Annotated in this window: 385 protein-coding genes, 2 tRNA genes and 14 pseudogenes (1 of these 401 running past the window's edge); 201 read left to right on the top strand and 200 right to left on the bottom strand. The window is 70.8% G+C overall.

From position 1 onward, the window contains the following. Window positions 1–267: 267 nt before the first annotated feature. Entirely contained in the window at window positions 268–741 is a 474-nt protein-coding gene (locus tag ACQUQD_RS40665; protein ID WP_428957266.1) for a hypothetical protein, read from the bottom strand. Between the two features lie 228 nt (window positions 742–969). Here ACQUQD_RS40665 and ACQUQD_RS40660 point away from each other — a divergent pair. Together ACQUQD_RS40660 and ACQUQD_RS40655 are read left to right on the top strand one after the other, a co-directional pair. Next, window positions 970–1,251, top strand: a pseudogene (locus ACQUQD_RS40660) (hypothetical protein); the annotation flags it as partial. Beyond that, window positions 1,248–2,507: an ROK family transcriptional regulator gene (locus ACQUQD_RS40655; RefSeq protein WP_428957265.1), complete on the top strand. Its 1,260-nt coding sequence runs from the start codon at window positions 1,248–1,250 to the stop codon at window positions 2,505–2,507. The pseudogene ACQUQD_RS40660 and the gene ACQUQD_RS40655, both read left to right, overlap by 4 nt. Window positions 2,508–2,543: 36 nt before the next feature. Here ACQUQD_RS40655 and ACQUQD_RS40650 read toward each other — a convergent pair whose 3' ends face one another. The 6 genes from ACQUQD_RS40650 to ACQUQD_RS40625 form a co-directional block, all read right to left on the bottom strand. Beyond that, on the bottom strand, window positions 2,544–3,932 hold the full coding sequence (locus ACQUQD_RS40650) for a GH1 family beta-glucosidase (RefSeq protein WP_428957264.1): 1,389 nt from the start codon (window positions 3,930–3,932) through the stop codon (window positions 2,544–2,546). 8 nt (window positions 3,933–3,940) lie between these two features. Continuing rightward, complete coding sequence (locus tag ACQUQD_RS40645; RefSeq protein ID WP_428957263.1) at window positions 3,941–4,777, bottom strand: carbohydrate ABC transporter permease; 837 nt, start codon at window positions 4,775–4,777, stop codon at window positions 3,941–3,943. Between the two features lie 5 nt (window positions 4,778–4,782). Next, on the bottom strand, window positions 4,783–5,730 hold the full coding sequence (locus ACQUQD_RS40640) for a carbohydrate ABC transporter permease (RefSeq protein ID WP_428957262.1): 948 nt from the start codon (window positions 5,728–5,730) through the stop codon (window positions 4,783–4,785). A 14-nt stretch (window positions 5,731–5,744) separates the two neighbouring features. Then, window positions 5,745–6,947, bottom strand: coding sequence for an ABC transporter substrate-binding protein (locus ACQUQD_RS40635; RefSeq protein ID WP_428957778.1), 1,203 nt, complete (start codon window positions 6,945–6,947; stop codon window positions 5,745–5,747). A gap of 190 nt (window positions 6,948–7,137) precedes the next feature. After that, entirely contained in the window at window positions 7,138–8,307 is a 1,170-nt protein-coding gene (gene xylA / locus ACQUQD_RS40630; protein WP_428957261.1) for a xylose isomerase, read from the bottom strand. Window positions 8,308–8,581: 274 nt separating this feature from the next. Next, window positions 8,582–8,743 carry a hypothetical protein gene (locus ACQUQD_RS40625; protein ID WP_428957260.1) on the bottom strand — a complete coding sequence of 54 codons (162 nt, stop codon included), beginning with the start codon at window positions 8,741–8,743 and terminating at the stop codon, window positions 8,582–8,584. A 328-nt stretch (window positions 8,744–9,071) separates the two neighbouring features. Between ACQUQD_RS40625 and yicI the strand changes: the two genes are divergently transcribed. Further along, on the top strand, window positions 9,072–11,300 hold the full coding sequence (gene yicI / locus ACQUQD_RS40620) for an alpha-xylosidase (RefSeq protein ID WP_428957259.1): 2,229 nt from the start codon (window positions 9,072–9,074) through the stop codon (window positions 11,298–11,300). Window positions 11,301–11,461: 161 nt separating this feature from the next. On the opposite strand, the gene ACQUQD_RS40615 is transcribed toward yicI, so the two are convergent. From ACQUQD_RS40615 to ACQUQD_RS40590, 6 genes are all read right to left on the bottom strand, one after another. Further along, complete coding sequence (locus ACQUQD_RS40615) at window positions 11,462–11,740, bottom strand: DUF6480 family protein (protein WP_428957258.1); 279 nt, start codon at window positions 11,738–11,740, stop codon at window positions 11,462–11,464. A 70-nt stretch (window positions 11,741–11,810) separates the two neighbouring features. Next, entirely contained in the window at window positions 11,811–12,710 is a 900-nt protein-coding gene (locus ACQUQD_RS40610; RefSeq protein ID WP_428957257.1) for a Gfo/Idh/MocA family protein, read from the bottom strand. Beyond that, the gene (locus ACQUQD_RS40605) at window positions 12,707–13,948 is read right to left on the bottom strand and encodes an ROK family transcriptional regulator (RefSeq protein WP_428957256.1); all 1,242 of its coding nucleotides are present in this window, start codon (window positions 13,946–13,948) and stop codon (window positions 12,707–12,709) included. Before ACQUQD_RS40605 ends, ACQUQD_RS40610 begins: the two co-directional genes overlap by 4 nt. A gap of 16 nt (window positions 13,949–13,964) precedes the next feature. After that, complete coding sequence (locus ACQUQD_RS40600) at window positions 13,965–14,831, bottom strand: carbohydrate ABC transporter permease (RefSeq protein WP_428957776.1); 867 nt, start codon at window positions 14,829–14,831, stop codon at window positions 13,965–13,967. Window positions 14,832–14,845: 14 nt separating this feature from the next. Further along, window positions 14,846–15,871, bottom strand: coding sequence for a carbohydrate ABC transporter permease (locus ACQUQD_RS40595; RefSeq protein ID WP_428957255.1), 1,026 nt, complete (start codon window positions 15,869–15,871; stop codon window positions 14,846–14,848). A gap of 40 nt (window positions 15,872–15,911) precedes the next feature. Then, the gene (locus ACQUQD_RS40590) at window positions 15,912–17,315 is read right to left on the bottom strand and encodes an ABC transporter substrate-binding protein (protein WP_428957254.1); all 1,404 of its coding nucleotides are present in this window, start codon (window positions 17,313–17,315) and stop codon (window positions 15,912–15,914) included. Between the two features lie 130 nt (window positions 17,316–17,445). Here ACQUQD_RS40590 and ACQUQD_RS40585 point away from each other — a divergent pair, with 130 nt between their 5' ends. The 4 genes from ACQUQD_RS40585 to ACQUQD_RS40570 are packed head-to-tail and all read left to right on the top strand — an operon-like array spanning window position 17,446 to window position 22,565. Next, window positions 17,446–18,492, top strand: a complete 1,047-nt coding sequence (locus tag ACQUQD_RS40585; RefSeq protein WP_428957253.1) for a zinc-dependent alcohol dehydrogenase — start codon at window positions 17,446–17,448, stop codon at window positions 18,490–18,492. Window positions 18,493–18,505: 13 nt separating this feature from the next. Beyond that, window positions 18,506–19,306: a sugar phosphate isomerase/epimerase family protein gene (locus ACQUQD_RS40580; protein ID WP_428957252.1), complete on the top strand. Its 801-nt coding sequence runs from the start codon at window positions 18,506–18,508 to the stop codon at window positions 19,304–19,306. After that, entirely contained in the window at window positions 19,303–20,652 is a 1,350-nt protein-coding gene (locus tag ACQUQD_RS40575) for an MGH1-like glycoside hydrolase domain-containing protein (RefSeq protein ID WP_428957251.1), read from the top strand. The genes ACQUQD_RS40580 and ACQUQD_RS40575 overlap by 4 nt, the downstream gene beginning before the upstream one ends. Beyond that, window positions 20,649–22,565 (top strand): amylo-alpha-1,6-glucosidase, encoded by a 1,917-nt coding sequence (locus tag ACQUQD_RS40570; RefSeq protein ID WP_428957250.1) that lies wholly within the window; start codon window positions 20,649–20,651, stop codon window positions 22,563–22,565. Before ACQUQD_RS40575 ends, ACQUQD_RS40570 begins: the two co-directional genes overlap by 4 nt. Before the next feature lie 287 nt (window positions 22,566–22,852). Here ACQUQD_RS40570 and ACQUQD_RS40565 read toward each other — a convergent pair whose 3' ends face one another. After that, window positions 22,853–23,371 carry a hypothetical protein gene (locus ACQUQD_RS40565; RefSeq protein ID WP_428957249.1) on the bottom strand — a complete coding sequence of 173 codons (519 nt, stop codon included), beginning with the start codon at window positions 23,369–23,371 and terminating at the stop codon, window positions 22,853–22,855. Between the two features lie 325 nt (window positions 23,372–23,696). Between ACQUQD_RS40565 and ACQUQD_RS40560 the strand changes: the two genes are divergently transcribed. Further along, window positions 23,697–26,153, top strand: a complete 2,457-nt coding sequence (locus ACQUQD_RS40560) for a GH92 family glycosyl hydrolase (RefSeq protein WP_428957248.1) — start codon at window positions 23,697–23,699, stop codon at window positions 26,151–26,153. Window positions 26,154–26,215: 62 nt separating this feature from the next. Here ACQUQD_RS40560 and ACQUQD_RS40555 read toward each other — a convergent pair whose 3' ends face one another. The 4 genes from ACQUQD_RS40555 to ACQUQD_RS40540 all read right to left on the bottom strand — a co-directional run bounded on the left by ACQUQD_RS40555 (window position 26,216) and on the right by ACQUQD_RS40540 (window position 28,734). Beyond that, window positions 26,216–26,650 carry a hypothetical protein gene (locus tag ACQUQD_RS40555; protein WP_428957247.1) on the bottom strand — a complete coding sequence of 145 codons (435 nt, stop codon included), beginning with the start codon at window positions 26,648–26,650 and terminating at the stop codon, window positions 26,216–26,218. A gap of 476 nt (window positions 26,651–27,126) precedes the next feature. Next, window positions 27,127–27,600 carry a hypothetical protein gene (locus tag ACQUQD_RS40550; RefSeq protein ID WP_428957246.1) on the bottom strand — a complete coding sequence of 158 codons (474 nt, stop codon included), beginning with the start codon at window positions 27,598–27,600 and terminating at the stop codon, window positions 27,127–27,129. Window positions 27,601–27,649: 49 nt separating this feature from the next. Beyond that, window positions 27,650–27,907 (bottom strand): hypothetical protein, encoded by a 258-nt coding sequence (locus ACQUQD_RS40545; protein ID WP_428957245.1) that lies wholly within the window; start codon window positions 27,905–27,907, stop codon window positions 27,650–27,652. Between the two features lie 284 nt (window positions 27,908–28,191). Beyond that, window positions 28,192–28,734: a hypothetical protein gene (locus ACQUQD_RS40540; RefSeq protein WP_428957244.1), complete on the bottom strand. Its 543-nt coding sequence runs from the start codon at window positions 28,732–28,734 to the stop codon at window positions 28,192–28,194. 550 nt (window positions 28,735–29,284) lie between these two features. Here ACQUQD_RS40540 and ACQUQD_RS40535 point away from each other — a divergent pair. Next, entirely contained in the window at window positions 29,285–30,175 is an 891-nt protein-coding gene (locus ACQUQD_RS40535) for an endonuclease/exonuclease/phosphatase family protein (protein WP_428957243.1), read from the top strand. Between the two features lie 99 nt (window positions 30,176–30,274). Here the strand turns inward: ACQUQD_RS40535 and ACQUQD_RS40530 are convergent, their stop codons facing one another. The 5 genes from ACQUQD_RS40530 to ACQUQD_RS40510 form a co-directional block, all read right to left on the bottom strand. Next, on the bottom strand, window positions 30,275–30,955 hold the full coding sequence (locus ACQUQD_RS40530) for a GNAT family N-acetyltransferase (protein WP_428957242.1): 681 nt from the start codon (window positions 30,953–30,955) through the stop codon (window positions 30,275–30,277). Between the two features lie 135 nt (window positions 30,956–31,090). Beyond that, the gene (locus ACQUQD_RS40525; protein ID WP_428957241.1) at window positions 31,091–31,543 is read right to left on the bottom strand and encodes a hypothetical protein; all 453 of its coding nucleotides are present in this window, start codon (window positions 31,541–31,543) and stop codon (window positions 31,091–31,093) included. A gap of 65 nt (window positions 31,544–31,608) precedes the next feature. After that, complete coding sequence (locus ACQUQD_RS40520; RefSeq protein ID WP_428957240.1) at window positions 31,609–32,187, bottom strand: dihydrofolate reductase family protein; 579 nt, start codon at window positions 32,185–32,187, stop codon at window positions 31,609–31,611. Between the two features lie 91 nt (window positions 32,188–32,278). Further along, complete coding sequence (locus ACQUQD_RS40515; RefSeq protein WP_428957239.1) at window positions 32,279–32,629, bottom strand: PRC-barrel domain-containing protein; 351 nt, start codon at window positions 32,627–32,629, stop codon at window positions 32,279–32,281. 265 nt (window positions 32,630–32,894) lie between these two features. After that, entirely contained in the window at window positions 32,895–33,065 is a 171-nt protein-coding gene (locus ACQUQD_RS40510; RefSeq protein WP_428949812.1) for a hydrophobic protein, read from the bottom strand. Between the two features lie 242 nt (window positions 33,066–33,307). Here ACQUQD_RS40510 and ACQUQD_RS40505 point away from each other — a divergent pair, with 242 nt between their 5' ends. After that, window positions 33,308–33,481, top strand: a complete 174-nt coding sequence (locus tag ACQUQD_RS40505) for a CsbD family protein (RefSeq protein ID WP_428957238.1) — start codon at window positions 33,308–33,310, stop codon at window positions 33,479–33,481. Window positions 33,482–33,649: 168 nt separating this feature from the next. Here ACQUQD_RS40505 and ACQUQD_RS40500 read toward each other — a convergent pair whose 3' ends face one another. Next, a complete protein-coding gene (locus ACQUQD_RS40500) occupies window positions 33,650–34,522 on the bottom strand; it encodes a hypothetical protein (protein ID WP_428957237.1) in 873 nt (290 codons plus the stop codon). Window positions 34,523–34,694: 172 nt separating this feature from the next. On the opposite strand from ACQUQD_RS40500, the pseudogene ACQUQD_RS40495 reads away from it, so the two are divergent. Continuing rightward, a pseudogene (locus ACQUQD_RS40495) lies at window positions 34,695–36,153 on the top strand (oxidoreductase). Between the two features lie 87 nt (window positions 36,154–36,240). Here ACQUQD_RS40495 and ACQUQD_RS40490 read toward each other — a convergent pair. The 3 genes from ACQUQD_RS40490 to ACQUQD_RS40480 all read right to left on the bottom strand — a co-directional run bounded on the left by ACQUQD_RS40490 (window position 36,241) and on the right by ACQUQD_RS40480 (window position 38,407). Continuing rightward, window positions 36,241–36,663: an ATP-binding protein gene (locus ACQUQD_RS40490; RefSeq protein WP_428957236.1), complete on the bottom strand. Its 423-nt coding sequence runs from the start codon at window positions 36,661–36,663 to the stop codon at window positions 36,241–36,243. 143 nt (window positions 36,664–36,806) lie between these two features. Beyond that, entirely contained in the window at window positions 36,807–37,091 is a 285-nt protein-coding gene (locus ACQUQD_RS40485; RefSeq protein ID WP_428957235.1) for a WhiB family transcriptional regulator, read from the bottom strand. Between the two features lie 446 nt (window positions 37,092–37,537). Then, window positions 37,538–38,407, bottom strand: coding sequence for an RNA polymerase sigma factor SigF (locus tag ACQUQD_RS40480; RefSeq protein WP_428957234.1), 870 nt, complete (start codon window positions 38,405–38,407; stop codon window positions 37,538–37,540). Window positions 38,408–38,817: 410 nt separating this feature from the next. Here ACQUQD_RS40480 and ACQUQD_RS40475 point away from each other — a divergent pair. Next, window positions 38,818–38,931: pseudogene (locus ACQUQD_RS40475) on the top strand (hypothetical protein); the annotation flags it as partial. Window positions 38,932–39,032: 101 nt separating this feature from the next. Beyond that, a pseudogene (locus ACQUQD_RS40470) lies at window positions 39,033–39,126 on the top strand (SMI1/KNR4 family protein); the annotation flags it as partial. Window positions 39,127–39,175: 49 nt separating this feature from the next. On the opposite strand, the gene ACQUQD_RS40465 reads toward ACQUQD_RS40470, so the two are convergent. Then, window positions 39,176–40,177: a helix-turn-helix transcriptional regulator gene (locus ACQUQD_RS40465; RefSeq protein ID WP_428957233.1), complete on the bottom strand. Its 1,002-nt coding sequence runs from the start codon at window positions 40,175–40,177 to the stop codon at window positions 39,176–39,178. A 93-nt stretch (window positions 40,178–40,270) separates the two neighbouring features. Here ACQUQD_RS40465 and ACQUQD_RS40460 point away from each other — a divergent pair, with 93 nt between their 5' ends. After that, the gene (locus ACQUQD_RS40460; protein ID WP_428957232.1) at window positions 40,271–40,669 is read left to right on the top strand and encodes a VOC family protein; all 399 of its coding nucleotides are present in this window, start codon (window positions 40,271–40,273) and stop codon (window positions 40,667–40,669) included. Between the two features lie 89 nt (window positions 40,670–40,758). Here the strand turns inward: ACQUQD_RS40460 and ACQUQD_RS40455 are convergent, their stop codons facing one another. Both ACQUQD_RS40455 and ACQUQD_RS40450 read right to left on the bottom strand, forming a co-directional pair. Next, the gene (locus tag ACQUQD_RS40455) at window positions 40,759–41,643 is read right to left on the bottom strand and encodes an aldo/keto reductase (protein ID WP_428957231.1); all 885 of its coding nucleotides are present in this window, start codon (window positions 41,641–41,643) and stop codon (window positions 40,759–40,761) included. Continuing rightward, entirely contained in the window at window positions 41,643–42,884 is a 1,242-nt protein-coding gene (locus ACQUQD_RS40450; protein WP_428957230.1) for an MFS transporter, read from the bottom strand. Before ACQUQD_RS40450 ends, ACQUQD_RS40455 begins: the two co-directional genes overlap by 1 nt. Before the next feature lie 334 nt (window positions 42,885–43,218). Between ACQUQD_RS40450 and ACQUQD_RS40445 the strand changes: the two genes are divergently transcribed. The 3 genes from ACQUQD_RS40445 (at window position 43,219) to ACQUQD_RS40435 (ending at window position 45,996) form a co-directional block, all read left to right on the top strand. Beyond that, the gene (locus tag ACQUQD_RS40445; protein WP_428957229.1) at window positions 43,219–44,115 is read left to right on the top strand and encodes a helix-turn-helix transcriptional regulator; all 897 of its coding nucleotides are present in this window, start codon (window positions 43,219–43,221) and stop codon (window positions 44,113–44,115) included. 23 nt (window positions 44,116–44,138) lie between these two features. Further along, a complete protein-coding gene (locus ACQUQD_RS40440) occupies window positions 44,139–45,158 on the top strand; it encodes an aldo/keto reductase (protein ID WP_428957228.1) in 1,020 nt (339 codons plus the stop codon). A gap of 148 nt (window positions 45,159–45,306) precedes the next feature. Then, window positions 45,307–45,996 carry a TetR/AcrR family transcriptional regulator gene (locus ACQUQD_RS40435; protein WP_428957227.1) on the top strand — a complete coding sequence of 230 codons (690 nt, stop codon included), beginning with the start codon at window positions 45,307–45,309 and terminating at the stop codon, window positions 45,994–45,996. A 103-nt stretch (window positions 45,997–46,099) separates the two neighbouring features. On the opposite strand, the gene ACQUQD_RS40430 is transcribed toward ACQUQD_RS40435, so the two are convergent. The 7 genes from ACQUQD_RS40430 to ACQUQD_RS40400 all read right to left on the bottom strand — a co-directional run bounded on the left by ACQUQD_RS40430 (window position 46,100) and on the right by ACQUQD_RS40400 (window position 53,840). Further along, the gene (locus ACQUQD_RS40430; protein WP_428957226.1) at window positions 46,100–47,707 is read right to left on the bottom strand and encodes an FAD-dependent oxidoreductase; all 1,608 of its coding nucleotides are present in this window, start codon (window positions 47,705–47,707) and stop codon (window positions 46,100–46,102) included. Between the two features lie 49 nt (window positions 47,708–47,756). Beyond that, the gene (locus tag ACQUQD_RS40425) at window positions 47,757–48,725 is read right to left on the bottom strand and encodes an AurF N-oxygenase family protein (RefSeq protein ID WP_428957225.1); all 969 of its coding nucleotides are present in this window, start codon (window positions 48,723–48,725) and stop codon (window positions 47,757–47,759) included. 120 nt (window positions 48,726–48,845) lie between these two features. Further along, window positions 48,846–50,381 carry a flavin-containing monooxygenase gene (locus tag ACQUQD_RS40420; protein ID WP_428957224.1) on the bottom strand — a complete coding sequence of 512 codons (1,536 nt, stop codon included), beginning with the start codon at window positions 50,379–50,381 and terminating at the stop codon, window positions 48,846–48,848. 240 nt (window positions 50,382–50,621) lie between these two features. Beyond that, window positions 50,622–51,209, bottom strand: a complete 588-nt coding sequence (locus ACQUQD_RS40415) for a YbhB/YbcL family Raf kinase inhibitor-like protein (RefSeq protein ID WP_428957223.1) — start codon at window positions 51,207–51,209, stop codon at window positions 50,622–50,624. Between the two features lie 44 nt (window positions 51,210–51,253). Continuing rightward, window positions 51,254–51,718: a MarR family winged helix-turn-helix transcriptional regulator gene (locus ACQUQD_RS40410; protein WP_428957222.1), complete on the bottom strand. Its 465-nt coding sequence runs from the start codon at window positions 51,716–51,718 to the stop codon at window positions 51,254–51,256. Between the two features lie 851 nt (window positions 51,719–52,569). Then, window positions 52,570–53,418, bottom strand: coding sequence for an NmrA family NAD(P)-binding protein (locus ACQUQD_RS40405; RefSeq protein ID WP_428957221.1), 849 nt, complete (start codon window positions 53,416–53,418; stop codon window positions 52,570–52,572). Continuing rightward, window positions 53,418–53,840, bottom strand: a complete 423-nt coding sequence (locus ACQUQD_RS40400; protein ID WP_428957220.1) for a nuclear transport factor 2 family protein — start codon at window positions 53,838–53,840, stop codon at window positions 53,418–53,420. Before ACQUQD_RS40400 ends, ACQUQD_RS40405 begins: the two co-directional genes overlap by 1 nt. 90 nt (window positions 53,841–53,930) lie before the next feature. On the opposite strand from ACQUQD_RS40400, the gene ACQUQD_RS40395 reads away from it, so the two are divergent. Further along, on the top strand, window positions 53,931–54,521 hold the full coding sequence (locus ACQUQD_RS40395) for a TetR family transcriptional regulator (protein WP_428957219.1): 591 nt from the start codon (window positions 53,931–53,933) through the stop codon (window positions 54,519–54,521). A 96-nt stretch (window positions 54,522–54,617) separates the two neighbouring features. On the opposite strand, the gene ACQUQD_RS40390 is transcribed toward ACQUQD_RS40395, so the two are convergent. After that, entirely contained in the window at window positions 54,618–55,616 is a 999-nt protein-coding gene (locus ACQUQD_RS40390; protein WP_428957218.1) for a hypothetical protein, read from the bottom strand. 328 nt (window positions 55,617–55,944) lie between these two features. On the opposite strand from ACQUQD_RS40390, the gene ACQUQD_RS40385 reads away from it, so the two are divergent. From ACQUQD_RS40385 to ACQUQD_RS40365, 5 genes are all read left to right on the top strand, one after another. Further along, a complete protein-coding gene (locus ACQUQD_RS40385; protein ID WP_428957217.1) occupies window positions 55,945–56,385 on the top strand; it encodes a VOC family protein in 441 nt (146 codons plus the stop codon). Between the two features lie 254 nt (window positions 56,386–56,639). Next, a complete protein-coding gene (locus ACQUQD_RS40380; protein WP_428957216.1) occupies window positions 56,640–57,431 on the top strand; it encodes a type VII secretion system-associated protein in 792 nt (263 codons plus the stop codon). Next, the gene (locus ACQUQD_RS40375; protein WP_428957215.1) at window positions 57,428–58,594 is read left to right on the top strand and encodes a ricin-type beta-trefoil lectin domain protein; all 1,167 of its coding nucleotides are present in this window, start codon (window positions 57,428–57,430) and stop codon (window positions 58,592–58,594) included. Before ACQUQD_RS40380 ends, ACQUQD_RS40375 begins: the two co-directional genes overlap by 4 nt. A 132-nt stretch (window positions 58,595–58,726) precedes the next feature. Beyond that, window positions 58,727–62,035, top strand: a complete 3,309-nt coding sequence (locus ACQUQD_RS40370) for a right-handed parallel beta-helix repeat-containing protein (RefSeq protein ID WP_428957214.1) — start codon at window positions 58,727–58,729, stop codon at window positions 62,033–62,035. Further along, window positions 62,032–63,258, top strand: coding sequence for a S8 family serine peptidase (locus tag ACQUQD_RS40365; RefSeq protein ID WP_428957213.1), 1,227 nt, complete (start codon window positions 62,032–62,034; stop codon window positions 63,256–63,258). The genes ACQUQD_RS40370 and ACQUQD_RS40365 overlap by 4 nt, the downstream gene beginning before the upstream one ends. A gap of 54 nt (window positions 63,259–63,312) precedes the next feature. On the opposite strand, the gene eccCa is transcribed toward ACQUQD_RS40365, so the two are convergent. After that, window positions 63,313–67,305: a type VII secretion protein EccCa gene (gene eccCa, locus ACQUQD_RS40360; protein ID WP_428957212.1), complete on the bottom strand. Its 3,993-nt coding sequence runs from the start codon at window positions 67,303–67,305 to the stop codon at window positions 63,313–63,315. 438 nt (window positions 67,306–67,743) lie between these two features. On the opposite strand from eccCa, the gene eccD reads away from it, so the two are divergent. The 11 genes from eccD (at window position 67,744) to ACQUQD_RS40305 (ending at window position 93,378) form a co-directional block, all read left to right on the top strand. Next, on the top strand, window positions 67,744–69,144 hold the full coding sequence (eccD, locus tag ACQUQD_RS40355; RefSeq protein WP_428957211.1) for a type VII secretion integral membrane protein EccD: 1,401 nt from the start codon (window positions 67,744–67,746) through the stop codon (window positions 69,142–69,144). Window positions 69,145–69,204: 60 nt separating this feature from the next. Next, window positions 69,205–70,743, top strand: coding sequence for a type VII secretion protein EccB (eccB, locus tag ACQUQD_RS40350; protein ID WP_428957210.1), 1,539 nt, complete (start codon window positions 69,205–69,207; stop codon window positions 70,741–70,743). Window positions 70,744–71,199: 456 nt separating this feature from the next. Continuing rightward, a complete protein-coding gene (locus ACQUQD_RS40345) occupies window positions 71,200–71,523 on the top strand; it encodes a WXG100 family type VII secretion target (RefSeq protein ID WP_428957209.1) in 324 nt (107 codons plus the stop codon). A gap of 109 nt (window positions 71,524–71,632) precedes the next feature. After that, window positions 71,633–71,956 carry a WXG100 family type VII secretion target gene (locus ACQUQD_RS40340; protein WP_428957208.1) on the top strand — a complete coding sequence of 108 codons (324 nt, stop codon included), beginning with the start codon at window positions 71,633–71,635 and terminating at the stop codon, window positions 71,954–71,956. 104 nt (window positions 71,957–72,060) lie between these two features. Further along, a complete protein-coding gene (locus tag ACQUQD_RS40335) occupies window positions 72,061–72,516 on the top strand; it encodes a type VII secretion system-associated protein (protein ID WP_428957207.1) in 456 nt (151 codons plus the stop codon). 67 nt (window positions 72,517–72,583) lie between these two features. Continuing rightward, entirely contained in the window at window positions 72,584–75,931 is a 3,348-nt protein-coding gene (locus tag ACQUQD_RS40330; RefSeq protein ID WP_428957206.1) for an AAWKG family protein, read from the top strand. 71 nt (window positions 75,932–76,002) lie between these two features. Beyond that, a complete protein-coding gene (locus ACQUQD_RS40325) occupies window positions 76,003–76,452 on the top strand; it encodes a YbaB/EbfC family nucleoid-associated protein (RefSeq protein ID WP_428957205.1) in 450 nt (149 codons plus the stop codon). Between the two features lie 2 nt (window positions 76,453–76,454). Beyond that, a complete protein-coding gene (locus ACQUQD_RS40320; protein ID WP_428957204.1) occupies window positions 76,455–76,811 on the top strand; it encodes a hypothetical protein in 357 nt (118 codons plus the stop codon). A 27-nt stretch (window positions 76,812–76,838) separates the two neighbouring features. Then, window positions 76,839–92,015, top strand: coding sequence for a scabin-related ADP-ribosyltransferase (locus ACQUQD_RS40315; protein WP_428957203.1), 15,177 nt, complete (start codon window positions 76,839–76,841; stop codon window positions 92,013–92,015). A gap of 175 nt (window positions 92,016–92,190) precedes the next feature. Beyond that, window positions 92,191–92,952: a polysaccharide deacetylase family protein gene (locus tag ACQUQD_RS40310; protein ID WP_428957202.1), complete on the top strand. Its 762-nt coding sequence runs from the start codon at window positions 92,191–92,193 to the stop codon at window positions 92,950–92,952. Between the two features lie 60 nt (window positions 92,953–93,012). Then, the gene (locus ACQUQD_RS40305; protein ID WP_428957201.1) at window positions 93,013–93,378 is read left to right on the top strand and encodes a VOC family protein; all 366 of its coding nucleotides are present in this window, start codon (window positions 93,013–93,015) and stop codon (window positions 93,376–93,378) included. Window positions 93,379–93,470: 92 nt separating this feature from the next. On the opposite strand, the gene ACQUQD_RS40300 is transcribed toward ACQUQD_RS40305, so the two are convergent. Continuing rightward, the gene (locus ACQUQD_RS40300; protein ID WP_428957200.1) at window positions 93,471–94,205 is read right to left on the bottom strand and encodes a D-Ala-D-Ala carboxypeptidase family metallohydrolase; all 735 of its coding nucleotides are present in this window, start codon (window positions 94,203–94,205) and stop codon (window positions 93,471–93,473) included. A gap of 280 nt (window positions 94,206–94,485) precedes the next feature. Here ACQUQD_RS40300 and ACQUQD_RS40295 point away from each other — a divergent pair, with 280 nt between their 5' ends. Both ACQUQD_RS40295 and ACQUQD_RS40290 read left to right on the top strand, forming a co-directional pair. After that, window positions 94,486–95,010, top strand: a complete 525-nt coding sequence (locus ACQUQD_RS40295) for a cupin domain-containing protein (protein WP_428957775.1) — start codon at window positions 94,486–94,488, stop codon at window positions 95,008–95,010. 153 nt (window positions 95,011–95,163) lie between these two features. Continuing rightward, window positions 95,164–95,239: transfer RNA gene (locus ACQUQD_RS40290), tRNA-Trp, on the top strand. Between the two features lie 42 nt (window positions 95,240–95,281). Here the strand turns inward: ACQUQD_RS40290 and ACQUQD_RS40285 are convergent. The 5 genes and pseudogenes from ACQUQD_RS40285 to ACQUQD_RS40265 all read right to left on the bottom strand — a co-directional run bounded on the left by ACQUQD_RS40285 (window position 95,282) and on the right by ACQUQD_RS40265 (window position 104,384). Next, window positions 95,282–96,418, bottom strand: a complete 1,137-nt coding sequence (locus tag ACQUQD_RS40285) for a cobalamin B12-binding domain-containing protein (RefSeq protein WP_428957199.1) — start codon at window positions 96,416–96,418, stop codon at window positions 95,282–95,284. A 5-nt stretch (window positions 96,419–96,423) separates the two neighbouring features. Then, window positions 96,424–98,079 carry a PP2C family protein-serine/threonine phosphatase gene (locus ACQUQD_RS40280; protein ID WP_428957198.1) on the bottom strand — a complete coding sequence of 552 codons (1,656 nt, stop codon included), beginning with the start codon at window positions 98,077–98,079 and terminating at the stop codon, window positions 96,424–96,426. A gap of 604 nt (window positions 98,080–98,683) precedes the next feature. Then, entirely contained in the window at window positions 98,684–99,598 is a 915-nt protein-coding gene (locus ACQUQD_RS40275; RefSeq protein ID WP_428957197.1) for a glycoside hydrolase family 3 C-terminal domain-containing protein, read from the bottom strand. A gap of 49 nt (window positions 99,599–99,647) precedes the next feature. Continuing rightward, a pseudogene (locus ACQUQD_RS40270) lies at window positions 99,648–101,108 on the bottom strand (glycoside hydrolase family 3 N-terminal domain-containing protein); the annotation flags it as partial. A 234-nt stretch (window positions 101,109–101,342) separates the two neighbouring features. Beyond that, window positions 101,343–104,384, bottom strand: coding sequence for a glycosyl hydrolase (locus ACQUQD_RS40265; protein WP_428957774.1), 3,042 nt, complete (start codon window positions 104,382–104,384; stop codon window positions 101,343–101,345). 336 nt (window positions 104,385–104,720) lie between these two features. Here ACQUQD_RS40265 and ACQUQD_RS40260 point away from each other — a divergent pair, with 336 nt between their 5' ends. Then, a complete protein-coding gene (locus ACQUQD_RS40260; protein WP_428957196.1) occupies window positions 104,721–105,500 on the top strand; it encodes a class I SAM-dependent methyltransferase in 780 nt (259 codons plus the stop codon). 722 nt (window positions 105,501–106,222) lie between these two features. On the opposite strand, the gene ACQUQD_RS40255 is transcribed toward ACQUQD_RS40260, so the two are convergent. Next, a complete protein-coding gene (locus ACQUQD_RS40255; RefSeq protein ID WP_428957195.1) occupies window positions 106,223–107,866 on the bottom strand; it encodes a GMC family oxidoreductase in 1,644 nt (547 codons plus the stop codon). Between the two features lie 888 nt (window positions 107,867–108,754). Between ACQUQD_RS40255 and ACQUQD_RS40250 the strand changes: the two genes are divergently transcribed. Next, window positions 108,755–108,832: transfer RNA gene (locus ACQUQD_RS40250), tRNA-Ser, on the top strand. A gap of 363 nt (window positions 108,833–109,195) precedes the next feature. Here ACQUQD_RS40250 and ACQUQD_RS40245 read toward each other — a convergent pair. Next, window positions 109,196–109,423 carry a hypothetical protein gene (locus ACQUQD_RS40245; protein ID WP_428957194.1) on the bottom strand — a complete coding sequence of 76 codons (228 nt, stop codon included), beginning with the start codon at window positions 109,421–109,423 and terminating at the stop codon, window positions 109,196–109,198. A 305-nt stretch (window positions 109,424–109,728) separates the two neighbouring features. Here ACQUQD_RS40245 and ACQUQD_RS40240 point away from each other — a divergent pair, with 305 nt between their 5' ends. Together ACQUQD_RS40240 and ACQUQD_RS40235 are read left to right on the top strand one after the other, a co-directional pair. Then, window positions 109,729–110,757: a hypothetical protein gene (locus ACQUQD_RS40240; protein WP_428957193.1), complete on the top strand. Its 1,029-nt coding sequence runs from the start codon at window positions 109,729–109,731 to the stop codon at window positions 110,755–110,757. A 205-nt stretch (window positions 110,758–110,962) separates the two neighbouring features. Next, window positions 110,963–112,327, top strand: a complete 1,365-nt coding sequence (locus ACQUQD_RS40235) for a PucR family transcriptional regulator (protein ID WP_428957192.1) — start codon at window positions 110,963–110,965, stop codon at window positions 112,325–112,327. A gap of 7 nt (window positions 112,328–112,334) precedes the next feature. On the opposite strand, the gene ACQUQD_RS40230 is transcribed toward ACQUQD_RS40235, so the two are convergent. Continuing rightward, entirely contained in the window at window positions 112,335–113,543 is a 1,209-nt protein-coding gene (locus ACQUQD_RS40230) for an acyl-CoA dehydrogenase family protein (protein ID WP_428957191.1), read from the bottom strand. Between the two features lie 312 nt (window positions 113,544–113,855). On the opposite strand from ACQUQD_RS40230, the gene ACQUQD_RS40225 reads away from it, so the two are divergent. Next, entirely contained in the window at window positions 113,856–114,416 is a 561-nt protein-coding gene (locus ACQUQD_RS40225; protein ID WP_428957190.1) for a flavin reductase family protein, read from the top strand. A gap of 118 nt (window positions 114,417–114,534) precedes the next feature. Here the strand turns inward: ACQUQD_RS40225 and ACQUQD_RS40220 are convergent, their stop codons facing one another. Then, complete coding sequence (locus tag ACQUQD_RS40220) at window positions 114,535–115,323, bottom strand: IclR family transcriptional regulator (protein WP_428957189.1); 789 nt, start codon at window positions 115,321–115,323, stop codon at window positions 114,535–114,537. 131 nt (window positions 115,324–115,454) lie between these two features. Here ACQUQD_RS40220 and ACQUQD_RS40215 point away from each other — a divergent pair, with 131 nt between their 5' ends. Genes ACQUQD_RS40215 through ACQUQD_RS40205 form a run of 3 tightly spaced genes read left to right on the top strand, consistent with a single transcriptional unit; the run spans window position 115,455 to window position 118,532 of the window. Continuing rightward, window positions 115,455–116,408, top strand: coding sequence for an amidohydrolase family protein (locus ACQUQD_RS40215; RefSeq protein ID WP_428957188.1), 954 nt, complete (start codon window positions 115,455–115,457; stop codon window positions 116,406–116,408). A gap of 54 nt (window positions 116,409–116,462) precedes the next feature. Then, a complete protein-coding gene (locus ACQUQD_RS40210) occupies window positions 116,463–117,893 on the top strand; it encodes an amidohydrolase family protein (RefSeq protein WP_428957187.1) in 1,431 nt (476 codons plus the stop codon). A gap of 57 nt (window positions 117,894–117,950) precedes the next feature. Continuing rightward, entirely contained in the window at window positions 117,951–118,532 is a 582-nt protein-coding gene (locus ACQUQD_RS40205) for a nuclear transport factor 2 family protein (protein WP_428957186.1), read from the top strand. Window positions 118,533–118,549: 17 nt separating this feature from the next. Here ACQUQD_RS40205 and ACQUQD_RS40200 read toward each other — a convergent pair whose 3' ends face one another. Beyond that, a complete protein-coding gene (locus ACQUQD_RS40200) occupies window positions 118,550–119,230 on the bottom strand; it encodes a GntR family transcriptional regulator (RefSeq protein ID WP_428957185.1) in 681 nt (226 codons plus the stop codon). A gap of 121 nt (window positions 119,231–119,351) precedes the next feature. On the opposite strand from ACQUQD_RS40200, the gene ACQUQD_RS40195 reads away from it, so the two are divergent. The 4 genes from ACQUQD_RS40195 (at window position 119,352) to ACQUQD_RS40180 (ending at window position 124,825) form a co-directional block, all read left to right on the top strand. After that, window positions 119,352–120,206: a fumarylacetoacetate hydrolase family protein gene (locus tag ACQUQD_RS40195; protein WP_428957184.1), complete on the top strand. Its 855-nt coding sequence runs from the start codon at window positions 119,352–119,354 to the stop codon at window positions 120,204–120,206. A 72-nt stretch (window positions 120,207–120,278) separates the two neighbouring features. After that, window positions 120,279–121,220 (top strand): VOC family protein, encoded by a 942-nt coding sequence (locus ACQUQD_RS40190; protein WP_428957183.1) that lies wholly within the window; start codon window positions 120,279–120,281, stop codon window positions 121,218–121,220. A gap of 9 nt (window positions 121,221–121,229) precedes the next feature. After that, window positions 121,230–122,849, top strand: coding sequence for a bifunctional 3-(3-hydroxy-phenyl)propionate/3-hydroxycinnamic acid hydroxylase (locus ACQUQD_RS40185; protein ID WP_428957182.1), 1,620 nt, complete (start codon window positions 121,230–121,232; stop codon window positions 122,847–122,849). Beyond that, window positions 122,846–124,825, top strand: coding sequence for an acetoacetate--CoA ligase (locus ACQUQD_RS40180; RefSeq protein WP_428957181.1), 1,980 nt, complete (start codon window positions 122,846–122,848; stop codon window positions 124,823–124,825). The genes ACQUQD_RS40185 and ACQUQD_RS40180 overlap by 4 nt, the downstream gene beginning before the upstream one ends. Window positions 124,826–124,879: 54 nt before the next feature. Here ACQUQD_RS40180 and ACQUQD_RS40175 read toward each other — a convergent pair whose 3' ends face one another. Together ACQUQD_RS40175 and ACQUQD_RS40170 are read right to left on the bottom strand one after the other, a co-directional pair. Next, the gene (locus ACQUQD_RS40175) at window positions 124,880–125,875 is read right to left on the bottom strand and encodes a hypothetical protein (protein WP_428957180.1); all 996 of its coding nucleotides are present in this window, start codon (window positions 125,873–125,875) and stop codon (window positions 124,880–124,882) included. Further along, on the bottom strand, window positions 125,872–126,444 hold the full coding sequence (locus ACQUQD_RS40170) for an RNA polymerase sigma factor (protein WP_428957179.1): 573 nt from the start codon (window positions 126,442–126,444) through the stop codon (window positions 125,872–125,874). Before ACQUQD_RS40170 ends, ACQUQD_RS40175 begins: the two co-directional genes overlap by 4 nt. Before the next feature lie 245 nt (window positions 126,445–126,689). On the opposite strand from ACQUQD_RS40170, the pseudogene ACQUQD_RS40165 reads away from it, so the two are divergent. Continuing rightward, a pseudogene (locus ACQUQD_RS40165) lies at window positions 126,690–126,907 on the top strand (tylosin resistance protein TlrC); the annotation flags it as partial. Here ACQUQD_RS40165 and bla read toward each other — a convergent pair. From bla to ACQUQD_RS40150, 3 genes are all read right to left on the bottom strand, one after another. Beyond that, the gene (bla, locus tag ACQUQD_RS40160) at window positions 126,889–127,872 is read right to left on the bottom strand and encodes a class A beta-lactamase (RefSeq protein ID WP_428957178.1); all 984 of its coding nucleotides are present in this window, start codon (window positions 127,870–127,872) and stop codon (window positions 126,889–126,891) included. The pseudogene ACQUQD_RS40165 and the gene bla sit on opposite strands and share 19 nt — an antisense overlap. A 189-nt stretch (window positions 127,873–128,061) precedes the next feature. After that, entirely contained in the window at window positions 128,062–129,120 is a 1,059-nt protein-coding gene (locus tag ACQUQD_RS40155) for a hypothetical protein (RefSeq protein WP_428957177.1), read from the bottom strand. 109 nt (window positions 129,121–129,229) lie between these two features. Further along, complete coding sequence (locus tag ACQUQD_RS40150; RefSeq protein ID WP_428957176.1) at window positions 129,230–129,604, bottom strand: hypothetical protein; 375 nt, start codon at window positions 129,602–129,604, stop codon at window positions 129,230–129,232. A 207-nt stretch (window positions 129,605–129,811) separates the two neighbouring features. Between ACQUQD_RS40150 and ACQUQD_RS40145 the strand changes: the two genes are divergently transcribed. The 3 genes from ACQUQD_RS40145 to ACQUQD_RS40135 all read left to right on the top strand — a co-directional run bounded on the left by ACQUQD_RS40145 (window position 129,812) and on the right by ACQUQD_RS40135 (window position 131,373). Then, the gene (locus ACQUQD_RS40145; RefSeq protein WP_428957175.1) at window positions 129,812–130,114 is read left to right on the top strand and encodes a hypothetical protein; all 303 of its coding nucleotides are present in this window, start codon (window positions 129,812–129,814) and stop codon (window positions 130,112–130,114) included. A gap of 74 nt (window positions 130,115–130,188) precedes the next feature. Continuing rightward, window positions 130,189–130,800 (top strand): GOLPH3/VPS74 family protein, encoded by a 612-nt coding sequence (locus tag ACQUQD_RS40140; RefSeq protein ID WP_428957174.1) that lies wholly within the window; start codon window positions 130,189–130,191, stop codon window positions 130,798–130,800. Window positions 130,801–131,010: 210 nt separating this feature from the next. Further along, window positions 131,011–131,373, top strand: a complete 363-nt coding sequence (locus tag ACQUQD_RS40135; protein WP_428957173.1) for a winged helix-turn-helix transcriptional regulator — start codon at window positions 131,011–131,013, stop codon at window positions 131,371–131,373. 128 nt (window positions 131,374–131,501) lie between these two features. On the opposite strand, the gene ACQUQD_RS40130 is transcribed toward ACQUQD_RS40135, so the two are convergent. The 5 genes from ACQUQD_RS40130 to ACQUQD_RS40110 all read right to left on the bottom strand — a co-directional run bounded on the left by ACQUQD_RS40130 (window position 131,502) and on the right by ACQUQD_RS40110 (window position 134,064). Continuing rightward, a complete protein-coding gene (locus ACQUQD_RS40130; protein ID WP_428957172.1) occupies window positions 131,502–132,473 on the bottom strand; it encodes a quinone oxidoreductase family protein in 972 nt (323 codons plus the stop codon). Window positions 132,474–132,496: 23 nt separating this feature from the next. After that, window positions 132,497–132,748: a hypothetical protein gene (locus tag ACQUQD_RS40125; protein ID WP_428957171.1), complete on the bottom strand. Its 252-nt coding sequence runs from the start codon at window positions 132,746–132,748 to the stop codon at window positions 132,497–132,499. Between the two features lie 355 nt (window positions 132,749–133,103). Beyond that, window positions 133,104–133,445 (bottom strand): WhiB family transcriptional regulator, encoded by a 342-nt coding sequence (locus tag ACQUQD_RS40120; RefSeq protein ID WP_428957170.1) that lies wholly within the window; start codon window positions 133,443–133,445, stop codon window positions 133,104–133,106. 155 nt (window positions 133,446–133,600) lie between these two features. Beyond that, window positions 133,601–133,783 (bottom strand): hypothetical protein, encoded by a 183-nt coding sequence (locus tag ACQUQD_RS40115; protein WP_428957169.1) that lies wholly within the window; start codon window positions 133,781–133,783, stop codon window positions 133,601–133,603. Window positions 133,784–133,881: 98 nt separating this feature from the next. Further along, window positions 133,882–134,064, bottom strand: a complete 183-nt coding sequence (locus tag ACQUQD_RS40110; protein ID WP_428957168.1) for a Bax inhibitor-1/YccA family membrane protein — start codon at window positions 134,062–134,064, stop codon at window positions 133,882–133,884. A gap of 302 nt (window positions 134,065–134,366) precedes the next feature. Between ACQUQD_RS40110 and ACQUQD_RS40105 the strand changes: the two genes are divergently transcribed. From ACQUQD_RS40105 to ACQUQD_RS40080, 6 genes are all read left to right on the top strand, one after another. Beyond that, entirely contained in the window at window positions 134,367–134,552 is a 186-nt protein-coding gene (locus ACQUQD_RS40105; protein ID WP_428957167.1) for a hypothetical protein, read from the top strand. Window positions 134,553–134,682: 130 nt separating this feature from the next. Further along, the gene (locus tag ACQUQD_RS40100; protein ID WP_428957166.1) at window positions 134,683–136,125 is read left to right on the top strand and encodes an aldehyde dehydrogenase; all 1,443 of its coding nucleotides are present in this window, start codon (window positions 134,683–134,685) and stop codon (window positions 136,123–136,125) included. Between the two features lie 79 nt (window positions 136,126–136,204). Beyond that, window positions 136,205–137,746: an MDR family MFS transporter gene (locus ACQUQD_RS40095; protein WP_428957165.1), complete on the top strand. Its 1,542-nt coding sequence runs from the start codon at window positions 136,205–136,207 to the stop codon at window positions 137,744–137,746. Window positions 137,747–137,900: 154 nt separating this feature from the next. Then, a complete protein-coding gene (locus ACQUQD_RS40090; RefSeq protein WP_428957164.1) occupies window positions 137,901–138,629 on the top strand; it encodes a molybdopterin-dependent oxidoreductase in 729 nt (242 codons plus the stop codon). Next, window positions 138,613–139,302, top strand: a complete 690-nt coding sequence (locus tag ACQUQD_RS40085) for a cytochrome b/b6 domain-containing protein (protein ID WP_428957163.1) — start codon at window positions 138,613–138,615, stop codon at window positions 139,300–139,302. Before ACQUQD_RS40090 ends, ACQUQD_RS40085 begins: the two co-directional genes overlap by 17 nt. Before the next feature lie 502 nt (window positions 139,303–139,804). Beyond that, window positions 139,805–141,439 (top strand): tannase/feruloyl esterase family alpha/beta hydrolase, encoded by a 1,635-nt coding sequence (locus tag ACQUQD_RS40080; protein WP_428957162.1) that lies wholly within the window; start codon window positions 139,805–139,807, stop codon window positions 141,437–141,439. Between the two features lie 353 nt (window positions 141,440–141,792). Here ACQUQD_RS40080 and ACQUQD_RS40075 read toward each other — a convergent pair whose 3' ends face one another. After that, window positions 141,793–142,326, bottom strand: coding sequence for a hypothetical protein (locus ACQUQD_RS40075; protein WP_428957161.1), 534 nt, complete (start codon window positions 142,324–142,326; stop codon window positions 141,793–141,795). Window positions 142,327–142,708: 382 nt separating this feature from the next. Between ACQUQD_RS40075 and ACQUQD_RS40070 the strand changes: the two genes are divergently transcribed. Further along, the gene (locus ACQUQD_RS40070) at window positions 142,709–144,295 is read left to right on the top strand and encodes an ISL3 family transposase (protein WP_428957773.1); all 1,587 of its coding nucleotides are present in this window, start codon (window positions 142,709–142,711) and stop codon (window positions 144,293–144,295) included. 40 nt (window positions 144,296–144,335) lie between these two features. On the opposite strand, the gene ACQUQD_RS40065 is transcribed toward ACQUQD_RS40070, so the two are convergent. Both ACQUQD_RS40065 and ACQUQD_RS40060 read right to left on the bottom strand, forming a co-directional pair. Next, a complete protein-coding gene (locus ACQUQD_RS40065) occupies window positions 144,336–145,712 on the bottom strand; it encodes a hypothetical protein (protein WP_428957160.1) in 1,377 nt (458 codons plus the stop codon). Window positions 145,713–145,959: 247 nt separating this feature from the next. Beyond that, a complete protein-coding gene (locus ACQUQD_RS40060; RefSeq protein ID WP_428957159.1) occupies window positions 145,960–147,027 on the bottom strand; it encodes an alpha/beta fold hydrolase in 1,068 nt (355 codons plus the stop codon). A gap of 402 nt (window positions 147,028–147,429) precedes the next feature. On the opposite strand from ACQUQD_RS40060, the gene ACQUQD_RS40055 reads away from it, so the two are divergent. Continuing rightward, window positions 147,430–148,227, top strand: coding sequence for an alpha/beta hydrolase (locus ACQUQD_RS40055; RefSeq protein WP_428957158.1), 798 nt, complete (start codon window positions 147,430–147,432; stop codon window positions 148,225–148,227). A gap of 7 nt (window positions 148,228–148,234) precedes the next feature. Here the strand turns inward: ACQUQD_RS40055 and ACQUQD_RS40050 are convergent, their stop codons facing one another. Both ACQUQD_RS40050 and abc-f read right to left on the bottom strand, forming a co-directional pair. Next, window positions 148,235–151,009, bottom strand: a complete 2,775-nt coding sequence (locus ACQUQD_RS40050) for a helix-turn-helix transcriptional regulator (RefSeq protein ID WP_428957157.1) — start codon at window positions 151,007–151,009, stop codon at window positions 148,235–148,237. A 411-nt stretch (window positions 151,010–151,420) separates the two neighbouring features. After that, window positions 151,421–153,055: a ribosomal protection-like ABC-F family protein gene (gene abc-f / locus ACQUQD_RS40045; RefSeq protein WP_428957156.1), complete on the bottom strand. Its 1,635-nt coding sequence runs from the start codon at window positions 153,053–153,055 to the stop codon at window positions 151,421–151,423. Between the two features lie 1,107 nt (window positions 153,056–154,162). Between abc-f and ACQUQD_RS40040 the strand changes: the two genes are divergently transcribed. Further along, window positions 154,163–154,927: a hypothetical protein gene (locus tag ACQUQD_RS40040; protein WP_428957155.1), complete on the top strand. Its 765-nt coding sequence runs from the start codon at window positions 154,163–154,165 to the stop codon at window positions 154,925–154,927. Beyond that, window positions 154,924–155,769, top strand: coding sequence for a prephenate dehydratase (locus ACQUQD_RS40035; RefSeq protein ID WP_428957154.1), 846 nt, complete (start codon window positions 154,924–154,926; stop codon window positions 155,767–155,769). Before ACQUQD_RS40040 ends, ACQUQD_RS40035 begins: the two co-directional genes overlap by 4 nt. A gap of 55 nt (window positions 155,770–155,824) precedes the next feature. Here ACQUQD_RS40035 and ACQUQD_RS40030 read toward each other — a convergent pair whose 3' ends face one another. Further along, a complete protein-coding gene (locus ACQUQD_RS40030) occupies window positions 155,825–156,373 on the bottom strand; it encodes a CGNR zinc finger domain-containing protein (RefSeq protein WP_428957153.1) in 549 nt (182 codons plus the stop codon). A 143-nt stretch (window positions 156,374–156,516) separates the two neighbouring features. Between ACQUQD_RS40030 and ACQUQD_RS40025 the strand changes: the two genes are divergently transcribed. Continuing rightward, window positions 156,517–156,711, top strand: coding sequence for a hypothetical protein (locus ACQUQD_RS40025; RefSeq protein WP_428957152.1), 195 nt, complete (start codon window positions 156,517–156,519; stop codon window positions 156,709–156,711). Window positions 156,712–156,806: 95 nt separating this feature from the next. Here ACQUQD_RS40025 and ACQUQD_RS40020 read toward each other — a convergent pair whose 3' ends face one another. Together ACQUQD_RS40020 and ACQUQD_RS40015 are read right to left on the bottom strand one after the other, a co-directional pair. Next, window positions 156,807–157,274, bottom strand: a complete 468-nt coding sequence (locus tag ACQUQD_RS40020; RefSeq protein ID WP_428957151.1) for an SsgA family sporulation/cell division regulator — start codon at window positions 157,272–157,274, stop codon at window positions 156,807–156,809. A gap of 205 nt (window positions 157,275–157,479) precedes the next feature. Then, window positions 157,480–157,947 (bottom strand): sigma-70 family RNA polymerase sigma factor, encoded by a 468-nt coding sequence (locus ACQUQD_RS40015; RefSeq protein ID WP_428957150.1) that lies wholly within the window; start codon window positions 157,945–157,947, stop codon window positions 157,480–157,482. 417 nt (window positions 157,948–158,364) lie between these two features. Between ACQUQD_RS40015 and ACQUQD_RS40010 the strand changes: the two genes are divergently transcribed. From ACQUQD_RS40010 to ACQUQD_RS40000, 3 genes are all read left to right on the top strand, one after another. Next, window positions 158,365–159,123: an MBL fold metallo-hydrolase gene (locus ACQUQD_RS40010; RefSeq protein WP_428957149.1), complete on the top strand. Its 759-nt coding sequence runs from the start codon at window positions 158,365–158,367 to the stop codon at window positions 159,121–159,123. Between the two features lie 275 nt (window positions 159,124–159,398). After that, a complete protein-coding gene (locus ACQUQD_RS40005; RefSeq protein WP_428957148.1) occupies window positions 159,399–159,962 on the top strand; it encodes a hypothetical protein in 564 nt (187 codons plus the stop codon). Between the two features lie 430 nt (window positions 159,963–160,392). Further along, complete coding sequence (locus ACQUQD_RS40000) at window positions 160,393–161,331, top strand: alpha/beta fold hydrolase (RefSeq protein ID WP_428957147.1); 939 nt, start codon at window positions 160,393–160,395, stop codon at window positions 161,329–161,331. A 57-nt stretch (window positions 161,332–161,388) separates the two neighbouring features. On the opposite strand, the gene ACQUQD_RS39995 is transcribed toward ACQUQD_RS40000, so the two are convergent. From ACQUQD_RS39995 to ACQUQD_RS39980, 4 genes are all read right to left on the bottom strand, one after another. Further along, window positions 161,389–162,063, bottom strand: a complete 675-nt coding sequence (locus ACQUQD_RS39995) for a TetR family transcriptional regulator (RefSeq protein ID WP_428957146.1) — start codon at window positions 162,061–162,063, stop codon at window positions 161,389–161,391. 134 nt (window positions 162,064–162,197) lie between these two features. Beyond that, the gene (locus ACQUQD_RS39990) at window positions 162,198–163,019 is read right to left on the bottom strand and encodes an oxidoreductase (protein ID WP_428957145.1); all 822 of its coding nucleotides are present in this window, start codon (window positions 163,017–163,019) and stop codon (window positions 162,198–162,200) included. An 875-nt stretch (window positions 163,020–163,894) separates the two neighbouring features. Next, window positions 163,895–164,272 carry a VOC family protein gene (locus tag ACQUQD_RS39985; protein ID WP_428957144.1) on the bottom strand — a complete coding sequence of 126 codons (378 nt, stop codon included), beginning with the start codon at window positions 164,270–164,272 and terminating at the stop codon, window positions 163,895–163,897. A 253-nt stretch (window positions 164,273–164,525) separates the two neighbouring features. Beyond that, window positions 164,526–165,452 carry an alpha/beta hydrolase gene (locus tag ACQUQD_RS39980; RefSeq protein WP_428957143.1) on the bottom strand — a complete coding sequence of 309 codons (927 nt, stop codon included), beginning with the start codon at window positions 165,450–165,452 and terminating at the stop codon, window positions 164,526–164,528. Between the two features lie 244 nt (window positions 165,453–165,696). Between ACQUQD_RS39980 and ACQUQD_RS39975 the strand changes: the two genes are divergently transcribed. Together ACQUQD_RS39975 and ACQUQD_RS39970 are read left to right on the top strand one after the other, a co-directional pair. After that, entirely contained in the window at window positions 165,697–166,104 is a 408-nt protein-coding gene (locus ACQUQD_RS39975) for a DUF2255 family protein (RefSeq protein WP_428957142.1), read from the top strand. Between the two features lie 583 nt (window positions 166,105–166,687). Further along, window positions 166,688–169,483, top strand: coding sequence for an AAA family ATPase (locus tag ACQUQD_RS39970; protein ID WP_428957141.1), 2,796 nt, complete (start codon window positions 166,688–166,690; stop codon window positions 169,481–169,483). Window positions 169,484–169,530: 47 nt separating this feature from the next. Here the strand turns inward: ACQUQD_RS39970 and ACQUQD_RS39965 are convergent, their stop codons facing one another. The 3 genes from ACQUQD_RS39965 to ACQUQD_RS39955 all read right to left on the bottom strand — a co-directional run bounded on the left by ACQUQD_RS39965 (window position 169,531) and on the right by ACQUQD_RS39955 (window position 173,928). Next, window positions 169,531–170,481, bottom strand: coding sequence for an SDR family NAD(P)-dependent oxidoreductase (locus ACQUQD_RS39965; protein WP_428957140.1), 951 nt, complete (start codon window positions 170,479–170,481; stop codon window positions 169,531–169,533). 139 nt (window positions 170,482–170,620) lie between these two features. Continuing rightward, window positions 170,621–173,335: an AAA family ATPase gene (locus ACQUQD_RS39960; protein WP_428957139.1), complete on the bottom strand. Its 2,715-nt coding sequence runs from the start codon at window positions 173,333–173,335 to the stop codon at window positions 170,621–170,623. A gap of 134 nt (window positions 173,336–173,469) precedes the next feature. Beyond that, window positions 173,470–173,928, bottom strand: coding sequence for a hypothetical protein (locus tag ACQUQD_RS39955; RefSeq protein ID WP_428957138.1), 459 nt, complete (start codon window positions 173,926–173,928; stop codon window positions 173,470–173,472). Window positions 173,929–174,252: 324 nt separating this feature from the next. On the opposite strand from ACQUQD_RS39955, the gene ACQUQD_RS39950 reads away from it, so the two are divergent. Beyond that, window positions 174,253–174,828: a TetR/AcrR family transcriptional regulator gene (locus ACQUQD_RS39950; protein ID WP_428957137.1), complete on the top strand. Its 576-nt coding sequence runs from the start codon at window positions 174,253–174,255 to the stop codon at window positions 174,826–174,828. Between the two features lie 16 nt (window positions 174,829–174,844). On the opposite strand, the gene ACQUQD_RS39945 is transcribed toward ACQUQD_RS39950, so the two are convergent. The 3 genes from ACQUQD_RS39945 to ACQUQD_RS39935 form a co-directional block, all read right to left on the bottom strand. Beyond that, on the bottom strand, window positions 174,845–177,133 hold the full coding sequence (locus tag ACQUQD_RS39945; protein ID WP_428957136.1) for an ATP-binding protein: 2,289 nt from the start codon (window positions 177,131–177,133) through the stop codon (window positions 174,845–174,847). Window positions 177,134–177,398: 265 nt separating this feature from the next. Continuing rightward, window positions 177,399–177,593, bottom strand: a complete 195-nt coding sequence (locus tag ACQUQD_RS39940; protein ID WP_428957135.1) for a hypothetical protein — start codon at window positions 177,591–177,593, stop codon at window positions 177,399–177,401. Window positions 177,594–177,765: 172 nt separating this feature from the next. Beyond that, window positions 177,766–178,398, bottom strand: coding sequence for a TetR/AcrR family transcriptional regulator (locus ACQUQD_RS39935; protein ID WP_428957134.1), 633 nt, complete (start codon window positions 178,396–178,398; stop codon window positions 177,766–177,768). A gap of 134 nt (window positions 178,399–178,532) precedes the next feature. On the opposite strand from ACQUQD_RS39935, the gene ACQUQD_RS39930 reads away from it, so the two are divergent. Further along, window positions 178,533–179,225 (top strand): 2-phosphosulfolactate phosphatase, encoded by a 693-nt coding sequence (locus ACQUQD_RS39930; protein ID WP_428957772.1) that lies wholly within the window; start codon window positions 178,533–178,535, stop codon window positions 179,223–179,225. Between the two features lie 134 nt (window positions 179,226–179,359). On the opposite strand, the gene ACQUQD_RS39925 is transcribed toward ACQUQD_RS39930, so the two are convergent. Next, window positions 179,360–180,223 carry a helix-turn-helix domain-containing protein gene (locus ACQUQD_RS39925; RefSeq protein WP_428957133.1) on the bottom strand — a complete coding sequence of 288 codons (864 nt, stop codon included), beginning with the start codon at window positions 180,221–180,223 and terminating at the stop codon, window positions 179,360–179,362. Window positions 180,224–180,435: 212 nt separating this feature from the next. Here ACQUQD_RS39925 and ACQUQD_RS39920 point away from each other — a divergent pair, with 212 nt between their 5' ends. Further along, complete coding sequence (locus ACQUQD_RS39920) at window positions 180,436–181,353, top strand: TIGR03619 family F420-dependent LLM class oxidoreductase (protein WP_428957132.1); 918 nt, start codon at window positions 180,436–180,438, stop codon at window positions 181,351–181,353. A 24-nt stretch (window positions 181,354–181,377) separates the two neighbouring features. Here ACQUQD_RS39920 and ACQUQD_RS39915 read toward each other — a convergent pair whose 3' ends face one another. Together ACQUQD_RS39915 and ACQUQD_RS39910 are read right to left on the bottom strand one after the other, a co-directional pair. Then, window positions 181,378–182,007, bottom strand: coding sequence for an HAD-IA family hydrolase (locus ACQUQD_RS39915; RefSeq protein ID WP_428957131.1), 630 nt, complete (start codon window positions 182,005–182,007; stop codon window positions 181,378–181,380). A 184-nt stretch (window positions 182,008–182,191) separates the two neighbouring features. Continuing rightward, window positions 182,192–183,046 carry an alpha/beta fold hydrolase gene (locus ACQUQD_RS39910; protein WP_428957130.1) on the bottom strand — a complete coding sequence of 285 codons (855 nt, stop codon included), beginning with the start codon at window positions 183,044–183,046 and terminating at the stop codon, window positions 182,192–182,194. A gap of 372 nt (window positions 183,047–183,418) precedes the next feature. Here ACQUQD_RS39910 and ACQUQD_RS39905 point away from each other — a divergent pair, with 372 nt between their 5' ends. After that, window positions 183,419–183,910 (top strand): TetR/AcrR family transcriptional regulator, encoded by a 492-nt coding sequence (locus ACQUQD_RS39905; RefSeq protein WP_428957771.1) that lies wholly within the window; start codon window positions 183,419–183,421, stop codon window positions 183,908–183,910. A 42-nt stretch (window positions 183,911–183,952) separates the two neighbouring features. On the opposite strand, the gene ACQUQD_RS39900 is transcribed toward ACQUQD_RS39905, so the two are convergent. The 6 genes from ACQUQD_RS39900 to ACQUQD_RS39875 form a co-directional block, all read right to left on the bottom strand. After that, entirely contained in the window at window positions 183,953–184,312 is a 360-nt protein-coding gene (locus ACQUQD_RS39900) for a hypothetical protein (RefSeq protein ID WP_428957129.1), read from the bottom strand. 177 nt (window positions 184,313–184,489) lie between these two features. Next, the gene (locus ACQUQD_RS39895) at window positions 184,490–184,714 is read right to left on the bottom strand and encodes a hypothetical protein (RefSeq protein ID WP_428957128.1); all 225 of its coding nucleotides are present in this window, start codon (window positions 184,712–184,714) and stop codon (window positions 184,490–184,492) included. Then, window positions 184,704–185,453, bottom strand: coding sequence for an RNA polymerase sigma factor (locus ACQUQD_RS39890; RefSeq protein WP_428957127.1), 750 nt, complete (start codon window positions 185,451–185,453; stop codon window positions 184,704–184,706). The genes ACQUQD_RS39895 and ACQUQD_RS39890 overlap by 11 nt, the downstream gene beginning before the upstream one ends. 155 nt (window positions 185,454–185,608) lie before the next feature. Further along, window positions 185,609–186,481 (bottom strand): Bax inhibitor-1/YccA family protein, encoded by an 873-nt coding sequence (locus ACQUQD_RS39885; RefSeq protein ID WP_428957126.1) that lies wholly within the window; start codon window positions 186,479–186,481, stop codon window positions 185,609–185,611. A gap of 281 nt (window positions 186,482–186,762) precedes the next feature. Beyond that, the gene (locus tag ACQUQD_RS39880; RefSeq protein WP_428957125.1) at window positions 186,763–187,803 is read right to left on the bottom strand and encodes an alpha/beta fold hydrolase; all 1,041 of its coding nucleotides are present in this window, start codon (window positions 187,801–187,803) and stop codon (window positions 186,763–186,765) included. Window positions 187,804–187,957: 154 nt separating this feature from the next. Continuing rightward, window positions 187,958–188,386 carry a hypothetical protein gene (locus tag ACQUQD_RS39875; protein ID WP_428957124.1) on the bottom strand — a complete coding sequence of 143 codons (429 nt, stop codon included), beginning with the start codon at window positions 188,384–188,386 and terminating at the stop codon, window positions 187,958–187,960. Window positions 188,387–188,609: 223 nt separating this feature from the next. Here ACQUQD_RS39875 and ACQUQD_RS39870 point away from each other — a divergent pair, with 223 nt between their 5' ends. After that, entirely contained in the window at window positions 188,610–189,035 is a 426-nt protein-coding gene (locus ACQUQD_RS39870; RefSeq protein ID WP_428957123.1) for an organic hydroperoxide resistance protein, read from the top strand. A gap of 114 nt (window positions 189,036–189,149) precedes the next feature. Here the strand turns inward: ACQUQD_RS39870 and ACQUQD_RS39865 are convergent, their stop codons facing one another. The 5 genes from ACQUQD_RS39865 to ACQUQD_RS39845 form a co-directional block, all read right to left on the bottom strand. Beyond that, a complete protein-coding gene (locus ACQUQD_RS39865; protein WP_428957122.1) occupies window positions 189,150–189,458 on the bottom strand; it encodes a WhiB family transcriptional regulator in 309 nt (102 codons plus the stop codon). A 992-nt stretch (window positions 189,459–190,450) separates the two neighbouring features. After that, window positions 190,451–191,662: an exo-alpha-sialidase gene (locus tag ACQUQD_RS39860; RefSeq protein ID WP_428957121.1), complete on the bottom strand. Its 1,212-nt coding sequence runs from the start codon at window positions 191,660–191,662 to the stop codon at window positions 190,451–190,453. Between the two features lie 346 nt (window positions 191,663–192,008). After that, a complete protein-coding gene (locus ACQUQD_RS39855) occupies window positions 192,009–192,224 on the bottom strand; it encodes a hypothetical protein (RefSeq protein ID WP_428957120.1) in 216 nt (71 codons plus the stop codon). 375 nt (window positions 192,225–192,599) lie between these two features. Next, window positions 192,600–193,121, bottom strand: coding sequence for an ATP-binding protein (locus ACQUQD_RS39850; protein ID WP_428957119.1), 522 nt, complete (start codon window positions 193,119–193,121; stop codon window positions 192,600–192,602). 188 nt (window positions 193,122–193,309) lie between these two features. Continuing rightward, entirely contained in the window at window positions 193,310–194,050 is a 741-nt protein-coding gene (locus ACQUQD_RS39845; RefSeq protein ID WP_428957118.1) for a VOC family protein, read from the bottom strand. Window positions 194,051–194,206: 156 nt separating this feature from the next. On the opposite strand from ACQUQD_RS39845, the gene ACQUQD_RS39840 reads away from it, so the two are divergent. The 3 genes from ACQUQD_RS39840 (at window position 194,207) to map (ending at window position 199,213) form a co-directional block, all read left to right on the top strand. Beyond that, window positions 194,207–196,342 carry an ATP-binding protein gene (locus tag ACQUQD_RS39840; protein ID WP_428957117.1) on the top strand — a complete coding sequence of 712 codons (2,136 nt, stop codon included), beginning with the start codon at window positions 194,207–194,209 and terminating at the stop codon, window positions 196,340–196,342. Window positions 196,343–196,593: 251 nt separating this feature from the next. Next, window positions 196,594–198,156 (top strand): MFS transporter, encoded by a 1,563-nt coding sequence (locus ACQUQD_RS39835; RefSeq protein WP_428957116.1) that lies wholly within the window; start codon window positions 196,594–196,596, stop codon window positions 198,154–198,156. Between the two features lie 283 nt (window positions 198,157–198,439). Further along, window positions 198,440–199,213, top strand: coding sequence for a type I methionyl aminopeptidase (gene map, locus ACQUQD_RS39830; protein WP_428957115.1), 774 nt, complete (start codon window positions 198,440–198,442; stop codon window positions 199,211–199,213). A gap of 84 nt (window positions 199,214–199,297) precedes the next feature. On the opposite strand, the gene ACQUQD_RS39825 is transcribed toward map, so the two are convergent. Further along, window positions 199,298–200,473: a glycoside hydrolase family 88/105 protein gene (locus tag ACQUQD_RS39825; RefSeq protein ID WP_428957114.1), complete on the bottom strand. Its 1,176-nt coding sequence runs from the start codon at window positions 200,471–200,473 to the stop codon at window positions 199,298–199,300. A gap of 63 nt (window positions 200,474–200,536) precedes the next feature. After that, window positions 200,537–201,637, bottom strand: coding sequence for a glycoside hydrolase family 43 protein (locus tag ACQUQD_RS39820; protein ID WP_428957113.1), 1,101 nt, complete (start codon window positions 201,635–201,637; stop codon window positions 200,537–200,539). Window positions 201,638–201,949: 312 nt separating this feature from the next. On the opposite strand from ACQUQD_RS39820, the gene ACQUQD_RS39815 reads away from it, so the two are divergent. Beyond that, on the top strand, window positions 201,950–202,333 hold the full coding sequence (locus tag ACQUQD_RS39815) for an SRPBCC family protein (protein WP_428957112.1): 384 nt from the start codon (window positions 201,950–201,952) through the stop codon (window positions 202,331–202,333). 99 nt (window positions 202,334–202,432) lie between these two features. After that, complete coding sequence (locus ACQUQD_RS39810; protein ID WP_428957111.1) at window positions 202,433–202,900, top strand: SRPBCC family protein; 468 nt, start codon at window positions 202,433–202,435, stop codon at window positions 202,898–202,900. A 40-nt stretch (window positions 202,901–202,940) separates the two neighbouring features. Here the strand turns inward: ACQUQD_RS39810 and ACQUQD_RS39805 are convergent, their stop codons facing one another. The 3 genes from ACQUQD_RS39805 to ACQUQD_RS39795 all read right to left on the bottom strand — a co-directional run bounded on the left by ACQUQD_RS39805 (window position 202,941) and on the right by ACQUQD_RS39795 (window position 209,059). Then, window positions 202,941–204,392: an amidase gene (locus ACQUQD_RS39805; protein WP_428957110.1), complete on the bottom strand. Its 1,452-nt coding sequence runs from the start codon at window positions 204,390–204,392 to the stop codon at window positions 202,941–202,943. A 359-nt stretch (window positions 204,393–204,751) separates the two neighbouring features. After that, complete coding sequence (locus tag ACQUQD_RS39800; RefSeq protein ID WP_428957109.1) at window positions 204,752–206,590, bottom strand: serine/threonine-protein kinase; 1,839 nt, start codon at window positions 206,588–206,590, stop codon at window positions 204,752–204,754. A 408-nt stretch (window positions 206,591–206,998) separates the two neighbouring features. Next, complete coding sequence (locus ACQUQD_RS39795) at window positions 206,999–209,059, bottom strand: glycosyl hydrolase family 28-related protein (RefSeq protein WP_428957108.1); 2,061 nt, start codon at window positions 209,057–209,059, stop codon at window positions 206,999–207,001. A 299-nt stretch (window positions 209,060–209,358) separates the two neighbouring features. On the opposite strand from ACQUQD_RS39795, the gene ACQUQD_RS39790 reads away from it, so the two are divergent. Continuing rightward, window positions 209,359–210,468, top strand: a complete 1,110-nt coding sequence (locus ACQUQD_RS39790; protein ID WP_428957107.1) for an ABC transporter substrate-binding protein — start codon at window positions 209,359–209,361, stop codon at window positions 210,466–210,468. A 31-nt stretch (window positions 210,469–210,499) separates the two neighbouring features. On the opposite strand, the gene ACQUQD_RS39785 is transcribed toward ACQUQD_RS39790, so the two are convergent. Continuing rightward, window positions 210,500–211,462 (bottom strand): zinc-binding dehydrogenase, encoded by a 963-nt coding sequence (locus ACQUQD_RS39785; RefSeq protein WP_428957106.1) that lies wholly within the window; start codon window positions 211,460–211,462, stop codon window positions 210,500–210,502. Window positions 211,463–211,563: 101 nt separating this feature from the next. Between ACQUQD_RS39785 and ACQUQD_RS39780 the strand changes: the two genes are divergently transcribed. The 3 genes from ACQUQD_RS39780 (at window position 211,564) to ACQUQD_RS39770 (ending at window position 215,547) form a co-directional block, all read left to right on the top strand. Next, complete coding sequence (locus ACQUQD_RS39780; RefSeq protein ID WP_428957105.1) at window positions 211,564–212,208, top strand: TetR/AcrR family transcriptional regulator; 645 nt, start codon at window positions 211,564–211,566, stop codon at window positions 212,206–212,208. A gap of 133 nt (window positions 212,209–212,341) precedes the next feature. Continuing rightward, window positions 212,342–214,588, top strand: coding sequence for an MMPL family transporter (locus tag ACQUQD_RS39775; RefSeq protein ID WP_428957104.1), 2,247 nt, complete (start codon window positions 212,342–212,344; stop codon window positions 214,586–214,588). 104 nt (window positions 214,589–214,692) lie between these two features. Beyond that, window positions 214,693–215,547, top strand: coding sequence for a hypothetical protein (locus ACQUQD_RS39770; RefSeq protein ID WP_428957103.1), 855 nt, complete (start codon window positions 214,693–214,695; stop codon window positions 215,545–215,547). A 78-nt stretch (window positions 215,548–215,625) separates the two neighbouring features. Here ACQUQD_RS39770 and ACQUQD_RS39765 read toward each other — a convergent pair whose 3' ends face one another. Next, the gene (locus ACQUQD_RS39765; RefSeq protein ID WP_428957102.1) at window positions 215,626–216,963 is read right to left on the bottom strand and encodes a pentapeptide repeat-containing protein; all 1,338 of its coding nucleotides are present in this window, start codon (window positions 216,961–216,963) and stop codon (window positions 215,626–215,628) included. A gap of 186 nt (window positions 216,964–217,149) precedes the next feature. Between ACQUQD_RS39765 and ACQUQD_RS39760 the strand changes: the two genes are divergently transcribed. The 3 genes from ACQUQD_RS39760 to ACQUQD_RS39750 all read left to right on the top strand — a co-directional run bounded on the left by ACQUQD_RS39760 (window position 217,150) and on the right by ACQUQD_RS39750 (window position 220,228). Continuing rightward, on the top strand, window positions 217,150–219,078 hold the full coding sequence (locus ACQUQD_RS39760; RefSeq protein ID WP_428957101.1) for a GAF domain-containing SpoIIE family protein phosphatase: 1,929 nt from the start codon (window positions 217,150–217,152) through the stop codon (window positions 219,076–219,078). A gap of 147 nt (window positions 219,079–219,225) precedes the next feature. Continuing rightward, the gene (locus tag ACQUQD_RS39755; RefSeq protein WP_428957100.1) at window positions 219,226–219,531 is read left to right on the top strand and encodes a hypothetical protein; all 306 of its coding nucleotides are present in this window, start codon (window positions 219,226–219,228) and stop codon (window positions 219,529–219,531) included. Between the two features lie 220 nt (window positions 219,532–219,751). Continuing rightward, a complete protein-coding gene (locus tag ACQUQD_RS39750) occupies window positions 219,752–220,228 on the top strand; it encodes an ATP-binding protein (protein WP_428957099.1) in 477 nt (158 codons plus the stop codon). Between the two features lie 103 nt (window positions 220,229–220,331). Here ACQUQD_RS39750 and ACQUQD_RS39745 read toward each other — a convergent pair whose 3' ends face one another. From ACQUQD_RS39745 to ACQUQD_RS39735, 3 genes are all read right to left on the bottom strand, one after another. Further along, window positions 220,332–221,021: a GAF and ANTAR domain-containing protein gene (locus tag ACQUQD_RS39745; RefSeq protein WP_428957098.1), complete on the bottom strand. Its 690-nt coding sequence runs from the start codon at window positions 221,019–221,021 to the stop codon at window positions 220,332–220,334. A gap of 125 nt (window positions 221,022–221,146) precedes the next feature. Next, on the bottom strand, window positions 221,147–222,043 hold the full coding sequence (locus ACQUQD_RS39740; protein WP_428957097.1) for a sucrase ferredoxin: 897 nt from the start codon (window positions 222,041–222,043) through the stop codon (window positions 221,147–221,149). Between the two features lie 10 nt (window positions 222,044–222,053). Then, window positions 222,054–223,259 (bottom strand): cupin domain-containing protein, encoded by a 1,206-nt coding sequence (locus ACQUQD_RS39735; RefSeq protein WP_428957096.1) that lies wholly within the window; start codon window positions 223,257–223,259, stop codon window positions 222,054–222,056. Between the two features lie 44 nt (window positions 223,260–223,303). On the opposite strand from ACQUQD_RS39735, the gene ACQUQD_RS39730 reads away from it, so the two are divergent. Both ACQUQD_RS39730 and ACQUQD_RS39725 read left to right on the top strand, forming a co-directional pair. Continuing rightward, window positions 223,304–223,600, top strand: a complete 297-nt coding sequence (locus ACQUQD_RS39730; protein ID WP_428957095.1) for a hypothetical protein — start codon at window positions 223,304–223,306, stop codon at window positions 223,598–223,600. A gap of 224 nt (window positions 223,601–223,824) precedes the next feature. Beyond that, window positions 223,825–224,226 (top strand): DJ-1/PfpI family protein, encoded by a 402-nt coding sequence (locus tag ACQUQD_RS39725; protein ID WP_428957094.1) that lies wholly within the window; start codon window positions 223,825–223,827, stop codon window positions 224,224–224,226. 158 nt (window positions 224,227–224,384) lie between these two features. Here the strand turns inward: ACQUQD_RS39725 and ACQUQD_RS39720 are convergent, their stop codons facing one another. Both ACQUQD_RS39720 and ACQUQD_RS39715 read right to left on the bottom strand, forming a co-directional pair. Further along, on the bottom strand, window positions 224,385–225,314 hold the full coding sequence (locus ACQUQD_RS39720; protein WP_428957093.1) for an aldo/keto reductase: 930 nt from the start codon (window positions 225,312–225,314) through the stop codon (window positions 224,385–224,387). Window positions 225,315–225,405: 91 nt separating this feature from the next. Next, window positions 225,406–226,066: pseudogene (locus ACQUQD_RS39715) on the bottom strand (SDR family oxidoreductase); the annotation flags it as partial. Between the two features lie 5 nt (window positions 226,067–226,071). On the opposite strand from ACQUQD_RS39715, the pseudogene ACQUQD_RS39710 reads away from it, so the two are divergent. Further along, window positions 226,072–226,523 (top strand): annotated as a pseudogene (locus tag ACQUQD_RS39710) (TetR/AcrR family transcriptional regulator). A gap of 370 nt (window positions 226,524–226,893) precedes the next feature. Next, a complete protein-coding gene (locus ACQUQD_RS39705) occupies window positions 226,894–229,440 on the top strand; it encodes a discoidin domain-containing protein (RefSeq protein ID WP_428957092.1) in 2,547 nt (848 codons plus the stop codon). 63 nt (window positions 229,441–229,503) lie between these two features. On the opposite strand, the gene ACQUQD_RS39700 is transcribed toward ACQUQD_RS39705, so the two are convergent. Further along, window positions 229,504–230,814: a glycoside hydrolase family 18 protein gene (locus tag ACQUQD_RS39700; protein ID WP_428957770.1), complete on the bottom strand. Its 1,311-nt coding sequence runs from the start codon at window positions 230,812–230,814 to the stop codon at window positions 229,504–229,506. A 205-nt stretch (window positions 230,815–231,019) separates the two neighbouring features. Here ACQUQD_RS39700 and ACQUQD_RS39695 point away from each other — a divergent pair, with 205 nt between their 5' ends. Beyond that, window positions 231,020–231,634: a putative immunity protein gene (locus ACQUQD_RS39695; RefSeq protein WP_428957091.1), complete on the top strand. Its 615-nt coding sequence runs from the start codon at window positions 231,020–231,022 to the stop codon at window positions 231,632–231,634. Continuing rightward, a complete protein-coding gene (locus ACQUQD_RS39690; RefSeq protein ID WP_428957090.1) occupies window positions 231,631–232,146 on the top strand; it encodes a putative immunity protein in 516 nt (171 codons plus the stop codon). The genes ACQUQD_RS39695 and ACQUQD_RS39690 overlap by 4 nt, the downstream gene beginning before the upstream one ends. Window positions 232,147–232,235: 89 nt before the next feature. On the opposite strand, the gene ACQUQD_RS39685 is transcribed toward ACQUQD_RS39690, so the two are convergent. Together ACQUQD_RS39685 and ACQUQD_RS39680 are read right to left on the bottom strand one after the other, a co-directional pair. Continuing rightward, window positions 232,236–233,555 (bottom strand): family 43 glycosylhydrolase, encoded by a 1,320-nt coding sequence (locus tag ACQUQD_RS39685; RefSeq protein WP_428957089.1) that lies wholly within the window; start codon window positions 233,553–233,555, stop codon window positions 232,236–232,238. Between the two features lie 38 nt (window positions 233,556–233,593). Further along, complete coding sequence (locus ACQUQD_RS39680; RefSeq protein ID WP_428957769.1) at window positions 233,594–235,093, bottom strand: sulfatase-like hydrolase/transferase; 1,500 nt, start codon at window positions 235,091–235,093, stop codon at window positions 233,594–233,596. A 365-nt stretch (window positions 235,094–235,458) separates the two neighbouring features. Here ACQUQD_RS39680 and ACQUQD_RS39675 point away from each other — a divergent pair, with 365 nt between their 5' ends. The 4 genes from ACQUQD_RS39675 (at window position 235,459) to ACQUQD_RS39660 (ending at window position 239,389) form a co-directional block, all read left to right on the top strand. Next, window positions 235,459–236,703 carry an ROK family protein gene (locus tag ACQUQD_RS39675; protein WP_428957088.1) on the top strand — a complete coding sequence of 415 codons (1,245 nt, stop codon included), beginning with the start codon at window positions 235,459–235,461 and terminating at the stop codon, window positions 236,701–236,703. Between the two features lie 19 nt (window positions 236,704–236,722). Then, on the top strand, window positions 236,723–237,535 hold the full coding sequence (locus ACQUQD_RS39670; RefSeq protein ID WP_428957087.1) for an ABC transporter permease: 813 nt from the start codon (window positions 236,723–236,725) through the stop codon (window positions 237,533–237,535). Next, entirely contained in the window at window positions 237,532–238,311 is a 780-nt protein-coding gene (locus tag ACQUQD_RS39665; protein ID WP_428957086.1) for an ABC transporter ATP-binding protein, read from the top strand. Before ACQUQD_RS39670 ends, ACQUQD_RS39665 begins: the two co-directional genes overlap by 4 nt. Before the next feature lie 94 nt (window positions 238,312–238,405). Further along, window positions 238,406–239,389 (top strand): aliphatic sulfonate ABC transporter substrate-binding protein, encoded by a 984-nt coding sequence (locus ACQUQD_RS39660; RefSeq protein WP_428957085.1) that lies wholly within the window; start codon window positions 238,406–238,408, stop codon window positions 239,387–239,389. A gap of 30 nt (window positions 239,390–239,419) precedes the next feature. Here the strand turns inward: ACQUQD_RS39660 and ACQUQD_RS39655 are convergent, their stop codons facing one another. Then, window positions 239,420–240,652 carry a PP2C family protein-serine/threonine phosphatase gene (locus ACQUQD_RS39655; protein WP_428957084.1) on the bottom strand — a complete coding sequence of 411 codons (1,233 nt, stop codon included), beginning with the start codon at window positions 240,650–240,652 and terminating at the stop codon, window positions 239,420–239,422. A 282-nt stretch (window positions 240,653–240,934) separates the two neighbouring features. On the opposite strand from ACQUQD_RS39655, the gene ACQUQD_RS39650 reads away from it, so the two are divergent. After that, window positions 240,935–241,975 carry a polysaccharide deacetylase family protein gene (locus ACQUQD_RS39650; RefSeq protein ID WP_428957083.1) on the top strand — a complete coding sequence of 347 codons (1,041 nt, stop codon included), beginning with the start codon at window positions 240,935–240,937 and terminating at the stop codon, window positions 241,973–241,975. 63 nt (window positions 241,976–242,038) lie between these two features. Here ACQUQD_RS39650 and ACQUQD_RS39645 read toward each other — a convergent pair whose 3' ends face one another. The 8 genes from ACQUQD_RS39645 to ACQUQD_RS39610 form a co-directional block, all read right to left on the bottom strand. Next, window positions 242,039–242,737: a polysaccharide deacetylase family protein gene (locus ACQUQD_RS39645; protein WP_428957082.1), complete on the bottom strand. Its 699-nt coding sequence runs from the start codon at window positions 242,735–242,737 to the stop codon at window positions 242,039–242,041. After that, window positions 242,734–243,072, bottom strand: coding sequence for a hypothetical protein (locus ACQUQD_RS39640; protein WP_428957081.1), 339 nt, complete (start codon window positions 243,070–243,072; stop codon window positions 242,734–242,736). Before ACQUQD_RS39640 ends, ACQUQD_RS39645 begins: the two co-directional genes overlap by 4 nt. Window positions 243,073–243,118: 46 nt before the next feature. Beyond that, window positions 243,119–243,967, bottom strand: a complete 849-nt coding sequence (locus tag ACQUQD_RS39635; protein ID WP_428957080.1) for a class II fructose-bisphosphate aldolase — start codon at window positions 243,965–243,967, stop codon at window positions 243,119–243,121. Window positions 243,968–244,030: 63 nt separating this feature from the next. After that, window positions 244,031–244,804, bottom strand: a complete 774-nt coding sequence (locus tag ACQUQD_RS39630; RefSeq protein ID WP_428957079.1) for a DeoR/GlpR family DNA-binding transcription regulator — start codon at window positions 244,802–244,804, stop codon at window positions 244,031–244,033. Further along, the gene (locus ACQUQD_RS39625; RefSeq protein ID WP_428957078.1) at window positions 244,794–245,813 is read right to left on the bottom strand and encodes a D-2-hydroxyacid dehydrogenase; all 1,020 of its coding nucleotides are present in this window, start codon (window positions 245,811–245,813) and stop codon (window positions 244,794–244,796) included. Before ACQUQD_RS39625 ends, ACQUQD_RS39630 begins: the two co-directional genes overlap by 11 nt. Continuing rightward, on the bottom strand, window positions 245,810–246,670 hold the full coding sequence (locus ACQUQD_RS39620) for a carbohydrate ABC transporter permease (protein ID WP_428957077.1): 861 nt from the start codon (window positions 246,668–246,670) through the stop codon (window positions 245,810–245,812). Before ACQUQD_RS39620 ends, ACQUQD_RS39625 begins: the two co-directional genes overlap by 4 nt. 53 nt (window positions 246,671–246,723) lie before the next feature. Beyond that, complete coding sequence (locus tag ACQUQD_RS39615) at window positions 246,724–247,674, bottom strand: carbohydrate ABC transporter permease (protein ID WP_428957076.1); 951 nt, start codon at window positions 247,672–247,674, stop codon at window positions 246,724–246,726. Between the two features lie 29 nt (window positions 247,675–247,703). Next, window positions 247,704–249,005 (bottom strand): ABC transporter substrate-binding protein, encoded by a 1,302-nt coding sequence (locus ACQUQD_RS39610; protein ID WP_428957075.1) that lies wholly within the window; start codon window positions 249,003–249,005, stop codon window positions 247,704–247,706. A gap of 256 nt (window positions 249,006–249,261) precedes the next feature. Here ACQUQD_RS39610 and ACQUQD_RS39605 point away from each other — a divergent pair, with 256 nt between their 5' ends. Further along, entirely contained in the window at window positions 249,262–249,588 is a 327-nt protein-coding gene (locus tag ACQUQD_RS39605) for a hypothetical protein (protein ID WP_428957074.1), read from the top strand. 10 nt (window positions 249,589–249,598) lie between these two features. Here ACQUQD_RS39605 and ACQUQD_RS39600 read toward each other — a convergent pair whose 3' ends face one another. Continuing rightward, window positions 249,599–250,357 carry a DeoR/GlpR family DNA-binding transcription regulator gene (locus ACQUQD_RS39600; protein ID WP_428957073.1) on the bottom strand — a complete coding sequence of 253 codons (759 nt, stop codon included), beginning with the start codon at window positions 250,355–250,357 and terminating at the stop codon, window positions 249,599–249,601. A 188-nt stretch (window positions 250,358–250,545) separates the two neighbouring features. Further along, a complete protein-coding gene (locus ACQUQD_RS39595; protein ID WP_428957072.1) occupies window positions 250,546–251,127 on the bottom strand; it encodes a hypothetical protein in 582 nt (193 codons plus the stop codon). A gap of 274 nt (window positions 251,128–251,401) precedes the next feature. On the opposite strand from ACQUQD_RS39595, the gene ACQUQD_RS39590 reads away from it, so the two are divergent. The 8 genes from ACQUQD_RS39590 to ACQUQD_RS39555 all read left to right on the top strand — a co-directional run bounded on the left by ACQUQD_RS39590 (window position 251,402) and on the right by ACQUQD_RS39555 (window position 260,690). Further along, on the top strand, window positions 251,402–252,385 hold the full coding sequence (locus tag ACQUQD_RS39590) for a hypothetical protein (protein ID WP_428957071.1): 984 nt from the start codon (window positions 251,402–251,404) through the stop codon (window positions 252,383–252,385). Between the two features lie 83 nt (window positions 252,386–252,468). After that, on the top strand, window positions 252,469–253,671 hold the full coding sequence (locus ACQUQD_RS39585; protein WP_428957070.1) for a saccharopine dehydrogenase family protein: 1,203 nt from the start codon (window positions 252,469–252,471) through the stop codon (window positions 253,669–253,671). Between the two features lie 130 nt (window positions 253,672–253,801). Continuing rightward, window positions 253,802–254,968, top strand: coding sequence for an SIS domain-containing protein (locus tag ACQUQD_RS39580; protein ID WP_428957069.1), 1,167 nt, complete (start codon window positions 253,802–253,804; stop codon window positions 254,966–254,968). Window positions 254,969–255,008: 40 nt separating this feature from the next. Continuing rightward, entirely contained in the window at window positions 255,009–255,962 is a 954-nt protein-coding gene (locus ACQUQD_RS39575) for an N-acetylglucosamine kinase (protein WP_428957068.1), read from the top strand. Window positions 255,963–256,042: 80 nt separating this feature from the next. Continuing rightward, window positions 256,043–257,416 carry a hypothetical protein gene (locus tag ACQUQD_RS39570; protein WP_428957067.1) on the top strand — a complete coding sequence of 458 codons (1,374 nt, stop codon included), beginning with the start codon at window positions 256,043–256,045 and terminating at the stop codon, window positions 257,414–257,416. A gap of 33 nt (window positions 257,417–257,449) precedes the next feature. Further along, complete coding sequence (locus tag ACQUQD_RS39565; protein ID WP_428957066.1) at window positions 257,450–258,298, top strand: fumarylacetoacetate hydrolase family protein; 849 nt, start codon at window positions 257,450–257,452, stop codon at window positions 258,296–258,298. A gap of 98 nt (window positions 258,299–258,396) precedes the next feature. Beyond that, window positions 258,397–260,043, top strand: coding sequence for a dihydroxy-acid dehydratase (gene ilvD, locus ACQUQD_RS39560; RefSeq protein ID WP_428957065.1), 1,647 nt, complete (start codon window positions 258,397–258,399; stop codon window positions 260,041–260,043). A 209-nt stretch (window positions 260,044–260,252) separates the two neighbouring features. Next, window positions 260,253–260,690 carry a GNAT family N-acetyltransferase gene (locus tag ACQUQD_RS39555; RefSeq protein ID WP_428957064.1) on the top strand — a complete coding sequence of 146 codons (438 nt, stop codon included), beginning with the start codon at window positions 260,253–260,255 and terminating at the stop codon, window positions 260,688–260,690. On the opposite strand, the pseudogene ACQUQD_RS39550 reads toward ACQUQD_RS39555, so the two are convergent. The 3 genes and pseudogenes from ACQUQD_RS39550 to ACQUQD_RS39540 all read right to left on the bottom strand — a co-directional run bounded on the left by ACQUQD_RS39550 (window position 260,687) and on the right by ACQUQD_RS39540 (window position 264,788). Beyond that, a pseudogene (locus tag ACQUQD_RS39550) lies at window positions 260,687–261,720 on the bottom strand (IS630 family transposase). The gene ACQUQD_RS39555 and the pseudogene ACQUQD_RS39550 sit on opposite strands and share 4 nt — an antisense overlap. 328 nt (window positions 261,721–262,048) lie before the next feature. Further along, window positions 262,049–263,164 (bottom strand): hypothetical protein, encoded by a 1,116-nt coding sequence (locus ACQUQD_RS39545; RefSeq protein WP_428957063.1) that lies wholly within the window; start codon window positions 263,162–263,164, stop codon window positions 262,049–262,051. A 406-nt stretch (window positions 263,165–263,570) separates the two neighbouring features. After that, entirely contained in the window at window positions 263,571–264,788 is a 1,218-nt protein-coding gene (locus tag ACQUQD_RS39540) for a chitinase (protein ID WP_428957062.1), read from the bottom strand. A gap of 552 nt (window positions 264,789–265,340) precedes the next feature. Here ACQUQD_RS39540 and ACQUQD_RS39535 point away from each other — a divergent pair. After that, the gene (locus tag ACQUQD_RS39535) at window positions 265,341–266,405 is read left to right on the top strand and encodes a hypothetical protein (protein WP_428957061.1); all 1,065 of its coding nucleotides are present in this window, start codon (window positions 265,341–265,343) and stop codon (window positions 266,403–266,405) included. Window positions 266,406–266,516: 111 nt separating this feature from the next. Then, window positions 266,517–267,302, top strand: a complete 786-nt coding sequence (locus ACQUQD_RS39530; RefSeq protein WP_428957060.1) for an IclR family transcriptional regulator — start codon at window positions 266,517–266,519, stop codon at window positions 267,300–267,302. Between the two features lie 67 nt (window positions 267,303–267,369). Here the strand turns inward: ACQUQD_RS39530 and ACQUQD_RS39525 are convergent, their stop codons facing one another. After that, on the bottom strand, window positions 267,370–269,670 hold the full coding sequence (locus ACQUQD_RS39525; RefSeq protein ID WP_428957059.1) for an FAD-dependent oxidoreductase: 2,301 nt from the start codon (window positions 269,668–269,670) through the stop codon (window positions 267,370–267,372). Window positions 269,671–270,069: 399 nt separating this feature from the next. Between ACQUQD_RS39525 and ACQUQD_RS39520 the strand changes: the two genes are divergently transcribed. From ACQUQD_RS39520 to ACQUQD_RS39505, 4 genes are all read left to right on the top strand, one after another. After that, a complete protein-coding gene (locus tag ACQUQD_RS39520; protein ID WP_428957058.1) occupies window positions 270,070–270,999 on the top strand; it encodes a carbohydrate ABC transporter permease in 930 nt (309 codons plus the stop codon). Beyond that, entirely contained in the window at window positions 270,996–271,916 is a 921-nt protein-coding gene (locus ACQUQD_RS39515) for a carbohydrate ABC transporter permease (RefSeq protein ID WP_428957057.1), read from the top strand. The genes ACQUQD_RS39520 and ACQUQD_RS39515 overlap by 4 nt, the downstream gene beginning before the upstream one ends. 67 nt (window positions 271,917–271,983) lie before the next feature. After that, entirely contained in the window at window positions 271,984–273,285 is a 1,302-nt protein-coding gene (locus tag ACQUQD_RS39510; RefSeq protein ID WP_428957056.1) for a sugar ABC transporter substrate-binding protein, read from the top strand. A gap of 115 nt (window positions 273,286–273,400) precedes the next feature. Beyond that, window positions 273,401–274,441 carry a YdcF family protein gene (locus ACQUQD_RS39505; RefSeq protein ID WP_428957055.1) on the top strand — a complete coding sequence of 347 codons (1,041 nt, stop codon included), beginning with the start codon at window positions 273,401–273,403 and terminating at the stop codon, window positions 274,439–274,441. Window positions 274,442–274,533: 92 nt separating this feature from the next. On the opposite strand, the gene ACQUQD_RS39500 is transcribed toward ACQUQD_RS39505, so the two are convergent. From ACQUQD_RS39500 to ACQUQD_RS39490, 3 genes are all read right to left on the bottom strand, one after another. Next, window positions 274,534–275,364, bottom strand: coding sequence for a phosphotransferase enzyme family protein (locus ACQUQD_RS39500; RefSeq protein WP_428957054.1), 831 nt, complete (start codon window positions 275,362–275,364; stop codon window positions 274,534–274,536). Window positions 275,365–275,441: 77 nt separating this feature from the next. After that, window positions 275,442–276,119, bottom strand: coding sequence for an HAD family hydrolase (locus ACQUQD_RS39495; protein WP_428957053.1), 678 nt, complete (start codon window positions 276,117–276,119; stop codon window positions 275,442–275,444). A gap of 141 nt (window positions 276,120–276,260) precedes the next feature. Beyond that, on the bottom strand, window positions 276,261–278,372 hold the full coding sequence (locus ACQUQD_RS39490; RefSeq protein WP_428957768.1) for a glycoside hydrolase family 3 N-terminal domain-containing protein: 2,112 nt from the start codon (window positions 278,370–278,372) through the stop codon (window positions 276,261–276,263). A 912-nt stretch (window positions 278,373–279,284) separates the two neighbouring features. Between ACQUQD_RS39490 and ACQUQD_RS39485 the strand changes: the two genes are divergently transcribed. Together ACQUQD_RS39485 and ACQUQD_RS39480 are read left to right on the top strand one after the other, a co-directional pair. Next, the gene (locus tag ACQUQD_RS39485) at window positions 279,285–280,496 is read left to right on the top strand and encodes a 4-hydroxybenzoate 3-monooxygenase (protein WP_428957052.1); all 1,212 of its coding nucleotides are present in this window, start codon (window positions 279,285–279,287) and stop codon (window positions 280,494–280,496) included. A gap of 41 nt (window positions 280,497–280,537) precedes the next feature. Next, window positions 280,538–282,235 carry a methyltransferase gene (locus ACQUQD_RS39480; protein WP_428957051.1) on the top strand — a complete coding sequence of 566 codons (1,698 nt, stop codon included), beginning with the start codon at window positions 280,538–280,540 and terminating at the stop codon, window positions 282,233–282,235. A gap of 179 nt (window positions 282,236–282,414) precedes the next feature. On the opposite strand, the gene ACQUQD_RS39475 is transcribed toward ACQUQD_RS39480, so the two are convergent. From ACQUQD_RS39475 to ACQUQD_RS39460, 4 genes are all read right to left on the bottom strand, one after another. Further along, window positions 282,415–283,089 carry a hypothetical protein gene (locus ACQUQD_RS39475; protein ID WP_428957050.1) on the bottom strand — a complete coding sequence of 225 codons (675 nt, stop codon included), beginning with the start codon at window positions 283,087–283,089 and terminating at the stop codon, window positions 282,415–282,417. A gap of 155 nt (window positions 283,090–283,244) precedes the next feature. Continuing rightward, the gene (locus ACQUQD_RS39470) at window positions 283,245–284,156 is read right to left on the bottom strand and encodes a hypothetical protein (protein WP_428957049.1); all 912 of its coding nucleotides are present in this window, start codon (window positions 284,154–284,156) and stop codon (window positions 283,245–283,247) included. Between the two features lie 227 nt (window positions 284,157–284,383). After that, window positions 284,384–284,587, bottom strand: a complete 204-nt coding sequence (locus tag ACQUQD_RS39465) for a hypothetical protein (RefSeq protein ID WP_428957048.1) — start codon at window positions 284,585–284,587, stop codon at window positions 284,384–284,386. Window positions 284,588–284,874: 287 nt separating this feature from the next. Beyond that, window positions 284,875–285,384 (bottom strand): 2'-5' RNA ligase family protein, encoded by a 510-nt coding sequence (locus ACQUQD_RS39460; RefSeq protein ID WP_428957047.1) that lies wholly within the window; start codon window positions 285,382–285,384, stop codon window positions 284,875–284,877. A gap of 345 nt (window positions 285,385–285,729) precedes the next feature. Here ACQUQD_RS39460 and ACQUQD_RS39455 point away from each other — a divergent pair, with 345 nt between their 5' ends. After that, window positions 285,730–286,149 carry a DUF6325 family protein gene (locus ACQUQD_RS39455; protein ID WP_428957046.1) on the top strand — a complete coding sequence of 140 codons (420 nt, stop codon included), beginning with the start codon at window positions 285,730–285,732 and terminating at the stop codon, window positions 286,147–286,149. A 41-nt stretch (window positions 286,150–286,190) separates the two neighbouring features. Continuing rightward, window positions 286,191–286,496, top strand: coding sequence for an SHOCT domain-containing protein (locus tag ACQUQD_RS39450; RefSeq protein WP_428957045.1), 306 nt, complete (start codon window positions 286,191–286,193; stop codon window positions 286,494–286,496). Window positions 286,497–286,573: 77 nt separating this feature from the next. Here the strand turns inward: ACQUQD_RS39450 and ACQUQD_RS39445 are convergent, their stop codons facing one another. Next, on the bottom strand, window positions 286,574–287,143 hold the full coding sequence (locus ACQUQD_RS39445) for a hypothetical protein (protein ID WP_428957044.1): 570 nt from the start codon (window positions 287,141–287,143) through the stop codon (window positions 286,574–286,576). A 256-nt stretch (window positions 287,144–287,399) separates the two neighbouring features. On the opposite strand from ACQUQD_RS39445, the gene ACQUQD_RS39440 reads away from it, so the two are divergent. Together ACQUQD_RS39440 and secD are read left to right on the top strand one after the other, a co-directional pair. Continuing rightward, window positions 287,400–287,810 (top strand): hypothetical protein, encoded by a 411-nt coding sequence (locus tag ACQUQD_RS39440; protein ID WP_428957043.1) that lies wholly within the window; start codon window positions 287,400–287,402, stop codon window positions 287,808–287,810. A gap of 91 nt (window positions 287,811–287,901) precedes the next feature. Beyond that, on the top strand, window positions 287,902–290,238 hold the full coding sequence (secD, locus tag ACQUQD_RS39435; protein WP_428957042.1) for a protein translocase subunit SecD: 2,337 nt from the start codon (window positions 287,902–287,904) through the stop codon (window positions 290,236–290,238). A gap of 120 nt (window positions 290,239–290,358) precedes the next feature. On the opposite strand, the pseudogene ACQUQD_RS39430 reads toward secD, so the two are convergent. Next, window positions 290,359–290,559 (bottom strand): annotated as a pseudogene (locus ACQUQD_RS39430) (hypothetical protein); the annotation flags it as partial. A gap of 391 nt (window positions 290,560–290,950) precedes the next feature. Between ACQUQD_RS39430 and ACQUQD_RS39425 the strand changes: the two are divergent. Continuing rightward, window positions 290,951–291,718 (top strand): SDR family oxidoreductase, encoded by a 768-nt coding sequence (locus ACQUQD_RS39425; protein WP_428957041.1) that lies wholly within the window; start codon window positions 290,951–290,953, stop codon window positions 291,716–291,718. A 47-nt stretch (window positions 291,719–291,765) separates the two neighbouring features. Here ACQUQD_RS39425 and ACQUQD_RS39420 read toward each other — a convergent pair whose 3' ends face one another. Further along, window positions 291,766–292,662, bottom strand: a complete 897-nt coding sequence (locus ACQUQD_RS39420) for a LysR family transcriptional regulator (protein WP_428957040.1) — start codon at window positions 292,660–292,662, stop codon at window positions 291,766–291,768. Between the two features lie 293 nt (window positions 292,663–292,955). On the opposite strand from ACQUQD_RS39420, the gene ACQUQD_RS39415 reads away from it, so the two are divergent. Further along, on the top strand, window positions 292,956–293,522 hold the full coding sequence (locus ACQUQD_RS39415; protein WP_428957039.1) for a helix-turn-helix domain-containing protein: 567 nt from the start codon (window positions 292,956–292,958) through the stop codon (window positions 293,520–293,522). Between the two features lie 145 nt (window positions 293,523–293,667). Here the strand turns inward: ACQUQD_RS39415 and ACQUQD_RS39410 are convergent, their stop codons facing one another. Beyond that, window positions 293,668–293,955: a chaplin gene (locus tag ACQUQD_RS39410; RefSeq protein ID WP_428957038.1), complete on the bottom strand. Its 288-nt coding sequence runs from the start codon at window positions 293,953–293,955 to the stop codon at window positions 293,668–293,670. Window positions 293,956–294,876: 921 nt separating this feature from the next. On the opposite strand from ACQUQD_RS39410, the gene ACQUQD_RS39405 reads away from it, so the two are divergent. The 3 genes from ACQUQD_RS39405 to ACQUQD_RS39395 all read left to right on the top strand — a co-directional run bounded on the left by ACQUQD_RS39405 (window position 294,877) and on the right by ACQUQD_RS39395 (window position 296,603). Then, window positions 294,877–295,278: a hypothetical protein gene (locus ACQUQD_RS39405; RefSeq protein WP_428957037.1), complete on the top strand. Its 402-nt coding sequence runs from the start codon at window positions 294,877–294,879 to the stop codon at window positions 295,276–295,278. Window positions 295,279–295,321: 43 nt separating this feature from the next. Then, complete coding sequence (locus ACQUQD_RS39400) at window positions 295,322–295,810, top strand: DUF4383 domain-containing protein (protein ID WP_428957036.1); 489 nt, start codon at window positions 295,322–295,324, stop codon at window positions 295,808–295,810. A gap of 142 nt (window positions 295,811–295,952) precedes the next feature. Beyond that, the gene (locus ACQUQD_RS39395) at window positions 295,953–296,603 is read left to right on the top strand and encodes a fasciclin domain-containing protein (RefSeq protein WP_428957035.1); all 651 of its coding nucleotides are present in this window, start codon (window positions 295,953–295,955) and stop codon (window positions 296,601–296,603) included. 214 nt (window positions 296,604–296,817) lie between these two features. On the opposite strand, the gene ACQUQD_RS39390 is transcribed toward ACQUQD_RS39395, so the two are convergent. Then, window positions 296,818–297,063, bottom strand: coding sequence for a hypothetical protein (locus ACQUQD_RS39390; protein ID WP_428957034.1), 246 nt, complete (start codon window positions 297,061–297,063; stop codon window positions 296,818–296,820). A 205-nt stretch (window positions 297,064–297,268) separates the two neighbouring features. On the opposite strand from ACQUQD_RS39390, the gene ACQUQD_RS39385 reads away from it, so the two are divergent. After that, window positions 297,269–298,255, top strand: a complete 987-nt coding sequence (locus ACQUQD_RS39385; RefSeq protein WP_428957033.1) for an NAD-dependent epimerase/dehydratase family protein — start codon at window positions 297,269–297,271, stop codon at window positions 298,253–298,255. Window positions 298,256–298,267: 12 nt separating this feature from the next. Here the strand turns inward: ACQUQD_RS39385 and ACQUQD_RS39380 are convergent, their stop codons facing one another. Continuing rightward, window positions 298,268–299,377 (bottom strand): sensor histidine kinase, encoded by a 1,110-nt coding sequence (locus ACQUQD_RS39380; RefSeq protein WP_428957032.1) that lies wholly within the window; start codon window positions 299,375–299,377, stop codon window positions 298,268–298,270. Between the two features lie 163 nt (window positions 299,378–299,540). After that, entirely contained in the window at window positions 299,541–300,278 is a 738-nt protein-coding gene (locus tag ACQUQD_RS39375) for a response regulator transcription factor (RefSeq protein WP_428957031.1), read from the bottom strand. Between the two features lie 114 nt (window positions 300,279–300,392). Here ACQUQD_RS39375 and ACQUQD_RS39370 point away from each other — a divergent pair, with 114 nt between their 5' ends. The 3 genes from ACQUQD_RS39370 to ACQUQD_RS39360 are packed head-to-tail and all read left to right on the top strand — an operon-like array spanning window position 300,393 to window position 302,526. Then, window positions 300,393–301,145, top strand: coding sequence for a glycosyltransferase family 2 protein (locus ACQUQD_RS39370; RefSeq protein WP_428957030.1), 753 nt, complete (start codon window positions 300,393–300,395; stop codon window positions 301,143–301,145). Beyond that, window positions 301,142–301,759, top strand: a complete 618-nt coding sequence (locus ACQUQD_RS39365; protein ID WP_428957029.1) for a TIGR04282 family arsenosugar biosynthesis glycosyltransferase — start codon at window positions 301,142–301,144, stop codon at window positions 301,757–301,759. The genes ACQUQD_RS39370 and ACQUQD_RS39365 overlap by 4 nt, the downstream gene beginning before the upstream one ends. Beyond that, window positions 301,756–302,526 (top strand): class I SAM-dependent methyltransferase, encoded by a 771-nt coding sequence (locus tag ACQUQD_RS39360; protein WP_428957028.1) that lies wholly within the window; start codon window positions 301,756–301,758, stop codon window positions 302,524–302,526. The genes ACQUQD_RS39365 and ACQUQD_RS39360 overlap by 4 nt, the downstream gene beginning before the upstream one ends. Window positions 302,527–302,879: 353 nt before the next feature. On the opposite strand, the gene ACQUQD_RS39355 is transcribed toward ACQUQD_RS39360, so the two are convergent. Next, window positions 302,880–304,121: a molybdopterin-dependent oxidoreductase gene (locus ACQUQD_RS39355; RefSeq protein WP_428957027.1), complete on the bottom strand. Its 1,242-nt coding sequence runs from the start codon at window positions 304,119–304,121 to the stop codon at window positions 302,880–302,882. A gap of 113 nt (window positions 304,122–304,234) precedes the next feature. Between ACQUQD_RS39355 and ACQUQD_RS39350 the strand changes: the two genes are divergently transcribed. Beyond that, window positions 304,235–305,599 carry a hypothetical protein gene (locus tag ACQUQD_RS39350; RefSeq protein ID WP_428957026.1) on the top strand — a complete coding sequence of 455 codons (1,365 nt, stop codon included), beginning with the start codon at window positions 304,235–304,237 and terminating at the stop codon, window positions 305,597–305,599. A gap of 218 nt (window positions 305,600–305,817) precedes the next feature. Here the strand turns inward: ACQUQD_RS39350 and ACQUQD_RS39345 are convergent, their stop codons facing one another. The 5 genes from ACQUQD_RS39345 to ACQUQD_RS39325 all read right to left on the bottom strand — a co-directional run bounded on the left by ACQUQD_RS39345 (window position 305,818) and on the right by ACQUQD_RS39325 (window position 311,796). Next, complete coding sequence (locus tag ACQUQD_RS39345; RefSeq protein WP_428957025.1) at window positions 305,818–306,783, bottom strand: acyltransferase domain-containing protein; 966 nt, start codon at window positions 306,781–306,783, stop codon at window positions 305,818–305,820. Continuing rightward, on the bottom strand, window positions 306,780–308,600 hold the full coding sequence (locus tag ACQUQD_RS39340; protein ID WP_428957024.1) for a family 20 glycosylhydrolase: 1,821 nt from the start codon (window positions 308,598–308,600) through the stop codon (window positions 306,780–306,782). Before ACQUQD_RS39340 ends, ACQUQD_RS39345 begins: the two co-directional genes overlap by 4 nt. A gap of 94 nt (window positions 308,601–308,694) precedes the next feature. After that, window positions 308,695–309,609, bottom strand: coding sequence for a polysaccharide lyase (locus tag ACQUQD_RS39335; protein ID WP_428957023.1), 915 nt, complete (start codon window positions 309,607–309,609; stop codon window positions 308,695–308,697). 88 nt (window positions 309,610–309,697) lie between these two features. Further along, complete coding sequence (locus ACQUQD_RS39330) at window positions 309,698–310,759, bottom strand: dihydrodipicolinate synthase family protein (RefSeq protein ID WP_428957022.1); 1,062 nt, start codon at window positions 310,757–310,759, stop codon at window positions 309,698–309,700. Further along, window positions 310,759–311,796: an NAD-dependent epimerase/dehydratase family protein gene (locus tag ACQUQD_RS39325; protein ID WP_428957021.1), complete on the bottom strand. Its 1,038-nt coding sequence runs from the start codon at window positions 311,794–311,796 to the stop codon at window positions 310,759–310,761. The genes ACQUQD_RS39330 and ACQUQD_RS39325 overlap by 1 nt, the downstream gene beginning before the upstream one ends. A 120-nt stretch (window positions 311,797–311,916) precedes the next feature. Between ACQUQD_RS39325 and ACQUQD_RS39320 the strand changes: the two genes are divergently transcribed. From ACQUQD_RS39320 to ACQUQD_RS39290, 7 genes are all read left to right on the top strand, one after another. Beyond that, a complete protein-coding gene (locus ACQUQD_RS39320; RefSeq protein WP_428957020.1) occupies window positions 311,917–313,092 on the top strand; it encodes a GntR family transcriptional regulator in 1,176 nt (391 codons plus the stop codon). A 124-nt stretch (window positions 313,093–313,216) separates the two neighbouring features. After that, the gene (locus tag ACQUQD_RS39315) at window positions 313,217–314,242 is read left to right on the top strand and encodes a Gfo/Idh/MocA family protein (protein WP_428957019.1); all 1,026 of its coding nucleotides are present in this window, start codon (window positions 313,217–313,219) and stop codon (window positions 314,240–314,242) included. Continuing rightward, window positions 314,239–315,024: a sugar phosphate isomerase/epimerase family protein gene (locus ACQUQD_RS39310; protein WP_428957018.1), complete on the top strand. Its 786-nt coding sequence runs from the start codon at window positions 314,239–314,241 to the stop codon at window positions 315,022–315,024. Before ACQUQD_RS39315 ends, ACQUQD_RS39310 begins: the two co-directional genes overlap by 4 nt. Before the next feature lie 151 nt (window positions 315,025–315,175). Then, window positions 315,176–316,504, top strand: coding sequence for an extracellular solute-binding protein (locus tag ACQUQD_RS39305; protein WP_428957017.1), 1,329 nt, complete (start codon window positions 315,176–315,178; stop codon window positions 316,502–316,504). Then, window positions 316,501–317,472 carry a carbohydrate ABC transporter permease gene (locus ACQUQD_RS39300; RefSeq protein ID WP_428957016.1) on the top strand — a complete coding sequence of 324 codons (972 nt, stop codon included), beginning with the start codon at window positions 316,501–316,503 and terminating at the stop codon, window positions 317,470–317,472. Before ACQUQD_RS39305 ends, ACQUQD_RS39300 begins: the two co-directional genes overlap by 4 nt. A gap of 35 nt (window positions 317,473–317,507) precedes the next feature. Further along, window positions 317,508–318,365, top strand: a complete 858-nt coding sequence (locus ACQUQD_RS39295; protein WP_428957767.1) for a carbohydrate ABC transporter permease — start codon at window positions 317,508–317,510, stop codon at window positions 318,363–318,365. 148 nt (window positions 318,366–318,513) lie between these two features. Next, window positions 318,514–319,194 carry a class I SAM-dependent methyltransferase gene (locus tag ACQUQD_RS39290; RefSeq protein ID WP_428957015.1) on the top strand — a complete coding sequence of 227 codons (681 nt, stop codon included), beginning with the start codon at window positions 318,514–318,516 and terminating at the stop codon, window positions 319,192–319,194. Window positions 319,195–319,383: 189 nt separating this feature from the next. Here ACQUQD_RS39290 and ACQUQD_RS39285 read toward each other — a convergent pair whose 3' ends face one another. Both ACQUQD_RS39285 and ACQUQD_RS39280 read right to left on the bottom strand, forming a co-directional pair. Then, window positions 319,384–319,932 carry an AraC family transcriptional regulator gene (locus ACQUQD_RS39285; RefSeq protein WP_428957766.1) on the bottom strand — a complete coding sequence of 183 codons (549 nt, stop codon included), beginning with the start codon at window positions 319,930–319,932 and terminating at the stop codon, window positions 319,384–319,386. A gap of 74 nt (window positions 319,933–320,006) precedes the next feature. After that, window positions 320,007–321,308 carry an MFS transporter gene (locus ACQUQD_RS39280; protein ID WP_428957014.1) on the bottom strand — a complete coding sequence of 434 codons (1,302 nt, stop codon included), beginning with the start codon at window positions 321,306–321,308 and terminating at the stop codon, window positions 320,007–320,009. A 95-nt stretch (window positions 321,309–321,403) separates the two neighbouring features. Here ACQUQD_RS39280 and ACQUQD_RS39275 point away from each other — a divergent pair, with 95 nt between their 5' ends. From ACQUQD_RS39275 to ACQUQD_RS39250, 6 genes and pseudogenes are all read left to right on the top strand, one after another. Further along, window positions 321,404–321,982 carry a TetR/AcrR family transcriptional regulator gene (locus tag ACQUQD_RS39275; protein WP_428957013.1) on the top strand — a complete coding sequence of 193 codons (579 nt, stop codon included), beginning with the start codon at window positions 321,404–321,406 and terminating at the stop codon, window positions 321,980–321,982. A 137-nt stretch (window positions 321,983–322,119) separates the two neighbouring features. Continuing rightward, the gene (locus ACQUQD_RS39270) at window positions 322,120–323,799 is read left to right on the top strand and encodes a PucR family transcriptional regulator (protein WP_428957012.1); all 1,680 of its coding nucleotides are present in this window, start codon (window positions 322,120–322,122) and stop codon (window positions 323,797–323,799) included. Window positions 323,800–323,929: 130 nt separating this feature from the next. Then, complete coding sequence (locus ACQUQD_RS39265) at window positions 323,930–325,291, top strand: diaminopimelate decarboxylase (RefSeq protein WP_428957011.1); 1,362 nt, start codon at window positions 323,930–323,932, stop codon at window positions 325,289–325,291. A 75-nt stretch (window positions 325,292–325,366) separates the two neighbouring features. Then, a complete protein-coding gene (locus ACQUQD_RS39260) occupies window positions 325,367–326,800 on the top strand; it encodes a Na+/H+ antiporter NhaC family protein (RefSeq protein WP_428957010.1) in 1,434 nt (477 codons plus the stop codon). A gap of 47 nt (window positions 326,801–326,847) precedes the next feature. Next, a complete protein-coding gene (locus ACQUQD_RS39255) occupies window positions 326,848–328,461 on the top strand; it encodes an N-acyl-D-amino-acid deacylase family protein (RefSeq protein ID WP_428957009.1) in 1,614 nt (537 codons plus the stop codon). 22 nt (window positions 328,462–328,483) lie between these two features. Beyond that, window positions 328,484–328,702 (top strand): annotated as a pseudogene (locus ACQUQD_RS39250) (VOC family protein); the annotation flags it as partial. Window positions 328,703–328,716: 14 nt separating this feature from the next. Here the strand turns inward: ACQUQD_RS39250 and ACQUQD_RS39245 are convergent. The 5 genes from ACQUQD_RS39245 to ACQUQD_RS39225 form a co-directional block, all read right to left on the bottom strand. Then, window positions 328,717–329,067, bottom strand: coding sequence for a hypothetical protein (locus ACQUQD_RS39245; RefSeq protein ID WP_428957008.1), 351 nt, complete (start codon window positions 329,065–329,067; stop codon window positions 328,717–328,719). Continuing rightward, window positions 329,064–329,690: an Asp23/Gls24 family envelope stress response protein gene (locus ACQUQD_RS39240; RefSeq protein WP_428957007.1), complete on the bottom strand. Its 627-nt coding sequence runs from the start codon at window positions 329,688–329,690 to the stop codon at window positions 329,064–329,066. The genes ACQUQD_RS39245 and ACQUQD_RS39240 overlap by 4 nt, the downstream gene beginning before the upstream one ends. Continuing rightward, window positions 329,687–330,271, bottom strand: a complete 585-nt coding sequence (locus tag ACQUQD_RS39235; RefSeq protein WP_428957006.1) for an RNA polymerase sigma factor — start codon at window positions 330,269–330,271, stop codon at window positions 329,687–329,689. The genes ACQUQD_RS39240 and ACQUQD_RS39235 overlap by 4 nt, the downstream gene beginning before the upstream one ends. 185 nt (window positions 330,272–330,456) lie before the next feature. Continuing rightward, window positions 330,457–330,801: an NUDIX domain-containing protein gene (locus tag ACQUQD_RS39230; protein WP_428957005.1), complete on the bottom strand. Its 345-nt coding sequence runs from the start codon at window positions 330,799–330,801 to the stop codon at window positions 330,457–330,459. Window positions 330,802–330,843: 42 nt separating this feature from the next. Continuing rightward, window positions 330,844–331,386, bottom strand: coding sequence for an AAA family ATPase (locus ACQUQD_RS39225; RefSeq protein ID WP_428957004.1), 543 nt, complete (start codon window positions 331,384–331,386; stop codon window positions 330,844–330,846). A gap of 120 nt (window positions 331,387–331,506) precedes the next feature. Here ACQUQD_RS39225 and ACQUQD_RS39220 point away from each other — a divergent pair, with 120 nt between their 5' ends. Both ACQUQD_RS39220 and ACQUQD_RS39215 read left to right on the top strand, forming a co-directional pair. Then, complete coding sequence (locus ACQUQD_RS39220) at window positions 331,507–332,445, top strand: NADP-dependent oxidoreductase (RefSeq protein WP_428957003.1); 939 nt, start codon at window positions 331,507–331,509, stop codon at window positions 332,443–332,445. Window positions 332,446–332,494: 49 nt separating this feature from the next. Beyond that, entirely contained in the window at window positions 332,495–333,010 is a 516-nt protein-coding gene (locus tag ACQUQD_RS39215) for a DinB family protein (protein WP_428957002.1), read from the top strand. Between the two features lie 9 nt (window positions 333,011–333,019). On the opposite strand, the pseudogene ACQUQD_RS39210 reads toward ACQUQD_RS39215, so the two are convergent. The 3 genes and pseudogenes from ACQUQD_RS39210 to ACQUQD_RS39200 form a co-directional block, all read right to left on the bottom strand. Then, window positions 333,020–333,302, bottom strand: a pseudogene (locus tag ACQUQD_RS39210) (IS5/IS1182 family transposase); the annotation flags it as partial. Window positions 333,303–333,363: 61 nt separating this feature from the next. Beyond that, complete coding sequence (locus tag ACQUQD_RS39205) at window positions 333,364–334,452, bottom strand: MerR family transcriptional regulator (RefSeq protein ID WP_428957001.1); 1,089 nt, start codon at window positions 334,450–334,452, stop codon at window positions 333,364–333,366. A 206-nt stretch (window positions 334,453–334,658) separates the two neighbouring features. Next, entirely contained in the window at window positions 334,659–336,689 is a 2,031-nt protein-coding gene (locus ACQUQD_RS39200) for a BTAD domain-containing putative transcriptional regulator (RefSeq protein ID WP_428957000.1), read from the bottom strand. 149 nt (window positions 336,690–336,838) lie between these two features. On the opposite strand from ACQUQD_RS39200, the gene ACQUQD_RS39195 reads away from it, so the two are divergent. Next, the gene (locus ACQUQD_RS39195; RefSeq protein ID WP_428956999.1) at window positions 336,839–337,720 is read left to right on the top strand and encodes an alpha/beta fold hydrolase; all 882 of its coding nucleotides are present in this window, start codon (window positions 336,839–336,841) and stop codon (window positions 337,718–337,720) included. A 46-nt stretch (window positions 337,721–337,766) separates the two neighbouring features. Here ACQUQD_RS39195 and ACQUQD_RS39190 read toward each other — a convergent pair whose 3' ends face one another. Next, window positions 337,767–338,402, bottom strand: coding sequence for a TetR/AcrR family transcriptional regulator (locus ACQUQD_RS39190; RefSeq protein WP_428956998.1), 636 nt, complete (start codon window positions 338,400–338,402; stop codon window positions 337,767–337,769). Window positions 338,403–338,538: 136 nt separating this feature from the next. On the opposite strand from ACQUQD_RS39190, the gene ACQUQD_RS39185 reads away from it, so the two are divergent. The 7 genes from ACQUQD_RS39185 (at window position 338,539) to ACQUQD_RS39155 (ending at window position 343,824) form a co-directional block, all read left to right on the top strand. Continuing rightward, a complete protein-coding gene (locus ACQUQD_RS39185; RefSeq protein ID WP_428956997.1) occupies window positions 338,539–339,321 on the top strand; it encodes an SDR family NAD(P)-dependent oxidoreductase in 783 nt (260 codons plus the stop codon). A 47-nt stretch (window positions 339,322–339,368) separates the two neighbouring features. Continuing rightward, window positions 339,369–339,779: a nitroreductase/quinone reductase family protein gene (locus ACQUQD_RS39180; protein WP_428956996.1), complete on the top strand. Its 411-nt coding sequence runs from the start codon at window positions 339,369–339,371 to the stop codon at window positions 339,777–339,779. 494 nt (window positions 339,780–340,273) lie between these two features. Further along, window positions 340,274–340,426 carry a hypothetical protein gene (locus tag ACQUQD_RS39175; protein WP_428956995.1) on the top strand — a complete coding sequence of 51 codons (153 nt, stop codon included), beginning with the start codon at window positions 340,274–340,276 and terminating at the stop codon, window positions 340,424–340,426. Next, entirely contained in the window at window positions 340,423–340,581 is a 159-nt protein-coding gene (locus ACQUQD_RS39170) for a hypothetical protein (RefSeq protein ID WP_428956994.1), read from the top strand. The genes ACQUQD_RS39175 and ACQUQD_RS39170 overlap by 4 nt, the downstream gene beginning before the upstream one ends. Next, window positions 340,578–342,515 (top strand): ABC transporter ATP-binding protein, encoded by a 1,938-nt coding sequence (locus tag ACQUQD_RS39165; protein ID WP_428956993.1) that lies wholly within the window; start codon window positions 340,578–340,580, stop codon window positions 342,513–342,515. Before ACQUQD_RS39170 ends, ACQUQD_RS39165 begins: the two co-directional genes overlap by 4 nt. After that, a complete protein-coding gene (locus ACQUQD_RS39160; protein ID WP_428956992.1) occupies window positions 342,512–342,649 on the top strand; it encodes a hypothetical protein in 138 nt (45 codons plus the stop codon). Before ACQUQD_RS39165 ends, ACQUQD_RS39160 begins: the two co-directional genes overlap by 4 nt. Further along, on the top strand, window positions 342,646–343,824 hold the full coding sequence (locus ACQUQD_RS39155; protein WP_428956991.1) for a bifunctional class I SAM-dependent methyltransferase/NUDIX hydrolase: 1,179 nt from the start codon (window positions 342,646–342,648) through the stop codon (window positions 343,822–343,824). The genes ACQUQD_RS39160 and ACQUQD_RS39155 overlap by 4 nt, the downstream gene beginning before the upstream one ends. Window positions 343,825–344,180: 356 nt before the next feature. Here the strand turns inward: ACQUQD_RS39155 and ACQUQD_RS39150 are convergent, their stop codons facing one another. Genes ACQUQD_RS39150 through ACQUQD_RS39140 form a run of 3 tightly spaced genes read right to left on the bottom strand, consistent with a single transcriptional unit; the run spans window position 344,181 to window position 346,749 of the window. Beyond that, window positions 344,181–344,879: a 3-oxoacid CoA-transferase subunit B gene (locus ACQUQD_RS39150; RefSeq protein WP_428956990.1), complete on the bottom strand. Its 699-nt coding sequence runs from the start codon at window positions 344,877–344,879 to the stop codon at window positions 344,181–344,183. Continuing rightward, on the bottom strand, window positions 344,876–345,547 hold the full coding sequence (locus ACQUQD_RS39145) for a 3-oxoacid CoA-transferase subunit A (RefSeq protein WP_428956989.1): 672 nt from the start codon (window positions 345,545–345,547) through the stop codon (window positions 344,876–344,878). The genes ACQUQD_RS39150 and ACQUQD_RS39145 overlap by 4 nt, the downstream gene beginning before the upstream one ends. Further along, window positions 345,544–346,749 (bottom strand): thiolase family protein, encoded by a 1,206-nt coding sequence (locus ACQUQD_RS39140; RefSeq protein ID WP_428956988.1) that lies wholly within the window; start codon window positions 346,747–346,749, stop codon window positions 345,544–345,546. The genes ACQUQD_RS39145 and ACQUQD_RS39140 overlap by 4 nt, the downstream gene beginning before the upstream one ends. Before the next feature lie 84 nt (window positions 346,750–346,833). Between ACQUQD_RS39140 and ACQUQD_RS39135 the strand changes: the two genes are divergently transcribed. Beyond that, window positions 346,834–347,721: a LysR substrate-binding domain-containing protein gene (locus ACQUQD_RS39135; RefSeq protein ID WP_428956987.1), complete on the top strand. Its 888-nt coding sequence runs from the start codon at window positions 346,834–346,836 to the stop codon at window positions 347,719–347,721. A 69-nt stretch (window positions 347,722–347,790) separates the two neighbouring features. On the opposite strand, the gene ACQUQD_RS39130 is transcribed toward ACQUQD_RS39135, so the two are convergent. The 6 genes from ACQUQD_RS39130 to ACQUQD_RS39105 all read right to left on the bottom strand — a co-directional run bounded on the left by ACQUQD_RS39130 (window position 347,791) and on the right by ACQUQD_RS39105 (window position 351,950). Next, on the bottom strand, window positions 347,791–348,597 hold the full coding sequence (locus tag ACQUQD_RS39130; RefSeq protein WP_428956986.1) for a PhzF family phenazine biosynthesis protein: 807 nt from the start codon (window positions 348,595–348,597) through the stop codon (window positions 347,791–347,793). A gap of 62 nt (window positions 348,598–348,659) precedes the next feature. After that, the gene (locus tag ACQUQD_RS39125) at window positions 348,660–348,803 is read right to left on the bottom strand and encodes a hypothetical protein (RefSeq protein WP_428956985.1); all 144 of its coding nucleotides are present in this window, start codon (window positions 348,801–348,803) and stop codon (window positions 348,660–348,662) included. Window positions 348,804–348,901: 98 nt separating this feature from the next. Continuing rightward, window positions 348,902–349,603, bottom strand: a complete 702-nt coding sequence (locus tag ACQUQD_RS39120; protein WP_428956984.1) for an alpha/beta hydrolase — start codon at window positions 349,601–349,603, stop codon at window positions 348,902–348,904. 117 nt (window positions 349,604–349,720) lie between these two features. Next, window positions 349,721–350,269, bottom strand: coding sequence for a hypothetical protein (locus tag ACQUQD_RS39115; RefSeq protein ID WP_428956983.1), 549 nt, complete (start codon window positions 350,267–350,269; stop codon window positions 349,721–349,723). A 45-nt stretch (window positions 350,270–350,314) separates the two neighbouring features. Further along, window positions 350,315–350,605: a hypothetical protein gene (locus tag ACQUQD_RS39110; RefSeq protein ID WP_428956982.1), complete on the bottom strand. Its 291-nt coding sequence runs from the start codon at window positions 350,603–350,605 to the stop codon at window positions 350,315–350,317. Window positions 350,606–351,770: 1,165 nt separating this feature from the next. After that, window positions 351,771–351,950, bottom strand: coding sequence for a hypothetical protein (locus ACQUQD_RS39105; RefSeq protein ID WP_428956981.1), 180 nt, complete (start codon window positions 351,948–351,950; stop codon window positions 351,771–351,773). A 514-nt stretch (window positions 351,951–352,464) separates the two neighbouring features. Between ACQUQD_RS39105 and ACQUQD_RS39100 the strand changes: the two genes are divergently transcribed. After that, window positions 352,465–352,698 (top strand): DUF5133 domain-containing protein, encoded by a 234-nt coding sequence (locus tag ACQUQD_RS39100; RefSeq protein ID WP_428956980.1) that lies wholly within the window; start codon window positions 352,465–352,467, stop codon window positions 352,696–352,698. Between the two features lie 45 nt (window positions 352,699–352,743). On the opposite strand, the gene ACQUQD_RS39095 is transcribed toward ACQUQD_RS39100, so the two are convergent. Next, the gene (locus ACQUQD_RS39095; protein WP_428956979.1) at window positions 352,744–353,145 is read right to left on the bottom strand and encodes an ATP-binding protein; all 402 of its coding nucleotides are present in this window, start codon (window positions 353,143–353,145) and stop codon (window positions 352,744–352,746) included. A 263-nt stretch (window positions 353,146–353,408) separates the two neighbouring features. On the opposite strand from ACQUQD_RS39095, the gene ACQUQD_RS39090 reads away from it, so the two are divergent. Together ACQUQD_RS39090 and ACQUQD_RS39085 are read left to right on the top strand one after the other, a co-directional pair. Then, a complete protein-coding gene (locus tag ACQUQD_RS39090) occupies window positions 353,409–355,367 on the top strand; it encodes an acyl-CoA dehydrogenase family protein (protein ID WP_428956978.1) in 1,959 nt (652 codons plus the stop codon). A gap of 97 nt (window positions 355,368–355,464) precedes the next feature. Continuing rightward, complete coding sequence (locus ACQUQD_RS39085; RefSeq protein WP_428956977.1) at window positions 355,465–356,124, top strand: TetR/AcrR family transcriptional regulator; 660 nt, start codon at window positions 355,465–355,467, stop codon at window positions 356,122–356,124. Between the two features lie 3 nt (window positions 356,125–356,127). Here ACQUQD_RS39085 and ACQUQD_RS39080 read toward each other — a convergent pair whose 3' ends face one another. Continuing rightward, window positions 356,128–357,156 (bottom strand): SMP-30/gluconolactonase/LRE family protein, encoded by a 1,029-nt coding sequence (locus ACQUQD_RS39080; protein WP_428956976.1) that lies wholly within the window; start codon window positions 357,154–357,156, stop codon window positions 356,128–356,130. A gap of 142 nt (window positions 357,157–357,298) precedes the next feature. Further along, entirely contained in the window at window positions 357,299–358,357 is a 1,059-nt protein-coding gene (locus tag ACQUQD_RS39075; RefSeq protein ID WP_428956975.1) for an SDR family NAD(P)-dependent oxidoreductase, read from the bottom strand. A 178-nt stretch (window positions 358,358–358,535) separates the two neighbouring features. Between ACQUQD_RS39075 and ACQUQD_RS39070 the strand changes: the two genes are divergently transcribed. Further along, complete coding sequence (locus tag ACQUQD_RS39070; RefSeq protein WP_428956974.1) at window positions 358,536–360,362, top strand: flavin-containing monooxygenase; 1,827 nt, start codon at window positions 358,536–358,538, stop codon at window positions 360,360–360,362. 145 nt (window positions 360,363–360,507) lie between these two features. Here ACQUQD_RS39070 and ACQUQD_RS39065 read toward each other — a convergent pair whose 3' ends face one another. The 3 genes from ACQUQD_RS39065 to dctA all read right to left on the bottom strand — a co-directional run bounded on the left by ACQUQD_RS39065 (window position 360,508) and on the right by dctA (window position 364,161). After that, complete coding sequence (locus tag ACQUQD_RS39065) at window positions 360,508–361,590, bottom strand: tartrate dehydrogenase (RefSeq protein ID WP_428956973.1); 1,083 nt, start codon at window positions 361,588–361,590, stop codon at window positions 360,508–360,510. Window positions 361,591–361,755: 165 nt separating this feature from the next. Beyond that, the gene (locus tag ACQUQD_RS39060) at window positions 361,756–362,658 is read right to left on the bottom strand and encodes a LysR family transcriptional regulator (RefSeq protein ID WP_428956972.1); all 903 of its coding nucleotides are present in this window, start codon (window positions 362,656–362,658) and stop codon (window positions 361,756–361,758) included. A gap of 39 nt (window positions 362,659–362,697) precedes the next feature. Next, window positions 362,698–364,161 carry a C4-dicarboxylate transporter DctA gene (gene dctA, locus ACQUQD_RS39055; RefSeq protein ID WP_428956971.1) on the bottom strand — a complete coding sequence of 488 codons (1,464 nt, stop codon included), beginning with the start codon at window positions 364,159–364,161 and terminating at the stop codon, window positions 362,698–362,700. A 292-nt stretch (window positions 364,162–364,453) separates the two neighbouring features. On the opposite strand from dctA, the gene ACQUQD_RS39050 reads away from it, so the two are divergent. Then, window positions 364,454–364,888, top strand: a complete 435-nt coding sequence (locus ACQUQD_RS39050) for a nuclear transport factor 2 family protein (RefSeq protein WP_428956970.1) — start codon at window positions 364,454–364,456, stop codon at window positions 364,886–364,888. Between the two features lie 53 nt (window positions 364,889–364,941). Here the strand turns inward: ACQUQD_RS39050 and ACQUQD_RS39045 are convergent, their stop codons facing one another. Further along, on the bottom strand, window positions 364,942–365,913 hold the full coding sequence (locus ACQUQD_RS39045; protein WP_428956969.1) for an alpha/beta hydrolase: 972 nt from the start codon (window positions 365,911–365,913) through the stop codon (window positions 364,942–364,944). Between the two features lie 181 nt (window positions 365,914–366,094). Beyond that, entirely contained in the window at window positions 366,095–367,030 is a 936-nt protein-coding gene (locus tag ACQUQD_RS39040) for a LysR family transcriptional regulator (RefSeq protein ID WP_428956968.1), read from the bottom strand. Window positions 367,031–367,101: 71 nt separating this feature from the next. Between ACQUQD_RS39040 and ACQUQD_RS39035 the strand changes: the two genes are divergently transcribed. Continuing rightward, a complete protein-coding gene (locus tag ACQUQD_RS39035) occupies window positions 367,102–367,989 on the top strand; it encodes an SDR family NAD(P)-dependent oxidoreductase (RefSeq protein WP_428956967.1) in 888 nt (295 codons plus the stop codon). A gap of 33 nt (window positions 367,990–368,022) precedes the next feature. On the opposite strand, the gene ACQUQD_RS39030 is transcribed toward ACQUQD_RS39035, so the two are convergent. From ACQUQD_RS39030 to ACQUQD_RS39015, 4 genes are all read right to left on the bottom strand, one after another. Then, window positions 368,023–369,093 (bottom strand): LLM class flavin-dependent oxidoreductase, encoded by a 1,071-nt coding sequence (locus tag ACQUQD_RS39030; protein ID WP_428956966.1) that lies wholly within the window; start codon window positions 369,091–369,093, stop codon window positions 368,023–368,025. Between the two features lie 93 nt (window positions 369,094–369,186). After that, complete coding sequence (locus ACQUQD_RS39025; RefSeq protein WP_428956965.1) at window positions 369,187–369,981, bottom strand: ABC transporter ATP-binding protein; 795 nt, start codon at window positions 369,979–369,981, stop codon at window positions 369,187–369,189. Beyond that, on the bottom strand, window positions 369,957–370,826 hold the full coding sequence (locus tag ACQUQD_RS39020; protein ID WP_428956964.1) for an ABC transporter permease: 870 nt from the start codon (window positions 370,824–370,826) through the stop codon (window positions 369,957–369,959). The genes ACQUQD_RS39025 and ACQUQD_RS39020 overlap by 25 nt, the downstream gene beginning before the upstream one ends. After that, window positions 370,823–371,794 carry an ABC transporter substrate-binding protein gene (locus tag ACQUQD_RS39015; RefSeq protein ID WP_428956963.1) on the bottom strand — a complete coding sequence of 324 codons (972 nt, stop codon included), beginning with the start codon at window positions 371,792–371,794 and terminating at the stop codon, window positions 370,823–370,825. Before ACQUQD_RS39015 ends, ACQUQD_RS39020 begins: the two co-directional genes overlap by 4 nt. Window positions 371,795–372,325: 531 nt before the next feature. Here ACQUQD_RS39015 and ACQUQD_RS39010 point away from each other — a divergent pair. The 4 genes from ACQUQD_RS39010 (at window position 372,326) to ACQUQD_RS38995 (ending at window position 375,644) form a co-directional block, all read left to right on the top strand. Further along, the gene (locus ACQUQD_RS39010) at window positions 372,326–372,835 is read left to right on the top strand and encodes an SRPBCC family protein (protein WP_428956962.1); all 510 of its coding nucleotides are present in this window, start codon (window positions 372,326–372,328) and stop codon (window positions 372,833–372,835) included. Between the two features lie 278 nt (window positions 372,836–373,113). Next, the gene (locus tag ACQUQD_RS39005) at window positions 373,114–374,028 is read left to right on the top strand and encodes a DUF2382 domain-containing protein (protein WP_428956961.1); all 915 of its coding nucleotides are present in this window, start codon (window positions 373,114–373,116) and stop codon (window positions 374,026–374,028) included. 164 nt (window positions 374,029–374,192) lie between these two features. Beyond that, entirely contained in the window at window positions 374,193–374,381 is a 189-nt protein-coding gene (locus ACQUQD_RS39000; protein ID WP_428956960.1) for a CsbD family protein, read from the top strand. 582 nt (window positions 374,382–374,963) lie between these two features. After that, a complete protein-coding gene (locus ACQUQD_RS38995; RefSeq protein ID WP_428956959.1) occupies window positions 374,964–375,644 on the top strand; it encodes a TetR/AcrR family transcriptional regulator in 681 nt (226 codons plus the stop codon). An 83-nt stretch (window positions 375,645–375,727) separates the two neighbouring features. Here the strand turns inward: ACQUQD_RS38995 and ACQUQD_RS38990 are convergent, their stop codons facing one another. The 4 genes and pseudogenes from ACQUQD_RS38990 to ACQUQD_RS38975 form a co-directional block, all read right to left on the bottom strand. Then, window positions 375,728–377,479 (bottom strand): glycosyl hydrolase family 28-related protein, encoded by a 1,752-nt coding sequence (locus ACQUQD_RS38990; protein ID WP_428957765.1) that lies wholly within the window; start codon window positions 377,477–377,479, stop codon window positions 375,728–375,730. Window positions 377,480–377,705: 226 nt separating this feature from the next. Continuing rightward, window positions 377,706–379,364: pseudogene (locus ACQUQD_RS38985) on the bottom strand (glycosyl hydrolase); the annotation flags it as partial. Window positions 379,365–379,775: 411 nt separating this feature from the next. Next, window positions 379,776–380,105, bottom strand: a pseudogene (locus tag ACQUQD_RS38980) (discoidin domain-containing protein); the annotation flags it as partial. A 186-nt stretch (window positions 380,106–380,291) separates the two neighbouring features. Further along, window positions 380,292–382,502, bottom strand: coding sequence for a discoidin domain-containing protein (locus ACQUQD_RS38975; RefSeq protein ID WP_428957764.1), 2,211 nt, complete (start codon window positions 382,500–382,502; stop codon window positions 380,292–380,294). Window positions 382,503–383,001: 499 nt separating this feature from the next. On the opposite strand from ACQUQD_RS38975, the gene ACQUQD_RS38970 reads away from it, so the two are divergent. The 4 genes from ACQUQD_RS38970 to ACQUQD_RS38955 all read left to right on the top strand — a co-directional run bounded on the left by ACQUQD_RS38970 (window position 383,002) and on the right by ACQUQD_RS38955 (window position 388,086). Then, window positions 383,002–384,336, top strand: coding sequence for an ABC transporter substrate-binding protein (locus tag ACQUQD_RS38970; RefSeq protein WP_428956958.1), 1,335 nt, complete (start codon window positions 383,002–383,004; stop codon window positions 384,334–384,336). An 86-nt stretch (window positions 384,337–384,422) separates the two neighbouring features. Further along, window positions 384,423–385,361 (top strand): carbohydrate ABC transporter permease, encoded by a 939-nt coding sequence (locus ACQUQD_RS38965; protein WP_428956957.1) that lies wholly within the window; start codon window positions 384,423–384,425, stop codon window positions 385,359–385,361. A gap of 3 nt (window positions 385,362–385,364) precedes the next feature. After that, window positions 385,365–386,345, top strand: a complete 981-nt coding sequence (locus ACQUQD_RS38960; RefSeq protein ID WP_428956956.1) for a carbohydrate ABC transporter permease — start codon at window positions 385,365–385,367, stop codon at window positions 386,343–386,345. Between the two features lie 136 nt (window positions 386,346–386,481). Then, window positions 386,482–388,086 carry a glycoside hydrolase family 13 protein gene (locus ACQUQD_RS38955; RefSeq protein ID WP_428956955.1) on the top strand — a complete coding sequence of 535 codons (1,605 nt, stop codon included), beginning with the start codon at window positions 386,482–386,484 and terminating at the stop codon, window positions 388,084–388,086. 84 nt (window positions 388,087–388,170) lie between these two features. Here ACQUQD_RS38955 and ACQUQD_RS38950 read toward each other — a convergent pair whose 3' ends face one another. Next, window positions 388,171–389,313 carry a glycosyltransferase gene (locus ACQUQD_RS38950; RefSeq protein WP_428956954.1) on the bottom strand — a complete coding sequence of 381 codons (1,143 nt, stop codon included), beginning with the start codon at window positions 389,311–389,313 and terminating at the stop codon, window positions 388,171–388,173. A gap of 136 nt (window positions 389,314–389,449) precedes the next feature. Between ACQUQD_RS38950 and ACQUQD_RS38945 the strand changes: the two genes are divergently transcribed. The 4 genes from ACQUQD_RS38945 to ACQUQD_RS38930 all read left to right on the top strand — a co-directional run bounded on the left by ACQUQD_RS38945 (window position 389,450) and on the right by ACQUQD_RS38930 (window position 392,839). Further along, window positions 389,450–390,403: an ABC transporter ATP-binding protein gene (locus ACQUQD_RS38945; RefSeq protein WP_428956953.1), complete on the top strand. Its 954-nt coding sequence runs from the start codon at window positions 389,450–389,452 to the stop codon at window positions 390,401–390,403. Window positions 390,404–390,456: 53 nt separating this feature from the next. Continuing rightward, a complete protein-coding gene (locus ACQUQD_RS38940; RefSeq protein WP_428956952.1) occupies window positions 390,457–391,236 on the top strand; it encodes an ABC transporter permease in 780 nt (259 codons plus the stop codon). Window positions 391,237–391,250: 14 nt separating this feature from the next. After that, window positions 391,251–392,039 (top strand): ABC transporter permease, encoded by a 789-nt coding sequence (locus ACQUQD_RS38935; protein ID WP_428956951.1) that lies wholly within the window; start codon window positions 391,251–391,253, stop codon window positions 392,037–392,039. Between the two features lie 83 nt (window positions 392,040–392,122). Beyond that, complete coding sequence (locus ACQUQD_RS38930; RefSeq protein ID WP_428956950.1) at window positions 392,123–392,839, top strand: phytanoyl-CoA dioxygenase family protein; 717 nt, start codon at window positions 392,123–392,125, stop codon at window positions 392,837–392,839. A gap of 107 nt (window positions 392,840–392,946) precedes the next feature. On the opposite strand, the gene mshB is transcribed toward ACQUQD_RS38930, so the two are convergent. Continuing rightward, window positions 392,947–393,789: an N-acetyl-1-D-myo-inositol-2-amino-2-deoxy-alpha-D-glucopyranoside deacetylase gene (gene mshB / locus ACQUQD_RS38925; protein WP_428956949.1), complete on the bottom strand. Its 843-nt coding sequence runs from the start codon at window positions 393,787–393,789 to the stop codon at window positions 392,947–392,949. 248 nt (window positions 393,790–394,037) lie between these two features. On the opposite strand from mshB, the gene ACQUQD_RS38920 reads away from it, so the two are divergent. From ACQUQD_RS38920 to ACQUQD_RS38895, 6 genes are all read left to right on the top strand, one after another. Further along, entirely contained in the window at window positions 394,038–395,072 is a 1,035-nt protein-coding gene (locus ACQUQD_RS38920) for a LacI family DNA-binding transcriptional regulator (RefSeq protein ID WP_428956948.1), read from the top strand. Between the two features lie 752 nt (window positions 395,073–395,824). Continuing rightward, window positions 395,825–399,016, top strand: a complete 3,192-nt coding sequence (locus ACQUQD_RS38915; protein ID WP_428956947.1) for a discoidin domain-containing protein — start codon at window positions 395,825–395,827, stop codon at window positions 399,014–399,016. A gap of 425 nt (window positions 399,017–399,441) precedes the next feature. Further along, window positions 399,442–402,357 (top strand): alpha-glucuronidase family glycosyl hydrolase, encoded by a 2,916-nt coding sequence (locus tag ACQUQD_RS38910; RefSeq protein WP_428956946.1) that lies wholly within the window; start codon window positions 399,442–399,444, stop codon window positions 402,355–402,357. Window positions 402,358–402,458: 101 nt separating this feature from the next. Further along, complete coding sequence (locus ACQUQD_RS38905) at window positions 402,459–403,151, top strand: DUF899 family protein (protein ID WP_428956945.1); 693 nt, start codon at window positions 402,459–402,461, stop codon at window positions 403,149–403,151. A gap of 98 nt (window positions 403,152–403,249) precedes the next feature. Further along, the gene (locus ACQUQD_RS38900; protein ID WP_428956944.1) at window positions 403,250–403,528 is read left to right on the top strand and encodes a hypothetical protein; all 279 of its coding nucleotides are present in this window, start codon (window positions 403,250–403,252) and stop codon (window positions 403,526–403,528) included. A 422-nt stretch (window positions 403,529–403,950) separates the two neighbouring features. Beyond that, window positions 403,951–404,166, top strand: coding sequence for a hypothetical protein (locus tag ACQUQD_RS38895; RefSeq protein WP_428956943.1), 216 nt, complete (start codon window positions 403,951–403,953; stop codon window positions 404,164–404,166). 21 nt (window positions 404,167–404,187) lie between these two features. Here the strand turns inward: ACQUQD_RS38895 and ACQUQD_RS38890 are convergent, their stop codons facing one another. Together ACQUQD_RS38890 and ACQUQD_RS38885 are read right to left on the bottom strand one after the other, a co-directional pair. Continuing rightward, a complete protein-coding gene (locus ACQUQD_RS38890) occupies window positions 404,188–405,654 on the bottom strand; it encodes an amino acid permease (protein WP_428956942.1) in 1,467 nt (488 codons plus the stop codon). A gap of 198 nt (window positions 405,655–405,852) precedes the next feature. Then, the gene (locus tag ACQUQD_RS38885; RefSeq protein ID WP_428956941.1) at window positions 405,853–406,752 is read right to left on the bottom strand and encodes an oxygenase MpaB family protein; all 900 of its coding nucleotides are present in this window, start codon (window positions 406,750–406,752) and stop codon (window positions 405,853–405,855) included. Between the two features lie 245 nt (window positions 406,753–406,997). On the opposite strand from ACQUQD_RS38885, the gene ACQUQD_RS38880 reads away from it, so the two are divergent. Beyond that, window positions 406,998–408,095: a glutamate--cysteine ligase gene (locus ACQUQD_RS38880; RefSeq protein WP_428956940.1), complete on the top strand. Its 1,098-nt coding sequence runs from the start codon at window positions 406,998–407,000 to the stop codon at window positions 408,093–408,095. Between the two features lie 342 nt (window positions 408,096–408,437). Beyond that, a complete protein-coding gene (locus ACQUQD_RS38875; protein ID WP_428956939.1) occupies window positions 408,438–409,718 on the top strand; it encodes a YeeE/YedE family protein in 1,281 nt (426 codons plus the stop codon). Window positions 409,719–409,888: 170 nt separating this feature from the next. Here ACQUQD_RS38875 and ACQUQD_RS38870 read toward each other — a convergent pair whose 3' ends face one another. Then, complete coding sequence (locus tag ACQUQD_RS38870; protein WP_428956938.1) at window positions 409,889–411,973, bottom strand: MMPL family transporter; 2,085 nt, start codon at window positions 411,971–411,973, stop codon at window positions 409,889–409,891. A gap of 133 nt (window positions 411,974–412,106) precedes the next feature. Beyond that, window positions 412,107–412,628 carry a MarR family winged helix-turn-helix transcriptional regulator gene (locus ACQUQD_RS38865; protein ID WP_428956937.1) on the bottom strand — a complete coding sequence of 174 codons (522 nt, stop codon included), beginning with the start codon at window positions 412,626–412,628 and terminating at the stop codon, window positions 412,107–412,109. A gap of 138 nt (window positions 412,629–412,766) precedes the next feature. On the opposite strand from ACQUQD_RS38865, the gene ACQUQD_RS38860 reads away from it, so the two are divergent. After that, window positions 412,767–414,281 carry an SDR family oxidoreductase gene (locus ACQUQD_RS38860; protein ID WP_428957763.1) on the top strand — a complete coding sequence of 505 codons (1,515 nt, stop codon included), beginning with the start codon at window positions 412,767–412,769 and terminating at the stop codon, window positions 414,279–414,281. A gap of 43 nt (window positions 414,282–414,324) precedes the next feature. On the opposite strand, the gene ACQUQD_RS38855 is transcribed toward ACQUQD_RS38860, so the two are convergent. From ACQUQD_RS38855 to ACQUQD_RS38840, 4 genes are all read right to left on the bottom strand, one after another. Next, complete coding sequence (locus tag ACQUQD_RS38855; RefSeq protein WP_428956936.1) at window positions 414,325–417,018, bottom strand: glycoside hydrolase family 6 protein; 2,694 nt, start codon at window positions 417,016–417,018, stop codon at window positions 414,325–414,327. Between the two features lie 142 nt (window positions 417,019–417,160). Next, on the bottom strand, window positions 417,161–417,937 hold the full coding sequence (locus ACQUQD_RS38850) for a GH12 family glycosyl hydrolase domain-containing protein (protein ID WP_428956935.1): 777 nt from the start codon (window positions 417,935–417,937) through the stop codon (window positions 417,161–417,163). Between the two features lie 232 nt (window positions 417,938–418,169). Then, window positions 418,170–419,399: a hypothetical protein gene (locus ACQUQD_RS38845; protein ID WP_428956934.1), complete on the bottom strand. Its 1,230-nt coding sequence runs from the start codon at window positions 419,397–419,399 to the stop codon at window positions 418,170–418,172. 117 nt (window positions 419,400–419,516) lie between these two features. Continuing rightward, a complete protein-coding gene (locus ACQUQD_RS38840) occupies window positions 419,517–420,791 on the bottom strand; it encodes an endo-1,3-beta-xylanase (protein WP_428956933.1) in 1,275 nt (424 codons plus the stop codon). 350 nt (window positions 420,792–421,141) lie between these two features. On the opposite strand from ACQUQD_RS38840, the gene ACQUQD_RS38835 reads away from it, so the two are divergent. The 10 genes from ACQUQD_RS38835 to ACQUQD_RS38790 all read left to right on the top strand — a co-directional run bounded on the left by ACQUQD_RS38835 (window position 421,142) and on the right by ACQUQD_RS38790 (window position 432,341). Continuing rightward, window positions 421,142–422,425 carry an ABC transporter substrate-binding protein gene (locus ACQUQD_RS38835; RefSeq protein WP_428956932.1) on the top strand — a complete coding sequence of 428 codons (1,284 nt, stop codon included), beginning with the start codon at window positions 421,142–421,144 and terminating at the stop codon, window positions 422,423–422,425. A gap of 34 nt (window positions 422,426–422,459) precedes the next feature. Next, the gene (locus tag ACQUQD_RS38830; protein ID WP_428956931.1) at window positions 422,460–423,431 is read left to right on the top strand and encodes a carbohydrate ABC transporter permease; all 972 of its coding nucleotides are present in this window, start codon (window positions 422,460–422,462) and stop codon (window positions 423,429–423,431) included. Between the two features lie 32 nt (window positions 423,432–423,463). After that, on the top strand, window positions 423,464–424,339 hold the full coding sequence (locus ACQUQD_RS38825) for a carbohydrate ABC transporter permease (RefSeq protein ID WP_428956930.1): 876 nt from the start codon (window positions 423,464–423,466) through the stop codon (window positions 424,337–424,339). A gap of 73 nt (window positions 424,340–424,412) precedes the next feature. Then, on the top strand, window positions 424,413–426,113 hold the full coding sequence (locus tag ACQUQD_RS38820) for a glycoside hydrolase family 43 protein (protein WP_428956928.1): 1,701 nt from the start codon (window positions 424,413–424,415) through the stop codon (window positions 426,111–426,113). Window positions 426,114–426,186: 73 nt separating this feature from the next. Next, window positions 426,187–427,218: a LacI family DNA-binding transcriptional regulator gene (locus ACQUQD_RS38815; protein ID WP_428956927.1), complete on the top strand. Its 1,032-nt coding sequence runs from the start codon at window positions 426,187–426,189 to the stop codon at window positions 427,216–427,218. Between the two features lie 270 nt (window positions 427,219–427,488). Then, a complete protein-coding gene (locus ACQUQD_RS38810; RefSeq protein WP_428956926.1) occupies window positions 427,489–429,864 on the top strand; it encodes an AbfB domain-containing protein in 2,376 nt (791 codons plus the stop codon). 101 nt (window positions 429,865–429,965) lie between these two features. Further along, complete coding sequence (locus ACQUQD_RS38805; protein ID WP_428956924.1) at window positions 429,966–430,268, top strand: ArsR/SmtB family transcription factor; 303 nt, start codon at window positions 429,966–429,968, stop codon at window positions 430,266–430,268. Then, window positions 430,265–430,657 (top strand): VOC family protein, encoded by a 393-nt coding sequence (locus ACQUQD_RS38800; RefSeq protein ID WP_428956923.1) that lies wholly within the window; start codon window positions 430,265–430,267, stop codon window positions 430,655–430,657. The genes ACQUQD_RS38805 and ACQUQD_RS38800 overlap by 4 nt, the downstream gene beginning before the upstream one ends. Before the next feature lie 198 nt (window positions 430,658–430,855). After that, window positions 430,856–430,984 (top strand): hypothetical protein, encoded by a 129-nt coding sequence (locus ACQUQD_RS38795; RefSeq protein ID WP_428956921.1) that lies wholly within the window; start codon window positions 430,856–430,858, stop codon window positions 430,982–430,984. A gap of 37 nt (window positions 430,985–431,021) precedes the next feature. Continuing rightward, the gene (locus ACQUQD_RS38790; protein ID WP_428956920.1) at window positions 431,022–432,341 is read left to right on the top strand and encodes a BNR-4 repeat-containing protein; all 1,320 of its coding nucleotides are present in this window, start codon (window positions 431,022–431,024) and stop codon (window positions 432,339–432,341) included. A 162-nt stretch (window positions 432,342–432,503) separates the two neighbouring features. Here ACQUQD_RS38790 and ACQUQD_RS38785 read toward each other — a convergent pair whose 3' ends face one another. Further along, entirely contained in the window at window positions 432,504–434,012 is a 1,509-nt protein-coding gene (locus ACQUQD_RS38785; protein ID WP_428956919.1) for a SulP family inorganic anion transporter, read from the bottom strand. Window positions 434,013–434,402: 390 nt separating this feature from the next. Between ACQUQD_RS38785 and ACQUQD_RS38780 the strand changes: the two genes are divergently transcribed. The 6 genes from ACQUQD_RS38780 to ACQUQD_RS38755 all read left to right on the top strand — a co-directional run bounded on the left by ACQUQD_RS38780 (window position 434,403) and on the right by ACQUQD_RS38755 (window position 438,472). Further along, window positions 434,403–434,819 carry a MerR family transcriptional regulator gene (locus ACQUQD_RS38780; protein WP_428956918.1) on the top strand — a complete coding sequence of 139 codons (417 nt, stop codon included), beginning with the start codon at window positions 434,403–434,405 and terminating at the stop codon, window positions 434,817–434,819. Between the two features lie 315 nt (window positions 434,820–435,134). Next, the gene (locus ACQUQD_RS38775) at window positions 435,135–435,920 is read left to right on the top strand and encodes a DeoR/GlpR family DNA-binding transcription regulator (protein WP_428956917.1); all 786 of its coding nucleotides are present in this window, start codon (window positions 435,135–435,137) and stop codon (window positions 435,918–435,920) included. A gap of 36 nt (window positions 435,921–435,956) precedes the next feature. Then, window positions 435,957–436,334 carry a DUF4406 domain-containing protein gene (locus ACQUQD_RS38770; RefSeq protein WP_428956916.1) on the top strand — a complete coding sequence of 126 codons (378 nt, stop codon included), beginning with the start codon at window positions 435,957–435,959 and terminating at the stop codon, window positions 436,332–436,334. Then, window positions 436,331–437,050, top strand: coding sequence for an NUDIX domain-containing protein (locus ACQUQD_RS38765; RefSeq protein ID WP_428956915.1), 720 nt, complete (start codon window positions 436,331–436,333; stop codon window positions 437,048–437,050). Before ACQUQD_RS38770 ends, ACQUQD_RS38765 begins: the two co-directional genes overlap by 4 nt. Before the next feature lie 88 nt (window positions 437,051–437,138). Continuing rightward, the gene (locus ACQUQD_RS38760) at window positions 437,139–437,723 is read left to right on the top strand and encodes a sigma-70 family RNA polymerase sigma factor (RefSeq protein ID WP_428956914.1); all 585 of its coding nucleotides are present in this window, start codon (window positions 437,139–437,141) and stop codon (window positions 437,721–437,723) included. Next, complete coding sequence (locus tag ACQUQD_RS38755; protein ID WP_428956913.1) at window positions 437,720–438,472, top strand: anti-sigma factor; 753 nt, start codon at window positions 437,720–437,722, stop codon at window positions 438,470–438,472. Before ACQUQD_RS38760 ends, ACQUQD_RS38755 begins: the two co-directional genes overlap by 4 nt. A gap of 42 nt (window positions 438,473–438,514) precedes the next feature. Here the strand turns inward: ACQUQD_RS38755 and ACQUQD_RS38750 are convergent, their stop codons facing one another. Genes ACQUQD_RS38750 through ACQUQD_RS38730 form a run of 5 tightly spaced genes read right to left on the bottom strand, consistent with a single transcriptional unit; the run spans window position 438,515 to window position 443,871 of the window. Further along, window positions 438,515–439,321 carry a DUF1295 domain-containing protein gene (locus tag ACQUQD_RS38750; protein WP_428956912.1) on the bottom strand — a complete coding sequence of 269 codons (807 nt, stop codon included), beginning with the start codon at window positions 439,319–439,321 and terminating at the stop codon, window positions 438,515–438,517. Further along, complete coding sequence (locus ACQUQD_RS38745) at window positions 439,318–440,586, bottom strand: class I SAM-dependent methyltransferase (RefSeq protein ID WP_428956911.1); 1,269 nt, start codon at window positions 440,584–440,586, stop codon at window positions 439,318–439,320. Before ACQUQD_RS38745 ends, ACQUQD_RS38750 begins: the two co-directional genes overlap by 4 nt. After that, a complete protein-coding gene (locus tag ACQUQD_RS38740; protein WP_428956910.1) occupies window positions 440,583–441,851 on the bottom strand; it encodes a class I SAM-dependent methyltransferase in 1,269 nt (422 codons plus the stop codon). The genes ACQUQD_RS38745 and ACQUQD_RS38740 overlap by 4 nt, the downstream gene beginning before the upstream one ends. Then, complete coding sequence (locus tag ACQUQD_RS38735; protein ID WP_428957762.1) at window positions 441,848–442,579, bottom strand: DUF1365 domain-containing protein; 732 nt, start codon at window positions 442,577–442,579, stop codon at window positions 441,848–441,850. Before ACQUQD_RS38735 ends, ACQUQD_RS38740 begins: the two co-directional genes overlap by 4 nt. After that, window positions 442,579–443,871, bottom strand: coding sequence for an NAD(P)/FAD-dependent oxidoreductase (locus tag ACQUQD_RS38730; RefSeq protein ID WP_428956909.1), 1,293 nt, complete (start codon window positions 443,869–443,871; stop codon window positions 442,579–442,581). The genes ACQUQD_RS38735 and ACQUQD_RS38730 overlap by 1 nt, the downstream gene beginning before the upstream one ends. 259 nt (window positions 443,872–444,130) lie before the next feature. Here ACQUQD_RS38730 and ACQUQD_RS38725 point away from each other — a divergent pair, with 259 nt between their 5' ends. Next, window positions 444,131–445,765 (top strand): sulfite oxidase, encoded by a 1,635-nt coding sequence (locus ACQUQD_RS38725; RefSeq protein ID WP_428956908.1) that lies wholly within the window; start codon window positions 444,131–444,133, stop codon window positions 445,763–445,765. Between the two features lie 85 nt (window positions 445,766–445,850). Here ACQUQD_RS38725 and ACQUQD_RS38720 read toward each other — a convergent pair whose 3' ends face one another. After that, on the bottom strand, window positions 445,851–446,432 hold the full coding sequence (locus ACQUQD_RS38720) for a fasciclin domain-containing protein (protein WP_428956907.1): 582 nt from the start codon (window positions 446,430–446,432) through the stop codon (window positions 445,851–445,853). 341 nt (window positions 446,433–446,773) lie between these two features. Here ACQUQD_RS38720 and ACQUQD_RS38715 point away from each other — a divergent pair, with 341 nt between their 5' ends. Next, window positions 446,774–447,424 carry a fasciclin domain-containing protein gene (locus ACQUQD_RS38715; RefSeq protein ID WP_428956906.1) on the top strand — a complete coding sequence of 217 codons (651 nt, stop codon included), beginning with the start codon at window positions 446,774–446,776 and terminating at the stop codon, window positions 447,422–447,424. 86 nt (window positions 447,425–447,510) lie between these two features. Here the strand turns inward: ACQUQD_RS38715 and ACQUQD_RS38710 are convergent, their stop codons facing one another. The 4 genes from ACQUQD_RS38710 to ACQUQD_RS38695 are packed head-to-tail and all read right to left on the bottom strand — an operon-like array spanning window position 447,511 to window position 452,795. Next, the gene (locus ACQUQD_RS38710; protein ID WP_428956905.1) at window positions 447,511–448,833 is read right to left on the bottom strand and encodes a cytosine permease; all 1,323 of its coding nucleotides are present in this window, start codon (window positions 448,831–448,833) and stop codon (window positions 447,511–447,513) included. Between the two features lie 37 nt (window positions 448,834–448,870). Continuing rightward, window positions 448,871–450,322 (bottom strand): DUF1116 domain-containing protein, encoded by a 1,452-nt coding sequence (locus tag ACQUQD_RS38705; RefSeq protein ID WP_428956904.1) that lies wholly within the window; start codon window positions 450,320–450,322, stop codon window positions 448,871–448,873. Between the two features lie 2 nt (window positions 450,323–450,324). Further along, entirely contained in the window at window positions 450,325–451,869 is a 1,545-nt protein-coding gene (fdrA, locus tag ACQUQD_RS38700; protein ID WP_428956903.1) for an acyl-CoA synthetase FdrA, read from the bottom strand. After that, the gene (locus ACQUQD_RS38695; RefSeq protein WP_428956902.1) at window positions 451,866–452,795 is read right to left on the bottom strand and encodes a DUF2877 domain-containing protein; all 930 of its coding nucleotides are present in this window, start codon (window positions 452,793–452,795) and stop codon (window positions 451,866–451,868) included. The genes fdrA and ACQUQD_RS38695 overlap by 4 nt, the downstream gene beginning before the upstream one ends. 117 nt (window positions 452,796–452,912) lie before the next feature. Here ACQUQD_RS38695 and ACQUQD_RS38690 point away from each other — a divergent pair, with 117 nt between their 5' ends. Together ACQUQD_RS38690 and ACQUQD_RS38685 are read left to right on the top strand one after the other, a co-directional pair. Further along, window positions 452,913–453,848: a carbamate kinase gene (locus ACQUQD_RS38690; RefSeq protein WP_428956901.1), complete on the top strand. Its 936-nt coding sequence runs from the start codon at window positions 452,913–452,915 to the stop codon at window positions 453,846–453,848. A gap of 106 nt (window positions 453,849–453,954) precedes the next feature. Further along, the gene (locus tag ACQUQD_RS38685; RefSeq protein WP_428956900.1) at window positions 453,955–455,232 is read left to right on the top strand and encodes an MFS transporter; all 1,278 of its coding nucleotides are present in this window, start codon (window positions 453,955–453,957) and stop codon (window positions 455,230–455,232) included. An 18-nt stretch (window positions 455,233–455,250) separates the two neighbouring features. Here ACQUQD_RS38685 and ACQUQD_RS38680 read toward each other — a convergent pair whose 3' ends face one another. Continuing rightward, window positions 455,251–455,907: a GntR family transcriptional regulator gene (locus ACQUQD_RS38680; RefSeq protein WP_428956899.1), complete on the bottom strand. Its 657-nt coding sequence runs from the start codon at window positions 455,905–455,907 to the stop codon at window positions 455,251–455,253. 334 nt (window positions 455,908–456,241) lie between these two features. Here ACQUQD_RS38680 and ACQUQD_RS38675 point away from each other — a divergent pair, with 334 nt between their 5' ends. The 3 genes in view from ACQUQD_RS38675 to ACQUQD_RS38665 are tightly spaced (at most 54 nt apart) and all read left to right on the top strand, a layout consistent with a single transcriptional unit that may run on beyond the window. Further along, a complete protein-coding gene (locus ACQUQD_RS38675) occupies window positions 456,242–457,714 on the top strand; it encodes a chlorohydrolase family protein (protein WP_428956898.1) in 1,473 nt (490 codons plus the stop codon). Window positions 457,715–457,737: 23 nt separating this feature from the next. After that, complete coding sequence (locus ACQUQD_RS38670; protein ID WP_428957761.1) at window positions 457,738–458,382, top strand: GntR family transcriptional regulator; 645 nt, start codon at window positions 457,738–457,740, stop codon at window positions 458,380–458,382. 54 nt (window positions 458,383–458,436) lie between these two features. After that, window positions 458,437–459,223, top strand: the 5' portion of a protein-coding gene (locus ACQUQD_RS38665; RefSeq protein ID WP_428956897.1) for an amidohydrolase. The gene runs 422 nt beyond the window's last position; 787 of the gene's 1,209 nt are visible here — the first part of the coding sequence; the start codon lies at window positions 458,437–458,439; its stop codon lies beyond the right edge, outside the window.

Here is a 459,223-nt window from a genome sequence, read left to right as displayed (position 1 = left end):
AAAGAGAGCGCCGGTGAGGTGCGTGTTCGGGAGCGCGCGCCTTCGCCGGATGGAAGTGTCTCGCAAAGAAGTGGCCGGTCAGGAGCGTGTATGCCGTGCGCATGTATTACTGGATGACTGTCGCAATTGACGAGTTCTCATCAGATCCAATTCATCCGTGTGGGTGGGGTGACCGAAGAGACGCGTGTGCGATAGCAAGCGCTGTCGGAAAGCGCTTTTCTCCAATTCGACCGCATCGGGGAATGCGACTGCGGCTGCACGGAACGGCTACCGAAGAGGTCCCTGCTCGTCGACGTGGAACGTCGGAGTCCCGAGGAACACGTCGTCGGCCACCGGCCCGTACGCGATGTTGAACGTGTCCAGCCAGTACGACCAGTCCTGCATGCCGGCCGCGCTGCTGAAGCGGTAGTTCAGCTGCCATCGCACCCACTGGCCCGGAAGCAGCCGCACCGCCGGCGGCCGACGCGACCGGGGAGGCAGGGCGAACAGCGGCTGCACCCGGGGAAGAATCCGCAACCGGCCGTCGGCTTCGCGGAGCTGCACATCGACGTTGCGGGGTTCCGCTCGACCGTCGTGCGGCGCGAAGTCGTCCCGCTCGTGCATGCGGACCGTGTGCGCGAGGGGCGCAAGCTCATGCGGCAGCTCGAACCCGACCGGGGCGGCATTCCTGCGGGCGGCGCCCTCGCCCCCGCGCGACTGCTTGGTCCAGGACGTCCGGACCCACTGCACGGTGACATCCATGACCTCTCCCCTTCACTTCCCCCACGGCTGCATCACGGGAGAGCGTGCCCGCGCGAGCGGACGACGTCAAAGGAAATTCACCAGAAGCTGCTGATCAGCGCGCCGGCAGCTGCGCACGAGGAGGGACGAGCCGTCTCGAGTGGGCTCGGCCCAGGGGTGCCCGACACCTTCGGAGGACCGCAGCCGCCGCTACTGTCGGGCCATGCCCGAGGGATCAGTGAGAGTGGGCACGACGACGGCGAGCCCTACGACCTGGAGCACTTCCAGCTCCTTCCCGCGGGCGCGGACTGGCGCGTCCAGGTCCGCCGGACCGCCTACTGGGCGCTCGGCCAGGACCGACTGACCGGCTTCGCAGGCGAGGCCGGGTTCACCGGCCCCGCGTGGCACCCGCCGCAGGAGTCGGGCTTCTTCCAGCCCCTGCTGGTGGCTCGGGTTCCCGGGCAGGGACGCCGCGCACACACCGCAGCCGTCGTCGCGCAGCCCCGTCCCATAGGCTCGTCACCACGATGAACAGCAACAATCCGTCCGCGACCCCGCCCAAGGCGGACAAGGCGACCGTGCGTCGGCACAATCTCAGCCTCGTTCTGACCACCGTCCACGAGGAGGGCGAGACGACCCGGTCGGGTGTCGCCTCGCGGGTCGGGCTGACCCGGGCCGCGGTCTCCTCCCTCGTGGACCAGCTCCTCACCGACGGGTTTCTCTCCGAGTGGGGCAAGACGTTCAGCGGGCAGGCGGGGCGCCCGGGAACAGCGCTCAAGGTGGCGCGGAGCGGACCCGCCGGGCTCGGGGTGGAGATCAACATCGACTACATCACCGTGTGCGTGGTCGACCTGGCGGGCACCGATCGCGTCCGTCTGGTGGAGCGGATGGACAATCGGAGCGCCTCGCCCGCCTCCGTGCTCTCGCAGGCGGCACGGATCGCGGCCCGTGCCATCGAGTCGGCCGCCGAGCAGGATCTGCGTCCGGTGGCCGCCGAGCTGGCGCTGCCCGGCCTGGTGTCCGGCGGCGCGGTGCGCCAGGCACCGAATCTGGGCTGGAACCGGGTACCGGTCGAGGGCCTGTTCGCGCAGGCGTTGACGGCGCTGCGCCCCACGCACCGCGCCCTCCCGGTCAGCGCCGACAACGAGGCGAATCTCGCGGCCATGGCGGAGCTCTGGTTCGGCGGAGGCACGGGCGGCGACGGCACGGGCCGCGTGAGGAGCTTCATCTATCTGACCGGCGAGATCGGCATCGGCGGCGCGCTGGTCCTGCACGGTCAACTACTGCGTGGCGCCCACGGGTTCGCCGGTGAGATCGGGCACGTGGTGGTGGAGCCGGACGGGCCCGAGTGCCGGTGCGGAGCGCGCGGATGCCTGGAGCAGTACGCGGGGCAGGCGGCCCTGCTGCGGACGGCGGGGCTCGACGAGGCGGCGGGCGCGGCCGGCGTCGCGGAGCTGGAGAGCCGGGCCCGCGCGGGCGACACGGCGGCCCTGGCCGCGCTGGAAGACGCCGGGCGGCGCCTTGGCCGGGTGCTGTCGGGCGCCGTGAACCTCGTCGATCCGGACGCGGTGGTCCTCGGCGGTGTCTTCCGCGGGCTCATGCCGTGGCTGGCTCCCGCCGCGGACCGGGAGCTGACGGCGCGGGTGGTGTCGGGGCTGTGGACACCCGGCAACGGGCGGCTGCGGGCCTCCTCCTCGTCCGGTGACGCGGCGCGCGGCGCGGCCGTCCGCATGGTCCGTGAGGTGCTGGCCGACCCGGCGGCGTACGCGGAGCGCGAGACGGGCTGACGTGTCCATCCCGCGCTCCGGGTCCTGCGGGGCCGGTCAGTGCCGGTGCGCGGCGATCAGCCGCCGGTACCAGTGGTAGCTGTCCTTGGGCGTGCGCTTCTGGGTGTCGTAGTCGACGCGGACGATTCCGAACCGCTTGGCGTAGCCCAGCGCCCACTCGAAGTTGTCCAGGAGCGACCACACGTAGTAGCCGCGCACGTCGACGCCCTTGTCCATGGCGTCGCGCAGCGCCGTGAGGTGACTGTGCAGGTAGGTGACGCGGTCGTCGTCGTGCACGGCGCCGTCGTCGGCCACCGCGTCGTGTTCGGCGGAACCGTTCTCCGTGATGTGGACGGGCGGCAGGGCGTCGCCGTACGTGGCCTTCAGGTCGGTCAGCAGGTCCGTGAAGGTCTCCGGGACGACCGGCCAGCCCATGGCCGTTTTCCGGACGCCCGGGTAGTCCACCTCGGCGTACCGGTTGTCGGTGGCGACGCGGAGCGCCGGGTCGGGCTCGCGGTGGGGGGCGTCGGCGACGACGATGGGCCGGTAGTAGTTGATGCCGAGGAAGTCCAGTGGCTGCGCGATCAGTTCGAGGTCGCCCTCGCGGCGGAAGTCCTGGCGGGTGATCAGTTCGCCCCAGGTGTCCTCGTCGGAGGCCGGGTAGCGGCCGGCGAGGATCGGTTCGGTCCACACGAGGTTGTGCTGGGTGTCGGCGCGCAGGGCGGCGGCCCGGTCGGCAGCGGAGTCCGTCGCGGGGACGTTCCGGTCGAGGTTGAGGGTGATGCCCGCCTCGCGGACGCCCGCGGCGCGCAGCGCCTTCATCGCCAGGCCGTGTCCGACGAGCAGGTGGTGCGCGGCGGCGAGTGCGCCGCGGCCCTCCTTCGCGCCGGGTGCGTGGCGGCCCACCGAGTAGCCCAGGAAGGCGCTGCACCAGGGCTCATTGAGGGTGATCCAGCGCGGGACGCGGTCGGCGAGGTGCTCGGCGACGATCGCGGTGTACTCGCCGAACCGCTCGGCGGTCTCGCGGACCCGCCAGCCTCCTTCGTCCTCCAGGGCCTGCGGGAGGTCCCAGTGGTAGAGCGTGGCGGCCGGCTCGATGCCGGCTTCCAGCAGCTCGTCGACCAGCCGGGAGTAGAAGTCGAGGCCCTTCTGGTTCGCCGGGCCCTTGCCGGTGGGCTGGATGCGCGGCCAGGCGATCGAGAAGCGGTACGAGTGGACGCCGAGGCCGCGCAGCAGCGCCACGTCCTCGGGGTAGCGGTGGTAGTGGTCGCAGGCCACGTCGCCGGTGTCACCGCCGTCCGTGCGGCCGGGCGTGTGGCTGTAGGTGTCCCAGATGGAGGGGCCGCGCCCGTCCTCGTACGCGGCGCCCTCGATCTGGTACGAGGCGGTGGCGGCGCCGAACACGAAGCCCGGCGGGAACGTGGGGAACGCGGTGAAGTCGCTCATGAGTGACCTTACTTGACGGATCCGCCGGTGATGCCGGCGGCGATGTACTTCTGGGCGAGGACGAGCAGGACGGCCGCCGGGATCGCCGACAGGACGGATGCGGCCATGACCGAGCCCCAGTCGCCGACGTGGGCGCCGATGTACTGGTAGATGCCGAGGGTGACCGGCTTGACGTCGTCGGTGGTGTTGAGCGTGAGCGCGAACATGAAGTCGCTCCACGCGTACAGGAAGGAGAACAGGCCCGCGGTGATGAGGGAGTTGCGGCTCATCGGCAGCACGACCTGGATGAACGTGCGCAGCTTGCCCGCGCCGTCGACCTCGGCGGCCTCGATGACCTCCTTGGGGATGGCCACCATGAACGAGCGCATCAGGACGATGGCGAAGGGGATGCCGAGCGAGGCGTCGGCGAGCATCAGGCCGAAGTAGGAGTTGACCAGGCCGAGATCGACGTACGCACTGTACAGGGCGTTGGCGATGACGATGCCCGGCACCATCTGGGTGATGAGGGTGCCGAAGACGATGGACTTGGTGCCGGGCAGCCGGAACTGGGCGAGGCCGTACGCGGCGGGCGCGGCGATCGCGAGGCAGATGACGACGGCGCCGAGCGCGACGGCGAGCGACGTCAACAGGTGACCGCCCTGCTCGCTGATCGCGGAGGTGAATCCGGACAGATCGACCGAGTGCGGTACAGGCGAGACCTCGAGGAGCCCGGACTCGGGCTGCAGTGCCGTGTTGATCATCCAGTACAGCGGGAACAGCATCACGCACAGGAAGACCACGCCGGCGACGGTGGCGCCCCAGCGGCGCCTCGGCTTCTGCACGACAGACGGGTGAGTGGTCGCCATGCCGGTCACTTCCCCTCGGAGCGGTTGGCCCGCAGGTAAAACACCGCGAAGACGGCGGAGATCAGGATCAGGACGTTGCCGACGACGGCGCCCGCGCCGAAGTCGAGCTGCACGAAGGAGTTCTGGTAGGTGAGCGTGCCGAGCGTCTGGGTGGAGTCGGCCGGGCCGCCGTCGGTCAGGGCGAGGATCAGGTCGAGGATCTTCACCGTCGACATGAAGCCCAGCACGAGGACGACCGTGATCACCGGCTTGAGCAGGGGCAGCGTGATGGATCGGAAAGTCCGCCAGGCGGAGGCGCCGTCGAGGGAGGCGGCCTCGTACAGCTCCTTGGGGATCTCCTGCAGTCCGCCGTAGAGGATCACCATGTTGAACGGGATGCCGATCCAGATGTTCACCATGATCACGGAGAACAGGGCCATGCCGGGGCTGGTCAGCCACGGGGTGTGGCCGCCGAGGCCGAGGGTGTCGAAGAAGGAGTTGAGGACTCCGGTGTCCTGGTCGAGGATGCGGCGCCACACGATGCCGGAGACGACCATCGGCACGAGCCAGGGCAGCAGGATCAGCGAGCGCAGGAAGCCGTTGAGCGCGAACTTCTTGGTGAAGAAGACGGCGAGCGCGAGGCCGATGCCGAACTGGCCGATCAGCGAGCCGATCGTGAAGACGATGGTGTGCCACAGCGCCTTGCCGAAGAGGTCGTCGTGGAAGACCTTGCTCCAGTTGTCGGTGCCGTTGAAGGGGGACTTGCCGTCGAAGAACGTGGACGGGGAGAAGTCCTGGAAGCTCATCACGACGTTGCGGACGAGCGGGTAGCCGAAGAACAGCAGCATGAAGACGACGGCGGGCGCGATGAAGCCCCACTGGGAGAGTCTGCGGCGCCGTCGCGGGTCGCGCTTGTTCACCGTGGCGGCGGGGGCCGGCCGGGTGGCGGTGGCGGAAGCCGTGGTGGTCGACATGTTCGTGAGTCCCCTCAGTTCCCGCTCGTGGCGCGGCTCTGCGCCTTCTTCAGGGCGGCCTCGCTGGACTGCCCGGTCAGCGCCGACTGGAAGGCGCTCTGCAGGGCCAGCGACACGGACGACCAGCGGGCTCCGACCTTCGCGGTGCGGGAGCGGGCGGCTGCCACCTGGTCGGCGAGGGCGTCGAGTTCGGGCACTTCCTTGCGCCAGATCGCGGCGGCCTTCTCGTTGGCCGGCACCATCCAGCTGTTGCGCGCGTAGGAGATCTGCTCCTTCTCGCTCGCCATACAGCCGATGATCTTCGCGGCGGTCTTCTCGCGCGCGGTGTCACCGGTCTTCGGCACGGTCAGTACGGCGCCGCCGAGCGGGCCGACGGACTTGTCGCCCGTCTTCGGGACCGGGATCCGGGCGATGCCCCAGTGCAGGTTCTTCTTGGTGTTGAGGGTCTCGACCTGCCAGGGACCGTTGATCATCATCGCGGCGTTGCCCGCCATGAACTGGTCGTTGACGTCGGCCTGCGTCCAGTTGACGGTCGACTTGGACAGCGAGCCGTCCTTCAGGAGGCCCTTCCAGTAGTCGAGCGCCTGCGCGACGTTCTGGGTGGCGAGGTCCGTCTCGTCACCGCCGTTGGACCACATGAACGGGGTGAACTGGAAGACCCCGTCCTCGGCTCCGCCCGCGCTCAGGGCGATGCCGTACTGCTTGCCCTGGGTGAGCTTCTTCGCCGTGTCCTGCATCTCGGCCCAGGTGGTGGGGACTTCGAGGCCGGCCTTGTTCAGGATGTCCTTGTTGTAGAAGAGCGCGAGGGTGTTCACCGTGCGCGCCGCTCCGTAGTACGTGCCCTTGTACGAGCCGAAACCGACGATGCCCTCGGGGATGTCCTGCGTGGACAGACCCAGGGAGCGCAGGTCGACCAGGCCGCCGGCCTCGGCGAACGTCGGCATCTCGGAGGCGTCGAACTGGATGACGTCCGGGAGCGACTTCGACGACGCCATGCGCAGCGACTTCGTCATGACCTGCGCCGCGGGCACGCTCTGCTGCTCGATGGTGATCCCGAGCTGCTTGCTGCAGCGGGCGAGCGTGGCGGCGTCCCAGCCGTGGTACGAGTCGTCGGTCGAGGAGTTGAGGACGGTGTAGACGTCGTCGTCGCGCTGCTGGCCGCAGCCGGCGAGCGCCGCGGCGGCGACGAGTGCGGAGACAACGGTGAGCGGGACCATGGCCCGGCGGCCCGTACGACGGCGCCTGGTGCGCGTCGCGTCCGGTGGAGGAACTGCTGTCACGGTGGTTGCCCTTGCCTGGGAGGGGTGGCCGGCCCTTGTGGAACTCCGGTGTTCCGCAGGGGTGTTCGCGCATCCCGGTACGGCTCCGACCCGCGCCGTAGGGACTGCATCGCGAAAGGGGCCGGCGTCAGCGGACGCCGAGCAGATGCTCCAGGGCGAGCTGGTCCAGGCGCTCGAACGCCATCGACCGCTGGGCGGCGGCATCGACGTCGAAGTCCTCGAACGCGCCCTTGTCCGCGAGGAGTCCGGCGAGGCCCTCCACGGCGGTGGGCTGTGCGAGCTGGTCGAGGCGGGAGGTGAGCAGTGCCTCCCGCACCTCGGGGTCGGCGCGGAAGGCGGCCGCCCGCTCCTTGAGGATCAGGTAGTTGCGCATGCAGTTCTTCGCGGACTCCCACACACCGTCGAAGCCGTCGGTGCGCACCGGCTTGAAGTCGAAGTGGCGCGGCCCCTCGTAACCGGCGCTCTCCAGCAGGTCGACGAGCCAGAACGCCTGGCGTACGTCGCCGGCGCCGAAGCGGAAGTCCTGGTCGTACTTGATCCCGGTCTGCCCGTTGAGGTCGATGTGGAACAGCTTGCCCGCCCACAGGGCCTGGGCGATGCCGTGCGGGAAGTTCAGGCCCGCCATCTGTTCGTGGCCGACCTCCGGGTTGACGCCCACGAGTTCCGGGCGCTCCAGGCGCTCGATGAACGCCAGCGCGTGGCCGATGGTCGGCAGGAGGATGTCGCCGCGCGGTTCGTTCGGCTTGGGCTCGATGGCGAACTTGAGGTCGTAGCCCTTCTCGATGACGTACTCGCCGAGGAGGTCGAAGGCCTCCTTCATCCGGTCGAGCGCGTGCCGGACGTCCTTGGCACCGCCGGACTCGGCACCCTCGCGGCCGCCCCACGCGACGTAGGTCTGCGCGCCCAGCTCGGCCGCGAGGTCGATGTTGCGCATGGTCTTGCGCAGCGCGTAGCGGCGCACGTCGCGGTCGTTGGCGGTGAAGCCGCCGTCCTTGAAGACCGGGTGCGTGAAGAGGTTCGTCGTCGCCATCGGGACGACCAGGCCGGTGGTGTCGAGGGCGGTGCGGAACCGCTTGACGATGGTCTCGCGCTCGGCGTCGGAGGCACCGAACGGGATCAGGTCGTCGTCGTGGAACGTGACGCCGTAGGCGCCGAGTTCGGCCAGGCGACGCACCGACTCGACCGGGTCCAGAGCCGGCCTGGTGGCGTCACCGAACGGGTCGTTCCCCCGCCAGCCGACGGTCCACAGGCCGAAGGTGAACTTGCTGTCAGGGGTGGGAGTGAAGCGATCGGACATGGTGCGGCCCTTTGCTGCTGCGCGACGTCCGGCGTCCACCGGACGTTTGTTTTCTGACATGACTAATACGCCATGCTGCGTCGAAGCGCTAGACCCTTCGATGCGACCAACGCACGATCCACCCAGTTTTACCTGGCCATAGGCCGTTCGAAGCGCTTCGACAAATCTTCCCCTTGCGACCCTTGCCCTTTTGTTTTGTGTACGGTCAAATGGCGTCGGCAGAACCTTTGCTTTCAAGATCGCAAGTGAGTTGAGAGGCGCCATGGCACCGTCGTCACCGTCGGCCGGAATCGTGCTCGGCGTGGTCCGTGCCACGCGGGTTACGGAAACGGCCGTCATCGACGCCACCACTCGCCGCCTCCTCACCGAGAGCCGGGCCCCACGCCTGGTCACCGAGCGGCACATCGACGGCGAACGCGGCCTCGGCCTGCCGCACGCCACCGCGCTCCTTCGGCCTCCGCCCCGACGCCACGCAAGCGGTCACACGCTCTGTCCGACTCCCCGGTGGCGCGGCGAGAGGCCGTGCCGGACGGCGACGGGAGGCCCACCGTCCGGCCTGCCGGTCCCCGCTGCCCGAGGCCGACGATCCGGTCGCGCTCGGCGCCGCGACCGGCCGCGGTCCCGTCACCAGCGCCCCCGGATGACGCACCCGCCACGGCACACTGCCGCCCGCACTCCCCCGCGACCTCACCGCCCGCCCCACGTCCTCGACCGGGCGACGCCCGCCCCGCTGACCTGAACCACCTCTGCTCCCAGGGAAGATCATGAAGTTCACCGACGGCTTCTGGCTGATGCGCGACGGGGTCCAGGCCTCGTACGCCACCGAGGTCCGCGACGTCCGTACGGACGTCGGCCGCTTCACCGCCTACGCCGCCGTCAAGCGCGTCGAGCGCCGCGGCGACACCCTCAACTCCCCCCTCCTGACCACCGAGTGCTTCTCCCCCGCCGAGGGAGTGATCGGCGTCCGTACGACTCACCTGGCGGGCGCCCGGCGGCCGGGCCCCGATTTCGCGCTCACGGGCGCGGACACCTCCGTAGGTGAGGTGCGCAGGGACGGCGACGTCGTCGAGCTCGCGAGCGGCCCCCTGACGGTGCGCCTGGACACGGGCCGGCCCTGGACGCTGTCCTTCCGCGACACGGAGGGGCGCGAGGTCGCCTCGGCGGGCCGCAAGGGCACGGCGTTCTTCACCACCGGCGACGGCGCCCATCACATGGCCGGCCAGCTGACGCTCGGCGTCGGCGAACAGGTCTACGGCCTCGGCGAACGCTTCACCCCGTTCGTCAAGAACGGCCAGGTCGTCGACATGTGGCAGGCCGACGGCGGCACCAGCAGCGATCAGGCCTACAAGAACGTCCCGTTCAGCCTGCACGTCTCCCCCGCCGGCGCGTACGGCGTCTTCGTCGATCACCCGGGCCGGGTCAGCTACGAGATCGGTTCCGAATCGGTCGGCCAGATGCAGTTCAGCGTCGAGGACCAGACGCTGGCGTACTACGTCGTGGCCGGTCCCACCCCGAAGGACGTGCTGCGCCGCTACACCGCGCTGACCGGCCGCCCGGCCCTGCCGCCCGCCTGGTCGTTCGGCCTGTGGCTGACGACCTCGTTCACCACGCAGTACGACGAGGAGACGGTGACGTCGTTCGTCGACGGCATGGCCGAGCGCGACATTCCGCTGAGCGTCTTCCACTTCGACTGCTTCTGGATGCGCGAGTACCAGTGGTCGGACTTCACCTGGGACCCGGACGTCTTCCCGGACCCGGAGGGCATGCTGGCCCGCCTCAAGGCGCGCGGTCTGCGGATCTCCGTGTGGATCAACCCGTACATCGCGCAGAAGTCGGCCCTGTTCGACGAGGCCGCCGCCAGCGGGTACCTGGTGAAGAAGCCCGACGGCGGCATCTGGCAGTGGGATCTGTGGCAGGCCGGCATGGGGCTCGTCGACTTCACGAACCCCGACGCCTGCGCCTGGTTCCAGGCCAAGCTGAAGGTCCTCCTCGACCAGGGTGTCGACTGCTTCAAGACCGACTTCGGCGAGCGCATCCCCACCGACGTGGTGTGGCACGACGGCTCCGACCCGGAGCGCATGCACAACTACTACACGCACCTCTACAACCAGGTCGTCTTCGAACTCCTGGAGAAGGAGCGCGCCATCGGCGAGGCGGTCCTGTTCGCCCGCTCGGCGACGGCGGGCGGCCAGCAGTTCCCGGTGCACTGGGGCGGCGACTGCTGGTCGTCGTTCGGCGCCATGGCCGAATCCCTGCGCGGCGGTCTCTCGCTGTCCCTGTCGGGCTTCGGGTTCTGGTCGCACGACATCGGCGGCTTCGAGGGGACGCCCGATCCCGCGGTCTTCAAGCGGTGGCTCGCCTTCGGCCTGCTCTCCTCGCACAGCCGCCTGCACGGCTCGAGCTCGTACCGGGTGCCGTGGGAGTTCGGTGACGAGGCGGTCGACGTGGCGAGGAAGTTCACCAAGCTCAAGCACCGACTCATGCCGTACCTGTACGGGGTCGCGGCCGAGGCCCACGCCGCCGGTGTGCCCCTGATGCGGCCGATGCTCCTGGAGTTCCCGGACGATCCGACCGCCCGCACCCTGGACCGTCAGTACATGCTCGGCCCCGACCTGCTGGTCGCGCCCGTCTTCTCCGACCACGGCGACGTCGAGTTCTACGTGCCGGAAGGCACCTGGACCCACCTGCTGACCGGCGAACGGGTCCAGGGCCCGGCCTGGCGCCGCGAGACCCACGGGTTCGACAGCCTGCCCCTGTACGTGCGCCCCGGCGCGGTGCTCCCGTGGGGCGCGGACGAGCAGCGTCCCGACGGCGACTGGACCGACGGCCTCACTCTGCTCGTCGCCCCCGACGCGCACGACGTGACTGTCACGGTCCCCGATCATCACGGCCGCCAGGCTGCCGCGTACCGGGTGACGCGGGACGCGAGCAGCGCTGCCGTGACGGTCTCGACCCCTGACGGCACTCCGGCGCCCGCGATCACGGAGCTGTGACGGCGGGTCCCTCCGCCGCGAGGGGCCTCGTCCGTCGAACCCGCCTGCCCGCTGTGATCATTCCGGTCACACGGGCAGGCGGCCTGGCTCGCTGGACGCCTGAGCGCGTACGTGGGCCGGGGCCTCCATCGCACTCAGGAGCCGGCTACAGCTCCCTTCGGTCACATCCCGGCGATCCGCGCGACGAAGAAGCCGGCCACCAGGATGGAACCGATCACGATGAGCCAGAGCCACCAACCGGGGTGTTCCCACAGGCCGCCGTCGGGACGCTCCCGATGGGCAGCCGAGACAGATCCCTCCGCCGGCGGCGTCTCCGTCGGCGGGACACGTGAATCGTTCATACCTCCACCGTCCCGCTGACCTGCCGCCCCCGCATCTCGGGTGAGACCGCCGTCCAGCCCCTCGCCGCGCAGGTCGCGCCGCCGCCCCGGCCCGCGCAAGGCACTACGGGACTCATATCTGTCGAGCCGGCTGCCGGGCGCCCAGGGAACCGGCGTGGATCCCCGCCGATCAGCTCCCGAGCGCGGCCCTCTCCAGCAACCGCTGCAGCCGCAGGCCCCGGCGCGCGTCGAGGTCGCCGGCCCGGCCGGACCGGACGGCTGTGGCGAACTCGTGGCGGAGGATCGGCCAGCACTCCTCGTGGTCGATCTCCGCGGTGTCGTAGACGAGTTCGCCCTGCCGGCCGAACAACTCGACCCGGGTCAGCGCCCGTTCCCGCGGGACCGCGCCGGACAGCGACGCCTGGCTCACGGCTCCGTTCTCGTGTTCGCAGGTCAGCTCGGTCCAGCGGCGGGCGTCGCCGGTGCTGCGGATGTCGACGATGGGGCCAGCGGCGGCGTCGAGGAGGTCGAGCAGGTGTGGGCCCAGGTCGAGGAGTACGCCGTGCTCGAGGCGCCAGGACGTGGCGAAGTCGCCGCCGAGGAAGGCCCCGTGGAGGTAGCACGAGCGCGCGCCGATGACGTCGAGCCGCTGCGCTTCCTCGATGAAGCGGCGTGTCACGGGGTGGTACCGCTTGGTGAGGACGAGCTGGGTGACCACGCCCGCCTCGTCGACCGCGTCCACGAGCCGCTCGGCGGACGGCAGGTCCAGGGCCAGCGGCTTCTCGAGGAGGAGGGCTTTGCCGCGCTTGGCCGCGAGCGGCGCGAGTTCGGCCTGGACGGACGGCGGCACGGCGAAGGCGACGGCCTCGCAGTGGTCGAGCAACTCCTCGAAGCTCGCCGCCACCCGTGCGCCGTACGGCGCGGCGGTCTCCTGGGCCGCCTCGGTGCGGCGTGCCCAGACGGCGGTGAGCTGGGTCTCGGGTCCCGCGGCGAGCATCCGGGCGTGCATCGCGCGGGCCCACGGGCCGGCGCCGACGAGTCCCACGCGGACGGGCTGCCGGGTCCAGGGGGTGATGGCCGTTTCGGTCACGAGTTGTCCTGTATTTCTTGTGTGGTGCGGGCGGGGGCCGCCGCCAGGGCCCGGAGCCGGGCGTCGGCCCGTTCCGGCGCGTAGAGCACGTCGACGACCATCGCGGCGGCGCCGATCAGGCCCGCGTGTTCGCCGAGGCGAGAGGTCACGACGTTCAGGTGGGCGGTGGTGCGGGGCATGGCCCGCTGGTAGAGGAGTTCACGGACGCCGGTCATGAAGGGGATGCCCGACAGGTCCCCGGCGAGCATGAGCACGCCGGGGTTGAGCAGCGTCACGACGGTGACCAGGACCTCTCCGACGCGCTTGCCGGCCTCGCGGGCGAGGCGGACGGCGTCGGGGTGGCCCTGGTCGAGGAGTGCCTTGACGTCGGTGCCGGAGGAGACGTCGAGGCCCAGGCCGCTGAGGTCCTTGACCAGGGCGCGGCCGCTCGCCACGGCCGCGAGGCAGCCGTAGGAGCCGCACATGCACAGGGCGTCGGGCCGGTCGTGCAGCCGGATGTGGCCGATGTCGCCCGCGCCTCCGTCGATGCCGCGGAAGACCTCGTCGTTGACGACGACGCCGGCGCCGATGCCGGTGGAGACCTTCACGAGGACGAACGCGGAGCAGTCGGGGTGACCTGTGCGCTGTTCGGCGAACGCCATCAGGTTGGCGTCGTTGTCGACGAAGACGGGGACGGTCGCGCCCTCCATGCAGACGCCGACGTGCTGCGCGTACGCCTCCTGCATCCGCTCCCGGATCGGGAACCGGTCCCAGCCGGGCATGATCGGCGGCTGCACGACCTGCCCCGTGTCCCAGTCCACGGGGCCCGGGACGGACAGGCCGATGCCGCACACCCGACTGGCCGGCATCCCGGCCGCGGTCAACAACTCCGGGAACCAGCAGGCCAGTTGGTCGAGGACCCGGTCGGGTCCGTCACCGATGTCCAGCTCGGCGGTGTGTTCCGCCAGGACGGTGCCCGCGAGGTCGAGGACGGCCGCACGGGCGTACCGGGTCTCCAGGTCGATCGCGATGACGGCGGCGTGTCCGGGGTCGAAGACGAGCCGATGGGAGGGACGGCCCCCGGTCGAGGTGCCGGTGTCCTGACGCAGCCAGCCGGCCCGGTTGAGCTCGTCGAGGCGGTGCCCCACGGTCGACCGGGACATGCCGGTCGCGCGCTGGAGGTCGGCGCGGGTGTTGGCCTGGCCGCCGCGGATGAGTTGCAGCAGTCGGCCCGAGCTCGCCGGACTCGGCGTCGTCATCGCTGTTTCCCCTCGTTCAGCTCTTGTCGGCACCGCTGGTGAGGCCCTCGGTGAGCAGGCGTTCCGCGGCGAAGAACAGAATTACCACGGGAATCGTCAGCACCACGGAACCTGCCATGAGTACGGTCTTGGAGACTTCGATGCCGTTGGACAGCTGGGCGAGGCCCAGCGAGACGGTCCACTTGCCGGGGTCGGCGGCGAGGAACAGCAGGGCGAAGAGGAACTCGTTCCACGCGATCATCAGCACGTACAGGCCGGTTGCCATCAAGGACGGCAGGGCCAGCGGCAGGATCACCTTGCGCACGGTCTGCAGGCGGCTGCAGCCGTCGAGGGCGGCGGCCTCCTCGATCGAGTACGGGATGGTGACGAGGTAGTTCTTCAGCATGTAGATCGCCACGGGGACCGTCTGCGCGACATAGACGATGGCGAGGCCGACGAGGCTCGACGACAGGCCCATCTTCGCGAACATCACGAAGAGCGGGACGGCGAGGAGCGTCGAGGGGAACAGGTAGACGGCGAGGAAGAGTGCGCTGACCTGGCGGCTGCCGAAGAACTTCAGGCGGCTGATCGCGTACGCGCCGGGTACGGCGGCGAGCAGGGTCAGTGCGACGGTGCCGAGCGACACCAGGGCGGAGTTGCGCAGGAGTTGGAGGAATCCCTGGCCGCCGTCGTCGGTGGAGCGCAGCACCTCGCTGTACGTGTCGAGGGTGAACTGCTTGGCCGACACCCACAGGGAGCCGGGGTCGAGCAGCAGCGAGTCGATGGGCTTCACCGACAGGAGCAGCATGTAGTAGAAGGGCACGCAGGTGATCAGCACGAGGAACGCGATGACCACCCATCGCGCGACGCCGAAGAACGTCTCCTCGAACTGGGCTCGTGTCATGGCCGCCTTACGGGTCACGACTCCTCCTGCATCTTGTTGCCGAAGAACTTGAAGTACAGGCCCAGCAGGACCATGAGAGCGACGGCCAGGACGAGGGCCTGGGCGGCCGCCGCGCCGACGTCGTAGCGCGAGGTGAGGAAGTCGTAGACGCGGACGGCGGCGACGTCGGTGCCCGCTCCGCCGCCGGTCAGCAGGTAGACGTCGTCGAACTTGTTGAAGGTCATGATGAAGCGCAGCACGCACAGCAGCGCGATCACCGGCATGAGCTGCGGGAGCAGGACGTGCCGGAACTGCTGGGTGGGCGTGGCGCCGTCGACCTTCGCGGCTTCCTCCAGGCCGTCCGGCACCGCCTGCAGGCGGGCGAGGATGAACAGGAACGCGAAGGGGAAGTAGCGCCAGCACTCGAATGCGATGACCGTGAGCAGCGCCAGCGGGATGTCGAAGTGCACGCCGAGCAGGTGGACTTCGTAACTGCGGGCCGACAGGAACGCGATGGGGTCGTCCCAGCCGAAGAGCTTCTGCCCCCATTCGTTGACGATGCCGTACTGCGGGCTGAGCGCGACCTCCCAGACGAACGCGACGGCGACGACGGGCGCCACGTACGGCAGGAGCATCGCGGCGCGCAGCAGCCCGCGGCCGCGGAAGGGCCGGCGCAGTGCGAGGGCGGCGACGAGGCCGAGGGCGACGGAGCCGAAGGTGCCGCCCACGGTGTAGAGGACGGTGGTACCGAGGCTGGACCAGAATCCGGCGGAGTCGAAGACCTGCTCGAAGTTGCGCAGGCTCCAGTTGCCGAAGAGGCCCATGCCCTGGATGTCGACGAGTTTTGCGTGCTGGAAGGCGAGCAGGACCGTCCACAGGATCGGCAGCACCACGACGACGAGGACGACGAGGAAGGTGGGGCTCACGAAGGCGAGTCCCGCGCGGTTGGTCCGGCGGCTCGCGGTCATGGGCTTGCGGCCGCGGCGGCCGTCGGCGGGCGGTGTCGGAGATCCGTCCGGGGGGTTGTGGCGCTGGGGTGTGCTGGAGGTGGCGGTAGTCATGACGAGGCTTTCGACGAGTCGTTCACGAGGTACGGGGGCGCTACTGCAGGGACTTCTTGAGGGCGGCGACCTCTTCCTCGGCCTCCCGGGCGGCTTCGGAGGGCGAGGTCTGGCCGCTGGTCATGGCGCCGATGGCCTTGGGCACCGGAAGTTCGCCGTTGGTGGCGCCGACGAGCGCGCCTTCGCCCTGTTCGATGCCCCAGCGGCGGATGTGGCCGACGCCGGCGGCCAGTTGCTCGAGAAGTCCGGGCGAGTACACCTCGTCGAGCGGCTTGCGGGTGCCGACGCCGAGCTTGCTGTGCTGCCAGGCGGTCACGTACTTGTCGGGCTGCGCGGCCGTGCCGTGGCGGACCGGGATCTTGCCCTCGGGGGCCATGCCGAACCAGGACTCGTAGCCACTGCCCATCATGTACTCGATGAACTCGCGGGAGGCGGCCGTCTCTGCGGTCTTCGTGGTCACCCAGGACGTGACCTCACCGAACTGGGCGGCCCCGTCCGAGTCCGCGCCCTTGAGCGCGGTGACGATGCCGGTGTTGTCGGAGAGGAACCGCGGGTCCTTGCCGCACTCCTTGCAGCTGGGCAGGGCGTCCTTGCGCAGCCCCGCCAGTTCGTCGAGGAGGAACGACGACCAGATCATCATCGACGACCGGCCCGAGAAGTAGGTGGCGCGGGTCGAGTCGACGGTCTGGGTGCCGGGTGCGCCGTACTCGCGCGCCAGTTGGTCGTAGGTGTGGAACGCCTTGACGCACTGCGGCGAGTCGAGCGTGACGTCTCCCTGCCCGTCGACGAGCTGGCAGTTGTCGGCCAGGGCCAGGCTCTCGAAGCTCTGTGACGTGAAGACGTCCGAGGGGTCGGTCGCGGCGGACATGCCGTCGTGGCCCTTGGTGGTGAGCTTCTTGGCGGCCTCGAGCGCCTTGGCGTAGGTGTCCGGCGCATCGAGGCCCGCCTTGGCGAACTGGTCCTTGCGGTAGACCAGAAGCTGCAGCCAGGCGTCGGAGGGCACGCCGAGGCTCTTGGTGCCGTCGGTGGTCAGGTCGAGGGCGTTCTTGTCGAAGGTGCCGCGCCCCAGTTCCTTGACGATCCGGCCGGGGATGTCGGTGTTGAGCAGCCCGTTGGTGTACATCTGCCAGGTCTGGCCCATGGGGGCGGCGCCGATCACGTCCGGGAGGTGCCCGGAGGCCGCGGCGGACATGATCAGTTGGGGCATCTGCCCCTCGTCGACGCCGACGAGATGGACCTTGATGCCCGTCTTCTTCTCGAACCCGTCGACGATCTTCTGCGTCGCGGCGACACGGTCCGGGAGGTTCTCCTGGGACCACACCGTGATCTCACGGTCCGGTGTGCCCGGGCCTGTGCTGCTGGAGCAGCCCGTGAGCAGTCCGATGCCCAGAGCTGCCGTGACGCCGGCCGCGGTCATCTTCGACCGCCGGGTCCTGGTGCGCATTGCCTGTCCTCATCGCCGACTTACGTCTATCTGTGACGCATCTCAGCACTACTTTTGCATGTTGACAAGACATAAGTTGAGGATATTGTCGACGGAACCAACACCCGCACCACCTTTTTCGGAGTCGTCCGTGGAACGCGTCGTTCAATTCACAGGTCCCCGCCAGGTGGAGGTGGCCGAGCATGACAGCGCCGAGCTGCCGCTCGGACACCTGCGCGTCCGCACCCGCTACTCCGGCATCTCCGCGGGCACCGAGCTGACCGCCTACCGCGGCACGAACCCCTATCTGACCCGCACCTGGGACGCCGAGGCCCGGCTGTTCCGCGACGACGAGGCGGGCATCAGCTACCCCGTCGTCGGCTGGGGCTACTCGGAGGTCGGTGAAGTCACCGAGGTCTCCCCGGAGCTGACCGGCACCCCGGACATGCCCGCCGTCGGCGACCTTGTGTGGGGTATCTGGGGCCACCGCAGCGAGGGCATCGTCCCGGCCGAGCGCATGATCGGCCACACGCTGCCCGCCGGGCTCGAGCCGCTGGCCGGCGCGTTCGCCCGCGTCGGCGCCATCGCCTACAACGCGGTCCTGGCCGCCGGGATCAACCTCGGCGAGGACGTCGCCGTCTTCGGCCAGGGCGTCATCGGCCTCATCGCCACCCGCCTCGCGCAGCTCAGCGGCGCCCGCGTCACCGCCGTCGACGCGCTGGACAACCGCTTGGAGAAGGCGAAGAGCTACGGCGCGCACCGCACCCTGAACGCCCGCTCCGGATCCGTCGCCGAGACCATCCGTGAGGCGACCGCGGGCCGCGGCACCGACCTCGCCATCGAGATCAGCGGCGCCTACCCGGCGCTGCACGAGGCCGTCCGCTCGGTCACCGTCGGCGGCCGCGTCGTGGCGTCCGGCTTCTACCAGGGCGACGCCGTGGGCCTCCGCCTCGGCGACGAGTTCCACCACAACCGCGTGGAGATCGTCTGCTCGCAGATCGGCGGAGTACCGGCCCCGCTGTCCGGCCGCTGGACCGTGGAGCGCCTCCAGCAGACGTTCCTGCGCCTGGTCGCCGAGGGGCAGGTGGACGTGGACTCCCTCGTCAGCCACGTCGTGCCCGTGGCGGACGCCGCCGACGCGTACGTCCTGCTCGACGAGCGCCCCGCCGACGCCCTCCAGGTCGTCCTGGAATTCTGAGAGGTACCCCGACATGCTCAAGATCGCTGCCCAGGAACAGCTGCTGCCCGGCGAGACCCTCCAGCAGAAGTGGGACTTCGCGCAGGACGCCGGCTACGACGCCATCGAACTGCGCGCCAAGGGAGACCTCCACTTCGCCTCGCGGCTCCCGGAGCTGAAGCAGGCGCTCAAGGACGGCGTCGTCATGCCGACCGTGTGCGTCGAGATGCTGCACTTCTTCGGCGCCTTCGACGCCGAGCTGCGCCGTGACGCCATCGAGCAGATGAAGTCGCAGCTCACGGTCATCGCGGAGATCGGCGGACTCGGCGCCCAGACCCCGGCCTCGTACGGCATGTTCTCCAGCCGGCTCCCCCCGTTCGAGCCCCCGCGCTCGGCGGAGCAGGACCGCGAGATCCTGCTGTCGGGCCTGACCGAACTCGGCGAGCACGCCTCCGCCGAGGGCGTCACGCTCTACCTCGAACCGCTCAACCGGTACGAGGACCACATGGTCAACCGCCTGGAGCAGGCGGCCGAGCTGATCAAGGAGGTCGGTCTCGACTCGGTCCGGATCGGCATCGACAGCTACCACATGAACATCGAGGAGACCGACCCGGCGCGGGCGATCATCGACAACGCCTCCTTCATCGGGCACGCCCAGGTCTCGGACTCCAACCGCTTCCAGGCCGGCGCCGGGCACCTCGACTGGCCGGCCTGGCTGGGCGCCCTGCACACCATCGGCTACGACGGCTGTCTCGCGGCCGAGTGCCGACTGACCGGTGACCCCGTCGAGGCGATCCGTTCCGTGCCCGCGTTCCTCAAGGGGTCCGGCGCGTGACCGCACTCCTCGACGGGACCGCCCGCACCGACGCCGCAGACCTGACCCTGCGGCGCGGTGCGGCGCGCGTCCTCCTCGACAACTGGGTGGGGACCGGTACCGTCCCCTCCCGCACCCTGTACCCGCACCAGTGGAGCTGGGACTCCGCGTTCATCGCGATCGGACTGCGGCACCTGTCCGCGCGCCGCGCACAGCGCGAGCTGGAATCGCTGTTCGCCGCCCAGTGGGGCGACGGACGGGTCCCGCACATCGTCTTCAACTCCTCCGTGCCGAACGACGCCTACTTCCCCAGCCCCGACTTCTGGCGGTCCTCGACCGCGGGCGCCGCGGCCGGTGCTCCCGCGGCGCACGAGACGTCCGGCATCGTCCAGCCGCCCGTGCACGCCCTCGCCGCCTGGCTGACCCACGAGGCCGACCCCGGGGAGTCACGGCGCCGCGGATTCCTGCCCCGGCTGTACCCGCGGCTCGTGGCCTGGCACGACTACCTGCTGACGGCGCGCGATCTGGGCCGCGGCGGACTCGCCGCCGTCGTCCACCCCTGGGAACCCGGCATGGACAACAGCCCTTGCTGGGATGCCCCGCTGGCCCGCGTCACCCCGGCCGCCCCCGACAGCTTCCGGCGCGCCGACCTCGACCACGGGCACCCCGCGGACCGCCCCACCGACCTCGACTACGGCCGCTACGTCCGACTCGCCGTCGCCTACCGCGACTCCGGTTACGACGACCGCGCGGCTCGCCCGCACTTCGCCCTGGAAGACCCGTGCGTCAACGCCCTGTTGATCGCCAGCGAGACAGCCCTCGCGAAGATCGCGACGCAGGTGGGCGAGGACGCCGCATCCCACACGAAGCGTGCCGCCCGCCTCACCGAGGCCCTGGTGACCCGTCTGTGGGACGACGAGGCGGGGATGTTCCTCGCCCGCGACCTGACCACCGACACCCTGGTCCGCGAACACAGCGTCGCCGGGCTCGCCCCCCTCCTCGCCCCCGGACTGCCCGCGGACATCGTGGAACGCCTGACGGCAACGCTCACCGGGCCGCGCTTCCGGGCCGACTCCACCGATCTGGTGCCCAGCTACGACCTGACGGGACCGGCCTTCGACCCCACCCGTTACTGGCGCGGCCCCGCGTGGTTCAACACCGCCTGGCTGCTCGAGCGCGGACTGCGCACCCACGACCGGCGCGCCCACGCCGACCGCATCCGCAGGGCGATCCTGGAGACGGCCGGCGCCACCCAGTTCGCCGAGTACGTCGATCCCACCACGGGCGAGGGCCGCGGCGCCCGGGCGTTCTCCTGGACGGCCGCGCTCACGCTCGACCTGCTCACCACCCAGGAGGCACGCCGATGAGCAACGGCGCCCCCCGCGCCCAACTGGTGCGCGACGCCACGTTCGTGCACGTCGACGCCGACGGCGGCATCACCGGCACGCGCGGCACATCACCGGACGGCCTGTTCGTCCGCGACGGCCGTCACCTGAGCCTGTGGCAGCTCACCGTCGACGGAAGCGCGCCCGTCGTCCTGTCCCCCCTCACCCCCACCGGCAACGGCGCCGGGGAATGCGTCCTGACCCCGGAGGGCACCCGCGACGCCCCGCCCGCCTATACGGTGCTGCGCCGCCAGACGGTCACGGCGGGCGAGTTCACCGATGTCCTGCGCCTGGTCAGCAACAGCCCGGACCCGGTCGTCGCCGAGGTCGTCCTGACCGTGGACGCCGACTTCGCCGACACCTTCGAACTGCGCGCGGACGACCGCCACTACCCCAAGCCCGACGCGACCCGCGCGGCTCACCGTACGGACACGGGCCTCGAGTTCACCTACCGCAGGGCCGACTGGCACGTACGCACCACCGTGAGTGCCGCGCCCGCACCCGACGGCGTACGCACCGAGGACGCGGGGCCGCACACGCTCTCCTGGCGCCTCGCCCTGGAACCGCACGGCACGGCCGAGATCCGCCTGGGTGTCACGGCACACCCGCACGGCGCTCACCGACTCCCGCTCCCCACAGGCGCAGCGGACGCACAGGACATCGATCTGTCCGACGCATCCGACGACCTGGACCGGGCCTGCCGCCAAGGACTCGCCGACCTGGACCTGTTGACGATCCCCGCCACCGGCGTCGACGGCGAACCTGTCGCCGTGCCCGCGGCCGGAGTGCCCTGGTTCCTGACCCTGTTCGGCCGGGACTCTCTCCTCACCTCGTACTTCATGCTCCCTTACCGGCCCGGCACGGCCGCCGGCACCCTCAGCGCGCTCGCCGCGACCCAGGGGCAGGGCCACGACGCGTTCCGCGGCGAACAGCCCGGCCGCATCGTGCACGAGATACGGCACGGGGAACTGGCCCACTTCCGGCAGATTCCCTACGGCCGCTACTACGGGACGATCGACGCCACTCCCCTCTTCCTCGTCCTGCTGCACGCGCACTACGAGACGACCAAGGACGCGACGCTCGCCGCCCGTCTCGAGCGGCACGCCCGGTCCGCGGTCGACTGGCTCCTGGGCGACGGCGGACTGACCGAGCACGGGTACCTGGTGTACACGCCCGACCCGGGCGGCCTGGTCAACCAGAACTGGAAGGACTCCGCGGGCGCCGTCTGCCACAAGGACGGCACTCAGGCGACAGGCCCCATCGCCGTCTGCGAGGCCCAGGGTTACGCCTACGACGCGCTGCGCCGAACGGCCCGCCTGGCGGAACTGGTCTGGCAGGACCCGGACTACGCGCGGGAGTTGGACGGCCTGGCCGACGATCTGCGTGCCCGTTTCCGCGAGGACTTCTGGATGGACGGGGACGACTTCCCGGCCCTCGCCCTGGACGGCCGGGGGCGCCAGGTCGATGCGCTCGCCTCGGACGCGGGACACCTGCTCTGGTCGGGCATCCTCGACGACGAACAGGCCCGGCGCGTGGGGCGGCGCCTGCTGGAACCGGACTTCTTCTCCGGCTGGGCGATCCGCACACTGGCCGCGGGACAGCGCCCCTACCATCCGCTGTCCTACCACCGCGGCAGCGCCTGGCCGCACGACAACGGCGTCATCGCTCTCGGTCTGGCCCGTTACGGCCTGGCCGACGAGGTCGCCCAGGTGGTCGCGGGGCTTACGGCAGCTGCCGCTCATCACGGCCACCGCCTGCCCGAGGTCCTCGGCGGCTACGACCGTACGGCTTCCTCACGCCCGGTGCCCTACCCGCACTCCTGCTCTCCCCAGGCCTGGGCAGCCGCGACGCCCTGGGCATTGCGCACCGCGTTGCGTGCGGTACGGGTCCCTTGACCGGGCTCGCGCGCCGGCTCTCGATCCCATAGGGAACGGCGCGCTCGTCGCGGCTGTGGATGCGGCCGGTCGGTTCCGGACCCGGATCCTGGTGCGGCCGCACCTCAGATCGCGCGTCGTGGTGCAACGGTCACCACCGGGGCCACGAACCGCGTCGTCGTCCGGGACGTCCCGGACGACGACGCGACGGGCCGTGCTTCAGCCGGCCCGGGCAGGCGACCCCGCTCCCGCTGGGATTCCGTACGTCCCGGGCTCGACCGGCGGCGGTGTCGAGGGTCGCCGGGTCGTCAGAGCGCGGCGTGCGCCGCGGGCAGGGCGCGGGTGGCTTCGGCCTGGCTCACACCGGTGGCGTACCAGTGGCCCTCGGCGTCCTGGCGAGCAAGACCGTAGCCGGCCAGCCCCTTGAGGTGCTTGGTGATGGTGCGCGGCGTGTAGCCGACCTTCTCGCTCAACTCCTCGGCACGGACGGCGCCTTGCACCGACCGAAGACGCAGCCACGTACGGTGGGCGTTCACGCCCAGGCCTCCGTCGCGGGCCGGGACGGTGAACAGCGGCCCCGCCTCGTCGTCCGAGTCCGCCTCGACGCTGAGCGCCTGCGCGGGCGCGCTCTCACGCGGGGCGGCCGGGGCGGGTACACGCGCGGGCGTGAAGCCGAGCTGGGCGATCACTTTGCCGAGGTCCGGCGCGGTTGCGGGCGCATGGGCGGGCGGCGCGGTCCGCTGACGCGGCGGGCGGCCGGCCGAACCGACCGGGCGCGGTGTCCGGTTGACGCTGCGGTGCCGACGGCCCTTCTTCTTCTGGCTCATGCATTCGCCTCTCTTGTGTTCGAAAGCGGGTCAATCCCCCTAACGAGACATCGACGATCACGACGCGCTCTGGCGTCCATTTCGGTGACACCACGCCGGACCAGCAGGGCCAAACGGCGGTCATCCGGACATCCGCTCGGCCTCTGGGCCCGGCAGGACTCCCCGCCGTCACGGGAAGTCGTCCGGTCCGACAACGAGTCGTCCAACAACGAGTCGGTGCAGGGATCTTGACGAGCACCGCGCACGTGGGAAACATCGACGGCGCCCCTTTGACATCGTTATCAACACTTCCCCCAACCCTCTCAGGGGCGTGAGAAGGCAGCGCATGACAACGTTTCCCCCCACTCTGCCTGTTGTCCGCCGCAGAGGCCGCCTGCTGGCCGGTGTGTTCGCGACCGTGCTCACCGGCGGGCTGCTCGCCGCGGTCCCCGCCGCAGCTCAGGCGTCGCCTGCCGAGTTGGTGGCCGACCCGGTGAGCAAGGTCGACCCGTTGATCGGCACCAGCAATGCGGGCAACACCTACCCTGGCGCCGTACGCCCGTACGGCATGCTCTCCTGGAGCCCGCAGACCACGACCGGCACCCAGGCGAAGAACCCGGCCCCCGGCGGCTATCGCTACGACGCCACGCGCATCCGCGGCTTCTCGCTCACGCATCTCAGCGGCGTGGGCTGTTCCGGCGCCGCGGGCGACATTCCGGTGATGCCGTACGTCGGCGACGTGACGTCCTCACCGTCCGCCGACACCAAGGACGCCATCTACGCGTCCGACTTCAGCCACGCGAACGAGAAGGCCGAACCCGGCCGTTACCGCGTGTCCCTGAACAGCGGGGCGACCGCGGATCTGACCGCTACCACCCGCACGGGTACCGGTCGGTTCGGATTCCCCGCGGACAAGCCGGCCTCGATGCTGTTCCGCACGTCGAACTCGGAGAGCGGCAGCACCGACGCGCACGTCGAGGTGGACGCCCAGCACCGCACCGTGAGCGGCTCCGTCGAGGCGGGCAACTTCTGCGGCCCGCAGAGCGAGAACAACCGGCACAAGCTGTACACGCTCCACTTCACGGCCCACTTCGACACCCCCTTCGCCGCCACGGGCACCTGGCAGGACGACGACGTGCGCCCCGGTTCGACCGAGGCGTCCGGCGGCACCGGCTACGACAAGGACGGCAACGCCCAGGCAGGAAAGGGCTCCGGGGCCTATGTGACGTTCGGCAAGAACGTGCGCCAGGTCCGGATGAAGGTCGGCATCTCCTACGTGGACGCGGCCGGCGCCGAGGCGAACCTGCGCGCGGAGAACCCGCCGTCGGCCTCCCTGGAGCACACCGCGGCCGACGCCGCCGCGCAGTGGCGCACGGAGCTGAGCCGGATAGGCATCGGCGGCGGCACCGACGCCCAGCAGCGCACGTTCTACACCGCCCTGTACCACTCGATGCTGGAACCGACCGTCGCCAACGACGTGGACGGCCGGTACACGGGCGCCGACGACCGCACCCACCACCTGTCCGAGGGACAGCACGCCCAGTACGGAACGTTCTCGGGCTGGGACCAGTACCGCGCGCAGGTCCAGCTGATGGCGTGGCTGTCACCGAGGGCGGCGAGCGACTACGCCCAGTCCCTGTATTCCTACGCCTCCCAGCGCGGTGGCGAGTGGGACCGCTGGCTGCTGCAGCAGGGCAAGACGAGCGTGATGTCGGGCGACCCCTCGGCCGTGGCGCTGGCCGGCATGTACGCCTTCGGCGCGCGGGACTTCGACGTACGCGGCGCGGTGGACTCGCTGGTCCACGCGGCCACCGTACCGACCGCCAACGATTCCTCCGACGCGGGCTGCCAGGTCGAGTGCGTGGGACAACGCCCTTCGCTGGACTACTACTTGACCCATGGCTACGTGCCCGCCGACGACTGCCACTGCTGGGGCGGCGCCGCGGAGACCTTGGAGGACGCGGCGGCCGACTACGGCCTGTCCGAGCTGACCGCGGCGGTCGGGGACCGTGACGCGCAGCGTGACTTCCTTCGGCGTTCGGGCGCCTGGCGCCATGTGTTCGACACGGACGCGACGGCGCAGGGCGGCTGGATGAGGGACCGCAAGCGGGACGGCAGTTGGGCGGGCGAGTCCTTCGACCCGGCGACGGGCGACGGCTTCGTGGAGGGCAGCAGCGCCCGGTACACATGGATGGTGTACTCGGACGTGGCCGGCCTCGCCCGGGCCATGGGCGGCCGCGACAAGGCGGTGCAACGTCTCGACGCGTTCTTCCGCACTCCGGACGGGACGTTCGACTTCTCGGCGAAGGACGACACCCGCTACGACCCGACGAACGAGCCGGACATCAACTCGCCCTATCTCTACAACTACTTGGGGAAGCCTGAGCGCACCCAGGAGACGGTGGCGGCCGAGCGGGACCAGCTCTGGACCGACACCCCCGGCGGCATCCCGGGCAACGACGACGCGGGCACCATGTCGGCGTGGTACGTCTTCTCCGCGCTGGGCGTGTACCCCCAGGTCCCGGCCCGTGCCGACCTGGTGCTGACCTCGCCGCTGTTCCCGCGGGCGGAGATCCGCGGCGGGCACGGCCATACGCTCCGCATCCAGGCGCCCGGGGCCGGGAAGTCCGCGCCCTACATCCGCGGTGTCCGGGTCAATGGCGAGTCCTCGCAGCGCACGTGGGTGTCGGCGGCGACCGTCCGACGCGGCGGCAGCCTCGACTTCACGCTCGGGGCCACACCCGGTGGCGACTGGGGCACGGACGCGCAGGACGCGCCCCCGTCGTTCCCCGCGCAGAACTGAGTGCCGTGGGGCTCGGCATCAGGATGCCGAGCCCCACGGCGCCGGGGCCCACTCCGATCCATTCACGACAGATCGGTCCGCCCCCACCAGGACGGCCGCACCGGAACACCGTCGTCGTACCGCGCCTCGTTCTCCGGTGCCGGGGGCGGTGGAACGGTGTCCTCCGGGGCGGCGGGTGCGGGCTCCGATACGGGCTCGGAGGTGGGCTCGGGTGACGGAGGGTGCTCCGAGTCGTAGAGGAGCTCGGCGAGGGTGAACCTTGTGGTGAAGGACTGCCAGGCACCATCCACGACAAGCAGGAACCCGTCTCCGTGGCGGTACAGGCGGCGGCGCTTGGGGCTGAGAGGGTGCGTGGGCTGATAGGCCGAGGCACGCCGCTCGAGCTCGGACAGCGCGTCCTCGCGCGCACCTTCCATGTGACCGATGACGCGGCCCTCGAGATGCTTGCGCTCCCCCGTCCCCACCGTCGTCTCGACCACCATTCCCCAGGTCGTCATACGTCCCCCGCTTCCTCTCGATCCGGCTCCGCCCACCTTAGGACCGGGTCCGATCGCCGTGCGATGCGCCCGATGGGCGGGCCAAGTGCACTCCTCCCATACCGGCCCTGTACTCCATCCTGACCCACAACCCTGGCGAACCTGGCGCGCACTGGCGAATCACCGCCAGACCATGCCTCGTACAGCGCGCAAGCGTTGGGCCGGGCATGCAGCACAACGACAGCGACACAGCGGATATGGCACAGCTGACCGACGCCTACTGGCTCACCACCCCTCCCAGCCTCCACACCCACAAGGCGTGCCGACAGTGCACCCTCACCTCCAGCAACCAAGGCCCGGCCTCGCGGCCTTTGCTGTGTCGGCACGGACGCACGGTGATGACAGCCGTGTCGGTCCTGACCGTGGCCAGCGCGGTCGTCTCGACGACGCGGTAGCGCCAGCGCGGATTGGGTGTCGGCGCGCCGCGCACCAGTCGGCTATGGGGCTGGGACCAATACCTTGATGGTGTCGGCGTGCAGTAGTGGTGCCGTGGTCGAACCTCCTACCTGAGTGTCGTAGGTGAGGGAGCCGGTCACCTCCACCTGCGCGGTGAACATGTCGTCCTCCACGATCTTCGCGAAGTCCGACTCGTCGCCGGCCACGAGAGTGTTGGTCGGATAGGCATAGGCGTCGCTGTGACGTACACCGTCGACGTGCGCCAGCAACATGTCGGGGCCCGTGGCGGCGTCCGACTGTGTCACGACCCCGAAGACGACGTAGTGCTCCCCCGCATGAGCATCGGGGTCCTTGGCTATCAGCGCCCACTGGCGGGCGGTGAGGCGCTCGTACGTCGCGGTGGAGGCGGGTGCAGGCCGGGGTTCCTGTCCGGGCTGCGCCGTGGCAACCCCCGGGGCGATCGTGAAGCATACGACCGCGGCGAGAGAACCGGCGATCCTGATGCGCTTCTTCATCGGAACTCCCTGCACTGAGTGCCCTGCACAGCGCGCCGCACGCATGAGCTCAACGGCGGCGTGCCAGTCGGACCACGGCGTACGTGATGCCGAGGATGATGTCGACGACAGCCCAGAGGACGATGACGAGCCCGACGCCGATCGCTGTTCCCGTGTTCGCGGCGTCATTGCAGGTCTGGGCGTCCAGATCGCCGCAGTCCGCGGGAGTGCCGGCGCCGGAGCGTACCCCGACGACAACCCACAGTACGAAGAGCAGTTGCACCGCGAGGAAGAACCACACGAACCATCCGAAGCGGCGTCTTCGCACGCCTTCTCGCCGCGGGGGCGAGGGTCGAGACTCTGGCGCCCGTCCAGGGGAAGCACCGGCCTGGCCGGGGCTGTCGGACCACTGGGGGCCGGCCCATTGCCTATGGGAATCCGCGTGAGGCTTCATGACGCCGCACCTTTGAAAATCGCCTGTAGCCCACCCCTGGGGCTGCGGACGTAGCCGCCGCCGTCACCCGGACCTGGCACGCCACTGACGCGCGATGGGGCCAATTTTATGCCCCTTTTATGCCGGTTTCCAGCCTCCGGTCGAAGTTCCTCGACCGATCACCACTCGTAGGTGAATTCCGCGGTGTCGTCACCCAGGAACATCTTGAAGTCGAAGTTCACATACGACGGTTTCGACTCGGCACTGAAGCCGTACTCGAGAGTGGAGCTCTGCCCCGGGGCCAAGCGGCCGGCCTCGATTGACATACCCACGTCGTTGGCCGAGTCGGTGATGGTGTTGGTCGCTCCACCGTCGGTATTGACCTCCGTCATCACATTTCCGAGGTCAACGCTCTTGTCGCCCTTGTTCGTGAACTTCACCGTCACCAGATAGTTGAAGTTGTCACTGCCCATGGAGGTATCGGCGGGCGTCCATGCCTTCGGCGCCGACGGCGTGATCTGGAGCCCTCCCAAAGACTGGGAGTCCTCTCCGAGGACAGCAGTATCGTCGGCGTCACCCGGCATGCCGGTCACGGCAAAGGGCGCACGCTGTTCTGCGGCGGCGTAAGCCTGGCTCGGCCCGAGGGCCGTGAGCGTTGCGCCGACAACGAGAGCTCCGATTGCCGTGGCGACTGTGCGTGCGTAACAGGTCTTGATGTCCATGTCGGACTCCTTGACGGAGAGGGCTGAGCGACTGCCTGAGACAGTCCTGCTGCAGATGGCCCTACATCCAGAGTCACCCCGGATCCAGCCGCCCTCAACACGGGCCTCTGTCTTCCACAGCACGGTGACCGTCGCGGCACAACCAGCACGTCCCCTGCGAAACAACAAGCCTCAGCGTCGATCAGTCGGGCGCCACGCACCAGGCCACGGAAGAGCCACCCCACGCAACCCACCGAACAGGGTCTTGCCGCATCAGCCCCATCGTGACGCGTACTGCCGAGACGGGCTGGCCACTCTGCGGAAAGCGGCGATACCTCGATCTCTCCGTCCCCTTCAGAACCACTTCAACTGCCCTCGCCGATGGTCACGGAGTACCACGACACCTGCCCCGCTCCGGAATCCCGTACATCGACCGCCCACCACTCGCCGAATTGTGCGATGACACGTCACAACTGCCGGCGCATTGTCGATTCTGACTGCGCGAAACATTCACTGCCTTGTCAGTGCGACAGCCTGCTCCAACTGGCCGGCAGCCGGTACAAATTCACTCATGATCTCTTCCCGCGTGCCCACCGCTCTCGTTTCCGTCGCCTGCCTGGCGACGCTGACCGTCATACCCGGATCCGTCGCCGCAGCTGCCGACAACGCGGACAGCTCGACCGCTGAGGCGGCGAACACGTTGAAGGTGCTGACGTTCAACACCTGGAACGGCGGCTCACATGTCAGCAACGGCATCGACAAGATCGCCTCCGCGATCACCTCGTCCGGCGCCGACGTGGTCGCTCTGCAGGAGAGCAATGGCGATGTCGCCCAGAAGGTCGCGGATGCTCTGGGTTGGTACACCACCGCGACCGGCACCCACGTGGACATCGTCTCGCGCTACCCGCTCGAGAAGACCGACTGGTCCGACAGCGGCAACGGTGTGGTCGCGGCCAAGATCAAGGGATTCTGGATCTACTCCGTCCACCTGAACTACACCAAGTACGGCCCCTACAACGCCTGCTGGGACAACGACTCCTACGACACCATCTACGCCGATGAGTCGCTGCGCGGGCAGCAGGCCAAGGAAGTCGTCACCTGGGCGGGATCGTCCCCCGCCATCGTCGCGGGAGACTTCAACTCGCCGTCCCATCTGGACTGGACCGACAAGACGAAGACCGTGCACTGCAATTCCGTGGTGCAGTGGCCGGCCACGAAGGCGTTCGGGGACGGCGGCTACGGGGACTCCTACCGCGAGGTCCACCCCGACGAGGCCTCGACTCCCGGGACCACGTGGTCCCCCGTGGTCAAGGAGACCGGCGGCAAGCCAGAGCCGCAGGACCGTATCGACTTCATCCAGTACAAGGGATCCACGCTCGACGCGACCGCCTCCACGGTCATCGGCGGTGGTGCGAACTGGCCCAGCGACCACCTCGCCGTTCTCACCACCTTCAGCTACTGACCTGTGTCGGGCCGGCAGCGCAGGCAGGTGCGCTGCCGGGTCCACGATGTCGGCGCCCAGGAGCCCTGCTCGTACGACGGCCATGCCCCAGGACCAGCATTACGACACTGCAGGCGGCACACCCTGAGCTCCGCACCCTGACCGCAGCGTCCATCCCGCCGGGGTCTTCGTCGACCTGCCCAGATACCAGACAGGCCCCGGATCGGGGACCGCCAGCTGCTCGAATCCCAGGCGGTCGTAGAACGCCCGTGCCGGTGTGTTCGCCTGCACCATGCACAGATGAACGGCGTCCACTCCCCTGCCATGCAACGCGTCCAGGAGGGTCCACATCAAGGTGCGGCCGTATCCCTTGCCCTGCCATCGCGGAAGCAGGTCGATGTGCAAGTGGGCCGGAAACGCGGCGAGTTCCTCCAGAACCATGCGCTCCGGATTGTGCAGGAGCCCGATCATCTCCTCGGTGGGCGTCCGAGCCGGCCCGGCGGGAGCGGGGTACCGGCCGGCGACGCGTGGCAGCCACTCGGTGCGGTACCGGTCGGCGAAATCCGCCGTGTCCGCTACACCCAGGACGTATCCGACGGCATGCCCTTCCCCATCGTCCAGTACGAAGGCCAACTCCGGCTCCAACTGCGCGTACGGGAAGGCGAAGATCGACGGCATCAGGTCCGGATCGGGATAGACCGACGTCGAGTCCTGGCCCTGATGAGCCGTCTTCACGCAGATCTCGGCGAGCCGGTCGTGGTCGGACACGTCGTAGCGTCGTACGAAAGGGCGAGTCGTCATGTCTCCCACAATTTCAGGGTGGGAGCGCTCCCGCATCAGGTTTGGCGAGCCGGACAACGACCAGAACCGGCTGCGTCAAAGCGCCAACCGCGTGATGCGGGGCAGGACTTGCCGAATGCCCGGCGCGTGGCAGATCTACAGGTCGGTGCAGATCCCACGTGCCCGATCCAGTTCCTTCTTCACCGTCGCGTCGAACTCGAAGACGCGGGCGTGGCGATCCTGAGACCGCCTTACGGCCTCGGCGAGCGGCTTGTACTTCGCATCACCCGCGGCGGCCGACGCGGAGAACGCGCCCGCGGCCGCATAGCGGTTGACCGCGATCTCGCCGGCCGAGCCCTTCTGCGTGTACTTCGCCTCGTCGAATCCGTCGAGTGCCTGGCAGGCGGCGCGCGCGTCCCCTGCGGGAGTGCTTTCAGCTGAGGAGCTGTTGTCGCCGCTCAGCGCCCATGCAGCCCCTACTCCCCCAGCGCCGAGAGCGAGCCCGATGACGAGTGCGACTGCCATGATCACCGTGCGGCTGCGGGGCTGCGCGGACGCCGTCGGGGCGGGAACCTGGGCCGGGGAGGTGTGGGGCTGCTGTGGCTGCATCCGGCCAAAGGTAGTGCGGCCCGCTCACGGGCTCGTCACCGGGTCGCCTGACCCCGTGCGTCGACTCAGGCATGCAGGGTCGGCCGGTAGACGAGCTCTTGGATGTGGCCGTCGAGCGTCCGATGCTCGATCAGCTCGAGGTCGAAGTCCGCCGCGCCCCCGAAGATGGGGTCCAGCCCGGTCCGACCGGTGATCACAGGGAAGAGCGTGACCTGGACACGGTCGACCAGACCCGCCGCCATCAACGCCCGGTTCATCGACAGGCTGCCGTGCGAGCGCAGCGGTACGTCGGACTTCTCCTTGAGCCGAGCGACGACGTCGACGGCATCGCCGCTCACCACCTCCGCGTCGGGCCAGTCGAGGGGACCTTCCAGCGTGGTCGACACCACCGTGGCGGGCAGGTTCCGCATCCGCGTGACCCACGGGTCACGGACATCGGACTCCTCGGTGCTGGAGGCCAGCATCTGCGCGAACGCCCGATACGTGTTGGCACCGAAGACCATCCGCTGCTCACCGTCGTACAGGGCGAGGCGGTGGTCGAGGAGCTCGGGGCCTTGCTTGCCCCAGTAACCGGTCCAGTCGCCGCCGGCGGCGCCGAAGCCGTCGAGGCTGGAGAAGACGTCGAACGTATAGGTAGCAGCCATGGTGCTCTCCTCAAGCGCGGTCGATCGCGTGTCAGAGATACAGACTGCCGACCAAGACGAAACTCATCGCAGCCCACACCCGACCCGGGTGTCAGCGCCGCGCGAGGCGCCGGGCCTCCCCCGCCCCATAGTCCAAGCTGTAGTGATCGAAAATCGCTCGCTCCTGCTCGACCAGGAGCTCACCGTCCGTGTCGATGGACGGCGCGTCCTTCACGAGCTGCTTGGGCCACGCCACCTTCACGTACGCGGGCGCCACGACTGCCTTCTCCAACGGGACGAAGGTGATGCGCTTACGGGTCGGCAGCCCGGTCGTGACGGCGGCGAAGGCCGGCTGGTCGGTCGCGGTGTCCACATAGACCGACTCCAGCGAACCGATCTTGCGCCCCTCCACATCGACGACATCCTTGTCCCGCCAGTCACGGATGTTTTCAGCTTCAAACATGCGGCCCTCCTCGACGAATCCACCGGAACTTGGGCGCAGTTCCGGATGCGTAACACCTGATGCCCCGTACGGGCCGCGTCGATGCGAGGACTCTCGCCGCGACGTCCCTGGAGACGGGCGTTCGCCCGGCCCCGCACACGCACACGTGACACCGCACGCGGGCAAAAGGGTTGGGCCCCGGCCGTCCCAGGCCGGGGCCCAACCCTCAGGCACCTACGCCACCGCCCGTGGCGTCGTGCCGCTCTCCGGCGCACTCAGGTGCGCATCACCACCGGTACCAGCGACCCTTGCGGCCGCCACTTGCAGCGGGCCGGATCACGAAGCCGAGCAGCCACACCACCAGCACGACGACCGCGATCCACCACAGCGCCTTCAGGGCGAAACCCGCACCGAAAAGAATCAGAGCCAGAAGAAGAACCACAAGCAGGGGAACCATTGTTATTACCTCCTGGCGACCGTGTGCTCTTATTGCGCACACACAAACACACAAACAGTGCGTTTCTTTCACGAGTTGCAGGGCACGCGCCGCACGCTGGAGTGCCCCCTTCCGCACCGTCCATGCACGCGAAGCCGCAGGACAACCGCCCGATCCGATGGCGGTGATGATGTTTGCCGGGCAGCCCAACGGCCACCCGCACTCGGAGCACATGACGTCGATGCCAAGGAGTGTGAGCGGACATGACCGCCAACAAGAAGGCCAAGGCGAAGACGGAGCAGGCCACCGGCGCCGCCAAGGAGGCCGCCGGCCGCACCGTCGGCAACGAGCGGCTCACCGCGGAAGGTCGCGGGCAGCGGATGAAGGGCGACGCCCGCCAGGCCAAGGAGAAGATCAAGGACATCGGCAAGCGCTGATCACACGGCCAACCGGTGCCGAGGGGCTGCCGCACTCGTTCGTCGAGTGCGGCAGCCCTTTCCTTGTCCGGGTGCGGCGAACCACGTGTGAGTGGTCCGCCGCGCCCGGAGGAACAGAACGATCGGGTACGCGCCTCCTGTGCCACGTACCCGGTCGTTCATGGCGGGTCAGGCGTTCTGCTTGCTCTGCTTGATGACCTTGCTCGTCATGTCCACCGTGTCGGCAGCCGCGGGGGCGTCGACGTCGACGTCCGTCCCGAAGTCGCTGAAGTCCATGACGACCTTCGCCTTGGTCGCGGACCCCTTCGGCGTTCCGCCGCTGCTCTTGCCCTGCGTCGTCAGCTCGATCTGCTGGCGGCGGGTCAGCCCCTTGTCGTCGATCCACAGATCCATCGGCAGGGTGTCACCGAGCTGCTCACGGAGCTTCTTGCTCTGGTCGGCACTGCCCTTGGCCAGCTTGTCGATGTCCACGACGACCCGGTAGTGCGTCGTGCGTACGCCGCCGACCTGCTCGGATCCGACCTTCTTCACGTCCTTCTCGGACAGGGACTTCGAGTAGGCGAAGGAGTCGGAGGGATCACTGACCTGGGCGCCCCCTGAAACGCCCGAGTCGCGCAGCCGCTCCAGATCGATCTTCATCCAGGACTTGCCGTCCGGGAGTTCACCCGTGCCCTTCGTCGGCCTCTGATACAGAGCCTGGTCCACCACCCGCTGCTCGATCCGCTGTCCCGCCCGGCCCAGCTCGATGCGGCTCGCTCCGTCCTCGAAGTCCATCACTCCGGCGCCCCTGACCGTCTCGCTCCGGCCTCCGGAGCTGGCCGTGGAGGTGAGCTTCACCCGTGCCGAACCCGCCTGCGAGGTCTTCTCGTTCGTCGCCTGGACCACCTGTGTCGGGGACTGCTCCCGGCTCTCGGCCGTCGGCCCGGCACTGTCCTTGCCTTCGCCGTCACTGGAGCCGCAGCCCGCCAGCACACCTGTCGCCAACAGACCGGCCGCCCCTAAAGTCACCATGCGCGGCATCCGGGAAGTCGCCCTCATCATCAAAACCGCCCTTAGCTCCATGTACTGACCTTGTGTCCGGAAGTGACCAAGTGCCCTACGACTCGTCCGCCATGCGCTGTGTCGATCTTTCTACGTCGTCTGAGGTAGACACGGGGAGCGGCCGAGACCCTCGGCTATCGGCAGGGCGCAGGAAGATCACTACGCTGTATGAGTGCTTTCCTACGACGAGTTGACTTCGCCTGAGCGTGCACTGTGGGGCGCATTTCCCGAGGGACGGCGGGTGGACCGCGTACGGGTACGCCGGAGGAGGACCGGGTCGCCGGCGGAGGCCGGTGGGGAGCCGAGCGGACGGTGCGCGCGGCGGTGATCACGGCACTGCTGCTGGGCGCGAACCCCGGGCAGGCGGGTGCGGTGGCGCGGCTGAGCCTCACCGGGGCCCGGATCTCCGGTCGGCTCGACCTGGCCGGCACACAGTTCGACCACGCCCTCTGGCTGGAGGCATGTTGGTTCGAGGAGGCGGTGAATCTCCTCGGTTCGTCGACCCGGGCGCTCGTCTTCACGGACAGCCGGATACCTGGCATCGAGGCCGATTCGGCCCGCATTGAGGGCAACTTCCCGGATGCCGCGCATGGTGACTTTAGGGGCGGCTGGGCCCTGTCGGCCGGTGGTCTGGCCATGGAAGGGGGCGTCTTCTGCCGTAACGGGTTCGTCGCGCACGGCGAAGTCCGGCTCATGGGGGCGCAGTTACCGGGCACGCTCGCCATGCAGGGCGCCCGGTTGCAAGGACCCGGTCCAGGCGGAGTGGCTCTCGCCCTCGACAACGCCCGGGCTTCGTCGCTCAAGTTCTCCGAGGGATTCACCGCGCACGGAACGGTACGACTGCGCGGCGCCCAGGTCACGGACAACGTGACCTTCGGCGGAGCAGTCCTGAACGGCCCGCCCGCCGGCAGCGGGAACGTTCCGGCCCTGATCGCCACACACCTGCAAGCCGTCGACCTCGATCTCGCCCTCGCCCGGCCCCCGTCCGGAACCGTCGATCTGCGGGGCGCCCAGGTGTCGTACCTCCATGAGAACCAGCACAGTTGGCCGAAGACAGTGGAGCTGGCTTCGTCTACGGTTCCATCAAGACGGTGGGCGCGAACGACGAGCGTCACGAGGCCGTGGGCGACCGGGAGTCCGTGGCCCGGCGCGTGGCATGGATACGCAGCGGCCCGGGCTACAACCCGCAACCGTACGAGCAGTTGGCGGCCTGGTACCGCAAGGCCGGTCACGACGACGATGCCCGCCGTGTCCTCCTCGCCAAGCAGCGTCACCGGCGCCGCACCCTGTCCCCGGCCGCCCGCGCATGGGGGCATCTCCTCGACGGGACCGTCGGCTACGGCTACCGCCCCTGGCTGGCCGGCGTCTGGCTCCTCGCGCTGACACTGCTGGGCACGTCGGCCTTCGGCCTCGACTCACCCACCCCGGCCGAACAAGGTGAAGGCGCCCCGTTCCAGCCCCTCGTCTACACACTCGATCTCTTGATCCCCATCGGCGGCCTGGGTCAGCGCACGGCCTGGTACTGGCCGAACGACGGCCTCCAGTGGCTGGCCTACCTGTTGATCGCCTTCGGCTGGCTGCTGACGACGGCCGTCATCGCGGGTGTCACCCGGGCCCTGCAGAAGAACTAGCGAAGAAGAAGTACTGCGCCGGGCCTGTTCTCTCGACGGCGCCCGAAGCTGTCGGCTTGCGTGGTCCGTACGTCGATCCGGGCGGGACTACGACACGGGCGTCGTCGGATCGGGCGGGCAGAAGCAGGCCGTGACGTCCTTGCCCCTCGGGCACTGATGGGCCTGCCAGGTGTCCGCGAGTGCGTCGATCAGCAGCAGGCCGCGCCCGCCCACGGCATCCTCGTCCGGCTCACGGGCCTTCGGCGGGTCCGTACTGGAGTCGTGCACCGTCACGTGCAGACACTCGCCGTCCAAGGTGAGCACCAGTTGGGCGGTGCTGCGGGCATGTACGTGCGCGTTGGTGACCAGCTCCGAGACGGTCAACAACACGGCATCGACGGTCTCCGGAGCGCTGCGCGACCAGCCCAGATCTTCCAGATGCTCACGGGTCCAGTCCCGGGCTGCCTTCACCCCGCTGCTGACCGGCAAGGAACGCGCCCACCCCACAGCTCTGAGTGAGGAATCCTGCATGACAAGCCGCCTTTCTTCGCAAGCTGCCTTGTGTCTTCTTTCTCTTCCCTGCGTTCTTGTGCCCGCGATGAAGGAGCCCACGTGCCCAGGAGACGCTTGTCTCACCCTGCGGCATTAGCCGATAGTCGAAGCCGAAGGACCGGCTACAGCTGACCGTGAGCGGTCCGTGCCGTCTCCAGCAGCTGGTGCCAAGAGGTGACGGTGGGACGGCGGCGCAACAACGAGCGCCGTTCCCGCTCCGTCATGCCGCCCCAGATGCCGTGCGTGATCCGTTCGTCCAGGGCGTGCGCCAGGCACTCGGTCCGTACCGGGCACGGAGTGCAGATGTGCTTTCCGGCCGACTGGGCGGCTCCCTTGCCGAAGAGCTCATCAGGGTCGACCGATCGGCAGGCTGCCCGGCCCGACCACGGCGTAGAGGTGTCCGTCATGCGCTCCCCATCCACAACGGCCGAGCGAGAAGGTGGTACCCGTTCCGGGCAAGTGCGGCCGCACCGACCACGAGCGACATCCCATGGCTCGGCACTGCCCTCGACACCCTTTTCTCGTCACCGGCGCTGTCAGCTTCGTCCGACAACCGGCCGAGTACCCGGCATATGCACGGATAGGCAAGTCCGTCTCCACATCACCACCGCGCCTCGGCTACGTGACGTCCGCACGCTCGCCCGCCGCCTGAAGGCGGGCACCCCGCACACTCGCCTTCATCGCCGCCTCCCCACGGCCTCGGCGCGCTCGCCGGCCTTTCCAGCGGCCGAAGACTGCCGGACGCTTCGCGGTACGCGCACGGCAGCCCCATCAACGCACTGGACAGCCCAAGCAAAGCGCCCTGCGGCCCGGTGCGGGCCGCAGGGCGCGGAGAGTCACCAGCGTGCGGTCTCTACTCGTCCGTCATCAGACCGTCGCGCAGCCTGGTCACCACACGAGTGATCAGCCGGGAAACGTGCATCTGCGAGCAGCCCAGCTCCTCGCCGATCTCCGACTGGGTCCGCTCCTCGACGAAGCGCAGGTGAATAAGGCGCCGGTCACGCTCGTCAAGGTCGGCGATCAGCGGGGCCAGGGAGTTGAAGTTCTCCACAAGCTCGAAGCGGCCCTCGTCCATGCCGATGAACTCGGCCAGGACCGTGTCGGACTCGTCGTCCTTGCCGGTCACGGCCGCGTCCAGGGAGACACTGCTGTAGCCGTTGGACGCCTTCTGCGCTTCGGCGACCTCCGCCGGATCCAACTGCATCAGCTCGGCGAGCTCGGCAGTGGAAGGCATACGTCCCAGACGGGTGCGCAACTCCTCGGTGGCCTTGGACAGTTCGATGCGCGCCTCCTGCAGACGGCGCGGCACGTGCACGGCCCAAGAGGTGTCGCGGAAGAAGCGCTTGATCTCGCCGGTGATGTACGGGACGGCGAAAGAGGTGAACTCGACCTCGCGGCTCAGTTCGAACCGGTCGATCGCCTTGATCAGGCCGATCGTGCCGACCTGGACGATGTCCTCCATCTCCTGGGGTCCACGGTGCCGGAACCGGGACGCCGCGTAGTGCACCAGGGAGAGGTTCATCTCGATCAGCGCATTGCGCACGTACTGGTACTCGTGCGTGCCTTCCTCGAGCTGCGTGAGGCGAGCGAAGAAGTGCCGGCCGACCTGACGGGCGTCCTTGGGCGCAACTGAGGCCGGGTTCTCATAGGCGCGCTCGACCAGCCCGTGCGCAACCGGCTCGTCAGTGTGCTGGTCCAGTTCCTGCGACACGACGGTGGCCATGCTGTACCCCTTCGATCTCTGCTCGTATGCAAGCCTTCGCGGCAGTCAGGTACCCCACGCCAAGGCATACATACGCACAAGCTGTTGAGCCGTCAATTCCGCGAACCTCGTCCGCGGAGCTGTCGTCATCGTGCGATCAAGCAACCGACCGTCTCACGTCTCGATGCTCCGGGTCCAACTCGTCGCCCTCACTCCGGCTGCGGCTCTGGCCACGATTCCGTGCCCGTCAAGGGCAGCCGGCCCGCCGCTGTCGCAGGTGGGGCACGCTGCGAAATTCGCTGTCTGATTGTCAAATTGCGGTGATAGGGATCCCCGGTGACCACGACACCTGAGTTCGCCGCTCTGCTGCGGCTGATCGACGAACGGTCGACTGCTTCCACGCCACCGAGGGCCACTCTTGGCGCCTCTCGGTGTCCGCCGACGGCGCCCGGGTCACCCGCCTCCGCACCCCCGCCGCTGTTCACGAAGAGGCACCGGACGTGGCCGTCGCCTCCGCCCGGGGTACGGCCGCTGAGCTGGTCCTCACCCTGTACGGCCGCATTTCGGTGGACTCCCTGAAGCTCGACGGCGACCGGGATCTCTTCGGCCTGCTTCAGGCGTGGGAGCCCCAGCAGGAAAGGGCAATCAGCCCGTTGTTTTCCTCGGCTCCGAGGGGGAGACCGGTGTCGTGGCGCGCGACTTGAGCGATTTCCTGTGGCTGCTGGCTGCCGGGTTCGGCGGCCCTGGGAAGCAGCAACCTCGTACGCGACGGCTCGTTCTGAATCCGCGTCACGGGGACGCCGCGCTCACCCGGGCGCAGGACGCGAGGCGATCGGCGAGCGCGGTGACGAGTTCGCGCAGTTCATCGGGGCGCTCGATGACGAACGGCCGGTCGAGTGAGGCGAGTACCGGAGGCAGCCAGTCGAGTCGCTCCACTCGCATCTCGACACGCAGCCAGCGCTCGGTCGCCTGGTCGCCGCCCGGCGCGGGCGCGCTCTCGTCCAGGCTCGCGACGCCGGCGGGAAGGCGGGCGCGGATCTGTTCAACTGTGCCGTGGATCCGCAAGGTCACCTCGTGCCGGTACTCGGCCGTGGCGAATCCTGACAGCACGCGCTGGGCCGGATCGATGCCCGCGGGCGCTTCGAATGAGCCGGGCAGGGTCCGCACGTCGGCGATGCGGTCGAGGCGGAAGGTCCGGTCTTCGCCGAGCAGCGCGTCCTTGCCTGTGACGTACCACCGGCCCGCATGGGCGACGACCCCGTACGCGTGCAGCGTGCGTTCGCTGCGGCGGCCGTCACGGTCGGTGTAGCGGATCGAGACCGGTCGGCGATGGCGCACCGCGTCGGCGACGGTGAGCAGGGCCTCGGCGTCCGGGGTGTCGACGTCACCGGGCTGGTCCGTGAAGGCGAGAGCCTGCAGGAGTGTGTCGAGGCGACGGGCGATGCGCTTGGGCAGCACGCGCCGGATCTTCGCCGACGCCGTCTCGCTCGCTGTGCGTTCCGTCGTCGTCAGCCCTGTCCGGCGGCCGGCGATCAGGCCGAGCAGCACGGCCAGCGCCTCGTCGTCGCTGAGCATGAGCGGAGGCAGGCGGTACCCGGGAGCGAGACGGTACCCGCCGTAGCGGCCGCGCACCGATTCCACGGGCACGTCCAGGTCGATCAGCTGGTTCACGTACCGCCGCACGGTGCGCCCTTCGACGCCGAGGCGGTCGGCGAGTTCGGCCACCGTCCGGGTGCCGCCCGACTGCAGGAGCTCCAGGAGTGTCAGCACGCGGCCGGTGGGTCGAGGCATGTTCGCAGCGTACTGCGGATACAGGACCGATTCTGTCCCCTATTTCTCCTAGCCTGCGACGTGCACGCCTTCAGCACAGTCAAGGAGATTCCGATGGACTTCGTCTCGATCCGCATCATCACGCTCGACGTGGCACGCCTCGTCGAGTTCTACGAGCGCGCCACAGGGGTGCGGGCGGCGTGGGCCACCGAGGACTTCGCCGAGCTCAAGACCGCGGGCGCCACGCTCGCGATCGCCGGCACCCGCACCGTCCCGCTGTTCGCCCCCGGCTCCGCCCGTCCGGCGGACAACCACAGCGTGATCACCGAGTTCCTCGTCGACGACGTGGACCGCGTTCACGAGAACCTGGCCGCCTTCGTCACCGACTTCGTCACGGAGCCCACCACGATGCCCTGGGGCAACCGGTCGCTGCTGTTGCGTGACCCCGACGGCAACCTGGTCAACTTCTTCACCCCCGTCACCCAGGCTGCCATCGAGAAGTTCGCACGCTGACGCCACGCACGACGCTCACTCGGGCTGTTCGGTGGCGGCGCATCCGTTGCCCTGATCGGCGGAGCGGGTCCCGTTGGCAGCCTGGGGTGTCAGGCTTCGGGGATGACGCGGCCGTAGTCCGCGAGGGTGACGGCCTCCGGCTCGGGGCCGCCGCGCCGGCCGGTCTCCAGAGCGTCGAGGGCCTTCATTTCGTCGGCTGTGAGGACGAAGTCGAAGACGTCGATGTTCTCGGCGATCCGATGGCGCTTGGTCGACTTGGGGATCACGGAGCGGCCCTGCTGGAGGCCCCAGCGGAGCAGCACCTGGGCCGGGCTCTTTCCATGGTTCTCGGCGATCGCGGTGACGACGGAGTCCTGGAGGACGCTTCGGCGGTTCTCGCCGTAGCCCGGGTAGAAGGTGATCCCACCGATCGGCGACCACGCCTGGTTGAGGATGCCGTGCTGGTCGTCGAAGTCGAGGACGGTGCGCTGCTGGAAGTAGGGGTGGATCTCCAGCTGGTTGACGGCGGGGACGACGGTGGTGGCGTCGAGCAGCGCGGTCAGGTGGTCGACCATGAAGTTGCTGACGCCGATGGCACGGACTTTGCCGTCGGCCAGGAGCTTTTCCAGGGCCCTGTATGCCGCGAGGGTCTTGTCGGACTCCGAGGGCAGCGCCTGGTGAAGGATGAGCAGATCGATCTGGTCGACGCCGAGCTTCGAGGCGCTCTTGTCGAAGCCGTGCAGGGTCTCGTCGTAGCCGTAGTCGCTGATCCAGATCTTCGTCTCGATGAAGATCTCCTGCCGGGGTACCCCTGAGTCGCGCAGGGCTTGGCCGACCTCGCGCTCGTTGCCGTAGGCGGCCGCGGTGTCGATGTGCCGGTAGCCGAGGTCGAGCGCGGCCGTGACGGCGGCCCGGGTCTCGTCGGGCGGGGTCTGGAAGACACCGAGTCCGAGGGCGGGCATCTGGACGCCGTTGTTGAGGGTGAGGGTCTGCATCAGAAGGTCCTTTCGTGACGAGTGCCCCGTGCGGGCAGGATGAGGGCCAGGACGGCTACGGCCGCGAAGGCGAGCAGGACGGCGGAGCCGGTCAGGGCCACGCCCGAGCGGGCCGCGACATCGGCGGCCCCGTGGCCGGTGGAGACGGCGGCGGCGCCGGCGGTCAAGATGCTCAGACTCAGCGCGCTGCCGATCTGGTGCACAGCGTTGACCAGGCCCGATCCGGCTCCCGCGTCCGCGGGGGCGACGCCCTCCATGCCGCTGGAGGTCAAGGGCGCCAGTGCGAGCCCCTGGCCGGCACCGATCAGCACCATCGGCGGCGCCACTCCGGTCAGGTAGGTCGTGTGCAGGCCGAGGCGGCTCGGCCACAGCATGCCCACCGCGGTCAGGGTGACCCCGGTAAGCAGCACTGTCGGTCTGCTCACTCGCTCCAGCAACCGCGGCACCTGAACGGCGAAGGCGAAATTGACCAGCGTCATCGGCAGGAAAGCGAGCCCGGCCTGCAGGGGTGTCCAGTGATAGACGCTCTGCACGAATTGGGCGGTGAAAAAGAAGAATCCCATCATCGCGCCCGTGTAGAGCATCCGGGTGAGATAGGCGCCGCTGCGCTCCCGGCTGGCGAACAGGCGCAGCGGCACGATCGGCTGTGCGGCCCGCCGCTCGACCCGGACGAACATTCCCAGCATCGCGGCGCCGCCCGCCAGGGGTATCACCGTGGCCGGAGCGCTCCAGCCGCCGTCGGCCGCGTCGACGATGCCCAGAACCAGAGCGGTCGAGCCCAGCGTCGCCAGCAGCGCCCCCGCCACGTCGAAGCGACCCTTGTGAGGGGTTGTCTCGGGCAGGAACCGCACCGCCAGCACCATCATCACCGCCGCTCCGACGCCCTGGAGCGCGCGTGCTCCGATCAGCCACCACTGGCTCTGCGCGGCGCCGACCAGGAGCGAGGCGAGGGCGAAGGCGGTCAGGGAGAACAGGAAGACCCTGCGGTGCCCGAACACGTCACCGGCCCGGGCTCCGAGGAGCAGCAGCCCTCCGAAGACCAGGACATAGGCATTGGTGATCCATGACAGGCCCGTCTCGGAGAACCCCATGGCGGTCCGGATCTGCGGCAGCCCGGTGAACACGATCGAGTTGTCCAGGATGACCATGAAGTAGCTGACGCAGATGATCGCGGGGATCAGAGTCGCGTGGACCGGGGGTCCTGGCGGCTTCGCCTTCCCTTGCGGAGTGGTCGTGGACATCTGATCACCAGGCGCATCGACGACTGCCGGAGCGGTCGGACGGACGGCACGCAGAGCCCCGGGATCGCCGGGCCTGCGTGGGGGTGCTGCGCGCACGGTGCTCCTTCAGGTCGGTTTCCGGTCCGGGCCCGGTCGCATGACGTCGGGTCCTTGGCCGTCTCCACGAAACCGCGCGTCGTCGCGTCGGTGGGAGTCACTGCTCTTCCAGGTAATGGCAGTACCTCGCAGGCACTCGCCGGCAGATCTACGGTGAAAAGACCGGCACAGGATGCACGTCGATCAAAAGGAGCCGCCGCATGCCCGCCCGCGCCGCCGAGAATTCCGGGCCCTGAAGATGGCCGACAGCAACAGGAAGCCCCTGGCCGCCGAAGTACGCGAGTTCCTGAGCACCCGCCGCGCCCGGATCACTCCGCAGCAGGCAGGGCTGCCCACCTACGGAGGGAACCGGCGCGTCGCCGGGCTGCGCCGCGAGGAGGTCGCGCTGCTCGCGGGCATGAGCGTGGACTACTACGTGCGGCTCGAGCGCGGGAACCTCACTGGCGCGTCGGACTCGGTGCTCGAGTCCCTCGCGCACGCGCTGCAACTCGACGAGGCGGAGCGCACCCACCTGTACGACCTGGCCCGGGCGGCGACACCGTCGGGCAGGCGCCGCATGGTGACCGCGTCCAGGGTGCGGCCCACGATCCTGCGCCTGCTCGACTCGATGACCGGCGTTCCGGCCTATGTGCGCAACGCGCGCTTCGACATCCTGGCCTCCAACGCGCTGGGCCGGGCCCTGTACGCCCCGGTCTTCGACTCGCCGCTGTTCGCCCGGCGCGGCCCGGTCAACAGCGCCCGCTTCATGTTCCTGGACCCGGCGAGCCAGGAGTTCTGGTGCGACTGGGACAAGGGAGCCGACGACGCGGTCGCCTTCCTGCGCACCGAGACGGGCCGGGCACCCCACGACAAGGCGCTCACCGATCTGATCGGGGAGCTGACGACGAAGAGCGACGACTTCGCCCGCCGATGGGCCCGTCACGACGTCAAGTTCCACCGCTCCGGCGTGAAGAACCTGCACCACCCGCTGGTCGGCGATCTCGCGCTGCCCTATGAAGCCATGGATCTGCCGGGCGACCCGGGCCTGCGGCTGAACTTCTACACGCCCGAGCCGGACTCCCGCGAGCAGGAGGCTTTGGGCCTCCTCGCCAGCTGGGTCCACCCCGACAAGGTCGCTCCTTTCCGGAACGACTGATCCCATCCGAGGAGAACCATCTGATGCAGTACCGACCGCTCGGCCGCACCGGCGTCCAGGTCAGTCCGCTGTGCCTGGGCGCGATGATGTTCGGCCCCTGGGGCAACGACGATGAAGCCGACTCGATCCGCATCATCCACCGCGCCCTCGACGCCGGCATCAACTTCGTCGACACCGCCGACGTGTACTCCGCCGGCGTATCGGAGGAGATCGTCGGCAAGGCCCTGAAAGACCGCCGCGACAACGTGTTCCTGGCGACCAAGTTCTTCATGCCCATGGACCCGGACGACCCCAACCAGCGCGGGGGCTCGCGGCGCTGGATCATCCGTGAGGTCGAGAACTCCCTGCAGCGGCTCGGGACCGATCACATCGACCTGTACCAGGTCCACCGCCCGAGCCCCGACACGGACGTCGCGGAGACCCTGGGCGCGCTGTCCGATCTCGTGCACCAGGGCAAGATCCGCTACATCGGGTCCTCCTCCTACTCGGGCTCCCAGATCGTCGAGGCCCAGTGGACTGCGCGGGAGCGCCGCCTGGAGCGGTTCGTGACCGAGCAGCCGCCGTACTCGATCCTGGTCCGCGGTATCGAGGAGGACGTGCTCCCCACCGTGCGCCGCCACGGCATGGGCACGCTCACCTACAGTCCGCTCTCCGGCGGCTGGCTCTCCGGCCGCTACCGCAAGGACGCCACCACGGGCCCCGCCTCGGCAGCCCGTCCGCAGGCCCGCTTCGACATGAACTCCCCTGCCAATCAGCGCAAGCTCGACGCCGTCGAACAGCTCGCCGTCCTGGCCGAGAAGGCGGGCCTCACTCTGATCGAGCTCGCCGTCGCCTTCACCGTCAACCACCCCGGCGTCACCTCGGCGATCATCGGCCCGCGCACCATGGAACAGCTGGAGGCGTTCCTGCCCGCCGCCGACGTCACGCTCCCGGCGGACGTACTCGACGCCATCGACGACATCGTGGCTCCCGGCGTCACGGTCAACCCGGTCGACAACAGCTACGGCGACTTCGAACTGCGCGCCGACCAGCGGCGTCGCTGACGCCGCCCCCGCGGGGCGGAGCCGCAAGGCGCCGCCCCGCCTGGTGCGTTGCCGGCGTCGACGCAGCAGGGTGTCGGAAGGGGGTGCCCGTCTTCGGAGCCGGCGGCTCGGGCGCCGTGTGCGCCGAGGTGGCCGATATCCTGGCGGGATGGCGGACAGAACCGGCGGCGAGCCGCAGATCGACGGGCGCTCCACCCGGTGGGACGAGCACAAGGCGCAGCGTCAGGTCGAGTTGGTGGACGCGGCGGTCGCGCTCATCGAGGAGGAGGGCGCGCGCTTTCGGGTGCAGCGACTGGCGGAGCGTGTGGGGTTGCCGCGGTCGGTGCTGTACCGGCATTTCAAGGACCGTGCCACGTTGGACGAGTTGATCCGCCGGCGGGTGGTGGAGTCGTTCATGCGGCGGATGGAGCCGACGCTCACCTTCGACGGGACGATCGAGGAGTCCGTGCAGCGCGTGGTGGGGGCGCATCTGGACTGGGTGGCCCAGCATCCGCGCCTGTACGCCTACATGGGTGTCGGCGAGCACGCGATGGGTGACGGGTCGTTGGTGGCGGACACCAAGACGGCCATCGCGCTGATGCTGAGCGAGCGGTTCAGTGACGTACTCAAGGCGCTCGGGGTGCGGGAGGCGCCGATCCGTTCGGTCGCGGTGGGGATCGTCGGGTTCGTGGACACCTCGGTCAACCAGTGGGTGCGCGACGCCCAGCGTGAGGTGTCCGAGGAGGAGTTGCGGGCCATGCTGTGCCGTTCGGTCTGGGCGGTGCTGGACGCGACGTTGCGGGACCTGGGGGTGGAGCTGTCGCCGCGGCAGCGGGTGGCGGATCTGGAGCGGGCTTGAGCGTGCTCCCGGGCTCCGAGGGCCAGCCCCGGGGCTGCTCCCCCACCACGTGACCACGCGCCTCGGCAGTAGCGGTCGACTGCCGAGGCTTAGGGTGTAGATGTCAGCCGCGTGCCGCCGGGACGGCCTGCGCGGCTCGGTGCAGGGACTCGGTGTCGGTGAGCTTGACGCGAGGGCGGCCCTGGGCCTCTCCTGCCGCGCGTTCCGTGCGGTCGATCGCACGCCAGGCGTCCAGGCCCAGCGCGTCCACCGCCGTGCTGACGCCGCTGACCGGCTGGGTGAGACGGCCGGCGCTGAAGTCACTCAGTAGGGACTCGACCGTCTCGTGGGCGCAGGTCTTGTTCGTGCCGATGAATCCGGTCGGTCCGCGCTTGATCCAGCCCGCGACGTACACGCCGGGCTCGACCCGGCCGGCCTCGTGGGGGACGGTCGCGGTGTCTTCGTCGAAGGGCAGGCCGGGTACGGGCCGGGCGCGGTAGCCGACGGAGCGGAGGACGAGGCCGGTCTCCAGGCTCTGCGTGTCGCCGGTGGGCCGGGCGCGGACGGTGCCGTCTTCGTCCGTGTGCAGTGTGGTGGGGGTGATCTCCAGGGCTCGTACGGCGGCCTCTCCGATGATCCGCACCGGGCTGGTCAGGAAGCGCAGCACGATACGGCGGCGGCCCTCGACCGGTGTACGGGCGGCCAGTTGTGACAGAAGCCGGGTCTTCTCCGTTGCGTCGGGGTCGAGGTCGTCGGGCCAGCCCTCGACGCTCACGTCCACGTCCTCGAGGGCGGAGAGCGCGAGGAGTTCGGGCACGGTGAACGCGGCCTGGGCGGGTCCGCGCCGCCCCAGGAGGACGACTTCGCGGACCTTGCTGCTGCGCAGTGCGGCCAGCGCGCGGTCGGAGATGTCGGTGCGGGCCAGGGTGTCGGGGTCGGCGGTGAGGATGCGGGCGACGTCGAGGGCGACGTTGCCGTTGCCGATGACGACGGCGCGCTCGGTGTCCAGGGTGTAGTGGTCGTGGGCGCGGTCGGGGTGGCCGTTGTACCAGGCGACGAAGTCCGTTGCGGAGGCGCTGCCTTGCAGGTCCTCGCCGTCGATGTCGAGGCGCTTGTCGGTCGCGGCGCCGACGGCGTAGATCACCGCGTGGTGCTCCCGCAGGAGGTCGGTGTGGGTGAGGTGGGCGCCGATCTCGACGCCGAGGCGGTAGGTGAATCCGGGCTGGGACTCGATGGTCCGGAAGAGTTCGGTGACCTGCTTGGTGTCCTGGTGGTCCGGTGCGACGCCGGCCCGCGCGAGGCCGTACGGGGTCGGGAGCCGGTCGAAGACGGTGACGCGGACGCCCGGATGGCGCAGCAGTTCGTCGGCGGCGAAGAGACCGGCGGGGCCGGCGCCGATGACCGCGACGGACAACTCGCCCGCAGGGAGGCCGCGTTGCTTGGGCACGACATACATGGGTGTGCGGTCGGCGTGCGGATTCTGCTTGTAGTAGGCGGCGTTCAGCTCCAGGAACGGCACCTCCCCCTGGCTGAGAGCCGTATGGGGCTTGAGCGCGTCGACCGGGCAGGCCGTCGTGCAGGCGCCGCAGTCCACGCAGGTGCGCGGATCGACGTAGAGCATCTCGGCGGTTCCGAAGCCGGGCTCCCCCGGCGCCGGGTGGATGCAGTTGACCGGGCAGGCCAGCACGCAGGAGGCGTCGGCGCAGCAGGATCGGGTGACGACGTACGGCACGGCGGGCTGGTCTCCGTTCGGGGAAAGGCAGTGCGGAGCTGGCGGGCTCTCAGTCGGTGTGCAGCGCGGGTTCGCCGCGGAAGCGCGCCGGGCGGCCGTCGATGCGCAGGGCCTTCCACAGCGGGCGGGACACCTTGTTCATCAGGCCGATGTCCTGGGCGAGCATCCGCACGTCGGAGAAGAGCTCGTGGAGCATCTTCTGGCCTGCCTCCGACTTCCAGAAGACGTCCTTGATCACCCAGGCCGGGATGCCGACCTGCGCGGCGGACTTCCGGTCGGGGATCATGATGACGTCGCACAGGATCCGCATGATCAACGGGAAGAGGACGGACAGGGCGCCGCGGCGGGCCTTGCCGAAGCGCGGGACGCGCAGGCGCAGGAACTCGTGGGCGAAGGAGATGTGGCGGGCTTCCTCGGCGATGTGGATCTGCATGATCCGCTGCGGGAGGGGGTGCACCGGCTCCCCGCTGCGCAGGGCCCCCTTCTGCAGGTGGTCGATGGGCTCCTCGCCGGCCAGGATGCCGGTGAAGAACGCCTCGGGGTAGAGGGAGCCGGCCAGCGGCAGGACGCGGCTGAGCTGGCGGAACCAGCGCTTGCCGCCGGCGGTGTCCACGCCGGTGCGGTTGACGAGCTCCTGGAACATCTGGGTGTGGTGGGTCTCTTCGGTGATCTCGTGGGTGAGATACCTGAACTCCAGGTTCTGGTTGCCCAGTTGGTAGATGTAGTCCAGCGCTCCGCGCATGAGGAGGTTCTCGAACTGCATCCCCACCTTGGCGATGACCGCCCAGCGCCAGATCCCGATACGGATCTGGGCCTCGAGCGGCTGTTCCTGGTACCAGGGGTGGGCGCCGAGGGCGTCGGCGCTGGTGAGTACCCAGCGCGGGTCGTCGACGTCCACGGCGAACTCGGGGTCGTCCCACTTGATGTCGATGAAGGCGTTGAAGTTGACGTTGACGGAGCCCTCGGACAGGGTCCGCAGGCGCTCGTCGTAGAGCTTCCTGGTCAGGTTCGCAGTCATCTTCGTCCTCGGTTGTCTGCTCGGCCGCCAGGGGGGAGGCGGGTGCGCGGGCCGGTGCGGTGGTGCGATGGTGAGGTGTGCGGCGCTGGTTGTGAGGTACGGAATGCGTGGGCCGAACGGTCAGGCGACGCGGGGCGCTTCCTGGGCGTCGGCCGCCGCGTCCGTCGCGGACGTGCGTGCGGAGCCCGGGTTGCTCGCCGTGTCGAAGCGCAGGGCGCTGTCGCCGATGGGGGCGTCCTGGAGCAGGGCGCGGTCGCGGTAGTAGTTGTTCCACAGCCGCCACGGGTCGCGGGTGCCCTGGCGCGGCATGACCTCGTTGGCCCGGGCGATGTAGCCGGAGGTCAGCGCCTCGCCCATGACGGAGAACTCGGAGCGGTCACTGCTGGAGGCCATCGGGGTGGCGATGTCATGCCCGTGGCGCCGCATGTGCGCGAGCAGACGGGCGGTGTAGCCGGCCGCCAGGTCCGCCTTCAGGGTCCAGGAGGCGTTGGTGTAGCCGATGACGAGGGACATGTTGGGGACACCCTCGAGCAGAACGGCCTTGTAGAGGACGCGGTTCGTGATGTCCACCGGGCGGCCGTCGACGGTGAGTGCCATGCCGCCCAGGAGGCGGACGTTCAGGCCCGTGGCGGTGATGACGATGTCGGCCTGCAGCTCCTCGCCGGACTTCAGGCGGATGCCGTCGGCGGTGAAGGTGTCGATGTGGTCGGTGGCGATCGATGCCTTGCCGCTCTTGAGGACCTTGAACAGGTCGCCACCGGGGACGACGCACAGGCGCTGGTCCCACGGCTTGTAGTTCGGGCTGAAGTGGCGCATGTCGACGCCTTTGCCGGCCCTGGCTCGCACCAGGCCGAGGAGCGCCTTTCGGGCGAGGCGGGGGTACTTGCGACAGAAGGCGTAACTCCCGCGCTGCAGAGCGATGTTGCGGGTGCGGGCGATCTTGTGCGTCAGCCGGGCGGGGGCTCGCAGCTTCTGCAGGACGGAGGTGACCGGGTCGACCTCGGGCAGCGCGAGGATGTAGGTGGGCGAGCGCTGCAACATGGTGACGTGCGCGGCCTCGTCGGCCATCGCGGGCAGCAAGGTGATGGCGGTGGCACCGGAACCGATGACGACCACGCGCTTGCCCGTGTGGTCGAGGTCGTCCGGCCAGTGCTGCGGATGAACGAGAGTCCCCTGAAAGTCCGCCTCGCCGGGGAACTGTGGGCGGTAGGGGTTGTCGTAGTCGTAGTAGCCGGTCGCTCCGACGACGTAGCCCGCGTTGTACGACTCGCGCTCGCCGGTGCTCTCGTCCTCGACCTCTACGGTCCAGCGGCCGGTGGCGTGCGAGAAGTCGGCGCTGGTCGCTCGGCGACGGAAGCGGATGCGCTCCAGTACGCCGTGGTCGACCGCGGCGTCCTCGACGTACTGCCGGATCTCTGCGCCGCCGGCGAGGATGCGCGCATCGCGCCAGGGACGGAAGCCGAATCCGAAGGTGGGCATGTCCGAGTCGGACCGGATGCCGGGGTAGCGGAAGAGATCCCAGGTGCCCCCTACGCGGGAGCGACGCTCGAGCACGACGAGCGAAGCGCCAGGATTGTCCCGCAGTACGTGGCTCGCGGCGCTGATGCCGGATATTCCGGCACCGATGACCAGGACGTCGACGTGCTGCTGCTCCATGGCGGAGGGTCCTCACTCTCACTCGCGGGCCCCTGGACGGCAGGGACGGAGGGTCGCCGCCGCCGCGTGGGGCGCCGACGGTGGCTCAGACACGTGCTTCCACTTCTCTGTGGTATCGGCAATTTACCTGCGACACAGTGTTTCAGATACCCTCGGTAACATGATGTAAGTCACACTCAGGTGGAAGTGGATCGACGCGAGAACCATGCACCCGACGGAGAGCTGACCGACCGTTAGCGGTCAGCGTTCGCTGATGCCAGTGATGCGGCCGCGGGCGAGTACGGGTACGTCCAGGGAGTCAAGGAGGCGGCGGGGCCGGGCCTTGATGAGCGCGTCGCGATCCGGGCGGCCGAGCAGGCTCTCGCCCAGTGCGTAGAGCTCGAAGACATAGCGGTGCGGGCCGTGGCCTTTGAGCGGCTCGGGTCCGTGGTAGCCACGGCCGATGAACGAGCGGAGCAGTGTCACGCCGGGCGCGGGGGCGTTCTTGCCGAGAGCACCGGCCGCGAGCTCGTGCGGCTTCGCGCGGCGGGCGTCGTCGATGACGGCGAGACAGTGGACGGCGGGGCGGGACCCGAGGGGAACGTCGACGTCCTCGACCAGGAGCAGGAGTTCAGCGGCCCCCTCAGGGGGTGTGCTCCATGCGAGGTGAGGGGAGATGTTCTCGCCGTCGACGCGCGTGCCGCTGTGCCGGGTGGGCAGGGTGCCGGCGTCGGTGAAGTCCTGGCTGGTGAGGGTGAGGGTCTCCGGGCCGGTCAAGTTGGCCTGGTTCCAGGCGTACGCGCTCTCGGCGGGGCGCCGATTGCGCAGGAGGGTGCCGAGTATGGGCATGACGTGTCTTCTTTCTTGCTCTCTTGCTACCTGGCGCTACCTGGTCAGCGGCCTTCAGCGGACGGTGCCGAATCGGTCGTCGAGTTCAGTGCGGTGAAGATGCGGGCGACAGCGGCCAAGTCGTCGGCGTCGAGTTCGTTGAACCCGCGCGGCGCCTCGGTGAGGATGCGGCGGGCAGCCTCGGCGATCTGCCGCCCGAGGTCGGTGAGGTGGACGACCTTGCGGCGCTTGTCGTCGGGGTGACTCTCTCGCCGTACCAGGCCACGACGCTCCAGACGGTCGATCGCGACGGTCGCTGCGGAGGGGTCGACGGCAGCGGCCCCCGCGATCTCGCGCATCGTCATCGGCGCCCGCGTGAGGTTGATCAGCTGCTCGGCATTACCCGGGCCGAGGTCCAGTTCCCGGCGCAGCGCGCGGCGGCGGTCCTGGCCGGTGATGAACGTATGCAGGGCGGCCCACGCCTGTGCGGCCGGGGCGCTGTTCGGCTCGGGATTCAGGGCGTCCTCCATGGGTGCGAGGAGGCCATGGCGGGCCTCCGAATAGATTGTTACATGTCAACTACTTTCTTGTCAGGTTCCATGTCGGGCTGCCACCTGAGCGACCCACTTGGCACGGGGCAGCACTGCCGTGTCGAAGCGGGACGGTGTCACTGGGTTCGGCCCAGCCGTGTCGAGGCCTCGGGAAGGTCTGACGCAGCGCGATCGGTCGCGCAGGTCGAGCCTTGAGAACTGTCCTGGCGCGCCACCACCGGCCCGCATCCCGCACCCACCACACAGGACTGAAGGCCCCTGACCAGCACCATCGGTCAGGGGCCTTCAGTCCTGTACGTTGCCTGCCGGTGACCGCGATTCCCGGTGAGATCCGGCCTATCGGGTACCACTGCGGCGGCGCGGCCGCGCACAGGTGTTGAGTTCAGCCGGCACTCCGATCTGCCTGCGTGCTTCTGCGAATCGGAGTGCCAGGGCTGAGGCGGAAGGCCGGCGGGGTCTGGGCGCGGCATCCCTTCCCCTCCACCGAGTGGGGGCGGAGTGGCGGTGTCGTAGGAATGAGCTCGTTCCCAGCTGATTTCTACAGCAAGAGAGCGATTTCAGCGCAGGCCCAACTGTCCATTAAACGCGGCGCTTTGCGGATTGCGTTCCCGCAATCACACGCCCCTCTCGCTGCTGCACTCGCCGCTCTCCCCTGCTCCCGCCCCGTCGACTCACGCCTCTGTGGAGCGAGCATGGCTCACGACACCTAGGTGAAGAAGACCGCTGCACGAACGACTGCCGATTTTTCGGACGGCATGAAGGCTGAGAGGTCCTCGGCTTCTGCTGGTACGCGCCGGACTGGGCCCGCACGCTGCTGGCCGCCCGGAAGCTCAGCCGCTTCGTCGCGCCTCGCCCTCCAGGAGGGCGCGAAAGGAACGTGGCGGCCGGCCGGTCAGGCGCCGGACCGTGTCTGTGAGCCGGTCCTCCGCTCCGCCGGCGATGGCGCGGTCCATGCCTGCCAGCAGTTCGGCGAACTCGACCGGCATCTGTTCCGCGTGACGATCACGCAACTGCTCGTAGGACAGTCGGCGGTGGCTCACGCCGCGGCCGGTGACCTCTGTGATGATCGCGGCGATGTCGTCGTAGCTGAGCGCCTGCGGTCCCGTGAGGACGAGATCGGCATTGGGAGCTTCCTCATCTGTCAGCGCATGGACGGCGACCGCCGCGATGTCCTCGGCGTCGATGAAGCCGACCCGGCCGCTTTCGGTGGCCGACCAGATGGCGCTGTTCTCTCGGACACTCAGGGCCTGCGGATGAGCGCCGGTGAAGTTCTGCATGAACCACGAGGGCCGCAGAACGGTCCACTGGTCGAACAGACGGGGCAGCGCCTGGTGCACCCTTCCCACCGCCGGGCCACCCGCGGGGACGGCTGAAGAACTGAGCAGCACGGCACGGTGCACGCCGGCGGTGCGGGCCTGCTGGAGGAACGGCAGCATGGTCGCCGCGGGATCCAGGTCGCCGACGGGTGGAACGAGGTAGACGCTGTCGACCCCGCTGAGGGCGGCTGCGTGGGTGGCGGAGTCGTACCAGTCGAAGGTGACCGGCTCCGCTCCGGTGACCGGAGCGGCACGGCGACTGGCGGCTTTGACCCTGTGCCCCGCGCTCACCAGTTGCGTGACGGTCCGGCTGCCGGTGGTTCCGGTCGCACCGATGACCAGGATGGTGTCGGTGGTGGTCATCAGTTGCTCCTGGTGAAGTCGGCGCCGGATCCCGGGAGGCCGGACGGATTCCAGTAGTCGCGGTAGGAGGTGATGCGCCCGTCCCGAACGGTCACGACCGCGATGTAGGTCATGTCGTAAGGAGCGCCCGTCTCCACCAGGCGGCCGACGGCACGCATCTCGACGACGATCGTCCCCGGATCGCTGGTCTCATGAATTCGCAGTTCCGGGATGTCCTGGAGATCGATGTGATCGGGGTAGGGCTGCATGTAGGCCGCCACGGCCTCCTTGCCCTCCAGCCGCGTCGGCCAGCCCTCGGGGGCGAAGGGGAACTCCATGATGCCGTTCTCGGCCCACAGGTCGACCCACGCGGGAATGTTCTTGTCGAGCAGCAGTCGCAGGCTGTGGCGGTACAGATCCGCCGGAGCAGTCGGTGCGGGCACGGGTATCCTCCCACTTATAGAATACGGACTGTCGGTCCGCTTTGAAATATACGGACCGACGGTCCGCTTTGCAAAAGAGGGAGAGGCACCGTGCCCGAACACAGGACCCGCAAGGACGCCGCCCGCAACCGGGAGTCCCTGCTCGCGGCGGCCGACGCCCTTTTCGCCCGCCATGAGAGCCCCGAGGACGTCACCATGGCCCACGTCGCAGCAGCGGCCGGCGTTGGCAAGGGCACACTCTTCCGGGCCTTCGGTGACCGCGACGGGCTGCTCCGCGCGCTGTACGAGGCCCGGCTCGAACCCGTCAGGGAAGCCATTGAGACGGGCCCACCCCCCTTGGGCCCCTCAACGCCGCCGAAGGATCGCGTGCTCGCCCTACTGGACGCCGTCCTCTGCTTCAAACTGGACAACCGGCGCCTCGCGCTGGCCCTTGAGTCAAGCGGAAACAGCAGCCCGTACCAGGCACCGCACTACGAGCGATGGCACAGCATGCTCCGAGCGGTACTGGATCAGATCCCCGGCCTGCCCGACACCGACTTCACCGCCCACGCCCTGCTGGCAGCCACCCGAGCCGACCTTGTCGAGCACCTCGCCGAAGCAGAGCGCGTGCCAAGGGAGGAGATGCGGAATCAGCTCGCGAACTTCGCCTCCAGACTCCTGGCCACCGGCAAGGCTCGCTAGAGGACTCATCTCACGTGCCGTCCTCACAGCCGCGATAGCGACTTCTTGGCCCCAACAGGAGCCGTCACCTCGCTGCAGACGTCTCGTTCGGACGCGTCAAGCGGTGGCGGAGGCTTCCGTGTTGCCCCCGGCCCTTCCACGAGAGGAACGAGTCGACCGCAGCTGGTCATAGAGGGCCGCGAGAGCGGTGAACGTGACGGGGAGGATCACGGCCGCAGTGACCAGGATGCCGACGACGACGGGGGCGAGGATGCCGGCGTAGTACGCGGCGAAGAAGTTGCCCGTGGCCTGTTCGAGGAGGGATCGCACGAGGGGCCGCAGCGGCAGGGCGAGCTGTACCACCAGCCGCAGCAGTCCGGCGGTCAGCGCGGCCAGCACCAGCCCGAGGGCAAGAACGCGGCCCGCTCCGGCGCGCGACCACGTCAACGACCAGGACCGACGCAGAGCCGCGCGGGGACCGAGCCCGTCAGCCGCGGCGGCCGGGGCGAGGTTGAGGGCGAGGCGCAGCAGCACAGCGACGCATACGGCGATTGCGGGGGCGGCCGAGACGAGTGCGTAGGGCCAGGATCCGCGTTCCAGTGGCAGCGGGGTGTCGAGTTGGTCGCCGGTGAGACGGTACGCAACTTCCTGGGCGACCAGCGGCAGGGGCCATACGATCAGGCTGCGCAGCGCGTACCCGGCGAGTACGGATCGCAGTCGCGCGGCGCCGCCTTGCGAGGGCTCGCCGGACTCCGCCGCCACCGCCCGCGAGCACACGGTCTGCAGGGCCGCGCTGCCGATACCGAAGACAAGCAGGAAGAGCGGGAGCGTCCAGAGGGCGACCAGTGTCAGGTCTGTGTGGTCGTGCAGGTAGGGGTCCTCAAGCTGGTGGTAGTAAGTACGTTGGTTCCGCATGTGGGTGAAGAGGGGCCAGGCGAGCGCGAATATCGCGGCCGTCAACAGCAGCCCGGCCAGTCCGGACAGGCCGACGATGCGTACCGTGGCGCTTGCCAGTGCGCCCCGGTGCCGCCGCAGAACGGCGAACGTCGTGGCGGCGAAGCCACGTTGCGGGCTTCCGCTCGTCGGTGGCGCCGTGCGGTCGTGCTGTGTGGGCATGGAGACGAGCCTTCTTTACGTTCCGGTTCCGTTCGTTCCTGCTCAGGACGCCGGGCGGACGGGGCACGGTTCTGCGGACGTGTGAGCGCGAGCGACGGAATCAGGTGCGGCGCGCGGCGACCGCGGTGTGGGCCTTCGTGGGAGCCGTTCTCGTCGTGTAGGCGGTGGGTTGGTCCATGCGGCTGAATCTCACCTGAGGCGCGATCCGGATGTTTTCGAGTTCGGCAGTCTTCGGATGTCGAGAACGTGCCACCGGCTCCGTCCCAGGGACATCAGCGGCCACCACCGGCCGCGCGAGGAAGAAGAAGAAGAAGAAGGAGAAGCCAGCATGGCGATTCAGCGGATGGACAACGTCGGCATCGTCGTCGAGGACATGGAGGCCGCCATCGCGTTCTTCGTGGAACTCGGTATGGAGCTGGAGGGCAGGGCCGAGGTCGAGGGCCTCGTCGCCGACCAGTGCACCGGGCTCGACGGCGTCCACTGTGACATCGCGATGGTCCGGACCCCGGACGGTCACAGCCGGCTCGAGCTGGCGAAGTACCGCAGCCCCGCGGCGATCAGCACCGGGCCGCGCAACCGGCCGCACAACATTCTCGGCACGCACCGCGTCATGTTCGCCGTCGACGACCTCGAGGACACCGTTGCCCGGCTGCGCCCTCACGGCGCCGAACTCGTCGGCGAGATCGCCCGGTTCGAGGACAGCTATCTGCTCTGCTACCTCCGCGGCCCGGAAGGCATCATCGTCGGACTGGCCGAGCAGCTCCGCTGAGGAGCCGTACAGCCTCACTGCCGGCCGTCCCGACCACCGCGTCCACCACCACACCCCCGTGCCGGCTGTGCGGCCAGTGCGCCGACGGCCGGCCAGGGCAGGGACGTGCGGCCTCGCCCCTTGGGGCCTGGCGCCACGAAGCGGGCAGGAAACGGACACCTGATTGACTGAATCGGATCACCTGGTGATCGCCTAAGACGTAGGTTCCCGTGGCATCCTGTTGGCTTGCGTGAATCAAGTGTCTGCTGCGGTCGATGATGTGCGACGAACGGTCAAAGAGTCAGGTGGAGATGCGGCCCGAGGAACGACAACCGGACCTGCCGCACGACCCGTCTGCCCTTCCGCATCAGGACGGCTCGGTCGAGGACCCGTTGTCCGACATACCCGATGCGGTGCGAACCGCCGCGCTGCAAGCGCCCGGACATTGGATCGGTGCCGTCGACCCCGCTTGGCCGGGCGATCGGACTCCCCCTGACTGGGCGGTCGTCGGCGAGTGGCGTTCCGAGGACGGGGACGTACGGGAGTACCGCGCGAATCCTCATTACCGCCCCTCCCCCGCCGTCCTCGGCTGGCCCGAACCCACGGATCCCGTGGACGCCGCCGCCCAACTCGCGGCCACCGGCTATGGAACGGACGACGATGCTCTGGCCGCGCTGGCGCAGGCCGACGTCACGGTCCTGCGCGGTATCGACGGTGAGCCACTCGTCGCCGCAGGGGCCGACGGACATCCCGTGGTGATGGTCTTCTCCGCTCCGGCTCACCAGCTCATGGCGTCGACGCTGAGCCACGACACCCTGCCGGTCAGCGAGTTGGCAGACAGCCTTCGTGGCTCCGAGGCTTTCCTTGCCGTCAATGCGGGCGCCGCGGCTCCCCTCCTCGTCCCGGTGGAGAGCCTGCGCGCCGCTTACCCGTCCCGTCCGGGATCGGAGCAGGCGTCCGCCCCCGAGCACGTTCCGACCCGCACCACATCGTCACCGACATCTGTTCCGCATTCCGACAGTCCCCGCCCCACCCCTTGGCCCCACACCACAGGGAGGACCCAGTGACGCGCTCGGCCCAGTCTCCGGCGCAGCCGCCCACAGCGACGCGCGAGGAGAGCGAGACCACGCAGGCATCAACTCAGGTGCCTGAGGCTCAGGTTGAGAAGCCTCTTACGGAGGGCGAAGCCGCAGCCTCGGCTCCCGCCGCGGGCGAAACCGCCGCCTCCTCCGGCGAAACCGCACCCCTCAAAAAGCCGTCCGAGGACGACGACGGCGACCCGCAAGCCGAGCACTCCCCCGGCACGGACTCCGCGAGCGAAAAAGCCGAGGCGACGGAGGGCTCCGCCGAGTCCGATCCGGGCGCCGCGGCCGCTGCGAAGAGCCGGCTGCCCGCGCTCGTACGGACGATGACCGCCACCGCGATCGGCGAGAAGGAACCGGCGTCCAAGCCCGTCGGCCGTCCGGGCAAGGCCGCCCTGGCGGGCGCCGCTGTGGTCGGAGCGCTGTTGGTGTCCGTGCCCTTCATGCTCCTCGGAGGCGGCGACGACGAGCATCCGTCGAAGTCGGCCAATGCCGCGGGAACCGTTCTCGGCGGCGACGATCCGGACCAGCCCGGGGACTTTGCGGCCGCCGCTCCCGAGGCGAGCAAGGAGGAGAGTAAACCCCCCGAGAAGAAGGTCGAGAAGAAGACCCCTCCCAGTAACGGCGGTTCGGGCGAGAAGGCCGCGCAAGACGCCAAGGGCGACGAGAAGCCGAGTGGCAAGTCCTCCGGGGACGGCGAGAAGAAGAAGTCCTCGAGCGCCGACAAGAAGAAGGCCGCTGCACCGCCCGCTGTCACGTTGGGCAATCCGGTGTTGATCCGGGGGCACGCGTCGGGACGCTGCCTCGAGGTTCCGGCGGCCCGGTTCCAGGACGGGATGCCACTGCAGATCTGGGACTGCAACGGTTCGAGCGCCCAGCGGTGGCAGACCGCGTCGGACGGCACGCTGCGCATCGGCGGGAAGTGCCTCGATGTGGCGAACGCCGACTTCAACGACGGCACACCGATCCAACTGGCCAACTGCACCGACAACATCGCGCAGAAGTTCGTCGTCAACGAGCGCAACGACCTGGTCAACACCGTCGTCGGCAAGTGCGTCGATGTGAAGGACAACAACACCGGAAACCGCGCCACGCTGCAGCTGTGGACGTGCACCGGCGCCGACAACCAGAAGTGGAGCTACGCCTGACCGTCGCACGGCGGTGCACGCGCGAGCGGTCTCACTCGAACAGCAGGACGACGGGCTGGCATCATTGATCACTGTGCTCCCGGAAGACAGGTGTCATCGCGCAAGGTGCCACCCAGGCAAGGAGGTTCGTGCGTGTCGCGCCAGGTACTGACGGTCGGCTCCGACGGGCAGGACCGGTACCGGACGATCGGTGAGGCGTTGGCGGCGGCGCGCAGCGGCGCCCTCGTCAGCGTCCGTCCGGGAACGTACGCCGAGAACCTGGTGATCCACACGAGGGTCACCATCGCGGCGGCCGAGGGGCGGGGCACGGTCGAGATCCGGCCGCGGTCGGGCAGTGTGCTGTCGCTGCGGGCCGATGCCGTGATGCTCACCGAGGTGACGCTGCGCGGCGCGGACGCCGAGGAGCCCGCGGTGGACGTGCGGCGCGGGCAGGCCGCGCTCGACGGCTGCGACGTCAGCGGCTCCGCGTGGACGGCGCTGCTGGCCGGGGGCACCGGCTCGCTCGCGCTGCGGGACTGCCGGGTCAGCAACCCGCGCGGCGCCGGCATCGTGATCACGTCGACCACGCCGAGTTCCGTGGAGTCCTGCACGGTGGAGCACCTCGCGACCAGTGGTGTGGTGCTGGCCGAGCAGGGGGACGCGACCGTGCGCGGCTGCACGATCCGTGACGCCCGCGGCAACGGCCTGCTGGCGAACGGTGAAGCCCGCGGCACTGTAGAGGACTGCGACATCTCCTCCACGGACAAGCCGTCGGTGGCGCTGGAGGAACGCTGCACGACCACGGTCGTACGGACCGTGGTCCACGACACCAGTACGGGCGTGCACATCACCAGCGCGGGGCGCACCACGCTGGAGGACGTCCGGGTCACCGGGGCCTCGGCCACCGGCATCGTGCTCGCCGCGGGCACCGACCCGGTGCTGCGGCGCTGCCGCACCTCGCGGACACGGGGCAGCGGGCTCCTGGTCACGGACCGGGCGCGCGGCTCGTTCGAGGACTGCTGGATCGACACGGCCCAAGGGCCCGCTCTCAAGGTGAACGGCGCGGCGTCCCCGGCGCTGACCGGCCTCACGGTGCGCGACTGCGAGGAGACGGGGCTGCTGCTGGAGGAGGACTCGGCGGCCGAGCTCGACCGGACCGAGGTCATCGGCGGCTCCCCCGCTCTGCTGCTGCGCAGCGGCGCCAATCCGCTCGTGCGCCGCGCCCGGCTCGTCGAGTCGGCCGGTGACGGCATCGCGGCGACGAAGGACGCACGCGGGCGCGTGGAGGACTGCGAGATCCTGCGGCCGCGCGGGGCAGGTGTGCGGGTCGCGGCCGGGAGCACCCTGTATGTCGCCGGGGGCGGTGTCTCCGGGAGCGAGGGCGACGCCGTTCTCGTCGAGGAGGGTGGCAGCGTCACCGTGCGGGACTTCCGGGTGGAGACGTCCGGGGGCGGCGGGGTCGTCGTGGCGAGCGGCGCGGAGCTGACCGCCAACCGCACGACGGTGCACGCCGCCACGGGCCACGGTTTCCTGCTGCGCGAGGGCAGCCAGGCCTCGCTCAGCGGCTGCGAGGTGAGCGGCGGCGAGCAGGACGGCTTCCGGGTGGAGTCGACCGCGCCGGTCTCACTGGTGAACTGCATCGCGCGGGAGAACGCGGGCGGCGGTCTCGTGCAGACGGCGCCCGGCGAGCGGCTGGCCGTGGAAGGGCTGAGCAGCAACGGCAACGGCAAGCGGGATGCCTGGGGCACCGGCAGCGCAGAGAACACCGATCCGGCTGGTTCCGGGGCCGCCGAGGCCTCACCGGCCACCCGTGACGGTGGTCCACTGGGCGCGCTCAACGACTTGATCGGCCTCGACAACGTCAAGGAGCAGGTGCGCACGCTGGTGAATCTCACCCAGCTCGCGCAGCGCCGTGAACAGCTCGGCATGTCGGCGCCGCCGATGAGCCGGCACCTCGTCTTCGCGGGCCCGCCCGGCACCGGCAAGACCACGGTGGCCCGGCTGTACGGGGCGATCCTCGCCGAGCTGGGTTCGCTGCGCAGCGGTCACCTCGTGGAGGTGTCGCGGGCCGATCTGGTGGCGCAGATCGTGGGCGGTACGGCGATCAAGACCACGGAGACGTTCAACCGGGCGCTGGGCGGGGTGCTGTTCGTCGACGAGGCGTACACGCTCACCGCCGACAGCGGGAACGGCGGCGCCGACTTCGGCCGCGAGGCGGTGGACACACTACTGAAGCTGATGGAGGACCACCGCGACGACGTGGTGGTGGTCGCGGCCGGCTACTCCCGGGAGATGGATTCGTTCCTGGGCTCGAACCCCGGCCTGGCGTCGCGGTTCTCGCGGACCGTCGAGTTCGAGAACTACTCGGTGCCCGAACTCGTCGCGATCATGGACAGCATGTGCGGGCAGCACCAGTACGAGCTGGGCGAAGGCACGGCGGAGGCGCTGGCGGCGCACTTCGAACGGATGCCACGTGATGCCACGTTCGGCAACGGACGTGCGGCGCGCGGTGTGTTCGAGGAGATGGTGGACCGGCAGGCGGTGCGGCTCGCGTCCCTGGAGCGGGTCGACGAGCAGGATCTGCGGACACTGCTGCCGCGGGACGTGTCGGCGACCGCCGCCGCGCCCGTCGCGGGGCAGCCGGCCGACGATCCGCTGACCAAGCTCGGCGACATGGTGGGCCTGGCCGAGGTGAAGCGGGATGTCACCGATCTCGTCAACCTGATCACCACCGCCCGGCACCGGGCCGCGGCGGGGCTGCCCGTTCCGTCGATCAGTCACCATCTGGTGTTCACGGGGCCGCCCGGCACCGGCAAGACGACGGTGGCCCGGCTGTACGGCGAGATCCTGGTGCAGCTCGGCATCCTCAGCGGCGGGCAACTCGTCGAGGTGGCCCGCGCCGATCTCGTCGGCCGCTACATCGGCCACACGGCTCAGTTGACCCGGGATGTGTTCGAACGGGCCCGCGGCGGTGTGCTGTTCATCGACGAGGCGTACACGCTCACACCCGCGGGCGGCGGCGCCGACTTCGGCCAGGAGGCCGTGGACACGCTGCTGAAGCTGATGGAGGACCACCGCGACGACGTGGTGGTGATCGTCGCCGGATACACGGACGAGATGGAACGCTTCCTGGCCTCCAACCCCGGCCTGTCGTCCCGCTTCTCGCGCCGTGTCGCGTTCGCCGACTACTCCTCCGAGGAACTGGTCACGATCGTACGGACGCAGGCGTCGGCCATGGGCTACGAGTGCGGGCCCGGCACCGGCCCGGTCCTCAAGGAACACTTCGACTCGCTGCCCCGCGACCGGACGTTCGGCAATGCGCGCCTCGCACGGCAGGTGGTGGAGTCGATGGTCACGCGGCAGGCCGGGCGGCTCAGTTCGCTGTCCTCCCCCACTCTCGACGATCTCCGCATCCTGGTGCCGGACGACGTGACGGCCGCGCGGAAGGCGGCGCAGCGATGACGGTGCGCGGCGGCGCTGCAGCGCGGCGGATGTCCGTGCTGGGGACGGCGCTGCTGCTGGCCATGGCCGTTCCGGGCGGCGCCGTCGTCGCGTCCCCCGCGCAGGCGCCGGCAGCGGCAGGCCGGCAGAAGCTGCCGGCCATGCCCTCGGCTCTGCCGTCGGATCCGCAGCAGTCGCCGTGCACACCCGCCTCCAAGACAGAGGCGCAGAAGCAGGACTGGTCGCGTCAGCGTCTCGATCTCGGGCGTGTGCACCAGCACGGTACGGGTGCCGGGGTGACCGTCGCGGTCGTCGACACCGGAGTGGTGACGGGTGCGGCCGGTCTCAAGGGGCGGGTGAAGGCCGAGGGCGAGGCGGGTCAGGACTGTGTCGGGCACGGCACGTTCGTCGCCGGGTTGGTGGCGGGCGCCGCGGGCGGCAAGCCCGATCTGGGTGGTGTGGCGCCGCAGGCCGACGTCCTCGCGCTGCGCGGTACGGACACCCGGGGGATGCCGAGCGCCGCGCGGGTCACTGCCGCGGTACGGGCCGCCGTCGCGGCGAAGGCGGACGTGATCACGGTCTCGGTGGCTCTGCCGCGCCGGGATGCCGCTCTCACCCGCGCCGTCCAGGACGCGCGGAAGGCGGGGATCGTGGTCGTGGCGGCGGCGACGCCGGACGCCCCGGCGGCCAGCGAGGACCCGGTGCCGAGCAAGGCGTACTGGCCGGCCTCCGAACCCGGGGTGCTGTCGGTCGCGGACATGCTGCCGAACGGCACACGGCCGGAGAATGCCCTGCGGACCCAGGGCATCGACCTCGCCGCGCCCGGCGCCGGTGTCGTGTCCGTCGGGCCGCGCGGCACGGGCCACTATCTGGGTGCCGGGCCCTCGTTGGGCGCCGCGTACACCGCGGGCGCGGCCGCTCTGGTGCGGGCCGCTCATCCCGATGCCTCCGCCGACGACGTCGTACGGCGTCTGGTGTCGACCGCCTACCCGGGTGATCTGCCGCAGCTCGATCCCTACGCCGCCGTCACGGCGGTCACCGACGACGCGCAGCGGTCCGACGCTCCGGGGCGCACCGAGGCGGTGGCGCTGCGGGACACCGGCGACGCGGACCGGGCCGGTGGCCGGGCGACGCTGCTGGCGCTGGCGGGCGGCGGGGGTGTGCTGGCCGTGCTGTGGGCGGCGTTCGTGCTGCCCCGGGCGCGGGCCCGCGGGTGGCGGCCGGCCGCGCGGGATGAGACGTAGCGGGATGAGACACATACGAGGGGCCCCGCCGGTTCTCGGCGGGGCCCCTCGCTGTCACTGGTGAGATCGGTCGATGCCCTCGGCGAGTGCCGTCTGTACGAGCCTCGCCTTGCGGCGCACGATGTGGAAGGCGCGGCCGGGCGGCAGGTTCCGCGGCTTGATGTTGCCGAAGAGGTAGCCCTCGGTGGGCGGGCAGGACATCAGCAGTGCCGGTGTGTTGGTCTCGTCGAGGCGGCGCAACAGCGCTTCGTTGAGGCCACGGCCCGCGCCCATCGCGCTGCGGGCGACGACCAGGTGCAGGCCCACCTCGAAGCCGAGCGCCAAGTGGTCGAAGAGCGGCTCGAAGGGGCTCTGGAAGGAGTTCCCGGCGACCATGTCGTAGTCGTCGACCAGTACGAACAGGCGCGGTCCGGTCCACCAGTCGCACTGGCGCATCTGCCCGGGCGCGATGTCGGGACCGGGCTGGCGGGTCTGCATCGCGCGCGCGGCGCCGTCGACGGTCTCCTTGAGGTTGTCCAGGGAGACCACGTGCCCGATGCGGTACTCCTCCGGCACGGCGTCGACGAGGGTGCGCCGGTAGTCGACCACGATGATCTTCGCTTCGGCCGGGGTGTAGCGGGCGGTGATGCCCGCGGCGACCCGGCGCAGCAGGTTGGTCTTGCCGCTTTCGGTGTCGCCGACGGCGAGCAGGTGCGGGGTGCGGCTGAAGTCGTGCCAGACCGGTTCGAGGGCCTCCTGGTCGAGGCCGAGGGCGAGTCGCATGCCGCCGCCCTCGATCGCGGTCGGCTCCGGCAGGTCGGTGACCGGAAGGCGGTGCGGCAGCATGCGGACCTTGGGCGCGGGGTCGCCGGGCCAGGCCTCGGCGATCCGGGCGACCAGGTGGGCGACGCCGTCGCCGAGGTCGTCGAGGTCGCTGCCGGCGTCGATGCGGGGCAGGCCCGCGAGGAAGTGGAGCTTGCTGTCGGCGGTGAGGCCGCGGCCGCCGCTGCGCGGCACGGAGCGGGCCTTGCGCATGTCGACCTCGGAGTCCATCGGGTCACCCATGCGCAGTTCGAGGCGGGTGGCCGCCTGGTCGCGCACCTGCGCGGAGAGTTCGACCCAGCGGGCGGTGGTGACGATGAGGTGGATGCCGTAGTTCAGGCCCCGGGCCGCCAGTTCGTTGAACTTGGGGATCAGGTCGTCGTAGTCCTGGCGGACCGTGGACCAGCCGTCCACGACGAGGAACACGTCGCCGAAGCGTTCGTCGGGAAACTCTCCGGCGGCGCGCCTCCTGCGGAAGGAGGCCATCGAGTCCACGGTGTGGTCGATGAAGAACTGCTCGCGCCGGGCCAGCAGGGTCATGACCTCGGCGACGGTGCGGTTGACGCGCTCGGGGTCCAGTCGCGCCGCGACGCCGGACACGTGCGGCAGTCCGCCGAGCTGGGAGAGTCCGCCGCCGCCGAAGTCGAGGCAGAAGAACTGTGTTTCGGCCGGTGTGTGGGTGAGGGCGAGGGAGCAGACGAGCGTACGGACGAGGGTCGACTTGCCGCTCTGCGAGCCGCCGGCCACGGCGACGTGGCCGCCGGCCGCCGACAGGTCGACCACCAGCGGGTCACGGCGCTGCTCGAACGGCTTGTCGACGAGGCCGACCGGCACGCGCAGCTTTCCCTTCCCGGACCAGCCGGCGGCGGTCAGTCCGCGCTCGGCGTCCACCGTGACGCCGGACAGCAGCGCGTCCAGCGGGGCGGGGGTGTCCAGCGGCGGCAGCCATACCTGGTGCGCGGCCGGCCCCGAATCCCGCAGCCGGTCGAGCGCCACGTCGATCAGGCTCTCCTCCTGCTCCTGCGCCTCCTGCTCCGGTTCCGGGTCGGGGGTGGGGTCCGGGGTGACGGCGCGGGGGACGACCCAGCCGCTCGTCCACGGCACGACCTGGTTGGCGACGCGTGCGCGGACGACGGCGCCGGTGCGGCGCCGGTAGGTGCCCGAGGAGTAGGCGGCGCGGAAGCGCACGAGGGACTCGACGCCGGACTTCAGGTAGCCGCTGCCCGGTTGTGCGGGCAGTTGGTAGGCGTCGGGGACGCCGAGGACGCCGCGGCTCTCCATGGCGGAGAAGGTGCGCAGGCCCACCCGGTAGGACAGGTGGCTCTCCAGTTGGTGCATGCGGCCTTCGTCGAGGCGCTGGGAGGCGAGCAAGAGATGGACGCCGAGGGAGCGGCCGAGGCGTCCGATCATGACGAACAGGTCCATGAACTCGCGGTGGGCGGCGAGCAGTTCGCTGAACTCGTCGACGACGACGAACAGGCTGGGCAGCGGCGCGAGGTCGGCGCCCTGGGCGCGGGCCCGTTCGTACTCCAGGGCCGAGGTGTAGTTGCCGGCGGCGCGCAACAGCTCCTGTCGGCGCAGGAGTTCACCGTGGAGGGCGTCCTGCATGCGTTCCACGAGGGCGACTTCGTCGGCGAGGTTCGTGATGACCGCGGAGGTGTGCGGGAGTTCGTCGAGGCCGAGGAAGGTGGCGCCGCCCTTGAAGTCGACGAGGACGAAGTTGAGGGTCTCGGAGGAGTTCGTCAGCGCGAGGCCGAGGACGAGGGTGCGCAGCAGTTCGCTCTTGCCGGAGCCGGTGGCGCCGATGAGCATGCCGTGCGGGCCCATGCCGCCCTGCGCGGACTCCTTGATGTCGAGCTCGACGGGCCGCCCGTCGACACCGACCGCGACGGGCACGCGCAGCCGCGAGGCTCCGGTGTGCTTGGCCCACAGGCTCGGCGGGGTGTGCCGGTGCAGGTCGGGGATACCGAGCAGGGTGGTCAGTTCGACGTCGGTGTCCAGCGGCTGCGCGCTGTCGCTGCCCAGGCTCATCCGGGACGCGGACAGCAGGCGGGCCAGGGACTCGGCGCCGCGGACGCCGAGGCGGTCGGGGCGGCCCAGCGGCGTGGTGCGTTCCTTGCGGCTGCGGTCGGTGCGCACCAGGCCCACCTCGTCCTGCTCGACGGTGAGGCGCAGCGTGTTGCGGCCGGGCCGCCAGCGCAGGGACTCGGCTAGGTCGATGACGACGGCGTTGCGGTAGCCGGGCCCGCCCCAGCGGTGTCCCTCGGGCACGGTGACGCCGTCCACGATGACGACGGTGTACGGCTCCTCGCGGCCGGGGACGGCGTCGGGCTCGAACCCGGGCCGTTCGGCGAACTCGGCGCCGAGCAGGTCGTCGAGTTCGGTGAGGTCGGAGGTGATGCGCCGTACGGGCCCGGCGCCGTCCTCCTCGTGGGGATGCAGGACGTGGGGCAGCCATTTCACCCACTCCCACTCGCCTCGCCGCTCGTCGGTGGTGCACACGGCGATCCACAGCTCTTCCGGGGCGTGGAAGACGGCGAGCTGGCCGAGGGCCGCGCGCACCAGTCCGCGGACCGCGTCGTCGTCGCCGCGCAGCAGAACCCGGGCCGATGAGCGCAGGTACAGGCCGATGGGCTGCTCGGGCACGGTCGAGTAGGCGCGGATGAAGCGACGCAGGGCGTGCGCGCACAGCGGTTCGAGATCCTCGACGGGCCGGGTGGAGACGGGAGTGAGGGTGAGGGCGAGCTGCTGCTCGCCGACGGCGAGGCGGACCTCGCCGAAGTCCTCGTCCGCGGGGCGCCGTTCCCACAGCCGGGTGGTGCGCACGAGGGAGCGCAGCGATGTGGGCTCCGGGTGGCGCCAGGCGAGCGCCCGCTGCTGTTCGGCGATGGTCTGGCGGACGCGTTTGCGGGTCTGGGCCAGGTAGCGCAGATAGTCGCGGCGTTCGCCCTTCAGGCGCTGTTTGCGTTCGCCGGAGCGGCGCATCATCTGGCCGACGAGCATGGCCACCGCGGCGAGCATCATCATGCCGAGCGCGATGTACATGAAGACGCCGTGCGAGCCTCCGGGGCGGAGGAACATCAGCATCATCGACACCGACATCATCGCCATCGGCAGATAGGTCCAGATCGCCGTGGTGTCGGGCACTGTCTCGGCGAGGACGGGTGGTTCCTGGAGCGTCAGCTCGCCCTCTGGCATGTCCGGGCCGCTGCGCCGCGCGGGCCGACGAAACAGAACCACACTCAAGGGACAGATCCTCCCGGGTTGTTGGACTGTGTGCACCGGGGTCCGGTCCACACGGCCCCGAAACATCCGTGCATCATGCATGCGCCGCCGCGTCACCGAATTCGGGCGCGGCCGTGAAAACCCGGTGAACAGTCCGGACGCACAGCGGCGGAATCGGCCGTCGGTGTCGTGGAAGAAGGAGATCCCCGCGACAATCACGCCTCCAGCGGCAGTAGTCTGCACTCGGAGATCGCTCATGTCCACGTGGGCCCTGCCATTGCGTGCTCTCTCACGTGGAAAGACGGATCCGGACAACCCCCGCACACCATAACGCTCTTGGCAAAACCTGCTTCGGATACCCGTCTTCGAAGTTTCCAAACACGCGACCGGAGGCCGCTGTTCAGGCGACCCCTGCCATTCCCCCGTCGAACTTCATAATGGGAGACGAGAGTTCACATCATGACCGACAGTGCGGTGGCCGAACTGTGCCGCCTGACCGTACGCGCACCGGCCGTCTCCGTCGATCTGGCCGTGCCCACCGATGTCCCCGTCGCCGACCTGCTGCCGACGCTGCTGCGTTATGCCGGCGCGGAGGCCGAGGAGGCCGGCCTCGACCATGCGGGCTGGGTGCTCCAGCGGCTCGGTGACGCCCCGCTCGACGAGGAGTCGACGCTCGCCCAGGCCGGTCTGACCGACGGGACCGTTCTGCATCTGCGCCCGCACACCGAGGCGCTGCCCGAGGCGCGCCTGGACGACCTGGTGGACGGGATCGCCGACACCGCGGGCAAGCGGCTGCACAACTGGACTCCGCAGGCCGCGAGGAATCTCCTGGTGGGCGGCGCGGTCGTCGCCGTGACGGCGGCTCTGGTGCTGCTGTTCTGGCCCGGGGCGTCCGCGTCGGCGCGGCCGGTGTGCGCGAGTGTGGCGGGGCTGTTGCTGCTGGCGGGCGCCGGTTCGGCGAGCCGGGCGGTGGGTGACCGGGTGTCGGCGACGGCGCTCGGGCTGCTGGTGGTGCCGTGCCTGGCCCTCGCCGGCTGGGTACTGCCCGGCGGCGACGTGACGGGGCCGGACGCGACGCGGGTCGTCGGCGCGCGGCTGCTGGCCGCCGGGGCGGCGGGCGCGGGCGGTGCCGTCCTGGCGCTGGCCGCCACCGCGGTCGGCGCCCCGATGCTGCTGGCCACGGCCGTGGTGTCGGTGGCGGCCGCGATCGCGGGGACGCTGATGGGTTTCAGCGGACTCGACGCCCAGGCCTCCACGGCGATCGTGGCGACGGTGGTGGCGCTGGCCGCCGGGACGGTGCCCGCGCTGGCGTTCAAGCTGGCCGGCATGCGGATGCCGGCGCTGCCCTCGTCGGCCCGTGAACTCCAGGAAGGCATCGAGCCGTTCCGCAGCGAGGAGGTGGCCGAACGCACCGAGCTCGCCGGACGCTGGATCACCGCGCTGTTCGGCGCGACCGGGGTGATCGCGGCCGCGGCCCTGGTGCCGCTGACCCACCGGCCCGGCCTGGCCGAGGTCCTGACGTCCCTGGTCCTGACGCTGCTGCTCCTGCTGCATGCGCGGGGCCTGGTCCACATCGGACAGCGGCTCACGCTGGCGCTGCCCGCGGCCTGGGGCCTGGTCCTGCTCGCCCGCGCCTGGGCCGTGGCGGCCGAACCGGGCGGCCGGGCCGTCGTGTTCGCCGTGCTGCTGGCGGTGGCCGCGGCGCTCGTCGTCGCGGCGTGGACGGTGCCGGGCCGCCGCATGCTGCCGTACTGGGGCCGGGCCGCGGAGATCGCGCACACCGCGAGCGCGGTCGCGCTGCTGCCGCTGAGCCTGTGGGTGGCCGGGCTGTTCGGCTGGCTGCGCGGGCTGTTCGGCTGACCCCCGAGCCCACCTCGGGCGCCGCGGCGCCGTCATCACCGAGAACGAGAAGGAGAGGCAGTGCAGTCGAAACGGGACCAGGTGCAGGCCCACAGTTTCGTGATGGGCAGGCTCAGTTCGGGGCTGCTCCTGGCCGATCCGGACGCACCGGAGAGCCCTCTCGGGCGGACCACGCGCGGCGTCCTGTTCGGTCTGCTCGTGACGGTGCTCGTCGCCGCAGGCGCGACGGTGTACGGGCTGCTGCGCCCCGGCGGGAACGACAGCTGGCGCTCCGGCGAGAGCCTCGTCGTGAACCGGGACACCGGGGCCCGCTACCTCTACACCGGCGGCACGCTGCATCCCGTGCGCAACTACGCCTCCGCGCGGCTCATCGGCGGCGCCGAGCTGACCTCGGTGGATGTCGGCACGGCCTCGCTGCGCGGCACCCCGGTGGGCGCTCCGGTGGGGATACCCGGGGCGCCGGACACCCTGCCAGGCGCGGGTGAACTCGACGGCGGGGCCTGGCACATGTGCGTGACCGGCGCGGCGGGCGCGCTGCCGAGCACGGGCGGCGGCACCGAGGCCGGGGTGAACAAGCCCGGCGCGACCACGGTCGTGGCGGGGGCGTCGTTGGCCACGCGCGCCCTCGCCGGTGACCGCGCGGTGCTGGTGCAGGGACCGGATCGCAAGGAGTACCTGGTGTGGCGCGGCAGCCGGCTGCCGCTCGACGAGACGTCCGACGCGCGGGGCGCGCTCGGCTACGGCTCCGAGTCGCCGATGCCGGTGTCCGCGGCGTTCCTGGACGCGCTCGCGCCGGGCGCCGAGCTGGCGCCGCCCGAGGTGCCCGGTCGCGGCGAGAAGGGCCCCGACCTGGGCGGCGAGCCCACCCGGGTGGGCCAGGTGTTCAAGGTGACGGTGCCGGGCGGCAGCAGCACGTACCAACTGCTGCGCTCCGACGGTCTGGTCCCCCTCTCCCGTACCGGGGCCGCGCTCGTCCTCGGGGACCCGGCCACGCAGAAGGAGGCGTACGAAGGGCAGTCTCCGACCGCGCGGACGGTGGGCGCGGACGCACTGCGCCAGCACCGGGCGGCGTCGGCCGCCCGGTCCTCGGACGCCTCGGGGCTTCCGGCGACGCCGCCCGAGCCGCAGTCGACGCCGCGCGGCTCGGCGCTGTGCGCGGAGGTCGACGGCGGGGCGCAGGGGGCGCGGATCAGCTCGGTGCTGGTGTCGCTCGACGCGCTGGCTCCGCTCGCCGTGTCGGCGGGCACCGCGGGCCCGCCGCAGCCGGCCTGCGTGGCACCGGACGCGACGGTCGTCCGGCCCGGACACGGCGCTCTCGTACGGGCTCTGAACGCCTCCGGAGCCGCGCACGCGGGCACGACGTACCTGGTCGCGGACAACGGAGTGAAGTACCGGATCGCCTCGAAGGAGGCGCTCGCCGCGCTGGGGTACGGCGCCGACGACATCACGTCGGTTCCGGCTCCGCTGCTGTCGACGCTGCCCACCGGTTCGGACCTGGACGAGCGGGCCGCGTCGGGGGCCACGGCCCCGCGGGTGACCGCACCGGATTGCGGGAACGGGCAAAAGGGAAAAGAACGCAATGAACAAAACTCCGTATGAACGGAGTTGAGGCCGAGCAGGGATCAATTTCCGGCCAGATTCAAGGAGACACAGCTCTCCCACAGGCTGAAGTGAATATGCCACCGAGAAAGCTCAGAGAAACCTCAAGAAGCCTGTACGTGCGGGGCCGCCAACACATCGATGCCCGAAACGAGCAGGGAACGGGCGGCTCTCTCCCGCGCGTTGCCCGTTTCACCGGACGCCGTGCCCGCATGGGGCCCGAATTCCCGTCGCGCGCGGTCAGTTGCGGTTCCGCCACGCCGCGTCGATGAATCGGTGCGCCCGCCTCACCTCGGCCATCCGCGAGAAACCTTGACGTAACTCTGTTCAGACCAGGTGGATTTGAGGCCGGTCCTCGGGCGGAGATTCACTGGATTCGTTGCGCGGAGGGCCGGATTCTCTTTAGCCTCAGCAGGCACGATCGCCACAGCGAAGCTCGACCGAAGGGAGTGCTCCATGGCCGACAACCGGTTGGTGGACGACAAGGCAGTACAGAACGGGGTGCACGCGCTGGGGATGGCCAAGGACGGCGTCGAGCGCATCCGGGGCAACGTGAGGTCGCTGGCGCTCGGCGTCGGCGGTGACGAGGGCCGCGCCTTCATGAACCTCTTCGAGAAGTGGGACGAGCAGGCCCAGCGCATCATCGGCCAGATCAACCGCATGACGGACGCGCTGGAGGACAACCGCTCCTCCGCCCAGAAGACGTCGGCGCACCACCAGAGCAACATCGGCCAGCAGGCCGGCAAGGTCTCCTCCGGTGTCTTCGAGGCGCTGACCTGACCTGCCCGCTGCCGGGGGCGTCCCCCGGCGTCGGCCCCTCCCCCTCGGGCCGAACCCCCACCACGAGACGCCTCGGACCACCGGTCCGACGACCAGAGAGGCATCCGTCATGCCCGCCGAGAACCTCACAGACGGCATCATCGATGTCCAGTACAACGCGGCCGCCAACGCCGCCGTGGACATCCAGCAGCAGACCAAGGCGATCCAGGGCACCCTCCAGTCCCTCGAGCAGGAGCTGCAGGCCCTGATGCGCGGCTGGAGCGGTGACGACCAGCAGGAGTACACCAAGGTCCAGCAGCAGTGGAACAACGCGGTCGGCAAGATGCAGCAGCTACTCTCCGAGAACGGCACGCTCCTCGAGGACGTGGCGGACGGCCACAAGAAGGACGAGCGGCGCAGCAGTCAGATGTGGCAGTCGGTCACCCCGCGCTGACCTCCTGAGACGTCCGCGTCCCGGCCTTCCCCGCAAGGGGCACTCCCCCACGGGCCGGGACGCGGACCCCACCGTTTCCGGCACCGAGCGAAGGAGGGTGACCCGTGGCCGATCTGACCCATCTCGATCTCAAGCAGCTCCAGAAGTTCCGTGACGAGGACGTGGAGCAGGCCCTGAAATCCGCAGGCACCTACCGTGACAAGGAAGTCGACGGCATCCGCCCGCTCCGCGACCTCACCGACGGTCACACCACGGAGGGGAATCCGGACAAGGGTCAACAGATCCTGCACATCGGCAAGATGACCACCGAGGATCTGGTCTCGGGCCCGTCACTGATCAAGGACATCACGACAGCGGCGACGACCATCGACAAGTTGCTCGGAGACCAGGAGACGCTCTTCAAGGACTTGAAGGACGCGCTCCAGGACACCCTCGACAAGATGACCAAGACCCACCAGAGCAACCTGGACTCGATCGACGCCCAGACCCTGCTCCAGCTGTTCGAGGACGTCGACACCGATGTGGCCGGCACGAACAGCGGCGGGGACGACGAGAGCTGAGTACCGCGCGCGGCGGTGACACCGTCGCGGGCACGGAAGACCAGCACCAGACCAGGAAGGGCACTCGGTGGCCGGGGAACGCTACGACCCAGACTCGAAGGCGAACGTCGACAAGTACGGGGACGGTGTCGCCTCGGGCGACGGGGACGACGCATGGGCCAAGCTCGTCGCGCACCTCACCGGCTATCCCGTCCCGAAACGGTCGACGATCTTCGAGAAGCTCACCTCCGATCACGGCGGCCCGCTCTTCCGGATGGACATCAAGAACCGCTCCCTGCAGGAGGTTCTCGACAAGTCCGGCTTCGAGATGCAGGACGGCCAGGACTACGAGATCTGGTTCTTCGACGCGAGCGGCGGCGGCAGCCCGCAGCTCAAGCAGGCCCGCATCGTCTTCGAGGGCAGCGTCCACGACAAGGACGACAACCTCCAGTTCGCCGACACCTCGGGCGGCTCGGCGGGCGAGGTCGCCGTCAGCCACGGCAACGAGTTCACGGACTACAACGACGACACGTTCACGACGGTCGACCTGGCCCAGTACATGAACGGCCCCCGCGACGCCCTGCTGGCCCTGTTCAACGGCAACACCGAAGGCATGTCGTTCAACGGACTCGCCGTGCCCGGCAACGGAGCGGTCGTCCTCGACTCCTTCCGCACGACAGGTGAGTCCTTCGACCGTGCGGCGAAGTTCTTCCGGGACCACGCCGTCACGATCAAGGGCTGGGAGGACGCCCTCGGCAGGGACGACGCGGCCTGGAAGGGCGAGTCGGCGGACATCTTCCGCGAACTGCTCAAGAAGGTCCGGGAGAACTACGAGGGCTACGTCGACACCTTCACCGGTTCCGGCGGCGGCACCGCCGACGGCGCCACCGTGTACTCCCAGGCCCTCGCACAGGGGCGCGACGCGCTGGAGGACGCGGCGAAGACGCTGCTGGACGCCTGGTACAAGTGGTCGCAGTCGGACTACTACGACCCGCACCGGGTGCTGAGGTACGTCCTGGACAGGCTGGCGGCCTGGGCCGAGGCCGAGAACATCAGCAAGACCGAGATCTACTCGACGACCTCCTCCGGGTACGGCGGCTCCCCTGTCACGACGACGAGCGCGCGGACGAAGGAGGGCTTCAGCCAGAGCCCGGAGAAGTACGGCGACCTCGCCAACATCGAGACGTGGAAGAAGGTCGGCGAGGAGGCTGTCCGCATCTGGAGCAAGGGCGTCGACGAGTACCTCGGCGAGGCCGCCACGCGGGTGCAGTCCACGCTGAACAACAAGTTCCTCGACCTGGGACGGGAGTTCACCGACAACCAGCCCAAGCCCAAGACGACCAGCACGGCGGCCGAGGACTACGCGGACGATCAGGCCGAGAAGGAGAAGGAAGAAGCGGAGAAGGAGAAGGAGGAGGCGGAGGCCGAGGCCGAGGCGGAGAAGGAGGAGTACGAGAAGGACAAGGCGGACGCCAAGGCCGAGGCGGAGAAGGAGAAAGAAGAGGCCAAGGCCGAGAAGGAGAAGCAGGAAGCGGAGTACGAGAAGGAGAAGGAAGAGGCCGAGCGCAAGGCCGAGGAGGACCGCAAGAAGCTGGAGGAGAGCCTCGGTGATCTCAACAACCCCGGCGGTTCGAACGGCGATCTCGGCGACCTGGGCGATCTCGGTGGGCTCGGCGACCTCGGCGGTGCGGGGAACAACACCCCGATCACCACGAGCCTCGGCGACCTCGGTGGGATCAACGGTGACGGTTCACTCACCGACCCCGGGAACGGGAACACCCTGAACACTCCGCCGGGAACGGACGGCCTCGGTGACTCCGGCCCCGCCCCGGGCCCGGTGACCACCAGCCTGGGCAGTCTGGGCGGCCTGAACGGCAGCGGCGACCGTGACCGCGCGACGGGTCCGGTGACGCAGGACCTGGGGAACCTGGGCGGCCTCAACGGGACACCAGGTGAAGGCAGTTCGAGCTTGGACACGCCGACGGGCGGCACCACCTCGCTCTCGGGAGCCGGCGACTTCAGCACCACGTTCCCGGACGGCAGCAGCACCAGCTTCGATCCGAGGACCGGCGCCCTCACCACGACGAACCCCGACGGCACCGTCACCACGACCGACCTCACCCACGGCGCCACCAGCACCAACCCCGACGGCTCCGTGACCCGCCTCGACGGCGGCAAGCTCACCACCGACTTCCCCGACGGCACCACGCAGAGCATCGACCCCGACACCGGTCAGGCCCTCACCACGCATCCGGACGGCACCACCACCGAGACCGACCTCGGCACCCTCGACGGGCTGAACACCCAGAACGGCACCGGCGACACCGGGAACCCCGGCGACCTCGGCAAGCAGATCACCACCCAGTCGCTCGGCGACCTGGGCGGCCTCAACGGGACGACCGACACGACGGGTGGCCTCACCACGCCCACCGGCGGTCACACGTCCCTGACGGGTGGCGATTTCACCACCAGTTTCCCGGACGGCAGCAGCACCAGCTTCGATCCCGACACCGGGTCCCTCACCACGACGAACCCCGACGGCACCGTCACCACGACCGACCTCACCCACGGCGCCACCAGCACCAACCCCGACGGCTCCGTGACCCGCCTCGACGGCGGCAAGCTCACCACCGACTTCCCCGACGGCAGCAAGCAGGTCATCGACCCCGACAGCGGCGTCGCCACGACGACCGATCCGCAGGGTCACACCAGCCGCGTGGACCTGGACGGGCTCAACTCCCGTACGGGCGGCGGCACGTCGGACACCATCGGCGACCTGACCGGCCTCGGCGACGGGCTCTCCCTCGACAGTCCGTCCTTCGACAGCCCCTCGCTCGGCGACGGAGGTGGCGGAGGAGATGGCGGAGGCGGCACCACCAGCGAGAGCCTCGGCACCCTGGGCGGCGGTGCGGGCGGTGCCACGTCCGACCTGGGCGGCGGTTCGGCGCTCACCGGCTACGACGGCACATCGACGACGGGCGTCCCCCACTCCGTCGACCCGCTCTCGGACCAGACGTCCGCGATCGGCTCCGGCGGCGGTTCCGGAGCGGGTTCCGGCACCGGAGCAGCGGCTGCCGGCAGCGGGCAAGGAAGTCCCGGCATGCCGATGATGCCGATGAGCGGCATGGGAGGCATGGGCGGCGGCGACAAGGGCTCGCACGGTGAGCGCGTCCGAGCCGTCCTCACCGACGCCGTGGAGGAGAGCCGGCGCCGCAACCGTCGCAGGCGCAGCCCCTGGGGCCGCTCCGAGGACGAGGACACCTTCCTCGCCCCGGCCGCACGTCCCGCCACCACCAGCGGCGGTCAAGGCTCCGGCCAGGACACGGCCGCGGACGAGACGACGCGCCGGCCGGTCACCTCGTCCGACTACCTGGAGGAGGACGCGGACGTGTGGGGCACCGACGAGGGCGGGGCGCCGGCGGTCATCGGACGGTGAACCCCGGCCCGGCACCGGTCCAGGGGCGGCAGGCGCGCCGCGCACGCCGTACGGCAGGAGAGGGAAGAGAAGTGACGGATTCGCTGGAGCAGCGCATCGACCGGGCGATGGCCGAACTCAAGGCCACGCAGGAGGCGGTCGCGCGGACGGAGCAGGAGCTGCGCGACGCCTCGTTCGGCGCCGTCTCCTCCGACCGCGCCGTACGCGTCACCGTCGGCGCCCAGGGCGAGCTGGCGGACCTGGAGTTCCTCGACGGCAAGTACCGCTCGATGTCGGCCCAGGAGCTGGCGGCGAGTGTGCTGGAGGCCGCGCAGGAGGCGCGGGTCCGGGTGGGCCGGCACGTCATGCGGGCCATGGCGCCGTTCACCGAGGCCAGCACGGGCGTGCCGGAGCTGCGGGGACTCGACGTGGACTGGGAGAAGATGTTCGGCCCGGAGGTGGTGCGCGAGCGGGACGGGGCGGCCGGCCGGTCGGCTGACGCGCCGTGGCGGGACGCGCTGGGCGAGGACGGTGAGGAGTAGCCATGTCGGACCGCTACTACGGCGACCCGCAACGCATTCAGGCCGGGGTGCGGCAACTGGAGGAGATCGCGGAGGCCGCGCGCAGTATGACCGCGGACTTCCTCGACGAGATCAGCGGGACCGTCTCCTGGCCCGGTACCAGTGACGACTTCGCCCAGAAGGTGAAGCCTCAGGAGCGCAAGGAGCGGCAGACCACCAAGGACACGAGCATGGCCATCCGTGATGCGGTCGTCGCCATCACGGATGGCACTCTCACCAACCTCGACACCATGAAGGCGGTCAAGAACCAGGCGTTGGAGGACATCTCCAAGCAGAGCAGCCGGATCAGCGACGTGAACGGCGGTCATGCGCGCCACTGACAGCCGCTCCGGGCGAGGAGCGTCCCGATGAGCATGCAGGCGTCGCCCGAGGTGAACGCCATGCTGTTCATCCTCACCGGGGAACGTCTCCTCCAGGCCGACGAGGACATGGCGTACGCGAGCCGCCAGCCGTACGGGCGGCTGGGCAAGCGTGTGCGCGATCTGTCGGGGCTGATCGAGAAGTCCGTACGGGACATCTCCACGGCCATGCCGGACGACGTCGGCCGTGAGTACGTCCGGGCCATGAGCATGCTCATCGACGACGGCGGCAAGAACTATCTGCGCGAGTTCGGCGACCAGCTCGACAAGATCGCCGACGGCCGGGTCAAGGCCTCCATGGACATCCTGGAGTCCAAGTGGCAGGTGATCGCGGAGGTCATCCGGCTCCTCATCGAGATCGCCTTCTACCTCGCGCTGTCGTACTTCACCGGCGGTGCCTCGCTCACCCAGATCGCCCTGGCCAAGGCGCGCAGCCGCCTGCTCATCCTCACCACGCTCAGCCATCTGCTGGAGCGGATGCATCTGCTGCCGTCGCTGACCGAGGCGCTGGAGGAGGCGTTCACCACCTTCGTCGTGCGCCTCGGCATGATGCTGGCCGGTCCCGACGGCCGCAGGCCGGACGGGTTCGACTGGGGGCAGATCCTCAAGGACGGGGCGTTCGGCGCGCTCGCCGGCGGCTTCGCCAGCATCTTCCACGGCGCCGCCAAGAACATCCTCAACGGGTACGACAACAATTTCCTCAAGGGCGGCCCGGACCTCAACTTCAAGAACGGCGGACCGGATCTCCCCAAGAACGGCCCCGACCTCCCGAAGCACGGGCCCGACACCCCGAAGGGGAACGGTCCCGACGCCCCGAAGCCCGGCCCCGACACGCCCAAGGGGAACGGTCCCGACGCCCCGAGGCCCGACCCTGACGCTCCCAAGGGAGACGGCCCGGATCTGCCCGGCGACGGGCCCGGCAAGGGCGCGATCACCGGACACCATGTCGTCAAGGAGACCTCCGACTTCATCGCCTCCGGAGGCGCCGAGTCCCTCGCGGAGATCATCGCGGGCGGGCTCTTCTACGGTGACTGGTCGACGAGTTGGTCCACGTTCGTGGGCGCGGGCGTCAGCGACCGGGTCGGCTCGGCGCTCAACACGGGTGCCATCAACACGGGCAACGGTCTGCGCGACTTCGTGGCCGACCTGCGCAACCAGCCGCCGCCCACGGTGTCGGGCACAGGTCCGGTCGGCGGCGCCAGCACCGACGGCAACGACCACGGCACCGACAACGCCCCGCACGGCGAGGACAGTCGCGACAGCGCGACATCCACAGGTCCTCAAGACGGCCTGGGTGAGCGGGACTTCAACGACCAGTACGCCGCCCCGCCGACTTCGACTCGTACGGTGCCGGAGACCGAGAGCGACTTGTGGCGTGACGTCCACACCGGCTCCCCCGAAGCGCGGAACGCCGCCCTCGAAGCCATCGGGGAGTCGCGGGGCACGCCCCCTCCCGGTGTCGACGAGATCGGCGTACGCGACGCGCTCCACCATCAGCTGTCGGACGTTCCCGAGATCCGGGTCGTGTCCGGCGGAACGGGCCCGGCGGCGGCAGCCGACATCGCCGACGTCCGCCATGCCCTGCAGGGGCTCGGCCCGCAGGTGACCGTCACCGGGCCGCCCGGCGCGGCCACCGTGGACTCGTCCCCGACCGCAGGGCCTACGCAGGTCTCCTCCTCCCCCGACGGGATCACGCAAGCACCCTCCAGCACGACCACCGGTCCGGGAACCGCTCCTGCCCCGCCGTCTTCCGCACCGACGCCCTCCGCCAACCGTGCACCGGAGACGACCCAGAACACGGCGCCCCCGGCGGCCGACGCGGCGCACGACGAGACGGCACAGGCACAGGCACATCAGCCGAGCGGCTCCGTCACCAGTCAGGACACCGGCACCGTGGAGCCCGAGCCCAACAGCACGCCGGAGCCGACGCTCCTCGAGTCGTCCAACACCGTCGCCCCGCTGGCAGAGCCCGGTCGTCCCCTGACCGTCATGGTCTCGGACACGCCCCTCTCCCTCGACGCCCCGGCCTCCGCGACGCGCCTGCTCGACGCGTCCGGCGCCGACCACGCCGTGGTCCTCGGCCCGCCACCCGCTGCTTCCCCTGCGCCGGGAACCCCGGCACCACCGCGCGAGGCCGCCGTCCTGTCCCGGGACGTGCCGAGCGGGCCGGTGCAGGTCCGCCCGCTGCCCACCTCTCCCTCGGCCCAGGGCCCATCGGAGTTCCCCGGTTCGGACGTGTTGCGTCCCGTGACCCAGGCCCTCGGCGCGACCTCTTCGGCCGCCCCGGTCGACTCGGACGCCCCGGCGGCGCGTCCTGTCACCGAGAGCTCCGCAACGGTGGGCACGGACCGGACCCTCACGCCCCCACCCACCACCTCCACGCCTTCCCCGACCACAGAATCCACGGCGGATCCGCAGCCCGCCACGACCAGCACGACCAGCACGACAGCGCCTCTCGCGGCCGAGCCCCAACCGTCCACGAGCACGAACACCGGCGCAGACGCGCACTCGGACTCGGACTCGGACACTGATACAGACACGGCGGACGTGGCCACCGACCTGCACCTGGAGTCGGGCAGCGTCGCTCCCACCACGACGCCACCACCGGTCACCCCCGTGGCCACGACGCCCGTCGGCACACCGCAGCACCAAGGACCGGTCACACCCAAGCCCCCGCAGCCCGCGCCCCAGAGTCGCCTCGTCGTCACCCGGCCGATCGACGCCCCCGGCGCCCCCTCTCCGGCCACCACCCCGTCGGTCACCACTCTCGACGGACACACGCTCCCTCTGGATCAGATCCGCAAGCGGGTCGTCGGGGATCCGGCTCGCGCCCAACAGGGCGGAGCTGTGCGGACGTTGACCGTCTCGCAGAGCACGGTCGAGGACGGCACTTCGCGCGCCACCGACCGGGAGCGCCTGCTCGATCAGGACACCTATCGCACCGCCCGCGCGACACTTCCGTCCCACGGCGGGACGCCACCTCGGCAGAACGGCGCGCCGCGGGCCGTCTTCACCGGCCCGCCGCGGCCGCTGCCCGGCTCGGGCACGGAACACGGTGCGGACTACTTCGTGGCTCACGGCACCCCTCGTACGGTCACGCTGGGCACCGGCGACACCGGCCGTCCGTCCGTCGTGGTCAGCGGCGTGCAGTTGGGGAACGTGCTGCGCGCGTGGAACAAGGACGGCGCCACCGAGCGGCCATTGGTGCTGTACTCGTGCGAGACCGGCCGCCGGCCCGAAGTCGCCGGACTTCCGGTCGCCCAGCATGTGGCGAACCGTACGGGCCGTCGCGTCTACGCCCCCACGAGCGAAGCCGGTACGGCCAAGGACCGGGACGGCGAGGTGCGTGCCGTTCTCACCGAGGGTCCCGAAGGTCCGGGCGCATGGCGCCTGTTCACTCCGGAGCCGTCGGGACGGGACCTGGACGCACTCGCCCGGACCAGCGGTCTGCACACCGGCCCGGGGCCGGCCGATCCGTTCGCCCGCGCCCGGACCCTGCAACACGTGCGAACGCTGCGCGGTGTGCTCGGCCACGATGCCGAACAGCGCCCGGACGCGGCCGAGTTGCTGAGCGGTCTGGCCTACGTGGACGGCCTGCGCTGGCGCTCTCCCGACCCGGAAGGCCGGTTCACCGACGGGCGCATGACCCCCGGTCTGCTGCAGCGCATGGTCAGCCACGGGGACACCGCGGCCTCCCCCACAGCACCCACTCCGGACGCGCACATCGCCTTCCTGCGCGACGCCGCGCGACTGGCTTCCAGCGGCGACACCGACACGACGCTGGCCCGTCTGCTGCCCTCCCCCGCCCCGCAACTGCCGCCGGACACGCTGGTGTCCCCCGAGGACGTACAGGGTCTGCAATACGCTCCCGCGGCCCGTATCACCTGGCAACTGTCCGATGCTCCGCTGCCGTTGTCCGAGCTGGCGCTGAGCCCCGAGGACACGGCCACTCTGCTCGCCCGCCGGCCCGACCTGGCTGCCGCGTCCTCCCCGCCCACCGTACGCACCGACGTCACGCCCCTGGACGACCTGGAGGTCCTCGGGCTGAAGGCCGGAGGCTTTCGGGGCGCGGTGCAGGTCGAAGGCCGCTCCTTCCGGACGGTGCCGACCGCCGCGGACGGCGACTGCTTCTTCCGTGCCGTGCTCACCGGGGCCCGCGCTCAGGGTGTCGCGCCGCAGTGGGCGCAGACGGACGTCGCGGGGCTGCGCACACTGCTGCACACCGGTCTCAACGGTTCCGAACTCGCCGACGCGCTCACGGAGTCGGCGCCGGACCCGGTGCGGACCGTCGTCGACGATCTGCGCGAGCGGTTCCTGGCCGGCTCGCATCTCGACGACGCCGCTACCCGGCGGGCGGCCGAGTCCGCCTGGGACGCTCTCTCTCAGGCCGCGCTGGCCGGCGATGTGACGACCTGGCAGCGGCTGCTCCGCGAGAGTTCCTACCCTGGCCTCCTCGATGTCGCTCCCACGCCCGAGGCCGCGCGGCGGACGGGCAGTGGCGGTCTGCTCGCCGCGACGGCGGCCCGTACCGGTCTGTGGTCGTCGCCGTTCGGGGACCTCGTGCCGACCGCGCTGGCACGTGCGGCGGACCTGGACCTGCGGGTGGTGCGCAACGGCGCCGTCACCGCGCTGCACCCCGGAGGCCGTGGCGGGACGCTGTACGTCGCGTACAACGGCCGCGACCACTACGAGGGCCTCGCCGCACCGGCCCCGACGACCACCCCGGCGCCTGCCCCGCCGCCCGTCAAGACGGTCCCGGAACCCGCCCGGACGCAGGACCTGTTCCAGGACTGGCTGGACAGCATGCGGTCGCTGGACGAGGCGTTGCGCGACGAGCCGTCGGCGGCGGCCCGTCTGCGCAGCGCCCCGGTCCTCCCGGACACCACACTGCCGTCCGCCGCCGACGACGTCGTGGCGGACGCCCAGCGTCGCGCCGAGGAGACCGAGCAGCGGCTGTCCGACGCGCTCGACGGGGCCACGAAGAGCTCGGGGAGCACGCAAGGCGCCCCGTCCGTCGTCGACGACGGCGTCTCGACGGCGGACGGCGCGGACCCGGCCGAGCCGGCCACCGGCGAGAAGGTACCGCTGGAAACGCAGCTCGAACGGCATCGCCCCACACGCCTGTTGACCGGAGCGGACGCGCCCCCGCCCGGCCCGCCTCCCTCGACGGTCACCTTCGACGACGGCAGCCGCCTTCCGACCGCCCTCATCGGGCCCGACGCGGACGACGCCCGTGGCCCCTCGGGCGGCCTGATGTCCGGGCTGGGCAGGGCGACGCTGCGCGATCCGGATCAGGTGGCCGACGAGATCGTCCGCGGACTGCCGCAGCAGGTGCGCGACCGCTTCGACGACGCGGAACTGCGGCGGTTGCTGGCCGAGGAGCCCGGCGCGTTCACCGGGCCGCGCGGCGCCGGATTCGTGGCGCGCGAACGTTCCGAGGTGGGGTACGAGATCACGGTCGAGGCCGTCCCGTACCACCGGTGGGAGCGGTTCGCCGACGCCGACGGGGCGACGACGAAGGTCGACACCCTGCGTCGCGGCCAGGCGTCGACCGGGGTCTCCCGCAGTGTCGCCACGCTGCGCCGGGCCGCCGGAGCGATCAGTCTGGGCCCGCCGCTGGAATGGCTGCTGAAGCTCGGTGCCTCCATCGGCCGGTCGCGGCGCACCGACTACTCCACGGGAAGCCAGGCGTTCAGCCAGTCCGAGTGGCGGGCGATGGACGGCTCGCACCTGCATGTGGACGACGTGTACTACCGGGTGCGCGTCGACCGGGTCACCCCCGGGCCCGACACCACCCCGCGAGGGCCCGGCGCGATGTCGCCGGGGTGGCACCGGCAGCCGGTGCACGAGGGCGGCTTCGCGGTGCGGGGCGGCCTGACCTGGCGGCTCCCGGACAGCCTGACCGAGCCGTACACGGGTCCCACCCGCGCGCCGGAGACGATCACCTTCCGCGACGGTGCCGCGCCGCGCGTCGCGGACACGACGGCGCTGCACCTGCGGGACTCGCCGGAGGATCTCGCGCTCGCCATGTCCGGTGCGCGGCCCGGGAGTTCGGCGCACCGCACGCTCGTTTCGTTCCTGCGCCCGGGCAGCCTGCTCGGGCTGTTCCCGCGGCTGTCGGGGCAGGTCGTCGGTCCCGAACTGACGCGCGGTCGCTCGCAGCACCCGCTGGGCCACCTGATCGTGGAACGCGCCGTGTCGCACAAGGGCACACGGGTGACCGAGGCGACGAAGGTGGAGCTCCGCAACGTCGACCAGATCACGCAGCAGAACGAGCGCACCCACACCCGTGAGACGCGCTTCGGCGCGCAGATCACCGCCGGGCCCAACCACATGTACCAGGGTGCGGCGGCGGACGTGCGGATCCAGGGCGGCCCGATGGCCCGCCTCGATCTCGGCGCGGGCCGTGCCCACTACATCGGCGGTTCGGCGGCCCGGAAGATCACCGGCCGGGTCAAGGGCACCCCGGTGGCGCTGTACCAGGTCGAGAAGACGCTCTACGTCCGCCGGCCCGGTGAACCGCCTTCCGCGGCACGACCGTTCCGCGTCGTCACCCTGGACTGGATCCCCACCTCCGAGGCGCAACGGCTCGCCGAGTGGGACACGCGGACTCCCGGGCAGACCGGCCCGCAGCCCGCTCCGGAGCCCGCGGCGCCGCCGTACCTCGCCGCGGACGATCCCTCGCACCTGGGTCACACCCGAGCGGAGGGCTTCGTCCCCGAACAGCTCCCGCCTGCCGACGGCGAGCCCGGCCCTGTGGCGGCGCCGGACCCGATGGCGACGTTCGCCGACGCGGCCCTGGACGCGCTCCATCAGTCGTACCCGGCGCTCTTCCCCGCCCCGTGGGAGCGCCGTCACCCGCGCCTGGCACGCCTGCTGTACGGCGACGGACGTACGCGGGTCGCGCTGCACAACGACCGTCAGGTCCGCGACGCGCTCAGCCGCCCCACGCTGGCGCAGAGCCTGGAGGTCCTGACGACCACGGGTGTGCCGGTGAGTCTCACCGAGGACGGTCCGGTGCGGCGCGGTCACCACACCCTCACGCTGACGGCCCGGCTGACGGACCGACGCTACGAGACGTCGCTGAGCGAGCGGTCGTTGCGCAATTCCGTGAGCGCCACGCAGCAGCTCGGCCAGGCACGGCAGGCCTCCAGTACGCAGTCCGTGGGGGCCGAGCTCGGGATCTCGCCCCGTGACAAGGCGAAGGCGCCGGAGACCGGCTGGGCGCGCCGCATCGGCGGTCTGACCCTCGGCGTCCGGCACGCCTGGGGGCGTCAGCACGCCACGCGCACCACGGTCGCGGTCACCAACGACCACCTCACGGCGCAGACGGCAGCCCATCTGTTCAGCTATCGCGTCGAGTTGAACGCGACGTTCGACGGGCATCGGCGTCCGCGCGGCTGGGCCCGGCTGGCGACGGTCGGCGCTCTGGGCGCCGGCGTCTTCGTCAGTACGGTCCGGCCGCGGCCCCTGTTCGACGGTGGCGCGGCCCCCGTGGGCCGGGTCGAGCTGGCCGCGCCGGCCGCCCAGAGTTCACCCCGCTACGCGCCGAGCACAGGCACCCCGTCTCAGGACACCGAACACCCTTCCCCCGAAGGGAACTTGACGCCCGAGGAGGCGGAGCGCCTCGTCGACGGCACCGGCCCCTCTTCCGATCCGGACGCCACGGACGTCACGTGGACCCGGGATCTGCTGAGCCGCCCCTTCGCCGTGCTCAGCGCGGAGGGAGCTCAGCAGCGGCAGCAGGTGGCCGAACGGACGGCCGCGCAAGCGACCGGCAGTTCCTGGCACGTCACCACACCCGGCACCCCCGTGCGGGGCGCCCTGCGCCGCGCCATGGAGAACCTGTCCGTGGCGGGCCACATCGGCCAGATCCTTGGCCCGTTCGGGCAACGTGTCACCGGGCTGCACGCGGCGGGCCCGCTGCAGACCCACCACATCAAGGCGACGCTCCACGCCCGGTTGCGACGGCTGCGCGTGACCGGAGACCCGAACCAGGGCAGTTTCGAGGTCACCACCGGCGCCGACCACCGCACGACCGGCAGCTCGGGCACCTCCTCCCGCACGACGGTCGGCCTGCAGGGCTCCCTGTCGCCGCAGCACGTGGACGGCCACCACCCGGTGCACGGCAGCTACGCGGCCGGCGGGCAGCTCGCGTGGGGCAAGGGCGCCTCCGCCAGTGAGACGCTCGGCAGCGGCCGCAACACGATCCTGACCTACACCGGCCGCACGTACCCGGTGTCCGCCGACCTCACCGAGACCGTCGCCGTACGGGACCGCTGGAGCGCCGCGCTGGGTCTCGCGGGCACGCGGGCGGCGACGTCGCTGCGCTCGTGGGCCGGTCGGGTGTCGCCGTGGGCGGCGGACCACCTGGTGCCCCGGCCGCGCCCCGCGGCGGCCCGCACCCACGAGGTGCGGGACGCCGTGCTGCTGCACCTGCCGATGCAGGACGCCATCGAGACCGGGCTCGCGCCGGACGGCCTGAGCACGAGCACCCCGCACCACCTGGCGGGCGGCTACCGCGTTCCGCCGTTCCTGCGAAACCGCCGGTTCGCCACGCATCCGACGGGCCTGCTCGACGCGAGCCACCACGCACGCGAACTCCTGCCGCGCCTTGAGGCGCTGGGCGTGCCCTCGCACGACCGGGAACAGGTGCTGCAGATGCTGTCCCCGGACTTCCTGCGGGGCCAGCTCCACGAACTCAGCACCGACGGCGTGACGTTGCCCGTGCAGTACCGGGCCTGGGCCAGGCCAGGCGATCTGCCGACGGGCGGCAGCCCCGGGCAGCTCAGGTTCCGGCTGCGCCCGGTGACCACGACCGTCGACCGGCTGCGTACCGGCTATGAGGTGGAGGACTACCGGCCCACCGCCCGCGACACCAGCGGCGGCACGTCCCAGGACCGGGGCGGCGACGTGACGCTCGCCGCCTCCGAGTCCCCGGCCGTGGCCCGCGACGGCGGGCTGCTCGGCATCGGCCCCACCCTCCAGGGCAGCGCGGCGGAACAGCAGCAGTCCGGCCGCTCCCGGGCCGTCGGCACCAGCGCGAGCCCCAACATCGCCACCACGCAGTCCCATGCCGAACTCGTCACCGGCTACGAGCTGGAGGTGACGGCGACGGACAGCACGGGCGACGCGCTGTTCGACACGGTCTCCGGCAACGTCGGCACCCTGCGCGAACTCCTGCCCGTCAGCCTGCTCACACCCGACGGCGACACCGGCGAAGTGGCTGATGTACCCGAACCGCCGCGCACTGTGCGTCTGTTGACGGCCCTTCAGGCGAAGGCGGACGCGGTGTCCGACTGGCGGGCGGAGGACTCCGACCTCGTGCTGGACGACAAGGTCGGGACCGGGTTCCTGCCCGTCGACATCCTGGGCGCGCCCACCGTCCACGACGCCCTCACGCTCGCGACGGCTCGGGCCGACGGCACCGGCGACCGGGACCTCGGCACCACCCTCGACGGCGACGCCCTCACCGAAGCCGTACGCAAGGCGCGGCGCACCCCGCTCACCGCGCTCGGCACCGCCCCTGCGCAGGCGCAGCAAGAGGCGGCGGGGCAGACCGGGTTGACGGCGGGACTGCGCGAGGCGCTCTCGGCGCAGGGCCTCGGGCTGCCGCAGCTGTCGTCCGCCCGGCTGCTGGGCCAGTCGCACACGGCGGACGTGCGCATGTACGCCAAGCTGAGCCGGCGTGGCGCGCGGCTGCTGGCCGTGGAGAACAAGCCCCGTATGGAGGGTGCGGTCCGCGGCAAGACCTCCGACACCCTCGACGCGGGTTCCGCCACCACCACCGAGGCGGCCGTCGGCACCTCCCCGATGGCGGGCACCAGCCAGGCCGGTGTGATCACCCCCGGTGCCTCCGCGACCGTGGGGGGTGCCACCGACGGCACGCAGCTCAAGGGTTCGGTCGAATCGGGCCTCGGTACCCACCTCAAGGTGGCGACCCCGCGCAGCATGCTCTTCGCGCTGCCGGTGCGCTGGCTGTCCGTCGTCGAGGCCGACCACCACCTCACCGACAGCCGCGCCCTGCAAGCCCTGGGGCGGGCCCGGCGCGGGCCGCGCGCGGCCGAGGCCGGTACGACGGCTCTGGTGTGGGTGCGCGAGGACATCGCCACGGACCTGGGCCTGCTGGACGACACCACGTTCCCCGAGACGACACGGCAGGCCTGGGACGACCTCACCCAGGCGCAGGCGGACCTCACCGAGGCCGACAAGCGCTACTACGACGCCCGGGCGCAGGCCCGCACGGCATGGCTCGACATGACGGACGAGGAACGTGCGTCGGCCGCCGGCGGATTCGAGACGCAGCCCGGGGCGAGCAGTGACAGCGCCTCGCCCGCGGTGCGGAGCTGGCGCGCCGCGCGCGAGGAGGCGGCCACGTGGGAGGGCCACGCGGCAGCGGCGGCCGAGCAGGCCCACCGTCTCCACGCGGCCGCGTTCCGCGTCACCCACCCGACACCCGGCACGACGACACCCGACTCCACCGCTGCGGAAGGCGAGGAGGCGACCAAGTCCGCCTACCAGGAGCCGGACTGGCGCTCCGCGGCACCCGCCACCTACACGGTCACGGACGGCGCGGGCTCCGGTCCGCGCACCCTCACCTCACCCGACGGCTCGACGGTGTGGGACGTGCACGACGTCCCCAAGGACGGGGCGTCCTTCTTCCATGCGCTGCTCGCCGCGGCGCACCACCACGGCGTACAGGCCCCGCTGGGCGACGGCACACCGACCGGCACCGACCCGATCGAAGAGGCGCGCACCCGACTCGTCGACGCCTTGGGGCAGCGTGACAACGAGGACCTGCTGTCGGCACTGGCCCCCGAGGCCAATGAGGCCTTCACCGCCGAGGAACTGGCCGCGGCCGACGTCGAGTTGGACGGCCCACATCAGGCGGAGTTCAGCGCCCGCGGCGCGCTGCCCCAGCCGCGCTGGCTGAGCGAGGGCGAGCGGCTGCGTCTCGCGTCCGAAGCTCTGTCCCGTCCGTTCGGCACGGACGACCGGGCGTGGAACCACGGCGCGGCCGATCTGCTGCCGGCCCTGGCCGCGCGCGTCCTGCGCACGCCGGTCACCGTGGTCACCGCGGACGGGCACCATCAGCGGTTCGTGCCGACCGGTTCGGATGCCGACGCTTCCGGCCCCGAGCTGACCCTGTTCGTCGCGGACGATCATTTCCAGGTCGCCCTCCCGGCGGGCTCACCGCCTCCGCCGCCCGCAGTACCGCGCCCGGCCGCGTCGACCGACACCACGCCGGTCGACACTCCGGCGCAGGTCTCCGGCCACCGCACGCACACCACGCCTCCATGGTCGCCACCCACAGCGGGCGAGGCGTCCGGACGTCCCGGCTTCCGGCTCGCCGCCACAGGAGTCCTGACGGCTCCGGACGGCAGCACCTACCACCAGGGCACGCCGAGCGATCGGGGCAACGGGTTCTTCGGAGCGCTGTCCCAGGCCATGCGGCACGCCTCCCGTCTCCCGGGCACCTCCCGCAGCGATGCCGCGCGTCTGCGGGTGCGGGCGGGCTCGTCACCGGCCCAGTTGATGCGGCTGCACGGGCTGCCGGGCCGGGCCGCGGACCGCGACGCGCTGTTCCGGCCGCCGCCGGTTCGGCCCCGGCGCGGCGCACCGGCACCGAGCGACTTCGAGCGGGCCCGCGTCCTGCGCGAGCATCTCGCCACGGCGGCCTGGGGGCAGGAAGCGGACCAGGCGATGGCCCGGTGGGCGGCTCGCGCGTCCGGCGCCCGGGTCACGCTGGTCGAGGAGAACGGCACCGCCCACACCTTCGGCTCGGGCGACACGCAGCTCGTACTGCGCCGTCGGGGCGGCGACTTCGTCCCGCTGCTCCAGCACACACCGCCGTCGGCGTCCGCGCGCGAGGACATCCCGTCGCCCGATCCCGCGAGCACACCCCCGGGCGAGGAGGGCGCGTTCGAGCTCCACACGCTGTCGGGCGCCCGCGCCGGTTCCGTACCACCACAGCACCCGCAGATCACGCAGTTCCCGCGTGACGACGAGGGGGACACACTCGCCTCGGGCGAGTTCCCGGTCCTGCACGAAGGACAGGGCTGGACCGTACGGGGACAGGTCGACGCCGATCCGCACTCCACCGAACTCGCTGCGGAGAACGCCTCGTTGGGGCTGCGCGGCCGGTTCAGCGCCGAGGGTCCTGGCGCGGGCCGGGTCACGGACGACACGGGCCGGATCCACGACGAGGGGCCCGCCTGGGACTGGTTCCATCGCACACGGGGCCTGATCGCCTCGTCGCGCTTCCGTACCGCACCGGGTGACACACCGGGTTCGCTCGTACCCCTGTCGTGGGAGGACGCGCCGACCGCCGATCAACCGCCGGTGCCGCCGCGCCGGACCGCGGCCCAGGCCTCACCGGCTCTCGACGACCTGCCGCACCCGATGCGCTGGCGCACCGACGACGCGCCCCTGTACCGCTTCACGGCGGAGGACCCCGACGAGGTGTTCCTCAACGGTCTGCGCGCGCCCGGCACCGGCCTCGCGCACGTCCTGGACCACGCCTACAACGGCGCCTCCGACAGCAGCGGCTACGTGAGCACGACGCGCGACACGGACTACGCGCGCCGGTCCCTCGACCTGGCACCGGCGGCGTCCGCCGCTCTCGACGCCCGCCACCGCTGGCGCTACGACCTGGACCTGCCGGGCGGCATCGACGTCAACGGCACCCTGGGCCTCGCCTCTCCCTTCCCCGACCAGCGGGAGGTCCTCTTCCCGGGCGGGATCGCACCGCGCTTCGTGCGCGGTGCCCAACGCCTGCTGGACGGGCGGCCGTTCGGGCCCTACGTCCCGAACCCCGGACACCGCCCGCTGCCGCCGCGCGCACCACGGGACCACCGCCCGCGGCACGTCGTGCGTTCGGGTTTCGACGTCCGCAGGTTCACGTACGCCGGCGAACCGGTGACCGACCTGACGGTGCGTGTCGCCGTACGCGGTGGCAATGCCGGCGAGGCATCGCGCGTGCTGGATCAACTGCACGCAGGCGTGGCGGAGTTCTTCAACGCACCGGCACACCGCCTCCCGGGCGGCGACCGTCTGCACGTCACCGTCGAGCGGGTCGATCCCTCCGACGACGCGCACCTGACGGTCACGCTCGCCGGCCGCGACCGTCCGATGGACCAGCACACGTGGTGGCGCGACGCGTCGCCCGTGGAGCTGGCGCACGAACTGGCACACCAGCTGGGCCTGCGTGACGAGTACCGAGATCGGGGCTCCGCGCACCGGGCGCAGGTCCCTGGCAGCCTCCTCGGCGCGTACGACCAGGCGCCCCCGGACTCCGCGCTGGCGGCGGCCGGGCTGCGGCCCAGGCACCTGGCCCTGCTGTCCGCCGTGATCGGCGACGTGCCGCTCCACACGCGTACCGACCCGGACGGAGGACCGCTCAGCGACCCGAGCGGGGATGAGGACGACCTGCGCTCCGCACGTGCGGCGGCGCCGCCGGCCGCGCGCCGCGCGATCTGGGTGGACCCGGTGGCCCTTCCCCGGCCTTCGTCACCAGCCACGACCGACGTCGCTCCACGGGCACCGCAGCAGGCGGACGGGAACCCGGCCTCGGCACCTCATCTCGCCGACCTGGAGCAGCACTTCGCGGCCCAGGTGGCGGGCCTGCTCGGACACTCGCCCGTCGACGTCCCAGCGCTCCTCGGCGTCCTGCACCGCCGCACCTCCCTGCTGGGCACCCCGCCGCAGGCATCCTTCGACGACGCCTTCCGGCAGCACGCGGGAACCAGCCTCGCCGAGGTCCTCGACAACGCCGTGGAGCAGGGGCGCCTTCGGCCGCAGGACCACGAACTCGTCCTGACCGGCCTCGGCCTCGTCACGCAGTTCCCCGCCACGTCACAGCCGTTGAACCCCGTCGCCGTGGCGCCCGGGGCCCACCCCCGCCATCTGCCGCAGGCCATCGGCTTCGCGCAGCGGCTCTCCGAACTCCTGCGGGAGGACGCGGACGCCCCCGGCGCACTCGCCCTCCTGGCCGGCCTGGACCGCGACCTGCCCCGCATCTGGGCGGTCTCCGACGCCTTCCACGAGCTGACGGGCACCGATCTGCGCGATGCGCTCAACTGGTACGCGCACGACGACGCGGCTCGCGTCCAGGACGTCCTGGGCGACCCCTACACCGCTCCCGCCACCCCGCAGCAGGTCGCCCAGTGGTACGACCGCATGGCACAACTCCGCTACCACCACTACCGCTACGACACGCTCCCGCTCCCCCACAACCACCCCGAGGACGGCTGCTATCTGCGCGCCCACCTGATGGCGCTCCAACTGCAGCGCTGGGGCGCGTCCGTACGCAAGATCACGGTGGCGGGCCCGCGCCTCGGAGTCGTCTCGTCCAACGCCCACAACGCCACCACGCACAACCCGCTGGCCATCACCTGGCGCTACCACATCGCCCCCGCTGTCCTGGCGACCCGGCCGGACGGCACGACCGGCTACCTGGTGATCGACCCGGCACTGGAACAGGGCCCGCTGTCCGACGAACAGTGGCTCACGACGATCGGCGCCCCTCCCGCGGCCGACGACCTCCGCCTGATCGACATGCCGGTCGACGCGGCGCAGGGAAGTCTCCTGCTCGACCAGATCCTCAACCCGGACCAGTGGGACGGCGACCAGCCACGCGGCCGCAACGTCGTCCTGATCACCGACGCGCACGCGCTGTGGTTCCCCTGGCCGAACAGCATCCAGCCCAGCGACCTGAAGAGCGCCGACGACCAGTTCCGCGGCTACGTCGACGAACTCGCCCGGCACAGCTGGGAAGCCCTGGCACGAGCGGTGATCCGCGACATCGAGAACGGCCTGCGGGCACGCGAACACGCCCGGGCGACGCCGGAGAACGCAGCTGCGCACGCGAGCTGGGCGGAGGAACGCTGGACCTGGATGGAACGCGAGGGCCGACTGCTGACCCACCCCGCCCTGGCGGAACGCGTCCGCGCGCTGCTCCCGCCCGGCCACGCGGCCCACGCCTTCGTACTGCTCGACCCGGCAGCCTCGCTCTTCGACCCCGTACCCGGCTTCCAACAACTGGCGTGGACGATGCCGGTCCTGCCCGACCTGGACGCCTTCCTCCCGGCCGACCTGACACTGCCGCAACTCGACCTGGACGACGTGAACTTCGCGGACTTCCTGAACTTCCCGCAGTCGGACTGACCGCCCCACAGAACGCACGCGGTGGCCTGCCGGAATCGGCGTGCGTTGTCCGCGATCTTTCCCGGAATTGTCCGTGATCGGTAACGGACGCATCCCCTGGCCTGTGCGGCTCGTCATCCCTGGTGGTCGCAAGGTGACCGGGGATCGGCAAGGAACTGCGCGCAAAGGGGCGGACATGGCACTGCACAGCGGTGGGCGGGGCTGGTACGGCAAAGTGGTCGGGGCCGCGCTCGGGGTGACGCTGCTGACCACGGGTGCCTCGATGTGGACCGCGCAGGCCGGCCCCGTGGACTCGCCCGAGGCGAACGCCCCGGCCGCGCCGCACGCCAAGCCGGTGGCGACGACCATCGCCCATGCCTCACAGGCCGGGAAGCACGGCGTCAACATCACCATCGACGACGGCCCCGACCCGGTGTGGACCCCCCAAGTGCTCGACGTGCTGAAGAAGTACGGGGTGAAGGCCACGTTCTGCATGGTCGGGACGCAGGCCGAGGCCCACCCGGACCTCGTGAAGAAGGTGGTCGCGGCCGGACACCGGCTGTGCGACCACTCGGTGTCGCACAACACCGCCATGGACAAAGCCGCCACCACATACCAGTCGCAGCAGATCCTCGACGCGGAACGCATGATCACCAAGGCGTCCGGGGGCGTACGCCCCCTGTACTACCGGGCACCCGGTGGGGCCTTCACTCCCTACAGCCGCAAGCTCGCAGCCTCCCGGGGCATGCGCCCTCTCGGCTGGAACGTGGACACCAAGGACTTCGAGCGTCCGGGGACGGACGCCATCGTCGCCACCGTCGAGCGCGAACTGCCCAACGGACCGACACTCCTCTTCCACGACGCCGGCGGAGACCGTGGCCAGACCGTCGAAGCCCTGGACCAGCTCCTCCCTCAGCTCAAGGAGCAGGGTTACTCCTTCGGCTTCCCGGTGCGCTGAGCCCCAGAAGGCGTGGCCGAGGCCGGACTGCCGAGAGCGATCAGTGCTTGCATGGTGCGCATGGCAGACAACGAGGGAGCCCCCGCCCGCTTCAAGGACTTGGCGCTCGATGCCGTCGATCACCAGGCACTGGCCGACTGGTGGTGCGCGGCGATCGGATACGTGCGCAGTGCGACGACTGACGGGAGCACGCGTCCGGTCGACTGGCCGGTCCCGATCGTGGACCCGACGGGGAGCGGGCCGCTCATCTGGATCAATCCGGTACCGGAGAAGAAGACGACCAAGAACCGCATGCACCTCGACGTGTACGGGGACCCCGACCGGCTCGTGTCCATGGGCGCGACCGTGGTCCGAGTACGTGACGAAGGGATCGCGTGGCATGTGATGGCCGACCCGGAAGGGAACGAGTTCTGCGTCTTCGTCTGATCCAGCCGGAAACCGGCCGGCCGCGCCCCGGTTCAGGATCCCCGGCGCCTGCGGGAATCCTGAACCGGGGCACGCGCCCGACAGGCCTTCGGTCAGATACCGCAGGAGGACGCCGACCAGAAGCGCGAGCTCTGGCTGCCGAGGTGGGCGTGCGTGCTGTGACCGGGGTAGCCGGGCCCGAGGATCTCGTTGAAGCCGTGATTGCGGGCCTGCTTGACGATCTCGCAGTACGACGGTGCGCCGACGAGGTCGATGCCGCGGCCGGAGAGATGGTTACTGGTCGCCGCGCCGCCGACCGCGTTGTTGCAGGCGTAGGAGCGGAAGCCGCTGCTGGTGGTCAGCGGGCGGTCGCCGAGGGCGTGCCGCAGAGCCTCCAGCTTCCACATCTGCTGCAGCGCGTTCGCCTTCGCGGCGGCCGCGGACACGGCGCCGCCGGACCAGTCGGAGTTGCAGCGGTTCATCTCGGCATAGGTGAAGTGCACCGGGGTGCAGTCACCGTCCTGAAGGGCGTAGAGCTTGCTGAACGTCTGCGCACCCGCGACGCCGTCCGCCGACAGGCCGTACGCCTGCTGGAAACGGCTGACCGCGGCCTTGGTGGCCGGTCCGAACTGTCCGTCCACCGCGATGACTCCGCCGTAGCCGGGGTATCCGGCCACCCGGATCTGCAGTTGCCGGACGTCCTCGCCGCTGGCGCCCTGGCTGAGGGTCCGGTTCCAGGTGTAGCAGTCGTCGGCGTGGGCGGCGCCTGTGGTGGCCACGACGCCGAGCATCGAAGCTGAGGCGAGCATGACAAGCGCGAGAAGGGTGCGAAGGTGCCGTCTGAGCACAGTGCCTCCCAAGGGGAAGGATGCGGAAAGAAGCAAGGAACCCCGACACTGCCCGGCACGGGCTACGCGCGTCAATAGGGCCCGTGCATGGGCGACTTGACGCGACGACGGAGCCGTGACCGGGCCCTGCCGCTCTCTCTCCTGCGCGTTCGTTCGGCACCGCCGGTCCTAGGTCCCGAGCCCCGGCCGGAGGACTGTCCCTGATCATGCTCGCGCCCGATGCCGGGCCCCGTGGGCGAAGGACACGATGCAGGCAGACCTCAACGACAAGGAGCGCACGATGTCGTACCCGGAGCACCTGCAGTACCCCGCGCCCCGCTACCACGGAGACAGGGGCGTCGTGAACGCGTCCTTCCGTCCCGCCGACACCCCGGCGGACCTCACCTCGCCCGACGGCGGCGCCACCCATTACCTCGCCACGCACGAGTCGACCGGCGGGGAGTTCGGGCTGTACAAGGTGGATCTGGCAGCGCGGTCCGCCGGCGCCCGGACCCACTTCCACAAGGCGATGTCGGAGTCCTTCTACGTCCTCTCCGGCGAACTGGAGCTCTTCAACGGCGAGAAGTGGGTGACGGGCCGCGCCGGTGACTTCCTGTACGTTCCGGTCGGCGGTCTGCACGCCTTCAAGAACGTGACGGACGAGCCCCTGTCGATGCTCATGCTCTTCTCCCCCGGCGCCCCGCGCGAGGAGTACTTCGAAAGAGTCGCCGAGATGTCACGGCGCGGCAGCGAGGAACTCAAGGAATTCCGCGTGCGACACGACAGCTACTTCGAGGAGGACTTCGGACCAGGGGCAGTCCGGTGAACGACACGGCAGGCCGGACCGCCCGCGCCGACGCGGAACCGCGGAACCATCGCGGCTACACCGTCCCGCCGGTCACGCCGACGTCGGCGCACGTCCACGGGCGATATTCCGTGGCCGAAGAGCTGGTGAACATGCCAAGCTGACGCCCGTCGAAGGGGTGTAGCTCAGAGGCCAGAGCGCCGGTCTCCAAAACCGGATGCCGCAGGTTCGACTCCTGCCACCCCTGCCACTCCGTACCCGGCAGATTCCGCCCCCGCTTCCCTGGTGAACGTCATCCCGGTGACGCCGTCGGCTGGGCGGGCGGTGGGTAGACGAGGCGGTTGCGGGCCGCGGTGAGAATGCCGACCACCCGGGGGAAATCCTTGAGCTGGCTCAGCAGCGAGTTCAGGGCAGGGAGCAGGCACCGCGGCGGGACGTCGCGGGCGGCCAGGATGTCCGCGGCCCACGTGATGAAACGCGCGAACAGGTCGGGGTCGTCGACGTAGAGGGCGGTGGCGAGGTAGCTGACGATGTACTCGATGTCCTCGACGGTGCGCTCCAGCTGGTACTCGTTGTACCGGCCCATGTCGGGAAATCCGGTCGCGACGTCGGCGAGGGTCTGCTTGACCAACTGCCGTTTGGACCGCCGGACCATGGTGTATTCCTGGTCGGCGAGGTGCGGCAGGTCCACATCGGGCAGGCGGGCCGTGCGCGCACCCGGTCGCGTCGGGTTCCGGGCGAGGAGGGTGGCCGCTCCGGGTGCGTCCCTGGCCCACTCGGCCTGCATCAGCCGGGCATGGCGGCCCTGCGGACCGAATGCGGCTCCTCCGGCAAGTACCCGGATACCGGCGCCCTGGCACGAGATGATCGCGTTGTGCGCGTCGGGCAGATGTGTCGGGATGGACGAGGACAGCAGCACCGCCTGTGCCCGGGTGCGGTCCGCGTGGACGACCAAGTGCTCGGTGGGGACCTGCGCGCCGAGATAGTCGACACGCCAGCCCCGCAGCCGCAGTACCTCGCTGACCAGGCGTGCGGGCAGCGCGTGCCACTCGCCGTCGACACACGCCACGAGAACCCTTCCCACGAAGCTGCCGGTGAGGGCGGGCGCGGTGGCATCGACAATGGCTGCGATGCACCGCTCGCTGATCGCGGTGGCAACGTGTTCCTGTGCCACCGTGAGGTCGTTGGCCGCCCAGGCCATGCCGACCCGTTCCTGGGCGGGTGCGATCAGTTCGAGCAGGATCCGCTCGCCGACGGCGGACAGCTGTTCAGCGGGCGGACGGTCCACGGCGTTCGGCTGCCGGGGATCCGCTGTGGCGAGCGCGCGTCGCACGATGGCGACGGCGCGGGTCTCGTCCCCGTCGCCGAGTGCCTCCCACAGTTGGTCACGCGGCTCGGTGAGGGAGTCGGTGTCGTTGGCAGCGGTCACGCCGTTCACCTTCCCAGGGTTCGCTCGTGCTCCGTCGTCGGACGGTTGTCGAGATCGCGGGGAGCGCTGATCGCGAGGACGGCCATGTCGTCGCGTCGACCCTCGCCCACCCACTGGGTCATGGTCATCTGTACGTGTTCGGTGACTGCCTCGGCCGGCATCCCGGCGCAGTGGGACAGCACGGTGCGCAGCCTGTCCTCGCTGAACATCACGTCGCCCAGCGGCCCGCCGCGGGCTTCGGTGATCCCGTCGGAGTACAGCAGGCAGGACTCGCCCGGTTGCAGGGCGACTTCGGCGGTCTTGAACTCGAGGTCGGCGAACGCGCCGATCAGTGTGCCGCTGGTCGGGGTCTCTTCGACACGGCCGGTGGTGCGCACGATGAGCGGGGCGGGATGGCCCGCCGTCGAGATGCGCAGCCGTACGCGTGCGCCCTGGCGTACCGCGGACACCAGGGCCAGTGTCACGAAGGGTGTCTGATGCCAGGCGAGCAGAGCGCTGTTGAGGAGGGTGAGCAAGCGGGTGTGGTCGGCGGCGAGTGGCACCAGGGCCTGGAGTGCGTTGCGGATCCGGCCGGCTATGACCCCGGCTTCCAGTCCTTTGCCGCAGACGTCCCCCAGTACCGCGAGGGTCTCGGCTTCCGGTGTGTCGGCGGGGTACAGGTCGTAGAAGTCGCCGCCGACGCGTTCACCGGCCACCGAGGCGCGGTAGCGGCCGGAGAAGGAGATGCCGTGGACCCGGCCGAGGGCGGGCGGCAGCAGGTCGCGCATCAGGAGTTCCGTGATGCGCGCCTGGCGGGAGTGGCTGCGGGCGACGGAGAGGGCGGCGCCTGCGCGTGCAGCGAAGTGCTGGGCGAAGGATTCCTCGGCGGGGGTGAACGCCGCTTCCTGGCGCCGACTCAGCAGGATGAGGCATCCGACCGGCTCGCCGTGTCCCGGCAACGGCACCACGATGACCGAGCCGATGTCGGAGGGGTCGCCCACGAAGCTGTCGGGCATCGCCCAGGGCGGCACCTGGTGGGGATCGATCCAGCTGGAGGACACCGCGGGAAACCCCAGCAACGCCTCTGCCAGACCCGGCAGTTGCCCCGGGTCCACGGCGATACGCTCCTGCACCACCGGCCCGCCGGTGGTGCACCGCGTCACAGGGAAGCTGTGTCCGTCGCCCATGGCGACGATGACCGCCGCACTCGCCAGATGGCGCGCCGCTCGCTGCACGGTCACCGCCATGCAGCGTTCGACGTTCAGCGAGGCGAGCAGTTCTGAGGAGAGTTCCTGCAGCAGTGCGGCTCTGGCCCGCTCACGCGCGAGCTCCTGTGCGGCGCCCGCCGAAAGGCTTTCACGGATCAGCCACCAGGTCACCGCACCGTCCGCGCCCGGTCCGGCGAGCGCCTTCACGCGGTGCCGGCCGATCCAGCCGCCCGCCCAGGTCGGCAGTTGCTCCCGCGCGCCGCTGACACGCTGCAGGTGTGCCTCGACCAGCCATGCGGGGGCGATCTCTCCGAAGGCGACACCGACACCGACTCGTGCCAGTAGAACGCGGGCCTGCTCGTTATGTGACAGCACGACGCCGGCCGCGTCCACTGTGACCACCGGATACGGGTCACAGGGCTGCGCTGCAGCTTCTACACCACAAGAGCTTTTCTGCTCCGGCAAGGAGACCATTGATCTGGAACCCGCTGACGCGGATCTCCACCACCCATCCACTCGAAGGCAGGTACCCCAACGTTACCGACGGCATATGACTACCGCCCGTACTTCGCAATACCCCGGACATCCTCACCCCGAGTACTGAACAATCCGCCCAGCACAACACCACCGGCGCCCACCTCGAGTTCCCCACCACCCCCGCACGCCCCAGCAGGGCCCCGCTCCGCCGTCCTTCTCCACGGAGTCCGCGGATCTCGCGCCCGTACCCTGCGGCAACGGCCGACACCGGGCGAGGACTTCGGTGCGGGCGATGTGTTCGAAACTGCCGCGATCGACGGTGCAGTGGTACTGCCCCCGTCGGGGATCCGGCCCGGTGCTTTCCAGCCGGGCCGGCACAACTCCGGCCGCAGTACGGCCGTTCGGACTTGCAGTATGAACATGCCAACGTCATGAGCCGGCACCGCTGCGGGAGGACCTCGCAGTCTGTCAGAACGCGCCGGATCTGTTGGGCCTTTGCCGGGCCGTCATCACGCCGGCCCGGAACGCGACGTCGCGGTCGCATTCCGGGCCGGTCGGGTGAGGGGCCTGGATCCCGGCCCTCGTCGTACGAGAGCCGGGGTCACCCCTTCCCGGTCAGCGGCAGGTTCCGGGAAGAGTTGCCCACCTCCACCCGCCAGGCGCCATGCGGGCTCTTCCATCCGTGCGTCGACGTGTCCCACATGCGCAGCCGGTCCGCCGGCACCGTCATGGTGACCCGTCGCGACCGGCCGGGCTGCAGCGCGACCTTCGCGAACGCCTTGAGCTGGCGGGTCGGTTCGCCGGATCCCTCGGGGAATCCGACGTAGAGCTGGGCGACGTCGGAGGCGGTGCGGGCGCCGGTGTTCTTGACGGTCGCCGTGACGCGCAGGCCGCCGTGTCCGTCGCCGTCGTGTGCGATCCGCAGGTCGCTGTAGGCGAAGGAGGAGTAGCTCAGGCCGTGGCCGAAGGGGAACTCGGGCTGCTTGCCGTCGGCGTCGTAGCCGCGGTGGCCGACGTCGAGCTTTTCGCTGTAGCGGTACGTCGTGGAGTCCTTGTCCGGGTCGACGACGCCGGGGTACTGGTCGTGGTCGGCCGTGGGCAGCTGGGACATGCTCGTGGGCCAGGTCTGCGGCAGGCGTCCCGACGGGTCCACGTCACCGAACAGTACGGAGGCGAGCGCCGCTCCGTTCTCCTGGCCGCCGTACCAGGATTCGACGATGCTGCGTACGGAGTGCAGCCATGGCATGAGCACGGGGCCGCCGGTGTTGAGGACGACGACCGTGTTCGGGTTGGCCCGTGCCACCGCGGCGACGAGGTCGTCCTGGGCGCCGGGGAGGGTGAGGTTCTGCCGGTCGGCGTCCTCGCCCTCGTTGTCGTTGACCACGACGACGGCGGTGTCGGCCTTCTTGGCCGCTTCGACGGACTTCTGGACGGCTTCCGTGTCGGGCTGCTGCCATCCGAGCGAGAGCCGGCGCGGTGACGGCGGGGCGGGGTCGTGCTGCCCCCTGTCCCGCATCGGGGCCTTCCGGTCCCTTGGCGCTCTGGTAGTTCTCGACCGTGATGCGGTGCTTGCCGGCGCTCAGGTGCACCGACGACAGGCTGGGTGCGTACTGTGCCCAGTCGTCGACGACGGGCTTGCCGTCGATCTTCACGCGGACGCCGCCGGTGTTCTTCATGGAGAAGTCGTAGGTGCCGGTGACCGGTGCGTCGAGGGAACCGCTGTAGCGGACGGAGAAGGTGTCCTTGTCGACGCCGGGGGCGGGCGCCCCGTCGAAGGTGCGGTCGATGGAGGACTCGGTGCGGGTGAGGACGGGCTCGCCCTTGAGGTCGAGGTTGTCGAAGTACTCGGCGCGCAGGCCCGCGTGGCCGTCGGAGGTGAACCGGTCCGCGGTGACGGCGGGCAGCGTGTCGGTGGCCGTGGGGACGTGCACTCCGTCCGAGACCTCGACGTGCCCCGCTGTCCCGACGCGTTGGGTGATGCCGTCGGCGACGCTCACCACGGAGTCCGGGTCGGGCGTGACGTGCGAGCTGCCGCCGCCTCCGGTGACGGGGGTCTTGTCCGCCGCCTCTCCGATGACGGCGATCGACCCGGTCCTGTCGTCGTCCAGCGGCAACAGCGCTTTACCGTGATCCTGGTCGTTCTTCATCAGGACCGTACCCTGGGCCGCGATGTCCCGCGCCGCCCGGACGTGCTCGGATGTGGTGGCGGTGGCGTCCGGCGTGCCGGGGGTCGTGTCGAAGAGGCCGTACTCGAACTCCTTGGTGAGCAGCCGGAGGACCTTGTCGTCGATCACATCGACGCTGACCTTGCCCTGCTGGACCGCGTCGGTCAGCGCCTGTCCGAAGTTTCCCGCGGACGGCATGGTCAGGTCGAGACCCGCGTTGGCCGCTTGCACGGTGCTGCGTGCCCCGTCCCAGTCGGTGACGACGAACCCGTCGAATCCCCAGCCGTCCTTGGCGGTGCGCTGGAGGAGTTCGGCGTTCTCGTTGGCGTGGGTGCCGTTGACGAGGCTGGTCGCGGCCATAATGGAGGCGGCGTCGCCTTCCTGGACGGCCTGCTCGAACGGCGGGTAGTAGATCTCGTTGAGGGTGCGTTCGTCGACGACGGAGTCGGCGTTGTTCCGGTTCTGCTCGACGTCGTTGACCGCGATGTGCTTCAGGTCGGCCATCACGCCGTGCTTCTGCACCCCCTTGATGTACGCGGTCGCCATCTCGCCGGTGAGGTACGGGTCTTCGCCCGACCCCTCGAAGATGCGCCCGCCGCGTGGATCACGGGCCAGATTGACGTTGGGGCCGAGATTGACGCTGATGCCCTTGGTATGGGCTTCCTGCCCGACGACGGACCCATAGCGTTCCTCCGCGGCCGGGTCGAAGGTCGCGGCCGCGGCGATCGGTGCGGGCAGTGCCGTGGTGCCGCCCATGGTGACGCCGGCGCCGCCGTCGTGGAGGTTCAGGGCAGGGACGCACAGGCGTGAGATGGGCGCGACGACACCTGCGTAGCCGGGGAGTTGGCTGCCGTGCGTCATGGACAGTTTCTCGTCGAGCGTCATCTGCGCCAGCACCTGGCGGGCTCGGGCCCGCGGTGACGCGTCCGAGTACGTCCACGGGCAGGAGGGGGCGTCGTCGGCCGCGGCCGGGAGACTGCCGAGTGCGGTGGTCATGCCCGTCACCGCGAGCAGGGCGGCGGCGAGAGCGAGCGAACGTGATCGCACGGTCGTTCCAATCGTGTGGGGGGTGTGCAGGGGGTCAGGCGGCGGGAGTCACGTGTCCTGCGAGTGGACGGTCGTGATGGCCAGTGGGGTGACCATGACCGGTCCGCGCAGGCCGTAGGACGACGTGCGGGTGCTCGTCTTGTTGTAGTGCGTGACGGCGTTGCGCAGCGTCGTCCGCACGATCACCTTGATCTCGTTGCTGCCGGTCTTGAGATGGTCGGTGACGTCCCAGGGGACGTCGGAGACGATCTGCGTCCCTACTTGTTCGCCGTTGACGTGGATCTCGGCCGTGCCCTCCACGGTGCCGAGGTCCAGGCGGATGCCCCTGCCGCGACCGATCCAGTGGTCCGGCACGGTGAGGGTGCCCGTGTACGTGCCCACGCCGGAGGCGCCCGCGGTCTGCTCGCGGTCGCGCCAGTCCCACAGCGGGAAGGTGCCCGACAGCGTGGGGATGTCGATCGTCTTCGGGCCGTCGGGCGTCTCGGCCTCGACGGACAGGCCCCAGGCGTACGGTCCTTGCCGCGCGGCGTCCATCCGCGCGGGCTGCGCCTTCACTGTCGTACGACGTCCATTGCTGAGGGTGAAGGTGCGACTGCCGGCCGCGGCGGTGCGGAGTTCGATTCTGCCGTCCGCCACCACGAGGTCGTCGTGGACGGTGTCGGTGTCGGTGACGTGCACCGGGACCGGCCCGCGGGAGTCCACTGCCAGCACCCGGGTCTCCTGGGCACGCAGCCGGGTGGGCACGAGGGTGCGGCCGTTCTCGAACGTGTACTGGGCGGCCGCTCCGACTCTCCCGTTCCACAGGTCCATCACCGAGACGGCCCCGGTGCCCTCGATGGCGGGTGTGAACTCCACCAGGTCGTTCGTCGGGTTGTACAGGTACACGTACCGCACGCCGTGGGCGTAGCGGAGCTGCGTGAGGACGTGAGCCTCGCTCCACGACACACGCGGAAGGACCTTGCGCCCCCGCAGGGCCTGCAGGGCATCGGCCTGTGTGGCGGCTCGGACCGCGTGGGGGCTGCGGAGCGCTCGTGCGATGGACTCGGCGACCTGCTCGTCCGCGTCGTGGCCGCCGCGATAGGCGGTGTCGCGGCGCGGAGGATCACCGACGAAGACGACGGTCACGCCGGCCTCGACGGCCCGCTCGATGGCCCGGGCCGCCTCGACGGGCACGGCACGCTCGTCGACGATCAACGCCCGGTACTGCGGCCCGGACGGACACAGCACGCCCTTGCCGACGGCGTTCTCCTCCGCGAGACCGACCGGGTCGATGTACTGCACGGAGTACCCGTTGCGCTCCAGCGCGAGCGTGTCGAACAGGGCGGCCGGCTGGGTGCCTTCGTCCGAGGACAGGCGGGCCGCGGTGGTCAGGAATCCGTCACGGTAGACGGCGACGTCGCAGCGGGGCGAGCCGGACTCCAGGATCATGGCGCCGCGCGCCCAGTACTCGGTGGTCCGGGCGAGGGCCGGCCACTGCGGGTTGTGCCGGTCGTTGAAGCTGTCCAGGCTGTCCCCGAAGCGGTACTTGCCAGGCCAGGCCGCCCCGGCGCTCATGTACTGGAAGCCGTGCAGGAAGGGCTGGGTGATCCCCGCGGCCCACTCCTTGTCGATCATCGCCTTGTAGTCGCCGGGGTCGACCTGGTGGCACTGTTCCGGCTGGGCCCCCAACTCGGTCGACACCCGCACGGCCCCGCCCTGGTGGGCGCCCCCGACCACGGCACGCTGCCAGTCCAGGGCATAACGCCATCCGTAGAACCGGATGTCCGTGGGGAAGCGGTCCCCGGAGTTGTACGACTCACCCTCCACCCGGCCGCCGGCGCGGGCCAGTTCACGGTTGCTGCGGATCGGCTCCAGGTCCTGCCCGTAGGCCGCCTGCGACTTGTACGTCATCCCGTATCCGCGGGCCCAGTCCTGGAAGGGCTTGAGGTGGTTCTCGATGTACAGGTCGGTCAGCAGCCGGTAGTAGTCCGCCCGGATCTTGGCCGCCTGCCCGTCGGACGACTCGAAGTCGGCGCGAGGCGGCTCGGTGGGAACCCAGTAGCGGCTCATGCCGTGCTGGAACGCCAACGGCAGGAAGGGTACGAGGTCGTAGCCGCGCAGCTTCTTGAACTCCTCGGCGAATGCCGGCGCCCAGAACAGCGAGTCCGCGTCGAGTTCGAGGGAGTCCTCGAAGAAGTCACCGCCGCACCGCTTCAAGGCTTCCACGTTGTCCTTGCCGACCTGGTTGTCGTCCAGGTACTCGGTGGCTTTGCGGGCTGCCGCGGCGTCGAAGACGCTGGTCACGCCACGCTCTCCGTCGCGGCGCCAGAAGCCGAAGACGATCCAGTCACCGGCCTCCGGGGCCTTCCACGTGAGCTTGCCGTCGACGACTTCGTCGGTGACGTCGCGCAGTGAACCGGCTTCCAGGACCGTGGACTTGGACGGGATCTTGACGGGGGTGCCGTACGGGGGCCGCTCGTTCTCCGGTAGCAGCTCTGCCGCCGGGCCGCGTTCGACCACCCGCGCCACGGTGGCGGCGACCAGGGTGGCCTTCCGCTTATTGCCCGGGTCGTCGAAGGGCCAGGGCACGTCGCCCGAGAAGCGGCCCTGCTCTGCGTCCGCCCGGCCGTACTGGAGTTCTTGCTGCGCATAGCCGGACCCGGCGCCCGTGTTGGGTGTCTGGACCGGCCAGTTCGCGCCCATCGTCATGCTGACCCGCATGTCGAGCGAGGCCGCGGCGTCGAGGACGGCCCCCAGATTCTTGCGCTGATCCTCGTTGGCCCAGGAGTCCGACGAGTAGGCGATCTCGACCTCTCCGAAGCCGGCCTCGGCGATCGCGGTGACCTCCCGCACGCTCTCCTCGACCGACAACGGCGCCGCCCACCACCACCGCACCGCGGGCCGGTAGCGGGAGTTCGGTGACTTGAACGCCGCCGCCGACAGGGGCGCGGGCAGGCTTGCGGCGTTGGCCGCCTCCACCTGTTCGGCACGCGCGACCGACGCGTTCGCGGCGCGCTCCGCCGCCCGGGCCTGCTCGGCACCGGGCGTTGCCATGGCTGCGGTGGTGGCGGTGGCGGCTCCGGCCGCGAACAACGATCTGCGGGACAGCATGGCCACGCGTCTCGCCTCCTTCCCGTTCGGCATCGGGGCAGACGGCGCCCTCGAAGTGACTGATACGTTTCATCAATGGCACGACGCTAACGACTCGTTCTCGCTAAGCCAATAGCCGTGCAGGCAACGGAATTTCACCTTCTTGCATTGAACGATTCAAAGCAGACGCAGATCTAGCGGGAGCCCCCGGCGATCGGTTCATCTGCTGCCGGCCACGTCGGGACTGCCGCGCGGCCGGCCCGCCGTCGCGGGTCGCCCGTACGCAGCGCGGCTCACGCCCCGTGTCAGGAGTGAGGCGGCATGGCCGACCGCGGGCAGCGCCGATAGCGTCGTCGTATGCACCGAGACAAACGGCTGCTTCACGCCTCATCGTTCGGCGCGGCGGCGGTCGCGTACGCCGAGCACCGTCCTGACTATGCGCAGGCCGCGGCACGTTGGGCGCTTCGGCCCGCGCCCGGCCTGCGCGTGCTGGACCTCGGCGCCGGAACCGGCAAGCTCACCGGCACTCTGGTCTCACTGGGCGCCGAGGTCATCGCGGTCGAGCCCGACCGGGCGATGCTGACCGAGTTGCGTCGCTCGCTTCCGGCGGTCCGTGCCCTGTCGGGCAGTGCCGAGTCGATCCCGCTGCCGGACGCGTCCGTCGATGCCGTGCTGGCCGGGAACGCCATGCACTGGTTCGACTTGGCGGTCGCGGGGCCCGAGATCGCCAGGGTCCTGTCCCCCGGCGGCATCCTGGCCGGGCTGTGGAACGTCATGGACGACCGAACCGAGTGGGTTGCCGGGCTCGCGCAGGTCAGCGGGAGCGCGGCCATCGGTCCGCGGGACACGCCCGCCAGTTGGCGCGCCGAGACGGCGGACATGCACCTTCCGCGGACGGGTGCGACCGCCCGGTTCGGCGCACCGGCGCAGGCCGAGTTCCCGCACGGGCAGCAGCGCACCGCCGACTCGCTCGTGGAGACCATCGCGACGCGCGCGGGAATACTGGTCATGCCGGAACGAGAACAAGAGGCCACGCTGGCCCGGATCCGCGCTTTCCTGGCGAGCAGGCCGGAGACCGCCCACGGCGGGTTCACCCTCCCTCTGCTGACCAGCGTGCTGCGCGTCCGGCGACTGTGAGACATCACGTCGACACCGCTCGGTGACTCATCGCATCCCGACCCGCGAGGACCGCCCTTTCGCGCTGCTCGTGGCGCGTGTGCGTCACACCGTCGGCCGGACCGTGTCCAAAGAGGGTGAGCGGCAGGCAGACCGACGGAGCGGATGATGATGAGGAACCACGAACTGATGGTGCGAGCACGGCACTTGGCATGGACGGTGTGCTCGGTGTCCGCGGGAGTTGTTCTGGGACTGTTCGTCGCCGGTATGGCTCTGCCCGGTGCGGGAGCGTGGATGGACGCGGCAGGTGCGGCCGCCCTCGGTGGCGTGGGCTGGGCTGCGGCGCCGCCGACGCGCGCGAGACGCATTCACCGGGCGTGAGGCGGTCCGGCGGGTTCTCTGGCGTCGAGCGCTTCGGCGGCGCGGCAAGCGGCTAGTGCCGCTCGTCCCGGAGCGCCGCTCCCTGGATCGGACCGGAGCGGGAGGATGAACGTTGCCACCGCGCCGACGGCCGCGGCCCACCAGTAGGCGGTGCTGTAGCCGTGGATGCCGGCCTGGGCGAGCGTCCGGGGCCCTCCCGAGGGGAACCGGCCGTGGATGCTGGCCTAGGGGACGGCAAGTTCGACGCTTCCTCGAAGGACGTGCTGCCCGATCGGGTGCGCGGCGCAGTCCTGTCGGTGCTCGCCGCCTCCCCGACTGAGCCCGCGCCGACGGCTCCGTAGCACCCTCCCTCGGCCGGATGATCAGGCTTGCCCGATCATCAACTCCGCGCAGCGTTCGCCGATCAGCATGGCGGGGGCATTGGTGTTGCCTCCGGTGACCGACGGCATCACGGCGGCATCGGCGACGCGCAGCCCCTCGATCCCGCGCACCTTCAACTGCGGATCGACGACAGCGGTCGGGTCGTCGTGCCCGCCCATCTTGCAGGTGCCGACCGGGTGATAGACGGAGTGGATGCGCTGCGGCAGCTCGCGCGCGAGCGCAGCGTCGTCGGCGAGGGCAGGTCCCGGATGGAGCTCGCCGGTGACGACCTCGTCGAGCCGCTTGTGCGCCATGACCTCGCGAACGAGCTTCATTCCCTCGATCAGGAAACGGCCGTCGTCCGGATCGGACAGATACCCGGGATCGATCAGCGGAGCCTCGGCCGGGTCGGCCGAAGCCAGGCGCAACTCTCCCCGACTCTTGGGATAGATGAGCGTCGGCATCACGGTCAGTGCAGGCCGGCTGTCGACGTTGTGGCGGACGGGCGCGTCCTGGTTCGGGCTCGGGTACGACCAGGGCAGGGCGTGCAGTTGCAGATCGGGCTGATCCGACGGCGTCCGCGCATCCGAAGTGCGCAGGAAGGCCATGGCCTCGAAGACGGTACGCCCCAGCCAACTGCCCCCGCGGAGCGTCTCGGCGAGCATGCCGCCGAAGAAGTGCCCGGCCGTCCCCCGGTGCTGCGCCGATGGCGCGAGGAACGTCATGGGTACGAAGAGGTGGTCGTGCAGGTTCTGCCCGACCGGCAGATCGGCGGCGACATCGATACCCAGCCCGCGCAACTGCTCGGCCGGGCCGATGCCGGACAGCAGCAGAATCTGTGCCGACCCCACCACCCCTGCCGACAGAACGACTTCACGTCCGGCGCGCAGGACCTGGCGCCGCCCGCCCTCGGCGATCTCCACGCCTACGGCCCGGCCGCCTTCGACGACGACGCGGTTGACCTGAGCGGCGGACCGTATCGTGAGGCCGGAGGGCCGGTCGTCGCCGAGGTAGGCGTGTGCCGCGCTGTAGCGGACACCGTCGCGGGCGCTCATCTGCACGATGCCGACGCCGGTCTGCTCCGCGCCGTTGTAGTCCTCGTTGCGGGGTGCGTCCAGGGCCTCGCAGAGGGCTTCCATCAGGGCGTTCGAGGCCGGGGTGAGACCGCCGTGCCGGGTGACCGCCACCGGCCCGCCGGCACCGCGCAGTGGACCCGCGCCGCCTTCCCAGTCCTCCATCCGCCGATAGGACGGCAGGATGTCGTCGAAGCCCCAGCCGGTGCAGCCGGCGGCGGCCCAGTCGTCGTAGTTGCGGCGGTGACCGCGCACGAACAGCATGCCGTTGATCGCGCTGGAGCCGCCGAGCAGCTTCCCGCGGGTGAACGGGATCCTGCGGTCGGCCGCATGCTTCTGCGGCACCGTGTAGTAGCCCCAGTCGAAGCGCTTCTTGACCTGGGGCACGGAATGCATGATCGAGATCATGCCGGGGACCCGGATGACCCTCGATCGCTCCAGGCGCCTCGCTCCCGCTTCCAGCAGCAGCACGCTCGCGCCCGTATCCGCGAGTCTCCGTGCCACGATGCAGCCGGCGCTGCCGGCACCCACGACGATGTAGTCCGCCTCAACAACTGATGGTGTGTCAGTCACGCGGCGCAGTGAAACACGTTCTCGTTCAAGGGGCAATATCCGAGGACGGAGGCGTTACGACTGCCCTCGCAAGGGATGCCCCACGTCACGCAGGGCACGCAAGTAGGGCCTGTCCGGGAGGTCGGATCCTGCCGGACAGGCCCTACTCGGAAGCACTCAATACGAAGCCTGCAGGGCTCAGTCGGTCCGGCCGCGCAAGTATCCGCACCGCACAGCGGACCGGCCCCTGACCAGCACCGGCACGGGCGCCCACCGGCCTCGGTGCGGGCGATGCGGCGGTGGTCCGTACGGTGACTGCCAGGCCGGCCGCCGGGTTCGACCCGAGCCTCCTGCGTCACGGCAACGCCGTACGACCCGGCTCTGGAGCAACTCGGCCACCGGGTGAGGGTGGTTGACGTGCAGCAGGTTCAGGACAGTGAGCTCAGGGGTGCCCCCGTACGCGACGCCCAGGGCGAGGAGCCGGGCGTCGAGGAGCTTGTGGTCCGCGGTGACGCGGGACTTGCCGTTCGCCCGGAAGCGCCCGGAGGCGGCGCCGTGGCAACGGCAGGGAAGGGTCTGGAGGCAGGTGGGCACGTCCACCCAGATTTCGGACACAGAGATACACCGGTTTCAGTGAGAAGACCGCAGCGAAAAGGAGCGCGGCGCGCAGGTGCGCCGCGCGACGGATCAGCGCTCGGGAAATCTCACGTGGTGTACAACGGCAGGTCCTTCACAGTGCGAGCGTGTGCGGCAGCACGGTAGCGCCGGACGGGATCGGGGCTCCACCGATTTTCGGGCGGGTGGCTATGCCGCCTGGCATGGGCAGCCCTGCTGCGGCGCGTAGATCACGTGCCGGTCTCTGCTGCGGCGCGTAATTCACGTGCCGGTTTCCGATGCGGCACATAGAGTGACCGCGTTCAGGTGCGCAGGTTGCGGCTACTTCTCCTGCTAAGAGAGCAACGCGGGTTCGAATCCCGCCGCCGGCCTCGGCTGGTGTCGTCCAGCGGCCCAGGACGCTTACGTCGCCGCCACCGGACTTGACCTCTGAACGCCTACGACGCGAGCCGTCCGCCACGGGAAACCAGGCGGACGGCTCCGTCATCTCGTCGCTCACCGAGCGACGTTGCCGCCTGTCGCAGCGAAGCCGCGCCGCCAGCAACGCAGTTGGCGCCGCCGCGTGACTCACCGGGCTCCGGCCGCGTTACGGAGCCGTGAACCTCGAACAGGGCGACGTGCGGCATGACCGCGTGCGATGACATACGAAAGTGGGGCTCGGGCAGCGTGCGCGGTGCTTCCCCCCACGGGTCCCGTGCGCGCTGTCCGAGCCCCGGACAGGTGGCTGTTGGGCGTCTACCAGACGGAGTCCTGCGGCTGCACGGTGCCCGGCTGGTCGGGCTCGCTCGCCGGAACGGCTTCCTGGTTCGGCTCGTTGGCCGGCTGCGAGTCGACAGGTGTCATCCACACGCTGTCCGCACGCTTCACTGTGCCGGCGTCCGAATTCTGGGTCATGGCCAGCGCGGCGAGGGCTGCCGCGGTGATGGCCATCAGGACGCCGATCCGGCGGGCTGTCACGGTCATGTGGTGGTTCCTTTCAGTTCTCGCTGCTCACAGTGCGGTGAGCCGAGGATCGGGGCCTCCCGGCCGTGTGGGTGCTGTGGTTCCCGAAGGTCGTCTCCTGCGGTTCCCCCCCTGATGGGCAAGCAGGCCATGACCTGCCAGCCACCTGTGAGGAGACGGTTCGGAGGGGCCGGGAGGAGCCCCGCGGATAGACTTTGGCGTACGCGACGGCATCGCTTCAATCGAAACAGCTGTCGTCTTGATGCCTGGCGTAGGTACGCCAACGGACGTACCGACAAGCAGCATTGATCATCGTGGAGGGATTGGTGGGAGAGCGCACTACGCGCGCGGACTCGCAGGGCCGGGCTTTACCCGGGGCGCTGTCGCCGGCCGCGGTCGACCTGTACGCGAGGCTGACGAAGGGCGAGCAGCCCGGCCCCGCGGACGGTGAGACGCTCGAGCAGTTGCGGGCGTGGGGGTTGGCCGGGGATGCCGAGGAGGCGGGGCACACGATCGCGCTGCCGCCGACCCCGGCCGCCTGGGCGGTCGCGAAGGACGCGCTGGCGCATCTGCAGGAGCAGACACGGCAGTTGATGGAGTTGCCGGGCGCTGTCGAGCAGATGAATGTCCTCTTCGCTCAGTCGCGTCATCGGGCGGGAGCGGGCAGCGAGTTCCTTGCCGACCGGGCGGAGATCAACGAGCGGATCGGTTCGATCCTGGCAGGTGCCCAGCACGAACTCCTCGGCGCGCACCCGCACGGGCCGCGGACGCGGGAGCAGATGGAGCTCGGTGTCCCCCGCGACACCGCGGCGCTCGAGCGAGGGGTGCGGTATCGGACGCTCTACCAGGACGCGGTGCGTGACGACGGCGTGACGTGCGAGTGGGCGTCGGTGATGGCGCCGCGCGGTGTCCACTTCCGTACGCTGGCCGACCCGTTCGAACGGGTGATCATCGTCGACGAACGGGTCGCCGTCATCTCCAACTACGTCATCCCGGACGCCCCCGACGGCGCCGCCTGGATCATCACGGACCGGGCCATGGTCGCGTTCGCCAAGCATGCGTTCGAGCAGGAGTGGCGGCGTGCCCAGCCGTGGCACGGGCAGCGTCGTGAGCGCGGCCGGGAAGCGGCGGCCGGGCTGCTGTCGGAGCTGCAGAAGGCGGTCCTGCGGTGCCTGTCGGAGGGTGCGACGCAGAAGGGTGCGGCGCGCGCCCTGCACATCTCGGTGCGGTCCCTTCAGCGGGAGCTGGATCAGATCCGGACCCTGTGGGCGCTGCCGCAGGCGACGAACGCCCAGCTGTGCTTCCGATGGGGGACGTCGCCGGAGCGGGACACGACGCTCGAGCGGGCGGCCTGACGTCAGGGCGGGTCAGCGGCCGGTGAGTCCTTGGCGTCAACCACGAAAGAAATTATCGTTAATCGCCGCTGTTGTCGTTTTGCTGTTACGGTGTGTGGCCATGGCGGGCGAGACGGCGATCAGCCGCGATCGCGCGTGAGTCCGCCTTGGTCTCCGCCGGTGTCGCACACGCGGATGCTGCTCTCACGACGGCAAGGACGGCGTCATGACCGCTCACGAGCCCTCCGGCACGGTCGGCTGGATCCGCCGGGTCGCTCCCGGACCCGCCGACGTCCCGCGCTCGCCCGCGAGTTCGCGGCGCACCATCACGGAAGCCACGGAGCGCCTGGGCCCCGGACCCGTGGCCTGGGCTGTCGGCGTCGGGCACGGACTGGCCGAGGTCGTCATCCGCGAAGTGCCCGAACTGGGCGGCGGACCGGCCCCGTTCGAGATCCTCCGCATGGGTACCGAGGCCGCGACGCTGAACACCCTGCTTCTGCTGGCCGATCCCGCGGCCGACTGGAAGGTCCCCGAGGAGTCCCTCCTCGGGGACCGGGAGTTCGCCCGGCGCCGCCTCGGCCTGGACAAGGTGCTGCACGGTATCCGCGTCGCGCACGCCGCCCTGGCGCAGGCGTTGATGGGCGCGTGCGCGGAGCTCGCCGCACCGGCCGAGCGCGCGGAACAGTTCCGTCGCATCTCGGAGCTGCTCTTCGGTTTCATCGACGCGTTCTCCTCCCGGATGACGGACGAGTACCGGGCCGAGCACGACCGCTGGGTCGCCCGTGGCGACGCGGCCCGGGAGGACACGGTCCGCGCCCTCCTCGACGACCGGCCCGTCAGTGAGGACATGGCGCGCGACGTCCTCGGCTACCGGCTGCGCGGCCGCCACCTGGCCGTCGTCGCCTGGTACGACGGACCGCCCGCGGCCGTCAACGGCGACCTGCGGCGGACGGCGGCCGAACTTCTGTCCCTGCGCGGCTGCGTCTCGACCCTCGTGCTCCCCCTGGACCGGACCACTGTCTGGGCCTGGGGCGAGCCGGGCGCCGATGTCCCGGTGGCCCCCGGACCCGACGACGTCCTGCAGGCCGAGGGGATCCGTGTCGCCTGCGGCTCGGTGCGCTCCGGGCCGCAGGGGTTCCGCCAGTCGCACGAGGACGCTCAGCACACGGCCCGCGTGATGCGGCTCAACCCCGGCGGCACCGGTCCGGTCGCCGACCACCGGGACGTGGAACTGGCGGCCTTGCTCTCCGCCGATCTGCCCGCCCTGCGCCGCTTCGTCGGGGACGAACTGGGGGCGCTCGCGGCGGACAGCCGGCACGCGGACCAGCTGCGCCGCACCCTGCACCTGTATCTGCGCAACGAGCGCAGCCTGGCGGTCGCGGCGGCGCAACTGCACGTGGCGCGCAACACCATCACGTACCGCGTCAAGCGTGCCCAACAGCTCATCGGACGTGATGTGACGCCCCGGCTGCCCGAGGTGCTGACAGCCCTGGAAGCCGCCAGGACGCTGGGTCCCGCCGTGCTGCGCGCCGCGGAGTGCGGCGATCGCGACGGCGTGCGTGACAGGCCGTCCCGCCGTGCCCGATTCTGAGAACCTCTCAGATCAGCGGCGTGACCTGCTCCTCGATGCCCAGGAGCACCCGCCCGTACAACTCCCCCGCGATGGCCGGGTTGATCACCGCGTGCCGGCTGCCCGTCTCCTGGTCCCGCCAGATCCGCTGCAGCGGGTTCGCCTCGGCGAAGCTTCCGGCGCCCTGGATGCTCAACAGCAGGTCGAGCGCCTCACGCGAACGGCGCGCCACGTATCCGGTGTCCATCCGCACCCGGGCCCGTGTCCCGAACGGCATCTGCTCCCCGCGGGCCGCCCAGGTGTCGATGTCGTCGGCCGCGCGCATCAGATGCAGCCGCGCCGTGTCGATGAGCTGCGCCGCCTCCGCCATCTGGATCTGCGTCGACGGGGCTTCGCTAGCCCGTTCGTAGAACGTGTACGAGATCCCCTTGCCCTTGGCCAGCGAGGCCAGCACCGTGTCCATCCCGGCCTGCGCCAGGCCGACTTGGGGGCCGGCCAGGACCAGTGCGAGCACCGGCACCAGCGCCGAGCGGTACAGCGCCTCGTCGTCGTGTTCGGTCGGGTGGGCGCCCTGCACGCCACGCGTCACCGACAGGACGCGGTGCTCGGGCACGAACACCCCGTCGGCGACCAGGGTGTTGCTGCCGGTGCCGCGCATGCCGGCCACGTACCAGGTGTCCTCGATGCTCAGGTCGGTCATCGGGATCAGCGCGACGCCCTGATCCACCTGCTGTCCGGAGGCGTCGACCACGGGGATGCCCACCGCGGCCCACTGGGAGTGCAGGCTGCCCGACGCGAACCCCCAGCGGCCGGTGACGACGAAACCGCCGTCGACCACCCGGCTGGTCGCGCTCGGCGCCAGCACTCCGCACACCCGCGCGTCCGGATTCTCGCCCCAGACCTCCTGCTGGACCCGGTCGGGGTACAGGCCGACCATCCAGTTGCAGACGTTGATCAGGGTCGTCACCCAGGCCGTCGACCCGCATCCGCGCGCGAGTTCGGACGTGACCTCCAGGAAGGTACGGAAGTCCGCCTCGTGACCGCCCAGCCGTCGCGGCACGGTGAGCCGGAGCAGCCCCGCCTCGGTCAGGGCCGCGATGTTCTCCTTGGCGACCTTGCGGTCCGCCTCCGTACGGGCCGCGTTCTCCCGCAGCAGGGGAACCAGTGCGGCGGCACTTTCCTTGAGGGCCGCGGCGGACGCGGCAGTTGCGTGCGGAGTGGGCGTGATCGTAGTCATGGGGATCCTTCCGGCGGCTCGGCCGGCACCTCGGGGGACGAGGTGCCGCTACCGGGATTCCACGCCGCTCCCGCACCGCTGTCCTGTGGCCCGGACCGCAGAGTCGGCGGCGCGGATTGGGCCGGCGGACCAGTTCGGCGGCGGCTTGCGCCACGGGCTCAAGAAGCCTGGCCCGGCTTGGCCGCCCGGACCAATGCCCCGGCCGACGGGTGTGGTTTCACTGGGCCCACACCGTGCCGTCGACTGCACACGGCGCACGGTCCGGCTCCCGCTCCCTTGGAGGTCGCTGTGCTCCCGTCTCCACCTGCCGCAATGGATCTGCCCGCTTCAACGGATCTGCCCGTCACGACCGCCGCCCCGGCCGTGTTCCGTCGTGTCCTCGGCCATGTTCCGACCTCGGTGAGCGTGGTGGCGGCCAGGACACCGCGCGGCCCGGTCGGCGTCACCGTCGGCAGCTTCACTTCGGTGTCCCTCGAACCGCCGCTGGTCGTCTTCTACTGCGGCCGGGGCTCGGCGAGCGCCCTGGCGATCGTCGAGACCGGCGCGTTCTGCGTGAACGTGCTGGCCGAGGACCAGCAGCAGGTGTGCGCGGCGTTCGCCGGCCGGACGGCCGACCGGTTCGCCACGGGAGAGTGGGACGTCACCGGCGCCGCGGGACCACGGCTGGGTGGGGCGGCCGCCTGGATCGAGTGCGAGGTCGAGGACAGCTTTCCCGCCGGTGACCACATGGCCGTCGTCGGCCGGGTGCGAGGGCTGGCCGCCGCCGATCACAGCCGGGGGCCCCTGATCTTCCATCGCGGCCAACTGGTCCGTCTCGACCGCGCCCGCGGTGTGCACGTCCCCACCCGGTCCTTCGGCTGGTGGGACATCTGACGGAGGGCGCCTGGTGCAACGGCTGATGCGGTGCCTGACCGGTGTGGACGTCCCGTGCGGGATCTGACGGGTGTGGGCGCCCGGTGCGGCTTACGACGAAGGGCACGCCGTCCGGCACTCACTCCGAGAGGCGTCGCGAGACCGCCCGCGCCGCCGCCCGCACGGCCGGACCGTACCCGGGGTCCGAGCCGCTGGTCCCGGGGACGACGACCGACAGGGCCGCCACGACGTCGTCGCCGTCGCGCACCGGCGCGGCCACCGTGCTCCTGGGCCACGGGCGGTTCTGATGTCCCCGGGCGAAGTCGGCGCGCCGTACCTCGGCGAGGACGCGCCGCAGGTCCTCGCCGGAAAGGATGTCCTCGCCGCCGTGCCCGGGGTCGTACGCCGCGATGACCCGTTCCTGCACGGCGAGCGGCGCAAACGCCAGCAGCACCAGGCCCACCCCCGTGGACGCCAGCGGCAGCCTGCCTCCCACGCGGTAGCGCACGGGACTGGCATCCAGCGCCGAGAGCCGCTCGACGAGCAGAGCCTCGTCGTCGTCCCGCACCGCGAGCAGCACATGCTGCCGCGTGACATGGAAGAGGTCCTCCATGAACGGCATGGCCACCGCGCGCAGCCCGTGCCCGCGCGGCGCCAAAGACGCCGTCTCCAGCAGCCGCAGCCCCACCACGAACCGGCCGTCGTCGAGCCGCTCCAGGGCACCCACCTGGACGAGCGACCGGGCGAGGCGAAGCGCGCTGCTGCGCGGCGTGCCGCTGCGCCGTGCGAGGTCCGCGAGGGACAGCGCGCGGTGGTCGCTGTCGAACGCGCCGAGCAGGGCGAATGCCCGCTCGATGACCGGCTGCCCCTCGGCGGGCCGGCCCCCGCGTCGGCGTCCGGCACCGCCCGGGATCGGCGTTTCATTCATCGGAACCACCCATGCCAATGTACGGGCGCCCTTCTTACGGTGCACCCATAGGGACCGACAGGCAACGACAGGTCCGACACGTTCGACAGGTTCGACAGGTTCGACACGTTCGACAGCCAGGGAGTACTTGCATGACCTCGACCGGACTCGTGGACGTCCACGCGCACTTCGTCACCGACGGCTACGTCGCCGCCGCCCGCGCCTTCGGCATCGCGCACCCCGACGGGATGCCGGGCTGGCCGGAGTGGAGCGTCGAGCAGCACCTGGATGTGATGGCCCGTTCGGGCATCGACAAGTCCTACCTGTCGGTGTCCTCCCCCGGCGTGCACTTCGGTGACGACACGGCGGCTCGCGCGCTGGCGCGCGAGGTCAACGAGTTCGGCGCCCGGGTCCGCGCCGAGCGGCCGGAGCGCTTCGGGCACTTCGCCGCCCTGCCCCTGCCCGACGTCGACGGCGCGCTCGCCGAGGCGACCCACAGCCTCGACGTGCTCGGCGCCGACGGCGTGGCGGTGGAGACCAACCACCACGGCCTCTACCTCGGCGACCCACGTCTGGAGCCGCTGTGGCAGGAACTGGACCGTCGCGGCGCCGTCGTCTTCGTCCATCCCACGTCCCCTCCGCACGCCGACGAGGTCGGTCTGGGCCGACCTCGTCCGATGCTGGAGTTCCTCTTCGACTCGGCCCGCGCCGCGAGCGACCTCCTCTTCCGCGGCGTCCTCACCCGCCATCCCCGCATCCGCTGGGTGCTCACGCACGGCGGCGGCGTCCTCCCTCTGCTCGCGGACCGCATGGAACTGTTCCGCCCCCTCCTGGGCGACGGCTCCGAGGAATCCGTCGTGGAGCAGCTCGGCCGCCTCTGGTACGACCTGGCGGGCACCCCCTTCCCGCGCCAAGTCCCCGCCCTTCGGGCCGCGTTCGGCACCGAACGCCTTCTGTACGGCAGCGACTACTGCTGGACCCCCGCCGGGTCGGTCCTCGACCAGGTCGCGTCCGTCGACGCCGCGGAGCAGCCGGGCACCGGCGACACCTGGCGGGATCTCACCACCCGCAACGCGCACCGGCTGTTCACCCCCGACGCTCCTTGACCGCCACGCGCCGCCCCCTCCCCTCGTGTCCGAAGGATCGAAGGATCGAAGACCATGGCTCCTGTTCCCCCAGCCCTCCTCCTGCGCCGCGCCACCGTCGTCGACACCCGAGACGGAGCGCTGAGCCGCGACACCGACGTACTGGTCCAGGACGGCGTCATCACCGCCGTCGGCCCGGAGCTGGCCGAGCCGGACGGCGCGGAGGTGGTGGACGCCGAGGGCCGGTACGTGGTGCCGGGCTACAACGACATGCACGCCCACCCGCTCGGCCGCGGCGGCGACGTCGATGCCGCCCACGCGCTGATGCTCGCCCACGGCATCACCGGCTACCGGCAGATGTCCGGGGATCTCGACCTGCTGCGCGCCCGCGCTTCCGGCTCGCTGCGGTTCCCCGAGGCCGCACCGGCGCTGCTCGCTCTGCCGGGCCCGCTCCTGACCATGCTGAACACCGGCACGGCCGACGAGGCCACCGCGGCGGTGCGTGAACAGGTGCGGGCCGGGGCCGATTTCGTGAAGTCCGCCGCCATGACCAAGGAGCGGTTCTTCGACGCCCAGGCGGAGGCCCTGCGCCTCGGCGTGCCGATCGTGGGCCATCTGCCCGCCGGCATCGACGTCCTCAAGGCCTCGGCGCTCGGCATGAAGTCCATCGAACACTTCGGAGCCGGGCTCGGTGTCCTCGCCTGCTGCTCCACCGACGAGCACTCCATCCAACGGGCCTCGGGCGCCCGGCAGAGACTGTCCCTGCCGAAGGTCCGGCTGCCGTTCATGGACCGTGTCGTGAACGCCGTCATGAGGCGGGTGGTCCTCAACCCTGTCGCCCTCAACAAGTCCGAGGACGTGGACATCCTCGACCACGCCGTCCGTACCTACGACGAGGGACGCACGCGCGAACTGGCCGAGCGCTTCGCGGCGGACGGAACGTGGCACGTGCCGACCCTCATCCGGCAGCGGACCAGCAAGCTCTGCGACGACCCGGCCTTCGCCGACGACCCGGACCTGCGCTACATGTCACCGGCCACCGTGCGTACCTGGAAGGGCGCGGCGACGAAGTTCCGCAAGCGGTTCACGCCGGAGCAGCGTGCCACGTTCGCCGCCTCGCACCGCCTGGAGTACGACATGGCCCGCGTCTTCGACCGGGCAGGCGTGAGGATGCTCGTCGGCACGGACTCGTCCGGGGCGGTCTGGGTCGTGCCCGGTGCCGCGCTCCACGACGAGATCGACCTGCTGGCGCAGGCGGGGCTCGGGCCGCTGCGTCTGCTGCAGATGCTGACCCTGTCCGCCGCCGAGTTGCTCGGGACCACGGACACGATGGGCACGGTCGAGCCGGGCAAGATCGCCGATCTCGTCCTCTTGGACGCCGATCCCGTCGAGAGCGCGGCCCATCTGCACGGCGTAGGCGGCGTGGTGCGCGCCGGCCGGTACTACGGCGCGTCCGACCTCACCGCTCTCAAGGACCGGCTCGCCACGGCCCGCCGCGTCGACTGACCCCACGCACGGCGGGCCTGAGCGCCGCATCAACGGCCTTGCAGCAAGGAGCACTTCATGACGGACATCGATCGCGTCGCGCAGACCGTGCTGCGCGAGCGCCAAGGACGTGACCGCGGCTGGTGGGACCAGATGCGGTCCTGCTACTGGCCCGATTCCACGGTGACCCTCAGCTGGTACCGGGGTGACGGGCCGGAATTCGTGGCCGCCTCCGAGGCCATGGCGGGCCGTGGTGACTCCAGCGTCCACCGGCTGTCCCCGCCGACCGTCCAGATCGTCGGGGACCGGGCGTTCGCCGAGACACCCGCCGCCATCGAGGTACGCACCGACATGGACGGCGTGCTCGTCGACCTCGTCTCCTGCACCCGCATCGTGAACCGCCTCGAACGCCGCGACGGCCGCTGGGGCATCCTCGCGCTGGACTGCGTCTACGAACGGGACACCATCGCCCCGGTCGTGCCCGGCCGGCCGATCGCCCTGCGCCCGCAGGACCTCGCCGACTTCCGCGCGCCGTACGCCATCCTCGCCCTGCACCTGTCCCGCCGCGGCTACGAGGTGGCGGACGACCTGCTCGGCGACGATCAGCCGGAGCGCACGGCGGCGTTCTATGCCGACACCTTCGCGTGGCTGCGGGGATGACGTGATCGTCGCCGGAGTCAGGCTGCGGGCTCCGCCCCCTCCTCGACGACGGCCCGCAGCGCGGAGGCCGTGCGGTCGAGGTGGGCGGCGAGCAGCCCGGCGGCCTTGTCGGCGTCGCGGGCGAGCGCGGCTTCCATCAGCGCACGGTGCTCGCCGGCGACATCGCGCGTCACGTCGTGGGCGACCGGGACCGACCAGCGGCGGTAGACGGTCGCGGCGTCGCGCAGGGACATCGCGACGGAGAGCAGCCGGTCGTTGCCGCAGCCTTCGAGCAGCGCCTGGTGGAAGCGCTCGTGGGCCGCGAACCAGTCGTCGTTCTGGAGGCCGTCCGCACGCAGGGGCAGGGTGGCGCTGAGGCGGTGATGGGCGGCGACGACTTCGGACTCCCACTGGATGTCGCCGCGAGTGATCGAGCGGCGCAGGACCAGGGATTCGATCTCGATCCGGGCGTCGGTGAGCTCGTCGAGGTGGGCGCGGGAGAGGGTGACGACGCGGAAGCCCTGCTGCGGCGCGGCCACGACCAGGTCCTGCTCGGACAGCCGGGTGAGTGCCTCGCGCACGACGGACTGGCTGACGCCGAAGCGCCCCGCGAGCTCGACCAGGCGCAGCCGCTGCCCGGGGCGGAGCGTGCCTTGGAAGATCTCCTCGCGGATCGCCGCGTAGACCGCCCCTGCCCGTGTCTGTTTCGCCTGCGCCATGACCACGGAGAGTACCAGCTTGGCGCCAGGTCGAGAAAATATCGTTAATCTCTTGCCCTACCGAGAAAACAGTCCGAGACTGACGGAGCACTCACCGCACCGAACCCCCTCGGGAGACTCCATGCGCCTGGCCAACATCGACGGACGACTCGTGCTGCGGGGCCCGGACGGTCCCGTGGACGTCGCCGAGGCGAGCGGGGGCCGCTTCGGCCCCGATCCGCAGGAGGTGTACGCGAACTGGGACGCCTTCCTCGCCTGGGCCGGGGAACAGGGGCTCGGCGGGAGGGCCGGGACCGCTCCGGTGGCAGGGGACGGTGCGGCGTGGGGGCCGCCCGCGCCGAGCCCTGCGCAGATCTTCGCGATCGGGCTCAACTACCGCGACCACGCTGCCGAGTCGGGGTTCGGCGCGCCGGAATCCGCGACGGTGTTCACCAAGTTCGCCACCTCCGTCGCCGGACACGACGCCCCTGTGACCCTGCCGCAGGGGAACGTCGACTGGGAGGCCGAGCTGGTCGCCGTGATCGGCCGACGCTGCCACCGCGCGACGCGCGAGGAGGCCTGGTCGTACGTGGCAGGCCTCACCGTCGGCCAGGACCTCTCCGAGCGCGTCCTTCAACTCGCCGGTCCCGCGCCTCAGTTCTCGCTCGGCAAGTCCTACCCTGGATTCGCGCCGATCGGCCCGGAGCTGGTCACACCGGACGAGTTCGACGACCCCGACGATCTGGAGATCTCCTGCGCGCTGGAGGGCGGCGAAGTTCTGCAGAAGAGCCGCACGTCCAACATGATCTTCGATGTGCCGGAGCTGATCGTGCAGCTCTCGGCCGTCTGCCCGCTCCTGCCGGGCGATCTCGTCTTCACCGGCACCCCGGCCGGCGTCGGCATGGCCCGCTCGCCCCAGCGTTTTCTGACCCCCGGCGACGTTCTGGTGACCACCGTCGAAGGCATCGGCACCCTGCGGACACCCCTCACCGCCTGAGACGCCCCGCCTTCCCGCTCAGTCCAGCAGCACAACGCAGTCCGCCGTTTCTCGACGAAGAGAGCCGCACACATGTCACTGCACCGTCTGACCCAGATCGTCATGGGTGTCCCCGACCCTGTGGGCACCGCCGCCTACTACGAGGAGTTCGGGCTCACGCCGTCCGGCGTGCACGGCACCTCGCACACGTTGTCCACCGTGGACGGCGGCGAACAGCTGAGGATCGCCGAAGCGCCGCGGCGCCGTCTGCTCGAGCTCGGCGTCGGCGCCGACGACCCCGATGATCTGGCCCGCGTCGCCTCCCGGTTGACCCGGCTCGGCTTCGCTCCCCAGCTCGGCGAGGGTTCCGTCACCGCCGTGGACCCCGGGACCGAGGTACTGGTCCGGGTCGAGATCGCCCCGCGCTACGCGCAGGAACCGACCACGCCCGGCCCCTACAACGCTCCCGGGTCGACGGAGCGGATCGGGCTGCGCGCACCGGGCATCCTGCGTGAGGACCGGGTCCGCCCGCGCAAACTGGGCCACGTGGTGCTCGGCTCCACCGACCAGGAGGGCTCGCAGCGGTTCTTCCAGGAGGGGATCGGCTTCAAGGTCAGCGACACCGTCCCCGGCTTCGCCGCCTTCATGCGCTGCTCCACCGATCACCACAACATCCTGGTGCAGCAGGCTCCCGTGGCCTTCCTGCACCACACGTCCTGGCAGGTGGACGACATCGACGAGATCGGCCGTGGCGCTTCCGCCATGCTCGAGGCCGATCCGGAACGGCACACGTGGGGCCTGGGCCGGCACTTCATCGGCTCCAACTTCTTCTGGTACCTCAAGGACCCGGCCGGCAACTTCTCGGAGTACTACTCCGACCTGGACTGCATCGTGGACGACGAGCTGTGGAAGCCCGGCGTCTGGGAAGGGGCCCGCGCGCTGTGGGCCTGGGGGCCGCCTCCGCCTCCCTCGTTCCTCGCTCCCGAGGACCTGGCCGGTCTGATGACGGGCGCTCACAGCGCCCCCGCCAATTAGGCGGCAGGCATGGACCGTTCCCTTCCTGACAGCGATGTGCTCGTCGTCGGCGCCGGCCCTGTCGGCCTGGCGCTGGCCCTCTTCCTGGCCCGCGACGGCGTACGGACCACCGTCGTCGAACGCTGGCCCCATTTCTACCGGCTGCCGCGCGCGGTCCACTTCGACGACGAGGTCGCGCGCCTGCTCGCCGGGGCCGGAGTCGGCGCCTATGCGGCTGAGCGGGTCGCGCCCGCGGACACATACGAGTGGCGCAACGGCGCGGGCACGCCGCTCCTGCGCTTCGACTGGTCCGGCACGGGGCCCTCGGGGTGGCCGACCGCGTCCATGTTCCACCAGCCGGAACTGGAACAGGCGTTGGAGGAGGCCGCACGCCTGCGCCCGGAGATCACCCTGCTGCGCGGCCTCGATGTCGTGTCCGTCCGTCAGGACGCCGACGCGGCACACCTGACCGCACGCGCCGCAGACGGCACCGAGCGCCGGCTCAGCGCCCCCTGGCTGGTCGGCTGCGACGGCGCGAACAGCTTCGTGCGCGCCGCGATGGACACCACCGTGACCGATCTCGGCTTCTTCTACGACTGGCTGATCGTGGACGTGCTGCCCCACGAGGAACAGCCGTGGTCGCCGACGAACATCCAGGTGTGCGATCCGGCCCGGCCCACCACCGCCGTCTCCGCCGGACCCGGCCGACGCCGGTGGGAGTTCATGCGGATGCCCGGCGAGAGCCGCGAGGACCTGAACACGGAGGCCACCGCCTGGAAGCTGCTGGAACCCTGGGGCATCGCACCGGAGAATGCGGCACTGGAACGGCACGCCCTGTACACCTTCCAGGCCCGCTGGTGCGACCGCTGGCGCGACGGCCGGCTGCTGCTGGCCGGAGACGCCGCCCACCAGATGCCGCCCTTCGCCGGACAGGGCATGTGCTCGGGCATCCGTGACGCCGCCAACCTCGGCTGGAAGCTGTCACTGGTCACCGGCGGTGCGGCGGACCCCGCACTGCTGGACACGTACACCTCGGAGCGGACCGCGCACGTACGCCATGCCATCGGCATTTCCGTGGAGTTGGGCAAGGTCATCTGTGTGACGGACCCGGCCGCTGCCACCGCGCGGGACGCCGCGCTGCTCGGGGCGGACTGCGACCCCGCGCGGGCTCTGCCGCCCGTGCCACCGCCCGCCCTCGGCGACGGCCTCGTGCACCATGGCCTCGACGGCGCGCCCGCCGGTGCGGCCGGGGCACTCAGCCCGCAGGGACGCGTCCGCCACCGGGGCGTGACGGACCTGCTGGACCAAGCCGTCGGAGCCGGTTTCCTGGTCTGCGCGAGCGAGGACCCGCGGGCCGCGCTGGACAGCGACGACCTGGCCTTCCTCGACACCATCGGTGCGCGCACGATCCGGTTCACCCCGCCGCAGGACCCGGGCGACGGTGAGCACGACGCGGTGGACGTCGACAACTTCTATCTCCCGCACCTGGCGGCCGCCGGGCATCTGGGCGCGGTGGTCCGCCCCGATCACTACGTCTTCGGCTCTTTCGAGGACGCGGACGGGCTGCGTGCCGTCGTCGCCGCGCTGCGTGCGGACCTCACGGGCGCCGACAGCCCCTCGATCGCCCCGGCCCTTGCAGGTGACGCATGAGCGCCGCCGTCGGGCCCATCTGGGTTCCTTCTCCAGAAATCGCAGATGCCTCGCGGCTGGCCGCCTTCACCGACCTCGCCGCCCGCCGCTCGGCCGCGGCTCCGCGCGATCCCTACGACTACGCCGCACTGCACGCCTGGTCGGTGTCCGACCTGGACGGATTCTGGTCGGCTGTCTGGGAGTTCTTCAAGGTCCGCTCCTCGACTCCGTACACGGCGGTGGTGGAAGGCGCGATGCCAGGCACCCGATGGTTCCCCGGTGCCCGCCTCAACTACGCCGAGCACGCGCTGCGCCACCCCGGTGGGGACAGCCCCGCGCTGATCGCCACGGGGGAGGACGGCACGTCCCGCGAGGTGGGCTGGGACGAGCTGCGCCGTCAGGTCGGGGCGCTCGGCGCATGGCTGCGGGGGCGCGGGGTGCGGCCCGGCGACCGGGTGGCGGGATACCTTCCCCATACCGAGCACGCGGTGATCGCGTTCCTGGCCGCCGCGTCCGTGGGCGCCGTCTGGTCCGTGTGCGCGCCCGACTACGGCGCGGCCGGAGCCGCCGCCCGTCTGGGGCAGCTCGAACCGGTCGTCCTGTTCACCGTCGACGGCTACCGCTGGAACGGCCGTGAACACGACCGGCGTGCCGAGTCCGACGAGCTCCGCACGGCGCTGCCGTCGGTGCGGGACACCGTCCGTGTCCCCGGTCCCGGCCCCACCGCAGGCACGTCGCCCCCGGCAGGGACCTGGTCGTGGGCGGAGGTGACGGACGGAGCGGCGGAGCCGGTCTACGAGCAGCTGCGCTTCGACGCCCCGCTGTGGGTGCTCTTCTCGTCGGGCACGACCGGCGTGCCCAAGGGCATCGTGCACGGCCACGGCGGCGTCCTCCTCGACCACCTGAAGGTCCTGGGGCTGCACATGGATCTCGCGCCGGGCGAGCGTTTCTGCTGGTACACGACGCCGAACTGGATGATGTGGAATCTCCTCGTCTCCGGTCTCCTGCACGGTGCGACGCTCGTCCTGTGCGACGGGGCGCCGGCCCATCCCCGCCCGGACCGGCTGTGGCAGGTCGCGGCGGAACACCGTGTCTCGGTCCTGGGGACCAGCCCCGGCTATCTGCTGGCCTGCGAGAAGGCGGGCGTCGAGCCGGGTCGCGATCTCGCTCTCGATGCGCTGCGCGTGGTCGGCTCGACCGGCGCGCCACTGCCGGCGAGCGCGTACGCGTGGGTGCGCGACCATGTCGGCCCCGGGGTCCAGCTCGCCTCGACGAGCGGCGGTACGGACGTGGTCAGCGGTTTCGCGGGCGGCGCACCGACCGTCCCCGTGTGGCCGGGCGAGATCTCCGCGCCGCTGCTGGGGGTGGACCTGCAGGCGTGGGACGCCGACGGCAGTGCCGTCACGGACGAGGTGGGCGAACTGGTCGTGACCCGGCCGATGCCCTCGATGCCGCTGCGGTTCTGGAACGACGCGGACGGCGAGCGCTACCGCTCGGCCTACTTCACGCCCTGGCCCGGCGTGTGGCGGCACGGCGACTGGACCACGGTGACCGCACACGGCAGCGTCGTCATCACCGGCCGTTCCGATTCCACGCTCAACCGGCACGGAGTACGGCTCGGCAGCGCCGACGTCTACGCGGTGGTCGACGAACTCCCTTACGTGGCGGATTCGTTGGTCATCGGCGCCGAACTGCCCGACGGCGGCTATTGGATGCCGCTGTTCGTGGTGCCGCCTGACGGTGTCACGCTCACCGACGCGCATCGCGAGGAGATCCGTACCGCACTGCGCACCCATGCCTCGCCGCGGCACGTCCCCGACGAGGTGATCGAGGTGCCCGCACTCCCTCACACCCGCACCGGCAAGAAGCTGGAGGTCCCGGTCAAGCGCATCCTGCAGGGTGGCGCCCCGGAACGGGTCGCCGGCCGGGAGGCGATCGACGACTTCGCGGCGCTCGCCTACTTCGCGCGGTTCGCGCCGGGAGCGGCAGCGCGGTGAGTCCGTACGTGCCGCACAGGCCCCTCCGTGGGGAGGGGCCTGTGGGGTGCTGGATCAACCGATGCGGTTCACCGGGCCGTTGAAGAGGAACGTCTGCCGACTGGTCAGATCGCCCTCGGACAGGGATGGCGTGCACTCCTTGTCCACGCCGTTCGAGGGCTCGCATCCCGAGCCGTCGTGGTCCTCGGCGGCGGTGCGGTTCTCCTCGAGGATTCCGCCCGTGGCCGGGTCGATGATCCAGTGCGGGGTGCTGGTGATGCCCGGACCGTCCGCGGCGGCGTACTTCCAGGTCACCTCCGTGCCCGTGCGCCCCTCCGCGTCGCTCGCTCCGGAGCGGATGCCTGCGCCGGGGGTGGTCGCCATCACCCGGTAGAGCGCGGCGCGCAGTTCGGCCCGGGCCGGGCTGAACGAGAGCAGTGCCCCGGCCTCGGTGACGACCTGCTCGTCCGCTGCCGCCCCGTCCTTACCGGCAGCCAGCCTGGCGCGGAGCGCCGACGGGTCGGTGGGGAGGTCCCTCAGTCCGTTCCAGTCCAGCCGCTCGTCTCCGACGGACCAGCTCATGCCGTTCGGCTGGGGTTTGGAGAACGTCTCGCCGTTCTCGACGGCGGTCAGCCCGTCGGGTCCGAGGTAGACGGTCCGTGTCCTGGTCTTCGTGCCCGGACCGGACTGCGTCGAAGTGATCTTCCAGTACGGGCCGTTCGCGCCGGTGGCCGCCTTGTCCGCCATCGAGTTGAAGAACGCCGCGGCCTCCGCGCCGGCCGCAGGCCTGCCGCCGTCCAAGCTGACCACAGGGGCGACGATCGCCGCGGCTGCGACGGCCGCGACCGCTGCCGCGGAGGCGAGGAAGCGACGCCGGCGGTACAGGGGGACGACCACACGGGGGCCGACGGCGGCGGGGGCCGGAGCCCGCCCGGTCTCGTCGTCGATCGCGCCGCGGACCGCGGACAGCGCCGCGGACAGGACGGCGGGGTCGGGTTCGGGTGTACGGCCGGCGGCGACCAGTTCCGCGGCGCCGGGGAAGTCGAGTACCTCGTGTCGCTGCGCGCTCATGCGAGTTCTCCCGTCAGGGTGTTGAGGGTGCCGTCGGACAGGCGGGACCGGAGCCGGGCACGCGCCCGGTGCAGCCTGGAGCGGGCGGTGCCTGCGGGGACACCGACGACGGCCGCGGCCTCGGTGGGCGTGAGCCCCTCCCAGGCCACGAGGAGCAGCAGCTCCCGCTCGACCTCCGGCAGCTCGGCGAGCTTGCGCCGGATCAGCGGGCCGGCCGCCACGGCATCGAGCCGTTGATCGACCGCCTGCCACGGGTCGCCGCCCGCGGGCTCCCCGGCGGGCGGCGCGCCGGGGTCGCGGGTGAGGCGTTGCCAGTGGCGGGCCAGTACGTTGCGCGCCACACCGAAGAGCCAGGCGCGGGCCGCTCCGCGAGCGGCGTCGAAGGTGTGCCGGTGGGCGAAAGCCTGCAGCCACACCTCCGACAGCAGATCGTCGACTGCGGCCGGCGCCCGTCGTGCGAGATAGCCGTGCAGCGCGACGGAGTGCCGGGCGACCAGCGGCTCGAACGCGGCCGGTTCCGCGGCGGAACGCACGAGCAGGTCCTCGTCCGCAACGGGATCGGGATCCATGAACCCCCCTGTCCTTGACCGCCCGGACGGCGGTCTCACCCCCTACTTGCGCCCGGCGGGGCAGAGCGTTCGCGCGGGCCCTGCGCCGGTGACACCGGACACCCGGCACCGAGCAAGACGGTACGCACGGTCTGCCAAAAGACACCCCGGCGCGTCTCGACGCGGCTCTCAGGACGTACGAGGGTCATCTCGCCCTGTAAGAGGGACGCGACGGCCACCGGGCCGAGGCGCGTGTCGGCATCACGCAGCCGGAATTGCCGCTGCTCGACGAGGCGACCGACGACCTGGATGACCAGGCCGTCGGCGGGCTCGAGGCGCACCTGTGCGAGCACCGCGGCACCGTCGTCGCGGTCACCCACGACCGGGTGTTCCCGGAGAATCTGACCAGCTCGTCCTGGAGGCGGGAGAGGGCAGAGTCACCCGGTACGGCGACGGCTACGCCGGCTACCGCACGGCGAGGGCGGTGACCGCGGCCTTCGCCGTGTCGGCCAGGAGCCTGTCGTCCGCCGTGGCGTTCTTCGCCCCGTCGCGATACGTGAGGATCGCCATCACCAGCGGCTTGCGGCCGGGCGGCCAGATGACCGCGATGTCGTCGCGTGCCGCGTAGTAGGAACCGGTACCGGTCTTGTCCCCGACGATCCAGTCCTTCGGCAGCCCGGCGCGGATGGCCGTCCCGCCGGTGGTGTTGGCCCGCAGCCAGCCGGTCAGCTGACGCCGCTCGGCCGTGGGCAAGGCATCACCGAGGACGAGGCTGCGCAGGTTCGACGCCATCTGACGGGGTGTCGAGGTGTCACGCTGCTCCCCCGGGCTCCATCGGCTCAGGTACGGCTCGATGCGGTCGGTGCGGGTGGTCCGGTCGTTCAGTTCGCTCTGGAGGAACGCGCCCAGGCGGCCGGGGCCGCCGATGTCCTTGAACAGAACGTTGGCGGCGGTGTTGTCGCTGTAGCGGACGGTGGCGTCGCACAGCGCGCGCAGGCTCATGCCGGTGTCCACGTGCTTCTCGCTGACGGGCGAGTTGGCGGCGAGGTCGGAGCGGTCGTAGCGCAGGACGCGGTCCATGCCGTCGATGCCGTTCTTCTTCAGCACGGCCGCGGCCAGGAAGGACTTGACGGTCGAGTTGTACGAGAAGCGCCGCGTGTCGTTCCAGGTGACCTCACGGCCGCTGCCGGTGTCGACCGCGTAGAGGCCGATGTGCGCGCGGTACTTGCGCTCCAGGTCGGCGAACGCCCCGTTCTGAGCGGTCGGCCGGTCGGACGTTGTAGTGGCGGCCGGTCGGTCGGACGTCGTGGTGGCGGCCGGCCCTCCGGTGCTCGCGCGGTCGTCCTGCCCGCACCCCGTCGCGGACAGCAGGGTCAGGACGGCCCAGACGCCGATGCCCGCACGGCGGGTCCGGACCGATCGGCGGCCATTCGGTCGGTGATGCTGCATCGGTCGAGTCCCTCCGGTGGGCCCCGGCCGCGGGACGTGCTGGGTCCCGGACGCGGGGAGCGGACGGCCGGTCCGCGAAGGGGCCCCGGCCAGGGCGTGGGTGACGCCCCGTTGCACACACTCGCCGATCAAGCGGTGCGGCGGCCACTACATTCGCCCCCGTTTCGTCGGACGCCTCGCGTACGACCTTCAGGACTTGCTCCATGCGTCGCTGAGGACGATCCCGGTGAGCTGAGCAGGGCTCAGTACCGGTGTGCGGCGGGTTCCCTGAAGCCGGTAGGCCCGGGCGTTGACTTCGGTGGCGAGTACGCGGAGCCCGTCGGTGCGCAGGGAGTCGGCGCGCCACTCGATCGCTCCCTTGCCGCCGTTCGTGGCCGGACCGGTGCCGGTCGTGAGGAGTGTGCCGTCGGCGAGTTGCCGGGCCTTGCCGAAGATCTTGCCGATGGTCCGGTCGCCCGGCTTCCAGCGCTGCACCGTGACGGCGATCAGGCACTTGCCGTGTCCGTCGTCCACGGTGAGGTGGCCGTACCCGGGCTGACCGCTCCTGTCTGCTACCTGCACTCCTCGGGGCAGCACGTCAGCAATGAGGTGTGTGATCCGGCTCGCGGGCAGGGACTGGTCGATGTCCGGTGCGGGCCGGCGCGCCGGCGCGGGCAGCGCGGCGAGGATCGGTTTCCAAGTGGCTGATCCAGCGATGTCGGCGAGTTGTTGCCGGGTCAGGGGCAGAGGCGGACTCTGCCGGGCGGAGTCCTGCTTCGACAGGGCCGCGGGGTCGTTCGACTCGGCGATCGCGAGCTGCCGACCGTCCGGGTACGTGAGAATGGTGGTGAGCCGTCGGGCAGCGGTGGGGCGGGAGTCGTCGACCGGGGAATTGTCGGACATCATTGTCGCCCCGCGAAATTTCTTCGTCGTGCATTTGCTGTACGGATGGAGGGCGCTGTCCGGACAACGCGCATTTTGCGGGAGAACCGGCACCGGGAGGCGAGTCGCGGCGACTTCCACGCGCCCGGCCATTCCGTTTCTCTCGAAGGTCAGACGGGTAGAAGTCGACGGCTTTTCCTGCCGACCCGGGGTTTCTGGAAGCTCCGTAGACCGTCCTTGCGGAAGCAGTTTTTTCAGGGTCTGCGCGAGCTGATTCGGGGATGTCTTCGCCGCCTGTTGTTCCGGCGCGCCGCAACCGGCCACAAGTACGGCACCAATGGCCAGCACGGGCAATGTCCGTACCGCACGATCGCGGATCGATGTCACAGTTCCTGACTCCCGTGGGGTGCGGTCACGCGTGTTCACGTACGGAGAGGGCTGAGGGGCGGGCCGCCGCATCCGTCCGGATCGACGGCCCGCCACGGACGCCCCTAGCTCAGCAGGGACGACCGGAGGAGATGGAGTCGTTGTAGGGGTAACTGAGCGTGTCCCACGTGTAGTTGTTCTGGAACACGCCCTGGATGCCGCCGTAGTTGTTGTCGGTGAAGAGGCACCATGTCCTCCCCGAATAGTTGCTGATGTAGGAAATGCTGTCCTGGAAGTTTCCGTCGGCTCCGTAGGTCAGGTTCGGGACCGGGGCGTACTCGTAGTCGCACGGCCCTCCCGAGTTGTAGGCGTTCTGGCACAGCTTGATGGTGCTGGTCGCGGGGGCGGCCGGAGCGGCCGACGCAGGTGCCGTCACCGACGCGATCAGGGCGCCTGCCGTCATCGCCACACCGACGCTTGCCATGACCTTTTTTGCCAGCTTCATGAAAGCTCCTCGACCCGAACGGGCTCGTTGGAATTCAAGCTCCAGGTACCGGTCAAACCGGACGTCATCACGATATGCAGCGACCACACGAAAGGCAACGAAAACTCGATTAAACGAAATATCGGGCGAAATGGTTCACGTGAAGGATGTCACAGGATTTTCTTCAGGGTTTCGGGTTTGATGGGCATGATCAAAGGGGTGGGGACAGTGGTCAGACGGTGGTACACGGCGCTCGGGGTCAATCTGCTCCTCGGAATCCCCGCCGTGATCCCTCTCTGGATGCTCTGGTATCTCGCCGCGACCTTGGCGCACCCGGCGCCGACGGAGAACGACGGCATGGCGGTCGTGCTCGTGGTGCTCGTCCCCGTCATCGCCTGTTGCGGCTTTCTCTGGTGGGCGGCCAATCGCCCCTTCGCCCGCAGGACACACCTCAGCCGTCCCCAGTACTGGCTGCTCAGCGGCGTCGGCGCACTCCTGCCCGCCGTCGCCCTCTTCTGCATGGCACCCTGAACGGACCCGGGGAGACAGCCCGGGGAACGCCGGGACACCCGCCCCGCACTCGGCCGATCGACATGGAGACATGGATGAACACCGCACGCGATCTAGCGATCATCGTCATGTCGGCGTCTGATCGTGAGGTGGGACAGGGCGACCTGTCGCTCGCGCTCGCCGGGGCCGAGGTTCTCGACCTCGTCGAGGCGCAGGTCGTCGGGCTGGACGGCGACCGGCTGGTGCCCGGGACCGGGTCGGCGACCGGCGACCGTCTGCTGGACGAGGCCGCTGCCTCGCTCGTCCGGCAGGCTCCCTACGAGCCGGTCGAGGACTGGCTGTGGCGCCGGGGGCGCGAACTGTCCGCGGCCTACACGGACGAGTTGGAGCGGACCGGGGTGCTCATCCGTACACGCGGCCACCGGATCCTGTCGCGGACGGAGCGGAAGGTTCTCGTCGACTCCCCCGCCCGTCGCGAGGCCGAAGAGCGCCGTGCGTCGGGCGAGCCCGTGCTCGCCGCGCTCACGGGCGCCGTCGGGCTCCACGACGGGGCCGACGACGACAAGGACGCGGAGCTGGGCCTCAGCGATGACGTGACCACGAGCGTCCTGGCCGCCGTGGGGGACGCGGTGATGGAGCTGGAGGCCGTGCGTCAACGGCGCTCGATCGAGAACGCCGCCTTCGACAACATCTGGCGCGGCCTGTAAGACACCGCTGCTGATGGCGGCACACCACCGTCCGGTCGGTGATCGACGACGAGATCACAGCGGGCCGGTGATTCCTGAGCGACTGCCTCGTGGGTCCGCTCGCCAGGCGGGAAATCGTGCTCAACCTGCCCGAGACAGGCCGCAGTTGGAACGGAAATACATGTATCCGCCTCTTGTCGTCCGCGCAGTCCAGCGAAGTACGCTCACGCTATGACGGTCGAGCAGAATCATGACGCCGCCGCATGCCGGCAGGTCAGCACCGGGATCACCCGGGTCTTCCACCTGCTCGGGAAGCGCTGGACCGGCCCGATCGTCGCCGTGCTGACCGGCGGGCCGGCGTACTTCGCGGACCTGCGCCGGGCGGTTCCCGGGATCAGCGAGCGCATGCTCTCCGACCGGCTCAGCGAACTGGGGGCCGCCGGGCTCGTCGAGCGCGAGGTGGACGCGGGGCCACCGCTGCGGGTGACGTACCGGCTGACGAGGTCAGGACGTGCCCTGGAACCGGCCCTCGCCGCACTCGAATCCTGGGCGGAGGCACACCTGCCGGAGAAGGATCAGCTCGGCGGCTGCTGACAGGGTCGTCACGGTGAAGGACCGACAACCCGGCAGGATCGGGCCCACGGGCACATGTTCTCGGTGCACTGTAGGGACAGCCCGTCAGTGCTCGGGCCGCGCCCGTGGGGTCCGCTCCATCGTCATGGTCACCGGCTCGGGTCGAGCAGCAACTTGCCGGAGGTGCGCCGGGATTCGATGTCGGTGTGGGCTCGGTCGGCCTCGCCCAGTGGGTAGCGCCCGGTGATGTCGATGCGCAGCCCGCCCTCGCGGATCTTGTCGAACAGGTCCCCGGCGTGCCGGAGCAGCAGTTCCCGGCTGTGGATGTGGTCGGCGAACACGGCGTAGGTGACCTTGATGCTCTTCGGCAGGTCGAACAGCCGCACCGTGGGGATGTCGCCGATCAGCGGGCCGAAGTAGACCAGCGTGCCGGACCGCCGCAGTACTTCGGTGGAGGGCCAGAACGTGCTCGCCCCACCGCCGTCGAACACCGCGTGCACGCCCTCGCCGCCGGTCAGATCCTTGACCCGGTCGACGAAGTCACCGTCGACGGAGACGAGGACCTCGTCCGCGCCCGCGCTTTTCGCGGCCGGGACCTTCTCCTCGCGGGAGACCAGGCCGATCACTCGGACACCGCGCAGTTTGAGCAGGTGGGTGAGCATGCGCCCCACGCCGCCGGCGGCCGCGTGCACGAGCGCGGTGTCGCCCTCGGCCAGCGGCGCCGACTCGGTGACGAAGTGGTGTGCGGTGATTCCCTGCATCATCGTCGCGGCGGCGACGTCACTCGGGATGTCGTCCGGTACGGGGACGACACGGTCAGCGGGGACCGCGATCCTCTCGGCGTAGCTGCCGGGCACCGAGACCCAGGCCACCCTGTCTCCGACAGCGAAATCGTGGACGCCCTCGCCGATCGCGGAGACCCGGCCGGCTCCCTCGACCCCAGGGACAAGGGGGAGTTCGCGAGGCAGCGAGAATCCGACGCGCGTCCCGGTGTCCATGAAGTTGACGCCGGCGAACTCGATGTCGACGACCAGTTCGCCCGGACCGGGTTCGGGGTCGGGCCATTCCCGCAGCCGGAGCACCTCCGGCCCACCCAGCTCGTTCAGCACCACAGCACGCATGGTTCATACCTCTTTCTGTCCGGTCAGGCCTGCAACAGGGCGGACGCGTAGGCGGGGTTGGTGTAGTCGCGCCAGGCCGCGATCCGGCCGTCGCGGAGCTCGTAGACCGCCATGTTCATCACTGGGGCGAGCTTCTTGCCGGGCAGCGCGAGCCCATGGATCTGCTCGGCGATGACGACGTCGTCGGTCAGGAACGGGGCGAGCGCGTCGGCGACCTGCGCACGGAAGGTGTCCACGGAGTCGCGGACCAGAGTGTCCTTGTCAGGGGCGGACATGGCGGGGTGCCTCCGGGATCGAATCGGTCGGGTCGGCGTCGTCCGCCAGGGGGGGCGTGGTCAGGAAAGAGGCCACGCCGCGCCCCCGGAAACGGCGGGCCGTTGCGTCACGACCGTGAGCGTAGGACGCACATTTTGGACCAGCAAGTCCAGACGCGACGAGCCGAAGCGGCTCCGGCACATGCCGCTGCCGCTACCCGGCTGCCTCAATGGCGCGGGCCTCGTGGTCCCACAACCGATCAGCGGTGTCGGGGGCGAGAGCGAGGACACATGTGGCTCACTCGTCTTCAGTGATCCCTGCGTCCTGCGGACGCGTAGGTGTCTCAAAGGGGCTGAATGCGGCGGCCGTCGAGGGTCAGGATGCCTCTGTGCGTGCGTCGGTCGAGGACCGCCGCTCATGTTCGGTGCGCGCCGCCTCCAGGAGGTTGCTCCATGAGGTGACCTGGGGACGTCGGCGCAGCAGGGCCCGCCGCTCGCGCTCGGTCATGCCGCCCCAGACTCCGTGGTCGATGCGCCGGTCCAGGGCGTGCGCCAGGCACTCGGTCTTGACCGGGCAGGCGGCGCAGACGCGTTTGCCCGCCGACTGCGCGGCGCCCTCGGCGAACAACTCCTCGCCGTCCTCCTGTTGGCACGCCGCTCGTTCCCACCACGTGTCCTGCTCACCACTCACAGCTTCCGCACCGCCTTCCGAAGCCATGACAGTACGCCACGCTGATACCCAACAGGCATTCCAGCAACGGTAGTTGAACGCCGTGTGACGATTTCCGGCCCTGCGGGCCCCGCGTCGCGGTCCTTGCGCGGCGGGACGACGCGCTCCGGGGGCCGCGGCGACGCTCTCGCCGAACGGGCCGGTCAGGTCGCGGCAGTGAGGTAATCGCTGGCCGCTTGCAACCGCGCCCGAGCGGCCTCCACTTGCACGCCCCGGTCTCCGGACATGCGTCGTTCGGTGCGGTGCTTCTGCTCAAGCGTCTCGATCGCCCTGTCATCGCCCCAGAGGGCCCAACGCCTGAAGGTGCCGCGGTTCTGTCGTGCCATGATCCCCTCCGATGGGTGTTTGCGGATTCTTTGCAGGTTTATATCGGCTTGCGTAGGTATGCGCCGTCGACGAAACGTGCCCCTGCCGGCGACCCGCGTCAGTAGACGTCGCCCTCCCTCACCAGCGTGAGCAGCCGCAGCGTTTCCACGTAGAGCCACAGCAGAGTGAGTACGAGACCGAAAGCCGCCGCCCAGGAATCCTCCGGGCGAGCAGCACGGCGGCGAAGACGGTCATCGTGCCGAGCACCGCCTGGACCACGATGGTCTGCACGATGGCCCACTTCAGTGTGGTCGACGACCGGTGGCCGAGTCGGCCAGAAGGTGACTCGGGACAGCGAGGCTGGAACCGCCGCTTCCCGAGATCGACACGAGACTCACACAGACTCCGTAACCAGTCAATACGGTGACATGCGCGAATCGAGTCCGTCCGTAACCATCTTGACAGGTGATGCCTATCGCAACCATGCTTGCCGTAACCGCTCCAACTGGTGATGAAGCGAGTTGCACCGTTCACAGCAACTCGCCATCCACCCGAAGGAAATCGCCCCACCTCACAACGAGGAACTCACAGGCAGGCGACACCATGTCTCACGCGGCACACATCAACGAAGCAACAGCGGCGGCAGCAACGGCGGCGGCGCGACACACGCCCACTGACTCAGAACCGTCGCCGAAGACCGACACCCGGCCCGACCAGACGCAGCTCTGGAGCTGGTCGGGAACCGCCGTCATGTTCGGCTACGGACCGGACAGCAGCGCCTTCCTGTAGGACACCCCCTCGCGGCCGGCCGCCCACCCACGGGCCCGCTCACATGTCAACACAGGTGAGCCAGTAAGCAGAACAAGTGCTACATTCGAGTGACAGATAAGAGAGAGCCTCTCTTCCTAAGGAGCGCACCATGACCGTCTACGACCGTCTCTTCATCGCCGGAACCTGGACCGCACCGAGCGACCCCGAGCTGCTGGACATCCGCTCCCCGCACGACCGGTCCGTCATCGGCCGCGCCGCCCAGGCGCAGCCCGCCGACGTCGACCGCGCCGTCGCCGCCGCCCGCGCCGCCTTCGAGGAGGGCACCTGGCGCGAGACGCCGCCGCTGCAGCGCGTCGCGGTGTTGCGCCAGTTCAACGCCCTGCGTGAGGCGAACGCGGAGCGGATCGCCTCGCTGATCTCCGCGGAGAACGGCTCGGCCGGCTGGTTCACCCTCGCCGGTCAGCCCGGACTGACCCGTCAGGCGAACGCGTACCTGAAGGCGGCGGAGCAGTTCGGCTGGGAGGAGACGCTCGAACCGTCGGACCCCGCCGCGCCGTTCCGCAGCGTGGTGCGTCGTGAGGCCGTGGGTGTGGTGGCCGCCGTGATCCCCTGGAACTCACCGTTCTCCTCCGCGACCTCCAAGATCATTCCTGCCCTGCTGGCGGGCAACTCGGTGGTGCTGAAGGTGTCGCCGGAGAACTCCCTGAGCATGGGCTTCCTGGCCGAGCTGCTGGAGCAGGTGGGTCTGCCCGAGGGTGTGATCAGCGTGCTGCCCGCCGACCGGGAGACCAGCGAGTACCTCGTCTCGCACCCCGACGTCGACAAGATCGCGTTCACCGGCTCGACCCGCGCCGGCCGTCGGATCGCCGCCATCGCGGGCGAGCAGCTGAAGCGCGTCAGCCTGGAGCTGGGCGGCAAGTCCGCCGCGCTGATCCTGCCGGACGCGGACGTGTGCACGGCGGTGCAGGGGCTGAAGTTCGGCTCGCTGCTCAACAACGGCGAGTCGTGCATCGCCCAGACCCGCATCCTCGCGCCGCGCGCGCAGTACGAGGAGGTCGTCGACGCCGTCAAGGAGCTCGTGGAGTCCCTGAAGGTCGGCGCTCCGGAGGACCCCGACACCTTCATCGGCCCGATGATCCGCCCCGACCAGCAGCAGCGCATTCGCGACTACATCGAAATCGGCATCAAGGAAGGCGCGCGTCTGGTCACGGGCGGCCCGCAGATCCCCGAAGGCCTGGAGAACGGCAACTACGTCACCCCGACCGTCTTCGCCGACGTCGACAACTCCATGCGCATCGCGCAGGAGGAGATCTTCGGCCCGGTTCTGGTGATCATCGCCTACGACGACGAGGACGACGCCGTCCGTATCGCCAACGACTCCGAGTACGGCCTCTCCGGCGGCGTATGGTCCGCCGACACCGAGCACGCCCTCGCCGTCGCCCGCCGCCTGCGGACCGGCACCATCACCGTCAACGGCGCGCCGATCGGCTTCGACGGCCCCTTCGGTGGCTTCAAGAACAGCGGCATCGGCCGCGAGTACGGCGCGGTCGGCCTCGGCACGTACACCGAGTACAAGACCGTCACCCTGTGACCTGGCCCTGCCAGGCAGCTCCACCAGCCCCCACCCGCTTCGACTCCGCCCTACCTGGCCTCTGAAAGGCTCCTCTCCGATGTCCACCACGGCACAGCTCTCGAGCGCGCCCCGAACCCGCGGCGTCGCCGCAGCCATGAGCGCCCTGATTCTGGCGGTGCTCCTGTCCGGACTCGACCAGACCATCGTCTCCACCGCCCTGCCCCGCATAGCCGAGGACCTCGACGGATTCGACGACATCGCCTGGGTCAGCGCCGCCTATCTGCTGGCGTCCACCGCGGTCACACCGCTGTGGGGCAAGCTCGGCGACATGTTCGGGCGCAAGCGGCTCTACCTCGCCTCGACCGGCATCTTCCTCATCGCCTCCGTCGCGTGCGGCATCGCGGCGAACCTGCCTGAACTGATCGGCGCCCGCATCCTGCAGGGCATCGGCGGCGGAGGCATGATCGTGCTGACGTTCGCGCTGGTCGGTGACATCGTCGCGCCGGGCGAACGCGGCCGCTACCAGGGGATGTTCGGCTCCGTCTACGGCGTCGCCAGCATCGCGGGACCACTGCTCGGCGGCATCTTCACCGATCAGCTCTCCTGGCGGTGGGCGTTCCTGATCAACCTGCCCGTCGGCGCGGTGGCGCTCGGCATCGCCTGCCGCGTGCTGCCGGCCGCAACGAGGAACGCCAAGGCTGTCCGGATCGACTACCTCGGCGCACTGGTCCTGGCCGCCATGGCCACCGGCCTCGTCCTGATCACCTCGTTCGGCCGGCGCTGGGGCTGGGCCTCCCCCGGCATCATCGGCCTGATCGTCGCCACCGTCGCGCTCGCCGGCCTGGTGGTCCCGGTCGAGCGCCGCGCCGCGGCCCCCGTCCTGCCGCTGAGCATGCTCACCTCGCGCACGGTGGTCCTGACCTCGCTGATCGGCTTCGTGGCCAACGCGGCCATGTTCAGCGTCCTGGTCTACCTGCCCACGTATCTGCAGATCGTCGACGGCGTCTCCGCGACGCTGTCCGGCCTCCACATGCTTCCGCTGGTGGTGGGCCTGGTCATCAGCCAGTCGCTGGCGGGACGGTGGGCGAGCCATGTCGAGCGGCTCCGGCTCATCCTCGTCGTCGGCATGCTGCTCAACGTCGCGGGCCTGCTCCTGCTGGCCACTGTCGGCGCGGCCACGAACGCGGTCGTCCTCGGCGTCTACTTCCTCGTCACCGGTGTGGGTATCGGCATGGTCCCGATGGTGGTCCTGACCGCGGTGCAGAACAGCGTTCCCGCCACGGATCTCGGCGCGGCCAGCGCCGTCGTCACCTTCGCCCGGTCGATCGGCGCCGCCTTCGGAGTCGCGGTCTTCGGCACCCTGCTCACCAGCGGGTTCGCCGCACGGCTCGCCGGCAGCGCGGTCAGCGACGGCTTCGATGCCTCCCGGCCCGACACCATCGCCCAACTGCCCGCCGCGGTACGCGACACCGCGCAGGACGCCTTCGCCCACGCCATCGGCTCCTCGTTCCTGTGGATCACGCCCCTGGTCGTCGCCGGAACCGTCCTCGCGTTCCTGCTCAGGACCCCGGGCGGCGTCCGGGAGGCCCCCACGAACGCCTCCTCGCGTCCCGCCGACGAGCATGTGACGGCCGTCTGAGGGGTGCATCCCCAGGCCAGCCAGGCACCGCCAACTACCGGGCAGCACACATCGCCGTATGGCGGGTGCCTCGCCCCACATAAGAATCGCAACCACTCAATTCCGTGACGACATGCGATGGGTTGCTCCATCACACCGACAGGACGGTGAAGACATGGCAGACCAGCGCAAGGACACCGAGAGCGGCCCTCCCATGGCCCGGCGGGCGATGCTCGCCACCCTCGTGGCGGGTGCCGCGGGACTCGCCACCGCCCCTTACCTGCAGCGCGGTTGGGAGAACGTCCTGGGCGCCGCCTCCCAGATCGACGCGACCGGAGTCACCGGGCTGCTGCCGAACCCGGGCGGATTCCGGTACTACAGCATCGTGGGATCGGTGCCGCGCAAGAACACCACGAACTACGAGCTGCGGATCGACGGCCTCGTCGACCGGCCCAGGACCTTCACCCTGCCGCAACTGCGGGCGATGCGGCAGACCCGCGTCGTCCACGACGTGGTGTGCACCGACGGCTGGCGCGTGGAGAACACCCCCTTCGAAGGCGTGAAGCTCGCCGACATCCTCGATGCCGCGGGAGTACGCCCCGAGGGCAAGGCCCTCCGCTTCACCTGCTTCGACGGCGCCTACAGCGAGAACCTCACGCTGGAACAGGCGCGCCGATCCGACGTGATGGTGGCCCTGAAGATGCAGGACGAGCCCATCACCCACGAACACGGCGGACCGGTCCGGCTGTACACGGCCCCGATGTACTTCTACAAGTCGGCCAAGTGGCTGTCGGGCATCTCGGTCACCGACGAGGTGATCCCCGGCTACTGGGAGGAGCGCGGCTACGACATCGACGGCTGGCTCGACGGAGAGGACAGGCACGGCGATGGCACGGCTGCCTGAAAGCGACGGCAAGGTCCGCCGGTTCACCCGGGCCGAGCGCCTGGTCCACCGCGCCACCGGCTACCTGATGCTCCTGTGTCTGGTGACCGCGGCCTGTCTGTACCTGGGTCCGCTCGCGCAGCTGGTCGGGCGGCGCCATCTCATGGTCACGGTTCACGAGTGGTCCGGGATCCTGCTGCCGGCCCCGTTCCTGCTCGGCCTCCTCTCCCCAGCGTTCCGCGCCGACCTGCGCCGGCTGAACCGCTTCGCGCCCTACGACAGGCAGTGGCTGCGCGCGGCGCGCCGGCGGCTGACCTCGTCGTCAGCGCGTCCGGCCGGGAAGTTCAACGCGGGCCAGAAGCTCTACGCGGGCTGGATCGCCGGTGCCGTGCTGCTGATGATGTTCACGGGCCTGCTGATGTGGTTCACCGGGCTGCTGCCCGCGATCTCCCGGACCAGCGCCATCTTCGTGCACGACTGCCTGGCCTGGGGCATCACCTTCGTACTCATCGGGCACATGCGTCAGGCGGCCAAGGACCCGGAGGCTCGGCTCGGCATGCGGACCGGGTACGTGTCGCCGCAGTGGGCCCGGGAGAAGCATTCCAAGTGGCTGGGGGACGACGACCCGCAGGCCGGGACGGGGAGCGCCGGCGCAGCCGAGTCGCGCCACGGCCGAAGCAGTCGAATGACTTAGCACCCGGGCGGCCGCCCTTCTCTACCCAAGGTGTGCGACCGCTGTGCGCCGCCTGAGAACACACTGACCAGCTCGGCCCCGGGTCCGCCCGGGGCCGTCGCATGTGCCGGTCCGGTCGAGAGCCCACCGGGACTCACCGTCATGTGACTGATGTGCGCCGCCTCCGCCGCGGGCGAAAGTATGAGCACAAGCAGCCACCCCGGCACACACAGCCAACCACACTCATCACGAGTAACCCTCTTGACCGGTGATACAGACTCGTGGGAGTCTCTTCCCGAACCCGACGAGCGCGGGGCGAGCGGCGCAGTGGCGCCCTTGCCCGCCAGTCGGTGCACGGATCGAGCACTCCTGAACCAGCATGCCTGAACCAGCATGCGCAGACGGGGTATTGCCCGACGACCTGCGGACGACGAAACCGGGGGACGGCCCTCGGACCGGATCGCTCAGCACGCACACATGTGTCTCCGCCGCACGGCAGACACTCGATCGATTAAGGAATGTCATGAGACGACTTCTGACCGTCCTCGCGGCCGCGGTGCCGCTGGTGACGGCAGCGGTGTATCTGCCCTCGGCCACGGCGGAATCCTCGGACTCCGCCGCCGCGCCGTTCCGGTGCGCGTCCGCCTCTCTTCCGCTGAAGGCTCCGGCCGGCACCAGGATCGAGTCCGTGACGGCCGTGAGCCGGCCGGCGGGGGACGTCGAGGTGCCGCCCGTGTCGCCGCTGCCCGGGGACACGGTCAAAGACGTCCCGGCCCACTGCGAGGTGACCGTCACCGTCAACCACCTGGGCGCCGAGGACCACGCCAAGGTCCAGGTGTGGCTGCCCGAGTCCTCCTGGAACGGCCGGTTCCAGGGCGTCGGCGGCAGTGCCTACGCGGCCGGTGACTACGGCGCCGCGCTGTCCGCCGCCGTCAAGAGCGGCTACGCCACCGCGACGACCGACGCCGGCGTCAGCACCTACGTCGACGTCGACTGGGCCCTGGACGACCAGGGGAAGATCGACCGGACGCTGCTGAAGAACTTCGCCTCGCGGTCCGTGCACGAGGCCGCGGTCGTCGCCAAGCAGGTCATCAGCGGCGTCTACGGCCGCTCCGCCTCGTACTCGTACTTCAACGGCTGCTCGACGGGCGGCCGGCAGGGCTACGCCGAGGCGCAGGCCCACCCCGACGACTTCGATGGCATCCTCGCCAACGCGCCCGGCATCAACTGGGACGAGTTCGAGGTCGCCACGCTCTGGCCGCAAGTGGTGATGAACGAGGAGCACACCTACCCCACGAAGTGTGAACTCGACGCGGCGACGCAGGCCGCCGTGAAGGCGTGCGACACGCTGGACGGCGCCGCGGACGGAGTCATCGGCGATCCCGCCGCGTGCGGTTACGACCCGCGCAAGCTGATCGGCACGACCCTGGAGTGCGACGGCAAGCAGGTGACCTTCACGGCCGCCGACGCCGCCGTGATCCGCAAGATCTGGGACGGTCCGCGCGACACGCACGGCAAGAAGCTGTGGTTCGGCCCCACCATCGGGTCCGAACTCAACGACCTGGCGGCATCGGCGCCCGACACCGACGGCACCGTCAAGGGCCAGCCGTTCCAGGTGCCCGCCGAGTGGGTCTCGGCCTTCGTGAAGAAGCAGCCCTCCTTCGACGTGACGACCATCGGCTACGCGGAATTCGAGAAGCTCTTCCGGCAGTCCCAGGCCGAGTACGACAAGGTCATCGGCACCGACGACGCGGACCTGTCGGGCTTCCGCAACTCCGGTGGGAAGCTGCTGACCTGGCACGGCCAGGCCGACCAACTGATCCCCACCCAGGGGACGGTGGACTACCGCGAGCGGGTCGAGAAGAAGCTGGGCGGGGCGCAGCGCGTCGACGACTTCTACCGGCTGTTCCTGGTGCCGGGCACCAACCACTGCGCCGGCTACGGCAACACCGGTCCCGTGCCGACCGACGCGCTCGGCGCGCTGACCAAGTGGGTCGAGCAGGGCAAGGCCCCGCAGACGCTGAAGGCCTCGGTCACGGATGCCGCGGGCAGGACCGTCACCCGTGACGTGTGCCGCTACCCGCTGGTGCCCCAGTACAAGGGCCACGGTGACATCGCGGACGCCGCCAGCTTCCGCTGCGTGCGCTCGCACCACTGATCTGCTGCACCACCCCATGAGTGAGGGGCGGGCCCGGACCGATCACCATCGGTCCGGGCCCGCCCCTTCACGTCGTACGGGCGCCGGCGTACCGCCCGAGAAGAATGAGGTGGCCGTCGGTCCCGACGGGGGAAGCCGCGACCGACGGCCATCTCGGCCTGCCACCCGGCCGACCAGTCGGTCACCGGGCGACAGGAGCCTGTCTCTGCCTCTACAACGTGTCGCGAGGGCACCGGAGTTCACGGTTCCCCGAAGTATTTCGGGAAACGCCGAACGGCGGTTCAAGGGGCAACGTGGTTATGTCCGTGGTTGCGGGCTCTGGCCCACTTCTTGTGGAGCTGCGCTACATCGCATCAGGACAGGGTCAGCGGTGGCTGCCACCGGCCCGAATGGCCTGCCGGCAGCTCCATGTCGCGTCGGATCACCGTGTAGTACTTCTCCCGGGCCGTTCGCTGCTTCTCGAGCTGCGCCGACCATGTATCAGCGGTGCAGCCAGGAGCACGCAAAAGGCCTTCCACCTCCATCACGGTGAGCGCCCATCCGTGCGCCGCCTCTACGACCTCGGGAGAGCCGAGCATCAGCAGCCCTTCTCCGGCTGCGGAGCGGGCGTCGGCGGCGTCGACCAGGAGGGAAGTAGCCTCTGCGGGCGGCAGAGGGTGCGGATAGCCGTCAAGGCCGAGATGTGCCGCGACGCGGCGATGAAGCGTGACGGTCCTCTTCAGCGTCAGCGCGTAGTCGGTGTAGGCCGCGAGCTGACGCTCCTGCCACCGAGCTGCGTGCTCCCGGCGGAACCTCGCCCGATCGCCACGCATGACCACCACGTACGAGCCGAAGGCTCCGATCATTACCCCAAGCAGGGCGGGCAGTTGCTTTATGAAGTCTGACACCGCCGCATGGTAGTGCTCTATAGATCCAAGGTGGCAGCCGTCCCGGCTCTAGCACCGAGCTGCGCGACGTCGAACCCGCCGGGCAGCGGCAGGGCCGACACGGCGCATGTCCTGCGCCTTCCCCGGACTCGAACGAAAGTTCCCGTGCCTGCTCCACAGAAGGTGGGCCAGAGCCTGGTTGCGGGAGTCGTTTGTCGATGAGTTTGGGGTTCTGGCACAGATCTTGGGGAGCCGTCGCGGAGCGTCACCGCAGTGTTCGATTGCAAGGACCGGATTCCTGTGAGACCGCGTACGCCTTCCCGCCTTGCAGCAGGGAGTGACGCTCCGTCAACTCTGCGCTCGACCTCTCCGGTGACCGCAACGAGCGGTGGCGGTGCTGGTCATGCAGGCCGACGCAACGTTCTGGGACTCGCTCGTGTTCGACGGAATCGACGACGTGGGCGTCGAAGCGGTGACCGCCGCCTTCGGTACGGTCGACGTCACGGCCAGAGGCCGGGCACCCGGGGCAGCCTGTCCGGACTGCGGCCACTCCTCGAACCGAGTACACGACTCCTACCAGCGCAGACTGATGGATCTGCCGCTCGCTGAACAGAGTGTCGTGATCCATCTGACGGTCCGGCGTTTCATCTGCGTCATGGACGACTGCCCGCGTCGCACGTTCGCCGAGCCGTTCGCTCAGTTGACCGTTCCGTACGCGCGCTTCACCACGCGGCTGGGCCACATCCTGGAGCGCGTCGGGCTCGCACTCGCCGGACGGGCCGGCGCCCGGCTGACCGCCCAACTGGGCTTCCAGGTGGGACGGATGACCCTGCTGCGCAGGGTCATGGCGCTGACTGACCCACAGCTCAGCACGCCGTGCGTGCTGGGTGTGGATGACTTCGCTACCCGCCGTGGGCAGACCTACTCCACCGTCTTGGCCTGCGGAGAGACCCATCGCGTGGTGGACGTGCTTCCGACGCGCGACTCCGGGCCGCTGGCCGAGTGGCTGGCCACCCACCCGGGTGTGGAGATCATCTGCCGGGACCGGGCGGGGGCCGCCGAGGGAGCGCGACTCGGCGCTCCCGCCGCGATCCAGGTCGCCGACCGGTTCCACCTGTGGCAGGGCATCGGCCGAGCCGTGGAAACCTGCGTCGCCGCCCACCGCGAATGCCTGAACGGACCCACAGCGCCACCACGAACGGGCGTTGAGGCGTCGCCCAATGACTCGGTGCGCGGCGGACCGGACCTTGATGGCCGGCGGGCCCAGCGCAAGAAAGCCGTGCACGCCCTGGTCCACGAACTGCTCGCCCAGGGCCACTCCCGCCGGGCGATCGCCCGGCATCTGGGCTGGGGGCTCAACACCGTGCTGCGCTACGCACGTGCTGCCACCTGGCAGGACACCCTCCGGGAGAACCGCCCCCGGCCCAGTCGTCTGGATCCCTACAAGCCCTATCTGGAGCGCCGGTTCGCCGCAGGATGCACGAACGTCACGCGCCTGCATCATGAACTGATCGCTGCGAACGCGCCCGTCACCTACCAGATGGTCCGCGCCTACATTGCCACCCTGCGCGCTGCACCGCCGCAGGCGCCGCCCCCGCCGCCGACCGTGAGGCGGGTCACCGGCTGCCTTACCCGTCACCCCTCAACCCTGAGCGAAGACGAGCGCACCGCGTTGAAGGACGTCCTGGCTCGCTGCCCTGAACTGGGTATCGCGGCCGAACATGTCCGCGGTTTCGGCGAGATCCTTGCTCACCGGCTGGGTCCCACACTCCCCGCATGGATCGAGGCCGTCGATGCCAGCCAGCTGCCCGGCCTCACCAACTTCGCCCTCCACCTGCTCCGAGACCTCGATGCGGTGACCGCCGGCCTCACCTTGCCCTGGAGCTCCGGCGGCACGGAAGGCGCCGTGAACCGCATCAAGAAGATCAAGCGGCAGCTCTACGGCCGTGCCGGATTCGAGTTACTCCGCAAGATGATCCTGCTTCAGTGATACTCCGCGCCCACTCTTGGGGAGTGGGCGCGGAGTGTTCCTAGAACGGAGGCTCCAGGGAGTACCCGTTCTCGCCCATAGGAACGGGCTTGCGCTCCTGCTCGGCGGTCCGTTCCTCGGCTGCCGTTGGATGAAGGGCCATCGCCTCGACCGCGCGCCCATGGCGGACCAAGACCTCCAAGAGTTCCTTACGTGCCTTGATCGTTCCGAGGGAGCGCAGTTCAGCGGCGGCGGCTTCATGGCGGCCAGCGGCGCTGAGAAGGTGAGCCTTCACGATGCCGAGGTCGGTCCAAGGGGACGGGTCGGCTTCGGCCACAGCGATCGCCTCATCGATACGTCCCAGACCGGCCAGGGCCCAGGCCCGCCACCAGTGCTGGAACTCCTCGTGGCCATAGTGGGGCACGACACTGGGGTGCTCCACCAAGTAGAGAAGCTCCTCAGGACGGTCGAGAAGTGGTGCGACAAGCGGCCACAAAAGGTTGGAGCAGTCGTACGCGCCGAAGCCAGGTTCAGCGACGGCGATCGCGTCGTCGAGGCGGCCGTCCGCCAGCAACGTCGTGGACAGCCAGGCGCGATACCCGGTCCAGTCGTCGGCAGCGATGGCGTTCCTCATCACGGCTTCGGCCTCCGCTGCCCGCCCATGGTCGCGCAGGGCGCCCGCGTAGATGTCCAGGACCGTGTGCGCGTGCTCTCCAGTGCTCAGCTCGCGCAGCTCGGCGAGCCTGCCGTGACGTGCCAGCAGCTCGGCGTAGGCGGTAAGGGTGCCCTGGGAGAAGCAGTGGCCTGCGGTTATGTCCCGGCCGAGGATCCGGATCGCCTCGTCGGGGCGGCCGGCGCGCTCCAGCACCTGGGCCTGTAGCTCCTGCGCGGTCCAGAAGCTCTGGTTCCACCGGTCCTCGCCGCGGGCCCGCCGCACAGCGTCGGCGTGCGGGGCGATCAGCTCCAGCACCTGTTCGTCACGGCCCTGCCCCTCGGTGACCTCCACCAGGACCGACAGCCTCCACCAGCCGTCGACGTGCCGAACCAGCAGGTCGATCGCCTCATCGACGCGCCCCGCTTTGACAAGCAGTACCGCGAAGTCATGGCACTCGGCCTTCGATGCGCGGCCGACTTCATCGAGACGAACCAGGTCCAGAGCCACTTCCGTTCGGCCCGCCTGAAGCAAAATGTCGGCCTTCGCCCACAGGGCAGCCCGCCAGCCGATCGTGACGAACGGCTCCACCACCTCCAGAGCCCGGTTGAACTCTCCCGCCCGGCACAACTCCTCCGCCGCGCCCGTGGCGCAGAACCACTCCCCGCGTTCCACCGCCGCCTGGATCACCAGGTCCAAGTGGCCGTGCTCCAACAGAAAGCCCACATTTCTCGGGGACAGTCCGCCAAGAGTGCGAGCCTGCCATCCAAGATCATCGATGTTCATGGGCGCGAGCCTAGAAGCACCCACTGACATACGACGTCATGCAATCGAAGAGCTGAGCTACGATCCGCGACGGCTCCCCAAGATCTGTGCCAGAACCCCCTACAGACCGACATAGCCAGGCGACGCATATCTGCGCCTTGAACCGCCGTTCGGCGTTCCGGACGACTGCTCCGGCCGACCGGATGCACGGTCACAACACAGGTGCGGGGCCGGCCATGGTGGCCGGCCCCGCACCTGTCCGCCTCGGTCAGAAGTGGTCCACGTCCACGACGGCCTGGGCGAACGCCGTCGGGGCCTCCTGCGGCAGGTCGTGACCGATGCCGGCGAGCGTGCGGTGCTCGTACTTGCCGGTGAACTTGGAGCGGTACCCGGTGTCGCCGCCGGCCGGGGTGAACGGGTCGAGCTCGGCGTCCACCGTGATGCTGGGCACCGCGATGGACGGCCCCGCCTCGAGCACGTTCTCGTACCGGTCGTAGCGGCGTTCCCCCTCCTCCAGGCCCAGGCGCCAGCGGTAGTTGTGGATCACGATCGCGGCGTAGTCGGGGTTCGAGAACGCGGCGGCCGTGCGGTGGAACGTCGCGTCGTCGAAGCCCCAGCTCGGCGAGACCAGGTCCCAGACGAGCCGGGTGACCTCCAGGCGGTGCTCCTCGGACTCCATGGCGAGCTTCCCGCGCTCGGTGGCGAAGTAGTACTGGTACCACCAGGTGTGCTCGGCCTTCGCGGGGAGCGGCGTGAGCTGCGCCTTGCGGTTGGTGATGAGGTAACCGCTCACCGAGACCAGCGCCTTGACGCGCTGGGGCCACAGGGCCGCGATGATGTCGGCGGTCCGCGAACCCCAGTCGAAGCCGGCCAGCACGGCCTTGTCGATCTTGAGGGCGTCCATCAGGGCGATGATGTCCAGGGCGATCGCCGACTGCTGGGCGTTGCGGAACGTGCGCGCGGACAGGAAGCGCGTCGAGCCGTGGCCGCGCAGGAACGGGACGATCACCCGGTAGCCCTGGTCGGCCAGTAGCGGCGCGACGTCCACGTAGCTGTGGATGTCGTAGGGCCAGCCGTGCAGGCAGAGGACCACCGGGCCGTGCGCCGGGCCGAGTTCGGCGTAGCCGACGTTCAGCAGACCCGCCCGGACCTGCTTCACCGACGGGAAGGAGGTGTGGGTGCCGGGGGCGATCGTCGGGACGACCGGCACCTTGCCGCCGCTCGCGCCGGAGGAGCTGGTGGCGGCGCCCGAGACGCCCTGCAGACCGGTCAGCGAGACGGCGGCCGCTCCCGTGCCGATACCCACTGCCTTGGTGAAGGTGCGCCTGTTGATCATGTGAAACCCCTCGTACGTTTCCGATGTGTGGCCCTGCGTGGCCGGTCTGCGCGCGCTTCGACACTGACACACAATGCGTCACCAGTCAAAGGGGTGACGCGAGGTATCGCTCTTGCTCTCGAGTGCGGCGAGTGATCGGCGCTCCACACTGTCGTCCTGGACCACCCCTCGGCACATCAGTCACTTGACGGTGATGTGTGACGTGCCGGAACCCGCTCCACGGCTCTCCCGGCCGGAGGCCACCGCGCGAGGCGGCGGCATCCCCCGCGGTCCGGACGGCCCGCGGCCGGTGCATTAAGTCATTCGACTGTTTCCCCGGCCGCGCGCGTGGTTGATCCTGGCGGTGTCGCCCCCCACACGCCCGTGCCGGGTGCTCATCCACGCTCACGGAGGGACTGTGCCGTGCCCCGGACTCCCGTCGTCCTCATCCACGGCCCCTGGCTGCACTCCGCGTCCTGGCGGCCGTGGGTCACCCGCTTCACCGACCGCGGTTTCGCCGTGGTCGCGCCCGGCTGGCCGGGAGAGCCCGAGACCGTCGGTGAGGCGCGCCGCTCCCCCGGCGCGCTGCCGGAGATCGGGCTGGATGCCCTGACCGAGCACTACGAGGACATCGTCCGTTCCTTCGACATCCCGCCCGTGGTCCTCGGCCACTCGGTCGGCGGGCTGATCGCCCAGTACCTGCTCGGGCTCGGGCGGATCCGGGCCGCGGTGGCCATCGCGCCCGCGCCCATCGAAGGTGCCCCGCCCGGTGCGGTGTTCACCGATCCCGCCCGGTGGCCGGATTCGGCGGGTCCGTCGCCGACGGTGTCACTCAGCGCCGAGCAGTTCCGCGCCGCGTTCGCCAACACCGTGCCCGAGGAGGCATCACGGCTCTTCGAGCACTACGTGATCCCCTCGTCGCGCCGCCTGCTGTCCGACCTGTCGGACGGGCCCGGCTCTGCGCAGCGCCGACGGACCGTCGACACCGCCAACAGCCGGCGCGGACCCCTGCTGCTGGTGTCCGGGCAGGAGGACCGCATGGTGCCCGACGAGGTCAACCGGGCGGTCTACAAGCTGTACGGCGACGCGGCCGCGCAGAGCAGCCTGAAGCAGTTCCCCGACCGGGCGCACTCGCTCACCATCGACAGCGGATGGCAGGGCGTCGCCGACCACGTCCTCGTGTGGCTGGCCCAGCACGGCATCCACGGTGACCAGCCGTAGGGAGCGGTCAGCGGTGGTCGCCCTCGGGAGTCCTGCCGAGGGCGTCGCGCAGCGCGGCGCGCGAGGTGATGCCGAGCTTCGGGAAGATGCGGTACAGGTGGGAGCTGACGGTGCGCGGCGACAGGCGCATGCGCTCGCCTATCTCCTTGTTCGTCAGCCCGCCGGCCGCCAGTTCGGCGATCCGCCGCTCCTGCCAGGTCAGCGCCGCCAGGTGCAGCGCGGACGTCCGGGTGGACAGCCCCGAGGCCCGCAGCTCGGCATGGGCGCGCTCGGCCCAGGCCGCGGCCCCGAGGCGGTCGAACGTCTCGGCGGCCCGGGTGAGCACCGGCCGGGCCGTCCTGGGCCCGCTGGTGTGCCGCAGCCGGATGCCGTGGGCGAGACGGATCCGCGCGAGCTCGAAGGGGAGATCGCGCGCCGCCGGGTGTGCCTCGGCCCGGGTGTACAGATCCTCCGCCTCCTTCGGGTCCTCCGCCGTCATCGCGAGGGCCCCGAGCGTGATGAGCGCCAGCCGGGGAGACACGTGCGGCAGCCCCACGTCATGCGCTGCCAAAGCGTGTTGGCGCCCCTGCTCCCCGCGCCCGGTGTGCACCGCCGCCTCCACGAGGTCGAGCAGCGTCCGGGAGGCCTGGTGCGCGTACGGTTCGAAGGAACCGGGCCGGGTGATACCGATCGCGTACAGGTACGCGGCCTCGTAGTCGCCCTCGCTGAGTGCCGCCGCCGCTCCGGTGGCCTCCGAGATCTGGGTGAGGAAGCCGACGCCGCGCGGCCGCGCCCAGGCGTCCACGGCCGCCTGCAGTTCCCGAGCTCGCTCAAGGCGGCCTTGCGTCGCGGCCAGCAGGCCGAGGTAGGCGCGGCTGTGGTGGGCGAGCAGCGTGTATCCATGAGCAAGGGCCAGTTCGAGTGCGCGCTCCCCGGTCTCCTCCGCCTCGGCCCACTCTCCGGACGCCATCTGGTCCAGCATGATCAGGTGGAGCATGGTCATGGCGTTGGAGACGGCGCCGTTGTCCTTCTCGCGCTCCACGGCCCGCCGCATGTACGGGCGGTGCATGCTCAGCGCGTCCACGTGGTACGCGGCGACGGTCAGCCGGGTCACGTCCCAGGGCGCCAGTGTCTCCTGCGCGGTGAAGGCCTTCTCCACACGCTCCCGCAGTCCCGAACCGTGCAGGACGACATCGCCCCACGCGTCGCGCAGGATCGCGGTCAGGGTGTGCACCCGCTCGCCGAGCGAGTCCAGGAGGCTCTCGGTGCGCCGCCACATGGCCGCGTCGCTCGCGTACTGGCAGATGGCGAGCAGCACGGCCAGCAGACGGTTGAGGGCCTCGTCCGTTTCCGGGTCCGGCCCGTCGTCACGGAGCCGCTCCACCGCCGCCATGACCTGCTGGTGCGTCGGTCTGACCTCGCCGTCCTGGAAGAAGCCGACGTAGGCCGTGGTGATGACGGAGGCCATGGAACCGGCCGCCCCGAGCCCCGGATCCGCGTAGTGCACGAGGGTCCGCGCCTGGTCGAGGAGGGCCGCCTGGCCCGCGATGTAGGCGGCGTCGCCGAGGCGCCGGGACCGGTCCGCGGGCTGCTCGCTGAGCTCCGCGGCCCGGGTCAGCCAGGACACAGCGGCGGCCGCGCCGCCACGCCGGGTCGCGGATCCGGCCGCCGCCTCCAGCGTGGCCGCCACCTCGTCGTCGGGGTCGATCGTCGCGGCGGCCAGATGTCCGGCACGGCGTTCGAGGTCGGTCCGGTGCACCCGTGCGAGCTCGGCGTGCGCCGCGCGGCGCTGATTGGGCGTCGCCAACTGCGCGACGGTGCCGCGGATCAGCGGGTGCCGGAAGAGGAAGTCACCGCTGACCGGGTCGACTTCGAGCAGCCCCGCGGCGGCCGCCTCGTCCACGTTCTCCATCCGGTACTGCGCGCCGTGGGCTCGGCCTCGGCCGTTGCCGGCCCCCACACCGTCGAGTGCGCCCCGCAGCAGTTCCGTGCGGACGGCGGGTGCGAGACGCTCGATGCGGACGCCGTAGACGTGCTGGAGGCGGCGCGGCAGCGACACCCCGCCGAAGCCGGCGAATTCCGCTGCCATGCGGGCGCCTCGGCCGCTGCCGACCACGTGCGGGGGCAGTTCGAGCAGCGCCAGCGGGTTGCCTTGCGCGTGCTCGAGCACGATCTGCCGGCTCTCCTTGTCCATCTGCGGATGGCGCAGGTCGAGGAGTTGCCCGGCCGCCTCGTCGGAGAGCGGCTCCACCCCGACTTCCGGGAGGGCCGCGGTGTCGAAACGTGAACGGACGTCGGAGCGCAGAGCGACCAGCACCCTGACCGAGCTGCCGGAGAGCCGGCGCGCCACGAACCCGCACACCTCGGCGCTGGAGTCGTCCAGCCACTGGCCGTCGTCGATCAGAAAGGTGAGCGGGTCGCGGGCGGAGGCCAGGGCGAGCAGGTCCAGTACGGCGATGCCGAGCGCCATGACGGACGGGGGCGGACCGGCGCTGAGCCCGAAGACGACGTCGAAGAGCGCACGGTGCTGCTCGTCGAGCTCGACCGTGCGGTTCAGCAGGGGGTGGAGAAGCTGGTGGAGTCCGGCGAACGGGAGCTCGGACTCCGTCTCCACACCGGCGATCCGGATCAGCCGGTGTGCCTCGTCGGCCGCCAGCCGGGCCACCTGGTCCATCAAGGTGCTCTTGCCCACGCCGGTCTCGCCCCTGAGGACGAGGGCACGTCCCGCGCCCTCGGTCACGAACGCGGACAGCGTCTCCTGCTCGCCGGCCCGGCCGACGACGGTGGTGCCGAGCGACTCCACGGCGTCCCCCTTCCTTCCCCTGATGACATGTCGCGCGGTCGTGCCGCGCACTGCCGCCCACCCACACGTGTCTCGCACAGCCGCATGCTGAGAACACGCACACGGCCCGTGACCCGAGACGTCTTCGTCCGGTGGCCTTCAGGCCGACTCCCGCCGCCGGAGGCCCAGTTGGGACGAGGGGTCGGGTGCGTGAACGGCCGCACGTCCCACCGCCATACCTTCCGGGGTATCGAGCAGCCTAAGCGTAGGGGGTGGGCTTCGTCACGGCTGTCTTGAAAACACCTGGCATGTTGTCGGCCGACGCGACGCGTCGCACGGCCCTGCGGACATATGGCCGCCGGGTGCGTCGCAGGTTTGTCCGGATCCGCTCCCCGCACCGGACGACAGTCCGGCGCGGGGAGCGGGCCGGCCTCACACCTCGGGAGCTGCGACCTCGGTCAGTGCACCGTGCTCCAGCCGCAACCACCGGTCGACGCCGATCTCGCTCAGGAACCGCTCGTCGTGGCTGACGACCACGAACGCACCCTGGTAGGAGGTAAGTGCGCTCTCCAACTGCCCGGCACTGACCAGGTCGAGGTTGTTCGTCGGCTCATCGAGCAGCAGGAGCTGGGGAGCGGGTTCGGCACACAGCACGCAGGCCAGGGTGGCACGCAGGCGTTCGCCACCCGACAGGACGCCCACGGGGAGGTGGGCCCGGGCGCCCCGGAACAGGAAGCGCGCGAGCAGGTTCAGCCGCTCGGCCTCCGTGCGGTGCGGCGCGTAGGCGGCGAAGTTCTGGGCGACGGTGCGGTCGAGGTCCAGCAGGTCCAGGCGCTGCGACAGGTAGGCGATCCGGCCGTCGGCGCGCCTGGTCTCGCCGCCCTCCCCTTCGAGTTCGCCGTTGATCAGGCGCAGCAGGGTGGACTTGCCCACGCCGTTGGGCCCGGTGAGCGCGATCCGTTCGGGACCGCGGATCGACAGGTCGATGCCGTCGCCGGCGAACAGGGACCGGTCCCCGTGCCGGACCCGCAGGTGCTCACCGAGGAAGACGGTGCGCCCGGTCGGGATCTGGGTGTCGGGCAGGTCGAGGGTGATGCGCTGTTCGTCGCGCAGCGCGCGTCCGGCCTCGTCCAGGCGGGACTTGGCCTCGCTGACCCGGGCCGCGTGCACCTGCCCCGACCGGCCCGCGGCTTCCTGCGCCCCGCGCTTCATGTTCCCGGCGAAGATCCGTGGCAGACCGGCGTCCTTGAGGTTGCGGGCGGCGTTGCTCGCCCGGCGCTCGGCACGCTCGCGGGCCTGCTGCATCTCCCGCTTCTCCCGCTTCAGCGCCTGCTCGGCGTTGCGGACGTTCTTCTCGGCGATCTCCTGTTCGGCCTTGACCGCTTCCTCGTACGCGGTGAAGTTCCCGCCGTACATGCGCAGTTCACCGCGGTCGAGTTCGGCGATGCGGTCCATGCGGTCGAGCAGTACGCGGTCGTGGCTGACCAGGATCAGGCAGCCGTTCCAGTCGGCCAGGACGTCGTGGAGCCGGTGCCGGGCGTCGAGGTCGAGGTTGTTGGTCGGCTCGTCCAGGAGCAGGACGTCGGGTCGCTTGAGCAGTTGGGCTGCCAGACCGAGCGAGACCACCTGTCCCCCGCTGAGGGTCCCGAGAGCGCGGTCGAGTCCGATGTCGGACAGTCCCAGGCGGTCGAGCTGGGCGCGGGTGCGTTCCTCGATGTCCCAGTCATCGCCGATGACAGTGAAGTGCTCCTCGCTCACATCGCCGGATTCGACGGCGTCGAGCGCCTTGATCACCTCGGCGACACCGAGGACCTCGGCAACGGTGAGGCTGCTGGTGAGCGGCAGACTCTGCGGGAGGTAGCCGAGGGAACCGGAGACGGTCACGGATCCGGCGGTGGGCCGCAGCGCACCGGCGATCAGCTTGAGGAGGGTGCTCTTGCCGGCGCCGTTGGGCGCCACGAGGCCGTTGCGGCCGGGGCCGACGGTGAAGGACAGGTTCTCGAAGACGGGGGTGTCGTCGGGCCAGGCGAAGGACAGGTTCGAGCAGATGACGGCGGCGTCGGACATCTTGAGTTCCTCGTGTGGAACGCGGGAATGCGTGGAGCACTCCACCGCGTAAGGGAGTTCAGGGCATGAGAGGACGACGAAGGGACCACACCGGCGGACGCGTCAGGCATCCATCGACGGGTGGCCATCACAACCGGGTATCACCCGGAGATGTCGTCTTCACCTGCCACAGCAGTCTCCTCAACACACGACGAAAGGGAGCTTGAGCGTAGCAAACGCATCGCCGCGTCCGCACTGCATTTGAACGATGCGTCCTTCCGGAGCTCGCACACGCCGCCAGCTCAGCGCAACTTCCCCCATCGAGGTATGGACGAGCCGGACCGTTTAGGCATAATCCGAGATACGTGTTCGGCGTTGCACACCTCGCACTCACAAGTCATCTCACAAGCAGGTTCTCGGATACTGAGGTGTGTCACCGCCGTTTCGCCGGTGTCGACGACGCAGGTCCACGACTTCATCAGCCTGATACGAGGAGACGGAGACGATGAGCACCAGCTACACCGCGTGGTCACGGTGACGGGCGAGGGCCGTAACGGCGGCCATGTCGCCGCGAGCGACAGGCTCCTCACGACCGGGCTGGCCGTCCCGAAGGAGCTCGGCTGGGCAGGACACCGCCTCCGCCCTGGGCGAGGCCGCGCACCGGACCTGCCCCTGCTCCAAGGCCACGCGGGGCAACATCCCCGCCACCGTCAAGGCCACGGCGATGGCCTGACCGGGCGAAAACCCGGTGCCCGACCTGCCCGCCGGGGTGTGCCGTCCCCCTTCCACCCCGGCGGGCACGGCGATGCGACCGCTCCTCCGCATCATCACGTACAGGAGGAGAGCGCACGGCCACACACACCTCCGCACCCACCAGAAGAAACCGTGCACAAGGATCGACGCGTACATCCCCTGGCTTCGCCCGGACAGGTCACGGCCATCGGCCGGGCCGCCTCGACGTCCGCACCGGTAGGCCCCGGTTCCGACCCGGCCCAGGTCTTCGTGGCCCATGAATCCCAGGGGTACGCAGCCCCTGGGGAGGCTTGGGCATCGTTCACCTGCCGATGGAACTGGACCGCATCGCTGCCCCACGCGGTGGCGGTGCCGACGGCGGGGAGCTCGCCCGCCGTGCGGCCGGTTCCGGGCGGCTTCGCGCTCTCCGGTGGCTGGCGGGTACCGGCCACTGCAGGCCTCGGGCCCTGGCTGGTGCTTCCGCTGCCCCGGCCAGGGCAGGGGCCCGACGACACCGAGGCGGACCACCGCCTTCCCGACCTCTACGTGGTCCCCTCCCGGAGCCTGCCCGCATCGACCGGCATCACTGGCGGCTGCGTCAACGCCCCGCTCGCTCCGGGCGCGGCTTTCCCGCTGCACGGCTTCTTCGTGCCGACGGGCCACGCAAGCCACTCCTCCGGCCGGGCGCTGTACGGGGAGCACTCCTCGTTCGTGTGGACGGCGGTCGCGGGTATGGCCCTGGGCGCGGCCGGACGGCTGACGGGCGAGCTGGCGGCGCTGGGCGCGGCCGCGGACTCCTCGCGCGTTGCGGCGACCTCCGCTCTGCAGCCGAAGGCCGTGGCGACCGAGCTGGCGGCGCTGCTGCGCCACGAACGCCTCGGGTTCACGGCGGACCTCCACAACGGGCCCGGCCTGGGCCGGCTCGTCTCCCTCGCCGCCCGCGCGCCCCTGCCGGACCGGGTCGGACGGGCCGCGGCACTGGTGCAGCGCGTCGTGACGGCCGCGTACGAGCACACGGTCCTGTTCCCCGCGCACGACGCGCGCCATCCCCTGGAGTCTCTCCTCTTGGACAGCTTCGCGGCGTTGCAGCACCTTCGGTCTACGGTTGATCTCCTGCTGACCGACGGCGCCAGCTCTCCGACCGAAGGTGAACCACCGTGACGAGCGTCGCATACCAGGGCGAATACGCTTCCAACTCGGCAACCGCTGCCCAGAAGCTGTTCCCCGGATGCACAGAGCTTCCCTGCACCAGCTTCGAACAGGCGCTGGACGCCGTCACGCTCGGCGCCGCCGACGTGGCGGTGATCCCCGTCGACAATTCGGCGGCCGGGCGCGTGGCCGACGTGCACCATCTCCTGCCGGAATCCGGCCTGTTCGTCGTGGGCGAGTACTTCCTCGCCATCCGCTTCGACCTCGTGGGAGTGCCCGGTGCGTCGCTCGCGCAGGTCGAGCAGGTGCGCAGCCATGTGCACGCGCTCGGGCAGTGTCGCAAGGTGCTGCGCGAGGGCGGCTGGCGCACGCTGATCAGCGACGACACGGCGGGAGCGGCCCGTGAGGTGGCGGAACTGGGCGACCCGCGCCACGCGGCGCTCGCCCCGCCCGCCGCGGCCCGGCACTACGGCCTCGAGGTGCTGCAGGCGGGCGTCGAGGACGATCCGGACAACACGACGCGCTTCGTCATCCTGTCCCGCGACGCGGACTTCGCGCCGCTCTCGGACGAGCCGACGATGACGAGCCTGTTCTTCGCCGTACGGAACATCCCCAGCGCCCTCTACAAGGCTCTCGGCGGCTTCGCCAGCAACGCGGTGAACCTGACCAAGATCGAGAGCTACCAGATGGGCGCGGGCCTCAACCCCAGCTGCTTCTACGTCGAGATCGAGGGGCATCCCGACGAGACCCGGGTCGCGCTGTCCCTGCAGGAGCTGCGCTTCTTCTCCTCGGAGGTCCGTGTTCTCGGCGTCTACCCGGCGCACTCGCACCGGCTGGGCGGGCGCACCGCATGATGCACGCCGCCGGGGCGGCGGGCTCGTCGGCGGCGGGTTGCCGTACGCGCGTGCGTCAGACTCCGGCGGTGCTCTTGCGGGCCCGGTAGGCGGCGGCCTTGACCCGGTTTCCGCAGGTCCGCATGGCGCACCACTCGCGCCGGTGACCACGCGAGCGGTCGAGGTAGACCTGGGTGCACTCGGGGCGGGCGCACTCGCGCAGCAGGGCGCCCTCGTCGCCGCCGAGGATCTCGACCGTGGCGCGGGCCAGGGCCGCGAGGCCCTGGGAGACGGACCCGGTGTGCCGCACTCCGTCGGGACCGAGCTGCACCTTCACGGGCAGGCCGGCAGCGTGCCGGTTCACCTCGGCGACGTCGGCGGCGGGCAGAGTCTCGCCCGCGAGGCGCGCCGCGACCAGGGAGTAGATCGCTTCGCGCAGGTCGATCGCGGTCTCCAGATCGACCTCGTCCGCGTCGGGCGGCGTGTCCAGCATCTCGGACTCGACGAACCAGTCGTCGAGCAGTTCGGGCGTGGCGAGCTTCTCGGTCGGTGCCTCATTGCGCCGTGCGCGCAGAGTGCCGACGAAGTCGAGTGGGAGCGTCCCACAGGGGAAGGCATGATTCACGTAACCATATTGACTGGTGACTGCCGAATATGCAATGCCTCGCCTCCCCGATCGACCACAGGGCAGCAGCCAGGGATCCGGCAGTGCATCACGTCACCTGTTAGAGTGGTGTCGACTCAATGGCCGGCACCCGGGAGGAATCCATGCGTACGAAGCGGCAGCGCAAGGAGCGTCGACAGTGCACGCCGAGCGTGGACGAAACGATGCTGGCCCTCAACCGCAAGGTGAACTGCAACGACGCCCGTACGTCGGACCCCGCCGCAGCCCTGGCCGTGGAGATGGCCACCCAGCGGGCGCGCGGCCTGGCGGTCGCGGCCTACCTCGGCGCGGCGCTCTGACCGATGGCGTCCTGGCCGGACGGGCGAGCCTCCGCTCTCCGGTCCGCCCGGAGCGTCATCGCCGTGACCTGCGGCGCGCCACCGGCCCAGGCGCGTCAGCCGGACGGCAGTTCGCCGCTCCCGAGCAGGTCCTCCAAAAAGCCGTCCCAGTCCAGCAGGCCGGACTCCGCCTCGGCCGGGACCGCCTGGTAGGTGGACTCGATCCACTCCGCCATCGTCGGGACCGGCAGTTCGAAGACGGCACTCGCGTCCCGGGACTCGAGCATCAACCACGTCCGCTCCTCGTCGAAGCGCGTCGGCCACATCTGCACGTCACCGTCGCCGCATTCTTCGTAGAGGCCCTGGCGAAGGAGCTCCCGGTTGATGTGCCAGGTCACGCTGGAGCCCCGGCCGTGCGCGAACGTGGCAGAAATGATCATGGGTGCGTCCGGATCGAAGCGGAACTCCGCACGCAGAGGTATCCGCACGTACTCATCCAGTACGCGCTGGAGGGTCAGGGAGAGTTCGGGCAGAGTCCGAGGTTCCGCCTGGTGAACCCGTAGTTCGGATTGCTCGCCGTTCATGACGGGGTCTCCCCTTTCGTGGAGCGCGTTCGTTGTCCTCACTCTTGTGCACACCGGCGTCCCCACCATCAGTCACTTGACCGTCAGACGTGAGACGCCGAGGCGCCGGCGTCCGCAGACGGCCGGCTTCAGACCGGCCGTCCCTGGTCCGGATCCTGCACCGCCCACCCCCGCCGCGCCTCGCCCCTCGCCCCGTCGCCGCGGATCAGGCCGCTTCGAGGGGCGCCAGGGCTCTTAACTTCCGCAGGGCATTGTGGTGACGGGACTTGACCGTTCCTGTCGGCACACCGAGGATTCCGGCGGTCTCCTGGATGGTGCGGTCGCACAGGTAGAGGTGGACCAGGACCGCGCGGTGCTCCGGTGACAACTGCCGCAACAGGGGCCCTGCGACCAGCGAGTCGTCCACCCGGTCGGTGCTGTGGCGCGCGGACAGCGGATCGTCGTACCGGGCTCCCACCACCTCCCGGCGCGCATGGGGTTTGCGGACCCAGTCGATGACCAGGTGGCGTGTGACGGTGAAGAGCCAGCCGCGGACCGATCCCTCCGTCCCGACGAGGCGATCGATGTTGCTCCAGGCCCGGACCGCCGTCTCCTGCACGATGTCCTCGGCGAGCCCGTGGTCGCCGAGCATCTTCTCGGCGTAGGAAATGAGTCCGTCCCTGTGTTCTCGCATGATGACACCGAGCAGGTCCGACCCGTTCACCACTGTGGAAGGTATAGCCATAGTCCTCTGAGCCGTCCCGAGTTCTCTCCATGCAGCCGGTGGAGGCCGGACGTGGCCACCGCGGCGCGCCACCGGCAGGCTCCCGTACCGGAACCCCGCCGCTTGTGTGCCGTTCACCTGTCATGAGTACATGTGTCGCCGTGGAACACGGTCACACCCTGGAGTCGACCAAGCATCCCAGTACATGCCCTGCCCTCACAGTCTCACACCTCAAGTGTGAGGCATCTCGCCCGTCGACACGTGTACACACACATGTTTCCGCACAGCCCATCGTGAACGCGCCCCCAGAAGCACGTTGCTAGCCTGGTGGCACTCACGGCGTCGGCCGTCCGTACGGCCGAGCAGCCACCATCGGGAGGTACCGGTATGCAGAAGGTCCTGAGCGACGACGCCGTGGTGCGCGTCAACGACTCGGTCCACCTCGTCTCGGGAAGCAACACCAACTGGGTGATCGTCAAAGACGGTGACAGCTGCACGCTGATCGACACCGGCTATCCCGGCGACCGGGAGGCCGTGCTGGCGTCCCTGAGCGCTGTCGGCCTCGCCCCGGAAGCCGTCAGCGCCGTTCTCATCACGCACGCCCACAATGACCACATCGGTGCCGCCGAGCATCTGCGCACCACCTTTGGCACACCAGTGCTGATGCACGAGGCGGAAGTACCGCACGCCCGGCGCGACTTCCTCCATCAGGTGACCGCGGGCCAGGTGCTGGCGCAGGCCTGGCGGCCCGGTGTGCTCCCCTGGGCGCTGCACGCCGTGCGGTCGGGCGGAACGGCGCACATGAAGATCGGCGATCCCCGCGCGTTCCCCGCACCGGGCCCGCTCGACCTGCCGGGCGGCCCCGTCCCCGTGCACACACCCGGGCACACTCAGGGGCACGCGGCCTACCACCTGCCCGGAAGCGGCATCCTCGTCACCGGCGACGCCCTGGTGACGGCCCATGCCACCTCGCGTATCAAGGGCCCGCAGCTGCTCCCCGGCATGTTCCACGCCGACCGTGCCCGGGCGCTGGAATCGCTCTCCCTCCTCGAGCCCGTGCCGGCCGACGTGGTCCTGCCCGGGCATGGTCCTGCGTACCAGGGCGCGGTGAAACATGCCGTCGATCTGGCGCGCGAACGCGCCTGAGGGGCCGCACACCCCGGCCGGGCCGGGAACCGGGCGCCACCAACTGCCGCATCCGCTGCGCCGGCCTCTTCAGAGAGGTACGTTCGGGGTGAGTACCCAGGTCGGCGCGTGGGGCCGGTGTGTCACACAGTCCAGGCGACGCACGACAGTGTTCGAACAGAAATGACATACATCCTGGCAGTACGGGGAAGAAAGTTGTTCGCGAACTTCGGTGGCCGTCACTGGTCTGGGTACGATGCCTGCCACCATTCAACGCAAGGGAGAGTGAACCGGTTGTGGCCAGCCAATCAACCGAGACGCTCCGGTCGCGGTACGTCGAGCAAGCCGCATCGGACCTCGAGGAGAACCGCCGCCAGCAGCGGGAACTGTCCGAGAAGATCAAGATGTTGAAGCAGGAGGAAGCTCTCCTGACCGACATCCTGAGCCTCACGGAGCGGTTCCAGGGCCCGGTGGAGGCACCGCCGCTGCCGGAGCAGGCACAGGACGAAGCCACGTTCACACGCCCGCGGTCCACCACGAAGTCCGCAACCTCCGCTCCCGGCAAGGCACGTCGCCCCGCGGCGGCGCGGTCCGGCAAGAGCTCCGGCAAGGCCGGCGGCAAGGAGAAGCCGCGTCAGCCGCTGCTCGGGGAGCTCCTGACAGAGCTGCTCTCCGCGTACAAGGAGCCGCGCCTGGCGAAGGACCTGCGCGACGAACTGCTGGAGAAGCACCCGGACCGGACGCCGACGCCGCAGGTGGTGCGCAACACCCTGGAGTCGCTCGTCGCCAAGGGCCGTATCCGGCGCCACAAGCAGGAGCGTTCGGTGATGTACACGCTCGTCGAGCCGGACAAGAAGTAGCCCGCGACGGTACGGGACGGACCGGTCGTCGCGTCTCCCGGTTGTGAGCCGGTGCCATCCGTCCTGGCACCGGCCACCGCGCTGCACGTCACCGTCCGCCCACGGCATGGACGCCGGACGCACGGCGCCTGAAGCTCCGAAGGAAATCCGGGTGATTCCCCGGAGCTCCATACATGTGTTGCGTCGTAGCCGCCCGCTCCGCACACATGACACCGGTGATTCATCACAGCGCTTCATGGGCCGACGCGGTGCGCAACGGCAGCATCCCCTCGACGTGCAGGCGCCGGATGACGGAGACCCTCACCAGCCGCGGTCCACGCATTACCAGGAGTGGCGCAGGTCACAGCGGAGGAACCGAACTTCGGCGGCTGCCTCAGCATCGTGTCGGTGTCATCAGCTGTCTTCCGTCCCTGTTTCGAACGGAGCCACCATGAGCGTCACCGCGAACACCCCTGGCCAGCACGGGAGTTCGGACACCCCGTCCGGCCCGCTGTCCCCGGGCACGCACTCCGTCACCGTCGGCGGCATCACCCAGCGCTACCACGTCCACGGCACCGGCCCGGTGTGCCTGGTCCACTCCGGCGGGCCCGGCATCCTCTGGGACTACATGCGCATGCCGCTGCTGGAACAGCACCTGACCATGGTGTACGTGGAACCGATCGGGACCGGCGCGTCCGGCCGGCTGCCCTCCCACCCCCATGGCTACACGCGCGACCGGTACAGCCGCTTCCTGGAGCACCTGGTGAATCAACTGGGCGTGGCCAAGGTGTACTTGCTGGGCCACTCGCACGGCGCTTTCGTCGCCGCGTACCACGCCGTCCACCGGGCCGACCGGCTGGCCGGTGTGGTGCTGTACGGGGGCGCGCCGGTCACGGGGCCCGAGCACGGTGCGGAGGCCGCGCGCATGGTGGAGAAGTTCGCCGCCGAGCACGCCGGCCACCCCGGCCTCCCGGACGTGCTCGCCGCCTTCGGCGCCATGTCCCGTATCTCCAGCGACGAGGAGACCGCGGCGGTGGCGCGCGGAGTCCTGCCCTCGTACTTCGCCGACTACTGGGGCAACGAGGAACGCTGGGCGCCCTTTCGCGACGCGGTGCGAGCGGTGTTCATCTCCGGTCTGGACGAGAACCTCCGCCCTGATGTCATCGACGACCGGGTCGCTCTCAAGGCGCTGGGCGTCCCCGCGCTGATCGTCGTGGGCCGGCACGACGTGATCTGCGGTGTGCGCTGGAGCGAAGAGCTGCACGACCTGATCCCGGACGCACGGCTGGTGATCCTGGAGCGCAGTGGTCACCTCGGACACGTCGAGGAACCCGAGCTGTTCGACCGGGCCGTCTTCGGCTTCGTGTCCGAGACTGAGGCCGCGGCATAACAGCGCCCGCTCCCCTCGCTTGCGCGACGGCTCGGGCCGCCGTGTCCTGCGCGGAGATCAGTCCAGGCTCAGCAGCCCGATCACCGCGATGTGCAGGGTGCGGCCCAGCCGATCCGCGAAGTCGACGCGCGTGTCGGCGAGTTCGGGAGCCTGCTGGGCCTCGGCCACGGCAGGCGAGGGGTGGGCGAAGGGCCAGAGTCCGGCCGTGCAGACCACGGTCAGCGAGACCAGCTCGCGAGCGGTGGCAGGGGTCAGCCCGGCGATGTGCTGGCGCAGCAACTGGGCGAGTTCGCTCAGCAGTTGGACGTGGGCGAGCTTGAAAGCGCGGGCCGACTCCGCGGAGATGTTCCGTTCGAGTTCCGAGCCCAGCGAGCTGAACAGCTCGCACAGCAGGGACCGGCGGGCGAGGGATCGGGCGAAGGCTTCCACCACGGCCCGCGTGGACACCGTCTCAGGCTCCCGGGCGGGTGGCAGGTCTGCGGGCAGCTCCTCGATCCACTGCGCGAGGGAACGGTTGAGCAGCTCGAAGAACACCGCTTCCCTGGTCTCGAAGTACCGCACGACGTTGGTCTTCGACAGTCCCACCCGCCGGCTGAGCTCCCGCAGGCTGATGTCGCTGACGGGCATCTCTGCGAGCAGTTCCGTCGCGACCTCGAGGATGGCCTGCTTGCGGGCCTCGCGCTGCTCGGCGCTGCGCGCGCGCTGAAAGTCCGTCGGCCGAACGTCTGTCATCGTCGCTTCCTCGAAGAGCACCCGCACAGCGCCCCGACCGGCACCGCCCGCGCAACCCTACGCCCCCGCCGGTCCCGTCTCCGGCCCGGTGCTCTTCGGGGGCGTGGCGCAGGCCGGGGCGGAGGCGGCACGGGTCATACGGACTCGCTGACGTGCCGCCACACGGCGTCGGAAGCGGCGAGGGACCGCGCCGCGTCGCCGGCGACGGCCACCGCGTCCCTGCCGAGCAGCAGGTGCAGGGGCGGCTCCGGAGCCTCCGTGAGGTCCAGGAGGACCTGGGAGATACGGGCGGGGTCACCGGGCTGCTTGCCGTCCTGGCTCCGGATGCCCTCGATGGTGGCGCCGACGACCTTCTCGTACGGGGCGCTGACCGGTGGGGTGCTCATGGACGAGCCCGCCCAGTCGGTGCGCATGCCGCCCGGCTCGGCGACGGTCACCTTGATGCCGAGGGGGGCCACTTCCTTGGCGAGGACCTCGGAGAAGCCGCCCACCGCCCACTTGGCCGCTTGGTAGGCGCCCAGGCCCGGGACGCCCACGCGTCCGCCGACGGAGGAGATCTGGATGATGTGCCCGGAGCCCTGCGCCCGCAGGACGGGCAGCGCGGCCCGGGTGACGTTGACGACGCCGAAGAGGTTGGCGTCGATCTGGTCGCGGAAGGCCTGGCCGGACATGTCCTCGATCGCGGCCATGTCCGCGTAGCCGGCGTTGTTCACGACCACGTCCAGGCGGCCGAACGCCTCGACGGCGGCCTGGACCGCCCGCTGTGCGGCGTCGGCGTCGGTGACGTCCAGGGTGACGAGGCGGACGCGGTCGCCGTACTTGTCGGCGAGCTCCCCCAGAGCCTCGGTGCGCCGGGCGGTCGCGACAACGTGGTGCCCCGCCTCCAGCACCGATTCGGCGAGGACGCGCCCCAGTCCGCGGGAGCTTCCGGTGATCAGCCAGGTCTTGGTGCTCATGGTGATGCCTCGGTTTCTGTGTCGTAATTCGTTACGGGGGTGGGTAGTTGGTCGATCGGTGCGTGAGGTGCGCTCATGTGCGGGATCCGGCGCGCAGGCCGGATCGGCGACGTTTCCCGTAGGCCGTGAAGTGCGCTGCCCGGTCTCGGCGTGTCACGTCATGGTGTGCGGGCTCCGTACCGGCCGCACTTGAGCCGCGACCTGACCCGGGGCGCGCCCCGTCGCCGTGGCGAACTACTGCAGGGCGTCGACCAGTTGGCGGTTGAGCTCGACGTTGGCGCCCTGGAGGGTGGGCAGTGTCGACCGGAAGTCGCCGGGGTCTGACTCGGCGCCCGAGGGTGACGCCCAGGCGCTGGCATGCCGGGAGCACCTGTGCCTCGATGCCGTGGGCCCGGCGGAGGCTGGCCTCGCAGGCGGATCTGACGTACCCAGGGTGGCCGTCGAAGGTTGCTCGTTGAACCCGAACCCGGCCACCGGTCGACCCGGGGGCGCCGCTCGCCCCGTAGCAGCCCGAGATCGACGGGCCGCACCGATATACCGGAGCCCCCCAGAGGTGTGCGGGCCAGGTGCGCGGCGCTTGTGTTTGCCATCCGGACCACACCCGCTCCCATAAGAGGCCACTGGACCTTTACGCCATCCACCATAAAGGTCCAGTGGCCTCTTGTCGAATCGCGGGGGTGCGGATGTGCGGTGTGAGCGTGTCGAGGCGTGTACTGACGCAGGCGTGAAGTGGGGCCGCCGCAGAGCGAGGTGACGCTGCTAACGGCCTGACCCATCACCGTGGGGATGCAGCGCGGGACGCGACGTATTCCTTCGCCGTCCGCTCGCAGTTCGGCGGGCCAGGCCGGAGGTGGAGCCTCGGCCTGGCCTCGTATCTATTGCGCAGTGTCGATGCTGTCCGGGGGATCGAATACGCAGAACTCGTTGCCCTCCGGGTCAGCAACGACGATCCAGCGAAAGCCGTGTTCGCTGAGTTCTTCAGAGAGTCTCGTAGCGCCCAGCTGTTCGAGGCGATTGACCTCGAGCATCAGGTCTGCGGTGCCGAAGTCGAGATCAAGGTGCATGCGGTTCTTGCCCTGTTTTGGTTCTGGAACCTGTTGCAGGAGAAGAGTTGGTGCAGGAGTGGGCCCGACCAGGCTCAGGTAGGGAGACCCGTGGAAGCCGCGCTGATAGTCCAGCGGAGCGAGCGCGGCCAGCCAGAATTCGGCTTGCGCCTCGGTGTCGACACAGTCCAGCGTCACAACGATCTGCATGGCGGGAGGGTAGGAGGATCAGCCCGCCCTGACGATCCATTTTTCGGCAGCCGACGCCCCCTGCTCGCGCACGGACCCCTCATCGGATACGCGACACACGATCGCTCCGCCTACGTCGCAGTCATGCACTCCGCCATCCCCTTGGCACCCACCGTCGGACGGCTCGTCGCGGACGAACTCGTGACCGGCAGACCGGCCCCCGAACTACGGCGCTGCCGTCCGCACATCCGCTGACCCCGACGCGGTCGATGAATCAGAGCTCCTGGGCGAGGTGCTCGGTGTAGAAGTCGGCGAGCTTGTCGACGGCGAGGTCGATGGCATCCTTCTTGTCGTAGAGGTCGACGTGGCTGGCGCCCTCGATCCAGTGGAGTTCCTTCGGGCCGGTGGCACGCTGGTGGACGTCGACGGCCATCCAGGACGTGACGGCGCGGGTCCCGACGATCTGCAGCAGAGGGCGGGGGCCGATCAGCGGGACGGCGTGGAAGGCGTCGAAGAAGGCGAGCTTGTCGAGGCTCTCCCAGGCGAGGAACTTGGCCGAGCGCTCGTGCTCGCCGCGCGGGGTGCAGTAGTACTCGAATCCCTCGATCCCGTGCTCGCCACCGAGCGCGCCGGCCTGTTCCGCGGTCTCGGGGAACATGGTCATCACGCCGGGGTCCTCGCCACGGGCCGCAGCGGTGCGGGCCCGGGCGGCGGCGTCGAGCAGGGTCCGGAAGACGGCCGGGTCCTGGGTGCCGTCGGCGCCGAGCCGGAACTGGCGGGCGACGTCGACACCGCTGACAGTGGCGACGGCCTTCACGCGGTGGTCCCCGCCGGTGGCGGACAGCGAGTAGCCGCCGGAGGCACAGATGCCCAGCAGGCCGATGCGGTCGGCGTCGACGTCGGCGCGGGTGCCGAGGTAGGAGACGGCCGCCTTGAAGTCCTCCACACGCTGGGCGGGGTCCTCCAGCCCGCGGGGCAGCCCGCCGGACTCGCCCTGGTACGCGGCGTCGAAGGCGAGGGCGACGAATCCGCGCTCCGCCATCCGCCGCGCGTAGGTGCCCGAGGTCTGCTCCTTCACGCTGGTGCCGGGGTGACCGACCACGAGCGCCGGGCGCGGTCCCGCCTCCGGGGTGTCGGGGGTGTAGAGGTGCGCGGCGATCCGGATGCCGGCGCTGTCGAAGGTGACGCTGGTCTGGGACATGGAGGTCTCCTCGGGAATCCGTGGGGCGTTCGGGCCGGAACCGGGTCCGGTTCCGGTGGTTCGTTCCTTCGGCTGTGTGTCCGGGAACGTCTCTACGATCGCCTTGGATCCAGGGAGGGAAAAGAGACAGGTTTCTGCCTGGGAAAGAACCTTCCCCCTCACACGTGTTCCGCATGGGTGTCTGCTGCGGCGAGACTGGCGTCATCGATACGCCGGGCACCGGCAGACCGGAGGAACCGACCTGATGGCCCCCTGGACACCCGCAGACCTCGCCCTGCTCGGCCGAACCGATTCCCTCGTCCTGACCGCCGGGGACGTCGGACACCCCGGCGTGGAGACCGGCATGGTCCTGGTCCACGGGCAGTTGTACGTACGCGCGTTCCGGGGCGTCGGTTCGGGCTGGTACCGGGCGGCGCACGAGCACGGGCACGGCCGGATCCGGGTGGGTACGGTCACCCGCGACGTGCTCCTGCGGACCGATGAGGCCGGGCCCGTCGCCGCCATCGAGGCCGCCTACCGTGCCAAGTACGGGTCGGCGGCCTCAGCTCTCGTCGCGAGCACCGCTGCGCGGGCGGCGACCGTACGGATCGACCCGGCCCCGCCCGCCGGAGTGTCGACGCAGACGCTCGCCGGGGCCGACCGCACGAGCTGAGACACCCTGGTCATGGAGCGATCCGCAGGTCTGTGCCGATCATCACGCGGCAGTCCGCCGATCAACTCCTGTCACGAAGCGATACGCCACGCCTGCCGCCGCGAGCCCGGCGGTTCCGCCTCTCCCGGCCGCTGCGCGACGGCTTCCGCGGGCAGGGTCTTGCGCTGCTCCTTCCATTCAGCGAGGAGCGCGTCGTAGATCGGCGTCTGCGAGGAGTCTGCGGGCCCGTCCTCCGGTGGAGCCGCGGAGGAGTCTCCCGCCGGAACGATTCTTCCAGCGTCATTCATGACAACCATGAACAAGGAATCCCCGCCATGAGACGCATCTCTTTGCGGTACTGGGCGCCCGCGGTTCGCTATTGACCGTTCTCCTTCAAGAGTGACGTCGTGCAGGCGATTTGGGGCGCCGCGATGGCCGCGGCATGCCCATGCCGTCCGCCCCTGGCGCATCCTGCGAGTCCGGCGGGAACCAAGCTGCATGCGAACTGCCTGTTACGGCGGCCGTGTGTCCGGTGGGATGGGGACCAGGCAGGAGGGCCCCTGGTTCGCACGGGAACGCTCGACGGCCGAGAACGGGGGTACCCATGAACACGCGGGCCGAGATCGCCGCCCCTTCGGCCGACGAATTCGGCCACCACACGCCGCCGCCCGGCACCGTTGTACCGAACGAGCCTGTGGCCGCTTCCGTACTCATCGGGCGCGATGCCGAACTGGACGCACTGCGCGCGTTCGTGCACGACGCCCGGACCGACGGAGCCGCGCTGGTCGTGAGCGGTGTCGCGGGATCGGGGAAGTCGGAGTTCCTGGACGTCGGCGTCGAACTGGCCGTGGCCGCCGGAGTGCGGGTCCTGCGGTGCGACGGCGTCCGCGGCACCCGGCCCCCCGAGCTCGCCGGGCTGCTCCAGATCCTCTGGCCGATCCTGGGGGACGCGCGTCGGCCCCTGAACGACCGGCAGTTCCAGGCGCTGGAGGCACTCCTGGTCGACGGGGCGCCCGCGGAAACGGACCGGGCACGGCTGCCCTACACCGTGCTCGGCGTCCTGGAAGCGGTCAGCGCCGCGCGGCCGCTGCTGGTCGCCGTCGACGACTGGGACGCGCTGGACGGACCGACCAGGGATGTCCTGTCGTTCGTAGCTCGAAGGACCGCGGGCCGTCCTCTGGGTCTGTTGATGACCTCACGGCCGTCGCACACCCGCCCGGTCTCACCGGAGGGCCCGCCGGAGCTGCCGCTCCACCCGCTGGCGCCGGCCCAGTCCGCCGCCCTGCTCGCGATGAGGCGCCCGGGCAACGATCCCCAGGCCGTGCGCGAGCTGCTCGCCACCGCGGCCGGCAACCCTTTGGCACTCCTCGAACTCCCCACCAGGATCGACGGCTCCCTCCCCCACCTGCCCGCCTCGTCCGACCGGCTGGCCTCCGCCCTCGCCCCCGGAGCCGTCCACCTTCCCGCGGGGACCCGCGATCTGCTGCTGGTGGCGGCCCTCCACCCAACGGCGGACATCCCGGTCCTGCTGGCGGCCGCTGCGCGACTGGCGGGCGGCGCGCTGGACTTCGCCGCCGTGGAACCCGCCGAGCGCCAGGGCATCGTGATGTTCGACGGCATGCGGCTGCTCTTCAGCCACCCCGCCACAGCCGGTGCCGTGGTCCACGGCACCGGCCCCCGACGCTGCCGCTCCGCGCACGCGGCCCTGGCCGCCGAACTCAAGCAGGGCTCCGTCCGGCAGATGTGGCATCTCTCCCAGGCGGTCCAGGGGCCCGACCCGGACCTCGCCGGCCGCCTCGAGGACGTGCACCACACCGCGCTGCGACAGAACGAGACGGCCACGGCCGTGCGGCTGCTGCGGCGCGCGGCCGACCTGCACAGCAGGCCCGAGGATCAGGGGCGCTGCCTCCTGCGGGCGGCCCAACTCGCGTACGGCACGGGCTGGGTGCGCAGGGCGCGGACACTTGCGCACCGCGCGCTGCGTCATCCGCTGGGGCCGCTGGGCACTCTCTGGGCCGAGACGCTGACGCGGCCGGGAGGCGGCGCCCCGGCACGGTCGACGGACCCCGAGACCTGGCCGGCGCCGGTCGACGCCGACGAGCAGGAGAGTGCGCTGGAGCTGGCCCAGTTGGTGGCTCCGGCCGTCATCAGGGACACCCAGCGCGTGAACTCGCTCCTCGGCTTTCTCGACCGGCTGCCGGACCGGGCGGACGACCCTCGGCTGCTGTACGCCACGGCCACGGCTGCCCCACTGCGCCGGGCCACGGCCGTCATCGAACGCCTGCCCGCGTTCGGTGAGCGAGGCAACCTGCCCGTACAGCACCTGGAGCGTCTGGGCGAAGCGGCCCTGCTGGCCGGGGCTCCCCTGCGGGCCCTGGACCTGTACCGGCAGGCGGAGCGTCGCTGCCTCTTCCATGAATTGCACGACCGGATGCCGAGCGTTCTCGTCCGGCAGGGCCTGGCGCATCTGGTGACCGGCGACTGGGGGCAGGCCGAACGGGCCTTCCGGCAGAGCGGTGAGAACGCCGAGGAGCACGGCCGGGACCACCACATGACCGCTGCCGGGCTCCTCGAACGCCTCACACGGGGTCTGCGCACCGGCACCGTCCCCCTTGCGGCCGACGCCCGTGAACTCGACGTCGCCGAACGGTCCGTGGCCCGGGTGGACGAGATCATCGCCGTCGGGATCGGCTGGGCGCACGTGGAGAGCGGCGACTTCGCCACCGGCTACGCCATGCTCTGGCGGTTGCTGGCCACACCGGGGCACTGCACCGCGGCGCTCTTCGCCCTCGTGCCGTACGCGGAGGCGGCCGCGGCCGCGAACGCGGCGGACGAGGCACGCGAAAGGCTTCGGCAGCTCGCGCGGGAGCTGGGCCCCGAGCACGCCCCGATCGTCGCGGTCGGACTCGCCGTGGCCCAGGCCGTCCTGGCGCACGACCGGGACGGAGCGTCACTGTACGAGCGGGCCTTCGCCATGGACCTGTCCGAGCACCACTTCGCGGAGGCCTCCCTGCGCCTGGCCCACGGGCGCTGGCTGCGGCGGCGGCACGAGTTCACCGATTCCCGCGTCACCCTGCGCCATGCGGCGGCCACCTTCGCCATGATGGGTGCCGAGGCCCGGGTCGCCCGGATCACCGAGGAACTGCGGGCCTCCGGGGAGCGGGCGGTGGCGATCACCTCGGCCGAGCCCCGGCCGGTGCCGGCAAGGGATCTGCTCAGCGCGCAGGAACTGCGCATCGCCACCCTCGCCGGACGCGGCCTGTCGAACCGTCAGATCGGTGCGGAGTTCGGGCTGTCGCCGCGCACCATCGGCGCCTATCTGTACCGGATCTTCCCCCGGCTGGGAGTGACGGCCCGATCTCAGCTGGCCGCGGCGCTGCGCGACGAACCGACCGACTGACACGGCCGGTTCGGCCGGGCCGTTCGCGTCCCTCCCGACCGTTCGGGCTATGCAAGGGCGGTATCGGGAGCGACGCCGGTCAGGTCGCGGCTGGCATCCCACAAGCGGGCGGCGACGGACGTGTCGGCGAGGTGGTTCCACAGCGGCTCGTTCCGGGGCTCGCCGCGCAGGCCGAAGACGCGCGGTCCCCAGAGTTGGCCTCCGCGCACGGCCGGGTCGAGAACCGCCCGGACGGCGGGCCACGCGCCCGCATGCTTGCCCTGGACGAGGAGGGCCGCCGGTGCCGCGGTCAGCCGCGCGCTGGTCGGCCGCACATGGATCGGGGGCCGTGACGGGGTGAGGGAGTCCAGCGCGCCGCCGGGATGGACCACCACACTCCGCACCGCGCTGCCGGCAGCGCGCAGGCGGCGGTCGAGTGCGAGGCCGAAGTGCATCTGGGCCAGCTTGGAGCGTCCGTAGGTCCGCTTGGGACGGTAGTCCTGCCGGGACTGCAGGTCGTCGAGGTCGAGCCGCTCGGACTTGGCCGCGAAACTGCCCATGGTCACGACGCGGGCCGCCGGCGCGGCGGACAGCAGCGGCATCAGCCAGTGGGTCAAGGCGAAGTGTCCGAGGTGGTTCGTGCCGAACATGAGCTCGTGGCCGTCCCCGGTCTCCTCGCGCGGCGGGTCGTCGAGGGCGACGCCGGCGTTGTGGACCACCGCGTCGAGGCGTTCGACCTTCAGTGAATCCACCACCGTTCGCAGCGACGCGAGGTCGGCGAGGTCCAGCCGTACGGCCCGTACCCGCGCACCGGCGACCCGCGCACGGATCGAGGCCGTGGCGGCCTCGGCCTTCGTAGGGTTCCGGCTGCCGAGTACGACGGTCGCTCCTGTTGCCGACAACTGCTCCGCGACGAAGTATCCGATGCCGGCGTTGCCGCCGGTGACCAGGAAGACGCGGCCGTCGGCACGCGGCAGCCGATGGACATTCCAGGGCGGGGCGGAGGATACGGGCGACATGGCGGCGGGACTCCCTTGCTGATGAGGACGGCTGCGGCGGCTTGCCGGGCAGCACGGCCCCCACAGTCACAGCCACCACCGACATGTCGCCGATGGATCACCGACAGTCCCGCCACGGCACTGTTGCGGGTGAGCAAGCTCAGCGCAGGTCCGTCTTCTCCGCGAGCTGTGCCCGCGACGTGACGTTGAGCTTGGGGAAGATCTGGTAGAGGTGCGAGGCCACGGTGCGGGCGGACAGGTGGAGGCGTTCGCCGATGGCTCGGTTGGTCAGGCCCTGGGCGGCGAGGCGGGCGATGGTCAACTGCTGCGGGGACAGGATCTGCGCCGCCGCGGTGGCCCCGGGGCCGGCGGTGTCCGGCCGGCCTGTCGCCCGCAGTTCCGAGGCGGCCAGCTCCGCGCGGGACTTGGCTCCGAGCGACCGGAAGACGGACTCGGCCTCGGTGAGCGGGGCGCGTGACTCGACGACGCGGCGTCGGCGCCGGAGCCAGACGCCGTGGCTGAACCGGGTCATGGCATACAGCAGGGGCCATTGGTCGGCTCCGTCGCCGAGCGCCTCGCGGAAGCGGTCCTCCGCCTCGTCGTCCGGGGCGAGCGCCGCGTCGGCGTAGGCGAGGCTGCGGGCGAGCAGGGGCGCCCGCCCGGTGCGGGTCCGGCTCTTGATCTCCGCTACGACGGCCCTGGCATCGTCCGTCTCCCCCGCGGGCAGGGCCGCCTCGACCAGGAACGGCAGCCCCCAGAACTGCTCGAACGAGTAGGGAGTCAGCAGTTCGGTGAAGGACGAGCGCAGCTGGGTGTAGGCCTCGGCGTACCGTCCGGTGCCGGAGGCGGTGAGCACCCGGGCGAGGGTGGCGAGGCTCAGGTGCTGGCCCTGGCCGAGGTGCAGGGAGGCCGCCTCGATCTCGGCGGCGCACTCAAGTGCCTTGTCATGTCTGCCCTGCAGGGCGGCCAGGACGCCTTCGGCGCCGATCGCCCTGGCCTCGTAGGGGCGGTGCTCCAACCTGGCGGCGATCATCCGGCCCTCGGCGGCCCGCGCCTGGGCGGTGTGCCATTCGGCGCCGAGCCAGATCGATCCGAGGGCCCGGGCGCCCAGGATGTGCGGCAGCCGTCCGTGGCGGCCCTCGGCGCGCGCGGTGGCCTCGGCTTCGTCGAGGAACAGCGCCGCGCGGGCGAGATCGCCGGTGAGGTGGGCGACCTGGCCGAGGATGAGCCGTTCGTCGGGGTCGGGCGGCTCCGAGGTGCGCAGGGGTACGTGGCTGATCGACAGCGGGTCGGTCAGCGCCAGGGCGGCGAGTTCGCGTGCTCCCCAGGGCGGGGTGCGCAGGTCCTTCAGCGTCCGCACCACCAGGCGGCGGTCGGCGGCGCCGGTCTGCTGCCACCAGCACCGGCCCGCGGCCGCGTGCAGCAGTTTCTGCGCGAGTACGGGGTGGGTCGCGGCGATGGCACGGGCGGTGGAACACAGGTGCGCGATCCGCTCCCGGCCGACCGGGTTGTTGCCCGGCACCAGGTCGTGGAGCCACAGGAGCATGGCGTGGCCGAGGTCGCCGAGTTCGGCGGGGTCGATGCCGCGGGCGTACTGACGGGCCTGTTCGGCCAGTCCGTGGTGGCAGGCCAGTTCGGCGGCGCGCAGCAGCCGCTCCGCCCGGCGTTCGGGGTCCGGGGAGAGGCGGGCGGCGCATTCGAGTGCGGCGAGCGCCGCCAGCAGGTCGGTGCCCGCCCAAGGGCTGTCGGCCAGTGTCTCCAGGCGCTTGGCGAGTTCCTCGTCGGTTCCCGCCGCGCACTGGGCCGTGTGCCAGGCCGCGTGGGCCGGGTCCGTGACGCTCCGTCCGAGGGCCGCGTGGGCGGTCATCCGGCGTGCGGCCGATTCCGCGTGCAGGATCGCGAGGCGGATCAGCGGTCGCGGGAACCGGATGTGCTGTTCGCTCATGTCGACGAGGCCGCGCTCGGCGAGCTCTGCCAGGCCGGTCCGGGCGGTGCGCGCACCGCCCGGCAGTCCCGCGCTCGCGGCCAGGATCTCCTGACGGACCGTCGAGATGCTCAGCGCCGCGGTGAGCAGGACGCCCCGGCCGGCCGCCGACAGGGCCCCCAGTTCCTCCGCGTACGCCTCGGCCAGCTTGGGCGTCGCGGGAAGCATGCCGAAGCCGGCCGCGTCCCCGAGGCCGCTGCCGCTCAGCGACAGTTCGGTGAGTGCGAGCGGGTTTCCCCGGGCCACGGCGAGAATGAGTTCCGTCTCCGTGTGGGTCGCCGCCGGGCTGGAGCGGTGGACGAGTTCACGGGCCGCGGGTTCGGGGAGTGCCATGAGGGTGGCGCTGAGCGCGTCGGGCGGCAGCCAGGCCCCGGGAGCGGCCCGCTCCGCGACGACCATAGCCACCTGCGTCCGCTCGCAGAGCCGGGTCATCGCGCCGATCGTGGCGCGGCTGGCCGGGTCGAGCCGGTCGAAGTCGTCCACGCAGGCGAGGACGGGCCCCGGTGTCAGGGTCAGCAGCCGCAGCGCGGCCCGTGCGACGTGCTCCGGCGTCGATTCCGCGGGGTCGCCCCCCAACGCCGACTCCAGCAACGAGCTTTCCTGTTGCGGAAGTTGACCGATCCGTGGCAGACGGGGGTGAAGCAGGCCATGCAGGGCAGAGTACTGAAGGTCGCGTTCGGCGGGGGCCCAGGAGGTCGACAGTACGGGGATCTCGCGCCGCGCCGCTTCGTGGGCGGCGAACCGCAGGACGGCTGTCTTACCCATGCCCGGATCACCGCCCAGGTGCAGGGTGCGGCTGCCGTCGGGCCGGGCGGCCAGCAGCTCCGACACCAGCTCCCGTTCCCGCTCGCGGCCGATCAGGCTGCCGTTCCCCGGTATGTGCGCACCCACGTCGCGCCCTCCCCAGCCAGGATCTCGCATCACACACGTGTCGTCCGCGGAGCCATCGACCCTGCGGACGAGTCAGCTTCTGGGCGACAGAAATGACAGGCGTACGACTCCGAGAAGCGGTGAAACTTTAACATTCAGGTATGCGTCGGCGGCGCCGGAACACCGGCCACGGAGGGACTCGGGCCGGGTGCGCCGTCGCGTCCGGCCGCCGCATACAGGGCGCGGACACTGAGGTCGCTCCCGTGCTCGAGGCGGCGGAACACCCAGTCGATCGGGTCGCATTCAATGGCTCCGGGCAGTTCCACGACGAGCGGGAACTCCCGGTGCGGGGCCGGGGCGTGACGCCAAGTGCCGGATGCGTGGCGGACCAGGATCTCGCCGACGTAGCAGCCGAAGGCGACGAGCGATTCGGCCATCTCGCCGGACGTGGCGCCATCGCTGCGGAAACCGTCGACGATGTCCTCCACCAGCGCGATGCTGTCGGGGCCGTAGTCCAACTCGATGCCGCTGATGTCGGACGCGGCCGCGACGACGGCAGCCGCGAGCCGGGGCGCACTGCCGGGCTCCAGCGGGTACTTCAAATGCAGCTGCATGTTCACCCTCGGACGGTTGCCGTCAGTGTTTGTCGAGGCTAGCCGCAGAATCCCGGCTGGACATGGCTCCCAACATAAGCATTTGGTCACTACTGCGCCACCCCCCTCCGGCACAATCACCGCACGGGCAGGTGATGTCGGGTGTCACACGGTCACTTCACGGGATGAATTAGGGAGAGAAGGAATACCTGTCGTCCTGCCCGACCCCCAATTGACATGTGGCTGACGTCCTTGGCCCGGGTTCTTGCAGTCGGTCGACTCATGCCGCCCGCCTGGACGACTGGCACAGTCGTGGGCACACCCCGCCCCGAAAAGGACATCACCATGGCACGCCCTCGCGGATTCGACACGGACCTCGCAGTGGAGCGAGCCATGCGTCTCTTCAGCAAGCAGGGGTACAGCGCCACGCCGTTGCCGCAGTTGACGGCCCGGCTGAACATCGGAAGCGGCAGCCTGTACGCGGCGTTCGGTTCCAAGGAGGGCCTTTACGCCCGCGCTCTCAAACGCTACTGCGAGGGCCTCGTCGACGACCTCGCGAAACGGCTGGACTCCGTCTCGGACATCCGGGCATCGCTGCGCAGCTCACTGATCGCGATGGCCGCGGCCGACGTCACCGACCCCGAGCGGGGCTGCCTGCTCGTCAGCGCGGCGACCGAGCGCGCCGCCCATCCCGCGACGGTCGAGCAGGTGCGGTCGACCATGGCCGCCGTGGAATCCGTGCTCGTCGACGCGTTGGAGCGCGCCCGGGCGCGCGGCGAACTCGGCGCGGGACACAGGCCGGTGGAACTGGCCCGCTTTCTGACCACGTTCATTCAGGGCCTGCACGTCATGGGAAACGCATGGGCGGACCGCGATTTCCTGGAGTCCGCGGTGTCCGGAGCACTGCGGGCCCTGGACTGAGCGGAGGGGACGTGCCTCATGAAGGCTCGTGCGCGCCCCCGCGGGCCGGACCGGCCTTCTCCCCCTTGTCCAGCGGAAGTTCCTCGGCCTTGGCCCACATCTGCTCGGCGCGTGCGCTGCGCAGGGTGGTCAACAGCTCGGCGGCTCGCGTCCAGTTGGCCCGCGCCTGTGCGCTGTGCCCCAGTTCGCGCTGGGCGGACGCGAGATGGTCCAGGACCCCGACCTGGCTGTAGGGGTCGAGCAGGTCCGCGAAGATGCCCAGTGACTTCTCGTAGCTGGCGACCGCCGCGTCCAGATCGCCCAGCCCCTGCTGGGAGCAGCCGATCGCGTCCAGGGCCCCGGCCTCGAAACGGCGGTCCCCGGTCTCCCGCAGCAGCGGAAGCGCCTCCTCACACGTGTCGATGGCTTCCCGGTACTCACCGAGCTGGGCCAGGATCCAGCCGATATTGCTCAGGGTGCTCGCCACCCCTTCGCGCTGACCGGTCTCCCGGTAGAGCTCCAGCGCCCTGCGCGGGTGCTGCAGGGCCTCGGCGAAGCGTCCCTGGCGGCAGCGGAAGAACCCGATCTCGCACTCGATACGGGCGCGTGACGCCGGTGGAATCAGGTGCAGTTCGCCGAGCATCACGCCGATCGACGCGTCGGCCTCGTCCGCGTGTCCCGTCTCCAGCAGCGCGCGGCTCAGGTTCGAGCGGCTGCGCACGGTGGCGACCGGGTCGTCGAGTGCCAGGGCGGCGGCGAGTCCGACGCGTGCGGCAGGGATCTCCTCGGCCCAGCGTCCCATGACCTCGTTGTAGCCGATCCACTCCCGTGTGCAGGTGCCGCGCAGGGCGAGCAACCGCGGGTCCGCCAGGGACTGCACCGCGGGTCCGACGGTCGACTCCTCCTGACGGAACCAGTCCAGGGCCTCGTCACGGTTGTCCATCGCGACGCAGACCACGCCGTCGAGCAGCGGGAGGACCGGCACGGGCTCCAGTTTCGACACGTGCTGGTTGGCCGTGTGGGCGTTGTGGCGAAGGTAGTCCAGCAGGCGGGCCTGGGCGCCGAGCCGGTCGTCGCCTTCCTGGTCGGCCAGTTCGCCGCCGTAGGCCCGCACCAGGTCGTGCAGGACGAAGCGGCCGTCGGCGTCACGGGAGAGCAGGCTGGCCGCGGTCAGCTCCCGCAGGTGTCGCCGGGCCGCCGTCATCCCCGTACCCGCCAGCGACGCGGCGGCCTCGGCGGACACGGCCGGCCCCGGGTGCGCGGACAGGTGGCGGAAGAACCGGGCCGTGGCCGGCGTGAGCGACCGGTAGGACCAGGAGAAGACGGCGCGGACGTCCACGCGTCGGTCGTCGGTGGAGAGGGCGTCCAGGCGCGGCTCGGCCTCCCGCAGTTCGCGCACCGCATGGCTCAGCGGTACCCGCGGCGTGGCGCTGAGCTGTGCGCCGACCACGGCGATCGCGAGCGGCAGGAATCCGCACAGGTCCACCAGTTCGGCTGCGGCCTCGGGTTCGGCGGCGCAGCGCTCCTGGCCGATCCTGGCCGCCAGCGCCGCGAGCGCCTCCTGCGGTGGCCACACGCCGAGGGTGATCACGGAGGCGCCTTCGGCCGCGACCAGTCCGGAGAGCTGATTGCGCGAAGTGACGATGGTCAGGCATCCGTCGGCGGCGGGCAGCAGGGGCCTGACCTGCTCCGAGTCACGAGCGTTGTCCAGCACGACGATCAGCCGACGGGTGGCGGTCCGCTCCCTGAACAGGGCACCGCGGGCGTGGGTGCCGGCCGGTATGTCGCTGCTCGGCACGCCGAACGCGCGCAGGAATCCGCCGAGCGCCTCGCCGGGATCCAGGGGCTGCTCCGACGCCTCGAATCCGCGCAGGTTCACGTACAGCTGACCGTCCGGGAAACGGTCCGCGACCTGGTGCGCCCAGTGCAGCGCGAGCGTCGTCTTGCCGATCCCGGCCATGCCGCCGATCGCGGAGATGACGACATGTCCGCCCCGCGGCGTGACCTGGTCGGTGATGCCGTGCACCGTCGACAGCGCGTCTTCGCGGCCCCGGAACACCATGAGATCGGGCGGCAGTTGACGCGGTACCGCGGCCTGCGTCGTACGCCGCGTGGCCGCCTGTACCAGTCGACGCCGGTCGTCCTCGTCCACGTCGAGCGCGTCCATCACCTCGCTCAGCGTCGACTGGCGCGGCAGGCTGTGGCCGCGCTCCATGTCGCTGAGGGCCCGGACGCTGACCCCGGAGGCCTCGGCGAGGCCTTCCAGCGTCAGCAGCGCGCGCTGGCGTGCCTCACGCAACAGACGCCCGAACGTACTCTTGTCCATCCCCACCCCGCCGAGCCACGTGTCGGCGTGTGTGCCGAGGGCCGTTCCCATGCTTCGGAAGGGGGTAAACCTAGCAGTTCTGGATTGAACATTCGTCTGAGCGTCTCACATGTCGAGCGCCGCTCCACGCCTTCTGGAGCGCCGTCGCCCCTGTCACCAGGGAGCAGGCACAGAACACACATGTGGGGCGTCGCAGGCACTCAGGCGTGCGCGGGGCCACACGATCCGGGCTGCGGCGCCCCCATGCCCCGACTCTTCGATTCGGCTACAGCCCCAGGTCGAGGGCCAGGCACGAGTAGTACTTCCACTGCCCCTCGGGGTTGTACGAAGCGTTCGCCTTGGCCTCCGCCTCGGTGTCCACGCCCTGGGTCATGTCCTCGACGCGGATACGCTCGGGGAGCTTGCCGAACCGCGCGTGCCGCGCCGCCGCGGCGGCATCCATGGTGGCTTCCTTGTTCATGACCATCCTCCACATCGTGGATCGCGTCCTGCTTGTCGCCTGGACTGGCATCAGTCTCCCTCCCCGCCCGTAACCAGTCAAGACGGTGACGAAAGAGGGTGGCTTTCCTAGCCGTCGATCCATGGAGCCTGCACATGGAACACAAGCGGAAGGGCGAGGGAGCCACGTCGTCTCACATGCCCGAGGCGCTCGCACCCGGCCTGAGGAGCGACAGCGTCGTGTCGAGCGCGGCTTCCAAGTGCGTGAGGGCCCCGGTGGCCAGGAGGATGGTGACGCCTCCCTCCACGGCGGCGACCAGCGCGGCGGCCACAGTGTCCGCGTCGAGTTCCGCGTCGATCCGGCCGCCGTCCTGCATGCGCCGCACGCCCGCCCGGAGCGCGGCCTGCCACTGGGCGAGCAGCTGCCCGGTCACGGCCTGCGAGGCGGGCGTCGTACGGCCGAGTTCGAACATCAGCGCCCCGAGAGGGCAGTTGACGCCCTGCCGTTCGTAGCGCCGGACGACCGCGTCCCGCCAGTCCTGCCACGCCTCCCAGGTGTCCAGCAGGGCGAGGTTGCCGAGGTGCGGCTGCTGGTCGTCCAGCACCCGTTCCGCTTCGAGTTCGGCGACGGCCAGGAGCAGTTCCTCCTTTCCGCCGGGGAAGTAGTGGAAGATCTGCCCCTTGCTGGTCGCGGTGTGGGCGCGGATGTCGTCGAGGGTGGTCGCCGATGCCCCTCGCTCCCGGATCTCGACAGCGGCCCCCTCGACGATGCGCCGCCGCGTGGCGGCTCCTTTGACGGTGAGGCGTGGTGCACCAGTACCGCCCATCACACCGGCCCTTTCCATTCGCTGTCGTCACTCATGGCAGTGCTGCCTCGCCGCCTGGACTGCGTGGTCCATTCATCATGCGACCCTCATAAATGGACCTGCAAATCCAAACGTTCACGCGTCAGAATGGCGCGATGGATCATCACTTCGTCGGCATCCCGGAGTTGACCGGCGTCCCCCGTGTCGCAGTCGTCGTCGACGTCATGCGCGCCTTCACTGTGGCCGCCTGGGCCTTCTCGCGTGGCGTCGAGAGGATCGTTCTCGCCTCCACGGAGAGCGAAGCACTTGCCTTGAAGGACAGCCACTCGGGTTGGCTGGCGCTGAAGGACGGGGCTCCGGCGCCGGGCTTCGACGCGGTGAACTCGCCCGGCCTGCTCAGGTCACGCGATGTCGCCGGCCGCACGCTGGTGCAGAAGACGACAGCAGGAACGGTGGGCGCGCTGGCCGTCGCGAACGCGCCGCTGGTCCTGTGCGCGAGCTTCGTGGTGGCCGGCCCGACCGCACGCTTCCTGCAGCGCAGGAACCCCGGTCCGGTGACGTTCGTCGTCACCGGCGAGGAAGGCCGGGCCGACGAAGACCTGGCGTGCGCCGAATACATCGGCCGTTGCATGGCCGAAGGCGATGTCGAGGCCGGCCCGTACCTTCACCGTGCGAGGACTTCTCGCGCCGCGGCGGACCTCGCCCGGGGACTGCGGAGCGGGTTCCACCCGGACGATGTCGATCTCTGCTTGGAAATCGACAGGTTCCCCTTCGCGATGACGGCTCGCCAGGAAGAGTCGCTGACAGTTCTGCGTCCCGTGGCGGTGCCTGCCCTACCGAGCTCCTGAGCCCGTCGAGGACCTCGCCGCGGTGGACCACGGGCGACCGGGCGCGCCATCGTGCTGAGGCGACACCGCTCCCCCGGTTCCAGGTGCGCGTCACGCGCGGCGCCGCCCGCACCTGGAGTTCACGCAGTGCGGTCCTACTGCCGTCCGGTGGCCGGTTGCCCGGCCTCCCAGGAGGCGAGGATGCGCAACGCGTCGTGCGACGGGCCGCCCGGTTCGGCGGTGAGGACCATCAGGCGCTGTCCGGATCCGTCGGGGCAGGCCCAGGTGTCGCAGTCGAGGGTGAGGTCTCCGACCAGCCGGTGCCGGTAGTGCTTGGTTCCGTAGCTGGAGGTGACCACGCGGTGCTCGGCCCACCAGGTGCGGAAGTCGGCGTCCTGGACGGACAACTCACCGACGAGCCGAGCCAGTTCAGGATCGTCGGGCTCGGCCGCCGCCTCCATGCGCAGCGCGGCGACGGCGTCACGGGCGTCGCTCGCCCACTCCCGGTACATGGCGCGGATGACGGGGTCGGTGAAGAGCAGGTGCACGTAGTTGCGCCGGCCTGCCGGGATCGTCGAGAAGTCCGTGTACAGCGCCGCGGCCGCCGGGTTCCAGGCCAGGACGTCCAGGCGCCTGCCGAGGACGAGCGCGGGGGTCTCCGTGAGCTGGTCGAGCAGGCGGAGCATGGCGGGCCGCGGACGCTCCGCGGGCCTGCGGCGACGGGGCCGGGCGTCGGCGCGGCCGGCGATGTCGTACAGGTATTTCTGCTGGTCCTCGTCGAGACGCAGGGCGCGGGCCAGAGTGGCGAGTACCGACGCGGAGGCCCGGACCCGTCCCTGTTCCAGCCGCGTGTAGTAGTCGACGCTGATCGCCGCGAGCAGGGCGACCTCCTCACGGCGCAGTCCCGCCACCTTGCGCGGGGTGTCCGAGTCGGGCAGGCCGCACTCGCTCGGCGTCAGCTGCGCTCGGCGCGCTTTGAGGAAGGCCCCGAGTTCACGGGGCTCGGGTACCGGGTTCATGTCCGCCATTGTCGCGCACACCCGGGCCGATGTGAGGGGGCAGAATTCTTCCCGGTCGGGGCTCGGCCGCCGCCGGGACCGCTCCGTTCCGGCCACTCGGCCACTCGGCCACTCGGCCTGGAGACACGTATCCGCGGGCCGTTCGTATAGTGCGCCCCACGACTTGTCCGCACCGCGGCCCATCGTGTCCGCGCGCACACCGAGGAAGTGTCATGCGACTTGGTCTTGCCCTTCCGACTTTCGGCACCGACGCCCATCCCGACGGCGTCATCGAGGTCAGCCGTACCGCCGAGGAACTCGGGTACGACTCGCTGTGGACCGGCGACCGCGTGCTCGCGCCCCGCTCGCCGAGCGCGCCGTACCCGAGCGGCGACGGCGTCATGCCGCGCGCCTACGAGAACCACCTGGACCCTCTGACGAGTCTTGCCTTCGCCGCGGCTCACACCAGCCGTGTCCGGCTGGGCACGAGCACGCTCAACGGCTTGTGGCTTCCGCCGCTGATGCTGGCCCGGGCGCTGACGTCCCTGGACCTGCTCGCCCGCGGACGGCTCGATGTCGGGCTCGGTCTCGGCTGGATGCCCGACGAGTACGAGGCAGTGGGCGTGCCCTGGCAGGGCCGGGGCGCACGGCTCGACGAGACCCTCGACGTTCTGGACGCGTACTGGGCCGGTGGCGAATTCGCCCATGCGGGGCCGCTGTTCACCGTGCCGCGGACCGTCGTCGGGCTGAAGCCCTCGCAGCGGCCCCGGCCTCCCGTCCTGCTCGCCGCGTTCACCCCGGCAGGCCTGCGCCGTATCGCCCGCCGCGCCGACGGCTGGCTGCCGGTGGCCATGCCGCTGGAGAACCTCATGCAGCTGTGGTCGTCCCTCCTCGAGGAGGCCAGGAAGGCCGGCCGTGACCCCGCCGAGCTGCGGATGGCGCTGCGGGTGAACCCTCATCTGACCGAGGCGCCGACCGATCCGCAGCAGCTGCCCCGGTCGGGCACGCTCACGCAGTACGTCGACTATGCGCGGCGGGCCGCGGAGGCGGGTGTGCACGAACTCTTCGTCGACCTCGGGCAGTCACCTGCCACGCTCCAGGAACGCCTCGACATGGCCGGGCGGTTCATCGAGGGGGTACGGGCCGGCTGACCTCGGATGCCCTGGACGGACCGGTCAGTTGTCCGCCGTCAGGGAGACGCCGAGCACGGTCTCCAGTTCGGCGACGGTCCGGCGGGGTTCCTTCGCGTGCACGGTGATCAGGCCGAGCTGCGCGGCGGGCGCCAGGTGCTGCTCGGTGTCGTCGACGAACACGCACTGGTCCGCGGGGAGTTCGAGCATGCCGAGGACGAGCTCGAAGATCTGCGGCTGCGGCTTGCGCAGACCGTGGTCCTCGGAGATCACGACGGCGTCGAACCGGCGCTCCAGCTCGTATCCGGCGTAGAGGTCCCAGGGCCGGGTGCCGACCGAGTTCGAGAGGATGGCGACCTTCACACCGGCCCGACGGGCGGCGGCGGCCGCGGAGAGCACCGAGGGCTCCGGGCGCAGGTCGGCGAAGATTCGTCCCATCAGGTTGACGGCGGAGACACCGAGTCGCTCGGCGGCATCGGTGTTCCACTGCGTCTGCGTGATCGCGCCCCGCTCCAGATCCGCGGTCCGCCGGATCATCTCCTCGTCCAGGTAGAGCGCGTTGAGCAGGGTGCCCTCGGGCAGGCCCTCGCGCTTCTCGAAGGCGAGCGCGGCGGGGACGAGCGGCGTGGTCAGCACTCCGCCGAAGTCGAGAATGAGGCCTTTAAGGGTGGTCATGGCGCCACTCTAGAGCGCGTTCCCCGGGGGTGACGGACCGAGGTCATGTGCGCAAAGCCAAAGACATGTGTGCGTCGGGGCGTCGCGAGGTGTGCGCGGCCGGAGGCGACGGCGTGTCCGTGATCTGCTCACGGATGCCCGAAGGCCCCTCGGGCCGGTCCGAGGGGCCTTCGGGCATCAGGGCTCAGCGGGTGCTGCGGGCGGCCTTCTCGATGGTGTCGGTGACGAGGCGGGGGTGGGAGACGGCGACGGAGTGCGAGGCGGCGACCTCGGTGACGTGAGCGTGTGCGCGCTCGGCCATGAACCGCTGGACGGAGGCCGGGATGTTGAGATCCTGGGTGGTCACGATGTCCCAGCTCGGGAGGGTCTGCCAGGCGGCGTCCGTGGCCTTCTCCTCCAGCGCGGCCTGGGCGATGGGACGTTGAGTGACGGCGGCCAGGTCGGCGGTGTTGCGCGGCACGTCGGCGGCGAACTGGTGGCGGAACTTGTCCTGCTGGATATAGAGGTCGCTTCCCTGGGTGCCGTCGGGGTTGGTGACGGGGGCGGGGTCGAGGGCGTCCGGGAGCGTGGAACCGGGGTACTTGTTGGTCAGTTCCAGGGCGGTCTCTCCAGGGGCGGGCAGGAACGCGGCCACGTAGACCAGTGCCTTGACGTCGGTTCGCCTGGCGGCGGCCTCACTGATCACTGAACCTCCGTAGGAGTGACCGACGAGGATCTTGGGGCCCTTGATGTGATCCAGGACGCCGCTCAGGGCGACTGCGTCGCTGTGGGGGCCGCGCAGGGGGTTCGCCGCGGCGACGACGGGATAGCCGTCGGCACGCAGCCGCTCGATCACGCCGTTCCAACTGGAGGAGTCGGCGAACGCGCCGTGCTCCAGCACGACGGTCGGCTTGGCCTTGCGCTGCCCCGTGGTCGCGGCCGCATCGTCGGCGTTGGCGGTGCTCGTCAGCGCGATGGCCCCGAAGGCGGCTCCCGCCGCGACAGCGGCCCCGATTCCGGTGACGACCCGACGCTTGCCCGCACGCTTGATGTTGAACACGAGATCCCTCTCCATATGTACGCAATCGACGCCCTGAGCCGCCCGCCGACGGGGCTCCTCGCTGGGCAACTTCTCCAGGTGGTCACTAACATGCCGACTCTCATCGTCACCTGTCAAGTAGGTGACGACACGGCGCCGACCACTCCTCCGCCCGACAGATCGAACACCTCACACCTTGGCCCGCACCTCCACTCCCCCACATCAGTCACATGACGGTGAGACAGGAGCCCATACACACATGCGGCGCCTGATGTTCCAACAGCCTCAACGCCGAGGCACTAGTGCGCTCAAAAGTCACGGACGCACTACAGTGGACGCGTGAGAGCCGACGCAGCACGCAATCTGGAAGCCGTCCTGAAGACAGGGGCGCGCATGCTCGCCGACGACCCGTCGGCGAGCATCGGCGCCATCGCCACGGAGGCCGGCGTCGACCGCCGGACCGTCTACCGGCGCTTCGCCTCGCGCGAGGCACTGCTGGCCGCCATCTACGCGTCCCGGCTGGACGCCGTCGAGGCCGCCATCGAAGCCGCCCGGCTGCGCGAGGCACCGATCGCGGTGGCCCTGCACCGGTACGTGGAAGGGATCATCGAGGTCAATCGCACCTGGCCCGTGGAGCTGACGCGCATGCGGGCCGAGGAGACCATCCATGAGCGTCGCAACCAGCTGATCCAAGAGGTCGAGGTCTTCCTGGAGCGCGCCACGGACGAGGGGCTGCTCCGGGCCGACCTGCCCAAGGGCTGGGCAGGCATCCTGCTGCCGCAGCTGCTGCACCTCGCCTCGCAGCAGCTGCCGGACAGCAGCGCCGCGCAAGCCGCCGACCTGGTGGTGGACACCCTGTTGCACGGCGTCGGACGGCCCGCGTGAGCCGATCACGCAGGCCGCCTTCGCGGTGAATCGTCGCAGGGATCAGTCGACCGAGTGGACCCGGTAACTGACGGCGGCGTAAGGGAAGTTGCCCTGCCCGAGCGTTCCCGTGCGGTAGAAGAGATCGCCCTCCTGGCCGGGGGCGCCGGGTCGGCAGTCCGCGTTGAAGAAGACATCGACGTCTTTGTCCGAGACGGCGAAGAAGGACCGGGCCGGGGCGGACAGCTCCCGGCACACTCCGTCCTGACCGAGGTCGGCCGCGACGGCGGTGCCGGTCCGGTTGCTCCCCGTGTAGAAGGTGACACCGCCGGGGGCGGCCGCATGAGCCTGGGCGGTACCCACGGCACCCAGGGCCGCCACCGCCGCCGCGATGGCGGCGATTCTCACGTGCCGGTACGTCATGTGTCTCACCTCTGGGCTCGGGTACGACATGTGTGTCGCTCTGAGAAGAGAGCGAAGCAGTGGTACTGCCCGAGCCACTGTGCTTCACGTTTCAACGGGAAGGAAGCAACAAATCGGCCATGGCCCGGCGTCGAGGATCCGTCACACGTGGCGCCCCACGGCAACCCATGACATACCTCACGCGGCGACACCCTCATCCCCGGAGCGGGGGCGTGGCGTGTGACACAGGGTCAGACGTTTCACCCGGCCCTGATCGAGCGTCATGATCCAGGCGACACCGGGCGGGCAGTGGTCGGGGGCGTCGGGCGGGTTGATGAGGTCCATCTCCCACACGACGAGGGAGCGCCCCGCGATCACATGGACGGGGCGCTGGCGGACCCCGGCGGACAGATCACTGTCCATACCGGCGAGCAGGAGGGCCGTTCCGCCGAGCACCTCGTTCCCGGCGCGAAGTGACACGTCCCGTGCGTAGCGGTCCACGACCACTTTCGCGAACTCCCCGCTCCGCGGCGGCCAGGGTCTCCCGCGCCTCCGCCCAGGACGCCCGGGTGGGTCCGCGGGCCTCCTCGTGTGCGGCCTCGGCGGTGGCCTCCAGCGTCCGGGCGAGCTGCGCCCGCGCCTGGCTGAGCCGACTGCGGACCGTGCCCACCGGAATCCCGCAGGCCCGGGCGATCTGCTGGTTCGACGTCAGGCGCAGGGAGAAGTAGCGCAGGACGACGGGCAGTTGCAGCGCCGGGGACAAGGCCTCCACGGCGTTCCAGATCCAGTCCCGCATGGCGTGCCGGTCGAGCACCTGCTCGGGTGTGGCCGACCGGGGCGGCGCCGGCACCTCCGCGACCGGCTCGATCCGCCTCGCGTCGCGCAGCACCGCCCGGCCGGCGTTGCGTACCACCATGCGCAGCCACGGGCCCACGACCGCCGGATTCCGCACGTCTCCGATGCGGCGCAGCGCCACCAGCGCCGCCTCCTGCAGCACGTCGTCCACGTCGGGGCCGGGCCCCAGCACGCTCAGTGCGACCGCCCGCATTCCCGGCCGGTGGCGCTCCAGCAACTGCGCGAGGGCGGCGACCTCGCCTCGCTGAGCCGCGAGGGTCAGCGCTTCGTCCTCGGCGCCTTCGGCATCCGTTGCCACGGTGCTCATGGCCTGCCCTTCCGCTTGGCCGCTCCGGCACAGCGTCCGGGGCATGTCCGATACGTGTCGCCGGGCGCGTCGTGTCATGTGTGTCCGCCCGAGGCGCGGGCGATCGGCGCCCACGCGGACTGCCCGCGCCCGGGGAAGGGGCGGGCAGCTGGTTGTCAGTCGTCGCCCCGCAGAATCGACAGGAGCCGGAGCGCTTCGAGGTAGATCCACACGAGGGTGGTGGTGAGGCCGAAGGCCGCGAACCAGGAGTCTTCCCGCGGGGCGCCGAAGGCGATGCCGTCCTCGACCTGCTTGAAGTCCAGAGCCAGGAAGCACGCGCCGAGCACGATGCCGACGACGCCGAACAGTACGCCGGTGACACCGGTGTCGAAGCCGAGGCCGTTGCCGGCGCCGAAGGCGGAGAACAGGAGGTCGGCCACCATCAGCAGCAGGAAGCCGACGGCTGCTCCGAGCACGAATCCGTAGAAGCGTCGGGTGACGCGTATCCAGCGCCGCTTGTAGGCGATCAGCACACCGGCGAACACGGCCATCGTGCCGAGGACCGCCTGAATGACGACACCCGGTGCGATGTAGGTCGAGGTGGCGCTGGAGATGACTCCGAGGAAGACACCTTCGAAGGCCGCGTAGCCCAGGATCAGGGCCGGGGAGGGCGAGCGCCGAAAGGCCTGGGCCATGGACAGGGCGAACGCGACGAGGGCGGCGACGGTGCCGATAGCGAAGGCGCGTCCGACGCGCCCGTCGTCGACGGGCAGCAGGACCCACGAGAGCGCGGCCGTCAGCACGACCGTGCCGAGGGTGGCCGCGGTACGGACCACGACGTCGTCGATCGTCATCGTCGCGCCCCCGCCCTGCGCGTCGGCCGCGAACGGTTCGGCGGACGGCCGGGCGTACGGGTTGGTCAGTGGTCCGCCGGACGGATCGGCGCCGACGGCGGCGCCCGCCGGCTGGGGCTGCCGGGCCGCGGACGCGGCCGAGCCGTTGCCGCGTCGGAAACCTCGCCGGGTGAAGATCGGATTGCTGCTGCGCATGGCGCTGCCTCCCTGGCCGTGATCCCGCACGGCCCGCGTGGCTCGTGTCATGGATCGTCGAGTGAGCGGAACAGGTCCGGTCTCCCATCCTGTCCGCGTAACCACTTTGACAGGTGACGCATGCGCGAGCAAGCCCCACCCTCACCCGACCGGTAACAAATATGTCTCGCACACTCACGCGGTGCGCGGCAGGAACGTGGAAGGGGTGCAACGCACCGAGGCCGCCACGGCATGATGCCGTGGCGGCCCGAACTCGACACCGACGCAAGGACAGTCGGGGATCAGCTCAGATGGCCGACCTCCAGGATCGCGGAGATGAACGCCTCGGGTCGCTCCTGCGGAAGGTTGTGGCCCGCGCCCGGGACCACGTGGTGCGCCCAAGGCCCGGAGTAGTGCGGCGCGTAGCCGCTGCCGTCCGTCCACGGCGTGACGCCGTCGGCCTTGCCGTCCAGCGTGACCGTGGGAGCGGCGATCTTCGGCTGGGCGAGCAGCCGTCGCTCCAGTTCCGCGTAACGCGGCGCACCGGACGCGGCGCCCAGCCGGTGGCGATAGCTGTGGATCACGACATCGACGTGGTCGGGGTTGGCCCACAGCTGCGCGGCCTGCGCGAACTCCGCTTCGGTGAAATGCCATGCGGGCGAGTTGCGCTGCCACACGACGCGGGCCAGGGCTTCCTTGTTCCGTGCCAGCCCCTTCCGCCCCCGCTCGGTGAGGAAGTAGAAGAAGTACCAGTAGCCCGACTCGACGGAGGGTGCCAACGGTTCGTCGGCGACCGCGAGGTCCTGGATGAGGTAGCCGTTCACGGACACCAGACCCGAGCAGCGATCCGGCCACAGCGCCGCGGCCACGTTGGCGGCGCGCCCGCCCCAGTCGTACCCCGCATACAGCGCCCGCCCGATGTGCAGCGCGTCCATGAAGGCGATCAAGTCCGCGCCGAGGGCGGCCTGTTCACCGGATCGAAAGGTGTCGTCACGGAGGAAGGAGGTCTCCCCGTGTCCTCGTAGGTAGGGGATGTAGCACCGGTAGCCGCGCGCGGCGAGCGCCGGTGCCACCTCCGCGTACGAACCGACCGGACTGAAGGGCCAGCCATGCAGGAGGATCACCGGCACCCCGTTCGCCGGCCCGACGTCGTGGTAGGCGATGTCCAGGACGTCGGTACGCACACGGCGCACGGACCCCAGCCCCCGCCCCGACCGCGACACGCCCCCGCTCGGCGCGGTCGTCGGGGTCGCCCCCTGGGCCTGGGCCTGCTCCACGACGGAGAGACCGACCGCACCCGCCGCCATCGCCATGGCCTGCGTCACCCTACGTCTGCTGATCACAGCGTTCCTCTCGCCTCACGCGAAGACGTACGCGAGCACACCTCACACGTACGCCACTTTCTTGACAGGTGATGAAGATCGAGCACTTGCACGCACGCTTCAGGGGGCTGCGCCGGGTAACGGTCGACCGGCGCAAGACCACCGCGACGCCGGGCTATATGGCCTTGAGTGGGCCGGAGAAGGACTTACGGAGGGAGGAGGGACCGACGAGCGGAAGAAGCGAAGCGAGCACCTTGCCCTTGAAATCGGTGGGCGTCCGCGTGAGTTCGACGTCGATGCGCGAGCCCTCGCCTTCGGGACTCATCCGGAAGACCCAGCCGCCGCCCGCCCCGAAGAGCTTGGAGTCGTGGGTGGTGACGGTGACCTCGTCGGCCACGGCATCCCACTCGTAACGCGCCCGCTCCCAGGCGGCACTGGTCCCTTCGGTGACCTCGGCCCAGGTGTCCCCGAGCTCGTGCACGGTGAAGTGATCGGCATCGATGCTCGGCCAGCTCTCGGCGCGACCGGGACCGAAGTCGGTCAGCACCTCCATCGCCTCCGCGGGGCTGAGCGACGAGATGAGGTGAAAGCGAACGACTGCCATGGGATTCCTCGCAGAGAAGTGACCGGCTTGGATGGTGACGACTTTGACACAAGCTGGATAACCAGTCAAGACGGTTACCCGACAAGCCGGCCACATCACTACACACGTAACCTGTTTGACAGGTGACGCACGGAGGTGTCATCGTGATGCCACCTTCTGAACGGGTGACAGCAATGGGCTCCCCGGCGGCAGGTGGCGTTACCTACGAGATGGAGCCAACCCAATGGCAGTCAGCTACACGGGCGTTGTGCAGGTGAACGGCGAAGGCCGCAACGGTGGTCGCGTCGAGTCCTCGGACGGCCTGCTCGAGACCTCGCTGTCCATACCGAAGGAGCTGGGAGGCAGCGGAACGGCCACCAACCCGGAGCAGCTGTTCGCGGCCGGCTGGGGCGCCTGCTTCCTGGGCGCGGTGCGCCGGGCCGCGGCACAGCGCAAGGTGAGGCTGACCAGCACCGCCATCACGGTCGAGATGACCCTCAACCACGGTGAAGACGGCGAGTTCGGCCTCGCCGCCGTGCTCAACCTGGAACTGGGCGGCGTCGACCGGACGACCGCCGAGACGCTGGGCGCCGCCGCACACCGGCTCTGCCCGTACTCCAAGGCCACTCGCGGCAACATCCCGGTGACCATCAACGCCCAGGCCGTCTGACGGACGACGGAGGCTCACACCAGACCGCCACGTCCCCCACACCAGCGGGTCCCGCGTCCTCCCCCTGACGCGGGACCCGCTTCCGTCGTCCTCGTCGTCCTCGACCCTGTTCGGTCAGGAGGCCGCGGCGTCCCGTGCCGACTGACGGCCGTGCTCGGCTCGCGCCGTCTCCAGAAGCCGACGCCACGAGGTGACCGTCGGGCGCCGACGCAGCAGCGCGCGGCGCTCGCGTTCGGTCATGCCACCCCAGACCCCGTACTCGACCCGCTGGTCCAGCGCATGGGCCAGGCACTCGGTCCGCACCAGACAGCCGGCACAGATTCGCGTGGCACGGGTCTGCGCGGCACCCTCGACGAACAGCTGCTCCGGGTCTGCCGTCCTGCACGCCGCTTCTTCCCACCAGGTGTCCCGGCTGTCAGCCACAGTCCCGCCCCTTGATCATCTCTGGTCTCTCCTTGCAGTTGCCGGGTGACAGTACGCCACCGACCCCAGGTCAAGCAGCCCATCACCATTGGTTCAACAGGGAGTTACATGATCAGCCGGGTACTGTCGCCCGGCCGTCGGGCGGCGAACTCCCTTCGGAGGCGCCATCAGAGCGGTGGCGGCCCACCGAACCCGGGCTCGGGCTGCGGAGGCTGCGGTGGGCCCTGTGGGGGCTCGATCGGGGGCAAGGTCGGACGAGGAGGCTGGCCCGGCCTGTAGACCTGGCCCCACAACTTGCAGAGATGGTCCGTGCGGACCACCCGGACGGCCTCGGCGGCCTCTGCGATGAAGGGTTCGAGCAAGAGCGCCGGGACCGGGCAGAGCTCGCCGAGGACGTAACTCATCATCTTGTCGGTGAAGGACCCGGGGTCCACGCCCGCGGCGCGCAGGTCGCACCGGACGATCCCCACTTCGCCGTCAGGAGGAACCGGAAGCCCGGGCGCATCAGAGCATGCGACCGAACACTGGATCCGTGCGGCGCTCTGGGCCTCCCACGAGTCCTTGGGAAGACGAGGCGCTCTGATCCTCATCATCTCCCACGAGCCGGAACGGATGTGAGCAGCCAACCTGAAAGCAGACAAGGCAAGTTGCTGCGGGTCCTGATTCCGGGGCGGTTCGCCCCAGCCGGTCACTTGCCGAAAGGCCGTGTACAGCTCCTCCACTCGCCGTGGATCAGCACGCACGGTGCGACTCGCCCTGATGACGCCCCGAAGGCTCTGGTCCAATTCGCTCGCAGTGAACTCGTCCATCGTCATCCCCCTGACGCCGCAGTCGATGGTGCAACCCGCCGTAGCGTGATCGCCAGAGTGCCGCCCACATGCTCCGGACCCAGGAGTTGTGGGCACCACCTTCCGATGCTCCCGCAACGCGGAAGCACCGCGGCCCGCCAAAGCCGGACGGGGCAGGGCCGCGGCGCTTCGGAACGGTCGCGGTTACGGGGAGGGAACCGCGCCCGTGGCGTAGTACGGCTTGCAGACCGTGCCGTCGTAGTCCGTGGCGATCTCCAGCAGGCTCCGGCCGTCCGTCGAAGGCAGCAGCGCCGAGCTGTAGTTGGGGCAGTAGTCGACGGTGGTCGAGGACACCGCGACGGGTGCGGCGATCTCCCGCCAGGCGCCCGCTCCGCCCGCGTCGTTGACCCAGACGGTACGGCCGCTGCCCGTCGCGACGGAGTCGTCCGCGTTGTGCATGACCTGGCCCACCAGGTAGAGGCGGCCCGTGGCGGAGCCGTTCAGTGGCGCCCAGGCCACGGTGGGGGCGTGCTTGAAGTACTTGCCGTCAGCGGTCTCCGGCCGGTATCCCAAGTGGGCGGGGTCGCCCCAGTCCCAGCCGTCCGGCGAGGTGCGGTAGTGCACGACGCACACGTACTGCCCGGCCGCCGCGCAGATCTCGTACGTCATGAAGTACGTCCCGTTGGCCAGACGCCGTACGACGGCCATGCCCGGACGGTCCGACGCCAGGTTGCTCGCGATGGTGGCGTGGTGGCCGGACCAGCCGACACCGTCCGTGGACCGGGCGGCCATCAGCTTCTGGCTGTGCGCGGGATCGGTCTCGTCGGAGTAGTGCGCGACGAGTTCACCCGCGGAGTCGACGGAGAACTCCGGTTCCCACAGACCCTTGTCGTTGTTCGCGGTCGCCACGGTGGACAGGTAGCTCCAGCTGCGGCCGATGTCCGTGCTCTTGAAGACACGCAGGGCCATGCGGCGGTTCGGCTCGTCCTGGCCGACCGAGGCCGCCCACAGCAGGGTGCCCGCCGGCAGGGCACCGATCTGGCGCGGGAGCTCGAACAGGGTTGAGCAGCACAGCCCTTGGCCGCCGGCGGCCTCCGGGTCCGTGACCGTGCCGACCTGACGGAAGGTGCTGCCACCGTCCGTGCTCTCGTGGATCGCGCCCAGGCCGTTGTTCCCGGAGAAGGAGACGACCGAGGCCAGGACCCGGCCGTTGGCCGACCCGTTGTGTTCGAGGCGTACGACACGTGGATACAGGCCGGTGTCGTCACGCAGCGGAGTACCGGTCGCCGCGTGCGCGGTGCCGGACTGCACGCCGCCCAGCAGGGAGACAAGGAGCCCGAGGACCACCACGGTGAACAGGGCCGCCCTGCCCAGGGGAACCGGTCGCGATCGGTGCATGGGGAACTGCGGGTGCATCAAGCCTCCTCAGGAGCCCACGCGCCACCTGAGGGCACGCCGTCCCGGGCGGATGGTGCGAGGAGGACCGTATGAGGCTGTGGTGGGGGACGACGGCCATCGGTGGGTGGGGGCGCGGGGGATCAGTGGTGCGGATGGGGAAGACGAACCGATTTACATCGTTGTACTCAAGGGGTGAAAGGGCGTCAAGAGTCGGTGCGCTCTTGCGTTTCAGGGGGTTCGTCGCCCTCGGGGCCTTCAGCGGCGCGGGGCAGCTCGGCCCTCTCGCACAGCTTGTCCGACGCGCCCCGCTCCGGCCCGTTGGAGATTTTCGGCCTGTCTCATGCCGTGCGGGGTGCGCCGGGCATCACAGGTCGAGGGCGTCCCCTGCACGCATCAGACGGTCGAGTTCCTGCTGCGTCCAACCGGTCAGGCTGGACATCTGCGCCCAGTCCTCGGGGCTCCCGTCACCGGAGCGCAGTGTCGCGACCGCTTCGGCCTCCAGGTCGGTGCGGGCGGCGTCGAGTGCGGCGACGGCGTCCTGGTAGCGCTGCAGGGCAAGTTCGATCTTCGCGGTGTCCACCCTCGTATCTTCGCGTACGAGCGAGCACGAGCGGCCGATCCGTCCCCCCGGTACCCACGAAGGTGGGACAGCGGCAGGCTTTCCTGGATGCGGCCCGGGACGGCCTCGGGCGGTCGGTGCCGGGACCCCGCCGGTCGGCCGGTCGCCTCCCCCCGGTCGGCGGATAGGCCGCAACGCCTCGGGCCCGCACCATGAGGGGACACGAGCCGAGATGCCTCTCCGGTGAGATTGCTTGAGGCGGCGACGGTCCCCCTCTCTTCCGCCGCCGCCTCTTCCTCACCGATCGAAGGTCGGATCAGCGACGATCTGACGCGCAGGCCGGGTCAGAGGATCAGGAACCAGATCACCACGGTGATTCCACGTGCCGGGCGGGCCTCAGTTCTTGACGGCCTCCGCGATCTGCAGCGCTGCCTGAGCAGGCGTGATGTGTGTGGTGTCGACGACCTCGGCCTCCCTGTGGAGCCATGTGCGGGCCGCCTCGGCATAGGGTTCGAGGTACTTGAGGCGGAACGGTGAGGGGCCCATGACGGTGTCCCCCTCGATGCGTCCGCGGAGGGTTTCCTGGTCCGCGTGGAGGACGAAGTGCCGTACCGGAATGTGGTGGTGGGCGAGGCCCGTGCTGATCTCGCGCCAGTACTCCTCGACCAGGACGGTCATGGGCACCACGAGGGTGCCGCCGGTGTAGTCGAGTACGTGGCGGGCGGTCTCGACGACGAGCACCCGCCACGGCGGCCAGTGCTGGAAGTTGTCCGTCTCGGGCAGTCCCGGCGTGATGTCCATGAGCGTTTCGCCGACCTTCTCGGCGTCGAACACCCGTGAATCCGGGATCAGTTGCTGCACGAGCGGACTGGTCGTCGTCTTCCCTGCGCCATGGGTGCCGTTGAGCCATACGATCATGGGCCCACGCTAGAGATGTGCCCCCCGCGGGTTCATGCCGATCTCGTCACAGAACGGGCACGGCAGGTGGCGGGCCGGCGCGGCTTCGGCAGCTCATCGGCGCCGGAAAAGGGGCGGCCCGGTCCACCCGGGTTCATGGCGCATGCGCGCGCGGAGCTCACCTGTCGGGGTGTCGTCGAGGCTCCGCGTCAGGACAGGGCGAGGACGCAGAACTCGTGGCCGTCCGGGTCGGTCAGGCACGTCCACGGCACGTCGCCCTGGCCGAGGTCGAGGTCGGTGGCGCCGAGGGCCCGCAGCCGGGTCACCTCGGCCGCTTTGTCGTCACCGGGGTAGGGCAGCAGGTCGAGATGCACGCGGTCAGGCGCCTTCTTTCCGCCGGGCGTGCGGAGGAACTCGAGATACGGGCCGACGTCCTTGACGGAGCGCAGCACCGCAAGGTCGTCGGTCACCTCGCGCAGGGTCCAGTCCGTCGCCTCGCCCCAGAACCGGGCCATGGCCCGCGGATCCGTGCAGTCGACCACCACCGCGGCGATCGGTCCGGTGTCCCGGTAGCTCTCGCGGGGCTCCAGCACACAGAACTCGTTGCCCTCGGGGTCGGCGAGGACCGTCCACGGCACCTTGCCCTGACCGACGTCGACGGGCGTCGCACCGAGAGCCTTCAGCCGCGCGACCAGCTCCGCCTGATGGGCAGTGGAGGTGGTGGCGAGATCGAGGTGCACGCGGTTCTTCGTCGCCGTCTTGGGTTCCGGGACGGGAACGACGTCGATGCCGAGGGCAATCGGATGCGGCCAGACCATGCCGCCGGGAGGGCCTACGTAGGTGGTCACGCCGGGGCTGTAGGCGCACCAGCCGAGTGCCTCCGCCCAGAAACGGCCGACCGCCGAGCCGTCGAGCGCCTTGATGTTCACCATGACCGGTCGCAGTGCCATGCCGACGACTTTATGCGCCCGCTCCGCAACGACGTCTGCAGGAACCGTCGCCGGGCTCCGCTGAAGGGATCGACGGATCGAGTGATAACCCTCCCCCGGGCCCCGCCGAGTTGATAGCACTGACGTGGAAAGAGGCCTAGGCGCGGGAGTGGAGCGATGGCGGCGGACGAGCAACGAGAGCGACGGGTGGGCGAGTTGCCCCGGGCGACCGGAGAACTGGTCGGCCGTCGGACAGAGCTGACACAGGTCGCGCAGGCGCTTGAGTCGCACCGGGTGGTGACGCTCGCGGGGGTCGGCGGGGTCGGCAAGACCCGGCTGGCCCAGAGCGTCGCCGCTCAGCTGCAGCCGGAGTTCCGGGACGGGGCGTGGTGGGTCGCGCTGTCGGGCCTGCGCGACGGGGAACTGCTGCCCCACGCCATCGCCGAGGCGCTGCCGATGGCGCACCAGACCGCCATACCCGTGATCGAGGCCTTGGCGCGCTATCTCGCCGAGCGGAAGACGCTGCTGGTCCTGGACACGTGCGAGCACCTCACGCAGGAACTGCGGCCGGTGGTGGAGCGGTTGGTCGGGGCCGCACCGGAACTGCGGGTCCTGGCCACGAGTCGACGTCGGCTGGGAATGGCGGCGGAAGAGGTGCTGACCGTGGAGCCGCTGCCGGTTCCCGGGCCGGCCGCGGGGCCGGGCAGCGGCCCGGAAGCGGACGCCCTGGTGCTGCTGGCCGAGCGGGCGGCGGACGCGGTGCCCGGGTTCGTGATCACCGAGGCCGACCGGCCCGATCTGGAGCGTCTGTGCCGGCAGTTGGAGGGACTGCCGCTGGCGATCGAGCTGGCCGCGGCCCGGCTGCCGGAGCTGTCCCCGGCCGAGCTGGCGGACCGGCTCGCCGACCGGGTGTCGGACCGGTTCATGGTGCTCGGCGAGGCCGAGGCCGAGGCCGCGATCGCGCAGGCGGATCCCCAATGGCATCAGGCGCTGCGCACCGCGATCGGTTGGAGCCACCAGTTGTGCACGCCGGCCGAGCGGCTGCTGTGGGCACGCCTTTCGGTGTTCGTGGGGAGCTTCGACGCCGAGGGCGCCCTCCAGGTCTGCGCCGATGACCGCCTGGCGGAGAAGGAGATTCCTCAGCTGCTGGCCGGGCTCGCCGAGAAGTCGATCATCACGTGGGAGCCGACCGCCGTCGGCGAGCGCTACCGGATGCTCGACACGATCCGCGAGTACGGAGAGGGCTGGCTGCGGAGTCTGGGCGAAGGGCGCGAGTTCCGCCGCCGCCACCGCACCTGGTACGTGCGACTCGCCCGCGACGGCGACGCCGCCTGGATGGGGCCCGACCAGTACATCTGGTACGACCGGATGCACGCCGAACTCGACAACCTCCGGCTCGCCCTGGATTCCTGCCTCGGCTCCGCCGACAGCCGTATCGGCCTGGGGATGGCCGGAGATCTCTGGTTCCTCTGGTACGCGTGCGGACTTGCCCGGGAGGGCAGGCACTACCTCGATCGCGCCCTGGCAGCGTTCACGGGACCCAGCCCGCTGAGACTGAAGGCTCTCTACGCCCAGGGCCTGGTCCTCACCGAGCTGGGCGACCTGCCGGCGCTGGAGGAATGTTCCGCCGAGTGCACCGCCCTGGCCGCGCGGTTCGGCGAGGCCGAGGACAGCCTCGCGAAATCCGTCGCGGCCGTGACGGCGGCGCTTCGCGGCGACGCGGCCACGCTGCTGAAACTGACCGATGAGCTGCACGCCCGGCACAGCCCCTCCCCCGAGGCCATGCTCAGCGTTCCCGGTCTGGGTTCACTCTCCGTCGGCAGCCACGCGCGCATCGCCATGGGGATGCCCGAGGACGCTCTCACCGGCCTGGACGAGATGCGGCAGGTGTGCGACGCGTCGGGCGAGAAGTGGATGCGGGCCTGGGGCGACTCCATCCGGGCGCAGGCGGAACTCGCCCTGGGGCGCATCCAGGCCGCCGAGCTCTCCGCCCGGGCATCGCTGACGGTCAAGCACCGCATGAACGACAGCTTCGGCTCCGGTATGTGCCTGGAGGCGATCGCCCAGTGCGCCATCGCCGACGGCCAGGCCGAGCAGGCGGCTCGGCTGCTCGGTCTGGCCCACCAGCTCTGGGACACCCTCGGCAGGCCTCAGGTCGGCATCCCCACGTGGGTGGCGGCCCACGAGGACTGCGTCACCCGCACCCGCACGGCACTCGGTGAATCCGCGTACCACCACGCCTTCCACGCCGGATACCACACCGATCTCAACACGGGCATCGCCCGAGCCCTGGACGGCATCGTGACCGCATGAGCGGCGAAAGGTCCCTGATCCGGCCCCGGACACCGGTCGTCGTGACCTTCCTCACCGGGGCTGTCACGTCTGGGCTGCGTGAAAGTGGCGATCAGCGGGCACGCGAGGCTGCCTGAAGGTATTCACCTTCTGTTCGGACGATGATGCGCCTCCTACCGAGGAGGCGCCATGTCGATCGTGGAGATCGACGGTGCGTGCCGGGAAAGCCGCGCGCCCCGTCCGGAGGCAAGCCAGAGGAAGGAAGTCCGTCCGTGAGCGCGGAGACGACGCAGGCGGCTAGTGACAGTGAGCCGGAATGGAATCCGGAGGCGGTGCGCCGCCACCGCGGCCTGTTCCGGGCGATCGAGCGGCGGCGCAACCCCAAGCTGCGGCGCAGTGACATCACGGTGACCGAGGAACCGGCGGTGCGGCGCGCGGTGAAGGCCGCGATGCTCGGCAACGCCATGGAGTGGTTCGACTTCGGTATCTACTCCTACATGGCCGTCACCCTGGGCCAGGTGTTCTTCCCCTCGGGGAATCCGACGGCCCAGACCCTCGCCTCCTTCGGCGCCTTCGCCGCGGCCTTCCTGCTGCGCCCGATCGGCGGGTTCGTCTTCGGGCCGCTCGGCGACCGCATCGGCCGCAAGAAGGTCCTGTCCCTCACCATGATCATGATGGCGCTCGGCACCTTCGGCATCGGCCTGGTGCCCTCGTACGCCGCCATCGGCATCTGGGCGCCGGTCCTGCTGCTCCTCTTCCGCGTCATCCAGGGCTTCTCGACCGGCGGTGAGTACGGCGGCGCCGCCACGTTCATCGCCGAGTACGCGCCCGACAAGAAGCGCGGCTTCTTCGGCAGCTACCTGGAGTTCGGCACGCTCGCCGGATACGTGGGCGCGGCCGGCCTCGTCACCGTGCTGACGACCGTCCTGGACGACGGTGCCATGACCTCCTGGGGCTGGCGCGTGCCGTTCCTCGTCGCCGGTCCGCTCGGTCTGATCGGTATGTACATGCGGCTCAAGCTGGAGGACACCCCGGCCTTCCAGGAGCTGGAGCGCGAGCAGGAGCGCGGTGCCGCGCGCCCGAAGTTCCGCTTCGGCCCGTTCTTCCGCGACCACTGGCGCGCGCTGCTGCTGTGCATGATCCTCGTCGCCGCCTACGACATCGCCGACTACGGCCTGCTGTCGTACATGCCGACGTACCTGACCGACGAGCTGAAGTACGGCTCCACCGCCGGGCTCGTCGCGATCGTCGTCGTCATGGTCGTGCTGATGTGCCTGGTGCACCCGCTCGGCACCCTTTCCGACCGCATCGGCCGCAAGCCCGTACTGCTCACCGGCATGGCCGGTTTCGTCGTACTGACCGTGCCGGCGTTCCTGCTGCTGCGCTCCGGCGGTCACGTGGCGATCTACGCCGGTCTGCTGCTGCTCGGGCTGTGCCTGCTGACGTTCCTCGCGACGATGTCCGCCGTGCTGCCGGCGCTCTTCCCGACGGAGGTGCGCTACTCGGCGCTCGCGATCTCCTTCAACGTCGCCGGCTCTCTCTTCGGCGGCACCACGCCGCTGGTGATGGAGGGGCTGACGAGCGCCACCGGCAACAACCTCATGCCGGCGTTCTACATCATGCTGGCGGCCGTGGTCGGCGCGGTCGCGGTGGTGTTCATCAAGGAGACGGCGCAGCAGCCGCTGGAGGGCTCCCCGCCCTCCGTCTCCACCCCGGAGGAGGCCGCGGCCCTGGTCGCCGCGCAGTACAACCGTGGCCCGCTCTCGCAGCTCCCGGCCGATGTCCCGGACACCCCGGTCTCTTCGGACCGCGGCGCCCCGGAACCGGTCGCCTGAGCCCGCTCGCCACGGCTTCCGTACAGTGCGCAGATTGTCCTGACGGAAAGCCGAGAGGCGCCCGGTCTCGGTCTGGACCTGTTCAAGACGGGAGGGCCGGGACGCGCTACCACCGCGTCCCGGCCCTCCCGTCTCGTCGACCGCGGCACCGCCCACGGCCCGGCAGGACTCGAGATCATCGAGGACGTCTCGTGCGAAAGCCGCTCACGCCCGACCATCTCCCGATTCTAATACCGGTACAGTATGGACGGTATAGTTATTGGTCCCCGGAGAAGAGCGGCACATGATCGAGATCCTGAACCCCACCCTGCTGACCCGAGCGAAGGAAACAGGCGCCCTGGTCGCCGACATCCTCCAGGCGATGAAGAGCCGCAGCACGATCGGCACGAGCCTTCTGGACATCGACCGGTGGACCAAGACCATGATCGCCGAGGCGGGAGCACAGTCCTGCTACGTCGACTACGCGCCGTCCTTCGGACGTGGCCCGTTCGGCCACTACATCTGCACGGCCGTGAACGACGCCGTGCTCCACGGAAGGCCGTACGACTACACGCTCGCCGACGGCGATCTGCTGACACTCGACCTCGCCGTCTCCAAGAACGGGGTCGCCGCAGACGCCGCGATCAGCTTCATCGTGGGCGACGCGAAGCCCGCGGAGAGCATCGCGATGATCCGTACGACCGAACGCGCGCTGGCCGCGGGGATCGCCGCCGCCGGGCCCGGGGCGCGCATCGGCGACATCTCCCACGCCATCGGCACGGTTCTCAGCGAGGCGGGGTACCCGATCAACACAGAGTTCGGCGGCCACGGCATCGGGTCGACGATGCACCAGGACCCGCACGTTCCGAACACCGGGCGGCCCGGCCGCGGATACACGCTCCGCCCCGGGCTGCTGCTGGCACTGGAGCCGTGGGTCATGGCGGACACCGCCAAGCTCGTCACCGATGCCGACGGATGGACACTGCGCAGCGCCACGGGCTGCCGGACAGCGCACAGTGAGCACACCATCGCCATCACCGAGGACGGAGCCGAGATCCTCACCCTGCCCCAGCGATAGCGCTCCGGCGACGGCCCGTGGCGCCCACCACCACGGCCGCCCCACGGCAGGACGTCGTCCAGAGCGCCGCCGGACCGGCGAACGTCAGTGCCTCAGCCTCTCGTTCATCAGGAGCAGGGCGCCCAGGCCATGGAGGTCGTTGGTGCTGCGCGCACGCTCGTAGTAGAACTCCAGGTCCCCGACGTTCGTGCCCACCGAGATGTCATGCACGTCGACCATCCCGTCACCGCTCGCCGTCACCTTCGCGAGCACGCCTTCGAGTCCTCGCCGGGCGGCCCGCTCGTACTCGGCCCCCTGCACGTAGCCCTGCCGCACGGCCTCGCTCAGCATCAGCGTGTACATCGCGGAAGCGGACGTCTCGGTCCAGTTCCTGTCGTCCTCGCCACGGTCGACGACCTGGAACCAGCGGCCGCTGGCGGGGTCCTGGTACCGGACGAAGCCGCGCGCCAGGTGGCGCACGTTCTCGATGAGGCGGGGGCGGCTCGGGTGATCGGCCGGCAGGAGTTCCAGCACCTCTATGTGGGTCATGGCCGTCCAGCCGATGGCCCGCCCCCAGAAGTAGCCGGACGTGCCGGTGGCCGGGTCCGGGTGCCACGGGGCGTCCCCGTCGGCATCGAAGGCATGGTAGAGCAGGCCGTTGTCCGCCTTCTGGTGGGCGAAGTAGGTCGTGAGGTTCCGGGTGACCTGCTCGTAAGCGTACTGCTCGTCGCCGTAGGCGAGTCCGTAGCGCAGCAGGAAGGGCTGGGCCATGAAGACGCCGTCCGCCCAGAGTTCGTTGGTCTTGCTCGTGCCGTGCCACATCGCGCCGTCCGCGGTGCGCGGATAGGTGGTGAAGCGCTGCCTGATGCTGTCGGCCGCGATGCGGTAGCGCGGGTCGCCAGTCTCCTCGTGGAGGACGAGCAGCAGGTTGCCGGGCTGCATCGAGTCCAGGGTGTCGAAGCTGTTGTCGATGTGGCCGTTCGCGTCGACGGAGCGGTCCACCCACCGCCGGATGTAGTCGAGGTAGGACGGCTCCCCCAGCCGCTGGTGGACGCGGTGGGCGCCGAGGAGGAAGAGCCCCTGCGGATAGCCCCAGGCCCCGAAGTCGGCGGGGTCGGGGATGCGGGCCAACGTGCTGTCCACGACCGCCCGCGACAGGTCCTCGGGAAGGGCGGCAGAGGTGGAGGGCCGTGCAGGTGCCGCGGATGCTCGCGTACTGGGCAGGAGCAGAGAGGCGGCCAGGCCCAGGCCGCTCGCGACGGCCGTTCTGCGTGTGATCACAAAGGCTCCTCGTCGTCATCGCCGGTCACCTCGCCAGGGCGGGTGAGGTGGGGACTCAGGACGTCACTCGAAGAACTTGAGGCTCCATCCGGTGTTGGTCTCGGCGCCGGGGACGTTGGCCCGCCGGTAGGTGGTGTCGCCCCACCAGACGAACGAGCCGCTGTACCAGGCGCGGTTCTCCCAGGAGTACGGCGTCCCCTTGGCCACCGCGTGGAACATGGAGGGGAACTTGCTGCCGGCCGGCGGACTCGTGTTGATGTCGCCGTCGAGCAGGACGAAGCTGTGATGGCCCGGGCCGTCGACGTACAGCGTCGGATCCCAGCCGGTCATCATCGTCTCGCGGTGGGAACCGAACAGGCAGCCGTTCGACTTGTACCAGTCCCACACGTACGTGGGGTCCCCGCCCGCTCGCAGTCGCAGATCGGCCAGGCAGTACTGGCTGCTCCAACTGCCGTTGGCGGAGTAGACGATGTGCAGTTGGCCGTTCGGGTCCTTGATGGCTTCGGGAGCCTCGTTGATGTACGGATCGCCGACCACGCGCTCCCAGCTCTCGCGGGGCTGCGAGATGATCGACCGGTTGCCGGTCGGGGTGGTCGGGTCGCTCATGCGGGCGATGTAGAGGTTCTGCTCGACGTTCGTGTCCCCGGCCCAGCCCGACCAGACGAACCAGCGCTGCCCCTGGAACGTGAACAGGGTGCCGTCGATGGCCCACTTGTCGTCCGGCAGCGCCAGTTTCTTCTCCGCCGTGTAGCCGCTGTCGGGGGCGGCGGAGCTGATGACGTACATCCGGTGGGCGGCACTGCGGCCCGCCGAGAAGTAGATGTAGTAACGCCCGCCGTCCCGGACGATCTCCGGGGCCCAGACCTCACCCAGGTCACGGGTGTCCGACCAGACCTTCTTCGCGGGCGCGGAGGCGAGACCGTCCAGCGACGACGCCTGCCGTACGACGATGCCTCCGTCGGCCGACTTGACGGCGATATAGGTGCTGCCGACCCGCAGCACGCTGGGATCCGCGCCCTTGAGGCCGATCGCGCCCTGCACTGATTCCGCTCGCGCGGGAGACGCTCCCCGGGCGGTGTCGGGCATCGACAGGGACAGCGGAACGGCGAGTGCGCCCGCCAGTGCGAGGGCGCCGAGACCTACCGAGCGTCTGAAGAGTTTCATGGGCTCTTTCCCTTGTCGGCCGCTGCTCGGACGGCGCCCGGCCGGCAGGAAGGATCCGCGGCGCGGCGATGTCCGGCAGGGTGGCGGTGGCGTTGGAGACCCTGACCGTCACGCTCGACCGAACGCGTTGTTACATCGTTGGAAGAACGCCCTCACAGGCTCCCGAAGGGCGCTGGACATGTCAACGCCTGCGTCAGGGAACGTCGTTGGAATGGGTTCTGGTTCAACGTTTACCGTGCAGGGCATCGGCCGGGAGTTCCGGATCACCGCCCGCAAGTGGCGTACGCGGCATCGCGCAGGCACCGTGGAGGAATGAGGCTGACGTTGCGGGCACAGGGCGCCGCGGACGTGGACACGGTGTGGCAGCGCTACGCGCAGCCCGCTCTCTGGCCGACGTGGGCCCCGCAGATCCGGTCCGTGGAGACGGAGCACGAGCTGCGGGCCGGGATGCGGGGGCGATTGCGTCCCGTGGCCGGGCCGGCCGTGCGGTTCGTCGTCACAGCAGTTGACCACCGCGCCCGCACATGGAGCTGGCGCGTGCAGGCGGGACCGGCCCGTATGCGCTTGTGGCACGCGGTCCGGCCGAGCGGGGGTACAGGCGCCGTGACGCGCCTGCGGATCGAAGGGCCTGTGCTCGTCGTCCTGGCGTACGCCCCGTTGGCCCGTCGCGCCTTACGTCACCTCGTACGCCCCTGAAGCACAATCGGGCACCCGTCCGACCGCTCGCGCGAAGATCAGATGGACTGAGGCGTTCGATGATGCGTGCTCGGCACCGCTGAGGGGCACTCATGCGGAATGACTGTGCGCGTGACACGAACTCTGACCGTCCCCCATCCCCTGGACCAAGTGGTGCGCTACCTGGCCGACTTCGCGCATACGGAGCAGTGGGATCCCGGAACGACCGCGTGCAGCCGCACCGGCGGCACCGACAACGACCCGGTGCGCGAAGGCGCCACCTGGCACAACGTCTCGGTGTTCCGCGGTCGCGAGACGGAGCTCGTCTACCGTCTGGAACGCATGCGTGCCGACCGGCTCGTCTTCGTCGGCGAGAACAAGACCGCCACGTCGACCGATGACCTGACCTTCCAGAGCCATGGCGCGGTCACGGAGATCATCTACCGGGCCACCATCGCCTTCCATCCCTGGTGGGCCAAGCTCGCCGAGCCCGTGCTGCGGCGCGAGTTCGAGAAACTGGGCGACGAGGTGACCCGCACTCTCCCCGAGGCTCTCGATACCGCTCTCGGCAAGAACAGCGCCCAGTAGGTGTGGGACCTGTGCCGCCACGCTGTCTCGACAGCACGTGCTACCTCGGAGCCTGGAAGCCGCCGATCCTCTCCTCGAGCAGCTCGGCCAGCCGCAGCGGAGTGCGGTCCTCGAACATCGGGCCGATGAGCTGCACGCCCACCGGCAGGCCCTCGGAGGACCGGCCCGCTGGTACGGCGGTGGCGGGGAGACCGGGCATGGTGGCCAGGCCTGCCCAGACGAGCTGGTCGAAGTAGGGGTACGCGTCCCCGTCGATGTCGATGCGGCGCGCCATCGGATCGGGGTCGTGGTCGTGCGGGAACGCGGGAGTGGGCGTGATGGGACACACCACGGCGTCGAACGCCGCGAAGAACTGACGCCAGCCGTGGCGGTGGAGCTCGCGGCGCGTGTTCGCCTCGATCCAGTCGCGGTGGCTGAACACCATGCCGCGCAGCCGTGCCGCGTCGAGGCTCTGGTCGTCGGCGCTCAGCCCGGCGGCGCGGGTCCGCAGCTGCTCGTACGATTCGACGGGAAAACGTGCGACGGTGCTCGAGAACAGCAACTGCGTGTAGAGCAGGGCGGCTTCGGTCGGATCGGGCAGCAGCGGGCTGTGCCGTTCGACGCGGGCGCCGCCGTCGACCAGCGCGTCGGCGACCCGGTCCACGCCCGCCCGCACCGCGGACCCGGTCGGAATGAGCGGATGGGTGTCGAGGACCAGGACCCGGAAGTCGCGGAGTCTCTCGTGGCGCGCGGGCGGCAGCGTCACGTTGTGCGCCACACCGAGCGTCAGCGGGTCCGGTCCGGCCATGACGTCGAGCAGAAGGGTGAGGTCGCGGGCCGTGCGCGCCATCGGACCGACGACGGCGAGGTCTGATTCGGTCGGCAGGGCCGGTGCGGGCGGCGGGACCATGCCGCGGATCGCCGCCAGGCCGATCGTCGGCTTGTGGGCGTAGACACCGCAGAAATGTGCGGGGGTGCGCAGCGAACCGGCGATGTCGGAGCCGATGGACAGCGCCCCGAATCCGGACGCCAGGGCCGCCGCTGATCCGCCGGACGATCCGCCCGGGGTGCGAGCGTGGTCCCACGGGTTGTTCGTGGTGCCGTGGATCTCGTTGAAGCTCTGCAGATCTTGCAACCCCAAGGGGACATTCGTCTTGCCGAGCACCACCGCGCCCGCGGCCTTGAGCCGCGACACCTGCACCGCGTCCTCGGCCGGCAGGTAATTCCGGTGTGCCGGTATGCCCCAGGTCGTGGGCAGCCCGGCGATGTCGTAGGACTCTTTGACCGTCACCGGAACACCGAGCAGCGGCCGGTCCTCACCGCGGGCGCGCGCTTGGTCGGCGCCGCGTGCGGCGGCCCGCGCCCGGTCGAAGTCCGGCACACAGATCGAATTGATCGCCTTGTCGTCGCGCTCGATCCGGGCGATCGCCTCGTCGGTCAGTTCCGCCGAGGTCACTTCACCGGCACGCAGGGCAGCCGTGAGTTCTTCGGCCGTAGGGAATTTCGACTCCATGAATCCGAACGTAGCGACCCCTTGAGGAGGTCACGAAATACCTTTTCGCGCAACGAGTCGGCGGGAGCTTCTCTCTCATCCTGCCGCGGCGATCTCGGCCAGATGGTGCAGCGAGTTGGCGAGATGCTCCGGGCCGAAGGGCGGGAGGTGGAGGTGTTCCCGGATGGACTGCGGCGCCCCCATCGGCCAGCGGCGCCCGGGCGACGGACTCCTGGACCCAGCAGCCGGTGCCGTCGATCCCGGAGTGGATCGTCGGGTCCGGAGTGGATCGTCGGGTCCGGAGTGGGTCGTCGGGTCCGCCAGCACCGCGAACACCCGCACCTATGGCGCCGGTCTCTCACGCAGGGGGCTGCGGGTGTTCAGGAGCGCTCTGTCGAGAAGGTCGTGCAGTTCGCTCCGTAGATCAGACCGTCCAGGTGGTCGGGGGTCGACGTGTCGTAACTGGCCTGGAGGTTGACGGCCTGGAAGTTGGGCGGCTGGTTGATCCAGTGAGTGGCACGCAGAGTCAGGACGCCGTCCACGAACGTCCCCTCCATCGCGAAGGAGCCACGCGGGACCTGCGGGTTGGACGGGGCGGGGTAGAACGAGAACACCGCCTCGGCGGTGCCGTCGTCGTCCTGTTCGATGGTGAGCGCGAGACCCGTGATGCCCTGGTTGCAGACGTAGCTGCCGTCCCACTGGCCCGACAGATCAGTCACCTCGTCGGTGGGCGACGAGTCGTCGGAGGGGGTGTCGCTCGGGGTGTCGGACGGCGTCGCGGACGGACTGTAGGTGTCGGAGGGGCTCTCGTACGGGCTGTCGGAGGCGGGTCCGACGACGTCGGTGTCCGAGGGCGTCGGTGTGCTGGAGTACGAGGACGTCGAGTCCGAGGCGCTCGGCGACGAGCCGCCGGAGCCGAGATCGGAACCGGATCCCTGGCCGAAGAGCGCGTCCGCCTGCCAGGCGAACAGCCCGATGGCGAGCACGGCCGCGAGAGCCGAGGCGACCACGGCCACGCGCCGCCTGCCCGGGCGGCTCCGTGGCGGGCCGATGGGCGTGCCCGGAACCGGGGTCGGCAGCATTCCCGGCGGTGGGGTGCCGAAGGGGCTGGCAGGGGCGGTACCCGGCGGCGTACCCACCGGGCCGAAGCCGGCCCCCGCGCCGCCTCCGCCCGGATCGGCGGCGAACGCGGTGGGGGTGTACGCGGGCGGCGGAGTCGTAGGCACCGAGGGGACGGGCGGCCGCGGGCCTGTCATCGTGGGCGCTCCGTGCGGTGGCGTCCGCGGCGCGGCCGGTGTGCCTGCGCCCGGGGACCCGGGTGCACCGTCCCGCGCTTCCCGGACCGTCGCCGCCACCGCGTCCGGGAGCCAGGCCGCGCTCGTGAAGAGCAGGGTCGTCCGGGGCGTGCCCGCCGCGTCCGTCAGTTCCGCCAGCAGTTCGTCGACGCGCGGCCGGACATCTGGACTCTTGGCCAGACAGCGGGCGACCAGTGGGCGCAGCGTGTCCGGGACCGCGTCGAGATCGGGTTCGCCGTGCACGATCCGGTACATGAGTCCCTGCGCCGAGCCCGTGCCGAAGGGGCCGGAGCCGGATGCCGTGAACGCCAGGACGGCGCCCAGCGCGAACACGTCGGCGGCCGGTCCGACCCGCTCGCCCGTCAGCTGCTCCGGCGACATGAATCCGGGCGTCCCGATGACCACGCCGGTACGGGTGATCGCGCTCGCTTCCGTGGCCGTCGAGATGCCGAAGTCGATGACTCTGGGTCCGTCGGCCGCGAGCAGCACGTTCGACGGCTTGAGGTCGCGGTGCACGAGCCCTGCCGTGTGGATGGCCTCCAGCGCCTCGGCCAGGCCGGCCGCGAGGGTCGTCACCGGGGCCGCCTCCCAGGCGCCGTGGCGCGCCACGGCGGTGTCCAGGGAGATGCCCGGCACGTAGGCGGTGGCAAGCCAGGGCGGGTCCGCCGCCGCGTCGGCGTCCACCACTCCCGCCGTGAACACCCCGTTCACCCGGCGCGCGGCGGCGACCTCCCGCGCGAACCGGTGCCGGAACTCCCGGTCCTCCGCCAGTTCGGGCCGCACCACCTTGACGGCGACCGCCCGGCCACCCTTGGAGCGTGCCAGGTACACCCGGCCCATGCCGCCGGCGCCCAGCCGGCCCACCACCCGATAGGGCCCGACCTGATCCGGATCCCCCGCCCCGACCGCCTGCACGAATTCCACCGGACCCCCCAATGTCTTCCCGCGCTCCGCTCACGCGGGCTTGCATCATGCCGACAGCAAGCGGTTGTGGTTGTCCGTTTCCCGCAGACTCGTGGCACTCGCACAGAGTTGCGGCTACTGGGGCGGTCTCGAACATGCCGTCCGGCTCCTCCAGGGCTCCTTCAGGGCTCCTCCAGGGGATGCGACCGGCCGGGTGCCCCCGAGCTCTCCCCTATTGACCGGTCGGTCAACCGGCACAGCCCCCTGCGCACGCGCGCCAGGAGCCCGCGCATCGACCCGGCCGAGTACGCCGACAGGCTCGTAGACATCCTGCTCGCCTGCGTCCGGCGCAGCTGACCCCGGCAGCGCGACGCGAGCCGTCGTCGTGTGCCCCGGGCGGCTGGTTCCGCCCGGGGCACACGGGTCAGTTCACCACGCGCCGGGGGCGGGTGGCGGGACCACCGGCGGACGGTCGTCGCAGGTGATCGTGTTCGGCAGTTCCCAGGCGGCGAGCCAGGGGCCGGTGGTGCCGCCGCCGTCGTTTCCGCCGCGGTCCTCGACCGTGAACTCCGAACCGGTGGCGGGGAAGTTGAACGCTCCGCAGTTGTTGACGCCCACCGCGCCGACATTGCGCGCGTCGACGTTCTCGAAGGACGCCGAGCCCGCCGCGCGGGCGCTGAGCACCGAGGTGCCGGTGCCGTCGACCTTGATGTCCTTGAAGTGGACGTTCCTGATGGAGTACTTGTCCTTCACCGAGTAGTCGGAGACGAGCATGATCGCGTTGTAGGTGTTGTCCAGGAAGCGGTCCCCGGTGACCTGGATGTCGGCGTCGATGTCCTTCTCCAGGGCGTAGAACCAGATGGCGCCGAGTCCGATCTTCCAGTTGAGTTCGTACGTCCCGGCGCGCACGGTCGTGTTGTCGGTGATCCGGAGGCGGCCGGTGAACGACTCGGCGCCGAAGCGGGAGCCGACCTGGATGGCGCTGCCCTCGCGGACCGGGTCCGCGATCAGGTTGCCGGTGACCTCGTTGTCCGTGCCGCCGTACAGGGCGATGCCGTTGGCGAGGACCGGGGTCTGGATCGTGTTGCGGGAGAAGCTGTTGCGCGCGTTCTGCTGCTTCTCCGACCACATGGCGAGCGCGTCGTCACCGGTGTTCCGTACGAAGTTCTGCGCGGCCACCGAATCGGTCACGCCTGTATGGAAGTTGAGGCCGTCGGCGATCTGGTCGACGATGACGTTCCGCGTCACCCGCACGTTCTTCATGGGGCCGTCGAACCAGAGGCCGACCTTGGTGTGCTGCAGGTACAGGCCGTCGATCGTGGAGTCGCTCATCGCGCCGCCGACGGCGTTCACCTGGTCGGTGTCGATGCGTTCACGGACGTCGCCCTGGATCGCGAATCCGGACAGGTGGACGTTGCGGCTGCCGCCGTCCGACGCGTCCTTGCCGTAGAAGCCGACGCCGGTGTGCACCGAGCCGTCGGGAGCGGGGCTGTCGAGGGTGACCTGGCGGCCTTTGACGGTCGTGTACCAGTTGCCCGCGCCGACGATCGTCACGTCGTCGACCACGATGTGCCGGTTGACCTGGTAGGTGCCCGGTGGCAGGTAGACCTTCAGGTGGCGGCGCTTCGCCGCGGCGATGGCCTTGTCGATCGCGTCCGCGGAGTCGCGGCGGCCGGTCGGATCGGCGCCGTAGGCCAGGACGTTGGCGGCGCGGAGCTCGATGTGCGGTGCCCCGATGAGCTCCGAGTCGAGCAGATCGATGACCGTCCAGGCGGCCTTCGTGCCGGCGGGGGCGGTCAGGCGGACCGTGTCCCCGGCCCGGTACGTCCTGCCCAGCTTCACCCGCTGCTCGTCGTAGAAGTGGCTGGGCCTGAACGGCTTGTCGATGACGGGAGTCGGCGTCGTCGCCGACGGGACGCAGCCGCACTCGGTGATCCACCAGTCGGGGTGCAGCAGGTCGGCCTGCGGGTCGTTGCTGAACGGGTACTGGTTGTAGAGCCAGGAGTACTGCGAGGTCAGCGTCATGGGCGCCTGGCGCCTGCCGTCGACCGTGAGGTCCAGCGGGGCCGTGATGCCGCCCCCGCCGGGGGCGTCCGGGACGCTGTAGCGCACGGTGAGCGCGTTGGCCGCGCGCGGCAGCGTGAACTCGACGTACTCCCCCGGCTTCAGCTTCACCGCGGAGCGGCCCGACGCCTCCGAGGGCAGGGTGTACGCGGTGCGGTCCGGGCCGATGACGGTGCCGTTCGTCCGTGCGCTCTCCGCCTCCTGCTCCGCGAACGGCACGTCGGCGCCGCGGCCTTCGACCAGTGACGGGGCGAGGGCCGCGCGGGTCACAGGGGTGGGCGCGGGCGTCGCCCTGCCGGTGGCGAAGGCCGGCTGGACGACGGCGAGGGAGAGCCCGGCCGCGGTCGCCGTCAGGGTGGCGACGAGCCGGACTGGTCTTCGGCGCGGGACGCGGCGGCTTCCCGCGGCCGTGCGGGTGGAGTACATCCGGTTCTCGATTCTCTCGGGAGAACGCGCGGGCGATGCGCAAGTGCGGTGACAGTAGGGCGACTTGGCACATCACCACAAGGGATTCGTGCGAGATTTCCGTCTGCGAGGAATGGAATTGCGTTGACCTGTTGGATTCTTGCGTCGCCTGACGTGTCGTGCAGTCCGGCGCCCCCTGCTCGTCGGTCCGTGGGTGCCATCTGCGAGTCTGTGGCTCCGGTGACGCCGGAACCCTCGGGCACGACCGGAGACCGGGGACGGTCACTGCCACCGAATCGCCGCACGGGAGACGCCGACGCATGAGTACGCCACCATCGCCACCTGCGGAGCGGACCGACGGGCCACCCGTACGGATCGGCGCTCTCGTTCCGCTCACTCGACCCGGCTGGACCGAAGCGGGCCGGCACCTGCTCGCAGGTCTCGAACTGGCCGTGCGCGACGTCAACGCCGCCGGCGGGATCGCCGGACGACCGCTCGAACCGGTGGTCCGGGACACCGCGGCCGATCCGCACAAGGCCGCGGCGGCCGTCGACGAGTTGGCGCACCTGGGCGTGGCCGCCGTGGCCGGGGAGTACCACAGCGTCGTCGCGCGCGCCGCTGCCGCCAGGGCCGACAGCCTCGGCCTGCCGTTCCTCTGCTCGTCAGCGGTCCTCGACGCGCTCACCGAACAGCCGACGCAGTGGGTCGCGCGCCTGCCCCCGCCGCAGTCCCGGGGCTGGGAGGTCTACGCGGACTTCCTGCTCGACGCCGGTCACAGCCGTATCGCCGTGGCAACCCAGCCGAGCGTCTACTGGGCCTCAGGGACCCGCATTCTGCGGGACCGGCTGACTCCACGAGGCGGCTGCGTCATCGAACTCGACATGGGCGCACTCACCCCCGCGGCCGTGTGCGACGCACTCGTCGACCAGCGCGTGACAGCCCTCCTTCTCCTGGTCGGACACCCGGAGCCGGCCGTGCCGATCGTCAAGGCGGTCCGCCACGACCAGCGCCTCGCCGAGCTCCTGATCGGAGCTCCGGCGGGGCAGCCGGAGTTCGCCGCATGGGCCGAACTGCTGGGCGCGGACGGTGCCGCGATCCCGTTCCTGCGCTACCTTCCCGAGCACCTCGGCCCGCTCGGCACACGTGTGGGTGCGGTCCTGCGCGAGCAGTTGGCCGCGGCTCCCTCCTTCGTCGCCTACGAGGGTTACGACGCGATCACCGTCCTCGCCGAGGTGCTCCGCTCCCACGGCACGGACCGGGCACGTATCGCCGCGTCCTGGCCGGGCGTCACGGTCGAAGGCACCCGCGGACAGATCCGGTTCACCCGCCCGTCAGGCAGCAGCGTGTGGCAGTGGGCCGGGGCACCGGTCCACGTCGTCGATCGGGACCCGGCGGCACCCGAGCGCTTCCGGGTCCTTCACACCGGCTGACCGGCGGGCTCTCGGCTCCTCTGCCCTCTCCTCAGGGAACCAGTACGACCCTGCCGAACACCTTGCCCGCGTCCATCGCGTGATGGGCCGCCGCCGCTTGGTCGAGCGGCAGTACCTCGTGCACGACCGTGCGCAGGTCCCCGCGGCTCGCGGCGGCGAACTGGGAGGCCCGCACGGCCTGCCGGTCGGGGCCGGGAACGGAGTCGGAGCTGAAGGTGGCGAACGACAGGGACCTGCGGAAGGCGTCCATCAGCCGGAGACCGAAGTCGGCCGGGGGCTGCCCGCCGACCACGCCGACGGCGATGAACCGTCCGTTGGGGTTCAGCCGGTCGAGGAAGAGCGGGAGCTGCTCACCGCCCACGACGTCGATCACCACGTCGAACCCGGCGGGCGCGTCCGGGCCGCCCTCGCCGGAGCGGTCCAGGACATGGGTCGCCCCCAGGTCCCGCAGCCGGGCGCCGCGCTCGGCGGACGAGGTGGTGACCGCCACCGCGCCCGCACCGCCCCTGGCCGCGAGCTGGACCGCGGTGATCCCGATGCTGCCCGCCGCACCCCGCACGAGGACCGTCTCGCCGGGCGCGAGGCGGGCGCGGTCCAGGGCGAAGTGGGCGACCGGGCCGGAGCCGCCGAGCGTCACCGCATCGCTGCCGGTCAGGCCGTCGGGCAGCACCAGCACGTCCTCGACGGCGGCGACGGCCTGTTCGGCGTACCCGCCTGAAAGGCCGGTGAACGCCCACACCCGCCGGCCGGTCCACGCGGCGTCCACGCCCTCCCCCACCGCGGTGACGATGCCCGCGACCTCGCTGCCGAGGAGATGGCCTTCCCGGAAACCGTAGGCGGCGAGCGCTCCCCGGCGGATCACGGCGTCCACACCGCCGACACCGATCGCCTCCGTGCCGATCAGCACCTGCCCCGGGGCGGGGACCGGCACGGGCCTGTCGACGACCTCCAGCCCGTCCGGGCTTCCGAACGTCCTGATCACAACGGCTTTCATTCCGGCTCCTCGGTCGGTGGACGGTCGGGGCGCCGCTGTGACGGCCCGACCGGATCGGACCGTAACGGACGCCCCCGTCCGTTTGGCTAAAGTGAGAGGCGATGACCGGACACTTGCCTCACACCGTGCGCTCCGACGCCCGCGACAACCGGGCCCGCATCCTGGAAGCCGCCCGCGCCGTGTTCGGCGCGGAGGGCCTCGGTGCTCCCATGCGCGAGATCGCCCGGCTCGCGGAGGTCGGCCCCGCCACGCTGTACCGGCACTTCCCGACCAAGCGGGCCCTGATCACCGAGACGTTCGCCGAGCAGCGGCGCGCCTGTCGTGCCGTCGTCCGTGACGCCCTCGCGGACGCGGACCCGTGGCACGGTTTCCGGAGTCTGGTCGAGCAGATCTGTGAACTCCACGCCCACAGCCGGGGATTCGCCGACACGTTCATGACGACCTTCCCCGAAGCCATGGACTTCACGGCCGACCGGGAACAGACCCTGCGCGCAGTCGCCGAACTGGCCCGCCGCGCCCAGGCGACCGGCCCGCTGCGTCCCGGCTTCGTCGTCGACGACCTGATCCTCATGCTCATGGCCCACCGGGGCATCCAGGACGCCCCACGCGCCACCCGGCTCACGGCGTCCCGCCGCTTCGCCGCCTACGTGATCGAGGCGTTCAGCGCCGTGCCGGAGGAGGAAGCCGGCACGCCCCTTCCGCCCGCTCCGCGCCTGCGACTCGATCCCCCGTCCTCCACGCCGTAACGCATCACCGGATCCCGGCAGCCCGATGGCGGATCCCTGTCTCTGCCCCTGCTCCGTGCCTTCGCCAGGACGCGGTGAACATGCCAGCGTTTAATGAACGTAGAGGGGATCTTCTCCCTCCCAGGAGCAGCACATGTCCGCGACCCAGAACACGTCAGAGGGTGCCCCGAGCCGGATCGGGAGACTACGGGCGCTGGGGCAGTGGTGTGCTCGGCATTCCGTGATCGTCATCGTCGCCTGGCTGGTCGTCCTGGCGGCGCTCCAAGTGCTCAACCGGTCGTTCGGCGGCGAGTACTCGGACGATTTCAGTCTGCCCGGCGTCCAGTCGTCGAAGGGCGTGGACGTGCTCCAGAAGCACGACCCCGCGGCAGGCGGGTACAGCAGCCAGATCGTCCTGCGCGATGACCAGAAGGCCTTGTCGTCGGTGAGTTCCCAGATGGGGCAGACGGTCGGTGATCTGCAGAAGCTGCCGCATGTGCTGTCGGCGCAGAATCCGCTTCCGTCGAGTTCACAGCCCGCCTCGGGTCAGTCCCAGCAACCGAACGTCGGGCCCTTGTCCGACGACGGAAAGACCGCCTACATCACCGTGCGCTTCGATGTGCAGCCCTCCACCCTCGGCGACGACTACCTGCCGGGCGTGGACAGCGCTGTGCAGCCCCTCCGCGCGGCCGGGGTCGACGTCGAGTACGGCGGCCCGCTGGGTGAACTGGCCCGGCCCGCGGCCGACGACCGGGTCAGCGAGGCGATCGGCTTCGCGGTGGCGATCGTCGTCCTCCTCATCGGATTCGGCAGCGTGCTCGCTGCCGGGCTGCCGCTGGTCACCGCACTGCTCGGCGTGATCGGTGGTCTGGCCTGCCTGGGTCTCCTGGCCGCCGCGTTCACCTTCGCGACCGTGTCACCGACCCTGGCCACCATGATCGGCCTGGGCGTCGGCATCGACTACGCGCTGTTCATCATCACCCGCCACCGCCAGAACCTCATCGACGGCGCCGATCCGGTGCAGGCCGCGGGCCACGCCACGGCGACCAGCGGACGGGCCGTCCTCGTCTCCGGCTGCACCGTCATCATCGCCTTGGCCGGCCTCTCCGTCTCCGGCGTCTCCTTCATCAGCAAACTCGGTCTCGCGGCCGCCGTGACCGTCATCTCCGCGGTCGCCGGCGCGCTGACCCTCGTCCCCGCGCTGCTCGGACTCATCGGCAGGCGCATCGACCGCTACCGCGTGGGCAGACCCGTGGCGGAGGCCGACGCAGGACCCGAGGTGTCCGCACACGGCACCTGGCACCGGTACGCGCAGCGCGTGGAGCGACGGCCGCTGTGGTACTTGGCGGGTGGGCTGGTGACCGTGGTGGTTCTGGCCATCCCCGTGCTGTCCATCCAGCTCGGGCACATCGGCGACGGTGCCGACCCGACATCGTTCACGGACCGGCGGGCGTACGACATCATGGCGGACTCCTTCGGCCCCGGTTCCAACGGGCCGCTGACCGTAGTGATCGACCAGTCGGCCGTGCCCTCCGACCAGCGGTCCGCGCTGGCTTCGCAGGCGCAGAAATCTCTGAGCGACGTCGCGGGCGCGGCGACGGTCACACCGCTGACCGCCACCAAGGACGGGGACGTGCTGGTGGGCACCGTCTTCTCCAAGGAGTCTCCGCAGAGCCAGGTCACCACCGATCTCACGAACCGTCTGGTCGACGACACGCTCCCGCAGGCGGTCTCCGGCACTGCCGCCCAGGGCTACGTCACCGGGACCACGGCCGCCCAGGTCGACTTCCGTGACATCGTCGCGGACCGGCTGCCCTTCATCATCGCCGTGGTGGTCGCCCTCGCGTTCGTCATCATCCTGATCGTGTTCCGCGGACTGCTGGTCGCCCTGAAGGCGGCGGTGCTCAACGTCCTGTCCATCGCGGCCTCGTACGGCGTCGTCGTGGCCGTGTTCCAGTGGGGCTGGGGCGGCCCGGCTCTCGGGGTGTCAGGGAAGGTCCCCATCGAGAGTTACGTACCGATGATGATGTTCGCGATCATCTTCGGGCTCAGCATGGACTACGAGATCTTCCTGCTGTCCCGGGTCCACGAGATCTGGATGCGCACCGGGGACGCGAAGGCGAGCGTCGCCCGCGCTCTGGAGATCACCGCGCGGGTGATCACTTGTGCCGCTCTGATCATGGTGAGTGTCTTCGCCGCGTTCGTCGTCAGCGACAACATCGTGGTCAAGATGCTCGGACTCGGTCTCGCCGTCAGCGTGTTGATCGACGCGACCGTCGTACGACTGCTGCTCGTCCCGGCCGTGATGACCCTGCTCGGCTCCCGCGCCTGGTGGACACCGCGCTGGCTCGACCGGATTCTGCCGCACATCGACACGGAGGGCGATCCGAAATCCTCCTAGGTCCTGCCTCTTCCAAGTGATGCCTGGTCAACCCGCAAGCGGATAAAGTGACTTGGGCTGGGGTTGGGGTGAGAGAGACCTGGGGGACGGCCATGGAGTGGGCGATGTCTGCCGCTGCGGCGGCAGAGACGGGCCTGAGTGAGTTCCAGCAGAACCTGGTTGTCGCCGTCGTGGGCGGCATCATCGGCATTCTCGGCACCGTTGCCGTCGAACGCGTCAAGCTCCGGCGCGAACCGACCAAGCGGCTCCACTGGGACGCCAAGATCCACAATGCCATGGTGTCCACCGACGACTCGATCCGTCAGCGGCTCCAACTCACCTACAACGGCTACTCCATCGAGGGTCTGAACTCGGTGACGTTCCGGGTCGAGAACACCGGCAACCGCGTCGTCCGCGGACAGCTACTGCGGTTCGGCTTCCCCCGAGGCCAGGTCATCGAGGCAGTACCCGCGCCTGCTCCGGAACGCGAGATGGGCGTGGCCCGGCGCCCGGAGCATGAACAGTCCCCGGGAGAGGCCGTCTTCACCATCGGCCACCTGGAACGGTCCCAGGCCGTGACGCTGCGGATCTCCGTCTCCGCTCGTGACATCAACGACTGGAAGGTCTTCGCCCACAACGACGAAGGCGATGTCGAGTTCCATGAACGCACGGCCGCGCGGATAAAGGCGGACCGAGAACACGTCCCGACCTTCTTCTCCCTGGCGTTCCTGCTGCTCACCGCTCCGCAGCTGGCGGCCCTGCTCGGCGACGTCGGGCGCGTGGTCGGTGTCGCGCTGGGCGCCGCTCTCCTGATCAGCTCCCTCCCCCACGTCCTCCCGACGGGCCGCGCCCTGCGGGATTTCCTCACCCGGCCCGAGCCCTCACGAGGCGCCATCCACATCGGGACGGTGGACTCGTCGACGTTCGCGATCGGCGACCGCGCCTCGGCCGAGGCCCATTACCCGCCGCCGAACGCCTAGATCCAAGTGCGGCGTTGGCGGCTCCCCCAGCGGGCCTCGACCACTGGACAGGCCACCTGGGCCCGGGCGCACCGCTTGTCACTCGCCGCGTCCCTCCGCCTGTTCGGCCAGCTTGGCAGCCACCTCCCGCATGACCGCGTCGAGGTCGTCGTCGGGTGTGACGGGCAGGATGGCCTCCTGAATGTCCGGGCTCTCCAGCAACTTCTGCGGGAGCTCGGTGTTGCTGAAGAGCCGAGCCCGGGCCAGGTCTGCCGCATCCGGAAGGCTCTTCGCGGGACGCAGATCGGTTCCCAGGAAGTCGGTTCCGACGACGGTGGCGCGGAACTCCTGCAGGCCGGGCTTGTAGCGGTTCCCTTCCACGATGTTGAAGCTCGTGTCGGTGAGGACGGCACACCGCATGTTGGCGTCGGTGAGGTCCGCCGGTAGCCAGCAGTCGGTCAGGTCGGCTGCCGCTAGGTCCGCGCCACGCATGGAGGCTTCGATGAAGGTGGCGCAGCCGAGCCGGGCGGAGGTCATCACGGCGTTGTCGAGCGTGGCGCCCGTGAACGTGGCGCTGGTGAGATGAGCGTAGATGAGCTTGGCGCCGTCGAGACATGCACCGGAGAAGTCCGCAGCGCGGAAGTCGAGGCTGTTGAGGTTCGCTCCGCACAGGTGAGCCCGGCTCAGATCGATTCTGATGTCTGTTCTTGTCCGCCTGCCCATCACGTTGATCGCTGCCTGCATGTCGGCGGCGACCTCAGTCCCTTCGCGTTCCACGTTTCGAACGAACGCTGCGAGCACCTCGATGATGGTCGGCTGATCGCGTTCGCTGTCCGTCATGATGCGTTCCAGGCTGTAGATGCCACCCAGTCGTTCGTGGAGCTTCTCGGATGCCAGCAGCTTGATCGCTTCGACGTACCGGTCGGTGACCTGGCCCTCTCGGGTGAGTTCCGCCTGGCGCTCGTCTCGCTTCTGCGTCTCGCGAAGGGTCGTCTCGAACTGTTTCTGGTTCTCGGCGAACTGCTGCTGGGCATGCAGGAACTGCTGCTGCTCGAGCTCGTGCTTCTTGTGCGTGTAGTAGAGGCCTGCTCCGGCGATGACGCCGGCGGCGAAGGCCACGAGTCCGGTGCGGAAGCCGGTGACGATGACCCCGTCGGCTGGTTGCAGCTCGGAATCGCGGGTGTCGATGCCGTCGAACCACAAGGGGCCCTGCCAGAAGAGGAGGACGAAGATCGCGGAGCCGGCGAGGGCGGCCAGGGCGGAGCGCTTGACCTGGCGTACTGTTCGCTTCTTGCGCTCGTCGTCGGTGTCCGCGGCCGGCGCGGAGCGATCGCGGTACGCGAGGCAGAGGACGACCACGAGGACAACGGCCGCGACGACGAGGCCGGCGACCGATAAGTGCTTTGCGGTCCAGGCGACGAGTGGTGCGGGATTCATACACCGGATGGTGGCGGACGCCGAGTCGCTGCGGGGGCGGAACGGCTCAACACTCCTGTCAACGGCTCAACACTCCTGTCACGGTGATTCCGTGACGACGCCGTGGTCATAATGCGTACGCCGTGAGCCGTTCGGGCCGGATGAAGCCTCTAGAGTTGCTCCGTCAATCCATTTGACACTGTTCGCGTGCAGACACAGGGAGGGAGCAGCGTGGACCACGAGAACACCGAGGGCGCGCAGCCGTTGCCTTCCGTTCTTGCCGATGCGGTACGGGTCACCGCGATCCGGGACACGGGTCTGACCGCGGAGGCCGATGCGGGGATGGACCGGTTCGCGCGGCTGGTGACGAGGGTCGTCGGGGTACCTGTCGCGCTGGTGTCGCTCGTCGAGTCGGAACGGCAGATCCTCCCCGGCATGCTGGGTCTGGCCGATCCGTGGGCGACAGCCCGTCAGGCCCCGCTCACGCACACCCTGTGCCGGCACGTGGTGACCTCCGCCCGGCCGGTCGTGATCAGCGACGCCCGCGAGAACGGACTTCCCTGCGCCGGTGCGGCCCTGCCCGATCCGGGCGTGGTCGCCTACGCCGGGATGCCGCTGACCGACGCGAGCGGGCACGTCCTGGGCTCCCTGTGTGCGATCGACACCCGGGTCCGCGCGTGGAGCGAGCGGGAGCTGCGGGATCTGGAGGAACTCGCCGCGGCGTGCAGTACGGAGCTGCGCCTGCGGATCGCCTCGCGCCAGCGTGAACAGGCGCGGCGCGGTGAGGCGCAGGCGCGCCAGGAGGCCTACGCACTGGCCCAGCGGGCCGAGAACGCCCTGGGACGTTCGCAGTTGCTGCTCCGGGCCGCGGACGCGCTGGCCGACACCACGGGGATCGATGAGGTACGCCGACGCGTGAGCGATCTGGTGATCAACGATCTCAAGCCCTCGTATGTCGGTCTGGTCCTGGCCGAAGGCACCATGATGCGACGCCTGATCGACGAGGTCGGTGACAGTGCGGGCGTACAGATGGAGCGGACCAACGAGCTCTACCCACTCGACTCGGCATGGCCCACCGCACGGGCGGCACGCGAGAACCGCACGGTGATCGTGCACGACCTGAACGAGTTGGCCGCCCGCTACTGCTCCGACGCGGTCGCGGCCTTCGACCAGTTGGGGCTGCAGACGGCAGTGTGTGTTCCGCTGCCGGGAACGGTCATCCCCCTGGGGGTGCTCGTGGTGGGCTGGGACGCCGACCACGAGATCGATATCCTCGACCAGGCCGTCCTGGCCTCCCTCGCCGGCTACACCGCCCGCGCGGTCGAACGCGCCTTGTACGTCGACAACCGGGCGGATGCGGCCCGCCAGTTGCAGATGGCCATGCTCACCAACCTCCCTGTCGTGGAGGGCCTGGAGTCCGCGGCGCTCTACCGGGCGGCCACGGACAACGACATGGTCGGTGGCGACTGGTACGACCTCTACCAACTCCCCGACACCGACACCGACGTCGCCTCGTCCGGCCACTCCCCCACCGACAGCGTGCGGACCGTGCCGGTGGCGACCGTGGTCGCCAGCATCGGAGACATCACCGGACACGACACTCAGGCCGCGACGCTGATGGGCCAGGCCCGCAGCATGCTCCGCCAGGCCGACATCGACCACCCCGGCAGCACCCCCGACCGTGTCGTCAGCGCCCTGGAGTTCGCCAGCCTCACCCTCGGCATCGCGGCCAGCGGAACCCTCGTCCACGCCCACCTCCGGCCCACCGGAACCGGCGGCGCATGGGAGATGGTGTGGACGAACGCCGGACACCCCCCGCCGATCGTGATCTGTCCCGACGGCGCCATCGAGCATCTCACCGACCACGGCCTGCTGATCCACCCGGCACTGCCCGTGAAGCCACGCACCGTGCACCGGCGGCTGCTGGAGGCCGGATCCCTGCTGCTCCTCTACACCGATGGACTGGTCGAGAGGCCCGGTGTGACCATCGACGACGGCATCACTCAGGCCGGGCTCCGACTGCAGTCCCTACGCGACGTCGATCTCCCCACGATGCTGGAACGACTCACCGACAGCGTGGCCGGTCACACCCCGAGCGACGACATCGCCCTGCTCGCCCTGCGCATCCCCCGCTGAACGGGCTCGACCGTACCCGAGCCGGCGGAGCTCCCAGGCAAGGCGCGTAGGGTGGGACGACAGTGCTTCTGGCACAGACTCTCCGCTGCAAGGAACTGGGCGTTTGCCTGTGGTGGTGGCCCCCTTCTTCTGTGGAGAGGCCCGGACATGCCCACGACTTCCCCGCCCCAGTGGCAGGACCGCATACGCGAACTCGCCACACAGGCGGAGGAGTTGTGCCGCGAACTGGAGCGGACCCCGCTCGCGGACAGGCTGTCGTCCCTCGCCGTGCTCGAGGCCGCCCTCGACGACGTATGCGCGCGCGAGCTGGCGCGGGCCGCCGCTCAGGCCCGCGCCGAGGGATGGCCGCTGCGCCGCATCGGGCGCGCCGCACGCCGCTCGCACGAACAGATACGCATTCTCACCGCGACCGCTGACGCCGACCGCGAAGCCGCGGCTGAACCCGGCCTCTGACGCGGACCTGAACGTGCGGCGTGCGCGGACGGACATCCAAGCCAGGGGTGATGTCAGCGATCCGGACAGGCGGCGGCACGGCCGAGATGCGAGAGTCACATCAAGAGACTGTGCGGGTGGCGGCACGCGACAGTGGAGAAAGTCGGCACAGGCGCATGGCGCGGCGAGGCCGGTGTCAGGATGTGCGTGTGCACGGCACGTTGACATTGAGGAGAGGACAATGGCTGAGGAGGCGGCGACATGCCACTGTCGGCTGGAGCAGGACGCACCTCTGATCCGGGCTTATTCGTCCCAGGAGCACGCCGGACCCGGTGATGCACGCCGCGCGGCGGCACGATTCCTCGAGCATGCGCGCACCGTTCATGCGAGTGAGGTCAGCGAACGGCTTGCGCAGGTCAGCGAGCTGACAGTCAGTGAACTGGTCACCAACGTGGCGAAGTACGCGCCGGGTCCCTACCTGCTGGAACTCGAACTGACGGACACGGTCCTGCGGATCAGCGTCTGGGACAGCAGCACCGCCCTTCCGCAGGCCTTCGAAGCGGACCCCACCCGTCCGGGCCAGCACGGCATGGAAATCCTGGAGGCCGTCAGTCAGCACGTCGAGGTCTGCCCGGACCGCGTGGGCAAGCGCATCACCGCGACCCTGCCCGTCAGCGACCATTCCCCGCGTCCGGCCCGGGGCACCTCGGCCGCTTGACCTTTCGACTGGTTCGGGCGCGGCCGAGGAACCCGAACTCCTCGCGCACGACCTCACCGCGTTCCTCCGCACCTACCGGATCGTGTGAGAGTCCGGGTGGTCGTCATTCCTCGCGCAGCCCGCCCTCGGCGCAGACCCGGCGGGCGACTTCGCGGAGTTTGATGTTCCGCTCCTGCGAGTAGCGGCGCAGTACGTCGAAGGCTTCCTTCTCGGACAGGTTGTGCCCGGCCATGAGGATGCCCATGGCCTCTCCGATGGTGTGCCGGGTGGTCACAGCGTTCTCCAGCTGCGCCTGCTCCCGTGAGCTGGAGAACGCCACGGCAGCATGTGCGGCCAGCGTCCAGCCGGCTGTCTGGCTGTCCTCGGTGAACGCGCCGGGCCTTCTGGAGTAGACGTTGAGGGCGCCCAGGTCCTCGTCCTCGGTGTAGAGCAGGAATCCCATCATGCTGCCGATGCCCAGGGCGTGCGCCTGAGGCGCGTAGGCAGGCCATCGGACTCTCTCTTCGGTCATGTCCTTGATGCGGAACACCGGGTGGCCCGTGCGAGCCGCGTCGAAGCACGGCCCCTCCCTCAGACTGACCTGCAGCCTGTCGCTCTCGTTGACGAGCTGCTCCGTGGGCGCGAGCGTCTCCGTCCGTCCCTTGCTCAGCAGGAGGATGCCGGCCGCGTCACAGCCCTCGATAAGCTGCAGCGCGGAGTGCGTCACCTTGTGCAACGTGCCGTCCACGGAGTCCTGCGCCAACAGCTCCCGCGCCGTCGACGCCAATTGCACGGCGAACTCCCGCCAGTCCATGCGTCCTCCCTGCGTCGTACCGCCTGCGCGCCTTGACGCCAGCCTCCCACGAACCCGTTTCCGAACCGGGGGCCAGGTACGGAGACATCTCATCGTCACCGTGCGAAGGAGCCTGAGGAGCACCCTCAACCGACGCGAATCGACGTGGCCTCGTAGACGACCGCTGAACTCACTGATCGTCCTCGGCACGTCAACTGACGCGGCGGCGTTCGATGGGACCGCACCTCGACGTCGTGCACCGGGGACAGGAGCGTGCGGCTCGTGACGCGGATGCGCCAGCGGTCATGGTCGCGCGACGTCTCCTCGATCACGTAGTGATGCCGGCCGGCCGGGCCGAAGCGTGCGAGGACAGCTGCGACAGCGACCTGCTGGGGCGGGAAGAGATTCGTGTAGCCGCGCAGGTGGTCTGCGTGCACACGGTCGGCCAGGTGCTCTTCGACCGCGCTGACGGACGACGCGGCGTCGAGGTTGCCGTAGTAGACCCCGTCGGGCGCGACAATGACGTTGGCGGCGAATCTGTCACCGCCCACGTGGGTGCACTCCCAGACCAGGTCCGGCCAACGCTCGCTGAGGGCTCGCCCCACGGGCCGGCCGCGCACAGCACAGCAGGCGTCGTGCATGCCGTGGGCGCAGACGAGGACGACGGGCGGGCGGCCCGGTTCCCCGGGGGTGCCGAGCGCATCGACGATGCCCGCGAGGTCCTCGTCACGGTTCCATGTGCCCCACGTCTGCCGGTGGGCACCGTCGTCGTCGTAGCGCAGTACCGCCCAGCGCCGGGGCTCTTCGGGCAGGCGGCGTCCGTGGCGTCTGATCAGGAGAATCCGTGCCCGCAGGGCCTGGGCCGCGGCGAACACGAGTCCCTTGGTGCCGGGGTCGAGGGGGAGGCCGTCGAAGCCGTTGGGCGGCCAGCCGCCTCGGTACTCGATGAGGATCCAGGTGGACCCGTACGGCGCCGTGCCCGCCAGCGGGTCGTCCCGCGAGCGGGCGGCATCGGCGCAGAAGAACCGTGCTTCCGCGGTCACCGCGGCCACATCACTGTTCGGCGGGCACCAGGACGCCCGCGCGCAGGAGCCTCTCGACGAGTTCGAGGCCGAGGTCGTGAGCGGTGTGGACCTGACCTCCGAGCAGGCGGTTCACCGTCGGCAGGTCCTTCTCCTGGAAGTCGAGCCAGCCGACGCGTGTGTGCAGGCGGCGGCCTTCCAGCCGCGCGTCCAGTGCCTCACGGAGCCGCACCTGCGAGTCAGGGGCGAGGCGGTCGACGGCATCGAGCTGGGCCAGCGGTCCCAGCGGCGCCGGGCGGGCCTGACGCCGCCGGGTCCGGTGGAACAGGGGCGCGGGATCCGTTTCCGTCAGGGCGGCGATGAGGCGCTCGCGGACGATTCCGAGCTCGTCGGCCGGGCCGTCGGTGCCGAGCGGCAGAGATCTGCGCATCTGTGGGTCGTCCCGCAGCAGCGCCAGTGCGGACTGGGCGAGCTGCTCGGCCAGCGCGTGGCGCGTCCAGTTGTGGATCCCGAGCGTCAGATGGATCGAGACGGCACCTTGTGCCTGGGCTGCGTGCAGCCAGCCTCGCGGCAAGTAGAGAACGTCACCCGGCTCGAGAACGGTGTCGAGACAGGCATCGCCTTTCGCGGCTTCCTCGACCGCGGAGCGGTGATCGGTCCAGGGCTGGTCGCGGAGGGGATCGGGATGGACCGGCTCGTGGATGATCCAGCGTTTGGTGCCCGCGACCTGCAGGACGAAGACGTCGTGTACGTCGTAGTGGTCGTCGAACCCGCGGTTCTGCGGCGGGGTGACGTAGGCGTTGGCCTGCACCGGGTGCCCCAGCTCCGTACCGAGGCGGGCACTGAAGTCGGCCACCGGCTCCCACGTGCGCTGAAGGGCCTGGAGGACGAGCGTCGCGCCGTCGGCGAAGCTGCGCCACAGGGCGGTGTCGTCGAGCTGGTCCGCGACCGACGCGCCGACTCCGCCGGGGGCCGTGAACGACGACGCGGGAAGGGTGGCACCGTCCTTGGCCACGCGGAGGAAGGGCGTACGCAGGCCGCGCCGGGAGATCAGCTCATCGACGGCGTCGGCGGAGAACAGGTCGGCGAAATCACTGGCTCCACGCGTGAGCAAGGGTGCGCGGGCCCAGAACTCGCGGGCGAACTCCTGTCGGCTCAGGTGGGTCAGGCGTGCGTCCAGGACGCCGACGCCCGTCCGGGGGTCGGCGTCCTGGAGCTCGATGGGAGAGATGCTCAAACGCCCCTGCCGGACTCTTCGGCCCCGCCGTCGGCTCCACCGTCGTGGACTCCCGGGGTGCCTGCCGCACCACCGTCCGCGGGCCCCTCCGCCCCACCGTCGGCACCGCCGTCGTGCACGCCCGGCGTACCCGCCGCACCACCGTCCGCAGGACCCTCGGCCCCGCCGTCGGCTCCACCGTCGTGGACTCCCGGGGTGCCTGCCGCACCACCGTCCGCGGGCCCCTCCGCCCCACCGTCGGCACCGCCGTCGTGCACGCCCGGCGTACCCGCCGCACCACCGTCCGCAGGACCCTCGGCCTGGTTCGGATCCTGATCGGGGTTCGTCATGTCTCCTCCTGAGAATCGAACGGGTGGGACGGGGCGACGTCTCTGGGTACCCCCGTATCCCCTAACAAACTCGCCCACACGGGTCCCACCAGCAACCGGAGTGGAAGCGGCGAGGTGTGCAGGGGACGGCCCGGCGATGGCCGAATACGGCGGTCGGAGCGGTGGGGGTATCGCACCAGCCCGGCCACGTTTGACTCGCCTGTCCGGGGTACTCGCGCGCCCATCGGCACGACGGCGTGACCGGGCCCGTCACCGAGCGGGCGTTCGCGTACTGGAAGAACATCGACAGGTCCGTCGGCAACGCCCGGGTCGACGACTACGACCTGCTCCTGGTTCCGGGCGGCGCGATCAACGCGGGCACGCTGCGCCTCCAGGAAACGGCCGTGAAGGCGCTGCGTGATGTCGCCTCCTCCAGCCGTCCTGTCGCCGCGATCTGCCACGGCCCGTGGCTCGCCGTCGAAGCCGATGTCCTGCGGGGCAAGACCTTGACCTCGTATCCGTCAACGGCCACCGACGTCCGCAACGCCGGGGGCACCTGGGTCGACGAGGAAGTGCGGGTCTGCGACGCCAACGGCTGGACGTTGATCACCTCGCGCACCCCCGACGACCTTCCGGCGTTCCTCGACGCCATCGACTAGGTTCTGCGGGCCGGATGACGGGCCCACGGACGCTCCGGCCAAAACGCCGTGGAACAGGTCGACGCCACGGGGAACGGTGAGCCGGGGCCGCGCTTCGGGCTCTGCGGACCGTGGGCCGACTACTCCTGTCCGCCGCCAGGTGTGTCGGTCTGACACACCTAAGGCAGCGTGTGACCGGCCGCGCGGAAGAGTCGGTACCACTCCTCGCGGGTCAGCGGGAGGTCCGATCCCGCGGCGGACTCGGCCACCCGGCCGGGGTTGGTGGTGCCGAGCACCACCTGCATGTTCGCCGGGTGGCGGGTGATCCACGCGACGGCGATACCGGTCGGGGTCACCTCGTACTTCGCGGCCAACTCGTCCAGGACGGTGTTGAGTTCCCCGTAGTTCTCGAGGTCGCCGATGAAGACGCCGTCGAAGAACCCCTTCTGGAACGGCGACCAGGCCTGCAGGGTCATCCCCTGGAGGCGCGAGTAGTCGAGCAGGCCGTTGTCGCGGTCGATCGACTGGTCGAGGCCCGCCATGTTGGCGGCGATGCCCGAGGCGATCATCGGGCAGTGGGTGATGCTCAGCTGCACCTGGTTGGCGACCAGGGGCCGGCGCACCGCCGTCTTGAGCAGTTCGACCTGGCCCGGCGTGTGGTTGGAGACGCCGAAGTTCACGACCTTGCCCGCCGAGTGGAGCTCGTCGAAGGCCTCGGCCACCTCCTCCGGCTCCACGAGCGTGTCGGGCCGGTGCAGCAGAAGCACGTCCAGGTACTCGGTGCGCAGGGCCGCCAGCGACTCCTCGACGGTGCGCACGATGTGCTCTTTGGAGAAGTCGAAGAAGCCGGGCCGGATGCCGACCTTGCTCTGGATGACGATCGACTCCCGCTCCGCCGCGGTGAGTTTGACGGCCTGGCCGAACCGCTCCTCGCACGCGTGACGCGAGGGTCCGTAGATGTCCGCGTGGTCGAAGGTGTTGATCCCCGCGTCCCGGGCGCTGCCGTAGAGGGTGCGGACGCTGTCATCGGAGAGTTCGGCGATACGCATCAGCCCCAGGACGACGTTCGAGGCCCGCAGTTCGGTCTGGGGGAATGAGATCGTTTTCATGAGGCCATCCTGACCGAGCAGGTCCGCGAAACGCCAGCGACAGACAGGGAAGCCGACTGCGCGAGTGCTGGAACCGGCCTCCGGGCCGGTGTCAGCCCTGCACCGTGGGCCGGACGACGATCTCGCCGACGTCGATGCCGGCGGGCTGCTCGATCGCGGACGCGAGGGCGGAGGGTGGCATGGCGATCTCGTCACGCTGCCGGGCGAGCGCCGCCGCGGTCTCGGGACTCCCGCCCTTGCCCACGCCCTCCGTGTTGGTGAACCCCGGCGGATGAGGGTGACCCGAAGGTCGGGGCTCGACTCCTGCCGCAGGCCCTCCGTCAGCACCTTCACTGCCGTCTTGGTCGCCGCGTACACGGTCTGGGGGGATTTCACGACGTAGGCGGCGGTGGAGGCGACGTTCACGAAATGGCCGGAGCGCTGGCGGCGGAAGATCGGGAGCGCGGCCCCGATTCCGTTCAGCAGGCCGGTGATGTGTGCGGCGACCATGGCGTCCCAGTCGTCCTGGCGCAGGTCGTCGAAGGGTGACACCGCCATGGTTCCGGCGTTGGAGACCAGGACGTCCAGCCGGCCGACCGGTCGAGGGCGGTGTCCGTCAGACGCTTGAGATCCTCGCGGCGCGTCACCTCGACGACAGCCCCGACGGCCGTGCCGCCCTGCGCCGTGATCCGGTCCACGACCGCCTTCAGCCGGTCCTCCCGCCGGGCGCCGAGTACGAGCCGGGCGCCCTTCTCCGCGAGGTGGGTGGCCGTGCCCGCTGCGAGCTGACGCGCGGCGCAACCGGGACAAGGTCCTGGCGGCCGCGGTGCGCGTCTGCACGAGCGAAGGGCTGGATGCGCACCTCGAGCGCATCGCCAAGGAGGCGGGCGTGGGCAGCGCCACGCTGTACCGCAACTTCCCCACGAGGGAGGCGCTGATCGAGGCGGTGTACCGCAACGAAGTGGTCCAGCTGTGCGAGGCGGTCCCCGGACTGCCGGCCGCGGGGCCGCCCCTCGAAGCCCTGCGCGCCTGGACCCGGCTCTTCCTGGACTACGTCACCGCCAAGCACGGCATGGCGGAAGCCCTGCACGCCATCGCCGCCGCGGGGAGCAATCCCTACGGCCACAGCCGGGACATGGTCCAGCCCTGACATCGGCGGGACCCGACGAGCGCCGGCAGGCCGAGCGCCTACTCGACCTGATCCTCGACGGACTGACGGCCCGCGCGTAGCAGCGCCTCTCGCCCCGGCCGCCCCCTCCTCCCCCACCTCACGGGAGGGAGGGGCTCTTTCATTTTCTGATGGCGTGGCACCGGCCCGGTCGGCGCGGGAGCGGCATCGACGCAGGTGAACCGGACCATACGGGGGTGCACGGTGATCCATCCCTTCGAGTCCCGAAAAGAAGTCGCTTCCCAGGGGTTGCCGAACGATTGCCTCGACCCTTAAATCAAACCTCGAACTAAGCCGTTTCATAACGCCGTTCACCCCTTCCGCACATGGGAGGAGTGCGTTCCACTGCGCCCGCCGACCCAGGCGAGCGTTCACTCGGTGACAGCGGTTCCCGGGCCGCCGTCACCCTCACCCCCGCACGGAGTGAAACGCATGAGACTGAGATCCTTGGGGATCGCGCTCGCCACGGCGGCAGCGCTGGTGACCATCCCCGCCCAGATCCCCGCGGCGGCAGCCGAGACGCCGCTGTCCCAAGGCAAGACCGCCACGTCCTCCTCCACCGAGAACGGCGGCACGCCCGCCTCCGCCGCCGTCGACGGCGACAACGGCACCCGCTGGTCCTCCGCCGCCAGTGACAACCAGTGGCTCCAGGTCGACCTCGGCCAGTCGGCGACCCTGACCAAGGTCGTCCTCAACTGGGAGGCCGCCTACGCCAAGAGCTACAAGATCCAGACCTCGACGGACGGTTCCACCTGGACCGACGTCAAGTCCGTCACCGACGGCGACGGCGGCACCGACACCCTCGACGTCTCCGGCCAGGGCCGCTACGTCCGCATGAGCGGCGTCACCCGCGCCACCCAGTACGGCTACTCCCTCTGGGAGTTCCAGGTGTTCGGCAGCAACGGCACCACACCGCCCGCCGACAGCTGCTCCACCGCCAACGCCGCCAAGGGCAAGGCGGCGACCGCGTCCTCGACGGAGAACGGTGGCACCCCGGCCTCCGCCGCGTTCGACGGCGACGCCGGCACCCGCTGGTCCAGCGCCGCGTCCGACCCGCAGTGGGTCCAGGTCGACCTCGGCTCGTCGCAGAGCATCTGCAAGGTCGACCTCAACTGGGAGGCCGCGTACGCCAAGGCCTTCAAGATCCAGGCCTCCGCGGACGGCCAGAGCTGGACGACCCTCAAGGACGTCACGGCCGGCACCGGCGGCCAGGCCTCGTACGACGTCAGCGGCTCGGGCCGTTACCTGCGCGTCTACGGCACCACTCGCGCCACCGGCTACGGCTACTCCCTGTGGGAGGTGGCGGTGCACACCGGATCGGGCGGCACGACCCCGCCGGTGGAGGGCGGCGGTGACCTCGGCCCGAACGTCATCGTCGTCGACCCGAGCACGGCGAACCTCCAGGCCAAGTTCGACCAGGTCTTCTCCCAGCAGGAGTCGAACCAGTTCGGCTCGCAGCGCTACCAGTTCCTGCTCAAGCCGGGCACGTACAACAACATCAACGCTCAGCTCGGCTTCTACACGTCCATCTCCGGTCTCGGCATCAACCCCGACGACACGAAGATCAACGGTGACGTCACCGTCGACGCGGGCTGGTTCAACGGCAACGCCACGCAGAACTTCTGGCGCTCCGCCGAGAACCTCTCCCTCAACCCGGTGAACGGCACCGACCGCTGGGCCGTCGCCCAGGCCGCCCCGTTCCGCCGCATCCACGTCACCGGCGGCCTCAACCTCGCGCCCAATGGGTACGGCTGGGCCTCCGGCGGTTACATCGCCGACTCCAAGATCGACGGCACGGTCGGCCCGTACTCGCAGCAGCAGTGGTACACCCGCGACAGTTCGGTGGGCGGCTGGACCAACGGCGTGTGGAACATGACGTTCACCGGCGTGCAGGGCGCCCCGGCGACCAACTTCGACACCGGCCCGTACACCACGCTCGACAACACACCGGTCTCCCGTGAGAAGCCGTTCCTCTACCTGGACGGCAACGACTACAAGGTGTTCGTCCCCGCCAAGCGCACCAACGCGCGAGGCGTGTCCTGGCCCGCGAACGCGGGCACGTCGCTCCCGCTGAGCCAGTTCTACGTCGTCAAGCCCGGCGCGACCGCGGCCACCATCAACCAGGCGCTCTCCCAGGGCCTGAACCTGCTGTTCACGCCCGGCGTCTACCACCTCGACCAGACCATCAACGTCAACCGCGCCAACACGGTGGTCCTCGGTCTGGGGCTCGCCACGATCGTCCCCGACAACGGCGTCGACGCCATGCACGTCGCCGACGTGGACGGCGTGAAGCTGGCCGGCTTCCTGATCGACGCCGGTGCCAAGAAGTCGGACACGCTGCTGCAGATCGGCGGGGCCGGCGCCAGCGCCGACCACGCCGCGAACCCGACCAGCATGCAGGACGTGTTCATCCGGATCGGCGGCGCGGGCCCCGGCCTCGCCACCAACTCCGTGGTCGTCAACAGCGACGACGTCCTCGTCGACCACACCTGGATCTGGCGGGCGGACCACGGCGACGGCGTCGGCTGGGAGACCAACCGCGCCGACTACGGACTCGTCGTGAACGGTGACGACGTCCTCGCCACGGGCCTGTTCGTGGAGCACTTCAACAAGTACGACGTGCTCTGGAACGGCGAGCGCGGACGCACGATCTTCTTCCAGAACGAGAAGGCGTACGACGCGCCCAACGCCGCGGCCATCACTCACGACGGCATCGTCGGATACGCGGCCTACAAGGTCGCCGACAGTGTGAACACGCACGAGGCGTGGGGTCTGGGCAGCTACTGCAACTACACCTCGGACCCGAGCATCGTGCAGCAGCACGGCTTCCAGGTCCCGGTGAAGTCGGGCATCAAGCTGCACGACATCCAGGTCATCTCGCTCGGTGGCAAGGGCCAGTACGCCCACGTCGTGAACAACACCGGCTCCCCGACCTCGGGGACCAGCACCACACCGTCCAAGATCACGTCGTTCCCGTGATCCCGATGCGCTGACGCGCCGCGTGCGGGGCGGTCCGACCACGGGCCGCCCCGCACGCGCTGGTCAGTGCCCGAGGGTGCGGTCGACGGTCCGCACCAGCTCCCCGTCGGGGGTGTCGCCGTCCAGCGACCAGAACATCGCGCCGCCGAGGCCCTTGGCCCGTACGTACAGCGACTTCTGCGCCAGCACCTGCGGGTCGTCGTACGTCCACAGGGTCGTGCCGTCGAACAGCCAGGCGTGGCCGCCGCGGCGGTCGCGGTGCAGCGTGTACGTGCCCGAGTCCGTCAGCGCCTTCAGCTCCTTGTAGTCCGCGTACCCGGCGGCCCACTTCGCCGGGGCGGGCGCGGAGGCGGGCTGACCGAGGCCGTCGCCTCCGCCGCTCACGCCGGTCCAGCCCTGCCCGTAGAACGGCATGCCGACGACCAGCTTGCGGGCCGGGGCACCACGCCGCAGCCAGGCGTCCACCGTGCCGTCGACGCTGAAGTCGTCCCGGGCGAACAGCGCGGACTGCTGGGCCGTCGTCTTCTCGCCGCTGACGTGGAAGTCGTAGCCCTGGAGGTTGACGAAGTCGAAGTCCTTCATGATCTTGCGGACCTCGAACCCGGCATCGATCTTGGCGGGCGCCGTCGGCACGAACGCGGAGAGCTCGTAGTGCTTGTGCCGGGTGCGGCCGTAGGCGTCGAGCTGGCGGCGGAACTCCGCGACGAGCGCGGTGAAGTTCTGCTTGTCCTCCGGGCGGTACACGGTGTCGGTGTCCCCCTCGGAGCCCGGCCACTCCCAGTCCAGGTCGACGCCGTCGAAGACACCGGCCGCCGCGCCCTGACCACCGCGGGCGCCGTCCTGCGGCAGGTTTCCCTTGATGTAGAGGTCGATGCAGGACGCGACAAGGGCCTTGCGGGCGGCGGGAGTTCGGACCGAGTCCGAGAAGTTCGTCGACCAGGACCAGCCGCCGAGCGAGATCATCGCCTTGAGGCCGGGGTGCGCGGCCTTGAGCTCGCGCAGCTGGTTGAAGTTGCCCGCGAGGGGCTGGGTGTCGGTGTCGGCGACGCCGTCCACGGAGTTCTCCGCGTCGAGCGGGCGCTGGTAGTCGGCCCAGGGGTCGGACTCGCCGGGGACGTTGCCCATGAGGCACTTCCCGTCGGTGCCGATGTTGCCGAAGGCGTAGTTGATGTGGGTGAGGCGGGCGGCCGCGCCGCTGCGGTCCAGGTCCTGGACCTGGAAGTCGCGCCCGTAGACGCCCCATTGGGTGAAGTAGCCGACGCGGCGCAGGCTGTCGTGGTGCCCGCCGTGGGCGGAGGCGGCCGGCGCGAACGCGCCGAGGAGGGAGAGCGACGTGACGGCGACGGCCGCACGGGACAGAAGTCTTCGGCGCAGGCGTGGGCGCATGGCAGGGCTCATTCCTGTGAGGCGGGAAGCAAGTACCGTGCAGAGCAACGGACTTGTGTGCACAAGAAGTTATTGGTCTGGACCATCCGGGTCAAGAGTCCGAAAAGCCCGACCTGCCTGTGGAGTCGTGCACGTCTCGGCCACCACCGGCTTCACGGCCTCAGAAGAGCGCTCAGAGGTACGATGCGGGGACATGTCACAGAGCAAGCACACGGTGTCCGGCGACTTCGAACTGACGATGGATGAGTTGCGCGTCGTGGCACGTTACGTGGTGCGCGACGCGGAGGACGTCCTGCCGGTCTTCGAGCAGGCCGTTCCCGACGATCCGCGTCCCCGTGCGGCGATCGACGCGGCCTGGGAGTTCATCGACGGTGCCCACAGGACGAAGCTGCAGCGCGTCGCCTCTCTGGACGCTCATCGGGCCGCCCGGTCCGCACCCACCGAAGCCGCGCGGCTGGCCGCGCGATCCGCGGGTGACGCGGCATCGGCCGCGTATCTGCACCCCGTCGCCCAGGCCGGCCAGGTCGGCCACATCCTGCGCGCCGCCGCGAGCGTCGCGCGCATCGGGGAGCTACAGGCGGGCGACGACCCCGCGATCGGGGATGCCCTGCTGGACCGGTCGCGGCAGCGTGCGACACCGGTGCTCGTCGATGTGCTCCGCCGGTACCCGCCCGCGGCGAGCGGCGGCAATCGCGTCGCCCGGCTGATGAGCACGCTGGATCGCTCCCTGCGACAGGAGGCCGACCGGTCACCGGAGCACCCTTGCGCGAGTGGAGCCGAGGCGCACGGGACGGAGCACACGTCGTGATCCTCCCGAAGGTCCGGGACCCGCGCTTCGTGACGATCCGCCGCGGCGGGACTCTCACGGACGCGGATCACCGTCTCCTCGCCCTGTGGGCCGCTTCGTGTGCGGAGCACGTCCTTGAGCTCTTCGAGTCGGCCCGGCCCGGGGATCCCCGACCGCGCGAGGCGATCGCGGGCGCCCGGGCCTGGGTACGCGGCGAGGTCAGGATGATGCAGGCGCGCGCGGCGGGCGGCCATGCGATGGGGGCGGCCAGAGACCTGCGCGGAGCGGCACGGCATGCCGCGTACGCCGCCGGTCAGGCCGGGGCCGTCGCCCACGTCGCCGCGCACGAACTCGGCGCGGCCGCCTACGCGATCAAGGCCGCCCGCGCGGCGGCCCCGGACGGCGGGAGCGAGAGCGCGGGACGACGCGAGTGCCGGTGGCAGCGCGACCAGCTCCCGGCGGCGATCCGCGAACTCGTCCTCGATGACCAGCGGCTGCGCAACGACATCTGCTGGTCGGTGTTCGACTGCTGATGCCCGTACGGTGGCCCGCTCCGTGCGTGCGGGCTCCGCGCGGCGGGGAGTGCCACATGGCCGTCGGCGCTCCCCGTGCCACCGGCTCCCTAAGCGCGCCGCCGGACGTACAGGCGGTTCCCCTTCGGGCCGGTCCACTCCATCCGTACGACGCCGGCCACCGCCGCGTCGTCGACGCGGGACGGGTCGGCCCAGTAGCCGAAGGCGGGGTTGCGGAAGAAGGTCGCCCACAGGCCGCCTTCGTGGTCCTTGAAGAAATTGTTGTGCCCGGCTCCCACGCCCGCGGTCCAGCGCTCGGAGTACGGGCCTTCGAAGCGGTCCGCGACGGCCACCACCGCGTCGTACTGGTACTGCGTCCGGCCGGTACCCGGCGGATCGTAGGCGTAGCGAGTGCTGCCGTCGGCTTGCGCCGACGTACGGTCCCACGCGGCCTGCAGCAGGTAGTACTTACCGCCGTGCTTGAACACGTAGGCGCCCTCGAGATACGGCTCGGGTGTGTAGGGCTGCTGCTCGAACGCGGGGAGGTTCGACGTCGGGACGATGTCCTCCATGTCCTTGCGGAACTTGGCGTAGAGGTGGTTGTGCAGCACCAGCCACGCGCCGTTGCCCTCCGAGTAGAGGCTTCCGTCGATGTGGTGGTAGGCGCCGGGCTTGATGAACGCCGGGCCGCCGATGAACGAGTCGCCGAAGGGCTTGTCGAGGTTGCCCTTGACGAGGCGGTACGGGCCCGCGACCCCGCCCTCGCTGACCAGCAGGAACGAGCCGACCTTCTGGGAGTGGTCGCCCATGCACGCGACGAGGTACCACTTGCCGCGGAAGTAGTGCAGTTCGGGCGCCCAGGCGTTGCCGCGCTTGCCGAACTCGTCGTCGTACCAGTACTCCTGCCACGGGGCGACGACCGTGCGGCCGGGACGGTTCTCCCCGACGAACTCGGGTGACCACACCTTGCCCCGCTCGGCACCGGGCCGGATGCGGGTGGTGTCGGCGAGCCGCCATGGGCCGTGCACGGAAGGTGCCGTCCACACGAAGATGCCGTCGTTCCAGGGAGCGGCCGCGGTGAGGCCGGGCACGCGGGTGGTGCCGGTGGCGACGTAGAGGGGGCGGCCGTCGACGACGAAGCAGTTGACGTAGGTGTCGCGCATCCAGACCCGGCCCAGCTCCTTGTCGCGGGGCCGGAGTTCGAGCGGCAGGACGAAGGAGTTGTCCTCGCGCGGCCAGAGGTCCTCGCGGGTGTCCGCGAGGCCGTACGGCTCCAGGGCGGGCCAGTTCGCCGGGTGCTTCGGCGCCGCGCCCTTCGCGGGGAGCGCCTGGGCGGCGTTCATGGGCAGGGCGGCCGCTCCCATGGAACCGGCGATGCCGGCCAGCACGGAGCGTCGGCCGAGGTGCGTTCCGTTCGTGGGTCTGGTCATCGGTTCTGTCTCCTTGGTCGTCGGGGACGCCGGGACTGTCACTTGTGCGGGGTGTTCGACGCCGCTTCGGGCTCACCGGTCTCGAAGGCGGAGAGGGTGGTGTCGTAGTCCGTCTCGACGTCGTACATCGGCGTCATCCAGTGGTAGAAGTTGTCGCCGCGCTCGCGGAGCAGGTCGTACAGCTGCCGGGTCAGCGCCGTACGTATCCCGCGCATTTCGGGGTGGTCGTAGCGGTTGAGCAGCTCGTCGGGATCGGCATCGAGGTCGTACAGCTCGTTGCGGGACTCCGGGTTGATCACCAGCTTGTGGCTTCTGGTGCGCAACATCCGCTGCGGGTACGGGAAGTGGTGGCCGTGGAACTCGGCGAGATGGTGCTCGTCCCACTGCGGGTGCTCGCCTCGTACGAGGGGCAGCAGGCTGCGGCTGTCCACGGCCGGCCCGGTCTTGCTGCCCGCCAGGTCGAGGATGGTGGCGGTGCAGTCGGTCAGGGAGACGAACTCCTCGCGCACCTGCCCCGTCGGGGCGCCGGGGACCTTCAGCAGCCCGGGGATGCGGTAGATGTCCTCGTACATCGCCGGTCCCTTGTCGTGCAGCCGGTGGGCGCCGGTGAACTCGCCGTGGTCGGCGGTGAAGAAGACCGCCGTTCTCTCGTCCAGGCCCAGCTCCCGCACGGCGTCGAGGATGCGGCCGATCTGCTCGTCGATGAGCGTGACGTAGCCCCAGTAGACGGCGATCAGCTTCCGCGACTCCTCCGGCGTCATGGTGTCGAACGCCCACAGCTTGCTGTAGTTGTGCTGGACGGCCGGCTTCGCCGCGAAGGTCTCGGCCACGGAGGCGGGCAGTTCGACCAGCGCGGGGTCGTACATGTCGTAGTACGCGTCCGGGAGGATGTAGGGCAGGTGCGGGCCGAAGAAGTGGGTGGCCAGGAAGAACGGTGCCCCCTCACCGTGGTCCTCCTGCGCGGCGAAGCGGTGGAGCATCTCGATGGCGCGCGTGGCCAGGTAGTACTCGAAGGAGGCTTCGACCGGCTGGTGGAGGCGGGCGGCGAGGAGGTTGCCGGGGCTGCCGTTGGGTGTGGTCCCCCGCACCGGATCTGTGATGCGGTACGGGGGCAGGCCGTTCTCCGCCAGGTAGGCGAGGTAGTCGGGGTGGTCCACCGGGTTGTGCCAGCCGGCCAGGTCGGGGCCCTCGAAGCCGTAGTCGGCGGCGGTGCGCCGGACGCCGCCGTGCCACTTGCCGAGCAGGCCCAGGTTGTAGCCCTCGCCGCGCAGTTGCTCGGAGAAGGTGAACTGGCCGTCGGAGAGGTCCTCGAGATAGCCGACGTTGCGCTCGTAGTTGGCGAGCAGTTTGTGCCGGAACGGTGCCGCGCCGGTGAGCAGGCTCGCGCGGGCCGGGGTGCAGATCGCGGTGGGCGTGTAGAAGCTGTCGAACCGTGTGCCCTCGCTCGCGAGCCGGTCGAGGTTCGGGGTGCTCGTATGCGGATTGCCGTACGCACCCAGGGTGTCGACGCGGTGCTGGTCGGTCATCAGAAAGAGCATGTTGTGGCGCACGGAGGGCCTTTCGGTTCGCGTCGGGATTTCTGGCACGCCGTCATGACGCCTCGGCGGAAGCCTCTTCGGGTCGGCCGACGCGGCTGACGGTGCGTGCCCGAAGGTGCCGTGCGACGCATGCTCCGACCTGGCGATGATTTACGTCAAGAGTGCGTACTTAAATGAGGCAGCGGCACCTCCACCTGTCCCGCGCCCACCGTCCCGCGGTGTCGGATCGCCGCGGGGCGGGGTTCAGGGCGCCCCTAGTGGTGCGTGTCAGTAGATCAAGTCGGCCGCGATGGCGGGCCTGTTGGGCCATGGCGTTCGTATGAACAATTTGTTTCGACTCATTGACGAAAATACTCGGCGCTCACATGCTGTCCTGCATGCACGAACACGACGGTCCGCTGACGCGGCTCCGACGCAGCCATGAGCAAGCCGTTCTCGAGCTGCTGCGCAAGCACGGTCCGCTGAGCCGGGCCGAGTTGGGCACCCGCAGCGGGCTGTCCCGCACCACCCTGTACGACATCGTCGCCGGGCTCGTGGGCAGTGGTGCCGTGGTCGCCAGCACGCCGCACGTCGAGGTGCGCAAGCGCGGCCGGCCGGTGGAGAAGCTCAGCCTCAATCCGGCGGCCGGCGAGGCGGTCGGCATCGACTTCGCGCGCCGCGCCGTGCATGTGGCGGCGGTCAACTTCGCCCATGAGGTGATCGGTTCGGCGAGCGAGGGACACGCCGCGGACCTGTCCTGGCCCGAGCGCGTCGACATCGCGTCCCGGCTCCTCGCCACGCTGACCTCCGTACCGTCCGACGACGCGCCGGACGACGGCTCTCGGAGCGGTCCGGGCGCCGTCCGCCTCGACGCACTCAGCGCGATCGGCGTGGGCGTGGTCGGGCCGATCACCGACCCGGGCAGCGAGCACGCCCACGCGCAGGCCATCGACGGCCTGCCGGACCTGCTGCGCAAGCGGTTCGGGGTACCGGTGCTCCTGGACAACAACACGCGGCTCGCGGCGCTCGCCGAAGCGGTCTGGGGTGCGGCGGCGGACAGCAGCGACGTGCTCTACCTGCGGTTGTCGCACGGCGTCGGCGGCGGCCTGGTCGTGGGCGGCGCGCTGCACCGCGGCCGGTACGGGCTGTCCGGCGAGTTCGGGCACATCACCGTGGACCCGGCCGGCCGGGCGTGCGGATGCGGCGGGACCGGCTGTCTGGAGACCCGGGCCTCGCTCGACGCGGTGCTGTACCGCTACCGCGAGGCCGGCGGCCGGGCCGGCGACCTCCCCGGATTCCTCGACGCCGCCGCGGCAGGCGAACCGTCCGCCCTGCACGTGCTGGAGCACGTCGGCAACGACGTCGGAGGGGTACTGGCAGCGGTCTGCCATGCCGTCGGCCCCGGCGTCATCGTGGTCGGCGGTGAGCTGGCCGAGGCGGGTCCCGCCCTGCTCGAACCGGTCGAACGCGCCCTGCGCCGGCACCTCATGCCGCTGGCCCGGCATCACGTGGACGTGCGGCGGGCGACGCTCGGCGAAGCCGGCAGCGCGCTGGGCGCCATCGCCCTCGTCCTGCATGAATCCCCCTTGCTCTCCCACTACCCGCAGCCCGTCTCCGAGGAGCACGCGTGAATCCACCAGCGAGGAACCCATGGCTGTGATCACCCCGGTCGAGAAGACCGCCGCCGACGCGCGCCGGCAGCAACCGCGCCGCTCCCGGCGCCGGCCCCTGCTCCTCAACGTCCTCGCGGTGGCGGCCGGCATCGCCGTGTGGGCCGTCGTGGCCGCCCTGGGCCTGGTCGAGAACCTGCCCACGCCGACGGCGGTGGCGCAGAAGGCCGGCACGATGATCTCCGACGGCACTCTGGCGTCCGACACGCTCGCCAGCCTGCGCCGGGTTCTGCTCGGCTACGCCCTCGGCGTGATCGTGGCCGTGCCCGTCGGCTTCCTGATGGGCTGGTACGCCACCGCGCGTGCCCTGATCGAGCCGTACATCCAGTTCTTCCGCACCATCCCGCCGCTGGCGCTGATCCCGCTGGCGGTCGTGCTGCTGGGGATCGGCGAGGTGCCGAAGATCGCCGTGATCTTCCTGGCCTCGTTCATGGCCTGCGTCGTCTCCTCCTTCCAGGGCGTCGTCGATGTCGACAGGACGCTCATCAACGCGGCCCGGGTCCTCGGCGCCTCGGACCGCACCATCTTCGCCAAGGTGGTCGTCCCGGCCTCGACACCGTTCATCCTCGTCGGCATGCGGATCGGTCTCGGCGCGTCCTGGGCCACCGTGGTCGCCGCCGAACTCATCGGTGCGCAGGAGGGGTTGGGCTACCGGATGCAGAAGGCGTCCACCTGGTTCGAAATGGACACGATCTTCGTGTCCCTGATCACGATCGGCGTGCTCGGGCTCGTCATGGACCGGCTGTTGCTGCTGGCCGAACGACGCCTCACCGGCTGGCAGGAGCGACGATGAACAGCAAGATCAGTTTCCGTGACGTGGTGAAGACCTTCCCCCTGAAGGGCGCGACCTTCACCGCGTTGGGCGGAGTGAGCCTGGACATCGCGGACCAGGAGTTCGTCACCGTCGTGGGTCCGTCCGGCTGTGGCAAGTCCACGCTGATGAGCATGGCTGCGGGGCTGCAGGAACCCGACTCGGGCAGCGTCCTGGTCGACGGCACACCGGTCTCCGGTCCCGGTCCCGACCGTGGGGTGATCTTCCAGCAGTACGCCCTGTTCCCCTGGCTGACCGTGCGGCAGAACGTGGAGTTCGGGCTCAAGCTCGCCTCGGTGCCCGCCCCGGAGCGGCGTCGGCGCACCGAGCTGGCCATCGAACTCGTCGGCCTGAGCGACTTCGCCGACGCCCTGCCCAAGACGCTGTCCGGCGGGATGAAGCAGCGCTGCGCCATCGCCCGCGCGTACGCCGTCGATCCCCAAGTGCTGCTGATGGACGAGCCGTTCGGGGCGCTCGACGCCCTGACCCGGGTGCAGTTGCAGGACCAGCTGCTGCAGACCTGGAGCCAGGAGAAGCGCACCGTGCTGTTCATCACCCACGACGTGGACGAGGCCGTCTACCTCGCGAGCCGGGTCGTCGTCATGGCCGCCAGGCCCGGTCGCATCCACCGCGTCATCGACGTGGATCTGCCCTATCCCCGTACCGAGGAGATCCGGCTCTCGCCCGAGTTCCGGCGCATCCGCAACGAGGTGTGGACCTCCGTGTACCACCAGGAAGCCCCTCCCCAGGCTGCCTGACCTTTCGCCACCCGAGCCCTTCCGTCTCTTCCGGCCCTTCCCCCCGGGCACGTCGCCGCACCACCCCACGCATCACCCCGAGAGGACATCCAGCATGCCCAGAAACAGGATCAGGCGCGCCGCCACGGCGCTGCCCGTCGCCTTCATGCTCTCGCTCGCCGTCGGCGCCTGTTCGGGCAGCTCTTCCGGGGACGACGGCACGGTGCGGTTCGGCTACATCGGTGACTACAACGGTGCCAGCCTGCTGGCGATCGCCGAGAAGCAGGGGCTGTGGAAGAAGGCGGGCCTGACCGCCGAGGTGACGTCGTTCAACAACGGTCCGGTGCAGGTCCAGGCACTCAGCGCGGGAGATCTCGACTACGGCTACATCGGTCCCGGCGCGGTGTGGCTGCCCGCGTCCGGCAAGTCCAAGATCATCGCCATCGACACCCTCACCTACGCGGACCGGGTCATCGGCCAGCCCGGCATCTCGTCCATGAAGGACCTCAAGGGCAAGCGGGTCGGCGTACCCGAAGGCACCTCCGGCGACATGGTTCTCAACATCGCCCTGGAGGAGGCAGGGATGACCACGAAGGACATCACCAAGGTCAACATGGACCCGTCCACCATCGTCTCCGCCTTCTCCTCCGGGAAGATCGACGGTGCCGGCTTCTTCTACCCGGCCATCGACACCATCAAGAAGAAGGTGCCGGGCCTGGAGGAGATAGCCAGCACCAAGGAGACCGGGGACTCCTTCCCCACCGCGTTCGTCGCCGGGAACAAGGTCCCCGAGGACAAGAACAAGAAGGTCATCAAGGTCCTGCAGCAGGCCAACGACTGGCGCCGGCAGCACCCCGACGAGACGATCAGGCTCACCGCGAAGATGCTCCAGGTCACCGAGGCACAGACCAAGGCCGACGCCTCGCACGTCCAGACCCTCTCCACCAAGGAACTGGCCGACAAGACCAAGAGCGGCGAGGTGAACGACTGGCTGAAGAAGCTGGGCGACTTCTTCGTCCGCAACAAGCAGCTCGACAAGAACCCCGATCCCAAGCAGTACTACACGGGCGATCTCTACTCGGAGCAGTACAGCCAGTAGGCCGCCCGCACCGGCCGGGCGAAGCAAGCGTCACAGGCTGACGACGATCAACGCGGTGTCATCGGTGAGTCCGGCCGGCGGGATCAGGTCGGCCAGGAGCGCGTCTCCCAGCTCGTCGGGGTCGCTGGTGCGGTGGCGCGCGAGGGAGGCGGCGAGTCTCTCCAGGCCGACGTCGATCCCCTCTCGTCGGCGCTCGACGAGTCCGTCGGTGTACAGGACCAGGACCGATCCGTCGACGAAGGCGGCGCGCGCCTGAGGGCGGGCCGCGTGTTCGAGGCGCGCGCCGAGTGGCGGGTCGGTGGCCTGGTCGAGGAAGGCGACGGTGCCGTCAGGGTGGCGCAGGGCGGGCGGCAGGTGACCGGCGCAGCTGTAGGTGAGGGCGCTGCTCTTCCAGTCGATGAAGACGGAGGCGGCGGTGGTGGACTCGCCGCCCGCGACGGCGCGTGCGTAGAGGCCGAGCACCTCGAGGGCCTGCGCCGGCCCCTCGGCGACGTGACACGCGGCGGACAGGGCGCTGCGGAGCTGCCCCATGACGCCGGCGGCGGCCAGCCCGTGACCGACGACGTCGCCGACCGCCACGGCGGTGCGACCCTGCTCCGGCAGGTCGACGATGTCGTACCAGTCACCGCACACGTTCAAGGCGCCCTGCGCGGGGCGATAGCGGACGGCAGCGTTGTGGTGACCGATCGGGCGGGACGCGGGCAGCATCGCCTTCTGGAGGTGGAGGGCGACTTCCCGTTCACGCGCGTGGGCCTTGCGCAGACGCTCGTTGACCTCCTGCAGTTCCCGCGCACGGGTGTACAGCTCGGCTTCGAGGACCTGTGCCCGGTCCTCACCGTGGTGGCGGCCGCGGGCCTTGATGAGCTGGGTGACCTCCTCCACCCGGTGCAGCAGCAGGACCACTGTGCCGTCGCGGTCACGGACGGGAACGTTGACCGGGCTCCAGTACCGCTCCTGCCACACATCGGGCCGGTCGGGGTCCTCGACGTCGTAGCGCTGCACGGCCATGGTGTCGGGCTCCCCGGTGGCGACGACACGTTGCAGGGAGGCATACAGGTTCCGCACACCGGTGGCGGTGGGGTCGTGCGGGTTGTCCGGGAAGACGTCGAACAGGAAGCGGCCGATGATCTGATCGCGGGTGCGGCCGGACGTGAGGAGGAACGCTTCGTTGACATCCGCGTACACCAGGTCGGGGGTCAGCAGCGCGACCGCACCGGGGAAGGCCTGGAACACGGCCTGATAGTCGATGACGGGTCCGTTCACGGTTCCACCTGCGGCACGTCGGGGACCATCGTCGGTCGAGAGCGTTTTACTAAACAATGACATGCAATCGCCCTTATGTCGGCTTTTCGGTCCGGGGGCTGCGGGTCACCCTCCGCCGGATCCGCCACCGGTGTCCCGACAGGCCCGCCCTCCGATCTTCAGGTGACCGTTCCGACACGCGACCAAGTGAGCAATATTAGTCAAAGTCTGCGCATTATTGCCGCTCCTCGCTCGAGCAAGCACAGTGGCAGGGTCAGTTCAGTACTGCATTGAGGACCCGGCATGTCGCACTACTTCACGGCCACACCCCCTCAGCACGCTCTCGAGGCCAGTCAGCGCCTGGTGGCACAGCGGCGGGGTGTGCCGATGTATGTGTCCCTGCGTTCGACGTCGCCTGCCGGCGGCACGCGCCTCGACCAGGACGAACCTTCCCACGCCGCCCCGCACCCCGCCGACAGCGACCTGGCGGAGGACTTCTCAGCGGCGCGCTCACAGCTCGCGGCATCCGCCGAGGAGGAGACCTTGATAAGGACGTTGCAGGCCCTGGCCTACGTCGGTCTGGGGCCGGATCGTGTCCCTCCGCCCTCCTCGACACCGACCGGCGGGGCGCCCGCCACGCCCCGGCCGCTGTCGGCCGATCCGCGGATCAGCGCCGTCGGCACCGCGTCCGATCTGCGCGCGGGTCACTTCCTCCGCGTGGTGAACTACCACAACACGCCGGCCAGTTGGAAGGACGAACTGGTCGCCGAGCTGCGCGGCTACGCGAAGGACTTCGAGACCGTCGACGTCGCCGATCTCGAGCGTTTCGCGCGGACCGGGGTGTGGCACAAGCCGCGGCCCGGGCTGCTGCCCGTCTTCTACGAGGGCTACCGCGACAACTACGACGTCGCCGCGGCCGCCTGTGAAGAGGCCGGGGTCATCGGGTGGTTCTTCGTCTGCACGGCCTTCGTGGACACTCCGGTCGACGCTCAGTACGACTACGCCCTCGCCCACCGCATCAAGCTCGTTCCGGAGGATCCGCGCGGGGAGCGCCTCGCCATGACGTGGGACGAGATCGCCGATCTGCACCGGCGCGGCCACGTGGTCACTCCGCACACCGCCTCCCACGCCCTCGCCCGCAAGGTGCTGGCGCCCGAGGACATCGAACGCGAGGTGATCGAGCCGAAGCGGCTCATGGACCGGGCCACCGGCGGCTCCGCGCTGTGCACCGCCTGGCTGGAGGGCACCTCCTGGACCGGCGAGTCGGCTGCCGACCGTGCCCTGGTCGAGGCCGGCTACCGCTTCGTGTTCAGCAACACCATGGTGCAGCGGCTGCCCGGCTGAGGGGGACGGAATGCGGGGGCGGGCCGGCACACCGGTGCCGGCCCGCCCCCGCATTCCGTGGCGCTATCCGAGGTACTGGATCATGGTGTTGCCGAACTGGTAGCGGTAGCCCGCCTCGCGCAGCGCCGCGTCCACCGCCGGGTTCGCCCCGTAGGGCGTGCCCCACAGGAAGGCCGTGGCAGGGGCGTCCTGGCCGGTGACGGCGTCCATCCGACGCTTGGGCTCGACGATCTCCCGCTGGAGATCCAGGTCGGTGTGCAGGGAGGCGGCCTCGGCGTGGTTCGCGGTGTGCGGGGTGACCACGTGCCGCCGGCTGAGTTCGGCGACGTCGTCCCACGTCATGGCGAGACGTTCGCCCTTCTCGTTCTCCTGCACCAGGTCGATGTCGTGGGCGTTGGCGTAGTCGTACTGGTCGGGGACGGGCACGTCCAGGAACGCGGTGCAGATGAAGAACCAGGCGGTCAGGCCCGCCTCCTCGGCCAGCGGCGCGGCGACCTCGGCGTTGTTGCGGTAGCCCTCGTAGAAGACCGGGATGACTCCGGGCCGGTTCTTGTGCCAGCGGCCGGTGGACCGGAACAGGTCGAGGTCGTCCAGGGTGACGGAGGAGAAGTGCTCGGCGAGCTCGCTCAGTTCGCCGCGGATCTTGTCCGTGTCGGCGTGCGGGGTGTTGTGGTAGTTCACCACGCGCACGTACTGGCCGGACTTCAGGGCCTCCTGCTGGCCGGAGAAGGACGGCAGTCGGGTGCGGGAGGACGTGTTCATCGCCGGGTCTCGTCCTTCTGTGCGGTGGGTGCGGTGGGTGCATTGGGGGTGAAGTGGGCTGCGCCCATGACCTGGAGGACTTCGATCAGCGCGGGCTCGGAGTCGTCCGGGGCCTCGGGGACGAGGGCGCCCCGGTAGTGCCGGAGCAGCCCGGCGAGTTCCACGCCCTCCGCGTCTGCCTGAGCCGGCTCCTGCGGCTGGTCACTGTCGCGTGAGGGGACCTGGAGTGCCAGGAACATGGGAATGCCCTCGCGTTCGAGGACGCGCTCGCCGAGTTCGGTGAGCAGGGCACGGGGGTCGGGTACGGGTTCGTGCCGGGGCGCGGGAGTGGTCACGCTCGGACCTCCTGTGACGTCGTGGTGCTGGATGGTCGGTGCGTGGTCAGAGGGCGACTGGGGCGGGGGCGAGGAGCCCGAGCCGTTCCTCGGTGGCCGCGGCCACCGCCTCGCGGCCCGCCGCGAGATAGCGCCGGGGATCCACTCCGGCGTACTCGTCGAGGCAGGCGCGGACGGCCCGGGTGAAGGCCGCGCTCAGATGCGTACCGAAGTTGATCTTCCGCATGCCGTGGGTGATCGCCGACCGGAGTGCCTCGTCCGGGACGCCGGACGAGCCGTGCAGGACGAGCGGCACGTCGACGGCGTCGCGCAGGCGCGCGATGAGGTCCTGGTCGAGGGACGCGGTGCGTTCGGTCATCGCGTGGGAGCTGCCGACGGCCACCGCGAGTGCGTCGATCCCGGTGGCGCGTACGTAGTCGGCGGCTTCGGCGGGGTCGGTGCGGGCGGTCGCGGAGTGAACGCCGTCCTTGCCGCCGATCTCGCCCAGTTCGGCTTCGACCCATATGCCGTCGTCGTGGAGGCGCGCGGTGATCGCGGCCGTCCTGGCGACGTTCTCCGCGTGCGGCAGCCGGGAGGCGTCGAACATGACCGAGCCGCAGCCCAGTTCCCTTGCGCGCAGGACGAGTTCCTCGTCCTCCACGTGGTCGAGGTGCAGGGCGAGCGGGACGCCGCAGCGGCGGGCGACCGCGGCGGCGGCAGCGAGCAGCGGCGCCGGATCGTCGCGGTGGTATCGGACCGCGTTGTGGCTGACGGCGAGGACGGCCGGTGCGTCCGCGGCCTCGCAGGCCTGGGCGACGGCTTCGGCGTGCTCCAGGGTCACGATGTTGAAGGCGAGGACCGCGGAGCCGTCGCGTACGGCGTGGTCCACCAGGGCGGCGGTGGGGACTAGGGGCATGGGGCACCTCTGGGGCGATGGGTTCGAGGCAAGGGGGCTGGGCGCCGGTTCTCGGCGCGGGTTCTATGCGTGGACGACGGTGCTGCCGTGGTCGTCGAGGGCGAGGCACACCGGGTGTTCGGGACCGGCGTCGGTGACCAGGGTGGCGACGCGGTCCAGCGGCGCGAGGCGGACCGGGCCGCGGCGGCCCAGCTTGGATTCGTCGGCGAGGACGACGACGCTGCGGGCGGCGGCCAGCAGGGCGCGGTCGGTCTGGGCCTCGTCGACGTGGGCTCCGGTGAGTCCCGCGTCGACGTCGAGCCCGAACGCGCTGGTGATGATGTGGCCGATCTGCAGTTCGTGCAGGGCATGCTCGGTGAGGTGGCCGAGCAGGGACTGCTCGCGGTGGCGCAGGACGCCGCCGAGCACGATGACGTCGACATTGGAGGTGGCCGACAGGGCCTGGGCGATCGGCAGCGCGTTGGTCACCACGGTGAGGCCGCGCCGCTCCCCCAGCCTGGCGGCGAGCGCTTCGGTCGTGGTGCCGCCGCTGATGAGGACGGTGCTGTGGTCGGGGATCAGGCGCAGAGCGGCCTCGGCGATCCGGCCCTTCTCCTCCAGCTGGGTCGACGCCCGTTGCGGCTGCTCCGGTTCGAAGGCCCCGTCCACGGTGGTGGCGCCGCCGTGCACCCGGCGCAGCATGCCCTGCAGTTCGAGGTCGCGCAGGTCGCGGCGGACCGTGGAGGCGCTGATGCGCAACAGGTCGGAGAGCTCTTGCACGTTGACCGTGCCGCGGCGGCGCAGCCGCGTCAGCACGGCGTGCCGCCGCTGTGGGGCGAGGAGGTATTCAGTAGCCACGGGACCGGTCCACCAGGTTGATCAGTTCGCGGCCTGCGAGGAAGCGTTCCACGTTCGCGCTGACCAGTTCGAGGGTCTGCTCCTCGTAGTCGGGGGCGAAGCCCGCGACGTGCGGAGTCAGGATGACGCCGGGCTCGGTCCACCAGGGGTGATCCGCGGGCAGGGGCTCCTCGTCGAAGACGTCGAGGGCGGCGCCCGCGACGCGGCCCGAGCGGAGGCCGGCGCGCAGGGCGTCTTCGTCGACGATGCCGCCGCGGGAGACGTTGATGACCATCGCGCCGTCCTTGAGGGCGTCGAGGGCGGCGGCGTCGATCATGCCGCGTGTCTCGTCCGTCAGGGGGCACGTCACGACGAGGTAGTCGCAGCGGTTCATGAAGGCGTGGAGTTCGTCCGGGGTGTAGAGCTCGGCCTCGCCCGAGCCCTCGGCGGAGGTTCCGAAGAACGCGCCGGCCCGGGTGCCGCGCCCGCGCTTGAGGCCGAGCACGGTCATGCCGAACTGCTCGGCGAGGCGGCCTATTTCGCGGCCGATGCGGCCGTAGCCGACGACGCCCACGGTGGCGCCGCGCAGCCGGCGCGGCATGAGGGTGTTCCACCGTTCGCTCAGCGAAGGCCACTTGCCGCTGTGCTGCACCTCGATGGCGCGGGGCAGCCGGTGCGCGAGGCCGAGCAGCATCATCATCACGTACTCGGCCATCGGGACCGGTGAGATGCCGCCGATGGAGGTGAGCGGCACCGGAAGGTCCCACACTGCGGTGTCCTTGAGGTGGTCCGCGCCCGAGGTGTCGAGCTGGATCCAGCGCAGGTCCGGTGCCGCGTCGGGGGTGTTCGGGAAGACGGAGCTCGTGTGCAGGATCTGCGTCCGGCGCCACACTTCCGCGGGCACGTCCGCCGGGGAGGCGGCGGGCACCTGTGTGACGGTGAGCTGCGGGTGGCTCGCGCGCAGCCGGTCGAGCCACCGGTCCGGGAAGGAGAGGGTGCTCAGGTAGTGGACGGGGGACGAAGAGGTCACTTGATTCCCGATCGTGCGAAGCCCTGGACGAAGTACTTCTGGAAGCAGAGGAAGAGAACGACCATGGGCAGGACGGAGATGAGCGCGAGCGCCATGATGGCGCCGTAGTCGGCGGTGTACTGGCCGTTGACGAACTGCATGCCGACGGCGAGCGTGTACAGCCGCTCGTCCTTGAGGACGGTCAGCGGCCAGGCGAAGTCGTTCCACTGGTAGAGGAACGTGAGCAGCGAGAGCACCGCGATGAGCGGCTTGCACAGCGGCAGGACGACGGTGAAGAAGGTGCGCAGCTGTCCGGCGCCGTCCATCCGCGCGGCCTCGATGACCTCGTCGGGGATGCCGAGCATGAACTGCCGGGCGAGGAAGACCCCGAAGGCGGTGGAGGACGCGGGGACGATGACGGCCCAGAAGCTGCCGAACATGCCCAGGGCGCTGACGAGTTTGAACTGGGGCACCATCAGCACCTGCACGGGCACGGTCATGGTGCTGAGCATGAGCAGGAAGAGCAGGTTGCGGCCGCGGAAGCGCAGCTTCGCGAAGGCGTATCCGGCCAGCAGGTTGCAGGAGACCGTGATGAGGACGACCAGGCAGGTGATGACGGTCGAGTTCATCGCCCAGGTCCCCACGGGCAGCCGGAACACGCGGCGGAAGTTGTCCAGGGTCGGTGCGCTCGGCCAGAAGCGCAGCTGCGAGGTGTGCAGGTCCGCGAGGGGCGAGAAGGCGACCAGGATCATCCAGAACAGGGGCAGGGCCATGGCCAGGCCGATGACGACGGCAGCGGCGACGCGCAGGTGGCGCGCACGATCGCGTCGTCTCGGGCGGGTCGTTCCGGGAAGTCGGGCGGAGGAGGTGACGGACATCGGTGTCCTTAGGAGAGGGGTGTCCTTAAGGGAGGGGGCGGGCGGGCGAGGGGTCAGCCGACCATGTCCCTGTTGCGGCTGAAGCGCCACTGCAACGCCGTGAAGATCATGACGATGACGTAGAGGACGATGCCGATGGCGGCCGCGTAGCCCTGCTGGCGTCCTTCGAAGCCGTTGCGGTACGCGTAGGTGATCATGACGTCGGTGGCGTGTCCCGGCCCGCCGAGGGTCATCACGTAGACGGTGTCGAAGACCTGGAACGAGTAGATGACGTTCATGATCAGCAGGAAGAACGTCGACGGTCCGAGCAGCGGGATCGTGATGTTGCGCAGGCGCTGCCAGGGGCCGGCGCCCTCGACCTCGGCGGCCTCGTACATCTCGGGTGAGATGCCCTGCAGGCCGGCCAGGTAGATGACCATGTTGAAGCCGACGCGCATCCACAGCGTGATCAGTACGACGGAGAGCATGGCGGTGCTGCCGCTGGTCTGCCACGGCGCCGCGGGGAGCCCGAAGGCCGCGAGCAGCTTGTTCAGCAGGCCGATGTTCTGGTCGAACATCAGGGTGCCGATGAGGGCGGTGGCCACGCCGGAGATGACCATGGGCAGGTAGACGAGGGTGCGCCACAGCGGGCGGGCGGGCATCACCTTGTTGAACAGCAGGGCGACGCCGAGGCCGAGTGCCATCTCCACCGGAACGGTCGCCACGCAGAAGACGGCGGTGTTCAGGACGGTGCGCCAGAAGACCGGATCACCGGCCAGCTGGCGGTAGTTGGCGAGTCCGGCCCAGGTGGGCGACGCGAGTCCGGTGCTGTACTGGAAGCTCAGTACGAGGGCCATGACCAGCGGGACCAGCAGGAAGAGCGTGACGAGGATCAGGTTCGGGCCGAGCGTGCAGTAGGCGGCGAGCGTTTCGCGGAAGCGCGCAGCTCTGCGGGCGCGCGGCGGGGGCGGGGCGATCGGTGTGGGCGGGCGCAGGGCGCGCGGTGGCGAGGCGGTGGTGGCCATGGCAACTCCTGTGTGCGGTAGGGAGGGCCTTACGCGGAGGCCAGCGCGGTCCGGGTGGATGCGGCGATGTTCCGGAGCGTGACCTCGGCGGGCTGCCGGTTCACGAAGGCCGCCTCGAGTTCGTCCTGGAGCGCCGAGTTGATGCGGCCGAAGCCCGGGATCGCGACCTGTTCGGTCATGCCGGGGGTGAGCGCCGTGGTCTGTTCCGCGTATACGGGCATGAGGTCGGGCCGTACCGCGTAGTCGAGGGGCCGGGTGAGCAGGGACTTGCGGGTCGGCAGTACGACGGTCTGCTCGCAGAAGCGGGCCATGTTCTCCTCGCTCGCGAGGAACTTGAGGAAGTCGGCCGCGAGTTCGGGGTTCTCGGTGGTGCGGGTGGCGACGACCGCGTTGCCTCCGAGGTCGGTGGCCGCGGTACGTCCTCGTGGCTGGAAGGTGACGCCGTAGAGCTCCCTCTTGAGCGCCGGGTCGATGGTGGGCAGGAGGAAGTCGCCGGCGAAGCTCATGGCGACGGTGCCCGCGGTGAACAGGGAGTCGGGGAACGCGGCGCTCTTCACCGAGCTGTTGGGCGGGACGAAGCCCTCGCGGAAGAAGTCCTGGGTGAAGCGCAGGGCGCGCAGTCCGGCCTCGGATTCGATGGCCGGCGCCGTGAGGCTGTCGTCGAGGATCCGGCCGCCGGCCTCCCACAGCCACGTCAGCCAGCGGAAGGCGCCGGTCTGCTGCCATCCGTAGACGAAGGGGTAGACGCCGTGCAGCTTCTTGCGCAGTCGTGCGCATATCTCGCTGAACTCGTCCCAGGTCCACGCCTCGTCGAGCGAGGTGGGCACCGAGGTGATGCCCGCCTTCCGGAACATGTCCTTGCGGTACAGGACCGCCGTGGTGTCGGTGTGGTGGGGAACCGCGTACGGCTTGCCCTCGTGACAGACGGCCTTCCACAGCGCGGGAAGGAACGCGTCGCGCTCCTTGTCGCCGAAGTAGGGGCTGAGGTCGAGGAGCTGACCGCTGGCGCTGTACATCCCCAGGTTCGCGTAGTCGCAGCGGAACAGGTCGGGGGCCCGCCCGCCGGCGAGCAGCGCGTCCATGTTCGTGTACATCTGCTGGTACGACTCGAGCCGGATCTGCACCCGGATGCCACGGTGGCGTCGTTCGTAGGCGCGGGCCAGGGCCTGGAAGGCCGCGATCTCGGCGTCGGCCCCCCACAGCGAGAAGGTGAGCGTGTCCGCTCCTGCCGAGCCCGTGCTGGAGGGCGAGAAACCGGACCGGCGGGCGAAGCCGACCGCTCCGGCACCTGCCACAGCGGCACCCAGCACGGCTCGTCTGGCGACAGCCATCGTGCACAACCTCCGTCGTCAAGGGGGAGATTCGGCCGCGAAGGCCTTGATGCCTGCTTTTTAGTCGCCTCGGCCAAGGTCAGTCAATAACAAGCAAGCCCTGATTTTTATTGCTCGTTTTTTCTTGACCAGGTTCGGGGGCGCGCTTAGCCTCGGCCCGGCGCCCGCCGTCCGTCAGCGCCGCTGCCTGCGAAGACGCCGGGCCGTGGACGCCGCTCCCCGCCCCCCTCCAGCGCACTTCAGAAGGAGCACACGTATGCCCGTGATCCAGGTGACCGCACCGAAGGCTTCCGACGGCACGGACGACGCGGCACGGCTGAAGCACCTGTGCGGCGAGGTCGCGACAGCGCTCGGGCTGCCGCCCTCCGGGGTGGTCGCGGTCCTCTGCGAGGCCGCTCTGACCAGCACGGGCGACGGGGTCGTGCCTGCGTGGCCGCTGGCCGTGGTGCACGGATCCGACCGTGGACGGGACGCGACGCGACGGGCCCTGGACGCGGCGGCGGCAGCCCTGGCACAAGGCTGGGACGTCCCGCGCGAGGAGGTCTGGGTGGAGTGGTCCGGCGCCCGGACGACGGGAGACTGACCGGGTCCGGTCAGACCTGCACGACGTCCACCCCGGCGGCGCGCAGCGCCCGCAGCTCATCCTCGGGCGCCGAGGCGTCGGTGATCACCCGGTGGAGCTGGCCCGCGGGAGCGACGCGGACCGGGCCCGAGCGGCCGAACTTCGAGCCGTCGACGAGGGCCGTGATCCGCCGGACGCGCGAGAGCAGCCAGCGGTCGGTCTCCGCCTCGTCCACGTGCGCGCCGCTGATCCCGGCGTCCGTGATCCCGTACGCGCCCACGAACGCCTCGTCCACCTGAAGCTCTTCCAGCGCCTGGCGGGTCAGGTGTCCGAGCAGGGACATCTCCCGGTGGCGCAGGTACCCGCCGAGCACGACCGTGCTGATCTCCTCGAACTGGGCGAGTTCACCGGCCAGGTGGAGCGAGTTCGTGACGACGGTCAGCCGTTCGATGCCGTCGAGCAGCGGGACCATCGCGGCCGTGGTCGTGCCGCCCGTGATGAGGATCGTCGCGCCGGGGGCGATGTGCTCCACGGCGGCGCTCGCGAGCTTGCTCTTCTCCCAGGAGGCGACCCCGCTGCGCTGCGGCCGGTCCGGCTCGTCGGCCTGGACCGCCTCGGCCATCGCGCCGCCGTGGGTGCGGTTCAACAGGCCCTGGGCCTGCAGCGCGGACAGGTCCCTGCGGATCGTCGAGGGACTGACGTCCAGGCGCTCGGCGAGCGTGCCCACATGGGCGACGCCCTCCGCGCGCACCACGTGAAGCAGCCTCTTCCTTCGCTCGGCGCCCAGCATGGCCCGGTCCCACTTCCCTCGGCATGGGTGCGCCGGCCGGCTCGGCCTCGGCACCCGCGGATTCCTCGGCCGGCGGTGGTCCGGCGGCCGCACAGGAAGCTTACTTGCGTTGCTCATCCTTGCCAGAAGTTGACTCCGATGCGTGCGACAGACCCTGCGCGGCCGGTCGTTTCGGTCGTGGCATTCGGTCACCTCGGGCGTGACGACCAGGGGCGGACGGTGCCGAGCACCGTGTCGCGGTCGGTCGGGGCGTCCAGCAGGGCGAGGGCGGCGGCGGAGATCTCGCGCGGTGTGTGCCACCGCGTGGCCGCCCCACCTGCGTGCCAGCCGAGAACGAGGAGCCTGCTCGCGGTTCCCGAACGGGCAGCGGCGGGACGGTCGTTGGGCGTCCACTCGCCCGCGTCCGTACCGGATTCGGCCGGCGCGGCCCATTCGCTCGTCGCGAGAACGACGACCGGACCGGCGACGACGGAGCCGACGAGCTCCGCCAGCGTTCCGGGCGGCACGGCGGGGGCGTACACCACAGCTCCGGTCAGGGGCGCGCGTTCGGCAGCGCTGCGCAGAACCGAGCCGAAGCCGTGCGCCGTGGCGTCCGCGGCGAGCGGGATGACGCGGCCCGGATGCTCATCGGCGAGCTCGCGCAGGCCGGCCGCGGAGCGGGCGACAGCCGTCACGGACACGGCCCGCTCGCTCAGCGCGGTGACGGCGGGGCGCAGGATGCGGGTCGCGCCGACGATCAGCACCTGTCCGCCCTCTGATGCCGCCGGCACAGGGGCATGGCGTCCTGGCGCGTTCCGTTCGGGCATGGTCTCGGCCTTCCTCCTGGGCGGCGGCGTCCGTGGCGATGCGGCCCGGGCACTGCGGATGTCGTCGTACGAGGTCCGGGCATGCGACTGACCGACTGCCGCCATCATCGCGCACTGTTGCTCGTTTCTGCTCATTGACGCTTGTTAATGAGAGTGAATAGGCTGCCGATGTGGCGCTCCCGGCCGATGGCCCTGGATCGGCGCCGACGTTCTCGTTGCCCGGCCCTGAAGGTGTTCCATGGCTGTTCCCCCTTCCTCCTCCCTCCGCGTAGCGTCACCCCCGGCCTCCCGGGGTGGCATCGGTCTTGCGCAGGGACGCTACGGCGTCCGCGGGAACCTGGAACTCGTCCTCTGCGACGACCAGGACGGACTGTGGGTGCTCTGGTTCAACAGTGACCCGCAGGACATCGCTCCCGAGCCCGGCGGGCCGCCGCCCGGCGAGTGGAGCGGAGCACTGCGCTTCGCGGCCGGCCGCCGCTACGACGAGGTCGGCGTCCTGCAGAGCCGACACGGCCCGCACCACCTCGAACTGGTCGCCCGCTCCGGCGACTCGTCGCACCGCCTGCGCTGGAGCCCCGAGGCCGCGTTCACCACGGAACCGTCGCCGCCCAGCGGCCCCGCTCGCGCGGTCACGGCGGCGGAGACGACGAACGGCACGTTGTGGACCGGCGTACTCGGAGCCGACGGGGAACCGCGCGTCCTGCGCGCGGACCCGACCGCCTATCCGCACCTCGCATGGTCCGACGACACACCGGCGCACGCCTTCCTCACCGACTCCCGGTGGACCGCGATGGCCCTTGTGCCGGTCCAGGACGCGACACGCCCCGGAATCGTCCTGGCGGGGGACCGCGAAGGGCTCTACCTCTCCCCCACCGGCGAAACACACCCCGTTCCGGCGGGAACCGTCGCGGCCGCGGTCGCCGACGACGACGGCGCGCGGGTCTACGTATGGTCCGAGGGCCCGTGGCTGGACGTGCTCACGCCCGGGCACTCCGGCCGGGCGCGCCGTCTGCCGCTGCCGGGATCCGGTGACATGACCGCCGTCGCGGCCACGTCGATCTCCTACGAGCCGGGCCGTACCGATCTCGTCGTACGCCGTGGCGGACAGCTCTGGCATCTGCGGGACACCGGGCCCGGCGGGGCCGCGTTCGTCGCCACCGCGCTCATGAGCAGGCTGACGCCCGCGCCGGGCGACGGACCGCACCCCGTCCACCGAGGCTGACACTCCCGCCCCTCACCGTTCCTTGCGGGCGCCATCGGCCCGCGATCCCTTTTCAGTTCAGCGAAGAGACCCGAGGATTCATCATGCGCATTCTCATAGTCGGCGCCGGAGGCGTGGGCACCGCCGCCGCCGCGATCGCCGCCCGGCGCTCCTTCTTCGACCACTGCGTGATCGCCGACTACGTCCTCGACCGGGCCGTACGCGCGACGGAGGCCACCGAGGACGCCCGCTTCGTCGCCGCCCGGATCGACGCCTCCGACGAGGACGCCGTCGTCGCGCTGCTGCGTGAGCACCGCTGCGACGTCCTGCTGAACGCCACGGACCCGCGGTTCGTCATGCCCCTGTTCCGCGCGGCACTGGCCGGCGGCGCGCACTACCTCGACATGGCGATGTCGCTGTCTCGGCCCCACCCCGACCGGCCCTACTCCGAGACCGGCGTCATGCTCGGCGACGAGCAGTTCGCCCTGGCCTCCGAGTGGGAGAGCGCCGACCGTCTCGCCCTGGTGGGCATCGGGGTCGAGCCCGGTCTCTCCGACGTGTTCGCCCGCTACGCCGCCGACCACCTCTTCGACAGCATCGAGGAGATCGGCGTCCGCGACGGCGCCAACCTGACGGTCGACGGGTACGAGTTCGCCCCCTCGTTCTCCATCTGGACGACGATCGAGGAATGCCTCAACCCGCCCGTCGTGTGGGAGAAGGACCGCGGCTGGTTCACCACCGAGCCGTTCTCCGAGCCGGAGGTCTTCGACTTCCCCGAGGGGATCGGCGAGGTCGAGTGCGTCAATGTGGAGCACGAGGAGGTCCTGCTCATCCCGCGCTGGGTGGACACCCCGCGCGTGACCTTCAAGTACGGCCTCGGCCAGGAGTTCATCGACGTCCTGCGCACCCTGCACAAGCTGGGCCTGGACCGTACCGAGAAGGTGCGCGTCGGCGACGTGGAGGTCTCCCCGCGTGACGTCGTCGCCGCCTGCCTCCCGGACCCGGCGGGCCTCGGTGACCGGATGCGCGGCAAGACCTGCGCCGGCACCTGGGTGAAGGGCGTCCGCGACGGCGCTCCCCGCGAGGTGTACCTCTACCACGTGGTCGACAACGAGTGGTCGATGGCCGAGTACGGCTCTCAGGCCGTGGTCTGGCAGACCGCGCTCAACCCGGTGGTCGCCCTCGAACTGCTGGCGGGCGGCCAGTGGAAGGGCAGCGGTGTCCTCGGGCCCGAGGCCCTGCCCGCCGAGCCGTTCCTCGGTCTGCTGGAGGAGTACGGCGCGCCCTGGGGCATGCGCGAGCAATAGCCGGCGGGCCTTGGGTGGTCCCACGCCCGATGCGGGACCGCCCCACGCTCCCTCTCCCTGCCACCTGAACCACGCGCGGGTCGAAGCCGCACAAGACCCGTGCCTGCACCCCACGCTCGAAGGAGTCCGTGTGAAGACCGCAGCCCCCGAGACCGCCGACCACCAGTCCGTGCCACAAGGCGCCGCCCACACGTATCGCGAGATCCGCCAACAACCGCGCCTCTGGGCCGAGATGGCGACGCGCCTGGGCGAGGAACGCGACTCCCTCGACGCGTTCCTGGCGCCCCTGCTCGCCGAACCGCGGCTGCGGATCGTCCTCACGGGCGCCGGCACCTCCGCGTACGCCGGACAGATCGCGCGCTCGGCACTGGCCAGAGCCACCGGCCGCACGGTCGAGGCCGTTGCCACGACGGACGTCACGGCCGACCCCACGGCGTGCTTCGAGGAGAGCGACCGGCCGACGCTGCTGGTGTCCTTCGCGCGCTCCGGCAACAGCCCGGAGAGCTTCGCCGCGACGGAGATCGCCGATCAACTGCTCGACCGCTGCGCCCATCTCGTCATCACCTGCAACGCGGACGGCTCGCTGGCCGCACGGCATCAGGGCCGCGCGGACTCCTACGTCCTGCTGACGCCGCCGGAGTCCGAGGACCAGGGCTTCGCGATGACGTCCAGCCTCACGTGCATGCTCCTCGCGGCGCTCCGCGCACTCGGCGGCGGCCACGTCCGGGGCCTGGACGACTGCCCCGCCTCCGCCGCGGCCCTGCTGTCCGGCGATGTCGCCGACCGCGTCACCGAGCTGACCGGCCGCGGGCCCGACCGTTTCGTCTACCTCGGCAGCGGCGCACTGCACGCCCTCGCCGGGGAGTCGGCGCTCAAGCTGCTGGAGCTGACCGGAGGCGCGGTGACGGCGCTCTCCGACTCGTCGCTCGGCTTCCGTCACGGACCCAAGGCGTTCCTCACCCGGCGGACCGCGGTCGTCGTCTACGTGTCGAACGACCCCTACACGCGCCAGTACGACCTCGACATCTTCCGGGAGATGAGCGCCGCGCTGCCCGAGGGGCACGTGGTGGCGGTCGCCGCCCGGCCCGACGGTCTCCCGGCCGACCGCACCTGGCTGGTGGACGGCATGGCCGGCGCGGAGGACGCCGCGCTGGCGCTGCCCGCCGTGCTGTGCGCCCAACTCGTGGCGCTGAACGCCTCGCTGGCCTGCGGCGTGCGGCCCGACAACCCGTTCCCCGACGGCGAGGTCAACCGGGTCGTCCAGGGCGTCACGATCCACCCCCTGCCCGCGCGCTGAACAATCGGCTCGAGGAACCGACGGAAAGGGACGTCAGCCCATGTATCTCGGAGTCGACGGCGGCGGCACGAAGACGGCCTTCACGGTCGTGGACGCCTCCGGCACCCTGCGCGGCACGGCCGACGGGCCGTCCACCTCGCCCGCGCTCGGGGTTCACGGCATGGACACCGCGCGGACCGTGCTGCGCGACGGCGTCACGGCCGCCTGCCGACAGGCGGGCACCGACCCCACGCGGCTGAAGTACGCGTACTTCGGACTGCCCGCACACGGCGAGTCCCCGCGTCTCACCGAGGCACTGGATGCCCTTCCCGCAGAGATCCTCGGGCACGACCGGTACGCCGTCGGCAACGACATGATGTGCGGCTGGGCCGGATCGCTCGGACTCGCCGACGGCATCAACGTGATCAGCGGCACGGGCTCGATGGCGTACGGCGTCCTGCGGGGACGGGAGGCACGCACCGGCGGCTGGGGCGAGCTCTTCGGCGACGAGGGCTCCGCGTACTGGATCGCCGTCCAGGGGCTGAATCTGTTCACGCGCATGAGCGACGGCCGCACGCCGCCCGGTCCGCTGCACGCCGTGCTGAGGCGCCGTCTCGCACTCGACGCCGACCTGGATCTCGTCGACGTCATGCTCCTGGGCCGTCCCGGCCGCACCGCCGTCGCCGCAGTGAGCCGGTACGTGTCCGAGGCCGCGGCGGAGGGCGACGCGCACTGCGCGCGCATCCTCGCCCGGGCCGGGGAAGAACTGGCCGCACTTGCCCGGGCCGCCCGGCACGCGCTCGCGGCTGCGCCCGACGAGGTGGTCCCCGTCTCCTGGTCAGGGGGCGTGTTCACGGAGGAGCGCGTACGCGAGGCGTTCACGGATGCGCTCGCCGCCTGCCCGGAGCCGTACGACACCCGCCCGCCGCTCGGTACTCCCGTGGTCGGCGCGGCGCTGCTCGCCGCCCGCCTCGCCGGTGAACCGCTGAACGGCCACCCCTCGCACACCGACTGAGCGGCCGCCGCACCCACTTCACCCGCTCCGCCGCCCCTCCCCCGGGACGGGCCGTCGGACGCACCCGAAAGGACAAGTTCGTGTCAGCCAGCAATCCCGACCGACGTTCCCTCGTGCTCATCGGCGCCGGCAGCGCCGTCTTCACCCGCGGCCTGCTCGCCGATCTGATCGGCGCGGACGACCTCGGCTCCTGGGAGATCCGGCTCGTCGACGTCAACCCCGAGGCGCTCTCGGTCACCGCCCGCCTCGCCGAGCGCATGGTCGAGGCGCGCGGCGCCGAGAAACGCATCACCGTACGGTCGTCCACCGACCGGCGCGGCGAACTGCCCGGCTCTGACTACGTCGTCACGTGCGTGGGCGTCGGCGGCAGGCCCGCATGGCAGACGGACCACGAGATCTGCCAGCGGCACGGCGTCTTCCAGCCGGTCGGCGACTCGGTGCTGCCCGGCGGCATCTCCCGGCTGCTGCGCACCACGCCCGTCATGGTCGACATCGCGCGCGACGTCGTCGAACTCGCGCCGGACGCCTATTTCTTCAACTACAGCAACCCGATGACCGCCAACATCCAGGCGATGACCCGTTACGCGGGCGCCGAGGTCATCGGTCTGTGCCACGGGATGCACCACGTGCAGCGGGAGCTCGCGGCGTTCGCCGGGCTGCCGTTCGAGGAGACCTCGACCCTGTACGCGGGCATCAACCACCTCACGTTCATCTACGACTTCCGCCACCGCGGCCAGGACGCCTGGCCCGCCGTGCGGGAGCGGATGGAGCGCGAGCTCGCCGAGCCGGCACACCCGGACGACATCGGGGCGATCTGGGAGAACGGCAAGGCGTGGCACAACCCGTTCTCCTGGGAGTTCTTTCGCACGTACGGCGCGTACCCGGCGGCCAACGACCGGCACGTCGTGGAGTTCTTCCCGGAGCGCTGGGCGAGCGGCGACTACTACGGAAAGAAGCTGGGCGTCGACGCGTTCTCCGTGCCGGAGATCCTCGCGTGGGGCGAGGAGCGCTACCAGTCGATGCGCACCCAGGCCGAGGGGGACGTACCGCTCGACGAGTCCGCGTTCGACCGGTCCACCGGTGAGCAGGAGCAGCTTCTGGCGATCATCCGGTCGATCACGTTCGACCGGCGGGAGATGTTCTCGGTGAACGTCCCGAACCGGGGCAGTGTCCCGGGCCTGCCGGACGGGGCCGCCCTGGAGATCCCGGCGGTCGCCACGGCGCGGGGTCTGCGTCAGCTGCGGGTCCCCGACCTGTCCGCGCCGCTGACCGCGATCCTCGCCCGGCGCCTGGCACCCGTGGACCTCGCGGTCGAGGCCGCGATGACGGGCGATCGCGACCTGGCGGTCGAGGCCGTCATCGCCGACGGCGCCGTCACCGACCGGGACGCGGCCGCCGCCCTGACGGACGAACTGCTGCACGCGCAGAGCCGTTTCCTGCCCCGCTTCGCCTGACCCCGCCCTCCCACCGACGAGCCTGGAGAGACTGTGAAGATTGCCCGAGTGCGGTACGAGGGCCGGGTCCTGGCGGCCCGGGTGGACGGGGACACCGTGTTCCCCGTCGTGGCGGAGGACGAGCGGCACATGTCCGATGCCGTGCGCGACCTGATCGCGGACGGGACGGCCGAACAGACGCTGAGCGCCGACGTGGCGGGGGTGCCGCTCGCCGACGTGGAACTGCTCGGCCCGCTCACCGCCCCGCAGAAGATCATCTGCATCGGACTGAACTACGCCGACCACATCCGCGAGACCGGCCTGGACACCCCGAAGGTCCCGCTGGCGTTCGTCAAGACCGCGCACTGCCTGACCGGCCCCACCGCCACGGTCAGCGTGCCGCGCGGCAGCACCGAGCAGCTGGACTGGGAGGCCGAGCTGGCCGTCGTCATCGGCCGCACGGCGCGCGACGTGAGCGTCGAGGAGGCGTCGTCGTACGTCTTCGGCTACACCGTGGCCAACGACGTGTCCGCCCGGGACGCGCAGTTCTCCGACGGGCAGTGGTTCCGCGGCAAGAACTTCGACGGCTTCTGCCCGCTCGGCCCGTGGATCGTCACCGCCGACGATGTGCCGGACCCGCAGGGTCTGGCCATCTCGGCCCGTGTCAACGGCGAGACGGTGCAGGACAGTTCGACCAAGGAGATGATCTTCGGCGTGGCCGAGACCATCGCCTACCTGTCCCGGTACATGACGCTGCACCCCGGCGACGTCATCGCCACGGGTACCCCGCACGGCGTCGGCATGGGCCGCGATCCGCAGCTGTGGCTGCGGGACGGCGACGTCGTGGAGGTCGAGGTCGAGGGCATCGGCCGGCTGCGCAACCCGATCCACGTCACCGACTGACGGCGGCAGGACCTGCCGCCGTCCCTGTGCGGCCTCCTCCGCCCCACCCCCAGGCCGGAGGAGGCCGCCACCCCCGACTTCGCGACGAAGGAGCCGCAATGAACATCGCCGACGACCCCGACCGCGCACCGGCCCGCTCGCATCTCTACGCGATGGGCCTGAGCGACGAGGAGATGCGACGTCCCACCGTCGGTATCGCCTCGACCTGGACCGGGACGATGCCCTGCAACCTGACGCACCGTGACCTGGCACGCCACGTCGCCACGGGCGTGCGCCGGGCGGGCGGTCAGCCCATGGAGTTCAACACCGTCGCCGTCTCGGACAACCTGACGATGGGCACCCCCGGCATGCGGGCCTCGCTGGTCAGCCGGGAGGTCATTGCCGACTCCATCGAACTCATGGGACGGGCCCACCAGTTCGATGCCATGGTCTGCATCGTCGGCTGCGACAAGACGGTGCCCGCCGCCATGATGGCGATGGCACGGCTCGACATCCCGTCCGTGCTCCTCTACAGCGGCAGCATGATGCCGGGCACGTGGCGCGGGCGCGAGGTGACCATCCAGGACATGTGGGAGGCCCTCGGCGAGCGGGCCGTGGGCCGGGTCAGCCAGGAGGACGTGGACGACCTCGCCCGGCACGCCTGCCCCGGCGCCGGAACGTGCGCGGCGCAGTACACCGCGAACACGATGGGCACCGTCGCCGACTTCCTCGGCCTCGCGCCCTTCGGCGTGGGCGACATCCCCGCCACGGCCCAGGAGAAGACGGCCGCGGCCGAACGTGTCGGCGAGCTCGCCCTCGACGTACTGTCACGCGACCTGCGCCCGTCCTCGATCCTCACGGAGGACGCCTTCCACAACGCGATCGTCTCCGTGGCCGCCATGGGCGGTTCCACGAACGCCGTCCTGCACCTGCTCGCCATCGCCCGCGAGGCCGGCATCGACCTGGCCATCGACCGGATCGGCGAGGTGTGCCGCCAGGTCCCCATCATCACGGCCCTCAAGCCCGCCGGCCCCTACACGGCCGCGGACCTGTGGCGGGCCGGCGGCACCTCGCTCGTCGCGGCGCGCCTGCTGGAGGCGGGCGTGCTGCGCGACTCGGTGACCCTGGTCGACGGCCGCTCACCGGCGGACGTGGCGTCGTCGACCACCGAGACGGAGGGACAGGCGGTCGTCACGTCGGTGGAATCCCCCGTGAAGCCGGCGGGCGCGCTCGCGATCCTGCGCGGCTCGCTCTCCCCGGACGGGTGTGTCCTGAAGCTGGGCGGGCGTCCCGACTTCGTACGCCAGGGCCCGGCGCGGGTCTTCGACTCCGAGGAGGAGTGCTTCGAGGCCATCCAGGGCGGCCGGATCACCGAGGGCGACGTGGTGATCGTCCGGTACGAGGGTCCGGCCGGCGGCCCCGGTATGCGGGAGATGCTGTCGATCACCGGCGCCCTGGTGGGACAGGGGCTCGGCGACGCCGTCACGCTGGTCACCGACGGTCGGTTCAGCGGCGTCTCACGCGGCCTGGTGATCGGCCATGTCGCTCCCGAGGCCTGGCACGGCGGCCCCATCGCGTTCGTCGAGGACGGCGACACGGTCATGGTCGACTCCGCCCGCAACGCGCTCGACCTCGACGTCCCGGCCGAGGAACTGGCCGAGCGCCGGGCCCGCTGGTCGCGTCCGTCGCGCCCTGTCGAGCGGGGGGTGCTCAGCAAGTACGCGGCGGTCGTCGGTTCGGCGTCGGACGGTGCGGTGACGGTGTGAACGGGCTCCTTCGTTCCGCGCGAGAAGCCGCCGTCATCGCCTGACACGGGAGCCGGGTGCGTCGGGCCCTCAGGGTCCGACGCACCCGCTGCTGCCGTCTTCGACAGTTGGGATGCACGGAGACAGCGGTGGTTCTGACGAGGTGCGCAGCTCGTCTCCGGAACCGAAGACGACGAGGTCGGCCGGAGACGATCGATAGGCTCCTCGGCATGAGCGTTGAAGTAGAGGTCGTGCGGCAGCCGGGCAAGGAGCTCGTGGAGGCGTTCGGTCGTTTGCTGCCCCAGCTGTCGACGTCAGCGAAGCCGCTGGACTCCGCGGCTGTCGAACGGATTCTGAGTTGCGATGCCAACACGGTGCTGGTGGCCCGCGTGGCCCAAGAGATCGTCGGGACGCTGACGTTGGTGCTGTTCCCTGTGCCGTCCGGAGTCCGGGCCCGGATCGAGGATGTGGTCGTCGACAGCGCGGCAAGGGGTCAGGGGGTCGCGGCAGAACTCACCCGACGGGCGCTGGAACTTGCTCGTGAAGCGGGAGCGAGGACGGTGGACCTCACCTCACGTCCGGACCGTGCGGCAGCGAACCGGCTTTATGAACGACTCGGCTTCGTGGCGCGCGACTCGACGGTCTTCCGGTTCACGATGGGCGACTAAGCGGCTTTCCAGAAGTCCTGTCGGTATCTCGTGGGGAACCAGGGGCTTGTCCAGGGTGCGGCGGTGGCCAGGTTCTGATCCGGTGATCGGCTGCGGAAGAAGGCATGGATCCGTCGTTTGCGGCCGGGCCAGGACACTGCGGTGTTCGCGATGAAGGTCTTCAGGGCGGCCCAGATCCGTTCGGTCGGGTTGTCGTGCGGGCTGTAGCGGGCGCTGAACCACAGGTGCACGCCGGGGTGGTCGGCGATGAAGTCGCGGACCGCGCGGGCGTGGTGGATCTGGTCGTTGTCACACACGATGGCGAGGGCCGGGGCATCGGGATAGGCGGCCAGGAGCTGCTGAAGCAGGGCGAGGAAGTCGGCCGCACAGCGGCGCCCGAGTCGGTAGAAGAAGGTGCCGGAGGTCACCTCCAGCGCACCCAGCACGGTGACCTGGCGATTCCTGCCCGGGGTGAGGACTTCGGGGCGGTGGCCGGGCAGGGTCCAGCGGGCACGGACGTGGGGCAGCAGGTGCACATGCGTTTCATCGGCGGTGAAGACCTTCGCGCCGACGGGAAGCAGTGCCATGCGGCGGCGCAGGGCGGCCAGGATGGCGTCCCGGTGTGGATCACCGCGGGCGATCAGCTTCGGCCGCCGCCACACGGCCACCTCGCGCAGGCGCCGGTTCAGGGTGCGGCGGCTGACCTTTGGTCGGCCCAGGTAGTGGTGCGGCCGACGCACCTCCACGGCCAGGGCCGCTCCAGCATTGCGGCAATCCGCCCGGTCAGCCGGCGCCCGCCCAGCCGCGGCCGTCCGCTGCGGGGCCAGTCCTCCAGGCCGGCCACACCATGGGCGTTGAAGCGGTCGATCCACCGCCGCACCGTGGCCAGGTCGTACCCCAACAGCGAGGAAATCTCCGCGGGAGGCAGGCCATGCAGGGACAGCAGCACCATCACCGCCCGAACCATCGAGCGGTCAGGACCGCGCAGCTGGCCGCGCAACCTCTCGCACTCACGGCCGGAGGCGTTGGCGAACACGGTGGGCGGGCGCACACTGACCACAACCTCGCCGGGTGGACGGACGATGCTGACACTTCGATCGAACGCCCGGCGAGGGCCATGTCAACGCCTCGTGCAGCAAGCAGCCTCAACTGCCTGTGACTGAGCGCTTCAGTTGGCCCCTGAGTGCTGTGGTTGGCCCGGCTGAGCGTTTCGGTTGGCCCGCAGGGTAGCGGTGAGGGCTGTGACCTGCGGTGTGTTCTTGTGAACTGGTACGGGATGGCGCGCGGTGGCGCCGACAAAGGTCAGCGAGAACCGTCAACCTTTACTGAGAACGGATGTCGGCCATCATCGGGCCAACGTAACAACGCCCTCCGACAAGTCAGCCGCGCTTCCCCTGCCGCCGCCACGTGCGCCCACCGTCGTCCGAGGCGTACAGCCCCTCGCCCTTCACCAGGTCGTACGTCGCCGTCGTCGCGTCCGCGATGCCGTACAGCGTCTTGCCCTGGACGGTGAACGAGGTAAACGGCACCGGGGTCTTGAGCTGGTGAAAGGCCCGGTTCGAGCGGTCGTCGGCGAGCCAGCAGCGGCCCCCCTTCTCGCCGACGAGCAGCCGCCCGTCCGGCAGCGCCTGCAGTACCAGGAACACCACATCGCGCTGGAGGTCCTGCCAGGGGATGCCGCCCCCGGTGAGGTTGCGCCAGTGCGCGCCGTCGTCCGCGGTCACCATCAGGCCTCGGACCGTGCCGTTGGGGCCGCCGCGGAGCAAGGCCAACGCCGTCGTGCCGCCCGCCGCGGTGACGGCGCCGCCGCTGGTGTACGGCTTGGGCATCGGCATGGAGGTGAGGGTGCGCCCGTCGCGTTGCTGCACGACGCGGTTGGGCATCCGCGACTGGTCCACGAACCAGACCGAGCCGCGCTCGTCCAGCGCGAAGTCTCCGTATTCCGGTGCGCCGGCCGGGGCCGCCATGGTGCGGTTGGCGGGGCGGTAGAAGCGAGTCGGCATCCCCTCGTGGAGGACGATGTCGCCGGGGCGGGTGCTCAGCGCGCGGTCCGACGCGGTGACCTTGTGCCGCTTGCCGCGTACGTCGAGCGCGTACGCGCTCTCCGCGCCCCGGCTGCTGCGGTGCCAGCGGACGAAGCCGTCGCGCACGCCGATGTACTGGTCCGGCTGATCCTCCACGTTCGCGTGCCACGCCTGCTGCGCGACCGTGCGGCCGGCCGGCGAGACGATCCGCCAGGCGGCGGCCGCCGGGCCCTCGTCGTCCCCGATGGAGCGCGCGTTGTACGACAGCAGCAGGGAGCCGTCGCCCGCCCGCGCCACCCCGGCCGGTGCGCCGGCCGCCTCGATGACGGCGTCAGGACTCGGGTGCGGGTCCTTGATGACACGCTTGTACGCCGCCTCGCGGTCGCCGCTGCCGACCCCGGAGTCGCTCTGCGCACACGCGGTCAACGCCAGGGACATGACGCTCACGACCGCCGCGGCGACTGTGAACACGCGCCTTCTCAGCCTCACCATCGCGCCATCCTCGCAGCTCAGCATCGCGGAAGGGCACCTTCCGGACTCTTGGTCATCTCGATTCGGTGACCGGCCGCCTGATCGGCAGGCCGCGCCACGAAGCTTCGGGCCGATATCGTCCGACCGGCCGGCCCAGCGACCGGCTGAACCCGGAGGCCGAGCCGCATGACCAGCCAGCGCTCGACGACCCTGTGGCGCCCCACCGGCCCCGAGGAGTTGGACCTGGGACGAGTTCAACGCCCACATCGTCGGCGAGATCCAAGTGGTGCATGAGTTCCACTGAGCGGCGGGGTCGTGCCGGCCGGGGGGGCCGATGATCCGGGGGCGGCCGCGCCGCCGTCCGCGGTCAGCGGAGACGGCGGCGCGGCCACGTCTCAGGGCCCGGTCAGCAGGCGCCCTCGTCCTGCCACGGGCCCCACTCGGCGGCGCCGGGCTTCTCGTTCTGGGTCCACCACTTGGCCTTCCAGTTGTGGCCGTTGTAGCCGACCTCGTTGCCCGCGGTGTACGTCGCCGTCGCGCTCCACTGCGTCTTGCAGCCGGTGGCGGGCGGGGTCGTGGTGCCGCCGGTCGGGGGCGGTGTCGTGGCGGGCGGCGTGGCGCCGGCGAACTTCACCGAGTACTTGGCGAAGTCCCACGCGTTCTGCGTGACGCTGGAGCAGGTGCCGGAGGTGCGGCCGCCGTTGTCGGGCGGGGAGCACTGGCGGTCGCGGTTGAGGGACCAGAAGGTGAAGCGGTCCATGTTGTGGTTCGTCGCGTAGTCGAGAACCGTCTGGAAGTCTGCCTGGGTGAACATCTCGCCCGTGTCGCTGCGGCCGTTCATGCCGGAGAAGCCCTCGTGGGCGTAGGCGGTGGCCTGGTCCCAGCCGAAGGTGGACTGCAGGATCTGGTTGAAGTTCGTCAGGGCGCCGGTCTGCGAAGCCGCGCCGTTGAAGCCGCCGTCGAACGGCATGATGGAGAAGTTGTTCGGCGTGAAGCCCTGGGACTTCGCCTCCAGCAGCATCTGCTTGCCGAACCAGCCGGTGCCGTCCGCCGTGCCCGCGGTGGTGACGGAGACGTAGAGGCCGGGGTTGTTCTGCTGGAGGATCTTGGCGGCGCCGATCTCGTTCTTGATGGCCGCCGTGTTCTCGTACTCGGGCTCCTCCAGGTCGAAGTCGATCGCACGCAGCCCGTACTTGGTGATGACCTGCTGGTACGCGGCCGCGGTGGACGCGGCGTCCGAGCAGGCCTGGCCGAGCTTGGTCCCGTTGTAGCCGCCGATGGACACGGAGACGTCGCCGCCCTTGGCGCGGATCGCGTCGATCACCGACTTGACCGCGGTGTCGGAGGACACCGGCGCCGTACCGTCCCAGGTCGGCGAACAGCCGCCCCCGCTGGGCGCGAGGATGAAGGCGAGCTGGAAGGCCTTGAGCCCGGAGGCGTCCATGATGGCGCCCGCGTCCGGCGGGTCGTTGTCGAGCGGCATCAGATAGGGGGCCGCGGCGTACCAGCGGTTGCTCAGCTCGGTCGAGGCGCCTGATGCGTTGGACGCCACGAACGCGGTCGTGGCCAGCGCGACGGTGGTGATGGCGGTGGCGGCGCCCAGGCATGCGCGAAGTCGTCTCACTCTGTTCCTCCTGCTCGGGGGGCGAGTCGAGACAGCTTGTTGAGAGTGATACGAACACGTCAACGGATTGGACTGGACCAAAGGATGCTTTGGACTAGACCATGCTCTTTCTTTGCCTGCGGCCGCGCGGAGCGGGCGAGAGCTACCCGTTCCGGCTCTCGGAGTGACGTGAACCGTGCCGGGGCGAGGTACTGCCCCGGCAATAGGGGCTGTCGACGCCGCTCGTAGCGCCTCACGGCCAGACAGTGCTCCTGCGCGGCGGGCTCCGCGGCACGTTCTCTGCGCGATCGCCCTCCGAGAAGGGCCGTCCCGATCATCCGCCGGTCGAAGCCGGACGACCCCTGACCTGGCGGGTGCGGAGCCGCCCGGTGCGGGGCCGGACCGTGCGGCACGAGACAACTCCGCGCCCGCCCGCGCACCGCCCCGGCGCTTTCCGGACCGGCACCCGTCGCGCTGCCGCCCGCGTCACCGCACCGCCGGCCGGCCTCCCCGATCGGACCCCGTCAGCGCACGTTTTGCCGCCTCGCCCTGTGGCAATGCGTCCCGTCGACAATGACCACGGCAAGCCGCCGCGGCACGCGGTACGCGGCCCGGCAGCGGACGGGAGGCGAGGTGCGGGCAGACTGCCACACCGACAACTCGAGCTCAGGGCCGGCCGACCTGCGTCGGCGCGCGCTCTTCACCGCAGGGGCCGCGGGCGCGGCCGCCCTCGCCACCGGCTGCAACACCACATCCGATGCCCGGAACAGCACCCCGAGCCCGACCCCCTCCACCGCACGCACCTCACACACGCCCTCACCGCGGGCCACCCACCGACGGCCCGAACTGCCGCGCGGCGGACGCGAGGTCTTCCCCGCGCACCGGCTCGTCGGCTACTGCGGACTGCCCGGTGCCGCCGCCCTCGGCCGGCTCGGCACAGGCGACCTCGACGACCGTGTCGACGAGCTGGAGAAGCGGGGCCGCGCCTACTCGGACGACCGCACGCCGTTGCCGGTCCTCGAGCTGCTGGCCGTCGTCGCCAACTCCGGGCCCGGACCCGACGGCACCTACCGCAGCCGCACCCCCGACGAGACGATCCGTACGTTCCACAAGGCCGCCCGCGACCACCGGGGGCTGCTCCTGCTGAACATCCAGCCGGGCCGCGCCGATCCCCTCGCCGAGGTGAAGGCTCTCAAGGAGTGGCTCGTCCAGCCGGACGTCGGCATCGCCCTGGACCCGGAATGGGAGATGAGCTCCGGGCAGATACCGGGCGACACCTACGGCCACACCACCGGCGGCGAACTCACCCGGATCGCCGCCTATCTCGCCTCTCTCGTCGACGAGCACGATCTCCCGGAGAAGGTGTTCGTGTACCACCAGGTCGCCGAGTCGGTCGTCCGCGACGAGCACCGCCTGAAGGTTCCCAAGGGGGTCGCCGTCGTCAAGTGCGCCGACGGAATCGGCTCTCCGCACCTCAAGCGCGAGACGTGGAAACGGCTTGTCGACTCGATGCCGCCACGCCTGCACACCGGCTTCAAGCTGTTCTTCGAGGAGGACACCGAGGGCGGCGGCCGCCTCATGACACCCGACGAGGTGCTGGCTCTGACCCCGCGTCCGTCCTACGTCATGTACGAGTGACGCCTGCCGCTCTTTCCTCGCGGCGAACAGGGCGGATTCTCGGTACGGCCCTCGGGCGGACGCTATATGCTGATGCAGATTGTGCAAGCGGTTTGCAAAATGAGGAGGGTCATGGCTACGCGGGCGACCGACACCGGGACGAACCAGAGTGTCGAACGGGCGGTCTCGGTGCTGCGCGCACTCGATTCCGGTCGTGCCGAGCTGCGGGTCTCCGACGTCGCCGAACTCACCGGACTGGGCTCGTCGACCACCTCGCGCCTGCTGTCCACCCTGGAGCGGCTCGACATGGTCGAGCGCGATCCGGTCAGCAACCTCTACCGCCTCAGCCTCGGCATCCTGCCGCTCGCCGCGACCGCCGCCAATCGCCATCCCGTGCACCGCGCCGCCCGTATGGTCCTCCAGGACCTCGCCACCCGCACCGGGCTGGGGGCCAATGTCGCCGTGCGCCGCGACACCGAGCTGATGTTCCTGTGCAACTTCGAGGGGACCCGCGCCCCGAAGTCCTATACGCAGGCCGGGCACACCGCCCCGCTGCACGCCACCAGCATCGGCAAGTGCCTCCTCGCCGGCCTCACTCCCAAGGAACGCCGCAAGCTGCTTCCCGAGCCCCTGGCCGCACACACCGATTACACGACGACCAGCCACGACGTCCTCGACACCGAGATCGACACCGTCCGCCGCACCGGCTACGCGATCGAAGCCGAGGAGCGCGCCCTGGGCCGCGCCTCCCTCGCTGCGCCCGTGCGGGACGCCTCGGGGGACGTCGTCGCCGCCATTTCCCTGTGGGGCCCCACGTCTCTCCTCGGCGACCACACCGAAGCCGAGCAGCGTCCCGCTCTCGTCCGCGAGGTCATCGAGGCAGCCGACGCCATCAGCCAGGCACTCGGCGCCCTTTGAAGCGCACGCACGGCGAAGGGGCCCGGTGAAGGTGGTTCGGCCTTCACCGGGCCCCTTCGCCGTGCCGCTATGCGCCGTACGCCTTGAACGCGATCACGTGCGCCTGCCGCGCCCCGTGCGTCGCGTCCACCACGAGCCGGAGCGCGTCGGTGCGCACGGGCTCACCGTCCGCACCGTTCAGCTCGTGCACACGGTGGCGGCGGCGGTTGTCCGTCACCGTCAGCAGTGTGTGCCAGGTGCCGTCGGGCTCGCGGCTCTGGATGCGGTAGTCGCGGACCAGTTCCGGCATGACCTCGAACGGGGTGCGGTGGCGGTGCAGGTTGTTCAGGTACTCGTCGACGTCGTCGTCGAACACCAGCCGTGCCTCGGTGAGCCGCTGCTCCTTGCCCCAGTCGAGGCGCAGCCACTGCGCGGCCCGCTCCGGGTCGGGCAGTGGCTCGGACGCCCACATCTGCGGCCCCCCGTAAGCGCGCTGGAAGCCGCCGACGGCCCGCTCGGGCAGGAACGCCGCGGTGTCCGGGCTCGCGCGGAAGGCGAAGGTCCGGCGGCGCAGACCGCGGGCCTGCCACTCCAGGACCAACTGCCCCTCTTCCTCGGGGATGTCGTGGTCGACGGCCGCGTCCCCCTCGACCCTGCTGCGGAGCGCGAGGACGCCGTCGGTGCGCTCGGGGACGAGAACCAGCGCCGTGTCCGGGCAGGCACGCACGATCAGGACGACGTTCTCCGGACTGTCCGGGCGGTGTCCGAGGCGGGCCGTGACCCAGTGGGGGCCGCCGGCCGGGACGGTCACGGTGGTGGTGAGCAGGTGATCGACGGGCACCGCGTTCTCGGGGCGGCCCGTCCCCCACAACTCCACGGTGAGTTCGCTCGGCCGATCGCCCGGGGCGCCGTGGACGAGCAGGTCGACGGTGTCGAGGGCGGGGTCGACCGGCAGCAGCAGTGCGAGGTCCCGGGTGAGCGGGTAGGGCTCACCCGGCGCGGTCGGCGAGGGTTCGGCGGCCAGCCGACCGAGGTGTGAGGAGGCGCTGACCCGCGCCGTGCGCGCCAGGTTGTCGGGGTCGTCGTCGGCGAGGCCGATGACCGAGGCGTCCTGACGCAGCAGGGTGCGGCGGACCAGCTCCGGGTGCTTCGTGGCGAGTTCGCGCGGGCTGAGCCCTTCGGCGACGCACAGCGCGGCGGCCGTACCGGCGGCCTCGCCGAGCGTGGCACAGGTCGCCATGACACGAGTGGCACCGAAGGCGATGTGGGTCGCGGAGATGTTGCGCCCGGCGAAGTAAAGGTTGGTGACGTTCGCCGAGTACAGGGAGCGCAGCGGGATGTGGAAGACGCCGTCCGCGTACCGCTGCCGGGCGCCCGGCTCATCGGCGTACATGCCCTGCACGGGGTGGAGGTCGACGGACCAGCCGCCGAAGGCGATCCGGTCCGCGAACTGTCGTTGTTCCAGGATGTCCTGCTGGGTCAGCACGTGGTCCCCGAGGAAGCGGCGGTACTCGCGCTTGCCGGGGAGGCTGCCGACCCATTCCAGCGTCAGGTTCTCGGCGTCCGGGAACTCCCCCGAGTTCTTGATGTGGTCCCAGATCCCCATGATCACGGCTTGGAGTTCGTCGCGGATGCGCTCGTTGTCGTGGACGGTGTCCAGCTCGCCGCCCCACTCGATCCACCAGTAGTCGCACCCGTTGTCCCCGGTGCGCAGGACACGGTTGCGCAGGATGGGGGTGGTGGTGAGGTCGCGGGCGTACGCGGGCGGCACGAACTTCACCGGCCGGCCCACGTCCTTGGTGTGGAACAGGATCGTGGAGCCGAGCAGTGCCTCGTCCTCCTCGGCGGGCGCCCAGGGTTCGCCGAACTCCGCGTGGGCCTCGCGGCCGATGCGGTAGCGGGCCCCTGCGAGGTGGCCGAGCAGGCCGTCGCCCGTGCAGTCGAGGAACTGGTGCGCGTGGAAGGTGATGCGGCGTTCGGAGCCCATCATCCAGCCGGTGCAGGAGTGCACCTCGCGTGCGTCGTCCGGTCCGCTCGCGTCGACCTCGCGCACGTCGGTGTTGAGGTACAGGTCGATGTTCGGCTCGGCCCGGACGGCGTCGAGGACGACCTGGTCCCAGTAGTAGGGGTTCCCCTCGGGGTTGCGGTACTGGTTCTCGGTGTACAGCTCGCCCATGATGCCCGTCTCGCGTGCCCAGCGGTGCACGCCGTGGGCGGTGGCCCCGCAGACCCAGACACGGATCTCGCTGCTCGCGTTGCCGCCCAGGACGGGCCGGTTGTTGACCAGGGCGACGCGGCGTCCGAGCCGGGCCGCGGCGATGGCCGCGCAGGTCCCCGCCAGGCCGCCGCCGATGACGGCGATGTCGTAATGGACCTCTTCTTCCCGCACGGTGCGGCCTCCTTGGTGTGAAGCTCGGACGCTGTCCGTCGGAGCGGAGCGGCCCTCAACGTACATCACATCCATATCGTGCAACTACTGTTCAGCCAGTGGGATGTGTTGTACGTTTCCGGCGCAGCCGATGACACTGCCGCCACGTGCCGACGACGAAGTTCGCAGCAGGTGGGGCTAGTTCGCGGCCCCGCCTTGAACCGGTGATTCACCGACCAAAAGGGTTGACGCCGTCGCACCATCTGGAGAACGATCCCGCATGGTGCAACTTGCATTCAATGGAGCATGCATGTCATTCACACAGGGCTTCGGCCGACGCAGGGAACGGGGCGGCCCGCAGCTCGTTCGCCGCGCCGCGCCCCGCGCCACCGCTCCCGCCCCGTTCGAGAGGACCCACCGATGAGTACGGCCGCACCTCCTCAAAAGGCCGCTCCACACCGTGAGCGGACCGGCGGACGGCTGTCCAACGGCGCGTTCGCACTGCTGCTGACCGCACCGGGGCTCGCCCTGTTCGCGGCGATCATCGTCTACCCGCTGCTGTCGGCGCTGTTCACCGGCTTCTTCAAGCAGGATCTGCGGCTTCCGGGCCGCGAGTTCGTCGGCCTGGACAACTTCGCGTACTGGCTGAGCGGCGACTTCCTGACGATCCTCAAGCAGACGCTGATCTTCACCGTCGGCGCGACGCTCGTCCCCTTCGTGCTCGGCTTCGCCCTGGCCCTCGCGCTGAACTCGGGCCTGAAGGGCAGTGGCTTCCTGCGCGGCCTGTTCCTGTTCCCGTGGGTGATCCCGGGCGTGGTGGTCTCCTTCCTGTGGATGTGGATCTTCAACGCGAACTACGGCGTGCTGAACGGCATCCTCATGAAGGCCGGGATCATCGAGGAGTCCGTCTCCTGGCTCGGCCAGCCCGGCACCGCCATGCTCGCCGTCATCGTCACCAAGACCTGGGCGAGCTTCCCCTGGATGATGGTCATGCTGCTGGCCGGTCTGCAGACCGTGCCGAAGGAACTGCACGAGGCGGCCTCGATGGACGGGGCGGGCTCGATCCGGCGCTTCTTCGCCGTCACCTGGCCACAGGTCCGCGGTGTCGCCTCGATCGTGCTGCTCCTGGAGTTCATCTGGAACTTCCAGCACTTCGACACCATCTACGTGCTCACCGGCGGCGGCCCGGCCGGCTCCACCGAGACCTTCGCGACCGCCGTGTACCAGACCGCCTTCAAGGGCTTCGACATCGGCCGGGCGACCGCGCTGGGCGGTCTGTGGATGCTGCTCCTGCTCGTCCTCGTCGTCGTCTACCTCAGGATCACCGAGCGGAAGGGCGACGCCCGATGACCTCCACGACCTCCACCCCGCTGTCCCACGCCGACCGGCCCCGGCCGGCCGCCACGACGGCCGGGCGCACCGCGCGGCGCCGGATACGCAAGGACCTGCTGCGCTCGCGGATCGCCGCCTGGACCGCGGTCCTCGTCATCGGCGCCTTCGGCCTCCTTCCGGTCTACTGGCTCCTGGCCACCGCCCTGAGCAGCCCCGAGTCGACCTTTCAGTTCCCGCCGAAGCTGATCCCCACCGACCTCACCTTCAGCAACTTCACCGCGCTCGCCGAGAACGACCAGCTCATCAAGTACCTGGTCAACTCGCTGATCGTGGCCTCGATCACCGCCGTGCTGAGCGTGGTCGTCGCGACGTACATGGGCTACTCGTTCTCCAAGTTCCGCTACCGCGGGCGGCGTTCGCTGATGCACCTGGTGCTGGCGTCGCAGATGTTTCCCCAGGCGCTGCTGCTGGTGACGCTGTACGCCGTGTTCTCCAGCTTCGGCCTGTTGAACACGTACACGGCCCTGGTGCTGTCCTTCACCACGTTCACGATGCCGCTGTGCGTGTGGATGCTGAAGGGCATCTTCGACACCATCCCGGACGCCTTGCTGGAGGCGGCGTCCATCGACGGCGCGTCCCGGTGGCGCACGCTGCACTCCATCGTGGCGCCGCTGGCCGCGCCCGGGATGATCGCCGCCGGTCTGTTCGCCTTCGTCCGCGGCTGGAACGATTTCATCTTCGCGGTGACGCTGGCCGACAAGGAGAAGCAGACCCTGCCGCCCGGGCTGGTCTCCACGTACATCGGCGAGTTCCAGACCGCCTGGCCCGAGTTGATGGCGGCCTCGCTCATCGTGTCCGTCCCGGTGGTCGTCGCCTTCATGTTCCTGCAGCGCTATCTGGTCGGCGGGATGACCGCCGGCTCGGTCAAGAGCTGAGCCCGCGGGATCCGCCCGCACCTCCCCCACGCACTTTCCCTTCCGCACACTCCCTGATGGAGACACCATGACCACCTCTGGCATCAGCCGGCGCGGCGCGCTGCGCATGTTCGGCATCGGCGCGCTCGGTGTGGCCGGCGCCGGCGTGCTGGGCGCCTGCGCACCGTCCGGCGCCAGCACCTCCTCCAACGGAGGCGACACGAAGTCCAAGAACTTCGACTTCACCTCCTGGTCGCTCAACGAGGAGGCCGCGAAGCCCTCGATCGAGAAGATCATCGCGGCGTGGGAGAAGGCCGAGAACTCCAAGATCCGCGCGGTCTCGTACCCGTACAACGAGTATCTGAGCCAGCTGACCCTCAAGCTCGGCGGCGGCGAGACGACCGGAGCGATACACCTCGACATCGCCTGGCTCGCCGCGGTGGCGCAGATGGGCAAGCTCGCGGATCTCGGCTCCGTCGCCGCCAAGGCCGGATACACGGACGTGGCGCTGGACAGCGGCAAGTACGACGGCAAGCAGTACGGCCTCCCGTGGAACACCGGCTCGATCGGCGTGATCGCCAACTCCAAGCTCCTGGAGAAGGCCGGCATCAAGAAGCACCCGACCACTGTCGAGGAGTTCGAGGACGCGCTGCGGGAGCTGAAGGGGCTCGGCGGCGGTGTCGTGCCCTACGCCGCGGCCACCAAGGTCGCGCAGCTCAAGGACATCTTCCCGTGGATGCAGACGTTCGGCTGCAAGCTCCTGGACGGCGAGAAGGTGACCATCGGCGACGATGCCTCGATCGACGCGGTCACCTGGTACAAGAAGCTGCACGACGCGAAGCTGATCGCCGCGGACGTGGACCGCTTCGACGCGCGCGCCCTGTTCGGGCAGGGCAAGGCCGCCTTCTACGACGACGCCATCATCGGCAAGGGCGTGACCGCGGCCCAGTCCAAGGACAAGACGCTGGCCGACGCGATGCAGCCGATGGAGCGTCCGGTGCTGCGCTCCGGCGACACCCCCCAGGCCTTGCTGTGGGGCGGCGTCATCGCGATCGTCAAGGGCAAGGGGCAGGACGCGGCGACCGAGTTCGCGCTGCACACCACCACCGACCGGGCGACCACCTCCGAGTATTTCGCGGAGCGTGCCCTGCCGCCGTCCACCACCGCGGGCCTGGCCGAACCGAAGGTCGCCAAGGACACCTTCACCACCGAGTGGACCGAGAAGATCACCAAGACGGCGACCGGCAGCCCGTTCTGGCAGTTCGCGCAGAACGCCCAGATCGAGGAGGCCGTCGCCAAGCAGGTCCAGGCGGTCCTGGTCGGCAAGTCGAAGCCGAAGGATGCGATGAAGCAGGCCGGCGAGGACGTCGCCGCTCTCATCAAGCGCTGATTCGACACACGCCCGACCCGGGCCCGGTGAAGGCAGTTCGGCCTCACCGGGCCCGGGTCTCCTGCCGGTCACACCGCAGGCTCGTGGCCTGCGCACGCCTCAGTAGCATGGGCGCATGCTCGTCTATGTCCCGTCGGTCCTGTGCTTGCTCGCGCTCTGCTTCGGGATGCTGCGTGAACGCCGAAGAGTCAGCAACGCCGTCCTTCTGGGGCTCACCCTCGCCTTCGCCGCGGCTGCCCTGTTTCTGCAACTGATGTCCGAGCGGCCGCAGTTGGCCAACGACATGATGATCGCGCTGCTGGTTCTCGCCGCTCTGGGCGTCATCACGCTGGCCTGGTTCCTCCTGGCCAACGGCATCACCATGGTGCGCAAGGAAGGCAGGAGCCCGGCGAACCTGCTGTCGTTGGGCGCGGGCATCGCTCTGGTCGCCCTGCTCGCCCTGTTGGTCACCGCGCTGGTCCTGCACACGCGCACCCTGGTCGTCGTGGCGGCGACCGCCGTCGTGCTCGCCGGACACGTCGCCTTCCTCTTCGTGTGCTTCCTCCTCTACGCCACGCTCTACGAGCGGCTGCGCATCCGGCGCAGGGCCGACTACGTGGTGGTCCTCGGCTCGGGCCTGATCGACGGCCGCACGGTGCCGCCCCTGCTGGCCAGCCGTCTCGACCGGGCCAGGAAGGAGCATGCCAGGGTCTCGCGGAGAGGCAGGCAGCCCGTGCTCATCACTTCGGGAGGGCAAGGGCCGGACGAGCATCTGCCGGAGTCACACGCGATGGCCGACTATCTCATCGCGCAGGGTTTCCCGGCCGATCTCATCGAGCGCGAGGACCGTTCGACGACCACCGAGGAGAACCTGACATTCAGCAAAGCCCTGATGCGGAAGGCGAATCCGGAGTACCGGTGCGTGATCGTCACGAACAACTACCACGTCTTCCGCGCCGCGGTGACCGCCCGTCGCTCGGGCGTCCGGGGTCATGTCGTGGGCGCTCCCACGGCTTCGTACTTCTGGCCGAGCGCCATGATTCGCGAGTTCGTCGCCATTCTGCTGACCTACCGCCGCACCAATGCCGCTCTGTTCCTGCTCCTGCTGTTGGGCGGCTTGTTCATCTGGTGGCTGGGCTGGCCCTCGACGGGCCACACGGATCTCTTCGAGGTGTGAGCGGGAAGGGCCGCCGCCGCGCCTCACGCGTCCTCTCGTCAGCGGCCGACCTCGATCGCTTGGCTACGCGATCAACCGCCGAGAATCAGGTCTCAGCGGTCGAGGAGTGCTCGGATCCGGTCGAGCCACTCTGCTCCGTACCGGCGCCCGTTCGGGAATCGGTCGTCCCGGTCCCAGCGCCAGGTGGTGATCATCGCCAGCACGAGGATCCGGCAGTCGCGCAGCAACTCCTCGTCGACACCCGGATAGTGCTCGCCGACCTCTTCGGGCGCGTGGGCGAGGTCGAACGCGACGGGCCCACGGCAACATGTCTCGAGGTCGATGAAGAGCAGTCCGTTCTTCGTGATGAGCACGTTGCCCGGGTGCGGCTCGCCGTGCAGCAGTTGCTCGGCGCCGCCGCGCTCACCGATCGCTCGTCGCAGGCTTCGTAGTGTGTCGCCGAGCAGTTCCCGGTCCGCGTCGGCGAGCGCCGGGGTGCGGTCGCGGTGCGCCACGAGGTGCTGAGCCTGCTCGACTCGATCCGTGAAGTGCGGCGTCGGGACGTCGAGTTCGCGCATGCCGGCATGCAGTCGGTCGAGCGCATGGGCGTAGTCGGCCGGTGCGATCTCCCCGGGTGTCACGGGTTCGTAGTAGGTCCACAGTGTGACCGCGAAGCCGTCACGCTCATGGACACGTGGTTCCACTCGAGGCTCGAGGACGGCCACCGGGCACCCGGACTCGGCGAGCCGTTGCGCAAGGTCGACTTCGAACTGTGCGACCTGATTCGTCGCCGGCGCCACCCGGGCCAGGACGTCGCACGGCAGTAGACGCAGAGTGAGCTTGTTCGAGGCTTGCAGAACGATCGCGTCGTCGGCGGTCAGGCCCAGAGACGAGGCGATCGATGTGGCCGCGGCTACCGCACGCGTGATCTCTGGCGCCTGCATCGTCTGCCGGCCCCTCCTTGAGTTCGCTTCTCCCGCCGCCCGGCCGCCGAGCGTCGCGGATGGCTCCGGTCAGCCCACTATGTCGCACTCGACGCGGTGCCCATGAGCGTTTCGACCGCGGCATGGAGGGGGAGATCGGCGGCGCTGACGAGCAGGAGATCCGCCGCGGTGAAGTGTGCGGGGTCGGCGAACGGGTTCGGGACGGCGATGCAGGACAGACCGGCGGCCCGGGCCGCGGCCACGCCGTGGGGTGTGTCCTCGACTGCGATCGCCTGCGCCGGGGCGAGCCCGAGGCGATCGAGTGCGAGGCGGTAGACGTCCGGCGCCGGCTTGGGAGAGGACACTTCGTTGCCGAAGGCGAGGGCGGCGAAGGCGTCGAGACGATCGACCTGTGCCAGCAGGCCGGTCACCCACGCTTCGGAGGAACTGCTGGCCACCGCGCATCGCAGACCGGCGGCGCGGGCCTGGGTGAGCCAGGCGTCGATGCCCTCACGAAGGCCCAACTGGCGGTGGAGCGTGTCGCGGTGGGCCAGGCGACGGGTGTGGCTGGTCTCGTGGTCGAACCGAGGGCCGACGGCCGCGGCGAGCTGCCGGTATCGCTCGGCGGTGACGTCACCGCCGTGGTCCGCGAAGAACGTGGCCGGGTCCAGTTCAAGGCCGTACTGTCGCCACTCGTACTGCCAGCATGCGAAGAGCGTGCTCTCGGTGTCCATGAGCAGCCCGTCGAAGTCGAACACGATCGCGTCTATCGGCATCGGCCCAGTCAAGCAGTCCTCTGCCACCGGTGCGGCGTGCGAAGCGGCGAACCCCGCAGGGGCACCGCCCCTGTCCCGCCCGGCGCCTTCGCCGGGCGGGACGAGGATGTGTGTACCGGCGCCGCTTCTGAGCTGTCCCGCTCAGAGCACCCGCAGGGTCCGGCGAGCCTCGGCCGTCGAACTCGTTCCGGCGTAGACGTCCACGCGGCCCCGCTCCACGAGGAACGTGCCGGCGGGGTCGTTGGTCCAGAACCCGAGGTCCTCCGCGCCGAGGGGGAAGGCGACGGTGGTGCTCGCGCCCGGCTCCAGGGTGACCCGTGCGAAGCCGCGCAGGCGGCGCACCGGCTGCGCGATGCTCGCGGCCACGTCGTGGACGTAGACCTGAACGACCTCGTCGCCCGCACGCTCGCCGGTATTGGTGACCGTCACGGTGACGTCGACCGTCTCGCCCTGTTCCAGCTCCGCTCGCGTGATGTCGTCCCGGCTCAGCACCGGGTCCGAGGTGGCGAACGTCGTGTAGCTGAGGCCGTGGCCGAAGGGCAGGCGCGGCCCTTCGGCCAGGTCCAGGTACCTGGACACGTACTTCTCGTCGGGGTGTGCCGGGTTGTAGGGACGGCCGGTGCTCTCGTGGTTGTAGTAGACCGGGATCTGTCCGGTGGCGCGGGGGAAGGTGACCGGCAGCTTGCCGCCCGGGTTGACCGTGCCGAAGAGGACGTCCGCCACCGCGTGACCGGCCTCGATGCCGGGGTGCCAGGCCTCCAGGACGGCGGGCGCGGTGTCCAGCCAGCCTCCGAGGGCCAGCGGGCGGCCGTTGACCAGGACCACGACGTACGGCGTGCCGGTGGCCGCGACGGCGGCGATGAGTTCCTCCTGGCCCGCGGGCAGACCGATGTCGCTGCGCACGGCGGCTTCTCCGCTCAGCGCGGGGTCCTCACCGACCACCACGACGGTGACATCGGCTTCCCGGGCGGCGGCCGCCGCCCGCGCCGGGTCCGCGTCGGCATGGGTGACGCGGGCGGCGGGCGCCGTCTCGCGCACGGCGTCCAGGACGCTGACGGAGGGGAAGCGGTGGCTGCCCGGACCGGCCCACGTCCCGTGCAGATCGGTGGAGTCGGCGAACGGGCCGACGACCGCGACCGAGCCGGTGGCCGGGTCGAGCGGGAGGGCGGCCGCTTCGTTCTTGAGGAGCACCATGGAGCGGGCAGCGGTCTCGCGGGCGGCCGTACGGGCGGCGGCGGTCGGTTCGGTGGTCTCGGCTGACTCGTCGGAGTACGGGTCGGCGAAGAGCCCGAGGGCGTGCTTGAGGGCGAGGATACGGGCGACCGCTTCGTCCACGTGCTCGATCGTGATCAGGCCGGCGTCGAGCAGCGCCTCCCCATGGTCGACGAAGTGGGTGGAGACCATCTCCATGTCGAGGCCTGAGGTGAGAGCGAGGGCGGCAGCGTCGGCGCCGTCCTCGGCGAAGCCGTGGGCGATGAGTTCCTCGACGCCGGTGTAGTCGCTGACCACGAAGCCCCCGAAGTCCCACTCGTCCTTGAGGACGGTCCGCATGGTGTGGGCGTTGCCGTGCGCGGGGACGCCGCTGACCGTGTTGAACGCGGCCATGACCGTGGCGACTCCGGCGTCGACGGCGGCCTTGAAGGGCGGCAGGTAGTGGTTGCGCAGCCGCTGTTCGGAGACGTCGACCGTGTTGTAGTCGCGGCCGCCCTCGGCGCCGCCGTAGGCGACGAAGTGCTTGGCGCAGGCCGCGATCCGGTCGTCCGCGGCAAGTCGGCTGCCGTCGGCCGGGCCCTGGTAGCCCTCGACCTTGGCGACCGCGAAGGCGGCGTTGAGGTAGGGGTCCTCGCCCGAGCCCTCGGCGATGCGGCCCCAGCGCGGTTCGTGGGTGACGTCCATCATCGGGGAGAAGGTCCAGCGCACCCCGGCGGCCCGGGTCTCCGCGGCCGACACCTCGGCATCACGTCGGGACACCTCGGGGTCGAAGCTCGCGGCCTGGGCGAGCGGGATGGGGAACGTGGTCCAGAAGCCGTGAATGACGTCGAGCCCGAACAGCAGCGGAATGCCGAGCCGGGACTCCTCCACGGCGATCCGCTGGAGCGCGTTGGTGTTCCGGGCGCCGTGGATGTTGAGCACCGACCCGAGGCGTCCGGCACGGGCCGCCGCCTCGGTCTCGGCGGTCTGGCCGCCGCCCGGCCCCGTGTCCCCGGTCCACGTCAGCTGCTGCAGCTGCCCGAGTTTCTCCTGGACCGTCATCCGGCCCAGCAGTTCCTTGACCTGTGATTCGTACGCTCGCAGCACGTCGTGACCTCTATGCCCGTAATGACTTTTATGCCTGTTACCGTCTCGCGGCGCGCAAGATCGACGTACTTGCGCGGCACGAATGTATGCGCATTCATCGGGCGGGGACAAGTACCGGGGCGCTAGCGCTCCACTCCCCCGGCGCCGCGTCAGCCACCAGCGCATCGGGCCTGACGCGACCGCGACCGGGCCAGGGAGCGGTCGCGCGGGACGACGCCGACAGGCTTCGGCCTGATGGGGGCGGAGGGCGTCAACCGATAGACGAACAGAGGCCGGACTCAGGCTTACGGCAGTAGCAGCCTTACGGGGTCAGCAGCCGCCAGGGGATCCGCGTCGGTCGACCAGTTGCACCGCCGGGCCAAGAAGTCGGACGCCGCTCCAGGCGCAGGCCGCGGGCCCGTCCGAATGCGAAACAGCCTGACCACACCGGTCCGGCCGACACCCGCGCACCGCACGCATTGCGTCCAGAGCGTTCGCGACGGCCTGCCACGAGCCGACGCCCGGGCAGTAGCCGGTCGACTGGGTGCTGCCTCACCGACCACTCGCCATCCGGCCACCTGGTGACACCTCATCTCGCCCCCCCCACCGAGAACGGGACCACCGCCGACACACGTTGCGTTCGCACCGCCGGGATGCGCTACACCCCCGCGCGTTCCCGCCGGCCAACAGAACGCCCGCGCCGCCGAGGCCGATCCCGGGCACCCGCTGCCGCGCCATCAGGGGGGGGCGCTACGACTGTCGGCGCCGGCGCGATCGCCACGTTCACGCCTCCCAACTCCGAAGCGCTACGCCCCACTTAATTCGCCATGCGTACGTTCAGGTGAATTATGGAGAGGGCATGAATTTTCTGTGCATAAACTCCGGTCCGTGACAGATGGTCAACATCTCCCTGCCGCCGACGAGGCGGCTGACGTGGTCATTCTCGGCGCCGGACCGGCCGGACTCGTCCTCGCCAACCTGCTCCAGGCACACGGCATCGACTGCCTGGTACTGGAACGGGCAACCCGAAGCCATATCCAGACCCGGGCACGGGCCGGGTTCCTGGCTGCCAACACCGTGCGGATCCTGGACCGGCACGGACTCTCGGACGGCCTGCACCGGCACGGGCAGACGCACAACACCTGCGAGTTCCGTACGGACGACGGGCGGTTCCGGCTGGACTACAGCGGTCTCGGACTCGGCGAGCGGCACACCGTGTACCCCCAACAGGCGCTGGTCACCGATCTGTTGACGCACTTCCTAGCAGCCGACGGCCGCATCCTGTGCGAGACGGAGGCAGTCGCCGTGCACGACGCCGACGGCGACGCACCGTCGGTGAGCGTGCGGACGGCGGACGGCCGCCCGGCCCGGATCCGGGCGCGTTACGTCGCCGGATGCGACGGACGGCACGGAGCCGCGCGGCGCTCCCTGCCCGACGGAACGGTCCGCCACTTCCAGCGCGACCACCGGGTGACCTGGCTGGGGCTGCTCGCCGAGGCGCCGCCGAGCCTGGACGCCGTCGGCTACGCCGTGCACGAGCGCGGGTTCGCGGGACACATGGCCCGCACCGCCGACATCACCCGCTACTACCTGCAGTGCGAGCGCGGCACCCCGGCCGACGCCTGGTCCGAGGACCGGATCTGGGACGAGCTGGACCTGCGGATGCGCGTCAAGGAGTACGGACCGCTGCACCGCGGGCGCATCGTGCAGCGCGACACCGTCGACTTCGAGTCGGACGTGCTCGAACCGCTGCGCCACGGCGCGCTGTTCCTGGCCGGCGACGCCGCGAGCCTGATCAGCCCCTCCGCCGCCAAGGGCGCCAACCTGGCCGTCCTGGAGGCCGAGTTGCTCGCCCAGGCCCTCATCGACGACCTCACCCGCGGTGACGCCACCGGGCTCGATACCTATTCGGCCCGCTGCCTCGCCCGCATCTGGTCCGCCCAGGAGTTCTCGCACTGGATGATCGGGCTGCTGCACAGCCCGTCCGGTGCGGACAGCGAGTCGCCGTTCGAGAATCGCCTGCGGCGCGCCCGAATGACCTCTCTGCGCACCTCGCGCAGCCAGCAGGACTGGTTCGCCGAACGCTACGTCGGCGTATGAGATCCACGCACACCGAACACCGGAATGAGGACGACCCCGTCATGATCACGGCGTTGTCGGACGACACGTCGCGCCTGCGCGCGACGGTCGACTTCGTCACCGAGCAGGACAGCGAGACCCTCCTGCCGCTCCTGCTCCCCGGGCTCGACGGCCCGGAACTGCGCGCGCTGGTGGAGCGATGCCGCTTCGCGCACGCCGCGCTGCTCGTCTTCCCTCCGCATCCGGAGGCGCTGGACGCCACGTTGGCCGAGTGCGGTCTGCTCGCCGACGCGGCGCCGCAGCCGAGCGTGGTGGTACGCGAGCGCCTCGCGCTGCGCCACCACCGCGCCGCGGCCGACCTCGACGTCGGCATCCTGCGCCCGGCCGTGCACGGCCACGACGGACAGCTCCGCATGGTCGAGGTGTTCGCACTGACCGTGCCGCCGGGCTCCGACCTGGAGGAGATCGCGGCCCTGGAGCGCGCCCGGCACGACGAGGCGCATGTCGCCTTCGAGGTGTCGGCTCCGGATCCGCTGGTGCTGCGCGGCCTGCGCGCGTCGTTCGCGCGTTACGGGGCGGTGCCCGACGGCGGCGGATACAACCCGCACGAGAACGGCACGGTGTTCTACTTCGCCGCGCCCGCCACAGCCAAGGCCGAATACCGGCGCATCGAGCTGTACGCGCCCGGGGATCACCGGGACCAACTCGCCGTGCATCTCGACGAGTTCCGTACAGGTCAACCAGCCGAAACGATGCTGCGCTTGCTCACCGGCGCTTGGACCACGCAGGCGTTGACCGCGTTCGCGCACCTGCGCATCCCCGACGCCTTGGACACCGAACAGGCTTTGGATGTACGGGAGTTGGCGAGCGCGGTCGGTGCCGATGCGGACAGCTTGGCGGTGCTGCTGCGCTACCTCGCCGCCCTCGGCGTCGTCACCGCCGAGGCTCCTGGCAGCTTCCGGCTCACCACGCTGGGCGCACAGCTGCGCGCGGGCGATCCGGGCTCGATGCGACCGCTGGCTCTGCTGTACGGCGGCCCGTTCTACGAGTCGTTCGGCGCCCTCGCCCACACGGTGCGCACCGGGCAGGTGGCCTTCGAGCACCTCTTCGGCGCGAACCACTTCGACCACTTCGCCCGTGACACCCGGCTCGCCGAGCTCTTCGACCAGTCCATGGCCGCGAGCAGGCGCATGTTCGAGCCGCTCCCCGCACACCCGGTGCTCGCCGCCGCAGCCCGCAGAGCACACGGCGCCACGGTCGTCGACATCGCCGGCGGCAACGGTGAGCTCCTCTCCCACATCCTCGCCACCCACCCGACCCTCGATGCCGTCCTCATCGAACGCCCGCACGTCATCGAGGCCGCACGCCAGCGCCTCGACGCTGCCCGCTGCACCTTCCTGACCGGCGACTTCGCGGACGTACCCTCCAGCGCGGACGTCTATCTCCTGTCCCGGATCCTGCACGACTGGGACGACGCACGCTGCCGCGAGATCCTGCGCCACTGCGCCGAAGCCATGCCCGCCGACGCCGACCTCCTGATCGTCGAGCGCCTGCTCCCCACCGACGACTCCCCGTCCCTGGCGACCGCCTGGGACCTGCACATGCGCTGCAACGTGGGCGGCCGCGAACGCACCGCCGACCACTACGCCCAGCTCCTCTCCGACGCGGGCCTGACCCTCGTCGGCCACGCACCGCTCCCCCTGGACGGCCGCGTCCTGCACGCCCGCAGAACCGATCCGTCGCACTCCGGTCGCTTGTAGGGCAGCCTCCGGAAGCCGCCTTTCCCTCTACGGCATCACCGCCCTTTGGGCCCGGCCTCTCGTCCGCTTCATGAGCGCGGCCGAGGGGCCTCCCGACTCTGTCGACGACCCCCGCGCGGAGGGAGTGAGCGCGGGGGTCGTCGACAGGGCGAAAGGCGCCGGCGGGCCTTCGGCGAGCGCTACTTGTGTGCGGTGACCGTGCCGGTGTGGACGTTGAGCGTGTAGGTGTGTCCGTGGGTGTGCGCCGAGGTGTGGCCGTTGTACAGGTCGGCGATGCGTACGCCCTTGAGGGTGATCCATGCCTGCCACTGACCCGTGCGCACGTGTGTGATGTGAGCGATCGCGCCGCCGGGCAGTTTCACGTCACGTGTGGTGCCGATGGCCTGCCCGCCCGAGTGCTTCTTGTGCTGCTGGCGGTGGGCCTGGTTCTTGTGGTCCGGGGTGCCCTGGTGATGGCGGGTGTCCTGCTGGTGCCGGTCGTGGTCAGGGCGGGGCTGGTCCGACTCGCTGTGCCAGCCGGAGGGCTCGGTGACGCCGACGAATCCGTTGGCCTGGTTCAACTCGTAGGTGTAGCCGTGCACTCGGCTGCTGGAGTGCGTCGGGTCCAGGTCGGCGATGCGGGTGCCGTGGTGGGTGACCCATGCCTGCCACTGGCCGTGGCCCAGGTCGGTGACGTGGGCGACGCTGCCGTCACTGAGGTGGATGTCCTGGCTCCCCGCGCCGGGAGCGGTGGACGCGGCGGAGGGCCCGACCGGCTGAGTCGCGGCTCCGGCCGTCGAGGCCAGTGCGGTCACGGCGCCCAGACCCAGCACTGCGGCGGTGAGCGTCGTACGGATGACTCGCGAGTTCGTCATGTCCTCGACCTTTCTGCGAACTGCTTCGAGTAGGTACATCTCGAAGTTAGACGCCGAAAACATACGAAATAGGTATGTTCTGTAACGGCACTCCATCGAAAGCAAGAGCGTTAGCGGCCCTCGCCGTCAATTCGCAAGGTGACTCAAGGGGTGCTTCAGCTCCACGTCGGTGACGTCTTCGGCCTGTCGCTGAAGGGGACCGGGCTTCCCGTTGATGCGTCCAGAATGATCCGTTCGCCGACCGGGTCATCGAGCTTCACGGTGATCTTCTTGATCAACAGATTGCTGGTGCAGTTCCCGTCGTCGGCTCCGACGGTCGAGGCGGCGAGCACCACGCTGTCCGTCGTCTGCAGCGCCTCCACGGCAGGTCCGTCGTCGCAGGCCCCGTGGGTGGCCATCACGATGAGGCTGCGGCCGTCGTCGGCCACTGAGGTCAGGCCGTCGAGCGGCGCCAGCACGTCGGTGGGCCAGTCGTCGGCCGGTGCGATCGGCGCGGCGGGGAGTTTCGAGGGGGCGACGGCGGCCCGTTCGAGCGGTGTGTCGTAGCCCTTCACCGTGAAGAGCCAGGCCGGGACCGTTGCCGTGCCGTGGCTGGTGGGCACCGGCATCGTGCCCAGCACGGCTCCCGTGACGGTGAGGTGCCGTCGTGGGCTGCTGTTGCGGTCCAGTTGCCGGTACGTCTGCCGGGCGCTGAGCAGCGGTAGGGCGAGGGAGACGTCGTTCTGCCATGTCACCTGGGCGCGCTTCGGGGGCGACGGGGTGGCGGGAAGGTCTCCGACCAGGTCGAAGTTGCCGGTGTCGTAGGCCCACTCGTCGGCTTCGTCGCGCGGGCCGCCCTCAGGGAGCTGGGTCACGTCGCCCATGGGGTAGTAGCCATGGCGCCATTGCGCGGCGGCGTCGGAGCCGTTCCAGGCGTCGGCGACCTGGCGCGCACGAGTTTGTGGGTTCTTGGAGGGGTTGCCGCCGGGCTGCGTGCTGCCGCAGCCGGTGACTGTGACACCCGCCGTGGCGAGCAGCGCCGATGTGGCGAGCAGCAGCTTGGCGGTGTGCGTGGTCGTCCTGCGCATGAGTTCCCCTGTGGGCCGACGGCGGGAGTGGCTGGCGTCCTGGCGTTCGTGCGGCGACGTCTGAAGTTCTCTCGTCGCCGCACCTGTGACGCGGCAGCCCTGGCGCGCGTTCGGACCGCGCTGTCTCCCGCTCCCTGTCGTTGGCGAATCGTGACCGGCGTGCGGGGCGTGGCCGCCGCATCGGTCGGAGGCCGCATCAACACGCCTGGTCGGGCATCAGGCATCGCCTACTTCTCGGGCAGCAACGTCACAGCACGGGAGATGGCCGCCGTGAGGGGTTCCGCGTGAACCGGCAGGTGCCGGGCGGTCCGCCGCGCGGCCAGTTGCCTGAAATCGGAGAGGTTGTTCTCCGCCGCGGTCAGCAAGCGGCGGAGTTCGTCCGATGACGTCTCGATCCACGGGCTCGCGTCCGCTTCGCTGTCCACGACCATGCGGACGATGTCACCGTGGCGTACGGCAAGAGGTGAAGGGTCGTGGCCGAAGCCTGCGGAGCCGTCGCCGGCGCCGCCACCACGGTGTTCCCGGCCGGAGCGGTCCGCGTGGGCACAGGCGCGGCCCAGCCGACGCCGTACTCGTCCTCGCCGACGCAGCCCAGGTCGCGTACCCGGCACCGTACGCTGCTCGCGCCGTCCGGCAGCACAACGGCCACGTGGTTGTCCGGCGGTTGTCCGCGGCGGAGACCGGACTTCGCCGGGCCCAGCGGCTCGTCGGAGCCCGGCTAGGGAATCAGCGGCAGTTCGGCGAGGCTCTCCCAACCGTGGGGAGTGAGGGCGACGGCGTGCAGGGAGGAGATCTCTGTGGTGATCGGCAGCCGGGCGCGGGTGAGTCGGGCGATGTCGGCGGCGGCACCGGGATCGGTGTCCAGGGCGACGGTCACGTGCACCGGCGGATCCTGGCCGAACCGACCGCCGTACGGGACCTGCTCCGGGAAGGCCGTGCGAACGGCGTCGGCCAGGCCCCGCAGTTCAGGCACCGGGATACCGACGAAACCGCCGGCCTGCTCGACCGCGGCCAGCCGGATCGAAACCCGGCCGACCGGCAGCGCGGCGCGCAATCGGTCCAGTTCCGTCTCGCCGAGCCGGTCGACGGGCAGCCACGGGTAGAGCAGCGCGGCATGCGCCGGCACCCCCGGCCGCACGGCCCGCGCATCCACCTCGGCGGCGAGCTTCAGCAGCGGTTCGGCGTCCGGCATCGTCGCCAACACGGCAGTCGTCCCCAACTGGGCCATCAACCCCTCCTTTTTCACAGGCAGCATGCCATGGAGAGGAGTTGGGCCGCGCCGCCGAAAGCCGTCGTGACGTCGCCGCCAGAGCGGGTGCCCGACACGGCCCTCCGCGTCCGCGTTCCTCCCTCGAATCGGCCCTTTCGGCCCTCTCCCATGACGGCGCCGCGAGCGTACGGTGGGAACGAAGACGCCCGGCAGCAAGACAGCGGAGGGCCTGCGTCGCCGGTCGGTTTCGGAGCACCGGCCCGTTTCGGGGCGCCGCCCCGTCGGCCATGCGGCGCGACGCGACCGGGCCACGGCAGGCCCCGCGCCGCCCACCGAACGTCCTATACGAAGGAGTCGGTCGACATGGACATCGGCCCCCTGGACTACATGGTCATCGAGTATCCGGGCGCTCAACTCCCCCACGGCGTCGCGGAGGAACTCAAGAGGCTCGCTTCGACGGGGGCCGCCCGCATCGTCGACCTGGCCTTCGTTCGACGCGACCCTGACGGCACGATCGAGCTGCATGAGTTGTCAGCAGCCCACCCCGAGGTGGCCGCGACGCTGGCCGATCTCGACGGCGATGTGACCGGGCTGCTCAGCGACGAGGACCTGGAACTGATCTCCGAAGAGATCTCCGCGGGCACCACGGCAGCCGTACTGGTCTGGGAGAACATCTGGGTCGCCCGCACCGCGGACGCCATCCGCCGTGCCGGGGCCACCGTCACCGCACACGAACGCGTGCCGGACTCGGTGACGGAAGCAGACCTGCAGTTCATCGTCTGAAGGAACCCATCCAAACCCACCCACCGCCGAAGGAGGCCGTGATGATCGGCCGACGCCTGTCACGCACCGGACGACCGGGACTCATCGGAGCAGCCGCGCGTACCGCGGTCGTCGCGGGTACGGCGACCGCCGTCAGCGGGCGGGTGGCCGCCCGCCAGCAGGAACGCGCCGCGGCGAAGGAAGCGACCTCCCAGCAGGGCCAGGCGGCCGCCGCTCCCCCGCCTTCCGGTGGAGCGCTGGACGATCAGGCACTGTCGTCGCTGGAACGGCTCGGCCGGCTGCACGCCGACGGGCTGTTGTCCGAAGAGGAGTTCACCGCCGCGAAGCAACGCATTCTCGGTACCTGAGTTCTCCGCGTCCGCGAACCGGCCGAGTTCCCTTCGTGGTACCTCCCACCCCCGGCCGGACGGGCCCGGGACGGTCGTCAACCAGTCGACTCCGTACCCGCGTCCACTGCCCAGGCCCGTACGACGGAGCGCGCCGCCTCGGCGTAACGGGCGGCCGGTGAAGCGGGATCCTCAAGGAGATCGCGTTCGCGGGTGCACTCCCATTCCACCTGCGCCGCGATCTCGACCAGTGCCTGTGCCTCGTGTGCGGGGAGTTCGTCGACGAGGTCGGCGGCCCCCATCCGCTCCAGGTCCTCGGCGCGCTCGGGCGCGACGTGCCGGACGGTTTCGACGAAGTCCCTCGGGATCAGTCGCTTCGTCGGCGCGGCAGGGGCGTACAGCACGGTGCCGGTGTCGTCGTCGGTCACGATGAACCGGCCGACCGGGCGCACCACCAGGGTGCGGCCGTCGTAGCGGGTCAAGGTCAGCTCGACCGTTCCGTCATCGCCGGCCACGCGGACCTCGCTCACGACGCCTTGGCGCGCGGCGTCGCCGCCCGGACGCTCGTCCTCCTCGCTCGCCCCGGAGTTGTCGAGCACCACACGGCGCCCGCGCAGCGCCTCCCAGTCGACGGCGGCCGGATCACAAGGTGCGTCGGTGCTGTTCACGGATTTCCCCACTGGAGACGGACGACTGGAGACGGACGGCTGGAGTTCGACAACTGGTGCTCAGCCCCTACGTTTACCCGGCCCGGAGCGCGGAGCGTCAGACGCGCGCCGGGTCGACCACCGGTCGGCCGGGATCGACCGTCCTCGGGCCTTTGTCGCCCTGCCCGCTTAGCCTGTTGGCGTAACGACTTCAGCAAGTCGAGCCCGAACGCGACGCAGCCGGTCCGGGTCGGTCCACGCGAACAGGGAGGTACCCGTGCCGCAGCGCCCCGCGCCCGCGTCCTCGCGGGTGGCCGTGCTCGCGGCCGCGGCGCTGCTGTCGCTGTTCACGTTCTTCGTCCCGGCGGCGCCGCACGTGGCACAGGCCCAGCGGCCCACCGTGCCGGCCCCGTCCGCCGATTGGGGCCGGCACACCGCCGGACACCCGGCCGCACACGCCGTTCTCGCCGCGCACGCCGGGCGCTGGGTCCAGCAGGAGACCGCGCCGCACCACCACACGGGGCCGCTCACTGCGGTCGAGAACGACCGGGCGCCGCTCGCCGCGCTCGGCGGCCCGGCAGCCGCGGACGCCGTCGCCGGACACACCGGTCAGGACGACGCGGGTACGGCCGAGCCGCGTGCACCGCCGCACGCTCCGCGCACCGCATCCCTCGTCATCAGCGCCTGACCGGCCCGCGCCTCGTTTCACCCGCACGCGGCCAGGGCGCTCTCCTTTCGTCCTGCCGTGGAGCAGTCACATGTCCCGTACGAAATCCCGCATGCCCTTGTGGCGTGCGCTGATCGCCCTCGCGGTGATCTCCGCCTCGCTCGCCATCGCCCTCACCCAGTCCGCGCGTCTCGGCCTCGATCTGCGCGGCGGCACCCAGATCGTCCTGGAGACCCGGGACTCGCCGGACACCAGGACCGAGGCCGACTCCGCGTCCACCCACCGCGCGCTGGAGGTGCTGCGCCAGCGGGTCGACGCGCTCGGCGTGTCCGAGCCGAGCCTGTCCCGCTCCGGGGACCGGCGCATCATCGTCGAGCTGCCCGGTGTCCAGGACCCGCGCGAGGCGGCCGAAGTGATCGGTCGTACTGCCCGGTTGACCGTCCACCCGGTCACCGGAGTCACCGACCGGGCGCCGAAGGACGCCGCCGATGCCGACGGTTCACGTACGCTCGCCGATCCGGACGCCGAGGGCGCCTACCTCCAGCTCGGCCCGACCGCACTCGGCGGCGACGGCGTCAAGGACGCGAACGCCGCCTTCGACCAGCAGGGCATGGCGGGCTGGACCGTCGACCTGAACTTCCGCAAGGACGCGGCCGGCGACTGGGCCGGGATCACCGGTACCGCCGCCTGCGCCCCACAGGGTTCGCCCGAGCGGCGCGTGGCGATCGTCCTCGACAACAAGGTCCTCTCCGCGCCGAGCATCGACCCCGGCGTGCCGTGCAGGACCGGCATCACCGGCGGCGACACCCGTATCACCGGCGGCTTCTCCCATGAGGAGGCCCGTGATCTGGCCGCCCTCGTCAAGGGCGGGGCGCTCCCGGTCCCGGTGGACGTCGTGGAGCAGCGGACGGTGGGCCCGACGCTGGGCGCCGACGCGATCAAGGCGTCCGCCCAGGCCGCGCTCATCGGCCTCGCGCTCACCGCGCTGTTCATCGTCGCCGTGTACCGCCTGCTCGGCGCTCTCGCGACGATCGCGCTCGGGCTGTACGGACTCATCTCGTACGCGGCTCTGGTCGCCCTCGGCGCGACCCTCACGCTCCCCGGCCTGGCCGGTTTCGTACTCGCCATCGGCATGGCGGTCGACGCGAACGTGCTGGTCTTCGAGCGTGCCCGCGAAGAGTTTCTGGGCGCCCGTACCAAAGCGTTGGACAAGCCGGTCGCGCGCGGGTTCGGCAAGGCGTGGAGCGCGGTCATCGACTCGAACGTCACCACGCTGCTCGCCGCCGGGCTGCTGTTCTTCCTCGCCACCGGCCCGGTGCAGGGCTTCGGTGTGACGTTGTCCGTCGGGGTCGTCGCGTCCATGGTGTCGGCGCTCGTCATCACGCGTGTCCTCGCCGACTTCGCGGTGCGCCGCCGCTTCGTCCGCGACCGGCCGCTGCTGACCGGCATCGCCTCCAGCGGACGGGTGCGGTCCTGGCTGTCGCGCCGCGATCCGCAGATCGTGCGGCACCGGCGTCGCTGGCTCGGCGTCAGCGGCCTTCTGGTGGCCGTGGCCGTCGCCGGGATCGTCGTCCGCGGACTCGACTTCGGTGTCGAGTTCACGGGCGGCCGCATGATGGAGTACAGCACCGGCAAGCCCGTCGATGTCGACACCGCCCGCAAGGCCGTGGCGGATGCCGGGTTCCCGCGCGCGGTGGTGCAGGAGTCGGGCGACGGCGACATCGCCGTACGCGCGGGGGAGCTCGGCGACGCCGAACAGCACGTGATCAAGGACGCGTTGGCGCAGGCGGCGGGCGGCACGGTGACCGTCGAGCGGGACGAGTTGATCGGCCCGAGCCTCGGTGACGAGCTGCGCGTGAAGGCGCTCATCGCTCTCGGGATCGCCGTCCTCGCCCAACTCGTCTATCTGAGCGTGCGGTTCCGGTGGACGTTCGCGGCCGCCGCGGTGTCCGCCATGGTTCATGACGTGCTGCTCGTGATCGGCCTGTTCGCCTGGCTCGCCAAGCCCGTCGACAGCGTCTTCCTCGCCGCGCTGCTCACAGTCATCGGGTACTCCGTCAACGACACCGTCGTCGTCTTCGACCGCGTACGCGAAGCGCGTCGCCGTGATCCGCGCACGGATCTGGAGCGGACCGCCGACAAGGCCGTCGTCCAGACGCTGCCCCGCACCGTGAACACCGGCATGGGCGCCTTGTTCGTCCTCGCCGCGCTCGCCGTCCTCGGCGGCGACTCGCTCGCCGACTTCTCGCTGGCGCTCATCGCGGGCGTGGTGGTCGGGATGGCCTCGACCGTGTTCACCGCCGTCCCGATGGCCGTGACGCTGGAGCGGCGCAGGCCCGCACCGGCGCGTCGCCGCGGGGACGGTGGCGGTTCAGGCCGAAGTGGCCGGGCCCGCAGTCCACTTGAGGCGCGTCGCGCGCAGCGGGAGGACACCGGCGCCGTCGTATAGGCGCCGCGGACTCCTGCGGCCCGGCCGGACCGACGGACCGGCCGGGCACGTCAGCCCTCGTATGTGGAGGTGCTCTGTCGGGTACGAGGGCCGTCTCGTAAGGCATCTTTCGAAACGCTTGCGCGCGTTGCGCTCTGCGGCGGCGTGCCACCAGCCGGGTGGAGAGGGGCCGGTGACCGTGGCGTTGGGCTGGTCGGGGTGCAGCCCGAGCCGTCGTAGCGCGATGGCGCGGACCTGCACGTCGAACCAGCCGTGCCAGTGGCCGTCGGGGCCGATGCCGCAGGCCAGATCCCATCGGATCTCGTCAGCGCCGAAGGGCATCCAGTCGATGCCGCGGTCCCGCAGTCAACCGCGGGCGGCGGCCATCGGCGCGGGGCGACCCGGCAGGTTCTCGTACGCCGCGATGCTGATCCAGTCGTTGCTCGGTGCGGTCATGTCTCCCATGATGCCCGGCCGCCACGCGTGACCGGCGGCGGGACGGCGCTGGAGGTGGACGGCACTCTCATCCTGTTCGACCTCGCCCACCCGCTGCTGTATAGGGATCCCCTATATCCCCTACTGATATTTCGTCTTTGCCTCGCATTCTTTTCCGGACCTACGGTGAAACCGCTCGACGGGGCACCCTCCGCGATTCCTCCGGACATTCGCGCTCTGGGCACGTCGATTCCTTTTCCGTCGAGCGGGAAATCAGGCCATCGAGAGGACAGGCGACATGACCACGATCGAGAACGGATCGGGAACGCGAGAACTCGCGGGAAAGCGAGCCCTGGTCACGGGTGGCACACGCGGCATCGGCGCGGCCGTCGTCCGCCAACTCCTTGACGCGGGCGCGCAGGTGCTCACGACGGCCAGGTCGGCGACGAGCACGGCACCGGAGGGCGCCACCTTCGTGAAGGCCGACGTGCGGACCCGGGCCGGAGCGGAAGCGCTCGCCGCGGCCGCGCAGGAGACGCTCGGCGGGGTGGACATCCTGGTCCACAACGCGGGCGGGGCGCAGCCGTTCAAAGACTCCGCGGCGATTCCCGACGAGGAGTGGCAGGACATGCTGGACCTGAACTTCCTGGCGTCGGTACGGCTGGACGCGCTGTTGGTCCCGGGGATGCGGGAACGGCGTTCGGGGATGATCGTGCACGTCTCGTCGGCCGCGGTCCTCACCCCGGTAGGACCGTTCCTGCACTACACGGCGGCGAAGGCGGCACTGGAGAACTACAGCCGGGGGCTGGCCGCGGAGCTGGCCCCGTCCGGAATCCGGGTGAACGCCGTGAGTCCCGGCAGGGTCACCACACCCGGCGGCGAGGCGACGCGGGAGCAGTGGGCGCGCGTGACCGCGGGGCCGGGCCCGGACAACGCCACCCCGCTGGGGCGCGACGGTCAGCCCGACGACATCGCCCATGCGGTGCTGTTCCTCGTGTCCGACCGGGCGAGCTGGCTGACCGGGAGCAATCTCTTCGTGGACGGCGGCGAATTCCCCAGGGGCTGACACCGTTCGACGAGAAGAACTCAGCGCCGCCTCCTTCTCACCGGCCGTCAGGAAACCGGTGAGAAGGAGGCGGAATCGGACCAGGATTCTTTGCGCAGGAATTCGAGCAGAGCCGTTTCCGCCGGGCCCGCGCCGGGCCGGAGCACGGCGAGGACGGGCTGGGACACGACCGGGAACACCGGTCGCGCGAGGTGGTCGTGGCCCTCGGGCACCGCGGAGGCCGGGACGAGCGTCACGCCGAGGCCGTGAGCGGCCCAGCGCACGGCCGTCGCCGTCTGCGACACGCGGGCGCCCGTGGCGGGGGCCCGATCGCTGTCCCGCAGCACGTTCGTCAATACGCCGTCGAGTGCGCTGTCACGGTCGAACCTCACCCACGGCTCCCCCTCCAGCTCACGCAACTCGACCTGTTCGGCTTCGAGTTGCCGGTGCCCGGGACCCAGCACCACGACGAACTCCTCCTCGCCGAGGTGGTGGGCGTCGGCGGGGCTCCGCTCGCACGCCGCCATCAGCGCGAGGTCCAGCACACCCCGGCGGCACAGCCGCTCCAGCTCCGCGGAGCTCGGCTCCTCGAAGACGGTGACCTCCACGCGCGGGTAGCGGCGGCGCAGCGCGCGCAGCGCACCCGGCAGCTGCCGCGTGCCGAAGCCCATCTGCACGGAGACCACCAGTTCGCCGACCAGCTCATCGGCACCGGCCCGCGCCGTCGCCCTCGCCCGGCGCGACGCGGTCACCGCGACCTCCGCCTCCCGCAGAAACGCCCGGCCGACCACGGTGGGCACCAGACCGGTCGGCGTGCGGGCGAACAGTTCCACGCCGAGCTCCCGCTCCAGGCCACGGATCTGCTGGGACACCGACGGCTGGGCGACACGCAGGCGCTCCGCCGCCGCGGTCACCGAGCCCTCCTCGGCGACGGCCAAGGCGTACTCGAACTGGCGAAGACTCATCGGCTCCCGTGCCCTCCTTGCGGTGCACCGCGGTCCACCGTCGCCATCGTTGCATTCGTCGCAATAGCAGGTAACTCAGTTCCATCAGCGGAGATTCCCGTGCACACGGCGGGAGCCGATCCATGCTCGGGAGCAGTCGGCCTACTGCGCGCTGGGCGACCGGAGTCTGGCCTCCGACCTGTGGTGGTGGCACTACGTCTGACGAGAACAGCCCGGATACCGGACGTTGGTGCATACGGGGGAACATTCGTCTCGTGCGATCACGTGACACCACTGCCGGTTGTCATACGGTCATGACGACAACCACCACGTCCGTTCCCCCGATGCCGTCCCGCCCCACGCGCCGGGACGGTCAGGTCACTCTGCCCTCGCCCGCGGAACGAGCCCGCCTGTGCCGATCCTGGAACCTGTCACCGCAGCAGGTCGCGACGGCGTTCGGCGTGACACCCGCAACGGTGCGTTCCTGGGAGAGCGGTCGCACCAGTCCGACCGGGCTTCGCCGGGCCGCCTACGCCGCCTTCCTCAACGGTCTCGCACACGCGCTGACCACCGCGGCACCCGAAGAGGGAGCCGTCCAGCCACCCCGGCCCCGGACCGAGCGCACCCCCGCACCGGCCACCCCGATCACGGAGTCCCTCCCGGCACCGGCATCACCGCCTGCCGCGGAGACGACGATCGCCCAGCTCGTCGTGCCGACGCTCCGGTCACTGCCGACGCCGGCAGCCGCGCTGCCCGTCGGAGGCCCACCCGACCCCGTCTCACCGGCGCGACGCAGACGCTTCTGGATCCTGGCGGCGTCGGCAGGCGCATGGAGCGTGTTCACCCACCTGATGCTGACGACGCCGCTGCCTCATCCGTGACAGCAGGTTCACCGGGCGGGCCGCACCCGCCCGGCACAGAAAGGCCGGGTCTGGTGCCGCCCGCCCCAACAGGCGGCACCAGACCCGGCCCGCCACTCATCCCGGAACCGTCAGTGGATCTGCTCCCGGCGGCACGCGCGGGACGTTACTTCCACATGCCCCAACCACCGTGCTCCCCGCCCCAGTTGTCACCCGAGCCGTTGGCGCAGGTGTTGCCGAACGCGGGGTTCAGCAGACCGATCACGCTGACCGTGTTGCCGCAGACGTTGACCGGAACGTGCACCGGCACCTGGACGACGTTGCCCGACAGGACCCCCGGCGAACCCACCGCGGAGCCCTGCGCACCGCTGTCGGCCGACGCGGCACCCGCACCGGCGATGACCGCGCCGCCGACCGCGACCAGAACCGCTGCGCTCTTCAGTACACGAGACATGGAGTCTTCCTCATTGCTCGAACAGCACCGCCACGTCGGACGGTGCGAGGAGCCGATCGCCCCTCGGGCGGAATCCGCACTGGGACGGGGTACGGATTGGTGGCTTCGCCCGTATTCACCCGTCTGGGCCAGGTCTCGCACATGCGCGTCCATGCCTCTGGTTGCGCAGCACGGCACTTCCCTCTGCCGGTGGCGCGTCGAGGTGGTGTACGCCGCCCTGTCGCCGCGGCCCTCGGCAGTGGCGATGACGCCCTACCCGCATCCGGGTCCGCGCGGGCGCGCCTGGGGTACATCACGGATGGCGGCGAGCACCGCTTCCCGCAGGGCCGCGGACGGTTCCTCCTGCACCTGACCGCTGAGGTCCACCTCTGCGGCCGGACGGCACTCGGCACCCCGGTCACCACCCCGTACACCTGTCGCGCCGGAAGAACTGCCTGCGTCGACCTGTTTCCTCGCCCTGCGCCGGCACGCCACCCAGCCCGCCGCGACCCGCAGTGCGTGATGTGGTTTCACGGTCTCTCCCCCTACATCTCGACGGGCTCTCCTCCGGGCGCCCGGCCACGCTGTGACGCAGGCGGCATCACAGGCTCCAGCCGAAGGGAGCCACTTTCCCTGGACGGATTCCTCGCCCGTAATCCGGCGCCCTTCCCGGCACGGCTTGGTCACCGCGCTCGCTCTCACTCCCTCGCACGTATCCATCTCCATCGCTGAGGACGCGGGTCGCCCTAAGGCGCGAGCAACGCCGGGCAAGCGTTTTAAGACCCTATTTGCAGCTTGGAGAAGTTTCTTCCGCATTTGGCCAATCCTTACCGCGAGCGGCATCGGATTCCCGGTGAGGGACACAGCTCTCCTGTTGTGGCATCGACACGATCCGTCCGGGGTGCAGGGACGGCGGGGGCGGGACGACGAAGGGAACCGGCCATGTCACACGCGACAGTGCGCGCCGGGATCTGTGCAGCGGCCCTGACCGGCGTGTGCGCTCTCTCAGGAACGGCCGTCGGCAGCGCCCAGGCATCGGACCGAACCCCTGATTCCTGGGGTGACGGCTGGAGGCACAGCGCGCCGCGGCACGAGAGCACGGGCCACGACCACGCCGTCCCGGCCGTGGTCACCGCATGGTCCGAGGTGTACGTCCGTGACGCCCCGACGACACACGCCGAGGCGACCTCGAGTCTGCCTTCAGGAGCGCACATCCGGCTGTTCTGCCAGACGAGCGGCGAGCACGTGAACGGGACGTCGACCTGGTACTTCGACAACGATGCGCACGGCTGGATCAGTGCCGCCCATGTGCATCCCACTTCGTGGCAGCCGCCCAGCTGCTGACCGTATCGCTCACCACGCCGAGGGGGGCGAAGGAGGCAGAGCCATGGCCACGATCCATGCGCGTCCACGACATGTGCAGTTGGACGACCATCTCCCGGTCGACCACCGCCTCAGCCGGATCTACCGGATCAGCGCCGGCGTCATGGGCGTCTTTCTGCTGGTCTTCGGGATCCTGGGGCTCGTCCACCGCATCGGCTTCTTCGACACCGGCGCCGACACGGCTCTGGGGCTGAACACCAACGGCGCGCTGAGTGTCCTGTCCGTCGTGGTGGGAGCCGTGCTGCTGGCCGCCGCCGTGCGCGGCGGCAACACCGCGTCGACCGTGAACATGGTGCTCGGCATCGCCTTCCTCCTGGCCGGCTTCGCCAGCCTCTTCGCGCTGGACAGCGACTACAACTTCCTCAACTTCCGCATGCAGAACGTTTTGTTCAGTTTTGCCGTCGGACTGCTGCTGATGACCGGCGGCATGTACGGACGCGTCAGCGGAGGCCTCCCCCACGACAACCCTTACTGGCGTTCCCGGCACGAGTGACGACCGGCGATCACGGCGACCGGCAACACAGGGCCCTCATTTCACTCGTTGGAATGAGGGACCAATCCGGTGGCCCGACCGTTCCGGATTCCCGGCGATGAAGGCAGACGGCCTTCACTGGTCCGATCGTTGAGGGAATGCCATGCAGAGTCGAGTCCGTCGTATCGCCGTTGTTGTCGCTGCTGCCGCCATGCTGCCGCTGGCCCTGACCGCCTGCTCCGACAGCGACTCCAAGGACAAGGCCTCCGACACCGCGTCCTCGGCCGCCTCCAAGGGCTCCGACATGGCCAGCCCCTCCGACGACACGAACGCGATGAGCGAGCCCTTCGGCCCCGCGTGTTCCTCCGTGCCCAAGGACGGCGCGGGCTCCTTCGACGGCATGGCCAAGGACCCCGTCGCCACCGCCGCCTCCAACAACCCGGCGCTGTCGACCCTCGTCACCGCGGTGAAGAAGGCCGGCCTCGTCGACACCCTGAACAACGCCAAGAACATCACCGTCTTCGCGCCCACCAACGACGCCTTCGCCAAGATCCCCAAGGCCGACCTGGACAAGGTCCTCAACGACAAGGCCCAGCTCACCAAGATCCTCACCTACCACGTCGTGGGCCAGAAGCTCGCCCCCAAGGACCTCGACAACGGCTCCTTCGACACCCTCGAGAAGTCGAAGCTCACCACCGCCGGCTCCGGCGAGAACTACAAGGTCAACGACAGCGCCAACGTCGTCTGCGGCAACGTCAAGACCGCCAACGCCAACGTCTACATCATCGACACCGTCCTCATGCCCAAGAGCTGACACCGCACCACGGCACAGGACGGCCGGGCGGGTCGTGAGGTGTATCGCGTCGTACACCTCATGACCCGCCCGGCCTTTGTTCCTGAGCGGCATCCGGCTGTTCATGAGCGGAGACCGGCGCGGCACGGACCGCCCGCCGTCATGCCTCAGCGCCCGCCGGCGCGGAACGCGCTGACGGACGCCGAGGAGTCGGTGCGACGTTGCGGCGTGACCGCTACAGGCCCACACCCAGGCCGAGCCCGAGACCCAGACCGATGCCGCCGCCGTAGTAGTGGTCGTGGTTCCAGTGCCCGCCGTGGTGGTGGTGCCAGCCCGGACCGTCATCGGACGGCAGGCTCTGGACGGACGCGGTGGTGGCCGGGTGCGCGGGCGTGGCCGCCTGTGCGGCGCCCGCCAGCGGCAGGGCCACGGCGCAGCTCAGCACGGCAACAGCGGCACTCTTGGCAAGAATCGTGCGCATGAGGGACTCCCTTGTCCTGGAACATCAACGTCTTCGACGCTAGGGGGCCCGCCCCTGCCACGCGCGTTGGATCATGACCCCCTGTAGTCGGCAGGCAGGCGGACGAGCCGCGTCGGGGCCCGGAACAGGCGCCGGCTGCTTACGGATCTGTGACGCGCGGGCCCGGTCCGGCGCTTCGTCGGCGCTGCGGACCTACCGTGGCGGCATGCGTGTACTGGTCACCGGCGGTGCCGGGTTCATCGGGTCCCATGTCGTCGAGGCGCTGACGGCGCGCGGGCACGAGGCCGTCGTCTTCGACGTGCGGGACGATCCGGGCGCCGACGTGCGGGATCCGGAGGCGATCGCTCGCACCCTGGACGGGGTCGACGCCGTCTGCCACCAGGCGGCCATGGTCGGTCTCGGGAACGGAGTCGTGGACGCGGCGGAGTACGTCTCGCGCAACGACCTGGGGACGGCGGTGCTGTTGTCGGCCATGGCCGCGGCGGGCGTGGGGCGGCTGGTCCTGGCCGGGTCGATGGTCGTGTACGGGGAAGGCCGCTACGAGTGTCGGCGGCACGGACTGGTGCGGCCGGGTCCGCGGGACGTAGGCGACCTGGATGCGGGCCGGTTCGAACCGAAGTGTCCCGTGTGCGAGGCCGAGTTGGAGCCCGGTGTCGTCGGGGAGGACGCGCCGGCCGATCCGCGCAATGTGTACGCCGCCACCAAACTCGCCCAGGAGCATCTGGCCTCGGCATGGGCACGCAGTACGGGCGGGACGGCGCTGTCGCTGCGCTATCACAATGTGTACGGGCCGCGAATGCCCCGCAACACCCCGTATGCCGGCGTCGCTTCGTTCTTCCGGTCCGCGCTGGCCCGTGGTGAGGCACCGCGTGTCTTCGAGGACGGGCGGCAGCGGCGGGACTTCGTCCACGTACGGGATGTGGCGGCGGCCAATGTGGTGGCGCTGGAGGCCGAGGCGGCCCCGGGCACGCTGGCCGCGTACAACACGGGAAGCGGTGTGCCGCACACGGTCGGGGAGTTGGCGCGGGCGCTCGCCGGGGCGTGCGGCGGGCCGGAGCCGGTGGTCACCGGTGAGTACCGGCTGGGGGACGTACGGCACATCACCGCGGACTCGTCGCGGCTGCGGGACCGGCTCGGCTGGCAGCCCGAGGTCTCCTTCGAGGACGGCATGCGGGAGTTCGCCCAGGGGTAGCCGGCCTTCGGGCTACGGAGCCGCAGGCAACGTGACCTCGAAGCGGCAGCCGCCCGGGATGTTGCGGACCGTGGCCCGGCCCTGGTGGGCCTCGACGATGCCGCGCACGATGGCGAGGCCGAGCCCCGCGCCGGCCGGGGGCGTCCGGGCGTTGGTGTCGCGCCAGCCGGTGTCGAAGACGCGGGGCAGATCCTCCTCGGGGATGCCGCCGCAGCCGTCCGTGACGGACACGACGACGCCGTCGGCGCAGCGCTCGGCGGCGACGGCGACCGTGCCGTCCGAGGGGGTACGGCGGATCGCGTTGACGAGGAGGTTGCCGAGGACGCGGCTCATCTCCTTGCCGTCCACCTCGACCGGGACCGGCTCGACGCTGTCCCCGGTGAGCCGCACCCCGTGTTCGCGGGCGAGCGGATCCGCCCCGGCGAGGGCGTCACCGACCAGGTCGTACAGGGAGATCCTGGCCGGGCTCAACGGCAGCGATCCGGCGTGGATGCGGGAGAGTTCGAACAGGTCGCCGACCATCCCGTTGAGGCGCTCCACCTCGGTGCGCATCTGGGCGAGGTAGCGTCCGGGGTCGGTGGCGACCCCGTCCTCCAGTGCCTCCGCCATGGCGCGCAGGCCCGCGAGCGGGGTGCGCAGATCGTGCGAGATCCAGGCGACGAGTTCGCGCCGGGAGGTCTCCAGAGCGCGTTCGCGGGTCCGGGAGGCGGCCAGTTTGGCGCTGGTGGCGGCCAGTTCCCGGCTGACCTCCTCGAGTTCGGCGGTGGCCGGCGTGTGCGGGGCCGCGAAGTCGCCGCCGTCGCCGAACGAGCGGGCAGCCACGGCGAGTTCACGGCTGCGGGCGACGACCCGTCGGCCCAGGACGAGTGCGGTGGCGAGGGAGACGACGGCCGCCATCGCCACGACCGTGGTCACCACGGTCAGGTCGTGCGGGGACAGGAACATCGCCCAGGCCACGGCTAGAGTGCCGGCGAGCATCGCCACCACGCCGACCGCGGCGACGACGGCGAGCGAGGCGGTGAGGGACCGGCGGCGCAGCAGACGCAGCGCCGCGGCTCCGACAAGGCCGGTGGCTGCGGCACCGGCGAACGCGTAGAGGGCGATGAGGAGGTTGTCGTGCACGGTGGGTCGTCCCTGGTTCTCGGTCGTTGCGGCTGGTCCGTCGGATCGGTTCTTCGGCCGTCGTGCTCGGTGCCTGTCCGGCGGTAGAAGTCGCCGGCTCCGGGTCGGTGGATGCCGTCGGCACCGTTCGTCCGCCGGCCGGGGGATCGCCGGCGCCGGTCCGTCAGGTCGGCTGCGGTGCGGGGTGCGGTTCGAAGCGGTAGCCGACGCCCCAGACCGTCTGGATCAGGCGGGGACGGGCCGGATCGTCCTCGACCTTGCCGCGCAGGCGTCGGATGTGCACCGTGACGGTCGACAGGTCGCCGAACTCCCAGCCCCATACCTCGCGCATCAGGTCCTCGCGGCTGTAGGCCCGTCCGGGGTGCCGCAGGAAGAAGGCGAGGAGGTCGAACTCCCTTAGGGTGAGCGCGAGTTCGGCGCCGTCACGGGTGGCGCGGCGGGCGCCGGGGTCGACGGTGAGGCCCGCGGCGCGCACCGGGTGCCGGTCGGTGTCGGGGCGGGCGCGGCGCAGTACCGACTCCACGCGCAGGACCAGCTCGCGGGGGCTGAAGGGTTTGGTGACGTAGTCGTCGGCGCCGACTTCCAGGCCGAGGATGCGGTCGTCCTCGTCACCCCGGGCGGTGAGCATGATCACCGGAACGGGGCCCCGCGCGCGCATCCGGCGGCAGACCTCCAGACCGTCCATGCCGGGCAGCATCAGGTCGAGCACCACGAGGTCGGGGCGGTGCGCGGCGGCGCGGGCGAGGGCGGCGGGGCCGTCACCCGCTCGGTCGACGTCGTAGCCGGCCCGGTCCAGGTACCCGGTGACGACCTCGGCGACAGTCGGATCGTCGTCGACGACCAGGACCCGGGCCGCCCCGTCCGGGGCCGGAGCCCTCTCGGGCTCGTATGACTGCTGCATTCCTCCACCCTGACACTCCTGCGCGACGGACGGAGGGCCCGGGGCGTGCGCGAGCGCGGACGTCCGTGTTTCGTAAGGAACCGAAGTCCCTAATGTCCGTTTGCCGCTCGTAGGGTGAAAGCCGTGACAACCCCATCAGCACCAGTGGTCGACGTGGTCCTGCCCTGCCTGAACGAGGCGGCGGCCCTCCCCTGGGTACTCGAACGCATTCCTCCCGGCTGGCGCGCGATCGTCGTGGACAACGGATCCACCGACGGTTCGGCCGACCTCGCCCGCGGCCTGGGCGCGCTGGTCGTGCACGAGCCGCGGCGCGGCTTCGGCGCCGCGTGCCACGCCGGCCTGGAAGCGGCCGGCGCCGACATCGTCTGCTTCTGCGACTGCGACGCCTCCCTCGATCCCTCCCTCCTGGTCCCCTTCGTGCGGGAGGTGCGCGCCGGTGCGGCCGATCTGGTGCTGGGCCGCCGCCGTCCGGCGGGCCGCGGCGTGTGGCCGGTCCACGCCCGCGTCGGCAACCGCGTACTGGCCCGCATGACGCGCCGCAGGACCGGCCTCGCCCTGCACGACCTCGGACCGCTGCGCGCCGCGCGCCGGGAGGCGCTGCGCGCGCTGGAGCTCACCGACCGGCGCAGCGGCTACCCGCTGCAGATGGTGGTGCGGGCCGCCGACTCCGGCTGGCGGGTCGTCGAGCACGACGTGCCGTACCTGCCGCGTACCGGCGTCTCGAAGGTGACCGGGACCTGGCGCGGCACCTGGCACGCGGTACGGGACATGCGCCGGGTGCTGGCGGAGCCGCCCGTGACCGCCGGATCCCCCGCACAGCAGACGTCCGGACGGCAGCAGTCCGTACAGGAAGGGCGTGTCCGGTGACCACGTTGCTCGTCATCGCCAAGGAGCCACGCCCGGGGCGGGTCAAGACGCGGCTCACCCCGCCGTTCACGCCCGAGCAGGCCGCCTCACTGGCCGAGGCCGCTCTCGCGGACACGCTGGACACGGTGGCCGCCACCCCGGCGGACCGTCGCATCCTCGTCCTCGACGGGGCTCCCGGGCCGTGGCTGCCGCCCGGCTTCGACGTCGTACCGCAGGTCGCGGGCGGTCTCGACGCACGGCTCGCGGCCGCGTTCGCCGGCTGCGCGGGGCCCGCTCTGCTGATCGGTATGGACACCCCGCAGGTCACGCCCGAGCTGCTGAGCGTGGACCTCGCCGACGGCGACGCGTGGTTCGGCCCCGCGGCCGACGGCGGGTTCTGGGCTCTCGGCCTGGCCACGCCCGATCCTGCGTTGCTGCGCGGCGTGCCGATGTCGACACCGGAGACGGGCGCCGCACAGCGCGAGCGGCTCGTCGCCGCCGGGCTGCGGGTGCGGGATCTGCCGGAGCTGCGTGACGTCGACACCGCCGACGACGCCTGCGCCGTCGCCGCGCTGGCCCCCGGGAGCCGGTTCGCCGCCCGCCTGGCGCGATGTACGCCGGCGGTACGCCGATGAGCGCGCCGGTCGCCGGCACCGTGCCCTGGGCGAAGGCCGACCCGTACGCCGTCGCGTTGCGCGCCGGCCGGGGCCCGCTGTTCCTGCGCCGCACCGACGGCTGGCTGCTGCCGCTGGAGGTGGAGCGCTGGTGCGCGCGGGCCGACGCGGTGGACCGTGAGGTCCTCGACCGGTGCGAGGGCGCCGTTCTCGATGTGGGCTGCGGGCCGGGGCGCCTGGTGGCGGAGCTCGTCGTGCGCGGCCGGACGGTCCTCGGCGTCGATGTCAGCGAGGCCGCGGTCGACCGCACCGAACGCCTCGGTGGCCCGGCGCTGCGCCGCTCCGTCTTCGACCCGCTGCCGGGCGAGGGCCGCTGGGACAGCGTGCTCCTCATGGACGGCAACGTCGGCATCGGCGGGGAGCCCCGCGCCCTCCTGGAGCGGGTGACCCAACTCCTCGCCCCCGGCGGCCTGGTGCTCGTCGAGACAGCGCCCGTGGATGTCGACGAGCGCGCCCACGTGCAGGTCGTCGACGTCACCGACGGGCTCGCGGACGACCGCCCCTTCCCCTGGGCGCGCGTGGGCACCGAGGCACTGCTGCGGTACGCGAGCCGGGCGGGCCTGCGTCCTGTCGCTCAGTGGTCCTCGGGCGGGCGGCGCTTCGCCGCGCTGCGCACCCGCAGCTCCGACCGGACCAGCAGCAGCGCCGAGCCGCCGAAGAGCACACCGGTGAGCAGCAGCCAGCGAGGCAGGAATCCGGCCGCCGACTGGCCGGTGGCCGACGCGTAGCGCGCGTCCGCCATCCCGCTGATCAGCGGGAACCAGACGAGCAGCAGAAGCAGGGACAGCGCGGCCGGGACCCGCACGTACCCGGCCCGCTTCCGCTGCCCCACAGCCCCGGCCGCCGCGAGCAGCGACCGGTCCGCGGCCGCGTAGAGCGGCAGCAGCACGAGGTCGTGGAGCAGCGCGGCCCCGACGATCCACAGCGCCACACCGAGCCAGTCGTCGGCGAGCAGCCGTACACCTGCGTAGGCGGCGAGCACGAACGAACATGCGAACAGCAGGAGTTGGAGAGGGCTGCCCAGCGGAAGTCGGCGTGATGCCCGCACTGAACCGCCTGTCTTCTTCGTGTCGCTCACAGGTCACAGCCTTCCGAAGGTAAGCCGGGCCACCCATTTGGTGTTCAGGACACCGGGCGCCGCGGGCACGATGATCCGCGCGGGGTAGCCGTGATCGGGGGACAGCGCCGCGCCGTTGACGGAGAGGGCGAGCAGCGAGCGCCCGTCGGCGACCTGGTTGGCGCCCAGCGCGGCGTGCCGGAACGCGCCGTGGCGCTGGAGGGACTCGACGAACACGCCCGGCAGGTCGGCGTCGTGGCCCACGAGCGCCGCGAGGTCCCGTAGCCGTACCCCGCGCCATGTCTGGTCGGAGGTGGACCAGCCTTCCACGCAGGCGATGGGCAACGCGGCGCTGTGCTGGGCGAGTCGGCCCAGTTCCGACCGGCTGAGCCGGACTGTTCCGTCGCGCCCGGTGACGACGAGGCGCCAGGAGTCCTCGCCGGTCTCCGTCGGGTGGATTCCCGCGTAGGCGGCGGCCTTGTTGATCTGGAAGCCGTTCGGTCCGCTGCCGGGTTCGGCGCCGCCGTGCGGGGCCAGGAGTGCGGTGCGTCGCAGCGGACCGTCGAAGCTGCGCCCGACCGTGGTGCCGAACAGCAGAAGCGAGCCACCGCCGACGAACCACAGTGCCCCGCGCCGCGAAACGGACGGCGCAGCCGGGTTCGGCGACACGAGTCCGCCCGCTCCTTCTTCTCCCCGGCGCATGCGCCGCACGTTGCGCAGCGCGGCCGGCACCTTGAGCGCCGCGTGTACGACGAACGCGGAGACGAAGACCCAGGCACCGTAGAAGTGCAGCGGGTAGAACGAGCCGGGGAAGAGGTAGTCGAGTTGGACGTTGAGCACGCCCGTCACGAACTCGAACAGGCCGCCGCCGACCAGCAGGAGCAGCGAGACCCGTTCCAGCGCATGGGCGACCGAGCGGACCGGGGGCAGTTCGAAGAGTCTGGGCACCACCGACCACAGCTTCGCCAGCAGGACGGGGATCAGCGTGACGCCGAGGGTGACGTGCACGCCCTGGTTCAGCCGGTACAGCCAGTGCGGGTGCGTGGGCCAGGCGAAGAGGTAGAAGCCGAGCAGCCCCTTGTCGGGGGTCTTGTCGTTCACCCGTGCCAGGTCCGGGTTGTACGCGGCGTACGAGAGGAGTCCTGTCACGAACAGCACGGTGATGCCGGCGAGCAGAACGAGGCCGAGGACCGAGGTGAGCCCGGGGCCGCGCAGCGGGCTGCGCCAGAAACCGGGAGAGGTGGGGAAGCGGGGAGCGTCGCGCATGCTGTGACCGTAGGACGGGATCACCCCGGAACCGGGTGCACGACCCATGACGAAACGCTGACGTCCGGCCCGGGCACTCCGGTCGGAGCCGCTCGTGGGCCTAGCGTTCCGGTGTGATCCGCACCGAACCCTCCCCCGGAACGAACGGCAGTCGCCGGGACCTGTACGCCGTCGTGGCGGCCGCTCTCCTCGTGGTGGCGGCCGTGCTGATCGGCCGGCACATCGAGCACACCCACCACACGCTGCACGTCGGCTGGCCGCCGCTGTACGCCAACTGGCTGCCCCATGTGGGTCCGGGCACCCCGGCGGCGCTCGCGGTGGCCGCGTCGATCGTGGCGTACGGTCCGCAGCTCGCGACGGCGCTGCGCTGGCGGACCCTGCTCGCCACGACCTGGGCGGCGGCCACCGCCTGGATCCTGTCCCTGGCGCTCGTCGACGGCTGGCACCGGGGCATCGCGGTCCGCCTCACCACCAAGTACGAGTACCTCCGGGTGATCGACCGCTTCCACGACATCCCCGCGACCTTGCGGGACTACACCCGGCACATCCTCATCGACTCCCCCGACCACTGGCCCGCCCACACCGCGGGACACCCGCCGGCGGCGCCGCTCACCTTCGTGCTGCTCGACCGGATCGGTCTGGGGGGCGGCGGGTGGGCGGGGATGTGGTGCATCGTCGTCGGCGCGACCGCGTCCGTGGCCGTGCTCGTCGCCGTGCGGGCGCTCGCCTCCGAGGAGTCGGCACGCCGCGCGGCGCCGTTCCTGGTCCTGGCGCCGGCCGCGGTGTGGATGGGCGCCTCGGCCGACGCCTACTTCGCGGCCGTCGCCGCGTGGGCGGTGGCCCTGCTCGCGCTGGCAGTGACCGGCCGCTCCGTGGGGTGGGCGGCCGCCGCGGGGCTGCTGTTCGGCCTGACCTGCTATCTCTCGTACGGGCTCACGCTCGTCGCCCTGATCGGGGCGGCCGTGCTGTTCCTCGGGCGCCAGCGCGTCCTGGAACGCCCTGCGGCCTTGGCCCTTCTCCTGCTCGCCGGGCTCGCCGTGGTCCCGGCCGTCTTCACGCTCGCCGGTTTCAACTGGTGGGAGGCGTACCGCTTGTTGACCACGCGCTACTACCAGGGCGCGGGCGGCATCCGCCCCTACGGCTACTGGGTGTGGGCCAACCTGGCCTGCACGGTCCTGATCGCCGGACCGGCCACGGTCGCGGGCCTGCGCCGGGCGGGCGCGCGACTCCTGCCGCGCCCGCGCCCTCGCCTCGCGGAGCCCTCCACCCGCCTCGCCCTGCTCGTCTCGGCCGCGCTGCTGGCGCTGCTGATCGCCGACCTGTCCGGCATGAGCAAGGCTGAGACGGAACGCATCTGGCTTCCCTTCACCATGTGGCTCCTCGCCTCCGGAGCGCTCCTCCCCCGGCCCCGCCCATGGCTCGCCGCCCAAGCGGCCCTGGCGCTGGCCGTCAATCATCTGCTGCTCACCGGGTGGTGACGGCAGAGGTCTGTCACCGACAGCCAAGACCTGCCGCGTCCCTCTGTTCCGGGGCGCCACCTCAGCAGCAGATGTGCAGTTTGTCCCCTAGTCGAACATGCGGCCGTCTCGCCACGCAAGACGTGCGTCTCACTCCGCGTTGACATCTCGATCCGGCAGTCTCGGCGCGACGCCGTTCGGAGCGTGCCGAGTTGACGTCCGCGTGACCTCGCCGGTGCTCAGGGCAGGCGCAGCCAGCCGCGGGCCGTGCGCCAGTGGCCTCCGTGGTCGAGGTGGTCGAGCAGGGCCCTCTGCAAGGTGTTGCGGCGTGGCAGTTCCGTGGTGTCGGTGGTGCCGGGCGGGGTGTGGAAGACGAACTCCAGGACCTCCGTGTCGCACGGTGGCCGGTCTCCGTGCGAGGTGAAGCGTCGTTGGAAGGCGAGGATGTTGGCGTCGGGGTCCAGGTGGTCGGCGAGGGTGTGGTCCAGCAGCCATGAGTGGCAGGTCGCGAAGGTGACCGTGTGCTCCGGGTAGTGGCGGGCGGCGAAGGAACGGGCCTCCTTGAAGGAGGCATCGCAGGCGGCGGGGGTCAGGGGTCCGTCGCCGGGGATGTGGACGTCGAGGACGGGTTCGCCTTCGCCGGGACCGTCCGCCGGGGCGGCCCGCGCGCCCCAGGACGCCGAGTCGTAGGTGCGGTGCTCGAACTGCAGGCGGCCCAGCCGGTTCAGCGTGCCGCGCAGATGGCGGCTGAGCCAGATCTGCCGGTCGAAGCCGCCGGTACCGTGCGCGAGGCGGTACCCGGCGAGCTTGGCCCCGAGGTCCGCGAGGGTCGCCCGCGTCACGCCGTCGGGGATGCCCCTGTCACGGCGCAGGGCGAGGGCGTGGGGCAGGGCGAGGAGGTAGAGGTGGGTGTAGAAGTAGCGGCCTGCCTCGCCGAGTGCGCCGGGGGCGTGCGGCCACTGATCGGCGCGCGGCGGGCCCTCGGCGGTGAACAGCGTCCGGTGGCAGTGGACGAGCGCCTCCCACAGGCGAGGGGTGCGCCCGGGGTCGGGCAGGGTCGCGAGCAGCGGAGCACGGTCGACGGCAGGGATCGCGAACAGGTCGAGGGCGGTGGCGGTCTCGGTCTCCGACCGGGGCTTCGGATCGGGCACCCGGGTGTCACCGGTCGGCGTGCACAGCGTGTCGATCCAGTCGTCGGCGTTCATCGGCTCGCCGCCTGTACGAGGAGGTGACGCAGTCGGTCGAAGCGGGCGAGGCTGTCGTCGAGGCCGCCGGGGCGGGAGCGCAGCAGCCAGCAGGCGCGCTGTTCGGCGAGCAAGGGGTCCAGGCGGCGCAGGAGTTCCGCGGCGGACGCCGGGGCGATGTGCGCGGCGGCGTCGGTGCCGGTGGTCGTCGGCTCGGTCGTGGATTCGGCCTGGAGGAGGTCCAGGGCGAAATCGGCCAGGCCGATGACGTGTCGCAGCTCCCTGAGCAGGGTCTGTCCGTCGCCCGCGGCCGGCTCCGACACGTCGAGATCGCGACGGCAGGCGTCCAGGGTGCGTCGGGCCTCGTCCAGGGCGGGCGCGGTGGGCAGGGCGGGCAGGGGCAGGGCGTCGTCGGGGCGCAGGGCGCGGATCAGCGGGGAGGCGTTGAGCAGGGGAACGCCCAGGCGTTCACCGAGTCGGCCGAGGCGGTCCAGGACGCCGCCGGTCACCCGGGCGGCGTCGAGCAGGAGGTGCTCGTCGAGGACACCGGCCGTGTCGAGGTCCCGGTTGGTGTCGAGGCACCAGCTGACGGCGCCGCCGAACAGGACCGGCGCGAAGGCGATGGACGGCGGCTCCCACATGCCGTGGTCGCCCCAGGAGGTGAGGAGGTATCCCCCGGCGCCGTGCTCGATCCCGGCCTCGGCGGCGTCGATGATGTTGGCTTCGGCGTTGTCGAGCCGGCCGAGGAGTGCGTTCCAGTTGCCGGCGCCGGGCGCCACCCAGAACGGCACGCCCGCCTTGTGCAGGGGGCCGGTGCGGGCGCGGAAGCCCTCCACGAGCGCGTCGAGGTCGGTGCCGCGGCCCTTCCACCGTGCCGCCTCCGCGCTGTCGGCGGCGAGGACGGCCCGCGTCGTCGTGGGCGCGTCGTACTGCCAGACGACGGCGACGGCGCCGGGTGGCACGCGGGCCAGGAGTTCGGGGTGGTCGACGAAGACGTCGGCCCAGAACTCGACGGTGTATCCGGCGGTCAGCCACGGTTCCATGAGCGCGGTGACGTGGTCGAAGTAGACGGTGCCGAGGCCGTCGCGCTCGGCCTGCTCGCGGGAGGCGCCGGTGCCGAGTTCGAAGGGTTCGTCCGCGCCGATGTTCAGGCGTCTCGACCGCAGTACGCCGGTGACCTCCTTGAGGAGGGACTGGGCGAAGGCGGCGTTGTCCGGGGTGGGTGCGAGTGTGCCGGGTGGCTGGTGGACGCCGCCGCGGAGGTATCCGTCGGGGTTCTCGGCACGGTGTGCGTGGGCGGGATGGCGCAGGAAGCGCTCCATGTGGCCGAAGGTGTTCTGGTTCGGCACCAGGTCGATGCCCAGGGCGGCGCAGCGGGCGTCCAGCCAGCGCAGGTCGTCGTCGGTGAGAGGTGAGGCGTTCTGCCAGATCTCGCGGTGGGCGGCGAAGGCGTAGGTGTGCTCCGTGTAGAGCTCGAGCTGGTTGAAGCGGGCCAGGGCCAGGAGGTCGAGCCAGCGGGCGAGCGTGGCGCGGGTGGGGACGCGGTCGCGGCTGATGTCGAGGAGGAAGCCGCGGCGCTCGAAGTCCGGATGGTCGGTGATGGTGTAGCCGACCTCGGTGAAGTCGGCTCCGGCCCGCAGTTGGTCGAGAGTGGCGAGTCCGTGGCGCAGGCCGGCGGCGTCGGCGTGGGTGAGGGTGACGCCGTGGGGACCGGTGTGCAGGCGGTAGCCCTGAGCGGGCAGGTTCGGGTCCGCGGTGACCGTCACGGGTGCCCCGGTGGGGGCGCCGCCGGGAGTGGTGGTGAGGGTGCGGGGACGCGGGAAGGGGGTGACGGGCACGGACCGGCTCCTGGTTCGTGTGCGGGGGTGGGGAGGGGGCCGGGAAGCACGGGACACGGGCCCGTGCTTCCCGGCATGGTGGGGGGGCTGACGGTCAGCAGCCGCCGTTGAGTTCGCAGATGTCCGAGCGGCGGGGGGAGACCTTGATGTCGTCGAACCACATGGAACTGTCGTACTTCGGCGCGAAGTTCGTCGTCGCGCCACCGGCGAAGCTCGACCAGTACGCCTTGTCGATCTGGTCGGAGTTGGTGACGAACCGCAGGCCGGTGATCTTCGCGGCGGTCCTGCCGTTGTAGAAGACCTCGATCTCGCCGTCGGGGTTGGCCTGGCCGCCGGTGACGGTGTTGAGCTTGACGCGCTGGGCGACGTTGACCCATGCGCCCTTGGGCCAGTAGATGTCCTGGCCCGCCTGGTCCTTGAGGACGGTGTAGTCGCCGTACTGGCCCTCGTGGCCCATGTGGTAGTAGTACAGCGCCGCTTGGCCGTTCGCGGTGCGCCAGATGAAGCGGGACGAGAAGCCGTTGGTGCCGTCGCAGACCTGGCCGCCGGAGCAGGCGGCGCCGCCGGCGAGGCCCACGCCCAGCTTGCCCGCGTACTCGGTGGTGCCCCAGCTGAAGTCGCTCTGGAACTTCACCCAGAACGACAGGTAGTACTCGTTGGCCTTCGGTATCTGGAACGGGGCCTGTGCGCCGGAGTCCTCGGGGCCGATCTTGCCGCCGGGGTAGAGGACGCGCAGGCTCTTGGTCCCGCTGTGTGCCGGGGTGTTGTCCACGATCTGCGCGCGGTTGTCCATGCCGAGCGCCCAGGGGGCGGTCCAGCCGTCCTTGGCCCATTCGCCGAGGGGGTAGGGCCGACCGGCGGTGGGGCGCTCGAAGTCGTTGACGTTGGTGAGGGCCGTCGGGGCCGTCTGCCGGGCTGGGGTGGTGCCGGATGCCGGGACCGCGAGCGCGGTGGTGGCGAGTGCGGCCACGGCGGCCGCGCTGCTCCAGAGCTTGGTTCTGGTGCGCATGTGTGGGGCTCCTCTTTTCGTGACGCCGGCCGACGGCCGGCCCAGTGGGGTGGAAACAGAGGTGCTGGATCGTGCGGGTGCGGACGGGTCAGGCGAGCCAGCGCGTGAGCCCGTCGGCGATGAAGGCGTCCTCCTCTCGCAGCCACGGGTACAGGGCGCGGACGCGGGCGATCTCCTCGCCCTGTCCGGCGGACAGGCCCTCGGCGGGGTCGAGGCACCAGGTGCCTTCGAGCAGGCCCTGGCGGCGCAGCACTTCGTGGACTCCGGCGATGACCCCGGCGAACGCGTTGCGGACGTCGTAGACGGCGGCGTTGGCGTCGGTGTCGCCGGCGAGTCGGGTCAGGGCCCGCTGGCGTGCCGCCCCGTCACCGGCGCGCGCGGCGTGGACGTCGGCGAGGAGGCGGGCGGCGGAGCGGGTCCACACGGCCCAGTGGCCGAGCAGTCCGCCGGCGAAGTGCCGGACCACGGGCCCGCCCGGGCCATGGACGTGGAAGGGGGTGAGCAGGTCGTCGACGATGTTGTCGTCGTTGCCGGTGTAGAGCGCGACCTGCTCGCCGCGGTCGGACGCCGTGACGCCCTGGACGAGTTCGAGGGTGCGGTAGCGGTCGAAGGGGGCGGCCTTGACGGCGACGGTGGACTCCTGGTCGGCCAGGCGTCGCCAGTAGGAGGCGGGCAAGTACCGCCCGCCGACGGCCTCTTGGAGGTAGAAGCCGACCACGGGGAGCACCTCGCCGATCGCGGCCGAACGGTCCAGCAGGTCGTCGACGGTGGCTTCGGGCAGGCCCGCCGGCGAGACGAGGACGGCGTCGTAGCCCAGCTCGCGCGCCGTTTCGGCCTCATCGACGGCTTGGCGTACGGGGCCGCAGACTCCGGCGATGCGGACGAGAGGCCGTGCTTTTGCGTGGGCGGTCATGTCGTCCGCGGCGAGTTCGAGGACGGGGCGCAGCAGGCCGTGGTCGCGGATCGCGAACTGGGTGGTGTGGACGCCGACCGCGAGCCCTCCGGCACCGGCGTCCAAGTAGTAGCGGGTCAGGGCGCGTTGGCGGCGTTCGTCGAGGCGGCGCCCGGCATCGAGGGCGAGGGGATGGGCGGGGATCACGGTGCCGCGGCGGAGGAGGGCCCTGGTGTCGTGGGCCATGGCGGCGGGCATCAGAAGCGGCCGTCCCTGCGCTCGAACTTGGTGGGCTTGTCCCAGGTCTCGCCGCCCGCGAGGAGCCAGCTCGCCTGGAGGTCGATGAGCGCGCCGAGCGGCAGGTCCGGGTAGCCGAACAGGGCATGGCACCGCGTCGCGTCGCTGAGCAGGCTGGTGGCGGGCGGTTCGCCGGTGAACTCGGGCGTGACGTCGAGGCGTTCGGCCAGGCGCCGGGCGAGGGTGTGCACGCCTGCGGTCTCGGGTCCGGTGAGGTTGAGGGTGAAGGCCTCGTCGGCGGTGGCGCGGCCGATGGAGCGCAGGACGACCTCGTTGGCGTAGCGCTGCCAGACGACGTTGACGGCGCCGGTGGCGAGGTCGACCGGAGCACCGCGCAGCAGGGTGCGGGCCAGGTCGGCGAGGACGCCGTAGCGGGGTTCGACCGCGTAGTTGAGGCGGATCAGGGCGACCGGGGTGCCGAAGGCGCGGGCGGCGTTGCGGAAGACCTGTTCGCGGCCCAGGCAGGTGATCGCGTAGTCCCCGTCGGGTGCGGTGGGGTCGCTCTCCCGGGGGCCGCCGGTGACCGGGGCGGTCATGCCGTAGACGTTGCCGGTGGACAGGGCGACGGTGCGGGCGCCCGGATAGCGGCGGGCCACGTAGGCGGGCAGCACCGTGTTGGTCATCCATGCCTGCTCGGGCGCGGTTGCCGTGCCGAACTTCGCGCCGGCCAGATGGACGACCGTGCCGGCTTCCGGGAGTTCGTTCACGGCGGCCGGGTCGGACAGATCGGCGCGCAGCGTCCGGATCCCGCGCTTTTCGAGATGCGCGGCGAGGGAACTGTCCGTCCACCGGGACACGGCGATGACCTCGGTGTCCTTTCGCCCCGCCGCGTCGAGTGCGCGGCGCGCCATGACGGATATCCCCGTGCCTGTCTTGCCTCCGGCCCCCAGGACCAGCAATCGGCCGGCCGGCCAGTCGGCGGCCTCGGCGGTCAACTCCGCGCCGGGGCGGGCGAGCTCGTCCTCCAATTCCGGAACGGTCCGGGGCAGGACTTTCATTGAGAACTCCCACGCTCAGAATTCATTCCTTTTTCGAGAATGAATTTCACGAATTTGTTGAGCTGCCGTCAAGAAAGCATGCGAAACCATGGGGCGCAAGGGGTTGACGCACGAGTTTGAATGCTGCAATCTCCCGGCATGAAGTCGGCAGATGAGAAGGATTCATTCCTTCGGGGACCCAAGTACCGACGCGTCGCCGAGCGGCTCCGTTCCGAGATAGCCAGGGGCATCTGGCCGGTGGGCGCCCAGTTGCCCGTGGAACGCGAAATGGCCGAGACCCTGGGCGTCAGCATCAACACGGTGCGGCGCGCGGTCGGCGAGCTCGTCGAGGACGGGACGATCCAACGGCGCCAGGGCGCAGGCACGTTCGTCTGCCCCCGGCCGGGATCCGCCCCGATGCCGCGCCGGCTCGTGGGGGTGCTGGTGCCGTCGACGACGTACTACTATCCGCGCGTCGTCGAGGGGATCCAGCAGGTCCTGCGCGAGGCGGGGGTCAGCGTGCTGCTCGCTTCCTCCGCCTACGATCTCGACGTCGAGCGCGACGAACTGCGCGGGATGCGCGAGACCGACCTGGACGGACTGCTCCTCGTCCCGAACCTGCACCTCATGCCCGATCCGCAGGACTACGTGGACGATCTGCGCCGGCTTCCCGTCCCCTACGTGCTGGTGGAGCGGCGTCCGGCCCGGCCCGCGCCGGACGACCCGACGTCGTACGTGCGCACCGACCACGCCGGCGGTGTGTGTCTGGCCCTGCGTCACCTGTACGGCCTGGGGCACCGCCGGATCGGTCACCTGGGGCGGCTCGCCACCGGCACGTCCGACCTGGTGGCCGAGGGCTTCGACGGCGCCTGCGCCCACCTCGGGCTCTCCGTGCCGGCCGGGGCCGTCACCCGCCGCAGGACCTGGACCCCCGAGGACATCTCCTTGTACGTGCGGACTTGTGTGGACGTCGGTCTCACCGCGGTGTTCTGCCTGGGCGACCGGGACGCGGCGGCCCTCGTGGTCGAGGCGCGGCGGCAGGGCCTGCGCGTTCCGGACGACCTCGCCGTGGTCGCCTACGACGACGAGGTCGCGGAGGTCGGCGACGTGCCCCTGACCGCGGTCTCACCTCCGAAGACCCAAGTGGGCGTGCTCGCCGCCCAGTTGCTGCTGGCCCGAATGAACGGCGGACCCGACACACCGGCGCAGCGGGTCGACCTGCTGCCCCGGCTGGTCGTCCGCGCATCGTGCGGCGGCGCGTCACCGTCGGGGCCGGGCACGACCGAGGCACGCTCCCCCGCCGTCCCGACGCCCTAGCCCCCCCCAACTCCACCGATCGGCCGCCGCGTTCGACCGTGCGCGCCGGTCCGGTCGGTCATGCCCGGACGACCCCGCCCCGCCGGGTCGTCACCCGTCCGAGCCCTCCCCAGAGGAGAACCACGTGACATCCGCTGCACCCTCCGGCCGGTTGCGCATCGGCCTGGTCGGAGCCGGCTCCGTCGGCACCGACCATGTCCGGGCCGCCGCCGGAGCCGTCTCGTATGAGATCGCCGCGGTCTGCGACACCCGGCGGGAACTCGCCGGGCAACTCGCCCCGCCCGGCGCCCCGGTGTTCACCGAACACCAGGAGATGTTCGCGCGCGCCGGGCTCGACGCCGTGATCATCACGGCCCCGCACTCCCTGCACCTGCCGATGACGCTGGAGGCCGCGCGGGCGGGGCTGCACGTTCTGGTCGAGAAACCGATGGCCACGACCGTCGAGGACTGCACCACCATGATCGCCGCCTGCGAGCGGGCCGGAGTGCTGCTGGCCGTCGGGCACGTCATCCACTTCGACCCCGTCGCGCGCGAGGCACGCCGCATCCTCACCTCGGGGCGCTACGGGACACCGCACCTGATCGCCCATCGCCGCTCCGCTCACTACACCCCGGGGTCGCGGCCCTCCTGGTTCTTCGACCCGGTCGTCGCAGGCGGCGGCATCGTCCTCAACGTCGGCACCCACGGGCTGGACCGTATCCAGTGGTTCGCCGGCTCCCCCGTCGCCCGGGTCACCGGAACCGTCCGCGGCCGCCCCGGCATGGACGTGGAGACGGACGCGCTCGCCCTGATCGACCTCGAGAACGGCGTCAGCGCCAACATCACCCTCACCAGCCGCGGCGTGCCCTTCTACGACGAGACCGAGATCATGCTCGACGAGGCCACGCTCCGGCTGTCCCACCACGACGGCCTCAGCCTCCTGCGCGGCGGCCGGTCCGAGCCCTTGGCCGATCGCGGCCCCGGGCACGAGCGGGCCTTCCGCGCCCAACTGGACGGCTTCGCCGCGGCCGTTCGCGGTGAGGACGCCGCGGCGTACGTGACCGGCGACTACGGCCGCTCGGTCGTCGCCGCGGCCCTGGCCGTCTACGCGGCGTCCGAGCGCGCCGCGCCCGTCGTGCTCGGCGCCCCGGCCCCGGTACCGGCCTCATGAGCCGACTCGCCTTCAGCACGCTCGGATGCCCCGAGGCCGATGTCGACGAGGTGATCCGCCTCGCCCGCGCCCACGGCGTGACGACGGTCGAACTGCGGTGCACCGAAGGTCAGTTGATCGCCCCCGGCACTCCGCCCGACAAGGTCGCCCGGCTCGCCACGACGCTGAGCGGGGCAGGTCTGAGCGTGGCCTGTCTCGCGTCGTACGTCCGCCTCACCGGCGGCCCCGAACAGCTGGAACTGCTCGTCGACGTCCTCGGCCAGGCGGCCCGGCTGGGCACCGACGGGGTGCGCGTCTTCGGCGGCGAGTACGACGGCACGCCCGGCGAACGGCGGCGGCGTGCGGTCCGCATGCTGGCCGCGGCGGCTCCGCACGCGGAGGACCTCGGGGTGTCGATCCTGCTGGAGACCCACGACGCTTTCCTCACCGGCGACCTGGTCGCGCAGGTCCTCGAAGGGGTCGACTCCCCCGCCGTCGGTGCCGTCTGGGACGCGGTCAACCCCTGGCGGGCCGGCGAGCCCCTGGCCGCCACCGCCCGCCGACTGGCCCCCTGGCTCCGGCACGCCCAGCTCAAGGACGTCGCCACCACGACCGACCTGCGGCCCGTACTCCCCGGGCACGGCGCCGTGCCACTGCACGACATGCTCCGCGCGCTGCGGCAGATCGACTACACCGGCCCGCTCAGCCTGGAGTGGGAACGCGCCTGGTACCCGGACGCCGACCCGCTCGACCACGCCCTCACCGCATTCCGGTCCCTCTTCGACGGTCCCGGGCGTCCATGACGGCGGGCGCGAACGGCACGGCCGCTTCCGCCTCCCTCGCCCCGGACCCCCTCTTACGGCGCTGCCGGTGCCCACAGCGGCCTCCGCGCCGTCGCGTCCCCGGCCCCGCACGGCCTCGTACTCGTCCCCCTCCCACGACAAGGAGTGCACCATGCGCATCGCACCGCACGGCCGGTCCCCCGGCAGACGCACCGTCCTGCGCGCCGCTCTCGGTACCACCCTCGCGGCGGCGACCGCCGGGTGCGGCACCGCGGCCGCCGATCGCCGGAACCCGGACGGCCCGCTCACCCTGTGGTCCGCCCTGCGCGGGACCGACACCATGGTCGCGAAGTGGAACGAGCTTCACCCCGACGACCCCGTGGTCTTCGACATGGTCACCTCCGGCCTCGCGGGCGGCAACGCCAAGCTGTCCAACGCGGCCCGCGCGGGCAACGCCCCCGACATCGTCTCGCTCGTCGACGCAGACCTGCCCTCGTTCGCGATCGACGGCGTCTGCGCCGACGTCACCGCTCTCGTCACCCCGCGGCTGCGCTCCCAACTCGGGCCGCAGGCGTGGACCAACGCCGAACTGGGCGGCCGTGCGTGGGGCATCCCGCTCGACCTCGGGCCGATGATGTTCGTCTACCGCGAGGACATCCTGCGCAAGCACCGCATCCAGGCGCCGACGACCTGGGCCGAGTACCGGGACGCCGCACGTCGCCTCAAGCGGTCCGACCCCCGGCTGCGCCTGGGCACCCTGCACCCCAACGCGTACAACGTGCTCGCCGCCCACGCCATGCAGGCCGGCGGTCAGTGGTTCGACATCACCGACGATGCCTGGAAGGTGGACTTCCTGGACGAATCCTCGGTGCGCGTCGCCGAGTTCTGGCAGTCCATGGTCGACGAGGACCTGCTCATGGTCGCCCCCGGCAGCAGCCAGGAATGGATGTCGGCCCTCGCCGGCGGCCGCGTCGCCTCGCACCTGGTGGGGCCGTGGGGCCTCGCAGCCCTGTCCCGCACGGTCCCCGACACCGCCGGCAGCTGGCGGGCGGCACCGCTGCCGCAATGGGACCCGGACAAGCCGGTGGTCGGCACGGACGGCGTCTCCGTCCACGCCATCACCGCCGACAGCAACAAGAAGGAGCGGGCGATGAAGTTCATCGAGTGGCTCACCACATCACCCGAGGCCATCGTCGCCCGCCTCGGCGGCGGCACGTCCAGCCTCTTCCCCGCCGCCACCGACCTCGTCAGGCCCGCGTCCCGCCAGTTCACGCCCGACTTCTACGCGGGGCAGAACGTCTACGGGCTGTTCGCCGGCCAGTCGAAGATCCTGCGCACCGGCTGGGTCTGGGGTCCGCGCATGCAGGCCACCGCGACGTCCCTGCACCAGGCTCTCGCCCGGCTCAAGTACGGCACCACCATCACGGACGCCCTGCGCCAGGCGCAGGCGGAGACGCTGCCGGACCTGCGCAGCCTGGGACTCTCGGTGAGGACGGCATGAGCACCATCACCCGGCCCACCACGGCTGCCACCGCACGCACCCGCCGCAGCGCCACGGCCCCGGCCCGACGGACCGGCCGCGCCTCCCGGCGCGTCGCCGTCGGTGTGCTGCTCGGTCCGTTCGTGGCCCTGCTGCTCGCCGTCTTCATCCTGCCGACGCTGTACGCGCTCTACCTGAGCTTCTTCTCCACCACCCACGAAGGACTCGGCTTCGGCAATGCGCACACCGCGTGGGCCGGGCTGCGCAACTACGCGGCCGTGCTGGACGATCCGTCGTTCGTCCGCGGTGTAGGCATCACCTTGCTGTACGCGCTGGTGTTCATCCCTGCCGTCGTGGCCGGCGCCCTGGTCCTCGCCCTGCTGTTCGACTCCGGCTGGATCCGCGCCCGCCCGCTCAGCCAGACGGTGCTGTTCGTCCCGCACGCCGTGCCCGGGATCATCGCCACGGTGATCTGGCTGTACCTCTACACGCCGGGCATCTCCCCGGTGCTCGGGGCGCTGGAGGACCTCTCGGTCGACGTCGACTTCCTGTCGCTCGACATGCTCGTACCGTCCCTGGTGAACATCGCGATGTGGAGCGGTCTCGGCTACACGACGGTGATCTTCTTCGCGGCGCTGCGCGCGATACCCCCCGACGTCACCGAGGCCGCCGCGGTGGACGGCGCCGGCCCCGTGCGCACCGCGCTGCGGATCAAGGTGCCGATGATCCGCAGCACCGTCACCACGATCGTCATCTTCACCACCATCGGGGCGCTGCAGCTGTTCACCGAACCGATGCTGCTGAGCAAGACCAGCCCGCTGGTGGGTCCGCGGTTCACCCCCAGCATGTACATCTACGACGCCGCGTTCACCCGCAACAACTACGGCCTCGCGGCCGCCGCCTCCATGCTGCTCCTCGGCGTGTGCTGCCTCCTGTCCTTCGCCGTCACCCGAGTGACCGCGGAACGCCCGAAGAAGGTGAGAGCGTGACGACGACCATCCCCTCCCCGAGACGCCGGTCCACGGTGCCGAACAGCCCTGCCGGCAGCGGCCGTTGGTCCAGCCGGACCGTGGCGAACCTGCTGGTCGCCGTCGCCGCTCTGTACGCTTTGCTCCCGCTGGTCTGGCTGCTCATGGCATCGACCGTCGACCGGCAGTCGCTGTTCGCGTCCGACTTCTTCGACCCGAAGAACTTCGCGCTGCTGGACAACCTCCGTGCGCTGCTGGACGAGGGCGACGGAATCTTCCTGCGCTGGTACGGCAACAGCCTGCTGTACGCGGTACTCGGCGCGGGGCTCGGCGCGCTCATCAGCGTCGCGGCCGGATACGCCTTCGAGAAGTACGAGTTCGCCGGAAAACGGCAGCTCTTCGCGCTGGTCCTGGTGTCCGTGATGGTGCCGGCCACCGTCCTGGCCCTCCCGCTGTACCTGATGGTCTCCGGCGTGCACCTGGCCAACACCGTGTGGTCCGTGTTCGTCCCCGTCCTGTTCAACCCCTTCGGGGTCTACCTGGGACGGCTGTTCGCGGCCTCGTACGTGCCCGGCGAAGTCCTCGAGGCCGCGCGCGTGGACGGGGCCGACGAGCTGCGGACCTTCCTGTCGGTGGGACTGCGGATGATGGCCCCGGGCTATGTGACGATCTTCCTGTTCCAGCTCACCGCGATCTGGAACAACTTCTTCCTGCCGCTGGTGATGCTCAACGACGAGAAGCTCTACCCGCTCAGCCTCGGCCTCTACAGCTGGAACGCCGCCGCACCGATCGTTCCCGACTACTACCCGCTCATGGTGATCGGTTCCCTGCTGGCGCTCCTGCCGCTGGTGATCGCGTTCGTGCTGCTGCAGCGGTTCTGGAAGTCGGGGCTCACCGCGGGTTCCGTGAAGTAGCCGCACGGCGTGCGGGCCGGTCGGCCGAGGTCCGCGACGGGCTCGGCCGACCGGACGTGCGGTGCGGGCGCCCGTGATGTCGGGCGGCGTTTTGCCGAGCCGGCAACAGAAGTGGCGGGACCCGATGCGGTGGGACGACAGTGGGCCCGTGACTGACAACATTTCGGCAGGATCGACTGCGTTCGGCGCGTCACCGACGGGTGACGGATACGTCGGAGACCCCGCGGTGCGGGCAGAGTGGGACAACCGGTACGCCGACCGGGCGCAGCTGTGGAGCGGTCAACCGAACGGTGCGCTGGTGGCAGAGGTCTCCGGGCTCACCCCGGGGCGGGTGCTCGACGTCGGCTGCGGCGAGGGCGCGGACGCCATCTGGCTCGCGCGCGGCGGCTGGGACGTGACCGCGCTCGAGGTCTCCGGAGTGGCACTGGAGCGGGCCGCCGAGCATGCGCGGGACGCCGGCCAGACCGTTCGCTGGGTGCACGCCACGCTGACGGAGGCGGCGCTCCCGCCGGCCTCCTTCGACCTGGTCTCCGCGCAGTACCCGGCCCTCCTGCGCACCCCCGACGCCGCCGCCGAGCGCGCGCTGCTCGCGGCCGTCGCGCCCGGCGGCGTCCTGCTGCTCGTGCACCATGCGGGGATGGACACGCACGGCCCGGACGACGGCGGCTTCGACCCGGCCGACTACGTCTGGCCGTCGATGGTCTCCGCCCTGTTCGACGAGGACTGGGAGGTGCAGGTCGACGAGGAGCGACCGCGGGTGGCGCCCGAGGGCGGGGCCGGGGCGCATCACACGGACGACGTGGTGGTGCGCGCGCGTCGGCTGCGCTGAGAACGCTCCGCTTCCTCCAGGCGAGCGAGCGGCTGATCGGCGGGGTGGCAGCGTGGTAGAACGAGGGGCACCGCCCGTCACACCCGGGATCGAAGACCCACGAGGCGGTGCGGTCCCTCGGCTCCCTCGAGGGCGGGACCGCCACCGGCCCCGACGTGGAGGCGAACATCTACTGAGCCGGCCGGGCGCTCAGGAGCGCAGCGCGGCCTCGCCGGAGTGGACGGCACGCAGGGCGCGTTCGACGGTCTCCTCGTTCTCGCCGACCGGTGCCACGTAGTCGAGGACGTCGCGCGCGGCCGGCTCCCCGAGCGTGCGGGTGATGACCCAGGTGGCGAGGTACTGCGCTGCCAGGCAGCCGCCCGCCGTGGCGATGTTCCCCTCGGCGTGGAAGGGGGCGTCCAGCACGGTCACGTCGCAGGCTTCCACGAAGGGCCGGCTCGTCCGGTCCGTGCAGGCCGGCATGCCCGTCAGCAGCCCGAGCCGGGCCAGCACCGGTGCGCCGGAGCACTGCGAGCCGATCAACTGACGTACGGGGTCGAGCGAGAGCCGGGAGATCAGCCGGTCGTCGGCGACCACCTCGCGTGTCTGCACCCCGCTGCCGATCAGCACGACATCGGCCTCGGTCACGAATTCCATGGGCCGTTGCCCGGCCACCTCGACGCCGCTCATCGAAGTGACCCGCGGCGCCGGCGTCGTGATGAAGGCCTCCAGGCCGTCCTTGCGGCAGCGATCGCCGATCGGAACCGGGCCCGGCGGGACTCAGCGCCCGGGGCCCCTGCGTGACGTACAACTGACCAGCCGGTAGGGAGATTTCACCCCTCGCCCCCACTCCGCTCTCCCCCATTCCGGGCGAGGTCTCCGGACCCGGGGGTCTCGGCGCACACACTCCCCTCGGTCGGCCTCTCGGCCGCCGACGGCACGTCGGTGACGGGCAGAGCCTTGGCCGAGCGCCCGCCGACGGCGGGGGCGAAGAAGATCGCCAGGGTGGTGAGCGCGAGGACGGCGATCATGGCGGTGCGCAGGCCGTAGTGGTCGCCGAGGAAGCCGAGGCCGGGAGGGCCGACGAGGAAGGCGATGTAGCCGATCATCGCGACCAGGCTGACCCGGGCCGCCGCGTCGGGGCCGGAGTCACCCGCGGCCGAGAGGGCGACGGGGAACCCGAGCGAGGCCCCCAGCCCCCAGAAGAGGACCGCGGCGCCGGCCAGGACGGCCGAGTCGGCGAAGACGACCAGGGCGATGCCGAGGGTCGCGGAGACGGCGCTGGCCCGGACGACGGGGGCGCGGCCGAGACGGTCGATGAAGAACCCGCCGGAGAAGCGTCCCAGGGTCATGGCCGCCGCGAAGCCCGCGTAGACGGCCGAGCCCAGAGCGGGGTCGACGTCGTGGCCGTCGACCATGAGCAGCGGCAGCCAGTCGTTCGCCGCTCCTTCGGCGAGCGCCATGGCCAGGATGACGCCACCGATCAGGAGCAGCCTGTTGTCCTTCCAGAGCCGCGCTCGTGATGATCCGGTGTGCTCCTGGGCCGGCCGGACGCCGCTGCGCTTGCCCACGGCGCCGGGAATGGCCCGGATTCCGTAGGCGAACATGCCCGCCGTCACGGCGAACACGGCCGCCATGTGCCACAGCACCGGGAAGTCGACGGCGGTGCACCAGATGCCGATCCCCGCCCCCACGACGGTTCCGAGGCTGAAGAAGCCGTGCAGCGTGGGCAGGACGGTCCGACCGGTGACCTGCTCGACCTCGGCACCGTCGATGTTGATCGCGACCTCCCCGCCACCCATCCCGGCGCCGAAGAGGAACAGTCCGGACGTGACGGCGGGGGCGGAGGAGAGCATCGCGCCGCCGCCGATGACGGCGAGGCCGAGGATGACGAGCAGGGTGCCGACGCCCATGACGGGACGGGTGCCGAAGCGGGCGACGAGCGCTCCGGAGCCGAGGATGCCGGCCATGGAGCCGACGGACAGTCCGAACAGGACGAGCCCCATCTGCGCGGTCGAGGCGTCGAGTCGGTCCCTGATGTCGGGTGTGCGGGTCACCCAGGAGGAGATCGACAGGCCGGGTATGAGGAAGAACAGGAACAATGCTGTCCGGCGGCGGCGCGTGGCCAGGTCCATGAGGTCTCTTTCACGTGAACGCGGCAGGGTGGTGACACCAGCGACTGAGTATGTACAAACGTACACGCCCGCGGAGGCAGGAGGCAGAGGATCACGTGACCGGTACCTCTCGTGGCCCGAACGACCCGGGACGCCGGGACCGCATCATCGACGCGGCACTGGACGTCATCGCCGAACACGGGGTCACCGGCGCCACACACCGGCGTATCGCCGAGGCCGCGGGAGTTCCGCTCGGGTCGATGACCTACTACTTCGGGGGCATGCAGGACCTGTTGATCGAAGCTTTCACCCGTCTCGCCGAGTCGATGTCCGCCCGCTACCACGAGCAGCTGCGCGCCGCCGACACGGTCACGGAGGCGCGCGCCGCCGTGGTGGAGATCATCTGCGGGCCGCAGCACGGAAGCCGCCGGGAGCTCATCCTCTGCTACGAGCTGTACGCCTTCGCCTCGCGCAATCCAGCGCTGCTCGGGGTCATCAGGTCCTGGCTGAACGCCAGTCGGACGTCGCTGAGCAGGCACTTCGACCCTCGGACGGCTCGCGCTCTGGACGCGCTGGTGGAGGGCCTGTCCATCCACAATTCGCTGGACGCGGAGCCGATGCCGCGCGAGGACGTCGCCGCCATCGTCGAAGCGGTCGGCGTCAATCTCCCGCCCCAGGATCCTGACCGCGCCTGAACCTGTGCGCACCGGCCACTGAGTCCCGCACTCCTCGCAGCCGGTCCCCCGCGCGGGCCGGCCCGGCGCGACGCTTCGTATCCTGCTCTGGTGATCGCCATGCCCCGCCACTGCCCCCGATGCCGATGCCCCCTGCGATGACCAGCGCTTCCCCGGAGGGCGAGCCGCATCAGGACGTGACCCTGCGGCAGATCCTCGACTACGACGAGGACGGTGTGCTGCGCCTGCACGTCGCGCCGCGCGGGCAGGACGTCGCCGTACGCGGGGTGATCATCGGCGAGGAGGACGCCGCGCGCTCCCACGACGGACGGATCGTGCTCGCCACGGGGCTCGCGTCGGACGAGGCGGCGGCCGAGCGGGTGCGCGAGGTGGCCGCCTCGGGGGCCGTCGCCGTCGTGCTGCGCGGCGTGGACGGGGCGCCACCGGCACCCGGCATCGTCGAGGCGGCGCGGGAGAGCGGCATCGCCGTGCTCGTGCGCGCCGGGTGGGCGGACTGGGCGGACACGGTCGAACTGCTGCGGTCCGCCTCGGCGTTCGCCGCCGTGGGCACCGGTCATCGGTCCGCGGGCGACATCGCCGGTGGCGGGCTCGCCGTGCTGGCCGCGGAGGCCGCTCGGTACTGCCGGGCCTCCATCACCGTGGAGGACACCCAGTTCCGCGTCCTGGCCCATTCCGCGACCGGGCCCGACGCCGATCCGATGCGCCGGTCCACGATCCTCGGCGGCAAGGTCCCCGACTGGCGGGTGACCGAACTGCGACGGGCCGGACTGCTGCGCGCCCTGTGGACCTCCCGCGACGTCATCCACCGGCCGGCGGACGACACGGGCCCCGAGCGTCTGGTCGTCGCGATCCGCAGCGGCGGCGAGATCCTCGGCTCGATCTGGGCGGCGGCCGACGGGCGGAGCTTCTCGGCGGACGCCCCGGAGGCACTGCGCCGTGCCGCGGAGGTCGCCGCGCCCTATCTGCTGCAGCACCGCCTCCGGGTCAGCAGCAACCGGCGCCGCGAGGAACACGCCGTACGGGGTCTGCTGTCCGGCGACGGCGACCGCCGCACCCACGTGTGGGCGCTCGGCCTGACCCCGGAGGAGCCCTGCGCCGTGCTGGTCGCCGAGAGCGGCAACAGCGCCGCCCCGTTCCCCGAGCGCACCTTCCAGGCACTCGCCCTGCAGGCCCAGGCGCATCGGCCCACCGCCCGCTACCTGCGCGAGAGCCACCGGCTCACCGTGCTGCTGCCCGTGCCCGACGCCGACGAACGCGATGTCGCCCAACTCGCCCGCGACCTCGCCTCGCTGGCCGCCGCCATGCCGGACGCCCCGGACGTATGGGTCGGCGCGGGACCCGTGGTGACCTCGCCCCTGGACGCCGTCGCGTCGTGCGAGGAGGCGCGGCTCGTCGTCCGTGCCCTGCGGGAACGCGAGGCGCGGGCCCCGAGGACGCCGGACGGACCGAGTGAGCGGGCTGCCGCCCGGTATGCCGCTCCCGGAGACCTCCGGCAGAGTGTGGCGGTGCTGCGGATCCTCGACGCGATCCGGCCGCTGTGGGAGCGGGCCGGCGGGCCGGTCCACGACATGGTGCTCGCCGATCTGGCCACGGGAGGGGAGCTGGTCCGCTCGCTCGCCGCCTACCTGGACGCCGCGGGCGACATCCCGCGCGCCGCGCAGCGGCTCGTCCTGCACCCCAACACGCTGCGCTATCGGCTCAAGCGCGTACGGGAACGCTTCGGCATCGACCTCGACGACCCCGACACGCGTCTGATCGTCACCCTCGCGGTGCGCCTCGCCGAGCCCGGCGGTCTGCCTCCCGCCCGGGGGTTTTGACCGTGTTCGGGTGGGTGTTAGGAGCGACGGACAAGGAACTGCCGGTCTTTTGGAGCCGATCACGATGACGGGGCGGACCGTGGGCGCGAGTCTCTAGGCACTCCCCCTTCGCCGTTCCGAAAGCCTGCACGTGACTTCGCATCCTGTCCCCGCCCCGACCCCGCGCCCGGCCGACGACCGTGTCCACGCCGTCCTGCGGCACGCCGTCGACGAGGGGCTGATCAGCACCGAGCAGCCTGTCGCCGGGTTCCTCGACACCGACGGCGTCCGCGCGTCGGTCGCCTCTCTGCACGCCGCGTTCGACACCGTCCCCGACGTGCTGCACACCTTCGCCGTCAAGGCCTCGTCGCTGATTCCCGTGCTGCGGCTGCTCACCGACCTCGGCATGGGCTGCGAGGTCGCGAGCCCGGGTGAGCTGCGGCTCGCCCTGGACGCCGGATGCGCTCCCGAACGCATCGTGCTCGACTCCCCCGCCAAGACCCGCGAGGAGATCGCCGAGGCGCTGGCCCTGGGCGTCGCCCTGAACGCCGACAACCTCGACGAGCTGCTTCGCGTCGACGCCCTGCGCCCCGACGACTGCGCCTCCGTCATCGGACTGCGGGTCAACCCCCAGGTCGGCGGCGGGTCCATCGGCGCGATGAGCACCGCCACCGCCACGTCGAAGTTCGGCGTCGCGCTGCGCGACGCGGGCGGGCGCGAGCGGGTCGTCGAGGCGTTCGTGCGCCGCCCGTGGCTGACCCGGCTGCATGCCCATGTCGGCTCGCAGGGCTGCCCGTTGGAGCTCATCGCCGAGGGCATCGCCGAGACGTACCGCCTCGCGGAGGAGATCAACGCCGCCGTCGGCCGGCAGCAGATCACCAGTCTCGACATCGGCGGCGGCCTGCCCGTCAACTTCGCCGACGACGACGTGCGCCCCACCTACGACGACTACACGCGCGCCCTGCGGGCCGCGGAGCCCGGGCTGTTCGACGGGCGGTACGGCCTGGTCACCGAGTTCGGGCGCTCGCTCCTGGCCAAGAACGGCTTCATCGCGGCCCGGGTCGAGTACGCGAAGCAGTCCGGGGGCCGCCGGATCGCCGTGACGCACGCGGGCGCGCAGACCGCGACCCGCACCGTACTCATGCCCGGCGCCTGGCCGTTGCGCGTCGGCGCCTTCGACGCCCAGGGACACCCGAAGCCCGGTCCCGCCGTGCCCCAGGACGTCGCGGGGCCGTGCTGCTTCGCCGGCGACGTCGTCGCCGAGGGCCGCGACCTGCCGCTGTTGGAGGAGGGTGACCTCGTCGTCCTGCGGGACACCGGGGCCTACTACTTCTCGACGCCGTGGGCCTACAACAGCCTGCCCAGGCCCGGCGTGCACGGATACGCCACGGACACCGAGGGCCGGGTGCGGTGCGTCCCGGTGCGCGACGCGCAGACCCTCGACGAGATCGCGGCCGAGAGCGGCGCCCGGCACGCCGACCGGCTGAGCGCGCTCGCCCGCGCCACGCACTGATCCACCCGGGGTGGCTGCGCCTCCCCGTCCCGCACGACGCCGATGCCCACCGTTTCGACGTTCCGAGGATCCGCCATGCCCCCGTCCGCCATACCCGACGCCGCTGCCGCCGCACCCGCCCGTCCGCTGCGCCGCACCCTCGCCCTGGGCGGGGCCGTAGTCGCCCTGCTGCTCAGCCTGGCCGTCGGTCTGACGAGCCAGGCGCCCACGCTCTGGGGCCTGTTGCCGATCGCGCTGTACGCGGTGCTGGCCCTCACCGGCCTCGATCTCGTCCTCGTCACCGGCGTCGCCCTGATCAGTGCCGCGCTCGTGGCCCTGCCCTCTCCCGGGCGGGCCGGTGACGTGCTCGGTGCCTCCGTGACCGATCCGGTGACGGTCATCGGCCTGATCATCGTGCTCGGTTCGGCGGCCGGCGAGGTACTGCGCCGCACCGGCGTCGCGGACACCCTCGTCCGCGGCATCATGCGGGCCGCGGCCGGCCGCGGCACCACCGTCCTCATGTACGGGATGATGGCGGCCTGCATGGTCCTGGTGGCCGGCCTCGGCACCCTCGCCGGGGCGCTGTCCATCGCCGCGCCCCTGCTGGTGCCGGTCGCGGCCCGGGCCGGCTTCACCCGCTCGGCGACCGCGGCGACGATGTTCCTCGGCGGCTGCGCCGGGCTCGCCCTCGCCCCGTTCGCCGGTTCCAACATCGCCATCATGAACACCGCCGACGCCGGCTACTTCACCTATGTCGCCGTCGGCGCCGGCCCGCTCGCCGTGCTGTCACTGCTGCTCGCCGCCGTGGTGGTGCCCTGGGTACAGCGGCGCAGCGCCGCCCGGGGAGACCACTACCTCCCCGAGGAGGTGACCGAGGAGCGGCAGGTCACCCCGACACCGCAGGAGGCCGCCCGTACCCGGCGCGCCACGTGGGTGTTCGTCGGGACGCTCGCCGCCACCGTCTGCTACGCCACGCTGACCAAGGCCGACACCACCTTCCCGCTGATCGCGCTGCCGCTGCTGATCGTGGTGACGGCGGCCGCGGCCGGTCTCTCCCCGCGCAGCGCGGGCGCCGCGGTGCTGACCGGAGCGCGCCGCATGCTCCCGATGCTGCTGCTCTTCTGGATGCTGGCCGCCCTGTTCGGGTTCATCGATCTGTTGCAGCCGTACGACGTGGTCCTCGACCGGTTCGGTCCGGGCCTGCGCGGGCTGTCGGCCGTGCCGTTCGCCCTGGCGGTGGCGGCCCTGGGATGGGTGGGCGTGCCGGGGGCGACCGCGGCGCAGGTCATCCTCATCGGCGAGGTGTTCGGGCCGCTCGGTGACGAACTGGGCATCGGTCCGGCCGCCTGGGTGATCATTCTGCTCTGGGCGTCCAAAGCGGACACCTACGGCCCGCTCCCCAACGCCAACATGGTCGGGGCCATGGGCATGGCCCGCGCCGACCGCCTGCCCTATCTCCTCGGCACGGGCTGGGCACTGCTCGTCCCCGCGTGCGCGCTCTACACCGTGCTGCTCGTCCTCGTCCTGTGACCGCCCGCCGCCCCGCACCGACCGAACCTCCCCGGAAGCGAGCCGACATGACCGCCCCCACCGCCCCGTACGACGTCCTGATCACCGGCGGCACCGTCATCGACGGAACCGGCGCCGCACCGCGCCGCGCCGACGTCGGTGTCCGTGACGGGCGCGTCGTCCATGTCGGCGCGCCCGACCCGGCGGCGGCCGCCACCACCGTCGTCGACGCGGCCGGACTCACGGTCACCGCGGGCTTCATCGACCTCCACTCGCACGCGGACTTCTCCGTCCTGGCGATGCCCGACGCGGAGGCCTGTCTGCGGCAGGGCGTGACGACCGTGGTGACCGGCAACTGCGGCCTGTCACCGTTCCCGCTGGCCACGGGCGAGGACCCGGCCGCGGGCGGACCCGGCACGCTCGCCGGGGCCCAGTGGGCCGACCTCGACGCGTTCGCCGCGGCCGTGGAGGCGGCGCGTCCCGCCCTCAACGTGGCCCCGCTGGTCGGGCACGGCGCCCTGCGCACCGCGGTGACGGGCGCCGCCCGCACCGCGGCGGGGCCGGCCGAACTCGACGCCATGCAAGCCCTGTTGGCGACCGCGGCCGCCCAGGGCGTGTTCGGCATGTCGACGGGCCTGATCTACGCCCCGGGCTCCTTCGCGAGCACGGACGAGATCGTCGCCCTGGCCTCCGAGGCCGCCCGGCACGGACTGCTGTACGCGACCCACATGCGCGACGAGGGCGACCGGCTCATCGAGGCCGTCGAGGAGGCCGTGGGCGTCGCGACGGCGTCCGGGGTCCGCCTCCAGGTCTCGCACCTCAAGGCGATGGGGCCGGCGAACCACGGCAAGGTCGACCAGGCCCTGTCGCTGATCGACGCGGCCGCCGCGGACGGCCTCGACGTGGCCTGCGACGTCTACCCGTACACCGCGTCCTCCACCCGGCTCACCTCGCGGCTGCCCGACTGGGCGATGGACGGCGGCCCCGCCGCCCTGCTGGAGCGGCTCGCCGACCCCGCCACCCGTGAGCGGATCCTCGCGGACCTGCGGCCCGCCGTCGGCCGGACCTTCCTGCCCGAGGGAGTCGTCCTGGCGATGATGGGCCCGGGCCGCTACAGCGACCGGATCGGCGACAGCATCGCCGACATCGCCCGCGACGAGGGCACCGAACCGGCCGCCGCCGTCCTCGACGTCCTGGCCGCGCACCAGGGCGAGGTGATGATCGTCAACCACGCCATGGCGGAGCGTGACGTCGACACCGTGCTGCGCCACCCGGACAGTGCCGTCGCCAGTGACGGCTGGGTGCTCCACGCCTCGGGCGACGGCCACCCCCATCCGCGCAACTTCGGTACGTTCGCCCGGGTCATCGGCCGCTACGTCCGCGAGAACCAGGTCCTCGAACTCGCCGACGCCGTACGGAAGATGACGTCCCTGCCCGCGTCACGCCTGCCGCTGCCCGACCGGGGCACCGTGGCGCCGGGACAGGTCGCCGACCTGGTCGTCCTGGACCCGTCGGCCGTCATCGACACGGCGACGTTCGCCGATCCCTGGCAGTACGCGACCGGGGTGCGCGATGTGCTCGTCGCCGGCGAGTTCGTCCTGCGCGACGGCGCGATGACGTCGGCCCGGCCGGGCCGTGTGCTGCGCCGGGACCGTTCGGCGGCGGGATCGCTGGGTTCCTGATCGATAGCGCGGTGACGCCGGAGAGCCGGCCGGGCCCGGGCCCCGGCTGTGGTTCCAGCTCGTCCCGGAGCACAAGCGTGTGAAGAACCGTGTGCACCTCGGCCTCCGCGCCGTCGACGTGGAGGCCGAGGTCGTCCGCCTGACCGGGCTGGGGGCAGCGGTTCTCGCGCGTCATGACGGCCGCACCGTCCTCGCCGACCCCGAAGGCAACGAGTTCTGCCTGTTCCCGCAGCGCACGTAGGCGTGTCCCGCGGGTCAGACCAGGCCCGTCACGATCACCGTGACGCGCGCTTCGGCGGCCTGCTCCGGGTGCGCCGACGCCAGATACGCGTCGACGGCTCTGCGGGCGTCGCGGGCGACGTCCACCGTGCGGGCCTTCTCGACGGCGACGAGCTGGATCTCGATGTTCCAGGGGCCTGTGCCGCCGTCCGCCCGGGTCAGCCGGACTCCGGCCGGTGCCGCCCCGTTCGACGCCTGTCCCGGCCGGGTGAGTGCCGAGCGCAGCCGGCCGGCCAGGTTGGGCTTGAGGAAGGCGACGCCGGGCAGGTCCGCCACGGCCCGCGCGATCTCGTCGGTGAGCGCGCCGGGCGCGGATTGCTGAGTCATCGGGAACGACCTTCCTGGCCGAGGTCCGTGCTGTCGATGAGGCCGGTGACGGTGATGTCCACGGCAGTGATGTCCAGGCCCAGGTCACGGTCCCCCGCGTCGCGCACCCGCGTGCGAACGTCCTCGGCGAGGTCGAGCAGGGCGGCGTCGGAAGGCGCGTGGATCTCGAGGCGGACCTCGGCCGGTCCGGTGGCGGCACCACCCCCGGACGCAGGCCGGATACGACAGGAGCCCGCCTTGACCCCGGGCACCGTCTCGGCCGCCGCACGCAGGGTCCGCGCGGCGACCGCCTCCATGATCCACAGATTCTCGTCCGGCTCCCCCAGCGGCAGGGGGCGGCCGGGGCGCAGTTCGAGGCGGACGACGTCCATCACCCGCCGGGTCAGCGACGAGGCGTCCCAGCCGGACGTGTCCGGGGACTCCTCCCGCAGGCCGCGTACCGCGACCTCCAGCCGGTCGAGATCGCGTACCGCCTCCTGGCAGTGGAGGCAGGTGTCCAGGTGCGGGTCGTCCGCCTGTTCCTCCCAGGCCGTCCAGACCTCGGACAGCAGCCTCCCGCAGGGCAGCTCCTCGTCGTCGTCGGCGCCGGAGCGGGTGTTGGGCGGGTCGGTGTGAGCGGTCATCGCCAGGCCCCCATCGCTTGTGTCAGGCAGCGTCGTGCACGGAAGACACGGGCGCGGACAGCCTCCTGACTGATACCGACCGCGTCCGCAATGAATTCGTAGGACTGACCGTCCACTTCTCTCAGCACCCAACAGGCTCGCTGCTCCGCCGACAACAGGTCGAGCGCGCCGCGAAGCTCCCGCACGGCGTCACGCCCCTCGGCGATCCGGGCCGGGGACACCGCGTGCTCGGGTGCGGGCACCTCGCCCGCCGTCTCCAGCGGCGCCACCGGCTTGCGGGCGCGCAGGACGTTCAGGCAGCGATTGGTCACGATGCGGTACGTCCAGGTGCCGAACGACGACCGGCCGTGGAACTCGGGCAGCCGCCGCCAGGCACTGATGAACGCCTCCTGAACGGCGTCCTCGGCCTCGGTGCGCTTCCCGAGCAGGCGCGTGGCCAGATGGATCAGCGCCGGGGCGTGGCGCTGCACCAGGACCGCGAAGGCGTCCTCGTCCCCTTCCGCGGCCCGGGCCGTCAGCAGAGCGTCGTCGCCTTCGCCCTGGCCGTCCGGCGGTGCGGTGTGTTTGCGGGCCCCCGCCACTGAGCGGCTCCTCTCGTCTCGTCCTGATCGTTGGACACGTATGCGCCGCTTTTGTGACGCGGCACTTCCACGGAGCGCCGGCAAGCGACTCCGACATGGTCGATCCGTTGCGAGAGGGGAAGCGGATTGCCCCGGAACGATACTTCACCCGATCGGGTGCCACAGTGGACCCGCCATGAGCACGACTACGCCGACCTGCTGGTGGAGTACGGGGTCCCGATCTCGGACGTGGAGTGAACCGCGTGCGGGTTCACAGGCCGAGCCGGACCGGCTCGGCCGGCATGTCCAGGGCTCACGACTTCCTGGTGCCAGACATGCGGCGGATCGGCCGGGACGGCGAGGCCGACTTCCTCCAGCAGCTCGCGGCGGAGCGCGGCGAGCGGCGTCTCGCCCGGCTCGATGCCTCCGCCGGGGGCTGCCCACACCACCGTTCCTGCCGAGTCCTGGACGACGAACCGGCAGAGAAGGATGCGCTCGGCCTCGTCGAGGATGATCGCGCGGACGGAATGGCGCAGGTTCACGGACGGCATTCGATCACGCTAGCCACCCTCGGCCGGGCCCTGCACGCGGCCTCAGCGGTCGACCGCGTCGACGCGGTCGAGCCCGGTGTCGCGCATGATGCGGGCCACGGTCTCGTCCAGGGTGCTCCGGGCGTCGATCACGGTCTCGATCTCTTCGGGAAGCAGGTCGCGTTCGCGGTACCAGTCCCGCAGGTGCTCGTCGGTGACCTGCGCGCGGTACTCCAGGTCCGCCTTCGTCGCGTGCCGCGCGAGTGTCTCCTCCAGCGCGATGTCCAGGTAGTAGCAGCGGCTGGTGCCCCGGTGGTCGCGCACCAGGTCCTGGAGCATCGAGGCGTAGCGGTCGGCGTACATGATGCCTTCGACGACCGTGTGGAAGCCGGCGTCCAGCGCGTAGCGGGCGGTCAGGCCGATCAGGCCGATGTTCGCCGCGCCCGGCCGGTCGCGCTCGCGCAGCACGATCCGCCGAAGGTTGTCCTGGCCGACCAGGGCCAGACCCCGGCCGAACGTCTCGCGCAGACCGGCCGCGACGGAGGACTTCCCTGATGCGCTGTTGCCGCGCACGACGATCAGGCGCGTCTCCTCGGTTCCCACCACGCCCGGCACGATAGCGACGGCAGTGACGTTCGGGTGGGAAGACGGGCACGGTCCTGAGCGTTCCTCGCGGTGGCGCGGTCCACATGCCACGTCCGAGCGAGGAAGTGCGGTGATCACGCGATGAAGGCTGTGCGGTTCCACGAGTACGGCGGGGTCGATGTGCTGCGGGTGGAAGAGGTCGAGCGGCCGGTGCCCGGCCCCGGGCAGGTGCTCGTCGAGGTCCGTGCGGCCGGGATCCAGCCCGGCGAGACGCACATCCGGGTGGGTGCGCTGCACGGACGCTGGCCGGCGACGTTCCCCTCCGGGCAGGGCAGCGATCTGGCCGGCGTCGTGGTGGAGGCAGGCCCGGAGGTGCGCGGGTTCGCGGTGGGCGACGAGGTCCTGGGCTTCACCCACAACAGGGCGAGCCAGGCGGAGTTCGTCGTGGTCGACGACGTGAATCTGGTCGCCCGTCCCAAGGGGCTGCCCTGGGAGGTCGCCGGAGCGCTGTACGTGGCGGGCACGACCGCGTACGCCTGTGTGTTCGCGGTGGACCCCGGACCGGCCGACACAATCGTGGTGTCCGGTGCGGCGGGTGGCGTCGGGGCGTTCGCCGTGCAGCTCGCCCGGCGGCGCGGCGCCACGGTGATCGGGTTGGCGAGCGAGCGGAACCACGCGTGGTTGGAGAAGCACGGCGTCGTCCCGGTCACGTACGGGGAAGGCGTGGCCGAGCGGATCCGGCAGGCCGCCGGCGGGCACGTCGACGCGTTCATCGACACGTTCGGCGAGGGTTACGTCGATCTGGCCGTGGAGTTGGGCGTGCGGCCCGACCGGATCAACACCATCCGCGACTGGCAGGCCGCGGCCAGGATCGGCGCCCGGACCCATGGCGAGGGCTCGGCGGCCTGCGCGGTGGTGATCGGCGAGCTCGCCCGGCTGGCCGCGCGCGGGGAGCTGGAGGTCCCGATCGCCCGGACGTATCCGCTGGACCAGGTGCGGGACGCGTTCCGCGAGCTGGAGCGGCGGCACACCCACGGCAAGATCGTGCTGCGTCCCCAGGGCCTGTCCGGGGGATCTTGAGTCGAAAATCGGGCGACAGTCGGAGACCGGGCGCCTAACGTCCGCAGGCATGGCACCTTCACTTGAGCGTCCCCCCTTTCAGGCCGACGAGCGCACCGCGCTCATCGGCTGGCTGGATCTGCAACGGCAGATCCTGAGATGGAAGTGCGATGGCCTGAGCGAGGCGGACGCGCACCGCTCCGTCATCCCGACGTCGCCGACGATGACGATGGCCGGGCTCATCAGCCACATGCGGTGGGTCGAGCACACCTGGCTGGAGGTTCTGTTCCTGGGCGGCGACAAGACGCAGAACCCGTCCTTCGACGAGGCGAACGAGGACGCCGACTGGCGCACCGACGGCGTCTCGCTGAAGCAGTTGCTCGACGAGTACGAGGCCCAGTGCGCCCGAGGCAACGAGATCGTGGCCGCGGCCTCACTGGACGACGTCGGCCGCCACCCCGACTACCGCTCCGGCAACGCCAACCTCCGCTGGATGCTCATCCATCTCGTCGAGGAGACCGGGCGGCACGCGGGGCACGCGGACATCGTGAGAGAGCTGCTCGATGGAGCGAAGGGGTATTACTGACCAGGTCCCGCCGGTGGGCCGTCCGCCCCTACTGCCTCTGGGTTGTCGGTCGGCCCGCTGGTTCTTCGGTTCGGGGATCGTGTGCCTGATCCGACGTCGCCGCAGGTAGCTGCGGTGACGACGGGACGAATGGGCGTTGTCTCCGCCGAGATGGCCAGGCCGAGTCCGCGGACGCCCACCCTCCTGACGGGCGATACGGGCACGCTCCAGGACCGGGATGAGCTGCGGTGCGTCGCCCCCACCGACCCGGGGTGATCCGCAAGGCGAGTGGGCGGCGTCCGCCCTCACCGGCACGGCCAACGAACCAGGATCGAGGCGGTCACAAGATCCGCCGGACAGGCCCCGGCGCCTGTTCAGCGTTGTGCGAGTTCCACGACGTCGGCGACGACACAGCTGATGTTGTCGGGCCCGCCCGATCCATTGGCCAGGGCGACGAGTTCACGTACGGCCTGTTCGGGTTCGCCGACGCGGGTGAGTACCGCGTGGATGTCGTCCGTGGCCGCGACCGCCGACAGGCCGTCGGAGCACAGCAGATAGCGGTCGCCGGGCCGCGCGTCGTGCAGCCCGGTGTCCACCGCGCTGTCGGCGCTCTGCGTCAAGGCGCGTACCAGCAAGGAGCGTTGCGGGTGGGAGGCGGCCTCCTCCGGGGTGAGACGGCCGTCGTCGATCATCGACTGGACCACGGTGTGGTCGTGCGTGATCTGGAACAACTCCTCGTCGCGCAGCAGGTATACGCGGGAGTCGCCGATGTGGACGAGTCCCAGCTGGCATCCGGTCCACAGCATCGCGGTCAAGGTGGTGCCCACCGCATCGGCCGGCGCGCCGGTCCCGGTACCGGCCACGCCGTGCACGGCCTGTCGTGCGCGGTCCACGGCGTCGTCGAGGAGGTTGAGCACATCGCCCACGGGCACGGCGTCGGTGTCCAGGTGCTTGAGTGCCGAGATGGCGGCCGCGCTCGCGGGTGCGCCGTGTGCGCCGTAGCCGTCCGCGACGGCGAACAGACGGGATCCGGCGTATGCGGTGTCCTGGTTGCTCGCCCGGACCCGGCCGGTGTCGGAGGCGGCGGCGTAACGGATGCCCACAGAAGGGGAGTTCGAGGACATGGTGGGGTCCTTTCGCGACAGATGGTCGACGAGGAAGGCGGCGAGGTCCCGTCGCGCGGCCGTGTCGGCCTCGACCTGCGCCCAGAAGGCGCGGACTTCGTCCACGGCGGCGCCCGCGTCCGGTCCGGCGACGCGCCGGATGCGGGCGAGCGGCATCCCCAGGCGCCGGAGCCAGGCCACCAGTCGGGCCTGTTCCAGCTGCTCCGGAGCGTAGAGCCGGTAGCCGGTCAGGGGGTCGACGCGGGCGGGCGGCAGCAGACCGAGCTCGTCGTACAGGCGCAGCGCCTTCGGCGACAGCCCGCAGGCTTTCGCGAACGCCCCGATGGTCAGCAGGCCCATGCCTCGCCCCTCCTCGTACCGGGCTTCCCGCCCGGCCCCACCGATGCTGTGCCGTGCCCCAAGGTGAAGGTCACCTGCTCCGAGACTCTCGCGCCCCGCTCACCATCGTGTGCGGGAGCGTGGTGCTGGGCGACGTGGGAATCGCGCCATATACCGAACGCTTCCACTGGACGAGCGTGCTGCGTGTGCGGTGCCCTTGTGTCGGCTCAGCCGCCAGGAGCAGGCGTCGTGTCGACGGCTCGCAACTGACTCTCGACCGGGCCGAAGGAGATGAGCCCGCTGCCGGCGCCCGCCAACTCGCCGACAGCTGGCAGGAGTTCGTCGCGCGCCCGGCGCAGCACCGGCTCGTGACCGACCGCGGCGGCCGTGCGGGCGAGCACGCACCAGAGGGCTTCCTGGAGCAGGTCGTGCGGCGGCCGGGGTACGTCCGTGAGCGCCTGCCGCGCCTGCTCGGTGGCGCCGGAGGCGGCCAGCAGCAGGGGGTGCAGCCATGGCTGATACGGGCCGGCGTCGAGAGGGCTGAAGTCCTCGGGGTCCGGCAGGCCGCCGCCGCGCAGGGCCGGTACGAGCGCCACGAGCGCGGCGGCGCCTCGGGCGAGGCCGGGCATGCCGCAGTCCGCCGTGGCCGCCAACGCCTGCTCGTACCGGGGGCGGGCGGCCGTCCAGCCGTCGGTCTCGCAGGTGCGCAGGGCGCGGAACCAGGAGGTGAAGACGCCTGCCAGCGGCCGTTCGTGACGCTGCGCCAGCCGGTCGATCTCGTCGGCCTCGCCATCCGCCGCGTGGAGTTCCCCCAGTCCGGCGAGCGCCTGGAGGCGGACGAGGCGGCCGAGGACCTCATGGCTGGGCAGTCCATGGTCGACGGCCAGGCGGGTCAGCTCGGCGCCGAGCGTCTCCCGCCCGGCGGCGCCTCCGCAGCGGCCGAAAGACTGCATGAAGGCGCCGTTGAGGGCGAACGCCAGCAGCGAGGGGTCTCGCAACTGCCGGGCGAGCCGGACCGATTCCTCGGCGGCGCGTTCGGCGCGCAGTCGCCATGGTTCGACGGTGGAGGGTTCGGCCGCACGGGCGGGCGGCGCGTCGGCGGCGGCGTCTCCGCGCGACTCGACGGCGACGACGGACAGCAGCCGGGCGCGCAGCGCGGGCGGACCGTCGGTGCCGAGCGCGGCGGCGGCGCGGGCCGCGGCCCGGACCAGTTCGCCCGCGCCGCGGGGGTCGTCGGCGCGGGTCCACAGGGCGGGTACGTCGTAGGAGCCGATGATCCTGGCCGCGAGGTCGGTGTCGCCGGACGCCTCCGCCGCCGCGACCACCTCCGCCCGGTACGCGCGGGCCTCCTCCAGGCCGTCGGCGCCGGTCACCGCCAGATCGCGCAGCAGCCCGGCCGTGGCATGGAGCCGGGCCCGGGACCGGGCGGGCACCGAGCGTTCCCACGCTGCGGCCGCTCTCCCCCAGACTCCGTCGACGGCGCCGGCGGGTTCCGCGGAGGCGGGTGCGTCGGCGCTCTTGAGGATCTGCGCCTCGGCCCGGGCCAGCGCGGGTCCCGGTTCCACGCCGAGATCGTCGGCGAGTGTCCGGCGGGCCCGTCGCAGCGTCTCCAGTGCCTCGCCGCGCCGCCCGGACCGGTCCAGCGCGGTGGCCAGCAGCACCCAGCCGTCCTCCCGCGCCGGGTGCGCGGCGACGTGTGCCTCCAGGTCGACGGCCGCGTCGCGGGCCGCTCCGGTGGCCAGCTGGGCGTCGGCGCGCCGCTCGACCGCGTGCAGCCGCAGCGCCGTCAGCCGGGCCCGCTCGGCGGCGGCCCATCGAGCCTCGGGGAAGTCGGCCAGCACCGGGCCACGCCAGAGGGCGAGCGCCTCGTCCCACAGGGCGATCGCCGCGTGCGGCGCCGCGGCGGCGGCCCGCGCCGCCGTGTCCTCGAACCGCCATGCGTCCACCGCGTCGCGGCCGGCGTGCAGCACATAGCCCGGGCCGTCCGTCACCAGCAGGCGGGACGGCTGCCGCGGGGGACGGTCGGGCTCCAGGGCGCGGCGGAGCGCGGCCACGAAGGTACGCACCGCGCCGACGGCTCCGGCGGGCGCGTCGTCCTCCCACAGGTCCGCCACCAGCCGGCCTACGGGCACCACCCGGTTACGGGCGATGAGCAGCCGCCCCAGTACCTCCCGGTGCCGTGGTGCGCCGAGCGCGACGGGTCCGCCCCGCGCATCCCGGACGATCACCGGCCCCAGCAGTCCGAACTCCACGCCCACGCACGGTCCCTTCGCGGGCGCCGTGTCCGGCGGGCCGCGTGCTCACTCATCGATCGCTGATCCGAGGCCCGCAACCTGGACGACGTCCCCGGACGACCGGACCGAATCAGTCCGGAACGTCCACTCTGCCACGAGTTTCAGGAGCTGTTGTGACCCACCTGACCATCCCCGGCTTCACCCAGCATCGCGTACAGGTCGACGACGGCGTCACCCTGAATGCCGCCGTCGGCGGCGCCGGCAGCCCGGTCGTACTGCTGCACGGATTTCCGCAGACCCATCTGATGTGGCGGCACGTCGCCGCCGACCTCGCCGCGGACCACACCGTGATCTGCCCGGACCTGCGGGGCTACGGAGCCAGCGACAAGCCTGCCGAGACCGGTCCCGACGTGTACGCGAAGCGGACCATGGCGCGGGACGTCGTCCGCCTGGCGGCGGAATTGGGGCACGATCGGTTCACGCTGGCCGGGCACGACCGAGGCGCCCTCGTGGCGTTCCGCGCCGCGATGGACCATCCGCAGAACGTGACCCGCGCCCTCTTCCTGGACGTCCTGCCGACGCTGGACATGTGGGACGCCCTGCACGGGGTGTCCGGGGCGATCGGCTTCCACCTCTACCTCATGGCGCAGGCCCCGGGCCTGCCCGAGAAGATGATCGAGGCGTCCGCGGACGCGTTCTTCGGCCATTTCCTCGACGCGTGGACCAATGACCCGGCCGCGCTGCCCGACGACGTCCGCCGCCACTACCTCGACGCGAGCGCCGCGGCGGTACCGTCCATCGTCGCCGACTACCGCGCCTCCGCCGGCGTCGACGTGGACCACGACACCGCGGACCGGACCGCCGGCAACCGCCTGGCCGTGCCGGTGACCGTCCTCCAGCAGGACTGGGGCGCCGCCCTCGGCTATCACGCGCAGGGCCTGTGGAGCGCCTGGGCCCCGGATCTGCGCCACCGCACCGTGTCCTGCGGCCACTTCATGGCCGAGGAGGACCCGGAGCTGATCGCCGCCGAGATCCGCGCGCTCACCGACCGCTGACGCCGGACACGGGCGTCGGGGCCGCCGCCGGGAACCGCACGGGTCCTCAGCGGCGGCCTCCGGCGACGGCGTACCGGGCTTCCATCATCAGGACGGCCTCGTCGACCACGCGGTCCATGGCCGGGCGGTCGGGTGACCAGTTCAGCAGGAGCATGCGGGGCCAGAACACGTAGTTGGAGATCATGCCGAGGAACTGGGTGGCGGCCAGTTCCGCGTCGTCGAGGGCGACGGTTCCCGCGTCGCGCTCGGTCTCGAGATAGCGGCGCACGGACTCGAAGTACGGCATCTTGCCGCGGTTGAACTGGGTCTCCCCCAGTTCGGGGAAGCGGGGCAGCTCCGCGATGACGATCCGGAACAGGTCGGCCATGTCCGGGCGGGTCAGCAGGGCGACGTAACGCCGGCCGATCGCGGTGAGCCCGGCCCGCAGGTCGCCGGAGGGCGGGGGCTGCTCCTCGCCCTCACCGGCCTGCCAGGAGGCGGTGACGATCGCGTCGAAGAGCGCCGCCTTGGTGGGGAACTGCTTGAACAGCGTCGCCTTGGACACCCCCGCCGCCTCGGCGATCTTGGCCAGGGACGTCCGGTCATAGCCGGAATCCAGGAACAGACGGGTGGCCGCGCGCAGGATCGCGGCCCGCTTCTGCTCGGCGACGCGCTGGTGGTAGGCCGAAGGCTCGCTGGTCATGCCCCCACCGTAGCCGAGGTGAGTCACTTGACTCACCTCCCACTCCGACCGTAACCTCGAACACGAGGCGAGTCACTCGACTCACCACAAGAACCTTTGGCTGCTCAGCCACGTACCACTGCGAAAAGGACCCCTCATGGGACGCTTCGACAACCGCACCGTGCTCGTCACCGGCGGCACCGGCGGCCAGGGCGCCAGCCACGTCCGCGCCTTCCACTCCGAAGGCGCCGCCGTCGTGATCGCCGACATCGCGGAGGACCGGGGCCACGCCCTCGCCTCCGAGCTCGGCGACCGCGCTCTCTACATACGCCTCGACGTCACCGACGAGACGTCCTGGAACGACGCGATCACCGCGACCGAGGAGCGCTTCGGCCCGCTGTCCGTCCTGGTCAACAACGCCGGCGTGCAGAATCCCGCCGCCCCGATCGAGGCCACGGACCTGCGCGTGTGGAACCGCATCCTCGCCATCAACCTCACCGGCGCCTTCCTCGGCATCAAGGCGGCGGCCCCTTCGCTGCGCCGCGGTGGCGGCGGCGTCATCGTCAACATCGCCTCCACCTCGGGAGTGGGCGGTACGGCCTTCTACGCGCCCTACGTCTCCGGGAAGTGGGCCGTGCGCGGCCTGACGATGACAGCCGCGCTGGAACTGGGCCGGGACAACATCCGCGTGAACGCCATCCACCCCGGGGTCATCGCCACTCCCTTCATCACCGAGCCCGCCGCGGGCAGCGACGCCCCGATCTCGGACTTCTACTCCCCCGAGCCGTTCGCCGTGCCGCGCCTGGGCGAGCCCGCCGACATCACCCGCGCCCTGCTGTTCCTCAGCTCGGACGAGGCGTCCTTCGCCACCGGCTCGGAGTTCGTCATCGACGGCGGCCTGCTGCTCGGCCCCGCCCTCAAGCACGACGAGGCCGCCTGACCGGAACGGGCGCCGTTCGACCACCCCACCCAGGAAAGGAGCCGCCCGTGGACGCGGCAGCACGCGCCGCCATCGAGATCACGCCCGCCGCGGGCACCCGCGCGAGGATCATCGACATCACCACGACCGGGCGCCGCACCGGCCGCCCCCGCCGGATCGAGATCTTCTTCTACCGGGCCCTGGGCGAGACCTACCTGTGCAGCGGAACATCGGGGCGCCCGACGAGTTGGTACGCGAACCTGCTGGGCGAGCCGGACTTCACCTTCCACCTCAAGCACGGCGTCACGGCCGATCTCCCGGCCCGGGCCACCCCCGTCACCGACGAGGAAGAGCGCCGCCGGGTCCTGACCGAGATCGTCGCCGACCTCAACCAGCCGCACAATCCGGGCACCATCGCCCAGCCGACGCGTCTGGAGGACTGGCTGAACAGCCGTCTCGCGCGGATCTCCTTCCGCTGAATCCGCCGACAGGGCAGCCGACTTCACCGATCCGTGCGACGCGGCATCACGCCGGTCCGCCGTCCGGTCGGACTCCGGCCCGCCGTTCCGATCGACCTCGCCGATGGCCCCGGGCGCACTCGCCCGGGGCCATCGGCGCGTGCCGCGTACTGCCGCACCTCCCTCTGTCCGAATCCCGCCGCCGCCCGCGCCGGATTGTCAGTGGCGTACGCGAGGGTGCAGTCCGCCATCGGAGTCCGCGGCTCGTCGGAGGGGCACGTTGCAGGTGAAGCGCACAGCCGTGCAATCCCCCGGAAGGGCTACGGTCCGACCCTCGTCACCAACACGGGCGAATTCGAAAACACGGCGCCCGCGCCGATCCCTGCAACGGCAAGGCCGAGCGCCCGACCATCGAACTCGCGCGCGCCTTGTCGCTCGTACCGGACCCGTGTCGGCGCCGTGATCAGCGGCGTTGTCCGATGTGCTGCATCCAGCCCGTCGACCAAGGAGAAACCGTGAATCCTGTGCTGGCCCTTCCCGCGCTGCGCGCCGTGTTCGAAAATCCCCCCGCTCATCTCGGCGCGGTGTCCGTGCTGCGGCGCCCCGTCGACGCGCGCCGCGCCCTGTTCGCCGCGGCGTCACGACCGTCATCGAGGTGGGGCGCATGACCGACCCGACTCCGGCGACTGCGGTCGCCCGTGCCCTCCTGCTCACTCTCGACACGGTCAGCTGCTGCCCCGGGGATCTGGTCCACGGCGATCGGCAGGTACCGGCGCACGGCATGCGCACCCAGGACCGGCTGACGGGCGAGGAGCGCCGATGACCGAGACAGCGAACGCTCTGCACGGCAAGGACGAGGAACCCGCCGGGACGTCACCGACGGAGGCCGAGGAGGTTCTCGCCCTCGATCACCCCGGCGGGGACAGCCGCGAACTCGCCGAACTGCTCACCGGCACCACCATGGCCCGCCGACTCCCTTCGCTGGTCCGACGCACGTTCGCCCTGGCGTGGGAGATCGACCGCAAGGCGGTCGTCGTCCTGCTCGCCTGCCAGATCGTCTCCGGTGTCTCCGGGGCGCTCGGCCTGGTCGCCACGACGCAGGCCCTGACCGTGCTCATCGCCACCGCCCAGGACACCGGCCTGCTCAGCGAAGCGGCCCTGCCCGTGGCCGTCCTGGCAGGCAGCGCCGCCCTGCGATCCGGACTCGGCATCGCGATCCAGGCGTTGTCCGCGCAGCTGTCGCCCCGGGTCAGCCGCGAGGCCGAGTACAAGATGCTCGAGGCGGCGACCCGAGCCGAGCAGGCCGCGTACGACAACCCCGGCTTCAACGACCGCTATGACGCGGCCGAGCGCGGGATCGACGCCAGCGGCGACATGATCGGCCAGTCCCAGAACTACATCGCCTCGCTGACCACCTTCCTGTCCGGGGCCGTGGTTCTCACGAGCCTGTATCCGCTGCTGCTCGTGCCGTTGGTCCTGGCCGCCGTTCCGCAGGCCGTCGCCTCCATCCGCGGTGAACGCATCACCTACCTGGCCCGGATCGCCACCCACAAGGACCGGCGCATGATGTACATGCTGCGCTGGTACCTGATCGCCAAGGACCAGTCCGATCAGGTCCGCACCGACACCCTGGCCCCGCACCTGCTGAGCAAGTACCGGGCGAGCGCGGAGCGTGTGGAGGCGACCAGCGACAAGGCGACCCGCCGACGCGCCAGGATCTCCGTGGTCGGCTCGCTCGCCACCGGTGCGGGCGCCTGCCTGGTGGGCGGCACGGTGGTCCTGCTGTTGAGCACCGGCCGGATCTCCGCCGCCGCTGCCGGAACCGCGGCCTTCGCTCTGCGCACGGCCTTCACCGGCCTGCAGGGCCTGGTCGGCTACGGCCGGGACCTCCTGCGCACCGGCCTGTACCTCGACGACTGGAAGGAGTTCGTCGACGAGGCGGCCGGGCAGCGCCTGGATCGCGGTGACCTCGTCCCCGGCGGGCCGGAGCACATCGCCCTCAGGGACGTGTCCTTCCGCTATCCGGGAGCGGACGCGGACACCCTCCACCACGTCGACTTCGAGGTGCGGCGCGGCGAGATCGTGGCGGTGATCGGGGAGAACGGATCGGGGAAGTCGACCCTGATGCGACTGCTGTCCGGACTGAACCTGCCCTCGAGCGGCGTGGTCACCTGGGACGGCGTCAGCGTCGCCGACCTCGACCCGCACGCGGCGTGGCGCCGGACCAGCGTCGTGCCGCAGGACTTCGCCCGCTGGCCGATGACCGCACGCGAGAACATCGCCCTCGGCCAGCCCCGGCCCGAGGGCGACGCCGCCGTCCACAGCGCGGCCCGGGCCAGCGGCGCCGACGATGTGATCGCCACGCTCCGCTCCGGGCTCAACACCCTTCTGGCCAGGGAGTGGTGGGGCGGAGTCGCACTGTCCGGCGGCCAGTGGCAGCGCATCGCGGTGGCCCGCGCCCTCCACCGGGACGCCGGCCTGCTCGTCATGGACGAACCGACCAGCGACCTCGACGCCCGTGCCGAACACCGGATCTTCACCGGGCTGCGCGACGTGGCGGGCGACCGTGCGGTCTGTCTGGTCACACACAACCTGTCGAACGCGTCGGTCGCCGATCGCGTCGTCGTGCTGCATCAGGGCCGCATCGTGCAGAGCGGCACGTTCCACGACCTCGTCAACACCCCCGGCCACATGCAGGACTTGTGGCAGCTGCAACAGGACCGGGCCGCCTTCCGCCCCCGGAAGGACGCCCCATGACCGGATCTCCCGAGACCTACCGGGAGCCGCCGTGGGCGGCCGGATGCCGTCACCGGGCCGTCGACGCCGCCGGGGCCCGCACCCGCGACCACGCCACCGCTCCCTCCACCGCACAACGAAGGACCTGGACTTGAACTCGTACGCGCTCAATCACGACAGCTGGACCGTCTACGGCCAACGGCAGCTCGACCACGGCTTCGTGCCCTCCGTACCCGAGCGCATGAGCTGGGGTCCCTGGGAGGGAGTCGGCCCCGACGCCGACGTGCTCGGCGATCTCGGCGGCAAACGGGTCCTGGACATCGGGTCCGGCGCCGGCCATCACGCCGTCCATCTCGCGCGCACCCAGGGCGCTCACGTCACCGCGATCGAGCTCTCCCCCACCCAGCACGAACGCGCCGTCCGTGAACACGGCGCGGAGCCCGGCGTACGGCTCCTCTGTGGGGACGCCGTCGACCATCTCAGCGGCACCGACCCGTACGACGCCGCCTACGCCATCGGCAGCCTCGCCTTCAGCGACCCGCATCGGATGCTGCCCGCGCTGCGTGACGGCCTGCGGGCCGGTGCGCCGCTCGTGTTCTCCGTCCTGCACACCGACCTGCACGGCCGGGGACCGTCCGCGGCGGTGGCGTCGCGGGAGCAGATGATCAGGCTTCGCGACGACCCGCCGCTTCCGGTGCACATGTGGGTGCTCTCCCCGCAGTTGTGGGAGGACCTGCTCACCGAGAACGGTTTCCGGGTCGAGGCGATCGACCTGATCCGCGCGCCGGACGCCGATTCCCCGGTGGTGCATCAGCTCATCCGGGCCCGGCGGCTGGCACGCGACGTCCGGCGCGTCACGAGCCGGCCCCGCAGCCGCAAGCCGCTCGTCCCGCACGCCACCATCGGTGTCGGCGCCATCGTCATGAGCGGCGACCGTGTCCTGCTCGGCCGGCACCGTCTCGGGACCCTGGAACTGCCCGGCGGTCACGTGGAGCCGGGCGAGTCGTTCGCCGAGGCCGCGGTCCGCGAACTGGGCGAGGAGAGCGGCCTGCTCGCCCGGCCCGACGACGTCCACCTGCTGGGCACGCTCGTCGACCACGCGGGCGATGTCGTACGTGTCACGGTGGCCGCCCGCATCACGGCGTGGCGAGGGACACCCGCGACCCAGCCCGACGAGAGCGTCGGCGACTGGCAGTGGTGGAGCCTGGATCAGCTGCCTCACGGCTTGTTCGTGTGCAGCGCCCAGATCCTCACGGCCTGGCGCCCCGATCTGCCCATCGATCACACCCCCGCACACTTCACACCGTTCACCCGACGACCAGCCTTCTGAGGGGCCCTCAAATGCTCCCCGCCCGTCACGGTCCTCCTGCTGACGGGCGGGGAGCCCTGTCGCAGGGCGCGATTGATCCGCTCCAGTTCCGGATCGTGGTCGTCCGTACCGGCGGTGGCCTTGCGCACGTCGCGGCCTTCTCGGCGGAGTCACCGGAGAAGGGGTTCGGCAGCCATCCGAAGAGGACCGTGACGAAGGCCGGCCCGCACCTGAATCCAGCCTTCAGGCCCCTCCGTGAATGCCATGACGTATGGCCATTTCAATACTCACGTCACACGACGAGAAGAGTTCTCGGTTCCGCTGGCGGCCATCGGACAGCGGCCCTGCCCCTTCTCTCGCCTCAAGTGGGCCTCGCCCTAGGAGGTTTCGATGATCAGCGGCACGTCCAACCGCGCGGCCAGCTCGTCCGGGGTGATGCCGAAGGTCTGTGTGACGCGCACGCCTCGCGGGGTGACGTCGAAGACCGCCAGGTCCGTGTAGACGCGGTCGACGCAGCCGAGGCCGGTCAGCGGGTAGCTGCATTCGGGGACGAGCTTGGGCTTCCCGTCCTTGGTGAAGAGGGTCATCATCACGAACACCTTCTTGGCCCCGATCGCCAGATCCATCGCACCGCCGACGGCAGGGATGGCGTCAGGCGCGCCGGTGTGCCAGTTGGCCAGATCGCCGGCGGCCGAGACCTGGAACGCGCCGAGGACGCAGATGTCCAGGTGGCCGCCGCGCATCATGGCGAAGGAGTCGGCGTGGTGGAAGTAGGCGGCTCCGGGCAGTTCGGTGACGGGTGCCTTGCCCGCGTTGGTGAGATCGGGGTCGACCTGGTCGTCCTGCGCGGCGGGGCCCATGTTGAGCATGCCGTTCTCGGTGTGGAGCACCACCCCGGAGTCGGCGGGCAGATGGTCGGCGACGAGGGTCGGCTGGCCGATGCCCAGGTTGACGAAGGCACCCTGCGGGATGTCGCGTGCGATGAGGGCCGCGATGTCGTGCTTGCCCAGCGGGCCCCGCTCGTCGGCGTCGGGCGCCGGGGTCGGTGTGTTCACGGCCTGGCTCGGGGTGTTCATGCGCGACCCGCCTCCTGCACGATCCGGTCGACGAAGATGCTCGGGGTCACGACGGTCTCCGGGTCGATCTCGCCGGTCTCGACGATCTCGCGGACCTGGGCGATCACGGTGGTCGCCGCGGTGGCCATGACCGGCCCGAAATTGCGGGCGGTCTTGCGGTAGACGAGGTTGCCCGTCCGGTCGGCGCGGTGGGCACCGATCAGCGCGACGTCCCCCTTGATCGGGTACTCCAGTACGTAGGTGCGGCCGTCGATCTCGCGCGTCTCCTTGCCCTCGGCGAGCAGCGTGCCCGCACCCGTGGGACAGAAGAAGGCCCCGATGCCGGCCCCGGCCGCCCGCATGCGCTCCGCGAGGTTGCCCTGCGGCACCACGTCGAGCTCGATCCGCCCGGCGCGGTACAGCTCGTCGAACACCCACGAGTCCGTCTGGCGCGGGAAGGAGCAGATCACCTTGCGGACGCGGCCCTTGGCCAGCAGCGCGGCGAGCCCGGTGTCGCCGTTGCCGGCGTTGTTGGACACGACGGTGAGGTCCTTGGCTCCCTGACGGATGAGCGCGTCGATCAGCTCGACCGGCATTCCGGCCATACCGAATCCGCCGACCAGCACGGTGGAGCCGTCCTCGATCCCGGCCACCGCCTCGTCGGCGTCGGCGCACAGCTGTGTGGTCATCGCTCGCTCCCCGTGACGTTCTCCAGGACCAGGGCGAGTGCCTGGCCGACTCCGATACAGATGGCGGCGACGCCCCACCGCTCGCCGGACTCGCGGAGCCGGTGCGCCAGGGTGCCGAGCAGCCGGCCGCCGGACGCGCCCAGCGGGTGGCCGAGCGCGATCGCACCGCCCTTGGCGTTGACGATGTCCGGGTCCACTCCCCAGGCGTCGACGCAGGCCAGCGACTGCACGGCGAAGGCCTCGTTCAGCTCGACGGCCGCCACGTCGGACCAGGAGATCCCCGCGCGCTTCAGCGCCTTGTTCGCCGCCTCCACGGGCGCGTATCCGAACAGCTGCGGGTCCAGCGCGGACACCCCGCGTCCGGCGATCCGGGCGACGGGATCGGTGCCGATCCGTGCGGCGGCGGCGCCGGAGCCGAGGAGGACGGCCGAGGCTCCGTCGCTCAGCGGGGACGCGTTGCCCGCCGTGATGACGCCGTCGGGGCGGAAGACGGGCTTGAGCCCGGCGAGCCTCTCGGCGGTGGAGCCGGGGCGGATCCCCTCGTCCCGGTCGAGCGTGGTGCCCTTGGCGTCCACGGCGACGGGCACGACCAGGCCGTCGTAGAAGCCCGCGTTCCAGGCGTCGTCGGCGAGGTTGTGGGAGCGGGCGGCGAAGGCGTCCTGGCGCTCGCGGGTGACGTCGAAGCGGTCGGCGAGCTGTTCGTTCGCCTCGCCCAGGGAGACGGTCCATTCCTTGGGCATGCGTGCGTTGACCAGTCGCCAGCCGAGCGTGGTGGACACGGCCGTCATGTCCGCGGCGGGGAACGCCCGCGCGGGCTTGGGCAGGACCCAGGGCGCCCGGGTCATCGACTCGACCCCGCCGGTGAGCACGATGTCCGCGTCGCCGGTCTCGATGGTGCGGGAGGCGATGAGGGCGGCGTCCAGCGAGGATCCGCAGAGCCGGTTCACGGTCGTGGCGGGCACCGAGGTCGGCAGGCCCGCGAGGAGGACGGCCATCCTGCCGACGTTCCGGTTGTCCTCACCGGCGCCGTTGGCGTTGCCCCAGACGACGTCGCCGATCTCCGCCGGGTCGAGGTCGGGGGTCCTGGCCAGGGTCGCGGTGACGGCGAGCGCCGCGAGGTCGTCGGGCCGGACGTCCGCGAGGGCCCCCGAGAACCGTCCGAAGGGCGTTCGTGCTGCTGCGTACAGGTAGCTGTCGGTCACGCACTCACGGTAGGAGCGCCCGGTTCATCGCGTCCAAGACCTAGTCCGCATCAATTGATAAGCACTGCTTATAAAGTGGAGTGTATGGAACTCCGTCAGCTCCGGTACTTCCTCGCGCTCGCCGAGGAATGCCACTTCGGCCGCGCGGCCGCCCGCCTGCATCTGGCCCAGCCGGCTCTGTCCCAGCAGATCAAGCAGTTGGAGCGCGAACTCGGGGTGTCCTTGTTCCACCGCTCGACCCGCCGCGTCGAGCCGACCGAAGCCGGCCGGCAGCTGACCGACTACGCGCGCGCCCTCGTCGCGGAGGAGGAGCGCGCCCGCGTGCACATGCGGGAGCTGGCCACGGGCCACGCGGGTCGGGTCTCGGTGGGCTTCATCGGCACGGCCACCTACGACGTGCTGCCGCAGGTCGCCCGTACGGTACGGGCCCGGTTGCCCGGGATCACCTTGGACCTGCGCGGGGAGCTGCTGGCCCCGGAGCTCGTCGAGGGACTGCTCGGCGGCACCTACGACCTCGCGGTGGTCCGCGGCACCGTCACCGACGCGGAACTGCGGGTCACCCCGCTGCGGTCCGAACCCCTGGTGGCGGTCCTGCCCGCGCACCACCCGCTGGCGGGCCGCCGGAGCGTTCCGCTGGAGGCCCTGGCCGACGCGCCGTTCGTGATCCATCCCTCGCAGTCCCGGTCCTCGATGTACGACCGGGTGCTGGCCGCGTGCGAACGCGCGGGCTTCCGCCCGGCCTCGCTCACCGAGGTCGGCGAGACGGCCACTCTGGTCGTCTTCGTGGCGGCAGGGCACGGCGTGGCCCTGGTACCGCGATCGGTGCGGAGTCTCAGCCTCGACGGCGTCACCTACGTGCCCCTGGCGGAACCCGAGTCGGTCGACCTGCTCCTGGCCCGCCGGGCGAACCGCGTCTCCCCCGCCACCGAGCAGGTCGCCTCGGTGATCGAGCAGTGTGTGAGCGGCACCTGAGCGATACGTGAGCGCACGGCAAGCGGTGCCGTCGCGCCGCGCCACGCGGGAGCGGGCCGCCTCTCCCCGCTACCCCATCAACGCGCCGTCGATGACGACGACGGCCTTCCCGGTGAGCAGGGTGCGCTCCCCGCGCAGGGCGACGCCGACGAGCCCGGTGCGGTCCGAGGCCTGCATGCCGGTCAGGTCGGTACGCCCCATGCGCTCGGACCAGAAGGGCGCGAGGGCGGTGTGGGCGCTGCCGGTCACCGGGTCCTCGTTCACCCCGACGCGGGGGAAGAAACACCGGGAGACGAAGTCGTAGCCCGCGGACGGATCCGCCGCGGGGGCGGTGACGATGACGCCGCGCTCCGACAGGTCGGCCAGGGCCACGAGATCGGGGACGAGAGCGCGCACCGTGGCCTCGTCGGCCAGTTCGACGAGCAGGTCACCGACCCCGCCCGTGTCGTGTGCGGACAGCGGCGTCGCCCCGAGTGCCGGGGCCAGCTCCGCCGGTACGTCCGCCGCGGTCAGCTTCGCCGTCGGGAAGTCGAGGGTGAGGGAGTCGTCGGAGTCGGCGGTGGCGATGAGGATGCCGCTGCGGGTGCGGAAGCGGATCGGGCCGGTGGCCCGGCCCGTGGAGAAGAGCACATGAGCCGCGGCCAACGTCGCGTGCCCGCAGAGGTCCACCTCGGTCGTGGGCGTGAACCAGCGAAGGTTCCAGTCCGCGTCCTGCCCTGCCGGCAGCGGGTGGACGAAGGCGGTCTCGGAGTGATTGAGCTCCAGCGCGACGCTCTGCAGCCAGCCGTCGTCGAGGAACGCGTCCAGCAGGACCACTCCGGCCGGATTGCCCGTGAACGGGCGGTCGGCAAATGCATCCACCACACGAATTCGCATGAATCCGACATTAACGGAGCCGCCCGGGCCGCCTCACCCCGGCCACGGGCTGGGGCGCCGGGCTAATGCGAGGCCTGCCCGAACTCCGCGTGGCGTGCGTGCGCCTCGTACAGCTCACGGCCCGCCCGGTCCTCGCGGGGCAGAACCGTCCGCCGGGCCTCGGTGCGCGCCTGCTCCAGCAGACGCCGGAAATCCTCGTCCGTCATGGCCGCTCACCTCCTTGCTCGGCTCGACATCCTTCACTGGTAATCCGGAACCGGACGGCTTCCGGATGGGGCCGAACGTCCACCGATGCCGGCCGGCATCAAAGGGTGCAGGGCTCTCCGGACTCCACGGCGCGGCGCACCAGGGGCTCACCGGTTCCCGGTGCGAGCACCTCCGCCACCGCCCCTGCCGCGATCCGGTGCCAGACCGGGCCGCGGCGCAGCATCGCGTGGTCGCCGCCGGCCACGATCAGGGTCGCCGTCCGGGCTCCCTGGGCACGGGCGCGGCGCATCATCTCCGTCGAGGCGCGCGGGTCGGTGATGCGGTCACCGTCGCCGTGCAGGACCACCGCGGTCCGGTCCTGCAACTGGTCCGTCGGCTCGCCGTCGGGGCACCACGGGGCGAGGGCCACCACTCCGCGCACCTGGGCGGCACCGGCCGCTCGCAGCGCGGCGCGGCCGCCCATGGAGTGTCCGAGAAGGACCACCGGGACGTCGCCCACGCGGGAGGCCAGTTCGGCGAGGGCCTGCTCGGTGTCGCGCAGCGGATCGGCACTGCTCCCGTTCCAGCCCCTGTAGCGGTAGCGCACGGACCCGATCAGGAGCCGCTGCTCCGGCACCGCCCGGCCGACCGCGGCGAAGAAGGGGCGCATGCGCAGGGCGGCCAGATGCCAGGGCCGCGAAGGTTCCCGTCCCGTCTCCCGGCCGCCGTGCAGCACCAGCACGGCGGCGTGCGGATCGGCTCCGCCGGACATGATCCGCACGTTGGACCGCTCCACGGTCCGGGCATTGCTTCCGCTCATCGAAGGCTCTCTCTGTCGTGTCCCTGCGCTCGTACGCACCCGTGATCCGGAGCCCACCCGTGTCACGGATTGGCCGCCGCGCGTACGAGCACGATCTCTCAGGGACGGCACGGCGGGTCAAGCGATCGTGGTGAGCGACCGTCCCGGGCCGAGGTGCGAGAGTCCGCGGGGGCCGAGGCACTCGATGCGGGCGTCAGCGGCGTCGTACGTGGTCTCGTTCCGGTAGGTGAGCTGTGCGAAGGGGCCGTCGGTGATCTTCCCGGCGCCGACCACGAGAAGCTCGGGTCCTTGTCGGGTGACCGTGATGACGGCGTCGTCGATGAACGAGGTCTCGTCGGTGTCCCACGTGACGGCCAGGCGCTGGTGCTCGCGGACGCCCAGCAGCGAGGTGCACGACACCACCAGAGGAACGTCGGAGGAGGAGTCGAGAGCCTTCGTCACGCGGCTGTCGTCGCTGGTGACGGTGCACGTCTCGTACCGCTGCGTCGTCGTGGCGACCACCGTCGCCTCGTCCGGACCGACCGGCGGACGGTAGGCGACCTCGCCGGTGGCGTCGCACCTGACGACCGCGGCCGGCATCGCCCCGGCGGGAGCGCCGCCCATGACGGTGACCGCCGAGAGGACGAGTGTGGTGCCTGCGGCCCAGGCGGCGGCCCTGCTGGTCATGAAGCTCCCTGTCACAGCGGTCGCGGTCGGCACGAGGTCCCTTTTTCAGCAGTCGAGGTCGGGCCTGCGCAGGTAACCGAGCCGGTCGCCCGCGTCGTTCGACACCTGGAACATCTCCGGGTTCGTCGTCGACCCCGCGTTGATCTGCCGGCCCTTGTCCACGAAGCCGACCGTGGCGGAGAAGGGATTGTTCTCGGCGGAGATGGCCGCGTCCTTGTTGGCGACGCACACCGCCCCCGCGTAAGCGGGAGTCACGAGCCCCGCCGGCGCGAGGAGGACCGCACCCGACAGTGCCGCCAGGACCGCGAGTCGACCGAGACGTCCGGTGATCCCCATGTGACTGCCCCTCACTTCGCTGCGCCCTTCGTGGCCGAGAGCATCGTGCGCGACGACGTACGGAATGTCATGTTTCGCCACGAGTGTTCGGCTGAGGTGTCAGCATCGGGAGCGCGCATCTCGCGCGCCGCGCCTGTTGCGCCAACTGGCCCGATGACGCGAGCGTGCCTTCTACAAACAATGGCGTGCCCGGGTGAATCTGGGCGGTCGTCCGCGAGGCGACCCCCTCTCGACGGCCGCGCCCTGTCTTTTATGCAGCCATGTACGAAGATCACATCGATCTCCACGGCACTGGTGTGCGTACGGCGGTGGTCACCGCCCTGTCAGCCGTCATCGTGAGCTGCGCCGCGCTGTCGGCCTCGGCCTCGCCGGCACCTGACGCACCCTCGGACACCCGGGCGGCGGGAGCGACGGCGGCAGCGTCGGGCTCCTCTGCCGGAGAGATGTTCAGCTCCTCGGAGAGACCCGGATACGGCGGGCCGGAGCAGGAGACGCCCCCGACCGCTCCCTCGGGCCACGGGGAGTCGACCGGTCCCGCGGACGAGGACTCCGGCGGGTACGGGGAGCAGCCTCCGGGCTACGGGGAGACGACACCTCCGTCGGAGTCCCCGTCACCTTCTCCCTCTGTGAGCTCCCCGCCCACTTCTCCGTCCACCACCCCGCCCACGTCGCCCCCCAGTACCACCACTCCGCCCGCCCCTCCCAGCAGCAGTCCGCCCGCCTCGTCACCACCGGCAACGCCCTCCCCCTCACCGTCGACCAGCCGTACGCCCAGCAGCCCTCCCTCGGAGAGCGCGACCACCCCCAGCTCCTCCCGCCCTCCGCAGTTGGCCAGGACCGGCGACCCCGACGGCCGCTACACGCTGGCCGTCATCGCGGCGTTCCTGATCGCGGCGGGCATCTGCTGCGTCCTCCTGTCCCGTCGCGAACAGCCCCGGCACTGACCGACCATGCCGTCCGGGCCAGGCCCGGCGACCGTCGGCGCGGGCAACGACGCGCGCCGGCGCTGCCCCGGGAGCCACGTCCGGCACCGGGGCACTGAACAGCCCGCCGCGCGCGGCGCCGCAGGGCCGTCCCGCGGACACGTCACACCGCACTTCCGCACCCGGGGACGCAAACGGCTGCCCGTCCCACCGGCAGCACCGGGTGCGGCGGCGGGCCGTGGTCAGCGACGGCGCGACGTCCTGGTGCGCGCCCAGCCACCGGCTCCCGCCAGGTGAAGGGCCAGCGCGGTGAGACCGAGCAGCATGATGTTGACCGACGTGAACACGTCGTTCGTCGAGATGTCCGCGGCATTGATCAGAAACGCGAGGAAGAACAGCACGGCGGCACCGATGGCAAACATGGGAACTCCTGTTCCTAGTCGTTGCCGCCCTAGTTCCCCCTTAAATCATCACCACGTACGAATCTTGTGCCGAATTCGAAAACCCCGCGCCTCCGGCTCGGAGAGCTCGCGGAACAGCCCCGTGTTCGCCGCCGCTTCACGGGTAGTCGTATCGAACATGGCGACGCGTGGCCGTCGCCCTCGTCGAACGGCTTCACGGAGGCGCCATGCCCGGCATTCTCGATCGGATCAAGCAGTACAGTCGCAGCCCGCAGGGGCAGCGGGTCATCGGCACGGCCCGGCGCACGGCAGCGGATCCCCGCAAGCGGGCTCAGGCCCGCGCGTGGCTGGGCCGACTGCGTCGACGCTGAGGAATCGTCGCCGCCGGGGAATCGGCGGCGGCCTCAACGACCCGGCACACACCGGATCGGACAGGGCGGGAGAAATCTTCTTTCGCCGATGACGCATGTCCGGGGGAATCCGGGGAAGTGGGAGCTCCATCGATTCCACAGGACAACAGAACAGGGCGTGCCTCGTGCTGAATCCCGATCCGATGTTCATCCGGACTCTTCTGAGCCGCTATGCCGACGTGCAGTTGCGTTTCTCGGAGCGCGCGACCCAGGAACTCCAATGGCAACTCGACGACATCACGTACACGTTGTGTGTCAGCACCGGGACCCAGTCCGTCCGCGATGCCCTGGCAGCGGCCGACCGCGTACTGGAGCACGCCGCCGCGGCCCGGTCCGGCGATGAGGCCCAGGCGGCCTGAACCGCCTCCCCTCATCACGGACCGGAGCTCCCTGCTGCCCCTGCCCTACCCGAAGGGCAGGGGCAGCCGCAGTGCGGCGGTGATGGTCTTGCCGCGGGGCCCCACATCGACGGCGACGTACGAGCTGAGCCGCTCCACCACCATCCAGCCGAAACCGCCCGGCCTGCCCGGGTCCCTGGGCGCCCGGTCAGGCACGGCCACGCTGCTGTCGCTCACGCTCATCAGGACGGCGTCGCCTTCCAGGCTGACGTGGAACCCGGTCGTGCCGCCCGCGTGACGGATCGCGTTGGCCGTCAACTCACTGGCCACCAGCAGCGCGTCGTCGTGCAGACGCCGCGCCTGTTCCAGGGGAAGACCGCAGCACACTTCCATGAGAACCGAGCTGACTTCCGCCCGGGCCTGCGCGCAGGTCGTGCGCTCCGGAGCAGGTGTCTCGGGGGCGCCCATCAGGATGGGATCCTCTCTGTACATAAGCAAACACCACATTCCGTCGTCGCTTCGTTTCGCTTTCCCAGCTCCGTCTTCCGCACACCCCTACAGAAGGGCCACTCGCTCGAAATGCGTTCACAACCGTGAAATAACGCCCGGACCTGCCCTTTCCCAGGAACCCTCGCACCGACCGCACCGGCCCCCGGCGGTGGCGAAGCCGGACGTGCGCCGAACGGTCCAACACACTGCTTGATCGTCTTTCGGACGGGTACCAGAGCGGCATGTCCACCGAAACCGCCACGCCCCCGAACGGTTACGTCCAGCCCGTCGTCGACGTCCGGGCCCTCACCGAGGTGCTCGACGGCGAGTACGCCGACGTCCGCGACCTGGTCCGCAGCAACCTGACGACGTACGCCTCGATTCTCGACGAGGCCGAGGAACTCGGCATCGACGAATACCGCGAGCGCGTGCGCACGCTCGTCGTCGAGATGGCGGCGACGGGCCAGACCGGGATGGGCTTTCCGAAGGAGTACGGCGGTGGGGGCGACATCGGCGCCTCGATCGCCGCGTTCGAGACCCTCGCTTTCGGCGATCTGTCGGTACTGGTGAAGGTCGGGGTGCAGTTCGGTCTCTTCGGCGGCGCGATTCTGCAGCTCGGCACCGAGCGCCACCACGACGCCTACCTCCCGGACCTCGTCACCGGGAAGCTGATGGGCTGCTTCGCGATGACCGAGACCGGACACGGCTCCAACGTCCAGGCGCTCGGCACCGTCGCCACGTACGACGCCGGGACCCAGGAATTCGTCATCACCACCCAGGGCGACGAGGCGCGCAAGGACTACATCGGCAATGCCGCGCGGGACGCGGAGCTGGCCGTCGTCTTCGCCCAGCTCGAAGTGGGCGGCAAGGCCGAGGGCGTGCACGCCTTCGTCGTCCCGGTCCGCGTCGACGGGACCGTGGCACCGGGCGTCCGGATCGAGGACGCCGGCCGCAAGATGGGCCTCAACGGCGTGGACAACGGCCGGATCTGGTTCGACGGTGTGCGGGTGCCCCGCGAGGCGCTGCTCAACAAATTCGCCGACGTCACCCCCGAGGGCGTCTACGAGAGCCCGATCGAGAATCCCAACCGCCGCTTCTTCACCATGCTCGGCACGCTCGTACAGGGGCGGGTCAGCGTCGGTGGCGGCGGGATCAACGCGAGCAAGGTCGCACTCGCCGTGGCCACGAAGTACGCCGTGCGGCGCCGCCAGTTCAAGGCGACCTCGGACACCGAGGAGGAGGTACTCCTCGACTACGGCCTGCACCAGCGCCGTCTGCTGCCGCTCGTCGCACGCACCTACGCGCTGCATTTCGCCCAGGACGTCGTCCGCACCCAACTGCACGAGGTCTTCTCGGGTGTCACGGACGACGAGGAGAGCCGCCGGGAGCTGGAGTCACGGGCCGCGGGCACCAAGGCACTCGGCACCTGGCACGCCACCCGGGTGATCCAGGAGTGCCGCGAGGCGTGCGGGGGCGCCGGCTATCTCGCCGTCAACCGCTTCGCCGCGCTCAAGGCCGACACCGACGTCTTCACGACGTTCGAGGGCGACAACCACGTGCTGCTCCAGCTCGTGGCGAAGGGCCTCCTCACGGGCTACGCGAGCGAGTTCGGGGACATGGACCAGCTCGACATGGTCAAGTTCGTCACCGGCCTCGCCGTGGAGACGGTCATCGAGAAGACCTCGGCCCACAAGCTGCTGGAACGGGTGCGCGATCTCCTGCCCGGCGGCGACGCGTGGGACCAGGAGGCGGGCCTGCTCGACTCGGAGTACCAGCTCGCCATGCTCCGCTTCCGCGAGGAGCACATGCTCGCCGGCGCGGCCCGCCGGCTCAAGCGCGGCGTCGACCGGAAGGCCGATCCCGGTGCCGTCTTCTCCCAGGTGCAGGACCACGTCATCGCGGTGGCCGGCGCGCATGTCGAACGGCTCGTACTGGAGGCGTTCGTCGACAAGGTGCGGTCGCTGCCCGACGGTGACAACAAGAAGGCGCTGGCGCTGCTGTGCGACCTCTTCGCGCTCACGACGATCGAGGCCGACCGGGCCTGGTTCATGGAGCACGGCCGGCTCACCATCCAGCGTTCCAAGGCGATCAGCCGTGAGGTGAACGACCTCTGCCGCAAGGTCCGGCCGCTCGCGACCGACCTCGTGGACGCCTGGGGCATCCCGCCGCAGATGCTGCGCTCGCCGGACCTGGTGGGCTGAGCCGGGCGCGAGGTCCGCGGGGCGCCGCGCCGCCCGGCACCGGGTGGGCGGCGCGCTGCCGGGCCGGTGGCCTGCACGGTCGTACTACGCTGCCGAGATGACCAACCCCACCGGGCCCCAGGACCCGCGGCCGGAAGCCCGGGGCTCGGCCGCCGCGCGGGGCGGCCGAGCGCAGCCCGGGGCCGACGGCGCGGCCGAGCAGGCCCGCCCGGCCAACCAAGGACGGCGGGTCGCCGCCCGCAACCGGGCGGCGCTGATCTCCGCCGCCCGCGAGGTCTTCGCGGAACAGGGCCTGAACGCACCGCTGTCCGCCGTCGCGCGCCGCGCCGGGGTGGGACAGGGCAGTCTCTACCGGCACTTCGCCGACCGGATCGCGCTGGCCTCCGCGGTCCTGGACGAGAACGTCCGGCAGATCGAGGTGGCCGCCGCCGAACCGGGCGTGAGTCTGGAGAGCGTCCTGGGTGTCGTCACCTGGCACCTGACCCGGTCGACGGCGTTCGTCGACCTGCTGCGCGTGCGCGGCGACGACCAGCAGGCGCGCGCCCTGTCGGGGCGGGTCCGTGATGTCCTGGACCGGTGCCTGCCGGCCGGCCACCGGCTGTCCGCCGACGACCTGATGCTCGCCGTCGCGATGGTCTCCGGTGCCGTCGCCGGCCCCACTCCCGCGGACCGGGAGCGCCTCGCCCTCGCGGCCTGGCGCCTGCTCGGCATCGAGGTGGGGCCGCTCCGGCCCGTCGAGACGGTCGTCGACGCATGAGCGTCAGCCGCCGTTGGACTGACGGATGCCCTCGGCGAGCGCGCTGAACGTGTAGACGTAGCCGCCGTCGGGGCCACTGACGGTCATGTACGCCTTCGTGCCGCCTGGGGTGATGGCGATGTTGGTCGCCGACTCCAGACCGTCGGCGTCCTTGGCCGGGATCTCGACCGTGGCGAGACGTGCTCCGTACTTGTCGTAGACCGCCATGGCGGGGCGGCCGTGCAGCGCCTGATAGAGGTTGCCGTCGGCGTCCACGGCGATGGAGTCGGTCTGGGCCACGCCGCCGTCGACGTGAAGGGCCTCGTGCTGCGAGGTCACCGTGGTCCTTTCGGCGTCGAGCAGCAGGTAGGACACGGTGTTCTCGGCGAGTTCGCTGATCCACAGTCCGCGCCGCTCGGGGTCGAACATGATCCCGTTGGGGTGCGCGAGACCGTCGGCCAGGACGGTGGCGCGGGTCCCGTCGCGGTCGATGCGCACGATGCGGCCCTCGGCCTTGCCCGGTTTCATGCCGTGCAGGTCGCTGACGTACAGGTTGCCCTCGTCGTCGAAGGCGATGTCGTCCGGGTTCATGGCGGAGCCGTCGACCGCACCGGAGAAGAACGTGCGCGGGTCCGAACCGTCGCGCGCGACGCTGACGACGTTCCCTGTGTAGTCGCTCAGGTACAGACGGCCGTCGTGCGGGCTGAGCTGCGCGGAGGTGTAGGCGCCGGTGCTGTCGGTGTACACGCCCCGGTGTTTCCCGGTGGTGGTGTCGACGGAGAGGACCTTGGGCTCGCCCGGGGGCGCGGTGACGTCCACGACGTACAGGTCGCCGTGCCCGACCAGGACCGGTCCCTCCAACAGGGTTCTGCCGGTGGTCTCGTGCGCGTCGGTCACGTGCGCGAACTGGGTGGCCCTGATGGTCCTGCCCTCGCCGGGCGGCGCGGAGCCCGGGCCGCCGGTCGTGGCGGCCTCGGTTCCGCAACCGGTCAGGGCCAGGAGGCCGGCGGCGGCCAGGCCGACGAGGGCGCGGGGCGCGCGGTGTGTGGTCATGCGGTGGTGTGCTCCTTCCTGTCGTCCGGGCGGCCCGGACGTCGTGACGTGCGGGAGGCGTGCGGCGGCTGTTCTGCGCGGGCCGACGAACAGTCCCTGTCCGCTGGGGCAGTTGACGGCGAAGCCCTCATGCGGGCAGCGGTCAGGCCGCCGACCAGCCGCCGTCGGAGGGCAGGATCGCGCCGTTGATGTTCACCGCGTCCTTGCTGAGCAGGAACGTGATCGAGGCGGCCAGTTCCTCGGCCATGGCAAGACCCGGGATCGCCACGCGCATCGTCGCGGTGCGGGCCGAGCCGTAGACGGCGGCGCCGGCCAGCTGGATGCCGGTGGCGACCGCGCCCGGGGCGACGGCATTGACCTGCACACCGGTGCCCGCGTACTGGTAGGCCGACGACTTGGTCAGGCCGACCAGGGCGTGCTTCGAGGTCGTGTAGGCGGCACCGGCGGCCGAGCCGCGCAGGGCCGCCTCGGAGACGATGTTGACGATCCGGCCGCCGCCCGCGGCGAGCATCCCGGGCACGACGGCGCGCATCAGGCGCATCGGGCCGTCGACGTTGATGCGCATGACACGCTCCCAGATCGAGTCGTCGACCTCGTGCACGGCGGCGTCGTCGTCCATCACGCCCGCGACGTTGGCCAGGGCGTCCACACGGCCGGCCGCGGCCGCGAGCACGGCGTCGGCAGAGGCGGGCGCGGTGATGTCCGCGGTGACGGGCACGACGGCCTCGCCGAGGTCGGCGGCCAGGGCGGCGAGTCCGTCGGCCGCGACGTCGACGGCGACGACGCGGCCGCCCTCGCGCACGATCCGGGAGGCGACGGCCCTGCCGATGCCGGAGGCGGCGCCGGTGACGACCACGGTCTGGTGCGCGAAGCGGCCGGGTGTGACCTGCTCGGTCCACGGCTCGGGGGTGCCGATCTCGATGCCCGAGTCGGGCTCCTCGGCCGCGGCGGCCTCGGCCGGGGCGGCGGGCAGCCCCTCGGGGACCCGGCCGGTCTCGACGGCGGTGACCAGGGCGTCCACGAGCTCGGGCGGGAACTTGTCACCGGCCATCTTCACGAGCTGCTCCAACGGCAGGCCCAGAGCCGGGGCGAGAGCCTGTTCGCTCTGTCCCTGGGACGCCAGCAGGCCGCGCAGGACCTGTCCGGCGGCGGGGTGCGCCAGCCAGTCGCGCAGCGGGGAGGCGGGGGTGATGTTCGGCATCGAGAACCTTTCGTGTCGGGGTGCCCGCGGGGCGCGGGGGCACGGCCGGGACCCAACCGGACAACACTGTCCGGTTCCTGGGATACGGTACCGGTGGCCGTGCGGGATGCCCACGAGGGCACCCACCGCATTCCGCGCGGCGCCCCGCGCACCTCCCCCCACGAGAGGAACCCGTCACATGCCGCTGCCGCAGTGCGACACCCCTCCCACCCCTCAGGAGACCGCCGACTTGCGCGAGCGCTACCGCCGCGAGCGCGAGCGCCGGGTACGCCCCGAGGGCCCGGGCCAATACCGGTCCACGTCCGCGGAGTTCGGCTACTTCGCCGCCGACCCGTACGCCGGCGAGCCGGCCGACCGCGAGCCGGTGCGCGACGTGGTGGACGTCGCGATCGTCGGGGGCGGGTTCGGCGGGATCCTGGCGGGGGCGCGGCTGCGCCAGCAGGGCGTGGCGAACATACGCGTCGTCGAGAAGGGCGGCGACTTCGGCGGCACCTGGTACTGGAACCGCTACCCGGGCATCCACTGCGACATCGAGTCGCACGTCTATCTGCCGCTCCTCGACGAGACCGGCTACGTGCCCGAGTGGAAGTACGCGCCGGGCGAGGAGATCCGCCGTCACGCGGTGCGCACGGCCGAGCAGTTCGACCTGTACGAGGATGCCCTGTTCTCCACCGCCGTGACCTCCCTGACCTGGGACGAGTCCACGCAGCAGTGGTGTGTCACGACCGACCGGGGCGACGCGTTCCGTGCCACCTACGTCATCACCGCCACCGGCACGCTCTCGGAGCCCAAACTCCCCGGCATACCCGGTATCGAGACCTATCGGGGCCACACCTTCCACACCTCCCGCTGGGACTACGCGTACACCGGCGGCAGTCCCGAGGGCGGCATGACGGGCCTGGCGGGCAAGCGGGTCGGCGTCGTCGGCACCGGCGCCACGGGCGTGCAGGTCATCCCGCTGCTCGCCGAGGACGCCGGCCACCTCTACGTCTTCCAGCGCACCCCTTCCTCGGTGGACGTGCGCGGACAGCGGCGCATGTCGCCGCAGGAGGTGGGCGCGGAACGGCCGGGCTGGGCGACGGCGCGCCGCGAGAACTTCCTGCGGATCGTCTCGGGCGAGGACGCCGGACCGGACCTGGTCGCCGATCGCTGGACGGAGTCGGCCGCTCTGCTGGAGAAGCTCCTGCCCAGCTTCCGGCGCGACGGCGAGCCGGACTTCGAGGCCGCCTACGAGGCCGCCGACCACGCCGCGATGAACGGCATCCGTGCGCGCGTCACCGCAGAGGTCACCGACCCCGTCACCGCCGCGGCCCTCCAGCCCTGGTACCGGTACGCGTGCAAGCGCCCCACGTTCTCCGACACATATCTGCCCGCGTTCAACCGGGCCGACGTCACCCTCGTGGACACCGCCGACAGCCATGGCATCGAGCGGATGACCGAACGCGGCGTCGTCGTGGGCGGGGTGGAGTACGAGGTCGACTGCCTGGTGTTCGCCACCGGGTTCTCCGTGGGCGTCTCCGGCGTCACCTCGGGAAAGCTGCCCGTGTCCGGGCGGGACGGCGTCCAGCTCCTGGCGGCGCGGGCGCAGCGCGGCCCGCGCAGTCTGCACGGATTCACCAGCAACGGCTTCCCGAACCTGATCCAGATGGGCTCGATGCAGAACGCCAGCAGCGTGAACTTCACGAACATCCTGGACGAGCAGGCCGTCCACGCCGCCGCGCTGGTCGCCGCCGCGCAGGAGCGGGACGCCGTCGTGGAGCCCACCCCCGAGGCCGAGGACGCCTGGATCCGCGTGTGCGCGCAGGGAGCGCCCGACCACGAGTGGTTCCACGCCGAGTGCACCCCCGGCTACTACAACCGGGAGGGCCGCGGCCGGCCGAACGGTCCCACCGCCTACCCGCACGGCGCCGTCGCCTTCCACGACCTGTTGCGCCGCTGGCGCAAGGAGAACATCGACGAGGCCCTCAGGCCCCGGGCCACCACGCCGGTCGTCGGCCGCCCCTGACACCGCGTCCGTACGTGCCGGGCCCCGAGCGGTGAAGGCTCGGGACCCGGCACGATGCGGCCGCCCGTCTCGGGGGGCCTGTCACGGTCCGTCGGCGCGACGTTCGACGGACCGGGACGTCAAGGGTGCGCGGCGGCGGGCGGGCTCAGGCGCCGAGGGCGTCGATCAGTGCCTTCGTGATGTCCTCGGTCGATGCGGTGCCGCCGAGGTCGCGGCTGAGCACACCGGCCCCGGTGGTCGCCTCGATCGCCGTACGCAGCCGGGCCGCCTGGTCGGGCAGCCCGAAGTGGTCCAGCATCAGTGCCGCGCTGCCGACGGCACCGATGGGGTTGGCGAGACCCTGCCCGGCGATGTCCGGGGCGGATCCGTGGACGGGTTCGAACATGCTGGGGAAGCGCCGCTCGGGGTTGAGGTTGGCGCTGGCGGCCAGGCCCAGGCTGCCGGCGAGGGCGCTGCCGAGGTCGGAGAGGATGTCGGCGTTGAGGTTCGAGGCGACCACGACGGACAGGTCCTCGGGGCGCAGCACGAACTTGGCGGCCATGGCGTCGACGAGGACGCTCTCCGTCTCCACGTCCGGGTAGTCGGCGGCGACGCGCTTGAAGACGTCGTCCCAGAGCACCATGCCGTACTGCTGCGCGTTGCTCTTCGTCACGGACGAGACCTTGCGGCGGTCGCGGGTGCGGGCCAGGTCGAAGGCGTACCGCATGATGCGCTCGCAGCCGACCTCGGTGAACAGCGCGGACTGGAGGGCGACTTCGCCTCCTGGGCCGCGCCCCGCCAGGTTGCGTCCGCCCAGGCCCGCGTACTCGCCCTCGCTGTTCTCGCGGACGACGACCCAGTCGAGCTCGGTGTCGTCGGCCCCCCGCAGCGGGCTGGTGACGCCGGGCAGGAAGTGCACGGGGCGGACGTTGGCCCACTGGTCGAAGCTCTGGCAGATCTTCAGGCGCAGGCCCCACAGGCTGATGTGGTCGGGGACCGTGGGCCAGCCGACCGCTCCGAAGTAGATCGCGTCGAAGTCCCCCAGCCGGTCGAGGCCGTCGTCGTCCATCATCTTCCCGGTGCGCTCGTAGTGGTCGCAGCCCCAGGGGAACTCCTGCCAGTCGAAGGCGAAAGCGCCGTAGGAGTCCGCGGCCAGCGCGTCGAGTACGGCCCGGCCCGCGGCGACGACCTCCCTCCCGACGCCGTCGGCGGGGATGGCAGCGATACGGAAGGTACGGGGAGCGGTCACGGAGGCCTCCGGTCGTGCGGATCCGCCTGTCGGGCGGAGCCGGGGTCGGGCGAGTGGATCGATGGTCCGAGTGAACCCAGTCGTCCCGTGCGCCGTCCAAGACGTGCTTCCGATACAACCCATAGGCCTGGCCGATGAGTTCGCCGGGCGCGGCGCCGCGCCCGGCTACGCGGCCCGGGAGCTCTTGTGCCGGGCGTAGACACCGGCCAGGTCGAGGAAGGCCCGGGCGCCGGGGGTGAGGTGGGCGGGCAGGCTGATCATGGCGACGTGCAGGTGTGCGGTGGGTTCGATGGCGGCGACGGCCGCACCGCAGCGGCGGGCGAGGCGGGTCCAGGAGGCGGGCAGGACCGCGATGCCGACGCCGGTCAGGACCAACGGGAGGATGGAGGCCCGGTGGTCGACGATCGCGACGATGTCGGTGCCGTCGGTCCGCGCCGTGATGTCGTCGACGATCGTGCGCATCAGGGTGCCGCCCCGCGACGCGATCAGCTTCTGCCCGCCGAGGTCCTGCGGCCGCAGCGTGGCGCCGTCCGTGATGTCCCCCTCGGGGGCGGCCACGACGACGAACGGCTGTTGCTCCATGGGCAGCACGTCGAGCCCGGAGAGGGCCGCGGGGGCGGCCGTACCCAGCAGACCGAGTTCGCAGGCGCCGCTGCGGACCAGCGCGATGGTCTCCTCGGGGGTGAAGGCGGCGCGGCTGCTCACGGTGACCGACGGGTGCAGTTCGGTGAAGCGGTGGGTCAGGGTGGTGAGCGGTTCGATGCCGGGCGAGGGCATGGCCGCCACCTCGACGGTTCCGCCGTTCAGGCCCGACAGGGCGGCGGCCCGGTCGCGTACGGCGGTCAGGTCGCGCAGCACGCGGCGGCTGGGTTCGAGGAGTTCCGCGCCGGCTTCGCTGAGCACGACGCCGCGGCCCATGCGGTGGAAGAGGCAGACGCCCAGGTCGGCTTCCAGGTTGGCCATCGCCTGCGACAGCGACGGCTGCGCCACGTGGAGCGCGGCGGCGGCCTTGCTGAAGCCGCCGTGCTCCACGATGGCGAGGAAGTATTCGAGCTGTCGTGCGTCCACGGGTCCTCCCTCTGCCACCGACCGGGCAATAGGCGGACCCTATCGGTTGGCCGAAACGGCCTGATCGCCTGCCTGGGCCGCGGGTTCGACTCCCGGCACCGGGGCGGATTCGCCCGGTGCGGCCGTGGGTTGGGGAGGGACGGGGGCCGGTTCCGGCGGGGCGTCGGCGCGTTCGTCGCGGGCGGGAGCGTCCTCGCGGATCTGTCCGGACAGCACCGCGCGGGCGCGGTCCAGGTCGAGGCCCCGCTCCCAGCGGGCGACGAACAGGGTGGCCACCGCGTTGCCGTAGAAGTTCACCAGGGCCCGGCACTCCGACATGAACTTGTCGATGCCGAAGATGAGCATGATTCCGGCCGCGGGCACGTGGCCGACCGTCGACAGCGTCGCGGTCAGTGCGATGAAGCCGCCTCCGGCCACTCCCGCCGCGCCCTTGGAGGTCAGCAGCATCACGGCGAGCAGGCCGAGTTGCTGTCCGACGGAGAGTGCGGTGTCGGTGGCCTGCGCGATGTAGAGCGTGGCCAGCGACAGGTAGATCGCCGCGCCGTCGAGGTTGAAGCTGTAGCCCGTCGGCACCACGAGGCCGACCGTGGACTTCTCGGCGCCCATGAAGTGCAGTTTGCGCATCAGGCCGGGCAGGGCCGGTTCGGCGGTGGAGGTGCCGAGGACCAGGAAGAACTCCTCCTTGAAGTACCGGAAGAGCTGGAAGATGTTCAGCCGCACGTAGACCGCGAGGACGGTGCCGAGCACCACGACGACGAACAGGACCGAGGTGACGTAGAAGAGCAGGATCAGTGACCCGAGGCTGGTCAGTGTCGACAGGCCGAACTTCCCGATGGCGTACGACATCGCGCCGAAGGCACCGAGCGGGGCCGCCTTCATCACGAACGACAGGACCTTGAACACCACCTGGGTCAGGCGGTGGACGCCCGCGATGACGGGTTCGCCGACCGTGCCGACCGACTTCAGGGCGATCCCGAAGATCACCGCGAGGAAGATCACCTGGAGGATGTCGCCCTCGACGAACGCGCCGAAGAAGCTGTCGGGCACGACACCGGTCAGGAACTCCCACCAGTGCTGGTGCTCGCCCGTCTCGATGTACTGGCCCGCGTCGCCCGACACCTCCAGGGCCGACGGGTCGGCGTGCACGCCCTCGCCCAGCCGTACGAGGTTGATCGCTATCAGGCCCGTCACCAGCGCGGCGATGGTGCCGACCTGGAAGTAGGTCAGCGCCTTGAGCCCGGTGCGGCCCACCTTCTTCAGGTCGGCGACCCCGGAGATGCCGCCGATGATCGTGAGGAACACGATCGGACCGATCAGCATCTTCATCGCGGTGATGAACGTCGTGCCGATCGGTTCCATCGCCGTGGCCAGGTCCGGCAGGCGCCATCCGAGGACCACCCCGATGACGATGGCGGCCAGCACCTGCACGTACAACTGCCGGTACCACGGCCTGCTTCTCACCACCGCGGTGCCGCCTGCGGCTTCGTCCGGGGCATGCGTCATTGCAACCTCCATCCAGGCACGGGCAGGGGCCTGCCCGTGAACTCCGCACGGAGACGTCGCTCGTCGCGCGCCGGGTACCGGCTCCAGGCCCCGTACGGGACCGGGTCCCGGCCGGTCGTCGTACGAACGGAGTCAGTGAAGCGGGTCCCGGAGGAGGAGGTCCACGACCAAAAACCGATGCCCCGCATAGGCCAGGCCTATACGGGGCGCATCGGCTCCGGTCCCTGACCGCCGGCCGCCCGGTGAGCCCCGGCCGGTGCGTGTCACGCATGATCGCCTACTCTCGCGCATCATGAGCGCACTTGCGGATGTCACCGCCGTGACGAATCTGATCGCCAAGTATGCGGAGCTGGTCGACACCGGGGACTTCGCGGGTGTCGGGGAGTTGATGGCGGACGCCGTGTTCATCGGGAGCGGTCCGCCCGCCGAGGGGCGTCGGGCCATCGAGAGCATGCTCCGCGAGAGCGTGATCCTCTACGAGGACGGCACACCGCGGACCCACCACGCGACGAGCAACATCGCCGTCGAGGTGGACGAGGAGACGGGAACCGCCACCGCGGGCTCCTACGTCACCGTCTTCCAGGCGCTGCCGGATCTGCCGCTGCAGCCCGTGGCCGCGGGCCGCTACAGCGACCGCTTCGAGCGCCGTGACGGGCGGTGGCGGTTCGTGGAGCGACGGGTGCGTATCCACTTGGCGGGCGACGTGCGGGGCCACCTCCGCACCTGAAACACGGTGACCCGCAGCGGTGTTCGTGCCGCCGCGGGTCACCGGCCGTGCGCTCAGCTGTCGTGGAGGGCCTTCTTCAAGGCGTCGACGGCGAGCTTGCGGGCGACGTTCGCGGCACGGGTGTCGCGCAGGCTGTCCAGGAGCAGGAAGTCGTGGACCATGCCCGCCACGCGGACCGCGGTGACGTCCACCCCGGCCTCGCGGAGTCTGTTGGCGTACTGCTCGCCCTCGTCGCGCAGCACGTCCGCCTCGTCGGTGATGACGAGGGTCGTGGGCAGGCCCTTGAGCTCCTCGAGGCTCGCCTGGAGCGGAGCGGCGTGCGGCTCCTTGCGCTGCTCCGGGTCCGCGTACTGGTCCCAGAACCAGATCATGCCGTCCCGCGTCAGGTAATAGCCTTCGGCGAACTGCTGGTAGGAGGGGGTGTCGAAGTCGGCGTCGGTCACCGGGTACAGGAGCACCTGGGCCTTGAGGTCGATCCCGCCGCGCTCCTTGTTCATGAGCGCGAACACCGTGGACATGCAGCCGCCCACCGACTCACCGGTGACGGCGATCCTGGAGGTGTCGAGTCCGTGCTCCGCACCGTGCTGCAGGACCCACTGGCCCACCGCGTAGTTCTGCTCGACCTGCGTCGGGTACGTGGCCTCCGGGGCACGGTCGTACACCGGGAACACGCCTGCGGCCCCGGCGCCGACGGCCAGTTCGCGGAAGAGCCGGTCGTGGGTCCTGTCGTCGCCGAAGACCCAGCCGGCCCCGTGGATGTAGAACACGACCGGCAGCGGGCCGGTGGCGCCCTTCGGCTTGATGATGCGGGTGCGGACGGTGCCCCACTCCCCCGCGTCGACGTCCACCCACTCCTCGTCGACGTCCGGCCGCGGCACGCTCGTGTCGCTCTGCAGGCCGAGCAGGATCTCGCGGCCCTTCTCCGGTTCGACCTCGTAGATGCGCGGGTGCGGATCGGTCGCTTCGGCCAGCTCCTTCGCGGCCGGTTCGAGGAAGGGCGTGAGGGGAGGAGGAAGCTCAGCCATGTCTACTCCGATGTCACGGGCCGACGGACCCTGGAGATCACCGCACACCACAGGCGGACGTGGCCCGTGTGCGGCGCCGGAATGCCCCCCGATCCATCCTCTCCGAACGCTCCGGCCACGCAACTCGTGCACCCATGTGAACCGGCTTTGGGCGCCCGGTACTTGCTGAGCGCGGCCGTTGTCACGAGGTCGGCGGGGAAGCGGCGGGCCCGTCGGCGTCGAGGGCTGCCGCGCGCAGAGCGGCTGCCACGCGGGTGACCGGTTCGGCCGGGGGCCGCGGCAGGCGGGCCAGGAGCAGGCGCCGCTGTTCCTGGGGGCCGCCGCGGACGGGGAGGACACGGACACCGGGTGGCGCGGCGGACACGAGGGCGGCGGGCACCGTGGTCAGTCCGCAGCCGGCGGCGACGAGGTGCAGCCTGGCGAGCCAGTCGCGGGCGGTGTGGGCGATCTCGGCCCGCTCGTCGAGGCCCGGCCACACGCCCATCTCCTCGCCCGAGAGGGAGCCCGCGATCCAGCGCTGCCCGCGCAGATCGGCCACGTCGATGAAGTCGGCGCGGGCCAGCGGGTGCGTGGCGGGCACCGCCAGGCAGAGCGCACGCTCCGTGAGGGTACGCAGCACCAGCGCGGGGGACTCGCTGTCCGGCGGCCGGAACGGCGGTCCCGACGCGAGCAGGGCCAGGTCGATGCTGCCGGCCCGCAGCGCCCGCACGAGGGCCGGGGTGCTGCCCTCCCGGCCCACGACCTGGAGGCCGGGGTCGGTCCGGCGGAGTGCGGACAGGGCTCGGGGGATCAGCGCGGCGCCGGCGCTGGGGAACCAGCCCAGGCGGACCGTCCCGGCCTGCCCGGGAAGACCGGACAGCTCCCGGGCGGTCGCGTCGATCTCGTCGAGCACGACCGTCGCACGGCGCATGACGACGCGGCCGGCCGCGGTGAGCCGTGCCCCCTCGCGGCGCCGTTCCAACAGCTCCGCGCCCGCGGCCCGCTCGATCGTGGCGATCTGCCGGGACACCGCCGACTGCGTGTAGCCCAGCGAGGCGGCGGCCGCGGTGAAGGTCCCCTGCTCCGCCACGGCGCGGAGGACGCGCAGCGCGGTGAGTGACACGTCGGTGAAGTCCATGATGTTTCCGCATACTAGTCGTGCCGAACATTCGTTGGACTCATGGCGTGGGCATTTCTACCGTGGCAGGCATGAAGCCTTCCCGCATCGCCCTCGTCACGGGCGCCAACCAAGGACTCGGCCGGGCGCTCGTCGAACAGCTGGCGACCCACATGGATCCGGACGACCTGGTCCTGCTGACCGGTCGCGACCCCCGGCGCGTCATGGACGCCGCCCGCGAGGTCGGCGCCCTGTCGGGCACGCGTGCCCGGGTCGAGGGCCGCGTCCTGGACGTCACGGACACCGACGCCATCGCCCGCCTCGCCGACGAGCTGCGCGCCCGGCACGGAGGGGTCGACGTCGTCATCTCCAACGCGGTCGCGCGTGTGCTGCCCGGGGAGTCGCAGGCGGCGCGGGCCGACGAGTTCATCGACGTCTCCAACACCGCCACGCACGCGGTCCTGCGTTCCTTCGGGCCGGTTCTGCGGCCCGGCGGACGGCTGCTCGTGGTGGCCAGCGGCCTGGGCACGCTCGGTCACCTCGACTCCCGGCTGCACGGGCTGTTCGACGGAGCGAGCCTCGACCAGGTCGAGTACGCCGTCGAATCGTGGCGCGGCGCCGTCCACGACGGAAGCGCACAGGAGGCGGGCTGGCCGGTCTGGCTGAACGTACCGTCGAAGGTGGCCCAGGTCGCCGCCGTCCGCGCGGTCGCCGCCGAGCGCCGCGCGCAGGACCTCGCCGACGGAACCCTGATCGCCGCGGTGTGCCCCGGCATGGTCGACACCGCCACGTCGCGCCCTTGGTTCAGCGACTTCAGCCAGGCCCAGACGCCGGCCCGGGCCGCCGCGGCCGTGCTCGGCATCGTCCTCACGGAGTCCGTCGATCCCGCTCTCCACGGCGAGTTGGTCCGCTTCGGGAAGGTCCTGCCCTGGCACGACGGAGCGCCCTTGGTGGAGCAGGACGGGATGCTCACGCCCTGAGAGCCGTAGGGGCGCCCGCCCCATCGGGAGGTGTCATGCCTGGCGCAGCCTGGGCAGGAGCTGGTCGCCGATCCGGCGGGTCTCCTGCCTGTAGGGGGTGTCGGACAGGACGAAGTGCGTGATGCCGAGCGCTCGGTAGGCGTCGAGTGCGGCAGCCACGTCGTCGGGCGAGCCGACCAGCCATGTGGTCGCCGCTCCACCGCCGCCGAACCTGCCCGGCGCGGTGTACAGGCAGGTGTCGAGGACTTCGCCCCGCTCGGCGAGGTCGAGGAGGCGCTGCTGGCCGACCGCCGCCCTGCGGTTGCCCAGCCATGAGCCGATCTCGCCCGCGTCGGCCGCCATCTTGGCGATCTTCTCCTCCGCCGCGCGCCACGCGTCCTCGGTCGTGTCGCGCACCACGGTGGTGATGCGCAGCCCGTACTGCAGCGGCGCATGGCGGCGTCCCTCCTGCTCGCTCAACTCCTTCAGGCGGGCGATGCGTTCGGCGATCCCCTCCAGGGGCTCGCCCCAGAAGAGCTGCACATCGGCCTCTGCCGCCGAGACGCGCTCGGCGGCCTCGGACGCGCCTCCGAAATACAGGGTCGGATGCGCCCGTGCGTCGGTGGCGTAGGGGCGCGGCCCGACCGTCGAACCGGTGACGTGGAAGTGCTCGCCGTGGAAGGTGACGTTCTCCTCGGTCCACAGGCGCCGCACGAGGTGCAGGAACTCCTGAGTACGGGAGTAGCGCGCGGGCGGGTCGACGGTGGTGTCGCCGTAGGCGGCCGGATTGTCCAGGCCACTGACGATGTTGACGAGGACACGGCCGCGGCTGAGCTGGTCGAGAGTGGCGGCCGCGGCGGCGAAGTTCGCGGGCTGCCAGTAGCCGGGGCGCACGGCGATCAAGGGCTTGAACGTCGTGGTGCGCGCGGCCAGGGCGGTGGCCACGGTGAAGGTGTCCGGGCGGCCCCAACCGGTGCCGAGCAGGGCGCCGCCCCAGCCGTGGTCCTCTGCCGTCCGGGCGAGTTCGGTCGAGTACTCGATGGACCCCCAGCCCGCTGTCGTGTCGTCTCCGCGGTGCCCCGGTTCGACAGTGTTGGGGATGTACCAGAGGAATTCCGGGTTCATCAGGATTCCGATCGCAGTTCGGAGGGGTGCGGCGTGGCAATCCGCCGGCTGGTGGTCATGTCGGAGCGCAAGTGGCCCTGGGACGGGGGGCGTTCAAGACGTCCGGAGGCTCGGTGCGGCGGCGCCGGTTCTCACGGGCTTGTCCTCCGCGTCGGGTTCCACGCCGAGGTGTGCGAGCAGGCGGTCCCGCAAGGCGGCGTACTCCGGACTGCCGTGGCGGCGCGGCGCGGGCAGCTCCACCGGGATGTCGACCGCGATCCGGCCCTCTTCGAGGACGGCCACCCGGTCGGCCAGGGTGATCGCCTCGTCGACGTCGTGGGTGACCAGGAGCACGGCGGGCCGGTGGCGCTCGCACAGTTGCCGCAGCAGGGCGTGCATCCGGATGCGCGTGAGGGCGTCGAGCGCCCCGAACGGCTCGTCGGCGAGCAGGAGTCGGGGTTCGCGGACGAGGGAGCGGGCGAGTGACACCCGCTGCTGTTCCCCGCCGGACAGCTCGACGGGCCAGGCCCGCTCGCGTCCTTCGAGGCCGACTTCGGCGAGCGCGGTGCGGCCCCGGTGTGCGGCGTCCGGACCGGTCAGGCCGAGGACGACATTGTCGAGGAGCCGCTTCCACGGCAGCAGCCGGGCGTCCTGGAAGACCACCGACACGTCTTGCGGCGCGGACAGTTCTCCGCTGCCCGCCACGTCGTGGTCCAGGCGGGCGAGGGCGCGCAGCAGGGTGCTCTTGCCGGAGCCGCTGCGCCCGAGGAGCGCCACGAACTCGCCGGGCGCGATGCTCAGTTCGAGTCCGTCGAGCACTCGGCGTCCGCCGAGTGTGCGCACCAGGTGCGCGATGCGGACCGTCGTGCGGTCCTCGGTCGCGGTCAGCCCGCCAGCGTCCGCCGCCATGACAGGGCCCTCCTCTCCACGAGCCGCACGAGGGCGTCGGAGACGAGTCCGAGGAGTCCGTACACGACGAGGCCGACGATGATGACGTCCGTCTGTCCGTAGGTCCGCGCGAGTTCCATCATGTAGCCGATGCCGCTGGTGGCGTTGACCTGCTCGACGACGACGAGTGCCAGCCAGGCGGCGGTCACTCCGAAGCGCAGCCCCAGCAGGAAGCCGGGCAGGGCCCCCGGCAGCACGACATGGCGGATGAACCGGAGCCTGTTCAACCGCACGGTCTCGGCCAGTTCCGCGTAGCGGTTGTCGATGGTGCGCAGTCCGTTGTGGGTGTGGATGTAGATCGGGACGAAGACGCCGAGCGCGATCGTGACGACTTTCATCGTCTCGCCGATGCCGAACCACAGGACGAGGAGCGGGATCAGCGCCAGTGAGGGGATCGCCCGCTTGATCTGCACCGGTCCGTCGACGAGTCCTTCCCCGATGCGGCTCAGGCCGGAGACGAGGGCGAGCAGCAGCCCCGCGACGGTGCCGAAGGCCAGGCCGAGCAGGGCGCGTTGGGCGGAGGTCGTGAAGTGGGACTGCAGCCGGCCGTCGGCGAGGAGGTCCCCCGCGGTCCCGGCGATGACCCAGGGGGCGGGCAGACTGCGCGCGTCGATGAGTCCGGCGGCGGAGCCGGCCGCCCAGACCGCGAGCAGCAGCAGGGGGCCGAGCGCCCAGCCGAAGGGGACGGGGCGGCCCGGGCCCAGCCTCTTGCGTGTCCTCGGGCGGGGGCGGGAGGAGCCGGCGGTTTCGTCGGGCGCCGTCGTGGTGCCGGCCGCCGCTCGCTGTTCGAAGGCCGTGGTGCTCATGACGCCTTCCCTTCACCGGCTATGGCGTCGGCGGCGACGCGCTCGTAGCGGCGGTCGAAGAGGGTCTCGGCGTCGAAGGCCTTGTGCTTCTGTTCTTTCGCCAGCAGGTCGACGGTCTGCTGCTGGCGCGCGATGGCCCGGGTCCAGTCGGCGGGAAAGTCCGGGTGGCCGGACCTTTTCACGAGGTACTTGCCGTCGGCCCGGCTCAGCCCCTGGTCCTTGACGTAGTACCCGTCGATCCATTGCCGGGGGTGTTCGTCGACCCAGAGCTGTGCGCGCGCCCAGAACTTGATGAGTTCCCTGACGGCGGCGGATTTCTGCGCGTCGCTCACGGAATCGGTGAGCGCCCACAAATGCCCGGGGTCGTCACGGAGACCGTGCTTGACGGTCGTGGCGCCGTCCCTGCCGTATTTCGTCAGATAGCGCTTGATATTGACGTCGGCGATGGGCGCGGCGTCCACCTGCCGGTTCCCGAGGGCGGTGGGGTACACGTCGCCGGTGCTGGCCAGTTCGACGAGGTGGACGTCCTGCTGGGTGAGGCCGGCCTTCTTCAGGATCCGCAGCACGAGCGCTCCCTGTGCCTGGCCGGGGCTGTAGGCGATTTTCTTCCCGCGCAGGTCGGCGAGGGTCTTGATGTGCGCGCCCGGGGCGATCCCCAGCTCGTAGATCGGATACGTGGTCGGGTCCTTGCGGAATTTCGCCGCCACCAGCTTGGTGTCCAGGCCCGTCCAATGGGCGTTGATGGACGGGATCTCCGCGGCGGAGCAGATGTCGAGCGCGTCGGCCCGGAACGCCTCGGAGCATTGCGGGCCACCGCTGATGTTGGCCCACTTCACTTTGAAGGGCAGTTTGTCGATCTGGCCCGACAGTTCGAGTGCGACTTTGAGATCAGGCGCACCGACGGTGAGCGAGGTGTCCGCGGAGACCTTGGCCGGGATCTTTTTCGCGGCGAGATTCGCACTGCTCACGGTGGACTGTGCGGTGTTCGCGCACGAGGCCAGCAGAAGGGATACGGCGGTGACAGCGCCGACGCGCGAGGAAACGGGCATGACGGTACGTGGAGTCATTCGTGCCTTCACAGGGCGAGGGGCACGCCTCCGCGCAGGGCGGCGGCAGGAGGCGCGAGCAGGGATGCGGGGCGGGGAGCGGTGCGGCAGGACGCGGAGCCGTCGGCTCGACGCGGACGAGAGGTCAGCTACACACGGCGGTGGCGACGCGCATCAGATCGATGGCCCGCCGCTTCCGGAACCGCTGGATGATCCACATGCCGCCGAAGCTATCCACGCACCAAGTCCCGGTCAAGAGAAGGAAGTTGCCCGACACCGTGCTGCAATGCCCTCTTCATGGGGCCGCCACGCTCGCGTGACGACCGCCGGCGCGTCCGCCGCTTCCTCACACACCCTCCCAGGACCCGCCACCGGATCCCGGTACCCGTGACGGTGCTCGCGTGCCATGATCCTACTGAGCAGTAGCTTCGTTGTCGGTCGAGAGGGATCCCCGTGGCACGCGTGTTCACCGTGAGCAACAGCATCACCGTCGGCGTGTCCCCCGATGACGCCTACGCGGCCGTAAGCCGCCCCGAGGACATGGGCCGCTGGAGCCCGGAGAACCGTGGCACGACGCCCGACTCGCCGACCGGGCCGGCCGCCGAGGGCACCACGTTCGTGGGGCGCAACAAGCGCGGACCGTTCCGGTGGGTGACCCGGTGCACGGTCACGGTGGCCCGGCCGGGCCACGCGTTCGCGTTCCGCGTTCACGCGATCGGAGTCAAGCGGCCGCTGCTGCGCGCCCCGATCGCCACGTGGGAGTACCGGTTCGAGCAGGTCGACGAGGGGACTCTCGTGACGGAGACCTGGACCGACGACCGTCGCGCCTGGCCGACGTTCGCGGCGAACGCCTTCGACCGGATCGTGACCTCCGGCAGGACGTTCGCCGCGTTCCAGGCACGCAACATCGAGGCGACCCTGCGCAACCTCAAGCGGGAACTGGAGCGCGGCCTCACGAGCTGAGCGCACCCACCACGCGCACCCTCAGGACGAACGCGTCGCACACCGGAGTGGCAAACCCCAACCATTCACCCGAATGGCCGCCCCCGGCCGCGGCCCCCTGAACCCTGCCGGAGCTCCCCCGTCGCACGGCAAGAAGGCATTCCGCCGGGCGTTCCGGCTACTGCCAGTGAGACCCCTTGTTGCACGGCTCACCGTGAGGCCGCTGCGATGGCTGTGAGGCACATGGCCATCGCAGCGGCCAACCCAGCCGCGCCATGTTCCGGAGGGAGTGATCACGCATGACGCAGGGCGAGACCTTCAGCACCCCTGATGCCATCGTCGGGCTCACCGCGTACGACCGCACCGGGGAGAAGATCGGCAGCGTCGAGCGGGTCTACCTCGACGACACGACCGGCCAACCCGACTGGGTGACGGTGAAGACCGGCCTCTTCGGCATGAAGGAGAGCTTCGTGCCGCTGGCCGGCGCCAGCCGCAAGGACGACACGCTCCGGGTGATGTACACCAAGGAAGCCGTCAAGGACGCGCCGCGTGTCGACGCCGACCAGCACCTGGACCAGACCGACGAGCAGGAGCTGTACGCGCACTACGGTCTCAGCAAGCCCGCGACGTCCCCCGCCGCCGCGCCCCGTGCGGAGCGCCCGTCCGCCCCCGACGCTCAGCGCGCGAGTGCGAGCGGCATGGCCGCCGGCGCCGCGGGTGCGGGTCTGAGCGGTGAGGCGCACGGCCGGCACGCCGGTGCGCGGGAGCCGGCGCTGCGCTCCGCGGCGGGCCCCGACGGCAAGGCGGACGAGCTCATCCGCTCCGAGGAGCGGCTGCGGGTCGGCACCGAGGAGGAAGAGGTCGGCCGCGCCCACCTGCGCAAGGTGGTCGAGACGGAGAACGTCACGACCTCGGTGCCCCTGTCGCACGAGGAGGTCCGCGTCGTACGGGAGCCGATCCGCGAGGGCGACGTGAAGCGGGCCTCGATCAGCGAGGCGGAGACCGAGGTCGTGCTGCACGCCGAGAAGCCGGTGGTCCGCAAGGAGACCGTCCCGGTGGAGCGCGTCCGCCTCGAGACCGAGAAGGTCACCGAGACGCGCGAGGTCTCCGACACGGTGCGCAAGGAGAAGATCGAGTTCGACAACCCCAAGGCGGACCGCGAGGCCATGCCGGGTGAGGGCAAGTCCGGTCCCGGGCAGGGACCGCGGCACTGACGGACTCACGACCTCACGGGGCCATCAGGCGGGCCCGGCCGCTCGGCCGGGCCCGCCAGCGCGTCGCGCGGCCTTCCGACCAGGCCCGCGGCCGCTCAGGATGCGGCTCGCGCGCACCCCTCTTAGCGTGACAGGCACACCCGCTCACCGACCGAGGAGCAGACATGGGCGACAGCGCCATGGACAAGGCGAAGGGCAAGGCCAAGGAGATGCTCGGCAAGGCCACCGGCAACGAGCGCATGGAGACCGAGGGCCAGGTCGACCAGGCCAAGAGCAAGGTCAAGGATGTCGCCGACCGGGCCCGCGACAAGGCCGAGGGCGCCCGCGACTCCCTGCGCGACGACGACCGGTAGACGATCCGCCGCCTCGCCCCGTGCCCTCCCGCCGCAGAAGCCGGCGGGAGGGCACGGGCATGGTCACGGCCGCGCGCCGGGCGGAGGTGGCTCCGGCGAGATCTGGAGGTGGCGGCACCACGAGGGCCCTGACGCAACAGAGTTGACGGACCATCAGCCCTACAACAGGCCGGCCACCTCGTCGGCAAGGGCCGCGCCCTGGACGTGGCCGGCGCGGGCGGCGGCCGCCCGGCGGTGGTTCGCGGTCATGTTCCGCCCCATGGCGCGGCGGGCGGCCCGATCCGGCGTCACGCTCGCGGCGAGTGCCCCTCCGCGAGGCGGCTGCCGATTCGCGCCCGCCGACGCGCCGAAGATCGTGTCGGTCCGTGCCGGGTCGACGCCGCCGTCCGCCAGCCCGGCCAGCACCCCGACCAGCCAGGCGCCGCCGACCGGTCCCCCACACCGAGCACCAGCGCCGTCCCGTCCAAGGCCCGCCCTCCCCACCATTAAGTGGGGAGCACTCCCCACTTAATGGACGGACGATAGCATCCCTTCCGGGGTGCACTCCCCAGTTACCGACACGGAGCATGAGGGAGTCCGACGATGGCCGCCGGCGCAGACCCCGGGACACCCCCACGCCGACGCGACGCACGCCGTAACCGGGAGCTCCTGGTCGAGGCCGCTCACCAAGTGTTCCGCGAGCAGGGGCTCGAAGCGCCGCTCGATGTCATCGCCCGCAGGGCAGGTGTGGGCAACGCGACGCTCTACCGCCACTTCCCCACCCGTGTCGCACTCGTCGACGCGGTCTTCCGCGCACCGCTGAGCGACACGATGACCGCGGGCGAGCAGGCCCGGAACTCCGAGGACGCCTGGGCGGGACTGACCGCCTATCTCGACGCGGTCTTCACCGTGCTCGCCACGGACCGCGGCACCAATGACCTCATGACCACACCCCTGCGCGGCATCGACGCCCTGGAAGCCGTCCACGCGCACAATCGCCGCACGCTGGAGCTGCTCCTGGAACGCGGCCGGGAGCAGGGCACCGTCCGCCCCGACGTGGCCGCCGAGGACGTCCTCTTCGCGCTGGCCGCCCTCGGCCGCGCCGTCCCGGCCCTGACGACCGCGACCACCGCCGACGCCTGGCGCCGCCCCCTCACCCTGTTCCTCGACAGCCTGCGCGCCACGTCCACTCCGTCACCGCTCCCCTCCCCCGCGCTCACCCCCGACCAACTCGGCGCGGTGCTGGGCGAGATGGGGCCGCACCGCGCACCCAGCAGCGGCTGACTCGGCGGACCGGGCACACACAGGCCGCCCGGATCCGGTACGCCGGATCCGGGCGGCCTGGTGCTACGGCCAGAGGCAGGTCCTCAGCGGGCCCGCTTCGCAGTGCCGCCGTTGATGACGAACTGCGAGCCGGGTTCGGTCAGGACGTCCCCGTCGCGCGAGTCGGCGATCGTCACGTCGGACAGGGTGGCGCTGCCGCGTGCGCCGCTCATCGCGAGGATGCCGGAGCCGTTGTTCGACTTGGAGATCGTCACGTCGCTGATCTTCACGTCGGGCATGGCGCCGCCGCCCGTCTTGAACTGAATGCCGTCGTACGTCGAGTCCTGGATGTCGGTGTCGCGCATCGTGACACCGGGAATGTCCTGCCCCTGCGCGAACAGGGTGATGGCACCGAACTCCTGGTCCTCGTTCCAGAAGGCTCCGCCGGTGCGGTACAGGCCGTTGTTGGCGATCAGGGTCGTGCCGGAGAACGGCAGCGGGTCGTGGTCGGTGGCGAGCATGATCCCGGGGTAGTTCATGGTGTCCGAGATCAGGTTGTTCTCGATGGTGTTGCCGTACCCCCCGTACACCGCAACGCCGTTGGCCCGCCACGGCAACTGCACCGTGTTGTTGCGGAAGTGGTTGTCGTGGCCGACGTCGACCGACGTGTCCTTCACGTACTTGTTCGCCCACACCGCCAGCGCGTCGTCCCCGGTGGTACGGAAGGACGAGTCGACGACGGTCGAGTTGCGCGTGCCGTTGGTGAAGTTGACGCCGTCGGCATACGTGTCACGGATGCGCATGCCGCTGAACTCCAGGCCGTCGCCGGGCCCCCACAGCTCCGGGATGTTGGAGTAGTCGCGGCCGACCCACACGCCGACATTCGCGTGCTCGATCCAGACGTTGGTGATCTTCGTGTCCTTGCCGAAGCGACCGTTCAGGCCCACACCTCCCTCGGCGTTGCCGTCGCCGCCGCGGATCGTGCCGGAGCCGAAGATCGCGATGTCGGAGATCTTGGTGTTGTCGTCGATGTCGAAGCCGAAGTTGCCCTCGTGCGGATGGTTGATGCCGCCCGCGTTCTGCGGCGCGATCAGCGAGTACAGCTGCGAGTGCCACATGCCGGCGCCGCGGATCGTCACGTCACGGATGCCCACCTGGTTGTACTGCCCCCGGTCCTGCGGATCGTCGGTGAGGATCTTCGCTTCCTGGCGCCACTGCCCCGCCGGGATCCACACGCAGTCGATGTCACCGTTCTGGTCGGCGGTCACCGCCTTCTGAATCGCTGCCGCGTCGTCCTTTCCGTCGTCCGGGACCGCGCCGTAGTCGGTGATCGACGTGCACTCGGCCGGCTTGTCCGCGGGCGGCGCCACCTGCTCCAGGTCGATCAGATCGACGACGTAGTACGCGGCGTCGTCGTCCGTGTCGCGCTGCAGCCGGAAGGTGGTGCCCGCCGGGTACGAATCCTTCAGGAGGGCGTGCGTCTCGTCGAAGAGACGCCGGGCGTCACCGCCCGGGGTGTTGGTCAGGCCCTCCGGGTCGTCGGTGCTGCCGTAGAGCCAGCTGTGCTTCGACGAGAGGTCCAGCTTCTGCACGAACGTGCCGTCCGCGTACAGACTCAGCGTCTTGTCCTGGCCGCCACCGCTCGGCGCGTCCGGGATGGAGTTGCGCACGACGATCGAGTTCGTCGGGCTCTTCGAGGTGAACTCCACATATTGGCCGGTCGAGTTGAGGCGCACCGACTTGCGGCCCGATGACTCGGTCGCGAAGTTCGTGTGCCCGAAGGTCCGCTCGGCGTCGGACTCCAGGAGTGTGCCGTCGTACGTGCCGTCCTCGGCCTCGTACTCGGCGTACGGCACATCCGCGCCGCGCGCCTCGGCATCGGCCCGCGCGGACACCTCGGCGTCCTTCACGGTGCCCTCGGCGTGGGCGGTCACGGGCACGAGCACCGAGGCCGCCAGTCCGGCGCCGAGTGCCATGGTGATCAGTCTTCTGGTGCGCTGCGGTCGTCGTCGCGCAGGGTGTTTCCGCCTCATGGCGTCCTCCGGGTGAGTGGGGGGATACGGGTGTGGCCGGGAGGGGGCGTCACTCCGTGTTGATCTTGAAGGTGGAGGTGGTGTTGCGGACGTCCTCGGCGTTGTCCGTGAGCGTGAGCCCCTTGAAGGTGACCTCGCCGACCGCCGGGCCCTGGCCCTGTTCGGGCAGCTCGTTGGCCCAGATGCCGAAGCCGGACTTCGCGTCGTACTCGTCACCGGACTTCTTCGCGCCGGAGATCGTGACGTTCGACAGCACCGTGTCCCGCACCGGGTTCTGCGCCTGGCCGCCCACGTAGTTCGTCTGGAACATGACGCCGTGGTACGTCGGGTCGCTGATGCTGACGTTGTTCATCCGGATCGCCTGGAACGCCTTCGACGCGGAGAACATCCAGATGCCCGGGAAGGTCTGGCCGTTCCAGAAGTGGCCGCCGGCACGATCGACCGTGATGTCCTCGAAGGTCGTCGGTTCGGGACCGAAGCCTTCCATCGGGTAGCCGAAGTCCAGGGAGGAGACGGTGACACCGGAGTAGACGAGTGTGTCGGCGACGTGGATGTTGCGGAAGGTGTTGCGCTGACCGCCGTACACGGCGAGGCCCGCGGCCCGCCACGTCAGCTTGCTGGTGAGGTTCTCGAAGACGTTGTCCGTCTGGCCGCTGCCGCCCGAGTCGGTCGCGGCGAACAGGGCGAAGGAGTCGTCGCCGGTGGCGCGGGTCTCCGTGTCGGCGACCAGGTTCCCGGAGGAACCGTTGGTCATGTTGACGCCGTCCGCGAAGGTGTTGCGGATGCGGTTGTTCCGCAGCGTCATGTTGTCGGTGTTCGTGCCCCAGTAGAGGCAGACCGTGTGCTCGGCCCAGATGTTCTCGATGGTGACGCCGGAGACGTTCTGGAAGTCGAAGACCTTGCCCGGGCCGTCGATGCGCGAGGTGTAGTTGCCGAAGTAGGCGAAGCCGGAGAAGACCGAGCCGTTCGCGCCCTGGTCGGCCCGGATGCCGATGTCGGTGTTCTGCTGCCCGGCCGGGGCGTGGAAGCGGGTGAACCACGGCCCGGCGCCGATCACCTTCACGGGCTTGCCGTAGACCTGGAACTTGCTGGACGTCTCGTAGTCGCCCGCCGGCAGATAGACGCCCTGGATCTTCCCCGTGGTGTCCATCCGCGCCTTGTCGAGCGCGTCCTGGACGGCCTGCTGGCCGGTGCCGGACGGCTCCACGTACGCCTCGGGGTCCGGGTTGGGCGCCGCCGTGGCCTTCTCGAAGTCGGCGAAGTCGATCGCGTACGTCGAGGAGTTGTCGCCGTCCTTCTGCAGCCGGATCTTCGTGCCCGCCGGGACGGTGCGGCCCAGGTCGACATGGGCCTCGTCGTAGATGTGCCGGGGCGCGCCCGCGCCCGGGTCGTTGCCGGGCGATGTCTCCGCGCCGTACAGCCAGGAGTACGTGGACGTCAGGTCGAGCGCGGTGGTCTTCTCGCCGTCGACGTACACGTTGAGCGTGGTGTCCGTGCCGTCCGGGACCGAGAACCGGGTGACCAGTGTGTTGGTCTCGACCGGGGCGGTGAACTCGACGTACTGGCCGGTCTCCCTGAGCGTCACGGCCTTGCGCCCGGACGCCTCTCCGGCCAGGTCCCCGACCGTCCGGTCGGGCCCGACGACCTGCGCGCCGCCGCCCGCGGTGGCGGACTCGGCCTCGACGGTGGAGTAGGGCGTGTCGGCACCGCTCGCGGCGGCGCCGGCCCGCGCGGCCGTGCGCTTGTCCGCCGTCGCCGCACCGCTTCTGGGCGGGGTGAACGCGGCGTCGCCGCGCGCCGCGGACCCCGCCGCGAGGGTGCGGGTGACGGCGCGGCTGTCCGGGGACTGGTTGCCTGCGGCGTCCCGGGCCCGCACCGCGTAGGTCACCTTGTCGGCCTTCGGCCCCTGCGGCGATGTGTCCGTCCAGCTCAAGGTGCGGGCGGGCACACTGGCACGCAGCTCACCGTCGGCGTACACGTCATAGGCGGTGGCGCCGACGGTCCGGTGCCAGCTCAGCGTGGAGCCCTTGAGCGCCGTGCCGGACGGGGTCGGGGGCGGCGCCGCGTCGCCCGAACGCGCCGCGTACACCGCCAGTTCGCCCACCTTCTTGGCGCCGGTGACGCGCAGATAGCGGACCGCGGCCCCGTCCAGCGTGAAGGTGATCTTCCCGTGGCGGGCCTTGAGGTCGGACAGCTCGGTGAAGTCCTGCCCGTTGACGGAGCCTTCGAGCCGCACGGTCTGCGCCGCGCCGGACAGCAGGACGTCGGCCCGGTCCAGGCGCCGGGTCGCGCCGAGGTCCGCCGTGACCCAGCCCTTGCTGTTGCCCGTGGCGTACGTGTCCGGGTCGCCGTCCTGGGCGCGGGCCGCGTCCTGGCCGGTCAGGTGTACGGCGAGCGGGCCGTCGGCAGGAGCCTCCTGCGCCGACACCGCCTGCCAGCTGGACAGCATCAGGCCCGTGCCGAGGACGACGGCGAGTGCGGGGCGCCAGGCTCCGCGCCGACGGCGTTTTCGATTTGTTGTGCGCATGACATTCCCTTTCGTGTGGGGGGATGTACGGCTCTGTGGGGGTGGGGCGCCGTGATGTCGCTGCTGCGGAGACGCCCGTCGGGGAAGGCGACGGGCGTCTCCGGCGGTTCAGTTCAGGTACGCCTCCACCTCACTGAACTGGGCGGCGGGCCACGCCGTGTTGGCGGTCACGTGAACCCGCAGGTAGCGCGTCGAGGGAGACGGGTCCGGGAGCGTGACGGTCACCGTGTTGCCGGTCGCCGGGTCGAAGCGGTACGCCTTCGAGGCGGCGAGCGTGCTGAACGACGAGCCGTCCGTGCTCCCCTGGACGGAGAGCGTCTGGGTCCTGGCCTCCCAGGCGGCCGAGGGCGGCAGCTTCAGGACGACGCGCCGGACGGCCTGCGCCGATCCGAGGTCCGTGGTGATCGCCTGCGGGAAGGCGTTGTTCGCGGATTCCCAGTACGTGTTCGCGTCGCCGTCGACCGCCTTGCCGGGCGTGTACACGTCGGTGGAACCGGTGGCGGTCGCGGCACGGCCCTTGGCGAGGTTGCGGTCCGGGTCGGGTTGCGCGGGCGTGCCGTCGCCCGGCTCCGGCCAGGCCGAGCAGTCGTCCCAGGCACTGTCCCAGCCGGAGTTGCCGCCGCCGTCGGTGAGCGTGAAGGCGCCCGCGCCGTTCGGGTAGGGGCAGTTGTACACGCCGGCCGCGCCGACTCCGGTGGCCCGTACGTCGCTGAACCTCGCCGCGCCCGGCGTCTCCGCCTGGACGACGACCGTGCCGACGCCGGTCACCGCCCCTCCGTCGACGGTGACGTTCTTGACGGCCTTGCCGGTGCCGCTGCCCGAGACGAACTCGTAGGCGCTGTACGGGCTGTCCTCGATGGTGGTTCCGGTGATGGCGACGTTCGCCTCGATGGCGCTGTCGTACGCGTCCACGCGCAGCGCTCCCATCGGGTGACCCCAGTTGGGGTTCAGGGCGCCGGTGCGCACGAGTCTGTTCCCGGAGACCGTGATGGTCCCGGCGAGCGGGAAGAACGGGTCCGCGAACTTCTGGTTGGAGATCGCGATGCCGCTGCCCAGGGCGTTGGTGTCCTGGATCAGGTTGTCCTTGACGGTGATGTCCTGACCGCCGTAGACGGCGATACCGTTGGCGAGGTTGGGCTGCGAGATGGTGTTGTTCGCGAAGGTGTCGTTGCTGTTGGTGGCGTTGAGGGCCCACATGGCCAGGGAGTCGTCGCCCTGGTTGCGCAGGAAGTTGTTGCGCACGGTCACGCCCTTGGCGTTGCCGTTGAGGTTGAGTCCGTCGGCCGTGGTGTCGAGGATGCGGTTGTTCTCGACGACGAGGTCGTCGTTGTTGCCGGTGAGCCAGAAGCCGCACTTCATGTGCTGGATCAGCATGCCGGAGACGGACGAGCCGGGGCCGAGCGAGCCGTTGACGAAGTTGTCCGGGGCGCTGTCGACGCGCTCGGTCACCTCGCCGAGCACCGCGAAGTCCTTGAGGTGGACCTTGCCCGCCGAGCCGGTCTGATTGATGAAGCGTGAGGAGTGCACACGCGAATACCAGCTGCCGGCGCCCTGGATCGTCACGTTCTCGACGCCGCTGAGCTCGGAGCCCAGCTTGAAGTCGCCGGGCGGGACCCAGACCGTGCCGCCGCTGCCCTTGGCCGCGGCGATCGCGTCCCGGAAGGCCTGGGTGGAGTCCTGCTGTCCGGTGAGGTCGGCCCCCTTGTCGACGACGGAGACCGAACCGGCCGGCTGCCCGGCCGCTGCCGCGACCTGTTCGAAGTCGGCGACGTCGACGGTGACCTGGGTGGAGGTGGCCTCCAGGCGCACCTTGTCCCCCGCCTTCAGGTCCCGGCCGAGCAGCAGTCGCGCGTTGTCGAAGAAGTGGTGCGTCTTGGAACCGACGATCCAGCTCGTGTCCACGTAGCTGTACTTGGAGGTGACAGGGAGGGAGGCGTCGAGCTTGGTGCCGTTGACGTAGACGGCGAGTGACCCCGACTGTCCGTCGGGCACGTTGTAGGCGACGTTCACGGCGTTGGCCGCCGCGGTGAGGGTGAACTCGACGTTCTGGCCGGAGTTCAGGCGTACGGCCTGCCGCCCCGAGGCCTCGGAGGCGACCGTGCCCTGGGTGTGATCGGGGCCGGTCTTCTGGCCGGTGGTGGCGGCGGACTCGGCCTCTACGGACGTGAAGGGAAGGGTGGCGCCCGCGGCCGCCGCCCTGGGTTCCGGGGCCTGTTGGGCGTGGGCCGGGCCGATGACGCCCACGACGGAGCCCACGAGAGCGATCGCGACAGTGAGGACGTACGAACTCCGCACGACTCTCGTTCGTGACGCGTGCATGACAGTTCGATTCATCTGCGGGTGCACCTTCCTCATGTGGGGGGGCGGGGCGGTGACCGCTCGGGCCCGACGGCCCGCGCGCCCCGCGCTGCGCTGCCCGCAGCCGTGCGCGTCGCCGTCTCGGCGCCCCGCTCACGGCACGGCCGCCGGGCTGGGATCACTCAAGCATTGCCGCCATGTGAGCACAAGATGTCGGCCAAGTATTGCAATTAATTGACAGCCTTACGGAACTTTCAGCCGACCGCCCGGGATGCGGCACCGTCAGGGCGTTCCCTGACGTCATCCCTCCCGTACCTCGTAGTCACCACTGGCGCAGGGTGCATCACGCGCATCCGAGGTGCGGCATGAAGGGCGCCCGACGATCCACCACCGTTGAACCGTCGTGACGCAGTCGTAATCTTGCAAATTTGAATCGGAATCTTGCGTGCATCTGTGCGTCGTCCTATCGTGACGGCACCCATCAGGGCAGTGCTTGGGCATCACCCCTAGAGGAGCCGTAATGAAGCCCCGTAACCTCGCGATCCTTCTGACGACAGGTCTCGCACTCACCGCCACGGCCTGCGGCGGTGACACGTCCGGCTCGGACGCCGGAGGCGACGTCACGATCACTGTGGCATGTCAGCCGGCGAAGACCGCCCCCAAGATCCGCAAGGCATGGGACGAGGACGTCGCCACGTTCGAGAAGGCCCACCCGGGCGTGAAGGTCAAGAGCACCGACCAGCAGCCGTGCTTCGACCCGAAGACCTTCGCCGCGAAGCTGGCGGGCGGTCAGATGGAGACCGTCTTCGTCGTGCCGGTCACCAACTACGCCGACGTCATCGCCAAGAAGCAGGCCAAGGACATCACCGGCCAGACGGGCGCGGTGAAGAACTTCGACGACATCAAGCAGGACGTCCGGGACATGGTCACCAAGGACGGCAAGGTCTACGGCATTCCCAACGTCAGCTACAGCGTCGGCCTGGTCTACAACCGCGCGCTGTTCAAGAAGGCCGGGCTCGACCCGGACAATCCGCCGAAGACCTGGGACGAGGTCCGGTCCGCGGCGAAGAAGATCGCCGGCCTCGGCGACGGCTACGTCGGGTACGGCGAGTACGGCGGCGGCAACACCGGCGGCTGGCACTTCGCGCAGGCGCTCTTCAGCCGCGGCGGCGAGATGGTCACCGACGGCAAGGCCGCCTTCAACAGCGACGAGGGCAAGGCCGTGCTGCAGACCCTCCACGACATGCGGTGGAAGGACAAGAGCACCGGCAGCAAGGTGCTCATCGGCTGGGAGTCGCTGATGCAGCAGATGGGCGCCGGCAAGACGGGCATGATGCTCGGCGCTCCGGACGTCGTCTCCGATGTCATCCAGAAGTTCCAGGGCAAGGCCGACGACTACGGCATCGCCGCGATACCGGACGGCACCGCGTCGCTGACCGGCGGCGAGGCCTACATGATCAACCCCAAGGCGAGCGCGGCCCAGACCAAGGCGGCGCTGCAGTGGATCGACTTCGAGTTCAACACGCCGGGCAAGGGCCGCTTCGACTTCGCCCGCGGCAAGGCCAACGGTGAGGCCGTCGGCGTGCCCAACAACGACTACATGGGCAACTCCGCGACCGGCAAGGCCATCGCCGAGGAGCGCGCGAAGAACGCCGTCCTCCCGGTCGCGAACTACGAGCCCTACGTCAAGGAAGCCGCCACGATCACTCCCAAGCTGGAGCCGGAGAAGGCCCAGGAGCTGTACGCGGTGCTCGACGTTCCCATGTCCGCGGTGCTGACCCGCGAGAACGCCGACATCGACAAGCTGCTCTCGGACGCCGAGTCCAAGGCCAATTCGATTCTGTCCAAGGGCTGACGGCTACGGTCCCGGGGTGCCGTTCACAGCCGCGGCACCCCGCGTCGGCCCCCGCGTCCAGCGGGAGCCGGGAACGGGAGATCACGATGGAAACACTCACCTTGGAGCCGAAGCGGCAGCGGCAGGCGGCGCCGCGCCGTCGGCCACCGTCCAAGCGGCGCCGGGCCGCACGGAGAAACCTCAGCGCCTACGGCTTTCTGTGCGCCGCGTTGTTCTGCTTCGCCATGTTCGCGTGGTGGCCGATCGTCAAGGAAGTCCTTCTCAGCTTCCAGCAGACCAACCTGGTCGACGACCCGACATGGGTGGGCCTGGACAACTTCCGTACGGTGGTGGACGATCCGGCGTTCGGCCAGGCCTGGCGCAACACGCTGGTCTTCACGCTGCTCGCCCTGCTCTGCGGCTACCTGGTGCCTTTCGTCGTCGCGATCGTGCTCAACGAACTGCGGCACGCCCGGTCGTATCTGCGGTTCGTGGTGTATCTGCCCGTGATGCTGCCGCCGATCGTGTCGGTCCTGTTGTTCCGCTGGTTCTACGATCCCGGACCCGGCCTGTTCAACCAGGTCCTCGACTTCGTCGGCCTGCCGACGCTGTCGTGGCTCGACTCCACCAGCACCGCACTGATCTCGCTGGTGATCGTCTCCACCTGGATGAACCTCGGGTCCGGGGTGCTCATCTACCTCGCCGCCCTGCAGAACATCCCCGGTGACCTGTACGAGGCGGCGGAGCTGGACGGCGCCGGCATCCTCAAGCGGATCTGGCACGTCACGATCCCGCAGACGCGGCTGATCCTGCTGCTGATGCTCATGCTGCAACTCGTCGCCACGATGCAGGTGTTCATCGAGCCGTACATGCTCACCGGCGGCGGCCCGGAGAACGCGACGGTCACGGTCGTCTACCTGATGTACCAGTACGCCTTCGTCTACGGCGGCAACTACGGGGCCGGCAGCGCGCTCGGCCTGATGCTCATGATCGTCCTGCTGGCGGTCGCCGCGGTTCAGCTCCGGCTGACCCGAGAGGAGAAGTAGGCCATGGTGAACACCACCGCCCGCCCCGACACGGAGCGGGGGACCCGGCCGCCGGCTCCGCCCGCACGGCACGCCCAGCGCAAGAAGCGCCGTGGCGCCTGGGCCGAAGGCCACTCCAGGACCATCGTCTCGCCGCTGGAGCTGAAGTCCCGCTGGGGCCGCAAGATCTACTGGACGCTGCTGGCGACCGTCCTGATCGGGTTCACCCTGGTCTTCGTGTTCCCCCTGTACTGGATGGTCACCGGGGCGATGAAGACGGGCGAGGAGATCGCCCAGATGCCGCCCACCCTGTTCCCCAAGTCGCCCGACTTCGGCGTCTTCGCCGACGCGTGGGAGCTCTTCGACATCGGGACGCTGCTGAAGAACACGCTGCTCTACGCCGTCGGCGCCTGGCTCTTCGCCCTCGCCGTGGACGTCTGCGCCGCGTACGCGCTGTCCAAGCTGCGGCCGATGTTCGGGAACGTGATCCTGGCGGGCATGCTCGCCACCCTGATGATCCCGCCGATCGTCGTGATGATCCCGGCGTACATCACGGTGACCGACGTGCCGATCTTCGGCTGGCACCTGCTCAACTCGCCCTGGGCGATCTGGTTCCCGGTCGCCGCCAACGGCTTCAACATCTTCCTTCTGAAGCGCTTCTTCGACTCCATTCCGAACGAGATCCTCGAAGCGGCCGAGATCGACGGCGTGCCCCCGTGGCGCGTCCTCGTGTCGATCATCCTGCCGATCTCGCGCCCCATCCTCGGGGTGGTGTCCATCTTCACCGTCGTCCTGGTCTTCAAGGACTTCGTCTGGCCGCTGCTCGTCCTGCCCGACAGCGACAAGATGACGATCAGCGTGGGCCTGTCCCAGACCGCGGGCGCGGTGACGCAGAACCAGATCATGGCCGGACTCGTGATCGCGAGCATCCCGATGATCATCGTGTTCTTCTTCTTCCAGCGCAGCATCATGGCGGGCCTGACCGCCGGAAGCCTCAAGGGCTGACCGCGCACGCGCCGCCCCCGGCGCCGTGCCGCGCCCTTGCCCCGCCACCACCACAAAGCACTCCGCCGCCGGTCCGATCTGTCCATGCCCCCGCGCCGGCCGGCGGCGGAGTCCCACCTGCCCGAAAGGACCTCCCGTGGCAGCTGTTCCCTCGTCCCGCACCGACAACTGGTGGCGCGACGCCGTCATCTACCAGGTGTACCCCCGAAGCTTCGCGGACGGAGACGGGGACGGCACCGGGGACCTGGCGGGTGTCCGCGCCCACCTGCCCTACCTGGCCGAACTCGGTGTCGACGCCGTCTGGTTCACCCCCTGGTACGTCTCCCCGCTCGTCGACGGCGGCTACGACGTGGCCGACTACCGGACCATCGACCCGGCCTTCGGCACCCTCGAAGAGGCCGAGAAGCTGATCGCGGAGGCCGCCGAGCTCGGCATCCGGGTCATCGTCGACATCGTCCCGAACCACGTCTCCGACCAGCACGCCTGGTTCCAGGCCGCGCTGGCGGCCGGCCCGGGCAGTCCGGAGCGGGAGCGCTTCCACTTCCGGCCCGGTCTCGGCGAGCACGGCGAGATCCCGCCGAACAACTGGCCGTCGCAGTTCGCCGGCGCCACCTGGACCCGGGTCCCCGACGGCGAGTGGTACCTGCACCTGTTCACCCCGGAACAGCCCGACCTCAACTGGTCCCACCCCACCGTCCGCAAGGAACACGAGGACGTGCTGCGCTTCTGGTTCCAGCGCGGTGTCGCCGGTGTGCGGATCGACTCGGCGGCGCTGCTCACCAAGCACCCGGACCTGCCCGACTTCGAGGAGGGCGTCGACCCGCACCCGTACATCGACCAGGACGAGATCCACGACATCTACCGCTCCTGGCGCGCGATCGCCGAGGAGTACGGCGGTGTGTTCGTCGGCGAGGTCTGGCTCCCCGACTCCGAACGCTTCGCCCGCTACCTGCGCCCCGACGAACTGCACACCGCCTTCAACTTCAACTTCCTCTCCTGCCCGTGGGACGCCGACCGGCTGCGCCGCACCATCGACGACACCCTCGCCGAGCACGCGCCCGTCAACGCCCCGGCCACGTGGGTGCTGTGCAACCACGACGTGACGCGCACCGTCACCCGCTACGGCCGCGCCGACACCGGCTTCGATTTCGCGACGAAGGCCTTCGGCACCCCCTCGGACCTGGCCCTGGGCACCCGGCGCGCCCGCGCCGCCGCGCTGCTCACGCTCGCCCTGCCCGGTTCGGTCTACCTCTACCAGGGGGAGGAACTGGGGCTGCCCGAGGCGGACATCCCGCTCGACCGCATCCAGGACCCCATGCACTTCCGCTCCGGCGGCACCGACCCGGGCCGGGACGGCTGCCGGGTCCCGCTGCCGTGGGCGGCCGAGGCCCCGCACTACGGCTTCGGACCGAGCGGTGAGCCCTGGCTGCCGCAGCCCGACGACTGGGCGGAGTACGCCGTCGACCGGCAGGCCGGCGCCCCGCAGTCCATGCTGAACCTCTACCGCACGGCGCTGCGCCTGCGCCGGTCCGCCGCCGGTCTCGGCGACGGACCGATGACGTGGCTGCCCTCGCCGGACGGTGTGCTGGCCTTCACCCGCCCGGGCGGCCTGGTCTGCGTGGTCAACCTCTCCGACGAGCCCGCCGATCTCCCCGCCTACGACCGGCTGATCCTGAGCAGCGGCCCGTTCGACGGGCAGGGACGGCTGCCGAGCGACACGGCCGTGTGGCTGCAGACCTGATTGCACATCAGGAACCTTTGAGACGAGCCCTGTTGCCACCTCGGACGGAGGTCGGCGACAGGGCTCGGGGGCCTGCACCTGTCCTCAGGCGGACCGGGGCCGGCCGCCTGGGCGGTGCAGGACGTCGAAGAGCGCCTCCCACCGGTCGATCACGCCCTGGGGTTCGTAGCGCAGGGCCGATGCGCGGGCCGCGGCGCCCAGCCGGCGGCGCAGGGCCTCGTCGGCCATGGCGCGGGTCAGCGCGGCGGCGAACGCGTGGACGTCCCCCGGGGGCGCGTGCAGTCCGCTGACCCCGTCCTCGACCAGGTGCCGCACGCCCGCGGAGCAGTCGAAGACGACCGGCGCCAGGGCGTGCGCCATCGCCTCGGTGAGGGCAAGTCCCCAGCCCTCCGCGCGGGAGGGCAGCGCGAACACGGACGCCGCCCGCAGGGCTCCCGGCACATCGGTGGTCCGTCCCATGAACCGCACGCGCTCCGCGATGTTCAACTCGCCTGCCAGGTAGCGCAGTTCGCCCTCGGCCGCGCCCGCGCCGTAGACCCGCAGCACCCAGTCGGGGTAGTCGGCGCACACCAGCGCCCACGCCTCCAGGAGCAGGTCGACACCCTTCTCCTCGGACAGCCGTCCGACGCTGACGACGACGGGCGCGGTGGAGTCGCACAGCCGCTTCGGGAGGACGGTCAGGGGATTGGGCATCGCACTGGTGCCGACGAGGCCGTCCCGCGCCCAGGCGTCCGCGTCCTCCTGAGTGAGCGTCAGGACCCGGTCGGTGTCGGCGAAGTGCTTCAGGGTGGGGCCGTACCACTCGGTGCGGCGGATGAGGTCGTGCGACTCATGGGTCATGCCGATCACCCGGTGCCCCGTGACGTCCGCGCGGGCGATCCACTCCATCGCCCACACCTGGGTGCAGATCACGATGCCGCCCGCGCGCGCAGCCCTGAACAGCCCGGTCAGCCGCCGGACGGCGTCGCGCCGTGCGGACGGCGTGAACGGCGGCGCTCCGTCGTGGAGCCGCAACGGGGTCCGGGCCGGGCCGTGGAAGGCGTGCGGGTGCTCGGCTCCCGTGATGCCGATGATCCGGACCCGGTGCCCCCGTTCCTCCAGGAGCCGGCCGGTGAAGTGGGCCCAGCTGTTGATGCCGCCCAGTTCGTCGAGGTTGCCGACGACGATGAACACGTCCCGTGGGACCACGTGGGCGGCCCGTGCCCCGACCACCTGCGGCTCTGCCATGCGGGTTCCCCCTCCTCGCCGCGCCCGGAACGCGGCCCGCCAGATCGGTTCATTACTTTCACTTGTCAGAGACCATCATGGCGCTGAATACTCGACTTCTTGCAAGACTCGATCGAAAAAGTGACAAGGAGTCCTTGTGGGACACGCTCCGGGGGAAGAGCTGATCCAGGCGGCCGCGTTGCGCAAGACCTATCGCTCGGGCGGTGACGGCGCCTTCACCGCCGTGGACGGGATCGACTTCAGCGTCCGCAGAGGCGAGGCCTTCGGGCTCCTCGGCTCCAACGGCGCCGGCAAGTCGTCGACGATGCGGATGATCGCCTGCGTGTCACAGCCCTCCGGCGGCGATCTGCGCATCCTCGGTCTCGACGCGGCCACCCGCGGACCCGAGATCCGGGCGCGGCTCGGCGTCGTGCCCCAGGACGACACCGTCGACACCGAGCTCACCGTCCTGGAGAACCTGCTGATCTACGGCCGCTACTTCGGCCTGCCCCGCCGCACCGTCCGCGAGCGCGCCGGCCACCTGCTGGAGTTCGCGCGCCTGTCCGACAAGGCCAGGGCGCCGGTCCAGTCCCTGTCGGGAGGCATGCGACGGCGACTCACCATCGCCCGCGCCCTGGTCAACGACCCGGACATCGTCCTGCTCGACGAGCCGACGACGGGCCTCGACCCGCAGGCCCGGCACCTGCTGTGGGAACGGCTCTTCCGGCTCCGGCAGGACGGTGTGACCCTGGTCGTCACCACGCATTACATGGACGAGGCGGAGCAACTGTGCGACCGGCTCGTCGTCATGGACGCGGGCCGGATCGTCGCCATGGGCTCGCCCCGAGAACTGATCGACCGTCATTGCGCGCGCGAGGTGCTGGAGTTGCGGTTCACCCAGGCGGACAGGGAGACCATGGTCGCCAAGGCGCGGGACCTGTTCGCGCGCGTCGAGGTCCTCCCCGACCGGGTGCTCGTCTCCGCGGACGACGGCGAGGAAGCCCTCGCGATCGTCGGCGCCCGCGCTCTCGACCCGGTCACCACCCTCGTCCGGCGCTCCACGCTGGAGGACGTCTTCCTCGCGCTGACCGGCCGCGCCCTGACGGACTGAGCCCCGCGGCCCGTCCCCTCGTCCCGGGTCGTCCCGGGAGAACCGGAGAAGCTGTGCCCACCCTCGCCCCCGCCCTGCGCGAGTGCGGCTACTGGCTGCACCGCTACCGCCGTGTCTGGCGCGGCACCCTCGTCATCGACGTCGTCAACCCGCTGCTCTTCCTCACCGCGCTCGGCGCGGGCCTCGGCAGCCTCGTGGACGCCAACGCGCCCGCGAGCCTGGACGACATCTCCTACCTCAGCTATCTCGCCCCCGGTCTGCTGGCCGCGGCCACGATGCAGACCGTGTACGTCGAGACGGCCGGGCCCGTCATGGTGTCGGCCCGCCGTACGGGCAACTACCGTGCCGCGGCGGCGACTCCGCTCGACTCGACCGACATCCTCCACGGCCATCTGCTCTTCGTCGTCTGCCGCGGCGCGGTCACCGGATCGCTGTTCACCGCCGTGGCCTGCGTGTTCGGCGCCCTCCCGGCGGCGCGGTGCGCGCCGCTCGCGGCCGAGGCGGCGCTCATCAGCGCCGCGTTCGCGGCCCCCATCGCCGCCTGGGCGATCACGGTGACCCGGCCCGCGCGGCTCACCGCCCTCCTCCGCTTCGTGCTCATGCCGCTCTACATGTGCTCCGGCACCTTCTGGCCCGTGACACAGCTCGGCGACTGGGCGGTGCCGGTGGCCCATCTGTCGCCCCTGTGGCACGGCGTCGAGCTGACCCGGGCGACCGCCCTGGGCACCGCGCGCCCCGGCCCGACGCTGGTGCACGTCCTGGCCCTCGCCGCGTGCGCACTGACCGGCCTGGCCCTCGCCCGCCGTACCTACCGCCGCTGCCTCCACGCGTGAAAGGGCTCCCCGACATGCCGACCGCCCTGACGCGTCCCGCGCTCCGCGGCCCCCTCGTGATCGTCGAGCGGAACGTGATGATCTACCGCCACACCTGGCTGGTCCTGGTGTCGGAGATCTTCGAACCCGCCCTCTACCTCTTCGCGTTCGGCCTGGGCATCGGGGCGCTCGTCGGCGAGGTGCCCGGTCTCGGCTCCTCGGGCGTGAGCCACCCCGCGTTCGTCGCCCCCGCGCTCCTCGCCACCGCGGCCATGAACGGCGCGATGAACGAGACGTCGTTCACCATGTTCGGCAAGCTGCGCACCGACCGGACCTACGAGTCCGTCCTCACCACCCCGGTCACGGTCCGGGACGTGGCCCTGGGCGAGGTCGCGTGGGCGCTGATCCGGGGCGGCGTGGTCGCCGTCGGCTTCCTCGGCGTCGTCGCGGCCACCGGTCTCGTGGTGTCGCCGTGGATCGTGCTCGCCGTGCCGGGCGCTCTGCTGGTGGGGTACGCGTTCGCGTCCCTGGGGCTGCTCGTGGTGACGCTGCTGCGCACCTGGCAGGACTTCCAGTACATCCAGCTGGCCATGCTGCCGATGTTCCTGTTCGCCACGACGTTCTACCCGCTGGACGTGTACCCGCAGGCCGTACGCTCCCTCGTCGTCTGCCTCCCCCTCTACCAGAGCATCGAGCTGCTGCGCCGACCCGCACTCGGCGATCCCGGCGCGGATCTGCTTCTCCCGGCGCTCTATCTCCTGCTCCTCGGCACGGCGGCCCTGTTGCTCGCCGTACGCCGGCTGGAGCGCACTCTGCGGCCGTGATCTGTGCCCTGTGACCCCGTGCTCCCGCGTACCAGAAATCCGTAGATCCAGAAACGCAGTCGAGCCCGTACGGAAGGAACCGCATGCCCACCTCCACGACCACCGGGTCCACAGCGCCGCACCCGCCCACCCGCGAATCGTTCCGGACCACGGGACATCACCGCTGGAGGGGGTTCTGCGCCCCGGACCGGGTCGCCGAGCTCAGGGTCGCGGCCGACACGCTCCTCGCGTCGGACCATGCGGTGCACACCCCCGAGTCGGTGCGGGTGCTGCAGGTCTTCCGCCATCATCCGGTCTTCACCGAGCTGTTCACCGATCCGCGGCTGCTGGACTTCGTCGACGGCGTGCTCGGTCCCGGCGCCCTGCTCTCGGACATCAGCCTCAACCAGGTCCACCGGGGCGGCAAGCAGGACCGCTGGCACATCGACTATCCGTACAACGACATGCCCGAGACGGTGCGCGGCGGTCTGCTCGGGCTGCAGATGGTCCTGCCGCTGACGCCGTTCGACTCCCGCACCGGCGCGACCGAGTTCCTCCCCGGCAGCAACCTGCGCTACCGGCAGCCGCCCGCGGAGCTCGACGAGCCGCCGGCCATGTTCCAGGCGGATCCGGGAGACCTGCTGGTCCTTCCGTCCGCGGCCTGGCACCGGGCGGGCCGCAACACCACGGACACGCCCCGCACCGCGGTCCTGATGGCGTTCACGGAATCCTGGATCAGACCCATGGGGGACCCGCCGGAGCCCGGCCACTGGAGCATCACCCACGAGGCCCGGCTCCGCCTGGGCATGGAGCGGACCTGACACCTCCCGCGTTCCGTTCGGCACCGATCCCGGCGGCGGTCACCCGCCGCCGGGCCGACGGACGGGGTGAACAGCGGTTCCTAGAGGGGCAGTTGACAGTGCCTCGATCAGCCGGTCAGTCCCGCCTCAAGGCCGTCCGGCCCGCTTCCCGGCTCCCCTGCCAGGCGGACGAAGTGTTCGACAGGGCCACCGAGCGGCTGCCCGACACCGTCGGTCAGCGCGAACCAGTCGCCGTCGAGGGCCAGTTGGCTGCGGTGCGCGCGCAGCGCCCGAAGCTTGGCGGCATAGGCCTTGTCGTCGGCGACCCGGCTCGTGATCCGCTCGTCCGGAGTGCCGAATCCGTAGGCCTCGACGGAGTCCGGCGTCGGGAACGGCCCGCGCCCGACGGAGTCGCGCAGCAGGGAGAGCGGGGTCGCGATGGCGTAGAAGCGACGCGGCCGCCAGGAGTCCGGTGCGCTCGTCGTGGCCGCGTGCTCGAAGGCCCACCGGCTGACGCGGTGGGCCTGCACATGGTCCGGGTGCCCGTATCCGCCGTCCTCGTCGTACGTCACGACCACGTCGGCCCGCACCTCGCGCACGACCTCCGCCAGACAGGCGCCCGCCTCCTCCACTCCCGCCCGCCAGAAGGCGCGGGGATCGTCGTTGGGCGGCGTCCCCGGCATGCCGCTGTCGCGCCACCGGCCGGCGCCGCCGAGGAACCGCTGATCGGTGACTCCGAGTTCGGCGCAGGCCGCGTGCAGTTCGGTGGCGCGATGGGAGCCGAGCGCGTCGCCGTCCGCTTCCAAGTACCGCAGTTCCGGAGGCATCACGTCGCCGGACTCGCCCCTCGTACACGTGACGAGCGTGACGCGGGCGCCGAGGGCGGCGTAGTGGGCCATGGTCAGCCCGGTGCCGATCGACTCGTCGTCGGGGTGGGCGTGGACGAACAGCATGCTCGTGGCGGCGCTCATGCCGGCCCCTTCCGGATCGGGAGAGGGACGGAGCGCAGACGGATCTCCACCCCCACAGGCTGCAATGAGACAACATGGGACCGCACTTTCGCAATGGAGTGCAGCAAATCCTCGACAGACATCCAGCGAGGTCAAGCGGCGGCGGCCAGTTCACCGCGACAGAAGGGCGTCCGGTTCCCGTCTTCACAGGTACGAAAGCAGGACGAGGACTGGAAATTGCTTACAGCATTTGCGCTAGTCTTGCGTTCATGACACGACGACTTGCTCAGGTGGCGAAGAAAGTAGGGGTCAGCGAGGCGACGGTCAGCCGTGTCCTCAACGGGAGGCCGGGCGTCTCCGAAGCCACACGACAGTCAGTCCTGACGGCGCTGGACGTGCTCGGATACGAACGGCCGACGCAGCTGCGCGGCGAGCGCGCGCGGCTGGTCGGCCTGGTGATACCGGAGTTGCAGAATCCGATCTTCCCCGCGTTCGCCGAGGTCATCGGAGGCGCACTCGCCCAGCGGGGGCTCACCCCCGTGCTCTGCACGCAGACCAAGGGCGGCGCAGCCGAGGCGGACTACGTGGACCTCCTGCTCCAACAGCAGGTCTCCGGCGTGGTGTTCGCCGGCGGTCTCTTCGCGGAGGGCACCGCGTCGCACGACCACTACCACCGGCTGGCGGAACGCAGGATCCCGGTCGTCTTCATCAACGCGTCGGTCGAGGGCCTCGACTTCCCCTGCGTCGCGTGCGACGACACCGTCGCCGTCGAACAGGCGTGGCGCCATCTCGCCTCGCTCGGGCACCAGCGGATCGGCCTCATCCTCGGCCCCATGGACCATGCGCCGTCCCGACGCAAGCTGGACGCGGCGCGGACCGCGGCCAAGGCCGCGGGCACGAAGCTGCCCGAGGATTTCATCGAGCGGTCGATCTTCTCACTGGAAGGCGGTCAGGCGGCCGCGACCCGCCTCCTGCAGCGCGGGGTCACCGGCATCGTGTGCGGGTCCGACCCGCTCGCCCTCGGCGCGATCAGGGCGGCCCGCCGGCGCGGTCTCGCCGTGCCCCGGGACCTGTCGGTCGTCGGGTTCGACGACTCGTCCTTCATGACCTGCACCGAGCCGCCCCTGTCGACCGTACGACAGCCCATCGAGACGATGGGGCGAGCCGCCGTCGACCTCCTGTGCGCCCAGATCCAAGGGGCCCAGAACCACCCCGGAGAGCTCCTCTTCGAACCCGAACTCGTCGTGCGCGGCTCGACCGCTCCGCCGTCGGCGGCCGCCCAGGGCATGTCCGGGGTCTCGTGAGTGAACGGGGCCGAACGCCCGCATCGTCGAGCTGGTCGACGATGTCCTCGAGGCCCTGCGGCTCGAGTTCGACGAGGTCGACCGGGAGCCCGCCCTGTTCAGCTCCGCGGCGACCTCGGTCAGGGACGCCAGAGGGATGAGGCTGGTGCGCCGGACCCCGGCGACGACTCGGGCCGCTCACGCTCGAGGGCGTCGATCAGCCGCTCGGCCTCGCGCCCGGTGACCTTGCCGTCGGCCGGCCGGAGGACGAGGCACGCGATCACTCCGCCCGCCGAACACAAGCGCATTCATCGCCGCACGCGAGGGAGGGACGACTCTCTCGTCCCTCCCTCGCGCGTGTGCCCTGTGCGGGGCGGAGAGTGCGGGAGGCAGCTCCGCTCAGCACGCGACAGGGCAGCGAGCTGGAACCGCGTATCGTCGGCGTCGCGGCTCCAGCGGGCCCATGGGCGGCGCAGGGGTGGCCCGGGGACAGGGAGCCGCAGCGGCCGACCGACGACCGCTTCACGGAGCGTATAACCATTACCCACAGTTCGTCAGGCACTCCCCGAACCAGCCCCGAGGAAACGGAACGGACCGGCCCTCCCCGCACGACCGCACGGCCTCACGACCGCACCCCGCGCGGTCATCGACAGCCGCCCCATGCCGCACGACCAGACCCACCCCGGCAGCCGCATCCAGCAAGCCACCGCTGCGGACCGGTCGCGGATCTCGCACGTCACACCCGTTGACGCCTCTCACCGCATCACTCAAGAATGAGCGCCACCCCCTCCTTGACAACGTTGTCCACCCGAGAGGACCCAGCCGTGCCGCACGCACTTCCCGAGGTCGACCGCCGGAGATTTCTCCAACTCCTCGGTATCACCGGCGCCTTGACCGCTCTTCCCGCGACGCTCGGGACCACTCCGGCGCGGGCGGACGACGGCACCGGCACTCCTCCGGACGCGATCGCGGCGATCTACCACCGCGTCCTGCTCGACCACACCCACTGGTCCGAGACCCAGTGGGACGCGTCCCAGGGGGCCTACACCGGCAAGGACTTCGGCTTCGCGGTGGTCCTCGGGCACGCGGTCCTGCTCACCCACGGCACGTACGACAGCGACCGGGCCGGTGTCGACCGCGCGACGCTCAAGGAGCGCACCCTCGCCACGATCCGTCGCTTCGCCGCCACCAACCGGCTCACCGGCGGCACCGAGTGGGGCCGCAAGCTGTTCTTCGACACCACGTTCCAGTCGTACTTCGTGCTCGCGGCACGCCTGCTGTGGGACGACCTGGACAGCACGACACGCGCCCGCATCGACACCATCACGCGCGAACAGGCCGCCTACACGACGGCGTTGGGCACGGGCGACGACCCCGACTCGGGCGACTGGACCCCCAACGGGTTGAACGGCGGCCATGTGGGAGACACCAAGCTGGAGGAGATGGGCCTGTACGCGCAGACGCTCGCGCCCGCTCTGGCCTGGGCCCCCGGCGACGACCGCCGGTCCGCCTGGGCGTCCGCCTACGGGACGTGGTCGCGCAACGAGGCCGGTCTGCCGCAGGCCGACCTCGCCAACCCGGCCCGCGTGGACGGCGTGCCCGTCTCCGACAACACGGCGCGCAACCTGTACGACACGTTCATCGTCGAGAACCACGGCTCCTTCGGCCCGCACTACCAGGAGGAGCTGTGGCGCACCTCCGGTCGCAACGCGGCCCACTTTCTCGCGGCCGGGCGGCCGTTGCCCGAGGTCCTCACCCGGCAGCCCAACGCGAGCCCGCTGTGGCACACCCTGCTTGGCGTGATGAGCGACGCCGGTGAGCCGCTGATGCCGATGGTGAACGACCGCGAGCATCTCTACGGCAGGGACGTGATCCCGCTCGCCTTCCTGGCCCAGGTGACGGGCGACCGCGCGGCGGCACGCGCGGAGCAGGAGCTCGCCGACCGCCTGGAGGCCTACCAGAAGTACCCGCCCGAGTACCGGCTGGCCAAGTTCTCGGGCGAGCCCAAGTACGAGCCGGAGGCGCGGGCGGAGATCGCCATCAGCTATCTGCTGCACGTGTGGGCGGCCGCGGCCGGCCGTGCGGTGCGGCCGCTCTCGCGCGCCGAGCTGTTCGAGCGGGGCTCCGGCGTGACCGACTTCGGACCGGGCCCCGGCCTCGTCTCCCACCAGTCCTCCGCGGCGTGGTCGGGCGCGGTCAGCAAGTCCGGCTTCGTGAAGTTCGCCTGGCAGCCCGCCCACGACAACTGGCTGTTCCGGCTCAGCGGCGCCACCCCGATGTTCCTGCCGACGACGGCGGGCAAGGTCTCCGGGCGGACGGTGCGGCTGTACGAGTCCGTGCGCGACGGCTACGACGGCAGCGCGACGATGCTGCGTCTGGAGAGCGGCCACGCGGGCTTCACGACGCTGCCCACGGGCGCGGTCGTCTACGCGACGGAGGGCACTTCCGCCGGGGAGGGGCACCTCGAGATACACAACCTGACGATGCCGGGTGTGGCGGGCCTCGACGGCGCCCGCGCCTACCGGTTCGAGGAGGGCGAGGCCTCGGTGAAGGCCAAGGACGCCTCCCCCGCCCCGTCGACGGGCCGCGTCGACGAACTCGCCTTCTCCTCCACCACGGTCCGGCACGTCCGCATGCTCGGCGTCCGCCCCGATCCGGCGTACGGGTACTCGCTGTACGCCGTCGAGATCCACGGCGGCGCGGACACCGCGGACCTCGCCCGGGGCGGGACGGCGACGGCGTCCTCCTCCGACACCGGCAAGGGCCCGGGCCTGGCGGTCGACGGCGACACGGCGACCCGCTGGGCCGTGTCCAAGGCCGATCGCTCCCGCGCGGACAGCTGGTTGGCCGTGGATCTCGGCGCCGCCCACGATGTCGACCGGGTCACGCTGCGCTGGGAGGCGGCGGCGGGGCGCGCCTACCGCGTGCAGGGCTCGACGGACGGGGAGCACTGGGACGACCTCGTCGCCTGGCCGACCCCCGCGGTGTCCAGCCGCGGCGGCTGGCTCGACGTGGACGGCCGGGCCGGACTCGTCGTCCGCGGCACGGACCTGCCGCTGACCGTGCAGGACGACACGATCATCCTGGCCGACGGGCCCGCGGCGTCCGTCGTGGTCGAGGGATTCCCGGCCTCCTCGGCCGACGCCCTGCGGGCCCACGCGAACAGGCCCGCCCCCACGACGGATCGCACCGCGTTGCGGGCGGCGTTCACCGACGGCCATCTGAGCCTGTTCAACCTGTCCGACGCCGCGGTCGGCGCGCGCGTCGACGTGCCGCAGGCCGGGCCGCGCAAGCTGTTCTTCGAGGGCGTCCAGACGGTGACCCGCGACGGCACCGCGTACGACGCGGAACTGGGCTCCGCGCAGGCCGTCCTTCTCGCGCCCCGGTTCACGCTCGCTCCGCTCTCGGGGGCGTCGCTGCCGTCCGGGCTGCGCGTCCGGGTCGTCGACGGAGCGACGCTGCGCCTGTCCGGCGCCGCCTGCCGTGTCCGCGTCGAGGCGCAGGGGCAGAGCGAGGTCGTGGTGGTGCGGGCCGGCCGGGAGACGACGGCCACGCTGCGGCGCGCCGCCGCCTATCCCAAGAGCGACCTGGCCCTCGGCAGGACGGTCTTCCCCACCAGTCCGCTGCCCGCCGGTATGTCCGACCCGGCAGCCGCGGTCGACGGCGACCCGGACACCCAGTGGACTCCTGGCGGGGGCGGCCGCATGGTCGTGGACCTCGGAGCGGAACTGCCGGTGCGCAGCGTGGAAGCCGAGTGGGCGCGGCCCGGGGCTCCCGGCGCCCAGGTGGAGTTCAGCAGCGACGGGATCGCGTACCGCGCCGTCGGCAGGACCGACGGCCGGGGACGCGTTCACCGGCTCGCCGTCACGGACGGCACAGCCCGCTACGTCTCGTTCAAGGTCGACGGCGACGGCGACGGCTCGAAGCGAGTCGGCGCACGGCTCGTCCGGCTTTCCGTGGCCTGAGCCGGACTTCCGTGCAGGGCCATGAGGCCCGTGTCTCCCCGGCCGACCGGCCGGGGAGACACGGCGTCCGCCATGAATTCCTGATCCGGGAGAAGAGTGCGGCGCAGACGCCCCTGGACGGCGTGCGGGACACCGAACCGGGCCGCCCGCAGCAGACACTCATCGGCTGACTTCCTGTTGAGTTTTGATCGTAGGTATACGCGACCACTGTTCACGTATGTAGAGATCTCGCCTTGATGCAGCCCTGAGCATGGGCGCAGCACGAGGTAATCAACTCACTTATGAATCACAGCGATTGATCACCCGAGACTTCCATGTTCCTTTGTGGTTGGTTCCGTTGACACCTGTAGTGGCGCATGTGACGGTTGCGGAGCTTGGTCCTGGCCTGGATGCGCACTGTTCGTTCATCGACGGAAGTGAGAGACATGAGCTCAGGAATACGGCGCCGCAGCGTCCTGTCCGCGGCTGCGCTGGGAAGCGTGGCCGGTTCACTCGCTCTGTCCGCCCCGGCCTCGGCACAGCCGGCCTTCACCTCCGACCGGTCGGCGGCCGCCCTGCCCGCCGAGGACGGTTACGAGCTGTGGCTGCGCTACCGGCGGGTCGAGGACTCCGGTCAGCTCAAGCGCTACCGGGCCGCCTTGGGAGCCCTGGTCCGGCAAGGAGGCGGGCCCCTTCAGCAGTCCGCGGTGGACGAGCTGGTCCGCGGACTCACCGGACTGCTCGGCACACCTCTGAAGCCGCGCGCCGACGCCCCCTCGGGCGGGGCGCTCGTCGTGGGCACCCCGACGAGTTCCGCGCTGATCCGCGCACTCGTCCCCGCCTCCGACCTGGACGCACTGGGCGACGAGGGCTACGTGATCCGCCGGGTCACCGAGCGCGGCACGACCTGGACCGTGATCGCGGCCCGCGCCGACCGCGGTGTGCTCTACGGCGCGTTCCACCTGCTGCGACTCGTCCAGACCCGGCAGCCGCTGGAGCACGTCGACCTCAAGGAGAGCCCGGCCGCGCCGCTGCGGGTGGCCGACCACTGGGACAACGACGACGGTTCGATCGAGCGCGGCTACGCGGGCCGGTCCTTCTTCGACTGGGAAGAGCTGCCGCGGCTCGACGAGCGGTACACCGACTACGCGCGCGTCCTCGCCTCGCTCGGCATCAACGGCGCCGTGATCAACAACGTCAACACGCCCGCGGAATACCTCGCCGAGCCGTTCCTCACCAAGCTGTCCGCGCTGGCCGGCGTGCTGCGCCGCTACGGCGTGACGCTGTACGTCACCGCGAACTTCGCCGCCCCCATCGACCTGGACGGGCTGGACACCGCCGACCCCTTCGACCAGAAGGTGCGCGACTGGTGGACGAAGAAGGCCAAGGAGATCCACGACAAGATCGAGGGCTTCGGCGGCTTCCTCGTGAAGGCCAACTCGGAGGGCCGGCCGGGGCCGTTGGACTACGGGCGCACCCACGCCGACGGGGCCAACCTGCTGGCGGAAGCGCTGCGCCCGTACGGCGGCATCGTGATGTGGCGCGCGTTCGTGCACGACACCGACGCGAAGTGGGACCGGCAGGGCTACGACGACTTCACGCCGCTGGACGGCACGTTCGCCGACAACGCTGTCGTGCAGATCAAGAACGGGCCGATCGACTTCCAGGTCCGCGAACCCGCCCACCCCCTCTTCGGATCCCTGCCGCACACCAACTCGATGATCGAGCTCCAGGTGACGCAGGAGTACACCGGACACGCCACCCACCTGTGCTACCTCGTGCCGCAGTGGAAGGAGGTCCTGGACTTCGACACGCTCAAGGCCGGTGAGGGCAGCACCGTGGCCCGCGTCGTGACCGGCCGCGTGCACTCCTACGAGCACTTCGGATTCGCCGGCGTGATGAACTTCGGCGACGCCCGGAACTGGACAGGCTCCCACCTGGCCGCCGCCAACACCCACGGGTACGGGCGGCTCGCCTGGAACCCGGACCTGTCGGCGCAGGAGCTGGCCACCGAGTGGACCCGGATGACCTTCGGCAACGACGCCCACGTCGTCGCCACCGTCTCCGCCCTGCTGCTCGGCTCCTGGCACACCTATGAGGACTACACCTCGCCCCTGGGCACCGGATACCTCACCCACCCGCCGGACGGCTCGGTGACCGGGCACTTCGATCCAAGCCCGACGACGACCACCCAGTTCCACAAGTCGGACCGCGAGGGCATCGGCTACGACCGCACCGCCGCCACCGGCAACGGCTACACCGAGCTGTACGCGCCGGCGACGCGGGACACGTACGAGTCGCTGGAGAGCTGCCCCGAGGAACTGCTGCTCTTCCTGCACCATGTCCCGTACACCCACCGGCTGGACAGCGGAAAGACCGTGATCCAGCACATCTACGACACGCACTTCTCCGGTGCGGCGCGGGTGACGGACATGCGCGCGGACTGGGACGAACTGCGCCGCCGCATCGACCACCGGCGGTTCGGCGACGTGCACCGCCTGTTCGGGGAGCAGATCGACCGGGCCGCCGAGTGGCGGGACACCCTGGTGGCCTACTGGTTCGAGCAGAGCCGCGTCCGCGACGAGCGGCGCAGCTGGATCCAGGCGGTCGTCGCGCCGGCCGACACGGCACTGCTGGGCGGTGAGCGCAACGAACTGCTGGTGCAGATCGTCAACGCGACCGGCTCCGGACTGCGCACGGTGACCACGCTCGACGTACCCGACGGCTGGCGGTCCGAGGAGGCGACCTGCTACGTGGGCTCGCGGGAGGACGAGACGGTGAAGATGGCCGTCGTCCCGCCGCCGGGCCCGGGGCTCGCGACGCTGCACGCGCGCCCGCGGTCGGGTTCCGTGCCGGTCCTCGACGCCTCGCTGCGCAGCCGGGCCAAGGCCGTCGTCGTCCCGCCGGCCGCCCGCTGTGTGCACGCTCTGGACGCCGGGACCGACTCGTCACCGGTCCTGAAGGACTACACCCGCCTCTCCCCCGCCGGCACGTGGCACGAGGGCGCGGACTTCGGCTGGGTCGGCAACACGCCCGACGCCACGGACACCGGACTCTTCGACGTCGTGCGCCGGGACTACGTACGCGACAGCGCCCCCGCCGTCCTGCGGCTGAAGCTGCCCGCAGGGCGCTGCACCGCGCATCTGCTCACCGGGGACCCCAACACCTTCAACAGAACGCTGATCGTCCGGGTGGACGGGGTCGAGAAGGCCCGGAGCGAGCAGCTCGACGGCCGGGAGTTCACCTGGCTGGAGGTCCCGCTGGACGGCGGCTCCGCCGGCGGCGAGGTGGACCTGGAACTCTCCGCGAAGGAGGACGAGACCTGGCACCTCAGCGCCTGCGTGGTGCTGGCGGAGGACTAGCACGTCAGGTGCGTGTCCGGGGTTCCTGGGCGGCCGCCGATGACTTCCGGTCGCCCGGGGAGTCGTACCTCCAGACACGCACCCGACCGCCTGGAGGGACCATGTCCGCCGAGAAGAACGCCTTGCCACCCGTCGTCGACGCCGCCACCTGGGAGAAGGAACTGGCCGCGCTGCGCGTCCGGGAGAAGGCCGCCACCCGGGAACTCGACGCCATCGCCGCCCAGCGCCGACGGCTGCCGATGGTCGAGATGCCCGACTACGTGCTGGAGGGCGAGAACGGTCCGGTCCGGCTCGCCGAAGTCTTCGGTGAGCACCCGCAGCTGATCGTCTACAGCCACATGTGGCACGCGGGCGCGGAGTGGCAGTGCGGCGGCTGCACCGGTTTCACCTCCCAGTTCACCCGGCTCGCGGGACTGGAGAAGTTCGACGCCCGGTTCGTGATCGTCACCCAGGGCCCGATCGACGAGGCGCTCGCCTACAAGCGCAAGGTCGGGAACACGATGACCTGGTACTCGACGGCGAACAGCTCGTTCGGCAGCGACGTCGGCGCACCGCCGGACGCGGGGTTCGCGGTCAACGTGTTCCTGCGCGACGGCGACACGGTGTACCGGACCTGGCACACGGACGGCCGCGGCACCGAGCAGCTGAGCCATCTGTTCGCCCTGGTCGACGTGCTGCCGTACGGGCGCCAGGAGGTCTGGCAGGACTCGCCGGAAGGGTGGCCGCAGGGGCCCACGTACAGCCGGTGGGCGTCGCCGCAGGAAATCGCGGCGGCGTACGGCGAGGGCAGCTGAGGCCCCGATCGGCGGATCGGGACCCAGAGCGACGAGATGGTTACTTCGAGTAAGAATGTGGAGGTCAATGAACGGCGCACGGACTGCTGGGGAACACGATGAACGAATGGCTGCTGTGGTGCGGAGTAGCGGTGTTCGGCTGCGGCGTCCTCGCGCGTGAAGTACAGCTGGCACGGCACGCCGGCGGCCCTCGTCCTGCTCGTCTGGGCGCCTACACGGACCCCCTCGCTCTGGCTGCCGGCGTCGTCACCCTCGTGCTCTGGCTGTCGCTGTCCACCGCCGGCACCGCCACCGCCTGGGGCGCCGGCATCATCTGGGCCCTCGCCGTCTGCAACATCGCCCACATGACACACGTCGCTTACCGGAACGCGTCCTGATCGCCGACATGGCCCCGCCCAGCCGTCCGGCAGCGACGCCGTCCGCCGCCCTCTTCTCGCGCCCGGGGACGCGCCCAGGGACGCGCCCACTCTACGAGGCCCGGTTTCCCCTGCTCTCAAACTCGTGACCGGACGCTGCATCCACGTCCGGCCCAAGCGCGGAAAGAAAGAGAAAGGCAGCGCCCCGTGAGCACGGGCGCTGGTCCCCCACCGCTGTCGGTGACGCCGGACGCCTGCACGCTCCGGCGTCACCGACACCCCTCACAAAATCAGGCCCCCCTTCCGCCTTACGGATCTCTACGGATCTCCGTGAGGCGGAACTCCGTGCGGCCGCCTTGCGGCCGGTCGCGCCGCTCCGGAAGCGTGATCGGCGCCGAGCGCGCAGAATCCTCTCATCACGTGGGTCCACGCGAGAGGGAGTCATGAGCCGTCGCCACTACCTGTGCCGCGGGTGCGCCGCACCGCTGTTCGTCGTGGCGACCACGCAGCCGGGCACACCGGATCTCCGCTGGGAGATCGATCACCAGACCGTCCCGGAAGGGTGCGCGGTCCTGCCCCTCCTTCCGCTGTACGGGGAGGCGCTCCGGCCGGAAGGGCTCGAGTACGCGTTGGACGTCCTGACGCCGCTGATCCACTGAGAACCCTTCCAGGGGCCCGGCTCACTCCCGCCCGCGCCGCCGCGTCCGCTCGTGCCACACGCCGGCCGCACAGGCCACCGCCGTGACCAGCAGCGTCAGCAGCAGGGAGCGGCGGCTCGCCTCGCTCGCCGCCATGCCTCCGATGATCACCAGCAGCACCACGAGGACCAGCAGGCTGAGGTAGGGGTAGGCCCACATGCGCAGCGCGAGGGTGCTCGGTGTCTCCTTCTCCAGACGCCTGCGGCCGCGCAGATGCGTCACCGTGATGCACAGGTACACCACGACGGCCACCGACCCGGACGAGTCGATGAGGAACTGGTAGACGGCCGCGGTCGGAAGGAAGTAGTTGGCCACCACCGTGAGCAGGCCCGCGCTGGACGCCACGAGCACGGCGACCGCGGGAACGCCCTGGCGGGTCGTCCGGGCGAAGACGCGGGGCGCCTCGCCGCGCTCGGCCAGCGAGTGCAGCATCCGGGACGACGTGTAGAGGCCGGAGTTGAGGCAGGACAGGACAGCGGTCAGCACGATGAGGTTCATGACCGTCCCGGCGTACGGCACGTCCAGGTGGTCGAGCACGGCCGTGTACGGACTCTCGATCACGGCGCCCGCGTCCCAGGGAAGCAGGGTGACGACGAGAGCGATCGAGCCGATGTAGAAGAGCAGGATGCGCCACACCACGCTCTTGATGCCGCGCCGCACGGCGTAGGCGGGGTCCTTCGCCTCGCCCGCGGCGATCGTCACGACCTCGGTTCCGAAGAAGGAGAGGAACACCACGAGGGACGCCTGGATCACCGCGGACCATCCCTGCGGCGCGAAGCCGCCGTGCCCGGTGAGGTTCGACATGCCCGGCGCCTCGGTGCCCGGGACCGTGCCGAGGACCGCCGCCAGCCCCACGACGAGGAACGCGACGATCGCCGCCACCTTGATCATCGCGAACCAGAACTCGAAGGTGCCGAACGACTCGACCCGCGCGAAGTTCACCGCGATCAGCGCCAGCATCAGCACCAGCGCCGCCAGCCAGCTGGGCACCGCGGGGAACAGCGCGTGGGCGACGGCCGCGCCGGATATCGCCTCGAAGCCGACGATCACGCACCACTGATAGGCGTACAGCCAGCCGACGGACAGTCCGGCCCACGGCCCCAGGTAGCGGCCGGCATAACTGGAGAAGGAGCCGCTCTCGGGCCGGGCGACAGCCATCTCCGCCAGCATGCGCATCACCAGGACGACCACCGCGCCCACGGCGGAGTAGGCGACCAGCACGGCCGGGCCGGCCTGCCGGATCGCGTTCCCGCTGCCGACGAAGAGTCCGGCGCCGATGACGCCGCCGATGGCGATCATCGACATCTGGCGGTTGCCCAGCGCCTCCCGCAGCCGCTCGGGCCGACCCGTCGCGTCGGGGCCGCCCGCCTCTCGGGGCGGCCCCGGCCGGGTGTCCTCCGTCGGCGCCGGCACCCCCTCTGTCGAGGTGTCTCCGGTGGACCTGTTCACGGGTGGTTCCCCTCACGTAGAACGGCGACACGGATCGGCCGGGCGGCACGGGTGCGGCGAGCGCCCGGACGTCGATCTTGTCTACCGCTCGTACGTGACCTCGGCGTTGCCCGGACGTTTCACGAACTCCGCGCGGATCTTCCACCGGGTGCGCGGTCGCCGCCTTGCGACCGGCACCTCAGTGGTGCTGACGCATCATCATTTCCCGTCCCCTGAAGGCGGGTTGTCGCCCTTCTGATGAGGAGCCGGGCAGCCGCCGGGAAAGGTGCCGAGCTCCGACACCCGGTATCCCTTCGGGTATCCGCGGACATTGCTGCTCTGCCGGGCGTAGCGCGGTGTGCGGCGCGGGGGCAGCAGGCGGACGAGCCGGCCCCGCAGCCTCATTCCGCCGCGGACCGCGCGTTCCAGTGGGGCGGGCGGATCGGCGTAGCCGAACGCGGACCGCAGCGGCGCGTCCATCAGGCACCGTGAGGCGGTGCGCATCGCCGGGCCGAGCGGGCCGGGATACCAGGAGGCCATCAGCTCCAGCGTGGCCTCCGAGACGGCGCGGCCTCCGGCGTCGAAGGCGAAGTGACGGCGCTCGTAGGAGTCCATGTACCCCTCGAACTCCTCGTAGGTGGCGGGGATGTGCTGGATGTTCATGCGGGCGCCGAGCGCGCGGTAGTAGTTGGTCGAGGCGCGGACCTCGTGGCGCGAGTAGGGCCGCCAGCCGTAGTCGTCGAGCCACCGTTTGGGAACGACGACGAACGTGGACAGCACGTAGAGGTAGTCGTCGTTGGTGATGTCGTAGGCGCGGTGCATCTGGTTCATCCGGCGGATGGCCTCCCGCCCCCGCGGGGCGTCCATGCCGTGCTCGCCCACGGCGTCGAGGATGAGCACCGTGTCGTCGTACCGCTTCTGCGTCCGGTCCGTGAACTCCCCTGTCCGGCTGAGCAGTCGGCCGATGCTGGGCACGGCGTACGTGCGGTAGAGGGCGAATCCGAGGGCCTGCATGGTGTCCCACGGGAATTCGTACGTGGAGCTGATGCCGTATATCTCCTCGAAGTCACGGTCCGGATCCAGTCGGCGGATCCGCTCGAGCCAGTGATTGCGCCGCATGAACGTCCTCTCTGAAGCCCGCGCGCGGATGGTGCCCCCTCATGATCCCGGTCCTCGCGCAGAGCGGAAGACGATCCGCGCACGGATCCGCGAATCGTCCGGAGTTCTGTCGGGTCGGCGGACACGGCTTCCGACGTGTCGTGGCCTCCGGCAGATCCCCGTACCGCACCACCGAGCTGCTAGAACGGTTCCACACGTCAGCAGGTGCGCCGGCAGGCGCCCGCTACTCGGTCGGGACGGTTCGGATGCGCAGTGTCGGGGTCGAAGAGGAGTTGCTGCTCGTCGACGGTGAGTGCGGGGAGCCGCGGGCCCTGTCGAGCGCGGTGCTGGCGATGGCCGCGCGCGACCAGCACGGCGCCGACGAAGTCTTCGAGGCCGAACTCCACCGCCAGCAGCTGGAGTTCGCCACCCGGCCGTGCGATACGACGGCGGATCTCGCCCGGGAGATCGTCCGGTGGCGCGCGGCCGCCGCCCGGCACGCGGCCACCCTCGGCGCCGCGATCGCCGCACTGGCCACCTCGCCGCTTCCGGTGAACCCCACCGTCGGCACCGGCCCGCGCCATCGCTGGCTCGAGGAGCAGTTCGGGCTGACCACGCAGGAGCAGCTCACCTGCGGCTGCCACGTCCATGTGTCCGTGGAGTCCGACGAGGAGGGGGTCGCGATCCTGAACCGGATCCGGCCCTGGCTGTCCGTCCTGCTCGCCCTGAGCGCCAACTCCCCGTTCTGGCAGGGAAAGGACTCCCGCTACAGCAGCTACCGGAGTCGGGTGTGGGGGCGCTGGCCGTCGGCGGGACCGGTGGAGCTCTTCGACGGCGCCGACGCGTACCACCGGCAGATCAGCGCCATGGTCGCGACGGGCGTGCTGCGCGACGAGGGGATGATCTACTTCGACGCGCGGCTCTCGGCGGCCCATCCGACCGTCGAGGTCAGGGTGGCCGACGTCTGCCTCGACGCGTCCACCACCGTGCTCCTGGCCATTCTGGTACGCGGCCTGGCCGAGACGGCGGCCCGGCAGTGGCGGGCCGGTGAACCTCCTGCCGCGCACCCGGTGGCCCTGCTCCGCCTCGCGGCCTGGCGCGCGAGCCGTTCCGGCCTGGACGGGGAGCTCGTCTGTCCGGAGCTCATGCGACCGGTGCCGGCCGCCTCCGCGGTGGAGTCGCTCTTCGCCCACGTACGGCCGGCTCTGGAGGACGCCGGTGATCTCGACGAGGCCCGGTCCCGGCTGGCGCGGCTGTTGCACGAGGGGAACGGGGCGCGCGTACAGCGGGAGGCCCTCACCCGCACCGGCAGTCTGCGGGATGTCGTCGACGCGTGCGTGCGACGCACCGGTCAGTCTGATTGAACGGGCCGGGCGCGGCCCGCCTGCTCCCCCTCGACCCCAGAAGCTCTCACCTGCGCCGCTCTGCTCTGTGCTGCTCTGTGCTGCTCTGTGCTGCTCTCTTCTGCGCCGCTCCGCCCTGCTCGCGATATGAGACGCCTTTCTGCGATCTTGCCGAGGTCTTTAGAGTGGCGCACATGTTCGGACCCGCTCGTCAGCTGGCGCTCGCGCTCTTCGCGGCCACGCCGTGGAGCGTCGACGACGCGCTCTGTCGCCGCTGACCACACGTCGCGCCGCTACGGCGTGCCGATCCCGCGCCGTCATCGCCAGTCCGGCATTCCCCCCTCCCTCCTCCGGAGACCTGCCTTGACCACCGCTCCCTCCGCTGGGGCGCCGCCCCGGGCGGCCCTGCTCTCCCCCGCCCCCACGTCCTCCCCCGCCCCGCAGGCCGAAGCCGCGCCACCGGTCCGGCGGGCGCCGCTGGCCGGCGCCGCCGTCATCGGCGCGGCACTCGCCGTCTACGTCTTCGTCGAGCACGGTGCCAAACCCGGCGTCCTGCTGCTGCTCGGGATCGCGCTGGGATTCGCGCTGTTCCACTCGCGGTTCGGATTCACCTCCGCCTGGCGCCAGCTCGTGGCCGTCGGCAACGGCACCGGCCTGCGGGCGCACACCCTGCTCCTCGGCACCACCGCGACGCTCTTCGCACTGATCATCGGCACCGGCAGTGGCCTCTTCGGTTCGGTGCCCGCACCCAGTGCGGGGCCGATCGGGGTGGGGCTGCTGGTCGGCGCGTTCCTCTTCGCCATCGGCATGCAACTCGGCGGCGCCTGCGCCTCCGGAACCCTCTTCGCCGTCGGCTCGGGACAGAGCACGATCGTGCTCACCCTCTTCGGGTTCATCACCGGTTCGACCCTCGCCGCCTGGCAGTTCACGCTCTGGAACGACCTGCCCGCGCTCGATCCGTTCCTGCTCTCCGACCACGTCGGCTGGTTCGGTTCCTGGGCGGTGACCATCGTGGCGCTGGTCGCGATCTGGTTCGTCGCACGCGCCGTGCAGGCCCGGCGCAATCCTCCGCCGGTCGGCGCCGCGCCCTCGGCGCACGGCACGCTGGCCCGTGCGGTGCGCGGCTCGTGGCCGCTGGCCGCGGGCGCCCTGGTGCTCGCGGTGCTGGGCGCCGGTGTGCTGCTCGTCTCGGGCGGCGCCTGGGGCATCACGAGCGCCTTCTCCCTGTGGGGCTCCAAACTGGTGGGTGCGCTCGGCGGTTCTCCGGAGACCTGGGCGTACTGGCAGCAGCCCGGCAGTGCCGCCCAGTTGTCGGGGCCGGTGCTCGCCGACAAGAACAGCCTCACCGACATCGGCATCATGGTCGGCGCGGCCGTCGCCGCGGCCGCCGGCGGTGTGTGGCAACTGCACCGCGGCATCCCCGGCCGAACGGCGCTCGCCGCGGTCCTCGGCGGCATCCTCATGGGGATCGGCGCGCGCCTCGCGGGCGGCTGCAACATCGGCGCCTATCTGGCGGGGATCGCCTCGGGCTCGCTCCACGGCTGGATCTGGGGCGCCGTCGCCCTTCTCGGCACCTGGGCGGGGCTGCGGCTGCGTCCGCTGTTCGGCCTCGGCAACCCCAAGCCGGCCGACAGCGTCTGCTGACCGCTCCGCGCGGCGGACTCCCTGCCAGCGCCCGCGCCTGGCGGCACGAACTGCCCCTTCTCTCCGTCGCCCGCGGCCTCCTCGCGGGCGACCCTCACCTCGACCCCGACGCCTGACCCGGCACATCCGTGCGGAGGTCAGACGTCGGGGTCGGCGCGGGCCTGCGCCGGTCAGTCGTCGCTGCGGCTCAGGCGCCCGGGCCACCAGGCCTTGGGCCCGATGTCCCGTACCAGTGCCGGGACGAGCAGCGACCGTACGACCAGCGTGTCGAGCAGGACGCCGAACGCCACGATGAACGCGATCTGCACGAGGAACGCGAGCGGGATGACGCCGAGCGCGGCGAACGTCGCGGCCAGCACGACACCCGCCGACGTGATGACGCCTCCCGTCGCGACCAGGGCCTTGAGGATGCCTTCGCGCACGCCGTGGGCCAGCGACTCCTCGCGGGCCCTGGACATCAGGAAGATGTTGTAGTCCACGCCGAGCGCGACGAGGAACACGAACCCGTAGAGCGGCACGGAGGCGTCGGTGCCGGTGAAGCCGAAGACGTGCTGGAAGACGAGCGAGGAAATGCCCAGCGTGGCGAGGAAGTTGAGCGCCACCGTCGCCACGAGGAGCAGCGGCATCAGGACGGACCTGAGCAGTCCGACGAGGATGACCAGGATGATGGCGAGGACGACGGGGACGATCAGCTTGCGGTCCCGCTCCGCGGTGGTCTGCGTGTCGTACTGCTGGGCGGTGTAGCCGCCGACCAGGGTGTCGGCGCCGTCGATCCCGTGCAGGGTCGTGCGGAGACGCGAGACCGTCGCCTTGGCCGCGTCGCTGTCGGCGGGGTCGTCCAGCGTGACGTCGACCCGGATCCTGCCGTCCACGACGCGGGCCGGGCCGCCGCCGGGCCGGCCCTGGGCGTTCAGGGCCGCCGCGTCGGCCACGCCCTCGGTCGCCTTGGCCCGCTGGGTGACCTCTTGCTCGTGCTCCGCGTCGGCGATCACCACGGCCGGGTTGCCTGAGCCGCCGGGGAAGTGCTCGGCCAAGGTCGCCTGGGCGGCGACGGACGGTGCGTCGTTGACGAAGATCTCGTCGAGCGGCACGCCCTTGGAGTCCAGGGTGGGAGCGAACGCGGCGCAGACGAGCAGACCGGCCAGCGCGACGGCCCAGATCTTGCGCGGCGACTGCTGCACGGCGTGCGCGACCCGGCGCCACACGCCGTGTCCGCCGGCCGCCGCGTCGGCGGGGCGCGGACGCGCGGGCCAGTAGGCCGCGTTGCCGAGCAGCACCAGGACCGCGGGCAGGAACGTGAGGGTGCTCAGCACGGCGCAGACGATGCCGATCGCGCCGACCGGGCCGAGCGCGCGGTTGTTGGTGAGGTCGCTCAGCAGCAGGGCGAGCAGGCCGAGGGCGACGGTGGCGGCGCTGGCGACGATCGCCCCGGTCGACTGGCGCAGGGCGGCGCGCATCGCGGCGAACCGGTCGGTGCGGGCGGCGAGTTCCTCGCGGTAGCGCGCGGTCAGCAGGAGCGCGTAGTCGGTGGCCGCGCCGATGACGAGGATCGACAGGATTCCCTGGACCTGTCCGTCGACACGGACGACGTCGTGATCCGCGAGGGCGTAGACGACGGCGCAGGCGGCCCCCAGGGCGAACACCGCACTGATGATGATCACGAACGGAAGCAGGACACTGCGGTAGACGAGCAGCAGGATCACCAGGACCGTGACCAGCGCGACCACGAGCAGCAGTCCGTCGATGCCCGCGAACGCGCCCGAGAGGTCTGCCTGGCTCGCCGCCGGTCCCGCGACGGCGACCGTGGTGCCCGGCACGCCGCCCGTCGTCCGTTCGATGCGGTCCAGGGCGGGAGAGAGTTCGTCGCCGAGGTCGGGGCGGAGCTGGACGATGCCCTGCAGCGCCTTGCCGTCCTTCGAGGGCACGGCGGGCGACACCTGCCCGACCACCCCGGGTGTCCCCCGCAGCTGTGCCAGCGCGCGGGTGGCCCGGTCCCGCTGGCCGGCGTCGAGCGAGCCCTCGTCGTCGGCGGTCCACACGACGATCGCCGGCAGGGTCTCGTCCTGCTGGAACGCGCGCTGTGCGTCGATCACGCGGGTCGACTCGGCATTGCGCGGCAGGAACGCAGCCTGGTCGTTGGTCGCGACCTCACCGAGCTTTCCCGCGTACGGGCCCAGCGTGCCGCCTACGGCGAGCCAGACGATCAGCAGGACGAGGGGCACGAGCCAGCGGGCGCCTCGTGGTGTGCGGGACATGGATCTCCCAAGGCAGAGGGCAGGAACAACAAACTCAACAGAAAAGTATCTTAATGATTGAGTTAAGTGAGTAGCGGGTGCTGTCGTCAGTCGATTCCGTCCCGGCCACCTGATCGGATGCAGGCGGCGTCGGTTACGCCTGCGGGCCCTTGGTGTGCGTGAGTTCCTCGTTGAGGTCGTTGAGAAACCTCAGCACGACGGCGAGCTCGGGTCCGCTGAAACCGCTGCGGACCCGGTCGGCCGCCTCCGCGAGCGGGCCGAAGTACCTCCGCGCCTGCGCCTGGGCGCCGGGCACGTAGTGCAGATGGACCACACGCCGGTCCGCGCTCTCCCGGACCCGGTTGATGTGTCCCGCACGTTCCAGCCGGTCCACGCACGCGCTGACCGCGCCGGACGTGAGACCGAGATGCTGACGCAGCCCGCTCGGGGTCAGCGGCTCCTCGGAATCCAGAATGGCGGCCAGTGCCTGGACGTCCGTGGGGTGCAGTCCCTGTCCGGCCGCGAAGCCGTGGACGAGGCGGTTCAGTTCGCCGTTGAGACGACGCAACTGGACGGCGAGGGCCTGCAGATCCGGGTGCGGAGCCGACCCCGCGTCGCCGCTCTCCTCCGTATGGCCGCTGGTCGCGGCGGTCCCGCCTGGTTCACGATTGTCCACCTGCCCACCCTACCGACGCCGTGGACGATCCCGGCCGCCGCGCGCGACGGTCCGGCCCACTGGCGGACCGGCCGGTGGCAGCGGAGGGTGGAGAGAGCACCGAGCGAAGGAGTGGCGTTGAACGCGGCCGACGACGGGATGCACTGCCTGGTGACCGGGGCGAGCGGCTACATCGGCGGCCGGCTGGTGCCCGAACTGCTGGCCGCGGGGCACCGGGTGCGCTGCCTGGCCCGCACCCCCGACAAGTTGCGCGATCACCCCTGGGCGAAGGACACGGAGATCGTCCGCGGCGACGTGACCGATGCCGCCTCGCTCGCCGACGCGCTGGCCGGGGTGGACGTCGCCTACTACCTCGTGCACTCCCTGGGCACCGGCGACGACTTCGAGCGGACCGACCGCGAGGCCGCGCGGATCTTCGGCGAGCAGGCCCGCCGGGCCGGCGTGGGCCGCATCGTCTATCTCGGCGGCCTGACCCCGGCGGGCGTACCGGAGCACGAGCTCTCACCCCACCTGCGCTCACGTGCCGAGGTCGGTCACATCCTGCTCGCCTCCGGGGTGCCGACGACGGTCCTGCGGGCCGCCGTGATCATCGGCTCCGGTTCGGCGTCGTTCGAGATGCTGCGCTATCTGACCGAGCGCCTGCCCGTGATGGTGACGCCGAGCTGGGTGCGCACCCGGATCCAGCCGATCGCGGTGCGCGACGTGCTGCGGATCCTCGTCGGCAGCGCGACGATGCCGTCACACGTCTCCCGCGCCTTCGACATCGGCGGCCCCGACGTGCTCACCTACCGCGACATGATGTTCCGGTACGCGGCCGAGGCCCGGCTGCCGCGGCGGCTCGTGCTCCCCGTGCCGATGCTCAGCCCCGGCCTGTCCAGTCACTGGGTCGGGCTGGTGACCCCGGTGCCCGCGTCCATCGCCCGGCCGCTGTGCGAGTCGCTGCGCCACGAAGTCGTCTGCCACGAGCACGACATCGCCGCATGGGTGCCGGATCCGCCGGGGACCCCGATCCCTTTCGACGAGGCCCTGGCGCTTGCGCTGCGCCGGATCCAGCAGGCGCAGGTCTCCACGCGCTGGTCCTCCGCCTCGGTGCCGGGCGCGCCCAGCGACCCCTTGCCCACGGACCCGGACTGGGCGGGCGGCAGCCTGTACACGGACGAGCGGGAATGCGTGGTGAACGCGTCGCCGCAGCGGCTGTGGGACGTGGTGGAGGGCATCGGCGGCGAGCACGGCTGGTACTCGTTCCCGCTGGCCTGGGCGGTACGCGGCTGGCTCGACCGGCTGGTGGGCGGCGTGGGACTGCGGCGCGGGCGGCGTGACGCGGCCCGGCTCCGGATCGGTGACTCCCTGGACTTCTGGCGCGTCGAGGAGATCGAGCCGGGCCGGCTGCTGCGGCTGCGGGCCGAGATGCGCCTGCCCGGACTCGCCTGGCTCGAACTGTCGGTGGAGGCGGTGGACGGCGGCCGGTCCCGCTACCGTCAGCGGGCGCTGTTCCACCCGCGGGGCCTGGCCGGTCAGGCGTACTGGTGGAGCGTGGCCCCCTTCCACTCCGTGGTGTTCGGCGGCATGGCCCGCAACATCGCCTCCGCCGCGGAGCACGGCCAAGAACAGCCGCGACGGCGTCGCGTCGGCCGGTCCCGCGCCCACCGGTGAAAGGGGCGCCGGGCCGCCTCCCGCGACGGTCCGGCGCCCATGGTCAGCCGTTCCGGGCCGAGGCCCGCTGCGGCGTCAGCCCGGTCCCGCTGCCGACGCCACCGAGGGGCACCACGTGGTCGAGCCCCACGAAGCGGCCGTCACTCTGCCAGAGAGCGGGCTTGAGGAAGGCGTACTTCTCCTCGTCCCACGATTTCCAGTCGTCCTTCAACAGCCCTCCGGTGTCACCGGAGTTGGGGTTGAGGCACCAGAACGTCTGGTTGATGCGGTGCTCGGTGATGAAGTCCCTGAGCGCTGTCATCCACTTCTGGTTGTCGGCGCCGTCGAGGCGGCCGCCCCATTCACCGATGAGCAGCGGTGCCGTGCCCTGGTCCTGGAGATAGAACCAGTTGGGCCGCCACACGTCCGCGGTCAGGGTGTCCTTGTTCCAGTCGCCCTCGAACCAGGGCTGCCGGAAGACGGCCGGGCCGTAGTCGTGCGGGGAGTAGACGAGCTGGTCCTGGTCCTTGCCGAGGTCGACGGGGTGGTCCGCGGCGCCCCGCAGGTTTCCGCCCCACCAGTCGAAGTGGTAGTCGGCCTCGTTCGTCGACTGCCAGTTCTTGCCGTCGCGCGGGTAGATCTCGATGCCTTCGCAGAGCACGAGCAGATGCGGGTTGATGGCGAGGATGCGGCGGCCGGCCGTCTGGCAAGCGTTCTTCCAGTTGTCCTCGTCGGTGGAGCCGTCCCACTTGGCGCGCGGGCTCTCGGTCTGCTTCCCGTGCGGCTCGTTCTTCACGTCGGCCGCGATCACCGTGTCGTCGTATCTGTAGCGGTCTGCGAGCCACTCCCAGGCCCGGTAGAAGTCCTCGCTGGTGATGGCACCCTTCCACCACACCGGGTAGATGTGGCCGGAGTTGTCGGCCTCCGCGCTGTGCACGTCGAGCATGACCTTGATCCCGTAGGTCTTGCACAGCTGGAGGAAGCGGTCGAACACCTCCAGCGTGGTCTTGTCCTCCAGGTCCGGGTTCTCGTAGGTGTTGACCGCACTGGACACCGCGGCCCTGCCGTCCCGCCACTCCAGGACGAGCTGGGTGCTGATGGGGACGCGGATGGTGTTGAGGCCGCGCTCGGCCATCTGTCGCGTGATGCTCTCCAGGTTCGCCGACCACAGTCCGTGGAAGACGCGTTCGGTGGTGTTGAAGCCGAACCAGTTCGTGCCGGTCATCCACACCGGGTTGCCCTGTTCGTCTACGACCTGGGCTCCGTCGGTGTGCAGCCAGTCGTCGCCGTCCGCGGCCGCGGACTTCGTGGAGTACGACGCCTGAGTGGCCTGCTTCACCGGCGCCGCGCTCACCGCTGGATAGGCGTTCTTCACCAGCATCGCGAACTGGGCGTCGAACCAGTGCCCGGCGAGCGGTGCGTCCGGCAGCGCCCCCGTCCTGACTCCCTTCGGGGTGGTGAAGTCGGGGTCGCAGTTCGGGTCGGGGCGTTTGCCCTCGCCGTTGTCGATGTCCTCACCGGAGCCGTCGGACTCGCCGGGCGGCTTCACCCACAGGTAGGCGTCGATGCCGGGCGCGTCGGCGGGTGCCCCCTGGGGGCGGGCGCCGAGGCCCGCGCCCTGCTGGTTGCACCAGTTGCCGCGGTCGGTACGCCGGTCGACGCGCCCGGAGGTGACGTAGGCGTCGGTCGTGTCGCCGCTCGCGCCGCCGGGCCGGTCGGTGCCGCCCCAGCCGTTGCGTGAGGTGTCGACGAGTACGCCGAGCCCGTCGGACCAGCCCGCCGCCGCGAACGTGGTGCGCAGCGCCTTCGCGTAGTCGGCCTCGTCGAAGTTCGGGTTGTACTCGTAGAACGTGGCGGACTTGAGCGGCTGGCCGCCGACGGTCAGATCGGGGTCGTCGAGGTAGGGCTCGGTGGTGGGGGTGTAGTTGGAGACGTTGGTGACGACTCCGTCGACGCTGTCGAGCCCGGCCTTCGTCCCGCGTGCCGTCTCGGTGTAGAGGTCGACGACGCCCTTCAGGTTGTTGTCCCAGCCGAGCCATCCGGAGTGGGCCGCGTCGAGGTAGGTGTAGACGTTCGGGAGGGCGTGCAGTTTGTCCAGGGCGTACTGCACCGCCTTGACCTGCAGTCCGCTGGACTTGGCCTGGGCACACTCGGGGTCGGAGAGGTTGGTGACGAGGTTCGGCAGGCCGTCGGGTTCGATGACGGTGGCGATGCGCAGGTCGGCGTACCTGGGATCGGCCAGGGCATCCGCTACGGGGTCGATGTACTCCTTCTCGTAACGCTCCAAACCGGCCTCCGTGAGCGGGAGTTCACCGTTGGAGGCGAGGGCGGCGCAGTCGCGTCCCGGGAGGTCGTAGACGACGAACGTCGCGGTGATCGGGGTGCCGGGCCGCGCCTGGGCGAGGGCCTTGTCGAGGTGGCCGGTCAGGCCGAGCCGCCCGTCGTTGGCGGCGCCGCCCTCGATGGCGGCGATCCGGTCCAGCCAGACGGCGGTGGGCTGTCCGCCGACGCTGCGCATCCGGGCCGCCAGGTCGGCGTCGCTCTCCTGGCCGGCGGACTGCTCGACGCGGGACGTGTAGTCCGGGTTGACGTAGGCGTCGGCGCCCTGGAACGGATTGTCGACGTGTTCGGCGGCGCGGGCGGTGCCGGCCGTCGCGGACCAGGGGGTGAGCAGGGCCGCGGCCAGCGCCGTGGCCGTGAGGACTGCCGCGCCGGGGAGGCGCGTCAGGCATCTGCGGTGCGGGGGATGCCGGTGCACTCTTCTGTCCCTTCGTGGGGTGGACACAGGGGGTTGGACACAGAGGGTTGGGCACAGGGGTGGGCGTGCGGTGGGGCGTCGGAGCCATATGTTTGGGAGCGCTCCCAACTGCCGTACGACCGGGGCTTTTCGACGCACCCGGTCAGGAGACGCTGAGCGAGAAGGCGTCGGTGCGCAGTCCGGCTCCGCCCTGCCACGGCTCGAACCCGGCCTGGACGCTGGTGAGATACCAGTCGGCGCGCAGGCTGCCGCGCGCGGCGGCATCGTCGGCGAAGGCGTGCAGGTCCAGGTCGGTGACGGCGTCCGTGGCGCTGGTGCGGACGTAACTGATCACGTTCCAGCCGATGTTGCCGGTCCACACGTCGTAGTTCGCGCCGCCGATGGTGACGTTTCCGGTCTTCTGGCCTACGGGCTGGACCGGGCCTTGGTGCTTGTTCCAGATCATCAGCTCGCCGGCGTTCTGGCCGCTCGCCCGGGCGTCGGGGTCGAACCAGAGGTCGTACGCGACGTCGTAGACGCCGCTCGCCGGCGCGTGCGTGGACCAGCTGCTGGTCACCCGGTTCATCGCGTCGATGCGCAGAGGCAGCCCGCTGCCGGTGGTGCAGGCGCCGTAGTGGCAGCCCGCGTAGATGGAGGGGTAGGAGGCGGGGGCGCCGTTCGTCGGGTTGGCGTGGTCGGCCCGGGTGACCTCGAAGGAGGTTCCGTCGACCGCGATGCACTGGGCCGTCGACGCTCCCCACACGTTGTTCTGGACGGTGTACTTGCCGCCTTCCACGCTCAACGTGTCGAAGGCGCCGCAGAGTTCGGTGGCGCGGGCCGAGGCGGTGGCCGTCGACGCGGAGGCGAACAGGCAGCCGGCCGCGGCGAGGACCGCGAGGGCCGTCCTCGTCCGGCGGACGGCGGTGGGGGGACGCTTCACGTCGCTTTCCTTTCGTCGGTACGGGATCACTTTGGGAGCGCTCCCACATCCAGCGAGAAAGCCATGTCCATGACATTCACGATGCCGGTCGGCTGCCTCGGCGGAGCGAGAGGTGGTCCGACCGGCATCGTGGGCAACTCCGCGGCGCGCGTCAATCAATCGCGCGAGTTTCGGTCGACGGCGCAGGTCGTCACCGCGCCGTCGAAACCCGTCGCCCTCGCGAGCCGGCCGGTCAGCCGCACCGGGTGCGGAATCCGGTGGCGGCGAGACCGTCGCAGAACGCCGCCCGCGCGTCCGTGTTGCGCGACAGACGTCCGTCCGCGAACCAGGTCGAGTCCGGCGGGAAGTCGAACGAGCCGTCGTCCTTCCCGTCCCAGCCGTAGCGGAAGTCGAGATTGATGTATGTGACCGTGGTGATGACGTCGGACAGGTCGTAGGTACCCGCCATGTTCGGGATGGGGCCGCGGTAGTCGAGCAGGCCGAAGAGCCGCTTCGTCCAGAGCGCGCCGCGTACGGGCTCGGCGCCACTGGTGTCGCCGCCGTCGGCGGTGAAGTTCATCATGCCGGACTCGGACACGGTCATCTTCTTCCCGTGGTCCTGGGCGAACTTCATCATCTTCAGGACGTTCGCGTCGTAGTCCCAGTTCTTCCAGACCGCACTGGGATGGCCCGAGGAGTCGGTGGCGAGGTAGGCGTTGCGGCACTGCAGCGTGGAGGTGTCGTAGTTGTCCGGCGGGGTGCCGTTGTAGAGGTAGCCGCCCAGGTCGTGGATGGGCATGCACAGTTCGTGGGCGAAGATCGAGACACCTATCCGGTCCACCGCGGCATCCCCCGGATAGAGCTTCTCGAACTCGCCGCGCACCGGGTGGAAGACGAACCTGACGTTGTTCTGGTGGACACGCCCCTGGATCAGCGAGCGGATGCGGGCGAAGGCGTTCTTGTACGAGGCGCAGCTGTCGTCGGTGCAGTGGTAGAAGGAGCTCACCTCGTAGTCGAGGCGCAGCAGGAACGTGGCCGACGGGTGGGCGTCGATGAAATCGATCAGTGTCGTGAACTTGTCGGTGTAGCGGCCGTCGGCGAGTTCCTGGGTGACGGCGCGCGAGCGGGCGGCCTTGGCGTTCTCGTCGCCGCCCTCGAAGCCGGGCGGGTTGTCCTTCCAGCTGATGCCGACCTGCACCGTCCTGCCCAGTCCGGCGAGGAAGGACGCGTAGTCGGCGTGGCCGGGGCCGACCCAGTTCCCGGAGGCGAGTTCGTAGTAGACGGAGCCGCCGTCCGGGGCCTGGCCGAAGGAGGTGTAGTCGTCCCAGGCCGCACGGGTGGACTGCCCGATGAGGAGCGTGCGCGGCTCGGCCGGGGCGGCGGAGGCGCTCGTCCCCAAGGGGATCAGCCACGCCACGGAGAGGAGCGCGGCGAGGAGCAGGAGGTGCGGCCGCGGACCGCGGCCGGTGTTCGTGGTGCGCATGGTGTCACTCCTGACTGCCGGGCCGTGGTCGTGGGGGCGGCCCGGCGCGGCGGGGAAGGGGCGGCGGGACGGCCGGGTGCGCGGCCGTCCCGCCGCGAGGGCGTCAGGTACCGGGGGTCACCTGGTGCCGTTCGCCCAGCCGGAACCGCGTAGTTGGGCGAGGAAGCGGTCGCGGATCGTGGGGTTCGCCTGGATACGGGAGTCGCCCCAGTAGCCGTTGGAGCAGCCGGGGCCGCCCGCCTGGGCGCCGTCCGCGCACTGCCACTGCGTCTGGCTGTCCCAGTCGGTGTTGATGTAGGCGGCGGCCCGCACGACGTCCCGGTTCTTCGCGATCCAGTCGAAGTACGGCTGGTACCACTCGTTCCAGATGGTGTCCGCGCTCGCGGCGGCCGGGCCCTTGCGCATGATGCAGCTCTTGGTGCCGGCGCCGTTGTCGTAGCCCTGCGGCGCGGACTCGGCGACCATCACCGGCTTGCCGTGCCCGCGGGCGAAGTTCAGCACGCGGTCCTGGAGGTCGGCCGGTGCGGTGTCGGTCGCGCTGCATCCCCACTGCGTGGCCACGGATCCGGCGGAGTAGAACGAGGACATGCCCACCCAGTCGACGTACTGGTCCCCGGGGTACCAGGCGTCGTAGTGGTGCGGGTCGGTGACGACGTAGTTCCACTCGGGGTGGTCGGTGCTGGTGTTGAGCGGCCAGGCCGCGGTCTGCCAGACCGTCGCGACCTTCGTGGCGCCCAAGGCGTCGATGCGCCCCTTGATGTAGGCGAACGCCCGCTTGTAGAAGTCGGCGTTGTAGCAGTTCCAGGGGCCGTCGAACTCGTAGCCGATCCGCAGGAACACCTGGCGGTCGTAGCCCTTGAGCTTGGTCACCATCTCGTCGACCTTGTCGCGGTACCGAGTGATGAGGTTCGGGCTGCCCGAGGTCACGTCGCTGTCGCCGGTGCCGATGATGGCGCGCAGCGGCTGGTTGTTGCATCCGCTGGTGGCGTCGGAGAGGTAGAGGCCGACGGCGACGGCCGCGCCGGGGTACTGGGCGAGGGTGCTGTTGAAGTCGACGGTTCCCGCGCCCCAGTTGGCGGATCCGTTCATTCCGGCGAGCGGCTCCGGGTTCCCGCCGAGCACCAGGTTGGTGTAGAGCGTGACGCCGCCGGGGGCGGGCGCGCCGAGTGCTGACTGGTCGAGCACGTCGCGCTTGTAGTCGGCGAGCGTGTCGCTGTCCTGGCCCATGATGGACAGCGTCTTGCCGTCGGGCGGGAGGTTGCGGGCCGCGACGGCGGAGTCCGCCGCGGCGGGCACGGTGCCGAGCGCGCCGAGCACGGCCGCCGCCGCGAGGCCGGCCACCGCGGCCGTGGCGCGTCCGCGCAGGGACGTCATCGGGCTCGCAGGTCTCATGGATCTCAGGGTCCTGAGGGGATTCACGGGTCAACTCCTTCTGGTGGGGGGTGAGTTCCGCCCCGCATCGTGGAGACCGCTCCGCGTTACGTCAATGAATCACGTAAGTTTCGTAGAAGTTTGCTGGCTGTGGCCGTGCGCTCGAAACGCGCAGGGCGCCTTGTGGGCTGCCGAGGTGCACACATCACCCCTCCCACCGGCGGTGTTTACCAGCTCGTCGGAGCACGTGCCGACACCGAATGTTCTTCGAAACTCTTGACATTAAGTTTCGACAGCCGTCAGGTTGTGCGCATCGAAACGCCTTCGCGTCCCTCGGTCTCCCACTCGCTCCTGATCCCTGGAGGTCCCCCATGGGCTCCTCGCACGCCCGCAGATCCGTCGCCGCGGCAGCCGGACTCGCCACCCTGCTCGTCCTGTCCGGCTGCTCGTCCGGCTCGGTGGAGTCCGACGGGAAGATCACCCTGACCGTCGCCACCTTCAGCGACTTCGGGTACAAGCCGCTGATCAAGGAGTTCGAGAAGGCGCACCCGGACGTCGTGGTGAAGGAGCGGATCTCGCAGCTCGACCAGCACCACAACAGCCTCTCCACCCAGCTCTCCTCGGGCAGCGGCGCCGCCGACGTGGTCGCCATCGAGGAGGGCTACCTGCCCAAGTTCCGCACGGTGCAGGACAAGTTCGTGAACCTCGCCGACTTCGGCGCCCTCAAGCGCAAGAACGAGTACCTGCCCTACAAGTGGGGCCAGGGCACCGCCGACGGCGGGAAGTTCGTGATGGGGTACGGCACGGACGTCGGCGGTCTCGCCATCTGCTACCGCAAGGACCTGTTCCGCCGGGCGGGGCTGCCCACGGACCGGGAGGCGGTGGGCAAGCTGTGGCCCACCTGGGACGCGTACTTCAAGGCCGGTGACACCTTCCGCGCCAAGGTGAAGGACCACGCCTGGTTCGACTCGGCGGGCAACGTGTTCAGCGCGATGATGAACCAGACCGAGTACGGCTTCTTCGACGCCGACGACTCCTACATCGCCGACAAGAACCCCGACGTGCAGCGGTCCTTCTCCGACTCCGCCGACGCCGCGGCCGACGGCATGTCCGCCAACCTCGTCCCGTTCAGCCAGCAGTGGAACGCGGGCATCAAGCAGGGCCGGATGGCGACCATCACCTGCCCCGCCTGGATGACGGGCCTCATCCAGACCGCGGCCGGCAAGGAGGGCGAGGGCAAGTGGGACATCGCCGCCGTGCCCGGGGGCGGCGGCAACTGGGGCGGCTCCTTCCTGACGGTGCCCAAGCAGGGCAAGCACACGAAGGAGGCCGCCGAACTGGCCTCGTTCCTCACCTCCGCGGCCTCGGAGAAGAAGATCTTCCAGGGACCGACCGGCTCGCTCCCGTCCCTGACCGGCGCGCTGTCGGACCCGGCGGTGCAGAACACCCGGCAGAAGTACTTCAACGACGCGCCGACCGGCAAGATCTTCGCCGCCTCCGCGCAGGGCCTGAAGCCCAGTTACCGCGGCACCAAGGACCAGCAGGTGCGCATCCCGTTCGCCAACGCCCTCCAGCTCGTCGAGCAGCGCAAGTCCTCCCCCGCCGAGGCATGGCGAAAGGCCCTGTCCGACGCGGAGAAGAACCTCAAGCACTGATCCCCGACCCACCCGAGCCCGTAAGGAGGCCTCCATGGCGGTCCACACCGCCGGTGCCGAGCGCACCCTCGGTACTGACGCACCACCGGGCCGCCGTGCCCGAAGGCGGCCGACGCGGCGCAGCCGCCTCACCCCCTACAGCTTCATCGCACCGTTCTTCATCGTCTTCGGGCTCTTCGGGCTCTACCCGCTGCTCTACACGTTCTGGGTCTCGCTGCACCGCTGGGACCGGCTCACCGGCGACGGCGGGTACACGGGCCTGGCCAACTTCCGGGACCTGTTCGCCGACCCGGACTTCTACAACGCCACCTTCAACACCTTCAGCATCTACCTGCTCTCCACCGTCCCCCAGCTGCTGCTCGCCCTGGCCGTCGCGTGGCTGCTCGACCGGCGGCTGCGCGCCAGGACGACCTGGCGCGCCCTGGTCCTGGTGCCGCAGTACGTGTCCGTGGTGGCCGTGGCCCTCGTCTTCTCCCAGCTGTTCGGGCGCGACTTCGGCGTCGTCAACTGGGTCCTGGAACAGCTCGGACTGATCAGCGACCCCGTCGACTGGACCGCGGACACCTGGAGTTCGCACCTCGCGATCAGCTTCATGGTGATGTGGCGCTGGACCGGCTACAACGCCCTGATCTATCTGGCCGCGATGCAGGCGGTGCCGCGCGATCTGTACGAGTCGGCGATGGTCGACGGCGCCGGACGCCTGCTCACCTTCCGCCGCATCACCCTGCCCGCGATCCGCCCGACCCTGCTGTTCACGGTGGTCATCTCGACCATCGGCGGCCTCCAACTCTTCGCGGAACCACTGCTGTTCGACTCCCAGGCCAACGCCGAGGGCGGCACGGAGCACCAGTTCCAGACGCTGACGCTGATGCTCTACAAGTACGGGTTCATCAACAACGACGCCGGATACGCGTCCGCCATCTCCTGGGTGCTGTTCCTCGTCATCGCCGCCGTCGCCGCGCTCAACTTCTTCCTCACCCGGCGCCTGGGCGGCTCCGACCGATGACCCCTCCCCCGGCCCCCGAAGGAAGCCCCCGTATGGCAACACCCCTGACCGCCCGTCGCCCGCGCACCCGCGCCGCAGGGCCCCGGCGCCACGACAGTGCCGGTCCGCTGGCCTACGCCCTGCTCGCCGCCGTGGTCCTGGCCTCGATCTTCCCGCTGTACTGGACGTTCGTCGTCGCCTCGCACAGCGACAACTCCGTCCTCGGCAACGCGACCCCGTCCCTGGTGCCCGGCGGCCACCTGCTGGAGAACATCCGGCGCGTCTTCGACACCGTCGACTTCTGGAAGGCGCTCGGCAACTCCTTCACCGTCGCCGGCACCACCGCCGTCAGCAACGTCCTGCTCTCCTCGCTCGCCGGGTACGCCTTCGCCAAACTCCGCTTCCCCGGCCGCAACGCCCTCCTCGTCGTAGTGATCACCACGGTGATGGTGCCGACGCAGCTCGGCATCATCCCGCTGTACCTGCTGGTGACGGACATGGGCCTGTACGGCAAGCTCAGCTCGCTCATCGTGCCCGCGCTGGTCTCCGCGATCGGCGTGTTCTGGATGCGGCAGGCCATGGAGGAGAACATCCCCGACGAGCTCATCGAGGCGGCCCGGATGGACGGCGCGGGACAACTGCGCACCTTCTGGTACGTGGCCTGGCCCGGCGTGCGCTCGGTCGCCGCGGTGCTCGGCATGTTCACCTTCATGTTCGCCTGGAACGACTACTTCTGGCCGCTCATCGCCCTGCCCCCGGAGAACGGCACGGTGCAGATCGCCCTGAACCAGCTCGCCGCCGGCTACTACACCGACTACACCCTGATGCTCGCCGGTGTCGTGGTCTCCGTCGTCCCCGTGCTCGCGCTCTTCGCCGTGCTGGCCCGGCGCATCGTCTCCGGAGTGATGGCCGGTGCGGTGAAGGGGTGAGCCACGCCTTCGGCGCCGCCGCGCCGCGACCCGCTGACCGTGACCGCCTCCGCACCGATCCCCGAGGAACCGTATGACTGCCGCCGCGCCCACGACCGGGCCGACCTCCGCCGCGCCGCCGCCCGCCACCGGGCGGCCCGCGATGATCCGCAACCCCGTCCTCGCCGGATTCCACCCGGACCCGTCCCTGCTCCGGGTCGGCGAGGACTACTACCTCGCCACCTCCACCTTCGAGTGGCTGCCGGGGGTGACGCTGCACCACTCGCGCGACCTGGTGAACTGGCGCCCCCTGGGCGGCGCGCTGACGGAGGAACGGCTCGTCGACCTCGCCGGCACACCGGACTCCGGCGGGGTCTGGGCGCCCTGCCTGTCGTACGCGGACGGGCTGTTCCACCTCGTCTACTCCAACGTCAGGAGCCTGGCCGGCGCCTACAAGGACGTACGCAACTGGGTGACCACCTCCCCCACCCCCACCGGCCCGTGGTCCGAGCCCGCGCCCGCGCCCGGCGGCGGGTTCGATCCGTCGCTGTTCCACGACACCGATCCCGGTGGCAGCGGCCGCAGTTGGCTGCTGTGGCTGTCCTGGGACCACCGGCCGGGCAACGATCCGTTCGGCGGCATCCTGCTGCAGGAGTGGGACCGGTCCGCGCGCCGCCCCGTCGGGCCGGTGCGACGGATCTTCTCCGGTACGCGGCTCGGACGCACCGAAGGACCGCATCTGTACCGCAAGGACGGCTGGTACTACCTGTTCACCGCGGAGGGCGGGACGTCGTGGGAGCACGCGGTGACCGTCGCGCGCTCCCGCGACATCACCGGCCCCTACACGTCCGATCCGGCCGGCCCCCTGTTGACCGCGTACGGCGACGACGCCCTGGAACTCCAGAAGGCCGGACACGGCAGCCTCGTCGAGACCCCCGACGGCGCCTGGTACCTGGCCCATCTCACCGCCCGCCCGCTGACCGCGCGCGGCGCCTGCGTCCTCGGCCGCGAGACCGCCCTGCAACGCGTGCACTGGACGCCCGACGGCTGGCCGCGCGTCGACGGCGACGCGGGCCCCGGGCGCCCGTCCGTGCTCGTCGCCGCGCCCGCCGGTGCGCGGGCCGAGCCGCAGCCCGCGGCCACCGCGTCCACCGGCGTCCTCGGCCCCGAGTGGATGACCCTGCGCCGGCACCCCGACCCGTCCTGGCTCACCCGGACCGGCCCGCACGACGACACGCTGCGGCTGCGGCTGCGCGGCGGCGAATCGCTCTCCTCGCTCCACGAGCAGAGCCTGGTGGCCCGCCGCCAGCAGCACCTGCGCTTCACGGCCGAGGCGACGGTCTCCTTCGACCCCCATGCGCCCCAGCACATGGCGGGCCTGGTCCACTTCTACAACACCCAGATCTGGCACTACGCCCATGTCACCTGGGACGACGCGCAGGGCAGGGTGCTGCGCCTCGCCGTCTGCGACCGCGGCCGGTACTCCGAGCCGACGCCGCCGGTGCCGCTGCCCCCGAGGGGCCCCGTCCGGCTGCGGCTGACCGGGCAGGGCGCGGAGGCCGCCTTCACCTGGTCGGTGGGCACCGACGACGGCGCCCGCGCGGAACGTCCCCTCGGCCCGGTCCTCGACGTGACCCGCCTCTCCGACGAGTACGCGACGGTCGGCGACGGCGGACACTTCAGCAGCTGGGGGTTCACCGGCGCCTTCATCGGCGTGTGCGCGCAGGACCTCACCGGCGGCGGGCGTGCCGCCGACTTCACCGCACTCGGCTACCAGGGCCCGGACCACGGATGACGGGCCTTAGGCTTCACCCCACAACGCCCCGCCGCGCCCCGCACGCCACCGTCCCACGGGAGTCCGACGCCGTATGACCGCACAGTCCCGCCCCCGCGCCACCATCGGTTCCATCGCGGCCGAGGCCGGGGTGTCGACGGCCACCGTGTCGAAGGTGCTCAACGGCCGCAGCGACGTCTCCGCGGCGACCCGGGAACGCGTCCAGGAGATCATGGCGCGTCACCATTACCACCCGCGCCGGCCACGGCGCCGCGGCGGCATCGTCGACCTGGTCCTCAACGAGCTCGACAGCCTGTGGTCCGTCGAGATCATCCGCGGCGCGGAGGAGACGCTGCGCGAGGCGGGCGTGAGCATGGTCCTGTCCGCGGCGCACGGCAGCAGCTCGCAGACCAGCGCCTGGCTCGACCAGCTGGCGGCGCGCCGCTCCGACGGCGCGATCCTGGTCGTCTCCGATCTGACGCTGGGCCAGCGCAATCGCCTGGCCTCGCTGGGCGTCCCGTTCGTCCTCGTCGACCCCGTCGGCAACGTCGAGGCCGGCGTCCCGACGATCGGCGCCACCAACTGGGCGGGCGCGGTCGCCGCCACCGAGCACCTGATCGGTCTCGGGCACCGGCACATCGCCCATCTCGCGGGCCCGCGCCAGCTGTTGTGCAGCCGGGCCCGCGCGGACGGGTTCCGTGCGGCGATGGAGGCCGCCGGCCTCGACATCCCGGAGGGTGCGGTGCGGCACGGCGCCTTCACCGACCCCTCGGGCCGCACCGAGACGATCGCCCTTCTCGACGACGCCGAAGAGGGCCGGCTGCCGCGTCCCACCGCGGTGTTCGCCGCCAGCGACCTCCAGGCGTTCGGGGCGTACACGGCGCTGCGCGAGCGCGGGCTGCGGGTGCCGCAGGACATCAGCGTGGTCGGTTTCGACGATCTTCCGGTGACGCGGTGGAGCGACCCCACGCTCACCACGGTCCGCCAGCCGCTCCAGGACATGGCGGCGATGGCGGCCCGCACCCTGCTGCGGGTGATCGACGGCGAAGAGGTCGATCTTCCCCGGGTGGAGCTCTCCACCCGCTTGGTGGTCCGCGCCAGTACGGCGGCGCCCGGCACCGGTTGACCGCTCGCGGCAGATTTGAGCGTCCAGGGCGTTGACGCGCCGTCAGGCGGTGCGCCATAACTTCTCTTACAACGATGTAAGAGCGGCGTACTCGACCCCGGCCGCCGGCCCGCCCGCTCCCCATCACGGCACCCGGATCCGGCGCTTGTTAGCCCGGTGCCGTACAGCGTTGTAAAGCTCAACGAGCACCGGGCACCCAGCGTGCTCCAGCACCTCCGTACCGCCGTCCGGCGGCCCGTGCGGCCGCGCCCTGCGACACGAGGAGCCCCGATGCGCCACCCCTCCAACCGCCTCAGATCGACGCGCCCCGCGCGTGCCCTGTCGGCGTCCCGCCCGGGCCGCGCGCTCGGCATTCTGCTGACCACCCTCGCGCTGCTCCTGGGCGGCGCCACCGCCCTGGCCCCCGCCGCGCAGGCGGCGGCCGCCGCCTGGACCCCCAAACCGGCGCCCATGACGACGCCGTGGACCGACCAGGTCTCCCGGGACAATCCGCTGCCGGAGTATCCGCGACCGCAGCTGACGCGCTCCGACTGGGCCAATCTCAACGGCATCTGGGACTTCGCCGTCACCTCGGCGAACGCCGGGCAGCCGGCCTCCTTCACCGAGCAGATCCGGGTCCCGTTCGTCGCGGAGTCCGCGCTCTCCGGCATCCAGCGCAAGATCACCCAGAACGACAAGCTCTGGTACAAGCGCACGTTCACCGTGCCGTCCGCGTGGAACGGCCGCCGCGTCCAGCTCAACTTCGGCGCCAGTGACTGGCGTACGACGGTGTGGGTCAACGGACAGCAGGCGGGCGCCGCCCACAGCGGCGGCTACGACGCCTTCGGCTACGACATCACGCCGCTGCTCAACGGCGGCACCAACACCATCGTGGTCTCGGTGTTCGACCCGACCCAGACCGGCGGCCAGGCCGTGGGCAAGCAGCGCATCAACGACGTGACGCCGCACCCGGGCGGCGGCATCTTCTACACCGCCGCCTCCGGCATCTGGCAGACCGTGTGGCTGGAGCCCACCGCCCCCGCCCACATCACCCGTCTCGACATGGTGCCGAACCTGTCCGACTCGACGCTGCGGGTCACCGTCCGGGGCGACGGGATCAGCGGCCAGAGCGCGCGCGTCACGGTCAGTTCCGGCGGCACCACGGTGGGCACGGCGACCGGCGCGGTCGGCTCGCAGCTGACGGTCCGCATCACGAACCCGCATCTGTGGTCGCCGGACGATCCGTTCCTGTACGACGTCAAGGCCGACCTCGTGACCGGCTCCACGGTGTCCGACTCCGTCGGCAGCTACGCCGGAATGCGCTCGATCTCGCGCGGCACGGTCGACGGCAAGCAACGACTGCTGCTCAACGGCACGTTCGTGTTCCAGACCGGCACCCTCGACCAGGGGTACTGGCCCGACGGCATATACACCGCGCCCACCGACGACGCCCTCAAGTACGACCTCCAGAAGCACAAAGACCTCGGCTTCAACATGGTCCGCAAGCACATCAAGGTCGAACCGCAGCGCTGGTTCTACTGGGCCGACCGGCTCGGGCTGCTCGTGTGGCAGGACATGCCCGCGATGGACACCCGCACCCCGGACTCGGCCGCCCGCACCCAGTGGGAGGCGGAGTACGACCAGATCATCGACGAGCACCGCAGCTCCCCGTCGCTCGTGATGTGGGTCAACGAGAACGAGGGCTGGGGCCAGTACGACCAGGCCCGCATCGCCGACAAGGTGAAGGCGGCCGACCCCTCGCGTCTGGTCGACAACATGAGCGGCGTCAACTGCTGCGGCTCGGTCGACGGCGGAAACGGCGACGTGATCGACAACCACATCTACGTGGGCCCGGGGGTGACCAGACCCTCGGCGACCCGGGCCGCCGTCCTCGGCGAGTACGGCGGGCTGGGGCTCCGGGTCCCCGGCCACGAGTGGTCGCCGGGCAACGGCTTCTCGTACGAGGACCAGGCCGACGCCGCCCATCTGAACAACCGCTTCACCGGCCTGATCGACGCGCTGCGCCTGCAGCAGATGCCGGCGGGTCTGTCGGCGTCGGTCTACACCGAGATCACCGACGTCGAGAACGAGGTCAACGGCCTGCTGACGTACGACCGTCAGGTGGTCAAGGTCGACGCGACGCGGGTCAAGGCGGCGAACCAGGCCCTGATCAACGCCTCGAAGAGTCCGGCTGCGCCGACGACCCTGCCCACCGGCCTCAAGTCGCTGCGGGTCACCACCCCCGGCTACACGGACCGGTACGTCCGGCACAAGGACGCCCTCGCGTACACCGAGGTCGTGAACAGCGGCAGCAGCGACCTGCTGAAGAACGACGCCACCTGGCGGATCGTGCCCGGTCTGGCCGACAGTTCCTGCTACTCCTTCGAGTCCCGCAACTATCCGGGCGAGTACCTGCGCCACCGCGAGTTCCGTGTGTACCGGGAGGCCGGTGACGGCTCGGCGCTGTTCCGCGCGGACGCCACGTTCTGCGCGGTTCCGGGGCAGGGCGGCGTGCGGCTGATGGCCCAGAACTATCCGGGCCAGTACCTGCGTCACTACAACTCCGAGGTGTACCTCGCCGTCCCCGGCGGATCCCGCGCCGCGGACAACCCGAGCCTGTTCACCGAGGACACCACCTGGTCCGTGGAGGCCCCCTGGGCTCCCTGACCGGTGATCGCTCGGCGCCGCCGCGCACATCTCCCGACGCCGGGGTGTGCGCGGCGGCGTTCGGCTTGATAGGCAAGTGAATGCTTGCCTATTCTGTGGATGTGGCCGATGACCTGTTCAAAGCCTTGGCCGACCCCACCCGGCGCACCATCCTCGACGAGCTCACGGAGAAGTCCGGCCAGACGCTGTTCGAGATCTGCGCGCGGCTGAGCATGAAGCACCGGCTCGGCATCTCGCGCCAGGCGGTCTCCCAGCACCTCGCCGTGCTGGAGGCCGCCGGGCTCGTCGCGACGCGGCGGGAGGGCCGCTACAAGTTCCACGACCTGAACACCGCCCCGCTGCGGCAGATCGCCGAGCGGTGGCTCGTGCCCGGCACATCCGGACCTGAGGAGAGTTCCCCATGAAGATCCATCTGACCAGCGTCTTCGTCGACGACCAGGCGAAGGCCCTGCGCTTCTACACCGAGATCCTCGGCTTCGTGAAGAAGTACGACGTCCCGGTCGGCGAGCAGGACCGGTGGCTGACCGTCGTCTCGCCCGACGAGCCCGGCGGCACCGAGCTCCTCCTGGAGCCCGCCTCCCACCCGGCCGTGAAGACCTACCGCGACGCGCTCGTCGAGGACGGCATCCCGCTCGCCCAGTTCGCGGTCGCCGACGTGAAGGCGGAACACGAGCGCCTGCGCGGCCTCGGCGTCCGCTTCACCCAGGAGCCCCTGGAGATGGGCCCCGTCACCACCGCCGTCTTCGACGACACCTGCGGAAACCTGATCCAGATCGCGACACAGCCGGAATAGGCGCCACACCGCCACGGCGCACTCCACGACCACTCTGCGCATCAGCAAGTCCGAGAGCCAGGAAAGGCCCCATCACTCACGTAGCTCACATGCATATTGTGCAATCCCTGTTCAGCCTCTGGGATCTCCTGTAAGTTCCCGCCGCAGCGGAGGGCGAGATCACCTCCGCGTGCCGGAGAGAGCCGCGCAGGAGGCACCGTGACCGAGACGACCGACCAGGCGACACGTGCAAGGACCCGTCCCCGCGACGCGGCCGCGGCGGGTCCCGGCCGGGGCGCATCAGGGCTGCGCGCGCGGGAGACCGCTCCGCCGCACCCCTCCGCCTGAACCCTTCGCCCCCGCCCCCCTTCTCGAAGGAGTCACCATGCGCCGCCCCGGTCCTCGTACGTACGCCGCCTCGGCCGCGGCCCTGACCGCCCTGCTCACTCTCGTCCCGGCCGCGCAGGCCGTACCTCTGTCACCCGGCGCGGCTGCTCGGAGCACCATCGCGGCGGCCACGGTCGAGAAGGTGCCCTACGCCATGGACTCGTCCAACCAGGCCGCCTGGTGGACGCCGGTCGCCACCTACAAGGGCCGCGGCCAGTACACGTACTTCGCCTACGACGAGCCCGGCTCGATCGCCGCCACGCACCGCCCGGCGCTCGCCCGCCGCGATCCGGACGGCGTCTGGAGCCGCCTGCCGCTGCTCGACAGCGACGGGCAGCAGGCCGAGTTCACCGACGACAACGGGCACAACCAGCCGTCCGTCGCCCGTGACGGGAGCGGCCGCCTGCACGTCTTCACGTCCATGCACACCGACACATGGCGCTACTTCCGCTCCGACAAGGCCGGTGGCGACCTCACGGACCACGCGGCCGAGATGCCCGACCAGGGCGCGGCCATCACGTACCCCGTCCTGACCACGGCGCCCAACGGCGATCTGTACCTGGCCGCACGCGTCGGCAACGGATCGGACCAGCGCCCCGGGAAGCTGTACCGCTGGGACAACGCGGCATCCCGGTGGAGCGTCGTCGCCACCTTCGCCGCGGCCCAGTACCGCGCCGTCTACCCCGACGACCTCGCGGTCGACTCCGCCGGACGCGTGCACCTGCTCTACGAGTGGTCCAAGGCGCCGTCGTCCGCCTTCCGGCACCAGCTGTCCTACCTCCGCTACGATCCGGCGACCGGCAGCTTCACCGACAGCACCGGAGCGGCCGCCACCACCCCGGTCACCCCCACCACCGCCGACGTGATCCAGGGGCTCACCACGGGCGAGGAGTGGAGCAGCGACAACACCGGGTACACCGGCCCGGCGGTGCAGAGCGCCAAGCTCACCCTCGACGGCGCCACGCCCAAGGTCGCCTACCGGTACCGCTCGGGCGACAGCGGCGGCGACTTCCGCGTGTACTACGCGTACCCGAGCGCCGGCCGCTGGGCCCGTCAGACCGTCTACGCCGGCGGCCCGACCAACGCCGCGCTGGGCATCACCTGGGACGAGACGGACGGCAAGCGGGTCTACTACGTGACCGGCTCCGGCACCGACCGCGTGTACGCCGCGACGGAGGCCGGCGGCGCCTGGACCTCGACGTCCGTCACCCCGGGCCTGACCGCGGACCGCCTGGCGGTGCGGCGCGACTCGGACGGGAACGATGTGCTGTACCTGCCGGACACGGCGCACAACACGCTGTACTACGCGCGGCGTTGAGGGATGTGAGAGGGCGTGGCCGCGCCGAGGTGACCGCCAGGCGGGCCCGCTCCCGGAGCGGCTCTTCCCGGCCCGGATCCGCACGGGCCGGGCGAAGCGTCGGCGACATGCGCGAGGCCGCCTCGGAGTGTGTGCTCCGGGCGGCATCGGTGCGTCGGCCGGTCAGTGGTCGTCGGCGAGTGCGCCGCTGAGCCGTTCGTGGATGCGGGCGCTGTGCTCGTTCAGGCCGGTCATCTCGACCTGCTTGCCGCGCTGGGCGTACTTGGCCTCGATCAGGTCGAGGGCGGCGACGGAGGAGGCGTCCCAGATGTGGGTGCCGGACAGGTCGATGACGACCTTGTCCGGGTCGGCGGCGTAGTCGAACCGGCCGACCAGGCTGTTGGCGGAGGCGAAGAAGAGTTCACCGGTGACGGAGTAGACGACCTGGCCTCCGTCGGGATCGGTGACCGCGGTGACATCGGCGACGTGGGCGACGCGCCGGGCGAAGATCACCATGGCGATGACGGAACCGACGACGACACCGATGGCCAGATTGCCCGTGGCGACGACCACCGCGACGGTGATGACCATGACGGCGATCTCCCCGGCGGGCATCCGCTTGAGGGTCTTCGGCGCGATGGAGTGCCAGTCGAACGTCGCGAACGACACCATGACCATCACCGCGACCAGAGCCGCCATCGGGATGTCCGACACGATCGGGCCGAACACGATGCACAGCACCATGAGGAACGAGCCCGCCAGGAAGGTGGACAGGCGGGTGCGTGCTCCCGACACCTTCACGTTGATCATGGTCTGGCCGATCATGGCGCAGCCGCCCATGCCGCCGAAGAAGCCGGTGACGATGTTGGCGATGCCCTGGCCGATCGACTCACGGGTCTTGTCGGAGTGCGTGTCGGTGATGTCGTCGACGAGCTTGGCGGTCATCAGTGACTCCATGAGCCCGACGAGTGCCATGGCGAGCGCGTAAGGAGCGACGGTGGTCAGCGTGTCCAGCGTGAAGGGGACGTCGGGCAGGCCCGGTACCGGGAGCGCGTGCGGCAGTTCCCCCTTGTCACCGACGGTCGGCACCGCGATCGCGGCCGCGACGGTGATCACGGTCAGGACGACGATGGAGACCAGCGGGGCCGGAATCACCTTGGTGACCTTCGGGAACAGCACCATCAGCGCGAGCCCGCCGACGACCAGCGGGTAGACGGCCCAGGGCACGTGGGTGATCTCGGGCACCTGCGCCATGAAGATGAGGATGGCGAGCGCGTTGACGAACCCGACCATCACGCTGCGCGGGACGAAGCGCATCAGCTTGGCCACTCCCAGCGCGCCGAGGACGACCTGGAAGATCCCGGCGAGGATGACCGCGGCGACGAGGTAGCCCAGTCCGTGCTCGCGGTTCAGGGGCCCGATGACGAGGGCGACGGCGCCGGTCGCCGCGGAGATCATCGCTCGTCGGCCGCCCACGATCGAGATGGTGACGGCCATCGTGAAGGCGGCGAACAGGCCGATCTCCGGGTCCACCCCCGCGATGATCGAGAAGGAGATCGCTTCGGGGATCAGGGCGAGCGCGACGACGAGGCCGGCGAGGACCTCGGTGCGCCACACCTTCGGATCGGAGATCCAGTCGGGCTTCACGCGGCGCAGCAGCGCGACAGGAGATGCGGGAGATTGCGCAGACAAGAGAAGCGGTACCTGTTCGTGGTCGGGCACACTCGGTGTCACCGTGCATGCGGGAAGGCGCGGACGGACCGGGCCGGTCGTCCGCACAGCCCGCTCGACGGCGGGCCGAGGTCCACAGGGACGAGCAGGCGCGGCGGGACCGGCGGACTGCTCAGGGGCGAAGGGTCACGGCGGGCAAGCAGCGGCGCGACACGACATCGGCATGCGCACGCTCTCTCCTGCACCCATCGGTTCTTGACCGGGGGCGCCATCGGCCCCGACTCGGCTGACGGTCACGGGACGGACCCCGGAACGCTGTCAACGGTCGTCAAATCTACCCTAACGTTAGGGTAGAGATCGGTGCGGGCCGCCTGCGGCCGCAGCGGCAGGAACCAGGGAAGGGCGTCCGCGGTGAGCGGCGAGCACATGCAGATCGGCGAGGTCGCCGCCCGGACGGAGCTGTCGCTGCGCACCATCCGGCACTACGAGGAGACAGGTCTGGTCATCCCCTCGGCCCGTTCCCAGGGCGGTTTCCGCCTCTATACCGAGTCCGATGTCGCCCGCCTCATGGTGATCCGCCGGATGAAACCGCTCGGCTTCACCCTCGACGAGATGCGCGATCTGCTCGACGCCACCGACCGCCTGGACTCCGGCGCGGACCTTCCTGCCGACGAGCGATGTCAACTCCTGGCCCGCATCGAGGAGTTCGAGCGGGCGGCGCAGCGGCGGGTGGCGGATCTGCGGACCCAGTTGGCGCGGGCGGAGGAGTTCGCCGGCACCCTGCGCACACGCCTGGACCAGGCGGGCGGGCCCACGCGGTCCGCCTGATCGTCGGCGGTCCCGCGCCGCGACGCGCCAGGATCGCCGGAGGGCCTGGATCCACCGTACAGAGCACCCGCACCGCGGCGGCGGCGTTCGTCGCGGCCGGGCTGATCGATGACGGGAGCGCGCACGCCGGGTCCGCATCCAGCCTGCGGGTCACCGCTGAGGGCGACTCGCTGCCGGCCCGGGCCGCCGAGGAGGTGGCCCGGCTCGACGCCCGCTTCGCCGCACAGCACCCCGAGCTCAGTGACAGTCACCCCGCGTTGCGCCTTGCCTCACATCACCCTGTTCGAATGAACATTGATCTGTTAGAAATGAGGCATGGGAATCGCCAATCGTCTGGACCTGACCCTGCGACTGGTGCAGGGCTCCGACCGGGTTTCCGTGTCGGAGCTCGCCCATCGCCTGGGCGTCTCGGACATGACCGTGCGCCGTGACCTGGACGCACTCGAAAGCCAAGGGCTGGTGCGCAGGGTGCACGGTGGCGCGGTCGCCACCCGGCCGCGCGAGGAAGGCGGCGGCTTCGCCGCACGGGAAGGGTGGCAGGCCGCCACGAAGGACCGGCTGGGCGCGGCCGTGGCCGCACTGGTGGAGCCCGGCTCACGCGTTCTGCTGGACGCGGGCACCACGACCGTGCATGTGGCGGAGCATCTGGCCGAGCGGTCCCCGCTGACCGTCGCCGTGCTGAGCCTGCAAGCGGCCGCGGCGCTGGCGGACCGGCCGGGGATCGACCTGCTCGTCGTCGGGGGCCGGTCCCGCCCCGGCGAGCGCTCGCTGGTGGGGCCGTTGGCCCTGCGCACGCTGGAGGCGCTGAGTTTCGACTGCTTCGTCATGTCCATCGGCGGTGTGCACGCCGCACACGGCTGGTCGGAGTTCTCCCTGGACGACGCGGCCGTCAAGCAGGCCGGCCTCGCCCAGTCCGCGCGCACCGTCACGGTCGCGGACGCCACCAAGCTCGGCGTGCGCGCGTTCAGTCAGGTCGCGCCGCTCGGATCCGTGGAGCACTTCGTCACCGACGCCGCCGCCGAGGATCCCCAGACCCACCCCGGCGGCCCGGAGACCCTCCGGGCCCTACGGGAATCCGGCGTCGAGATCCATCTCGTCTGACGCCGGTCCACCAGCACCACAGCAAGGAGCAGTCCGGTGAACACCGCCCCGGCATCACTGATGATCCTCGTCGCCGGCCCCTACCGGTCCGGCACCGGCGACGACCCGCACAAGCTCGAGGCGAACGTGCGGGCGATGAACGAAACGGCCCTGAGGCTCTTCCGCGCCGGCCACCTGGGAGTCACCGGCGAGGCACTCGCCCTGCCGCTCCTGGAGGCCGCGGGCAGCACCCGGCCCGCAGACGCCGCGTACGAGGAGATCTTCCACCCCGTCGCCGAGCAGTTGCTGGCCCGCTGCGACGCGGTCCTGCGCATCGGCGGCCCCTCCGAGGGCGCCGACCTGATGGTCGACCGCGCACGCGCCCGGGGCAAGCGCGTCTTCACCTGCCTCGACGACGTCCCGGCCGCCCGATGACCGCCGGCATCGACACACCTGACCGGCGCGGCCGCACCGGCCTGGACCGGCACGGGCGCGACCTGACCGGCAATCCGGACGTGTGCGTCCGGGACGTGGAGGTCCTCTCCTGCGACTGGTACGTGCTGCGCAGGACCACCTTCGACTTCCGGCACAGTGACGGTCACTGGAGCCGCGAGCAGCGCGAGACCTACGACCGCGGCGACGGCGCCACGATCCTGCTCCACGACACGGAGCGGCGGACCGTCCTGCTGACCCGCCAGTTCCGGCTGCCCGCCTACGTCAACGGGCATCCCGACGGCATGCTCATCGAGACGGCGGCGGGCCTCCTGGACGGCGACACCCCCGAAGAGGCGATCCGACGTGAGGCGGCCGAGGAGACAGGGCACGTCATCGGCACGGCCGAACCCGTCTTCGCCGTCTACATGAGTCCCGGCTCGGTCACCGAGCGCGTCCACTTCTTCGCCGCGCCCTACCGGGCCGCGACCGCCACCGCGACGCCGGGCGGCAACGCGGACGAGGGGGAGGACATCGCCGTACTGGAACTGCCCTTCACCCAGGCACTGTCCATGATCCGCACCGGTGGGATCGCCGACGCGAAGACGATCATGCTGCTTCAGTGGGCGGCCCTCGACGGGCCGTTCGGCCCTCCGGGTTCGCACACCGGCGCGGCCGTCGTGCACTCCGACGGCACCGACCCACGCGTCCGGGCGTAGAGCGACCCATCCGTCCGCCCTGCGGCTCCGTATTACCACTGCACCCGTGTTCACATGTGTGCGTACCGAGAGCTTGGAGGTCTGGAACGTGAAGGAAGCCGTCCACATCGGTCCCGCACCAGGTAGGGGACCCAGCCTGGAGGAGCTCATGGCCGATGTGGCGAAGGGAGACAAGGACGCGTTCGCGTCGGTGTACGACGCCGTGGCGGGTTCGGTCCTGGGCGTGGTCCGCGGCGTCCTGCGCGACCGGGCGCAGTCGGAAGAGGTCGCGCAGGAGGTGCTCATCGAGGTGTGGGGCAATGCCGCCCGCTACCGCACCGACCGCGGGACCGCGATCAACTGGGTGCTCACGCTGGCCCATCGGCGCGCGATCGACCGGGTCCGCTCGGTGGAGGCCGCCGCCGCGCGGGACCATCAGGCGGCGCTCCTGGAGCAGACCCCCGAGTTCGACGAGGTGACCGAGGAGGTGGAGACCCGGCTCGAGCACGAACAGCTGCGACGCTGTCTGCGGACGCTGACCGAACTGCAACGGCAGTCCGTGTCGTTGGCGTACTACCGCGGCCTCACCTACAGCGAGGTCGCCGAATTGCTGGCGGTGCCGCTGGGCACCATCAAGACGCGGCTGCGCGACGGTCTGATCCGGCTGCGGGACTGCCTGGGGGTGAACGCATGACGACCGCCGATCTGCACACACTGACCGGGGCCTACGCCCTGCACGCTCTCGACCCCGAGGAGCAGGCCGAGTTCGAGCGGCACCTCGTCGCCTGCTCGGCGTGCTCGCAGGAGGTCAAGGAGCTGTCCGCCACGGCGGCCCGGCTCGGCAGCGCCCTCACGGTCGTACCGCCCGAGGGATTCAAGGAATCGGTCCTGCGCCGGATCGACACCGTGCGCCAGGAGCCGCCGCGCACCGCCGCGGGCTCGCGGCTCTCCGGGACGCCCCGGCGCGGGCGCCAGATCTCGCGCTGGGCCCTGGCGGCCTGTGTCGCGGCGGTCGCCGCGCTCGGCGGGACCACGGTCTGGCAGCACCAGGAGGCACAGGACGCGCGGGAGGAGGCCCGGCAGGCCCGGCAGGCCACGGACCAGGTCGCCGACGTCCTCGCGGCGCCGGACGCCAAGACGCGCACCGCACGTCTGGGGGACGGGGCGAGCGGCACGGTCGTCGTCTCCAAGAGCCTCGACAAGGCCGTGTTCGTGGCCGCCTCCATGGCGGAGCCGCCGAGCGGCAAGGTCTATCAGCTGTGGTTCGACGACGCCGGAACCATGCGGCCCGCCGGATTGATGGATCCGCAGCGCACGGCCCAGACCGTCCTCATGGACGGCGCGGTGGGCGACGCGTCCGGCATGGGCGTCACGGTCGAGCCGACGGGTGGATCGCAGCACCCGACGTCGAATCCCGTGGCGCTGATGCAGCTGCCCGCATGACCGGTCCGGCGGGTGGCGGCGAGATCGCCGCCACCCGCCGGTTCAGCCGCGCTTCGGCGGCCGGGGGAAGAAGCCGCTGGTACGCGCGACGTACTCGGCGTATCCCGGCCGCTGCGCCATGTGCCGCTCCAGCAGGGCCTTCCCGCTCCCGTTGATCAGCAGGAAGCTCATCGTCAGGGGCGAGACGAGGGCGAGGAGCGCGGGCCAGGGGCCGGCCTCGCAGGCCACGAGGAACAGGCCCCACCAGACGCAGAAGTCACCGAAGTAGTTCGGGTGCCTGGTCCAGCTCCACAGACCCCGGTCCATGATCTTTCCGCGGTTCCCGGGATCGGCCTTGAACCGCGCCAGTTGGTGATCCCCGACGGCCTCGAAGGACAGACCGACGGCCCACACGACCGCTCCGACGACCGTGAGCGGCGACAGGTCCGACCGCGCGTACGACGCGATCTGGACCGGCAGCGACACCAGCAGGATCAGCGCGCCCTGCAGGAGGTACACCATGCGCAGGGCGTACAGGTCGCGTCGGCCGGGCGCCTTCGCCAGCATCTGTTCGTAGCGGGGGTCCTCACCGTGTCCGCGGGAGCGCCGCGCGATGTGCAGGGCGAGACGCAGCCCCCAGACCGCGGTGAGCAACAGCACGAGGATCCGCCGGACCAGATCGCCGTGGCCCGCGGAAAGGCCGAACGTCGTGGCGGCCACGGCGGCGAAACCGATCCCCCAGGCCACGTCGACGCCGCGGTGGCGGCCCGTGCGGAGGCCGACGGCGAACGCGGCCAGGACCACGACCAGGGCCGCGGCCGCCGACCCGCCGACGTTCACGGCGAAGGCCGCCCACGGGAAGCCGTTCACGACCTGTCCCCCGCCGGGCCGTCAGGGCGTACGGACAGGATCTGGTCGACGCCCATCCGGCCTTCCTCGAAGGCGAGTCCGCCGCCGACGAGATACAGGCGCCACACCCGGGCCCCCTCCTCGCCGATCAGGCGCACGGCCTCGTCCCAGCCGTCCTCCAGCGTCTTCAGCCAGGCGGCGACGGTGTGGACGTAGTGCTCGCGCATCGCCTCGACCCCCACCACCTCCAGGCCGGCCTCCTCGACGAGCGTCACGGTCTCCCCCAGCGGCCGCATGTGCATGTCGGGCGCGATGAACGCCTCGATGAACGCGCCGCCGCCGGGGGCGTGGTGACCGCGCGACATCTGCTGGATCAGGACCCGCCCGCCGGGCCTGACGCGGTCGTGCATCAGCCGGGCGAAGGCGGGGTACTCCGCGTCGCCGACGTGTTCCCCCATCTCGACGCTGACGGCCGCGTCGTACCGGTCACCGGCGGACTCCCGGTAGTCCTGGCAGCGCACCTCGACCCGGTCCTCCAGACCGCGTTCCCGTGCCTGTTCCCGGACGTGGGCGGCCTGTTCGGCGGCGAGCGTGACCGCGGTGACGCGGACACCGTGCTGCTCGGCGGCGTACAGCGTGAGCGAGCCCCAGCCGCAGCCGACGTCGAGGAGCCGGTCGCCCGGCCCCAACCGGAGCTTGCTGCAGATGAGTTCCAGCTTGGCGCGCTGTGCCTGCTCCAAGGTGGCCTCGGCCGGACGGTCGGGCCACAGGGCGCACGAGTAGGCCATCGTGTCGTCCATCAGGAACCGGTAGAAGGCGTTCGACAGGTCGTAGTGGTGACTGATCGCGGCGCGGTCCCTGGCCCGGCTGTGCAGCGTGCCGCGCAGCCGGGACTGGGACGCCGGGGGCGCGGGCGGCGGGCCGAAGGCGCCGAGGCGGGCCAGGGTGCGCACCGCGCGGGCCCGGTCGGCCGCGGAGATCCGGGGTGCGTGCAGTGCCTGCTCGCGGGCGGCCCGCCACATGACGCGCAGGGACTCGCCGAGGTCGCCGTCGACGTCGATCTCACCGGTGACGTACGCCTGGGCCAGGCCGAGCTCGCCGGGATGCCACAGCAGGCGGCGCAGGGCCCGGCGGTGGCGGACGACGACCGCCGCGGCGTCCGGCGGGCCCGCCTCGCTGCCGTCCCAGGTACGCAGGCGCAGCGGCAGCGGCCCGCCGAGGGCGTCCTCGGCGAGTGCGGCGAGCCGCTGCGCGGCTCCCTTGCGGGCGGTGCCGGAAGTGCTCATCGGCGGGTGGGCTCCTTCGTGAACAGGTACTGCTGGACATCGAGGTAACGGGCGCGGAACCCGGCCTCGGAGTAGGCGAGATAGAAGGTCCACATGCGGCGGAACGTCTCGTCGAAGCCCAGTGCCTCGACCTCGTCCGCCCGCTCGGTGAACCGCTCGCGCCACAGCCGCAGGGTCTCCGCGTAGTGCGGTGCGAGGGCGTCCCTGCGGTCGGTGCGCAGGTGCGTGTGCTCGCGGGTGACGCTGTCGATGACCTCGACGGACGGCAGCAGTCCGCCGGGGAAGATGTACTTCTGGATCCAGGTGTAGGTGTGGCGGCTGGCCACCATCCGGTCGTGCGGCATGGTGATGGCCTGCACGACGGCCCGGCCGCCGGGGACGAGCCGCTCGTCGAGGGTGCGGAAGTATCCGATCCAGAACTCCTCGCCGACCGCCTCGATCATCTCGACGCTGATGACGGCGTCGTACGTGCCCTCGCTCGCCCGGTAGTCGCGCAGCTCGATGTCGACCTGGTCCGCGTATCCCGCTTCCTCGACCCGTGCCATGGCGAGGTCGCGCTGTTCGCTGGAGAGGGTCAGTGACGTGACGTGGGCGCCGCGCGCCGCGGCCCGCAGGGCCAGTTCGCCCCAGCCGGTGCCGATCTCCAGGACCCTGGTCCCGGCGCCGACTCCGGCCAGATCGAGCAGCCGGTCGATCTTGCGGTGCTGGGCCGCCTCCAGCACGGACCAGTCCGCGGGAAAGCCGCGGAAGAGTGCGGCGGAGTACGTCAGGGTGTCGTCCAGGAACAGCGCGAACAGTTCGTTGGACAGGTCGTAGTGGTGGCTGATGTTCGCGCGGGACCCGTCCGGGGTGTTGCGTTGCGCGGCGGGCTGCCGCTGGGCCCACAGGTCGCGGAGCTTCTGCAGCGGTGCGGGGACGAGGGTGGCCGCGTGTTCGGCGAGGACGGTGAGCACGCCGACGAGGTCGTCGGCCTCCCACTCCCCGGCCAGGTACGACTCGCCGAAGCCGATGAGGCCCTGGGCGCCGATGCGGCGGTGGAAGGCTTCCGGGTCGTGCACGACGAGCGCGGGACCGCCCAGGCCCAGGGTGTCCTGGCCCGCGTAACGGACGCGCAGGGGAAGCCGGTTCAGGGCGGAGCGGACGACCGTGCGCGCGACGGCCGTGCGGGCACGGGAGGCGCGGGGCAGCGCCGCGACGTCGGGCCATCGTGCCGCGTCCACGCCGGAGCGGGGCAGCGCCGGGGCCCCGGTGGAGGTGAGTCTCATCGCATGCCTTTCTGGACCTGGTGGCGGGGGCGCGGCCGAATGCGCAGACCCCGCGTCAGGAGACGTATGCCGTGGTACCGGATAGCGGCGGACACCGCGATTGTGGACAGCGGGTACCGCAGGACGGTGCGTGCGACACCCAGTGGTGTCGCGGGCCGTCGTTCACCGCGCACGGTCGCGGTGAAGGGCGGTGCTCCGGCGTGGTCCAGACGCACCGTCAGCCGCAGCGTGTCGCCGGGCGTCGGCAGCCGCATCCGGTAGCGGCCCTCGACGTCGTAGAACGGCGAGACGTAGAACTCCTTGCCCACCTCCGCCTGACCGGCGCGGTCGGGATGCAGCACGTAGCAGTGGCGTTCGCCGTACGTGTTGTGGACCTCGGCGACCACCCAGCGGGCGGTTCCGTCGGGCGCGAGGCACCAGTAGAGGGTGAGCGGGTTGAAGACATGGCCGAGCACGCGCGCGTGAGCGAGCATCACCACGCGGTCCGTGGCGGCCAGGTCGACGCCCTGCGCCGCCAGGAACGTGCCGAGCCGCTCGCGCAGGGTGCCGCCGTCGCCGCCGAAGTGGTCACGGGCGTCGAAGCGGGCGAACCAGCGCAGCGGGTAAGCGAGCCGCGGCGGCCGGTCGACGTCGATGAGCCACATGTAGGTGCGGTGGCGCAGGGTGTGGCGCACCGGGCCGGTGCGGACGTGCGCGACGGTGCAGGGGTAGAGCGCGGGGGTGCGGATCACCAGGGCACCCCCAGCGCGGCGGCGGCCTCGACGCCCGCGCGGCACCCGTCCTCGTGGAAGCCCCAGCCGTGGTAGGCGCCCGCGAACGCCGTGACGGGACCGTTCAGTTCGGGGAGCCGGCGCTGCGCGGTGACGGACTCGGGTGTGAAGACGGGGTGCTCGTACACCATGCGTGCCAGCACCCGGGAGGGATCGACCCGGTCCGTCCCGTTCAGGGTCACGAGGAACCGCTCCGGGGCGTCGAGGCGCTGCAGCCGGTTCATGTCGTAGCTGACCCGTACCGCGGCGGAGTCCGTGTCGCACGACGGCATCAGGTAGTTCCACGACGCCTGCGCGCCCGGGCTGCGCGGCAGCACGCCGGGGTCGGTGTGCAGCAGGGTCTCGTTGCGGGAGTAGTGGAAAGCACCCAGGACCTCACGCTCGCGCGGGTCGGCGTCGGCGAGCAGGCGCAGCGCCTGGTCGGGGTGGACCGCGAGGACGACGGCGTCGTACGTCACCGTCCCCAGCCCTTCGGCGGTGATGTCCGCGCCGCCCGCGTGCCGGCGGACCGCGTGCACCGGGGTCGCCGTGTGGACGGCATCGAGGTTCTTCGCGACCCGCTCCACGTAGGTGCGCGAGCCTCCCGTCACGGTGCGCCACACCGGGGATCCGCTGACCGCGAGCATCCCGTGGTGCTCCAGGAAGCGGAACAGGTGGGCCGCCGGGTACTGGTGGGCCGTGCGGGCGTCACAGGACCAGACGCAGGACACCAGCGGCGTCATGAAGTGCGTGACGAAGTAGGGCGAGAAGCGCTCGGCGGCGAGGAACTCCCCCAGCGAGACGGGGAGCCGCCCGTCGTCGGCGCCGGGCGCCGACGAGGCCCTCAGGACCCTGCGCGCCGCCCGGTGGAAGCGCGGCACCTCGCTCAGCATCCGCAGATACGGCGCCCGCAGCACGTTGCGCGGCTGGGCCAGCAGGCCGCGCACGCCCCGGGCCCCGGCGTACTCCAGGCCACAGCCCTCGCAGCGGACGGACATGCTCATCTCGGATTCCTGGGTGGGGACTCCGAGTTCGGAGAAGAGCCGCAGCAGGTTCGGGTACGTGCGGCGGTTGTGCACGATGAACCCGGAGTCGACCCGGTGCAGCCGGCCGTCGGCCGAGACCAGGTCGTGGGTGTGTGCGTGGCCGCCGAGGCGGTCGTCGGCCTCGTACAGGCTCACCTTGTGGGCGCGACTCAGAATGTGCGCCGCCGTCAGCCCGGCCACTCCACTGCCGACGACCGCAATGCGCCGCCCCGTCCCGTCGGGCATCGTGCTCCTCTCACCCGGCCCCCGTTCGGGCCTCTCACCTGTGATCCGGAGCGGACGCCCTCATGGATTGCCCCGGCATGGTCAACATCTCTTCTTTTCAGCACAGCAGGACGGATGCACAGGTCATCGGCCAGGTGGGCGTACGAGGAGAGGGGGCAGGAGCGCGTGCGGCGCGGCGCGGCGCGGATCGCACCCGCGGGGGTTAATCCGTAGGCGTGAACGACCAATCCGAGCGGGCGACGGGGACGGATTCCTGAGCATGGACGACGCAACGCAGCAGCCGCCTCGCGGCATCAAACGTCTGTCGCTGGGCGCACTGAGCGGCCTGCTCGCCGGTTATGCGGCGATCGCCGTCGCCGAGTTGGTCGCCGCGGCGGTCAGGCCCGAATCGGGGCCGGTCGTCGCGGTCGGCGGCGCGGCGATCGACCGCACTCCGCCCGCGGTCAAGGACTGGGCGATCCGCCAGTTCGGCACGAACGACAAACTCGTGCTGCAGCTCGGCATCCTCGCCGTGCTGACCGTGCTGGCCCTCGCGCTGGGCATGCTGGCCACCCGATGGCGGCTGCTCGGTTCGCTCGGGGTGCTGGCGTTCGGTGTCGTCGGCGCGCTGGCGGCGGTGAGCCGGCCGGACTCGACGAGCTTCACCGACGCTCTGCCGTCCGTCGTCGGTGCCGCGGCCGGCGCCGCGCTCCTGTACTGGCTGACCGGACGCCTCGGTCCGGTAGGCGGCGCCGCCGGGACCCTCGCGCGCGAGGACCGCGACGACAACGCTCCTGAGGGCGATCCCGGCGCCGACGGGTCGGGCTGGGACCGGCGGGGCTTCATCATCGCCGCCACGGCCGCCGCCGCCGCGTCGACCGGCGCGGGGTTCGCCGGCCGGGCCCTGAGCGGTTCCCGGGGGCAGGGCGCGGTCGCTTCGCGCAAGGGTGTCGTGCTGCCCGCTCCGGCGTCGACGGCCGCGCCCGTCCCCCGCGGCGCCGCGCTGCGGATCGACGGGATCAGCCCGTTCATGACCCCGAACGGCGACTTCTACCGGGTCGACACCGCCCTGACCGTGCCGAAGGTCGACGCCACCAGCTGGCGGCTGCGCATCCACGGCAAGGGCGTCGAGCGGGAACTGACCCTGTCGTTCGACGACCTTCTGAAGATGCCGCTCGTCGAGCGGAACATCACGTTGACCTGTGTCTCCAACGAGGTGGGCGGCCCGTACGTCGGCAATGCCCGCTGGATCGGCGTCCGGCTGGCCGATCTGCTGGAGCGGTGCGGGGTGAAACCGCCGTCCAAGGGCGGGCCCGCCGACCAGCTGGTGGCCCGCTCGGTGGACGGCATGACGATCGGCAGCCCCGTCGAGGACGTGATGGACGGCCGGGACGCGCTGCTCGCCGTCGGGATGAACGGGCAGCCGCTGCCGTTCGAGCACGGCTTTCCGGTGCGGATGGTCGTACCCGGCCTGTACGGATATGTGTCGGCCTGCAAGTGGATCCAGGACATCGAGCTGACGACGTTCGACGACTACGACTCGTACTGGGTCAAGCGGGACTGGGCGCAGCGCGCCCCCATCAAGACCGAGTCGCGGATCGACACGCCGAAGCCGTTCGGCCGCCCGAAGGCCGGGAACGTCATGGTGGCCGGGGTCGCCTGGGCGCAGCACCGCGGCATCGACAAGGTCGAGGTCCGCGTGGACGACGGCCCCTGGGAGGAGGCCCGCCTCGCCGCCGAGGACACCCGGGACACCTGGCGTCAGTGGTCGTACGCCTGGCAGGCCACGAAGGGCGGCCACACGCTGACCGTACGGGCCACCGACCGCACCGGCGAGACCCAGACGGAGAAGCGCACCCCGCCGATCCCCGACGGAGCCTCGGGGTGGCATTCCGTGGTGGTCACCGTCGACTGACCCCGGCGACTCCCGGAACCGCGCTCGGGGCGGGCACAGCGGCTGCTGTGCCCGCCCCGACGGGGATGCGGCCCGCTCGCGCGGGTCAGCTCTTGGGCATGAGGACGGTGTCGATGATGTAGACGTTGGCGTTGGCGGTCTTCACGTTGCCGCAGACCACGTTCGCACTGTCGTTGACCTTGTACTTCTCGCCGGAACCGGACGTGGTGAGCATGCTGCCCTCCAGCGTCTTGAAGTTGCCGTCCGAGAGCTTGTCCGGCGTGACCTTCTCGCCCACCACGTGGTACGTGAGGATCTTGGTGAGCTGGGCCTTGTCGTTGAGGACCTTGTCCAGGTCGGCCTTCGGGATCTTGGCGAACGCCTCATTGTTCGGGGCGAACACCGTGATGTCCTTGGCGTTGTTCAGCGTGTCGACCAGGCCCGCCTTCTTCACCGCCGTGACCAGGGTGGACAGGTCGGGGTTGTGGGACGCGGCCGTCGCCACCGGATCCTTCGCCATGCCGTCGAAGGAGCCCGCGCCGTCCTTGGGCACGGACGAGCAGGCCGGACCGAACGGCCCGTCCATGTCGTCGGCCGAGGCCATCGGCGCCAGCGCCAGCATGGAGAACGGCAGAGCGAGCGCCGCCGCCCCCACCATGAGCCGGGTGCTTGCACGGTGAGCGGTCATGATCAACCCTCCTCGTCGGCGGGCACCATTGCCCACCGGTCCCCGAGCGGGTGCGGACCGCCTGGGTCGGCAGTTCTCTGCGCACCCTCACATGGGGAATACGTCGCGACCCTTTGCGCGGATTGCCCCGATTCAAGAAATTTACCCCCGCTTCTTCGCACGCTTCGGTGCACACCCGTTCGCCGGATACCTCGCGACGGCTGATCCAGCGCCGATGACCAGGGGAATCACGGCCGATCGTCACTCATCCGGGGGACACACCAATCCGCGTACCGATCAGTTCCGGATTCCCCGCGATGAAGGCAGATCGCCTTTGTGAGCCACCTAGTTGAGGAGTTGCCATGCGGAACCGAATCCGTCGCATCGCCGTCGCCGCCACCGTCAGCGCCGTCCTGCCGCTGGCCCTGACCGCCTGCTCCGACAGCGACTCCAAGGACAAGGCCTCCGACACCGCGTCCTCGGCCGCCTCCAAGGGCTCCGACATGGCCAGCCCCTCCGACGACACGAACGCGATGAGCGAGCCCTTCGGCCCCGCGTGTTCCTCCGTGCCCAAGGACGGCGCGGGCTCCTTCGACGGCATGGCCAAGGACCCCGTCGCCACCGCCGCGTCCAACAACCCGGCGCTGTCGACCCTCGTCACCGCGGTGAAGAAGGCCGGCCTCGTCGACACCCTGAACAACGCCAAGAACATCACCGTCTTCGCGCCCACCAACGACGCCTTCGCCAAGATCCCCAAGGCCGACCTGGACAAGGTCCTCAACGACAAGGCCCAGCTCACCAAGATCCTCACCTACCACGTCGTGGGCCAGAAGCTCGCCCCCAAGGACCTGGAGAACGGCTCCTTCGACACCCTCGAGAAGTCCAAGCTCACCACCGCCGGCTCCGGCGAGAACTACAAGGTCAACGACACCGCCAACGTCGTCTGCGGCAACGTCAAGACTGCCAACGCCAACGTCTACATCATCGACACCGTCCTCATGCCCAAGAGCTGACACCGCACCACGGCACGACGGGAGGAGGCCGGACGCCACCGAGGACGTCCGGCCTCCCGCCGTTTCCGTGCAGGTCACGTCCTGCGCTACGCCGTGCCCCGGGAGGCGCCCCGCTCGAGGACGGCGTACGCGAGCACGGCGACGACCAGCCCGGTGACCGCGTCGGAGAGCTGCGGGGCGAACCAGTGGGCCGCTCCCGCGCCCGCCGCTCCGATCGCCCACGCCCCGAAGGCCGTGGGACGGATCGCCACCGTGGGCCGGGCGTCCATCGCGCGGCGGCCGCCCCGGGCGAAGAACTGGTCGGCGATCAGCACACCGCCGAGCGGCGGGACGAAGACACTGAGGATGACCAGCCAGTCCAGGAAGTGATTCCAGACTCCGGCGAGCGCCGCCGCCGTCCCGATGAGACCGAGCACGATCGTCATCAGCCGCATGGTCCGGCCCGTCAGATGGGACCAGCCCAGGGCGCCGTTGTAGAGGCAATGGCTGCACACGGAGCCGAGGTTGACGAAGACGAAGACGGCGGCCAGGACGTTCAGGACCCCCGAGTTCTCGCCCGTGAGGATCGGCAGGAAGTCGCCGCCCGTGACGGCCGGTGCGGCGATGGCACCCGCCGCGACCACCAGGCCGCCCGTGACCTGGGCGACCACGCTGGCGACCGGGAACGCGCTGATGGTCGCGAGCACCGCCTGGCGGCCGTTCCTGGACCAGCGGGTGAAGTCGGCGGTCATGGTGCCGGAGTCGGCGAACGTCGCCATGACCAGGGAGACCGCGGCTCCGAAGGTGAGCGTGGCGTCACCGCCCACGCCTTCGTAGGAGAAGACGGCGCCGAGGTCGTGGTCCTTCGCCACGATCACCAGGGCGGCGACGCCCGCGACGATGAACAGCGGCGCGGCGACCGCGCCCAGCCAGGACAGTGCCCTGATCCCGAGATAGGTCAGGGCTATGAAGCCCAACCCGGCCAGGACGGCGACGAGTTGCTCGTGCCAGCCGAAGGCCTGGTGCAGGGTCGCGCCGGTGGCGCCGGTGTTGAACGCGAACCAGCCGACCACGATGGTGGCGAGGAACGCGGAGGCGACGACGTAGCCGGTGCGGCCGAAGGTGCGCGTGGCCTGGAGGGAGAAGCTCTCGCCGGTGGAACCGGCGCGGTGACTGAGGATCCCCACGTACAGGAGCATGACGAGGTTGGCCGCGGCGATCGCGGCGAGCCCCCGCCAGAAGCCCAGCATGGCGACGACCACGCCGCCGGGGACGGCGTTGGTCAGGATCATCGGGAATCCGAACCAGACGGCCGAGACCGTCAGCAGCGACTTGCGGCTCTCCGCCGGGACCGGGCTGTGCTCGTACTCGGGGTCGAGCTCCCGGGCCGTGGCAGGATCCGGCTGCGCGGCGGTGTGTGGAGTGTTCATCGTGTGGTGTGGGCTTCCGGGTGGGCGCTCGCGCGCGTCAGGCGGGAGAGTCGGTGAACGCGTCCGCGAGGGCGGTGGCCGCCTTCGTGAAGGCCTCGGCGGGCGGGTGGGTGATGCCGGCGCCGATCATGCCGATGCCGGCTTCCTTGTGGGCGATGGCCGTGTTGATGACCGGCAGGATCCCGGTGTCGAGGACCTTGCGGACGTCGATGCCCGTGGGCAGGCCCTGGAAGTCGAGGGACGGGATGGTCACGTTCGTGTTCTGCGTCGTGGTGATCTCGCCCATGTCGCGGGTGTACCCCAGGGCCTCCTGCACGGTGCCGCCGACCAGGGCGACGATGGCGGGGGCCGCCGACATGGCGAAGCCGCCGAAGCCGTACGTCTCGGTGATCGCGCTGTCGCCGATGTCGAGGCCGGAGTCCTCCGGCTTGAACCCGGCGAACATCGGGCCGACGACCTGCTGGGCGGGGCCGGTGAACCACTGTCCCGGCAGCCCGCTCACGCGGATGCCGAACTCGACGCCGTTGCGGGCCATCGCGGTGACGACCGTGGAGTGCTCGATGCCGTGCGCGGCGTCGAGGGCGGCCTTCGCCATGACCATCCAGGTCGGGCCGGAGAAGTAGTCCGAGCTGGCGATGAAGTCGAGGACCTCCTTCTTCTGCTCCGTGGTGAACGACGTCTGGAGCAGGGAGGCGCTCAGCGCCTGGGCGAGCAGCAGCGTGCCCGCGTTGTTGCGGTTGTGGCACTCGTCGCCCATGTGCAGGGCCTGCGAGAGCATCAGGCGCAGGTCGATCGGGCCGCCGATCTCCATGGCCTCCTTGAGCATGGGGCCGAGGACGTCGCGCATCCAGTTCAGGCGGGTGATGACGCTGTCGTCGTTGGCGCCCATCCGCAGGATCTTGGCCATCTGCTCGGACAGGTTGGTGAAGGCGACGTTGCCGTGCGTCGCGTTCCTCACGATGTGCATGTACATCGACGCGGAGGTCACACCGGCCATCGAGCCGACGCAGTCGGCCTCGTGGCAGGGCTTGAAGGTGATGGCGCCGGAGGCGGCCAGCTCGGCGGCCTCGTCGAGGTTCTCGGCGAGGCCCTCGAAGACGAGGGCGCCGGTGACCGCGCCCTTCATGGCGCCGGCCATCCGCTCCCAGGTGATGGGCGGCCCGGAGTGCAGGATGGTGGTCGGCGTCATGCCCGGTACGACGTCGAGGGCTCGGCCGTAGCCGGTCAGCATCGGGCGGGCGGCGGTGATCCGTTCCACGGCCTGCGCGTTGGCGGCCTCGATGCGGGCGGCGAGGGCGGGCGCGTCGAGGGCGTCGAGGGCGCGGACGGCCTCGGGGCTGCCGCCGCCGGGCGGCGTCCAGTCCAGGGTGGTGACCTGCGCGCCCTGGGCGGCGATGTCGGCGTCGAACATGGCGAGTCCGACGTTGACCACGTTCAGGTCGCTGCCGAAGAGGGCGCCTGCGGGGGTGGTTGCTTCGGGGGTGCTCATGACTACTTGGCCTTCCGGGCGATCTCGCGGGCGAACCGGCCCGTCTCGGTGCTGCTGCGGGTGACGGTGACTCCGGCGGCCCGCAGAGCCGCGCTCTGGTCGGCGACGGAGGGGGTGTCCAGGTCGGTGCCGAGGACGTACGCGACGATCTCCAGGTGGCGGCCGGCCTCGGCGGCGATCCGCTGCGCCTCTTCGATGGCGGGCAGGGTGGTGCCGACCGGGTCCTCATGGGCGCCGAAGCCGAGCACGAAGTCCATGACGATCGCGGCGACCTCGGGGTCACCGGCCTCCTGGACGAGCCGCTCGAGGCGCAGCGCCGGGTCGATCATCGGGTGGGGGCGGCCGTTGGTGAAGTCGTCGTCGCCGAAGTCGAGGAAGGTGTGGCCGGTGCTGGGGCCGGCGGCGGTCAGCCGGCGGGCCGGGTCCTTCTGGATGTTGCTGAAGATCTCGACGCCCGCGTCCTGGACCGCGTACATCGTCTCGTCGCAGAGCGTGCCGCCGCAGAAGAGGCCTCGGACGTAGCGCTGGCCCGGCGCGAGGCGGTCCGTCACCTCCGCCGCTGCGGCCTCGGCGTCGAACTCCTCGGTGGCGGGCTGCTCGACGTCGGCGAGCCGGACGGCTTGGCGGGCCGCGTCGAGGCTGCTGCCGGCGAAGTGCCCGCCGGCGGCCTCGACCGCGTCCTGGGAGCCGCCGATGAAGTAGACGACGACGGGCTTGCCCGCGGCGGCGACCTCGGCGAGGACCTTCTTCTCCACCGACGGCGCCGGGGGCTTGGAGACGAGGACGATGACGTCGGTGGCCGGGTCGGCGGCGAGGGCGCGGATGCCGTCGGTCATCATGATGCCGCCGACCTCCTCGCTCAGGTCGCGGCCGCCGGTGCCGATGAGCTGCGAGATGCCGCCGCCGAGGGCGTGGACCCGGACGCTGACCTCCTGCGAGCCGGTGCCGGAGGCGGCGACGAGACCGATGCTGCCGGGCCGCACCTTGTTGCCGAAGCACAGGGCGACGTTGTTGATGATGGCGGTGCCGCAGTCCGGGCCCATCATGAACAGGCCCTTTTCGTGGGCGAGTTGCTTGAGGGCGACCTCGTCCTCGACGGGCACGTTGTCGCTGAACAGCATCACGTGCAGGCCGCTTTCGAGGGCCTTGCGGGCCTCGCGTGCGGCGTAGGCGCCGTTGACCGCGATGACGGCGAGGTTCGCGCCTTCGATGGCCTCGGCGGCGCCGGTGACGGTCCGGTGGGTGACCGCGCCGGCCTGTGCGGAGGCGGGCGCCTTGCGCTGGAGCAGGTCCTCGACCTGCTCCAGCAGGGCCTGGGCGTCGGCGTCCTCGGCGGTGACGAGGACGATCATCAGGTCCCCGTTGCCCGCCGCGCGCAGCTCGTCGGTGAGCAGGCCGAGGTTGTCCAGGACCCCCTTGTTCATCTCGGTGCCCATGGCGGTGAACGCCTGGTCCACCCCGTCCAGGCCGTTGGCCCTGGTCGAGACGGACATCAGGGACACGGAGTCGTAGTACGTGTTCTTCCGTACGACTGCTGTGGTGCTCACAGCGAACCTCGCAGTTCTTCTTCCAGGTGGAGCCCGGCCGCCAGGCCGGACAGGGTGTCGCTGCCCGAGGTGTGGCCGATGGCCAGCACCGCGTGGACAGGAACGTGCAGTGCCCGCGGCGACCGGCTCTCGTCGGCCAACTGCCGCAGTACGTCGATGAGTTCGGACCGGACACGACCGCTCGCGGCCTCCGCAAGCGTCGCGAGGGAGAGGTCCGTGGTGCGTCCGGGGTGCTCGTCCAGGGTGTCCCGGAGGGCCGGGAGGAGGGGGGCGAGCCCGCTGCCGGGGAGCGCGGCCAGCAGGGCGAGGCCGGTGAGGAAGTCGTCCCCGGCCGGGGTGAGTCCGGGGCCGAGGCCCAGCAGGGCGAGGATGCCGCGGCGGATCGCGGCGTCGTTCCTGTCGCGCAGGGCTGCGACGAGTGCGGTGCGTCCCTCGTCGAGCGCGGCCGCGACGGCGGCTTCCATGGGGCCGGCGCCCGGGACCGGGCCGAGCATGCCGCCGCGGGGGCCGTGCATCCGGTTCAGGTCGTCGAGGCGGGCGGCGGCGGCCGCGAACCCGCCCGGGGAGAGATGGGCGAGGGAGGGTGCGACGGGTCGCCAGGCGCGGGCGCCCGCGGGCGTCAGGCGCAGAGGGTGGCGCGGGATGTCGAGTTCGAGGCACTGGTCCGTGAACGTCACGCCGTGGCCCGGCACGAGGCCCTGTCCCGCCCAGTTCGCCACGTCCACGACGAGCGCTCTGGGGGCGTCGGCCGCGTCCCGTGCGGTGAGCGCGATCAGTTCGCCGCGCGGGGTGAGCACGTTGACGACGCGGGTGAAGACGGAGTGGACGGTGCCCCGGCCGGTGAGGGCGGTCAGCCGGTCGAGGAGTTCCGCGTCCCCCGAGAGCACGCGCACCTCGCGCGGCGGGACGAGCTCGCCGTGGACCATCCCGCGCCCCTTTCCGCGTCCCGCGCACGCACCGACGGACGACCGATCGGCTCGCCCACATTGGTATACCATTCAGCCTCTCGTAAGCGAACACAAGTACCAGCAAGGGACCTACGCATGCGCATCGTCGTCGCCCTCGGAGGAAACGCTCTCGCTCGGCGCGGGGAGCCCATGACCGCGGACCACCTGCGCGCCAACGTCCGCGGCGCATGCCAGGCGCTGGCCGGGCTGGCCCGTGAGCACGAGGTCGTCATCACGCACGGCAACGGTCCCCAGGTCGGCCTGCTCGCCCTGCAGAACCTGGCCTACCAGGACGTGGCGGCGTACCCGCTGGACATCCTCGGCGCGGAGACGCAGGGCATGATCGGCTACGTCATCCAGCAGGAGCTCTCGAACGCGCTGGTCGGCGAACGCGAGGTGGCGGCCGTCATCACCACGACCGAGGTCGACGAGGCGGACCCGGCCTTCGAGCGTCCGACCAAGCTGATCGGTCCGACCTACTCGGCGCAGGACGCCGCCGAGGCCGCGGCCGAGTACCGCTGGACGATCGCCCGCGACGGCGGGGCGTTCCGGCGCGTGGTCCCCTCCCCCGAGCCGCTCCGCATCATGCAGGCGCCGCTGGTCAGCAATCTGCTGGACCACGGCACGCTCGTGGTCTGCGTCGGCGGCGGCGGCGTTCCGGTGCGCACCGACGCCAAGGGCCGGCAGATCGGCGTGCAGGCCGTGGTGGACAAGGACGCGGCCAGCGCCGCGCTCGCCGCCGGACTGAAGGCCGACATGCTGATCATGCTCACCGACGGCGACTTCGTCAGCGAGAACTGGGGCACCCCCGAACAGCGCGACATCCTCACCGCGTCACCGGAGGGTCTCGCCCGGCTGGCGTTCGCCGAGGGCTCGATGAAACCGAAGGTCGACGCGGCCGTGCGGGTCGCCGAGGCGGGCGGCCGCGCGCTGATCGGCCCCCTGGAGCGCCTGGACGACCTGATGGAGCGGCGGGTCGGCACGGAGATCCGGTCCGACGTGCCGGAGGGCATCGTCTACGTCCAGCAGTGAGGCACGGACGCTACAGGCTATTCGGTATACCAATGGAGAGCCGGTGGCCGTGCTCCGACCGGACGCACCGGCGGGGACACGCGCCCTCCGGGAGAGGAGCAGCACCGTGCCGCGGGAGAACCCGATGGTCGCACCCCCGTCGCCCCCAGCCGTCGGCCGGACGGGGCCGTTCGCCTCGCTCCGTGACAGCCCGGGGTTCCGCGCCCTGTGGGTGTCCAACGTGTTCTTCTTCGGCGGGGCGTGGATCCAGACGATGGTCCTGGGGTGGATCGTCTTCGAGACGACGCGCTCCGAGCTGCTGCTCGCCGTCTTCACCGCGGCGCGCCTCGCGCCCATGCTCCTGGGGCCGTTCGCCGGGGTCCTCTCCGACCGTTACAACCGCGTCCGGCTGCTCACCGTGGCGTGCGTCTGGGCGCTGACCGCGGCGGTCACCGTGTCGGGGCTCGAGTCCCTGACCCAGGTGCCCTACTGGGCCCTGGTGCTGGGCGGTCTCGCCATCGGTCTGGCGCAGTCGCCCTCGCAGCCCTCCCGGTCCGCGCTGGTCCTGCACCTGGTGGGCCGCCGCAATCTGAGCAATGCCAACGCGCTGAACGCGATGGCGATGAACATGACGCAGGTCGTCGGACCCGCGCTCGGCGGCGCCATGATCAGCGCGTTCGGTGCCCCGGCCGCCCTGTGGATCTCCAGCGCCTGGTACGCGGTGTCCCTGCTCGCCCTCTGGCCGCTGCGCCATGCGGACCGCGCCGCCCGGCGCGACGCTCCCGCCGAACCGGTGGTCGCCATGCTCGTCACCGGGCTGCGGACGGTCCTGCGCAGCCGGCTGACCGCGGCCGTCCTCGGTGTCACGCTCGCGGCGAACGTCCTGCTGTGGCCGATCCACCAGGCGTTCATGCCGGTCTTCGCCAAGGAGTCGCTCGGGCTGGACGCCGACGGCCTCGGCTGGCTGCTGACCTGCGGCGGCGTCGGCGGACTCGTCGGCTCCCTGGTGATCGCCGCACTCGGCGACTTCCGTTTCAAGGGGGGCCTGTTCGTGTTCGGGACAGCCGGGTGGGCCACCCTGTGGGCGCTGTTCGCCCTGTCGCATCAGGTCGCGGTCTCGTTCGCGCTGATGGCGGGGATCGGTGTCCTGAGCGCCTCGTTCGGCGTGCTGCAGACGACGCTGCTGCTGATGACGACCGAACCGTCGGTCCAGGGCCGCGCGTTGGGCGTCCAGGAACTGGCCATCGGCGTGATGCCCCTGTCGTCGCTGGGGCTCGGCGCGGCGGCGCAGTACGCGGGGGTGGCCACGACCACCTTCCTCAGCGCACTGCTCCTCGTCGCGTTCCTGGCCGTCCTCGCCCTGCGGATGCCGGGCCTCCCGCGCTACGGCGGAAGCGGCGCCTGACACTCCCCCGCCCGGCGGCTACTGCTCCGCCGTCGCCCTGCGCTGGTGCTCCGCGGCCACGGTCTCGCTGGTCTCCAGGTGCCGTACGGCCAGTTCCTCGACGCGGGCCACGTCCCGCGCCTCGATCGCCCGGTAGAGCTCGCGGTGCTCACCGGCCACGACGGCGAAGTCGTCGTGCTGCCCGAGGAGCCAGCGCATGCGGCTGCGCAGGGTCTCGTTGAGCTCGTCGAGCAGGGCGTTGTCGGCGAGTTCGGTGACGGTCTCGTGGAAGTCGGCGGCGGCCCGGCGGGCCGCCGCGCCGTCCCCCTTGGCGGCGGCCGCCAGCTCGGCGTCGAGGTCCACGCGAAGCTTGGCGAGACCGGCACGCGTGCGGCGCTGAGCGGCGAGCCGGAACGCGAGGACCTCGAGTGCGGACCGGACCTCGCCGAGGTCCGAGATGTCGGAGGCGGTGAACTCCCGGACGACGGCCCAGGTGCGCGGACGCGGCGTCACGAGCCCTTCGTTGACCAGGTCGCGCAGGGCGTCACGGACGGGCAGCCGGCTCACGTCCAGCTCGGCGGCGATCTCGCGCTCGACCAGTTTGCTGCCGGGCGCCCTCGTCCCGTCGATGATCTGGTCACGCAGGGTACGCATGACCCGCTCCGACTCGGGGGTGAATTCCTCAGCGCCTGTCATGCCGTCATTCTCGCATCGCAGGTCGCGAGGGCGATCCGCTCCCTGCCGAGCCGGGTACGGGCGGGGCCCGGTGACGTCGTGACCGTATGCGGAGCGTCGAGATCCGGAGGCGCTCCAGCATCTCGCTTCACGGTATACCGAATGACACAAGGAAGCCCCCTTTCTCATGCGCCAATTACCGCTTAGCCGGACATTCTTACCGACCGAAACCACACGGCGCTCCATCTTGGTATGCCAAATGTTAGGGTCGCATCGGCGCGTGGCCGACGGCCGTACCGCAGCCGATGCCGATGGCCGGGCTCCCGCCCGGCGAGCGACCGCCAGGAGGGCCTTCGTGCGTACCCGTTGGCGTGCCGCCCACGTCCTCGCCCACCAGGACGGGCACCACGTCCTGCTGCGCGACGGCGAGGTGGTCTGGGAGGACGACACGCTCGTCCATGTCGGGCGCGGCTGGACCGGCCCGCTCGACGAGGACCTCGACCTCGGGGACCGCCTGGTCATGCCCGGGCTCATCGATCTCGACGCGCTGGGCGACATCGACCACCTCCTCCTCGACTCCTGGGCCTCGCCCGAGCGGGCCCCGGGACTCCAGTGGTCGCGGGAGTACGCCGCCCGCAGCCGCGACGTGTTCACGCCCGAAGAGCGCTCGGTGATCCGCTTCTACGCCCTGGTGCAACTGGCCCTGCACGGCATCACCACGTACATGCCGATCGCCTCCGAGGTGCACAGCGCATGGGCGGAGACGTTCGACGAGTTCGTCGCCATGGCCGACGCCTCCCGGCGGATCGGGCTGCGCGGCTATCTGGGACCGAGCTACCGCTCCGGAGTGCACGTGGTCCACCCCGACGGACACCGCGACGTCGTGTTCGACGAGGAGCGGGGCCGCGCCGGGCTGCGGGACGCCGAGCGCTTCCTCGACCACGTCGACGACCTCGCCGACCCGCTCGTGCGGGGCGCCCTGCTGCCGTGCCGCATCGAGACGCTCACCCCCGAACTCCTGCGCGCCACCGCCGATCTCGCGACGCGCCGGGACGTCCCGGTGCGCCTGCACTGCCTCCAGGGGACGCTGGAACGCGCGCTCGTGCGCCGCTTCCACGGCTGCACGCCGCTCGAACTCCTGGACCGCGTCGGCCTGTTGGGGACCAGGCTCCTGGTGCCGCACGGCATCGTCATCGACCGCCACCCCTCGGTGCACGGTGAGGACTTCGGCGACCTGGCCACGCTCGCCGCCGCCGGGGTCTCCGTCGTGCACTGCCCGCAGACCTCGCTGCGGTACGGCAGCGTGCTGCACTCCTTCGGCACGTACCGCCGCGCCGGGATCAACCTGTGCCTGGGCACCGACTCGTTCCCGCCGGACCTCGTCCGGGGCATGGACACCGGCGTGCACCTCGCCAAGGTGGTCGACGGACGGGCCGACGCCGCGCCCGCCGAGGCCTACGTCGACGCCGCCACGCTCGGCGGCGCGCGGGCGCTGGGCCGCGACGACCTGGGCCGCCTGGAACCCGGCGCCCGCGCCGACCTCGTCGCGTTCCGGCTCGACGACATCCGCGACGGCGTCCTCGACGATCCCGTGCGGACCCTGCTCCTGAACGGCAGTGCCCGCAGCGCCACGCACTCCGTGGTGAACGGCCGCCCCGTCCTCGTCGACGGAGCGCTGCCCGGCGTCGACACCGAGGCGCTGCGGCGCCGCGCCCAGGCACTCTTCGACACGATGCGGGCGGCCTACGGCGAGCGGGACGTGCTCGGACGCGGCGCCGACGCGCTCTTCCCGCCCACGTTCCCGGCCTTCGAGGAGCCGACCGCGTGAACGAGCAGCACCAGGACGGCGGTATGTCCCACGTCGACCGTGTCGCGCGGACCCTGCGTGCCGCCATCCTGGCGGGCGTCCATCCGCCCGGCGCACGGCTGCGGGAGCGCGACCTGTCCGAGGCGCTCGGGTACTCGCGCGTCCCGGTGCGCGAGGCGCTGTCCCGGCTCGCGGCCGACGGCCTCGTCGAGCTCTCCCCGCGCCGCGGCGCATCGGTGCGCCGGCTCACCCTGCGCGACGTGGACGAACTGTTCGACCTCCGGCTCAGCCTGGAGGTGCTGGCCGCCCGCAGGGCCGCGCAGGTCGCCGCCGCGGGCGGGAGCACCGTACGGCTGCGTCAGCTGATGGAGGCCGCGGAGGACGCCACCCGGCGCGCGGCGGTGCGGGAGATCCCGGCCGCCAACACCGCGCTGCACGCCGAGATCGTGGCCCTCACGGGCAACCGGATGCTGCGGACCACGCTGCAGCCCTCCCTCGGCCTGGTCCAGTGGGTGTTCACGCTCACCGGGGACCGCGACCAGCGCGTGCAGTGCTCCGAGCACCAGGACATCTGCGCGGCGATCCACTCCGGCCTGCCGGACCTCGCCGCCGCCCTCGCGTACACCCACATCGAGAGGGGGCGCGCCCCCTCCCTCGCCACGCTGGCCGACGTGCTGCCGGCCGAGTAGCCCCCCCCTGATCTCCCTTCCTCACCTGTACAGAACGGCAAGGAGTCACCACTCATGCTCATCAGGAACGTCCGCCCCTGGGGCGGCGACAGCTCCGACATCTACGTCCGCGAGGGCCGCATCGCGTCCGTGCTGCCGCACGACCCGGCCCGCGCGGACGACGGGGTGAGCGTCGACGGTCGTGGCCGCCTGGCCATGCCGTCCTTCTCGGACGTCCACTGCCACCTCGACTCCAACCGGATCGGGCTGCCGTTCCGCCCGCACACCGGGACGCCCGGGGTGTGGGGCCTCATGTCGAACGACCGTGAGCACTGGCGCGAGGACCCGCCGGTCGCCGAGCGGGCCACCAACCTGCTGGGCCGCATGATCGAGCGCGGCACGACGCGGGTGCGCAGCTACGCGCAGATCGACGCCGACTGCGGGCTCGAGCGGTTCGAGGGCGTGCTGGCCGCCAAGGAGGCCCACAAGGACCGGGCGGACGTCGAGATCATGGCGTTCCCGCAGGCCGGCCTGCTCCTGGAGAAGGGTGTTCCGGAGCTGATGGACCAGGCGCTGGCCTCCGGCGCCGCGGTCGTCGGCGGCATCGATCCGTGCACCCTCGACCGGGACCCGGTGCGCCACCTCGACATCGTCTTCGACCTCGCCGAGCGCCACCAGGCGCCGGTCGACATCCACCTCCACGAGCCGGGCCACCTGGGCGTGTTCAGCACCGACCTGATCCTGGAGCGCACGCGTGCGCTCGGCATGCAGGGCAAGGTGACGCTGTCGCACGCCTACGAGCTGGGCACCGTCGACGAGGCGACCCGGCGCCGCCTCATCGAGGAGTTCGCGGAGCTGGACG

Source organism: Streptomyces sp. cg35, from assembly GCF_050410835.1.
In the GTDB taxonomy this organism is placed as follows: Bacteria; Actinomycetota; Actinomycetes; order Streptomycetales; family Streptomycetaceae; genus Streptomyces.
Note: the sequence above shows the minus strand (reverse complement) of the source record. Positions and strands in the feature narration are given on the sequence as shown.

Coding starts and splice junctions, on each gene's coding strand:
- ACQUQD_RS40665 (WP_428957266.1), bottom strand. CDS start 741: ATGGATGTCACCGTGCAGTGGGTCCGGACGTCCTGGACCAAGCAGTCG.
- ACQUQD_RS40655 (WP_428957265.1), top strand. CDS start 1,248: ATGAACAGCAACAATCCGTCCGCGACCCCGCCCAAGGCGGACAAGGCG.
- ACQUQD_RS40650 (WP_428957264.1), bottom strand. CDS start 3,932: ATGAGCGACTTCACCGCGTTCCCCACGTTCCCGCCGGGCTTCGTGTTC.
- ACQUQD_RS40645 (WP_428957263.1), bottom strand. CDS start 4,777: ATGGCGACCACTCACCCGTCTGTCGTGCAGAAGCCGAGGCGCCGCTGG.
- ACQUQD_RS40640 (WP_428957262.1), bottom strand. CDS start 5,730: ATGTCGACCACCACGGCTTCCGCCACCGCCACCCGGCCGGCCCCCGCC.
- ACQUQD_RS40635 (WP_428957778.1), bottom strand. CDS start 6,947: ATGGTCCCGCTCACCGTTGTCTCCGCACTCGTCGCCGCCGCGGCGCTC.
- xylA (WP_428957261.1), bottom strand. CDS start 8,307: ATGTCCGATCGCTTCACTCCCACCCCTGACAGCAAGTTCACCTTCGGC.
- yicI (WP_428957259.1), top strand. CDS start 9,072: ATGAAGTTCACCGACGGCTTCTGGCTGATGCGCGACGGGGTCCAGGCC.
- ACQUQD_RS40605 (WP_428957256.1), bottom strand. CDS start 13,948: ATGACGACGCCGAGTCCGGCGAGCTCGGGCCGACTGCTGCAACTCATC.
- ACQUQD_RS40600 (WP_428957776.1), bottom strand. CDS start 14,831: ATGACACGAGCCCAGTTCGAGGAGACGTTCTTCGGCGTCGCGCGATGG.
- ACQUQD_RS40595 (WP_428957255.1), bottom strand. CDS start 15,871: ATGACTACCGCCACCTCCAGCACACCCCAGCGCCACAACCCCCCGGAC.
- ACQUQD_RS40590 (WP_428957254.1), bottom strand. CDS start 17,315: ATGCGCACCAGGACCCGGCGGTCGAAGATGACCGCGGCCGGCGTCACG.
- ACQUQD_RS40580 (WP_428957252.1), top strand. CDS start 18,506: ATGCTCAAGATCGCTGCCCAGGAACAGCTGCTGCCCGGCGAGACCCTC.
- ACQUQD_RS40570 (WP_428957250.1), top strand. CDS start 20,649: ATGAGCAACGGCGCCCCCCGCGCCCAACTGGTGCGCGACGCCACGTTC.
- ACQUQD_RS40565 (WP_428957249.1), bottom strand. CDS start 23,371: ATGAGCCAGAAGAAGAAGGGCCGTCGGCACCGCAGCGTCAACCGGACA.
- ACQUQD_RS40560 (WP_428957248.1), top strand. CDS start 23,697: ATGACAACGTTTCCCCCCACTCTGCCTGTTGTCCGCCGCAGAGGCCGC.
- ACQUQD_RS40555 (WP_428957247.1), bottom strand. CDS start 26,650: ATGACGACCTGGGGAATGGTGGTCGAGACGACGGTGGGGACGGGGGAG.
- ACQUQD_RS40550 (WP_428957246.1), bottom strand. CDS start 27,600: ATGAAGAAGCGCATCAGGATCGCCGGTTCTCTCGCCGCGGTCGTATGC.
- ACQUQD_RS40540 (WP_428957244.1), bottom strand. CDS start 28,734: ATGGACATCAAGACCTGTTACGCACGCACAGTCGCCACGGCAATCGGA.
- ACQUQD_RS40535 (WP_428957243.1), top strand. CDS start 29,285: ATGATCTCTTCCCGCGTGCCCACCGCTCTCGTTTCCGTCGCCTGCCTG.
- ACQUQD_RS40530 (WP_428957242.1), bottom strand. CDS start 30,955: ATGACGACTCGCCCTTTCGTACGACGCTACGACGTGTCCGACCACGAC.
- ACQUQD_RS40525 (WP_428957241.1), bottom strand. CDS start 31,543: ATGCAGCCACAGCAGCCCCACACCTCCCCGGCCCAGGTTCCCGCCCCG.
- ACQUQD_RS40520 (WP_428957240.1), bottom strand. CDS start 32,187: ATGGCTGCTACCTATACGTTCGACGTCTTCTCCAGCCTCGACGGCTTC.
- ACQUQD_RS40515 (WP_428957239.1), bottom strand. CDS start 32,629: ATGTTTGAAGCTGAAAACATCCGTGACTGGCGGGACAAGGATGTCGTC.
- ACQUQD_RS40510 (WP_428949812.1), bottom strand. CDS start 33,065: ATGGTTCCCCTGCTTGTGGTTCTTCTTCTGGCTCTGATTCTTTTCGGT.
- ACQUQD_RS40505 (WP_428957238.1), top strand. CDS start 33,308: ATGACCGCCAACAAGAAGGCCAAGGCGAAGACGGAGCAGGCCACCGGC.
- ACQUQD_RS40500 (WP_428957237.1), bottom strand. CDS start 34,522: ATGATGAGGGCGACTTCCCGGATGCCGCGCATGGTGACTTTAGGGGCG.
- ACQUQD_RS40490 (WP_428957236.1), bottom strand. CDS start 36,663: ATGCAGGATTCCTCACTCAGAGCTGTGGGGTGGGCGCGTTCCTTGCCG.
- ACQUQD_RS40485 (WP_428957235.1), bottom strand. CDS start 37,091: ATGACGGACACCTCTACGCCGTGGTCGGGCCGGGCAGCCTGCCGATCG.
- ACQUQD_RS40480 (WP_428957234.1), bottom strand. CDS start 38,407: ATGGCCACCGTCGTGTCGCAGGAACTGGACCAGCACACTGACGAGCCG.
- ACQUQD_RS40465 (WP_428957233.1), bottom strand. CDS start 40,177: ATGCCTCGACCCACCGGCCGCGTGCTGACACTCCTGGAGCTCCTGCAG.
- ACQUQD_RS40460 (WP_428957232.1), top strand. CDS start 40,271: ATGGACTTCGTCTCGATCCGCATCATCACGCTCGACGTGGCACGCCTC.
- ACQUQD_RS40455 (WP_428957231.1), bottom strand. CDS start 41,643: ATGCAGACCCTCACCCTCAACAACGGCGTCCAGATGCCCGCCCTCGGA.
- ACQUQD_RS40450 (WP_428957230.1), bottom strand. CDS start 42,884: ATGTCCACGACCACTCCGCAAGGGAAGGCGAAGCCGCCAGGACCCCCG.
- ACQUQD_RS40445 (WP_428957229.1), top strand. CDS start 43,219: ATGGCCGACAGCAACAGGAAGCCCCTGGCCGCCGAAGTACGCGAGTTC.
- ACQUQD_RS40440 (WP_428957228.1), top strand. CDS start 44,139: ATGCAGTACCGACCGCTCGGCCGCACCGGCGTCCAGGTCAGTCCGCTG.
- ACQUQD_RS40435 (WP_428957227.1), top strand. CDS start 45,307: ATGGCGGACAGAACCGGCGGCGAGCCGCAGATCGACGGGCGCTCCACC.
- ACQUQD_RS40425 (WP_428957225.1), bottom strand. CDS start 48,725: ATGACTGCGAACCTGACCAGGAAGCTCTACGACGAGCGCCTGCGGACC.
- ACQUQD_RS40420 (WP_428957224.1), bottom strand. CDS start 50,381: ATGGAGCAGCAGCACGTCGACGTCCTGGTCATCGGTGCCGGAATATCC.
- ACQUQD_RS40415 (WP_428957223.1), bottom strand. CDS start 51,209: ATGCCCATACTCGGCACCCTCCTGCGCAATCGGCGCCCCGCCGAGAGC.
- ACQUQD_RS40410 (WP_428957222.1), bottom strand. CDS start 51,718: ATGGAGGACGCCCTGAATCCCGAGCCGAACAGCGCCCCGGCCGCACAG.
- ACQUQD_RS40405 (WP_428957221.1), bottom strand. CDS start 53,418: ATGACCACCACCGACACCATCCTGGTCATCGGTGCGACCGGAACCACC.
- ACQUQD_RS40390 (WP_428957218.1), bottom strand. CDS start 55,616: ATGCCCACACAGCACGACCGCACGGCGCCACCGACGAGCGGAAGCCCG.
- ACQUQD_RS40385 (WP_428957217.1), top strand. CDS start 55,945: ATGGCGATTCAGCGGATGGACAACGTCGGCATCGTCGTCGAGGACATG.
- ACQUQD_RS40380 (WP_428957216.1), top strand. CDS start 56,640: ATGATGTGCGACGAACGGTCAAAGAGTCAGGTGGAGATGCGGCCCGAG.
- ACQUQD_RS40365 (WP_428957213.1), top strand. CDS start 62,032: ATGACGGTGCGCGGCGGCGCTGCAGCGCGGCGGATGTCCGTGCTGGGG.
- eccD (WP_428957211.1), top strand. CDS start 67,744: ATGACCGACAGTGCGGTGGCCGAACTGTGCCGCCTGACCGTACGCGCA.
- ACQUQD_RS40345 (WP_428957209.1), top strand. CDS start 71,200: ATGGCCGACAACCGGTTGGTGGACGACAAGGCAGTACAGAACGGGGTG.
- ACQUQD_RS40340 (WP_428957208.1), top strand. CDS start 71,633: ATGCCCGCCGAGAACCTCACAGACGGCATCATCGATGTCCAGTACAAC.
- ACQUQD_RS40320 (WP_428957204.1), top strand. CDS start 76,455: ATGTCGGACCGCTACTACGGCGACCCGCAACGCATTCAGGCCGGGGTG.
- ACQUQD_RS40315 (WP_428957203.1), top strand. CDS start 76,839: ATGAGCATGCAGGCGTCGCCCGAGGTGAACGCCATGCTGTTCATCCTC.
- ACQUQD_RS40310 (WP_428957202.1), top strand. CDS start 92,191: ATGGCACTGCACAGCGGTGGGCGGGGCTGGTACGGCAAAGTGGTCGGG.
- ACQUQD_RS40305 (WP_428957201.1), top strand. CDS start 93,013: ATGGCAGACAACGAGGGAGCCCCCGCCCGCTTCAAGGACTTGGCGCTC.
- ACQUQD_RS40295 (WP_428957775.1), top strand. CDS start 94,486: ATGTCGTACCCGGAGCACCTGCAGTACCCCGCGCCCCGCTACCACGGA.
- ACQUQD_RS40280 (WP_428957198.1), bottom strand. CDS start 98,079: ATGGTCTCCTTGCCGGAGCAGAAAAGCTCTTGTGGTGTAGAAGCTGCA.
- ACQUQD_RS40275 (WP_428957197.1), bottom strand. CDS start 99,598: ATGCGGGACAGGGGGCAGCACGACCCCGCCCCGCCGTCACCGCGCCGG.
- ACQUQD_RS40265 (WP_428957774.1), bottom strand. CDS start 104,384: ATGCTGTCCCGCAGATCGTTGTTCGCGGCCGGAGCCGCCACCGCCACC.
- ACQUQD_RS40260 (WP_428957196.1), top strand. CDS start 104,721: ATGCACCGAGACAAACGGCTGCTTCACGCCTCATCGTTCGGCGCGGCG.
- ACQUQD_RS40245 (WP_428957194.1), bottom strand. CDS start 109,423: ATGACCGTGACAGCCCGCCGGATCGGCGTCCTGATGGCCATCACCGCG.
- ACQUQD_RS40235 (WP_428957192.1), top strand. CDS start 110,963: ATGACCGCTCACGAGCCCTCCGGCACGGTCGGCTGGATCCGCCGGGTC.
- ACQUQD_RS40230 (WP_428957191.1), bottom strand. CDS start 113,543: ATGACTACGATCACGCCCACTCCGCACGCAACTGCCGCGTCCGCCGCG.
- ACQUQD_RS40225 (WP_428957190.1), top strand. CDS start 113,856: ATGGATCTGCCCGCTTCAACGGATCTGCCCGTCACGACCGCCGCCCCG.
- ACQUQD_RS40220 (WP_428957189.1), bottom strand. CDS start 115,323: ATGAATGAAACGCCGATCCCGGGCGGTGCCGGACGCCGACGCGGGGGC.
- ACQUQD_RS40215 (WP_428957188.1), top strand. CDS start 115,455: ATGACCTCGACCGGACTCGTGGACGTCCACGCGCACTTCGTCACCGAC.
- ACQUQD_RS40210 (WP_428957187.1), top strand. CDS start 116,463: ATGGCTCCTGTTCCCCCAGCCCTCCTCCTGCGCCGCGCCACCGTCGTC.
- ACQUQD_RS40205 (WP_428957186.1), top strand. CDS start 117,951: ATGACGGACATCGATCGCGTCGCGCAGACCGTGCTGCGCGAGCGCCAA.
- ACQUQD_RS40200 (WP_428957185.1), bottom strand. CDS start 119,230: ATGGCGCAGGCGAAACAGACACGGGCAGGGGCGGTCTACGCGGCGATC.
- ACQUQD_RS40195 (WP_428957184.1), top strand. CDS start 119,352: ATGCGCCTGGCCAACATCGACGGACGACTCGTGCTGCGGGGCCCGGAC.
- ACQUQD_RS40190 (WP_428957183.1), top strand. CDS start 120,279: ATGTCACTGCACCGTCTGACCCAGATCGTCATGGGTGTCCCCGACCCT.
- ACQUQD_RS40185 (WP_428957182.1), top strand. CDS start 121,230: ATGGACCGTTCCCTTCCTGACAGCGATGTGCTCGTCGTCGGCGCCGGC.
- ACQUQD_RS40180 (WP_428957181.1), top strand. CDS start 122,846: ATGAGCGCCGCCGTCGGGCCCATCTGGGTTCCTTCTCCAGAAATCGCA.
- ACQUQD_RS40175 (WP_428957180.1), bottom strand. CDS start 125,875: ATGAGCGCGCAGCGACACGAGGTACTCGACTTCCCCGGCGCCGCGGAA.
- ACQUQD_RS40170 (WP_428957179.1), bottom strand. CDS start 126,444: ATGGATCCCGATCCCGTTGCGGACGAGGACCTGCTCGTGCGTTCCGCC.
- bla (WP_428957178.1), bottom strand. CDS start 127,872: ATGCAGCATCACCGACCGAATGGCCGCCGATCGGTCCGGACCCGCCGT.
- ACQUQD_RS40150 (WP_428957176.1), bottom strand. CDS start 129,604: ATGAAGCTGGCAAAAAAGGTCATGGCAAGCGTCGGTGTGGCGATGACG.
- ACQUQD_RS40140 (WP_428957174.1), top strand. CDS start 130,189: ATGAACACCGCACGCGATCTAGCGATCATCGTCATGTCGGCGTCTGAT.
- ACQUQD_RS40135 (WP_428957173.1), top strand. CDS start 131,011: ATGACGGTCGAGCAGAATCATGACGCCGCCGCATGCCGGCAGGTCAGC.
- ACQUQD_RS40130 (WP_428957172.1), bottom strand. CDS start 132,473: ATGCGTGCTGTGGTGCTGAACGAGCTGGGTGGGCCGGAGGTGCTCCGG.
- ACQUQD_RS40125 (WP_428957171.1), bottom strand. CDS start 132,748: ATGTCCGCCCCTGACAAGGACACTCTGGTCCGCGACTCCGTGGACACC.
- ACQUQD_RS40120 (WP_428957170.1), bottom strand. CDS start 133,445: ATGGCTTCGGAAGGCGGTGCGGAAGCTGTGAGTGGTGAGCAGGACACG.
- ACQUQD_RS40115 (WP_428957169.1), bottom strand. CDS start 133,783: ATGGCACGACAGAACCGCGGCACCTTCAGGCGTTGGGCCCTCTGGGGC.
- ACQUQD_RS40105 (WP_428957167.1), top strand. CDS start 134,367: ATGTCTCACGCGGCACACATCAACGAAGCAACAGCGGCGGCAGCAACG.
- ACQUQD_RS40100 (WP_428957166.1), top strand. CDS start 134,683: ATGACCGTCTACGACCGTCTCTTCATCGCCGGAACCTGGACCGCACCG.
- ACQUQD_RS40095 (WP_428957165.1), top strand. CDS start 136,205: ATGTCCACCACGGCACAGCTCTCGAGCGCGCCCCGAACCCGCGGCGTC.
- ACQUQD_RS40090 (WP_428957164.1), top strand. CDS start 137,901: ATGGCAGACCAGCGCAAGGACACCGAGAGCGGCCCTCCCATGGCCCGG.
- ACQUQD_RS40085 (WP_428957163.1), top strand. CDS start 138,613: ATGGCACGGCTGCCTGAAAGCGACGGCAAGGTCCGCCGGTTCACCCGG.
- ACQUQD_RS40080 (WP_428957162.1), top strand. CDS start 139,805: ATGAGACGACTTCTGACCGTCCTCGCGGCCGCGGTGCCGCTGGTGACG.
- ACQUQD_RS40070 (WP_428957773.1), top strand. CDS start 142,709: ATGCAGGCCGACGCAACGTTCTGGGACTCGCTCGTGTTCGACGGAATC.
- ACQUQD_RS40065 (WP_428957160.1), bottom strand. CDS start 145,712: ATGAACATCGATGATCTTGGATGGCAGGCTCGCACTCTTGGCGGACTG.
- ACQUQD_RS40060 (WP_428957159.1), bottom strand. CDS start 147,027: ATGATCAACAGGCGCACCTTCACCAAGGCAGTGGGTATCGGCACGGGA.
- abc-f (WP_428957156.1), bottom strand. CDS start 153,055: ATGTCCGACGCCGCCGTCATCTGCTCGAACCTGTCCTTCGCCTGGCCC.
- ACQUQD_RS40025 (WP_428957152.1), top strand. CDS start 156,517: ATGCGTACGAAGCGGCAGCGCAAGGAGCGTCGACAGTGCACGCCGAGC.
- ACQUQD_RS40020 (WP_428957151.1), bottom strand. CDS start 157,274: ATGAACGGCGAGCAATCCGAACTACGGGTTCACCAGGCGGAACCTCGG.
- ACQUQD_RS40015 (WP_428957150.1), bottom strand. CDS start 157,947: ATGCGAGAACACAGGGACGGACTCATTTCCTACGCCGAGAAGATGCTC.
- ACQUQD_RS40010 (WP_428957149.1), top strand. CDS start 158,365: ATGCAGAAGGTCCTGAGCGACGACGCCGTGGTGCGCGTCAACGACTCG.
- ACQUQD_RS40000 (WP_428957147.1), top strand. CDS start 160,393: ATGAGCGTCACCGCGAACACCCCTGGCCAGCACGGGAGTTCGGACACC.
- ACQUQD_RS39995 (WP_428957146.1), bottom strand. CDS start 162,063: ATGACAGACGTTCGGCCGACGGACTTTCAGCGCGCGCGCAGCGCCGAG.
- ACQUQD_RS39990 (WP_428957145.1), bottom strand. CDS start 163,019: ATGAGCACCAAGACCTGGCTGATCACCGGAAGCTCCCGCGGACTGGGG.
- ACQUQD_RS39985 (WP_428957144.1), bottom strand. CDS start 164,272: ATGCAGATCGTTGTGACGCTGGACTGTGTCGACACCGAGGCGCAAGCC.
- ACQUQD_RS39980 (WP_428957143.1), bottom strand. CDS start 165,452: ATGTCCCAGACCAGCGTCACCTTCGACAGCGCCGGCATCCGGATCGCC.
- ACQUQD_RS39975 (WP_428957142.1), top strand. CDS start 165,697: ATGGCCCCCTGGACACCCGCAGACCTCGCCCTGCTCGGCCGAACCGAT.
- ACQUQD_RS39970 (WP_428957141.1), top strand. CDS start 166,688: ATGAACACGCGGGCCGAGATCGCCGCCCCTTCGGCCGACGAATTCGGC.
- ACQUQD_RS39965 (WP_428957140.1), bottom strand. CDS start 170,481: ATGTCGCCCGTATCCTCCGCCCCGCCCTGGAATGTCCATCGGCTGCCG.
- ACQUQD_RS39955 (WP_428957138.1), bottom strand. CDS start 173,928: ATGCAGCTGCATTTGAAGTACCCGCTGGAGCCCGGCAGTGCGCCCCGG.
- ACQUQD_RS39950 (WP_428957137.1), top strand. CDS start 174,253: ATGGCACGCCCTCGCGGATTCGACACGGACCTCGCAGTGGAGCGAGCC.
- ACQUQD_RS39945 (WP_428957136.1), bottom strand. CDS start 177,133: ATGGACAAGAGTACGTTCGGGCGTCTGTTGCGTGAGGCACGCCAGCGC.
- ACQUQD_RS39940 (WP_428957135.1), bottom strand. CDS start 177,593: ATGAACAAGGAAGCCACCATGGATGCCGCCGCGGCGGCGCGGCACGCG.
- ACQUQD_RS39935 (WP_428957134.1), bottom strand. CDS start 178,398: ATGGGCGGTACTGGTGCACCACGCCTCACCGTCAAAGGAGCCGCCACG.
- ACQUQD_RS39930 (WP_428957772.1), top strand. CDS start 178,533: ATGGATCATCACTTCGTCGGCATCCCGGAGTTGACCGGCGTCCCCCGT.
- ACQUQD_RS39925 (WP_428957133.1), bottom strand. CDS start 180,223: ATGAACCCGGTACCCGAGCCCCGTGAACTCGGGGCCTTCCTCAAAGCG.
- ACQUQD_RS39920 (WP_428957132.1), top strand. CDS start 180,436: ATGCGACTTGGTCTTGCCCTTCCGACTTTCGGCACCGACGCCCATCCC.
- ACQUQD_RS39915 (WP_428957131.1), bottom strand. CDS start 182,007: ATGACCACCCTTAAAGGCCTCATTCTCGACTTCGGCGGAGTGCTGACC.
- ACQUQD_RS39905 (WP_428957771.1), top strand. CDS start 183,419: ATGCTCGCCGACGACCCGTCGGCGAGCATCGGCGCCATCGCCACGGAG.
- ACQUQD_RS39900 (WP_428957129.1), bottom strand. CDS start 184,312: ATGACGTACCGGCACGTGAGAATCGCCGCCATCGCGGCGGCGGTGGCG.
- ACQUQD_RS39895 (WP_428957128.1), bottom strand. CDS start 184,714: ATGGACAGTGATCTGTCCGCCGGGGTCCGCCAGCGCCCCGTCCATGTG.
- ACQUQD_RS39890 (WP_428957127.1), bottom strand. CDS start 185,453: ATGAGCACCGTGGCAACGGATGCCGAAGGCGCCGAGGACGAAGCGCTG.
- ACQUQD_RS39885 (WP_428957126.1), bottom strand. CDS start 186,481: ATGCGCAGCAGCAATCCGATCTTCACCCGGCGAGGTTTCCGACGCGGC.
- ACQUQD_RS39875 (WP_428957124.1), bottom strand. CDS start 188,386: ATGGCAGTCGTTCGCTTTCACCTCATCTCGTCGCTCAGCCCCGCGGAG.
- ACQUQD_RS39870 (WP_428957123.1), top strand. CDS start 188,610: ATGGCAGTCAGCTACACGGGCGTTGTGCAGGTGAACGGCGAAGGCCGC.
- ACQUQD_RS39860 (WP_428957121.1), bottom strand. CDS start 191,662: ATGCACCCGCAGTTCCCCATGCACCGATCGCGACCGGTTCCCCTGGGC.
- ACQUQD_RS39850 (WP_428957119.1), bottom strand. CDS start 193,121: ATGATCGTATGGCTCAACGGCACCCATGGCGCAGGGAAGACGACGACC.
- ACQUQD_RS39845 (WP_428957118.1), bottom strand. CDS start 194,050: ATGGCACTGCGACCGGTCATGGTGAACATCAAGGCGCTCGACGGCTCG.
- ACQUQD_RS39840 (WP_428957117.1), top strand. CDS start 194,207: ATGGCGGCGGACGAGCAACGAGAGCGACGGGTGGGCGAGTTGCCCCGG.
- map (WP_428957115.1), top strand. CDS start 198,440: ATGATCGAGATCCTGAACCCCACCCTGCTGACCCGAGCGAAGGAAACA.
- ACQUQD_RS39820 (WP_428957113.1), bottom strand. CDS start 201,637: ATGAAACTCTTCAGACGCTCGGTAGGTCTCGGCGCCCTCGCACTGGCG.
- ACQUQD_RS39815 (WP_428957112.1), top strand. CDS start 201,950: ATGAGGCTGACGTTGCGGGCACAGGGCGCCGCGGACGTGGACACGGTG.
- ACQUQD_RS39810 (WP_428957111.1), top strand. CDS start 202,433: ATGACTGTGCGCGTGACACGAACTCTGACCGTCCCCCATCCCCTGGAC.
- ACQUQD_RS39805 (WP_428957110.1), bottom strand. CDS start 204,392: ATGGAGTCGAAATTCCCTACGGCCGAAGAACTCACGGCTGCCCTGCGT.
- ACQUQD_RS39795 (WP_428957108.1), bottom strand. CDS start 209,059: ATGTACTCCACCCGCACGGCCGCGGGAAGCCGCCGCGTCCCGCGCCGA.
- ACQUQD_RS39790 (WP_428957107.1), top strand. CDS start 209,359: ATGAGTACGCCACCATCGCCACCTGCGGAGCGGACCGACGGGCCACCC.
- ACQUQD_RS39785 (WP_428957106.1), bottom strand. CDS start 211,462: ATGAAAGCCGTTGTGATCAGGACGTTCGGAAGCCCGGACGGGCTGGAG.
- ACQUQD_RS39780 (WP_428957105.1), top strand. CDS start 211,564: ATGACCGGACACTTGCCTCACACCGTGCGCTCCGACGCCCGCGACAAC.
- ACQUQD_RS39775 (WP_428957104.1), top strand. CDS start 212,342: ATGTCCGCGACCCAGAACACGTCAGAGGGTGCCCCGAGCCGGATCGGG.
- ACQUQD_RS39770 (WP_428957103.1), top strand. CDS start 214,693: ATGTCTGCCGCTGCGGCGGCAGAGACGGGCCTGAGTGAGTTCCAGCAG.
- ACQUQD_RS39765 (WP_428957102.1), bottom strand. CDS start 216,963: ATGAATCCCGCACCACTCGTCGCCTGGACCGCAAAGCACTTATCGGTC.
- ACQUQD_RS39755 (WP_428957100.1), top strand. CDS start 219,226: ATGCCCACGACTTCCCCGCCCCAGTGGCAGGACCGCATACGCGAACTC.
- ACQUQD_RS39750 (WP_428957099.1), top strand. CDS start 219,752: ATGGCTGAGGAGGCGGCGACATGCCACTGTCGGCTGGAGCAGGACGCA.
- ACQUQD_RS39745 (WP_428957098.1), bottom strand. CDS start 221,021: ATGGACTGGCGGGAGTTCGCCGTGCAATTGGCGTCGACGGCGCGGGAG.
- ACQUQD_RS39720 (WP_428957093.1), bottom strand. CDS start 225,314: ATGAAAACGATCTCATTCCCCCAGACCGAACTGCGGGCCTCGAACGTC.
- ACQUQD_RS39705 (WP_428957092.1), top strand. CDS start 226,894: ATGAGACTGAGATCCTTGGGGATCGCGCTCGCCACGGCGGCAGCGCTG.
- ACQUQD_RS39695 (WP_428957091.1), top strand. CDS start 231,020: ATGTCACAGAGCAAGCACACGGTGTCCGGCGACTTCGAACTGACGATG.
- ACQUQD_RS39685 (WP_428957089.1), bottom strand. CDS start 233,555: ATGACCAGACCCACGAACGGAACGCACCTCGGCCGACGCTCCGTGCTG.
- ACQUQD_RS39680 (WP_428957769.1), bottom strand. CDS start 235,093: ATGCTCTTTCTGATGACCGACCAGCACCGCGTCGACACCCTGGGTGCG.
- ACQUQD_RS39675 (WP_428957088.1), top strand. CDS start 235,459: ATGCTGTCCTGCATGCACGAACACGACGGTCCGCTGACGCGGCTCCGA.
- ACQUQD_RS39670 (WP_428957087.1), top strand. CDS start 236,723: ATGGCTGTGATCACCCCGGTCGAGAAGACCGCCGCCGACGCGCGCCGG.
- ACQUQD_RS39665 (WP_428957086.1), top strand. CDS start 237,532: ATGAACAGCAAGATCAGTTTCCGTGACGTGGTGAAGACCTTCCCCCTG.
- ACQUQD_RS39660 (WP_428957085.1), top strand. CDS start 238,406: ATGCCCAGAAACAGGATCAGGCGCGCCGCCACGGCGCTGCCCGTCGCC.
- ACQUQD_RS39650 (WP_428957083.1), top strand. CDS start 240,935: ATGTCGCACTACTTCACGGCCACACCCCCTCAGCACGCTCTCGAGGCC.
- ACQUQD_RS39645 (WP_428957082.1), bottom strand. CDS start 242,737: ATGAACACGTCCTCCCGCACCCGACTGCCGTCCTTCTCCGGCCAGCAG.
- ACQUQD_RS39635 (WP_428957080.1), bottom strand. CDS start 243,967: ATGCCCCTAGTCCCCACCGCCGCCCTGGTGGACCACGCCGTACGCGAC.
- ACQUQD_RS39620 (WP_428957077.1), bottom strand. CDS start 246,670: ATGTCCGTCACCTCCTCCGCCCGACTTCCCGGAACGACCCGCCCGAGA.
- ACQUQD_RS39615 (WP_428957076.1), bottom strand. CDS start 247,674: ATGGCCACCACCGCCTCGCCACCGCGCGCCCTGCGCCCGCCCACACCG.
- ACQUQD_RS39610 (WP_428957075.1), bottom strand. CDS start 249,005: ATGGCTGTCGCCAGACGAGCCGTGCTGGGTGCCGCTGTGGCAGGTGCC.
- ACQUQD_RS39605 (WP_428957074.1), top strand. CDS start 249,262: ATGCCCGTGATCCAGGTGACCGCACCGAAGGCTTCCGACGGCACGGAC.
- ACQUQD_RS39600 (WP_428957073.1), bottom strand. CDS start 250,357: ATGCTGGGCGCCGAGCGAAGGAAGAGGCTGCTTCACGTGGTGCGCGCG.
- ACQUQD_RS39590 (WP_428957071.1), top strand. CDS start 251,402: ATGGCTGTTCCCCCTTCCTCCTCCCTCCGCGTAGCGTCACCCCCGGCC.
- ACQUQD_RS39585 (WP_428957070.1), top strand. CDS start 252,469: ATGCGCATTCTCATAGTCGGCGCCGGAGGCGTGGGCACCGCCGCCGCC.
- ACQUQD_RS39575 (WP_428957068.1), top strand. CDS start 255,009: ATGTATCTCGGAGTCGACGGCGGCGGCACGAAGACGGCCTTCACGGTC.
- ilvD (WP_428957065.1), top strand. CDS start 258,397: ATGAACATCGCCGACGACCCCGACCGCGCACCGGCCCGCTCGCATCTC.
- ACQUQD_RS39555 (WP_428957064.1), top strand. CDS start 260,253: ATGAGCGTTGAAGTAGAGGTCGTGCGGCAGCCGGGCAAGGAGCTCGTG.
- ACQUQD_RS39535 (WP_428957061.1), top strand. CDS start 265,341: ATGACCACGGCAAGCCGCCGCGGCACGCGGTACGCGGCCCGGCAGCGG.
- ACQUQD_RS39530 (WP_428957060.1), top strand. CDS start 266,517: ATGGCTACGCGGGCGACCGACACCGGGACGAACCAGAGTGTCGAACGG.
- ACQUQD_RS39520 (WP_428957058.1), top strand. CDS start 270,070: ATGAGTACGGCCGCACCTCCTCAAAAGGCCGCTCCACACCGTGAGCGG.
- ACQUQD_RS39515 (WP_428957057.1), top strand. CDS start 270,996: ATGACCTCCACGACCTCCACCCCGCTGTCCCACGCCGACCGGCCCCGG.
- ACQUQD_RS39510 (WP_428957056.1), top strand. CDS start 271,984: ATGACCACCTCTGGCATCAGCCGGCGCGGCGCGCTGCGCATGTTCGGC.
- ACQUQD_RS39505 (WP_428957055.1), top strand. CDS start 273,401: ATGCTCGTCTATGTCCCGTCGGTCCTGTGCTTGCTCGCGCTCTGCTTC.
- ACQUQD_RS39500 (WP_428957054.1), bottom strand. CDS start 275,364: ATGCAGGCGCCAGAGATCACGCGTGCGGTAGCCGCGGCCACATCGATC.
- ACQUQD_RS39495 (WP_428957053.1), bottom strand. CDS start 276,119: ATGCCGATAGACGCGATCGTGTTCGACTTCGACGGGCTGCTCATGGAC.
- ACQUQD_RS39490 (WP_428957768.1), bottom strand. CDS start 278,372: ATGACGGTCCAGGAGAAACTCGGGCAGCTGCAGCAGCTGACGTGGACC.
- ACQUQD_RS39480 (WP_428957051.1), top strand. CDS start 280,538: ATGATCACGGCGTTGTCGGACGACACGTCGCGCCTGCGCGCGACGGTC.
- ACQUQD_RS39475 (WP_428957050.1), bottom strand. CDS start 283,089: ATGACGAACTCGCGAGTCATCCGTACGACGCTCACCGCCGCAGTGCTG.
- ACQUQD_RS39470 (WP_428957049.1), bottom strand. CDS start 284,156: ATGCGCAGGACGACCACGCACACCGCCAAGCTGCTGCTCGCCACATCG.
- ACQUQD_RS39465 (WP_428957048.1), bottom strand. CDS start 284,587: ATGGTCGTGGACAGCGAAGCGGACGCGAGCCCGTGGATCGAGACGTCA.
- ACQUQD_RS39460 (WP_428957047.1), bottom strand. CDS start 285,384: ATGGCCCAGTTGGGGACGACTGCCGTGTTGGCGACGATGCCGGACGCC.
- ACQUQD_RS39455 (WP_428957046.1), top strand. CDS start 285,730: ATGGACATCGGCCCCCTGGACTACATGGTCATCGAGTATCCGGGCGCT.
- ACQUQD_RS39450 (WP_428957045.1), top strand. CDS start 286,191: ATGATCGGCCGACGCCTGTCACGCACCGGACGACCGGGACTCATCGGA.
- secD (WP_428957042.1), top strand. CDS start 287,902: ATGCCCTTGTGGCGTGCGCTGATCGCCCTCGCGGTGATCTCCGCCTCG.
- ACQUQD_RS39425 (WP_428957041.1), top strand. CDS start 290,951: ATGACCACGATCGAGAACGGATCGGGAACGCGAGAACTCGCGGGAAAG.
- ACQUQD_RS39420 (WP_428957040.1), bottom strand. CDS start 292,662: ATGAGTCTTCGCCAGTTCGAGTACGCCTTGGCCGTCGCCGAGGAGGGC.
- ACQUQD_RS39415 (WP_428957039.1), top strand. CDS start 292,956: ATGACGACAACCACCACGTCCGTTCCCCCGATGCCGTCCCGCCCCACG.
- ACQUQD_RS39410 (WP_428957038.1), bottom strand. CDS start 293,955: ATGTCTCGTGTACTGAAGAGCGCAGCGGTTCTGGTCGCGGTCGGCGGC.
- ACQUQD_RS39405 (WP_428957037.1), top strand. CDS start 294,877: ATGTCACACGCGACAGTGCGCGCCGGGATCTGTGCAGCGGCCCTGACC.
- ACQUQD_RS39400 (WP_428957036.1), top strand. CDS start 295,322: ATGGCCACGATCCATGCGCGTCCACGACATGTGCAGTTGGACGACCAT.
- ACQUQD_RS39395 (WP_428957035.1), top strand. CDS start 295,953: ATGCAGAGTCGAGTCCGTCGTATCGCCGTTGTTGTCGCTGCTGCCGCC.
- ACQUQD_RS39390 (WP_428957034.1), bottom strand. CDS start 297,063: ATGCGCACGATTCTTGCCAAGAGTGCCGCTGTTGCCGTGCTGAGCTGC.
- ACQUQD_RS39385 (WP_428957033.1), top strand. CDS start 297,269: ATGCGTGTACTGGTCACCGGCGGTGCCGGGTTCATCGGGTCCCATGTC.
- ACQUQD_RS39375 (WP_428957031.1), bottom strand. CDS start 300,278: ATGCAGCAGTCATACGAGCCCGAGAGGGCTCCGGCCCCGGACGGGGCG.
- ACQUQD_RS39360 (WP_428957028.1), top strand. CDS start 301,756: ATGAGCGCGCCGGTCGCCGGCACCGTGCCCTGGGCGAAGGCCGACCCG.
- ACQUQD_RS39355 (WP_428957027.1), bottom strand. CDS start 304,121: ATGCGCGACGCTCCCCGCTTCCCCACCTCTCCCGGTTTCTGGCGCAGC.
- ACQUQD_RS39345 (WP_428957025.1), bottom strand. CDS start 306,783: ATGAACGCCGACGACTGGATCGACACGCTGTGCACGCCGACCGGTGAC.
- ACQUQD_RS39335 (WP_428957023.1), bottom strand. CDS start 309,609: ATGCGCACCAGAACCAAGCTCTGGAGCAGCGCGGCCGCCGTGGCCGCA.
- ACQUQD_RS39330 (WP_428957022.1), bottom strand. CDS start 310,759: ATGCCCGCCGCCATGGCCCACGACACCAGGGCCCTCCTCCGCCGCGGC.
- ACQUQD_RS39325 (WP_428957021.1), bottom strand. CDS start 311,796: ATGAAAGTCCTGCCCCGGACCGTTCCGGAATTGGAGGACGAGCTCGCC.
- ACQUQD_RS39320 (WP_428957020.1), top strand. CDS start 311,917: ATGCTGCAATCTCCCGGCATGAAGTCGGCAGATGAGAAGGATTCATTC.
- ACQUQD_RS39310 (WP_428957018.1), top strand. CDS start 314,239: ATGAGCCGACTCGCCTTCAGCACGCTCGGATGCCCCGAGGCCGATGTC.
- ACQUQD_RS39305 (WP_428957017.1), top strand. CDS start 315,176: ATGCGCATCGCACCGCACGGCCGGTCCCCCGGCAGACGCACCGTCCTG.
- ACQUQD_RS39300 (WP_428957016.1), top strand. CDS start 316,501: ATGAGCACCATCACCCGGCCCACCACGGCTGCCACCGCACGCACCCGC.
- ACQUQD_RS39280 (WP_428957014.1), bottom strand. CDS start 321,308: ATGGACCTGGCCACGCGCCGCCGCCGGACAGCATTGTTCCTGTTCTTC.
- ACQUQD_RS39270 (WP_428957012.1), top strand. CDS start 322,120: ATGACCAGCGCTTCCCCGGAGGGCGAGCCGCATCAGGACGTGACCCTG.
- ACQUQD_RS39260 (WP_428957010.1), top strand. CDS start 325,367: ATGCCCCCGTCCGCCATACCCGACGCCGCTGCCGCCGCACCCGCCCGT.
- ACQUQD_RS39255 (WP_428957009.1), top strand. CDS start 326,848: ATGACCGCCCCCACCGCCCCGTACGACGTCCTGATCACCGGCGGCACC.
- ACQUQD_RS39245 (WP_428957008.1), bottom strand. CDS start 329,067: ATGACTCAGCAATCCGCGCCCGGCGCGCTCACCGACGAGATCGCGCGG.
- ACQUQD_RS39240 (WP_428957007.1), bottom strand. CDS start 329,690: ATGACCGCTCACACCGACCCGCCCAACACCCGCTCCGGCGCCGACGAC.
- ACQUQD_RS39230 (WP_428957005.1), bottom strand. CDS start 330,801: ATGCCGTCCGTGAACCTGCGCCATTCCGTCCGCGCGATCATCCTCGAC.
- ACQUQD_RS39220 (WP_428957003.1), top strand. CDS start 331,507: ATGAAGGCTGTGCGGTTCCACGAGTACGGCGGGGTCGATGTGCTGCGG.
- ACQUQD_RS39215 (WP_428957002.1), top strand. CDS start 332,495: ATGGCACCTTCACTTGAGCGTCCCCCCTTTCAGGCCGACGAGCGCACC.
- ACQUQD_RS39205 (WP_428957001.1), bottom strand. CDS start 334,452: ATGGGCCTGCTGACCATCGGGGCGTTCGCGAAAGCCTGCGGGCTGTCG.
- ACQUQD_RS39190 (WP_428956998.1), bottom strand. CDS start 338,402: ATGACCAGCGAGCCTTCGGCCTACCACCAGCGCGTCGCCGAGCAGAAG.
- ACQUQD_RS39185 (WP_428956997.1), top strand. CDS start 338,539: ATGGGACGCTTCGACAACCGCACCGTGCTCGTCACCGGCGGCACCGGC.
- ACQUQD_RS39170 (WP_428956994.1), top strand. CDS start 340,423: ATGACCGACCCGACTCCGGCGACTGCGGTCGCCCGTGCCCTCCTGCTC.
- ACQUQD_RS39165 (WP_428956993.1), top strand. CDS start 340,578: ATGACCGAGACAGCGAACGCTCTGCACGGCAAGGACGAGGAACCCGCC.
- ACQUQD_RS39160 (WP_428956992.1), top strand. CDS start 342,512: ATGACCGGATCTCCCGAGACCTACCGGGAGCCGCCGTGGGCGGCCGGA.
- ACQUQD_RS39150 (WP_428956990.1), bottom strand. CDS start 344,879: ATGAACACCCCGAGCCAGGCCGTGAACACACCGACCCCGGCGCCCGAC.
- ACQUQD_RS39145 (WP_428956989.1), bottom strand. CDS start 345,547: ATGACCACACAGCTGTGCGCCGACGCCGACGAGGCGGTGGCCGGGATC.
- ACQUQD_RS39135 (WP_428956987.1), top strand. CDS start 346,834: ATGGAACTCCGTCAGCTCCGGTACTTCCTCGCGCTCGCCGAGGAATGC.
- ACQUQD_RS39130 (WP_428956986.1), bottom strand. CDS start 348,597: ATGCGAATTCGTGTGGTGGATGCATTTGCCGACCGCCCGTTCACGGGC.
- ACQUQD_RS39125 (WP_428956985.1), bottom strand. CDS start 348,803: ATGACGGACGAGGATTTCCGGCGTCTGCTGGAGCAGGCGCGCACCGAG.
- ACQUQD_RS39120 (WP_428956984.1), bottom strand. CDS start 349,603: ATGAGCGGAAGCAATGCCCGGACCGTGGAGCGGTCCAACGTGCGGATC.
- ACQUQD_RS39115 (WP_428956983.1), bottom strand. CDS start 350,269: ATGACCAGCAGGGCCGCCGCCTGGGCCGCAGGCACCACACTCGTCCTC.
- ACQUQD_RS39110 (WP_428956982.1), bottom strand. CDS start 350,605: ATGGGGATCACCGGACGTCTCGGTCGACTCGCGGTCCTGGCGGCACTG.
- ACQUQD_RS39105 (WP_428956981.1), bottom strand. CDS start 351,950: ATGTTTGCCATCGGTGCCGCCGTGCTGTTCTTCCTCGCGTTTCTGATC.
- ACQUQD_RS39095 (WP_428956979.1), bottom strand. CDS start 353,145: ATGGGCGCCCCCGAGACACCTGCTCCGGAGCGCACGACCTGCGCGCAG.
- ACQUQD_RS39090 (WP_428956978.1), top strand. CDS start 353,409: ATGTCCACCGAAACCGCCACGCCCCCGAACGGTTACGTCCAGCCCGTC.
- ACQUQD_RS39085 (WP_428956977.1), top strand. CDS start 355,465: ATGACCAACCCCACCGGGCCCCAGGACCCGCGGCCGGAAGCCCGGGGC.
- ACQUQD_RS39080 (WP_428956976.1), bottom strand. CDS start 357,156: ATGACCACACACCGCGCGCCCCGCGCCCTCGTCGGCCTGGCCGCCGCC.
- ACQUQD_RS39075 (WP_428956975.1), bottom strand. CDS start 358,357: ATGCCGAACATCACCCCCGCCTCCCCGCTGCGCGACTGGCTGGCGCAC.
- ACQUQD_RS39070 (WP_428956974.1), top strand. CDS start 358,536: ATGCCGCTGCCGCAGTGCGACACCCCTCCCACCCCTCAGGAGACCGCC.
- dctA (WP_428956971.1), bottom strand. CDS start 364,161: ATGACGCATGCCCCGGACGAAGCCGCAGGCGGCACCGCGGTGGTGAGA.
- ACQUQD_RS39050 (WP_428956970.1), top strand. CDS start 364,454: ATGAGCGCACTTGCGGATGTCACCGCCGTGACGAATCTGATCGCCAAG.
- ACQUQD_RS39045 (WP_428956969.1), bottom strand. CDS start 365,913: ATGGCTGAGCTTCCTCCTCCCCTCACGCCCTTCCTCGAACCGGCCGCG.
- ACQUQD_RS39040 (WP_428956968.1), bottom strand. CDS start 367,030: ATGGACTTCACCGACGTGTCACTCACCGCGCTGCGCGTCCTCCGCGCC.
- ACQUQD_RS39035 (WP_428956967.1), top strand. CDS start 367,102: ATGAAGCCTTCCCGCATCGCCCTCGTCACGGGCGCCAACCAAGGACTC.
- ACQUQD_RS39030 (WP_428956966.1), bottom strand. CDS start 369,093: ATGAACCCGGAATTCCTCTGGTACATCCCCAACACTGTCGAACCGGGG.
- ACQUQD_RS39025 (WP_428956965.1), bottom strand. CDS start 369,981: ATGGCGGCGGACGCTGGCGGGCTGACCGCGACCGAGGACCGCACGACG.
- ACQUQD_RS39020 (WP_428956964.1), bottom strand. CDS start 370,826: ATGAGCACCACGGCCTTCGAACAGCGAGCGGCGGCCGGCACCACGACG.
- ACQUQD_RS39005 (WP_428956961.1), top strand. CDS start 373,114: ATGACGCAGGGCGAGACCTTCAGCACCCCTGATGCCATCGTCGGGCTC.
- ACQUQD_RS39000 (WP_428956960.1), top strand. CDS start 374,193: ATGGGCGACAGCGCCATGGACAAGGCGAAGGGCAAGGCCAAGGAGATG.
- ACQUQD_RS38995 (WP_428956959.1), top strand. CDS start 374,964: ATGGCCGCCGGCGCAGACCCCGGGACACCCCCACGCCGACGCGACGCA.
- ACQUQD_RS38975 (WP_428957764.1), bottom strand. CDS start 382,502: ATGCACGCGTCACGAACGAGAGTCGTGCGGAGTTCGTACGTCCTCACT.
- ACQUQD_RS38970 (WP_428956958.1), top strand. CDS start 383,002: ATGAAGCCCCGTAACCTCGCGATCCTTCTGACGACAGGTCTCGCACTC.
- ACQUQD_RS38965 (WP_428956957.1), top strand. CDS start 384,423: ATGGAAACACTCACCTTGGAGCCGAAGCGGCAGCGGCAGGCGGCGCCG.
- ACQUQD_RS38960 (WP_428956956.1), top strand. CDS start 385,365: ATGGTGAACACCACCGCCCGCCCCGACACGGAGCGGGGGACCCGGCCG.
- ACQUQD_RS38950 (WP_428956954.1), bottom strand. CDS start 389,313: ATGGCAGAGCCGCAGGTGGTCGGGGCACGGGCCGCCCACGTGGTCCCA.
- ACQUQD_RS38935 (WP_428956951.1), top strand. CDS start 391,251: ATGCCGACCGCCCTGACGCGTCCCGCGCTCCGCGGCCCCCTCGTGATC.
- ACQUQD_RS38930 (WP_428956950.1), top strand. CDS start 392,123: ATGCCCACCTCCACGACCACCGGGTCCACAGCGCCGCACCCGCCCACC.
- mshB (WP_428956949.1), bottom strand. CDS start 393,789: ATGAGCGCCGCCACGAGCATGCTGTTCGTCCACGCCCACCCCGACGAC.
- ACQUQD_RS38920 (WP_428956948.1), top strand. CDS start 394,038: ATGACACGACGACTTGCTCAGGTGGCGAAGAAAGTAGGGGTCAGCGAG.
- ACQUQD_RS38915 (WP_428956947.1), top strand. CDS start 395,825: ATGAGCGCCACCCCCTCCTTGACAACGTTGTCCACCCGAGAGGACCCA.
- ACQUQD_RS38910 (WP_428956946.1), top strand. CDS start 399,442: ATGAGCTCAGGAATACGGCGCCGCAGCGTCCTGTCCGCGGCTGCGCTG.
- ACQUQD_RS38905 (WP_428956945.1), top strand. CDS start 402,459: ATGTCCGCCGAGAAGAACGCCTTGCCACCCGTCGTCGACGCCGCCACC.
- ACQUQD_RS38900 (WP_428956944.1), top strand. CDS start 403,250: ATGAACGAATGGCTGCTGTGGTGCGGAGTAGCGGTGTTCGGCTGCGGC.
- ACQUQD_RS38895 (WP_428956943.1), top strand. CDS start 403,951: ATGAGCCGTCGCCACTACCTGTGCCGCGGGTGCGCCGCACCGCTGTTC.
- ACQUQD_RS38885 (WP_428956941.1), bottom strand. CDS start 406,752: ATGCGGCGCAATCACTGGCTCGAGCGGATCCGCCGACTGGATCCGGAC.
- ACQUQD_RS38880 (WP_428956940.1), top strand. CDS start 406,998: ATGCGCAGTGTCGGGGTCGAAGAGGAGTTGCTGCTCGTCGACGGTGAG.
- ACQUQD_RS38870 (WP_428956938.1), bottom strand. CDS start 411,973: ATGTCCCGCACACCACGAGGCGCCCGCTGGCTCGTGCCCCTCGTCCTG.
- ACQUQD_RS38860 (WP_428957763.1), top strand. CDS start 412,767: ATGCACTGCCTGGTGACCGGGGCGAGCGGCTACATCGGCGGCCGGCTG.
- ACQUQD_RS38845 (WP_428956934.1), bottom strand. CDS start 419,399: ATGCGCACCACGAACACCGGCCGCGGTCCGCGGCCGCACCTCCTGCTC.
- ACQUQD_RS38840 (WP_428956933.1), bottom strand. CDS start 420,791: ATGAGACCTGCGAGCCCGATGACGTCCCTGCGCGGACGCGCCACGGCC.
- ACQUQD_RS38835 (WP_428956932.1), top strand. CDS start 421,142: ATGGGCTCCTCGCACGCCCGCAGATCCGTCGCCGCGGCAGCCGGACTC.
- ACQUQD_RS38830 (WP_428956931.1), top strand. CDS start 422,460: ATGGCGGTCCACACCGCCGGTGCCGAGCGCACCCTCGGTACTGACGCA.
- ACQUQD_RS38825 (WP_428956930.1), top strand. CDS start 423,464: ATGGCAACACCCCTGACCGCCCGTCGCCCGCGCACCCGCGCCGCAGGG.
- ACQUQD_RS38820 (WP_428956928.1), top strand. CDS start 424,413: ATGACTGCCGCCGCGCCCACGACCGGGCCGACCTCCGCCGCGCCGCCG.
- ACQUQD_RS38815 (WP_428956927.1), top strand. CDS start 426,187: ATGACCGCACAGTCCCGCCCCCGCGCCACCATCGGTTCCATCGCGGCC.
- ACQUQD_RS38810 (WP_428956926.1), top strand. CDS start 427,489: ATGCGCCACCCCTCCAACCGCCTCAGATCGACGCGCCCCGCGCGTGCC.
- ACQUQD_RS38800 (WP_428956923.1), top strand. CDS start 430,265: ATGAAGATCCATCTGACCAGCGTCTTCGTCGACGACCAGGCGAAGGCC.
- ACQUQD_RS38790 (WP_428956920.1), top strand. CDS start 431,022: ATGCGCCGCCCCGGTCCTCGTACGTACGCCGCCTCGGCCGCGGCCCTG.
- ACQUQD_RS38775 (WP_428956917.1), top strand. CDS start 435,135: ATGGGAATCGCCAATCGTCTGGACCTGACCCTGCGACTGGTGCAGGGC.
- ACQUQD_RS38765 (WP_428956915.1), top strand. CDS start 436,331: ATGACCGCCGGCATCGACACACCTGACCGGCGCGGCCGCACCGGCCTG.
- ACQUQD_RS38755 (WP_428956913.1), top strand. CDS start 437,720: ATGACGACCGCCGATCTGCACACACTGACCGGGGCCTACGCCCTGCAC.
- ACQUQD_RS38745 (WP_428956911.1), bottom strand. CDS start 440,586: ATGAGCACTTCCGGCACCGCCCGCAAGGGAGCCGCGCAGCGGCTCGCC.
- ACQUQD_RS38740 (WP_428956910.1), bottom strand. CDS start 441,851: ATGAGACTCACCTCCACCGGGGCCCCGGCGCTGCCCCGCTCCGGCGTG.
- ACQUQD_RS38730 (WP_428956909.1), bottom strand. CDS start 443,871: ATGCCCGACGGGACGGGGCGGCGCATTGCGGTCGTCGGCAGTGGAGTG.
- ACQUQD_RS38725 (WP_428956908.1), top strand. CDS start 444,131: ATGGACGACGCAACGCAGCAGCCGCCTCGCGGCATCAAACGTCTGTCG.
- ACQUQD_RS38720 (WP_428956907.1), bottom strand. CDS start 446,432: ATGACCGCTCACCGTGCAAGCACCCGGCTCATGGTGGGGGCGGCGGCG.
- ACQUQD_RS38715 (WP_428956906.1), top strand. CDS start 446,774: ATGCGGAACCGAATCCGTCGCATCGCCGTCGCCGCCACCGTCAGCGCC.
- ACQUQD_RS38710 (WP_428956905.1), bottom strand. CDS start 448,833: ATGAACACTCCACACACCGCCGCGCAGCCGGATCCTGCCACGGCCCGG.
- ACQUQD_RS38705 (WP_428956904.1), bottom strand. CDS start 450,322: ATGAGCACCCCCGAAGCAACCACCCCCGCAGGCGCCCTCTTCGGCAGC.
- ACQUQD_RS38695 (WP_428956902.1), bottom strand. CDS start 452,795: ATGGTCCACGGCGAGCTCGTCCCGCCGCGCGAGGTGCGCGTGCTCTCG.
- ACQUQD_RS38690 (WP_428956901.1), top strand. CDS start 452,913: ATGCGCATCGTCGTCGCCCTCGGAGGAAACGCTCTCGCTCGGCGCGGG.
- ACQUQD_RS38680 (WP_428956899.1), bottom strand. CDS start 455,907: ATGACAGGCGCTGAGGAATTCACCCCCGAGTCGGAGCGGGTCATGCGT.
- ACQUQD_RS38670 (WP_428957761.1), top strand. CDS start 457,738: ATGTCCCACGTCGACCGTGTCGCGCGGACCCTGCGTGCCGCCATCCTG.